General features: G+C 68.1%; 322 protein-coding genes, 1 tRNA gene and 2 pseudogenes (1 of these 325 only partly in view). 151 read left to right on the top strand and 174 right to left on the bottom strand.

Annotated features, from left to right (window positions below):
- The first annotated feature begins 26 nt into the window (after window positions 1-26).
- Together arsB and H6844_13970 are read left to right on the top strand one after the other, a co-directional pair.
- Window positions 27-1,043: an ACR3 family arsenite efflux transporter gene (gene arsB / locus H6844_13975; protein MCB9930509.1), complete on the top strand. Its 1,017-nt coding sequence runs from the start codon at window positions 27-29 to the stop codon at window positions 1,041-1,043.
- An 85-nt stretch (window positions 1,044-1,128) separates the two neighbouring features.
- Entirely contained in the window at window positions 1,129-2,367 is a 1,239-nt protein-coding gene (locus H6844_13970) for an LLM class flavin-dependent oxidoreductase (GenBank protein MCB9930508.1), read from the top strand.
- A 114-nt stretch (window positions 2,368-2,481) separates the two neighbouring features.
- Here the strand turns inward: H6844_13970 and H6844_13965 are convergent, their stop codons facing one another.
- The 7 genes from H6844_13965 to H6844_13935 all read right to left on the bottom strand — a co-directional run bounded on the left by H6844_13965 (window position 2,482) and on the right by H6844_13935 (window position 10,810).
- Window positions 2,482-4,110, bottom strand: a complete 1,629-nt coding sequence (locus H6844_13965; protein MCB9930507.1) for an ABC transporter ATP-binding protein — start codon at window positions 4,108-4,110, stop codon at window positions 2,482-2,484.
- Between the two features lie 4 nt (window positions 4,111-4,114).
- Window positions 4,115-5,140 (bottom strand): ABC transporter permease, encoded by a 1,026-nt coding sequence (locus tag H6844_13960; GenBank protein ID MCB9930506.1) that lies wholly within the window; start codon window positions 5,138-5,140, stop codon window positions 4,115-4,117.
- A gap of 205 nt (window positions 5,141-5,345) precedes the next feature.
- Window positions 5,346-6,467, bottom strand: a complete 1,122-nt coding sequence (gene yejB, locus H6844_13955) for a microcin C ABC transporter permease YejB (GenBank protein ID MCB9930505.1) — start codon at window positions 6,465-6,467, stop codon at window positions 5,346-5,348.
- A complete protein-coding gene (locus H6844_13950; protein MCB9930504.1) occupies window positions 6,467-8,398 on the bottom strand; it encodes an ABC transporter substrate-binding protein in 1,932 nt (643 codons plus the stop codon). The genes yejB and H6844_13950 overlap by 1 nt, the downstream gene beginning before the upstream one ends.
- Before the next feature lie 76 nt (window positions 8,399-8,474).
- Window positions 8,475-9,290, bottom strand: coding sequence for an N-acyl homoserine lactonase family protein (locus tag H6844_13945; GenBank protein ID MCB9930503.1), 816 nt, complete (start codon window positions 9,288-9,290; stop codon window positions 8,475-8,477).
- Window positions 9,291-9,370: 80 nt separating this feature from the next.
- On the bottom strand, window positions 9,371-10,156 hold the full coding sequence (gene hisN / locus H6844_13940) for a histidinol-phosphatase (GenBank protein ID MCB9930502.1): 786 nt from the start codon (window positions 10,154-10,156) through the stop codon (window positions 9,371-9,373).
- 24 nt (window positions 10,157-10,180) lie between these two features.
- Window positions 10,181-10,810 carry a cytochrome c family protein gene (locus H6844_13935; protein MCB9930501.1) on the bottom strand — a complete coding sequence of 210 codons (630 nt, stop codon included), beginning with the start codon at window positions 10,808-10,810 and terminating at the stop codon, window positions 10,181-10,183.
- A gap of 220 nt (window positions 10,811-11,030) precedes the next feature.
- Between H6844_13935 and H6844_13930 the strand changes: the two genes are divergently transcribed.
- Both H6844_13930 and H6844_13925 read left to right on the top strand, forming a co-directional pair.
- A complete protein-coding gene (locus H6844_13930) occupies window positions 11,031-11,765 on the top strand; it encodes a 3-deoxy-manno-octulosonate cytidylyltransferase (GenBank protein ID MCB9930500.1) in 735 nt (244 codons plus the stop codon).
- Window positions 11,762-12,628: a prephenate dehydratase gene (locus H6844_13925; protein ID MCB9930499.1), complete on the top strand. Its 867-nt coding sequence runs from the start codon at window positions 11,762-11,764 to the stop codon at window positions 12,626-12,628. Before H6844_13930 ends, H6844_13925 begins: the two co-directional genes overlap by 4 nt.
- 189 nt (window positions 12,629-12,817) lie before the next feature.
- Here H6844_13925 and H6844_13920 read toward each other — a convergent pair whose 3' ends face one another.
- On the bottom strand, window positions 12,818-13,975 hold the full coding sequence (locus H6844_13920) for an acyl-CoA dehydrogenase family protein (GenBank protein MCB9930498.1): 1,158 nt from the start codon (window positions 13,973-13,975) through the stop codon (window positions 12,818-12,820).
- 87 nt (window positions 13,976-14,062) lie between these two features.
- Window positions 14,063-14,257, bottom strand: a complete 195-nt coding sequence (locus H6844_13915) for a hypothetical protein (GenBank protein MCB9930497.1) — start codon at window positions 14,255-14,257, stop codon at window positions 14,063-14,065.
- 156 nt (window positions 14,258-14,413) lie between these two features.
- On the opposite strand from H6844_13915, the gene H6844_13910 reads away from it, so the two are divergent.
- Together H6844_13910 and H6844_13905 are read left to right on the top strand one after the other, a co-directional pair.
- Complete coding sequence (locus tag H6844_13910) at window positions 14,414-15,292, top strand: CoA ester lyase (GenBank protein ID MCB9930496.1); 879 nt, start codon at window positions 14,414-14,416, stop codon at window positions 15,290-15,292.
- A 314-nt stretch (window positions 15,293-15,606) separates the two neighbouring features.
- Window positions 15,607-15,945, top strand: coding sequence for a hypothetical protein (locus H6844_13905; GenBank protein ID MCB9930495.1), 339 nt, complete (start codon window positions 15,607-15,609; stop codon window positions 15,943-15,945).
- Between the two features lie 300 nt (window positions 15,946-16,245).
- Here H6844_13905 and H6844_13900 read toward each other — a convergent pair whose 3' ends face one another.
- The 3 genes from H6844_13900 to H6844_13890 all read right to left on the bottom strand — a co-directional run bounded on the left by H6844_13900 (window position 16,246) and on the right by H6844_13890 (window position 21,145).
- On the bottom strand, window positions 16,246-17,121 hold the full coding sequence (locus H6844_13900) for an NUDIX domain-containing protein (GenBank protein MCB9930494.1): 876 nt from the start codon (window positions 17,119-17,121) through the stop codon (window positions 16,246-16,248).
- A gap of 75 nt (window positions 17,122-17,196) precedes the next feature.
- On the bottom strand, window positions 17,197-20,127 hold the full coding sequence (locus H6844_13895; protein ID MCB9930493.1) for an FAD-binding protein: 2,931 nt from the start codon (window positions 20,125-20,127) through the stop codon (window positions 17,197-17,199).
- Between the two features lie 130 nt (window positions 20,128-20,257).
- The gene (locus tag H6844_13890) at window positions 20,258-21,145 is read right to left on the bottom strand and encodes a hypothetical protein (protein ID MCB9930492.1); all 888 of its coding nucleotides are present in this window, start codon (window positions 21,143-21,145) and stop codon (window positions 20,258-20,260) included.
- A gap of 358 nt (window positions 21,146-21,503) precedes the next feature.
- On the opposite strand from H6844_13890, the gene H6844_13885 reads away from it, so the two are divergent.
- A complete protein-coding gene (locus tag H6844_13885) occupies window positions 21,504-22,364 on the top strand; it encodes a dihydrodipicolinate synthase family protein (protein MCB9930491.1) in 861 nt (286 codons plus the stop codon).
- The gene (gene eda, locus H6844_13880; protein ID MCB9930490.1) at window positions 22,354-22,977 is read left to right on the top strand and encodes a bifunctional 4-hydroxy-2-oxoglutarate aldolase/2-dehydro-3-deoxy-phosphogluconate aldolase; all 624 of its coding nucleotides are present in this window, start codon (window positions 22,354-22,356) and stop codon (window positions 22,975-22,977) included. Before H6844_13885 ends, eda begins: the two co-directional genes overlap by 11 nt.
- Here the strand turns inward: eda and H6844_13875 are convergent.
- The 6 genes from H6844_13875 to H6844_13850 form a co-directional block, all read right to left on the bottom strand.
- Window positions 22,916-23,740, bottom strand: coding sequence for an esterase-like activity of phytase family protein (locus tag H6844_13875; GenBank protein ID MCB9930489.1), 825 nt, complete (start codon window positions 23,738-23,740; stop codon window positions 22,916-22,918). The genes eda and H6844_13875 overlap by 62 nt on opposite strands.
- 158 nt (window positions 23,741-23,898) lie before the next feature.
- Window positions 23,899-25,101, bottom strand: a complete 1,203-nt coding sequence (locus tag H6844_13870) for a hypothetical protein (protein ID MCB9930488.1) — start codon at window positions 25,099-25,101, stop codon at window positions 23,899-23,901.
- Window positions 25,102-26,286 (bottom strand): acyl-CoA dehydrogenase family protein, encoded by a 1,185-nt coding sequence (locus tag H6844_13865; protein MCB9930487.1) that lies wholly within the window; start codon window positions 26,284-26,286, stop codon window positions 25,102-25,104.
- Window positions 26,287-26,402: 116 nt separating this feature from the next.
- Window positions 26,403-26,750 carry a ribosome-associated translation inhibitor RaiA gene (locus tag H6844_13860; protein ID MCB9930486.1) on the bottom strand — a complete coding sequence of 116 codons (348 nt, stop codon included), beginning with the start codon at window positions 26,748-26,750 and terminating at the stop codon, window positions 26,403-26,405.
- A gap of 88 nt (window positions 26,751-26,838) precedes the next feature.
- Complete coding sequence (locus H6844_13855) at window positions 26,839-27,696, bottom strand: DMT family transporter (GenBank protein MCB9930485.1); 858 nt, start codon at window positions 27,694-27,696, stop codon at window positions 26,839-26,841.
- An 18-nt stretch (window positions 27,697-27,714) separates the two neighbouring features.
- Window positions 27,715-28,662 carry a succinylglutamate desuccinylase/aspartoacylase family protein gene (locus H6844_13850; GenBank protein ID MCB9930484.1) on the bottom strand — a complete coding sequence of 316 codons (948 nt, stop codon included), beginning with the start codon at window positions 28,660-28,662 and terminating at the stop codon, window positions 27,715-27,717.
- 136 nt (window positions 28,663-28,798) lie between these two features.
- Here H6844_13850 and H6844_13845 point away from each other — a divergent pair, with 136 nt between their 5' ends.
- A complete protein-coding gene (locus H6844_13845) occupies window positions 28,799-29,422 on the top strand; it encodes a glutathione S-transferase family protein (GenBank protein MCB9930483.1) in 624 nt (207 codons plus the stop codon).
- Between the two features lie 25 nt (window positions 29,423-29,447).
- Here H6844_13845 and H6844_13840 read toward each other — a convergent pair whose 3' ends face one another.
- Window positions 29,448-30,287: a TauD/TfdA family dioxygenase gene (locus H6844_13840; protein MCB9930482.1), complete on the bottom strand. Its 840-nt coding sequence runs from the start codon at window positions 30,285-30,287 to the stop codon at window positions 29,448-29,450.
- Between the two features lie 416 nt (window positions 30,288-30,703).
- Between H6844_13840 and H6844_13835 the strand changes: the two genes are divergently transcribed.
- From H6844_13835 to H6844_13815, 5 genes are all read left to right on the top strand, one after another.
- Window positions 30,704-32,758 carry a hypothetical protein gene (locus tag H6844_13835; protein ID MCB9930481.1) on the top strand — a complete coding sequence of 685 codons (2,055 nt, stop codon included), beginning with the start codon at window positions 30,704-30,706 and terminating at the stop codon, window positions 32,756-32,758.
- 512 nt (window positions 32,759-33,270) lie between these two features.
- The gene (locus H6844_13830) at window positions 33,271-34,236 is read left to right on the top strand and encodes a TRAP transporter substrate-binding protein (protein MCB9930480.1); all 966 of its coding nucleotides are present in this window, start codon (window positions 33,271-33,273) and stop codon (window positions 34,234-34,236) included.
- A gap of 95 nt (window positions 34,237-34,331) precedes the next feature.
- Window positions 34,332-34,877 carry a TRAP transporter small permease gene (locus H6844_13825; protein ID MCB9930479.1) on the top strand — a complete coding sequence of 182 codons (546 nt, stop codon included), beginning with the start codon at window positions 34,332-34,334 and terminating at the stop codon, window positions 34,875-34,877.
- Window positions 34,877-36,181 (top strand): TRAP transporter large permease subunit, encoded by a 1,305-nt coding sequence (locus tag H6844_13820; GenBank protein ID MCB9930478.1) that lies wholly within the window; start codon window positions 34,877-34,879, stop codon window positions 36,179-36,181. Before H6844_13825 ends, H6844_13820 begins: the two co-directional genes overlap by 1 nt.
- A 53-nt stretch (window positions 36,182-36,234) precedes the next feature.
- Entirely contained in the window at window positions 36,235-37,152 is a 918-nt protein-coding gene (locus tag H6844_13815; protein MCB9930477.1) for a polysaccharide deacetylase family protein, read from the top strand.
- 217 nt (window positions 37,153-37,369) lie between these two features.
- Here H6844_13815 and H6844_13810 read toward each other — a convergent pair whose 3' ends face one another.
- From H6844_13810 to H6844_13800, 3 genes are all read right to left on the bottom strand, one after another.
- Window positions 37,370-38,056, bottom strand: a complete 687-nt coding sequence (locus tag H6844_13810) for a fumarylacetoacetate hydrolase family protein (protein ID MCB9930476.1) — start codon at window positions 38,054-38,056, stop codon at window positions 37,370-37,372.
- A 167-nt stretch (window positions 38,057-38,223) separates the two neighbouring features.
- Window positions 38,224-38,448 carry an EF-hand domain-containing protein gene (locus H6844_13805; protein MCB9930475.1) on the bottom strand — a complete coding sequence of 75 codons (225 nt, stop codon included), beginning with the start codon at window positions 38,446-38,448 and terminating at the stop codon, window positions 38,224-38,226.
- Window positions 38,449-38,678: 230 nt separating this feature from the next.
- On the bottom strand, window positions 38,679-39,806 hold the full coding sequence (locus tag H6844_13800; protein ID MCB9930474.1) for an AI-2E family transporter: 1,128 nt from the start codon (window positions 39,804-39,806) through the stop codon (window positions 38,679-38,681).
- Between the two features lie 85 nt (window positions 39,807-39,891).
- On the opposite strand from H6844_13800, the gene H6844_13795 reads away from it, so the two are divergent.
- Window positions 39,892-41,658, top strand: a complete 1,767-nt coding sequence (locus H6844_13795; GenBank protein ID MCB9930473.1) for a dihydroxy-acid dehydratase family protein — start codon at window positions 39,892-39,894, stop codon at window positions 41,656-41,658.
- Between the two features lie 196 nt (window positions 41,659-41,854).
- On the opposite strand, the gene H6844_13790 is transcribed toward H6844_13795, so the two are convergent.
- Window positions 41,855-43,669, bottom strand: a complete 1,815-nt coding sequence (locus H6844_13790) for an ABC transporter ATP-binding protein/permease (GenBank protein MCB9930472.1) — start codon at window positions 43,667-43,669, stop codon at window positions 41,855-41,857.
- 199 nt (window positions 43,670-43,868) lie between these two features.
- On the opposite strand from H6844_13790, the gene H6844_13785 reads away from it, so the two are divergent.
- Entirely contained in the window at window positions 43,869-44,432 is a 564-nt protein-coding gene (locus H6844_13785; GenBank protein MCB9930471.1) for an HNH endonuclease, read from the top strand.
- Between the two features lie 22 nt (window positions 44,433-44,454).
- On the opposite strand, the gene H6844_13780 is transcribed toward H6844_13785, so the two are convergent.
- Both H6844_13780 and H6844_13775 read right to left on the bottom strand, forming a co-directional pair.
- The gene (locus H6844_13780) at window positions 44,455-44,853 is read right to left on the bottom strand and encodes a RidA family protein (GenBank protein MCB9930470.1); all 399 of its coding nucleotides are present in this window, start codon (window positions 44,851-44,853) and stop codon (window positions 44,455-44,457) included.
- A gap of 272 nt (window positions 44,854-45,125) precedes the next feature.
- Complete coding sequence (locus H6844_13775; protein ID MCB9930469.1) at window positions 45,126-45,953, bottom strand: TauD/TfdA family dioxygenase; 828 nt, start codon at window positions 45,951-45,953, stop codon at window positions 45,126-45,128.
- Window positions 45,954-46,180: 227 nt separating this feature from the next.
- On the opposite strand from H6844_13775, the gene rpmI reads away from it, so the two are divergent.
- Together rpmI and rplT are read left to right on the top strand one after the other, a co-directional pair.
- A complete protein-coding gene (gene rpmI / locus H6844_13770; GenBank protein MCB9930468.1) occupies window positions 46,181-46,381 on the top strand; it encodes a 50S ribosomal protein L35 in 201 nt (66 codons plus the stop codon).
- 35 nt (window positions 46,382-46,416) lie between these two features.
- Complete coding sequence (rplT, locus tag H6844_13765) at window positions 46,417-46,776, top strand: 50S ribosomal protein L20 (GenBank protein ID MCB9930467.1); 360 nt, start codon at window positions 46,417-46,419, stop codon at window positions 46,774-46,776.
- Window positions 46,777-47,149: 373 nt separating this feature from the next.
- On the opposite strand, the gene H6844_13760 is transcribed toward rplT, so the two are convergent.
- The 5 genes from H6844_13760 to H6844_13740 all read right to left on the bottom strand — a co-directional run bounded on the left by H6844_13760 (window position 47,150) and on the right by H6844_13740 (window position 52,671).
- Entirely contained in the window at window positions 47,150-47,986 is an 837-nt protein-coding gene (locus H6844_13760; protein MCB9930466.1) for a (S)-ureidoglycine aminohydrolase, read from the bottom strand.
- 25 nt (window positions 47,987-48,011) lie between these two features.
- Complete coding sequence (locus tag H6844_13755) at window positions 48,012-48,329, bottom strand: DNA-binding transcriptional regulator (protein MCB9930465.1); 318 nt, start codon at window positions 48,327-48,329, stop codon at window positions 48,012-48,014.
- Between the two features lie 4 nt (window positions 48,330-48,333).
- On the bottom strand, window positions 48,334-48,708 hold the full coding sequence (locus H6844_13750) for a type II toxin-antitoxin system RelE/ParE family toxin (protein MCB9930464.1): 375 nt from the start codon (window positions 48,706-48,708) through the stop codon (window positions 48,334-48,336).
- A 71-nt stretch (window positions 48,709-48,779) separates the two neighbouring features.
- Window positions 48,780-50,435: a hydantoinase B/oxoprolinase family protein gene (locus tag H6844_13745; GenBank protein MCB9930463.1), complete on the bottom strand. Its 1,656-nt coding sequence runs from the start codon at window positions 50,433-50,435 to the stop codon at window positions 48,780-48,782.
- A gap of 163 nt (window positions 50,436-50,598) precedes the next feature.
- On the bottom strand, window positions 50,599-52,671 hold the full coding sequence (locus tag H6844_13740; GenBank protein MCB9930462.1) for a hydantoinase/oxoprolinase family protein: 2,073 nt from the start codon (window positions 52,669-52,671) through the stop codon (window positions 50,599-50,601).
- 335 nt (window positions 52,672-53,006) lie between these two features.
- Between H6844_13740 and H6844_13735 the strand changes: the two genes are divergently transcribed.
- Complete coding sequence (locus H6844_13735) at window positions 53,007-53,939, top strand: ribose-phosphate pyrophosphokinase (protein ID MCB9930461.1); 933 nt, start codon at window positions 53,007-53,009, stop codon at window positions 53,937-53,939.
- A gap of 38 nt (window positions 53,940-53,977) precedes the next feature.
- On the opposite strand, the gene H6844_13730 is transcribed toward H6844_13735, so the two are convergent.
- Window positions 53,978-54,730 (bottom strand): sulfite exporter TauE/SafE family protein, encoded by a 753-nt coding sequence (locus H6844_13730; GenBank protein MCB9930460.1) that lies wholly within the window; start codon window positions 54,728-54,730, stop codon window positions 53,978-53,980.
- 253 nt (window positions 54,731-54,983) lie between these two features.
- Here H6844_13730 and H6844_13725 point away from each other — a divergent pair, with 253 nt between their 5' ends.
- The 6 genes from H6844_13725 to H6844_13700 all read left to right on the top strand — a co-directional run bounded on the left by H6844_13725 (window position 54,984) and on the right by H6844_13700 (window position 61,622).
- A complete protein-coding gene (locus tag H6844_13725) occupies window positions 54,984-56,195 on the top strand; it encodes an LLM class flavin-dependent oxidoreductase (protein ID MCB9930459.1) in 1,212 nt (403 codons plus the stop codon).
- A 425-nt stretch (window positions 56,196-56,620) separates the two neighbouring features.
- The gene (gene pcaD, locus H6844_13720) at window positions 56,621-57,415 is read left to right on the top strand and encodes a 3-oxoadipate enol-lactonase (GenBank protein ID MCB9930458.1); all 795 of its coding nucleotides are present in this window, start codon (window positions 56,621-56,623) and stop codon (window positions 57,413-57,415) included.
- A 178-nt stretch (window positions 57,416-57,593) separates the two neighbouring features.
- Window positions 57,594-58,277, top strand: a complete 684-nt coding sequence (locus tag H6844_13715) for a MotA/TolQ/ExbB proton channel family protein (protein ID MCB9930457.1) — start codon at window positions 57,594-57,596, stop codon at window positions 58,275-58,277.
- Window positions 58,278-58,289: 12 nt separating this feature from the next.
- Window positions 58,290-58,706: a biopolymer transporter ExbD gene (locus tag H6844_13710; protein MCB9930456.1), complete on the top strand. Its 417-nt coding sequence runs from the start codon at window positions 58,290-58,292 to the stop codon at window positions 58,704-58,706.
- Between the two features lie 942 nt (window positions 58,707-59,648).
- Complete coding sequence (locus tag H6844_13705) at window positions 59,649-60,317, top strand: hypothetical protein (GenBank protein MCB9930455.1); 669 nt, start codon at window positions 59,649-59,651, stop codon at window positions 60,315-60,317.
- A gap of 12 nt (window positions 60,318-60,329) precedes the next feature.
- The gene (locus H6844_13700) at window positions 60,330-61,622 is read left to right on the top strand and encodes a PD40 domain-containing protein (protein MCB9930454.1); all 1,293 of its coding nucleotides are present in this window, start codon (window positions 60,330-60,332) and stop codon (window positions 61,620-61,622) included.
- 307 nt (window positions 61,623-61,929) lie between these two features.
- Here the strand turns inward: H6844_13700 and H6844_13695 are convergent, their stop codons facing one another.
- Together H6844_13695 and H6844_13690 are read right to left on the bottom strand one after the other, a co-directional pair.
- Complete coding sequence (locus tag H6844_13695) at window positions 61,930-62,595, bottom strand: dienelactone hydrolase family protein (GenBank protein ID MCB9930453.1); 666 nt, start codon at window positions 62,593-62,595, stop codon at window positions 61,930-61,932.
- An 83-nt stretch (window positions 62,596-62,678) separates the two neighbouring features.
- Window positions 62,679-63,878 carry a D-alanyl-D-alanine carboxypeptidase gene (locus tag H6844_13690; GenBank protein MCB9930452.1) on the bottom strand — a complete coding sequence of 400 codons (1,200 nt, stop codon included), beginning with the start codon at window positions 63,876-63,878 and terminating at the stop codon, window positions 62,679-62,681.
- A 318-nt stretch (window positions 63,879-64,196) separates the two neighbouring features.
- Here H6844_13690 and H6844_13685 point away from each other — a divergent pair, with 318 nt between their 5' ends.
- The 4 genes from H6844_13685 to H6844_13670 all read left to right on the top strand — a co-directional run bounded on the left by H6844_13685 (window position 64,197) and on the right by H6844_13670 (window position 68,434).
- On the top strand, window positions 64,197-64,628 hold the full coding sequence (locus tag H6844_13685) for a phasin family protein (protein MCB9930451.1): 432 nt from the start codon (window positions 64,197-64,199) through the stop codon (window positions 64,626-64,628).
- Window positions 64,629-64,889: 261 nt separating this feature from the next.
- Window positions 64,890-65,216 carry an ATP-dependent Clp protease adapter ClpS gene (gene clpS, locus H6844_13680; GenBank protein MCB9930450.1) on the top strand — a complete coding sequence of 109 codons (327 nt, stop codon included), beginning with the start codon at window positions 64,890-64,892 and terminating at the stop codon, window positions 65,214-65,216.
- Between the two features lie 4 nt (window positions 65,217-65,220).
- On the top strand, window positions 65,221-67,602 hold the full coding sequence (gene clpA, locus H6844_13675; protein ID MCB9930449.1) for an ATP-dependent Clp protease ATP-binding subunit ClpA: 2,382 nt from the start codon (window positions 65,221-65,223) through the stop codon (window positions 67,600-67,602).
- Window positions 67,603-67,756: 154 nt separating this feature from the next.
- Complete coding sequence (locus H6844_13670; protein MCB9930448.1) at window positions 67,757-68,434, top strand: hypothetical protein; 678 nt, start codon at window positions 67,757-67,759, stop codon at window positions 68,432-68,434.
- 222 nt (window positions 68,435-68,656) lie between these two features.
- Here H6844_13670 and H6844_13665 read toward each other — a convergent pair whose 3' ends face one another.
- Window positions 68,657-69,682, bottom strand: a complete 1,026-nt coding sequence (locus H6844_13665; protein MCB9930447.1) for an NADP-dependent oxidoreductase — start codon at window positions 69,680-69,682, stop codon at window positions 68,657-68,659.
- A 189-nt stretch (window positions 69,683-69,871) separates the two neighbouring features.
- On the opposite strand from H6844_13665, the gene H6844_13660 reads away from it, so the two are divergent.
- From H6844_13660 to H6844_13645, 4 genes are all read left to right on the top strand, one after another.
- Window positions 69,872-70,633 carry an enoyl-CoA hydratase/isomerase family protein gene (locus tag H6844_13660; GenBank protein MCB9930446.1) on the top strand — a complete coding sequence of 254 codons (762 nt, stop codon included), beginning with the start codon at window positions 69,872-69,874 and terminating at the stop codon, window positions 70,631-70,633.
- Between the two features lie 6 nt (window positions 70,634-70,639).
- The gene (locus H6844_13655) at window positions 70,640-70,987 is read left to right on the top strand and encodes a hypothetical protein (protein ID MCB9930445.1); all 348 of its coding nucleotides are present in this window, start codon (window positions 70,640-70,642) and stop codon (window positions 70,985-70,987) included.
- A gap of 166 nt (window positions 70,988-71,153) precedes the next feature.
- Window positions 71,154-72,323: an acyl-CoA dehydrogenase family protein gene (locus H6844_13650; protein MCB9930444.1), complete on the top strand. Its 1,170-nt coding sequence runs from the start codon at window positions 71,154-71,156 to the stop codon at window positions 72,321-72,323.
- Window positions 72,320-73,537, top strand: a complete 1,218-nt coding sequence (locus H6844_13645) for a CoA transferase (GenBank protein MCB9930443.1) — start codon at window positions 72,320-72,322, stop codon at window positions 73,535-73,537. Before H6844_13650 ends, H6844_13645 begins: the two co-directional genes overlap by 4 nt.
- A gap of 64 nt (window positions 73,538-73,601) precedes the next feature.
- On the opposite strand, the gene gdhA is transcribed toward H6844_13645, so the two are convergent.
- Window positions 73,602-74,918 carry an NADP-specific glutamate dehydrogenase gene (gene gdhA / locus H6844_13640; protein ID MCB9930442.1) on the bottom strand — a complete coding sequence of 439 codons (1,317 nt, stop codon included), beginning with the start codon at window positions 74,916-74,918 and terminating at the stop codon, window positions 73,602-73,604.
- A 232-nt stretch (window positions 74,919-75,150) separates the two neighbouring features.
- On the opposite strand from gdhA, the gene H6844_13635 reads away from it, so the two are divergent.
- Window positions 75,151-76,797 carry an acetolactate synthase large subunit gene (locus H6844_13635; GenBank protein MCB9930441.1) on the top strand — a complete coding sequence of 549 codons (1,647 nt, stop codon included), beginning with the start codon at window positions 75,151-75,153 and terminating at the stop codon, window positions 76,795-76,797.
- 29 nt (window positions 76,798-76,826) lie between these two features.
- Here the strand turns inward: H6844_13635 and cofC are convergent, their stop codons facing one another.
- The 5 genes from cofC to H6844_13610 are packed head-to-tail and all read right to left on the bottom strand — an operon-like array spanning window position 76,827 to window position 79,749.
- The gene (cofC, locus tag H6844_13630; protein ID MCB9930440.1) at window positions 76,827-77,498 is read right to left on the bottom strand and encodes a 2-phospho-L-lactate guanylyltransferase; all 672 of its coding nucleotides are present in this window, start codon (window positions 77,496-77,498) and stop codon (window positions 76,827-76,829) included.
- Window positions 77,499-77,513: 15 nt separating this feature from the next.
- Window positions 77,514-77,924, bottom strand: coding sequence for a helix-turn-helix transcriptional regulator (locus H6844_13625; protein MCB9930439.1), 411 nt, complete (start codon window positions 77,922-77,924; stop codon window positions 77,514-77,516).
- Window positions 77,925-77,937: 13 nt separating this feature from the next.
- On the bottom strand, window positions 77,938-78,390 hold the full coding sequence (locus H6844_13620; GenBank protein ID MCB9930438.1) for a GNAT family acetyltransferase: 453 nt from the start codon (window positions 78,388-78,390) through the stop codon (window positions 77,938-77,940).
- Window positions 78,390-79,106 (bottom strand): haloacid dehalogenase type II, encoded by a 717-nt coding sequence (locus H6844_13615; GenBank protein ID MCB9930437.1) that lies wholly within the window; start codon window positions 79,104-79,106, stop codon window positions 78,390-78,392. Before H6844_13615 ends, H6844_13620 begins: the two co-directional genes overlap by 1 nt.
- Window positions 79,090-79,749 (bottom strand): hypothetical protein, encoded by a 660-nt coding sequence (locus tag H6844_13610; protein MCB9930436.1) that lies wholly within the window; start codon window positions 79,747-79,749, stop codon window positions 79,090-79,092. Before H6844_13610 ends, H6844_13615 begins: the two co-directional genes overlap by 17 nt.
- Between H6844_13610 and H6844_13605 the strand changes: the two genes are divergently transcribed.
- Window positions 79,721-81,067, top strand: coding sequence for an adenylosuccinate lyase family protein (locus H6844_13605; protein ID MCB9930435.1), 1,347 nt, complete (start codon window positions 79,721-79,723; stop codon window positions 81,065-81,067). The two genes, H6844_13610 and H6844_13605, sit on opposite strands and share 29 nt — an antisense overlap.
- A 389-nt stretch (window positions 81,068-81,456) precedes the next feature.
- Here the strand turns inward: H6844_13605 and H6844_13600 are convergent, their stop codons facing one another.
- Complete coding sequence (locus H6844_13600; protein MCB9930434.1) at window positions 81,457-82,323, bottom strand: DUF4743 domain-containing protein; 867 nt, start codon at window positions 82,321-82,323, stop codon at window positions 81,457-81,459.
- A 47-nt stretch (window positions 82,324-82,370) separates the two neighbouring features.
- On the opposite strand from H6844_13600, the gene sfsA reads away from it, so the two are divergent.
- Together sfsA and map are read left to right on the top strand one after the other, a co-directional pair.
- On the top strand, window positions 82,371-83,090 hold the full coding sequence (sfsA, locus tag H6844_13595; GenBank protein MCB9930433.1) for a DNA/RNA nuclease SfsA: 720 nt from the start codon (window positions 82,371-82,373) through the stop codon (window positions 83,088-83,090).
- 77 nt (window positions 83,091-83,167) lie between these two features.
- Window positions 83,168-83,908 (top strand): type I methionyl aminopeptidase, encoded by a 741-nt coding sequence (gene map / locus H6844_13590; protein ID MCB9930432.1) that lies wholly within the window; start codon window positions 83,168-83,170, stop codon window positions 83,906-83,908.
- Between the two features lie 192 nt (window positions 83,909-84,100).
- On the opposite strand, the gene H6844_13585 is transcribed toward map, so the two are convergent.
- Window positions 84,101-84,925 carry a hypothetical protein gene (locus H6844_13585; protein ID MCB9930431.1) on the bottom strand — a complete coding sequence of 275 codons (825 nt, stop codon included), beginning with the start codon at window positions 84,923-84,925 and terminating at the stop codon, window positions 84,101-84,103.
- 194 nt (window positions 84,926-85,119) lie between these two features.
- Here H6844_13585 and H6844_13580 point away from each other — a divergent pair, with 194 nt between their 5' ends.
- The 4 genes from H6844_13580 (at window position 85,120) to H6844_13565 (ending at window position 89,245) form a co-directional block, all read left to right on the top strand.
- Window positions 85,120-86,754, top strand: coding sequence for an NAD(P)/FAD-dependent oxidoreductase (locus tag H6844_13580; GenBank protein MCB9930430.1), 1,635 nt, complete (start codon window positions 85,120-85,122; stop codon window positions 86,752-86,754).
- A gap of 6 nt (window positions 86,755-86,760) precedes the next feature.
- Complete coding sequence (locus H6844_13575; protein MCB9930429.1) at window positions 86,761-87,201, top strand: aldehyde-activating protein; 441 nt, start codon at window positions 86,761-86,763, stop codon at window positions 87,199-87,201.
- An 89-nt stretch (window positions 87,202-87,290) separates the two neighbouring features.
- On the top strand, window positions 87,291-88,106 hold the full coding sequence (panB, locus tag H6844_13570) for a 3-methyl-2-oxobutanoate hydroxymethyltransferase (protein MCB9930428.1): 816 nt from the start codon (window positions 87,291-87,293) through the stop codon (window positions 88,104-88,106).
- Window positions 88,107-88,486: 380 nt separating this feature from the next.
- The gene (locus H6844_13565) at window positions 88,487-89,245 is read left to right on the top strand and encodes an SDR family oxidoreductase (GenBank protein ID MCB9930427.1); all 759 of its coding nucleotides are present in this window, start codon (window positions 88,487-88,489) and stop codon (window positions 89,243-89,245) included.
- Window positions 89,246-89,334: 89 nt separating this feature from the next.
- Here the strand turns inward: H6844_13565 and H6844_13560 are convergent, their stop codons facing one another.
- On the bottom strand, window positions 89,335-89,823 hold the full coding sequence (locus H6844_13560; protein MCB9930426.1) for a peroxiredoxin: 489 nt from the start codon (window positions 89,821-89,823) through the stop codon (window positions 89,335-89,337).
- Window positions 89,824-90,251: 428 nt separating this feature from the next.
- Here H6844_13560 and H6844_13555 point away from each other — a divergent pair, with 428 nt between their 5' ends.
- The 3 genes from H6844_13555 to H6844_13545 all read left to right on the top strand — a co-directional run bounded on the left by H6844_13555 (window position 90,252) and on the right by H6844_13545 (window position 94,365).
- Window positions 90,252-92,501, top strand: coding sequence for an adenylate/guanylate cyclase domain-containing protein (locus H6844_13555; protein MCB9930425.1), 2,250 nt, complete (start codon window positions 90,252-90,254; stop codon window positions 92,499-92,501).
- A 110-nt stretch (window positions 92,502-92,611) separates the two neighbouring features.
- Window positions 92,612-93,850 carry an MFS transporter gene (locus H6844_13550; GenBank protein MCB9930424.1) on the top strand — a complete coding sequence of 413 codons (1,239 nt, stop codon included), beginning with the start codon at window positions 92,612-92,614 and terminating at the stop codon, window positions 93,848-93,850.
- The gene (locus H6844_13545; protein MCB9930423.1) at window positions 93,847-94,365 is read left to right on the top strand and encodes a MaoC family dehydratase; all 519 of its coding nucleotides are present in this window, start codon (window positions 93,847-93,849) and stop codon (window positions 94,363-94,365) included. The genes H6844_13550 and H6844_13545 overlap by 4 nt, the downstream gene beginning before the upstream one ends.
- 229 nt (window positions 94,366-94,594) lie before the next feature.
- On the opposite strand, the gene H6844_13540 is transcribed toward H6844_13545, so the two are convergent.
- The gene (locus H6844_13540) at window positions 94,595-95,254 is read right to left on the bottom strand and encodes a nitroreductase family protein (protein MCB9930422.1); all 660 of its coding nucleotides are present in this window, start codon (window positions 95,252-95,254) and stop codon (window positions 94,595-94,597) included.
- A gap of 191 nt (window positions 95,255-95,445) precedes the next feature.
- Here H6844_13540 and H6844_13535 point away from each other — a divergent pair, with 191 nt between their 5' ends.
- Together H6844_13535 and H6844_13530 are read left to right on the top strand one after the other, a co-directional pair.
- Complete coding sequence (locus H6844_13535; GenBank protein ID MCB9930421.1) at window positions 95,446-96,414, top strand: cation transporter; 969 nt, start codon at window positions 95,446-95,448, stop codon at window positions 96,412-96,414.
- 94 nt (window positions 96,415-96,508) lie between these two features.
- Window positions 96,509-97,414, top strand: a complete 906-nt coding sequence (locus tag H6844_13530) for an LLM class flavin-dependent oxidoreductase (GenBank protein MCB9930420.1) — start codon at window positions 96,509-96,511, stop codon at window positions 97,412-97,414.
- 187 nt (window positions 97,415-97,601) lie between these two features.
- On the opposite strand, the gene H6844_13525 is transcribed toward H6844_13530, so the two are convergent.
- The 8 genes from H6844_13525 to H6844_13490 all read right to left on the bottom strand — a co-directional run bounded on the left by H6844_13525 (window position 97,602) and on the right by H6844_13490 (window position 107,455).
- A complete protein-coding gene (locus H6844_13525; GenBank protein ID MCB9930419.1) occupies window positions 97,602-97,919 on the bottom strand; it encodes a DUF4387 domain-containing protein in 318 nt (105 codons plus the stop codon).
- Complete coding sequence (locus tag H6844_13520) at window positions 97,916-99,286, bottom strand: acyclic terpene utilization AtuA family protein (GenBank protein MCB9930418.1); 1,371 nt, start codon at window positions 99,284-99,286, stop codon at window positions 97,916-97,918. Before H6844_13520 ends, H6844_13525 begins: the two co-directional genes overlap by 4 nt.
- Before the next feature lie 179 nt (window positions 99,287-99,465).
- Window positions 99,466-100,578, bottom strand: a complete 1,113-nt coding sequence (locus H6844_13515) for a flagellar basal body P-ring protein FlgI (protein MCB9930417.1) — start codon at window positions 100,576-100,578, stop codon at window positions 99,466-99,468.
- A 24-nt stretch (window positions 100,579-100,602) separates the two neighbouring features.
- Window positions 100,603-101,664, bottom strand: coding sequence for a hypothetical protein (locus H6844_13510; protein MCB9930416.1), 1,062 nt, complete (start codon window positions 101,662-101,664; stop codon window positions 100,603-100,605).
- Window positions 101,665-101,676: 12 nt separating this feature from the next.
- Complete coding sequence (gene flgK / locus H6844_13505) at window positions 101,677-103,185, bottom strand: flagellar hook-associated protein FlgK (protein ID MCB9930415.1); 1,509 nt, start codon at window positions 103,183-103,185, stop codon at window positions 101,677-101,679.
- 46 nt (window positions 103,186-103,231) lie between these two features.
- Window positions 103,232-104,542, bottom strand: a complete 1,311-nt coding sequence (locus H6844_13500; GenBank protein ID MCB9930414.1) for a flagellar hook-basal body complex protein — start codon at window positions 104,540-104,542, stop codon at window positions 103,232-103,234.
- Between the two features lie 155 nt (window positions 104,543-104,697).
- Window positions 104,698-105,762: an OmpA family protein gene (locus H6844_13495; protein ID MCB9930413.1), complete on the bottom strand. Its 1,065-nt coding sequence runs from the start codon at window positions 105,760-105,762 to the stop codon at window positions 104,698-104,700.
- A 109-nt stretch (window positions 105,763-105,871) separates the two neighbouring features.
- Entirely contained in the window at window positions 105,872-107,455 is a 1,584-nt protein-coding gene (locus H6844_13490) for a lysine--tRNA ligase (GenBank protein ID MCB9930412.1), read from the bottom strand.
- A gap of 245 nt (window positions 107,456-107,700) precedes the next feature.
- Here H6844_13490 and H6844_13485 point away from each other — a divergent pair, with 245 nt between their 5' ends.
- From H6844_13485 to gyrB, 6 genes are all read left to right on the top strand, one after another.
- On the top strand, window positions 107,701-108,534 hold the full coding sequence (locus H6844_13485) for a sulfotransferase (protein ID MCB9930411.1): 834 nt from the start codon (window positions 107,701-107,703) through the stop codon (window positions 108,532-108,534).
- Window positions 108,535-108,631: 97 nt separating this feature from the next.
- Complete coding sequence (locus tag H6844_13480; protein MCB9930410.1) at window positions 108,632-111,406, top strand: ATP-dependent DNA helicase; 2,775 nt, start codon at window positions 108,632-108,634, stop codon at window positions 111,404-111,406.
- A gap of 68 nt (window positions 111,407-111,474) precedes the next feature.
- Window positions 111,475-111,894 (top strand): tellurite resistance TerB family protein, encoded by a 420-nt coding sequence (locus H6844_13475; protein ID MCB9930409.1) that lies wholly within the window; start codon window positions 111,475-111,477, stop codon window positions 111,892-111,894.
- Window positions 111,895-112,045: 151 nt separating this feature from the next.
- Window positions 112,046-113,164, top strand: a complete 1,119-nt coding sequence (locus tag H6844_13470) for a DNA polymerase III subunit beta (protein MCB9930408.1) — start codon at window positions 112,046-112,048, stop codon at window positions 113,162-113,164.
- 20 nt (window positions 113,165-113,184) lie between these two features.
- Window positions 113,185-114,381 (top strand): DNA replication/repair protein RecF, encoded by a 1,197-nt coding sequence (recF, locus tag H6844_13465; protein MCB9930407.1) that lies wholly within the window; start codon window positions 113,185-113,187, stop codon window positions 114,379-114,381.
- On the top strand, window positions 114,378-116,819 hold the full coding sequence (gyrB, locus tag H6844_13460) for a DNA topoisomerase (ATP-hydrolyzing) subunit B (protein MCB9930406.1): 2,442 nt from the start codon (window positions 114,378-114,380) through the stop codon (window positions 116,817-116,819). The genes recF and gyrB overlap by 4 nt, the downstream gene beginning before the upstream one ends.
- 219 nt (window positions 116,820-117,038) lie before the next feature.
- Here gyrB and H6844_13455 read toward each other — a convergent pair whose 3' ends face one another.
- Window positions 117,039-117,473 (bottom strand): acyl-CoA thioesterase, encoded by a 435-nt coding sequence (locus H6844_13455; GenBank protein MCB9930405.1) that lies wholly within the window; start codon window positions 117,471-117,473, stop codon window positions 117,039-117,041.
- A gap of 269 nt (window positions 117,474-117,742) precedes the next feature.
- On the opposite strand from H6844_13455, the gene H6844_13450 reads away from it, so the two are divergent.
- Genes H6844_13450 through H6844_13440 form a run of 3 tightly spaced genes read left to right on the top strand, consistent with a single transcriptional unit; the run spans window position 117,743 to window position 120,396 of the window.
- Complete coding sequence (locus H6844_13450; GenBank protein ID MCB9930404.1) at window positions 117,743-118,552, top strand: prolipoprotein diacylglyceryl transferase; 810 nt, start codon at window positions 117,743-117,745, stop codon at window positions 118,550-118,552.
- Complete coding sequence (locus tag H6844_13445; protein ID MCB9930403.1) at window positions 118,549-119,610, top strand: SAM-dependent methyltransferase; 1,062 nt, start codon at window positions 118,549-118,551, stop codon at window positions 119,608-119,610. Before H6844_13450 ends, H6844_13445 begins: the two co-directional genes overlap by 4 nt.
- Before the next feature lie 18 nt (window positions 119,611-119,628).
- Window positions 119,629-120,396, top strand: a complete 768-nt coding sequence (locus H6844_13440; GenBank protein ID MCB9930402.1) for a laccase domain-containing protein — start codon at window positions 119,629-119,631, stop codon at window positions 120,394-120,396.
- A 471-nt stretch (window positions 120,397-120,867) separates the two neighbouring features.
- Here H6844_13440 and H6844_13435 read toward each other — a convergent pair whose 3' ends face one another.
- Window positions 120,868-121,008 carry a hypothetical protein gene (locus H6844_13435; GenBank protein MCB9930401.1) on the bottom strand — a complete coding sequence of 47 codons (141 nt, stop codon included), beginning with the start codon at window positions 121,006-121,008 and terminating at the stop codon, window positions 120,868-120,870.
- 102 nt (window positions 121,009-121,110) lie between these two features.
- On the opposite strand from H6844_13435, the gene H6844_13430 reads away from it, so the two are divergent.
- Together H6844_13430 and H6844_13425 are read left to right on the top strand one after the other, a co-directional pair.
- On the top strand, window positions 121,111-122,121 hold the full coding sequence (locus H6844_13430; GenBank protein MCB9930400.1) for an NAD(P)H-quinone oxidoreductase: 1,011 nt from the start codon (window positions 121,111-121,113) through the stop codon (window positions 122,119-122,121).
- A gap of 27 nt (window positions 122,122-122,148) precedes the next feature.
- The gene (locus H6844_13425; GenBank protein ID MCB9930399.1) at window positions 122,149-122,802 is read left to right on the top strand and encodes a DUF1013 domain-containing protein; all 654 of its coding nucleotides are present in this window, start codon (window positions 122,149-122,151) and stop codon (window positions 122,800-122,802) included.
- A gap of 16 nt (window positions 122,803-122,818) precedes the next feature.
- Here H6844_13425 and H6844_13420 read toward each other — a convergent pair whose 3' ends face one another.
- The 3 genes from H6844_13420 to H6844_13410 all read right to left on the bottom strand — a co-directional run bounded on the left by H6844_13420 (window position 122,819) and on the right by H6844_13410 (window position 125,474).
- A complete protein-coding gene (locus H6844_13420; GenBank protein ID MCB9930398.1) occupies window positions 122,819-123,706 on the bottom strand; it encodes a TauD/TfdA family dioxygenase in 888 nt (295 codons plus the stop codon).
- A gap of 176 nt (window positions 123,707-123,882) precedes the next feature.
- Window positions 123,883-124,545, bottom strand: coding sequence for a PEP-CTERM sorting domain-containing protein (locus H6844_13415; GenBank protein ID MCB9930397.1), 663 nt, complete (start codon window positions 124,543-124,545; stop codon window positions 123,883-123,885).
- 284 nt (window positions 124,546-124,829) lie between these two features.
- A complete protein-coding gene (locus tag H6844_13410; GenBank protein ID MCB9930396.1) occupies window positions 124,830-125,474 on the bottom strand; it encodes a hypothetical protein in 645 nt (214 codons plus the stop codon).
- A gap of 571 nt (window positions 125,475-126,045) precedes the next feature.
- On the opposite strand from H6844_13410, the gene H6844_13405 reads away from it, so the two are divergent.
- The 4 genes from H6844_13405 (at window position 126,046) to H6844_13390 (ending at window position 129,646) form a co-directional block, all read left to right on the top strand.
- Window positions 126,046-126,741, top strand: coding sequence for a hypothetical protein (locus H6844_13405; GenBank protein MCB9930395.1), 696 nt, complete (start codon window positions 126,046-126,048; stop codon window positions 126,739-126,741).
- Window positions 126,742-126,875: 134 nt separating this feature from the next.
- A complete protein-coding gene (locus H6844_13400) occupies window positions 126,876-127,634 on the top strand; it encodes an SDR family oxidoreductase (protein ID MCB9930394.1) in 759 nt (252 codons plus the stop codon).
- 101 nt (window positions 127,635-127,735) lie between these two features.
- Window positions 127,736-128,530, top strand: coding sequence for an SDR family oxidoreductase (locus H6844_13395; GenBank protein ID MCB9930393.1), 795 nt, complete (start codon window positions 127,736-127,738; stop codon window positions 128,528-128,530).
- An 84-nt stretch (window positions 128,531-128,614) separates the two neighbouring features.
- On the top strand, window positions 128,615-129,646 hold the full coding sequence (locus H6844_13390) for an extracellular solute-binding protein (GenBank protein ID MCB9930392.1): 1,032 nt from the start codon (window positions 128,615-128,617) through the stop codon (window positions 129,644-129,646).
- A 163-nt stretch (window positions 129,647-129,809) separates the two neighbouring features.
- On the opposite strand, the gene H6844_13385 is transcribed toward H6844_13390, so the two are convergent.
- The gene (locus H6844_13385) at window positions 129,810-130,412 is read right to left on the bottom strand and encodes a DsbA family protein (GenBank protein ID MCB9930391.1); all 603 of its coding nucleotides are present in this window, start codon (window positions 130,410-130,412) and stop codon (window positions 129,810-129,812) included.
- 151 nt (window positions 130,413-130,563) lie between these two features.
- Between H6844_13385 and phbB the strand changes: the two genes are divergently transcribed.
- From phbB to H6844_13360, 5 genes are all read left to right on the top strand, one after another.
- A complete protein-coding gene (gene phbB, locus H6844_13380) occupies window positions 130,564-131,286 on the top strand; it encodes an acetoacetyl-CoA reductase (protein MCB9930390.1) in 723 nt (240 codons plus the stop codon).
- A 132-nt stretch (window positions 131,287-131,418) separates the two neighbouring features.
- On the top strand, window positions 131,419-132,138 hold the full coding sequence (locus H6844_13375; GenBank protein MCB9930389.1) for a MotA/TolQ/ExbB proton channel family protein: 720 nt from the start codon (window positions 131,419-131,421) through the stop codon (window positions 132,136-132,138).
- Window positions 132,098-132,631, top strand: a complete 534-nt coding sequence (locus H6844_13370; GenBank protein MCB9930388.1) for a biopolymer transporter ExbD — start codon at window positions 132,098-132,100, stop codon at window positions 132,629-132,631. The genes H6844_13375 and H6844_13370 overlap by 41 nt, the downstream gene beginning before the upstream one ends.
- Window positions 132,628-133,038, top strand: a complete 411-nt coding sequence (locus H6844_13365) for a biopolymer transporter ExbD (protein MCB9930387.1) — start codon at window positions 132,628-132,630, stop codon at window positions 133,036-133,038. Before H6844_13370 ends, H6844_13365 begins: the two co-directional genes overlap by 4 nt.
- A gap of 644 nt (window positions 133,039-133,682) precedes the next feature.
- Window positions 133,683-134,012 (top strand): energy transducer TonB, encoded by a 330-nt coding sequence (locus tag H6844_13360; GenBank protein ID MCB9930386.1) that lies wholly within the window; start codon window positions 133,683-133,685, stop codon window positions 134,010-134,012.
- A gap of 6 nt (window positions 134,013-134,018) precedes the next feature.
- On the opposite strand, the gene ureG is transcribed toward H6844_13360, so the two are convergent.
- From ureG to urtA, 13 genes are all read right to left on the bottom strand, one after another.
- Entirely contained in the window at window positions 134,019-134,666 is a 648-nt protein-coding gene (ureG, locus tag H6844_13355) for an urease accessory protein UreG (protein MCB9930385.1), read from the bottom strand.
- An 11-nt stretch (window positions 134,667-134,677) separates the two neighbouring features.
- Window positions 134,678-135,568 carry a hypothetical protein gene (locus H6844_13350; GenBank protein ID MCB9930384.1) on the bottom strand — a complete coding sequence of 297 codons (891 nt, stop codon included), beginning with the start codon at window positions 135,566-135,568 and terminating at the stop codon, window positions 134,678-134,680.
- Complete coding sequence (locus H6844_13345; GenBank protein ID MCB9930383.1) at window positions 135,537-136,103, bottom strand: urease accessory protein UreE; 567 nt, start codon at window positions 136,101-136,103, stop codon at window positions 135,537-135,539. The genes H6844_13350 and H6844_13345 overlap by 32 nt, the downstream gene beginning before the upstream one ends.
- Window positions 136,104-136,248: 145 nt before the next feature.
- Window positions 136,249-137,958: an urease subunit alpha gene (gene ureC / locus H6844_13340; GenBank protein ID MCB9930382.1), complete on the bottom strand. Its 1,710-nt coding sequence runs from the start codon at window positions 137,956-137,958 to the stop codon at window positions 136,249-136,251.
- 160 nt (window positions 137,959-138,118) lie between these two features.
- Window positions 138,119-138,427, bottom strand: coding sequence for an urease subunit beta (locus H6844_13335; GenBank protein MCB9930381.1), 309 nt, complete (start codon window positions 138,425-138,427; stop codon window positions 138,119-138,121).
- On the bottom strand, window positions 138,424-138,678 hold the full coding sequence (locus tag H6844_13330; protein MCB9930380.1) for a hypothetical protein: 255 nt from the start codon (window positions 138,676-138,678) through the stop codon (window positions 138,424-138,426). Before H6844_13330 ends, H6844_13335 begins: the two co-directional genes overlap by 4 nt.
- Before the next feature lie 18 nt (window positions 138,679-138,696).
- On the bottom strand, window positions 138,697-138,999 hold the full coding sequence (locus H6844_13325) for an urease subunit gamma (protein ID MCB9930379.1): 303 nt from the start codon (window positions 138,997-138,999) through the stop codon (window positions 138,697-138,699).
- A gap of 15 nt (window positions 139,000-139,014) precedes the next feature.
- Entirely contained in the window at window positions 139,015-139,953 is a 939-nt protein-coding gene (locus H6844_13320; protein ID MCB9930378.1) for an urease accessory protein UreD, read from the bottom strand.
- A gap of 73 nt (window positions 139,954-140,026) precedes the next feature.
- Window positions 140,027-140,722, bottom strand: a complete 696-nt coding sequence (gene urtE / locus H6844_13315) for an urea ABC transporter ATP-binding subunit UrtE (protein MCB9930377.1) — start codon at window positions 140,720-140,722, stop codon at window positions 140,027-140,029.
- Window positions 140,723-140,884: 162 nt separating this feature from the next.
- A complete protein-coding gene (gene urtD, locus H6844_13310) occupies window positions 140,885-141,631 on the bottom strand; it encodes an urea ABC transporter ATP-binding protein UrtD (protein MCB9930376.1) in 747 nt (248 codons plus the stop codon).
- Window positions 141,624-142,763 carry an urea ABC transporter permease subunit UrtC gene (urtC, locus tag H6844_13305; GenBank protein MCB9930375.1) on the bottom strand — a complete coding sequence of 380 codons (1,140 nt, stop codon included), beginning with the start codon at window positions 142,761-142,763 and terminating at the stop codon, window positions 141,624-141,626. Before urtC ends, urtD begins: the two co-directional genes overlap by 8 nt.
- A 1-nt stretch (window position 142,764) precedes the next feature.
- Entirely contained in the window at window positions 142,765-144,375 is a 1,611-nt protein-coding gene (gene urtB / locus H6844_13300) for an urea ABC transporter permease subunit UrtB (GenBank protein MCB9930374.1), read from the bottom strand.
- A gap of 120 nt (window positions 144,376-144,495) precedes the next feature.
- Entirely contained in the window at window positions 144,496-145,794 is a 1,299-nt protein-coding gene (urtA, locus tag H6844_13295; GenBank protein MCB9930373.1) for an urea ABC transporter substrate-binding protein, read from the bottom strand.
- Between the two features lie 381 nt (window positions 145,795-146,175).
- On the opposite strand from urtA, the gene H6844_13290 reads away from it, so the two are divergent.
- Window positions 146,176-147,057 (top strand): sulfurtransferase, encoded by an 882-nt coding sequence (locus H6844_13290; protein ID MCB9930372.1) that lies wholly within the window; start codon window positions 146,176-146,178, stop codon window positions 147,055-147,057.
- A gap of 63 nt (window positions 147,058-147,120) precedes the next feature.
- Here the strand turns inward: H6844_13290 and H6844_13285 are convergent, their stop codons facing one another.
- Together H6844_13285 and H6844_13280 are read right to left on the bottom strand one after the other, a co-directional pair.
- Window positions 147,121-148,161: a hypothetical protein gene (locus tag H6844_13285; GenBank protein ID MCB9930371.1), complete on the bottom strand. Its 1,041-nt coding sequence runs from the start codon at window positions 148,159-148,161 to the stop codon at window positions 147,121-147,123.
- A gap of 232 nt (window positions 148,162-148,393) precedes the next feature.
- On the bottom strand, window positions 148,394-148,549 hold the full coding sequence (locus H6844_13280; GenBank protein MCB9930370.1) for a hypothetical protein: 156 nt from the start codon (window positions 148,547-148,549) through the stop codon (window positions 148,394-148,396).
- 208 nt (window positions 148,550-148,757) lie between these two features.
- Between H6844_13280 and H6844_13275 the strand changes: the two genes are divergently transcribed.
- A complete protein-coding gene (locus tag H6844_13275) occupies window positions 148,758-150,050 on the top strand; it encodes a spore maturation protein (protein ID MCB9930369.1) in 1,293 nt (430 codons plus the stop codon).
- Between the two features lie 63 nt (window positions 150,051-150,113).
- Here the strand turns inward: H6844_13275 and H6844_13270 are convergent, their stop codons facing one another.
- Window positions 150,114-153,482, bottom strand: a complete 3,369-nt coding sequence (locus H6844_13270) for a S8 family serine peptidase (GenBank protein ID MCB9930368.1) — start codon at window positions 153,480-153,482, stop codon at window positions 150,114-150,116.
- Window positions 153,483-154,542: 1,060 nt separating this feature from the next.
- On the opposite strand from H6844_13270, the gene H6844_13265 reads away from it, so the two are divergent.
- Window positions 154,543-156,258, top strand: a complete 1,716-nt coding sequence (locus H6844_13265) for a GMC family oxidoreductase N-terminal domain-containing protein (protein ID MCB9930367.1) — start codon at window positions 154,543-154,545, stop codon at window positions 156,256-156,258.
- A gap of 37 nt (window positions 156,259-156,295) precedes the next feature.
- Here H6844_13265 and H6844_13260 read toward each other — a convergent pair whose 3' ends face one another.
- Together H6844_13260 and H6844_13255 are read right to left on the bottom strand one after the other, a co-directional pair.
- Window positions 156,296-156,613 (bottom strand): antibiotic biosynthesis monooxygenase, encoded by a 318-nt coding sequence (locus tag H6844_13260; GenBank protein ID MCB9930366.1) that lies wholly within the window; start codon window positions 156,611-156,613, stop codon window positions 156,296-156,298.
- Between the two features lie 69 nt (window positions 156,614-156,682).
- Window positions 156,683-158,476 carry an NAD(P)/FAD-dependent oxidoreductase gene (locus H6844_13255; protein MCB9930365.1) on the bottom strand — a complete coding sequence of 598 codons (1,794 nt, stop codon included), beginning with the start codon at window positions 158,474-158,476 and terminating at the stop codon, window positions 156,683-156,685.
- 350 nt (window positions 158,477-158,826) lie between these two features.
- On the opposite strand from H6844_13255, the gene dctP reads away from it, so the two are divergent.
- From dctP to H6844_13235, 4 genes are all read left to right on the top strand, one after another.
- The gene (gene dctP / locus H6844_13250) at window positions 158,827-159,870 is read left to right on the top strand and encodes a TRAP transporter substrate-binding protein DctP (protein MCB9930364.1); all 1,044 of its coding nucleotides are present in this window, start codon (window positions 158,827-158,829) and stop codon (window positions 159,868-159,870) included.
- Window positions 159,871-160,011: 141 nt separating this feature from the next.
- Window positions 160,012-160,542, top strand: coding sequence for a TRAP transporter small permease (locus H6844_13245; GenBank protein MCB9930363.1), 531 nt, complete (start codon window positions 160,012-160,014; stop codon window positions 160,540-160,542).
- A complete protein-coding gene (locus tag H6844_13240; protein ID MCB9930362.1) occupies window positions 160,539-161,852 on the top strand; it encodes a TRAP transporter large permease in 1,314 nt (437 codons plus the stop codon). Before H6844_13245 ends, H6844_13240 begins: the two co-directional genes overlap by 4 nt.
- 31 nt (window positions 161,853-161,883) lie before the next feature.
- Window positions 161,884-162,900, top strand: a complete 1,017-nt coding sequence (locus H6844_13235; GenBank protein ID MCB9930361.1) for an LLM class flavin-dependent oxidoreductase — start codon at window positions 161,884-161,886, stop codon at window positions 162,898-162,900.
- Between the two features lie 368 nt (window positions 162,901-163,268).
- Here H6844_13235 and H6844_13230 read toward each other — a convergent pair whose 3' ends face one another.
- From H6844_13230 to H6844_13205, 6 genes are all read right to left on the bottom strand, one after another.
- Entirely contained in the window at window positions 163,269-165,002 is a 1,734-nt protein-coding gene (locus H6844_13230; protein ID MCB9930360.1) for an amidohydrolase family protein, read from the bottom strand.
- 153 nt (window positions 165,003-165,155) lie between these two features.
- Window positions 165,156-167,402 (bottom strand): xanthine dehydrogenase family protein molybdopterin-binding subunit, encoded by a 2,247-nt coding sequence (locus H6844_13225; GenBank protein MCB9930359.1) that lies wholly within the window; start codon window positions 167,400-167,402, stop codon window positions 165,156-165,158.
- Window positions 167,403-167,522: 120 nt separating this feature from the next.
- Window positions 167,523-169,253 carry a hydantoinase B/oxoprolinase family protein gene (locus tag H6844_13220; protein ID MCB9930358.1) on the bottom strand — a complete coding sequence of 577 codons (1,731 nt, stop codon included), beginning with the start codon at window positions 169,251-169,253 and terminating at the stop codon, window positions 167,523-167,525.
- A gap of 26 nt (window positions 169,254-169,279) precedes the next feature.
- Complete coding sequence (locus tag H6844_13215; protein MCB9930357.1) at window positions 169,280-171,370, bottom strand: hydantoinase/oxoprolinase family protein; 2,091 nt, start codon at window positions 171,368-171,370, stop codon at window positions 169,280-169,282.
- Between the two features lie 14 nt (window positions 171,371-171,384).
- Window positions 171,385-173,385 (bottom strand): TRAP transporter permease, encoded by a 2,001-nt coding sequence (locus H6844_13210; protein MCB9930356.1) that lies wholly within the window; start codon window positions 173,383-173,385, stop codon window positions 171,385-171,387.
- A 45-nt stretch (window positions 173,386-173,430) separates the two neighbouring features.
- Window positions 173,431-174,387 carry a TAXI family TRAP transporter solute-binding subunit gene (locus H6844_13205; GenBank protein MCB9930355.1) on the bottom strand — a complete coding sequence of 319 codons (957 nt, stop codon included), beginning with the start codon at window positions 174,385-174,387 and terminating at the stop codon, window positions 173,431-173,433.
- 212 nt (window positions 174,388-174,599) lie between these two features.
- Here H6844_13205 and H6844_13200 point away from each other — a divergent pair, with 212 nt between their 5' ends.
- The 6 genes from H6844_13200 (at window position 174,600) to H6844_13175 (ending at window position 180,620) form a co-directional block, all read left to right on the top strand.
- The gene (locus H6844_13200) at window positions 174,600-175,847 is read left to right on the top strand and encodes an MFS transporter (protein ID MCB9930354.1); all 1,248 of its coding nucleotides are present in this window, start codon (window positions 174,600-174,602) and stop codon (window positions 175,845-175,847) included.
- A gap of 140 nt (window positions 175,848-175,987) precedes the next feature.
- Entirely contained in the window at window positions 175,988-176,731 is a 744-nt protein-coding gene (locus tag H6844_13195) for a SapC family protein (GenBank protein MCB9930353.1), read from the top strand.
- Window positions 176,732-176,804: 73 nt separating this feature from the next.
- Entirely contained in the window at window positions 176,805-177,308 is a 504-nt protein-coding gene (gene ruvC / locus H6844_13190; GenBank protein ID MCB9930352.1) for a crossover junction endodeoxyribonuclease RuvC, read from the top strand.
- Complete coding sequence (gene ruvA / locus H6844_13185; protein MCB9930351.1) at window positions 177,305-177,979, top strand: Holliday junction branch migration protein RuvA; 675 nt, start codon at window positions 177,305-177,307, stop codon at window positions 177,977-177,979. The genes ruvC and ruvA overlap by 4 nt, the downstream gene beginning before the upstream one ends.
- A 15-nt stretch (window positions 177,980-177,994) precedes the next feature.
- A complete protein-coding gene (gene ruvB / locus H6844_13180) occupies window positions 177,995-179,044 on the top strand; it encodes a Holliday junction branch migration DNA helicase RuvB (GenBank protein MCB9930350.1) in 1,050 nt (349 codons plus the stop codon).
- A 196-nt stretch (window positions 179,045-179,240) separates the two neighbouring features.
- Complete coding sequence (locus H6844_13175) at window positions 179,241-180,620, top strand: class II fumarate hydratase (protein ID MCB9930349.1); 1,380 nt, start codon at window positions 179,241-179,243, stop codon at window positions 180,618-180,620.
- Between the two features lie 4 nt (window positions 180,621-180,624).
- Here the strand turns inward: H6844_13175 and H6844_13170 are convergent, their stop codons facing one another.
- On the bottom strand, window positions 180,625-182,004 hold the full coding sequence (locus H6844_13170) for a 4-hydroxyphenylacetate 3-hydroxylase (protein ID MCB9930348.1): 1,380 nt from the start codon (window positions 182,002-182,004) through the stop codon (window positions 180,625-180,627).
- 271 nt (window positions 182,005-182,275) lie between these two features.
- Between H6844_13170 and H6844_13165 the strand changes: the two genes are divergently transcribed.
- A complete protein-coding gene (locus H6844_13165) occupies window positions 182,276-182,611 on the top strand; it encodes a cupredoxin domain-containing protein (GenBank protein MCB9930347.1) in 336 nt (111 codons plus the stop codon).
- Between the two features lie 12 nt (window positions 182,612-182,623).
- A complete protein-coding gene (locus H6844_13160) occupies window positions 182,624-183,478 on the top strand; it encodes an FTR1 family protein (protein ID MCB9930346.1) in 855 nt (284 codons plus the stop codon).
- Window positions 183,479-183,611: 133 nt separating this feature from the next.
- On the opposite strand, the gene H6844_13155 is transcribed toward H6844_13160, so the two are convergent.
- On the bottom strand, window positions 183,612-185,345 hold the full coding sequence (locus H6844_13155; GenBank protein MCB9930345.1) for a hypothetical protein: 1,734 nt from the start codon (window positions 185,343-185,345) through the stop codon (window positions 183,612-183,614).
- Window positions 185,346-185,452: 107 nt separating this feature from the next.
- Window positions 185,453-186,538 (bottom strand): LLM class flavin-dependent oxidoreductase, encoded by a 1,086-nt coding sequence (locus H6844_13150; GenBank protein MCB9930344.1) that lies wholly within the window; start codon window positions 186,536-186,538, stop codon window positions 185,453-185,455.
- Window positions 186,539-186,704: 166 nt separating this feature from the next.
- Between H6844_13150 and H6844_13145 the strand changes: the two genes are divergently transcribed.
- From H6844_13145 to H6844_13105, 9 genes and pseudogenes are all read left to right on the top strand, one after another.
- Entirely contained in the window at window positions 186,705-187,595 is an 891-nt protein-coding gene (locus tag H6844_13145) for an alpha/beta hydrolase (protein MCB9930343.1), read from the top strand.
- A gap of 3 nt (window positions 187,596-187,598) precedes the next feature.
- On the top strand, window positions 187,599-188,624 hold the full coding sequence (locus H6844_13140; protein ID MCB9930342.1) for an Ldh family oxidoreductase: 1,026 nt from the start codon (window positions 187,599-187,601) through the stop codon (window positions 188,622-188,624).
- A gap of 259 nt (window positions 188,625-188,883) precedes the next feature.
- A complete protein-coding gene (locus H6844_13135; GenBank protein MCB9930341.1) occupies window positions 188,884-189,957 on the top strand; it encodes a 3-deoxy-7-phosphoheptulonate synthase in 1,074 nt (357 codons plus the stop codon).
- 92 nt (window positions 189,958-190,049) lie between these two features.
- The gene (locus H6844_13130; protein ID MCB9930340.1) at window positions 190,050-191,153 is read left to right on the top strand and encodes a nitronate monooxygenase; all 1,104 of its coding nucleotides are present in this window, start codon (window positions 190,050-190,052) and stop codon (window positions 191,151-191,153) included.
- Between the two features lie 68 nt (window positions 191,154-191,221).
- Window positions 191,222-191,410, top strand: a complete 189-nt coding sequence (locus H6844_13125) for a hypothetical protein (GenBank protein MCB9930339.1) — start codon at window positions 191,222-191,224, stop codon at window positions 191,408-191,410.
- Between the two features lie 54 nt (window positions 191,411-191,464).
- The gene (locus H6844_13120) at window positions 191,465-191,740 is read left to right on the top strand and encodes an SDR family NAD(P)-dependent oxidoreductase (protein ID MCB9930338.1); all 276 of its coding nucleotides are present in this window, start codon (window positions 191,465-191,467) and stop codon (window positions 191,738-191,740) included.
- A 37-nt stretch (window positions 191,741-191,777) separates the two neighbouring features.
- Window positions 191,778-191,914, top strand: a pseudogene (locus H6844_13115) (SDR family oxidoreductase).
- 40 nt (window positions 191,915-191,954) lie between these two features.
- Window positions 191,955-192,722: an SDR family oxidoreductase gene (locus tag H6844_13110; GenBank protein ID MCB9930337.1), complete on the top strand. Its 768-nt coding sequence runs from the start codon at window positions 191,955-191,957 to the stop codon at window positions 192,720-192,722.
- 83 nt (window positions 192,723-192,805) lie between these two features.
- Entirely contained in the window at window positions 192,806-193,570 is a 765-nt protein-coding gene (locus H6844_13105) for an SDR family oxidoreductase (GenBank protein ID MCB9930336.1), read from the top strand.
- An 18-nt stretch (window positions 193,571-193,588) separates the two neighbouring features.
- Here H6844_13105 and H6844_13100 read toward each other — a convergent pair whose 3' ends face one another.
- Window positions 193,589-194,359 (bottom strand): sulfite exporter TauE/SafE family protein, encoded by a 771-nt coding sequence (locus H6844_13100; protein ID MCB9930335.1) that lies wholly within the window; start codon window positions 194,357-194,359, stop codon window positions 193,589-193,591.
- A gap of 114 nt (window positions 194,360-194,473) precedes the next feature.
- Between H6844_13100 and H6844_13095 the strand changes: the two genes are divergently transcribed.
- On the top strand, window positions 194,474-195,244 hold the full coding sequence (locus H6844_13095) for an SDR family oxidoreductase (protein MCB9930334.1): 771 nt from the start codon (window positions 194,474-194,476) through the stop codon (window positions 195,242-195,244).
- Window positions 195,245-195,616: 372 nt separating this feature from the next.
- On the opposite strand, the gene H6844_13090 is transcribed toward H6844_13095, so the two are convergent.
- Window positions 195,617-196,405: an enoyl-CoA hydratase/isomerase family protein gene (locus H6844_13090; GenBank protein ID MCB9930333.1), complete on the bottom strand. Its 789-nt coding sequence runs from the start codon at window positions 196,403-196,405 to the stop codon at window positions 195,617-195,619.
- Between the two features lie 10 nt (window positions 196,406-196,415).
- The gene (locus H6844_13085; GenBank protein ID MCB9930332.1) at window positions 196,416-196,898 is read right to left on the bottom strand and encodes an SH3 domain-containing protein; all 483 of its coding nucleotides are present in this window, start codon (window positions 196,896-196,898) and stop codon (window positions 196,416-196,418) included.
- A gap of 73 nt (window positions 196,899-196,971) precedes the next feature.
- Between H6844_13085 and H6844_13080 the strand changes: the two genes are divergently transcribed.
- The 7 genes from H6844_13080 to H6844_13050 all read left to right on the top strand — a co-directional run bounded on the left by H6844_13080 (window position 196,972) and on the right by H6844_13050 (window position 212,912).
- A complete protein-coding gene (locus tag H6844_13080) occupies window positions 196,972-197,958 on the top strand; it encodes a D-glycerate dehydrogenase (GenBank protein MCB9930331.1) in 987 nt (328 codons plus the stop codon).
- Window positions 197,959-198,046: 88 nt separating this feature from the next.
- On the top strand, window positions 198,047-199,144 hold the full coding sequence (gene ychF, locus H6844_13075) for a redox-regulated ATPase YchF (protein MCB9930330.1): 1,098 nt from the start codon (window positions 198,047-198,049) through the stop codon (window positions 199,142-199,144).
- Window positions 199,145-199,170: 26 nt separating this feature from the next.
- Complete coding sequence (locus H6844_13070) at window positions 199,171-199,671, top strand: DUF1772 domain-containing protein (protein MCB9930329.1); 501 nt, start codon at window positions 199,171-199,173, stop codon at window positions 199,669-199,671.
- Between the two features lie 116 nt (window positions 199,672-199,787).
- Window positions 199,788-200,663, top strand: coding sequence for a TauD/TfdA family dioxygenase (locus tag H6844_13065; protein MCB9930328.1), 876 nt, complete (start codon window positions 199,788-199,790; stop codon window positions 200,661-200,663).
- Between the two features lie 447 nt (window positions 200,664-201,110).
- Complete coding sequence (locus H6844_13060) at window positions 201,111-207,146, top strand: hypothetical protein (GenBank protein MCB9930327.1); 6,036 nt, start codon at window positions 201,111-201,113, stop codon at window positions 207,144-207,146.
- Entirely contained in the window at window positions 207,037-208,119 is a 1,083-nt protein-coding gene (locus H6844_13055; GenBank protein MCB9930326.1) for a hypothetical protein, read from the top strand. The genes H6844_13060 and H6844_13055 overlap by 110 nt, the downstream gene beginning before the upstream one ends.
- Window positions 208,089-212,912: a choice-of-anchor D domain-containing protein gene (locus H6844_13050; protein MCB9930325.1), complete on the top strand. Its 4,824-nt coding sequence runs from the start codon at window positions 208,089-208,091 to the stop codon at window positions 212,910-212,912. Before H6844_13055 ends, H6844_13050 begins: the two co-directional genes overlap by 31 nt.
- A gap of 142 nt (window positions 212,913-213,054) precedes the next feature.
- On the opposite strand, the gene H6844_13045 is transcribed toward H6844_13050, so the two are convergent.
- Genes H6844_13045 through H6844_13030 form a run of 4 tightly spaced genes read right to left on the bottom strand, consistent with a single transcriptional unit; the run spans window position 213,055 to window position 218,084 of the window.
- The gene (locus H6844_13045) at window positions 213,055-214,164 is read right to left on the bottom strand and encodes an ABC transporter permease (GenBank protein MCB9930324.1); all 1,110 of its coding nucleotides are present in this window, start codon (window positions 214,162-214,164) and stop codon (window positions 213,055-213,057) included.
- A 5-nt stretch (window positions 214,165-214,169) separates the two neighbouring features.
- A complete protein-coding gene (locus H6844_13040) occupies window positions 214,170-215,291 on the bottom strand; it encodes an ABC transporter permease (protein ID MCB9930323.1) in 1,122 nt (373 codons plus the stop codon).
- Window positions 215,288-217,054 carry an ABC transporter ATP-binding protein gene (locus tag H6844_13035; GenBank protein MCB9930322.1) on the bottom strand — a complete coding sequence of 589 codons (1,767 nt, stop codon included), beginning with the start codon at window positions 217,052-217,054 and terminating at the stop codon, window positions 215,288-215,290. The genes H6844_13040 and H6844_13035 overlap by 4 nt, the downstream gene beginning before the upstream one ends.
- Window positions 217,038-218,084, bottom strand: coding sequence for an efflux RND transporter periplasmic adaptor subunit (locus tag H6844_13030; GenBank protein MCB9930321.1), 1,047 nt, complete (start codon window positions 218,082-218,084; stop codon window positions 217,038-217,040). Before H6844_13030 ends, H6844_13035 begins: the two co-directional genes overlap by 17 nt.
- 418 nt (window positions 218,085-218,502) lie before the next feature.
- Here H6844_13030 and H6844_13025 point away from each other — a divergent pair, with 418 nt between their 5' ends.
- From H6844_13025 to H6844_12990, 8 genes are all read left to right on the top strand, one after another.
- Entirely contained in the window at window positions 218,503-219,597 is a 1,095-nt protein-coding gene (locus H6844_13025; GenBank protein ID MCB9930320.1) for an ABC transporter ATP-binding protein, read from the top strand.
- A 44-nt stretch (window positions 219,598-219,641) separates the two neighbouring features.
- Window positions 219,642-220,946, top strand: a complete 1,305-nt coding sequence (locus H6844_13020; GenBank protein ID MCB9930319.1) for an extracellular solute-binding protein — start codon at window positions 219,642-219,644, stop codon at window positions 220,944-220,946.
- Between the two features lie 92 nt (window positions 220,947-221,038).
- Entirely contained in the window at window positions 221,039-221,887 is an 849-nt protein-coding gene (locus H6844_13015) for an ABC transporter permease (protein MCB9930318.1), read from the top strand.
- 2 nt (window positions 221,888-221,889) lie between these two features.
- Complete coding sequence (locus H6844_13010; GenBank protein ID MCB9930317.1) at window positions 221,890-222,747, top strand: ABC transporter permease; 858 nt, start codon at window positions 221,890-221,892, stop codon at window positions 222,745-222,747.
- Between the two features lies 1 nt (window position 222,748).
- The gene (locus H6844_13005; protein ID MCB9930316.1) at window positions 222,749-223,474 is read left to right on the top strand and encodes an aspartate/glutamate racemase family protein; all 726 of its coding nucleotides are present in this window, start codon (window positions 222,749-222,751) and stop codon (window positions 223,472-223,474) included.
- A gap of 24 nt (window positions 223,475-223,498) precedes the next feature.
- Complete coding sequence (gene puuE / locus H6844_13000) at window positions 223,499-224,416, top strand: allantoinase PuuE (GenBank protein ID MCB9930315.1); 918 nt, start codon at window positions 223,499-223,501, stop codon at window positions 224,414-224,416.
- Window positions 224,417-224,420: 4 nt separating this feature from the next.
- Window positions 224,421-226,490 (top strand): hydantoinase/oxoprolinase family protein, encoded by a 2,070-nt coding sequence (locus tag H6844_12995; GenBank protein MCB9930314.1) that lies wholly within the window; start codon window positions 224,421-224,423, stop codon window positions 226,488-226,490.
- Between the two features lie 6 nt (window positions 226,491-226,496).
- Window positions 226,497-228,251 carry a hydantoinase B/oxoprolinase family protein gene (locus H6844_12990; protein MCB9930313.1) on the top strand — a complete coding sequence of 585 codons (1,755 nt, stop codon included), beginning with the start codon at window positions 226,497-226,499 and terminating at the stop codon, window positions 228,249-228,251.
- A 76-nt stretch (window positions 228,252-228,327) separates the two neighbouring features.
- Here the strand turns inward: H6844_12990 and H6844_12985 are convergent, their stop codons facing one another.
- The 15 genes from H6844_12985 to H6844_12915 form a co-directional block, all read right to left on the bottom strand.
- A complete protein-coding gene (locus H6844_12985; protein MCB9930312.1) occupies window positions 228,328-229,041 on the bottom strand; it encodes a methyltransferase domain-containing protein in 714 nt (237 codons plus the stop codon).
- 25 nt (window positions 229,042-229,066) lie between these two features.
- Window positions 229,067-229,750: a tetratricopeptide repeat protein gene (locus H6844_12980; GenBank protein MCB9930311.1), complete on the bottom strand. Its 684-nt coding sequence runs from the start codon at window positions 229,748-229,750 to the stop codon at window positions 229,067-229,069.
- Window positions 229,751-229,800: 50 nt separating this feature from the next.
- Entirely contained in the window at window positions 229,801-230,670 is an 870-nt protein-coding gene (locus H6844_12975) for an SDR family NAD(P)-dependent oxidoreductase (GenBank protein ID MCB9930310.1), read from the bottom strand.
- Window positions 230,660-231,331: an iron-containing redox enzyme family protein gene (locus tag H6844_12970; protein ID MCB9930309.1), complete on the bottom strand. Its 672-nt coding sequence runs from the start codon at window positions 231,329-231,331 to the stop codon at window positions 230,660-230,662. Before H6844_12970 ends, H6844_12975 begins: the two co-directional genes overlap by 11 nt.
- A 33-nt stretch (window positions 231,332-231,364) precedes the next feature.
- Window positions 231,365-232,852, bottom strand: a complete 1,488-nt coding sequence (locus H6844_12965; protein ID MCB9930308.1) for an AMP-binding protein — start codon at window positions 232,850-232,852, stop codon at window positions 231,365-231,367.
- Complete coding sequence (locus tag H6844_12960; GenBank protein MCB9930307.1) at window positions 232,845-233,534, bottom strand: thermostable hemolysin; 690 nt, start codon at window positions 233,532-233,534, stop codon at window positions 232,845-232,847. The genes H6844_12965 and H6844_12960 overlap by 8 nt, the downstream gene beginning before the upstream one ends.
- A gap of 231 nt (window positions 233,535-233,765) precedes the next feature.
- Window positions 233,766-235,631, bottom strand: a complete 1,866-nt coding sequence (locus H6844_12955) for a HAMP domain-containing protein (protein ID MCB9930306.1) — start codon at window positions 235,629-235,631, stop codon at window positions 233,766-233,768.
- Between the two features lie 9 nt (window positions 235,632-235,640).
- Entirely contained in the window at window positions 235,641-236,075 is a 435-nt protein-coding gene (locus tag H6844_12950; protein ID MCB9930305.1) for a substrate-binding domain-containing protein, read from the bottom strand.
- A 3-nt stretch (window positions 236,076-236,078) separates the two neighbouring features.
- A complete protein-coding gene (locus tag H6844_12945; protein ID MCB9930304.1) occupies window positions 236,079-237,164 on the bottom strand; it encodes a hypothetical protein in 1,086 nt (361 codons plus the stop codon).
- A 32-nt stretch (window positions 237,165-237,196) separates the two neighbouring features.
- Complete coding sequence (locus H6844_12940) at window positions 237,197-237,913, bottom strand: response regulator transcription factor (GenBank protein ID MCB9930303.1); 717 nt, start codon at window positions 237,911-237,913, stop codon at window positions 237,197-237,199.
- A gap of 179 nt (window positions 237,914-238,092) precedes the next feature.
- On the bottom strand, window positions 238,093-239,082 hold the full coding sequence (locus H6844_12935) for an ATP-binding cassette domain-containing protein (protein MCB9930302.1): 990 nt from the start codon (window positions 239,080-239,082) through the stop codon (window positions 238,093-238,095).
- Window positions 239,079-240,050 (bottom strand): ABC transporter ATP-binding protein, encoded by a 972-nt coding sequence (locus H6844_12930; protein ID MCB9930301.1) that lies wholly within the window; start codon window positions 240,048-240,050, stop codon window positions 239,079-239,081. Before H6844_12930 ends, H6844_12935 begins: the two co-directional genes overlap by 4 nt.
- 50 nt (window positions 240,051-240,100) lie before the next feature.
- Window positions 240,101-240,937 (bottom strand): ABC transporter permease, encoded by an 837-nt coding sequence (locus H6844_12925; protein MCB9930300.1) that lies wholly within the window; start codon window positions 240,935-240,937, stop codon window positions 240,101-240,103.
- Window positions 240,938-241,007: 70 nt separating this feature from the next.
- Window positions 241,008-241,922, bottom strand: a complete 915-nt coding sequence (locus H6844_12920) for an ABC transporter permease (protein MCB9930299.1) — start codon at window positions 241,920-241,922, stop codon at window positions 241,008-241,010.
- Between the two features lie 96 nt (window positions 241,923-242,018).
- Window positions 242,019-243,539 (bottom strand): ABC transporter substrate-binding protein, encoded by a 1,521-nt coding sequence (locus tag H6844_12915; protein MCB9930298.1) that lies wholly within the window; start codon window positions 243,537-243,539, stop codon window positions 242,019-242,021.
- A gap of 227 nt (window positions 243,540-243,766) precedes the next feature.
- Here H6844_12915 and H6844_12910 point away from each other — a divergent pair, with 227 nt between their 5' ends.
- Window positions 243,767-244,486 carry an enoyl-CoA hydratase/isomerase family protein gene (locus H6844_12910; GenBank protein MCB9930297.1) on the top strand — a complete coding sequence of 240 codons (720 nt, stop codon included), beginning with the start codon at window positions 243,767-243,769 and terminating at the stop codon, window positions 244,484-244,486.
- A gap of 351 nt (window positions 244,487-244,837) precedes the next feature.
- On the opposite strand, the gene H6844_12905 is transcribed toward H6844_12910, so the two are convergent.
- The 7 genes from H6844_12905 to H6844_12875 form a co-directional block, all read right to left on the bottom strand.
- Window positions 244,838-245,992 (bottom strand): aminotransferase class V-fold PLP-dependent enzyme, encoded by a 1,155-nt coding sequence (locus H6844_12905; GenBank protein MCB9930296.1) that lies wholly within the window; start codon window positions 245,990-245,992, stop codon window positions 244,838-244,840.
- Between the two features lie 159 nt (window positions 245,993-246,151).
- On the bottom strand, window positions 246,152-246,859 hold the full coding sequence (locus H6844_12900; protein MCB9930295.1) for a cysteine hydrolase: 708 nt from the start codon (window positions 246,857-246,859) through the stop codon (window positions 246,152-246,154).
- 37 nt (window positions 246,860-246,896) lie between these two features.
- On the bottom strand, window positions 246,897-247,958 hold the full coding sequence (locus H6844_12895) for an ABC transporter ATP-binding protein (protein MCB9930294.1): 1,062 nt from the start codon (window positions 247,956-247,958) through the stop codon (window positions 246,897-246,899).
- Window positions 247,936-248,991, bottom strand: coding sequence for an ABC transporter ATP-binding protein (locus H6844_12890; GenBank protein ID MCB9930293.1), 1,056 nt, complete (start codon window positions 248,989-248,991; stop codon window positions 247,936-247,938). Before H6844_12890 ends, H6844_12895 begins: the two co-directional genes overlap by 23 nt.
- Window positions 248,988-249,893, bottom strand: coding sequence for an ABC transporter permease (locus tag H6844_12885; GenBank protein MCB9930292.1), 906 nt, complete (start codon window positions 249,891-249,893; stop codon window positions 248,988-248,990). The genes H6844_12890 and H6844_12885 overlap by 4 nt, the downstream gene beginning before the upstream one ends.
- A 14-nt stretch (window positions 249,894-249,907) precedes the next feature.
- Window positions 249,908-250,849, bottom strand: coding sequence for an ABC transporter permease (locus H6844_12880; GenBank protein ID MCB9930291.1), 942 nt, complete (start codon window positions 250,847-250,849; stop codon window positions 249,908-249,910).
- Window positions 250,850-250,939: 90 nt separating this feature from the next.
- Complete coding sequence (locus H6844_12875) at window positions 250,940-252,526, bottom strand: ABC transporter substrate-binding protein (protein ID MCB9930290.1); 1,587 nt, start codon at window positions 252,524-252,526, stop codon at window positions 250,940-250,942.
- 145 nt (window positions 252,527-252,671) lie between these two features.
- On the opposite strand from H6844_12875, the gene H6844_12870 reads away from it, so the two are divergent.
- Both H6844_12870 and H6844_12865 read left to right on the top strand, forming a co-directional pair.
- A complete protein-coding gene (locus H6844_12870) occupies window positions 252,672-254,357 on the top strand; it encodes an amidase (protein MCB9930289.1) in 1,686 nt (561 codons plus the stop codon).
- 101 nt (window positions 254,358-254,458) lie between these two features.
- Window positions 254,459-255,460 carry a C-terminal binding protein gene (locus H6844_12865; protein MCB9930288.1) on the top strand — a complete coding sequence of 334 codons (1,002 nt, stop codon included), beginning with the start codon at window positions 254,459-254,461 and terminating at the stop codon, window positions 255,458-255,460.
- Between the two features lie 23 nt (window positions 255,461-255,483).
- Here H6844_12865 and atzF read toward each other — a convergent pair whose 3' ends face one another.
- From atzF to H6844_12840, 5 genes are read right to left on the bottom strand one after another with little or no spacing between them, the layout of a single operon-like run.
- A complete protein-coding gene (atzF, locus tag H6844_12860; protein ID MCB9930287.1) occupies window positions 255,484-257,232 on the bottom strand; it encodes an allophanate hydrolase in 1,749 nt (582 codons plus the stop codon).
- Complete coding sequence (locus H6844_12855) at window positions 257,229-258,956, bottom strand: ABC transporter ATP-binding protein (GenBank protein ID MCB9930286.1); 1,728 nt, start codon at window positions 258,954-258,956, stop codon at window positions 257,229-257,231. Before H6844_12855 ends, atzF begins: the two co-directional genes overlap by 4 nt.
- Window positions 258,953-259,840 (bottom strand): ABC transporter permease, encoded by an 888-nt coding sequence (locus H6844_12850; protein MCB9930285.1) that lies wholly within the window; start codon window positions 259,838-259,840, stop codon window positions 258,953-258,955. Before H6844_12850 ends, H6844_12855 begins: the two co-directional genes overlap by 4 nt.
- Window positions 259,833-260,861 (bottom strand): ABC transporter permease, encoded by a 1,029-nt coding sequence (locus tag H6844_12845; protein MCB9930284.1) that lies wholly within the window; start codon window positions 260,859-260,861, stop codon window positions 259,833-259,835. Before H6844_12845 ends, H6844_12850 begins: the two co-directional genes overlap by 8 nt.
- A 24-nt stretch (window positions 260,862-260,885) precedes the next feature.
- Window positions 260,886-262,502, bottom strand: coding sequence for a twin-arginine translocation signal domain-containing protein (locus H6844_12840; GenBank protein ID MCB9930283.1), 1,617 nt, complete (start codon window positions 262,500-262,502; stop codon window positions 260,886-260,888).
- Between the two features lie 137 nt (window positions 262,503-262,639).
- On the opposite strand from H6844_12840, the gene H6844_12835 reads away from it, so the two are divergent.
- Window positions 262,640-263,548, top strand: coding sequence for a LysR family transcriptional regulator (locus H6844_12835; GenBank protein ID MCB9930282.1), 909 nt, complete (start codon window positions 262,640-262,642; stop codon window positions 263,546-263,548).
- Window positions 263,549-263,741: 193 nt separating this feature from the next.
- On the opposite strand, the gene H6844_12830 is transcribed toward H6844_12835, so the two are convergent.
- The 14 genes and pseudogenes from H6844_12830 to H6844_12765 form a co-directional block, all read right to left on the bottom strand.
- Window positions 263,742-264,083: a cupin domain-containing protein gene (locus H6844_12830; protein MCB9930281.1), complete on the bottom strand. Its 342-nt coding sequence runs from the start codon at window positions 264,081-264,083 to the stop codon at window positions 263,742-263,744.
- Window positions 264,080-264,742 carry a cysteine hydrolase gene (locus H6844_12825; GenBank protein ID MCB9930280.1) on the bottom strand — a complete coding sequence of 221 codons (663 nt, stop codon included), beginning with the start codon at window positions 264,740-264,742 and terminating at the stop codon, window positions 264,080-264,082. Before H6844_12825 ends, H6844_12830 begins: the two co-directional genes overlap by 4 nt.
- Window positions 264,742-266,262: an ABC transporter ATP-binding protein gene (locus tag H6844_12820; GenBank protein MCB9930279.1), complete on the bottom strand. Its 1,521-nt coding sequence runs from the start codon at window positions 266,260-266,262 to the stop codon at window positions 264,742-264,744. The genes H6844_12825 and H6844_12820 overlap by 1 nt, the downstream gene beginning before the upstream one ends.
- The gene (locus H6844_12815; protein ID MCB9930278.1) at window positions 266,259-267,380 is read right to left on the bottom strand and encodes a ring-opening amidohydrolase; all 1,122 of its coding nucleotides are present in this window, start codon (window positions 267,378-267,380) and stop codon (window positions 266,259-266,261) included. The genes H6844_12820 and H6844_12815 overlap by 4 nt, the downstream gene beginning before the upstream one ends.
- A gap of 12 nt (window positions 267,381-267,392) precedes the next feature.
- Window positions 267,393-268,073 carry a cysteine hydrolase gene (locus tag H6844_12810; GenBank protein MCB9930277.1) on the bottom strand — a complete coding sequence of 227 codons (681 nt, stop codon included), beginning with the start codon at window positions 268,071-268,073 and terminating at the stop codon, window positions 267,393-267,395.
- Complete coding sequence (locus H6844_12805; protein MCB9930276.1) at window positions 268,070-269,086, bottom strand: formamidase; 1,017 nt, start codon at window positions 269,084-269,086, stop codon at window positions 268,070-268,072. The genes H6844_12810 and H6844_12805 overlap by 4 nt, the downstream gene beginning before the upstream one ends.
- Before the next feature lie 9 nt (window positions 269,087-269,095).
- On the bottom strand, window positions 269,096-270,022 hold the full coding sequence (locus H6844_12800; GenBank protein MCB9930275.1) for an ABC transporter permease: 927 nt from the start codon (window positions 270,020-270,022) through the stop codon (window positions 269,096-269,098).
- On the bottom strand, window positions 270,019-271,149 hold the full coding sequence (locus H6844_12795) for an ABC transporter permease (protein ID MCB9930274.1): 1,131 nt from the start codon (window positions 271,147-271,149) through the stop codon (window positions 270,019-270,021). Before H6844_12795 ends, H6844_12800 begins: the two co-directional genes overlap by 4 nt.
- A 25-nt stretch (window positions 271,150-271,174) precedes the next feature.
- The gene (locus tag H6844_12790) at window positions 271,175-272,299 is read right to left on the bottom strand and encodes a BMP family ABC transporter substrate-binding protein (protein ID MCB9930273.1); all 1,125 of its coding nucleotides are present in this window, start codon (window positions 272,297-272,299) and stop codon (window positions 271,175-271,177) included.
- Between the two features lie 162 nt (window positions 272,300-272,461).
- On the bottom strand, window positions 272,462-273,853 hold the full coding sequence (gene lpdA / locus H6844_12785) for a dihydrolipoyl dehydrogenase (protein MCB9930272.1): 1,392 nt from the start codon (window positions 273,851-273,853) through the stop codon (window positions 272,462-272,464).
- A 4-nt stretch (window positions 273,854-273,857) separates the two neighbouring features.
- Window positions 273,858-275,185: pseudogene (locus H6844_12780) on the bottom strand (2-oxo acid dehydrogenase subunit E2).
- Window positions 275,185-276,201: an alpha-ketoacid dehydrogenase subunit beta gene (locus H6844_12775; protein MCB9930271.1), complete on the bottom strand. Its 1,017-nt coding sequence runs from the start codon at window positions 276,199-276,201 to the stop codon at window positions 275,185-275,187. The pseudogene H6844_12780 and the gene H6844_12775 overlap by 1 nt, the downstream one beginning before the upstream one ends.
- A 3-nt stretch (window positions 276,202-276,204) precedes the next feature.
- The gene (locus H6844_12770) at window positions 276,205-277,437 is read right to left on the bottom strand and encodes a 3-methyl-2-oxobutanoate dehydrogenase (2-methylpropanoyl-transferring) subunit alpha (GenBank protein MCB9930270.1); all 1,233 of its coding nucleotides are present in this window, start codon (window positions 277,435-277,437) and stop codon (window positions 276,205-276,207) included.
- Between the two features lie 90 nt (window positions 277,438-277,527).
- Window positions 277,528-278,751: a CoA transferase gene (locus H6844_12765; protein MCB9930269.1), complete on the bottom strand. Its 1,224-nt coding sequence runs from the start codon at window positions 278,749-278,751 to the stop codon at window positions 277,528-277,530.
- Window positions 278,752-278,848: 97 nt separating this feature from the next.
- On the opposite strand from H6844_12765, the gene H6844_12760 reads away from it, so the two are divergent.
- The 3 genes from H6844_12760 to H6844_12750 all read left to right on the top strand — a co-directional run bounded on the left by H6844_12760 (window position 278,849) and on the right by H6844_12750 (window position 281,010).
- Entirely contained in the window at window positions 278,849-279,040 is a 192-nt protein-coding gene (locus H6844_12760) for a hypothetical protein (protein MCB9930268.1), read from the top strand.
- A 9-nt stretch (window positions 279,041-279,049) separates the two neighbouring features.
- Window positions 279,050-279,559, top strand: a complete 510-nt coding sequence (locus H6844_12755; GenBank protein ID MCB9930267.1) for a CreA family protein — start codon at window positions 279,050-279,052, stop codon at window positions 279,557-279,559.
- Window positions 279,560-279,639: 80 nt separating this feature from the next.
- On the top strand, window positions 279,640-281,010 hold the full coding sequence (locus H6844_12750) for a mechanosensitive ion channel (protein ID MCB9930266.1): 1,371 nt from the start codon (window positions 279,640-279,642) through the stop codon (window positions 281,008-281,010).
- Between the two features lie 59 nt (window positions 281,011-281,069).
- Here the strand turns inward: H6844_12750 and H6844_12745 are convergent, their stop codons facing one another.
- Entirely contained in the window at window positions 281,070-282,251 is a 1,182-nt protein-coding gene (locus H6844_12745; GenBank protein MCB9930265.1) for a CoA transferase, read from the bottom strand.
- Window positions 282,252-282,353: 102 nt separating this feature from the next.
- Here H6844_12745 and H6844_12740 point away from each other — a divergent pair, with 102 nt between their 5' ends.
- Both H6844_12740 and H6844_12735 read left to right on the top strand, forming a co-directional pair.
- A complete protein-coding gene (locus H6844_12740; GenBank protein ID MCB9930264.1) occupies window positions 282,354-283,505 on the top strand; it encodes a CoA transferase in 1,152 nt (383 codons plus the stop codon).
- A gap of 46 nt (window positions 283,506-283,551) precedes the next feature.
- Window positions 283,552-283,776, top strand: coding sequence for a hypothetical protein (locus tag H6844_12735; protein MCB9930263.1), 225 nt, complete (start codon window positions 283,552-283,554; stop codon window positions 283,774-283,776).
- Between the two features lie 223 nt (window positions 283,777-283,999).
- Here the strand turns inward: H6844_12735 and H6844_12730 are convergent, their stop codons facing one another.
- The 7 genes from H6844_12730 to H6844_12700 all read right to left on the bottom strand — a co-directional run bounded on the left by H6844_12730 (window position 284,000) and on the right by H6844_12700 (window position 292,397).
- The gene (locus H6844_12730) at window positions 284,000-284,647 is read right to left on the bottom strand and encodes a hypothetical protein (protein ID MCB9930262.1); all 648 of its coding nucleotides are present in this window, start codon (window positions 284,645-284,647) and stop codon (window positions 284,000-284,002) included.
- Window positions 284,648-284,758: 111 nt separating this feature from the next.
- On the bottom strand, window positions 284,759-285,589 hold the full coding sequence (locus H6844_12725; protein MCB9930261.1) for a hypothetical protein: 831 nt from the start codon (window positions 285,587-285,589) through the stop codon (window positions 284,759-284,761).
- Between the two features lie 91 nt (window positions 285,590-285,680).
- Complete coding sequence (locus tag H6844_12720; GenBank protein ID MCB9930260.1) at window positions 285,681-288,620, bottom strand: molybdopterin-dependent oxidoreductase; 2,940 nt, start codon at window positions 288,618-288,620, stop codon at window positions 285,681-285,683.
- A gap of 104 nt (window positions 288,621-288,724) precedes the next feature.
- Window positions 288,725-289,963 carry a c-type cytochrome gene (locus H6844_12715; GenBank protein ID MCB9930259.1) on the bottom strand — a complete coding sequence of 413 codons (1,239 nt, stop codon included), beginning with the start codon at window positions 289,961-289,963 and terminating at the stop codon, window positions 288,725-288,727.
- Window positions 289,964-290,131: 168 nt separating this feature from the next.
- A complete protein-coding gene (locus H6844_12710) occupies window positions 290,132-290,911 on the bottom strand; it encodes a hypothetical protein (GenBank protein ID MCB9930258.1) in 780 nt (259 codons plus the stop codon).
- A gap of 89 nt (window positions 290,912-291,000) precedes the next feature.
- Window positions 291,001-291,837 carry a TauD/TfdA family dioxygenase gene (locus H6844_12705; protein ID MCB9930257.1) on the bottom strand — a complete coding sequence of 279 codons (837 nt, stop codon included), beginning with the start codon at window positions 291,835-291,837 and terminating at the stop codon, window positions 291,001-291,003.
- A gap of 5 nt (window positions 291,838-291,842) precedes the next feature.
- Window positions 291,843-292,397: a hypothetical protein gene (locus H6844_12700; protein ID MCB9930256.1), complete on the bottom strand. Its 555-nt coding sequence runs from the start codon at window positions 292,395-292,397 to the stop codon at window positions 291,843-291,845.
- A 100-nt stretch (window positions 292,398-292,497) separates the two neighbouring features.
- Here H6844_12700 and H6844_12695 point away from each other — a divergent pair, with 100 nt between their 5' ends.
- The 11 genes from H6844_12695 to H6844_12645 all read left to right on the top strand — a co-directional run bounded on the left by H6844_12695 (window position 292,498) and on the right by H6844_12645 (window position 301,281).
- Window positions 292,498-293,568 (top strand): isopenicillin N synthase family oxygenase, encoded by a 1,071-nt coding sequence (locus H6844_12695; GenBank protein ID MCB9930255.1) that lies wholly within the window; start codon window positions 292,498-292,500, stop codon window positions 293,566-293,568.
- A gap of 99 nt (window positions 293,569-293,667) precedes the next feature.
- Complete coding sequence (locus H6844_12690; protein MCB9930254.1) at window positions 293,668-294,510, top strand: phytanoyl-CoA dioxygenase family protein; 843 nt, start codon at window positions 293,668-293,670, stop codon at window positions 294,508-294,510.
- Window positions 294,511-294,614: 104 nt separating this feature from the next.
- Entirely contained in the window at window positions 294,615-296,072 is a 1,458-nt protein-coding gene (locus H6844_12685; GenBank protein ID MCB9930253.1) for a F0F1 ATP synthase subunit beta, read from the top strand.
- Window positions 296,069-296,572: a F0F1 ATP synthase subunit epsilon gene (locus tag H6844_12680; protein ID MCB9930252.1), complete on the top strand. Its 504-nt coding sequence runs from the start codon at window positions 296,069-296,071 to the stop codon at window positions 296,570-296,572. The genes H6844_12685 and H6844_12680 overlap by 4 nt, the downstream gene beginning before the upstream one ends.
- 107 nt (window positions 296,573-296,679) lie before the next feature.
- Window positions 296,680-296,934: an AtpZ/AtpI family protein gene (locus H6844_12675; GenBank protein ID MCB9930251.1), complete on the top strand. Its 255-nt coding sequence runs from the start codon at window positions 296,680-296,682 to the stop codon at window positions 296,932-296,934.
- Window positions 296,931-297,230: a hypothetical protein gene (locus H6844_12670; GenBank protein ID MCB9930250.1), complete on the top strand. Its 300-nt coding sequence runs from the start codon at window positions 296,931-296,933 to the stop codon at window positions 297,228-297,230. The genes H6844_12675 and H6844_12670 overlap by 4 nt, the downstream gene beginning before the upstream one ends.
- Entirely contained in the window at window positions 297,227-297,931 is a 705-nt protein-coding gene (locus H6844_12665) for a F0F1 ATP synthase subunit A (GenBank protein MCB9930249.1), read from the top strand. The genes H6844_12670 and H6844_12665 overlap by 4 nt, the downstream gene beginning before the upstream one ends.
- Window positions 297,918-298,163 carry a F0F1 ATP synthase subunit C gene (locus tag H6844_12660; GenBank protein ID MCB9930248.1) on the top strand — a complete coding sequence of 82 codons (246 nt, stop codon included), beginning with the start codon at window positions 297,918-297,920 and terminating at the stop codon, window positions 298,161-298,163. Before H6844_12665 ends, H6844_12660 begins: the two co-directional genes overlap by 14 nt.
- Before the next feature lie 4 nt (window positions 298,164-298,167).
- Window positions 298,168-298,926, top strand: a complete 759-nt coding sequence (locus tag H6844_12655; GenBank protein MCB9930247.1) for a F0F1 ATP synthase subunit delta — start codon at window positions 298,168-298,170, stop codon at window positions 298,924-298,926.
- Window positions 298,901-300,430 (top strand): F0F1 ATP synthase subunit alpha, encoded by a 1,530-nt coding sequence (locus H6844_12650; GenBank protein MCB9930246.1) that lies wholly within the window; start codon window positions 298,901-298,903, stop codon window positions 300,428-300,430. The genes H6844_12655 and H6844_12650 overlap by 26 nt, the downstream gene beginning before the upstream one ends.
- A complete protein-coding gene (locus tag H6844_12645) occupies window positions 300,430-301,281 on the top strand; it encodes a F0F1 ATP synthase subunit gamma (GenBank protein MCB9930245.1) in 852 nt (283 codons plus the stop codon). Before H6844_12650 ends, H6844_12645 begins: the two co-directional genes overlap by 1 nt.
- Window positions 301,282-301,600: 319 nt before the next feature.
- On the opposite strand, the gene H6844_12640 is transcribed toward H6844_12645, so the two are convergent.
- From H6844_12640 to H6844_12615, 6 genes are all read right to left on the bottom strand, one after another.
- Entirely contained in the window at window positions 301,601-302,686 is a 1,086-nt protein-coding gene (locus H6844_12640) for a TauD/TfdA family dioxygenase (protein MCB9930244.1), read from the bottom strand.
- 82 nt (window positions 302,687-302,768) lie between these two features.
- Window positions 302,769-303,284 carry a copper chaperone PCu(A)C gene (locus H6844_12635; GenBank protein MCB9930243.1) on the bottom strand — a complete coding sequence of 172 codons (516 nt, stop codon included), beginning with the start codon at window positions 303,282-303,284 and terminating at the stop codon, window positions 302,769-302,771.
- Between the two features lie 63 nt (window positions 303,285-303,347).
- Window positions 303,348-303,770, bottom strand: a complete 423-nt coding sequence (locus H6844_12630; protein ID MCB9930242.1) for a hypothetical protein — start codon at window positions 303,768-303,770, stop codon at window positions 303,348-303,350.
- A gap of 24 nt (window positions 303,771-303,794) precedes the next feature.
- On the bottom strand, window positions 303,795-304,307 hold the full coding sequence (locus H6844_12625; protein ID MCB9930241.1) for a hypothetical protein: 513 nt from the start codon (window positions 304,305-304,307) through the stop codon (window positions 303,795-303,797).
- 18 nt (window positions 304,308-304,325) lie between these two features.
- A complete protein-coding gene (locus H6844_12620; protein ID MCB9930240.1) occupies window positions 304,326-305,579 on the bottom strand; it encodes an LLM class flavin-dependent oxidoreductase in 1,254 nt (417 codons plus the stop codon).
- A gap of 217 nt (window positions 305,580-305,796) precedes the next feature.
- Window positions 305,797-306,540 carry a sulfite exporter TauE/SafE family protein gene (locus H6844_12615; protein ID MCB9930239.1) on the bottom strand — a complete coding sequence of 248 codons (744 nt, stop codon included), beginning with the start codon at window positions 306,538-306,540 and terminating at the stop codon, window positions 305,797-305,799.
- A gap of 218 nt (window positions 306,541-306,758) precedes the next feature.
- On the opposite strand from H6844_12615, the gene H6844_12610 reads away from it, so the two are divergent.
- The 5 genes from H6844_12610 to H6844_12590 all read left to right on the top strand — a co-directional run bounded on the left by H6844_12610 (window position 306,759) and on the right by H6844_12590 (window position 312,543).
- The gene (locus H6844_12610) at window positions 306,759-307,682 is read left to right on the top strand and encodes a DMT family transporter (protein ID MCB9930238.1); all 924 of its coding nucleotides are present in this window, start codon (window positions 306,759-306,761) and stop codon (window positions 307,680-307,682) included.
- A 78-nt stretch (window positions 307,683-307,760) separates the two neighbouring features.
- Complete coding sequence (locus tag H6844_12605; GenBank protein ID MCB9930237.1) at window positions 307,761-309,080, top strand: hypothetical protein; 1,320 nt, start codon at window positions 307,761-307,763, stop codon at window positions 309,078-309,080.
- A gap of 37 nt (window positions 309,081-309,117) precedes the next feature.
- A complete protein-coding gene (locus tag H6844_12600; protein MCB9930236.1) occupies window positions 309,118-310,926 on the top strand; it encodes a CocE/NonD family hydrolase in 1,809 nt (602 codons plus the stop codon).
- A gap of 388 nt (window positions 310,927-311,314) precedes the next feature.
- Window positions 311,315-311,896 (top strand): sigma-70 family RNA polymerase sigma factor, encoded by a 582-nt coding sequence (locus H6844_12595; GenBank protein MCB9930235.1) that lies wholly within the window; start codon window positions 311,315-311,317, stop codon window positions 311,894-311,896.
- Window positions 311,893-312,543 carry a cupin domain-containing protein gene (locus H6844_12590; GenBank protein ID MCB9930234.1) on the top strand — a complete coding sequence of 217 codons (651 nt, stop codon included), beginning with the start codon at window positions 311,893-311,895 and terminating at the stop codon, window positions 312,541-312,543. Before H6844_12595 ends, H6844_12590 begins: the two co-directional genes overlap by 4 nt.
- 50 nt (window positions 312,544-312,593) lie before the next feature.
- On the opposite strand, the gene H6844_12585 is transcribed toward H6844_12590, so the two are convergent.
- From H6844_12585 to msrA, 3 genes are all read right to left on the bottom strand, one after another.
- Entirely contained in the window at window positions 312,594-313,523 is a 930-nt protein-coding gene (locus H6844_12585; GenBank protein MCB9930233.1) for a polysaccharide deacetylase family protein, read from the bottom strand.
- Between the two features lies 1 nt (window position 313,524).
- Window positions 313,525-314,448 (bottom strand): polysaccharide deacetylase family protein, encoded by a 924-nt coding sequence (locus H6844_12580; GenBank protein MCB9930232.1) that lies wholly within the window; start codon window positions 314,446-314,448, stop codon window positions 313,525-313,527.
- Window positions 314,449-314,901: 453 nt separating this feature from the next.
- Complete coding sequence (gene msrA / locus H6844_12575) at window positions 314,902-315,534, bottom strand: peptide-methionine (S)-S-oxide reductase MsrA (GenBank protein MCB9930231.1); 633 nt, start codon at window positions 315,532-315,534, stop codon at window positions 314,902-314,904.
- 148 nt (window positions 315,535-315,682) lie between these two features.
- Here msrA and H6844_12570 point away from each other — a divergent pair, with 148 nt between their 5' ends.
- The 3 genes from H6844_12570 to H6844_12560 are packed head-to-tail and all read left to right on the top strand — an operon-like array spanning window position 315,683 to window position 318,271.
- Window positions 315,683-316,867, top strand: coding sequence for an aminotransferase class V-fold PLP-dependent enzyme (locus tag H6844_12570; GenBank protein MCB9930230.1), 1,185 nt, complete (start codon window positions 315,683-315,685; stop codon window positions 316,865-316,867).
- Window positions 316,868-316,901: 34 nt separating this feature from the next.
- Window positions 316,902-317,828 carry a hypothetical protein gene (locus H6844_12565; GenBank protein MCB9930229.1) on the top strand — a complete coding sequence of 309 codons (927 nt, stop codon included), beginning with the start codon at window positions 316,902-316,904 and terminating at the stop codon, window positions 317,826-317,828.
- Window positions 317,829-317,836: 8 nt separating this feature from the next.
- Complete coding sequence (locus tag H6844_12560) at window positions 317,837-318,271, top strand: acyl-CoA thioesterase (GenBank protein ID MCB9930228.1); 435 nt, start codon at window positions 317,837-317,839, stop codon at window positions 318,269-318,271.
- Here H6844_12560 and H6844_12555 read toward each other — a convergent pair.
- From H6844_12555 to H6844_12545, 3 genes are all read right to left on the bottom strand, one after another.
- Window positions 318,268-319,470, bottom strand: coding sequence for an MFS transporter (locus H6844_12555; GenBank protein ID MCB9930227.1), 1,203 nt, complete (start codon window positions 319,468-319,470; stop codon window positions 318,268-318,270). The genes H6844_12560 and H6844_12555 overlap by 4 nt on opposite strands.
- Before the next feature lie 65 nt (window positions 319,471-319,535).
- Window positions 319,536-319,784, bottom strand: coding sequence for a BrnA antitoxin family protein (locus tag H6844_12550; GenBank protein MCB9930226.1), 249 nt, complete (start codon window positions 319,782-319,784; stop codon window positions 319,536-319,538).
- Window positions 319,735-320,085: a BrnT family toxin gene (locus H6844_12545; protein MCB9930225.1), complete on the bottom strand. Its 351-nt coding sequence runs from the start codon at window positions 320,083-320,085 to the stop codon at window positions 319,735-319,737. Before H6844_12545 ends, H6844_12550 begins: the two co-directional genes overlap by 50 nt.
- Before the next feature lie 211 nt (window positions 320,086-320,296).
- Between H6844_12545 and H6844_12540 the strand changes: the two genes are divergently transcribed.
- Complete coding sequence (locus H6844_12540; GenBank protein ID MCB9930224.1) at window positions 320,297-321,457, top strand: acyl-CoA dehydrogenase family protein; 1,161 nt, start codon at window positions 320,297-320,299, stop codon at window positions 321,455-321,457.
- A 310-nt stretch (window positions 321,458-321,767) separates the two neighbouring features.
- Here H6844_12540 and H6844_12535 read toward each other — a convergent pair whose 3' ends face one another.
- Both H6844_12535 and H6844_12530 read right to left on the bottom strand, forming a co-directional pair.
- Window positions 321,768-323,843, bottom strand: coding sequence for a hydantoinase/oxoprolinase family protein (locus H6844_12535; GenBank protein MCB9930223.1), 2,076 nt, complete (start codon window positions 323,841-323,843; stop codon window positions 321,768-321,770).
- Between the two features lie 27 nt (window positions 323,844-323,870).
- On the bottom strand, window positions 323,871-324,470 hold the full coding sequence (locus H6844_12530) for a LysE family translocator (protein ID MCB9930222.1): 600 nt from the start codon (window positions 324,468-324,470) through the stop codon (window positions 323,871-323,873).
- A 179-nt stretch (window positions 324,471-324,649) separates the two neighbouring features.
- Here H6844_12530 and H6844_12525 point away from each other — a divergent pair, with 179 nt between their 5' ends.
- From H6844_12525 to H6844_12515, 3 genes are read left to right on the top strand one after another with little or no spacing between them, the layout of a single operon-like run.
- Entirely contained in the window at window positions 324,650-325,522 is an 873-nt protein-coding gene (locus H6844_12525; GenBank protein ID MCB9930221.1) for a VOC family protein, read from the top strand.
- A 22-nt stretch (window positions 325,523-325,544) separates the two neighbouring features.
- Window positions 325,545-326,114: a 16S rRNA (guanine(966)-N(2))-methyltransferase RsmD gene (gene rsmD / locus H6844_12520; protein MCB9930220.1), complete on the top strand. Its 570-nt coding sequence runs from the start codon at window positions 325,545-325,547 to the stop codon at window positions 326,112-326,114.
- Window positions 326,115-326,155: 41 nt separating this feature from the next.
- A complete protein-coding gene (locus H6844_12515) occupies window positions 326,156-327,166 on the top strand; it encodes a membrane dipeptidase (protein MCB9930219.1) in 1,011 nt (336 codons plus the stop codon).
- Between the two features lie 206 nt (window positions 327,167-327,372).
- On the opposite strand, the gene H6844_12510 is transcribed toward H6844_12515, so the two are convergent.
- Entirely contained in the window at window positions 327,373-328,740 is a 1,368-nt protein-coding gene (locus tag H6844_12510) for an MFS transporter (protein ID MCB9930218.1), read from the bottom strand.
- The gene (locus H6844_12505) at window positions 328,737-329,750 is read right to left on the bottom strand and encodes an alpha/beta fold hydrolase (protein MCB9930217.1); all 1,014 of its coding nucleotides are present in this window, start codon (window positions 329,748-329,750) and stop codon (window positions 328,737-328,739) included. The genes H6844_12510 and H6844_12505 overlap by 4 nt, the downstream gene beginning before the upstream one ends.
- Window positions 329,751-329,901: 151 nt before the next feature.
- Between H6844_12505 and H6844_12500 the strand changes: the two genes are divergently transcribed.
- Window positions 329,902-332,202 (top strand): penicillin acylase family protein, encoded by a 2,301-nt coding sequence (locus tag H6844_12500; protein ID MCB9930216.1) that lies wholly within the window; start codon window positions 329,902-329,904, stop codon window positions 332,200-332,202.
- 302 nt (window positions 332,203-332,504) lie between these two features.
- Here the strand turns inward: H6844_12500 and H6844_12495 are convergent, their stop codons facing one another.
- Window positions 332,505-334,019, bottom strand: a complete 1,515-nt coding sequence (locus H6844_12495) for a M81 family metallopeptidase (GenBank protein MCB9930215.1) — start codon at window positions 334,017-334,019, stop codon at window positions 332,505-332,507.
- An 88-nt stretch (window positions 334,020-334,107) separates the two neighbouring features.
- Here H6844_12495 and H6844_12490 point away from each other — a divergent pair, with 88 nt between their 5' ends.
- A complete protein-coding gene (locus H6844_12490) occupies window positions 334,108-335,310 on the top strand; it encodes a CoA transferase (GenBank protein MCB9930214.1) in 1,203 nt (400 codons plus the stop codon).
- A 446-nt stretch (window positions 335,311-335,756) separates the two neighbouring features.
- On the opposite strand, the gene H6844_12485 is transcribed toward H6844_12490, so the two are convergent.
- The 4 genes from H6844_12485 to H6844_12470 all read right to left on the bottom strand — a co-directional run bounded on the left by H6844_12485 (window position 335,757) and on the right by H6844_12470 (window position 339,649).
- Window positions 335,757-336,596, bottom strand: coding sequence for a TauD/TfdA family dioxygenase (locus H6844_12485; GenBank protein MCB9930213.1), 840 nt, complete (start codon window positions 336,594-336,596; stop codon window positions 335,757-335,759).
- A 289-nt stretch (window positions 336,597-336,885) separates the two neighbouring features.
- A complete protein-coding gene (locus H6844_12480) occupies window positions 336,886-337,971 on the bottom strand; it encodes a Zn-dependent alcohol dehydrogenase (protein MCB9930212.1) in 1,086 nt (361 codons plus the stop codon).
- 12 nt (window positions 337,972-337,983) lie between these two features.
- Window positions 337,984-338,754, bottom strand: coding sequence for an SDR family oxidoreductase (locus tag H6844_12475; protein MCB9930211.1), 771 nt, complete (start codon window positions 338,752-338,754; stop codon window positions 337,984-337,986).
- A gap of 22 nt (window positions 338,755-338,776) precedes the next feature.
- Entirely contained in the window at window positions 338,777-339,649 is an 873-nt protein-coding gene (locus H6844_12470) for an MBL fold metallo-hydrolase (protein MCB9930210.1), read from the bottom strand.
- A 117-nt stretch (window positions 339,650-339,766) separates the two neighbouring features.
- Between H6844_12470 and H6844_12465 the strand changes: the two genes are divergently transcribed.
- The 5 genes from H6844_12465 to H6844_12445 all read left to right on the top strand — a co-directional run bounded on the left by H6844_12465 (window position 339,767) and on the right by H6844_12445 (window position 345,214).
- A complete protein-coding gene (locus H6844_12465; GenBank protein MCB9930209.1) occupies window positions 339,767-340,930 on the top strand; it encodes an acetyl-CoA acetyltransferase in 1,164 nt (387 codons plus the stop codon).
- 40 nt (window positions 340,931-340,970) lie between these two features.
- Complete coding sequence (locus H6844_12460) at window positions 340,971-341,825, top strand: TauD/TfdA family dioxygenase (protein ID MCB9930208.1); 855 nt, start codon at window positions 340,971-340,973, stop codon at window positions 341,823-341,825.
- 87 nt (window positions 341,826-341,912) lie between these two features.
- Window positions 341,913-343,556, top strand: coding sequence for an FAD-dependent monooxygenase (locus H6844_12455; GenBank protein MCB9930207.1), 1,644 nt, complete (start codon window positions 341,913-341,915; stop codon window positions 343,554-343,556).
- Window positions 343,553-344,755 (top strand): FAD-dependent monooxygenase, encoded by a 1,203-nt coding sequence (locus H6844_12450; protein MCB9930206.1) that lies wholly within the window; start codon window positions 343,553-343,555, stop codon window positions 344,753-344,755. The genes H6844_12455 and H6844_12450 overlap by 4 nt, the downstream gene beginning before the upstream one ends.
- A 105-nt stretch (window positions 344,756-344,860) precedes the next feature.
- Entirely contained in the window at window positions 344,861-345,214 is a 354-nt protein-coding gene (locus tag H6844_12445; protein ID MCB9930205.1) for a helix-turn-helix transcriptional regulator, read from the top strand.
- A 241-nt stretch (window positions 345,215-345,455) separates the two neighbouring features.
- Here the strand turns inward: H6844_12445 and gpt are convergent, their stop codons facing one another.
- Both gpt and H6844_12435 read right to left on the bottom strand, forming a co-directional pair.
- The gene (gpt, locus tag H6844_12440; GenBank protein ID MCB9930204.1) at window positions 345,456-345,938 is read right to left on the bottom strand and encodes a xanthine phosphoribosyltransferase; all 483 of its coding nucleotides are present in this window, start codon (window positions 345,936-345,938) and stop codon (window positions 345,456-345,458) included.
- 50 nt (window positions 345,939-345,988) lie between these two features.
- Window positions 345,989-347,353: a hypothetical protein gene (locus tag H6844_12435; protein ID MCB9930203.1), complete on the bottom strand. Its 1,365-nt coding sequence runs from the start codon at window positions 347,351-347,353 to the stop codon at window positions 345,989-345,991.
- Between the two features lie 317 nt (window positions 347,354-347,670).
- Here H6844_12435 and H6844_12430 point away from each other — a divergent pair.
- A tRNA-Arg gene (locus tag H6844_12430) sits at window positions 347,671-347,747 on the top strand.
- Window positions 347,748-347,954: 207 nt separating this feature from the next.
- Here H6844_12430 and H6844_12425 read toward each other — a convergent pair.
- A complete protein-coding gene (locus H6844_12425; GenBank protein MCB9930202.1) occupies window positions 347,955-349,985 on the bottom strand; it encodes a TRAP transporter fused permease subunit in 2,031 nt (676 codons plus the stop codon).
- A gap of 130 nt (window positions 349,986-350,115) precedes the next feature.
- A complete protein-coding gene (locus H6844_12420) occupies window positions 350,116-351,267 on the bottom strand; it encodes a TAXI family TRAP transporter solute-binding subunit (GenBank protein ID MCB9930201.1) in 1,152 nt (383 codons plus the stop codon).
- Window positions 351,268-351,567: 300 nt separating this feature from the next.
- Here H6844_12420 and H6844_12415 point away from each other — a divergent pair, with 300 nt between their 5' ends.
- On the top strand, window positions 351,568-352,755 hold the full coding sequence (locus H6844_12415) for an acetyl-CoA C-acyltransferase (protein ID MCB9930200.1): 1,188 nt from the start codon (window positions 351,568-351,570) through the stop codon (window positions 352,753-352,755).
- Window positions 352,756-353,049: 294 nt separating this feature from the next.
- On the opposite strand, the gene H6844_12410 is transcribed toward H6844_12415, so the two are convergent.
- From H6844_12410 to H6844_12385, 6 genes are all read right to left on the bottom strand, one after another.
- A complete protein-coding gene (locus tag H6844_12410) occupies window positions 353,050-354,639 on the bottom strand; it encodes a gamma-glutamyltransferase (GenBank protein MCB9930199.1) in 1,590 nt (529 codons plus the stop codon).
- A gap of 11 nt (window positions 354,640-354,650) precedes the next feature.
- Complete coding sequence (gene dusA / locus H6844_12405; protein ID MCB9930198.1) at window positions 354,651-355,643, bottom strand: tRNA dihydrouridine(20/20a) synthase DusA; 993 nt, start codon at window positions 355,641-355,643, stop codon at window positions 354,651-354,653.
- Between the two features lie 71 nt (window positions 355,644-355,714).
- On the bottom strand, window positions 355,715-356,137 hold the full coding sequence (locus H6844_12400) for a PaaI family thioesterase (GenBank protein MCB9930197.1): 423 nt from the start codon (window positions 356,135-356,137) through the stop codon (window positions 355,715-355,717).
- A 4-nt stretch (window positions 356,138-356,141) separates the two neighbouring features.
- A complete protein-coding gene (locus tag H6844_12395; GenBank protein ID MCB9930196.1) occupies window positions 356,142-356,390 on the bottom strand; it encodes a hypothetical protein in 249 nt (82 codons plus the stop codon).
- A gap of 16 nt (window positions 356,391-356,406) precedes the next feature.
- On the bottom strand, window positions 356,407-356,697 hold the full coding sequence (locus tag H6844_12390; protein MCB9930195.1) for a BrnT family toxin: 291 nt from the start codon (window positions 356,695-356,697) through the stop codon (window positions 356,407-356,409).
- A 27-nt stretch (window positions 356,698-356,724) separates the two neighbouring features.
- Entirely contained in the window at window positions 356,725-357,891 is a 1,167-nt protein-coding gene (locus H6844_12385; protein ID MCB9930194.1) for an acyl-CoA/acyl-ACP dehydrogenase, read from the bottom strand.
- Between the two features lie 115 nt (window positions 357,892-358,006).
- On the opposite strand from H6844_12385, the gene H6844_12380 reads away from it, so the two are divergent.
- The 4 genes from H6844_12380 (at window position 358,007) to typA (ending at window position 363,966) form a co-directional block, all read left to right on the top strand.
- Window positions 358,007-358,954, top strand: coding sequence for an alpha/beta hydrolase (locus H6844_12380; protein MCB9930193.1), 948 nt, complete (start codon window positions 358,007-358,009; stop codon window positions 358,952-358,954).
- A gap of 276 nt (window positions 358,955-359,230) precedes the next feature.
- Window positions 359,231-360,205: a TauD/TfdA family dioxygenase gene (locus H6844_12375; protein MCB9930192.1), complete on the top strand. Its 975-nt coding sequence runs from the start codon at window positions 359,231-359,233 to the stop codon at window positions 360,203-360,205.
- Complete coding sequence (locus H6844_12370; protein ID MCB9930191.1) at window positions 360,202-361,800, top strand: acyl--CoA ligase; 1,599 nt, start codon at window positions 360,202-360,204, stop codon at window positions 361,798-361,800. Before H6844_12375 ends, H6844_12370 begins: the two co-directional genes overlap by 4 nt.
- Window positions 361,801-362,148: 348 nt before the next feature.
- A complete protein-coding gene (typA, locus tag H6844_12365; protein ID MCB9930190.1) occupies window positions 362,149-363,966 on the top strand; it encodes a translational GTPase TypA in 1,818 nt (605 codons plus the stop codon).
- A gap of 290 nt (window positions 363,967-364,256) precedes the next feature.
- On the opposite strand, the gene H6844_12360 is transcribed toward typA, so the two are convergent.
- Window positions 364,257-364,601, bottom strand: coding sequence for a hypothetical protein (locus tag H6844_12360; protein MCB9930189.1), 345 nt, complete (start codon window positions 364,599-364,601; stop codon window positions 364,257-364,259).
- A 38-nt stretch (window positions 364,602-364,639) separates the two neighbouring features.
- A protein-coding gene (locus H6844_12355) for a hypothetical protein (protein MCB9930188.1) crosses the window boundary here: on the bottom strand, window positions 364,640-364,848 show its final stretch. It continues 667 nt past the right edge of the window; the window shows 209 of its 876 coding nt (coding positions 668-876); its start codon lies beyond the right edge, outside the window; the stop codon is at window positions 364,640-364,642.

Genomic DNA, 364,848 nt, shown 5'->3' with positions numbered 1-364,848 from the left:
CCGCCCGCACCGATGCGCCCGCCGGGATCGGTGTGTTCGAGCGCTGGCTGTCCCTCTGGATCGCGCTTTGCATCGGCGCCGGCATCCTGCTGGGGTCGGCGCTGCCGGGCCTGTTCGGCGTGCTGGCCGGGTTGGAGGTCGCCTCGGTCAATCTGGTCGTCGCCGTCCTGATCTGGGCCATGATCTTCCCGATGATGGTCAATGTGGACTTCGCGAGCCTCAGCCATATCGGCGACCGGCCGAAAGGGCTGGTGATCACGCTCGTCGTCAACTGGGTGATCAAGCCCTTCACCATGGCCGGCCTGGGCGTGCTGTTCTTCGAGGTGGTGTTCGCCGACATGATCGACCCGCAGACGGCGCAGGAATACATTGCCGGCCTGATCCTGCTGGGCGCCGCCCCTTGCACCGCCATGGTGTTCGTCTGGTCGCAACTCACCAAGGGCGACCCGACCTACACGCTGGTTCAGGTGAGCGTGAACGATCTGGTCATGGTGTTCGCGTTTGCGCCCATCGTCGCCCTGCTGCTGGGCGTCACCGACATCGCCGTGCCATGGGAGACGCTGCTGATCTCGGTCGCGCTCTATGTCGTGATTCCGCTGGCCGCGGGCGCCATCGTGCGGGCGAGCCTGATGCGCAAGGGCGGGCAGGGCGCCGTCGATGCCTTCACCGGCCGGGTGAAGCCGTTTTCCGTGCTGGGCCTGCTCGCCACCGTCGTGCTGCTGTTCGGCTTTCAGGGCCAGGTGATTGTGGAGAAACCCGTCCTGATCGCGCTGATCGCGGTGCCGCTGCTGATCCAGTCCTATGGCATTTTCGCCATCGCCTACGCGGCGGCCTGGGCCTGGCGGGTGCCGTTCAACGTGGCCGCTCCCTGCGCCCTGATCGGCACCTCGAACTTTTTCGAGCTGGCGGTGGCGGTCGCCATCTCGCTGTTCGGCCTGCATTCGGGCGCCGCGCTCGCCACCGTGGTCGGCGTGCTGGTGGAGGTGCCGGTCATGCTGTCGCTGGTCGCCTTCGCCAACCGGACGCGGCAGTTTTTCCCGTAGGGATCGCCGCCTAGGTCTTTAGTATAGGGCTTCGACACGCGCCGGTCCCTGCCTCCGCAGCGGCCGCGAAGAAGGAGCCCGCCCCATGAAATTCGGCATTTTCTACGAGCATCAGTTGCCCCGGCCCTGGACCGAGGACGCGGAACTGCAACTGATGCACGACTCCCTGGCCCAGATCGAATTGGCCGATCAGCTTGGCTATGACTACGCGTGGGAGGTGGAGCATCACTTCCTGGAGGAATACTCCCATTCCGCCAGCCCGGAAGTGTTCCTCGGCGCCGCCAGCCAGCGCACCAAGAATATCCGCCTTGGCTACGGCATCATCCAGCTGACCACGAACCAGCCGCACCGGGTGGCGGAGAAGGTGTCCACCCTCGACCTGCTGTCGCGCGGCCGGGTCGAGTTCGGCATGGGCGAGGGCGCCGGCCCGGCGGAACTGCACCCGTTCGGCATTCAGGTCCGCTCCAAGCGCGACCGCTGGGAAGAAGCCGTCAAGTGCACCATTCCCATGTTCACCAAGACCGATTGGGAATGGCACGGCCAGTTCTACGACTTCCCGGCGCGCAATGTGGTGCCGAAGCCGGTGCAGAAGCCGCACCCGCCGCTCTGGGTTGCCTGCTCCAACATCCAGACCATCGGCCAGGCCGGCCAGTGGGGCATGGGTGCGCTGGGCTTCACCTTCGTCTCGCCGGATGCGGCGGAGGCCTGGGTGCACAAGTATTACAACAACCTGCTGCACAACCAGCACAAGCTGACCGAGTACCAGACCAACCCGAACATCGCCATGGTCTCGGGCTTCATGTGTGCGGAGACGGACGAGGAAGCCTATGAGAAGGCCAGCGGCTGGACCTTCTTCATCTTCGCCCTGTCGCATTACGGCCGCGAGGGTATTGCCGCGCCCGGCACCGTCAATCTCTGGGACAAGTTCCAGGACTGGCGCCATTCGGAGAAGGCGCAGAAGGCGTTCGAGGGCGCGCTGATCGGCTCGCCGGACACGATCCGCCGCAAGCTGCGCATGTTCCAGGACGCGCATGTGGACCAGGTGATCCTGCTGAACCAGGCCGGCAAGACCAGCCATGAAGACATCTGTGCCTCGCTGAAAATGTTCGCCGAAGAGGTCATGCCGGAATTCCACGGCGAGGAAGCCGCGCACGCCGAGTGGAAGCGCGCGGTGCTGGCCGGCGAGATCGTGCTGGAGGAGTTGGACACCCAGCCCTACGACATTTACAGCCACCAGAACGAGGACATCGTCCGCCTGACCCCGGAACAGCTCAAGGCCCAGATGGCCGCCAAGGAAGCCGCCGCGGCCGGCGGCGACGACTGAGGCGCCGGCCGATCTTCGGATTGGCGCCGCTGCCGTTCGCCCTGGCCAACGGCAGCGGCGCCAATGCCGCTTTTCCGCCAGTTCCGAGCCGCCGGGCGAACCGGCCTCGCTGCCTCAGGTGCTGACCGCCTCCGCTTCCGCGACGCGGATTTCGAACGCCGCGGCCAGCAGGGCGCGGGTGTACGGTTCTTGAGGGGCGTCGAAAATGGCGTCGGCCGGCCCCTGTTCCACCACCTTGCCATCCTTCATCACGATCAGGTCGTGGGCGAGCGCGCGCACCACTTTCAGGTCGTGGCTGATGAACATGTAGGCGAGTTTGTGGCGTCGTTGCAGGTCGCGCAGCAGGTCGACGATCTGCGCCTGCACCGACATGTCGAGCGCGCTGGTGGGTTCGTCCAGCACCATGAACCGGGGCTTCAACACCATCGCCCGGGCGATGGCGATGCGCTGGCGCTGGCCGCCGGAGAATTCGTGCGGATAGCGGTCGGCCATGGAGGGCTCCAGCCCCACCTCGGCGAGCGTCGACTCGATCAGCCGGTTCGCCTCGGCCTCGGTATCGGCGAGCCGGTGCACCCGGAGCCCCTCGCCGACGATCTGGCGGATGGTGAGCCGCGGCGAAAGCGAGCCGTACGGGTCCTGAAAGACGATCTGGAGTTCCTTGCGCAGCGCCCGCAACTCCCGGCCCTGGGGCTGGCGCAAATCCTGGCCGCGGAAGGTGAGGCTGCCCTCCGCGCGCTCCAGCCGGATCAGGCCCAGGCCGAGCGTGGTCTTGCCGCTGCCGCTCTCGCCGACGACGCCGAGCGTGTGGCCCTCGCGCACGGTCAGCGAGATACCGTCCACCGCCTTGATATGGCCGACGGTGCGCCGCAGCACGCCGCGCTTGATCGGGAACCAGACCCGCACGTCCCGGCCCTGGATCACCACCGGCGCATCCGGGTCGGCCGGGTCCGGCCGGCCCTTGGGCTCGGCCGCCAGCAGGTGGCGGGTGTAGGGGTGTTGCGGGGCTTCGAAGATCGCCTCGGTGGTGCCGTGCTCGACGATCTCGCCCTGGGTCATGACCGCCACCCGGTCGGCCACCTTGCGGACGATGCCGAGGTCGTGGGTGATCAGCAGCAACGCCATGCCCAGGCGCTGGCGTAGGTCCTCCAGCAGTTCCAGGATTTGCGCCTGAATGGTGACGTCGACGGCGGTGGTGGGCTCGTCCGCGATCAGCAGGTCCGGCTCGTTCGCCAGCGCCATGGCGATCATCACGCGCTGGCGCTGGCCGCCGGAAAGCTGGTGCGGATAGCTGGAAAGGCGGGTTTCGGGGTCGGGAATGCCGACCAGGTGCAGCAGTTCCAGCACGCGCGCGCGGGTGCGCTCCGGCGAGAGGCCCTTGTGCACGCGCAAGACTTCGCCGATCTGCTTGTAGACCGTGTGCAGCGGGTTCAGGGCCGTCATCGGCTCCTGGAAGATCATGGCGATGCGGTTGCCGCGGATGTCGCGCAGCGTGCGCTTGTCGGCGCCCACCATCTCCCGCCCCTCGAACAGGATCGAGCCGGAGGGATGGCTCGCCGGCGGGTAGGAGAGAAGTTGCAGGATCGAGAGCGCGGTGACCGACTTGCCGGAGCCGCTCTCGCCGACCAGCGCCAGGGTCTCGCCCTTGGCAACGTCGAACGAGATGCCGCGCACCGCGTGGTTCACATGGCCGCCGGCGCGGAAGTCGACGGCCAGGTCGCGGACCTGGAGCAGGGGTTCGGTCATCGGCTCAGAGCCCCGTCTTGCGCGGGTCGAAGGCGTCGCGCACCGCCTCGCCGACGAACACCAGGAGCGACAGCAGCACGGCGATGGTGAAAAAGCCGGTGAGGCCGAGCCAGGGCGCTTGCAGGTTGGCCTTGCCCTGGGCCAGCAGCGCGCCGAGCGAGGGCGAGCCCGGCGGCAGGCCGAAGCCCAGATAGTCGAGGCCGGTCAGGCTGGTGATGCCGCCCAGAAGCGAGAACGGCAGGAAGGTCAGGGTCGCGACCATGGCGTTCGGCAGCACATGGCGGAAGATGATCACCAGATCGCGCACCCCCAGCGCCCGCGCGGCGCGGACATAGTCGAAATTGCGGGCGCGCAGGAACTCCGCCCGCACCACGCCGACAAAGCCGATCCAGCCGAACAGCAGCAGCAGGGTCAGGATGGTGAAGAAGCCGGGGACGATGACGCTGGCCATAATGATGAGGATGTAGAGCGTCGGCAGGCCGGACCAGATCTCGATAAAGCGCTGGAACAGCAGGTCGAACCAGCCGCCGTAAAAGCCCTGCAGCGCGCCGGCCGACACGCCGACCAGCGCGCTCAGCACCGTCAGGGTCACGCCGAAAATCACGGAGATGCGGAAGCCGTAGACCAGGCCGGCCATCACGTCCCGCGCCTGGTCGTCGGTGCCGAGCCAGTGGGTGCCATCCGGTGGCGAGGGCGCGGGCTCCGGCAGGTCCCAGGCGACGGTGTCGTAGCTGAACGGGATCACCGGCCAGAGCATCCACCCTTTTTCGCCGATCTTCTCTTTCACATAGGGGTCGCGGTAGTCGGCCTCCGTCGGGAATTCGCCGCCGAACGTCGTCTCCGGATAGCCCTGGAAAATCGGCATGTAGACGCCGCCGTCGTACCAGACCAGGAAGGGCTTGTCGTTCGCCAGGAACTCCGCGAACAGCGACAGGCCGAACAGGATCAGGAACAGCCAGAGCGCCCAAAAGCCCCGGCGGTTGGCCTTGAAATTGGCGATACGGCGTTGGGTGAGAGGGGAGAGGGCCATGGTGCGGCTACCCGTCCAGTTCCGGCACGTGCGAGGGTGCCCGCCGTTGTTTCATGATCCACCGGCCGCCTCCCCGGACTTGATCCGGGGGCCATGCCTGAGAGTTCCCCACAGGATCCGAACCCTGTGAGAAGCGCTCAGGCATGGGTCCCCGATCGGGTCGGGGACGGGGGAGGAGGGGGAAAAGGGGCGTTGCACCCATGCGCTAGGCTCCTCTCGCTTCGAAGTCGATGCGGGGGTCGACGATCATGTACATCAGGTCGCCGACCAGCCCCATGACCAGCCCCAGCAGGGTGAAGACGTAGAGGGTCGCGAACATGACCGGATAATCCCGGTTCAGCGCCGACTCCAGGCCCAGCAGGCCGAGGCCGTCCAGCGAAAAGATGGTTTCGATGAACACGGCCGAGCCGAACAGGATGCCGACGAAGGCGCCGGGGAAGCCGGCGATGACGATCAGCATGCCGTTGCGGAACACATGGCCCCACAGCACCTGCCGCTCGGTCAGGCCCTTGGCGCGGGCGGTGATGACGTATTGCTGCGAGATCTGGTCGAGAAAGCTGTTCTTGGTCAGCAGGGTCAGCGTCGCGAACGCGCCGATCATCATGGCGGCGAGCGGCAGCGTCATGTGCCAGAAATAGTCGCCGATCTGCTCCAGCAGGCTCATCTGGTCGAAGCCGGGCGAGGTCAGGCCGCGCAGCGGGAACCAGTCGAAATAGTTGCCGCCGGCGAACAGCACCAGCAGCAGGATGGCGAAGCCGAAGCTGGGAATGGCGTTGCCGACGATGATGAGACCGCTGGTCCAGACATCGAAGCGCGAGCCGTCCCGCACCGCCTTGGCAATGCCGAGCGGCAGGCAGATCAGATAGGTCAAGAGCGTCGTCCAGAGGCCGAGCGAGATCGAGACCGGCATTTTCTCCAGCACCAGATCGACTACGGACTGGTCGCGGAAGAAGCTCTTGCCGAAGTCGAAGGTGAGGTAGGAGCCCATCATCATCAGGAAACGCTCGCCCAGCGGCTTGTCGAAGCCGAACTGGCGCTCCAGGTCCTTGATGAATTCGGGGTCCAGGCCCTGGGCGCCGCGATAGGTGTTGCCAGGGCTGGTCGACGCGCCGCCTTGCGGGCCGCCCTCGCCGCCGGCGCCGGGCACGAACTCGCTGCCGGACTGGGTGACGCGCTGGATGGCGCCGGTGCCCTGGCCGGAAAGCTGGGCGATCACCTGCTCCACCGGCCCGCCGGGGGCGAGCTGGATGATCAGGAAGTTGATCGCCATGATGCCGAGCAGGGTCGGGATCATCAGCAACAGACGGCGGATGATATAGGCCAGCATCAGTTGGTCGTCTTTCCGCGTTCGGCGGCCAGGCGCTCCGCCTTGGCCTCGTCCCACCACCAGTAGCTGAGGCTGGTGCCGCTGTCGGGGGTGACCCGGGGTCGGGAGAACTTGTCCCAGTAGAGGATGCGGTCCACCGACAGGTACCAGTTCGGGATCACGAAATGGTGCGAGCGCAGCACCCGGTCCAGCGCGCGGGTCCGGTTGACCAGGCTTTCGCGGTCGGGCGCGGTGATGATTTCCTCGACCAGCGCGTCGACCACCGGGTCTTTCAGGCCGGCATAGTTGCGGGAGGACGGCAGGTCGGCGGCCTCGCTGCTCCACATGGCGCGCTGTTCGTTGCCGGGCGAGTCGCTCTGGCCCCAGCCACCGACGATCATGTCGAAATCGCGGGCGCGGATGCGGTTGATGTATTGCGCATCGTCGACCTCGCGAATGGTCATGGTGATGCCGAGACGGGCGAGATTGCGCTGCATCGGCAACACGATGCGGCGGAAGGCGCTGCCGCCCGCGCGCAGCAGCATTTCGAACCGCAAGGGCTCGCCGGTGGCCTTGTTCACCATTTTCAGGTCGCGCACCTCATAGCCGGCCTGGAACAGCAGCTTGAACGCCTTGCGGAGATTGTCGCGCGGCCAGCCGGAGCCGTCGGTGGTGGGGGGCGTATCCGCCGGGCCGAACACTTCCGGCGCGAGCCGGCTGCGGAACGGCTCCAGGATTTTCAGTTCCTCGGGCGACGGCATGCCCTTGGCGGCAAGCTCGGAGTTGGAGAAGAAGCTGTTGCTGCGCTCGTACTGGCCGAAAAACAGGTTCTTGTTCGACCATTCGAAATCGAAGGCGTAGGCCAGCGCCTCGCGCACGGCGATATTCTGGAACACCGGCCGGCGCAGATTCATGACGAAGGCCTGCATGCCGGCCGGGCGGTTGTGGTGGATTTCCTCTTTCTTCAGCCAGCCCTTGCGCACCGCCTCGATGTTGAAATCCTGCGCCCAGGCCTTGGCCTGGTTCTCGGTGTAATAGTCGATGTCACCGGCCTTGATCGCCTCGCGGATCACGGTCTGGTCGCGGTAATAATCGTGGCGCATGCGGTCGAAATTGTCCTGGCCGCGGTTCACCGGCAGGTCGCGGCCCCAATAGTCCTTCACCCGCTCGACCACGGTGTAGCGACCGGGCTCGAACGCCACGATCTTGTAGGGGCCGGAGCCGAGCGGCGGCTCCAGCGTCGTCTTGGAGAAGTCGCGGCCTTGCCAGTAATGCTTCGGCAGCACCGGCAACTCGCCGACGATCAGGGCCAGTTCCGGGTTCTTGTTGGTCTTGAAGCGATAGGTGACCGTGTGCGGGTCGTCAGCGGTGACCGAGGCGACGTCGCGATAATAGAAGCGATAAAAGGGTTGGCCCTCCTTCATCAGGATGTTGAAGGAGAACACCACGTCGTCGGCGGTGATGGGCAGGCCGTCGTGCCAGCGGGCCTCCGGGCGCAGGTGGAAGGTGATCCACGAGCGGTCCTTGGGATAGGTGACCGATTCGGCGATCAGGCCGTAGCGGGTGAAGGGCTCGTCGGCGCTGGCGGTCATCAGGGTTTCCAGGCCCGCCGTGCTGTGGGCGGCCGGATTGCCCTTGGGGATGAAGGGGTTGAAGCTGTCGAACGTGCCGGTCACCGCCTGTTTGACGAAGCCGCCCTTCGGTGCATCCGGGTTCACATAGGCGAAATGCCGGAAGTCCGCCCGGTATTTCGGCGCGCCGTGCATGGCGATGGCGTGCGAGTGGATGATCTCCTGGCCCTTGTCCGCCTCTCTGTCCGCCTCTGCGCGGGCAGCGATGGCGCTGTCGGCGGCGGCCGGACTCTCGGCGCGCGCCGGGGCGGTGGCCAGCAGCAGGGCTGCCAGCACCGGGAGGAGGATGGATCGGAGGAGGCCGTTACCCTGCTGGATCATGGGCTTGATAGTGGGGAGAGTCGGGCCGGGATGCCAGCCCTGGGACCGCACATGTCACACGCTGGCGGCAACGGGTCTATGCGTCCGCTTGTTCCGGGCGGTCGACGCGCACGGCGATCCCGTCCAGGCCGGGCGCCGCGGCGGGGTAGCGGCGCAGCACCAGCGGGTCGTGGCCGGGCACGATATGCGCGTCCGACGGCGCCAGCCGGCGCAGCGTGCGATAGCCCTCCAGCATGCCGCTCATGTGCACGTGCGTGGTGAAGGAGGGTTCCTCCAGGAAGCTCTCGTAATAGTGCGCGGCGTCAGCGGCGAGAATCACCCGGCCGCGCTCGGTCTGAACGCTGACGCATTGTAGGCCGGCGGCATGGCCGCCGATGAAATGGACGGCAATGCCGGGGGCGATCTCCGCATCGCCGCTGTAATACTGCACCCGGTAGGCGAAGGTGGCGCGCAGCGTCGCCAGCGCATCCTCCTTGGTGAAGGAATGGCCGAGGACGCCGAAGGTGATGCCGCGGCCGGTCGCGAACGCCATCTCGGCGGTTTGCAGGTGGAAGCGGGCGTTGGGGAACAGGTCGAGATTGCCGGCATGGTCGTAATGCATGTGGCTGATGATGACGTCCTGGACGTCGTTCGGCTCGATCCCGACCCGCCTGAGCCCTTCGTCGGGGCTCTGGGTCATGATGCGGCCGCGGCGCTCGCCCTCGTCGCGCGAGAAGCCGGTGTCGACGATCACGGTGCGTTCGCCATTGCGGATCGCCCAGACATAATAGTCCATCGCCAGCGGCGCATCGTGCGGGTCGCCGCCGATGAAAATCGCGCCACGGGTGCCGACCCGCTCGCCGTATTTGACGGCAAAAATCTCGTAGGTGGGGGCGGCGGTGGGGGCGGTCATGGGCGTTGCTCGCTCGCGCTATCCGGAGGCGGGGCGGCAGCTTAGCCCGCCACCGCGGGGCTGCAAAGGGCGGGAGGGCTTCAGGCCCGATCCCGCGTCAGCAGGGCCACCGCTTCCGCATGCACGCGGGCGTCGCCGGCGGCGAGGACGGTGCCGTCGCCATCCAGGCCGAGCGGCTTGCCGGACCAGTCGGTGATGCGGCCGCCGGCGCCCTCGACCACCGGCACCAGGGCCATGAAGTCGTAGGTTTGCATGCTGGCCTCGATGGTCAGGTCGACAAAGCCGCTGGCCACCAGGCCGTAGCCATAGCAGTCGCCGCCGTAATTGCACCCGGCCGAAGCGTCCCGCACGCGCTCGAAGCCCTGCATTTGGGCGCCCTGGAACATTTCCGGGGTGGTGGTGTTGATCCAGGCATCGGCGAGGCGTTCGCACGCCCGCGTTTCCGCGGGTTCACCGTTCCAGGTGGTGCGGTGGCCGGCGGCGCCGATCCATTGTTCGTCCAGCATCGGCATGTCGATCAGGCCGAGGATCGGGCGGCCCTTGTGGGCCAGCGCGATCAGGGTGCCGAAGGTGGGCTTGCCGACGACGAAGGCGCGGGTGCCATCCAGCGGATCGACCACCCAGACATAATCGGCGTCCGCGCGTTCGCTGCCGTGCTCCTCGCCGATCAGGCCGTGGTCCGGCACCTCGCGCGCCAGCAGGCTGCGGATCGCGGCTTCGGCCTCGCGGTCGGCCCGGGTCACGGGCGATTCGTCGCCCTTGCGGACCACGTCCAGCCGGGCGCGGAAATACCGGCGCAAAATCGGGCGGCTCAGTTGAGCCGCCCGTTGTGCCAGGTCGATCAGTTCGCGCGGGACGGTCTGCATGGCGATGGCCCGCGTTCCGAACGCCTAGTGCTTTTGCGGCGCGGCGCCCTCGGCGGGCTTGGCCTCGCCCTCGGCCGGCTTGGCGTCGCCTTCGCTGGCGGCAGCGGCCGGATCGGGCAGCGGCGGCGGGTTGTCGGTGAACGAGCGCAGATAGGTGATCACGGCGGCCCGGTCCTTCGCGTCCTTCAGGCCCGGGAACGACATCTTGGTGCCCGGCGCGTAGTCCTTCGGCTTGTACAGGAAATGGTTCAGGGCGTCATAGGTCCAGGTGCCCTTCATGTCCTGCATGACGGCCGAATAGGCGAAGTCCTTGTGATGGGCGTGCGGCGCACCGACGACACCGGCCAGATTCGGGCCGACCTTGTTCGGGCCGCCCGGCTCGAACGTGTGGCAGGAGGCGCATTTCTTGGCGACCTTCTCGCCATCCTCGACCGTCGCCGTCGCCAGAAGGGCGGCAATCGGCTCGGGGCCGGCGGGCTTGGCGGCTTCCTTGTGCTCGGTCGGTGCGAGATCGGCAAACAGGTTCGGGCCGTCATGGCCGCCGTGCGCGCCCGGCACGGGGATGATCAGCTTCGCGACGAAGCCCAGCAGCATCGCCACCACCCCTGCGGTGAGGATCGCGGCTGCGATCTTGTTGACTTCCATCGAGTTCATGAAACGGGCCTTTCTCGGACTATCGGCATCGCACGGGCAGCAAGACTAGCATACGGAAACGGCTACCGCCGAACCCGTTGCGGGCAAATGCGGCTCAACGCCACTGTTGACGTGCGCGCCGGCCTGAGGCTCCACGCCCTCTTGCCCGGGAAGCAAATCGGGGGCAAGCGGAATCGGCTATGATGACCCGTCCGCCACGCCGACAGAAGGGCCAGCCGCCATGCGTTCGATCGTGATGATTCCCGCCCGCCTTGCCTCCACCCGCCTGCCGGACAAGCCGCTGGCGGACATTGGCGGCAAGCCGATGATCGTCCGCGTGGTGGAGCGCGCCCAGGCGGCCAAGGTCGGGCCGGTGATCGTGGCCGCGGCCGAACAGGCGATTGTCGACGCGGTGGTCGCCGCCGGCGGCGATGCGGTGCTGACCGATCCGGACCTGCCGAGCGGGTCCGACCGGATCATGCAGGCCTTGCGCCGGGTCGACCCCACCCGGGTCTATGACACGGTGGTCAATGTCCAGGGCGACCTGCCGACCCTGGACCCGCAGACCATCGCCGCGACGCTGGCGGCGCTGGACGATGCGGCCATCGCCACGCCGGTGGCGGAGATCGTGCGCGAGGAAGAGCGCACCAACCCGAATGTCGTCAAGGCCGTGTTCGGCGCCAACCGCCGTGCGCTGTATTTCACCCGCGCGACGGCGCCGACCGGCGATGGGCCGCTCTATCACCATATCGGCCTGTATGTGTATCGCCGGGCCGCGCTGGAGCGGTTCGTGAGCCTGCCGCCCGGCCTGCTGGAGCAGCGCGAACGCCTGGAACAGCTGCGCGCCCTGGAAGACGGGATGCCCATCAACATTGCCATCGTTGACACGGTTCCTCTCGGGGTCGACACTCCGGCCGATCTTGAACGGGCCCGCGCATGGTATGCGGCCCGCCCCTCAACCGACGAAGCCCGATGACCGATCCGTCCCGAATCATTGCGTTCCAGGGCGCTCCCGGCGCCTATTCCGACCTCGCCTGCCGCACGGCCTATCCCGACTGGACCACCTTGCCCTGCGGCTCGTTCGAGGGCGCGTTCGGCGCGGTGGAGACCGGGCGGGCGGCGCTCGGCATGATCCCGATCGAGAATTCGCTGGCCGGGCGCGTGGCCGACATCCACCACCTGCTGCCGGGGACGGGCCTGCACATCGTCGGCGAGCATTTCCAGCGGGTGCGCCATCAGTTGCTGGCGCCGAAGGGCGCCTCGCTGAAGACGATCAAGCGCGTGCGCAGTCACGTGCATGCGCTGGGCCAGTGCCGCAACGCCTTCAAGCGCCTGGGGTTGGAGGCGATCGTCCATGCGGACACCGCCGGCGCCGCGGCCGACCTGGCGCAGTCGCGGAATATCGAGGAAGCCGCGGTGGCGTCCTCTCTGGCGGCGGACATTTACGGGCTGGAAATCCTGGAACGGGATATCGAGGACGCGAGCCACAACACCACGCGCTTCATCGTGCTGTCGCGCGACCCGGTGCGGCCGCCGCCGCCGTCGGCCAATGGCGGCGGGCGGGTGATCACCACCTTCATCTTCCGCGTGCGCAACGTGCCGGCGGCGCTGTACAAGGCGCTGGGCGGTTTCGCCACCAACGGCGTGAACATGACCAAGCTGGAAAGCTATATGGTCGAGGGCGAGTTCACCGCGACCCAGTTCTATGCCGACGTGGAAGGCCACCCGGACGAGGCGTCACTGCGCAACGCACTGGAAGAGCTGGAATTCTACAGCCGCGAGGTGCGGATCCTGGGCGTCTATCCGGCCCATCCGTTCCGCAAGGAACAGGGCTTCTAGGCGCCGCGGCGCTGGTTGAGCCACGCTCCTGCCCCATCTCCCGCGCAAGCGGGAGCCCATGCCTGAGCGCTTCTCACAGGATACCGACTCTGTATTTGCCTCTCAGGCATGGGTCCCCGCTTCCGCGAGGACAGGGGAGATGGGGTGGTAGGCCAGCGGGAACAGACTCCGCGCTAGGCGCCGCGGCGCTCAGGTGGCGTTGGCGGCTTCCAGCGCCCAGCGGCCGATCAGGTTGCGCTGGATCTGGTTCGTGCCCTCGATGATCTGCAACACCTTGGCGTCGCGGAAATAGCGCTCGACCGGATTGTCCTTGCTGATGCCGGCCGAGCCCCAAAGCTGCACCGCGTCCGTCGCCACCTTCATCGCCGTGTCGGTGGCGAAGCATTTGGCCATGGCCGCCGCCATCGCCAACTCCTTGCCGACCACGCCCCGGTCCGCCAGCGAGGCGGCCCGGTAGACCAGCCCGCGCGCGGCCTCGATCTGGATCGCCATGTCGGCGATCATCCACTGCACGCCCTGGAAGGCCGCCACTTTCTGGCCGAAGGCCTGGCGCTCCTCGACGAATTTCGCGGCCAGTTCCATCGCGCCCTGGGCGAGGCCGACGCCGCGCGCGCCCATGATCGGCCGGCCGTGGTTGAAGGCGTCCATCACCGCCCGGAAGCCTGCACCCTCCGCGCCCAGGCGCGCGCTTTCCGGCACGAAGGCGCCGTCGAAATAGAGCGGGCAGGAGGGGATGCCGCGGGCGCCCAGCTTGTTCTCCGGCTTGCCGATGGTGAAGCCGGGCGTGTCGCGCTCCAGGATGAAGGCGCTGATGCCGCCATGGCGCTTGCTCGGGTCGGTCTTGGCGGCGACGACGAACACGTCGGCGACGGTGGAATTGGTGCAATAGACCTTGGAGCCGTAAAGCGTGTAGCCGCCTTCGGCCCGGTCGGCGCGGGTCAGGATGCCGGCGACGTCGCTGCCCGATTGCGCCTCGGTCACGCTGATCGAGGCGCGGATGCTTCCGTCGGCGAGTCCCGGCAGCAATCGCTTTTTCTGCTCTTCCGTGCCGGCCGACTGGATGCCGCCGAAGGCGCTCCACTGCACCACCAGCAGATAGGCGGTGTTGTAGCAGACGCGCCCCAACTCCTCGACCGCCAGGCAGGCGGAGACCAGGCTGCCGGTGCCGCCATAGGCGGGGTCGATGGGCAGGGCGAACAGGCCCAGCTCCTTCAGCAGGTCGAACATGTCCTGCGGGTAGTCCGCCGTGCGGTCGATCTCCGCCGCCCGTGGCGCCACCCGCTCGTTGGCGAGGCGGCGAAGCATGGTTTGCAGCTGGCGTTGTTCGTCGGAAAGCTGGAGGAGCATGGGCGGCGGTCCGGTCGGGCGGGGAGGTTCGCGGTCCGCCACTGTAGGACAATGCCGCCGCCGAGGAAAAGCGGCCGCCGCGGTTGGCTACTCCCGCAGCCGTTCGGCGCGCACCGCCTGGGTCAGGTAGCGGCTCATGCGGGCCAGGGCGGGGTCCCCGGCCGCGGCCTGGGCCGCGAGGCGCCGGCGGCGGCGAAGCGCGGCCACCACCGAGCCCAGCCGGAGCGCCGGCGCGGCGGTGCCATCGGCTCCGGCGCGGTACCGGGCGGATCGGGCCGTCATACTGGCATTCCAGCGCCAGGCGCCGGTTCGGGAAGGGGGCGGTTGCGAGCATGGGCGCTATAATAGGTTATTGTTCCTATATTGTCAACCGCCGTTGCCAGTGGCGGCGGCGGGCATAGGATGCGCCGTTTCCTTCCTCCCATCCCGAGGCCGCCCATGCCGTTCCGCACCCTGCTGTTCACGCCCGGCAACCATCCGCGCAAGGTCGCGAAAGTGTTCGCGGCCGGCGCCGACGCCGTCATCCTCGACCTGGAGGACGCGGTCGCCATCGCCGAAAAGCCCGCCACCCGGCAGGCGGTCGTCGCGGCGCTGCGGGCGAGGCCGGTGCCGCGGCGGCCCTTGGGCTATGTGCGGGTGAATGCGCTGTCGACACCGTTCGCCTATGGCGATTTCCAGGCGGTGGTCGGCCCCTGGCTCGACGGCATCGTCCTGCCGAAGGTGGAGAGCGCGGCGGAACTCGCCACGGCCGAATGGCTGCTGGCCCAGTGCGAGCGCGAGGCGGGTCTGGCCCCCGGCAGCATCGACCTGATCCCGATCATCGAGACCGCGCGCGCGGAGCAGGCACTGGACGCCATCGCGGCGGCGGCGACGCGGGTTCGGCGGCTCTCGTTCGGCGCGGGCGACTACACGCTCGACATTGGCCGCGAATGGAGCCTGGGCGAGGGCGAATTGCTGCCGATGCGCCACCGGATGGTGAGCGTGAGCCGCGCCGCGGGGCTGGAGCCGCCGCTGGACAGCGTCTTCATTCACCTGCGGGAGACCGAGGCGTTCCAGGCCTCCTGCGCCACGGTCCGCGGGCTGGGCTTTCAGGGCAAGCTCTGCATTCATCCGGACCAGATCGCCGCGGCCAACGCCGCCTTCACGCCGACGGCGGATCAGGTGGCCCATGCCGAGAAGATCGTCGCCGCCTTCGCCGCGGCCGAGGCGGCGGGCAGCGCCTCGATCCAGGTGGAGGGCTATTTCGTCGACTACCCCATCGTCGAGAAGGCCCGGCGCACGCTGGCGCTGATGCAGGCGATCCGCGCCGCCGGTTAGAGCGGATTCTTTTCCAATTGGCTCACCAGCCCAGCTTCCTTGTCCCCGCGGAAGCGGGGACCCATGCCTGAGAATCCAAAACAGAGTGCGTGTCCTGTGAGACGCTCTCAGGCATGGGCTCCCGCTTGCGCGGGAGATGGGGCAGGAGAGTGGGTCAACCAGTGCCGAAAGCGCTCTAGAGTGTCCCGGTGGCGCCTTTGGAAGAAAAAGCGGCAGGGTTGGTCTTGTGACGCCAGTCACTGTTGGTTGCCCGATGGCATCCCACATTGATCCGTATCGAGGAGACACAAATCGGGACAGAAAGGGATAGTGCCATGCCGACGGAAGAATTGTTTGGAAACTACCATTTCTTTGTTCTGGACACGGCCGACGGCTATGAATTGGTCTATGGACGTGATGGCCGTTACGAGAGCCTGGACTTCGACTCCTTCTCCTATGACAAAACCGACGATGGCGGCCTGCGCCTCGTGCTGGACGACACCAAGGGCAACGAGATCATCGCCGTCGAACTCGATGCGGGCCAAAAGGTGACGGCCGACGCCGACGCCTGGGCCGACGGGTTCGATGGCAGCGACGTCGGGCTGGAGAGCGCGGTCCTGATCGGACAGGGGACGATCGAAACCTTCACCGCCACCGACGACCTCTGGCAGTGACGGGGAGACCGACCATGGGCGCTCTCGATCGGGCAGTCCCGCGGCCGGCCGATCCGGGGCCGACCGAGGGCCGGGGCGCTTCCGCCTGGGGGCGCGCCTGGTTCGGGGCGCTCAAAGCCGGCCTTTGGGCCAGGCAGCGCCCACGAAACCCGGGCGGCAGCCGGCAACACTTGGCGTTCGAACTGCTGACCCTGCCCTTGCACCGACAGGGGCTGCCGCCGACGTCGGGGAGCGATGCCGAAGCGGAGGGCCACCGGCTCCGCAGGCGCGGCGGCCCCTGGTAGCGGAACGGCGGCCGCGTCAGTCCTGCAGCGGCGCGGCGAGGCCGAATTGCTGGCCGTCGCGCTCGATCACCTGGACATTGCCCTGGGTGCCGGGCACGCCCTTGATCGCCACCTCGCTGAAACCATAGCCGGCTTCCGCCGGGATTTTCATGATGCGGCCGCCTTCGATGGGCGTGACCTGCGGCAGCACCGTGACCACCTGATCCTTGTCGATGTTCGCCATGGCGGTGGCGACATCCTTGCCCATGCGGTCGAGCTTCTCGATATTCACCCGGGTCGGGAAGATGACGGTGTATTCGCCCCGATCCGCCGCCGCACAGGCTTCGGCCGGCGTGATCCAGACGCTGTCCACGTTCTCGCTGCCGTCGTGCTTGGCCAGCTGACGCGCCGGGGTGCGGGCGACGTAGAAATGGGTGTCGAAGCGCTTCGGCATGCCGGCAGGCGTGATCCAGTGGGCGAAATGCGCCAGCCGGTCGAGGCAGGCGATCAGGTTTTCCGCCTCCAGGAACTCGCCGAAGTCCAGTTCGTTCGCTTCCAGCTTGGCGCGGTAGTGTTGCAGCGCCGCGCACTCGTCCGCCTCCAGCACCTCCGGCTTGTCGGCGCGGCGGCAGAGCAGCAGGCCGGTTTCCTCGAACGCCTCGCGCACGCAGGCGGTGCGGAAGCGCAGCGCCTCGGCGCTGAGGCCGTCGGCGCCGTCGGCGCGCCGGCGCACCGTGTCGCTGCCGTCGCCGGGGTCGGCGCTGCCGCCGGGAAACACCAGCGCGCCGGTGGCGAAGTCGATCTTGTGGTGCCGCTTCACCATGAAGACTTCCATGCCGTTCGGGCCGTCGCGCAGCATCAGGACGGTGGCGGCCGGGCGTGGGGTGACGGGCTTCTTCTTCTCTTCGCTCATGGGGCGCGCGATTCCTTACGCGAGACGGATCCGTTGCCGGGGACTCTCCGCCATTCCGGGCGGCGCGTCCAGAGGCTAGGGCAGCGCAGCCGCCAGCACCTCCGCCACGTGCAGGGCGCGGGCGCCGGTACCGTCCTTGATCTGGTGGCGGCAGGAGGTGCCGTCGGCAACGATCAGCGTGTCCGGCCCGGCGGCGCGGACGGCCGGCAGCAGGGCGGCCTCCGCCATGGCCTGGCTGACGGCATAGTGGTTGGCGTCGTAGCCGAAACTGCCGGCCATGCCGCAGCAACTGGACTCGATCAGTTCGGTTTTCAGGCCCGGCACCTGGGCCAGGATTTTCTGCACCGCGCCGACGACGCCGAAGCTCTTCTGGTGGCAGTGGCCGTGCAACAGCGCCTGGCGCTGCACCAGCGGCTTCAGTTTCAGGTGCAGCCGGCCCGCGTCCAACTCGTTCGCCAGGAACTCTTCCAGCAGAAAGGCGTTGTCGGAAAGCGCCCTCGTGTCGGCGCCGGGCAGGACCGCATGGAACTCGTCGCGCAGCGTCAGCAGGCAGGCCGGCTCCAGGCCGACCACGGGGACGCCTGCGGCGACATAGGGCTTGAGCGCTTCGACCGTGCGCCGCATTTCGGCGCGCGCCTCGTCGACCTTGCCGACCGAGAGATAGGTGCGGCCGCAGCAGAGCGGGCGGCCCCGGGCCTCGATGGCGTGAACGCGATAGCCGGCGGCGCGCAGCACTTTCAGCGCCGCGCGGGGAATGGCGGGCTCGAAGGCGGAATTGAACGTGTCGGCGAACAGCACCACGTCCTTGCCGTCCTGGCCGAGCGGGTGCGTGCCGGCCTCGATCGGGCGAAACGGATTGCCGGCCCAGCGGGGCAGGGAGCGGTTGCGGTGGAATCCCGCGACCGCCTGCTGCACCCGTCCGGCGCCTGGGACTAAGCTAAATAGATTAAGCCATGGCGACAGGAAGGCGCCGATGCGGGCATAGCGCGGCAGGTGGGCCACCAGCCGGTCCTTCAGGCTCCAGCCATGCCGCTTGTGGTAGTGGTAGAGCGCCTCGATCTTCATGCGCGCCATGTCGACGCCGGTCGGGCATTCGCGCCGGCAGCCCTTGCAACCGACGCAGAGGTCCAGCGTCTCGCGCATGTCCTCGCTGCTGATCGCGTCCGGGCCGAGCTGGCCGGACAGCGCGAGCCGCAGCGTGTTGGCGCGGCCGCGGGTCACGTGCTGCTCGTCCAGGGTGACGCGGAAGGACGGACACATCACGTCCGGCGCCATCTTGCGGCAGGTGCCGTTGTTGTTGCACATCTCCGCCGCGCCCAGGAAACCGCCCCACTCGCTCCAGTCGAGCGCGGTCTGGATCGGCTCGGCGCGGTAGCCGGGCTTGAAGCGGAACAGGTCGCGCTCGTCCATGCGCGGCGGCCGGACGACGGTGCCGGGGTTGAACAGGCCCTCTGGGTCGAAGGCGTCCTTCACCTGCTCATAGGCGCGGGTGAGCGGCGCGCCCAGCATGGTCTCGGTGAATTCCGAGCGCACGAAACCGTCGCCATGCTCGCCGGAATGGGAGCCGCCGTATTCGGCCACCAGGTCGAACGCCCCCTCGGCAATGGCGCGCATCTGCCTGGCGCCGGCCTCTTCCTTCAGGTTGATGACCGGGCGGACGTGCAGCAGGCCGACGCTGGCATGGGCGTACCAGGTGCCCGACGTGCCGTTCGCCTCGAACAACTCGGTCAGGCGCGAAGTGAAGTCGGCCAGATGCTCCAGCGGGATGGCGCAATCCTCGATGAAGCTGATCGGCTTGCCGGCGGACTTCATCGACATGACGATGTTCAGCCCCGCCTCGCGCACGCTCCAGACCCGGCCCTGCCAGGCGGGATCGGTGATCGGCACGACCGCGTCCGCATAGCCCAGGTCCGTCATTTTCGCAGCGAGCGCGTCCAGCTTCGCGGCGAGATCGCCCGCGTCGTCGCCGGAAAATTCCACCAGCAGCAGGCAGTTGGGGGCGCCGCGCACCACCTCGGCCATGGTGGCGGCGAACTGCGGCATCTCCCGCGACAGGGTGAGGATGGTGTTGTCCACCAGCTCGACCGCGTCGGGGCCGAGGCTTACCAGTTCCTTGGTCGCCTCCATCGCGCTGCGGAAGCTGGGGAAGTGGCAGACGCCCAGCACCTTGCGCGCCGGCACCGGCTGCAAGTCCAGTTCCAGGCCGGTGAAGAAGGCGAGCGTCCCTTCCGAGCCCACCAGAAGGTTCGCCATGTTGTGCCCGGCCGGGTCGACCCGGTGCAGATTGTAGCCGGCGACGTGGCGCAGCACCTTGGGGATGCGCGCCTTCAACTCCTCCGAGTTGGTGATGGCGAGTTCGCGCATTTTCTGCACCAACTCGACATAGCCGGGCGAGCCGTCGCCGCCGTCGAGATTGCCGGGCACCCAGCCGAACTGGTGCGCCGTGCCATCCGCCAGGATCGCGTCGATGCTGCGCACATTGTCGACGGTCAGGCCGTAGCGGATCGAGCGCGCACCGCTGGAATTGTTCGCCGCCATGCCGCCGATGGTGGCGCGGCTGGCGGTCGACGGGTCGATGGGGAAGAACAGTTTGTGCTTCGCCAGTGCCTTGTTGAGCTGGCCCAGAACCATGCCGGGCCGCACCCGCACCCGGCGGTTCTCCACGTCCAGGCTCATCGGCGCGTTGAACCAGCGGGCGCAGTCGACCACCACGCTCTCGCCCACAGTCTGGCCGCACTGGCTGGTGCCGCCGCCGCGGGGCAGGACGGTGACGCCTTCCTCGCGCGCCAGCGTCAGCACCGCCTGGATGTCGGCGACGGACTTGGCGCGGACGACGCCGATCGGGTCGATCTGGTAGATGCTGGCGTCGGTGGCGTAGCGGCCGCGGTTATAGGCGTCGAACCAGACATCGCCTTCGACCTCGCGCCGCAGGCGCTCCGCGAGGCGACTGTCGCCGACGCGCTTGCCGGATTGCAGGGCGCTGGCGGGGGTGAAGCCGTCGGGCATGGCGGTTGGCTCCTGGCGAACTCAGGCGAACACAAAAAAGACCGCCCACCTCTAGCACCGTTTCGGCTTCAGGGGAGCGGTCCTTTCCGGGAGGCGCAAGCGCCCCGGATCGCCGGGAAGGCCGGCGCGATCAGAAGCGGATGATGGCGTCCGCCGTCGCGCGCCAGTTGGTGGCTTCGCCGTCCTTGTCCGTGATCGGCACCTCGACCGCAGCGCCGAACTGCACGGTCTCGTTGATCTTCATGCGGAAGCCGACCGCGCCGGACACCACCGTGTTGGAGGACGTCTCGCCCAGGGTCAGCACGTCATAACCGCCGGCGGTGAGCGGGGTGCGGCCGGGCTCGTTGAAGTGGTGGAATACGTTCAACTCGACCAGCGGATAGAAGCCGCCCAGCAGGAAGTTTTCCAGCACCGCATAATTGACCTGGAGCGAACCCACCAGCAGCGAACTGTCGGCATCGTCGTCGATGGCGATGTGGGCGTTGCCGCTGGCCTGGACCTGGAAATTGCCCCATTGCTGCACGCCGGAGACGAAGACGTTGGCAAAGCCGTCGCCATCGCCCTGGATCTTGAACGGGCCGGCGTTCAGGTCGCCGCTCGGGAATTCGTAGCGCGCGCCCAGCGTCAGCATGTGGCCGGCGGCCGGATCGTCGATGATGGCGTATTTCAGGCCGGCGGCGATGTTGAGAAAGCCGCTGTCGCCCTTCAGGGCGCCATAGTCCATGTCGGCATAGCCGTCCTTGGTCGCGATCAGCGCCAGCCGGTCGGTGATGGCATAGCGGGCCTGCAACGCGATCACCTTGCCGGAATTGCCGGCCGTGGCGAAGGTGTCCGGAATGTCGTGATAGATCACGATCGGGCGCACTTCGGTGGTGATGAACGGCGATTCCGCAAAGGTCGGGTTGGTGACCGGCGGGATGTAGCGCAGTTTCGGGGCGGCGGCGTCTTCGGCCAGGGCGGCGGTGCTGCACGCGGCAGCGCCGACAAGGGCCGCCAGAAGGCCACGGGTTGGCAACATCGGAACAATTCCTTTCTGCCCGGGGCGGCGTCTGCCGGGCGGGCGTCAATCGGGCTATGGACTGACGCTTAGCACGGTAGGCAGGGTACCGTTTGATCCACGTCAACGGCCGGTTGCGCACTCTGGCGCAGGGGCCGGACGCCCGAAATCGCACCGCCCGGGACCGGGGGTATCGCCGCGGGCTCCGGCGGCGGATCGTCCCGTTGACAAGGCAAGCCGCCATCGGCGACTTCCGGGAAATCCGGAAACGGTCGATGCCGTGCGAGAGTGTACGGGCCCCAAAGCAGGGACGCCGATCCGGACGCGTATCCTTGGGAGGACACAAAAATTGCGCGAACTGACCGGTATTATCCCGCCGATGACCACGCCCTTCGACGCCGCGGGCGAGTTCGATCCGGGCGGGGTCAAGGCGCAGGTGGATTGGTTGATCGAGGCCGGCTGCCATGGTCTGGCCGCCGGCGGCTCCACCGGTGAGGGACACACGCTCGACCACGAGGAATTCCGCGACCTGATCGCCGCCACCTGCGACGCGACCGCGGGGCGGGTGCCGGTGGTGGCCGGCGTGATCGTCGATTCGACCCGCGACGCGATCCGGCGCGGCAAGGCGGTGCGCGACCTGGGCGTCGCGGCCTTGCAGGTGACGCCGGTGCACTATCTGTTCCGGCCCACCGACGACGCCATGGTCGAGCATTTCCGCGTCATGGCCGCGGAAACCGGCGTGCCGATCATCATCTACAACGTGGTGCCCTGGACCTATCTCTCGCCGGCGCTGCTCTGCCGGATTTTCGCGGAAGTACCGGGCGTGGTCGGCGTGAAGCAGTCGGCGGGCGACCTGAAGCTGATGGCCGACCTGCTGTTGGACGCGCCGGCGGACCGCAAGATTTTCAGTGCGGTCGATGCGCTGATGTATCCCTCGTTCGCGCTGGGCGCACACGGTTGCATCGCCGCCATTCCCGCGGCCGCACCGCATGCGCTGGTCGAACTCTGGGACGCGGTGAAGGCGGGCGAGCATGCCAAGAGCCTGGAACTGCACGAGGATCTTCTGCGGTTGTGGAATGCCATGTTTGCGGATAATCTGCCGGCCTGCGTGAAATACGCGCAGAGCCTGCAAGGGCTGCCGGCCGGCGCTCCGCGAGCGCCGATGCCGGTGGCGACACCGGAACAGCGCACGGCCATCCGTGTGGCGCTGGAGAAGCTGGAGGCGCGGCTTGTCGCCTGATATCGCCGAATTGCTGGGGTCGGTCCGGGTCATTCCGGTTCTGACCATTCAGAACGCCGGGGACGCGGTGCCGCTGGCCCGCGCCCTGGTCCGGGGCGGGCTGAACGTGCTGGAAGTGACCTTCCGCACCGCCGCCGCCCAGGAGGCGATCCGGCGGATCGTGGGCGAGGTGCCGGAGGCGATCGTCGGCGCCGGCACCGTCACCCTGCCGCACCATTTCGCCGAGGCCGCGGCGGATGGCGCCCGCTTCGCGGTGAGCCCTGGCGCGACGCCGCATCTTCTGGCCGCCGCCAAGGACAGCCCGCTCGCCTATCTGCCGGCGGCGGCGACGGCGAGCGAGGCGATGACGCTGGCCGAGCACGGCTTTGCCCACCAGAAATTCTTCCCCGCCAGTGCCGCGGGCGGTGTGGAGGCGTTGCGGCAACTGGCAGCGCCGCTGCCGCTGATCCATTTCTGCCCGACCGGCGGCCTGGACCAGGGCAATGCGGCGGAGTATCTGGCCTGCCGCAATGTCTTTGCAGTCGGCGGATCCTGGCCGGCCCCGGCCAGCCTCATTGCGGCGCAGGACTGGGACGGGATCGTGGCGTTGGCACGGGCTGCAGCGTCGCTGTAGCGCCGGGCGCCAGTCGGCACCGGGTTTCGGCACGCAGGCAGGCGAGCGGCAGGTCGAGCCAGGCCAGAATGGTGGATTGCAGGCTCAGATAATTGTCGTCCGACACCAGCCAGACGCGGAGCCGGTTGTCCGGCAGTGGCTCGGCGGTCATGCCTTCGTAATTCTCCGCCGGCAGCGTGCGGTCGAGCCGGAACAGCGGCCGGCTTTCGAACTGCGGGCCGGCCTCCCAGCCGGGGGCGACGTATTCCAGACGGGTCGCAAACAGGGGCGGCAGCGGCCAGGTCGGAGTGCGGGTCAGGATCAGCAACCCGCCATCGTCCAGCGCCAGGGCATCGACCGGCGGCCAGTCGGTGCGGAAGGCGAGGCGGCGCAGTTCGCGGCCGTCGCGGTCGAACAGAACGGCGAGCGCATCGCCCGTCCGCTCGGCCAGCGCCAGGCCGTGCCCGTCGGGGAGGGCCGCCACCGCTTCCAGGCTGCGATTGCCGGTGAGATCGCGCAATGCACGCCGCAGCAGCACGGCCTTCGGCGGCTGCGTCAGGCCCTGCCAGCCCGGACGGTACCATGCGACCCGGCTGGTGCCCTCGAAGGCCACCCACCAACCGCCGTCCGGCGCCCGGCGCAGGCTCTCGGAATCCCGGAGATAGTGGGCGCGTGGCAGCCCGCCCAGGGCTTGCAGCGCGGTGACGGGGAAGGGCGGCGTCTTGCGCAGGCGCACGATCCAGCCCCGGTCGCTGATCGCCGCGAGATGACCGGCGTCCAGCACTTCCAGCCCCGACAGGCCGCCGAACGCCTTGTGCCCGTCGGTCAGGACCTGCGAGCCGGTCGGGACGCCGAGCGGCGGCGTCTCCGCTGCATTGGCGGCAACCGTTCCGGCGACGCCAATGGCCGCCAGAACGGTGAGGACCGCCAGGGAAAACCGCGTCAGCCCGCGGACGGCGTGGCGAGCCGCGCGGTATAGACGACGGAATCGACGGTGATTTCGCGCCGCTCGCGGAAGCGCTGCAACGCGTCGGCCGCGTTCGGGTCGGGGTCGGGTCGCCAAAAGCGCGAAGCCTCCCAGGCCGCATAGTCGGGATAGCGGGTCAGCAGGATCAGACGATCCATGGCCCGATCGTGCCCGGTCTCACGCCAGAGCGCGAAAATCCGCCCGCCGAACACCCGCTCGAACTGGGGCCAGGCTTCGGCCGACAGCGCGATGAAGCGTTCGGTGTCGTCGCGACGCACATCGAACACGCGATGGGCGAACACGCCCGGGCCTTCCGGCGGGGTCGGCTCGTCGGGGCGCGCGGTCGCCTCCATGTAGAGCGCTTCGGATGCGGCGATGTCCTGATGCTTGGCCATGGCCCTGGCACCGTTGGCACGGGCTGCCTCCAGGCTGGGCCAGACGGTGACGACGACGCCCTGGTTGATCGAAAGGCCGATCTGACCGAGCCACAGGCCGTAGAACTGGCCGCCGGCTTCGGCGACGGCAGCGGCGCCCTCGCCCAAAATTACCTGCTCGACCGTGTCCCAGGAGTTCTGGCGGACGCGAACATAACGGTATTCGTAGACGGTGAGCGGCGCCGGCTCGGGTTCCGGCTCGGGAGCGGCCTCGGGCTGCGGTTCTGCTGCGGCTTCCGGTTCCGGTTCGGAAGGCGCCTCCGGCTCCGGTTCGGCAGCGGGTTCCGGGGTCGGCTCGGCTGCCGGTTCCGGCTCGGCGGCGGCTTCGGGCTCTGCCGGAGCCTCAACCGGTTGCGGCGCTTCGGGTTCAGCCGGCGCTTCGGGTTCGGCCTGCGCTTCGGGTTCAGCCTGGGCTTCGGGCACGGGCTCCGGTTCGGGTGTCGGTTCCGGTTCGGGCACGGGTTCGGGGGCCGGCTCCGGTGCGGCCTCGGCGGCCGGCATGGCTTCCGGTTCGGCGGGGGCAGTCGCCACCGGCTCCGGCTCGGCCGCCATCGGCTCCACCGGCGCGGGCTCGACCGGTTCGGGCTCCACTGGCGCAGGCTCCACCGGCGCGGCCTCAGCGGCCACGGGTTCGGCCGGTTCGGCGGCCGGAGTCGGCGGTGCCGCAGCCGGCGCGGCAGCCGCCTCCGGCGCCTCGGCCGCCGGTTCGGTCGGGGTTTTCTTGGGTTCGTTTTCGTCGGTCATCTACAGGCCCAGAGTCGCCTTGGCGATCACGTTGCGTTGGATTTCGTTGGTGCCGCCATAGATGGTGGCGGCACGGCTGAAGAAATAGTCGTCGGCGGCGCCGCGAAGATAGGCGGGCAGGACCTCGTCCAGATTCGAACCCACGTCGCGATCATAGCCGGCAAGAGGCCCGAGATACGAGCCGCCGGCCGCAATGGCAAGCTCCGTCAGGCGCTGGCGGATTTCCGAGCCGCGAATCTTCAGCATCGATGCCTCCGCGCCTACCGGCTTGCCCTGGGCGTCGGCCGCCAGATAGCGCAGATTGGTGCCGGCCAGCGCCTGCAACTCCACCTCTGTCCGGGCGAGGGTGCGCATGTAGCTTTCGTCCGCCTCCAGACCCTGCTCGCGGGCGGTCCGGCGCAGCTTCATCACCCGCGCCTGGCTCTCCGCCACCTCGGCAATGCCGAAGCGTTCGTACTGCAACAGGAATTTGGCATAGGTCCAGCCCATATTCTCCTCGCCGATGCGCTGGTCCACCGGCACGCGCACGTCGGTGAAATGCACCATGTTCAGATGGTGGTGGCCGTCGATGGAGATGATCGGCTGGATCTCGATGCCGGGCGAGTTCATGTCGAACAGCAGGAAGGAAATGCCCTGCTGCGGCTTACGCGCGTCGAAAGCGGTGCGCACCAGGCAGAAAATCCAGTCGGCGTGCTGGGCATAGCTGGTCCAGACCTTGGTGCCGTTCACCACATAATGGTCGCCGTCGCGGTCGGCCCGGGTGCGCAGGCTGGCAAGGTCCGAGCCGGAGCCGGGCTCCGAGTAGCCCTGGCACCACCAGATATCGAAATTCACCGTGCCGGGCAGGAAGCGCGCCTTCTGCTCCGGCGTGCCGAAGGTGTAGATCACCGGCCCGACCATGGTGGTGCCGAACGGCGCGGCATAGGGGACCGGGTGGCGCTGCACCTCTTCCTCGAACAGGTGGCGCTGCCAGCTGGTCATGCCGCCGCCGCCGTATTCCTTGGGCCAGTGCGGCGCGCTCCAGCCCTTCGGGGCGAGGATCTGCATCCAGCGGGTGTAGTCGCCCTTGTAGTCGCCGCGGCATTCCTGAACGCGGGCGGCGATATCGGCGGGCAGATTTTGTTCGACGAACTGGCGCACCTCGGCCTGAAAGGCCAGGTCTTCGGGGGAGAGCGGCAGGCTCATGGGGCGGGACCTCCTGAACGTATTTCAGGGCACGATAGCCACTATCGTGCCCTGAGGATACGGCATCGGCGCCGCGGCCGGCCCACCCTGGCAGGGGCGGCCGGCGCGGCTTGGGCTCAGACGGATTGTTTCACGTCCCCCCGCATTTTCTTGACCTCGTCCTGCATTTGCCGCCGGGCGGCGCGGAAGGCGTCGCGGATCGTCACCAGCACATCCTCGTGGGCGTGGTTCGCCGAAGGGTTGCGGTTCACGATCACGTCGCGGCCGCTGGGCAGGGCCAGTTGGATCGTCACTTCGTAGAGGTCGCCATGCTGGCGCCGGCCGGACCCGAGCTTCACCACCACCCGGCAGGAGGTGATGTGCTCGAAATATCCTTCGAGCTTGCCGATCTCGGAGGCGACGCGGTCGCGCACGCGGTCGTCCGGTTCGAAGCCTTCAAAGGCGACTTGCGGTTCAACTTGCATAGGCAATCCCTCTTCGTGAAGTTGCTCCAACCCTTTGGATTTGGGGCGGCCTTGCCGGGATTGCGAGGGGAAACCCCGTTGCCCCGGATCAGCCGCGCCGAACGATGTTATACCAATTGGCCGTAACGATCAGCACCGTTCCGATGGCGACATAGACGCTTGGCACCTCGCCATAGAGGGCAAAGCCCAGGCCGGCCACCAGCGGAAACTGGATATAGCTGACCGGCATGGCGACGCTGACATCCGCTTTTTTCAGCCCGGTCGCCATGGCGAAATGCGCCAGCACGCCGGTGGAGCCGACGACGGCGATGCACAGCAAATCCACCAAACCCCAGGTGGGCCAGGTCCAGTCCCAGATGGCCAGGGCGAAGGCCATGGGGAGTTGCAGCAGCATCATCCAGAACACCACGGTCAGCGCGCTGTCCTGGCGGGTCAGTTGCTTCGCCAGGATGGCGGCGCCGGCATAGCCCATGGCGCCGATCAGCGAGACCAGGGCGGCGGGGTGGATCGGCACAGAGCCGGGCCGCAGGATGATCAGCACGCCGGCAAAGGCCAGGCCGATCACCACGAGGCGCTGCGTCGTCACCCGCTCTTTCAGGTAGAACAGCGCGAAGATCGCGCCCCAGAGCGGCACGGTGGCGTTCAGGCTGGTCACCAGCACCAGCGGCAACTGGCCGAGGGCGTAGAACCAGGCGAACTGGCCGACGAAATGCACGCTGTTGCGCACCACATGGCCCTTGACCTGGCGGGTGCGGAATTGCGACAGCCGCCCGGTCAGCAGGATCAGCAGGCTGGACAGGATCAGGCCGCAACCGCTGCGCCAGACCATGATGTTCGGCGTGTTCATGCCGCGCAGATGCAGTTCGCGCGCGGCGACGCCCATGGTGACGAAGCAGCAGGCCGCCACCGCCATCCACAGCGCGCCGCGGAGATTGTCGCGGTTCATGGGGTTCTGCGGCGCCCGTCAGACCGGCCGGGCGAGGCGCAGCACCCGCTGGCCCTTGCCGGCGCGGTGGTTCGGCATGACCAGGACGCAATCGTCATAGGGGGTGGCGACCGGCGCATCGCCGTCATGGGCGATGACCGTGCCGGCCGCCGCGATGGTCTCCAGCCCCTTATAGGGGGCGGCGAAGGCAAAACGGTCGGTCTTGGCGGCAATGCCGTGGGTCACCTCCAGCACGCGCGGCGCCGGCGGGTTGCGGTCGTGCAGGTGCGGGGCCGCGTCCGCCGCATCGATTGTGCCCATGGCGACCAGGAAGCGAAAGGCGGTGTCGATGGCGGCCTTGCGCGTGTAGTCGGCCCAGTGCTGGCCGCACTCGACCAGTTGCGCGGTCTTGTCGTTGCCGGTGTCGTTGAACGGCGTGTATTCGATAATGCGCTTGCCGGGGTCGTGCACTGGGCCGCCGATGCCATGGGCCGGATAGCCGGTGCGGCGGTAGGCGTCCTGCTCCTTCGCATTGCCCCAGAACAGGGTCAGCGGCGGGCTTTCGGTCGACATGGAATGAATGTCGAGCAGGTCGTCCACGGCGTCGAACACCGGCCGCATTTCCCGTGCGCGCCGCAATTCCAGGCTGTCCTCGGGTCCGTCCAGCCGCTCCTCGACCCAGAGCCGGTTGAAGTTCTCCTCCACCTGGCGGGTCGCCCAGGGGTTTTGCGGGTCGAACCGGTTGTAGGCCGCATGATTGGCAAAGCCGAGGGTCAGGCGGCCCCGTTTCGGCCGGATGCGCAGCTTGAACAGCAGGTCGACGGCCACCGCGCCGCACAACTCGTTGCCATGGGTGACGGCGTTCACCATCACATGCCGGCCCGGCTGGCCGCTGTCGAACCTCCAGACATAGGGAATGCCCGTATTGCCGTCGGCATAGCGCCTGATGTCCGGCCAGGCGAATTCAATGGGGGTGTCGAAGGTCATCGGATGGGCTCGGCCGCTCGCGGGATGCAAGCGGTTATCATAAGCGCCGGGGCCGCGGCCGCAATTGACTTGGCGGCGGGTGCGTGCGACGCCTGTTACCGGCAGTTTCGAACCGCGCAGGAAGGCAAACCCAGCCATGATCCATCTCTATTCCTGGAACACGTCCAACGGCCGCAAGATCTCCATCATGCTGGAGGAATTGGGCATCCCCTATGAGTGGCACCCGGTCGACATCGGCAAGGACGAGCAGTTCAAGCCGGAGTTTCTGAAGATCGCGCCGAACAACCGCATCCCGGCCATCGTCGACACCGATGGCCCCGGCGGCGGCGAGTTCTCGCTGTTCGAGTCCGGCGCGATCCTGATCTATCTGGCGGAAAAGACCGGCAGCCCGCTCTGGCCGGCGGAGCCGCGCAAGCGCTATGAGGTGCTGCAATGGCTGATGTGGCAGATGGGCGGCGTCGGCCCGATGCAGGGTCAGGCGCACCATTTCCGCCGCGCCGCCAAGGAGCAGGTGCCCTATGGCATCAAGCGCTACACCGACGAGACCTACCGGCTCTATGGCGTGCTGAACAAGCAGTTGGAGGGCAAGGACTTCATCTGCGGCGACTATTCGATTGCCGACATCGCTGTCTATCCCTGGACCGTGCGCTATGAATGGGTCGACCTGCCCTGGGACCGCCTGCCGAACGTCAAGCGCTGGTTCGACGGCATGAGCGCCCGCCCGGCCGTGCAGCGCGGCCTGGACGTGCAGGCGGTCTGATCCTCACCCCGGCGGGGCGAGGCGGTCAGACCGGCACCTCGCCCCGCACGGTGGTGCGCCACATCAGGCGGCGTTGCGGCAGGTCGTAGTCGACCACGGCGCGGTGCTGCACGGTGCAGTTGTCCCACACCACCACGTCGCCCACCTGCCACTGGTGCTGGTAGACGAATTGCGGCTTGACGATGTGGTCGGCCAGCCCCTCGATCAGCGCCCGGCTTTCCGCCGCGGACCGGCCGACAATGCCGGTGCAGTCGTCGCGGACGATATAGAGGCTCTTGCGGCCGGTGCGCTTGTGGGTGCGCACGATCGGGTGTTCGACCGGCGGGTATTTCGCAATGTCCTCGGCGCTGACGGGGGAGGAGCGCTTGCGGCCGCGGAAATCGAACACCCCTTTCAGGCCGGCAATGGCCGCCTGCGTTGCGGCCGGCAGGGCGTCATAGGCGGCGCGCGCGTTGGCGAAGCAGGTGCCGCCCAGCGGCAGGCCGTGCAACTGCGGCACCTCCACCGCATAGAGCATTGTCGCCTTGGCCGGGTGCCGGGCATAGCTCATGTCGGTGTGCCAGGTCTCACCGGCGCGCCGGGTGCCGATCGGCTGGCCGTTCTCCGTGATGTTGGAAATGCGATAGATTTGCGGGCTGCCGTCGACGCCGAAGCGAAGCGCGTTGAAATTGACCTCCGGCTCGCCGAAGACGCGGGTGAAGGCGAGTTGCCGCTCCGGCGTCAGCGTCTGGTCGCGCAGGACCAGCACGCCGTATTCGTCGAGCGCGGCATGGATGGCGGCGGCGGTGGCGTCGTCCCAGCCATCTGCCAGATTCAGTCCTTGGAGTTCGGCGCCGACGGCGGCGCCGGTGGGGCGAACATGCATGGGACGGCCTTTCCTCGTGCAATCGTATTCCGCCCGATCCTAACGGGTTCGGCTTTTGTCGGTCCATCGCCCTTCTGACCGCGTGCCGCAGACGCTGTTGCGCAGGGATTTGCGGTGGGGCGAGGCATTTTCCGGCAAGTCGGTAGTCATTCCTATTCAGTTATAAAAATACAAATGTAATGTTTGCGAGCGACTGTTGGAATTGGTTCAAATTGTAAAAATTGCCTTAATTGCACCAAAAATTTGTGTATACTTATCGAATGTTTGGTTGGAGCCATGGTCGGGCTCGTCACGTGACGGGCCAAAAGCCATCCCTTTAATCGCTCGGAACCCAAGGACTGTTGCAGGCGTCAGGCGGCGACCCGCCCGCTCCAACCGAACGGGATCGATCCCCGGGATCATAAGGAGGATGCCCTATGAGAGTTCGCAGACCATTGCTCGCGTCCGCCATACTGGCGGCGGCGATGGCGGTGCCGATCACCGCCGGCGCGCAGTCGATCATTCCCCGTTGCCGCGGCATGCTGTTTTCCACCTCCGAAGACTTCACCATGCAGCGTGGCGAAGCGCCGGACGGCAATCCGATCGTATCGGACGGCGACCTGTTGAATTTCGATCCCGGCAGCGGCCAGACGACCGTCTGTCTGCGCAATGCGCAACTGTTGCGGCGGTTCGACATTCCCGAAACCGATCTCGGCCTGGACGCGGTCGCCGCTCTGGGCGAGAAGCGCGAAACCCTGGCGTTTTCGACCGAGTTGGACTCGATCCACGGCCAGTTCACCGCCGGCGACCTGTTGTTCATCAGCACCGTGCCGTTCCTGAACGGCCTCATTATTCCGAACGCGGCCTTGCTGGCGCAGACCAAGCTGCAACCGCGCTACGATATCGGTCTGGACGCGGTCTCGTTCGTCGGCAACCAGGAGCGGTTGCTGGAAGCGCTGAAAGCCGTCAGCGAGGCCGGGCGCGAGCGGCTGGCCTCCAATCCGGGCCTGCTGGCCGAGATCCTGCGCAAGTTCAAGGTCGACATCCTGTTCTCGACCGAGGGCACGGCGCCTGTCCCGAAAGCCCCCGCCTTCATCGACGGCGACCTGCTGTCGGCCGCGACCGGGGCCATTTTCCGGTCCCACGCCGATCTGCTGCCGAACCTGCCGGCCGGCATTCCGGTGCGCGGCGCGGATTTCGGGCTGGACGCCTACACGCTGGGCCTCGACCCGCGCACCAACGGGGTCGCCGAACTGCTGTCCACCGAGGTGGACGGACGGGCACGGGTTGCGTTCACGGACGGCGACGTGCTGACGCCCGGGCCGAACGTGCGCTACAAGAATTTCGACCTGCTGAAATCGCTGTCCCCACCGACCTTCGACCTGGGGCTGGACGCCCTGCATCTGGACCTGGCGGACATCGCCTGTGCCTCGCCGGTCATCACCGATATCAGCGAGGTTCCGGTCGGCTTCATCAATTTCGCGACGGGCCTGGCCATGTCGGGCGGCCTGTCCGACCGTCCGTTCGGCCACGACATCCGCATCCAGGGTGCGTTGCCGAGTGCCGTGAGCTGTCCCGACTACGCCAACTTCGAATACCGGGTCGAGCTTGACGATGGCTCCGGCTTTCCGGCGATCGGCGATCCGAACACCCTGACGGTGCCGGCGAACTGGTCGCGCAAGGTCGACGCCAACCCGAACCCGATGATCCTGGATTGCCCGCTCGGCGCACCGAACGACATCTACGACCCGAAGCCGGGCGGCTGGTTCGAACTGAGCGACTATCGCCGCTGGGACGAATGCTCGTACGGCGACAACGAAAGCCTCGCCGTCTGGGATTCCGGTGCCTTGGCCACCGGGCTGAACCCGACCGATCCGCCGGTGATGGTGCGCTTCCGCATCGTGATGCGGGAAATCGGCGCCGCGGTGCCGACATTCGTCGGCCCGCCGGTTCAGATCCGGCTCGACAACACGAACTACGACCTGCCGGTTTCGAAGGACATGCCGCTCTCCGGCGATATCAGCATGACCCTGGCGGCGGCGGCCGGCTCCGGCCTGACCGTCAACGATTGCAAGGTGGAGGGCGATCCCGGCAGCGTCGTGCTCGACCTGCTGGGGCGCGCCCGCGACTCCCACTTCTGGCGCTACACGCTGCGGTGGGCCGGAGGCAATGCCGTCGGCTGGCACGCGATTGCGCCGTCGGTCGATAACGTCTTCGACAATGACGGTTCGGACCGGCCGGAATTGAGTCTCACGGGCACGCAGCCGCCGAACGACACGGCGGTGCTGTTGTCGACCTTCGACCTGACGGCCGCGCATCAGGCCGCCACCGGGTCTTCGGAACTGCCGGTGGAATGCGGGTACACGATCGAAATGCGGGCCTGGGATCGCACCATCGTGGGGAATTTCTCCCCGGGCGCGAACAATTTCCACGGCACCGTGCGCTACGAGGAATACCCGCTGTCGTTCTGCTACCGCCCGACACAGAACTAGGGCGCTTTCGGCAATGGTTGAGCCACTCTCCTGCCCCCTCTCCCGCGCAAGCGGGAGCCCATGCCTGAGAGCGTCTCTCAGGACACGGACTCTGTATGGGTCTCTCAGGCGTGCGTCCCCGCTTCCGCGAGGACAGGGGAGATGGGGTGGTAAGCCAGCGGGAAAAGAACCCGCTCGAGCGACGCAGGACTCTGTCTTGGTCTCTCAGGCATGGTCCCCTGCATTCGCGAGGACGGCGCCAGTGGGAAAAGAACTTGCTCTAGCGGCCGGTTTGGCGCCGGGGCCTTTGGGCCCTGGCGCCGCCCGCCTACGGCAACCCGCTGCAACTGCTTGGAGATCACCCAGTCGCCGCGCGGTGGGTGCCCAAAAATGCGGCAAGGCGACGGCCCGATGGTGCGGTCCGGGAGACGGGCCGGACTTGGCACGAAATTTGCTCTGACCCGAGGGCGCGTCGACGGCCGGCGACAGCAACCGGCCATCGACCAGACTCCCGACGGAAGGAAGCCAGCTTCATGCTCCGAATGCGTTTCGTCCTGGCCGCCCTGGCGGTCCTGTTGTCCTCCCCGGCCGGTGCCGCGGACTGGATCATGGCGTCCGGCTATCCGGACAGCAATTTCCACACCAAGAACATCCGCATGTTCATCGACGAGGTGAAGACCACCTCGTCCGTCGACATCAAGCTCAACCCCAATGACACGCTGATCAAGCTGGACGCGATCAAGACGGCGTTGCAGCGGGGCCAGATCCCGATCGGCGAGATCCGTCTGGGCGTCTATGGCAACGAGGACCCGATGTACATTCTGGCCGGCCTGCCCTTCATCGCCGGCGACTATGCCCATGCCTGGCTGCTGAAGGACCTGCAGAAGGCCTATTTCGACAAGATCTTCGACGCGCAGGGGCTGAAAATCCTCTATTACGCGCCGTGGCCGGGCCAGGGCTTCTACACCAAGGTGCCGGTGAAGAGCGTGGCGGACTTCAAGGACAAGAAGCTGCGCATCTATTCGACGGCGACGCAGCAAATGGGCGAGATGCTGGGCTTCAATGCCACGATCCTGCCGTTTGCCGAAATCCCGCAGGCCTTCTCCACCGGCCTGATCGAGGCGCTGTTCACCAGCCCGCAGACCGGTATCGACATCCAGGCCTGGGACAACACCGACCATTTCACCTATGCGGGCGCGATCTTCTCCAAGAACGCGGTCGTGGTCGGCAAGAGCTATTTCGAGGCGCTCTCCCCGGTGGACCAGGCCGCGATCCTCACCGCCGCCCGGCACGCGGAACTGCGCGGCTGGGAAATGAGCGCCGCCACCACCGCGGAGCAGATGAAGGTGCTGGCCGATCACGGCATGACCGTCGCCAAGGCGCCGGCGGACGTGATCGACCGGATGCAGGAGATCGGGGCCGAGATGATGAAAACCTGGCGCGAGACCGCCAGCCCCGAGGCGATTGCGGTGCTCGACCGCTATGTCGCGCTGAAGTGACGGAGACGTGACGGAGCCGGGCGCGGGCGGGCGGTTTCCGCCCGTGCCTGGCTCCGGCCGGCGCCTCCTTCGCCCCCGTTTCGAGGTATTTCCGCATGCGCATCGCGCTCGACCGCCTGTATCGCTGGAGCGGTTATCTGGCCGCCGTGTTTCTCGCCCTGATCGCGCTGACCATCATCGCGCAGATTTGCGGCCGCTTTTTCGGCGTCGCCATCGACTCGACGGAGACGGCCGGGTTTGCGCTGGCGGCGACGACCTTTTTCGGCCTCGCCCACACCTACCGGCAGGGCGCCCATATCCGGGTGACGCTGTTCACGCGCCTCGCCCGCGGCGGGCTGCGCCGGGGGCTCAATCTCTGGGCCGTCGGCCTGTTCGCCGCCATGGTCGGCTATTTCTGCTACTGGTCGTTCGACCTCGTCTATTTTTCCTGGAAATTCGGGGATATCAGCCCCGGCCTGCTGGCCATTCCCTTCTGGATTCCGCGCTCCGCCATGGCGCTGGGGGCGCTCTGCCTGCTGATTGCCCTGGTCGATGAGTTCGTGGCGCTGGTGCGCGGCCTGCCCGCCACCTATGACCCGGCCGAACTGGCCGAGGCGGAAGGGCATCTGGAAGCGGGCGCCCATGTGGAGGATGCGCTCTGATGGACGCCGGTCTCGTTTCGCTCATTCTGTTCGGCCTTTTGCTCGGGCTGCTCGCCACCGGCTTGTGGGTGGCGCCGACGCTGATGGGGGTCGGCTTCGTCGCCCTGGCCGTGTTTTCGCCCGCACCGGCCGGCTCGCTGCTGGCGAGCACGGTCTGGGATGCCAGCTGGAACTGGGCGCTGACGGCGCTGCCGCTGTTCGTCTGGATGGGGGAGATCCTGTTCCGCACCCGGCTTTCGTCCGACATGTTTCGCGGCCTCGCCCCCTGGGTGGCGCGGCTGCCCGGCGGCCTTTTGCACGTCAACATCGTCGGTTGTGGCGTGATGGCGGCGGTGGCGGGCTCCAGCGCCGTCACCTGCGCCACGGTCGGGCGGATGAGCATGCCGGAACTGCGCAAGCGCGGCTATGACGAGACCCTGGCCATCGGCACGCTGGCGGGCTCGGGCACGCTGGGCCTGCTGATCCCGCCGTCGATCATGCTGATCGTCTATGGCGTGGTGGCGCAGCAGTCGATCTCGCGCCTGTTCATCGCCGGCGTGGTGCCGGGCATCATGATCATCGGCATTTTCATGGCCTATGTCATGGTGCGGGCGAAGCTGAACCCGGCCATCGCCCCCGCCCCCGACACAAGGGTCAGCTTCGCCGAGAAGCTGAAGGCCTCCCGGCTGCTGTTCCCGGTCATGGGCCTGATCTTCGTGGTGCTGGGTTCGATCTATGGCGGCTATGCGACGCCGACGGAGGCAGCGACGGTCGGCGTGCTCGGCGCGCTCGCCCTGGCATTCTTCACCGGCTCGCTCTCGCGGCAGTCCTTCATGGAGAGCCTGATGGGCGCGGTGCGGACATCCTGCATGATCGGCTTCATCCTGGTGGCCGCCGCCTTCATTTCCATCGCCATGGGTTTCACCGGCGTGCCGCGGGTGCTGGCCGGCTATGTCGAGGCCTGGCAGCTGTCGCCGACCATGCTGATCGTGCTGCTGACGGTGCTCTACATCTTTCTCGGCTGCTTTCTCGACGGCGTTTCGATGATGGTGCTGACCGCGGCGGTGGTGCTGCCCATGGTGCAGAGTGCGGGCATCGACATGCTCTGGTTCGGCATTTTCACGGTGATCGTCGTCGAGATGGCCCAGATCACGCCGCCGGTGGGCTTCAACCTGTTCGTGCTCCAGGGGATGACCGGGCGGGACATTTTGCAGGTGACGCGGGCGGCCATGCCGTTCTTCCTGCTGATGCTGATGAGCATTGCCATCATCACGGCGGTGCCGGACCTGGTGCTGATGCCGGTCCGCTACATGGTCGGGCCCTGATGGCCGCGCCCGATCCGCGTCGCCCCGGAAAGGAACCGGAGGGAATCCCAAGCATGAACCGCGATTTCCTGGGCTATGGCCAACGGCCGCCCCATCCGGAATGGCCGGGCGACGCCCGGCTCGCCGTGTCCCTCGTCGTCAATGTCGAGGAGGGCGCGGAACTGTCCATCAGCCTGGGCGACGAGCGCAACGAGGCGGTCTACGAGATCGTCGAAGAGGTCGAACACGTGCCGGACCCGGCCAAGGACACGCATTTCGAGTACGGGTCGCGCGCCGGCTACTGGCGCGTCATGGACGAGTTGGACCGGCACGGCTTCAAGGCGCAGTTGAACTGCTGCGCCCGCGCCCTGACCCTGTCGCCCTGGCTGGCCCAGGACGCGGTGGCGCGCGGGCACGAGATCGGCTGCCACTCCTGGCGCTGGGAGCGGCACGCCAACATGACCGAGGACGAAGAGCGGGCCGTGATCGCCCGCTGCGTCGCCGAGATCGAGGCCGCCGCCGGGGTGCGGCCGGTGGGCTGGCACACCCGCTCGGCCGCCAGCCCGAACACGCGCCGGTTGCTGGTGGAGGAGGGCGGCTTTCTCTACGACAGCGACGTCTACAACGATGACCTGCCGCAGATCGTGGAGGTCGCGGGCCGGCCGCACGTGGTGCTGCCCTATGGCTTCGACACCAACGACATGCGCTTTCAGCGCGGCGGCGGCTTCCATTTCGCCGACGACTTCGCGCGCTATTGCATCGAGGCCATCGACTGGTTGCGGGCCGAGAGCGAGACGGCGCCGAAAATGCTGACCATCGGCCTGCATCTCCGCATTATCGGCCGGCCCGGCCGCATCGGTGGGCTGCGCCGGGTCCTGGACCATATCGCCGGCAAGGGCGATGTGTGGGTCGCGCGGCGCGACGCAATCGCTACCCACTGGCGCCGGCGCATGAACCTGCCCGAATGGCCCGATCCGCGGGCCGGCGCCTGAAGGGAAGGGGCTCGCGCTCGCCCAAACACCCAGGCGCCCAGAGCGTTTTCGGTCCTGGTCGACCCACTCTCCTGCCTCGTCTCCCGCGCAAGCGGGAGCCCATGCCTGAGAGCGTCTCACAGGACACGGGACTCTGTATTGGTCTCTCAGGCTTGGGTCCCCGCCTTCGCGAGGACAGGGAAGACGGGCTGGTGAGCCAGCGGAAAAATAATCCGCTCTAGACGACGGTCACTTCCAGCCGGCCGACGCCCTCGACCTCGCCGACCAGCCGGTCGCCCTTGACGACGGCGGCCACGCCCTCCGGCGTGCCGGACATGATGATGTCGCCCGGCATCAGTTCGAAATAGCGGCTGATATAGGCGATGGTCTCCGGCACGTTCCAGATCATCTTGTCGAGCGTGCTGTCCTGGCGGCGCTTGCCGTTCACATCCAGAGTGATGCGGTTCGCCGTCGGGTGGCCGATGTCGGCGGCGCGCTTCAGGCCGCTGCACGGGGCGGCATGGTCGAACGCCTTGCCGATCTCCCAGGGGCGGCCCAGCTTCTTGGCCTCGCCCTGCAGGTCGCGCCGGGTCATGTCGAGGCCGACGCCATAGCCGTAGACGCAGTCGAGCGCCCGGTCTTCCGGGATGTCGCGGCCGCCTTTGCCCAGCGCCACGATCATTTCCATCTCGTGATGCACGTCCGACGTGCCGGGCGGATAGGGGAATTCGCCGCCGGTCGAGACGCTGGTGGCGGGCTTCATGAAGAAGAAGGGCGGCTCGCGGTCCGGATCGTGGCCCATCTCGCGCGCATGCTCCGCATAATTGCGGCCGATGCAAAAGACGCGGGCGACGGGGAATACCGCGTCCGTGCCCTCCACCGGCAGGGTGACGGGGGCAAGCGGCGGGATGGCAAACTGGGTCATGGCAGGGCGGCTTTCGTGACAGGCACGGGTTGGGGGAGCATCGAATGACGCGCTGGTTTAGCCGCTGGCCGCCGCTTTGCCAATTGCGGGCAAAAAAGGCCCCGGCGCTGTGGGCGGCGCCGGGGCGAAGTGGATCGATCAAGAAGGTATCGGGAACTGGGGTGAGCCTAGCTCAGGGACGCGAATTCCTTCTCGTCCAGCGAGCCGCTGCCGTCGGCATCGGCCGCCTTGAACTGGGCTTCCGTCAGATCGGGCATGACGGCTTTCGCTTCTTCCATGGAGACACTGCCGTCCCCGTTGGCATCGGCCTTCGCGAAGTCGGCGTTGGCTGCCATCGCCGGCGACGCCATCAGAAAGCCCGCCGTGGCGAGCGCGAGCCAGACTTTTGACATGATCAATGGTCCTCACTTGGGTTCTGATCCAGGCACAGGCGTCAGTGCGCTGTGCCTGAGGACGCAATCTGGTCGAGCCGCTTGGCGGAAGTATGTGGGTATTGGGGAATTTTCGGGGAAAATTGCGGGAGGGGCCGGTCGTATTGTGCAGTGATCAAGGGAACTGCGGTCACGACCGCGCCACTCTGGGGCCGGGCGATGGCGCGCCGCCGGTTTTGGCGTATGCCCGGCTAGGAATCCTCGGTTGTGGCGGCGGGTGCCGCGACTTGCGGCCGGTCCCGCACCCACGCCACGAGCAACTCATAGAAGACACTGAGCACGATCGGACCGAGAAAGAGTCCGATCAGACCATAGCTGAGCGTGCCGCCGATCACGCCGACCAGGATCACCAGCATCGGCACGGGCAGCCCCTTGGCCATGACGATGGGCCGGAGGACATTGTCGATCAGCGCGACCGGCACGAGATAGGCCGTCAGCAGGCCGGCGGCGAGCGGGTCGAGCGTGGACCAGGCCCACACGATCACGCCCACGACCACGATGCCCGGCCCGATCTGCACGATCCCCAGCACCAGCATTGCCAGCGCCAGCGGGCCCGCCAACGGCACGCCGGCGGCGATCATGCCAATCCCGCCCAGTAGCGCCTGGAGCAGGGAAATCCCGATGACGCCGCGGCTGACATTGCGGATCGTGGTGCCGGCCATGTCCACAAACCGGTCGCCGCGGCTGGAAACGATGCGGGTCGCAAGCAGCCTTGCCCCGGCAACCAGTCTCGGGCCGGGCACCAGGAGGCAGCCGGCGATGACGCTGGACGCAGCGAACGCCAGAGCGCTGAGGCCCAGGCCGGCCATCGACCCGAGCACCGTTCCGCCGGCTTTCAGCAATTGCGGTTTGATGCTCAGGGCGGCGCCGGCGAGATTGTCGGCGGCGAGCGTCCAGAACGCGTAGGCGCGCTCGCCGATCAGCGGCCATTGCCGGACCGAGTCCGGCGGCAGGGGGACCGCAATCTGGCCGGCCTGAAGCTTGCTGACCAGCGCGGCGGACCATTCGATCAGGCTCGCAACGAGGGCGGCCACCGGTCCGATGACGATCAGCAGCAGGACGAGCGTCACCAGCGCCGCCGCCAGGGTGCGCCGCCCGCCCATCGCCCGTGCGAGCCAGGCAAAGATCGGATAGAGCGCGACCGCAAGCACGCCGGCCCAGACCACGATCGACAGAAAGGGGGCGACCAGGGTGAGGGACCAATAGGCGAGAAGGCCGAGAACCCCGATCCGGATCGCCGAATCCACCACGAATTTCTGCGCTTCGCTGTCGGTGCGATGGCTGGCAGCGGGAAGGGGTTGCGTTGACGGATCGCGCATCGTTTCTCTCCCTGACACGGGCTACCAGCGGCCCTTGACTGCCTCTATACTAGCCGGAGCAATAGCATAGTAGGGAGACCGTCGGATGGCCCGGAAATTGCGCAGCGCGGAATGGTTCAACGACCCGCACGATGTCAGCGCCACCGCCATGTACATAGAGCGCTACATGAATTTCGGCCTGACGCGGGATGAGTTGCAGTCCGGCAAGCCGATCATCGGCATCGCCCAGTCCGGCAGCGACCTCTCGCCCTGCAACCGCATCCATGTCGACCTGGCCCAACGGGTGCGCGAGGGCATTCGCGAGGCGGGCGGCGTCGCCCTGGAATTCCCGACCCATCCGATCCAGGAGACCGGCAAGCGGCCGACCGCGGCGCTGGACCGGAACCTGGCCTATCTCTCGCTGGTGGAGGTGCTGCACGGCTATCCGCTGGACGGTGTCGTGCTGACCACCGGTTGCGACAAGACCACGCCGGCGATGATCATGGCGGCGGCGACGGTCGACATTCCCGCCATCGTGCTTTCGGGCGGGCCGATGCTGGACGGCAATTACAAGGGCCGCCGCGTCGGCTCCGGCACGGTGCTGTGGGAGGCGCGGCAGCGCTACGCCGCCGGCGAGATCGGCTATGAGGAATTCATCGAGGTGGTGGCCGCCTCAGCGCCATCCATGGGCCATTGCAACACCATGGGCACGGCCACGACCATGAACAGCCTGGCGGAGGCGCTGGGCCTGTCGCTGCCCGGCTGCGCCGCCATCCCGGCGCCCTATCGCGAGCGCGGCCAGATCGCCTACGAGACCGGCAAGCGCGCGGTGGAAATCGTCTGGGAGGACCTGACGCCCTCCAAGATCCTGACGCGCGAGGCGTTCCTGAACGCCATCGCCGTCAACACCGCCATCGGCGGCTCCACCAACGCGCCGATCCATCTGGCGGCCATCGCCCGCCATGCGGGGGTGGAGTTGAGCCTGGATGACTGGCAGGTCCATGGCTACGACCTGCCTTTGCTGGTCAACCTCCAGCCGGCGGGCGAGTATCTGGGCGAGGGCTATCACCGCGCCGGCGGCGTGCCGGCGGTGGTGAACGAGCTGATCGGCGCCGGCAAGATTCACGAGGCCGCGCTGACGATCAACGGCAAGACCATGGGCGAGAATTGCCGCGGCCGCGAGGCCTCGAACCGCGACGTCATCAAGGCGTATGGCCAGCCGATGAAGGACAAGGCCGGCTTCCTGGTGATGCGCGGCAACATTTTCGACAGCGCCATCATGAAGACCAGCGTCATCGACGCCGATTTCCGCAAGCGCTTCCTGTCGGAACCGGGCCGGGAGAATGTGTTCGAGGGCAAGGCCGTCGTGTTCGACGGGCCGGAGGACTACCACCGGAACCTGAACGACCCGGCCCTCGGCATCGACGAGCGCACGGTGCTGTTCATCCGCGGCACCGGGCCGCTCGGCTATCCGGGCTCGGCGGAGGTGGTGAACATGCAGCCGCCGGACGCCCTGATCAAAGCCGGTGTCATGAGCCTGCCCTGCGTCGGCGACGGCCGCCAGAGCGGCACGTCCGGCTCGCCCTCGATCCTGAACGCCTCGCCGGAGAGCGCCGCCGGCGGCAATCTGGCGATCCTGCAAAACGGCGACCCGGTGCGCATCGACCTGAATGCCGCCCGTGTCGACATGCTGATTTCCGACGAGGAGATCGCCCGCCGCCGTGCCGCGCTGCCGCCGGTGGAGTTCGACAACCACACGCCGTGGGAGGAGATCTACCGCCGCGACGTCGGCCAGTTGGAGACCGGCGGCGTGTTGGAGTCGGCGGTGAAATACCAGCGCGTCCGCCACAAAATCCCGCGCCACTCGCACTGAGGACGAGGGGAAAGCGGCGGACTGAGCTCGGTGTTTCCCGGACGGTGCGGAGCGCCGATCCGGGACCGGTGTCATCCTTCGAACACCGCCGCCGCCCGTGTTCGCGAGAGCAACCGGCCCCGGATGGCGGCTCCGCCACTTCCGGGGATCAGGAGCGATGCTCCGCCACCTCCGGGGATCAGGCCCCGTTCAGGGATCAGGCGTCGGCGTCGGGGTCTTCCTGCTGGCGCGCCCACATGGCGGCATAGACGCCGCCCCGCGCCACCAACTCCCGGTGGCGGCCGCGCTCGACGATGCGGCCCGCGTCCAGCACCAGGATTTCGTCGGCGTCGACCACGGTCGAAAGCCGGTGCGCGATCACCAGCGCGGTCTTGCCCTGGGCGAGTTCGCGCAAATTCTGCTGGATCGCCTGCTCCGTCTCGGTGTCGAGCGCGCTGGTGGCCTCGTCGAACAGCAGGATCGGCGGGTCTTTCAATATGGTGCGGGCGATGGCGACGCGCTGTTTCTCGCCGCCGGAGAGTTTCAGCCCGCGCTCGCCGACCATGGTGGCATAGCCGTCCGGCGTGCCGGCGATGAAGTCGTGAATGTGGGCGAGGCGCGCCGCCCGCTCCACCGCGGCCTGGGTGCTGCCGGGGCGGCCATAGTCGATATTGTAGGTGATGGTGTCGTTGAACAGAACGGTGTCCTGCGGCACGATTCCCAGCACCGCGCGCACGCTTGCCTGTTGCACGTCGCGAATGTCCTGGCCGTCGATCAGCACCCGGCCGCCATTGACGTCGTAGAAGCGGAACAGCAGCCGGCTGATGGTGGATTTGCCGGCGCCGGAGGGGCCGACCACGGCCACGGTCTTGCCGGCGGGCACGGTGAAGCTCACGCCCTTCAGGATCGGCCGGCGCGGATCGTAGCCGAACTCCACACCCTCGAACCGCACCTCGCCGCCGGCGACGTCCAGGGCCGGGGCGTCCGGCTTGTCCTCCACCTCCGGCGGGACGAGGCGCAGGTCGAACATGCGCTCCATGTCCACCAGCGCCTGCTTGATCTCGCGGTAGGCGAAGCCGAAAAAGCCGAGCGGCTGGTAAAGCTGGATCAGGTAGGTGTTGACCATGACGAAATCGCCCACCGTCATCGACCGGTCGGCAATGCCGGCGGCGGCCATGATCATGATGACGGTCAGGCCCACCGAAATGACGAAGGACTGGCCCACATTGAGCAGGCCCAGCGACTGGCCGTTCGCCACCGCCGCCTTCTCGTAGCGTTGCAGCGAGGAATCGAATCGCCGGGCCTCGTGCTCCTCGTTGCCGAAATACTTGACGGTCTCGTAGTTCAACAGGCTGTCGATGGCGCGGGTGTTGGCGCGCTGGTCGGCCTCGTTCATGCGCCGGCGCAGCTTGATCCGCCAGCTCGTCACGACGACCGTGTAGGTGATGTAGAGGATCACGGTCGCGATCGTCACCACCGCAAACCACAGGTCCAGCAGGCTCCAGAGCAGCGCGAACACCAGCACGATCTCGATCAGGGTCGGCAGGATCGCGAACAGGGTGAAGCGCAGCAGCGTGTCGATGGCCTTGGTGCCGCGCTCGATGAAGCGCGAGAGGCCGCCGGTCTGCCGCTCCAGGTGGAAGCGCAGCGACAGCACGTGCAGATGGCGGAAGGTGACGAGCGCGATGGAGCGAATGGCGCGCTGGCCGACGCTGGCGAAAATCGCATCCCGCAACTCGCCGAAGGCCAGCGAGGCGACGCGGGCGCCGCCATAGGCGAGGATCAGCCCCAGCGGCAGCGCCGCAGCCGGCCCCGCCTCGGCGAGGGCGGGCAGGGAATCGATGGCCTGGCCAAACAGAATCGGCACATAGATCACCGCGACCTTGGCGGTCAGCAGGCTCAGCATGGCCAGCACGACGCGCAGGCGCGCGCTGGAATCGCCGGCAGGCCAAAGATAAGGCAGCAGCGTACGGATCGTGGCCCAATCCGAGCGGGTGCCCGCGTCGGACGCGGGCGCAGGCGGCGGTGTCATCCGGTACTCATCGGGGTATGCGGTGTGCGCCCGGCCAATCGGGGCGAGCCGATTGACATCTGGTTGTAACAGGCGCTGACTATCGCTCTATATATAGCAGTTGCGGAGAGTGTCTGCTTGGCGGCAAAATCACTCGCGCAATTCGGCGACCCGGCGCAGCGCGATCGGATACTGCGCCAACCAAAGGAGCGTAACGGACGTGCGCATCGCTTTGGATCATTGTTCGGCTTTGGTGCTGAATGCGGACTTTCGGCCGCTCAGCTACTTCCCGCTGTCGCTCTGGCCGTGGCGGGAAACCATCAAGGCGGTGTTTCTCGACCGGGTGAACGTGCTGGCCGAGTACGATATCGCCGTGCACTCGCCGACCTTTGAAATGCCGCTGCCGTCGGTCATCGCCCTGAAGGAATACGTGCCGCCGGCCAAACGCGCGGCGTTCACCCGCTTCAACGTGTTCCTGCGCGACCGGTTCGACTGCCAGTATTGCGGCGACCGCTTCCAGCCGCACGACCTGACCTTCGACCATGTGATTCCCCGCTCGCGCGGCGGGCGCACCACCTGGGAAAATGTCGTGACGTCGTGTTCCGCCTGCAATCTGGCCAAGGGCAACAAGATGCCGAACGTGGCCGGGATGAGGCCGCAGCACACCCCAATCGAGCCGAGCGTTTTCCAGTTGCAGGAGCATGGGCGGGGATTCCCGCCCAATTTCTTGCACGAGAGCTGGCGCGACTATCTCTACTGGGACAGCGAGCTCGACGACGATTGAGGCTGCCGGGGCGTTAAGGCCTTCAGACCGGCCCCAGCACGGCGATGGCCTCGATCTCGACGGTGATCGCCGGATCGGCCAGCTTCGAGACCTCCACCAGGGTGCTGGCGGGGAAGTCGCCGGAAAAGAACTCGCGCCGCGCCTGCCAGACCTGTTTCCGCCGCCGGATGTCGGTCACATAGACCGTCATCTTGATCACATCGCTCATGTCGCCGCCGGCCGCTTCGAGCAAGGCTTTCATCTTGCCGAAAATGATGCGCGCCTGGGTTTCGTCGTCGGCGCCGATTGTGGCGTCGCCCACCGGGTCGCGCGCGGTCAGGCCGGCGATATAGACGGTGTTGCCGGCCACAAGACAGTTGGACCAGGTCTCCGGGGCGCCTTCCGCAACCTCGGGCGCGATGACACGGCGAAATTTCGACAAGATTTCAGGTCCTTCGAGTGGGATTGTGAATTACTATGATACTCCAAGGCTGGCGGTAGCGCCAGCCCCCAGCCCCTGGCCGCTGTCTTGGCGGGCGAGCCAAAGACGGTGGTGTTCCCCGGACGGTGCGGAGCGCCGATCCGGGGCCGGTGTCATCCTTCGAACACGGATGGCGCCGGTGTTCGCTGCCGGACACCGGTCCCGGCCCTTGCCTCCGGCTCGGCCGGGAAACGCGGGTGGCCTTGGGGGGGCCCGCCCTCAGACCGGCCCCCTCAGACCGGCCGGTCGCCCTTGATGGTGATGCGATAGCCGCTGCGCACCTGCGGGAAGTAATCCCACATGGCGATATGCTGGACGCAACGATTGTCCCACATGGCGACGGACTGGGGCTGCCAGCGGAAGCGGCACTGGAAGTCCGGCTTGGCGCAGAAATCGTAGAGGAAGCGCAGCACGCCCTCGCTCTCGTCGCGGCCGACCTCGTTGATCTTGACGGTGAAGGTCGGGTTGACGAACAGCGCCTTGCGGCCGGTGACCGGATGGGTGCGCACCACCGGGTGCACGTTGGTCGGATAGACCTTGCCGGTGTCGTCGACGCCGCGGTCGGCATAGCGGCCGCGATAGACATGCTCGCCGGAATGGGTGGCGGTCAGCCCTTCCAGATAGGACTTCATGCGCTCGCTCAGCGCCTCATAGGCGGCGTACATGCTGGAGAACAGCGTGTCGCCGCCGGTGGGCGGCACGGTCTGGAGGTGCAGGATCGAGCCCATGGGCGGTTCCGGATCGCAGCTCACATCCGAATGCCAGCGCTCGCCGGCGATGCGCTTCGAATCCTTGTCGGCGTGGATGATGAGGACTTCGGGATGGCCCTCCGGCCCGGGCGAGGCCGGGTGGATGTGCAGTTCGCCGAAATGCCGGCCCAGGTCCTTGTGCTGGTCCAGGTCCATGTTCTGATCGCGGAAAAAGATCACCTGGTGCTGCATCAGCGCGTCATGGATCTCGGAATATTGCTGGTTCGAGACCGGCTGCGAGAGGTCGACGCCGGAAATCATGGCGCCGATGCGCGGCGTGACGGCATCGACCTGAATGGTTTCGTAGCCCATGGGATCGCATCCTCATTGCTGTTGCTTGGTGCTTGGCAAAAATCATGACAGAGTGCCGCGGCGCGTGTCCAGCGCTTCCGCGCTTGCCAATCGCGGCGCCGGCGCGTATAAGCCCGCGCTTTACCACCGCCTGCCTGGCTAGGGTCGGAGCGTCGCGATCGACGCGGCGCAACGACCGGGCATTGCCACGGCGGGCGTTCGATCACCCCGTATTCGAGGACCCGAAAATGCCCAAAATGAAAACCAAAAGCAGCGTGAAGCGCCGCTTCAAACGCACCGGTACCGGCAAAATCCTGATGAACACGGCCTACAAGCGCCACATGCTCTCGAACAAGAGCACGAAGATGAAGCGCCAGGCCCGCGGGACCCAGGTCATGAGCGAGGCCGATCAGTCCATCGTCCGCAAATTCATGCCCTACGACCGCTGAACCGCAGCGCCCGCTTTATCAGAGGATTTTGACCCATGGCACGAGTGAAACGCGGCGTAACCGCCAAGGCCCGCCACAAAAAAGTGCTTGCGATGGCCAAGGGCTATCGCGGCCGCAACAGCACCAATTTCCGCGTTGCGATCGAAAAGGTCGAGAAGGGCCTGCAATACGCCTATCGCGACCGCCGCACCAAGAAGCGCAACTTCCGTGCGCTCTGGATCCAGCGCATCAACGCGGCCGCGCGCGAGCACGGCATGACCTACAGCCAGTTCATGGACGGCATCCACAAGGCCCAGATCGAGGTCGACCGCAAGGTGCTGGCCGACATCGCGGTGCACGAGCCGGAGGCGTTCAAGGCCCTGGTCGACCAGGCCCAGGCCGCCCGCGCCGCCTGACCGGCTGCCGAGGCTGAAAGACAAACGCCCGCCGGCTTATGAGCCGGCGGGCGTTTTCGTTGGGACGGCCTGCGCCCCAGAGCGGAGAGGGAACCGCCGGGGAACCGGTGTCTGGCGGTGTTCGCCCCGCCCTCGAAGCGGCCCCGGATCGGCGCCTCCTTCGAACCAACACTGGCAGCGGCGGTGTTCGCCCGCCCTCGAGCGGCCCCGGATCGGCGCTCCGCACCGTCCGGGGAACAGCAACCAGCAACGCCGGATCTGTGTTCCCCGGCCTTGAGCCGGGGCCGGTGTCATCCTTCGAACCCTGGCACTGGCGGTGTTCGCTCCCCCAGAGCGGCCCCGGATGCCCGCTTCGCAGGCTCCGGGGAACACACTATCGCGCCCGGACCGGCGCCAGGTCGGCGTGGCGGTTCACGTCCTTGTAGAGCAGGTAGCGGAACGGCTCCGGCCCGCCGGCATAGCAGGCCTGCGGGCAGAAGGCGCGCAGCCAGAGAAAGTCGCCGGCCTCCACCTCGACCCAGTCCTGGTTCAGGCGATAGACGCCCTTGCCCTGCAACATATAGAGCCCGTGCTCCATCACATGGGTCTCGGCGAAGGGGATGACCGCGCCGGGCTGGAAGGTGACGATGTTGACGTGCATGTCATAGCGGATGTCGGTCGGGTCGAGCATCCGCGTCGTCGCCCAGGCGCCATCGGTGTCGGGCATGGCGGCGGGCGCGATGTCCTGCTCGTTCGCCACCACCGGGTCGGGCGGCGCGAGGCCGTCGACCGCCTGGAACCGCTTGCGGATCCAGTGGAAGGTCGCGGGCGCGCCGGCAGTGTTGCGCACGCTCCAGGCCGTGCCGGCCGGCACGAAGGCGAAGCCGCCGGGGGCGAGCGTGTGCGTCGCGCCGGCCAGGGTCACATCCACCCGGCCCGCCACCACGAACAGCGCGCCTTCCGCCGCCGGGTCCGGCTCCGGCCGGTCGCTGCCGCCGCCGGGGGCGAGTTCGACGATGCTCTGCGAAAACGTCTCGGCAAAGCCGGAGAGCGGCCGCGACAGCATCCAGGCCCGCGCGCCCTCCCAGAAGGGCAGCAGGCTGGTGACGATGTCGGTCATCACGCCGCGCGGGATCACCGCATAGGCTTCGGTGAACACCGCCCGGCCGGTCAGCAATTGCGACTGCGGCGGCAGCCCGCCGGTGGGCGTATAATAGGTTCGGTCGGTCATGGGGTGCAGGGTCCGGTTCGAGGGGTCAGGCCACCGCCTGAAGACCGTTTTTCGCCACCAGCGTCAACAGTTTGAGAGACGCGCCTCGCGGCCGCTTCTCGCCGCGCTCCCACTGGCTGACAAGGCTGGGTGTGACGTTCAGATAGCGGGCGAAGACGGCTTGGCTGGCCTGTTCCTTTTGGCGAATGCCGCGGATTTCCTCGGCCGACAGGTCGCGGACCGGCGTCAGGCACAACTCGTCGAACGCACGCATGGTCTGTTTCGTCAGCACGCCGGCATCGCTCAGGCCAGCGGCGGTTTCATGGATCGCCGCAAGCGCACCGCTCTTGTATTGCTTCGGCATCGTGTCAGTCTTCGTCCAAAATTTCGGCAATCGTTCCGTTCGCCATCGCTGCCTTCAGGGCCGTATCGTCCATCGCCAGCATTTGATCGGCCAGCAGCCGGAAGGCCTGCAACTCGTCCTTGCGGATATTGGTGCGGGCCTTCTTCGCAAATCCATAGACGAAGAACAGAGTGTCGCCCTTTCGATACAGGACCACGGACCGAAATCCGCCGGATTTCCCTTGTCCCTGCCGCGCAATGCGCTGCTTAATCACGCCGCCGCCGAGATCGGCATCGACGAGACCGTCCACGACCCGGCGGGCCACCTCCCGCAATTGCCGATCCGCAAGGCCCTCCTGGCCGGCGAACCGTGCAAACGGCTTGGTCACGAACACCCGCATTCGCACAGGCCCGCAACGGGTAGAAATATAGCACTCCGTGCGATAGTATCAAGGGCGCTGGTTGCCGCCATTCACGTCACATATCCGTCCGCCGCATCCCGCCGGCGGGCGGCGGGATCGCGGGCGGCGGCAGGGCCGTAGCCGCCGCCGCCCGGCGCTTCGATCACCACCTGGCTGCCGGCCGGGGCGTCGAAGGCGCCCTTGGAGACCAGGGCGCGCTCGCGGCCGTCCGGCAGGCGGAGCTTGATCTTCGCCGCCGCGCCGGCCTCGCCGCCGCAGACGCCGAACGGGGCCGAGCGGGTGCGCTCGAAACAGACCGTCGCCCGGCTGGTGTGGTCCAGCACGGTCCAGGCGCGCTCGGCACCGCAACCGCCGCGCCATTGGCCCTCGCCGCCGCTGCCGGCGGTGATGGCGTAATAGTCGACCCGGAGCGGGAAGCTCATCTCCAGCACCTCGATCGGCGTATTCATGGTGTTGGAGATGCCGGCGGCAATCGTGTTGATGCCGTCCTTGCCGGGCCGCGCGCCGGTGCCGCCCTTGATGGTCTCGTACGAGACATAGCGGTTGCCGTTGCGCGGGTCCTGGCCGCCGAAGGTGACGACGGCGCTGGTGCCCTGGCTGCACGCCATCACATTGTCGGGCATGAACCGGGCCAGCGCGCCGAAGGTCATGTCGCAGACCCGGTGGCTCATCTCGTGATTGGCATAGACCACGGGCGAGGGGAATTCCGCGTTCACCACCGAGCCCTTGGGCGCGGTCACCGTGATCGGCCGCCAGGTGCCGGAGTTGGGCGGGATCAGGCTTTTCGGGTCCACCACCATTTTCAGCGCGCAGAACACGCCGCTGGCGGTGACGCTCAAAGGGGCGTTGATCGGGCCGGGCACCTTGGGGTCGGAGCCGGCGAAATCGACCGTGATCGTGTCGCCTTTCTTGACGATTTTCATGCGGATCCAGAACACCGCATCCTCGTCGGCGCCGTCCTCGAACACGCCGTCGCCGTCGCAGAAATCCTCGAAGCTGGCCTCGCCGTCCGGCAGGTCTGCCAGCATCAGCCGCATCATGCGCTCGGAATAGTCCATGACCTCGGCCATGATCGCCTTCAGCCCCCGGGCCGAGTGCTTTTCGGCCAATGCGGCCAGCCGCTGGCAGGCGCGGCGGTTGGCGGCCACCTGGGCGCGGAGGTCGCCGATGCGTTCCTCCGGCGTGCGCACATTGGCCATGATGATGGCCTCGATATTGCGGTCGATGACGTGGTTGCGGTAGAGCCGCACCGGCGGCAGGCGCAGGCCCTCGCCATAGATCTCCGTCACCGCGCCATAGGAGCCGGGGGTGGCGCTGCCGACGTCCGGCCAGTGCGCCCGCACGCAGGTGTAGCCGAGCAGCTCGCCCCGGTGGAAGGCCGGCGTCACCACGTTCACGTCCGGCAGGTGCGAGCCGCCGAAATAGGGGTCGTTGTGGATGAAGACGTCGCCCTCGGCCACGTCGTCCCGGAACACCTGCACCACCGCCCGCACCGCATCGGGCATGGAGCCCAGATGGATCGGCAGGTCCGGCCCCTGGGCGACCATATTGCCGTCGACGTCGAACACGCCGCAGGAATAGTCGCCGGCCACCTTCAGGATCGGCGAATAGGCGGTCTTGGCGAGGACGATCTTCATCTCCTCGGCAATCTTCGAAAGGCTGTTCTTCACCACCTCGAAAGTGGCGGGGTCGAGGGGGGTGGTCATTTCGTGCGTTCCCCGGAATCGGTGGCCTGGGCCCAAGACAAGTTCCAGCTTTCCCGGAAGCGCGGAGCGCGATCCGGGACCTCGTGACGAGCCGGCCTCGGCGGGAGACCCCGGCCCAGCCTGCGGCCGGCCGGGGAAGCGATGATCTGGTATGGCATGGCGATTACCCCCGCGTCAGCCGGAGGAAGCCGGCGTCGTCCACGCGCGCGCGCCAGCCGGGCGGGAGGACCAGGGTGCTGTCCAGCGACTCGACGATGGCCGGTCCCTCCAGTATTTGGCCCACCGCCAGACGGGCGCGGTCGTGCACCGGCGCCGGGACGCGGCCGGTGGCCTCGAACCAGGCGGGGCGCTCGGCCTTCAGGCTGGAGCCGTCGCCGGTCGCCTCGGCAAAGCGGGGCTGGCCGAGCTTGCCCACGGCCGAGAGCCGCAGCGTCACCACATGCACCGGCTCGGCCTCGTTCTTGTGGCCGTAGGTGCGCTCGTGCGCGGCGTGAAAGCCGTCGGCGAGGCCGGCGAGCGTCGCTGGCGTGACCGCACCCGCCGGCGCGTCCACGGTCAGCTCGTAGGCCTGGCGGCCATAGCGGAGGTCGGCCTGGCGCTGCAATTCCTGCCGTCCGGCCGGCACGCGCGCGGCCTCCAGCATGGCCCGGCCCTCGGCGGCCATGTCGTCCCAGATGGCGGTCAGGTGTTCCGGCGTCAGGGTCTCGAGCGGCGCATAGATGGTGCGGGCATAGTCGCGGCGGATGTCGGCCCCGACCAGGCCCAGGGCGGAGAAGGCGCCGGGGATCGGCGGCACGATCACCTCGGGCACGTCCAACTCGTCCGCCAGGGCGCAGGCGTGCAGCGGCCCGGCGCCGCCGAAGGCGACCATGGCGAATTCGCGCGGGTCGTGGCCGCGCTCGACCGAGACCATGCGCAGCGCCTCGGCCATGGCGTTGTTGACGATGGCGCGAATGCCCGCCGCCGCCTGTTCCACGCTCTGGCCGAGCGGTTGGGCGATGCGCTCGCGCAGCGCGGCCTCGGCTGCGGCGTAGTCGATGGGCAGGCCGCCGCCCAGCAGCGAGGTGGCGTCGAGATAGCCCAGCACCAGATTGGTGTCGGTGATGGTCGGCTCGGTGCCGCCCTGGCCATAGCAGACCGGCCCCGGCGCGGCGCCGGCTGAGTGCGGGCCGACCCGCAGCGCGCCGGCCGGGTCGATCCAGGCGATGGAGCCGCCGCCGGCGGAGACCTCCGCCAGGTCGATCACCGGCACGCGGATCGGATGGCCGGTGCCGTGCAGCCAGCGGCTCTGGCTGGCGGACGAGCCGACCTCGTATTCCGCCGTCGTCTCCACCCGGCCGTTCTCGATCAGCGAGGCCTTGGCGGTGGTGCCGCCCATGTCGAACGAGAGCAGGTTCGGCCGGCCCAGTTGCTGGCCGATCATCTGGGCGGCGATCACGCCCGCCGCCGGACCGCTCTCCACCGCCGCCGCCGGCATGGCCAGCGCCGCCGGCACGTCCAGCACGCCGCCGGCCGAGCCCATCACCATCAGGTCCGGCAGGCCGAGCGAGCCGGTGGCCTGTTGCAGGCGGCGGAGATAGCTCTCCAGGATCGGGCCGACATAGGCACAGACGGCGGTGGTCGACGTGCGCTCGAACTCGCGGATTTCTGGCAGGACTTCACAGGACAGGAACACCGGCACGCCCGGCAGCGCGGCCCGCAAGGCCGCGCCCAGGGCCTTTTCGTGCGCGTCATTCTGGAAGGCGAACAGCAGCGAGACGGCGACCGCCTCCACGTCCAGGGCCTGGAGTTGCGCGACCAGGGCCGGCAGTTCGCCCTCGGCCAGCGGCACGACCACCTCGCCGCCGGCGCCGATGCGCTCGGTCACCTCCAGCCGGCGGTGACGGGGCACGAGCACGGCCGGCGGGTCCTGGAACAGGTCATAGAGATCGGCCCGGGCCGAGCGGCGCAGTTCCAGCACGTCGCGAAAGCCGCGCGTGGTCACCAGCGCGATGCGCGCGCCCTTGTTTTCCAGCAGGGCGTTGGTGACCACGGTGGTGGCGTGGGACAGCAGCGTCACGTCGGCGGCGGGCAGGCCGTATTTGGCCAGCGCCTCGTTCAGGCCGTTCAGGACGCCGCGGCCGAAATCGTCCGGCGTGGTCGGGGTCTTGGCGATGCCGATGCGGCCCGTGGCCTCCTCGATCATCGCCACGTCGGTAAAGGTGCCGCCGATATCGACACCGATGCGCCAGGTCATGGGCCTTGCCGTCTCCCGCCTCCGGTTAGGGTGGCGAGGATTTTGCGGCAATTGTCTGAAAAAGCAAACGCCGGTCCGAAAGCGCCCGGCGCTGCCATTGCAGCCGGCGTTCGGCCCGCGGCTCCGGACGGGGAAAGAGCGGATGGCGGCGGTCTGCGGATTCGGCTTTTGCCGTTGTTTCATTGCGCTGGCGGGCCGGGCTTGCGTGCGTCTGTATCGCCCGTCGCATTTACAACCCTGCCCCCCGGTGCTATCGGAGGTCACCCATCGGTGATCGCCGGTCGCATGGCCGGCCGGATCCATCCTGCCAGCCGCCGACCAACCGCAGGCCTCACATGAAAATTCTCGCCGGAAACAGCAACCGTCCGTTGGCTGAAGCCATCGGGCGTTATTTGAATTTGCCGATGACCAGCGCGCAAATCAAACGCTTCGCCGACATGGAGGTGTTCGTCGAGATCGAGGAAAACGTGCGCGGCGAGGACGTGTTCGTCATCCAGTCGACCAGCTATCCGGCCAACGACATGCTGATGGAATTGCTGGTGACCATCGATGCGCTGAAACGCGGGTCGGCCAAGCGCATCACCGCGGTGATTCCCTATTTCGGCTATGCCCGCCAGGACCGCAAGACCGGCCCGCGCACGCCGATCTCGGCCAAGCTGGTGGCGAACCTGATCACCACCGCCGGCGCCAACCGCGTGCTGACCATGGATTTGCACGCGGGGCAGATCCAGGGCTTTTTCGATATCCCGACCGACAATCTCTACGCCCAGCCGGTGTTCGTCAGCGACCTGCGCCAGCGGTATGCCGGCGACGACCTGGTGATCGTCTCCCCGGACGTGGGCGGCGTGGTCCGGGCCCGGGCCATCGCCAGCCGGCTGGAGGCCGACCTGGCCATCATCGACAAGCGGCGCGAGCGGGCGGGCGTGTCGGAGGTCATGAACATTATCGGCAATGTCGAGGGGCGGCGCTGCGTGCTGGTCGACGACATCGTCGATTCCGCCGGCACGCTCTGCAATGCGGCCGTGGCGCTGAAGGAGCGGGGCGCGGAAAGCGTCGCTGCCTATGTGACCCATGGCGTGCTCTCCGGCGGCGCGGTGGCGCGCGTCGAGGCCTCGCCGATGGAGGCGCTGGTCATCACCGACAGCATCCAGGCGCCGGAGCCGGTGATCGCCGCCCACAACATCCAGCAACTCTCCATCGCCCACCTGCTGGGCGAGGCGATGATGCGCATCACCGAGGAACGGTCGGTCTCCAGCCTGTTCTGCTGAGGCGGCGGCCCTGTTGAGGCACCGGCTGGGCCGCGCTCTCAGAGCATCGCCAGCAGTGCCTTGCCCAGGCTGGCGACCGAGAGCACCAGCAGCAGCACGATGACCAACTGGCGAAAGCGGGACGGGTCCGTGCGCCGGAACATGCGCGTTCCCACCCAGGCGCCGAGCAGCATCACCGGTGCCGCCAGTGCGACCCGCACCAGGGTTTCGCCCTCGACCAGCCCCTGGGCCGCGGCCATGCTGCCGGCGATGACATCGGCCGCGCCCAGATAGGCGATGACCGAGGCCCGGGCGACCGCCACGGGCAGCGGACCGGAAAAATAATACAGCACGATGGGCGGACCGCCCGCGGACGTGGCGCCGGTCAGAATGCCGGAGAGCGCGCCGACGCCCAGGGTTCCGACCCGTCCCGGTTGCCGATGCAGGCGAAAGCCCGAGCGCAGCATCAGGCAGGCGCCCAGCACCACGCAGGCGATGACGGCCTGCATCGGCGCCGGCGGCAGGAAGGCCAGCAGGCCGAGCCCCAGCGGCGTCGCCACCGTGCCCGCGACCAGCAGCAGCGCCACGCTCCGCCATTGCACGTGATGCCAGGCGGCCGGCAGCAGGCCGGCGGTGGCGATCACCTCCAGGATCAGGATCAGCGGCACCGCCTCGCTCGCCGGAATCGCGAAGGTCAGGCCGACCACATAGATCATGGAGGAGCCGAAGCCGGTAAAGCCGCGGATGAACGAGCCGCCCGCGAACACCGCGGCCAGATAGGCCAGTTCCACCCCTTCCAATCCTGCGACCACAATCCGGCTCCGCAACAGACGCAACAGACACGGAACCGCCGCCTCTGGCCGATGCCGGGGGCGGCGGAACATCCGTTCGGCCCCCTTTGTGGGCCGGATGGCGCCGAGAGGGAAGGGGCGTTTGCGGAAAATCCGGGTAACGCGATGACCCTGCCACCGCATGGTATGGCGACTTTGGGCTTGCTGCCCGCCATTCGGGAGTTCAACCTTGGTCGTAGACGGATGACCGCCAGACCCTTTCGGGAGAACCGCCATGAAATTCGGAATTTTCTACGAACTGCAATTGCCCCGGCCCTGGGGGCAGGACGACGAGCGACAGCTGTATCAGAACGCGCTCAGCCAGGTCGAACTGGCCGATAAGCTCGGCTACGACTATGCGTGGCAGGTGGAACACCATTTCCTGGAGGAATACTCCCACTCGCCGCAGCCAGAGGTGTTTCTGTCCGCCGCCAGCCAGCGCACCCAGAATATCCGCCTGGGCCACGGTATCATCCAGTTGCCCTCCAACCACCCGGCGCGGGTGGCCGAGAAGGTGGCCTGCCTGGATCTGGTCAGCAATGGCCGCGTCGAATTCGGCATGGGCGAAGGCGCCAGCATCACCGAGCTGGCGCCGTTCGACCGGCAGTTGGAGAACAAGCGCGAGGTCTGGGAAGACGCTGTGCGCTGCATCATGCCGATGTTCACCCAGGAGGGCTGGGAGTATGACGGCCCGCATTTCAAATTCCCGCTGCGCAACGTGCTGCCGAAGCCGGTGCAGAAGCCGCACCCGCCGCTCTGGGTCGCCTGCTCGCAGTTGGAGACGATCGAGATGGCCGGCCGGCGCGGCATCGGCGCGCTCGGCTTCCAGTTCCTGTCCGCCGATATGGCCCATGCCTGGGTGCACGCCTATTACAACGCGTTCGTGAAACGGCAGGAAAAGCTGGCCGACTATCAGAGCAACTGCAACATCGCCATGGTCAGCTATTTCATGTGCGCCGAGACCGACGAGGAAGCGCGGCGGCGGGCGGAAGGCGTGACCTTCTTCCAGTTCTCGCTGGCCTATTACAGCGGCTCCAAGAACCGCAAGCGCGCCGATCCGGGCACGGTCAGCCTCTGGGACGAGTACATGGCCTGGAAAAAGGCCAACCCGGACGCGGCCGAAAAGGCGCTGCGCGGCGGCCTGATCGGCTCGCCGGAGACGATCCGCAAGAAGCTGCGCCGGTTCCGCGAAAGCAAGGTCGACAGCATCATCCTGTTGAACCAGGCCGGCCGCAACACGCACGAGCATATCTGCGAGAGCCTGGAACTGTTCGCCAAGGAGGTCATGCCCGAATTCCACGCCGACATTCCGGAGCACGAGGAATGGAAGCGCCGGGTGCTGGCGGGCGAGATCGAACTGGAGGAAATCGACACCACGCCGTTCAAGGAGCGCCAGGGCGTCGGCAAGGGCGTCGCCATCGACAAGCTGGTGGCCGCGGGCGACTGACAGACCAAGTGCGGGCGGACGGCGGCTGCGGTCGCCGGGTCCGCCCCTGACGGCGCTGCCGAGCGCCGTGCGCACACCCCGGTCGGGCGGTAGGCATTTCCCTTGGGGCATGCCTACTGCCCTTTTTTGGGGGGCGTTGGAGCAGAGCATGCCCGGCCTTGGCCGGGGAGCGGCGCCGTCGCCGCAGCGCGCCGCTGCCGCCGAATCGCGGCGCCGCCTGGGCGCGGCTCATGGCGCCGGGACCGGCCGCGACCGCGCGGTGCCGAAGCTCGAATGTGCGGGAGCCGGCCGTAAGGGCTGGAAATCCCTGGTCGCCATCCCCATCAATCAGCCAATCGCTTCCGGCAGCGGGCCGGACCCGATCTATTCGGAGACAAATTCGCCCCAGGCCCTAATATCGCCCGATCGCAAAGGAGACAGTTTCCATGGTCGAACACGCCGAGGTCAACGGCACGCGCATCGCCTATCGCTTCGATGGCCCCGCCGGCGCGCCGGTGCTGACGATGAGCCATTCGCTGAGCGCCGATCACCGCATGTGGGACCCGCAGCTTCCCGCCCTGACCGATGCCTATCGCGTGCTGCGGTTCGACACCCGCGGCCACGGCGCCAGCGCGGCGCCGGCCGGCGAATACACGCTGGACCAGTTGGCTGGCGACGTGATCGGGCTCTGGGATGCGCTCGGTATCGAGCGCAGCCATTTCTGCGGCCTGTCCATGGGCGGCATGATCGGCCAGACTCTGGGCTTGCAGGCGCCCGAGCGGCTGCAAAGCCTGGTGCTGTGCGATACCGCCAGTGGCTATCCGCCGGAAGCGCAGGCCATGTGGGGCGACCGCATCAAGGCCGCCCGTGCCAACGGTCTGGCGGCCGGTGTCGATGGCACCATCGACCGCTGGTTCTCGCCTGGTTTCGTGCAGCGGGCGCCGGATGTGATCGAGGGCGTGCGCCGGATGATCGCGGCCACGCCCGTCGACGGGTATTGCGGCTGCGGCGCGGCCATCGCCCGCCTGAACCTGACCCATCGGCTGGGCGAGATCGCGACGCCGACCCTGGTCATCTGCGGCGAGGACGATCCGGGCACGCCCGTCGCCATGTCCGAGGCGATCCGCGACGGAATTCCGGGTGCGCGTCTCGTCATCTTGCCGGTCGCCCGTCACCTGTCCAACATGGAAGACGTGTCCGGATTCAATACCGCGTTGCGGGACTTCCTGGACCGGAATTGACGCCTTCCGACCGCCCCAAACCCCCGCGAACGATGGCCGGAGCGCCCCATAATCGCCATACGCAAACCGCCGAATCGATGCATGGTGCGCCGGCTGTCAGGGGCTTCTGGCAGTGTGACGGCATCCGCATACCGGCCGAACGGGGCCGGCACCAACACCCGCTGAGACAGGATTTGCAATGGACGGCTTCGACAGCGTAGCCCACATGCTGGAAAACTCGGATCTGCTGATCCGCGCGGTGCTGGCGATCCTGGTGTTGCAGTCGGTTTATATCTGGTACGCGGTGATCAAGTTCATCTTCACCGTGCGCCGGGTCAACACCGAGTGCGACGACCTGAACAACGCGATCGCGGCCATGGATATCGGCGGTATTCGCGCGCAATTGCAACGGTTTGCGCATTTGCTGGTGCGAGCCAACGGGCAGAGCACCGCCCCGCGCCAGGATCTGGAAGCCTCGCCCCAGGCGCTGGCGGAGGCGTCGGCCGCCAACGCCAACCATGTGCTGTTCGACGAGGTCTGGGGCGAGGTCTATGACGACCTGACCCGCAACTGTCCCGGCCTTTCGACCATCGCCGCGACGGCGCCGTTCATCGGCCTGTTCGGCACGGTCTGGGGCATTCTGCACGCCTTTTCCTCGGTGCGGGCGGCGGAGGCGATCACGTTCAGCGCCCTGGCGCCGGCCATCGGCGAGGCGTTGTTCGCGACCATGGCCGGCCTGTTCGTCGCCATCCCGGCGGTGGTGGCCAACAATGCGCTGGCGACCCGTTCGCAGCGGCTGGCCCGCCGGTTCACCCAGGCCTTTACCGGACTGGTGACGGAAGTGGCCCGGCTCGGGCGGCAGCCGGTCCACTCGGACTGGTAGGGACCGCCGCCCATGGCCCGACCCACCCGTCACCGCCGCCCGCAGAACCTTGTCGCCACCATCAACATCACGCCCTTCGTGGATGTGCTGCTGGTGCTGCTGGCGCTGACCATCGTCTTTGCCTCGGATGTGCCCGGCGCCAAGAGCACCGACACGGACCAGGTCGCCGGCGCACTGGGCGCGGAATTCGAGAAAAGCGAGATCTTCACGCTGGAACTGGCGGAGGACGGCACGATCGTGCTGGCCGGCCAGGCCATCGACCGCCCGGAACTGGGCACCGCCCTGGCGCAGTTGCGGACCGATGCACCGGCGGGCGTGGTCATCAACATCACCGCGCACAAGAACGTGAACTACACCACCCTGTTCTCGGTGTTACAGGCGGTGAATTCTTCCCAGGTGGCAGGCGTGACGTTCGCGATCGTCCAGTAACCATGTCCAGTCTGATTGCCGAGCCCCATCAACGCGATGAACTGCCGCTGCTGCTGGCCATTCTGCTGCATCTGCTGGTGGGCGCGTTCGTGTACTGGCAATTGACGGCGCGGCCGACGCCCCAGACCATGATCCGCCTCCAGGACCTGCCGTTGGCCATCGGCCAGTTGACCCAGCCCTCGCCGGAAGGTCCGTCGGACACCGAAGCGCCGAAAGTTATCGCCGAGGCCAAGCCGGCGGCCCCGGAGACGGCGCAGGCAACGGAGCGGCAACAGGCGCGCGCAAGCGCCCCCACGCCCGCGCGAACCCCACCGCCGGACGCGGCCAGGACCGCGGCGATCGAACCTTCGCGCGACCGCCGCCCGCCGGAGGCGACCGCGAAGCAGGCGGCCGCTCCCGAAAAGGCGCCGGCCGCGCCGGCTCTCCGATTGGTGGCGCCGGAAGCTGCCCGCGAGGCCCCGCCGCCACAGGAAGCGGAGTCCCGCCACACGACCGACCGGGTGAGCGCCGCGCCGGAAGCGCCGGAGCCGGCCAAGCCGGCGCCCGCCGCAGCCAAGGCCGCGCCCTCCAAGGCCGCGCGCGAGGCGGAAGCCACGCCCGCTGCGAACGCCCCGGCGGAGGCAGCGAAGCCAGGCCAAGGCCGATATTGCCCGGACGGCACCGAGCGAGACGCCGCCGCCGGTTGCCGAGACCGCCGAACGCAAGTCGGAGCCGCCGGCCAAAGCCCCGGCAAAACCGGCACCGGCCGCACCGACGCCCGCGGTTCCCAGCGCGACCAGCCCGACGGCCGCTCCTCCGGTTGCGGCGCCCCCGGCGGTGGCGCCGAAGCCGACGCTTCCGGCGGAGCGGCCGACAACGGCCACCGCGGAGGCCCGTCCGACCGCATCGCCGCCGCCAGCCGAGGCGCGCGCCGCCGACACGCCATCGCCGGCCAGCCCGGCCGTGCCGGCCACCACCCAGGCGCAGACGCTGGAAACGGAAGCGCCGGCGCCCGTGCCGCGGCACCGCCAACCGCCGCCGCCCGCGCAAGCCCGGGCGGAAGCAAAGCCGGAGGCCGACTCGCCGGCCGCCCAGCCGGCCGCCCAGCCGCCTGCCCAGCCATCTGCATCGACACCGAAGCAGCCGACCAAATCCGACCGGCCGGCCGGCAGCGGTGCTGCACCGAAACAGGAGCAGAAGCCGGCGGCGAACCCGTTCGCGCAACTGGGCCAGCTGGGCAGCTACAACCAGAAGGGCTCGGACCGGGGCCGTGCGGGGGCGACGGGCAATGGCGTGGCCGGGGGTTCGCCCGATGGCGCGCAGGGCTCGCTGGAGTCGTTCGAGGGCAAGGGCTCCGCCATCGCCCAGCGCTGCCTGGAGCGGGCGGGTGCGTTTCGTCCGACCGACAACTTCACCGGTGCCTTTCCCATGCGCTTCGACTCGCTGGCCCAGGCCGTCGGCATTGTCGGGCGGCCGCGCCTGAGCGAAGGTGTCGTGCCGCAGGCCACGACAAACCGCATCGCCGACGGCCTATCGCGCTGCCCCGAGTTTTTGCGCCATGTCGCATCGCGGCGCGGCCTGCGCGATTTCACCCTTAATATCACCACCACCGGCCTTGGCCGCCGGCGATAGGAGGATATCGTCATGCCAACTCCGACCAGCCTGACCGGTTTCGCGCGTGCGGCGCTGGGCGCCGTGCTCGTCTGGCTCTGCCTGTCCGGCGCGGCCATGGCGCAGGTCACCTTCAACGTGGAAGGCCGCGGCCAGGGGACGACCCGGATCGACCTGGCCCTGACCGAGGGCGACGGCGTGCAGCGCCAGGAAATGCTCACCCTTGCCCGTTTCGTGCAGCGGGACCTGCATTCCACGGGCCTGTTCGCCGTGGCCATCCTGCCGCCGGGCGCGCGCTCGACCCGGTCGAACTGGCAACAGTCGCAGGCGGCCGCGGGCTATGAGGTGACCGTGACCGCGGCCCGCAGCGGCGGCGGCCGCACCGTCGGCGTCGACGTGTTCGACCCCTCGGTTTCGCGCGTGGTGCTGCGCCGGCAATTCCAGGTGACGGAGAACGACGCGCCGTTGATCGGACACACGGTCAGCGACGTGCTGTATCAATTCTTCCTGGGCCGCGACGGGTATTTTGCGACCAAGGTCGCCTATGTCCGCAAGGCGGGCGGCCGGTTCCAGATCGTCGCCTCGTATCTGGACGGCAGCGACCTGCGCGTTCTCGCCAACAGCAACGAGGAAATGGCGTCGCCGCGGCTCGCACCGGGCGGCGGCCTGCTGGTCTATGTGCGCATCAGCGAGCACCGCCCGCGCCTGTTCTACGCCGATTTCCGCACCAACCGCAGCGGCCCGGTCTTCAACGACCGCGCGGTTCGGTTCAGCCCGGATATCGGGCCGGACGGCACGCTGTTTTACAGCAAGGTGGTGGAGGGCAACACGGACATCTATTCGACCCGCATCGGCTCGGGCCGGGAGACACGGCTGACGGCGGCGCCCTCGATCGAGACGGAGCTGAATGTCAGCCCGGACGGCAGCAAGATCGCCTATATCACCGATGGCCCGGGCTATCTGCAGATCATGGTGCAGGAACTGGCAAGCGGTATCCGCCAGCCGGTGGGGCTGAGGGGCCGGTTCGGCACGCCGGCCTGGTCGCCGGACGGCAAGTCGCTGGCGTTCACCCGGCAGGCCGGCGGCACGTTCAGCATCGGCGTCGTCGATCTGGCGACCCTGGAGGAACGCACCGTCTCCACCAGCTATTTCGAGGAACGCCCGCAATGGGCGCCCAACGGCAAGGTGGTGCTGTTCGAGCGGGCGGCGCGCTATAACGGCGGCGGCGGCGGGCAGGGGTCGCTCTGGCTGGTCGACCTCGACACCCTGCACACCTTCGAACTGCCCCTGCCGGACAGCGCGTCGGACCCGGCCTGGATTCGCTGAAGGTCCCTCCGCAGCGGAGCCGGCAAACACCGGCAAACAAACGTGTTCCCCGGACGGTGCGGAGCGCCGATCCGGGGCTGCTCGCGGCGTGCGGACATGGGCGGCGGCGGTGTTCGATGAACGACGCCGGTCCCGGCCCACCGCTCCGCGGCGGCCGGGAAACACTCACTGGCCCCGATCCCGATGATCGCGGCCGCTCGGCCCCTCGCTCCGGGGTGGAGTCTTTTCCCGCTGGCCCACCACCCCATCTTCCCTCTCCTCGCGAAAGATGGGGCAGGAGTGTGGGTCAACCGGTGCCGAAAGTGCTCTAGCCGACGTGCTTGGCGAAAAAGGCCATGGTGCGTTCGCGTGCCTGTTTGGCACAGGCCGCGTCGTAGTCGCCGCGGTGATCGCAGTTGAAGCCGTGGCCGGCGGGATAGACGAACACCTCGGCGTCCGGATGGGCCGCGCGGATGGCATCCACGTCGGCCATGGGGATGCCGTGGTCGTTTTCGCCGAAATGCATCATGACCGGGTTTTTCGGCTTCTCGTCCTTGAACATGGCGATCTGGCCGCCGTAATAGCAGACGCTGGCCGCGACGCCGATCCGGGTGGCGACCAGCCAGGAGCAGGAGCCGCCATAGCAATAGCCGACCGAACCGACCTTGCCATAGGGCTTCAACGCCTCGACGGTGGCGGCCATGTCCAGCACCGAGTCGGCCCAGTCCACCTGGGCCCGCATGTCACGCCCGGCGGCGATGTCCTCCGGCGTGTAGCCGACATCGAAATCCTTCTGGGCCCGGTCGAACAGCGCCGGCGCGAGGACCGCATAGCCGTCGGCGGCAAAGCCATCGGCAACCTCGCGCATGTGCGCGTTGACGCCGAAAATTTCCTGGATCACCAGAATGGCGCCCTTCGGTGTCCCGGCCGGCATGGCCTTGTAGACGTCGAACGTGTGTCCGTCGGTGGCGGTCAGTTGGATGATTTCGCCCATGGGGTGGTTCTCCCGGCTGGAAATGGGGAGGTGCAGTCTAGCCGGGCACCACCGCCAGACAAGCGGCAAGCCGCGCGGCGAGCCTAACGCGAGGCCGCGACGATGAGGCAGTCGGTGTCGCGATTCTGGAGCCAGCTGCAGGTGCGCGCCGCATCCGCCCGCGAGTCGAACCCCGAAAGGCGGGCCCGATAGACCGGGCGCCCTTTCGTGGCGCGTTTGTGGGCCACGATCGGATCGGGCTCGCCCAGCCGGTGGGGCAGGCGGCTCATCACGGTCACCAACTGGCGTTCGGCGTCCTTCTGGCTGAGGAAGGCGCCGATCTGGACGCTGTAGTCGCCGGTCTCTTCGGAGCCGAATGTCCGGCCGTCGGCAGCCGGCGCGGCCGGCGGAACGGGCGCATCCGCCACCAGCACGGCGGTCCCCTTGTGGCCGGGACGGGGCCGCGGCAGCGGCGGCAAGGGCTGCAACCGCGCCGAGAGGGGCGAGGCGATGCGGCTGCGCTTCGGCCGCTTCAGGCGCGCCCAGGCGCTGTCCAGGACACCGGTCATGATCCGCGTGCGCAGCGCGCTGGAATTCGCGCCCATGACGACCGCGATGACCCGGCGCTCGCCCCGCCGGACCGAGGTCACGAGGTTAAAACCCGCCTTGTAGATATAGCCGGTCTTCACGCCGTCCATGCCCGGATACACGCCCAGCATGTGGTTGCTGTTCGCGTAGGTGCGCTTGCCATAGCGAAACCGCTTCTGGCTGAAATAATGGTAATATTGAGGGAAATCCCGCATCAGCGCGACGGCCATGATGGCCATGTCGCGGGCGGTCGTGACCTGGCGCGAGTGGTGCAGTCCGGAGGCGTTTTGATAATGGGTGCGGCGCATGCCCAGGCGCTTGGCCGTGCGGTTCATCTGCCGGACGAATTTGGCTTCCGACCCGCCGACATGCTCCGCCACCGCGACGGCGATATCGTTGGCCGACTTGACCGCCAGCGCCTGGATGGCGTCGCGCACGAGGATGTGGCCGCCCCGGCCCAACCCCAGGCGCGATGGCGGCTGCCTGGCCGCGTGCCGGGACAGGGTGATGGTGGCGTTCATCCGCGTCTTGCCGCGTTCGAGCGCATCGAACAGCAGGTAGAGCGTCATCATCTTGGTCAGCGACGCCGGATGCCAGCGGGTGAGGCTGTTGCGGGCAGCGAGCACCTCGCCCGTGTGCGCATCGACCGCGAAGCGGGCGTCGCCTTTGGGGATTGCAACCGCGCTGCCGGTCCAGAGCAGGGCAAGGAGCAGCACCAAGCCGGACAGGGGCAAGAATCGTACGGCAGTAGTATTCAATGGCATCACAACCGGTTTGAGGCCAATTTCACGATATTCGACCCCGATTCGGGGCGGCGTGTCCAGGATTCGTTGAGAAAAATTGGCGGAAATCCGGCCTGAATCGGTCCGACGGGCTGCGTCAGGATGACCATGTTGCGCTGCAACATTTCTCTTGCGACGCAGCGAGGCCCTGCCTAAATTAGGTGCGTCGCAACAAAGAGGTTGCCTATCGGGGCCTCGCTCACATCATTCAGCGGCGCTTCGCGCGCCGCCCACCCGGAAAAGGATACTGTCATGAACGAAGCCGTGCAGAAGACCATGACGAACGCCGCCAACGAAGCCAAGGCGCAGTTCGACGCCGCGACCAAGATGTTCGAGTCCTTCATGGGCAACGAAGGCGCCAAGAAGGCCGCCGAGCAGAGCGCCGAGAACCTCCGCGCCGCTTCCGAGAGCATGCAGGCGATGATGGGCGGCATGGAAGAGATCAGCACCGGCTTCGCCAAGCATTGGGCCAAGGCGATGACCGAGGCGTTCGAGGCCCAGGCGAAGATCCTGACCGCCGGCGACTGGCAGCAGGCCGCGGAAATCCAGTACGCCTACCTGAACCAGAGCATGGACTCGGGCTTTGCCGAGGTCTCCCGCGTTGCCGACCGCGGCACCGCCATGCTGACCAAGGCCGCCGAGCCGCTGCAGGCGCGTTTCGACGCGATGACCAAGGCCGCCTAACTCAGGCGCACAGCATTGGTTTCCCGGCCCTCCCGGCCGGGCCGGAAGGCGGCAGAGGTTTCCTCTGCCGCCTTTTTTCGTTGCTGGCCAAGGCCGCGGAGCCGCCTGGCCCGGCGAGGCCAGGGAGACCCGCCCGGTCAGGGAGAATGGCAAGACTCGGGAACGAATTGGGGCTATTGTGAACGGAAGCGGTTGACCATACCTGAGGGGTCGACGCAACATTGTTGGAACAGCAGCGGCTGAAGGAGCACGGCGCAGGCCATGAGTGACGAAAACCACAATGACGGCGGTGACACGTCAACCGGCGTGGTGGTCAAAGCCCGGCCAAAAGTCAAAAAGCCGTCAATGTATAAAGTTCTTATGTTGAACGACGACTACACTCCGATGGAGTTTGTCGTTCATGTGTTGGAGCACTTTTTTTACAAGAATCGCGAAGAAGCGACCGAGATCATGCTGCATGTCCATCGCAGGGGCATCGGCATCTGCGGTGTCTATACATATGAGGTTGCGGAAACCAAGGTGGCCCAGGTGGTCGATTTCGCCCGCCGTCACGAACACCCGTTACAGCTCACGCTAGAGAAGGATTAGGCCCATGCTGTCTCCCGCTCTCGAGAAGACTTTGCACCGAGCCCTGGGTCATGCGCGCGAGCATCAGCACGAATTCGCCACCCTGGAACACCTGCTGCTGGCGCTGACCGACGATGACGACGCCGTTGCCGTGATGAATGCGTGCGGCGTGCAACTGGAAGCGTTGCGCAAGACGCTGGTGGAATATGTCGAGAACGATCTGACCGCGCTGGTCACCCCCGTTCGCGAGGAGCCGAAGCCGACGGCCGGCTTCCAGCGGGTGTTGCAGCGCGCCGCCATTCACGTGCAATCGTCCGGCCGCGATCAGGTCACCGGCGCCAACGTGCTGGTCGCTCTGTTCAGCGAGCGGGAGAGCCACGCCGTCTATTTCCTCCAGGCGCAGGACATGTCGCGGCTGGACGCGGTCAACTTCATCTCGCACGGCATCGCCAAGTCGCCTGGAAAGGGCGAGCGCCGCAGCGTGCGCGGCACGCCCGACGCCAATATCCAGCCCACCGGCAATGCCGGCGGCGAACAGGGCCGCAGCCGCAAGAGCAAGCGGTCCGAGCAGAGCAAGGAGCCGCCCGAGAAGGAGGAATCCGCGGGCGCGCTCGAAAGCTATTGCGTCAACCTCAACGACAAGGCGCTGTCGGGCAAGATCGATCCGCTGATCGGCCGGGAGGCCGAGGTGGAGCGGACGATCCAGATCCTCTGCCGCCGCACCAAGAACAACCCGCTCTATGTGGGCGACCCCGGCGTCGGCAAGACCGCCATCGCCGAGGGGCTGGCGCGCAAGATCGTGCTGGGCGAGGTGCCGGAGGTGCTGAACGGCTGCGTGATCTGGTCGCTCGACATGGGCTCGCTGCTGGCCGGCACCCGCTATCGCGGCGACTTCGAGGAGCGGCTGAAGGCGGTGCTGTCGGAGCTGGATGCGCTGGACGGCAGCGCCATCCTGTTCATCGACGAGATTCATACCGTGATCGGCGCCGGCGCCACCTCCGGCGGCTCCATGGATGCCTCGAACCTGCTGAAGCCGGCCCTGGCCTCGGGCACGCTGCGCTGCATCGGCTCGACCACATACAAGGAATACCGGACCTATTTCGAAAAGGACCGGGCGCTGGTGCGGCGGTTCCAGAAGATCGACGTGCACGAGCCCTCGATCGCCGATTCGATCAAGATCATGATGGGGCTGAAACCCTATTATGAGGAGCACCACAAGGTTCGCTACACCGCCGATGCGATCAAGACCGCGGTGGAACTGGCGGCGCGCTATATCAACGACCGCAAGCTGCCGGACAAGGCCATCGACGTGATCGACGAGGTCGGCGCCAGCCAGATGCTGGTGGCGCCCTCGAAGCGGAAAAAGACCATCGGCGTGCGCGACGTGGAGAATGTCGTGGCCAAGATCGCGCGCATTCCGCCGAAGCAGGTCAGCCGCGACGACCGCGAATCGCTGCGCAACCTGGACACGGAACTGAAGGCCGTCGTGTTCGGCCAGGACGATGCGCTGGACGCGCTGGCCAATGCGGTCAAGCTGGCCAGGGCCGGCCTGCGCCAGCCGGAAAAGCCGATCGGCTGCTATCTGTTCAGCGGCCCGACCGGCGTCGGCAAGACCGAGGCGGCCCGCCAGCTGGCCAAATGCCTGGGCGTCGAGCTGGTGCGCTTCGACATGTCGGAATACATGGAGCGCCATTCGGTCAGCCGGCTGATCGGTGCGCCGCCCGGCTATGTCGGCTTCGACCAGGGCGGCATGCTGACCGACGCGGTCGACAAGAACCCGCACATCGTCCTGCTGCTGGACGAGATCGAGAAAGCGCACCCGGACGTCTTCAACATCCTGTTGCAGATCATGGACCACGGCAATCTGACCGACCACAACGGCAAGGGCGTCGATTTCCGCAATGTTATCCTGATCATGACCACCAATGCCGGCGCGGCGGACCTGGCGAAAAACGCCATCGGCTTCGGCCCGGTCACCCGCGCGGGCGAGGACCAGGAGGCGATCAACCGGATGTTCTCGCCGGAATTCCGCAACCGGTTGGATGCCATCGTGCCGTTCGGCAATCTGCCGCCGCAGGTGGTGGGGCGCGTGGTCGACAAGTTCGTGCTGGAACTGGAAGCGCAACTGGCCGACCGCAACGTCACCATCGAACTGTCGGAGGCGGCGCGGACCTGGCTGGCGCAGAAGGGCTATAGCCACGAATACGGCGCCCGCCCGCTGGCCCGGGTGATCCAGGAACACGTGAAAAAGCCCCTGGCCGAGGAGTTGCTGTTCGGCAAGCTCTCCAAGGGCGGGGTTGTCCGGGTCGATGTGGGCGAGGACAACGCGCTGTTCTTCTCCTATCCCGAGGATGACGACGCCGGCGCGGCCGAAGGCGGCGCCGAGACGGAGCAGCCGGCGACCTGACCGACGGGCCGGACTGGCCGAAGATGAAACCCTGGGGGCGTTTATCCCCGGGGTTTTTTCGTGTCCGGCCGCGCCATGCGACATTGTCTCACGTGGTATCTTTCGACCCAAGTTCGATATTGCAGTGCAGCATAATGAGATCGGAGTTGTTGCAATGCGATATCAAGCCGTCGAATTTCAGTTCGGGCCGGAAACATTGTCGCGCATCGGCGACGACTGGTTCCGTCGCTGGCAGGAAACCATGGACGATGCCCAGGACACGCTGAGCCAGGCCATTGCGGTCGAGAATCCGATGGATGCGTGGTCGTTGCAACTGGCGTTCGGCATGCGCAACGCCCAGCGCTGGTTCGGCTGGGCCGACCTGGAGACCATCGCCAGCGAGCCGGCCGCCGCCGCTGCTGCGGACGCCGCTGCCGAGACGGACGCCGCTGCCGACGGCGAGGACGAGGTGATGGAAGCGGCGCCTGCGGCTCCGGCAGAGGTTCCGGCGCCGGAAGCGGTCGCGCCCGAGAGCGTCGCAGTGGAACCGGAAGCGCCGGCGGTCGATACGGCGCCCGCCCCGGTGGTGGAGCCGGTCGAGGCCGAACTCGCCCTGGAGGCCCCGGCCGAACCCGTCGTTGCAGAGCCGGTTGCGGACGAACTTCAGCGCATTCGCGGCATCGGCCCGGCGATCGAGCGCAAGCTGGCGGTGCGCGGCATCACCCGTTTCGCCGATATCGCGGCGCTCGACGCCGATGCGATTGCGGTGCTGGACGAGGAACTCGACCTGAAGGGCCGGATCGAGCGCGACGAATGGGTCGGCCAGGCGCAGGCTCTCGCCGACCGGGTCTGATAGCAACGGTCACCCTCCCGCCGGTGTTCGAATGACGACGTCGATCCCGGCCCACCGCTCCGCGGCGGCCGGGAAACGTGTTCCCCGCACGGTGCGGAGCGCCGATGCGGGGCCGCTCGCTCTCGCGAACACGGGGCGGCGCGGGGGTTCGAATGACGACGCCGGTCCCGGCCCACCGCTCCGCGGCGGCCGGGATGCAACCGTCCTCTCCCGGCCCGTCGGTCAGACCGGCTCGGCGCCGACCTTGACCAGCAGCTTGCCGAAATTCTCGCCCGCGAACAGCTTCAGGAAGGCGGAGGGCGCGTTCTCGATGCCGTCGACCACGTCCTCGCGGTATTTCACCTCGCCCTCGGCGATCCAGCGGGCGATGCGGGTCATGGCCTCGGGATAGCGGCTGGCGAAGTCGAACACCAGGAAGCCCTGCATCCGCGCCCGTTTCGGGATGAAGAAGCGCATGTTGCGCGGCACCAGTTCCGGCTCGGTCAGGTTGTATTCGGCGATGCGGCCGCAGACCGCAATGCGGGCGCCCAGGGCCAGGTGCTCGACCACCGCATCCCAGATCTTGCCGCCGACATTCTCGAAATAGACGTCGATGCCGCGCGGGCATTCGCGGGCGAGCGCGGCCATCAGGTCCTGCTCGCGATAGTTGATGGCGGCGTGGAAGCCGAGCTCGCCGACGATATAGTCCGCCTTGGCCTGGCTGCCGACAATGCCGACCACCCGGCAACCCATGATCCGGGCGATCTGCCCCACCACCGCGCCGACCGCGCCGGACGCGGCTGCGACCACCACCGTGTCGCCCGGTTGCGGCTGGCCCACGTCGAGAAAGCCGAAATAGGCAGTCATGCCGGGCATGCCCAGCACGCCGTTGGCGGTCGAGATCGGCGCCAGCGATGGGTCGACCTTGCGCAGGCGCTCATAGGGCGGCACCGCGAATTCCTGCCAGCCCAGCCGGCCCTCGACGATATCGCCCACCCGCCAGTCCGGGTGCTGCGAGGCGACGATTTCGCCGACGCCGCCCGCCTCCATCACCTCGCCGATCTGCACCGGCGCCGCATAGCTGGGGCCGTCGTTCATGCGACCGCGCATATAGGGGTCGAGCGACTGGTAGATCTGGCGCACCAGGATCTGCCCGGGGCCGGGCGTCGGCACCGGCGCCTCTTCCAGCCGGAAATTGTCGAGGCTCACCATGCCCTGCGGGCGCGAGGCGAGGACGATGCGGCGGTGGGTGGAGGGGATGGTGGGCATTGCGGGCTCCCGATGATCGTTCGGCGTTGCGGGCCATGAAGGTTCGGGACTGTAGGATAAGCGGCCCCGTCGACCCAGGAGATTCCGCAGGATTCTCGTGGCGGGCCCGTAAGCCCCGTTGACCTTCGGCGCGGCTCGCCGCAGCATTCGGGGCAATCCATGCTTCCAAAGTCGAGGAACCGCCGTCCGATGGCCTTTATTCGCGTAGAGCAGAACGGTCCCGTCAAGACCATCACCATGACCCGCGGCGAGAAGCGCAACGCGCTGAACCTCGCCATGCTGGACGAGATGACCCAGGCCTTTCGCGCGGAGCCGGCCGCCGCGGACCGGGTGATCGTGCTCCGGGCGGAGGGGCCGGCCTTCTGCTCCGGCATCGACCTGGCCGAGCGGCTGGAAAAGCCCGCCAATCCGGGCGAATCGCCGATCGAGGTGATGCTGCACGCCATGGAGATGAACCCGCTGCCCATTGTCGGCGTCGTGCATGGCGATGCCATTGCCGGCGGCAACGAGCTGGCGCTGCACTGCGATTTCGTCGTGGCCTCGACCAGCGCGCGCTTCGGCATGAGCCTGGCCCAGATCGGCCTGGCGCCGACCTGGTTCCTGACCAAGAAGCTGATGGAGGTGGCCGGGCCGGTCTGGGCGCGGGAAATCCTGCTGCTGGGCGACCCGCTGCCGTCGACGAAAATGCACGAGCTCGGCATTATCGGCCGGGTCGCGCCGCCCTACGACTTGCAGAAAGAGGCGCAGAAGGTGATCGACCGGCTGGCCGCGAACGCGCCGCTCAGCCTGCGCGCCATGAAAAGCATGATGGTGCGCCAGATGGCCTACCGCGACGGCATCGAGCATGCCGAGCAGGACCGGCTGGTGGAGGCGACCCGCCACAGCCAGGATTCGAGGGAGGGCATCCGCGCCCGCCTCGAAAAACGCACCGCCGATTTCAAGGGAGTCTGATGCGTCATGGCCATTGCTGTCCGCATGTCCAAGCCCTGGCGGCCCCTGACCCCGGCGGAAGCCGACAAGGTCGCCGGCAATCTGGGCGTCTATCAGCTCGCGAACGATGCGGGCGATATTCTCTATATCGGCGCGGCCACGGGCCGGTCGCTGTTCGGCCTGCGCGGTGAAATCCGGGAGAAAGCGGCGGAGCCGCCAGAGGGCGCGACGCAGTTCCGGCTGGAGGTGAACACCAGCTATCGCACCCGGCACCGCGAACTGCTGATGGCCTACCAGTTCGACCATGACGGCCGCCTGCCGCCACTGCAACCGGCCGAGGACGGCCGCGGCCTGGGTAAGCTCAGCCCGGGATGACGGCTTTCCCGCCGTCATTGCGACCCCGGCCCTGAGCTGGGGGAGGCAATCCAGAGCCGTCGCCCTGCTGATCCTGGATGGCTTCGTCGCCTGCGGCTCCTCGCAATGACGCCACCGAATGAAACACGGCAACCCGCCAGCAATCGCAAAACCACGGAACACCCCAATGGATCTCTCCCTCTCCGAAGAGCAAAAAATGATCGTCGACCAGGTCCGCCGCTTTGTGCGGGAGGAAATCTGGCCGTTGGAAGACAAGCTCGACCCCGACACCGACGAACTGCCGGAGGCGGACCGCGCCCGGCTGGTCAGCCGCACCCAGGAAATGGGCCTGTTCGGGCTCGACATTCCGCCGGAATACGGCGGCCCGGACGTGGACATCGTCACCCGCACCCTGATCGCCATCGAGATGAGCCAGCATCGCGCCGGCCTCTATGCGCCCTGCTATGGCGTGTTCGGCGGCGTCGGCGGGCCCGGCCAGTTGTTCGAGGCCAATGACTGGCAGAAGGAGAAATGGCTGTTCCCGACGCTGCGCGGCGAGAAGAAGGCGTTTTTCGGCCTGTCCGAACCCTCCGGCGGCTCCGACCCGGCACGCGCGATCCAGACCCGCGCGGTCGAGGATGGCGACGACTACATCATCAACGGCTCGAAACTGTGGATCTCCAACGCCGACCGCGCCCAATACGGTCTGGTGTTCGCGCGCACCGACCCGAGCAAGGGCCGCGGCGGCGTCACCTGTTTCATCGTCGACACCGACACCCCCGGCTTTCATGTGCGCCGCATCGTGCACACGCTGCGCTCGGCCCGTTATGCGACGGAACTGGGCTTCACCGACATGCGCATCCCCAAGACGCACATTCTCGGCAAGCTGAACGGCGGCTTCTCCATCGCCAACGACCGGTTGGCGCGCCAGCGCATCCCCTATTCCGCCGCCTGCATCGGCGTCGCCATCAAGGCGCACGAACTGGCAATCGAATACGCGAAGATCCGCGAGACCTTCGGCGCACCGCTCGCCAGCCGCCAGGCGATCCAGTGGATGCTGGTCGACAACGAAATGGATATCCGCGCCGCCCGCTGGCACACGCTGGAAGCGGCCAGCAAGGCCCACAATGGCGAGCCGTTCCGCATGGAGGCCTCCATCGCCAAGATCACCGGCAGCGAGGCCGGCGGTCGGGTTGTCGACCGCTGCATGCAGATCCATGGCGGGCTGGGCGTCGCCAAGGACCTGCCGTTCGAGCGCTGGTACCGCGAAATGCGCATCCGCCGCATCGGCGAGGGCCCGAACGAGGTGCAACGCCATATCGTCGCCCGCGACGTGCTGGGCATGGGGCTGCGATGAGCGAAGAGGCGTCTTTGAACCGTCTGCCGCTGGAAGGCGTCCGGGTTCTCGACCTCGGCCAGATTTACAACGGTCCCTATGCCGGCTGGCTGCTGGCGCAGGCGGGGGCCGATGTGATCAAGGTGGAGCCGTTGCGTGGCGATGCGCTGCGCGGGCGTGGCCGGACCAAGGGCGCCATGCCCTGGTCCGTCGCCGCGCTGAACCAGAACAAGCGCGGTCTGGCGCTGGACCTGAAATCGGGCGCGGGCAAGGCGCTGCTGTTCGACCTGGCGCGCAGGGCCGACATTCTCCTGGAGAATTTCGCGCCCGGCGTCATGGACCGGCTCGGCTGCGGCGCCAAGGAACTCCAGACCGCCAATCCGCGCCTGATCTACGCCAGCAGCAGCGGCTTCGGCACCACGGGGCCGGACCGGGACAAGCTGGCCATGGACCTGACCATCCAGGCGTCCAGCGGCATGATGAGCGTGACGGGGCCGGAGGGCGGGCCGCCGATGAAGGCCGGCATGGCCGTCTGCGATTTTCTGGGCGGCGTGCACCTCTATTCCGCCATCATGACCGCCCTTTACGAGCGCACGGTCACCGGTGTCGGGCGGGTGGTCGAGGTGGCGATGGTGGAGGCGGCCCTGCCGGTGCTCACCACCAATTTCGCCGGCATGTTCGAGAATGGCGGCGTGCCGGTGCCGCGGCGCGGCAACAAGCATCCGGCCAAGGCCGCCGCGCCCTACAACGTCTATGAGTGTCGGGACGGCTATATCGCGCTGCTCTGCATCCGCGAGGAGCACTGGCACAACGTCGCCCGGGTCATCGGCCGCGAGGACCTGCTGGACGATCCGCGCTTTGCCGACCCCGCGACCCGCGCCGCCCATGACGATCTGGTGGACGAGGTCATGCTGGCCTGGAGCCGCAAGCTGCCGAAACAGGAGGCGGCACGGCAGATGCAGGACGCCCATGTCGCCTGTGCCGTCATCCGGGATTTGACGGAGATTGTCGACGACCCGCACCTGCGCGGCCGCGGCGCGCTGTTCGAGCAGCATCACCCGGTGATGGGGGATGTGGTGCTGCCGCATTCGCCCTTGCGCTTCCAGGGGGCGCCCTTCCCGCCGGACGTGCCCAGCCCCGAATTGGGCCAGCACAGCCGCGCGGTGCTGGCCGACTGGCTCAATTTGAGTCAGGGGGAGATCGACGTGCTTTATGCCGAGGGCGCCATCGCCTGAGGCGGGCCTGCGCCCCGGCCGGGTGGCCGGGGCGCTTTTGCAACCGGGATCGGGGGTGCTGCGATCAGACCACGCCGAACGCCAGCATCGCGTCGGCGACCTTCTTGAAGCCGGCGATGTTCGCGCCCTTCACATAGTCCACCTTGCCGTCCGGGCCCGAGCCCTGGGCGACGCAGGCCGCGTGAATGTCGCTCATGATCTTGCGCAGCGCGGTGCGCAGGTCTTCTTCCTCCCGGTGCAGACGGGCGGAATTCTGGCTCATTTCCAGGCCCGACATGCCGACGCCGCCGGCGTTCGAGGCCTTGCCCGGCGCATAGAGCACGCCCGCGCCTTGCAGGGCGGCCACCGCCTCGGCGGTGCAGGGCATGTTGGCGCCTTCGGTGACGGCCTTGCAGCCATTGGCGATCAGCGCCCGGGCATCGCCCTCGTCCAACTCGTTCTGCGTGGCGCAGGGCAGGGCGACGTCACAGGGAACGGCCCAGGGGCGCTGGCCCTCGTGGAAGGTGCCGCCGAATTCGTCGACATAGGCGCTGATGCGGGCGCCACGTTTTGCCTTGTGCCGTTTGATCCAGTCGATCTTTTCCTGGCTGAAGCCTTCGGGATCGTGGATGAAACCGCCGGAGTCCGAGAGGGTGACCGGCTTGCCGCCGCGGTGCAGCACCTTTTCCGCCGCATGGGTCGCGACATTGCCCGAGCCGGAAACGACCGCGGTCTTGCCCTCGATGCCGTTGCCCACATGGTGCAGCATGTCTTCCAGGAAATAGACCGCGCCATAGCCGGTCGCTTCCGTCCGCATGAGCGAGCCGCCGTATTCCAAGCCCTTGCCGGTCAGCACGCCGTTGAAGTGGCCGGTCAGGCGCTTGTACTGGCCGAACATATAGCCGATCTCACGGCCGCCAACGCCGATATCGCCGGCCGGCACGTCCACGTCCGGGCCGACATAGCGGAACAGTTCGGTCATGTAGCTCTGGCAGAAGCGCATGATTTCGTGCTGGCTGCGCCCCTTCGGGTCGAAGTCGGCGCCGCCCTTGCCGCCGCCCATGGGCAGGCGGGTGAGCGAGTTCTTGAAGGTCTGCTCGAAACCCAGGAATTTCAGGACGCCCTGGTTGACCGACGGATGAAAGCGGATGCCGCCCTTGTACGGGCCGATGGAGTTGTTGAACTGGACGCGGTAGCCGCGGTTGATCTGGACCTCGCCATTGTCGTCGGCCCACGCCACCCGGAAGGAGACGACGCGGTCGGGTTCCACCATCCGCTCCAGCACCTTGATTTTGGCATAGACCGGATTGGCGTTGATGAAGGGGATGACCGTTTCGGCGACCTCGTGCACGGCCTGATGAAACACGGTTTCACCGGGGTTGCGGTCGATCACCCAATCCATGAACGATGTCGTATCTAGCTGCTGTACCATCGTGTCGTTCCACCTGGACTATTGGGTTGTTGTGCTGCGCCCACCGGTCGAAGCCAGACCTCAAGCGTGCGACAAAGATACCATGTGCCGGGTTGCACGGTCCAGCAAGCGAACATGCTTTCACAACAATTTTTCCCCATTTCGCAATCATTTATGATAAATGTGGCAACAATCTGCGACCCAACCAGCGAGTGATGCAGCCATGAAAAGAGCATCGGACCTGTTTGTCGAAGCGCTCGAGGCCGAGGGCGTCGAATATGTCTTCGGCATTCCGGGAGAGGAAAATCTGGATATGGTCGACAGCCTGTCGCGCTCGACCAAAATCAAGCTGGTTCTGACCCGGCACGAGCAGGCTGCCGGTTTCATGGCGGCGACCTATGGGCGTTTCACCGGCAAGACCGGCGTCTGCATGTCGACCCTCGGGCCCGGAGCCACGAATTTTACCACCGCTGCGGCCTATGCCCAGCTGGGCGGCATGCCGATGCTGATGATCACCGGGCAGAAGCCGGTGCGCAGCTCGAAACAGGGGCGGTTTCAGATCCTGGATGTGGTCGACATGATGGGGCCGATCACCAAATTCGCCCACCAGATCCAGTCCGCCGACAACATCCCCTCGCGGGTGCGCGAGGCGTTTCGCCTGGCCGAGCAGGAAAAGCCCGGCGCGGTGCATCTGGAACTGCCCGAGGACATCGCGGCCGAAGAGACCGACGGCCATCCGATTCCCTGTTCGACCGCCCGCCGGCCGATTGCCGAGGAAAAGGCCATCCGCGCCGCCGCGATGCGAATCGAGGCCGCAAAATCGCCGATCATCGTCATCGGCGCCGGCGCGAACCGCAAGGTCACCAGCCGCATGCTCACGCAGATGGTGACGGAAAAGGGCATTCCCTTCGTCACCACCCAGCTGGGCAAGGGGGTCGTGGACGAGCGGCACGAGCTGTTCATGGGGTGCGCCGCGCTGTCCGCCGGCGACTTCGTGCACCGGGCGATCGCCGCCGCGGACCTGATCATCAATGTCGGCCATGACGTGATCGAAAAGCCGCCCTTCTTCATGGAACAGGGCGGAACGGAGGTGATCCACATCTCGTTCAACTCCGCCGAAGTCGACCCGGTCTATTTCCCGCAGACCGAGGTGATCGGCGATATCGGCAACGCCATCTGGCAGTTGAACGAGATCGTGCATCCCCAGCCGCATTGGGACTTCAGCCGCATGTTGCAGGTGAAGGCGGCGCACGACGAGAATATTCTCAAGGGCAGCGACGACGGCCGTTTCCCCATCTACCCGCAACGCCTGGTGCGCGATATCCGGGCGGCGATGCCGAACGACGGCATTATCTGCCTCGACAACGGCGTCTACAAAATCTGGTTCGCGCGCAACTATCCGGCGACGGAGGCGAACACCGTGCTGCTGGACAACGCGCTGGCGACCATGGGCGCGGGCCTGCCGAGCGCGATGGCTGCGCACCTGCTGCACCCGCAACGCAAGGTCATGGCGATCTGCGGCGATGGCGGTTTCATGATGAACAGCCAGGAGCTGGAAACGGCGGTGCGGCTGGACATGAACCTGACCTGCCTGGTGCTGAACGACAGTTCCTACGGCATGATCCGCTGGAAGCAGGCGAATATGGGCTTCCAGGACTGGGGCCTGGAGTTCGGCAACCCCGACTTCGTCAAATACGCCGAGAGCTATGGCGCGCACGGCCATCGCGTCGAGAGTTCCGCCGGCCTGGCCGAGGTGCTGGACCGCTGCCTGAACAGCAAGGGCGTGCACCTGATCGACTGTCCGGTCGACTATTCCGAGAATGACGAAATCCTGAACAAGCGCATCAAGGAACTGAGCGCGGCGGTCTGACGGGCGCGGTACGCGCCCGGTTGGTGCCCTCAGGCCGGGCGGGCGGCGAGCCGCTCGCCCAGGCCGTGCTCGCGCGCCCAGGCGGTGGCCCTGGTGCTGACATCCTGCCGCGCCAGCAGCTTGGCCAGGTCCTCCGCCGTGTCGATGTCGAGGGCGATGCCGGGCAGGCCGGTGAGAATGCGGGGCTCGACGCCGATGGCGCGGGCCTCGGCCAGGTGCGGCTGGAAGCTGTCATGGCCGAAATGGAACGGGATCAGCGAGGGCGGCGAGACCGCCAGCGCGTTCGAGCCGCGGAAATCGTGCGCCTGAACGATGGTCATGGCCCGCGGCGCCGCAGCCGCGGTGTGGGCGCGGACCAGCGTGTCGATCTCGGCCGGCGTGACGCCCGGAATGTCGCCCGGCAATTGCAGCGCCGCGGTGACGCCTTCCGCCTCCAGAATGCCCATGGCGCGGGCCACGGCTTCGGACTGGCCCAGATTCTCCGGCTCGCCCTCGACGCGGGCGCCATAGCGGCGAGCGAGCGCAATGGCCTTCGGCTCGTTGGTGAGCACGAGGACGCCGGCAAGGCTGCTGGCGCACAGGGCCGCGAGCACGTCTTCCACCATCAGCCGGAACAGCGCCCGCCGCTCGTCCGGCGACAGGGCCGGGGCGAGGCGGGTCTTGGCGTTCGCGAAATTCTTGACAGGCAGGACGCCCCACATGCGCGCCGGGCCTCCCTATTCGTCGACCGGGTCGTCCGGCTCGGCCGGGGGCAGCAGGGCCTGGATCGGCACGTCGAGGGCGTTGGCGATCATTTGCAGGATTTCCACCGTCGGCACGGCGTCGTTGTCCTCGAAATGGGCGACATCGTCCTCGTCGAAGCCGATCCATCCGGCGAGGATTTCCCGCGTCAGGCCGCGATGCTCGCGCCAGGCGGTGATCGGGTGGGCGCCGGCGCGCACGGCCGCTGCCACCTCTGCCGGCACCTCGAAGCCGGGGGCGTTCTGGTGCAGCGGATGGCGGGTTTCCTGTTCCGCCGGCTCTGGGCCGCCGTCGCCGGTGAGCGCCCAGTAGTCCTCGATCGGCAGCACCGCATATTGCGGGCGGCCATTGGCGTCGAGCAGGAATTGGACGGGGCCGCGGATCATGGCGCTCCTCCCATCAGGCTTCGGTTGACGGTTTGTTGTCCGTGCGGGGGTCGGTGTCGGTCAACCAGTGCGAGCAGACCGCGACCGGTTCCCGCTCATAGCCGAGCCGGTCGTAGAAGCCCAGCGCGGCTGCGTTCGTGCTGCGCACCATCAGTTCCACCTTGCGCACGCCGCGGGCGCGGAGCCAGTCCTCGGCCGCGCGCATCAGGGCCGCACCGATGCCTTGCTTCTGCCGGTCCGGCCGGGCGGAGAGATAATACACCCAGCCGCGATGGCCATCGTCGCCGACCATGACCGAGCCGACCAGCGTGGCGGCGTCCTCGGCCACCAGCACGGCGGAGGCGGGGCCGGTCAGCGCGCGGTCCAGGTCGTCTTCCGGCGGGTTCCAGGGCCGGGTCAGGCCGCAATCGGCCCAAAGGGCGAGAACGGGGGCGCGGTCGGCCTCGCGGAACGGCCGGATGCGCATCAGCAACCCAGCTTTTCGGCCAGTTCGGTGAAACTCCAGGCGCTGATGTCGACGCCGGGGCCGGGCTCGATATCCGCCTTCCGGTTCTTGGTGCCGAATTCCAACGGCCGCGCGACGAAGGCCGTCGACAGGCCCTGGGCCTTGGCGGCGGCCAGGTCGTTGTTGTGGGCGGCGGTCATCAGCACCTCCGCCGGCGCCAGGCCCAGCGCCTCGCAGGCGCGGGTATAGGCCTCGGGCTGCGGCTTGTAGGCCTGCACCACCTCCGAGCCCAGGATCACGTCCCAGGGCAGGCCGCCATGCTTCGCCATGTTGACCATCAGGGCGATATTGCCGTTCGACTGGGTGCCGATGATGAATTTGGTCTTGAGCCGCAACAGGCCCGGCACGGAATCGGGCCAGGGGGGCAGCCGGTGCCAGGCAGTGTTGAGGCGGTCGATCTCCGCCTCGGAAAGGGCCGGGACGGCGAACTCCTCCAGCGTGGCCAGCAGGTTTTCGCGGTGCAGCACGTCCAGCCGGGTGAAGGGGCGCTTGCCCTGGCGGATCGGCTCCATCGCCGGCTGGTATTTGGCACGCCAGGCGTCGGCGAACGCCTCCCAGTCCAGGCTCAGGCCCTTTTCGCGGCCCAAAAAGGCCTCGGCCTCGCCGGCAATGCCGCGCCGCCAGTCGACGACGGTGCCGAACACGTCGAAAATCAGAGCCTTAACGTTTTTTGGCATTGGCGATGTCCCTGTTTGCCGGGTCGGCGGCCAGACCGAGAACCACGACCCAGTAATGCCGGTCGCGCGACACCGCCGGGTCGGAGGCATAATAGAGGTGGGCAACGCCGATGTCGCGCACGTTCCGGTTCAGCAGGATGCGCTTGTGCTCGGGGCTGTCGAGCCAGCGGGCGAGCACCAGTTGCGGATCGCGTCCGCCGGCGGCGATGGTCTCCAGCGCCAGGGCGAACGGATAGCCGACACGGGTGAGGCGAAAGCCGAGGCCGCGGCCCTCCGGATCCTTGTGGCTGAAATAGCCGCGTTGGGCCATGTCGGCGGCGTGGGCCGCGGCGGCTTCGGCCAGCTTGGGATTGCGGCGCAGCAAGGGGCGTTGCTCCACCAGGCGCACCGCGTTGATGGCGGCAACGAGGTCGCGATCGATCCGGTCGGTGGCCGGCGGTGCGGACGCTGCTGTCGCGGAGAGCGGCAGCAGGCAGAGCAGGAAGAGCAGGATGCGTATCGGCATGGCGCGGCACTCTGCCGACGCGCGCGTGACTGTCAATTGGTCTCGACGCCGCCGCTGCGCGCAGGGTAAGCAAAGGGCTTGTCCCCGTCCTGTCGGAGCCCCGGCCGCCATGCCCGTTTCCATGATCGATTCCGCCATTTTCCGCGATTTCTTCGGCACGGAGGCCATGCGCGCCTGCTTCTCGGACGAGGCGATCCTGGGGGCGTATTGCGAGGTGGAGGCCGCTTTGGCCCGGGTGCAGGCCCGGCTGGGCCTGATCCCGCAGGCCGCGGCGGACGCGATCACCCTGGCCGCCCGGGTGGACAATCTCGACCTGGCCGAGGTCAAGCGCCAGACCGAGATCGTCGGCTATCCGATCCTGCCGCTGGTCCGCGCCATCGCGGCGGCCTGCGAGGGGCGGCATGGCGAATACGCCCATTGGGGCGCGACCACCCAGGACATCATGGACAGCGGCATCGCCCTGCAATTGCAAAAGGCGCTGGCGCTGGTGGGCGCGGAACTGGACGGCGTGGCGGCGGCGCTGGCGAGGCTGGCGGTCGATCACCGCGACACGGTAATGGCCGGGCGCACCCATTTGCAGCACGCGCTGCCGGTGACCTTCGGCTACAAGGCCGGGGTCTGGCTCTCGGCCATCGACCGGCACCGGCAGCGGTTGGAGCAGTTGCGGCCGCGGGTCGAACTGGGGCAGTTCGCCGGCGCGGCCGGCACGCTCGCCTCGCTGGGCCAAGACGGCATGGCGGTGAGCGATGCGCTGATGGCGGAACTGGGTCTCTGCCGGCCGAGCATGCCCTGGCACGTGGCCCGCGACGGCGTGGCCGAGGCGGTGAATTTCCTCGGCCTGGTCTCGGGCTCGCTCTCGAAGATTGCGACCGACATCATGCTGATGATGACGACCGAGGTGGGCGAGGCGTTCGAGCCGTTCGTGCCGGGGCGTGGCGGCTCGTCGACCATGCCGCAGAAGCGCAACCCGATCTCGTGCGAACTGATCCTGGGCGCCAGCAAGGTGGTGCGCCAGCACGCCGCCGTGGTGATGGACGCGATGGCGGCGGATTTCGAGCGCGCCACCGGCCCCTGGCACGTCGAATGGATCGCCGTGCCGGAAGCGTTCGTCCTGGCCGCGGGCGCGCTGCACCAGGCGCGGTTCATGCTGGAAGGCTTGCAGGTCCAGCCGGAGCGCATGCGCCGCAATCTGGCCATGACCGGCGGCCTGATCGTCTCCGAGGCGGTGATGATGGGCCTGGCGCCGACGCTCGGCCGGCAGACGGCGCATGACGTGGTCTACGATGCCTGCCGCGTCGCCAACGAGCAGGGGCTGACGCTGCTGGACGCGCTCCGCGCCGCGCCCGCCATCGCCGGCAGGCTGCCGGATGCGGAGTTGGCGCGGCTTTGCGATCCGGTCAACTATCTGGGCCAGTCGCGCGAACTGCTGGACCGCTTCCTGGCCGAGCGGCAGTGAAGGCGCGGGGAGGGGCGACAGAACGAGCACAGGCGGACCGTCCGCGGTTTGCCGCCAAATTCGGGTGCGCTGTTCCCCGGGCGCGGCGGAGCCGGGACCCGGGGCCGGTGTCGTCCATCGAACACGGCCGCCGCCAGTGTTCGCGAGCGCGACCGGTCCCGGACGCCCGGTCCGCCAAATTCGGGTGCGCTGTTCCCCGGGCGCGGCGGAGCCGGGACCCGGGGCCGGTATCGTCCCTCGAACACGGCCGCCGCCGGTGTTCGCGAGTGCGACCGGTCCCGGACGCCCGCTCCGCAGGCTCCGGGATACAGGTGCCAAGCCCCGGCAGGAGGCCCCGGCTCAAGGCCGGGGAAGCGAGGAGAGAGTAGGGGAAGCAAGGTGAGGGCCGCTCACGCCCGCGGGAACACCGTGTGCAGGCCGGTGCTGAGGGCGCCGTAGGCGGGCTCTGCGTCCGGCGTCAGGAAGCCGTGGCGCAGCAGGAAATCGATCACCACCAGGTTGCAGTTGAACTTGAAGTCGAAGCTGTCCCGCACGATCCCGGCGACGTCGCCGAGCGGCAGCAGCCGGAACGAGTCCACCTCGCCATCGGTGTTGTTCGGCTGGAAGCCGGACGGCAGGTCCAGGTCGAAATTGAACAGGGTGTCCTGTTTCAGGCCGGCCTCGACCTCCATCGCATAGGTGATCTGGCCGACGGCGCGCATGCGGGCGGCCAGGTCCTGCGGGATGTCCGCTTCCTCGCCGCATTCCTTGACCATGTTCTCGAACAGGCCGAGGCCGACCGGCTGGCCGCCCGCCACCAGATTGTCGAGCTGGCCCGGATAGGTCATCTTGCCGAGCGCGCGCCGGGCGATCCACATGTGCTGCGTGCCGTCCGCGGCCGTGACATAGCCGTTCAGATGCACGCCATAGGCCGGCAGGCCGAAATACGTCACCCAGGCCCGGTCGAGGCTCGCCAGCGGCACGCCGCCCCAGTGCGGCAGCACCGGGAACAACTCGCCGCGGGGGTTGGGCAACTCGCCGGTGCGGACCAGTTCGGCGCCGACAGCGGCCAGCTGGCGGCTGCGCAATTCCGGCGAATCGAGGTCGGGGGCGAGCCAGACCCGGCTTTCGGTGACGACGAACACCTCCGGAAAGGCGCGCAACCGCTCCGCGAAGGCGTGGCGCAGCCAGCCCGACTGGGTGTCGCCGATGAACCAGGGGCGGAATCCGCTCAGGTCGTGGGCGTTGCAGCGGGCAATGTGGTCGATATAGGCCATGCTCGGGCTTCCCTTTGCCGGCGCGCGTCTCTAGAACGGGCACCCTTATGGACTTTCACGCCCCAATCGAACCGGCGCGTCTGGAGCGCCGCTATAAGCGGTTCCTCGCCGATGTCACGCTCGCCGATGGTCGCGCGGTGACGGCCCATTGCGCCAATCCGGGCGCGATGCTGGGCCTCGCCGAGCCGGGCATGCGCGTCGGCCTGCTGCCCGCGCGCAATCCGAAGGCGAAGCTGTCCCACAGTTGGGAGTTGTGTCACGCCGACGGCGACTGGGTCGGCATCAACACCGGCCGCCCCAACGCCCTTGTGGACGAGGCCCTGGCCGGGGAGCAAATCGCCGAACTCGTCGGCTATGGCCAGCGGCGGCGCGAGGTGAAGTACGGCCAGAACAGCCGCATCGACCTGTTGTTGGAAAGCGACGGCCGGCCCCCATGTTATGTGGAGGTGAAGAACGTCCACCTGATGCGCGGGCCGGGCCTGGCGGAGTTTCCCGACTCGGTGACCGCCCGCGGCGCCAAGCATCTGGACGAACTGGCCGGCGTGGTCCGGGAGGGTGGCCGCGCGGTCATGCTGTTCGTCGTCCAGCGCAACGATTGCGACCGGCTTTCGCTTGCCGCCGATATCGACCCTGCCTATGCCCAGGCCATGGCGCGCGCCATGGCTGCGGGCGTAGAGGTTTTGTGTTATGGCTGTCGCGTGACCGAGCGCGCCATCGCCATCGACCACCGCTTGCCGTTCGTTTGGACCGGCGCCAAAGAGGACTGAAGGCTTTGAACGAGCAAACCTATGCCCCCCCGCGTCCGCAAGGGATCGAACTGCACGGCCCCGCCGATTTCGAGGGCATGCGCCGCGCCGGCCGGCTGGCGGCGGAAACGCTCGATTTTATCGTCGACTTTGTCGAGCCGGGCGTGAGCACCGCAGAACTGGACCGACTCTGTGCCGAGTTTATCGCCGCGCGCGGTGCGGTGGCGGCGCCGCTGAACTATCGGGGCTTTCCGAAATCCATCTGCGTTTCGGTCAATCACGAGGTCTGCCATGGCATTCCGGACGAGCGGAAGCTGCGCACCGGCGATATCGCCAATATCGACGTGACCGTGATCCTGGACGGCTGGCACGGCGACAGCTCGCGCATGTACCCGGTCGGCCCGATCCGGGTGAAGCAGCAGAAGCTGATCGACGTGACCTACGACTCGCTGATGCTGGGCATCGACCTTTGCAAGCCGGGCGTGACCTTCGGCGATCTGGGACACGCCATCCAGACCTTCGTCGAAAAGCACCGCTTCAGCGTGGTGCGCGATTTCTGCGGCCACGGTCTTGGCCGCACCTTCCACGCGCCGCCGAGCGTGCTGCATTATGGCAGCCCGGGCGAGGGGCCGGTGATGCAGGAAGGCATGTTCTTCACCATCGAGCCGATGGTGAATGCCGGCACCTGGGAAACCAAGATCCTCTCGAACGGCTGGACGGCGGTCACACGCGACCGTCAGGCCTCGGCCCAGTTCGAACACTCCATCGGTATCACCGCCACCGGCGCCGAGATCTTCACGCTCTCGCCCAAGGGCCTGCACAAGCCTCCTTACAAATAGAGCGCTTTCGGGACTGGTTGACCCACTCTCCTGCTCCATCTCCCGCGCAAGCGGGAGCCCATGCCCGAGAGCTTCTCACAGGATACAGACTCTGTATTTGTCTCTCAGGCATGGGTCCCCGCTTCCGCGAGGACAGGGAAGAGGGGGTGATGAGCCAGCGGGAAAAGACTCCGCTTGACCGCCACGGATACTCTACCGCTCGAACACGGCCAGCAGGCGCATTTCGATGCTGCGGCGCGGCGGCGTGTCCTCCGGCAGGTCCTTCACCTCGAAACTGGTGTGGGGGCAATAGACCGACACGTCCGGGCGGCCGTCCATCTGCTTGAACACCAGGATTTCGTCGGGCGTCATGTCCGGGAAATAGCACCAGTTGTGGTCCGGGTTGTAGACCGGGGCGGCCACCAGCGAGTCGGTGTTGCGGCCGGTGTAATAGTAGTCGATCACATCGTCCGCCGGCAGCGAGCGCCAGTCGATGAAGGCCATCGGGTTGCGGATCGCCGGATAGTCGAACGGCTGCCAGGTGTTGTACCAGACATAGTCCCAGTTCGGGTTCGGCTCGACGCCGTGCTGCTCCAGCACCGCCTCCGACATCTCCCTCAGGCGCTTGACGTTGTAGTCGCAGTGGACGAAGCGGGCATAGCCGTCGTTGAAGTCGATGGGGGTTTCGGTGCGGATCAGATGGCTGCGGACGAATGCGCGGTGGGCGCCGGCGGTGCGCTCCACCAGGCGCTCGATGGCGGGGTAGTAGGTGCGCTGCACCTCCTCGTCATCGCGGAAATCGCGGATGCCGGGCTCCAGATGCGTGAGCGTGAAGCCGCACACATCCAGTGTGCATTCGCCGGCGGCCAGCATCGGGCGGGCATTGTGCATGCGCACGTCCTGGAAGGCGGTGTTGGCGCGCCGGGTCTCGCGTGAGCCGATGCGCGGGCTGTCGGGCCGGCCCTTCCACTCGGCGTTGACGTAGCGAACCTGGGCCGGAATGGTCGGGGCTTCGGTACGGACGGCGGCTGCGGTCATGGATCGGTTCCTTGAACGAAAGTCGATACGAGCGTGGCGCGATCTTCGCCAATCCGGCCGCCGGGTCAAGGGCGGCCTTCGGCGGCTGCGAATGGATGGCCCCGCAAATCGGGTGTTGGCGAAGGATCGTCCGGCGGTTTACGGTTTCCGCTCGACGCCGGCCGGGCCGGCCCATCTGCTACGGGAAATGCGCAATGTCAGCTTTGTCAGAGAAGGCCGGTTCGGTCGATGCGGTGGTTGTGGGGGCGGGGTTTGCCGGCCTTTATCTGTTGCATCGGTTTGCCAAACAGGGCGTTACCACCCGCTGTTTCGAGCGCGGCGACAGCGTCGGCGGCACCTGGTACTGGAATCGCTATCCCGGTGCGCGCTGCGACGTGGAGAGCATGCAATATTCCTATGGCTTCGACGAGGATTTGCAGCAGGAATGGCACTGGCCGGAGAAATTCTCGGCCCAGGCGGACATTTTGGCATACGCCAACCATGTCTGCGACCGCTTCGGCCTGCGCGACAGGATCGACTTCGAGACCGAAGTCCGCTCGGCCCGTTTCGACGCGGCGACCCGGCGCTGGCAGGTGACCACCGACACGGGCGAAACGGTCACGGCCAGGTTCTTCATCATGGCCACGGGCTGCATCTCCACCGCCCAGATCCCGAAATTCGACGGCCTTGCCGACTATCAGGGCGAGACCTACCACACCGGCAACTGGCCGCACGAACCGGTCAGTTTCAAGGGCAAGCGGGTGGCGGTGATCGGCACCGGCTCCTCCGGCATCCAGGCGATCCCGGTGATTGCCGAGGAGGCGGCGCACCTGACCGTGTTCCAGCGCCAGCCGAATTTCTCCATCCCCGCGCGCAACATGCCGATGACCGAGGACTATGCCGGTTCCTGGAAGGACGGCTATGCCGGGAAGCGGGCGGAAATGCGCTACCAGCCGAACGGCGTGCTGCGCGAGGTGAACGACCAGTCGGCGCTGGCGGTCAGCGAGGACGAACGCCAGCGCATCTATGAGGAGCGCTGGGAGGCCGGCACCGGCGCGTTCCTGGGCGCGTTCAACGACATCCTCACCGACAAGGCCGCCAACGACACCATGGCGGAGTTCGTGCGGAACAAGATCCGCGCCACCGTGAACGACCCGGTGACGGCCGAGCGTCTCTGCCCGAAGACGCACCCGATCGGCACCAAGCGCATCTGCATCGACAACGGCTATTACCAGACCTTCAACCGGGCGAATGTCGAACTGGTCGATATCAGCGAGCAACCGATTTCGCGCCTGACCGAAACCGGGCTCGTGGTCGGCGAGCGCGCCTTCCCGTTCGATGCCATCGTGTTCGCCACCGGCTTCGACGCCATGACCGGCACCCTGTTCAATGTCGACATTCGCGGCCGCGACGGCCTGGAACTGAAGAAGAAGTGGGAGGCGGGTCCGCGCACCTATCTGGGCCTGATGTCCGAGCATTTCCCGAACATGTTCATGATCACCGGCCCCGGCAGCCCGTCGGTCAAGGGCAATATGATCAACTCCATCGAACAGCATGTGGAACTGGTGACCGACACGGTGCAGCACATGCGCGACGCCGGCCTCGACCTCATCGAGCCGGAAGCGGAGGCCGAGGACGAATGGGTCGACCATGTGCAGGTGGTGGCGCACAAGACCCTCTTCCCGCAGGCGAACTCCTGGTATATGGGCGCCAACATCCCCGGCAAGCCGCGGCTGTTCATGCCCTACATCGCCGGCGTCGGCGTCTATCGCCGCATTTGCGAGGCGGCCGTGGCCGAGGGCTATAAGGGCTTCCGCTTCGAGGCGCAGACGGCCATGGCGGCGGAGTAGCGGGCCATGGCCACGATTCACGGCCGCTGCCATTGCGGCAATCTCCAGGCGACGCTGACGACGGCGAAACAGCCGGAGGAGATGTGGCTGCGCGCCTGCCAGTGCGATTTCTGCCGCTCGCACAACATGCGCTCGCTGAGCGACCCGGACGGGCGGATGGAATTGCGGGTTCGGGATGGGAGCCAGGTCAACCGCTACCATTTCGGTCTCGGCATGGTGGATTTTCTGATCTGCCGCAATTGCGGCAATTATATCGGCGCGGTGCAGGCGGTGGACGGACGCTTGTACGGCATCATGAACGCCAATTTGACGGACGGCCGCGGCGCCCGCTTCGGCGAGGCCGAGCACCGCTTCTACGAGGACGAAACCGGCGCGGAGCGGTCCGCCCGCCGCCGCAAGGTCTGGACTCCGGCAGTCCTTCTGGTGGAAGGTGAAGGTGGCGCATAGCTGGTTTGTGTCGTTTGCGCTTGCAACTTTCGACGCAACACGGCATCAGCGCGCGGTTGTTTTCCGGAAAGACGCCGTTGGAGCCATTGATGGCCAAAGCCCCGACCCGCATCACCTCCGCCGCGATCCGCACCCGCAAGGGTGGCGAACCGATCGCCTGCCTGACCGCCTACACCACGCCGATCGCCCGGCTGGTGGACGAGCATTGCGACCTGCTGCTGGTGGGCGACTCGCTCGGCATGGTGGTCTACGGCCTGCCGTCCACCATCGGCGTGACCATGGAGATGATGATCGCGCACGGCCAGGCCGCCATGCGCGGGGCGAACCGCGCCTGCGTCGTCGTCGACATGCCGTTCGGCTCCTACGAGGAAAGCCCGGCGCAGGCGATGCGCAACGCCGCGCGCATCATGGCCGAGACCGGCTGCCAGGCGGTGAAGCTGGAGGGGGGCGAGGCCATGGCGCCGACCATCCGCTTCCTGACCGAGCGCAGCGTGCCGGTCATGGCGCATATCGGCCTCCGGCCCCAGGCGGTGAACACGTTCGGCGGCTACAAGGTCCAGGGCCGCGACGAGGCCTCGCGCGCCCAGGTGATGGCCGATGCCAGGGCGGTGTCGGACGCCGGCGCGTTCAGCGTCGTGATCGAGAAAACCGCGGAGGACGTCTCGCGCGAGATCACGGCCGCCATTCCGATCCCGACCGTCGGCATCGGCGCCTCCATGGCCTGCGACGGCCAGATTTTGGTGGTGGACGACATTCTGGGCATGTTCACCGATTTCCGGCCGAAATTCGCCAAGCCCTATGCGGAACTGGCCGTGACCGCCGGCGAGGCCATCAAGGCCTATGCCGACGACGTGCGGGCCGGGCGCTTTCCGGGGCCGGAGCACGTGTTCGCGCCGAAGCGCTGAGCCGGAGCGTCAGGTCCAGGGCCCGCCCTTGAGCACGTTCGGTCGAGGCTCGACTGCGCCGGGGGCGGAAAGGTGGGCGATTGACCGTTCGAAACGGATGCCGCTTTCCCGGCCGAGCCGGAGGCGAGAGCCGGGATCGGCTGCCCTCGCGGACACCGTCGCCAGCGGTGTTCGACCGATGACACCGGCCCCGGATGGCGGCTCCGCCACCTCCGGGGAACAGGCGCCCGGCTTCGCCGAGTGCCTCAGGCTAAGAGCGTGTTCGCATGAGCCGGGCTGTTGCGGGCGTCGACCGCGGGGCGGGCTAGCCAAACGCCCTGGCAGCGGGCAAGCTGCCGTCCGCATCATCCCGACTTCGCCGGCAGGAGGCCGCAACGCCCATGAGTGCAAAGACCAAATACGCCCTGATCACCGGCGCCGGCTCCGGCATCGGCCGCTACAGCGCGCTCGCCCTGTTGCAGGACGGCTGGCATGTGGCGCTGTCCGGCCGGCGGGTGGAGGCGCTGGACGAGACCGTTGCGCTGGCCGGCGCCGACGGTGCACGCGCGCTGCCGATCCCCAGCGACGTCTCCTCGCCGGAGGGGGTGGCGAAGCTGTTTGCCGCCTACAAGGCGCAGTGGTCGCGGCTCGACATGCTGTTCAACAATGCCGGCATGGGCGCGCCGCCGGTGCCGCTGGAGGACCTGACGGTCGAGCAGTGGCAGAATGTGGTGAACGTGAACCTGACCGGCGCGTTTCTCTGCACCCAGGAAGCCTTCCGCATCATGAAGGCGCAGGACCCGCAGGGCGGGCGCATCATCAACAACGGCTCGATTTCGGCGCATGTGCCGCGGCCGTTTTCATCGCCCTACACCGCGACCAAGCACGCGATCACCGGCCTGACCAAGGCGACGGCGCTGGACGGACGCGCCTACAACATCGCCGGCTGCCAGATCGACATCGGCAACGCCGAAACGCCGATGACCCAGCGCATGAAAAAGGGCGTGTTGCAGCCGGACGGCTCCACCCGGGTCGAGCCGGTGATGGATGTGCGGAACGTCGCCGACACCATCGTGCTGATGGCGAATATGAGCCTCGACGCCAACATCCAGACCGTCACGGTGATGGCGACGAAAATGCCGTTCGTCGGCCGCGGCTGACACGAAAAAAGCCCCGGCCGCCGGGGGCGGCTCGGGGCTTCTGTGGCCGAACCCCGGAGGCGATGCCGCTTCCGGGGTTCGGTGTCGGCTCAGAGCTGACCCAGCACGTGCTCGGCGCTGGACACTTCGAACGCGCCCGGCGCTTCGACGTTCAACTGGGTGATCTTGCCGTCCTCGACGACCATGGCGAAGCGCTGCGAGCGATGGCCGAGGCCGCCGCCGGTCGCGTCCAGCTCCAGGCCCATGGCCTTGGCCAGGTCGCCATTGCCGTCGGAGAGCATGTCCACCTTGCCGTCGGCATGGGCGGACTTGCCCCAGGCATCCATGACGAAGGCATCGTTCACGGCGATGCAGGCGATCGTGTCGACGCCCTTCGCCTTGATCTGGTCCGCCTTCTCGATAAAGCCCGGCAGGTGCTTGGCCGAGCAGGTGGGGGTGAAGGCACCCGGCACCGCAAACACCACCACCTTCTTGCCTTTGAAATAGTCGTCGGTCGAGGTCGCGGCGGGACGACCGTCGGCACCCATCATCCGGATCGTTGTGCTCGGAACCTTATCGCCAGCTTTCACTGCAGCCATGGTCCATCTCCTTAGGGGGAAAGGCTTAGAGGGTAACACACGGTTCAGATGTAGGGCAGTGGCATCGCATGCGAAAGAGACTTATCCGCATCCTGCGTGAGAATTACCACATTTGCCGTCATGGCGGCGGCCAACGCGTGCCGACCGGCGCCTGCGTCGCTCTTGCCGACCGCAGCTGCGGTGCCGCAATTGTCACAGGCGGCCAGGGTACCCGGTTCCCTCATGCGACTGCCGATGTCTTGAGCAAAACGAATTTTTTCTTATTTTGGGGAACCATGCTTTCGGAACCAATGACTTGTCTCTTTGGTTGTGATGACGGGCGCGCTATCAATGATAGGATGTGGCGGGCGTGGCGGACTATGCTGATGTCAGCCGAGACGGCCCGCGGTAGAATTCGGCGCGTGCGGTAGAGGGAAGGAGAGGCGACTTTGCGGGCACGTTTGCCGTGGCAGCGGCGTTTGGTGGTGATGGCGATGGGCCTGCTGGCGTTGGCGTTGGCGCTGGCATTGCGTTGGTTCGATCCGGGGCCGTTGATCATCGCCCGCCATCTGGTGTTCGACCAGTACCAACTTTGGCAGCCGCGGGTGTATGCGCCGGCGCCGGTGCGCGTGATCACGATCGACGAGGATTCGCTGGCCCGTCTCGGGCAGTGGCCCTGGCCGCGCCATTACATCGCCCAGATGATCGACAATCTGACGGAAATGGGCGCGGCGGCCATCGCCTTCGATATCATTTTCGCCGAGCCGGACCGCACCTCGCCGGATCGGGTGGTCGCCGACTGGTCAATGGACCAGAAGCACCGGCAGGAGATCGAGCCGCTGGTGCGCGACCTGCCGGACCATGACGAGTTGCTGCGGCGCGCGATCGCCAGTTCGCCCACCGTTCTTGGCATGATCCTGAAGCCGGGCGACGACAAGTCTTTCAAATTCCAGCGCAAGGCCGGGTTTGCCGGTCATCAGGACGTGATCGACCGGATTCCGAAATACGGTTCGGCCAGCCGCAATCTGCTGCCGTTGGAGGAGGCGGCCTCGGGAATCGCCAATTTCGGCTACACGCCGGAGCGCGACGGCATCGTCCGCCGCATTCCGCTGCTGGGGCAGATCCATGGCGTTGTCCTGCCGACGATCTCCATCGAGGCGCTGCGGGTTGCCCAAAACGCCTCGACCATTATCGCGCGCTCGGCCGAGGCGGCCGGGGAGGACCGGTTCGGCACCATGTTGGGCCTGAACCTGCTGCGGGTCGGGCAGATCGAAGTGCCGATGACAGCCGACAGCCGGTTCTGGGTGCATTACACCCGCCCCATGGCCGAACGCGAGGTGCCCGCCTGGAAGATCCTGCAAGAGCCGAATTCGGTCATCGACAAGATCGAGGGGCAGATCGTGCTGATCGGGGCGACGGCTCCGGGACTGCGCGACTTGCGGGCGACGCCGTTCCGCAGCGACGCGCCCGGAATCCTGATCCACGCCCAGGCATTGGAGCAGATGATCCTCGGCGATTTTCTGCTGCGGCCGGGCTGGGCCAATGCGGCCGAATTCCTGGGGCTGGCCGTTCTGGGCCTGATATTCGCCATGGCGACCCCCTGGCTAGGCCCCATGTACTGTGCCCTGATCGGGATCGTGATCGCGGCGGGCGGGGCGTATGCGTCCTGGTTTGCCTATGCCAACGCCAATCTGCTGGTCGACCCGCTGTATGCGACCCTGGCGGCGTTGATCGTCTATCTGGTGGTGACGGCCACACAATACGTGTTGAGCGAGCGCGAGCGCACGCGGGTGCGCAGCACGTTCGGCCGCTATCTCTCGCCGGCCCTGGTGCAGCGCATGGCCGACAGCGGCGAGGACCCGCAACTGGGCGGGGTGCAGCGGCAACTGACGCTGATGTTCTGCGATATCCGCGGCTTCACGCCGATTTCGGAGAGCATGACGCCGTTCCAGCTGACCCAGTTCATCAACAAGTTCCTGACGCCCATGACGGACACGATCCTCAGCACCGGCGGCACCATCGACAAGTATATGGGCGACGCCATCATGGCGTTCTGGAACGCGCCCCTGGACGAGCCGCAGCACGCGAGCCGCGCGGTCCATGCCACGTTGCAAATGCGCGAACGGTTGCGGGTGCTGGAGCCGCAATGGCGGCTGGAGGCCGAGGCGGAAGGGCGCGAACTGCCGCCGGTGCGCATCGGCATGGGCATCAACACCGGCGATTGCGTCGTCGGCAATGTCGGCTCCGACCAGCGCTTCGACTATTCGTGCCTGGGCGACACGGTCAACACCGCCTCGCGCCTGGAAGGGCAATCCAAGACCTATGGCGTCGACCTGGTGGTGGGTGAGGACTCGGTCGAACTGGCGCCGGGCTTTGCCTATCTGGAACTCGACCTGATCCGGGTGAAGGGCAAGCAGAACGCGGTGCGCATCTTCACGGTGCTGGGCGGGGCGGACCTGGCGGAAACGCCGGACTACCGGGCGTTGAAGGCGCACCACGAGGCGGTGCTTGCCGCCTATCGGGCGCAGGACTGGGCCGAGGCCATCCGCCTGATCGAGATCCGCGAGCGGGCGGCGGTCGGCGATCTTCCCGGCGGGCTCGACGGCCTCTATGCGGAATATCTGGCCCGTATCCGCGAACTGGTGGACGAGCCGCCCGGCTCTGATTGGGACGGCGTCTACGAGGCGAAGAGCAAGTAGCGCGCGGGCCAGCGCCATTTCCGCCTGACAAACGGCGATGGCCGGGATAGTAACGGGCTCCCGGCCCGCGACGAATGCGGGCTTTCCGGTTTTCAAGGGGGCGAGCGCCCGTGGCCTCCGCGCAATCCCTGTTCGTGCTCCTGCTGCCGTTTTACTGCACGCCGATCCTCTCCTTCCTCTACCGGATGTTGAACGCGCTGATCGCGCCGCATCTGGTGGCCGAGTTCGCCCTGTCGCCGGCCGACCTGGGTTTTATCACCGGCGCCTTTTTCTTCGGGTTCGGCGTCATGCAATTGCCGCTGGGCTTGATGCTCGACCGCTACGGGCCGCGGCCGGTGGTGCTGTCGCTCTATTCGGTCGCGGCGGCGGGCAGCGTGCTGTTCGTGCTGGCGGACGGCCCGCTCGGCCTGATCGTCGGCCGGTTCCTGATGGGGCTGGGCGCGGCTTGCAGCATGATGAGCGGCCTGAAGGCGGCGCGCATCTGGGCGCCGGCGGACCGGCTGCCCTTCGTCTCCGCCAGTCTGTTCGCCATGACCGGCGTCGGCGGCATGCTGGGCACGGCGCCCATGGGCCTGCTGGTGGCGGAGGTCGGCTGGCGCGGCGGTGTCGTCGCCATCCTGGTCTATAGCGCCTGCCTGATGGGCCTGATCGCGCTGCTGGTGCCGAGCGCACCGGGGCCGGCGGGCGCCAGCTGGATCAGCCAGCTGCGCGAACTCGGCCGGGTGCTGCGCTCGCCGCTGGTCTGGCTGGTGGCGCCGATTGCGATCGCGAGCGTCGGCACCAACGGCGCCTATCTCAGCCTCTGGGCGCCGATCTGGCTGCGCGACGTGGCCGGCTTCAGCCAGAGCGCCCAGGAATGGGCGCTGTTCGCGATGATGGCCGCGACCATGGCCGGCATGCTGACCTCCGGCACGCTCTCCCAGAGGGTGGTCCGGCGCGGCGGCAGCGGCATGGTGGTGGTGCTGGGCGGCCTGGCGGTGTCGCTGACGGCGCAGACCATGGCCTGGCTCGAACTGGTGGACTTCGCCTGGGGGATCTGGCCGCTGTTCGCGTTCGGCTCGGCGGCGGTGATCGGGCTGTTCCCGTTGCTGGCCCGGCGCTTCGACCCGGCGATGGCCGGCCGGGTCAACACCTCGCTCAACTGCCTGATGTTCGCCGGCAGTTTCGCCGCGCAGTGGGGGGTGGGCCTGATCATCGACCGGTTCCCGCTGGAGCCGGACGGCACTTACAGCCGCGCCGCGCATCACACCGCGCTGGGCGTCATGCTGGCCATTCAGTTGGCGGGTCTGCTGTGGTACGTCCTCCAGAGACACCGTATGGACCCCGCACGAGGAAAGACCACCCCATGAGCTATTCCGCCAAAAAGGTCGGCGAGAACCGCTACCGCGAGAGCCTCGGCCGCTATTTCGAGGATTTCAAGGTCGGCGACATCTATGAGCACCGCCCCGGCCGCACCATCAACGAGGCGGACAATTCCTGGTTCACGCTGCTGACCATGAACACGCACCCGCTGCATTTCGACCACGAATACGCCAAGCATTCCGAGTTCGGAAAGCCGCTGGTGAACAGCGCCTTCACCCTGGCCGTGGTGGCCGGCATGAGCGTTTCCGACACCTCCCAGAAGGCGATTGCCAATCTGGGCTGGGACAAGATCAAGCTGACCGCGCCCGTGTTCGTCGGCGACACGATCTATGCGGAATCGGAAGTGCTCGACAAGCGCGAGAGCAAGAGCCGGCCGACCCAGGGCATCGTCAAGGTGGAGACCCGGGCCTTCAAGCAGGACGGGACCCGGTTCATGAGCTATGAGCGCTCGTTCCTGGTGCCGTTCACCGGCCACGCGGTCGACGACAAGGCCAACTACTGACCCCGGCGGGGCGGGGGATCCCGGATCGCTGCCGCGCAGCGTCCGGGAAAGCCGGACAACCGGGCTCTCCCGGCCGGAGCCGTCAGGCGGAGGGCCGGGACCTCTGGCCGGGGCGGGGTGCCTGCCCGGGGCGAGAGAGATCCCGGATCGCCGCTGCGCAGCGTCCGGGAAAGCGCGGATGCGGCCGCCGTGTTCGCCGGGGCGCGACGGCTCCGCGGGCGGGTTGCCCTCAGTCCTTGCCGGCGTCCCACTGGTTCCAGTGCAGCACGGAGTCGAGCGGCGGCCGCTTGGCCGGCTTGAACTCGGTGCCGATGGTGTAGGCCACCGGCAGCAACGCCACCTGCATGATGCCGTCCGGAATGCCGAGCAGGGCCGCGGCCTCGCTCTCATAGGCGAGGTGCAGCGTCGTCAGCGCCGAGCCCAGGCCGCGGGCGCGCAGCGCCAGTTGGAAACTCCAGACCGCCGGCATGATCGAGCCCATCAGGCCGGGCCACACCCGACGCGGCGGGTTTTCCGGCACATGGTCGGCGCGGATGCAGGGCAGAACGTGCACCGGCACCTCGTGCAGGTGGTCGGCCAGATACTGGGCCGAGTCGTAGACCCGGCTGTCCTGCGCCCGGCCTTCGGCCTTGGCCTGCTCTCCCGACTCTTGCAGATAGGCGCCCGCGCCCTTGCGATAGATGTCGGCCAGGGCGGCGCGCTTGTCCGCATCGGTGACGACGACCCAGCGCCAGCCCTGGCGGTTGCTGCCGGTGGGGGCTTGCAGGGTCAGTTCCAGGCATTCGCGGATCACCTGGTCCGGCACCGGCTTGCTCAGGTCCAGCCGCTTGCGCACCGCGCGGGTGGTGGAGAGCAGGGCATCGGTGACGGCGAGATCGTAGACACTCATCGGTCGAAGTTTCCTCGGGGTTGGGCGAGCCCTTGCGGGCGTTGACCGACAGGGAACCACAAAACCGGCGGCCTGCGAAGGCCGGCCTTGACGCGTGTCTGTCGGCCATCCCCCTTGCAGGCCGGTTTTGGCATTCGCCGAACAGCCTGTTATCCTGTCCGCGGATCCGGTCCTTGAACGGGAGACGACCCATGGCCGATCGGGACGGGCACCGCGAGCACGCCCATCATCACCCCCATCATCACCACGCCCATCATCACGCCCATCATCACCATGGGCACGGCGATACCGGCCAGGGCCGGCTGGCGGCGGCGGTGGCGATCAACATGGCGCTGACGGTGGCGCAGGTGGTGGGCGGCGTCCTGTCGGGCAGCCTCGCGCTGATCGCCGATGCGCTGCACAATTTCTCCGACGCCATGTCGCTGGTGATCGCCCTTTGGGCGCGGCGGATCGCGCGGCGTCCGGCGGACGGACGCATGACCTTCGGCTGGGCACGGGCGGAGATCGTGGCGGCGTTGGTGAATTACACGACCCTGATCCTGATCGGGCTCTATCTGTGTGTCGAGGCGGTGATGCGCCTGCTGGACCCGCAACCGGTCGAAGGCTGGACCGTGGTCATCGTTGCCGGCGTCGCGCTGGTGATCGACGCCGCCACCGTGTTGCTGACCCTTGCCTTGGCACGGGACAACATGAACATGCGCGCCGTGTTCCTGCACAACATCGCCGATGCCCTGGGGTCGGTGGCCGTCATTGTCGGCGGCGTGGTGGTGTTGCTCTACGACTGGACCCTGATCGATCCGTTACTGACCCTGGCCATCGCCGCCTATGTGCTCTGGCACGGCGCCACCGAAATCGGCCAGGCGGTTCGCATTCTGATGAACGCCGCGCCGGACCATCTGGATACCGCGGAGATCGCCCGTGCGATGGCGGGCGTCGACGGCGTTCTGGACGTCCACCATATCCATGTCTGGCAGTTCGACGAGCGTCGCGCCTCAGTCGAGGCCCATATCCGCCTGACCTCGACCCGCCCCGACCCGGCCGAGGTCAAACGGCGCGTGCGCGACCTGCTGGACCGGGAATTCGGCGTGCGCCACGCCACGCTGGAAACCGAGGCGCACGACGACGATTGCCCCGCGCCCGGACGGAGCCACGCCGCCTAGCGGGCGGCCGCAATCGCCTCTTACGTCGCTGGAGGCGGGCGGCTACGATGCCGGCCCGATTGTTGACCGAACTCCAAGCGAAGGAAATCGCCCGATGGCCAAACTCCCCGCCCTTGCCATGACCGCCGTGCCGCGCCGCCGCGCCCAGGTGCTGGAAATGGCGCAGGAAATCGAACGGCGCGGCTATGCCGGCCTCTACACCCCCTCCACCCTTGGCGGCATGGCGTTTTGCGAGGCGCTGTCGGTCACGACCAAGAGCATGCCGTTCGGCATCTCCATCGCGCCGATCTATTCGCGCACGGTGGACGACTTCGCCATGAGCGCCGCCTTCATGCACGAAATGTCCGGCGGCCGCTTCACCCTCGGCATCGGCATCAGCCACGGGCCGAGCCTGCAACGCATGGGCGTGGTGCCGGGCAAGCCGCTGGGCGACATGCGCGACTTCGTCACCCGCTACAAGGCGACCGAAGGGTATGGCGAGCTGGCGCCGGTGGTGATGGCGGCCATGCGCCCGAAAATGATCCAGCTGGCCGGCGAGATCGCCGACGGCATGGTGTTCGCCAACGCGGCCCGGTCGGCCGCGGCCCAGTCCATCGCCCACCTGCCGGAGGCCTGTCGCACCGACCCCAACTGGTATATCGGCTGCATGACGCCCACCTGCATCAGCGACGACGTCGAGGCGGCGAAGGCGGTGCACCGCAAGACGCTCTGGCGCTATGCGCAGTTGCCGAACTACCGCAATTACTGGAAGTCGGTCGGCTATGAGGAGGAGATGGCCGGGGTCGAGAAGGCGATTGCCGACGGCGAACTCGACAAGATCCCGCACTTCCTGACCGACCGCTGGCTGGCCGACACCACCATGTTCGGCACGGCCGCCCAAGTGCGCGAGCAGGTCGAGGCCTGGTACGACACCGGCGTGAAGACGCCGATCATCGTGCCGTCGAGCGCCGCCGGCAACCAGCTCAAGGCGGCCGAAGAGGTGTTTGCGGCGTTCCAGTAGGGCCAGCCGTGTATCCCGGCCGCCGCGGAGCGGTGGGCCGGGACCGGTCGCTCTCGCGAACACCCAAGGTGCGGTGTTCGCACGCCGCTACCAGCCCCAGGTCGCGGCTCCGCCTTGCCCGGGGAACATCCGGTCTTCGATTGACCAGGCAGTGACCGCAGCCCCCTCACCGCACCGATCGGGCGCGTCAGTCCGGCAGGGCCGGCATGTCCAGCAGCGGGGCGTGTTGCTGGGCGCCATAGGCATCGGCGTCGCGCGGGCCGCCGGCGCTCACCTCGCGTTTGATCGAGAATTTGAGCGCGTTGGCGAACGGGTAGAACTCGAACCCCAGCAATGCGTTGTCGCCGACGCCATAGCGCTCGCACACCGCCTGGCGGGTGACGAGGCCCGCGGCGCGCACGGCCTCGAACTCAGCCCGGTCCTTGAAGAACACGTCGAACGTGACCACGAACGGCCCGGCATTCTTGGAGCGGATGACCTCGGCAACCTCGCTCAGCACTTTCATTGCAGCCACTCCAGCCGGCCAAAGGCTTCGGGGTCGTCGATTTCCATCAGGTGATAGATGTTGAATTCGTAGACCGGCCCGGCCTCGATTTCCGCCGGCGAGAACGGGAAGGCGATATTGCCCGCCGTCGCCACCCGTCCCGGAAAGCCCACATGCAGCACGCTCGCGCGCGCCAGGCCGCAGACCGCCTCGGCGATTTCGGGCGTCTCGCCGATCACGTCGATCAGCAGGCCGACCTCGTGCGCGGGCGTTTTCACGGGCTCCCACTTGCCCATGACGCCATCCACGCCATAGCGGTGGAAGGTGATGGAATAGCGCTCGGGGTCGACCACGCCCGCCTGGGTCTCGCGGATTTTGGCGACGATGTCGCCTTGGATCTGGTCCAGATGGGTGATGAAATTCGGGTCGCGCGCGCCGCCGATGGTGAGGGCGCGATAGCCCGCCAGCCGCGCGCCTTCCAGCTTCACGGTGTAACGGTCGGCCGGGCGGAAGGCGGAGCCCGTCACCTTCACCCGGCGCGGGTCGATCTGTTCGAACTCCGTCCGCGTCAGGTCGACAAGGCCGCCGGGGCCGGCCAGCATCAACGGGTCGGTCTTTTCGTAGAAGGTGTGGGCGGCGACGGATTGCACGGTGCAGAAGCGCTCCGGATTGGGCGGTTCGACGATGAAATGGTCGTCGCGCAGGCGGCCGATGATCAGGTCGCCGCCGGCGGTGGGCCGCGAGGCGAGGCTGCCGCACTCGATGATCTTGCCCAAGTGCAGCGTCAGGCCACGGTCATAGCCCCGCAGCAGCGGCAATGCTGCAATGTTGGCGACATCCCAGGCGCGGCCGCCGATGATGATGTCCGGCGCCTCGCGCAGGGCCGGCCAATAGGCCTCGCACCCCATCTGCGCCACGATATGGCTGGCCGCGTCGATGTCGGCCGGCGCGAGCGGCGTGCCGGTCTCGAAGGTCTGGATGCGCTGGTTGGCGAGCGCCTCGTGCACCACGGCCTTGTCCAGTTCGGTGCGCACCACGGCGATTTTGCGGGTGATGCCGAGGTCGGCCAGAATGGCCTTCAGGATGCGCAACAGCCCGTCCACCTGGGCGTCGCCGCCGGCGCCGCCGGCCGAGCCGATGACGAGCGGCGCGCCGGATTGGTACTGCGCGCGGACCAGCAGCGAGAGATCGCGCCGGGTCATGGCCTCGCCGACAAAGGGCTTGCCGGAGCCCAGATAATAGGGGCCGGGGTCGGACGAGCCGGCGTCGGCGGCGATCAGGTCCACGCCGGCCTCGACCGCGTCCCAGAGCGACTGCTCGCGGAAACCGTAGCCCAGCATGCCGTTGGAGATGACGACGAACTCGCCGTCCTGCTTGCGTTCGATCATGGATACCCTGTCCCGGACTGGGTGCTGTTCGTGCGCCACGTTAGCACCAAAGCCGGGGCAGGGGGCAAACCCAAACCCGGTGCGCTTTCGGCACTGATTGACTCACTCTCCTGCCCCATCTCTCGCTTCCGCAAGGACAGGGGAGATGGGCTGGTGAGCCGGCCGGAAAAGAGTCCGCTCTAACGCACGATCAGTTCCGCGTGCAGCGCGCCGGCGGTCTTGATCGCGCTCAGAATGTCGATCATGTCGCGCGGGCCGATGCCGAGCGCGTTCAGGCCCGAGACCAGTTCGGCCAGATTGGTGCCGCCCTCGACCACGGCCATCTTGGTGTTGCCGGTCTGCACGTCGACGCCGGTGCGCGGCACGACGACGGTCTGGCCGGCGGCGAACGGGTTCGGCTGCGAGACGGTCGGTTGCTCGGTGATCCGCACCGTCAGATTGCCCTGGCTGACCGCGACCGTGGAAATCCGCACGTCCGCCCCCATGACGATGGTGCCGGAACGCTGGTCGACCACGACCCGCGCCGGCTGGTCCGGCCGCACCGGCAGGCCCTCGATCTCGGCGATGAAGCCGGCAATGGCGGTGCGCCGGGCGGGGGGCACGCTCAGTTCGACCGTGCCGGGGTCCAGCGCCTTGGCCAGCGGCTGGCCCAGATGCCGGTTGATCCGGTGCTGAATGCGGTTGGCGGTGGTGAAGTCGGGATCGCGCAAGGCCAGCCGGATCGATCCCAACTCGGCCAGGGCGAATTCCACCTCGCGCTCCACCCGGGCGCCGTTCGGGATGACGCCGGCGGTGGGCACGCCCTTGGTGACGGAGGCGGCGGCACCGGTAAAGGACTCGCCGCCGGCGATCAGCGCGCCCTGGGCCACGGCGTAAATCTTGCCGTCGGCGGCGTTCAGCGGCGTCATCACCAGCGCGCCGCCCAGCAGGCTCTTGGCGTCGCCGATGGCCGAAACCGTCACATCGACGCGCGAACCGGCGCGGGCAAACGGCGGCAGGGAGGCGGTCACCAGCACCGCGGCGACATTGCGGGGGCGGAAATTCTCGCCCTGGACGTTGACGCCCAGGCGTTCCAGCACATTGGCCAGCGCTTCCTCGGTAAAGGGCGCATTGCGCAGGCTGTCGCCGGTGCCGTTGAGGCCGACCACCAGGCCATAGCCGACCAGGTCGTTGCCGCGCACGCCCTGGAAATCCACCAGATCCTTGATCCGCGCTTCCGCGGCCAGAACCGGAGCCGCGTGTGCCCAGAGGGTGAGGGCCAGCAAGGCCAGCAGGCCGGCGAGACGACGCATGGGGTGTCCGTGGCTCCGCGCGGGTCAGAGGACGTTGGCAAGCGACAGGCGCAGAATGCGCGACGTGGCGAGATAGCTGGCCTGCAACTGCGTTTCCAGCGATGCCAGCTTGGTCGCCGCCTCGTACGGGTCCGCATCCTGCAGGGCGGAAATGCGGGTCTCCAGCAGCGCGGCGGTCGCCTGTTGCTCGGTGCGGAAGCTGGCGGTGTCGGATTGCACCAGGCCCAGGCGGGCCTCGATGCCGACAATCTTGTTGGAACCGGTGTCGATCATGCCGACCGTGGCCGTCGCCAGGCGCCGATAGGCGGCATCGCCGAACTGGCCGTCGTTCTTCTGCACCGCGGCCAGCAGGTGCAGGCCTTCCAGCAGCGTGCGAATCCCGTCCTCGCTGGCCTTGGCGCCATAGGTGATCGCCCGGCCGGTGCCGTCGTCGACCGACAGGTCCTCGGTTGCGTCCGGCGCACCCTGGTAAATCTGGCCGGTAAACCGCAGGGCCGGGTCGGCATGGGTGTCGTCGAACATGCTGCCGATTTCCGCCAGAAGCGCATCGACCTGGGCGGCGGTCTCGATCCGGCCACCGGCGGCGGCGACGTGGGTGGCCACCACCGTCTCCACATCGCTCAGCATGGCGTTGTCGAGCCGCATGGGCGGCGTGTCGACGGCCAGGCCGCTGAAGAGCGAGCGGCCGTCGACGGCTGCGTTCAGGGTGCTGAGCGTCCGGGAAATCGCCTCGGTTGCCGCCTGCTTTTGCAGCGCGCCGAAGGTGGGCGTGTTGGCGACGTCGTCCAGGATTTTCTGGTATTCCAGCCCGCCGGTCAGGCCGCGCACCTGTTGCAGCGCGCTCTGCATCACATTCAGGCGGGTGTCGACCACGCCGATGCGATCCCTATGGCCTTGCGCCTTGGTCAGGCTGGCCTGGAGACCGAACAGGGAGGCCGCGGAATCGCCCAGCCGGTCGGCCAGGTCGGCGCGCTTGCCGCTGGCGACCTCGCCCACCCGGTCGGCAAACCGGCCTTGCAGGCGATCGAGGTCGGATTGCAGGCGGCTGAACAGCACCTGCGTCGTCAGATTGGCGTTGCCGAGCATGGTCGGGGCTCCCTAGCGGACGATGCCGAGCAGGTCGTCCAGCATGCGCGTGGCGGTCTGGATCACCTGGCTGTTGGCGGCGAAGCTGCGCTCGTAGAGCGCGATCCTCTGCAATTCCTCGTCGACATTGACACCGGCCTGCGAGAGGCGGCGTTCGCTGACGGTTTTGTAGGTGACCTGTTGCGCCGTGGCGTTGCTCGTCGCGGCGGTCCGGTCCTGATGGGCGAGCTGGGTAAACTCGCGCGCGGCGGCCGCCAGCGAGTTGTCGGCCAGGCCGGAGGCGGGGGCATAGCCGGTCGGGTCGGCAAAGCCGGCGATGAAGCGGGTCACCTGGGCCGGGTCGCCGGCATAGCCGGGGGTTGCCGCCGCCGCGCCGTCGCGCAGGCGCGAGAGCGTGCCGCCCGCCGCCGGGTCCAGCGCGTCGTTGACGGCGATCCGGCTCGCCAGGCCGACAAGGGCGGCCGGGTCGCCGGTGTCCAGGCGATTGCCCGCGTCGGTGAACAGGCCGGTATCGCCCGCGCCCAGACTCGGGTCGACGGCGCTGTCCTGAAAGCGTTCGGTCAGGGCATAGGCGACGGCGTCCAGCTTGGCGAGCGCGTCCGGCACGATTTCATCGCGCACCCGGAACAGGCCGGCGATCAGACCGTCGCCGATGCTTTGAATATCGCCGGAGCCGGGGGCGATGTCGCGACCGTCGACGGTCAGGCCCGACAGCGCGTCGACGAAGCCGGGGCCGGCACTGCCGGTGGGATCGTAGACCTCGCCGGTGTTGACGACCGGGCGGGAGTTGAACGCGATCGTTGCCGGCTCCGCGCCCTGCAGCAGCGGCACGCCTTCGTGGGTCAGCAGGGTGACGGTGCCGCTGTCGTCCGAGCGCAGCACGCGCACGGGAACGCGGCGGGCGACGTCGTCGATCAACTGGTCGCGCTGGTCCTCCAGGTCGGCCGTGTCGGCACCGCTGGTGGTGCGCACGGCGATCTCTCGGTTGACCTTCGCCAACTGTTGCAGCGAATGGTTCAGGACATTGACTTCGCGGGCGATGGCGGCGTCGGCGTCGCCGCGCATTTGCGCGAACTGCCCCGACACTTCGTTGATGCCGCGGGTCAGGTGTTGCAGCGAGCGCAGCGTGTCCTGCTGGCTCGGCACCGATTCCGGCGTCGTTTCCAGCGCGCGGAACGCTTCCTCGGTCTTCTGGAACAGTTGCGGCAGGCCGTTGATCGCATCGGCATCGCCCAGCGCCTCGGCCACGCGGGTGAAGGCGTCGGCGCTGGTGGTCAGGTAATCGAGCCGGGCCTGCCCGACACGGGAATCCCGGGTCAGCAGCAGGTCGAACTGGCGCTGGATGGCGGTGACCTTCACGCCGCCGCCCTCGCCGCCGATCACCCGCGCATTCACCTCCACGTCCCGGTGGGAAAAGCCGGGTGTGGTGGCGTTGGCGATATTGTGGGCGGTGATATCCGCCTGGCGCTGGTTGGTCAGCAACCCGGACAGGGCGTTGGACAGGGCGTTAGAGATGGTCATGACAGCACCTCCGGCTTGGGCCGCCACCGGGGCGGACGGTTGGCCGCTAGCGTTTCAGGTTGGTGGTTTCCTGCAACATTTCGTCGACGGTGGTGACGATCCGGGCGTTGGAGCTGTAGGAGCGCTGGGTTTCAATCAGGGCCGTCAGTTCCTGCGCGATATCGACGGTGGAGTTTTCCAGCGAATAGCCGATGGTCGATCCGACCGGACCATGACCGGCATCGAACAGGAACATGCCGCCGCTGTCGCGCGTCAGCTGAAACATGTTGCCGTCGGTCAGTTGCATGCCGTTCGGGTTGATGACGTCGGCGACGGGGATCTGGTAGATCGGCAGGGTCTGGCCGTTGTCGAAAATCGCGTTGACCAGGCCATCTTCGCTGACCTCCACCCGCAGCACATTGCCGAAGCCGGCGCCGTCCTTGGTGATCCGCAGCGGTGCGAATTCGCCCGAATACTGCACCAGCCCGTCGCCAGTGTCCGGCGTGCCGATGTCGATGGTGATGGCGTTGCCGCCCGCCACGGTGACCGTCAGCTTGCCGGTGGCCGGGTCATAGCTGCCGGTGGAGGCCGTGACGGTATCGAGGCTGCCGGCCGTGCTGCCGGTCTGGTGGAACTGGAGGTCCAGATCGCCGACGGTGGAACCGTCGGCACTGTCGACCACGGTCATCTGCCAGTTGCCGGAGGCGCCGCTGCCGGGAATGGTCGGCGTGAAGGTCAGGGTCAGGGTTTCGCTGTTGCCCAGCTCATCGAAATACTCGACCGGCAGCACGCGCGCATCGCCGGACCCGGTGGATTCCGTATCCTGGGCCGGCAGATTGCCGGCGAACTCGATACTCGTGGTCGGGCGCGCGGTGAAGCCGCTGGCGCCGATATTGACGACTTCCAGCGAGTCGAAGCTGTTGCGGGCAATGGCGGGATCGACCGTCGCGCCGGTCTGGTCCACCGGGAAGCCCAGCAGGAAGTAACCGCTGTTGGTGACCAGATTGCCGTTCACGTCCGGCCGGAACGAACCGGTGACCGCCAGGCGATAGTCGTCGCTGGACGGGTTCAAGTCCTCCGGCGTCACCGATTTGGCGACCGGGATATAGCCGCGGCCGTTGATGGTGATGTCGGTGCTGTTGCTGGTGGCCTGAACCAGGCCCTTTTCCGTGATCGAGCGGCGCACATCCGTCGCCACGCCGCCGGCGGTGAAGCCGCCCGGCTGGTCTTCCGACAGCACGATGGTCGAGAAATCGGTTTCGACCCGTTTGTAGCCCGCCGTGCTGTTGTTTGCGATGTTTTCGGAGATCGTGGCGAGGCGCGTGGCGTTCGCCTTCAATCCCGAAACCCCGGCGTTCAATGAAGAGCCCAAACTCATCGGCCATCCACCCTATCGTTGCGAAACCCGGGCGCGGCGGAGGGCGGGAGGCCAACCGCAGCGCATGAGGGAAGCTTGCCGGAGCGACCTTAAATTCCACCTAATGGGCATGGTTATCCCGAGATACCCATGGGCGAGACGGGCGATGCGGCGGTCTATCGGTCGCCGCGCAGGACGACGATGCCGATGCGGCGGTTGCGCGGGTCGTCGGGATTGTCGGTGATGAGCGGCACGGTGTCGGCCAGCCCCTCGACCCGCTGGATGCGGTCGGGCGCGATGCCGGAGCGCTCCAGCAGCCGGCGGGCGGCCTGGGCGCGGTCGGTGGAGAGTTCCCAGTTGCCATAGCGGCTGCCGCTGGCGAACGGGATCGCATCGGTATGGCCGGTCAGGGCCACCTTGTTCGGGGTTTCCGCCAGCACTTCGGCGATGACCTGCAACAGCGCCTGCATGCGCGGCGTGGCGTCGGCGACGCCGGATTCGAACATCGGTGCGCCGTCCCGGTCCACCACCTCGATCCGCAGCCCTTCCTCGGTCACCTTGAAGATCAGATGCCGGTCGAGGCCCTGATAATCCGCGCGCTCGTGCACCTTCTGGGTGATGGCTTCGGCCAGTGTTTCGGCCTGGCCTTCGGTTCCCGGCTGGGCCGTTCCCGTATCCGTGACGCCTCCCTCCGGGCCGGATGTTCCCGCGGTCTCCGCGGCGACCGTTTCATTTTCGGGGTCGCCGGGCGGGGTCCGCCGGTATTTCGCGGTGACGGATTCGCCATCGGGGTCGAACGGTCGGGCGTCGCCCTGCACCTCGCTGTCGCGGACATCGCCCGGCTGGCGGCGCAGGTCGACCCGGTGCGCGGCCTCGAACTGGGCCTCCGGCGGCGGGTCCTCGTCGCGGCTCACCGGCGATTTCTTGCTGGTGGAGTTGCGCGTGGCGATGCCGCCGATTCCGTTCTGGGCCAGCCGCTCCTTGCTGAAGATCGAGGAGCCGCCGAACATGTCCGTGCCGCCGCCGGAGACCCGGCTGATGGGGATGCGCGGGTCGAAATAGTCGGCCAGACCCTTGCGCTGGTTTTCCGTGGTGGCGTTCAGCAGCCACATCAGCAGGAAGAACGCCATCATCGCCGTGACGAAATCGGCATAGGCGACCTTCCAGGCACCGCCATGATGGCCGTGGCCATGGCCAGCCTTCTTTTTCTTGATGATGATGATCGGAGCGTCGCCGGACACGGTAAGCTTCTCCCGGCCAATGGGCGGGCCGGGAGTGCCCGCGTGGACCAGCCGGAAGCAAACCAAATGCGCCTTAAGACGGGCTTACACCGACTGTCCGCAATTCCCGCTATTGGCCGGCATGGCCCGCCATCGCCCGGTCGATCAGCGCCATGGTCTCGTCGCGGCCATAGAGCGCGATGAACGATCCCATGCGCGGGCCCTGGCTTTGGCCCAACAGGGTCTCGTACAGGGCCTTGAACCAGTCGCGCAGGTTTTCGAACCCGTGTCGCTTGCCGATCTCGTAGACGATGTTCTGCAACGCCTCGGCGTCGGCGTCTGCGGGCGCCGCGGCCAGGGCGGCGCGCAGATCGACCAGCGCGGCCCGCTCGGCTTCGCTCGGCGCGCGGTACTGTTTCGCGGGCTTCACGAAGTCCTGGTAATATTGCACCGCATAGCCGGCCATCCGGTCGAGCAGGGGGGCCGTCTCGGGCGTCGCCGCGGGCCGGTAGCGCGAGATGAAGCCCCAGAGCACGCTCTTGTCTTCGGCATTCGCCACGCTGGCCAGGTTCAGCAGGATGCCGAAGGACAGATCCACCTCCGGCGCCGGCGGCTGGCCCGCATGGATGTGCCAGACCGGGTTTTCCAGCCGCTGCGCTTCGTCCTGGCCCGGATATTTCTCGATCCAGGTGCGGTACTCGTCCATGGCCTTGGGGATGACGTCGAAATAGAGCTTCTTCGCCGCCCGCGGCTTCTGGAACATGAACTGGGACAGGCTCTCCGGCGGCGCGTATTTCAGCCACTCCTCGACCGCCAGGCCGTTGCCCTTGGTCTTGGAGATCTTCTCGCCCCTGTCATCCAGGAACAGTTCGTAGGTGAAGCCTTCCGGCGGGCGCCCGCCCAGGATGCGACAGATCTTCGACGACAGGTTGACCGAGTCGATCAGGTCCTTGCCGCTCATCTCGTAGTCGACCTCCAGCGCGTACCAGCGCATGGCCCAGTCGGCCTTCCATTGCAGCTTGCAGTGGCCGCCGGTGACCGGCACCTCCTGCAACCGGCCGTTGTCCGGGTCGCGATAGGTGACCGTGCCGGCGTCGGCATCGTGGGCGACGATCGGTTCCTGCAACACGATGCCGGTGCGCGGGCAGATCGGCAGGAACGGGGAATAGGTCGCCCGCCGCTCCGGCCCCAGCGTCGGCAGGATCACGTTGATCACGGCATCGTAATGGCGCAGCACCTGCAACAGCGCGGCATCGAACCGGCCCGAGGTGTAGCATTCGGTGGCGCTCTGGAAGGTGTAGGCGAAGCCGAAACTGTCCAGGAAGGCGCGCAGGCGGGCATTGTTGTGATGGCCGAAGCTCTCGTGCGTGCCGAACGGGTCCGGCACCTGCGTCAGCGGCTTGCCGAGATGCTGGGCCAACATCTCCTGGTTCGGCACATTGCCCGGCACCTTTCGCAGGCCGTCCATATCGTCGGAAAACGCAAAGAGTTCCGTCGGGATGTCGGAAAGCTCGCGGAAGGCGCGCCGCACCATACTGGTGCGCGCCACCTCGCCGAACGTGCCGATATGCGGCAGGCCGGAAGGGCCGTAGCCGGTCTCGAACAGCGCATACCCTTTGGCCGGCACCGAACCGCCCAGGCGTTTGACCACCTTGCGCGCTTCCTCGAACGGCCAGGCGCGGGCGGTGAGGGCGGCGGAACGGATGTCCGACATGGTAGATGTTCCTGTTAATGCAACATGGGGCTGACGGGCGCTACTAGGTAGAAAGCCCAGGTGTTGGGGTCAATCATTCCGACGCGACACCGGAACTGTGCGGCCTTTTAACAGGTGGGCCGCAATTGAGGTGATCGGCACAGGCGTGTACAGAACGGAAGGGACTATGCAACCGTGGGCGGTCCGGATAGGGCAGCGGGTTTCAACCCGTTGGGCCAATGGCGTCCGGCGTGGAGAGGGTGTTGATGCGCGTGTTTGATCGGATTCAGCCATACGCTCGTCGGGTGTTTGTCAGGCTCAAACACGTCACGCAACCCATCACCGAACCGAAGCACGAACCCAGGGACAAGACCGTTACTTTCCTGTCCGGGTTCCCGCGATCCGGCACGAACATGGCGCTGGACGTGTTCGAATGGAGCGGCAAGACCGAGGTGTTCCGCGAAAACGACTCGCGGATGAACACCAATTTCCTGCTGAAAGGCAATGACGTCATTGCGTCCCTGGTGCATGCCTCGCCCGCAAAGTGCGTCATGGTCAAGGCGTTGCAGGATGGCCATCGCCTGCGGGAATTGATGGACCTCTTCCCCGGCAGCGGGGCGATGTGGATGTATCGTCATTACGACGATTGCGTGAATTCGATCCTCCAGCACTGGCCGGGCCATCGCAACGGCATCGACGACATCGTGCGGGACGGCTCCGACGCGGCCGAGTGGCGAGGCAAAAACACCAGCGACGAAACCCTTGCGCATTTGCGCTCGCAATATCGGCCGGATTGGAACGACGCGACCTGCAACGCCTGGTTCTGGTGTCTGCGCCATCAGTTCTTCTTCGACCAGCAGTTCGACCGGAATTCGCGGGTGGCGCTGGTGCGCTATGAATCGCTGGTCACCGATCCCCTGCGGGTCATTCGTCCGCTTGCGGATCTGGTTGGGGTGCCGCTGACATCGCTGATGGCCTCGGTTCCGCATGCCCGTTCGATCGGCAAACGCGCGGCGCCGGATATCGCGCCGGAGGTGCGGGAGACCTGCGAGGCCATGCTCTTGCGCCTGGACGAAGTGTGGGAAGCCCAGGGAATCTGACCGGCCTCGCCAGCAAACCGTTGCATCCCATGGCAAGCCCGCGGCACTGTGCGGGAATGAAGCGCGTTCCCCCGCAATCGGCGATCGCCGGCCGATCATGAGCGAGCCGACCTCCGCCGAGCCGGAGACGGGTCCGGTCCGTCTGGCGTCCCAGCCCGTGCTGGTCTGCGGCGTGCGCAGCGCCCTGTGGCTACCGGCGGACGGGGCGCCGGAGACGCTGACCCTGTCGCAGGCCCAGGCCCGCGCGCTGGCCGCACCGCCCCTGGTCTGTCACCGCGGCAACACGGCCCAGCGCCTGCGCTTGCAGGAGCTGCGGGCCTATGACGTGCTGGAACTCTACGCCTTCGCCCGCCCGGCCCATGCCTGCCTGCCGACGCCTGCCGGGCTCGCCGAGGCGCTGGGCATGGCGAAGCCGCGCTCGCCCGCCGACGAGGCCCTGACCTTGCGCGATGCGGCCGGCGCGCTGTTGCAGGCTATCGCCGCCGACACGGACCCGACCCTGGCGCCGCTCGCCTGGCAGATGGCGCGGGGCGGTTGGATCTGGGGGCCGATGGTGCTGGAGCGCACCGGTCTGCCCAGCGGCAATCTCTCCGGCCGCGCCCGTCATGCCATGCAGGCCTGGGAGCGCCGTGCGCCCTGGGAGGAACGCTCGCCCGACGGCGCGCCCGGGACCGACCCGATCGACCCGGCCGACACCCGCCGCCGGCTGATCGAATTGCTGGGGCCGAACGCGGAGCAGCGGCCGAGCCAGGCGGACTATGCCGATGCGGTCACCGCCGCCTTCCAGCCGCGGGAGTTCGAGGACCAGCCGCATCTGGTGCTGGCCGAGGCCGGCACCGGCATCGGCAAGACGCTCGGCTATCTGGCGCCGGCCAGCCTGTGGGCGGAGGTCAACGGCGCGCCGGTCTGGGTCTCGACCTACACCCGCAACCTGCAACAGCAGATCGACCGGGAACTCGACCGTTTGTTCCCGCTGCCGGCGGACAAGCGCGCCCGGGTCGTGGTGCGCAAGGGGCGGGAGAACTATCTCTGCCTTCTCAACTACGAGGAAGCGACCGGCACGCTGTTCGCCCAGGGGCCGGATGCGATCGGCCTCGGCCTGATGGCACGCTGGATCGGTGCCACCCGCGACGGCGACATGGTCGGCGGCGACTTGCCGGCCTGGCTGATCGACCTGGCCGGTCCGCGCCTGACCATCGGCCTCGCCGACCGGCGCGGCGAGTGCATCTACGCCGCTTGTCCCCATTACCGGCGCTGTTTCATCGAGGCGAGCGTCCGGGCCGCCCGCCGGGCCGATATCGTCATCGCCAACCACGCCCTGGTCATGGCCCAGGCGGCGCTGGGTGGCCTCGACGACGGCTTTCTGCCGAGCCGCTATGTGTTCGACGAGGGCCACCATGTCTTCGATGCCGCCGACAGCGCCTTCGCCGCCGAACTGACCGGGCGCGAGGCGAGTGAACTGCGGCGCTGGATGCTGGGCGCCGAAGGCTCCAGCGGCAGCCGTGCCCGTGGCCTGCGCCGCCGCATCGAGGACCTGCTGCCCGGTGAGCAGGAGGCGGCCGAACTGCTGGACGGCACCCTCCACGCCGCGCGCGCACTGCCGGGCGACGGCTGGCTGCAACGCCTGACCGACGACCAGTCGCACGGCCCGGCCGAGGCGTTTCTGGCCAAGGTGCGTCAGCAGGTGCGGGCGCGGGCGCCCAGCACGTCCGGGCCGTTCAGTCTGGAATGCAACGCCCGGCCGCCGGTGGAAGGCCTGCTGGAGGCCGCCCGCGACCTTGCCAGCGCCTTGGAGAAGATCCGGCAGCCGCTCGCCAAGCTGCGCCAGATCCTGTTGCATCGCCTGGACGACGAGGCCGACGACCTGGACACGTCCACCCGCCAGCGCATCGAAAGCATTGCCCGCACGCTCACCCGCCGCGGCGAGCACCAGGTGGCGGCCTGGTCCGACATGCTCACCTCGTTGCAGGAGGAGCCGGTGGAGCAATATGTCGACTGGTTCCAGCTCGACCGCGTCGGCGGGCAGGAGCGCGATGTCGGCATGCACCGCCACTGGCTCGACCCCGCCATTCCGTTTGCCAAGGCCGTGGTGGAATCCTCCCACGGCGCGGTCATCACCTCCGCCACGCTCCGCGATTCCAGCGGCAATGACGAGACCGACTGGCTGGCCGCCGAAACGCGGGTGGGCGCGTCCCATCTGGCGGTCCACCCCATCCGCGCGGCCATGACATCGCCCTTCGACTATGCGGAGAACACGCGCATCCTGCTGGTGAACGATGTGCGCAAGACCGATGCCGACCAGGTCGCGGCGGCCTACCGCGTGCTGTTCCAGGCCAGCCACGGCGGGGCGCTCGGCATTTTCACCGCCATCCATCGCCTGCGTGCGGTCTATCAGCGTCTCGCCGGGCCGCTGGAGGCGTCGGGCATCCCCTTGTTGGCCCAGCATGTCGACAAGCTCGACACCGCCAGCCTGGTCGACATTTTCCGGGCGGAGGAAGACGCCTGCCTGCTGGGGACCGACGCCGTGCGGGACGGCGTGGACGTGCCCGGCCGCTCGCTGCGGCTGATCGTGTTCGACCGGCTGCCCTGGCCGCGGCCCGACATCCTGCACAAGGCGCGCCGCAAGGCGTTCGGCGGTCCGCGCTATGACGACATGATCGCCCGCCTGCGCCTGCGCCAGGGCTTCGGCCGCCTGATCCGGCGCGAGGGCGATGCGGGCGTGTTCGTGTTGCTGGACTCCGCCCTGCCGTCCCGACTGGCGACGGCCTTTCCGGACGGAGCGGTGGTCAGCCGGGTCGGGCTGGCGGAGGCGGCAGAGATGGTGGAGCGGTTTCTGGCCGCAAAGGGGGTGATTTCGCCCGGGTCGGGTTGACCTTCGGCCCTTAAACCCTTTTATGCGTTCCGATTGCGAACAACCCCGAACCGGAAAGTTTCCGTCCGATGTCCGAGCCTTCCATCATCAACCACCACACCGCGCTGATTTATGTCATGGTGCTGGTGTCGGCGTCCGATGGCGACATGACCGACGCCGAACTCTCGCAGATCGGCAATATCGTGACGCACCTGCCGGTGTTCCGCGACTTCGATCCGGAGCATCTGGCCACTCTGGCGGCGTCCTGCACCGACCTGTTGCAGGAAGAGGACGGCCTGGACACGACCCTTGCCCTGGTGCGCGAGGGCTTGCCCGAGAAGCTGCGCGAGACCGCCTATGCGCTCGCCTGCGACGTCGCCGTGGCCGACGGCCATATCGAGCAGGAGGAGTTGCGGCTGCTGGAAATCATCCGCCACGAGCTGCGGGTGGGGCGTTTGCCGGCAGCGGCGATCGAGCGCGGGGCGCGCGCACGCCACGCGGTGCTCTGACGCCTGGCGCGAGACCGCGTTTGCGGGCTGGTATCGCGCTTGGAATCGCCCTAGGTCCTGTTATACTTCCTGTCCCTGCTCTCCGGGGGTGTGGCCTCTGTGGTGGCGGGTGTGTGCGGGATAAGCGCAACGGATTGGTATTGGTTCGGCGATGAAAGTAACGATCGAGCGCGCAGCTCTTCTGAAGGCCTTGGCCCATGCCCAGAGCGTGGTCGAGCGGCGCAATACCATACCGATCCTGGCCAATATCCGGCTCGCGGCGGAGGACGGCAAACTTTCGCTCACCGCCACCGACATGGACCTGTCGATTGTCGAGGAAACCGAGGTTGCCGTGGCCGGGGCCGGCGCGACAACCGCGCCGGCGCATATGCTCTACGACATCGCGCGCAAGCTGCCGGAAGGGGCGCAGGTCGAACTGGACTCGACCGCCAAGGACGGCCAGCTCACCCTGCGGGCCGGGCGCTCCACCTTCGGGCTGGCCTCCCTGCCGGAGGAGGAGTTTCCCGTGCTGGCCGGCGGCGAGCAGGGCCACACCTTCAAGGTGGCGGCGCGCGACCTGCGCAGCCTGATCGACCGGGCCCGGTTCGCCATTTCGACCGAGGAAACCCGCTATTACCTGAACGGCATCTATCTGCACGAGGCCGAGAACGAAGGCGTGGCCGTGCTCCGGGCCGTCGCCACCGACGGCCATCGCCTGGCGCGGGTGGAAATTCCCCTGCCGGAAGGCGCGGCCGGCATGCCGGGCGTGATCGTGCCGCGCAAGGCCGTGGGCGAGGTGCGCAAGCTGCTCGACGATGCCACGGACGAGGTGCAGGTCACGGTCAGCGAGACCAAGATTCACTTCGTGTTCGGGCCGGTCGAACTGACCTCGAAGCTGATCGACGGCACCTTCCCCGACTATCAGCGCGTCATTCCCCAGGGCAACGACAAGACCCTGGCCGTGGATTGCCAGGCGTTTCGCGAGGCCGTGGACCGCGTCGCCACCATCTCGACCGAGCGGTCGCGCGCGGTCAAGCTGGCGATCGACGACAACACCCTGACGCTGTCCGCCTCCAGCGCCGATTCCGGCACCGCCAACGAGGAACTCGAAGTCGAGTACGGGGCGGGCGCCATGGAGATCGGGTTCAATGCCCGCTACCTGCTGGACATCGCCCAGCAGATCGAGGGCGATACGGCGGAACTGGCCCTGGCCGATGCGGCGGCACCGACGATCATCCGCGATCAGGCCGATGCCAGCGCGTTGTACGTGCTGATGCCGATGCGGGTTTAGCAACCACGAGGGCCCACCGGATGCCGCAGAGCGGCGCAGCCTTCGCCGACACGTCTTCTGCCACCGATTCGCCCGTCGCTGCCGTGCGGCTGGCGGTTCGTCGGCTGGTGCTGACGCATTTCCGCAATTATGCGAGCCTGCGCCTGGAGTTGGACGGCCGGCCGGTGGTGCTGACCGGCGCGAACGGCGCCGGCAAGACCAACCTGCTGGAAGCGGTCTCGCTGCTGACCCCCGGCCGCGGCCTGCGCAATGCCCGGCTGGAAGACCTGCCGCCCCATAGTGCATCCGATGGCGCCTGGGGTGTCGCCGCTGCGGTGGAGACGCCCGGCGGGCCCGTGGATCTCGGCACCGGCGTCGTGACCGGCGAGGCCCGTCGCCAGGTGCGGATCGACGGCAAGCAGGCGCGCGGCCAGACGGCTCTGGCGCCCTATTGCGCCGCGGTCTGGCTGACGCCGCAGATGGACCGGCTGTTCCTGGACGGGGCGGAGGAACGCCGCCGCTTCCTCGACCGGCTCGTGTTCGGTGCCGACCCGGCCCATGCCGGGCGCGTCACCGCCTATCAGAACACCCGGCGCCAGCGCCAGCGCCTGTTGGCGGACGGCGGCGACCCCGCCTGGCTCGATGCCCTGGAACGCACGCTGGCCCAGCGCGCCGTCGCCATTGCCGCCGGCCGCCTCGACCTCGCCCGCCGGCTCGACAGGGCCGCGGCGGAGGGGGATGAGGGGCCGTTCCCGACGCCGCGGATTGCCGCGGTCGGCGACGTCGAGCAGTGGCTGGCCGACCACCCGGCGCTGGCCGTCGAGGATCGCCTGGCCGAAGCCTGGCAGCGCAACCGCCGCGACGACGCCGCCACCGGCCAGACGTCGCTGGGGCCGCATCGCTCCGACATGGCGGTCTGGTATGCCGGCCGCGACGTGCCGGCGGCGCAATGTTCCACCGGCGAGCAAAAGGCGTTGCTGATCGGCCTGATCCTCGCGTCCGCCCGGATGACCGCGGCGGAGCGCGGCGCGCAGCCGCTGGTGCTGCTGGACGAGATCGCGGCCCATCTGGACCCCGGCCGGCGGGAGGCGCTCTACCGCCGTCTGCTGGAGAGCGGGGCCCAGGTCTGGCTGACCGGCACCGAGCCCGCCTTGTTCGAACCCCTGGGCGAATCCGCCCAATATTTCCGTGTGGCCGACGGCCACGTGACCCCCACCACAGGAGCCGCGCCCTCATGAGCGACGAGCAGACCCCGACCCACGGCGACAACGACGATTACGGCGCCGGCTCGATCCAGGTGCTGCGTGGCCTGGAGGCCGTGCGCAAGCGCCCGGGCATGTATATCGGCGACACCGATGACGGCTCCGGCCTGCATCACATGGTCTATGAGGTGGTCGACAACGCCATCGACGAGGCGCTGGCCGGCTATTGCGACCGGGTCGAGGTGGTGTTGAACGCCAACGGCTCCGTCACCGTGCGCGACAATGGCCGCGGCATCCCGACCGACATCCACGAGGAGGAAGGGGTCTCCGCCGCCGAGGTCATCATGACCCAGCTCCACGCGGGCGGAAAGTTCAACCAGAATTCCTACAAGGTGTCCGGCGGCCTGCATGGCGTCGGCGTGTCGGTGGTCAACGCGCTGTCCTCGCAACTGGACCTGCGCATCTGGCGCGACGGCCACGAGCACGCCATGCGCTTCCGCCACGGCGAGGCGGAGGCGCCGCTGGCGGTCGCCGGCGCGGCCGACGGCAAGCGCGGCACCGAAGTCACCTTCCTGCCGTCGCACGAGACCTTTACCAAGACCGATTTCGACTTCGCGACCCTGGAACACCGGTTGCGCGAACTGGCCTTCCTCAATTCCGGCGTGCGGCTGATCCTGAAGGATGCGCGCCAGTTGGACGGGCAGGAGGTCGAAATGCATTACGACGGCGGCCTCAAAGCCTATGTCGAATACATCGACCGCAACCGCACCGCCATTCACCCGGGGCCGATTTACGTCACCGCCGAAAAGGACGGGGTCGCGGTCGAGGCGGCGCTGGAGTGGAACGAGAGTTTCCACGAAACCATGCTGTGCTTCACCAACAACATCCCGCAGCGCGACGGCGGCACCCATCTGGCCGGCTTCCGCGGTGCGCTGACCCGGCAGGTGAACGGCTATGCCGAGTCTTCCGGCATCGCCAAGAAGGAAAAGGTGTCGCTGACCGGCGACGACGCCCGCGAGGGGCTGACCTGCGTGCTGTCGGTCAAGGTGCCGGACCCGAAATTCTCGTCCCAGACCAAGGACAAGCTGGTGTCCTCCGAGGTGCGGCCCGCGGTCGAGTCGATCATGAACGACACGCTGAACCAGTGGTTCGAGGAGCATCCGAGCGAGGCCAAGATCATCGTCACCAAGGTGGTCGAGGCCGCGGCGGCGCGCGAGGCGGCCCGCAAGGCCCGCGAACTGACCCGCCGCAAGGGCGCGCTGGACGTGACCTCGCTGCCGGGCAAGCTGGCCGATTGCCAGGAGCGCGACCCGGCGCTGGCCGAACTCTTCATCGTCGAGGGCGACAGCGCCGGCGGCTCGGCGAAGCAGGGGCGCGACCGCGGCTTCCAGGCGATCCTGCCCCTGCGCGGCAAGATCCTGAACGTGGAGCGGGCGCGCTTCGACAAAATGCTGTCGAGCGCCGAAATCGGCACGCTGATCGCGGCCCTCGGCACCGGTATCGGCCGCGACGACTTCAATATCGAGAAGCTGCGCTACCACAAGATCGTCATCATGACCGACGCGGACGTGGACGGCAGCCACATCCGCTCGCTGCTGCTGACCTTTTTCTATCGCCAGATGCCGGAACTGATCGAGCGCGGCTATCTCTACATCGCCCAGCCGCCGCTGTTCCAGGTGAAGCGGGGCGGGCGCACGCTGCGCTATCTGAAGAACGAGGCCGAACTGGACCAGTTCTTCATCGATTCGGGCCTGGAAGAGGCGGTGCTGACGCTGGCGAACGGCCACCAGCGCGCCGGCGGCGATCTGGCGGAACTGGTGCAGGATGCGGTGCGGGTGCGCGCCCGCGTCGCCTCGCTCGGCCGCGAGGTCGGCTCGGAACGGCTGGTGGAGCAGGCGGCGATTGCCGGCGTCCTGAACGCGGCCGCACTCGCGGACGAGGCCCGGGCCGGGGAGGCCGCGGCCGCACTCGCCCGGCGCATGGATTCGCTGGAAGCCGAGCGCGACCGGGGCTGGAACGGCCTTGCCGGCCCGGACGGCGGGCTGGACTTCACCCACACCAAGGGCGGGTACGACCGGCGCTATCATTTCTCGCGGCGCCTGCTGGAAAGCCAGGAGGCCCAGCGCCTCGACATGCGCTCGGCCGAGTTGCAGGACGTCTATGAGCAACCGGCCATTCTGTCGCTCAAGGGCGAGGAGCAGCGCGTGGTCGGGCCGGTCGGGCTGCTGGAAGGGGTGATTGCGGCCGGGCGCAAGGGCATCAGCTTCCAGCGCTACAAGGGGCTGGGGGAGATGAACCCCGAACAGCTCTGGGAAACCACGCTGGACCCGGATGTGCGCTCGATGCTCCAGGTGCGGATCGGCCACGCGGAGGAAGCGGGGGAGATTTTCTCCACCCTGATGGGCGACCAGGTCGAGCCCCGCCGCAATTTCATCCAGGAAAACGCGCTGAAAGTGGCAAATCTGGACGTGTGATCCCGGCGGCGGCCGGAGGATTCGGACCCGGTGTTTCCCGGCCGCCGCGGAGCGGTGAACCGGGACCTGCGTCTTCCTCCGAACACCGCCGCCACCCGTATTCGCACGCTGCTAAGTGTTTAGCCCCGAACCGGCGCTCCGCACCGTCCAGGAAACAGGTTCGTTTGTTCGGCTCGTCAACGACCGCCCGTCAACGACCGCCCGTCAACGGCAGGCGGTCTATGCCACCACCAGCGGCTCCAGTGCCGTGCGGATTGGCATCGGGATCGGCGTCGGCCGGTTGTCGGCGCGGGTGACGTAGACGTGAACGAAGTGGCCGTGGGCGGCGAGGGCGTCGTCGCCGGCCGTGAAAATCCCCACCTCATAGCGCACGCTGGAATTGCCGAGCTTGCCAACGCGCAGGCCGGCCTCGATCACGGCGGGGAAGCCGATCGGGCGGTGATAGCGGCACTGGCTCTCGATCACGAGGCCCACCACGGGCGAGACCGCCGTATCCAGCCCGCCATGGCGGATGATGAAGTCGGTCACCACCGTGTCCATATAGCCGTAATAGACCATGTTGTTGACATGGCCGTAGCGGTCCATGTCGTTCCACCGGGTCTGAATGGGCAGGAAATGCCGGTAGTCGGCGCGGGTCGGCAGGGGTTCGGCCATGGCGCAAGCGTCTTTCGCTGCTTCGTTCGCGGGAAGGCGCCCAAAAAAATGGGCCGCACGAGGCGGCCCAAGGTAACAGGGAGGCGTCAAAGAAGCACCAGATGAAACCCTTCATCTGACGGTGTTAACTATGCGCCGAAATGGTTAACCGGCGCCTAACGGCGTGTGCGGTTTCCGGGTTTTGTGCCACGCCGCGGGATGAAGCCGCGTTGGCAGCGGCGCCCCGGTTTGCTAGAGCCAACCCATCCGCGCACCCGAGGCAGGCGCCCATGCTCTTTTCCCTGACATTTCCGGCCATCGACCCGGTCGCGGTCGACCTGGGATTTTTCCAGATCCGGTGGTACGCGCTGGCCTATATTGTCGGCCTGCTGCTGGCCTGGCGCTATCTGCTGCATCTGGGCCGGCTGCCGCCGCGCACGCTGGAGCGGGCCCATGCGGACGACCTGCTGGTGTGGATGGCGTTCGGGGTGATCCTGGGCGGGCGGCTCGGCTATGTGCTGTTCTACAAGCCGTCCTATTATCTGGATCACCCGCTGGAGATCGCCCAGCTTTGGCATGGCGGCATGTCGTTTCACGGCGGGCTGTTGGGGGTGGTGGTCGCCGGCCTCTGGTTCTGCCGTCAGCGCGGGCTCAGCCCCTGGCGTGTCGGCGACCTGATTTCCTGCTGCGGCCCGATCGGCCTGTTGCTGGGACGCCTCGCCAATTTCGTGAACGGGGAGTTGTACGGCCGGGTGACGGACGCCAGCGTCGGCATGGTGTTCCCGAACGGCGGCCCGTTGCCGCGCCATCCGAGCCAGTTGTACGAAGCGGCCATGGAAGGGTTGCTGCTGTTCCTGATCCTGGCGGTGCTGGTGCATCGCGAGCGCATTCGCCGCCATTCGGGCCTGCTGATCGGCGTGTTCCTGGCGGGCTATGGTCTGGCCCGTAGCGTCGGCGAGATGTTCCGTGAGCCGGACGCCTATCTGGGCTTTGTCTTCGGCCATGTCACCATGGGGCAGATCCTGTCGCTGCCGATGATCCTGGTGGGGCTCGGGATCATCGTCTACGCCGCCCGCCGGGCGCCGGTGAGCGGTTCATGACCGCGAACCCGGTCGAGGCGCTGGCCCGTCGCGTGATCGAAGCGCAGGGGCCGATCTCGCTGGCGGCCTTGATGCGCCTCGCCAATGCCGGCCTGCCGGAGAGCTATTACCAGTCGCAGCAGCCCTTTGGCAGCGGCGGCGATTTCGTCACCGCCCCGGAAATCAGCCAGATGTTCGGCGAGCTGCTGGCGCTCGCCATTGCCGACCAGTGGCAGCGCATGGGGGCGCCGCTGCCGGTCGACGTGGTCGAACTCGGTCCCGGCCGCGGCGTGCTCATGGCGGATGCGCTCCGCACCTGGCAGCGCGCCGCGCCCGGCTTCTATGCCGGCCTCCGGGTGACGATGATCGAGGCGAGCCCGGCGCTTTCGCAGGCCCAGGCGGAGCGGCTCAAGGGCCACGGTCATCGCGTCGCCTGGCAGCCGGACCTGCCGGCGCGCGCAGCCCCCCTGTTCCTGCTCGCCAACGAGTTCTTCGACGCGCTGCCGATCCAGCAATTCCTGCGGGTCGAGGACGGCTGGCGCGAACGCCTGATCGCCTGGGACGACGCACGCGGCTTCCACGACGCGCTCGGCCCCCTGGTTGCCGCCGAAGGCCTGCCGGAGGGCGAGGTCTGGGAACACTCGCCGGACTCGCTGGACTGGGCCGCGCGCATCGGCGAGCGGCTGGCGCTTCAAGGGGGGCTCGCGCTGATCGTCGACTACGACAACCGTCCCGGCCAGACCAGCCTGCGCGGGATCTCCCGTCACCGCCGCGCCGCACCGCTGGAGGGCCTGGGGCAGGTGGACCTGTCCGCCGGCGTCGACTTTGCGGCCCTCGCCGCGGCCGCCGTGGCGGCCGGCGCGAAAGCGCACGGGCCGGTCGGGCAGGGGGCGTATCTGCGCGCGCTCGGCATCGAGGCGCGGCACGCCGGGCTCGTCGCCCGTGCCACCCCGGCCCAGAAGCGCGAGCTGGACACGGCGCTCTACCGCCTGACCGACGCGGCCGCCATGGGCGAGAGTTTTCGCGTGCTGGCGCTCACTGGGCCGGACGACCCGGTGCCGGCCGGTTTCGAAGCCTGACCGAGAAGGATGGCGCCCATGTACCTGACCGCCCTGCCCTTGGCCGCTGTTCCCGGCCTCCGCCATGCCTTCTTCACCCGGGGCGAGGGCGCGAGCGATGGCATTTATCGCGGCCTCAATTGCGGCTTCGGCTCGGCCGACGATGCCGAGACCGTCCGGGCCAACCGCGCCCGCGCCATGGCGGCGCTCGGATTCGCCGCGGAGACGCTGGCGACGCCGCACCAGGTCCACAGCGCCCGCGCCCTGATCGCGCGCGGCCCCGACGATATCGCGGGCCGCAAGGTCGACGCCGTCGTCACCGACCGGCCGGGCCTGCCGGTCGGCGTGCTGACCGCCGATTGCGCCCCGGTCCTGTTGTGCGATCCCGCGGCGCGGGTGGTGGCCGCCGCTCATGCCGGCTGGCGCGGCGCCCGCTTCGGCGTGGTGGAGGCGGCCCTGGCAGCCATGGAGACGCTCGGCGCTCGTCGCCATCGCGTCGCCGCCGCCATCGGCCCGACCATCGGCGCAGCCAGTTACGAGGTCGGCCCGGAATTCCCGGCGCATTTCCTGGGCGAGCGGGCCGACACGGCCCGGTTTTTCTGTCGCCCGGAGGGGGCTGCGCGCGCCCATTTCGACCTGCCAGGCTATCTGGCGGCGAAACTGCGGCGGCTGGGTCTGGTGCGGGTGCACGATCTCGCCGCCGACACGGTCGCCGACCCGGAACGGTTTTTCAGCTATCGCCGCAGCGTGCTGAATGGCGAGCCCGACTATGGCCGCCTGCTCAGCGTCATCGCCCTGGAAGGGTGAGCCGACGGGTACGGGGCGAATCGGAAGGGGCAGGAGCGAACTGCAAGGGTAAGGAACGGTGTTCCCCGGAGGTGGCGGAGCCGCCATCCGGGGCCGGTGCCCTCCTTCGAACACCGCCCGCGCGGAGTTCGCACCCGCCGGCCGATCCCGGCCCACCGCTCCGCAGCGGCCGGGACACACGGGGCTTTAGGGGATTGTTCCCCGGAGGTGGCGGAGCCGCCGTCCGGCGCCGGTGCCCTCCATCGAACACCGCCCGTGCCGGTATTCGCACCCGCCAGCCGATCCCGGCCCTCCGCTCCGCAGCGTCCGGGAATCACGGGGCTTTAGGGGATTGATCCCCGGAGGTGGCGGAGCCGCCGTCCGGGGCCGGTGCCCTCCTTCGAACACCGCCCGCACCGGTGTTCGCACCCCCGGCCGATCCCGGCCCCCGGCTCCGCAGCGGCCGGGACACCCCGCACGGGGGGAGACGCCTCAGGTTTCCCGGCCGCGCCGGCGAATCGCATCGCCCAGGCCCAGCCGGTCCGCGTCCGCCAGCAGGCGCCGGCGCCAGGCTTCCGCCTCGGCCCGCAAGTCTTCGCCCTCGACTTCCAGCCTGCGCCATTCCGCGGCCAATCGGGCCAGGGCCGCGGCAGTGTCTTGATCCCGGTCGCACATCGCACTACAAGTGATCAATTCTCCCGAAATCGCAAGCGCAATGGAAGGAGCTGGGATCCGATGGCGATTCCCGCGACCATGACTGCTATCGAAATTCCGACCCCCGGCGGGCCGGATCATCTGGTGCCGGCCACCCGTCCCGTGCCCGAACCGGCCGCGGGCGAGGTGTTGGTGCGCGTCGCCGGCGCTGGCATCAACCGCGCCGATACGCTGCAACGCGAGGGCAAGTATCCGATGCCGCCCGGCGCCACCGACATTCCCGGCCTGGAATGTTCCGGCGTGGTCGTCGCCACCGGCGCCGGCTGCACCCGCTGGCGGGTGGGGGATCGGGTGTGCGCGTTGCTCGCCGGCGGTGGCTATGCCGAGTATGTCGCCGTGCCGGAGCCGCAATGCATGCCCGTTCCGGCCGGTGTCGACCTGGTCGAGGCCGGCGGCCTGCCGGAAACCTTCTGCACCGTCTGGACCAACGTGTTCGAGCGCGCGCGCCTGAAGCCGGGCGAGGTGTTCCTGATCCAGGGCGGCACCAGCGGCATCGGCTTTACGTCGATCCAGCTGGCGAAGGCGTTCGGCTCGCCGGTGCTGGCGACCGCGGGGTCCGAGGAAAAGTGCGAGGCCTGCCGCGGCTTCGGCGCCGACCGCGCCATCAACTACAAGACCGAGGATTTTGTCGCCGTCGGCAAGGACTTCACCGATGGCCGCGGCGTCGACGTGATCCTGGACATGGTCGGCGGCTCCTACATCCAGCGGGAACTGGAAGTGCTGGCGCGCGAGGGCCGGCTGTGCTTCGTCGCGTTGATGGAGGGCACCCGGCCCGGCCAGGTGGATTTCGGCCTGGTGCACCGCAAGCATCTGACCGTCACCGGCTCCACGCTGCGGTCGCGCGCCGTCGCGGAGAAGGGGGCGATCTGCCGGGCGGTGGAAGAAAAATGCTGGCCGCTGTTCGCCACCGGCGCCTGCTGGCCCGTCACCCACACGCGCTTCCCCCTTGCCGAAGCGGCCAAGGGGCACGAATTGATGGAATCGAGCCAGCACATCGGCAAGATCCTGCTGACCACCGGCTTCGCCGGCTGATCCGACCGCCCGTTGCGAGGACGAGACATGAACCAACCGTTGATGCCGAAAGCCACCTGCGTGTGGTTGATCGACAACACTGGCCTGACCTTCGAACAGATCGGTGCCTTCTGCCACATGCATGCGCTGGAGGTGCAGGCGGTGGCCGATGGCGAGGTCGCCGTCGGCATTATCGGCCGCGACCCGATCGCCGCCGGCGAACTGACCCAGCAAGAGATCACCCGCTGCGAGTCCGATCCGTCCGGCCGGCTCAAAATGGCGAAATCCGTGGTTCCGCGCGCCGCCGAGCGCACCAAGGGGCCGCGCTACACCGCCATGGCAAAGCGCCAGGACAAGCCGGACGGCATTGCCTGGCTGGTGCGCAACCACCCGGAGCTTTCGGATGCCCAGGTCGGCAAGCTGCTGGGCACCACCAAGAACACGATTGCGGCCGTGCGCGACCGCACCCACTGGAACAGCTCCAACATCAAGCCGCGCCATCCGGTCGACCTGGGTCTTTGCACCTATCTGGAGCTGAACGCGGCGGTCGAATCCGCCCGCGCCAAGCTGACGCCGGAAGAGCGCGAGGCCATCGAGCAGCGCGAGCAGGAGCCGCTCGAAGAGGAAAAGCCGGCGGCCAACACCACCCCCAGCATTGCCGAGCTCTTCGGCCGCATGGGGGGAGGCGATACCGCGGACTGACCGCCGCGAGCGCGCGTCAGACCGGCACCGTTCCCTTGACCACCGTGCGGTGCAACACCCGCGGGTGGGTGGCCATATCGTAGTTGCGGTCGGCCCGGTGCAGCAGCACCCGGTTGTCCCACAGCACCAGGTCGCCCTTCCGCCAGCGATGGCGGTAGACGAAACGCTCTGCGGTGGCCCGTTCCAACAGGTCGGCCAGCAGGGCGCGGCCTTGCTCGCGGTCCATGCCCTCCACATGGCTGATATGCATGCCCAGATAGAGGGATTTGCGTCCGCCGGGATGGGTGCGCACCAGCGGATGGCTGACCGGCGGTCGTTCGCGTTTCTGCTCTTCCGTGGCCGGCCTGTTGCCGGTGTTGCGCCGGCTGGCCTCCCAGGAATGCTCGGTGCGCAGGCCCGCCAGCGACTGCTTCTCCGCGTCCGACAGCGCCTCGTAAGCCAGTACCATGTTGGCGAACAGCGTATCGCCGCCGTCAGGCGGCACCGTGATGGCGTGCAACATGGTCAAGAGCGACGGCACGGCGTGATAGGATTTGTCCGTGTGCCAGAAATAGTTGCCATGGGTGGCGGGCGCCGGCGTGGGGCGGCCGGTTTTTTCGTCCAGATTGGTGACGGTGTGGACCAGCGGGTATTTCTCGCCGGTCTCCAGCCGTCCCACATGCTCTTCGATCTCGCCGAAATTGAGGGTGAACGCGTATTGCTGGTCCTTGGTCAGGTTCTGGTCGCGGAAGACCAGGATGTGATACGTGTCCATCGCCGAGAGAATGGCGTCGGCGGTCTCGCGCGACAGCGGCGTGGCGAGGTCGATGCCGGTGATTTCGGCACCGCCGACCGCGGAAATGGGCGTCAGCGCAAAGGGCCAGGAGCGGGCGACCGGGGAGCCGGTGGCGGTTTGCAGGGACATGGGGCGAACCTCGCTGCTTATGCTGCTTTGGTTGCAAGTCTACCCTGCGGAGGTTGGTAACGAAAGCGGGATTGCGGCGGCTTTCCGTTCGACCGATCGCGCACAACCGGCCCAAACGGCCAAATCCCGCGGCTTTGGACCGCGGGATTGCCAAAAACGCCAGGAATACGCTCTGATTAACGGCGACGGCGACGGCGACGGCGACGGCCGATGGCGCCAAGGGTCAACAGACCCCCGCCGATCACTGCCAGCATTGCCGGTTCGGGTGCGGTCGTCGGCGTCGGATCGCTGCCGGGAACGACGATGGAATAGTTGTAGTTGACCTGAGGGGTGGCCGTGGTCGACGAGCCGACGATGGTGAAGGCCCCCTGAACCGGCGAGATATAGGTCGAGGGCGCCACCAGATCGATGCTGAAGTTGGCGATCAGCACCTGTGTTCCGGGGAAGGATTGGACGGAAATCGAATTCGTATTGGTGATGACGAAGTCGATCGTGCCGCTCTGTCCATAGGGTGTGGGGCCGGAACTCCGCTGGAAATCGATCGAAAACGAAAGGCCGTTGTTGCCGCTTCCCTCGGTCAGCGCCAGGGTCGGCGGAGTGGTCAGCGTCGCCGGCATCGTGTTGAGGAATTCATAGGTTCGCGAGGCGACGCCGATCGTGTTGAACGTCAGCGAACTCGACCCCTCGACGATGACATTGCTCGAGATAGCCTCGCCTCCGCCCTGCAAGGCGGCCTCCTCGCCATTCGGTGCGTACGCAAACAGTGCGTATGCGGGGTTTGCGAGGGTTGCCGCCGCAAGCGTTCCGGCTACGACTGCGAAATGGAACACTTTAAGCATGATCTTTCGACTCCTGGCCTTTGTCTGGTGTCATCATGGGGCAATCTTGCGATTGGGTGAGGAATGCGACCGAATGCCAATTCCGGGCAAGTCGGTATGTCGCGGAAACGTGCGCAATGTTTCGGTAACGTGAGGAAAGTTTAACCGGCCAGATCATGCTGTGTTGCCACTGTGTGTCAAAACCGGATGAGGACTTGTGGTGAATGCTCATATGAGCCCGGGCGTCCAGGGGAGCGGCGGTCACGTGACCGCCGTCCCTCGTACGCCCCGGTCTCGGTTGTGCCTCAGTCGCGGCGGCGCGCCACCGCAAGGCCGATCAGGCCGACGCCCGCAACGGCCAGAAGGGCCGGCTCGGAGACGACGCTGGGGGCCGGCGGGACCGACAGGGTGAACGAGCCCAGGCCGGAACCGGATGCCGAGTTGATCGTTGCGGAGAACGACCAGGACCCCGGCTCGCCGCCGTCATAGAAGGTGCCACCGTCGCCGGCGCTCAGCAGGCCCTGCGCCGCGATCACCTGCGTTGCGCCGGGTAGGCCCAAAGTGGCCAGGGTGGTATTCGCCAGCGTGAAGGTCAAAGTGCCGGTTTCCGCCCCCAAACCGTTGCCTTGGGCCGGATCGGTAACCATGCTGCGATCGTAATCCGACGAGATCGTCTGACCGGCGTTCGCAGCGCCCGTGGAAACGGTGATCCCGAAACCGGCGCTCAGGATGCTGGTGATCCCGTTCACACCTTCGAACTCTTCCGCTCCCAAGGAATTGGCACTGGACACGGTGATGGCAAACGTGTCTCCAACCGACGGGTTTGCCGGGCCGGCGACGGAGACGTTGAAGCTGAATACGGCAAAATCGCCGATGTCGGCATAAGGGGCCGCGACGGCCGGCGCTGCAAGAAGTGCGGCGGCGGTGGCAGCAGCTAGGGCGATACGCATGACGTTCTCTCCTGCTGTGTGGATAACGAAGACCGCTGCGCCAATCGCAACGGGAGTCCTAAGACAGACGGGTAGTGTCATGCATTGGATATGCCAAACGAGCCTCCAGTCTGTGACCGTTGGCAGGAAATTCATTATCTTACGGAAATTGCTTTGAAAATTGAGGGCATTTGACCGGCCCGGTACCGTCTGGCTTCGAAGCCCATGGCAACACCGCTGTAAGGATTCCTAACAGAATGCCTGTGCCCGTGCGGCTGGGTAGCCGGTGATGTCGGAGGTACGGAGATGGGGTTTCGCTGTTTTCCGCGTTAAGCCGTGACCGTCGGGTTATGGTTGTAAAATATGGTTTACAGCAGTGTCGGTTTTTACAACCGCCAGCGCTTCGGCGCGCACCGGGGCGTCAGTGTCAGGGAAAATTGTCTTAAATTTCATAGCGCCGGGCGGCAATTGCGGTACCGGTGTGTTTGGCATCGCATTTGCATAAGCGGGATTGGAGTATGTTATGGCGGCTTTGGGCCGGAACGATTAGGGCGCCCTGGAACCCGGTGGGCCAATTGAAGGAGAGACGGAAATGCGGATAATTCTCGCTACGGTTGCGGCCCTGGGGTTGGGGGTGTCCACGGCGATGGCCGGTCCCTTGGCGCCTGGCACGGCGGATGACGGTCTGGAACTCGGCGGTATGTTCGACAATCCGGGCCTGTTGGCGCTTGGTGATACCATTCAGCTCCACAATCTGTTTCCCAATCTCGATGAGCCCCGCTTCCTTTCGGATGGCGTTCTCGCCAGCGCCGGGGCGTACGAGTTGGGCGGCGTGGCGCTGGCGCCCCTGGCCGGTTTCAGCCTGACCATCGCTGTCGGAGCGGCGAACAACGGCGTGACCCTGGCGCTGTCTTACGACCGCTCGCGGGTGGCGAATTTCGGCTTTCATGCAGGGGCGGACGATCAGACCGGCGTGCTGAACGCCACGATCACGTCGACCATGGCGGCGTCGGTGGTGCCGATGACCACCGGACCCTCCACCCAGACGGTGCTGTTCATGGGAGGCGAGTTGCTGTTTGGCGACGGTCTCGGCGTCTACGACGATGACATTGCTGGCTCTTGGAACCTCGTCAGCGTGTTTACCAATTCCGATGACCCCGTTTCGTTCTCCTTCTCGCTGTCCACGGCGGACTTTCAGACTCCCACCGCCACGCCCGAGCCGGCCATTGTGGCAATCATCGGCGCGGGCCTTGTAGGCCTGGGGCTGGCGACGCGCCGGCGCGCCTGAACCGTCCGATCTCTTGTTGCCATGACGGCGGTATCCGGTTGTTCGGATGCCGCCGTCTCTTTTTTGGTGGCTGCCGATCCATGGGCGGCGTAGGCTTCCGGCTTTCTAGGACGAAAGTAGGAAGGACAGGGCGCATGCCGCGGTTCGATGGCAAGGTGGCGATGGTTACGGGGGCGGCCTCCGGCATTGGTCGTGCCACTGCGGCCATGTTGGCCGCGGAGGGCGCCTGGGTGGCGCTGGCCGATATCAACACCGCCGACGGGGAGGCCGCGGCCGCGGAATTGGGCGCGGCCGGGTATTTCGTGCCGCTGGATGTGACCCGCGAAGACTCCTGGCAGGCCGCGTTGGCGGCGGTCGAGGAGCGGTTCGGCGGGCTGCATGTGCTGGTCAACGCCGCCGGCATTTCCCCCGGCGATACCGTCGAAAACGCCAGCCTGGAGCATTGGCACACGGTGCATGCCATCTGCCTGGACGGGGTGTTTCTGGGCTGCAAGCATGCCGTGCCGCTGATCGACCGGTCCGGCGGCGGCGCCATCGTCAACATTTCCAGCGTCGCCGGCCTGATCGGCGTGCCGCGGCTGGCGTCTTATTCGTCGGCCAAGGCCGGGGTGCGCAATCTCACCAAGTCGGTGGCGTTGCACTGCGAGCAGAAGGGCTATGCCATCCGCTGCAACTCCATCCATCCCGGCCCCATCGACACGCCGATCCTGAAGCAGACCCATGGCGGCCGGATCGAGCCCCGGCATATGGAGGCGCGCAAGCGCTCCATCCCGATGGGGCGGATCGGCCGGCCGGAAGAAGTCGCGAAGCCGATCCTCTTCCTGGCCTCCGACGATGCCAGCTTCATCACCGGCACCGAACTGGTGGTGGACGGCGGCTATATGGCCCGCTAGACGACGAGGCAGGGGCTGCCGGCAAGGCGCCTCGCCCGTTTTGTCCTCGGAACCCCGTTTGTCCTCGGAACCCCGTTTTGTCCTCGGAACAAGGAAATTCCATGCCCAATCCTTCGGGACGCATGCACGGCAAGATCGCGCTCGTGACCGGCGGCGCGTCCGGCCTCGGCAAGGCCACGGCGGAGCTGTTCGTGGCGGAGGGCGGCCGCGTCATGATCGCCGATATCGACGCCGCGCGGGGCGAGGCCGCCGCCGCGTCGCTCGGCGAGGCGGGCGGCTTCGTTCGCCTCGACGTGACCGACGAGGCGGCCTGGACCGCAGCCTACGCCGCGGTGAAGCAGCGCTTCGGCGGCGTGCATGTGTTGGTCCAGAGCGCCGGCATCGCCATCACCGCCGCGGTGACGGAAACCAGCCTGGAAGACTGGCGCCGCGTGCACGCCATCGACCTGGACGGGGTGTTCCTCGGCTGTAAGCATGGCGTGCCGGCCATTGCCGCCTCGGTCGCGGACCCCGCCAGCGGTTCGGCCACCGGTGCCATTGTCAACATTTCGTCCATCGCCGGCGTGATCGCCGGGCACAATATGGCGGCCTACAACTCGGCCAAGGCCGGCGTTCGGCATTTGTCGAAGTCGGTGGCGCTGCATTGCGCGCGCCAGGGCCTGCCGATCCGCTGCAACTCCGTCCATCCGGCCTTCGTCGATACGCCGATCCTCGACGATGTGGCCCGGAACATGGACCGCGAGCAGGCCCTGGGGAAGCTGGGCCGCCAGGTGCCCATGGGCCGGATCGGTCAGCCACGGGAGGTCGCCTACGGCATTCTGTATCTGGCCTCGGATGAGTCGAGCTTCACCACCGGCTCGGAATTGCTGATCGACGGTGGCATCGCCGCCATGTGAGGCGCCTGAGACGCCTTGACGCGATTGCAACTCATTCGCAATTGCAATAGCGTCCCGAGCATCGTTCCAAAGGAGGAGGTGCGTATGAGACGCCTGACCGCACTTGCGGGAGTTGCGACCGGCTTGTTGGCCGGCCTGGCCATGGGAATGGCCGCGGAATCGGCCGTTGCCGGCGAAGTGAATGTCTACAGCTATCGCCAGCCCTTTCTGGTCGAGCCGCTGTTCGACGAGTTCACCAAGGAAACCGGCCACAAGGTCAACGTGGTGTTCGCCCAGACCGGCCTGATCGAACGGGCCCGGCAGGAAGGCCGGCTCAGCCCGATGGACGTGCTGCTGACCGTCGATGTGGGTCGCCTGACCCAGGCCAAGGAGGCCGGTATCACCGCGCCGGTCGATGACCCGGTCATCAACGCCGCGATCCCGGCGCAGTATCGCGAGCCGGAAGGGCACTGGATCGGCCTGACCAGCCGCATTCGCGTGATTTACGCCGCCAAGGGCCGGGTGAAGGACGCGAAGGCGCTCACCTACGAGTCCCTGGCCGACCCGCGCTTCAAGGGGCGGATCTGCACCCGGTCCGGCAAGCATGTCTATCAGATCGGTCTGGTCGCTTCGATGATCGCCCATCACGGCGCGGAATGGACCGAGACCTGGCTGCAAGGCGTGAAGGCCAATCTGGCCCACAAGCCTTCGGGCAATGACCGCTCGCAGGTCAAGGCGATCTGGCAGGGCGAATGCGACCTGTCGCTGGGCAATCACTATTATTATCTGAAAATGATGGCCGATCCGGAACAGCGGCCCTGGGCCGAGTCGGTGGACGTGATATTCCCGAACCAGGCCGACCGTGGCGCTCACGCCAATATCAGCGGCATGGTGCTGGGCGCCCACGCGCCCGATCCCGAGGCCGCAAAGGCCCTGATGCGCTTCCTGGTCAGCAAGACGGCGCAGGAGATCTATGCCGACGTGAACGGCGAGTATCCGCTGCGCGCCGACGCGGAATGGTCGCCCCAGCTCCAGGCGCTGGGCCATTTCAAGATCGACCCGCTGCCGCTTCAGGACATTTCCGACAAGCGGGCCGAGGCGCTGCTGATGACCGACCGCGTCCGCTACGACCACTGACCCGGAGCAGCGTCGGTACCCCGGACGGTGCGAAGCGCCGATCCGGGGCCGGCCGCTTTCGCGAACACCGGCGCTGGCGGTGTTCGCATGAAGACAGAGATCCTGGCTCGCCTCCGGCGTGGCCGGGATCTTTGTCTTCGTCTCCGCAGCATCCCTGTGCGCCTCAGGCGGCCAGTTCGCGGGCGATGGCCTTGTGCACCATGTCGATGCGGTCGCTGCCCCAGAACAGTTCGCCATTGACCACGAAGGTCGGCACGCCGAACACGCCGGCCTCCTCGGCGTCGGTCAGGCCCTGGCGGTAACGCTGCTCCCCTTCGCCGTCGAGAAAGGCGGCAAATCCCCCGGCATCGGCTGCGCCGCACGCGGCCAGCACGGCGGCAATCGCCGCCGGATCCTCGATATCCAACTCGCGCTTGAAGAACCGCTCGAACACCTGATCGTGGTAGGCATCGAACACGCCCTGGTCCTGGGCGTAGAGTGCGCCGATATGCGCTACCCGGCTGTTGAAGATTTTCTGGGGGCCGCGCACGATCAATCCGCGCTCGTTGGCGATGCGTCGCGCGTCCATATAGGAATAGCGCACGCGGCGCCACTGGTGGGCGTTGCGGGTTTCGAGCGCGCCGAGAAACTCCGGAATTTCCAGCGTATAGGGACGCCATTCGAGAGGCAGGCCGAAATGGGCGGCCAGACCGCGCGCGTCTTCCACTGCCAGATAGGCGTAAGGGCTCTTGTAATCGAAGTAGACGATCAAACGTTCTAAGGGCATGACAGTTCCTAGACCTAGGTCGCTGTGACATTTCGCATATGCACAAAAACATTGTGCAATGCAAAATAAGGCGCGTCGGAGCCAGCGCGGGCGCCAATCGCTCCCGCGACATTGCCGCGTGAGGCGCGGCGTTACAACGGAGGATACACCAATGGATCACGTTGCAATCGTCACCGGCGGTACCCGCGGCATCGGCCGCGCGATCTGCGAGGAATTGCATGCGGCCGGCGCCAAGGTTGCCGCGAACTATGGCGGCAATGACGAGGCCGCCGCCCGCTTCACGGCGGAAACCGGGATCAAGGCCTACAAGTTCGACGTGTCCGACTACGACGCCTGCCGCGAGGGTGTGGCCCGGATCGCGGCCGACCTCGGGTCGGTCGACATTCTCGTCAACAATGCCGGCATCACCCGCGACGCCACGATCATGAAGATGAGCCGCGCGGACTGGGATGCGGTCATCGACACCAATCTGGGCTCGTGCTTCAACATGGTGCATGCGGTCTGGGACGGCATGTGCGCGCGCAATTTCGGTCGCATCGTCAATATCGGCTCGATCAACGGCCAGGGCGGCCAGTACGGCCAGGTCAATTACGCAGCGGCGAAATCCGGCATTCACGGCTTCACCAAGGCGCTGGCCCAGGAAGGCGCCCGCTACCATATCACCGTGAACGCGCTGGCACCCGGCTATGTCGACACCGACATGGTGGCCGCGGTGCCGGAGCGCGTGCTGGAGAAGATCATCCAGAACATCCCGATGCGTCGCCTCGGCAAGGCGCACGACATCGCCCGCGGCGTCGTGTTCCTGTGCGGCGAGGATGCGGACTTCATCACCGGTTCGACCATGTCGATCAACGGCGGTCAGCACATGTACTGAGCCGCAGCCGGCGCGCGGGAGAAAGCCCGGCAGCGCCGGCCGGGCTGGCCCGAGCCGGCCCTTGCAATTCGCCCCGCCGGCGGGTAGTGCCGGGGGACTTGGCTTCCCCGGAGGAAAGGAAACCGGCGCAGCATGGCGGGCGACCCGGCAGGCAGCAGTCTTTTCAGTGGCGCGTCCTGGTTGATTCAGAGCGGCGGTGCGGTGGTGGCCGTACTGCTGCTCATGTCCGTCGTGGCCCTGGCGATCGTGCTGGCGAAGCTGTTGCAATTCCGCGCCGCCGGCCTCTGGCGGCGTGCGGCGGCGGCGGAAGCGCTGGCGCTGACACGCGCGGGGCGTCGCCAGGAGGCTCTTGCCTCTGCCGCATCCTCGCCGCATCCGGCCGCCCAGGCCCTGGCCCGTGTCCTGACCGGACAGGCCCTCGGGCTCGATGCCGATGCGATCCGGGCGGAGGTCGGCCGCTATGGCAACAAGGCGCTGGAAGACCTGCGCTCCTGGCTGCGGCCGCTGGAGGTGATTGCCAGTCTCGCGCCCTTGCTGGGGCTGTTCGGCACCGTGCTCGGCATGATTTCGGCGTTTCAGGCGCTGGAGGCGGCGGGCAGTCAGGTCAACCCGGCCATTCTTTCGGGCGGCATCTGGGAGGCATTGCTGACCACGGCGGTCGGCCTCGCGGTCGCCATTCCCGCCGTCGCGGCGCTCAATGGGTTCGAACGCCTGATTGAGCGGACGGCGCATGCCATGGAAGACGCGGTGGCCGGCGCCTTCACCCAGGACCTGGAGCCGCCCATGGCCGCAGCCGAGGGGAGGGGAGCCCATGGCCGCATCGTCGCTGCCGTTGTTCCGGACCGCCCCTGAGCCCCGTCGCCGTGCCCTGATCGGCCTCACGCCGCTGATCGACATGGTTTTCATCCTGTTGATTTTTTTCATGCTCGCTTCGTCCTTCCAGGACTGGCGCGTCATCCCCGTTTCGGCCGCCGGTCCGGTCGGGGGCGGGGCCGGCCCGAAAGGGGCGTTGCTGGTGCAGGTGCGGCCGGACGGGCTGCGCCTCGGCGGCCATCCGCTTGGCCCGGAAGCCCTGGCGGCGCGGGTGCAAGCGCAGATGGCCGCGGCGCCCGACCGGCGCGTGCTGGTGGAGCCGGCTCCGGGCGTGCCGCTGCAAGCGGCGGTCGCGGTGCTTGACCGTCTCGCGGCCGCAGGCGCCCGCAATCTCTCCCTGACGGGCGGAGCCGGCAATCTCTCTCCGGCGGGCGGAGCCGGCAACCTCTCCCCGATGGGCGGAGCCCGCAATCTCTCTCCGGCGGGCGGAGCCCGCAATCTCTCCCCGGCGGGCGGAGCCCCGCGCCGATGACCGCCCCGCTGTTCCGCCCGAAGCGGCGCCGCGGCGGCCTCGCCGACGATCGAATCCTGCCGCTGATCAACGTGGTGTTTCTGCTGCTGATCTTCTTCATGCTGGCCGGGCGACTGGCGGCCAGCGATCCGTTCCCGGTCGCGCCGCCGGCCTCGTCCAGCGAGGCTGCGGACGATGGCGGCGAGACCGTCATTCATCTGGCCGCCGACGGCGCTCTGGCCTTGAATGGACGGCCCGTCGCGCTGGAGGATTTGCAGGCGCTCGTGCCAAGCGCGGCACCGCTTCGCCTGAAGGCCGATGCCGGGGTCGAAGCCCTGCGGGTTGTCGGGGTGCTGGCGCAACTCCGGGCCGCCGGAGTCCGGCAGGTGAGCCTCGTCACCCGGGCGGGCGCCGGGGCGCTTCGCTGATGCCCATTTCCGCCTCGCACTGGCTCCTGGCCGGCGCCCTGGCCCTGGCCGTGCACCTGGCCATCGCCATGGTTCTGTTGACTCCGCTGGCGGGGGGCGGCGGGCCGGCGGGGGGCGGTGGAACCGCGGGCGTGCGCCTCATCCTGGGCGACGGGTCGAGCGCCGGGGCGGCCGGTGAGGTGGCGCCGCCGGTGCGCGAGACCCGTCGACCCGTTCCGGCTGTGTCTGTTCCGGCTATGGTCGCTTCGGTTGCCGCTGTCCAGGCGGCGGCTGTCCCCGAGGAAGCACTTCCGACCCGGCGAGCGCCGACCCAAAGGGATATGGCGGTGCTGCCAAAATCGCCGGCCGCCCCATCCACGCCCGCGGCAACTCTGGAGCCGCCCGTCCGCAAGTCCGCGCCGGTCGATCCGGCGCCCCCGGCCGCGCCGATGTCTCAGAGGACCGCGCGGGACATTGCGGACCCGCCACGGCCGCAGCCGCGCCCGGAGCCGCCGGCGTTCCCCGTCCGCGCCACGGCGCCAAGGCCAACCGGGTCTCCGGCCGCGCCGGCAACCGCTGGCCTGGCGGAGGCCTCGCCGGCCCAGGGCGACGCCGGGCGCGACGCAACGCCATCGGCCGGAACGGGCGTTGCGGCCGGAGGAGAGGTGTCCGCGGCGGCGGGCGGTGGTGGTGCGCCCGGCCAGAGCGTCCGCGCCGGCTATGTCGCGGAACTCCAGGCCTGGCTGGAGCGGCACAAGCGCTATCCGGAACGCGCCATCGCGCGCCGCCAGCAGGGCACGGCCACGCTCTATTTCGTGGTCGACCGCGCCGGCCGGGTGCTCGACTACCGGCTGGAGAAAAGCTCCGGCCACCGCCTGCTCGACCGTGAGGTGCTGGCGATGATCCAGCGGGCGGCGCCGTTGCCGCGCATGCCCGCGGGCTTGTCCGCCGCGGACCTGACCGTGATCCTGCCGGTCCGCTTCGCCCTGCGTTAGGCGGCGTCAGGCCGCCGCCGTTGCCGGCGCCCGCTCGGAAACGCCGGTGAGACCGCCCGCCTTGGCGATGAAGCGGACGATGGTTTCCAGTCCGTCGCCATCCTTCAGATTGGTGAAGACGAACGGGCGCTCGCCGCGCATGCGCCGGGCATCCCGGTCCATCACCTCCAGGCTGGCGCCCACCAGCGGCGCCAGGTCGGTCTTGTTGATGATGAGCAGGTCCGAGCGGGTGATGCCCGGCCCGCCCTTGCGCGGGATTTTCTCGCCCGCCGCCACGTCGATCACATAGAGCGTGATATCCGCCAGTTCTGGGCTGAACGTCGCCGCCAGATTGTCGCCGCCGGACTCGATCAGGCAGAGTTGCGCCGCGGGGAATTTCCGCGACAGCCGCTCAACCGCGGCCAGGTTGATGCTGGCGTCCTCGCGGATGGCGGTGTGCGGGCAACCGCCGGTCTCGACGCCTTCCAGCCGTTCCGCCGGCAGGGCGTCGGCCCGCAACAGGATTTCGCGGTCTTCCTGGGTGTAGATGTCGTTGGTGATCACCACCAGGTCGACCTCGTCGCGCAGCCGCTTGCACAGCGCCTCCACCAGCGAGGTCTTGCCGCTGCCGACCGGTCCGCCGATGCCGACGCGAAGAGGGCCGTGTTGGGACATGGGTGCTTCTCCTAGGAGCGAAACAGGCGTGAATACTGGGTTTCGTGGCTGGCAGAGAGCCAGTCGAGCATGGGTGTGGCTGCGCCGATCTCGTCGAGCCCGGCGGTCAGGGCCGCTGCGGCCACCTCGCTGACCGCGGCCTCGACCCGGCCCTGCACGGCGAGGCCGTCGCTCTGGCCGATGGGCATGGAGCGCAGCGCCGCCGAGACGATGTTGGCCGCAAACGCGTGCAGATAGGCGAGCAGGCTCGCGTGCAGGGGAATGCCGGCAAGGGCGCAACAAAGGCCAGCCGCGACGGGGAGGGCCAAAGGCGCGGTGTTCCCCGGGCTCGATCCGGGGCCGCCTTCCGTTCGCGCGTCGCCGGACGCGCCGCACTCCCTTCGAGCGTCCCCGGCCGGGCCGCCGTCTCTTTGAGCTTCCCCGGACGCGCCGGAGGCGCGATCCGGGGTCTCCGTGCCGAGCGGCGGGAGGTCCCGGCTCGCCGCTTCGCGGCGGCCGGGAAAGCTGGAGGACGAGGGGCTGGGGCCGGGTAGGACCGAGGGCCAGCCCTGGCGCACGGCGCGCAGGAAGGCCTCGCCCTGGTTCAGCGTCTCCGCCCGCAACTCCCTGCTGGGCGAGAGCGCCGCCGCCAAGGCCGCCGCCGCCGCCACATCGGGGGCCGAGCGATAGGCCGCGGCAAACAGGATGGCGTCGTTGCGGCCGGAGCCGAACAGCAACAGCCCCTCGATCCATTCGGCCAGTCCATCGCGGTCCCCGACCAGCCCCGCCTCGAACGCGGCTTCCAGCCCGTGGCTGTAGCTGAACGCGCCGATGGGGAAGCCGGCCCCGAACCAGGTGGCGAGCCGCTGGTGCTGTGCCGCGGTGAGGGGCTCAAGGGTCATGGTGGCCGTGACGGTGCGCATGGGTGTGCTCATGGTCGTGAGCATGGCCGTGCTTATGGTCGTGGGCATGGCCATGGGAATGCGCGTGGTCGTGCCCCTCGTCATGCACATGACCATGGCCGCCCTCGCCATAGGCGCCGCCTTCCGGCTGGAACGGCTCGCACACCGCGGCGACCGTGCCGCCCAGGCCGCGCAGCATCTCGGCCAGCACCGGATCGGGGCGGATCAGCAGCCGGTCGGCCTCGACCGCCGCCGGCGTGTGCCGGTTGCCCAGATGCCAGGCGAGCCGCAGCAACAGGTGCGGCGTCGGCGCCGAGACGGCATAGAGCGGCTCCGGCGCCGCTGCCACGGCGATCCAGGCGCCGTCGTCGCAGAGCAGGCCGTCGCCATGGGCCATCGCCACCGCCCGCGGCAGGTCCAGCAGCAGGTCGGCGCCGCTGGCAAGCGGCAGGACGATGCGCCGCCGGTGCCGCTCGTCGAAGGCGAGTACCAGCCGGTCGGCGGCGGTTTCCGCCGGCCAGGTGCCGGCGCGATGGTGGTGGGAGGCCCTACGCATGGTGCTTATCGCCTTCCGACCGCTTCACCCCGAGTAGGGCGGGACGCCCGTATCGAGGGGCGTTGTCGGGAAGCCGGCGGTCCCTCGATACGCCCGCTTTGCGGGTTCCTCGGGATGAAGCGGGTTGAAGGCATGGCGGTTGTCCTCAAAACAGGAAATAGCGCTGCGCCAGGCTCAGCACCTTGGCCGGCTCGCAGGTCAGCAGTGCGCCGTCGGCGGTCACCTCATAGGTCTCCGGGTCGACGGCGATGCGGGGCGTCAGGCTGTTGTGGATCATCGAGCGCTTGCCGATGCCGCCCCGCGTGTTCTTCACCGCCACCAGCGGCCGCGCCAGCCCCAGCGTGCCGGCCAGGTCGCGCGCCAGGGCCGCCTGGCTGACAAAGGTCAGCGCCCCTGGCGCGATGGCCCGGCCATAGGCGCCGAACATCGGGCGGTAGTGCTCCGGCTGCGGCGTCGGGATCGAGGCGTTCGGGTCGCCCATCACCGCTGCGGCAATCGTGCCGCCCTTGATGACCAGATCCGGCTTCACGCCGAAAAAGGCGGGCGACCAGAGCACCAGGTCCGCCAGCTTGCCCACCTCGACCGAGCCGATCTCGTCGGCCATGCCGTGGGCGATGGCCGGGTTGATGGTGTATTTCGCGATATAGCGTTTGGCGCGGACATTGTCGTTGTCGCCGGTCTCCTCGGCCAGGCGCCCGAACTGGCGCTTCATCTTGTCGGCGGTCTGCCAGGTGCGGATCAGCACCTCGCCGACCCGGCCCATGGCCTGGCTGTCGGAGGCGATGATCGAGAAGGCGCCCATGTCGTGCAGCAGGTCCTCGGCCGCGATGGTCTCCTTGCGGATGCGGCTGTCGGCAAAGGCCACGTCCTCCGGAATCGACGGGTCGAGATGGTGGCAGACCATGAGCATGTCCAGATGCTCGTCGACCGTGTTGACCGTGTAGGGCCGCGTCGGGTTGGTCGAGGAGGGAATGACGTTCGCCTCGCCGCAGAGTTTGATGATGTCGGGCGCGTGGCCGCCGCCGGCGCCTTCCGTGTGGAAGGCGTGGATGGTGCGGCCCTTGAAGGCCGCCACCGTGTTTTCGACGAAGCCGGACTCGTTCAGCGTGTCGGTGTGGATCATCACCTGCACGTCCATCTCGTCCGCCACTCCCAGGCAGCAGTCGATGGCGGCGGGCGTGGTGCCCCAATCCTCGTGCAGCTTCATGGCGGACGCGCCGGCGGCGATCTGGGCGCGCAGCTCCGCCGGTTCGGACGCATTGCCCTTGCCGGCAAAGGCGAGATTCATCGGAAACGCCTCGGCCGCCTGCAACATGCGCCCGATATGCCAGGCGCCCGGGGTGCAGGTGGTGGCGTTGGTGCCGGTGGCCGGCCCGGTGCCGCCGCCCAGCATGGTGGTGACGCCGGAATAGAGCGCCTCGTGGATCTGCTGCGGGCAGATGAAATGGATATGGCAGTCGAAGCCGCCGGCGGTGACGATCTTGCCTTCGCCGGCAATGGCCTCGGTCCCCGGCCCGACGACGATGTCGACGCCGGGCTGGGTGTCCGGATTGCCGGCCTTGCCGATGGCGACGATACGGCCGTCGCGGAGGCCGATATCGGCCTTCACCACGCCCCAATGGTCGAGGATCAGGGCGTTGGTGATGACGGTATCCACCGCACCCTGGGCCCGGCTGCGCTGCGACTGGCCCATGCCGTCGCGGATGACCTTGCCGCCGCCGAACTTGACCTCCTCGCCATAGAGGGTGCAGTCGCTCTCGACCTCGATGAACAACTCGGTGTCGGCGAGGCGGACCTTGTCGCCGACCGTCGGGCCGTACATGGCGGCATAGGTGGCGCGGGAGATGATCGCCATTCGGTTCGTCCTTCTGTCTGTATCCTGATGCCCCTTGCCCGGCGTCATTGCGAGGTGGCGGAGCCGCTGCGGCAATCCAGGAAGGCCAGTGTTCGGCATTGGCGCTCCGCTGGATTGCTTCGCCTGCGGCTCGCAATGACGGTCAGAGGGCTTTACGGTCTCAATCCAGCGGCCCCATCACCGCCTGGTTGAACCCGATCACCGTGCGCGCGCCGCCATAGGGTACCAGCGTCACCTCCCGCGTCGAGCCGGGCTCGAAGCGCACCGCGGTGCCCGCCGCAATGTCGAGCCGCCAGCCGCGCGCCGCCGCCCGGTCGAAATCGAGCGCCGGGTTGGTCTCGGCAAAATGGTAGTGGCTGCCCACCTGCACCGGCCGGTCGCCGGTGTTGGCGACGGTCAGGGTGACGGTGGGCTGGCCGGCATTCAGTTCGATCTCGCCGGTCGCCGCCAAAACCTCGCCGGGGATCATTTGCGCTTGCCCAATGCGCGGAGGCCGATCCCCACCAGCACGATCGCAGCGACGACGGCCAGGCCGATCTCCCATGCATGGGTGTGGAACACCGGCGCGCCGTGGCCGGGATGGGCGAGCGCCGGCCCCGCTGCCGAAAGTCCTGCCGATGTCATTGCGAGGAGGCGCAGGCGACGAAGCAATCCCGCCGAAGCCGGCCGTTCGGATTGCTTCGGCTTCGCCTCGCAATGACGGTTGGGGGTCCCTTGCATATCTCTCAACTCCTTGGGTTAGCGGATCGGTTCGTGCACGGTCACCAGCTTGGTGCCGTCGGGGAAGGTGGCTTCGACCTGGACTTCGGGGATCATCTCGGGGATGCCGTCCATGACCTGTTCGCGGGCGATGACCGTGGCGCCCGCCTGCATCAGGTCGGCGACGCTGCGGCCATCGCGGGCGCCCTCGACCACGAAGTCGGTGATGAGCGCGATGGCTTCGGGATAGTTCAGCTTGACGCCGCGGGCGAGCCGCTTGCGGGCGACCTCCGCCGCCATGGCGACCAGCAGCTTGTCTTTCTCGCGTTCGGTGAGACGCATGGATGAGGACTCTCCTCAGAGGGACCAGAAACGGGGCATGACCGGCGCGCGGCCCACATGGACGCGGAAACCGGTGACGAAGCGGGCAACGCTCTGGCGCAGCAGAAAGGCATCGGGCGCCAGAAAGCGGACGACCAGCAGGCCGTCGAGGGCGGTGGCGGCCGCGCGGACGGTTTCGGGCGTCCGGTCGAGCAGGGCGCGGGCCTCGGTCAGGCGGGCTTCCGCGTCCGGGGCGGCGTGGAAGACGGTGGCAATGGCGGGATGGCCGCCAAATCCGGCCGGGGAGGCCAAGGCGCGTCCGACACCCGAGCTTTCCCGGACGCCCCTTCGCGGCGATCCGGGATCTCTTTCCGAGCCGGTCTCCCGGAGGCCCCGGACAGCGCTCCGCGCTTCCGGCGAAGCTGTGGTGCGGTCCCGGACGTCGCTGCCGTCCGTCGCCCCTGACGGCGTCCCCAGTCGCAGCGCATCGACCCACGCCAACCGGCCCTCGCGCCAGACCTCGATCCGGTCGCCGACAAAGCCGTCGCGGAACACCTCGCCATGGGCGGCGCGGCCCAGAACCCGCAACTCGCAGGCCAGCAGGTCCGCGCCCGCGGCCAGTTCGAACACCGTCCGCCGTTGCAGGCGCGCGCCGTCGAAGACGATTGTCTCCTGCGGCAGCCATTCGGCCCGGGCGTCTTGGCCGAGCCTCACATGGCTTTCCACCCGCGCCGGGCCGTCCGCGGCCCTGGCCTTGTAGAGCCGTTCCGCCGCCTGCGTCGTCGCCCGCGCCGCTGCGTGCGCTCCCACCGCAAAGTCGAACCGCACCGCGTCGCCGCCGGTCAGGCCGCCGCAGGTGGTGGCGAACACCGCCGTCGGCCAGTCCTCGCTCGCCGGCAACAGGGCACGGCAGGGCGCGCTCTGGTGCAGGTCGGCCACCGCCGTCCGCCCATCGGCTCGCGCTTCGTATCGCACCGAAGCCCGCCCGACCGAGCGCTGCAATCGCTGACCGGCACCGGCGCCAGCAGACGCCCGCCCGCGCTGCGGGCTAGACGGTAAGGGTTCGGCGTACACTGGCCTCGTCCATTTCCCCGCGCACGCCCGACAGCACCACCTCGCCGCGCTCCATCACGGCAAACCGGTCGGCGAGGTCGCGCGCGAACTCGAAATACTGTTCGACCAGGATGATGGCCATTTCGCCCGCCGCGGCCAAGTCCCCGATAACGCGGCCGATGTCCTTGATGATCGAAGGCTGGATGCCCTCGGTCGGCTCGTCCAGCACCAACAGCTTCGGCCGCATCACCAGCGCGCGCGCAATGGCAAGCTGCTGCTGCTGGCCGCCGGAGAGGTCGCCGCCGCGCCGGCCCAGCATGTCCTTCAGCACCGGGAACAGGTCGAACACGTGCTCCGGCACGGTCTTTTCGCCGGCGGGCGCCGCGGCGAAGCCGGTGCGCAGGTTTTCGGCCACGGTCAGGCGGGCGAAGATGTCCCGGCCCTGGGGCACGCTGGCGAAGCCGGAGCGGGCGCGCTTGTGCGCGGGCAGGCGGCTGACGTCCTGGCCGTCCCACTCGACCCGGCCCTGGCTGATCGGGTGCAGGCCCAGAATGGCGCGCAGCAGCGAGGTCTTGCCGACGCCGTTGCGGCCCATGATGCAGGTGACCTCGCCCGGCCGCGCCTCCAGCGAGACGCCGCGCAGGATGTGGGAGGCCCCGTAGTGCAGGTGCAGGTTGGAGACGGTCAGCATGGGGTCCGCTCCTCTCTCGCGGGCGTCATTGCGAGAAGTCCCGGGCCTGACCCGGGGCGACGAAGCCATCCAGGCGGCGACGTGTCATGCCGCGGCGCAGGTCTGGATTGCTTCGGCTGCGCCTCGCAATGACGCCGAATTGGGTGTGTTCGTGTCATGCCGCTACCTCCCCAGATACACTTCGACCACGCGCGGATCGGCCTGGACATGGTCGATGGAGCCTTCGGCCAGAACGCTGCCCTCGTGCAGCACGGTCACGCGCGCGCCCAGTGCCCGGACGAAGGCCATGTCGTGCTCCACCACCACCAGCGTGTGCTCGCCCTTCAGACGGTGGATCAGTTCGGCCGTCTGCTCGGTCTCGGCGTCGGTCATGCCGGCGACCGGCTCGTCCAGCAGCAGCAATTCGGCGTCCTGGATCAGCAACATGCCGATCTCCAGCCATTGCTTCTGGCCGTGGCTGAGGGCGCCGGCCAGATCGTCCCGGCGCGGGCCGAGCCGGATCGTGGCCAGCGTCGCCTCGATCCGCGCCCGCTGCTCGCCGGTGAGTCGGGCGAACAGGCAGGTGAGGGCGCCCCGGTTGGCCTTGCAGGCCAGTTCCAGGTTCTCGAACACGCTCAGATTCTCGAACACGGTCGGTTTCTGGAATTTGCGGCCGATGCCGAGGCCGGCAATGGCCGGCTCGTCCAGCCTGGTCAGGTCGACCCGGTCGTCGAGGCGGACGGTGCCGGCGTCCGGCTTGGTCTTGCCGGTGATGACGTCCATCATCGTCGTCTTGCCGGCACCGTTCGGCCCGATGATCGAGCGCAGCTCGCCGCGCGCGATGGTCAGCGACAGGGCGTTCAGGGCCTTGAAGCCGTCGAAGCTGACCGTCACGCCGTCCAGATAGAGATGGGTTTCGCCGTCAGACATGATAGCCGGCCTCCCGCGCCCGGCGCGACGGGTCGAGCCAGTCGCCGATCTTGCGGATTTCGGTCGCCGCCCCCACCAGCCCCTTGGGCAGGAACAGGGTGACGAACACGAACAGGGCGCCCAGGAAGAACAGCCACGTCTCGGCGGCGACGCCCGTGAGGTAGGACTTGGCCATGTTCACCAGCACCGCCCCGAAAATGGCGCCATAGAGCGAGCCGCGGCCGCCGATCGCCACCCAGATCGCGATCTCGATCGAGTTGGCGGGCGAGAACTCGCTCGGGTTGATGATGCCCACCTGCGGCACGTAAAGCGCGCCGGCCAGACCGGCCAGCATGGCGCTGGCGGTGAAGGCCACCACCTTGGCGTTGGCGGGCCGGTAGCCGAGAAAGCGCACCCGCGGCTCCGCGTCTTTCAGCGCCAGCATCACCCGCCCCAGCTTGGACGTGACGATGAAGCGGCAGAGCAGATAGCCGCCGGCCAGGGCCGCGACGCTCAGCAGGTAGAGCGCCATGCGCGTGCCCGGCGCGGCGAGGTCGAAGCCCAGCACGTCCTTGAAGTCGGTCAGGCCGTTGTTGCCGCCGAAGCCGAAATCGTTGCGGAAGAAGGCCAGCATCAGCGCGAACACCATCGCCTGGCTGATGATCGAGAAATAGACGCCGGTGATGCGCGAGCGGAAGGCCAGCCAGCCGAAGGCGAAGGCCAGCGCCCCCGGCACCAGGAACACCATCAGCACGGCGAACCAGAACTGGTCGAAGCCGAACCAGTACCAGGGCAGCTCCTGCCAGTTCAGGAACACCATGAAGTCCGGCAGGTTCGGGTTGCCATAGACGCCGCGGTCGCCGATGGCCCGCATCAGATGCATGCCGATGGCATAGCCGCCGAGCGCGAAAAAGGCGCCGTGACCCAGGCTCAGAATGCCGGCATAGCCCCAGACTAGGTCCAGGCTGATCGCCAGCAGGGCGAAGCAGAGATACTTGCCCAGCAGCGGGATCATGTAGTCGGGAATGTGGGCGTTCGAACTCGGGTCCACGGCCAGGTTCAGCGCCGGCACCAGGATCGCGGCGGCAAAGACGGCCAGCACGAACCGGGCCCAGCCGGCCTGGGTGAGCAGGGGTTGGCGAGCGGCTTCCATCTTACGCCTCCTCCGCCCGGCCCTTGAGCGCGAACAGGCCGCGCGGACGCCGCTGGATGAACAGGATCACGAGCACGAGCACCACCACCTTGCCCAGCACCGCACCGGCGACGGGCTCCAGGAATTTGTTGAGAATGCCGAGGCTCATGGCGGCGACGAAGGTGCCGGCCAGATTGCCGACCCCGCCGAAGACCACGACCATGAAGCTGTCGACGATGTAAAGCTGGCCCAGGTTGGGGCTGACATTGCCCACCTGGCTGAGCGCCACCCCGGCAATGCCGGCGACGCCGGAGCCGAGGCCGAAGGTCAGCGCGTCCACCCGGCTGGAATCGATGCCCATGGAACGCGCCATGCGCCGGTTCTGGGTCACGGCGCGCATCTCCAGCCCGAAATGCGTCTTGCGCAGCACCAGCACCACCAGGCCCAGCACGATCAGGCAGAAGGCGATGATGCAGAGCCGGTTGTAGGTCAGCACGACGCCGCCGATGATCTCGACGCCGCCGCTCATCCAGTTCGGGTTCGCGACCTCCTGGTTGGTGGCGCCGAAGACGCTGCGCACCGCCTGTTGCAGGATCAGGCTGATGCCCCAGGTGGCCAGCAGGGTTTCCAGCGGCCGGTTGTAGAGAAAGCGGATCACGCTCCGTTCCATCGCCATGCCGGCAATGGCGGCGACCAGGAAGGCGACCGGGATTGCGGCGATCAGATAGAGATCGAACACGGACGGCGGCAGAAAGGTGCGGAATGCCTGCTGCACCACGAAGGTGGAATAGGCGCCCAGCATCATCATCTCGCCATGGGCCATGTTGATGACACCCATCACGCCGAAGGTGATGGCGAGGCCGATGGCGGCCAGCAGCAGGATCGAGCCGAGCGACACGCCCTGGAACACCGCCAGGGCGGCGTCGAGCCAGGCCCGCTGGCTTTCGATCTTGGCGATGGCCTTGGTGGCCGCATCCCGCACGTTTTCCGGCGCATTCGCGTCGTTCTGGACCTGCCCCAGCAGGGCGCGCACCGCCGGGTCGAGGCTGCCGGAAAGGCCCTCGATGGCGGCGATCCGCTCCTCGGGCGTGCCGGCGGCCAGTTCGGCGGTGAGCAATGCCGACTGCATGGCGGTCTTGACGCCTGCGTCCGTCTCCGTGGCGAGCGCGGCGCGCAACCGTTCCAGCATCAGGGGCGAGCCGTATTTGGCCGCATCGTCGGCCGCGGCCCGGCGGGTCGCCGCATCCGGACTTGCCAGTTTCAACAGGGTCAGCGCCTCGGCAATCGTGCCGCGGACCCGGTTGTTGACGCGGATCTTGTCCGTGTCGCGGCGCCCGGCCGTGCCCAGGCTCTCGCCGGTCAGCGGGTCGGTCAGCGCGTAGTCGCGGCCCGCGCGCTTGGCGATGACGACGCGGCCGTCGCTCTCGCGCACATGCAGGTCGCCTTCGCCCAGCGCTTCGAGCAGCGGGATGGCGCGGGGGTCGCCGATGGCGGCGATCGCCTCGATCCGGGCGACCCGCTCGCTATAGCCGCCCTCCGGCAGCTTGGCGGCGGCGTCGGCCAGCGGGTCGGCATGGGCCGTCCCCGCGGCCAGTACCAGCCACCCCAGGAGTGTTGCCAGTAACAGTCGCATGGAAAAACTTCTTATCTTGAGGGGCGTTTCGAAAAAGAGACAAACGAATGAACGGGAAGGGGCGATCCGCGCCCGCCCGGGTTCGGGCCCCGGGGCGGGCGCGGATCGCAAGGGCTGGCCTTACATCGCGTTCGCACCACCGAAGCGCGGCTTCTCGCAGTTGCCGCAGACCCAGGGATAGGTCCAGTCGGCGGTCAGCTTGGCGCTTTCCGGCAGATAGTCGGTCCAGGCATCGCCCTTGATCGGACCGTCGGTCTCCCAGACGATGTCGAACTGGCCGTTGTCCTGGATCTCGCCGATCAGGACTGGCTTGGAGAGGTGGTGGTTGGTGTTCATCACCACGTCAAAGCCGCTGAGCGAGCGCACGGTCTGGCCGTACATCGCCTGGCGCACCGCATCGACATCGGTCGTGCCGGCCTGCTCGACCGCGTGCACCCACATGTTGAAGCCGATATAGTGGGCTTCCATCGGGTCGTTGGTGACGCGCTTGTCATTGCCGATGAAGGCGTGCCATTTCTTGATGAACGCCTCGTTCTCCGGCGTGTCGACGCTCATGAAATAGTTCCAGGCCGCCAGATGGCCGACGAGGTTGGTGGTGTCGATGCCGGCCAGTTCTTCCTCGCCGACGCTGAAGGCCACCACCGGCACGTCCTCGGCCTTGATGCCCTGGTTCGCCAGTTCCTTGTAGAACGGCACGTTGGCGTCGCCGTTGATGGTCGAGACCACGGCGGTCTTCTTGCCTTCAGAGGCGAACGCCTTGATGTCGGCGACGATGGTCTGCCAGTCGGAATGGCCGAACGGCGTGTAGTTGATCATGATGTCTTCGGGCGCGACGCCCTTGGACTTCAGATAGGCTTCCAGGATTTTGTTGGTCGTGCGCGGATAGACATAGTCGGTGCCGGCCAGCACCCAGCGCTTCACGCTGCCGCCGTCCTCGCTCATCAGATAGTCGACCGCCGGGATCGCCTGCTGGTTCGGCGCGGCGCCGGTGTAAAACACGTTGCGCGAGCTTTCCTCGCCTTCGTACTGCACCGGATAGAACAGCATGCCGTTCAGTTCCTCGAACACCGGCAGCACCGATTTGCGGCTGACACTGGTCCAGCAGCCGAACACCACGTCGACCTTGTCCTTGGTCAGCAGATCGCGGGCCTTTTCGGCGAACAGCGGCCAGTTCGACGCCGGATCGACGACCACGGCTTCCAGCTTCTTGCCCAGCAGGCCGCCTTTCTTGTTCTGATCGTCGATCAGCATCAGCATGGCGTCTTTCAGCGTCGTCTCGCTGATCGCCATCGTCCCGGAGAGCGAATGTAACACGCCGACCTTGATCGTATCGGCGGCATGTGCCGCCTGCCCGACCAGTACCGCGGCGGCGGATGCCCCGACAATGGCCAGTTTGCGGATGGTTTGCGAAAACGCCATGAGGAAAAGCCTCCTTTTGGGTTGCGATTTCCTCATTACGCAAGCGCCGTGCCAAATTTGTATCTCTTGGTATATGTTCGTATTTTCAATACGTTATACGAAGAGTTGCATTTTTGAAGGCATGCAATCGAGCGGGATTGTCTAGAAATTGGTCAAAAGAGGCGCGTCAAAGGAAAGTGCCCAAATAATAATCATGAAACCGGCCGTGCTCTCCCTCTTCGGTGCGGGCGCCCGGATCCAGACCCTTCACCTTCAGCCCTGCCCCGAAACCGTCCGCCCGCTGTCGATCCGCTGCCGGCGACGTCAACTGGCGTGGCCTGCCGCGATCGGCTAGGCTGACGGCATCCGCATTTGGTTCTGTCCCGGAGGGAGGTTTGCGCGATGAGCACGGCCCGGTATCTGCACCCCGAAGCCCTGGTGGATGGCGCCTGGCTCCAGGCGCACCTCGACGATCCGAACCTGCGCATTTTCGATTGCACCTTCTATCTGGCCTATGAGGAAGGGACCGGCCGTCCCTATTCCATCGTCAGCGGCAAGGCCGACTACGACACGGGCCATATCCCCGGCTCGGTCCATCTGGATCTCCAGCGGGAGTTTTCGCGGGCGGACAGTCCCTACGCCTTCACTCTGCTCTCGCCGGAGGATACCGCCCGCGCGTTCGAGCGCTTCGGTGTCGGCGACGATACCCGCGTGATCTGCTACAGCCGCGATAGCATGACACGCGCCTCGCGCTTCTGGTGGATGTTGCGCTGGCTCGGCTTCGACAATGCGGCGCTGCTGGATGGCGGCTTCGACAAATGGGCGGCGGACGGCCGGCCGGTGTCGACCGCACCGGGCGCCTATCCGGCGGGCGCGCTGACGCTCAGTCCCCGGCCGGACCTCTTTGTCGGCAAGGACGAGATGCTGGCCGCGATCGGCGACGGGGCGGCGTGTTCCGTCAACGCGCTGGAGCCGGACCTGCATGCCGGCCGCAATGCGCGCTATGGCCGGCCGGGCCGGATCCCCGGCAGCGTCAGCGCGCCCGCCTCGGCACTCGTCGACGCCAAAACGAAGCAACTCGTGCCGCCGGCGAAGGCTGCGGCCCTGTTTGCGGCGATCGGCGCCGACCCCGGCAAGCGCGTCCTCAACTATTGCGGCGGCGGCATTGCCGCCACGCTCGACGCCTTTGTCCAGCACCAGCTGGGCTATGGCGATATTGCCGTCTACGACAGTTCGATGAGCGAATGGGCCAAGGATGCATCCCTGCCCATCGAAACCGATTGACCCGGCGAGGCTCGCGGCCAGCGGCGCGTTGGGGGCGAAAGCGCGCCGCTGCGGTTGCGGGCCTCAGTGCCGGTTGATCACGGGCACGGTGGGAATGGGTGGCCGAGTGGGTGGGGAAGTGCCGCCGGGCGTCGGGTCGGGTCCGTACGGAACCGTCTCCAGAATAACCTCCGGGCGACCCGCCAACACCTCGAACCGGTCTCGGAAGCGGTTCCGGCAGGCTTCAAGGGCTGCCTGCGCCGCTTCCAGCGCCGCCTGGGCGGCCGGCAATTCCACGGTCCTGAGACGGCGGATTTCCGAGACCAGGAACGGCTTCAGCGCCGGTGGAGCCGAGACGAGTTCCGCCTGGGTTGCGCGAATTTCGGCGTCGACCCCGGCGACCGCGTCGCGCGCGGCCTTCACCTGCGCCAGTTGCTCCGGGCAAAGCTCGATCGGAACCGGTCGGACATGCAGTGTGCCGGCGAGCGTGTAGGACTGGGTCAGACGATCGTTCCGCGTTTCCTGGAAGCTGAGTTCGAAGGTCTGCCCGTTCGTCACTTCGAAGCGATGGAAGTCGGTGCCGACCACGTCATCAAGGTTCAGCGTGCCGATGAAGACGCGCGCTTTCTCCCATCCGCTCAAGGCGTTCTCGATGGCGCTGCGCACCGCTGCCTTGACCGCGAGCTTGATCCGTTCGATCGCGTCATTCACTTCGTCCTCATCCGAACTGTTCAGGGCGAAGAGATTGTCGGCGATGGCCGAGCGGAGCGTTGCAACATAAGCGTTGAAGCCTGCCTTCATGGCGCCGTCCGGTGTTTCGTCGTGCTCCCAAAGCGTCACCGCAAGAACGAGCTGCTGGATTGCGAGCCCGTCCTCCAGACGGACGCGGAGGCTGGACACGCCGGCCGGCAGCGGTGCGGACTGGCCTGCCCGCATGTCGCTGGCAATTTCGAGCCGTGCATTGTTGGAACTGGGCGCAACGATGCCGACGAGTTCCGGCGTTTGCAGCGTGAGATCGTCGATCCGGATCAGGGCAGGCCAGACATAGGGTTCGGAGCCGCCGCTCGCGTCACTCTCAACAGCACAATTCAGTCTTTCCAACGATAGGATTGCGTCGCGTGCCATCACACATCTCCAAAGGAGGCGGGCGCAGGCAGGCAGGATCGGCGGGAATGGCCGCGACGTAAGCGGCCGGTTTTTCCGGGAATCCGCTGTTCCACGCCTTCCGATCAATACGACGTTCGCCATTAAGCGTCTGATTCAATTCTATGGCAAGAGGAATATTCGCCTACAACAATTGAATAATTCAAATACTTTTGATGAAATCACTTTCAAGATATTGAGTGAAGAATATGCATCATTGTGTGGTGTCATGGGCAGGTGTCCGGTCCGGCGCAAGGCTCGCGGGCAGCCCCTTCACGCCATGGCCGGAAATGGCGGCCACCGGACGATCGGGGGCGGCCAGAGCGATTTCAAGCACAATGGAATCATTGTGCGACTCGGATACTTTCATTAAATCAATTACCTAGAACGGTATCCGTGAGCCAGGGCGAACGAAAATCGCTCCGGGACATGAGGCATGTGATGACACTGGCGATTTCGCCACCGCAGCCTGAGACATCGCCGCCTGAGCCAGCGGCGCCATTGCTCTGTTGCCACGGTTGGAGGCGGGCGCGGGCATGATATAGAGGTCCGGCCCCGTCACTGCGTGGAAGTGCCCGATGAACGCCATTTTCTTCACCGCCGTCCTGATCGCGTTCGGGGTCGCCGGATACCGCCAGTTGGCCGAAACGGTCGTGCCGGGCATGCCTGCGCCGATGGATGCGCTCGGCATGGCGATGATCGAGGCGGCCAAGGGCTCGGTGGACCTCGCCATCGGGCTGGTCGGCGTCATGGCGTTGTTCCTGGGCCTGATGAAGGTGGCCGAGGCCGGCGGCCTGCTCACCATCATCGCGCGTACACTCCGCCCGCTCATGGTGCGGCTGTTCCCGGACGTGCCGGCGGATCATCCGGCCATGGGCGCGATGATCCTGAACATTTCCGCGAATGCGCTCGGCCTCGGCAATGCGGCGACGCCGTTTGGCATCCGCGCCATGCAGGAACTCGACCGGCTGAACCCGAACAAGGGCACGGCGACCAACGCCATGGTCATGTTCCTGGCGATCAACACCTCCTCGGTCACGCTGTTGCCGACCGGGGTGATCGCGCTGCGGGCCTCGGCCGGGTCGGCCGATCCCGCCGGCATCCTGCCGACAACCCTGTTCGCGACCATCTGTTCGACCACGGTGGCCATCCTCGCGGCGAAGCTGTACCAGCGCTTCGCATCCGTGCCGGAGGCGACCGCCCCGGGCCGCGATACCGCGGCAGAGGAGGGGGACCCTGCCGAAGGCGAACTCGCCGCGGCCGAGAGCGCGCCCTATCCGCTCTGGGTCTCCGCCATGGTCCTGGCTGGAGTCGTGGCGCTGATCCCGCTGACGGTGTTGTACGGTCGCGACATCGCTCCCTGGATCATTCCCGGCTTGATGGTCGTGCTGCTCGGCTTCGGTGCGCTGCGCGGCGTGCGGGTCTACGAATCCTTTGTCGAGGGGGCGAAGGACGGGTTCAACGTCGCGCTCAGGATCATTCCCTATCTGGTCGCCATTCTGGTCGCGGTCGGGATGCTGCGCGCGAGCGGGGCGCTCGACCTGCTCATCACGCCGCTCGGCGCCGTCACCAACCTGGTGGGATTGCCGCCGGACGCACTGCCGATGGCGCTGTTGCGACCGCTGTCCGGCTCGGGGGCGTACGGTATCATGGCCTCGATCATCCAGGACCCCGCGACCGGGCCGGATACCTATGTCGGCTATCTGGTGACGACCTTGCAGGGATCGACGGAAACGACCTTCTATGTCCTGGCCGTCTATTTCGGCGCGGTCCAGATCCGCCGCATCCGCCACGCCCTGGCCGCGGCCCTGACGGCGGACCTTGCCGGCATTGCCGCGGCCGTCGCGATCACGGCCTATCTGTTCGGGTGAGGCCTCCGCCCGGAGGGGGCGAAGGCCGAAAGGGGTGCGAAGGCCGAAGGGGGCGAAGGACGGTCAGCCGAAGATGGGATCGCTGTGGAAGGCAAAAATATCGAGGCTGGCGTCCGTGACCAATCCATCCGCCGCGCCCGCCCCGGCCGGGAAACTGACCGCAACATCGCCGTCCGCGAACCGTAAGATCTCGATCCCGGTCAGAAGGTCGATCCCGTCATTACCCGTGGTGTCGGTGACCCGAACCGTCACGCCGTCGCTCAGATAGGCAATATCATAGTCCGCCGCATTGCCGGAAAACTCCGCCGTATCCACGCCGTCGCCGCCGTCGATGCTGTCGTCGCCGCGGCCGCCGATCAGGGTGTCGTCGCCGCCCATCCCCAGGATGGTATCGTCACCCGCATTGCCGTTCAGCCGGTTGTCGCCGTCATTGCCGGTCATGTGATTGTCGTAGCGGTTGGCCGTCAGGCCGCCGGCGCCATCCAGCAGGACGAAATTCTCGACCTCGCTGGCGACCGCCAGATAGTCGGCACGACTGTAGACGGTGTCGGTGCCGCCGCCGACCGCCTCGGCCACGGTGGTCTGGTTGACCTCGACGATATAGGCGTCGTCGCCAGCCCCGCCCGCCAGCCGGTCCCAATAGCCGCCGCCGGTGGCCAGCACGTCGTCGCCGGCCGTGCCTTCGATGGTTTCCTGGCCGACTTCCGTGCCGATGACGGTGGGCTCCGGCACGGTCGGCGTCGGGTCGGGAGTGGTGGGGGGCGGGGTCCCGGTGCCCGTGGTGGTCGTATTCCCCCCTGGATCCGGGATCGCGTCGGGCGCGGCTATGAGGCTGTCGGCGAATTGGAGAAACTCTACCCGCAACAGCGTATCGCTGCCGTCGCCGCCAACATTGTCCACCACGGAAAGGCTGCCATCGGCAAGTTCAACCACGGAGTAGTCCGCCGCATTGCCGGAAAACTCCGCCGTATCCACGCCGTCGCCGCCGTCGATGCTGTCGTCGCCGCGGCCGCCGATCAGGGTGTCGTCGCCGCCCATCCCCAGAATGGTATCGTCACCCGCATTGCCGTTCAGCCGGTTGTCGCCGTCATTGCCGGTCATGTGATTGTCGTAGCGGTTGGCCGTCAGGCCGCCGGCGCCATCCAGCAGGACGAAATTCTCGACCTCGCTGGCGACCGCCAGATAGTCGGCACGACTGTAGACGGTGTCGGTGCCGCCGCCGACCGCCTCGGCCACGGTGGTCTGGTTGACCTCGACGATATAGGAGTCGTCGCCAGACCCGCCGGCCAGCCGGTCCCAATAGCCGCCGCCGGTGGCCAGCACGTCGTCGCCGGCCGTGCCTTCGATGGTTTCCTGGCCGGCATCCGTGCCGATGACGGTGGGAATGGGCACGGTCGGCGTCGGGTCGGTGATGGCACCCCCCGTCAGATCGCCAATGGCATAGATACCGTCGGCAAATGCCAGGAATTCGATCCCCAGCAAATGGTCCGTGCCATCGGTTCCCGCGGTTGCCGCCACGGTGTAACTCCCGTCCGCCTCAGCGGTGATCTGGTAGTCGGACCGCGGCAGCGAGAACCGGGCCGTATCCACGCCGGCGCCACCGTCGATCGTGTCGTTGCCGGCCTTGCCTTCCAGCAGATCGTTGCCGCGCATGCCGCGCAAGTCGTTGTCGGCCGCGTTGCCGATGAGGGTATCGTCGCCATCGCCGGTCACCGCATTCTCGATCAGCGTTTGCGCATCGATGGTCAGGGTGCGCCCCAGCAGCGTGTTGACACTGCCCGGCGCCAGATCGATCGCTACGGGCGTCGCGATCATGGCGAAGTTCAGCGTATCGGTGCCGCCCGCGTCCTGCACCACTTGACGCGCGGCCTCTGCACCATAGGTCGCCCATTCGCTGGAATAATAATATGTGTCGTTGCCGGTATCGAGGTCGCCCAGGAAGTCCAGCGACCAGCCGCTCATATTGCCGCTGCCGCCGCTGCCCAGATCCCGGACCGTCAGCGTCCAGTCGCCGGCGATGGCCTCGTCCCAATACTGCACGCTGGAGAACTGAAACTGCGTCAGCGCCGTCGTTACCGTGCCAGACCCGAAACCCGGCCGGTTCATAAGGGTCGAAACCGTGCCGCTCGGCGCTTCCAGGGTCACCACCAGGTCGCCGACATACTCATGCGCCATGTCGACCGTGATCAGCACCTGGTCGAGGTCGAACGCCACGGCGCCGACGGAAATCGTCGACGTGAGCGCATTGGTGATGTCGACACGGGCTCCGAAATCCAGCGACTCGGTCAGCGTAACCATGTTGGCGTAGGTGGCCTGCTGATCCCAGGTCTCGGCCAGTCGCACGGCATTGAACGCATCGACCGCGCCATACCCAAGTTCATGGCTGACATGCCGCCCGCCGCCATTCCAGTTGTCGGATCCGTTCACCGCCCAAGCCGTGCTGGTCGGATCGACCATTTTGCTGCTGAGACTGAGAATTTCCTGGACATCGCGATAACCGAGATCGGGGTTGGCATCCAGCATCAGGGCCACCACACCCGCCACGGCCGGCGCCGCGAACGACGTGCCAGTGGCGGCCGCGGTATCGCCGTAGGTTGCGCCCGCACTGCCCATGCGGTCGGTGGTGCGCACCGATTGAGCCGGACCGGACACCAGGACCGCGGCCCCGGGTGTCGAGGCCGGATAGTCGGAGTCGAACTTGGTGTGGCCTCCGACCGTGATCGTATAGGGCGAACTCTGAAATGCGTGATAATTCACATCCTGGCCGGATGACCGGTCGTTGCCGGCGGCAAATGTGAAAACCGTGCCAAGCCCGCCACGCCCCTGGTCCACGGCCTCGATCAGGGCGTCTTGAATGGGGACAAAGGGATTGGTGTAGAATCCGAACGAGTTCGTGTTGATGAAATTGTCATAGAAATAGCCGCCAAACGACCAACTGTTGTTGGCAATATCGAAATTTTTCGCTGCCAGGAACGCGCCCAGGATCTGGTCCAGGCCGCCCGACGTGCCATAGCCGATGCGAAGGCTGGCCAGCGTTGCGTCCGGGGCGACACCGGCGCCATAGAGGTTGTTGTCATCCGCGGCGATCACGCCGGCGACCATGGTGCCGTGGTTGTCGCTGGCCAGATAGGCCGCGCCGTCGGCGGGGGCGTCGATGTTCGCCGACACGAAATTGCCCCCCATCGAAGGGGCGCTGTTCGCCGCCAGATCGGCATGCAGGTATTCAATGCCGTCGTCGATGACGGCGACGGTGACGCCCGCCCCGCGATAATCGTCCCAAACCGCCGTGACGTTCATATCGCTGGCAGGATAATTGGGATTGTTCAGATGCCATTGCTGTCCGCCCGTATACAGCGGATCTGTCGGAGCAGACGCAAAACTTGCGGCGTCATAGAAAATTCCCGGCGGCTGCTGACTGCTTCCGTTGCTCATGTGTCCCTCGTTCCAGCGATGGAAACCTTGCCCCTAACCCGATGTTCATTCGATGTTTGCGGGATGACTAACGGGGTATCCGTTGAGAGTCCAGATAGATACTGGGGCCCGTTCCCGGTCGTGGCGCGTGCGCGGTGGGGGAGGGCTCGTGGACCGTCCGACCATGGTTACCCGAATTGCCACAAATTGATGAAGGATCATTAAGTGCGGCAATGGTCCGGACGGAACAGCCGCGGATTTCGATATCGACCGGGGGAATCAGGGTATTTGTTGGTGACAAATTCGCTGACGACATTCCCATGCTCCGCCTGCACGCGGGCGTCATCCGCTATGGCCTAGGCAAACATTCCAGCGTCGGTTTCGGCGCTGTTGGCGAGGGGATTTGTCGCACTATTTCGGTATGGGGTATTGCCGGAGAAATCGTCGGTAAAGGTCCAGCTATCGTGGACCGCATCGCAGCGATCGAACGGCGAGGCACCTCGGTTCCCTGTGTCGGAGGTCCCCGGCCACCGCCTTGACGGCGATGCAGGCGCGGGCCAAGGATGCAGGCACGAGCCAAGAGAGTGTGATGGAGATCAATGCAGCCGGGAATAAATCGGGGTTTGGTGACAATGCCGTCGAAAATTCGCGGCAGGCGTGCTACATTGACTGCTGTTGGTCTCGGGACCGGGTGCATTGTATAAAAAATGGATAGAGCATTGTACCACATTGAAACACATAAGCATTGCGCGAACGGCGAAAAGCTGAGACCGGCGCTGGAGGTGAATGAATGACGCTTCCCATCGGTTTGCTCGAACGCGCAGACGAAGATGAAGTCTGCGAGGATTGTGCATCCACAGAAAATCTGACCACCTATGACGGCTGGTTGACCCTATGCCGAACCTGCGCGGGCCGGGAGGTCGCCCCGGACCAGGCTTCGCAGACAATGTACGGCAATTCCGTGCCGTTCCAATGGCCATCGGGTCCCTGACCCGCGCGCAAACGGCCCTATCCCTCTTTCCCCCTGCAAATCTAGGCGGCATGATCGGACAACCGCACACGGTTCCGGCAAGAGGGATTCATGGATTTCGACTATATCATCGTGGGTGGGGGCTCGGCCGGCTCCGTGCTCGCCAATCGGCTGTCCGCGCGCAGCGCCAACAGGGTGCTGGTGTGTGAGGCGGGCGAGGACACGCCGCCCGGTCACGTGCCGCCGGAAATTTTGGATTCCTATCCCGGCACCGCCTATCTGAACCCGCGCTTCCACTGGACCCAGCTCAAGGTCAGCACCGAGGTGGTCGGCCATAACCGCGACCCGAACGCCCCGCCGCCCAAGCTGCGCAAGTACGAGCAGGCCCGCGTCCTGGGCGGTGGCTCGTCGATCAACGGCCAGATGGCCAATCGCGGCGCGCCGACGGATTTCGACGAATGGCACGAGCGCGGCGCCACCGGCTGGCGCTGGGACGACGTGCTGCCCTATTTCAAGAAGGTCGAGCGCGACCTCGATATCGACGACGAATGGCATGGCCAGGAGGGCATGATCCCGGTCAGGCGCGTGCCGGCGGCGCAATGGCCGGGCCACGCCAAGGCACTGGCCGAAGCGTTCGGGCGGGCGGGCTACAAATACCTGCCGGACCAGAACGGCTTGTTCGAGGACGGCTATTTCCCCATCACGATCTCGAACGCCGAGGAGCAGCGGGTTTCGGCCGCCATCGGCTATCTGAACGCCGATGTGCGCCGGCGCGCCAATCTCACCATCTCGACCCAGACCCAGGTGACCGAGCTGCTGTTCGACGAGGACCGCCGCTGTGTCGGGGTCAAGGCCACGGTCAACGGCAAGCCGCAGGAATTCCGGGCCCGCGAGGTCATCCTGTCGTCGGGGGCCATTCACTCGCCGGCCCACCTGATGCGCGCCGGCATTGGCCCGGCCGGGCATCTGACCGACCTCGGCATTCCCGTGCGCCATGCGCTCTACGGCGTCGGGCAGCGGCTGATGGATCATCCGTCCATCGCGCTGGCCTCGTTCCTGAAACCCAAGGCCCGCGTCACCAACAAGGAAACCCGCCGGCACCTGTTCGTCGGCATGCGCTACACCTCCGGCATCGGCGGCGCGCCGGCCGGCGACATGTTCGTCGTCGGCGCCTCCAAGACCTCGTGGCACGCGGTCGGCGAGCAGATCGCGAGTTTCATTCTGTTCGTGAACAAAACCTATTCGGAGACGGGGGAGGTGCGGTTGCGCAGCCGCAACCCGGCGGACGAACCGGAGGTGGAGTTCAACCTGCTGTCGGACCGGCGCGATCTGGAGCGGCTGGCCGATGGCATTCGCCGGCTGACGCCGCTTTACCAGGACCCGGCCATGCGTGGCATGATGAGCGATCCGTTCCCGGCCAGCTATTCCGACAAGGTGCGACAGGTCGGCGAGATCAACACCAAGAACCGTCTGCTGACCGGCGTCATGGCCAAGCTGCTGGACGGTCCCGGCTTGTTGCGCCGCTATCTGATCGAGAACCTGATCATGGAGGGCTATACCCTCGACGGCGTCTGCAACGACGAGGACGAGGCCGAAGCCTTCATCCGCAGCGCGGCGGTCGGTGTCTGGCACGCGTCCTGCACCTGCCGCATGGGCGCGGCCAGCGACTCCATGGCGGTGACCGACCCGGCCGGGCGGGTGCATGGCATGCAGGGCCTGCGGGTGGTCGATGCCTCGGTCTTTCCGGTCGTGCCCTGCGCCAACACCAACTTCCCGACCATCATGACGGCGGAGAAAATCGCCGACGCCATTCTGGCGGGCCACTGATCCGTGCGGTTTGCGCTCGCTGCGGGGGGAGGGGGCGCTATTCCGGCAGCCAGTAGGCGGGATCGGCCGGAAACACCGTGCGGGTCTCGACCCGCTCCACCGGACCGTCCAGGGTGTGCGCCGCCGCCTTCCACACCGCATAGTGCGGTGCCGCGCGGTGGGCGAGGACGGCAGCCTCGTCCCGATAGACCTCGTAGAAGTAGTAGACGTTCGCGTCGGCCTCGTCCTGGAGGACGTTGAAGCGGGCGCAGCCGGGCTCGTCGCGCTCGGAGCCGAGGGCGTCCACTTCAATGGCTTTCAGGAACTCGTCCCGCAATTCCGGTTTCACCCGGACCTTGATCCACTTGGCCAGCATGAGCGTTTCCTTGTTGCAGACAATGAAAGGCCCGCACGCAGCCGGGGCGCGTGCGGACCTGTCGGGCGATCAGGCGAAGTTGAAATACTCTTCGTAATTGCCCTTGGCGGCGTTCAAGTGTTCGCAGTACTGCCACATGCCGCCATTGTAGTTGCCGTCCTCGCGACGGTTGTCCTCACCCTCGAAATTGTAATAGCCGGGGGTGCATTCCTTGTTGCGGTTGGTCGTGCCGCGATACTTGATGACCTCGCTGACCCACCAGCTTTCGGTTTCCGGCTTGGCGTCGATGGTGTCGAAGCCGTGTTCGCGGGTGTATTTGATGCACTCGGCGATGTGGAAGCCCTGGGTCTGGAGCATGAAGGTCAGGTTGAACTGGAACGAGGCCTGGTAGCCGCCCATGATGAACAGGTTCGGATAGCCGGCCGAATGGATGCCGAACACGGTGCGCATGCCGTTCTTGTACTTGTCGTTCAGCTCCAGCTCGTTCTCGCCGCGAATGTCGTTGTAGATGCCCGTGACCTGCACCTCAAAGCCGGTGGCGTAGATCAGCACGTCGACCGGGTATTCCTCGCCTTCGAACACCGGGCCGCGCTCGGTGATTTCGGTGATGCCCTTGCCGTGGGTGTCGACCAGATGGACGTTCGGCCGGTTGAAGGCCGGCAGGTATTCGTCGTCATAGGTCGGCCGCTTGCAGCGGTGCATGTACCAGGGCTTCAACGCCTCGGCCGTCGCCTTGTCCTGGACGAGTTCCTCGACGCGCCGGTGAATGCGCATCTGGTGTTCGATATTCTGGTTTTCGTAGCGCTGGGTGCGGACTTCGCGCGGCAGGGATTCGATCTCCTTGCGCTTGTCCGGGTCCGGCTTGGTGTTGAGCACGTGCCGGTCCAGGCGCTGCTTCTGCCAGCCGGGCTTCAGGCTGGCGGCCCATTCCGGATCGGTCGGGATGTCGTCGCGGATGTCGATGGCCGACGGCGTGCGCTGGAACACGTAGAGTTCCTTCGCCGCCCGGCCCAGATGCGGGATGATCTGCACGGCCGATGCACCGGTGCCGATAATGCCGACCCGCTTGTCCTTCAGCTTCTCCAGGTTCGGGCCGCAATAGTCGTAGTCGAAGCGCGAGGAGTGGAAGGAATGGCCCTTGTAGCGCTCCATGCCCTTGATGCGCGACAGCTTCGGCTTCGCGAGCGTGCCGTTGGCGACGATCACGAACTTCGCCGTCAGCTTGTCGCCGCGGTCGGTGGACAGCCGCCAGAGCCTGGCCTTCTCGTCCCAGTGGGTGGCCGTCACCGTGGTCTGGAACATCGCCAGATCGTAGAGATCGTACTTCTTCGCGATCGCCTGGCAGTGGGCGTAGATTTCCGGCCCCTTGGCGAAAAAGCTCTTCGGCACATAGCCGAGTTCGTCCAGCAAGGGCAGGTAGTCATAGGCCGAGACATCGCAGGCCGCGCCCGGATAGCGGTTCCAGTACCAGGTGCCGCCGACATCCGAGCCCTTTTCGACGATGCGGATGCTTTCCACGCCGCGCTCGCGCAGCCGTGCCGCCGTCAGCAGGGCCGAGAAGCCGCCGCCGATGAACAGGCATTCGACATAGTCCTCGATCGGCTCGCGCTCGATATGCGCCTCGGCCCAGGGGTCGGTTTCGTACTTGGCGAGTTCGCCGCTGAAATCCGAGACATACTGGCTCTGGCCTTCCGGACGGTAGTGCAGGCGCAGGTCGCGCTCTTCCTCGAACTTGCGCTTGATGGCGTCGTAATAGTCCTGCGGCTTGTCGCTGGGAACGGTCGGGTCGAAGGCGACGCGGACGGCCATCTTGTTGGGGTCGTTGTGCCGCTGGGGCGCTGTTTTCAACTTTGCTTCAGACATACCAATGGTCCTGCCTTACCGTTGTCGGGGACATGTCCGGGAGGCTCCCGGCCGCACGCGACCGGCGCCGCTGCGGGCGGGTCATGGGCCGAGAGCGGACAAATAATGCCGGCATGAAACACCGAAGACCGCCGAAACACAATCTCCGTCTGGCACCTTCGTCGAATATTTCGCACCGGATTCGGCCTCGAAGGAAGCGCTTGCCCCGATCCGGGAAGCGCGCCAGACTTCGTCATCAAGGGTCGCGATCCGGTCCGGGCAGGCACGCCAACAGGCCGGCCCGGTGGATTCTCGGCCCCGAATAAAGGTTCTCGTCAAGAGAGTCGTCGGAACGGAAGGAAACGCTAGAGATGACCGCCCCCAAGATCGGACCGTTCGTCCGAGCCGCCATGCTCGGGCTTGCCGGCCTGGCCTTTGCCAATGTCGCCGCGCTCGGCAGTGCGTCGGCCGACACGCTGAAATTTCTCACCTGGAAATCGAAATCGGCGGGTGAGGCCCATGCCGCAACCTTGCAGTGGTTTGCCGACGAGTTCGAGAAACGCACCGGCGGCAAGCACAAGATCGAGATCTTCTGGGGCGGCAGCGTCGCCGGCATCCGGGCCATTCCCGAGGCGCTGGAGAATGGTGTCGGCGATTTGGGCGACGTGGTGGCGCCTTACTTCCAGGACCAGTTCTTTCTGAACAATATCGTCAGCTTCCACATGCCCCAGCCGAAGAACGAGCGCGAACTCGGCAAAAAAATGATGGAGTGGTACGACCAGTACCCGCAATTCGACGCCGAAATGGCAAAATACAACCTCAAGAACATCGGCTGGCGGCCGCTCGAAAATTACGGCCTGATTTGCACCAAGCCGATTGCGTCGGCTGAAGATCTGAAGGGGCTGCGTGTGCGCACCTATGGCCACGCGCTGCCAAGGCTGTTCGAAGCCCTGGGCGCAACGCCGATTTCCATGGCGACGCCGGAAACCTATGAAGCGCTGCAACGCGGCATCCTCGATTGCACGCCGATCGGCGTGACGCTGGCCCGCGGCTATCGCTTCGATGAAGTCGCCAAGTACTTTATCAATTTCCCGCTTGGCGCGAACTGGGGTCACTTCATCAGCGTCAACCTGGATACCTACAACAATCTGGACGAGGATACCCGCAAGATCCTGTTCCAACTGGGCCGCGACTACATGGACCATTTTGTCGACGTGCTCTGGCAAATGACCGACACGATCAAGGCCGAGTGGAAGGAGAAGGGCATCCAGGAACTGCCGTTCCCGACAGAGCCGGTCGCCAAGGCCGTGCAAAGCGAGGGCGTTCAGGCGGTCCGCAAGCAGTTCGTCGACCGCGCGACCGCGATGGGCCTCCCCGCGGCCGAGATGGTGAAGTTCTTCGCTTTCGAGAACTAGAGGCTCCCGGCCTCTCGCCCTCGTCACCCGCGAGGCGAAGCCGAAGCAACCCGGGACTGTCGGCCAATGCGCTGCGGCGGGTTGCTTGGCTCCGTTCGCGGATGACGAACACCTTTCCTCCCGCGCCATCACGAGGCCCCCATGGCCCAGTCTTTCGAGCGCTTCTATCAGGTCTATGGCCGCCTTGTGCTGGCCCTCGGCATGGTTGCCGGAGCGGCGGTCTTTGCGATCATGTGGCTGATCGATGCCAATGTCCTGATGCGCAAACTGTTCAACCAACCGGTCACCGGCACGCTCGAAATCACCGAGGGCGCGCTGGTCCTCATCATCTTTCTCGGGCTCGCCTACACCCAGCGCCGGCGCGGCCATATCCGCGTCACGCTGCTGACCCGCCATTTCCCGCAGTGGCTGCGCAATCTGCTCTATGTGCTGGTGCTGCTGATCGGTGCGGGATTGTGCGCCTGGTACACCTGGGCCGCCTACACCTATGCCATTCGCTCCTACACGATTAACGAGATGGAGTGGGGGGTCCTGATCTTTCAGGTCTGGCCGATCAAGGCCGCCATCGCCGTCGGCTGGGGCTTGCTCAGCGTGCAATTCCTGCTCGACGCGATCCGCGCCGTTTTCGTTGCCCGTGGCCAACTTGAGCCCGTGTTTGGAGAAGAGGTATGAGCGATCTCGCCATCGGCATGATGGGCATCGCTGCGCTCATCCTTTGCATTCTCTGCGGCATGACGGTCATGGTGGCGCTGGGCCTGGTCGGCACCGTCGGCCTCAGCCTTCTGGTTGGGCCGCAGGGCTCCATCGGCCTGCTGCGCGCCATGTTCTATGACGTCACCCATAGCTTTCATTTCAGCGTCATTCCCATGTTCCTGCTCATGGGCTTTTTCGCCATGCGCGCGGGATTGGGCGAAGACCTGTTCGAGGCGGCGACGCGATGGTTGGGCGGCTTGCGGGGCGGCCTCGCCATCGCCACCACCGGCGGTGCGGCGGCGTTCGGCGCCGCCTCCGGCTCCAGCATCGGCACGACCACGCTGTTCACCAAGCTGGCGCTGCCGCAGATGCTGGACCGCGGCTATGACAAACGGCTGGCGTCCGCCTCCATCGCCATTTCCGGCACGCTGGCGGTGATGATTCCGCCCTCGGCCCTGGTGGTGGTCTATGGGATCCTGACCGAGTCGAGCATCGGCGCGCTGCTGATCGCGGGCATCCTGCCGGGCCTGGTGTTCGCCGTGATGCTCTGCGTCGCCACCTCGCTCTGGGTGCGCTGCAATCCGGCGCTGGCGCCGCTGATCCCGAACACCTCCACCTGGCGGGAGAAATTTTGGTCGCTGCGTCTCGCCGGCCCGTTGGCCATCGTCATCGTCGCCATTATCGGCGGCCTCTATATGGGCGTCTTCACGCCGACGGAGGCCGGCGCGATCGGCGCGCTGGTGACCTTCGTGATGGCCGTGATCCGGCAGAGGGGCCTGCGCGGCGTTCGGATCGGCGCGGTCGTCGGCGACACCGTGCAGACGACGGCGATGATCTTCGCCATCATCATGTCGGCGCTGGCATTTTCCAAGTTTTTGGCGCTGAGCGGCCTCGCCGGCACGATCGGCGACTTCCTGTCGAATGCCGATGTCAACCGCTGGGTGATCGTGGCGCTGGTGACGCTGATCTATCTGGTGCTGGGCATGATGATGGATGCGCCGCCGCTGCTGGCGATCAGCCTGCCGATCACCCAGCCCGTGATGCTGAACCTGGGCTTCGACCCGGTCTGGTTCGGCATCTACGTGGTGCTGTTGTGCGAGATCGGCGCGATCACGCCGCCGGTGGGCATCAACTGCTTCGTCGTCCAGGGCGCCTCCGGCGGGCTGGTGCAGCTGGAGGACGTGTTCAAGGGCCTGTTGCCCTATCTGGGTGCCGGTTTGGTGATGCTGGTGATCCTCTGCGTCTTCCCGGAACTGGCGCTCTATTTGCCCGGCACGATGCAGAATTGAGGCCGTGACGGCCCAAAAGAAGGAAGGTCGGATGCAATACGGGATCATGATGCGCGGCCAGTTCCCGGCGGGCGACGCCATCGCCGGGCATTTCCGGCAGATGCTGGAACAGGCGCGGCTGGCGGAGACGCTGGGCTTTCACTCCATCACCAAGGGCTCGCACTACAGCACGCATCCGTTGCAGGACCTGCAACAGGTGCCGTTTCTCTGCCGCATCGCGGCGGAGGCGCCAAGCCTGCGCCTCAACACCGGCGTGCTGCTGCTGCCGCTGCACAAGCCGCTGGACGTGGCCGAGCAGATCGGCACGCTCGACATCATCACCAATGGCAAGGCGATTTTCGGCTGCGGCGTCGGCTATCGCGACGTGGAGTTCGAAGCGTTCGGCACGTCCAAGCGCGAGCGCGGCCGCCGGTTCGAGGAAAACCTGGCCGCGATCCAGCGGCTCTGGACCGAGGAGACGGTGACGCTCCGGGGCTCGCACTTCAACCTGGTGCAGGCCGCCTGCTCGTCGAAGCCGGTGCAGCGGCCGCACCCGCCGATCTGGATCGGCGGCAGCGCCGACGCGGTCATCGAGCGGGCGGCGCGCATGGGCACCTGCTGGTATGTGGGCCCGAACGACCGCCTGGACGAGATCGCCGGCCAGACCGACACCTACAGGCGCGCCCTCGACCGGCTGGGCAAGCCCTTCCCGGATGAGTTTCCGTTGCGCCGCGAGGTGTTCGTGGCGCCGACGCGGGAGGAAGCCTACCGCCTCTGCCGCGAACCGGTGATGACCAAATACGCTGCCTACCATGCCTGGGGCCTGGGCCGGTCGCGACCCGACAACCGGGACGAACTCGGCCAGCCGTTCGAGGACTTGCTGCGGGACCGCTTTTTCATCGGTTCGCCGGATGACGTGGCGGACCAGATCCTGAAATTCCACCGCCGCGTCGGCATGAACCATATCGTCATGAGTATGCACTGGCCGGGGCTGGACGTGGCGCGGTCCATGGACTCCATGCGGATGTTCGCCGAGGAGGTCATGCCGCGGGTGGCCGCGGGGCTGTGAAATGAGACGGACCGGAGGACGCCACGCCCCGGCGTTCCTTCCTCCCGCCTTCTTCCGCGGAGGCGGGGGTCCATGCCTGAGAGACGAGGCCCGAAGGCGCGGCACGCGGACGCTCGCCCTCAGCGGCAAGAGGGACCTGTCCCGGCCGAGCCGGAGGCGAGAACCGGGATCTCCCGCCCTCGCGAACACCGGCGGCGGCGGTGTTCCAAGGATGACACCGGCCCCGGATCGGCGCTCCGCACCGTCCGGGGAACAGGCCGGTGCGCCGCAGCGTCCGGGGAACAGAAGCGTCTCGGCTGCGCTGAACGGCCGCCCACCGCCAATCCCTTCCGCCCGAGGCGCGCCCGCAGGGTGCCTCGAAGCCCAGCCTACTCCGCCGCCCGGGCCAGGGGCTCGGCGCGGCGGCCCAGTACCATGCGGCCGGGCAATGCGCCGGTGGCCTCGCCGTTGCGGCGGGTGACGACGCCGGAGACGATGGTGGCCTCGTAGCCGTCCGCCTGCTGCACCAGCCGGCGCCCGCCTTCCGGCAGGTCGTGGACCACGCGCGGCGGGTGCAGTTGCAGCCGGTCGAAGGCGATGACGTTCACGTCCGCCTTGTAGCCGGGCGCGATCAGGCCGCGGTCGCTCAGGCCGAACGCCTCCGCCGCCTTGCGGGTTTGCAGGGCCACCAGATAGGCAAGGTCCAGCTTCTCGCCGCGGGCGCGGTCGCGGGCCCAGTGGGTCAGCAGATAGGTGGGGAAGCTGGCGTCGCAGATGATGCCGCAATGGGCGCCGCCGTCGGAGAGGCCGGCAATGGCGAGCGGGCTTTGCAGCATCTCGTAGACCGGGTCGAGGCTGCCGTCCGCATAGTTCAGCGCCGGCATGTAGAGCATGCCGCGGCCCTCGTCCTCCAGCATGGCGTCATAGGCGATGGCCTGTGGGTCGATGCCCTGGGCGCGGGCGCGCGGGCCGATGGCGTCGTCGGGCGACTGCTCGTAATCCGGCGGGTTGCCCAGGCGGAAGACGCGGCCGTAGTCCTTCAGGCGCGGCGCGAACTCGTCGTCCGGCGCCGGGGCCTCGGCCAGAATGCGCGCGCGCACCGCCGGGTCGCGCAGGCGCTGCACGCGCTCGGCGAGTGGCAGGTCGGCGATGGCGGCGTAGGACGGGCGCGAGCGGAACGGGTGCCGGGTCAGTTCGAAGCCCAGCATGATGCCGATGCCGCGGGCGGCCACCTGGGCCGAGACCTGGAGGCCGCGGGCTGCCGCCGCCTCGATCTCCGCCATGGTCCGGCGCCAGCGCTCCGGCTGCTGGTCGTGCTGGAACAGCGAGAAGGTGACCGGGACGCCGGTGCGTTCGCCGATGCCCAGCATCATCGGCAGGTCGTGGTCGATGGTCGAGATGTCGAGGATGAATTGCAGCACGCCGCCGCCCGCCGCCTGCATCGCCGCGGCAATGGCGGTCAGTTCGTCCTCGCCCGCCTTCAGCGTCGGCGAGTAGTCGCCGTCCGAGGTGCGATGGTTCAGGGCGCGGGAGGTGGAGAAGCCGAGCGCGCCGGCGCGGATCGCCTCGCCGGCCAGCTTCGCCATCTCGGCGATGTCGGCGGCGGTCGCCGGCTCGCGCCGGGCGCCGCGCTCGCCCATGACATAGACCCGCAGCGCCGCGTGCGGCAACATCGGGCCGACATCCAGGTCATAGGAGCGCCCGGCCAGCCAGCGCACATAGTCCGGAAAGCTCTCCCAGGTCCAGGGCAGGCCGGCGGTCAGCACCGGTTCCGGAATGTCCTCGACCCCCTCCATCAGCTTCATCAGCCGGTCATGGTCGCCGATGCGCACCGGCGCGAAGCCGACGCCGCAATTGCCCATCACCACCGTGGTGACGCCGTGCTGCGAGCTTGGGGTGATCTGGTTGGTCCAGGTCACCTGGCCGTCATAATGGGTGTGAATGTCGACGAAGCCCGGCGTGACCAACTTGCCGCTTGCGTCGATCTCCTCCCGCCCGCGGGCCGTAACCCGGCCGACGGCGACGATGCGGTCGCCGGCAATGGCCACATCGGCCTCGCGCAAGGGGTCGCCGCTGCCATCCGCCACCGTACCGCCGCGAATGACCAGATCCACCGTGTCGATTGCCGTCGTGTCCGTCATGGCCGTCTCCTTTCGGTTGTGGAGAGAGACTAGCACTTTAGACGCATCCGGCAAGGGAGAGGGGAGATGGACGCATAGAAAAAAGGGGCCGGCGCTGCTGCACCGGCCCCTTTTCCCGATACCGCTCGGGAGGGGTTACTCGTCCAGCGCCGCCAGGATTTTCGGCGGCGACATCGGCAGTTCATAGAGGCGCTTGCCGATGGCGTGCGAGACCGCGTTGGCGACCGCGGCCAGCGGCGGCACCAGCGGAATCTCGCCGACGCCCTTGACACCATAGGGGTGTTTCGGGTTCGGCACCTCGACCATGATGGTGTCGATCTTCGGCATATCCGAGGCCACCGGCATGCGGTAGTCGAGGAAGCCGGCGTTATCGACGTGGCCGTCCTTGGTGTAGACGTATTCCTCGTTCAGCGCCCAGCCGATGCCCTGGACGACGCCGCCCTGGATCTGGCCTTCCACATAGTCCGGGTGGATGGCGCGGCCGACATCCTGGCAGGCGGTGTAGCGCAGCACCTGCACATGGCCGGTCTCGCGGTCGACCTCGACATCGACCATGTGCGCGCCGAACACGCCCATATGCCCGGTGGTGTTCAGCGAGACCGAGGCGGTGATCGGCCCGCCGGTGGATTCCGCCTTCTTGGCGAGTTGGGCCAGCGACAGCGGTTCGAACTTGCCGGCATTGGCGCCGGCCGGCCGGGCCTCGCCGTCGCTCCATTCCACCGCGTCGGGATCGATGCCCCAGGTCATGGCAGCGCGCGACTTCAGGGTGTTGATGACCTGATCGGTCGCCTTGTTGACGACCATGGCGGCGGCGAAGGTGACGCGGCTGCCGCCGGTCACCGCACTGATGCCGACATTGTTGGTGTCGCCGATCTGGGCCCGCACCTTGCGGTAGTCGATGCCCAGCATCTCCGCCACGATGTTGACCATGGACGCGCGGCTGCCGCCGATGTCCGGGTGGCCGGTGATGACCAGCGCGGTGCCGTCCTCGTTGATGTGCACGTGGGCGCTGGATTCGCCGCCCGCATTGCCCCAATAGCCGACGGCAATGCCGCGGCCCTGGTTCGGCCCCAGCTTCGCCTGGGCGTTCGGGTGGTTCTGCACCGCGGCGATGCACTCTTCCATCCCGGCCTCGCCCACCTTGGCGCCGTAGATGGTCGGCTCGTCCGGGCGGATCAGGTTGCGGCGGCGCAGCTCCCACGGGTCGAGGCCGAGCTGGTCCGCGATCTCGTCGAGCATGGCCTCGAACACGTAATTGCCCTGGGGCGCGCCCGGACCGCGATAGGCGGTGACGTTCGGGCGGTTGGAGACCACGTCCAGGCCCTTCACGTCCGCATTCGGGATGCTGTAGCTGGAGAAGGAGAAGGTGCAGGCGCGGCCGACGGGCGAGCCCGGATAGCAGCCGGCCTGGAAGTTGTAGGCGCCGGCGACGGACTTCAGCTTGCCGTCCTTGGTGACGCCGACCTTCAGCGTCGCCGACATGCCGGAGGCCGGGCCGGTGCCGTGGAACACCTCCTCGCGGGTGTGCTGGATCTTCACCGGGCGGCCGGATTTCTTCGAGAGGATCATCGCCACCGGCTCAAGATAAATGATCGTCTTGCCGCCGAAGCCGCCGCCGATTTCCGCCGGGATCGCCTTGATGTCGCCGGTGGCCATGCCGGAGATCAGCGCGGTCAGGCTGCGGACCATGAACTGGCCCTGGCTGCTGCTCCACACCGTCGACTGCGAGTCGGGCTTGTAGCTGACGATGCAGGCCTGCGGCTCGATATAGCCCTGGTGCACGGCCGAGGATCGGAAGGTGCGTTCCAGCACCAGATCGGATTCGGCAAAGCCGGCTTCGACGTCGCCGGCCTTCACCGTCATGATGTTGGAAATGTTGGTGGGGCCGTCCACGCCCTTGGTCTGGATCCAGTCGTGCAGGATCGGCGCGCCCGGCGCCATCGCCTCGTCCACGTCGATCACGTGGGGCAGCACCTCGTAGTCGACCTCGATCAGGTCCAGCGCCGCGGCGGCGATTTCCTGGGAGGTGGCGGCGACCGCCGCGATGGCGTGGCCGGCATAGAGCACCTTCTCGCGCGCCATGACGCCGCGCGAGATCCAGCGCACATCGTTCGGCCCGGTCGGCATCGGCACGTCCAGCGGCAGCAACGGCAGGTCGTCGCCGGTCATGACCGCGACCACGCCCTTCATCGCCGCGGCCTTGGAGGTGTCGATTTTCTTCACCAGCGCGTGCGCATGCGGGCTGCGCAGGATTTTGCCCCAGACCATGCCGGGCATGGTGAAATCGGCACCGTACTGTGCGGCGCCCGTCACCTTGTCGACACCATCCGGCCGGATCGTGCGCTGGCCGATCCACTTGTTGTCCGCTGTCACGTGGTTCATGGCGATGAGATCCTGTTCGGCATCGTCGGAAAGATTGCGAGCGACTATCAGAGGGCGAGAGACGGCAAGTTGTCAATGCCGGTTCCCGCAGGGCAGGACGGAATGCGCCGGGGCGCGAGCCTATGTCGCCGCCCCGCGGTCGGGCGGCCCCGACCCGCGCAGGCGCCGGGTCGCCTCCCCATCGACCTGCCCGCGTGCGGTGAGCGCGACGCCATAGTCCCGTTCCGCGGCCTCGCGGCTGACGAGGCCGGCCTTCACGTCGGCGGCCACCCGCTCCGGCTCGCGCTGGAACGGATCGCCATAGCCGCCGCCGCCCGGCATCTCCACCAGCAGCCGGTCGCCCTTGGGCACCACCTGGAAGCCCTTGTTGCGCAGCACAGCGCCGCTCTCCTTCAGCGTCAGCCGGCCGTTGGCGCCGTTGCCGCCGCCGTCGCGGCCGCGCGGCGGGTAGTGCACGCGCTCGTAGCGGGCGAACAGGCCGAAGGGCGCGTTCTCGCGGCTGGAAATCTCCATCACCTGGCCGAGGCCGCCGCGCTGCTGGCCGGGGCCGCCCGAATCGGCGCGATAGTCCTTGCGCCAGATCACCAGCGGCGTGATCGCCTCGGTAATCTCCACCGGCACATTGCGCACGCCGGAGGGGAAGGGCGTCGCCGAGAGCCCGTCCTGCCGCGGCCTGGCACCCGCGCCGCCGGAATGGAAGCTCATGGTGGTGAACGCCGTCGACTGGTCGCCCGCCCGGCCGGTGAGGCCGTGGCCGGCGCCCATGGGCAGGTTCCAGAGATTGGAGGTGCCCTCCGCCGGCACCGTGTCCGGGAGCGCCTGGTGCAGGCAGCCGAACACCACGTCCGGCAGCATGTGGCCGATGGTCGAGCGGCCGACCACGGCGCAGGGCCGGGGCGCGTTGACGATGGTGTTGTCCGGTGCGACCACCTTGATCGCATCCAGCGTGCCGGTGTTGTTCGGCACCGCCGGCGCCACCACGCATTTGACGCCGAAGCTGGTATAGGCCTCGGTATAGCACATCGGGCAGTTGATGCCGCGGTCGCTGACGCCGGACGAGCCGTCGAAATCCACCACGATCTCGCCGTCGCCGATGGTGAGCGTCGCGGTGAGGTCGATCGGCTCCTCATAGCCGTCGATGGTCATGGACGCCTTCCAGGCGCCTTTCGGCAGCTTGTTGATGGCGTCCGCCATGGCGCGGCGGCTTTCCCCGATAATGTGCTCGCCGAGGGCGTCCAGGTCGTCGAGGCCGTATTCGTCCATCATGGCCAGCAGCCGCTCGCCGCCGATCTCGTTGCAGGCAATCAGGGCGTAGATGTCGCCTTCCACCTGCACCGGCTCGCGCACATTGCTGCGCACCAGACGCAGCAGCCACTCGTTGACCCGGCCCTGGCTCACCAGCGGCATGATCGGGATTTGCAGGCCCTCGTGGAATACCTGCCGCCCGTCCGGCGACAGGCCGACGCCGCCGATATCGACCAGATGGCTGGTGCAGGAAAACAGCGCCACCATGCGGCCGTCGCGGAAGATCGGCGTCGTGACCACCAGGTCGTGCAGGTGGCCGGTGCCCTTCCAGGGGTCGTTGGTGGCGAACACGTCGCCGGGCTTCATGGTCGCCACGGGAATTTCGTCGATGAAATGCACCACCGAGCGCGCCATGGAGTTGATGTGACCCGGCGTGCCGGTCACCGCCTGGGCCAGCATGCGGCCGTCCAGGTCGAACACGCCGGCGGAGACGTCGCCCGCCTCGCGCGTCGAGGTGGAAAAGGCGGTGCGGACCAGGGTCTGGGCCTGCTCCTCCACCACCGATTGCAGTCGGTTCCACATCACCTGGTTGCGGATGGCGTCCATGCCGCGGCCGGCGGCCGGTGCGTTGGTCATGACGGATCTCCGGAGTGGCGCTCCAGCACGATCTGGCCGAGCGCGTTGATGCGGGCGGCGAAGGCAGCCGGCACGACGGTGCTGGTCTCGTCCTCGACGATGACGGCGGGCCCCGGCAGCACCGTGCCGACCGGCAGCGCGGTGCGGGCATAGACGGCGGCGTCGGCGAAGGCGCCTGCGACCGTGTCGAACAGGCGCCGCTGCCCCGAAGGTGCCGGAGGCTCGGCCGCGGCGGGGTCGGCCGACCGGGTCGGCAGGTCGCGGTGGGTGGCGAGCGAGAGCGTCCAGCTCAGCGCCTCCACCTCCAGGCCGGGAATGGTGCGCCCGAACAGGGCGGTATAAGCCTGTTCGAACAGAGACTTGAAAGCCGCGGCGTCCGCGGCGCCATAGCGGCGGTTCGGCAGGGTGACGGTGATCTCGTGGCCCTGGCCGCGATAGCGCATGAAGGCGGTGCGGACCTCGACCAGATCGGCGTCCGGCGCGCCCAGGCGCACGACGGCCTCCGCCTCGGCCCGCATGGTGCCGAACAGATCGTTCAGCACGCCGGGTTCGAAGGTTTGCAGGCGCACCAGGCGGGTGCGCACCACTTCATAGGCGATGGGCGCGCGCAGGAAGCCATAGGCGGAGCCGACGCCGGCCCCTTTCGGCACGATCACCCGGTCGATGCCCAGCTTCTCCGCCAGGCGCGCGGCGTGCAGCGGGGCCGCACCGCCAAAGGCGATGAGCGTGCGCCCGGCGGTGTCCTTGCCGTTCTCGACCGCGTGCACGCGGGCCGCACTGGCCATGGTCTCATCGACGATCTCGGCGATGCCGGCCGCCGCGGTCGCCCGCTCCATGCCGAGCGGGGCGGCGATGCGGTTGGCAACGGCGGTCTCGGCGGCGGCGGCGTCCAGCGCGATCTTGCCGCCGGCGAAATTGGCCGGGTCGATGCGGCCCAGCACCAGGTCGCCGTCGGTCACGGTGGGCTCCGTGCCACCCTGGGCATAGCAGGCGGGGCCGGGGTCGGAGCCGGCGCTGTCCGGCCCGACCAGGATGCGCTGCAGCTCATCCACCCGGGCGATGGAGCCGCCGCCGGCGCCGATCTCCACCATGTCGATGACGGGAATGCGGAGCGGCAGGCCCGAGCCCTTCAGGAAGCGATAGGCGCGCGCCACCTCGAAGGTGCGGCCGTATTGCGGTTGCAGGGCGTCGATCAGGGTGAGCTTGGCGGTGGTGCCGCCCATGTCGAAGCTGAGCGCGTCGCCGACCCCGTTCTCCGCCGCCACGTCCAGCGCCAGGATGACGCCGCCCGCGGGGCCGCTTTCCACCAGGCGGATCGGGTGGCGAACGGCGGTTTCCACCGTGGTGACGCCGCCGGACGACATCATCAGCAGCAGTGGGCAATCCAGGCCCAAGGCCTGCAATCCCGCCTCCAGCTTGCGGATATAGCCGGCCATCAGCGGCTGGACATAGGCGTTGGCGCAGGCGGTCGACAGGCGCTCGTATTCCCGGATTTCCGGGCAGACATCCGAGGACAGCGTGATCGCCACGTCCGGCAGGGCGGCGGCAATGATCTCGCCCGCGCGCACCTCGTGCCGGTTGTCGACATAGGAATGCAGGAAGCCGATGGCGACCGCCTCGATGCCCTCGTCCCGGAGCGTCGGCACCAGCGCCTCGACCGCGGCCTCGTCCAGCGGCAGCAGCACGGAGCCATCGGCGGCCAGCCGCTCGGGCACGGTCAGGCGCCAGTGGCGCGGCACCAGCGGCGCCGGCCGCTCCATATAGAGGTCGTATTGCTCGAACCGGTGCTCGTAGGCGATTTCGACCGAGTCGCGGAAGCCCTCGGTGGCGATCAGGGCGGTTTTCGCCCCCTTGCGCTCGATCAGGGCGTTGGTGGCGAGCGTGGTGCCGTGGATCACCAGGCCGATGGCGCCGGGCGGCGTGCCGGTTTCGGCCAGGATGCGGCGCGTGCCCTCCAGCACCGCCTGCTCCGGCGCGTGCGGCGTGGTCAGCACCTTGGCGCTGTGGAAGCCGCCATCGCCTTTTTCGAGAACGAGGTCGGTGAACGTGCCGCCGATGTCGACGGCCAAACGGGCATTACCGGGCATTGCGGGCTTTCGGGTTACGGCTCATACCGGAGGGAAACGCGCGCGCGGGCGACCAGGCCGCCGACGGACTGCCATTGGCGCGTGGAATAGGCCCAGCCTAACAGCATCGCCAGGCCGACAAATCCCAAAATGTCGAACACCGCGCCGGGGAAGATGAACACGGCGGCGACGGCGAAGGCGAACAGGCGCTCCGGCCAGGTCAGCGGCCGGAACAGCCAGCCGACGCACGCGGCCGAGATGGCGGCAATGCCCAGCGCGGCGGTGATGAAGCGCCACGCGCTGCCGAGCGTATAGCCGTCAATGCCCAACAGGCTGGGCGAGTAGATGAACATGAAGGGCAGGATGTAGATCGGCAGGCCGATGACGAAGGACCGGAACGCCGTTCGCATCGGCCCCGTGCCGGCAATCGCCGCGGCGGCGAACGCGGCGATGGCGACGGGTGGCGTGATGTTCGACTTGCAGCCGCCATAGAAGATGAACATGTGCGCCGCCAGCATCGGCACGCCCAGTTCCACCATGCCCGGCGCCAGCAGCAAGGCCAGGATGATGTAGGCACCGGTCGCCGGCATCCCCATGCCGAGCAGGATCGAAAACGCCATGGTCAGCAGCAGGATGTTGAACAGGTTGCCGCCCGCCAGCTCCAGGATGATCGCCGACAGCCGCACGCCGATCCCGGTCTGCACGATGATGCCGACCAGGATGCCGCCAATGGTGACCGCGACCGTGATCTGGCCGATCATGCGCGGCGCGCCGGTCAGCGCCTCCCACGCCACGCGCACGCAGCGGCGGCGGTTCGCCGGGTCGAAGAGGAACAGCAACAGGAACAGCGTGCCGATCGACCAGATGGCCGCGTGCACCAGCGTGTAGCCCTTGATGATGAACCAGAGCAGGGTGACCAGCGGGATCAGCAGATAGCCCTGGCGGCGCAGCACATCCCGGAGGCGGGGAATATCGGCCTCCTGCATCGCCGGCAGGCCCAGCTTGCGCGCCTCCAGGTCCACGGTGATGAAGGTGCCGATATAATAGAGAATGGCGGGCAGGATGGCGGCGACGGCGATCTGGTAGTACGCAACGCCGGTCATCTCGGCCATGACGAAGGCGGTTGCGCCCAGCACCGGCGGCGTCATCAGGCCGCCGGACGAGGCGACCGCCTCGACGGCGCCGGCGAATTCCGGCTTGTAGCCGGCCTTTTTCATCGCCGGGATCGTGAACGAGCCGGTGGTGGCGACATTGCCCGCCGCCGTGCCGGAGACCGAGGCCATGAAGGCGCTGGAGACCACGGCCGTCTTGGCGGCGCCGCCGATATAGCGGCCGGTGAGCGAGTCGGCGGCGTCGGTGAAAAACCGTCCGGCGCCGGAGGCGATCAGCAGCGCGCCGAAGAACACGAAGTGGAAAATATAGCTGGCCGTCACCCCCAGCGGCGAGCCGAGCATGCCGAGATTGGTCAGGTACATCAGGTCCATGACCTCTGCCAGGCTCTTGCCGCGGTGCCAGAAGGGCGAGGGCAGGTGATTGCCCCAGAGCGCAAACGCCAGAAAGGCCAGGACGATGACCACCAGAATCCAGCCGGTCGTGCGCCTGGCCGCTTCGAGCACGACGCCGAACAGGGCGACGCTCAGCACCAGTTCCAGGTCGGTCAGCGGCGTGATGAACTGCATCCGCGTCTGGATGTACGGAACGCTGGTGATCAGATAGCCGCACGAAGCCACCAGCAGCGCGATCATGGTCCAGTCCCAGACATACTGCCAGAGCCGCCCGAGCCGGGTCACCGCGTTGCGGTCCCGGTCCAGGAACAGCACGGCCAGCGCGAACATCAGGTGGGTGGGACGGTGGAATTCCGGAACGGGCTCGCCCGTATAGCCGGTGTAGAGTTGGTAGAGGGACATCGCGACCGCCACCAGCGAGGCGAGACGCTTCAGGTTGAACTGCCGGAAGAAGGGCAGGATCTCGTCCTGCCAGGACGGCAGGTCGAAATAGGGCGGGCGCCGATCCGCGCCCGGCGTGTGCGTGGCCATGGCGGCTGCTCTGTCCCTCGTCTTCGTGTCTCTCGTCTCCGTGCGCTAGAGCGCGCCTTGCTCCGTCCAGTATTTCCGGGCGCCGGGGCAGAGCGGGACGCCCGGCACCTTGGCCGCATTCTCCAGCGTCAGCCATTTGGTCGAGGCATGGGCGGCTTTCAGGCCGGCCCAGTTGTCGTGCACCACCTTGGTAACGAAATACTGGTCGTCCTCGCTGGTTTCCGGGTTCATCAGCATGATGGTGAAGGTGCCGAAGGTGGGCACGGCCTCGTCCTGGCCCGGATAGGAGCCGGCCGGGATCTCGGCCCGGACATAGCCGCCGTTCAGGGCCTTTACCTTTTCGAACAGCGCATCGTCCACCGGCAGGAATTTCACGGGGACCGAGGTGGCGGCGTCCATCACCGGCGGCGAGGGAATGCCGGTCATGGCGGCAAAGCCCACGAACCGCCGGTCCTTCACGCCGTCCGCGCCGAATTGCTGGCCGCCGACGGCGATGTCGATGTCCTTCTCGTTCACGCCGCTGGCCTTGAAGAAGTCGGACAAGGCCACCTGGCTCAGATTGCCGACGGCCTGGCCGCTATAGGTCTTGCCCACCAGGCCGGCGGCGGACTCGATGCCGCTGGCGACGGTGACCATGGCGGTGAAGAAGCTGCGTTGCAGCAGCTGGATGGCGCAGAACTTGTCGACCCGCCCCGGAAACGGCTTGACGCCGTCATAGGCCATTTGTGCGGCTGCGGCGAAGGTGAAGCCCATGTTTTCCGGCATGCGGCCGATCTGGATCAGATTGCTGAGCGCGCCGCCCAGCTCGCTGTTGGCCTTGACGCCGTCCTTCTGGAGTTCGGTCGCGAGCCAGCCGGCCATGATGTACCAGCTGGTGTTGAGCGGGCCGCCGTACACCGTGAGTTGATCCGGCTTGGCACTGGCCGGCGACGCGGACAGCGCGGCGGCCAAAATTGCGGCAGCGGATAGCGTCTTGCCCGCAAATGCCCTGAATTTCCGCATGATGATTCCTTCTGGGTCAGCGTCAACGCCGAGAGTGAGGCAACCCATCGCCTCCCGCCGATCATCCAAGCAAATCATGTGCCAACGGCCCGCACAAGAGCCGCCGGCGACGAATGGCGCGAAGCCCGTCCGCAAACGCTTTGCGCGCGCGCGTTTGCCCCTTACCGTAACCGGTAACGCAACGCACAACTCCTGGTCCGAACGGAAACGCCATGTTGGAAACGACCGGCCGCGCCGCGCTGAAGCGCAACGCGGTGCTCCTAGCCTCGCTGCTGTTCATGATCATCGGCACCGGCAGCATTTATTTTCTGGTCGTCGCCCTGAAACTGATCAGCGCCGAGTTCGACTGGCCCCGGGTGGTGCCCTCCACCGCCTATGCGATGCAGTATCTGGGCGGCGGCTTCGGCGGCATTTTCATGGGCTATCTGCTCGACCGTTTCGGCATGGGCCTGCCCGGCCTGTTCGGCGCGGTGATGATCGGCTGCGGCGCCATCCTCACCAGCATGGTGACGGAGCCCTGGCACCTCTATGTCATCTACGGCCTGATGTTGGGATTTCTGGGCCGGGCCGCCCTGTTCTCGCCGCTGACCGCCAACATCACCCGCTGGTTCGAGCACAAGAAAAGCGCTGCCGTCGGCATTGTCGGCTCCGGCCAGGCGATATCCGGCGCGGTCTGGCCGCCGGTGTTCCAGGTGTTCTTCGACTGGATCGGTTGGCGCGAGACCGCGGTCTGGTACGGCCTGTTCGTGCTGGCGACCATGCTGCCGCTGCTCTTGATCCTGCGCATGCGCCCGCCGGAAAGCGACGAGGCGGGCAACGCCCCCGACGGTGCGCCGCGGCCCGCCCGGTCGCCGCAACGCTCGCTGGCCGGGATGTCGCCGTTGCGCATGCAACTGACGCTCTCGATCGCCTCGATTGGCTGTTGCGTGGCGATGTCGCTGCCGCTCGCCCACATCGTCTCCCATGTCAGCGACCTGGGCTACGACCCCGCGAACGGTGCTGCGGCGCTGTCGGTGATGCTGAGTTGCGCGGCGCTCGGCAGCTTTTTCGGCGTCGGCTATCTCGGCACGCGCTTCGGCGGGCTGAAGGCGATCTTCATATTTTCGTCCGCGCAGGCGGTGTTCCTGGTCGCCTTCACCTTCGCGCACGAACTGCCGTCGATTTTCCTGGTGGCGGCCCTGTTCGGTCTCGGCTATGGCGGCATCCTGCCCTGCTATCCGGTGATCATCCGCGAATACCTGCCGGCGCCGGAAGTGGGCCGGCGCACCGGCGTGGTCGTCCTGTTCGCCGGCGGCGGCATGGCGCTCGGCTCGTTCCTGGGCGGTGCGGTGTTCGACCGGACCGGCTCCTACAACCTAGCCTTCCTGATCGGCGCGGCGTTCAATCTGGCGAATCTGGCGATCATTGCCAGCCTGATCGTGCGCACGGGCCGGCATTATCAGCCGTCGCCGACCGGCTGAAGGCCCCGCTACCGGGATTCCGCTACGGTGGCCCTTGCCAAGGCCGGATGAATCCGCGAGACGATGCATCTTGGGGGAATGGCCCCGAAGGCTTCCGGCCCGATTGTTTTTCGGCCCGATCATTTTTCGGAGAGTACCTGATGGCGCAACAGACATCGATCTATCAGCAACCGCGGGCTCTGACGGCCGAACGGCACCGCGACTGGACGATTGCGGTGCAGCAGGCCAACTACCGCTTCGCCGCCAACCTGGTCGCGGTGCCGATCATGGCCTCGGAATTCGGCGCCGTGGCGCTGGAATATCCCATCGTCTTCGCCCGGGGCGGGGACCAGGCCGTCGGGCCGCTGGCCCTGGTGGGCTTGCGCGACGGCGAGAATCTGTTCGTCTCGCCGGAGGGGCAGTGGACCGGGCGCTATGTGCCGGCGCTGCTGCGCCAGTACCCGTTCGGCTTTGCCGAAGGCACCGACACCAGCCCCTCGCTGCTCTGCATCGACGAGGCCTCGCCGCTGCTGCGCCAGGACGGCACCGGCGAAGCGCTGTTCGACGCGAACGGCGCGACGACGCCCTATCTGAACAAGATCGTCGAGTTCGCGAACGCGATGATGCGCGCCCGCAAGATCACCCAGCTCCTGGGCGAGCGGCTGAAAACGCTGGATCTGCTGAGCGAGCGGAAACTCACCTTCACCGAAACCGACGGGCGGCAATCCACCGTCAGCGGTTTCGCGACGGTCGACCGCGAGAAGCTGCACGCCCTGCCGGCGGAGACGGTGCAGGAGTTGCTGACCTCGGGCGTGCTGGAACTGATCCACGGCCATCTGCTGTCGCTGAACTGCCGCGAGCGCCTGCGCGAGCGTCTGACGCCGCGCCCCGACAACCTGCATTGAGGCAGGGTGGGCCGGTGGTGAACGGTCCTCAGACCACCCCCGCCGGCCCATTCTCCGGCGTGGAGGGGCGGCCATGCGGGTGATCGGCATCGACCCGGGCCTGCGCCGCACCGGCTGGGGCGTGATCGAGGTCGACGGCGACCGTCTGCGCCATGTGGCCGACGGCGTCTGCGCCTCCGGCGAGGGCGACCTCGCCATTCGCCTCGCCCGGCTGTACGACGACCTGGAGGCGGTGTTCGCCGCCCACGCGCCCGATGCGGCAGCGGTGGAGCAGACCTTCGTCAACAAGGACGCCGCCGGCACGCTCAAGCTGGGCCAGGCCCGCGCCGTCGCCCTGCTGGTGCCGGCCCGCGCCGGCCTGCCGGTGGCGGAATACGCCCCGAACGCGGTCAAGAAGGCGGTGGTCGGCGTCGGCCATGCCGACAAGGCCCAGGTGCTGCACATGGTCCGCCTGCTGCTGCCCGGCGTCGAGCCCGCCAGCGCCGACGCCACCGACGCGCTGGCCATCGCCATCTGCCATGCCTGGAGCGCCACCGCGCAGCAGCGGCGGGCGCGCGCCGTGAGGGCCGTCTCATGATCGGCAAGATTACCGGCGTGGTCGATTACATCGCCGAGGACCACGTGCTGATCGAGGCCGCGGGCATCGGCTACAACGTCTACTGCGCCCCCGGCACGCTCGCGGTCCTGCCGCCGCCGGGGCAGGTCGCCAGCCTCTACACCGAACTGGTGGTGCGGGAGGATCTGCTGCAACTGCTGGGCTTCCGCACTGTGGCGGAGCGGGAATGGCACCGGCTGCTGACCACGGTGCAGGGCGTGGGCGCCAAGGCCTCGCTGTCGATCCTGGGCACGTTGGGCGCCGAAGGGGTGAGCCGCGCCATCGCGCTCGGCGACAGCGGCGCCATCCGCCGGGCGCCCGGCGTCGGCCCGAAACTCGCCCAGCGCATCGCCCACGAATTGAAGGACAAGGCGCCGGCGGTCATGGCCCTCGGCGCCCAGGCGAGCTGGCTGGCCGCGCCGCGCGGCGGCGTCGCGGTGGCCGCGGACGCGCCGCCGCCGGCGCAGGAGCCCGCGCCGGACACGGCCGCCGATGCCGCCGCCACCGCGGACGCGCTGTCGGCCCTGATCAATCTCGGCTATGATCGGAGCGAGGCCGCCCGCGCCGTCGCCGAGGCCGCCGCCGAGGCGGAGTCGCCCAGCGCGGAAGGTCTGATCAAGGCCGCGCTGAAGGCGCTCGCCCGTGCGCTCTAGGCCCGAAACGAGCCGATGACCGAACCCGACCCGATCCTGCGCCCGGACCCGCTGCCGGAGGACGATGCCCCGGCCGCCGACCGTGCGCTGCGGCCGCAAAGCCTGGACGACTTCACCGGCCAGGCCGAGGCCAGGCAAAACCTGCGCGTGTTCGTCGAGGCCGCCCGCCGGCGCGGTCAGGCGATGGACCATTTGCTGCTCTACGGCCCGCCCGGCCTCGGCAAGACGACGCTGGCGCAGATCGTGGCGCGCGAACTGGGTGTGAATTTCCGCATGACCTCCGGCCCGGTGATCGCGCGGCCCGGCGACCTGGCGGCGGTGCTGACCAATCTCGAAGCGCGCGACGTGCTGTTCATCGACGAAATCCACCGCCTGAGCCCGGTGGTCGAGGAAATCCTCTACCCCGCCATGGAGGATTTCGAACTGGACCTGGTGATCGGCGAAGGGCCTGCGGCGCGCACCGTGCGCATCGACCTGCAACCCTTCACCCTGATCGGCGCCACCACCCGGCTGGGCCTGCTGACGACGCCGCTGCGCGACCGCTTCGGCATCCCCATCCGCCTGGAATTCTACACCCATGCGGAACTGGCCCGGATCGTCGGCCGCGCCGCGCACCTGATGGGCCTGCGGACCGAGGCCGACGGCATCGCCGAGATCGCCGCCCGCGCCCGCGGCACGCCGCGTGTCGCCGGCCGGCTGCTGCGCCGCGTCGCCGACTTCGCCCTGGTCGAGACCGAGGGGCATCTGACCCACGCGCTGGCGCAGCGGGCGCTGGAGCGCCTGGGCGTCGACGCCCGCGGCCTGGACAGCGCCGACCGCCGCTACCTGACCGTGCTGGCCGAGCACTATGGCGGCGGCCCGGTCGGGGTCGAGACCATCGCCGCCGCACTCTCCGAAGCCCGCGACGCCATCGAAGAGGTGATCGAGCCCTATCTGATGCAGGAAGGCTTCGTCGCCCGCACGCCCCGCGGCCGGCTGCTGACCGGCCACGCCTGGGCGCATCTGGGCCTGCCCCTTCCCAGAGGCGCAGCGCAACCCGACATGTTCGGAGGTGGGGAGGCTTGATCCGCGCGGCGGAGAACGGCCAAAACCGTCCTCCACTTTCCCGGACGCGGCGGAGCGGCGATCCGGGACCTCAGGCCGGGAGGCGCCCGGACCGTCGGAGACCACCCCGGCCGGAGGTCCCGGCCCTGCGCCCGCAACTGCGGGCTCCGGCCGGGAAAGCTGCCGGACACGTCGTTTGCCACAGGAGGCCCGAACCATGTCCACCCGCACCGAACGCGACGCTTTCGGCGAGGTAGCGGTCGCCGCCGACAAATACTGGGGCGCCCAGACCGAGCGCGGCCGCACCGTCTTCACCATCGGCACCCAGGCCGCGCCGGTGGAAGTCGCGCGCGCCTTCGGCCTGCAAAAGCTGGCCGCCGCCCGTGCCAACCGCCGCCTGGGCGAACTGCCGGACGATCTCGCCGCCGCCATCGAACAGGCGGCAGAGGAGGTGGCCGGCGGCCGCTTCGACGACCATTTCCCGCTGCCGGTCTGGCAGGTGGGCTCCGGCACCGCGTTCAACATGAACGCCAACGAGGTGATCGCCAACCGCGCCAACGAGTTGCTGGGTTCGGCCCTTGGCAGCAAGAGCCCGGTGCATCCGAACGACCATGTCAACAGGGGCCAGTCCTCGAACGACAGCTTTCCGACCGTCATGCATATCGCGGCCGCGCTGGCCTTGCGCGACCGGCTGCTGCCGGCGCTGGCGCTGCTGCACGGCGACCTCGCGCGGAAGGCCGAGGCGTTTGCGGACATTGTCCGCGTCGCGCGCACCCATTTGCAGGACGCGGTGCCGATGACGCTCGGCCAAGCGTTCGGTGGCTATGCGCGTCAGGTCGAACTGGGGCGGGACCGGGTCGAGGCGGCCCTGGCTGGGCTGATGCCGCTCGCCCAGGGCGGCACCGCGGTCGGCACCGGCCTGAACGCCGCGCCGGGCTTCGACCGCGCGTTCGCGGAGGAAATCTCCACGCTCACGGGCCTGCCCTTCCACCCCAACCGGAACAAATTCGAGGGCATGGGCGCCCATGACGCCATGGTCGAGGCCAGCGGCCATCTGAACACGGTCGCCGCCTCGCTGGTGCGGATTGCCAACGACATCCGCCTGCTGGGCGCCGGCCCGCGGGCGGGGCTGGCCGAACTGGTGATCCCGCATGACGGGCTCACCTCCTCGATCATGCCCGGCAAGCGCAACCCGACCCTGGCGGAGGCGCTGGTGCAGGTGTGCTATCGCGTCATGGGCAACCATGTCACCGTCACCCATGCGGGCGCCGCCGGCACGTTCGAACTGAACGTGGCCAAGCCGGTGATCCTGGACGCGGTGTTGCAGTCCGCCAAGCTGATGGCCGACGCGGTGACGGCGTTTGCCGAACACCTTGTCCGCGGCATCGCGGCGAACCGCGAGCGGCTGGCCCATTATGTCGAGCACTCGATCATGGCCGCGACCGCGTTGAACCCGCATCTGGGGTACGAGACCGTGGCGAAGATCGTGCAAAAGGCCATGGACGACGACAGCAGCCCGAAAGCCGCCGCGGTGGCGCTGGGGCTGCTGTCGGCCGAGGAGTATGACCGGCTGACGGCGGCGTTCTGGCGCTCGTGACGGCTCAGCCGGTGGGATCGTCGAGCCCTGCCGCGGACAGCGCCCTCTGCCGCGCCGCCTTCATGTCATAGCGCGACCGCGTGACGATGCGCTGGGCGTGCAGGCCGCCGCCGCTTTGCAGGATCGTCACCGCCTGATGCCCGGCATAGGCGCTGGAGGTCAGGTCGCGCAGCGCCAGGAACAGCCGGGTGCGGTATTGCCCGTCGATCGACTGTTTGGTGGTCATGTATTTGCGCACCAGATGCCCCACCTCCGCATTCTCCAGGTCGAGCGTCGAGGGCGCGGTCACCAGCGAGCCGCCGGCGATATCCTGCAAATGCTGGATCATCTGCGCCCGGCCGGCCGCGCCCTGGTATTTGCCCGCGTTGGCGTAAAGCTCGTTCGGCGCGACCACGCCGTCGGCGCTGACGCTGGCATTGGCCAGAGCCGCTTCCAGCGTCGCGCGCACCAGCGTGGCGTGGATGACCATGTCGGCGATCTTCGAGCGGATGTTGTCGGCGCGGTCGAGCCCATTCGCCTCGGCGATCAACTGGCCGAAGCCGACCATCATGTCCGCCTCGTCCGCCATGTTCTTCAGCCCGTTGATGCGCACCCAGAGGCCCAGGGAGTGGGCGAAGATCGCCGCGGCCTCGACCTCGCCGTTCAGGAAGATGCGCTCGTTCGGCACGAACACGTCGTCGAAGATGACGAAGGCGACATCGCCATGGTCGTCGGCGGAAATCGGTGCGTCGCGGAAATCGGCCTCGTTGCGTGGGCGCGACGTGACGTTGACGATCTTCACGCCGGTCGCGTCCACCGGCACGGTGCAGGCGATGGCATAGTCTTCCTCGCCCGGCTTCATCGACTTGGTCGGGATCACCATCAACTCGTGCGCCAGCGCCGCGCCGGAAATGTGCAGCTTCGCTCCCCGGATCACCACGCCGTCCGAGCCGCGCTCGACGACGCGGACATAGGCGTCGGGGTCCTCCTGCTTGGAGGGGGATTTGGCGCGGTCGCCCTTGGCATCGGTGATGCACTCGGCAATGCGCAGGTCGCGGCGCTGGAAATCCTTCACATAGGCGCGGATCGCCTCGGTCCCCTGCGGGCGGATCGCCTGGATGCGGTCGGCCGAGGTCAAGAGCGTCATCAGCGAGGTGTAGGTCAGGCTGGTGAGGGTATCGACCTTCAGCGCCGCGTGCCGCATCAGCTCCTGGGCGGACGCCGGCGCCTGGAAATAGGCGCTGATCGCCCCGGGCGCCGGGTCGTAGAACCGGTCATAGGTGGCCGCGGCCTGGTCGATGGAACGGGTCAGGCTCGGATGGCTGCTCACGTCGATCAACGCGCCGTCGTAAAACACGCGGCGGTTGTCGTTCAGGGATTTGCGGTATTCCTGGCCGGTCAGCATTGGCGTTTCCTTCTCGGGATATCTCTCGTTGACGGTCATCTTAGCCCCCCGCCGGCGTAAGGAAACAGGTCTCGACGGTGAAAACGGGCAAGCGGGCGGGGGCCGTCCGGATGCCGTGGCGACGGAGTGCCGGCGGGAGGATCGCAGCCGGATCGGGCCGCCGCGACATTCCTGCCGTTGCGTGGCGTTGCAAATGATTGTCAATTGCATGTCATACGGAGTGACCTGCGGCCCAGGCCGCACAGCCCAATCTCTCATGGGAGACGCCGATATGAGTCGGATTTCCGCCATTCTCGCTGTCGCATGCGCGTGCATTGCGGCCGGTGCCGTTGCCGCACGGGCCGACGATGCCCCCGTGCTGACGATCAAGCAGCACCAGTTCGAACCCGCCGAACTCGCGGTTCCGGCGGGGCAGGAGGTTCGCCTGGTCGTGCGCAATCTCGACGCGACCCCGGAAGAGTTCGAGAGCGAAGACCTCAACCGCGAGAAGGTGATTCCCGGCGGTGGCGAGGCGACGATTTTGATCGGGCCGCTCGATGCCGGAACCTATACCTTTGTCGGCGAGTTCCACGAGGCGACGGCCAAGGGCCGGATCGTCGCGAAATAGAGGGCATTCACGATGGGCGCAGCACTGGTCATCGTCTTTCGCGAGGTGCTGGAGGCCGCCCTGGTCGTCGGCATCGTCTTGGCCGCGACCGAAGGCGTGCCGGGGCGACTGACCCGGATTCTCGCCGGGGTCGCGGCGGGCGTGGCCGGTGCGGTCGCCGTCGCATTCTCGGCCGGGACCATCGCGTCGGCGGTTGCGGGAATGGGGCAGGAGGTGTTCAACGCCACGGTGCTGTTTGCGGCGGTGGCCATGCTCGCCTGGCACAATATCTGGATGAGCCGGCACGCCGGGGCGGAAGCCCGGCACGTGGCGGCGCTCGGGGAGGCGGTTGCCGCCGGCGGGCGACCGCTGAAAGCCCTGACGCTTCTGGTCGCGCTGGCGGTTCTGCGCGAAGGCTCGGAGGTTGTACTGTTCCTCTATGGCATTGCGGCCGGCGCGGGTGCCGAGGGCATGTGGCCGATCCTGTCCGGCGGTGCGCTGGGGGTTGTCGCCGGTGCGGCGGCAGGGGTCGCCCTCTATCTCGGCCTCGTCCGGATCCCGACGCGGCACCTGTTCAAGGTCACGAGTTGGATGATCCTGCTGGTGGCCGCCGGCATGGCTGCCCAGGGCGCGGGATTTCTGGTCCAGGCCGGTTTTCTGCCGGCCCTGGTCCCGTCCGTCTGGGATACCTCGGCAATCCTCTCCGAGCGCGGGATGGTCGGGCAACTCCTCCACACGCTCGTCGGCTATATCGCCCGTCCGGACGGGATGCAGGTTCTGTTCTACGCCGGCACGATCCTGATCCTGGGGGGAGCGATGCGCCTGACGGCGCGGAAGTCCGGTCCGCCCGGCACCACCGCGGCACTTGCGGCCGTGTCCGAGCCCTGAGCCTCCCGCCCAGGCGATGTCGCCGCCAGCTTCCCGGTGGCCGCGGGCGTCACCGACGGTCTGGTGACCGATGCCGCCGTCGACCTCTTTACCTTCCATAGCGATGCGGCGTTCGGCTGACCCGTCCTTCGGTTCAGCGGTCGAGGTCCGGATTGAGCAGCCGGACCATGCCGCGGAAATAGGTGAGGACGGATTCCTCGGCAATGGCCATCGGCACCTTGGTCGGATGGTTTTGCAGCAGGCGGTCGACGGGGCTCATGGCGCGGTTTTCGAACAGCGCCAGTTCCTCGCCGCCGTTGCGGTCGATATCGCCGCCGAGGCCGCCGAGGCCGCGGGCGTGCGCGTCGAGCAGCCGCCGTTGCTCAGGTGTCAGGCGGGCATAGGCGAAGCGCAGTCGGACCATGCTGGCGCCCTCCACCGTGCTGGCGTTCCAGTCGATGATCCCGGCGATATTCACCGGCATCGCCTGGCGGACCTGGTCCAGCAGCGGGACGATGGGCGCGGCATGAGCGCCGCCTTGGGCCGCGCGGCCGAACTGCGCTTCGGTCAACAGGTCGGCCGGCGCGCGACCGTCCATCCAGTCGGTGATCCACTCCTGCACGGTAAACTGGCGCAACGGGGCGTAGGCGAGCCCGATGATGCGGCCTTCGCCGATCCCGATCGAGGTCGGCAGCGATTCGCCTTCGAAGAACTGGTGGCGCAGATCGCGGTCGGTCAGGAACGTGCCCACCACTTCGAGATCGCGATGCGCCGTGGGATCGGCCCGGTCGAAATCGACGCCCTCCGGCCCGAAGTCGTGATCGAAGTCGGCGAGCACGCCGAAAATCACCGCATCGATAAAAACCTGCCGGTTGGCGCGCAGCACGGCCTGGACCGGACGGGGGAGCAGGGCGAACAGCGTGGCGAAATCGTTGCGGTGCATCAGCGGCAGCACGGTTTTCATCCCGCCTTGCACGGTTGCGCTCCGCATCGCCCGCAAAAAGCCCATCAATGCGGTCAACAGGCCGAACAGCGGCATGGCGCCCGTCTGGGCAATGACCCGGGCATCGTCCGGCGGCAGTCGCTCGTCAAGATAGGACACGCAGAAATGGTAGGCCCGCCAGGGGGCCTCGCGCACCGACCGCAATTCCGGTCGGGCCCGGCTGTCGTCATGGCGCACATTGCCGAACTGAATGTTCATGAAGGCATCCCGGTAGGCCGGTGTCGCGCGTTCCGGCGCCTCCGCCATGGCGAAGTAGACTTTGGGGATATCGCTCAGGCTCAGACCGGAGGTGGCCTGTAGGTTCAATTGCGCGTCGGCCTTGCCCTTCGACAGCAACGCATAGGTGTTCGAGAGCCGGTGCTCGTCATGGGTGACGAATTCCCCCACCGCGTGGTCGCGGCCGTGCAGCGGGCCGATGCGCCGGTAAATCTGGTCGATCTGGGCCAGCGCCGTTCGCAGGGCGCCATACCCTGCGCGGTTGAGGGGGAAGGGGTGGGTGACGAACTCGATATCGCCCCGCAGTTCGCCGTCTTCGGCAATGGCATCGGCTTCCAGTTCGAAGCCAGTGCCCTGGTGCAGCACCTCCTTGCGGCGGGCGGGACGTACGCCGTTCGATTCGTCCCTGGTCTTGTAGTAGCGATCGCTGAACCAGCCGAATTGCCAGATCCAGGACCGCCAGTCCCCATCCTCCATCTCGAAGCCGATCTTCGGCACCCGTTGCACCACATTGCCGGTGGCGGCCGCCCGGAACGCCCGTTCGGCCTTGGCCTGGAGCGTGCGTGCGGCGGTGGCCTGGGCGGACCGCTCGGCGATGGCGCGGGCCCGCTGGACGGCCTGGACCCCGGGCGCAGAAGTGATGGGCGCAGAAGGGACGGGTGCTTGCATCGAGGGTCGCGCCCCCGTTCGGCCCGTCGCGGGGCGCTGGCGTTGGTCAGGGGGAGCGGGAAGGGACTGCCTTGCCATCGGGACCTCCGGAGCGGGCCGGGATGCGCCTAGCGGAAGTGGGGGGCGACCTTGTCCATTGTGAGCCGCATGCTTTCGGCTGCCAAGTCCGCCGGAACGCCGCCGGGCGTATACCAACAGACCACCTCGGTCAGGCCGAAGCGCTCTTTCATTTCCTGCAACTGGTCGATGGCCTCGGCCGGGTCGGTGGCGATGCAGGCGCCGTACTGGTGCAGCTTGTCGAAGTTCAGATAGCCCAGTTCGCGGGTCTTGATGCCCTCTGCCATGGTGGTCTCGTAGCCGGGGACGATGCTCTGCGCCGTGCTCCGGGCCAGCTGGTTCGACGACACCTTGTCGTAGAACCATTGCACGTGGCGGCCGAACATCTCCCTGGCCTTGGCCCGGTCCTTGTGGACGAAGAAGGGCACCAGCATCATGCGCTCCACCGCCTTGCCGTCGCGGCCGAGCCGGGCGCATTCGGCCTCGAAGACCTTGCAGCTTTCCTCCAGCTTGTCCTTCCAGGCCTCGCGATAGGTGCGATAGGTGAAGGGGGTGGCGAATTGCAGGTTCCAGCCGTGCCGCGCTGCCTGGGTGAAGCTTTCCGGTGAGATCGAGGCCTGCCAGATCCGCGGCGTCGGCTTCTGCACCGGTTTCGGCAGCAATTCGACCGGATCCGGGATTTTCCAGAATTGGCCGTCATAGGTGATGGTCTCGTTGGTCCAGGCCTTGAGCAGGATGTCCATCGCCTCCTCGAACATCTGCCGCGACTGCGACATGGGCACGCCGAGGCCGGTGAATTCGTGCGGCTGGTAGGCCCGGCCGACGCCCATTTCCAGCCGGCCATGGCTCAGAATATCCACCAGGGCGAAGTCGGCGGCGGTGCGCAGCGGGTGGTTGAAGGGCATCACCACCACCGCCATGCCGATGCGCAGGCGCTGCGTGCGCTGGGCGATGGCGGCGGCATAGACCTGGGTCGAGGTCACGGCGCCATAGGTGGAGAACAGGTGTTCCGCCAGCCAGCCGGAATCGTAGCCGATCGCTTCGGCCAGTTCGAACAGGCCGATATCGTCGTCGAACGATTTTTGCAGGTCGGAGTGGTCGGGGAACTGGGCGAGGCTGAACATGCCAAAGCGCATCGGGCGGGTCTCCTTACCTGGCGAACGGGCCCGTGGCTCGGGCCCCGCGGTTTCGTTTGCGTCAGTTTCGCGCGGCCTGCGACTTAAGTCCATTGCCTCGGTCCGGGCGGACGGGGCACACTGCCCGCCAACTCATTCCGATCCACCAAACGGGAACGCCAAGACCATGAGCCAGGACCAACTCGATAAGCTCGTCGCCCTGCTGCGCGAGCGGCCGCAGCCGGAGCCCAAGACCGTCGAGGCCATGCGCGACCGCATCAACGAGCTGGGCGACAAGATGCCCCCGCCGCCCGAAGCCGTCGTCGAGACGGTGACGGTGGCCGGCTGTGCCGCCGAATGGGTGTCGGCGCCGGGCGCGAACCCGAACCGCCAGGTGCTCTATCTGCACGGCGGCGGCTATGTGATCGGTTCGCCGCACTCGCACCGCAACCTCGCCTACAACATTTCCAAGGCCATCGACGGGCGCTGTCTGGTGGTCGACTACCGCATGGGGCCGGAAGATCCGTTCCCGGCGGCGGTGGAAGACGCGGTCGCCGCCTGGCAGTGGATGCTCGACCAGGGCGGCAACCCGGCGCGCATGGCGATCATGGGCGACTCGGCGGGCGGCGGCCTGACGATTGCGACCCAGGTGGCGTTGCGCGACCGCGGCCTGCGCCTGCCGGCCTGCTCGGTGCCGATCTCGCCCTGGACCGACCTGGAGGGCTCCGGCGAAACCATCAAGTCCAAGGCCGCGGAAGACCCGATGGTGGCCGAAGAGGGCCTGCACTGGTTCGCCGACCTGTATCGCGCCGGTGCCGACGTGCGCGACCCGCTGGTCTCGCCGCTTTATGCCGACCTGTCGGGCCTGCCGCCGATGCTGATCCAGGTGGGCTCGGCCGAAATCCTGCTGTCGGACGCGACCCGCGTTGCCGACAAGGCCAAATCGGCGGGCGTGGACGTGACGCTGGAGGTCTGGGAGCGCATGCCGCATGTCTGGCACCTGTTCCAGCCCATGCTTTCGGAGGCGGGCGACGCCATTGCCAAGCTCGGCGCCTGGGCGCGTGAGCGGACGGCCTGAGGCATGAGCGCCGCCGCTGGCGAGACCGTCACCCTGAAGCTGGACGAGGTGCGGCCGCTGACCGCGGCGGCCCTCCGGGCTGCCGGGGCCGACCGGGCCAATGCCGAGGCCGTGGCCGACGTGGTCACACGGGCGGAGCGGGACGGTTGCGCCAGCCATGGCGTGTTCCGCGTGCCGGGCTATTGCGCGATCCTGCAAGCCGGCGAGGCCAAGGGCGACGCCAGGCCCAGGGTCGAGCGGCGCGCGCCGGGGGTGGTGTTCGTCGACGGCGACAAGGGGCTGGCGCCGCTGCCGATGGCGCTCGGCCGGCCGATGCTGGCGCAGGTGGCGCGGGAGCAGGGGATTGCCGCCATGGCGATCCGCAACTCCGCCCACTTCGCCGCGCTCTGGCCGGACGTGGAGCCGCTGGCGCAGCAGGGGCTGGTGGCCATGAGCTTCGTCAACTCCCGCGCCTTCGTGGCGCCGGCGGGCGGGACACGGCCGCTTTACGGCACCAATCCGATGAGCTTCGCCTGTCCGCGCGCCGACGGCCGGCCGCCCATGGTGTGGGACCAGGCGTCGAGTGCGGCCGCCCGCGGCGAGATCATGATCGCGGCCCGCGACGGCCACAGCGTGCCGGAGGGCTTCGGCCTCGGCCCCGACGGCCAGCCGACCACGGACCCGAACAAGGTGCTGGAAGGGGTGCAACTGGCCTTCGGCGGCTACAAGGGCGCGGCCATCGCCCTGATGGTGGAAATCCTGGCCGCGGGCCTTTCCGGCGGCGAGCTGTCCTTTGAAGCCGACGAACAATACACCGGCCATGGCGGCCCGACCCACAACGGCCATTTGGTCATTGCCATGGACCCTTCGGCCTTCGGCGCCGACACCTTCCTGGAGCGGGTCGAGGGCCTGTTCGCCCGCATCCTTTCCGATGGCGATGCCCGCCTGCCGGGCGACCGGCGCCTGGCCAACCGCGCCCGCATCCCGAAGGCGGGCACGGTGCTGCCAGCCGCGCTGGTGGCGGAGGTGAAGGCGATTGCCGCAGGCTAGGCGCCGGGCAGGCTCCCAACCCGGGGACGCCACCCGGAAAACGGCCCGTGACAATCGCGGTCGCCGCGGTTATAACCCCGGCATGACCAACTCGTTCGCCTATTTTTGGTACTTTAGCTATCCGGGCCACAGGGCGGACGGAGGGAGTCGTATGGTCTGAAGACAGACCGATCCAATGCGAAACCGAACCAAACCGCCAGCTTTCTGGCGGTTTTGCTTTTTGGGCGGATCGCCGGGAGCCTCACAAGGGACCCTGACGATGACCGTACCCGTTACCAGCGACGCCGAACGCCCGCATCTGACGCTATTGGAGCCGCCCGACAGCCTCAAACGGACAATTCCCGCAGCGCCCGCCGCGCGTGCGGCGGTGCAGGCGGCGCGCTCGGCCGCCCGCGCGATTTTGCGCGGAACTGACGACCGCCTGCTGGTGGCGGTCGGCCCGTGTTCGATCCACGATCCGGAAGCCGCGCTCGAATATGCCGCGTTGATACAGGCCGCCCGCCAAGAGCTCGGCGACCGCCTGGAAATCGTGATGCGGGCCTATTTCGCGAAACCCCGGACGACCGTCGGCTGGAAGGGGCTGTTGCACGATCCGAACCTGGATGGCACGAGCGACATCAATCTGGGCCTCGCCAAGGCGCGCAAGCTGTTGGCGCAGATCGCCGAAATGGGTGTTCCGGCGGGCACGGAATACCTGGACACGATCGCCCCGGCCTATCTGGACGACCTGATAAGCTGGGCGGCCATCGGCGCGCGCACCACGGAAAGCCAGGTTCACCGGGAACTCGCCTCTGCCGCGGCCTGCCCGATTGGCTTCAAGAACGGCACGTCCGGCGACGTGCAGATTGCCCTGGACGCCGTCGTGGCCGCCGCAAGTCGCCACCATGTTGTGTCCCTTGCCGGCGATGGCCGTGCCATGGTGACGGAGACGCAAGGCAACCGGGATTGCCATCTGATCCTGCGCGGCGGGCGACAGCCGAACTACGACGCCGCATCCGTCGATGCGGCCTGTCAGGCGGCAGAAGCGATCGGCCGGCCGGGCGTGGTCATGATCGATGCGAGCCATGGCAACAGTCTGAAAAAGCCGGAGAACCAGCCGCGCGTCGCCGCTGCGGTGGCGGAACAGATCGGGGGCGGCGACCGCCGCATCATCGGGATCATGATCGAGAGCAACCTGGTCGCGGGTAACCAGAGCATCGATGCCAGGCCGTTGCGCTACGGCCAATCGGTGACGGACGGCTGCGTGGACTGGCCGACGACCGGAGCCATGCTCCGCAATCTTGCCGATGCCGTTTCCGCGCGCCGGCGCTGCGGGCAGCGACTGGCGGGGTAAGGGGCGGCGGCGTAAGGGGCGGCGGCAATCGCCCCTTTCTAAAGCGGAGGTTCATGGACACAATGGCACGAGCCAATAACAGGAAACGCGCCATGATGTCTCTCCGAACCCCGCTCTGCGATCTGTTGGAGATCGAATATCCCATCGTCCTTGCCGGCATGGGCTCGTGGGGCATGGCGACGCCGCCGGCGCTGGTGGCGGCCGTCTCCAATGCCGGCGGATTGGGCGTGCTCGGCTGCTCCAACCTGGCGCCGAAGGAGGTCGAGGACCGCATCCGCGCCGTGCGGCGCCTCACCGACAAGCCGTTCGGCGTCGACCTGTTGCTGCCGGCCTCGCTGAAACAGGCGCCGGGCTCGCGCGCCGCCGTGCGCCAGGAAATCCGCGACAACCATCCGGAACATTGGGCGTTTCTGGAAGAGCTCCACCGCCGCTTCGGCTTGCCGGAACGGCCGTTCCAGCACGATCACGTCATCTCCGCCGAACTGATCGCCCAGCAGATCGAGGTGACGCTGAACGAGCGCGTGCCGGTGTTCGCGGCCGGCCTGGGCGACCCGGCCATCGTCGTGCCGCGGGCGCGTGAGATCGGCATGAAGGTCATGGGCGTCTGCGGCTCGCCGCGCAACGCGGTGCGGCAGGTGAAGGCGGGCGTCGACGCCATCGTCGCCCAGGGCACCGAGGGCGGCGGCCACACCGGCCAGGTCGCAAGCTTCGCCCTGTTGCCGCAGGTGGTGGATGCCGCGGGCGACATCCCGGTTCTGGGCGCGGGCGGCATTTCCGACGGCCGCGGCGTGGCGGCGGCGCTGGCGCTGGGCGCGCAGGGCGTGTGGGTCGGCACGGCCTTTCTGGTGGCGGACGAGGGCGGCCTGCCCGATGCGCTGAAGGACCAGATCGTCGCGGCGTCCACGGGCGACATGCGCATCTCGCCCTACTGGACCGGCAAGACCGTGCGCGCCGTTCAGAACGATGTCTCCAAGGCCTGGGCCGAAAGCGGCCTGCCGGCGCTGCCGACCCCGCACCAGCGCGTGCTGATGGAGGACTTCAAGGAGGCCGCCATGGCCGCCGGGCGCTTCGAGATCACCATGAATGCGGGCGGTCAGGGCGCCGGCATGATTACCCAACGCCGCCCCGCAGCGGAGATCTTCGCGGACCTAGTGGAAAGCACGCGCGCGACGCTGGATCGGATGAAGGGACTCTAGCGCCATGAGCGACGAAAACCACGCCCTGGTCGTTTGTGACCGGTGCCGGCTCCGGCATCGGCCGGGCCATGGCGGCAGCGGTGGCCTGCGCAGCGGCTGCGGTCATCTGCGCCGACCTGAATGCCGACGCGCGTGGGGAGACCGCCGCCATGGCCGAGGCGCTGGGCGCGACGGCGGTGCCCCGCAGCTCTGACGTCACCGACGAGGCGGCGTTCCGGCGGCGCTGGAGGCGACCGTGCGCGACCGGGGACGGCTGACGTGCTGATGAACAATGCCGGTGTCGCCTCAAGCGCTGGCAGCCGACCCAGGCGGTGAACCTGTCGGCGGTCTATTACGGCCTGCTGCACGTCTGCCCGATCATGGCGGCGCAGGGCGGCGGTGCCGTGGTCAACACCGCCTCCGTCGCCGGTCTGGCCGCCCTGGTACCGGTGCTGGCGGAGCACACTGACCCGCGCTCGGTGGAGCGCCTGTCGGCTTATGTCGCGACCAAGCATGGCGTGGTCGGCCTGACCAAGCAGTTCGCGGTGAGCTTCGGCCCCGCCAGTGCGGGTGAATGCGGTCTGTCCGTTTTGTCGAAACGCCGATGACCGGCGCGATGCAGGCGAGCGAAGGGGCCGGGATTATATGCGCGACTCACCGATGGGCCGCACCGCCAGCGGGAGGAGATTGCCGCGGCGGCGGCCTTCCTCGCCAGCGAGGATGCCAGTTTCGTCACCGGCGTCGCCTTGCCGGTGGATGGCGGGCTATTTCGGCCCGCATAGGCCGGCGACGGCCGTCATATCCGCAGGAGGAAGCCAACCCATGCCCCAGTTCAGAGGCAAAGTCGCATTCGTCACCGGCGCCGGCTCCGGCATCGGCCAGCAAATGGCGCTGCGCCTGGCCGGCGAGGGGGCGGCGGTCGTCTGCGCCGATGTGGACGAACAGGCCGCCCGCGCCACCGCCGCCCGGGTCGAGGCCCTGGGCGTGAAGGCCGACGGCATCTATCTGGATGTCACCGAGGAAGCGGCGGTGCGCGACGCGCTGGCTGGCGCGCTGAGCCGCCACGGCCGGCTCGACGTGCTGATGAACAATGCCGGTGTTGCCCGCAGCAGTTGGGAGGTGACGCTGCCGGTCAATCTCTCCGGCGTCTATTACGGCCTGCTGCATGCCTGCCCGCTGATGGCCGAGCAGGGCGGCGGCGCCGTGGTCAACACCGCGTCGGCGGCGGGGCTGGTGGCCCTGGTGCCGGCCGCGGCCGGGGCCGGCGTCGACCCGCAGGGGCTGGCCTGGACCGGCAGCTATGTGGCGACCAAGCACGGCGTCGTCGGCCTGACCAAGCAGTTCGCCGTCTCGTTCGGCCCCGCCAGGGTGCGGGTGAACGCGGTCTGTCCCGGCTATATCGAAACGCCGATGACCCGCGCGAACCGGGAGCGACCCGGCGGCCAGGCCTTCATGGAGAGCCTGCAACCCATGGGCCGGCTCGGCCAGCCGGAGGAGGTGGCGGCGGTGGCAGCCTTCCTGGCCAGCGACGACGCCAGTTTCGTCACCGGCGTCGCCATGCCGGTGGACGGCGGTTACACCGCGCGCTGACCCGTCGGCAGGGCTCGCACGGGCGGCGTCGTCGGGGTAAGCTTGGCCGCAACCCCTACGGACCCGAGAGGAACCCGCCCATCATGTCTGCATTCGAAGGCCGCATCTCGTTCGTCACCGGCGCCGGCTCCGGCATCGGCGAGGCCATGGCGCTGAAGCTGGCCGCCGACGGCGCCACCGTTGTCTGCTCCGATATCAACGAGCAGGGCGCGCAGGCCACCGCCGCCCGCGTCGAGGAGTTGGGAGCCAAGGCCGTGGTCCAGGCGCTCGACACCGCCGACCAGGAGGCCGTGAAGGCGGCGCTGGAGAAGACGAAGCGCGACCTGGGCCGGCTCGACGTGCTGATGAACAATGCCGGCGTCGGCAGCAAGAACTGGCGGACGACCACGACCATCAACCTGGACGGGGTCTATTACGGCCTGATCCATGCCTGCCCGATCATGGCGGAGCAGGGCGGCGGTGCCGTGGTCAACACCGCCTCGGTCGCCGGCCTGGGCGCGCTGATGCGGCCGGTGGAGTATCACGACGACCCGGCCGCGGTGGAGAGCGTCAGCGCCTATGTCGCCAGCAAGCACGGCGTTGTCGGCCTGACCAAGCAGTTCGCCGTCGCCTATGGCAAGGTCGGCGTGCGGGTCAACGCGATCTGCCCCGGCTATATCAAGACGCCGATCATCGCCGCCATTCGCGACCGCGAGGGCGGGGAGGATTTCCTGAAATCGCTGCATCCGATCGGCCGGCTCGGCCAACCGGAGGAGGTGGCGGCGGTGGCGGCCTTCCTCGCGAGCGACGCGGCCAGCTTCGTCACCGGCGTTGCCATGCCCGTGGACGGCGGCTATTCGGCCCGCTGACCGGTTGGGCCGAGGCGTTCACCCGGGCCAATAGTCCGCCAGCGCCTTGGCCAGCGTCAGCAGGCCGATGCCGGTGAGCGCGGCCAGCGCCGCCTGGCGGTAGAGGCGCTGGCCCTTTTCGGTGAAATAGCGCTGGCCCAGCCAGGTGCCGACGGAATAGAGCGGCACGAACAGCAGGGCCAGCACGATCACCTCCCGGGTGAACAGGCCGTACCACCAGAGCGGCCCCAGGCTGCAAAAATTCATCGCCGTGACCGCACCGATCACGTTCGCCCGTTGCTGGGCCGGCTCGCCGCCGCGGCCCAGCACCAGGGCGACGGTGGGCGGGCCGGCCACGCCGGCGACGCCCTGGATCCAGCCGGCGCCGATGCCGGCGGCGATGATGCGCGCGCGGCTGTCGCCCAGAGGGATGGAGCGGCCGGAGCGCAGCAGCAGCACCATGGCCAGGACGAAGACGGCGATGCCGATTTTCATCACACCGGGCGCGACGCTGACCAGGGTGAGCGTGCCGAGCGGCGCACCCAGGAACGAGGCGAGGCCGAACGGCACCGCAAAGCCGCGCTCGGCGGTGCGGATCGCGGCCGGCAGCAATTGCAGCATCGGCGGCAGGCCGCTGAGGGCGGCGATGGCCACCGCCTCCCGCGGGCCGATGACGGCGCTGACGGCCAGAATCAGCATGACCGCGCCGCCGAAGCCGACAAAGCCGCGGATGAAGCCGCCGGCGAACGCCGCCGCGCCGCACACCGCGATCCATTCCGGGCCGATGGGCAGGGAAACCCCTTCGAGCATGGAGACAGCGCCGGTCCTTCGGGCCGCGATTTCCGGAAAGCGATGGCAGAGCGGGCCGCCGGGCGGTAGCATCCACCCTTACGCCACTCATACGCACAATCGAGGAAATCCCCTATGGCACGTTTTACCAACAAGGTCTCGGTCGTTACCGGCGCCGGCTCCGGCATCGGCCGGCAGATGGCGCTGCGGCTGGCCGGCGAGGGCTCGGCGGTGCTCTGCGCCGACATCGACGAGCAGGGCGCCCAGGCCACCGCCGCCCGGGTCGAGGAATTGGGCGCGAAGGGTGTCGGTCTCGGCCTCGACGTGACCGACAGCGATGCGGTCAAGGGCGCGCTGGAACGGGCGGTGAAGGACCTGGGCGGCCTGCACGTGCTGATGAACAATGCCGGCGTCGGCTCCGGCCAGGGCTGGGACCGCACCACGGACGTGAACCTGTCCGGCGTCTATTACGGCCTGATCCACGCCTGCCCGATGATGGCGGCGGCGGGCGGCGGCGCCATCGTCAACACCGCCTCGGTCGCCGGATTGCACGGCCTGGTGCGGGCACCGGCCTATGACGTGCTGGATGCCGCGCATCTGGAAGGGGTCGCGGCCTATGTGGCGGCGAAGCACGGCGTTGTCGGCCTGACCAAGCAGTTCGCCGTCAGCTTCGGGCCGACCGGCGTGCGGGTCAACGCGGTCTGCCCCGGCTATATCGTGACGCCGATGACCGAGAAGGCGCGCACCATCGAGGGCGGCACGGAGTTTCTGACGAGCATCCACCCGATGGCCCGTCTCGGCCAGCCGGAGGAAATCGCCAGCGCCGCGGCCTTCCTGGCGAGCGACGATGCCAGCTTCGTCACCGGCGTCGCCATGCCGGTGGACGGCGGCTACTCGGCGCGTTAGGCGCGGCGGCGGGCGGGCTCGGCCCCGTCCCTCCTCTGGCGTCATTGCGAGGCGCCCGCAGGGCAACGAAGCAATCCAGACACGACTTCGGCGTGGGCCGGTATCCGTCTGGATGGCTTCGCCCGCTCCGCGGACTCGCCATGACGCCGGAGGATGGGATGACGCCGGAGGAGGGGCGGAGCCGAGCCCGGCGCTAGAGCGGATTCTGTTGCCGCTGGCTCACCACCCAACTTCCCTGTCCTCGCGGATGCGGGGACCCATGCCTGAGAGACAAAGACAGAATCCGGTTTCTGTGAGAAGCTCTCAGGCATAGGCTCCCGCTTGCGCGGGAGAATGGGGCGGGAGAGTGGTTCAACCAGGACCAAAAGCGCCCTAGCGCTGCCGGTTGAGGAAGGCGGTCATCAGACGGTTCGGCTCGTCCGAGCGGTAGCTTTCCACATAGGCCTGGATGCCCGCGCGGGCGCCGTCGGTGACGCCCATGCGGTCCCAGTCCAGGATCAGCCGCTTCTGGATGCGCACCGCCCGCGGCCCGCAGGCCAGCAGCGAGACAACCCACTTTTCCACGGCGGCGTCCAGCTCGGCATAGGGCACGAGCCGCTCCAGAAAGCCGATGCGGCTGGCCTCCGCGGCGTCGATATGGTCGCCGGTCAGCACCAGTTCGCAGGCCTTGCCCCAGCCGATCAGCCGCGGCAGCACCGAGGCCTCCATGCCGGAGGGAATGCCGAAGCGCACCTCCGGCATGCCGAACTTGGCTTCGGTGGAGGCGACCCGCATGTCGGCGCAGGCCGCGATCTCCATGCCCGAGCCGAAGCAATAGCCGTTGATGCGCGCGATCACCGGCACCGGAAACTGGCGCACCGCGTCGCAGGCCCGGTGGGTCTTGGTGGCGGAGGCTTCGGCCTGGGCCAGGTCGAAATCCTTCATCTCCGCCAGATTGGTGCCGCCGACGAACGAGCGGTCGCCGGCGCCGGTCAGCACCAGGGCGCGCAGGCTCTCGTCGTGCTTCAGCGCCGTCAGCGTGTCGATGAAAAGCTGCTTGCCCTCCAGGCCGAGGGCGTTGCGCTTGGCCGGGTTGTTGAAGGTCACCCAGGCGATGCGTCCCGCCTCGCCCCGGTCGTCATAGGTGAGTTTGATCAGGGGCTGGTCAGCGTCGGTCACCATGGCGAAATTCCTATTCCAAGACCTCGTCCGGCAGCATACCCCAGCCGGACGTGCGTGGCACCCAGCCCTCATAATGTTTGTAGCGCACCTGGCACCACGCCTTCGGGCAGTGCTCCAGCTTGGCGATCACGCCGGGCGCGAAGGTGGCGACCGCTTCGGCCTTCGCCGACGGTTCGGCCCGCACGACGACCGGGTCGCCCTGAATGAGAAAGGTGCGGGCGCCGTCCAGCAGAACGCGATGCAGCCAGCCGGTCGAGCCGTCGTGCAGTTCCACCTTGCGCCAGACATCGTATTCCTCGACGATCTTCACCGGCACGTTGCGCCATTGCAGCACCGCAAGGATGGGATACTCCTTGCCGGGGCCTGCGCGCAGGTTCGCCTCGCTGCGGTCGATGGAGACGAAGCGGGGCAGCGGATAGCGGGTTACGGACCCGACGCCGTCTTCGGCAAAGCCCGGCGACGCCAGCAGCAGGCCGACGCATAGACAGAGCATCCCGAGCCTGCTATCCGCTGGCCGACGCATCCTGTCGCTGATCGCCCGGCCGCACTCGAAAAGGTTTGCCGCAATGGCTTCGAAGAAACCGCTCGTCATCGTCACACGCAAACTGCCGGGCTCGGTGGAAACCCGGCTGATGGAATTGTTCGACACCCGTCTGAACACGACAGACGCGCCCATGTCTACCCAGCAGTTGATCGAGGCGGTGCAGACCGCCGACGTGCTGGTGCCGACGGTAACCGACCGCATCGACCGGCAGGTGCTGGCACAGGCCGGGCCGAATCTCAAGCTTCTGGCCAATTTCGGCGCCGGCGTCGATCATATCGACCTGAAAACCGCCCGCGCCCGCGGCCTGACCGTGACCAATACGCCCGGCGTGCTGACCAGCGACACCGCCGACCTGACCATGGCGCTGATCCTGGCCGTGCCGCGCCGCATGTCCGAGGGCGAGCGGCTGCTGCGCAAGGGCGAATGGACCGGCTGGTCGCCGACGCAGCTCATGGGCCACCGGGTCTATGGCAAGCGGCTCGGCATTATCGGCATGGGGCGGATCGGCTCGGCCGTGGCCAGGCGGGCCCGCGCCTTCGGCGTCTCGATCCACTACCACAACCGGCGGCGCGTCGATGCCGAACTGGAGGCGGAGCTGGAGGCGACCTATTGGGAAAGCCTGGACCAGATGCTGGCCCGCATGGACATCATTTCGATCAACTGCCCGCGCACGCCTGCGACCTATCACCTGCTGAACGCACGGCGGCTGGAACTGGTGCAGCCCAACGCCTATATCGTCAACACCTCGCGCGGTGAGGTGATCGACGAAGCGGCGCTGGCGCGGGCGCTGGAGACCCGCCAGATCGGTGGGGCCGGCCTCGACGTCTATGAGAACGAGCCGGCGGTGGACCCGGCCCTGCTGGGGCTGGAGAACTGCGTGCTGCTGCCGCACATGTCGTCTTCGACCGTCGAGGCGCGGACGGAGATGGGCGAAAAGGTCATCATCAACATCAAGACCTTCGTCGATGGTCACAAGCCGCCGGACCGCGTGCTGGAAAGCATGTTCTAGGGGCGGGGCCTCTTCCAAGGCCCACCGCGGCGCCTATCGTTTCCCGGGCTGCCGGTGGCGCCCATAGTTTCACGGAGTTCCGATCCCCATGGGTTTCAATTGCGGCATTGTCGGCCTGCCGAATGTCGGCAAGTCGACATTGTTCAATGCGTTGACCGCCACCCAGGCGGCCGAGGCGGCGAACTATCCCTTCTGCACCATCGAGCCGAACACCGGCCGCGTCGCCGTGCCCGACCCGCGGCTGGACAAGATCGCGGCGGTCGGCAAGTCGGCCAAGGTGGTGCACACGCAGTTGGAATTCGTCGACATCGCCGGCCTGGTGCGCGGCGCCTCCAAGGGCGAGGGGCTGGGCAATCAGTTTCTGGGCAATATCCGCGAATGCGATGCCATCGCCCATGTGCTGCGCTGTTTCGAAGACGACGACATCACCCATGTAGAGGGCGGCATCGACCCGCTGCGCGACGCGGAGACCATCGAGACCGAACTGATGCTGGCCGACCTGGAAAGCCTGGAACGCCGTTTCGACCAGGTCGCCAAGCGCGCCAAGGGCAATGACCGCGAGGCCAAGGAGCAGGCCGTCGTCATGGAGCCGCTGATCGCCGCGCTGCGCGAAGGCAAGCCGGCCCGTTCGGTGGTGTTTCCGAAGGAGCAACTGGCCACCGTGCGCCGGCTGCAACTGCTGACCGACAAGCCGGTCATGTATGTCTGCAATGTCGACGAGGAGTCGGCCGCCACCGGCAACGCGCTCTCGGCCCGGGTCGAGGAGTGGGCTGCCAGCCAGGGCGCCGGCACCGTCACCATCGCCGCCGCCATCGAGGCGGAAGTGGCGAGCCTGCCGGAGGACGAGCAGGCCGAGTTTCTGGAAAGCCTGGGCCTGGAAGAGCCCGGCCTCGCCCGCATGATCCGGGCGGGCTACGACCTGTTGGGCCTGCTGACCTTCTTCACCGTCGGGCCGAAGGAGGCCCGCGCCTGGACCGTGCGCCAGGGCGCCACCGCGCCGGAGGCGGCGGGCGTGATCCACACCGACTTCCAGCGCGGTTTCATCGCGGCAGAGACCATCGCCTATGCCGACTATCTGGCCTGCGGCGGCGAGCAGGGGGCGAAGGAAGCCGGCAAGATGCGCCAGGAAGGCCGCGAGTATCGCGTGCAGGACGGCGACGTGATGCTGTTCCGCTTCAACGTCTGACGCGGTGCCCGGCGGGGAGATTGACCATGGTCCGCGCGGCTCGTGTGCTGCCGCTGCTGTCGCTGCTGCTGACCGGCGCGATCTTCGGCTTTTTCTATGCCTGGGTCTGCTCCACCATGTGGGGGCTGGACGCGGCGGACCCGCGGGTGGCGATCGAGGCCATGCAGGCCATGAACGCCTCGGTCCGGAACCCCGTGTTCGCGCCGGCCTTTTTCGGAACGCCCGTGGTCTGTCTCGCCACCGGCGGGCTGTTGCATGTCACCGGCTTGCGCCATAGCGCCGCCTGCTTCGCGCTGGCGGGAGCGATCTATATGGTCGGCGGCATCGTCCCGACCCTGCTGTTCAACGTGCCCATGAACGAGGCGCTGGCCACCATCCAGGGGCCGCTGCCGCTGGAGGCCGCGCGGGCGGTCTGGCAGGCCTATTCGCCTCGCTGGCAGGACTACAACCTGTTGCGCACGGCGGCCAGCGGCGTGGCACTGCTGTTCGTCGGCGCGGGTCTGTTGCGGCTCGGCCGGGGGCGCTGAGCGATCCCGGCAGTGCCCGGCCAGCCTTCCGGGTGAGCACGGGCGGCTTGCCGCTTGCGGGCATTCTGCGCCAAACTTCCGGTCACAGAATGACCGGCGCTCCGGAGACCGCCCCCATGGCTTTGACCTTCACCCCCCTGCACCCGCTGTTTGTCGCCGAAGTCGGCCCGGTGTCGCTGCGGGAGACGCTCGACGACCGGACCCTGGCCGAAATCCGCGGCGGCATGGATCGCTATGCGGTGCTCGTCTTCCGCAACCAGCAATTCACCGACGAGGAGGAGATGGCGTTTGCCCGGCGTCTCGACGGCGAATTGCACGCCAAGACCGGCGCGGCCGCCCTCGGCAAGACGCGGCTCGGAACCGAGGCGATTGCCGACATTTCCAATGTCCGCGACGACGGCGCCATTCTGGAGGCGGACAACCGCAAGCGCCTTTACGGCCTGGGCAACCGGCTCTGGCACACCGATGCCTCGTTCCAGGACCCGGCCGGGCGCTATTCCATGCTGCACGCCCGCATTCTGCCGCCGGTGGGCGCCGACACGCTGTTCGCCGACCAGCGCGCCGCCTATGACGCCCTGGACGACGAGATGAAGGCGCGGCTGGAAGGGCTGACCTGTCACCACTCCATCGCCCATTCGCGCCAGACCCTGGGCTTCGAGTTCTCGGCCGAGGAGATGGAGACGCTGAAAGGCGCCTACCACCCGCTGGTGCGCACGCTGCCGCGGGCCGGGCGCAAGACCCTGTATCTGGCCTCGCACGCCGCGCGCATCCTGGAAATGAGCCTGCCGGAAGGCCGGTTGCTGCTGTGGGAGCTGATGCAGCACGCGGTGCAGCCGCAATTCGTCTATGCCCATCGCTGGCAGGATGGCGACCTGGTGATCTGGGACAATCGCTGCACCCTGCACCGGGCGACGCCGTTCGACGATGCAAAGTACCGGCGCGAACTGCGCCGGGTCACCACGCTTGATCTGGCGGAATTGCCGGCGGCCTGACGGGCTGCGCACACTCCTGTTCCGCGTTGAGGCCATGGCCGTCGCGATCCGTGGCGGCCATTCGCTGTTTTTGGCGGGTGGGGCCGGCCGACGATCTGCGGCCCTGCCGGCTCGGGCGGGCGGCCTCATACGTTTGTATAGCAATTGGGAATCAACCCATTCTCGGATTTTGTTGAAGAAATCCAGAGTGAAAAAGATCACTTTGGTGTTAATGAAAATGCGGAAATTCGCGTAAATTTGATTGCAAAGCGGTAACAAGGGAGGCAATCTCGAAATATGTGAGTTTTGCCTGAAATTTATAAAGGCAAAAATACCAATTTTATAAGGAGAGATGTCGTGGTGTCCAAGAGGGGCGTGGAAAAGAACGAGTTTCGCCATAATAATATTTTGAAAAACCGCATTTGGCCGGTTCTATTCAGCACATCGGCATTGGCGATTTGTTTGAATATGACTGTACCCGTTTATGCGGCGTCGGTGACCGACAGCGGTGCGTCCGGCGTGACCGGTGCCAATGGCAGTTCCGGCGATCCGGCGACGGATGGCGCCGTCGGGACGGACGGCACGGCGGCGAACGCCACTGCCAACACGCCCGGCGAGGACAACACGGCCACCGCCCACGGCGGCTCGGGCGGCTCGGGCGGCTCGGGCGGGGCCGGTATCGACGGACCCGATGCCGGCAGCGATGCGGACGGTGGCGCTGCCGCTGCGGGCGGTGCCGGCGCTCTTGGCACGGCGACGGCGGACAGCAATGCGGCCGGTGCCACCACCGCCACGGCCAATGCCTATGGCGGCAGCGGCGGCACGGGCGGTGCTGGCGGCAATGCGGCGGGAGCCGGCATTTCGGGCGATGGCGGCGATGGTGGCGATGGCGGCGATGCGACCGCCGCTGCCGCGGGAACGGTGACGGGCGCCAGCGGTAACGCCGCGGCCAACACCTATGCCTCCGCCGGCACGGGTGGGACCGGCCGTCCGGGCGGCAGCACGGGAACGCCGGGCGCTTCCGGCGTTGGCGGGGCCGGCGGCGACGCGGCGGCGACGGCGGACGCGAACACCGTGGCCGGTAGCGGTGCGGCCAATGCCTATGCCCGGGCCGATTCCGGCACTGGCGGCGCGGTCACCAGCACGCCCGGCGGCGCCACCGGCGGCAATGCCGGTGCGGCCACCGCCGCCAGCAGCGCGCTCGGCGGCACGGGCGCCGCGTCTGCGACGAGCCAGACCTATGGCCGCAACGGCGGCAATGTCAGCAATGCCGGCGCCGGCACGTTCGGCGATGGCGGCACGGGCGGTGCGGCCCAGTCGGTCAGCACCGCCACCACCGGCGGTGCCGGCAATGCGGCGGCCACATCCAACGCGAGTGCCGGCAATGGCGGCACCGGCATCGGCACGGGCCGCAGCGGGGGCGATGGCGGCGCGGCGAGCGGCAGCACGGCCAGTGCCACGGCGACCGGCACCGGCCAGGCGGACGCCACGGTGGATCAGGCCGGCGGCAGCGGCGGCACCGGCTTCGAAGGGGCGGATGGCGGCGACGGCGCCGGCTCGACCCTGGTCGATGCGGTGTCGGTGACCTCGGCGAACGGCAACGCCGACATCAACACCGGGTTTCAGCGCGCCACCGGCGGCTCCGGCGGCGCGTCCACGACCGGGACGGCCGGGCAGGCTGGCGATGCGGTCTCGACCCTGGGCAGCATTGCCTCCCCTTATACCAACACCGGCGGCGGATCGGTCTATGGCGCTGCGGAAGCAATTGGCGGCTCCGGCGGTTCGATTTCCGGCGGCGGCACCGGCTCCGGGCGTGATGGTGGCGATGCCACCGCGAGCGTGATTGCCGGCGATGACGGCAACGGCACGCCGGACGTGCACGCCCGGGCCGATGCGAGCGCCGGCGGCGGCGGCACCGGGCGCGGCGTGGGCGAGACGGGCGGCCAGGGCGGCGTCTCGACCGCAACGGCGGCTGCCGCCAACGCGTCGGGCAGTGCCGACGCGGATGCCAATGCGGGCTATTCTTACTATTATCAGAGCGGCGGAGCCGGCACGGATGGCGCCGACGGTGGCGACGGCGGCGCCTCCACCGCCAGCGCGACGGCCGAGGCCACCGGGGCGACCGGCGCGGCGGAGGCCCGCGGTTTGGCCTATGGCGGCACCGGCGGCAGTTCCAGCGGCGGCACGGCCGGCGACCCGGCCGATGGCGGCGCCGGCGGCGCGGCCCAGAGCACGAGCGTGGCCCAGTCGGCGAGCGATTTCGCGACCGCCAATGACGACGCCTATGCCGGCGCCGGCGGCGGGGTCGGCGGCAGTTCGGTCGGCAGCGGCGGCAGCGGCGGCACGGCGGCCAGCAGCGCTGCCGCGACCTCCGGCGGAACCGGCACGGCGAATGCGGCGGCCAATGCCAGCGGCGGCAGTGGTGGCACCGGCCGCGGTGCGGGCCAGAGCGGAGGCACTGGCGGCGGCATGACGGACGCGGTCAGCGCATCCGCGACGGCGGCGGGCACGGGCACTGCGTATGTCACCGCAAGCCAATCGGCCGGCCATGGCGGTATCGGTTACGATGGCGCCGACGGCGGCGCCGGCGGTGCGTCCAGCCTGACCGACGCGGTGAGCCTTTCCGGCAACAGCACCAGTCTGTACTCCAATCAGGCGACGCAGACCGCCACCGGCGGGAATGGCGGCACGAGCGCTGGCGGCACGACGGCCGGTGCGGGCGGTGCCGGCACCTCCGTGCTGGGCAGCGTGGCCACACCGTTTGCCAATGGCGGCAGCGGCGCGCTGTACACGACGGTGACCGGCAATGGCGGCAGCGGCGGCAGCGGCTCGCTGGGGGCCGATGGCGGCGCCGGCGGCCTCGGCACGGCCGCCGCGCATACCGGCGACGGCGGCAGCGGCACTACCGTCCGCACCGATGTGAACGGCCGCGGCGGCACCGGCGGCAATTCCGACACCGGTCAGGCCGGAGCCGGCGGCGACGGTGCGGTGAGCGGTTCGGTCACGAGTGCCGGGAGTATCGACTTCAATCTAGATTCCCGCGGCGGCAGCGGCGGCAGTGTCGCCAGCGGCGGTTCCGGCCAGGCGGGGGTTGGCGGTTCCGGCACGGTCGGCGCGGTCAACGCAACCTCCACCGCCGGGCCCGTGGACGTGAATCTGACCGTGTACGGCGGCGCCGGCGGGTCTGCCAATTCCGGCGCCAACACCGGCACGGCGGCGGCGGGCGGCGATGTGACGGTCAGTTTGACCGATGTCACCTCGACGCCGGGCGATGCGGACCTCAACGTCAACGCCAGCGGCGGCACCGGCGGCAGCGCCAGCGGCGGGTCGGCCGCGGACGGTGGCGATATCGCAATCAATCTGAGCGAATCCGTGGCCGGCAGCAGCCTCGGCCTGACCACGTACAACGCCGTCGGCGGCACCGGCGGCACCGCCAGTGCGGGCGCGGGCACCACCGGCGGGGCCGGCGGCGATGTGGCCAGCGCGCTGGCCGGCAGCAACAGCGCCGGGCGCGTCGACGTCAACAACAACGCCTATGGCGGCAGCGGCGGCTCGGCCTTCAACGGCTCGGACGCCGGCGCCGGCGGCAATGCGGTCGGCAGTTCGAGCGCGACGACGACGGCGGACCAGATCGCCACGGCCAGCGACCGCGCCGCCGGCGGCAATGGCGGCGCGATTTCCGGCGGTCATACCGGCGATGGCGGTGCCGGTGGCACCGGGCAATCCACGGCCAGCGCGAGCGCGGCCAATACCGGCTCGACGACCATTTCGGCCACGGCCAATGCCAGCGGCGGCAATGGCGGCACCGGCCGCGGCGCCGGCCAGAGCGGCGGCGATGGCGGTGTGGCCAGCAACTCGACGGCGGCTGCGACCTCCACGGGCGGCGGCCGCGCCAATGCGACCGTGACCCAGAGCGGCGGCAATGGCGGCACCGGTGCCGACGGCGCCAATGGCGGCGATGGCGCGAATTCCTCCCTGGTCGATGCGGTGTCGGTCAGCACGGCCAACACGCAGGCCAATGTGAACACGGGTCGGCAGCGGGCCAATGGCGGCGCCGGCGGCGATTCTGCCGGCGGGCTGGCCGGCCAGGCGGGCGATGCGGTCTCGACCCTCGGCAGCGCTCTGACCCCCTACACCAACGCCGGCGGCGGTTCGGTCCAAGGCATTGCCGAAGCCTATGCGGGCCGGGGTGGCGATATCAGCTCCGGCAGCACCGGTTCCGGTGCGGACGGTGGCGATGCCACCGCGACCGTGGTGGCCGGCGATGACGGCCATGGCAGCCCGGACGTGCAGGCGACCACCGATGCGGAGGGGGGCTATGGCGGCGCCGGCCGCGGCGCCGGTGAAAGCGGTGGCGCCGGCGGCGTATCGCTCGCGAGTTCGACCGCAACCAACGCGGCCGGCAGCGCCGAAGCCGATGCGACGGCCGGTTATTTCTATGCCACGTCCGGCGGCAGCGGCCTCGACGGAGCTGCGGGCGGCGCGGGCGGCGCCTCCACCGCCAGCGCGACGGCCGAGACGACCGGTGTCGGCGCGGCGGCGGGTGCTGCCGATGCGCGCGGCCTGGCCCGCGGCGGCAATGGCGGCACGTCCAGCGGCGGCACGGCGATGGCGCCGGCGGACGGCGGCGATGGCGGTGCGGCAGCCAGCAGCAGCACGGCCAGCGCCGCGGACGCGAACGCCAACGCCAATGACGATGCCTATGGCGGCATTGGCGGCTCGGTCGGGACCGGCTCGGTCGGGAGCGGCGGCGCCGGCGGGACGGCGTCCAGCAGCGCCGTGGCGACCGTGGCAGGGACGGGTAGCGCCACCGCCAATGCCAACGCCGAAGCCGGCAATAGCGGCGACGGCCGTGGCGCCGGTCAGAGCGGCGGCGCCGGCACCAGTCTGACCGATGCGGCCAGCGCCAGCGCGGTGGGCGTCGGCGGCAGCACCAGCGCGACGGCGACCCAGCGCGGCGGCAATGGCGGCAGCGGCCGAGAAGGGGCCGCGGCGGGCGCCGGCGGGTCGTCCAGCCTGACGGATGCGGTTTCGGTTTCGGGTAGCGGCACGGGCGTGTACGACAACCGGGTGTTCCAGACCGCCACGGGCGGCACCGGCGGCACCGGCTATGACGGGGCATCCGGTGGCGATGGCGGCGTGGCTGCCTCCATGCTCGGCAGCGCGATGACGCCGTTCGTCAACAGCGGCGGCGGCTCGATCGATTCCAATCTCACCGCCAATGGCGGTACCGGCGGTGCCGGCGACGCAGCCGGGAACGGCGGCGATGGCGGTGCGGCGACGGTGGAATCGCATGTCGGCGATGCCGGCACTGGCAATTCCCTCCGATCCATCAACACGGCCAATGCCGGCACTGGCGGTGCCACCGACGACGGCCAGGGCGGCCATGGCGGCGATGCCCTGGTCAGCGGTTCCGTCGCGGCTTTGGGCGACGTCTACCAGTCGCTGATTTCGCGTGGCGGCAATGGCGGCGCGGTCGCCTCGGGCGGCAGCGGCACGGCCGGTGACGGCGGGTCCGGCATGATCGGCACGGTCAGCGCGACCTCGACCAGCGGCGATGTGAATGTGGACATCACCGCCGACGGCGGCACGGGCGGTGCGGCCAATGCCGGCACCAACAACGGCACCGCCGGCCATGGCGGCGACGTCACTGTCAATCTGGCGAATGTGACGACGACGCCGAACAATGCCGATCTGGCGGTGAATGCCGACGGCGGCAATGGCGGCGGCGCCGATAGCGGCAATGGCGGCCGCGGCGGCGACGCGACCGTGACCCTGAACGAGTCCGTCAGCAGCGCCAGCCTGGATCTGCTCACCAACAATGTCACCGGCGGCACCGGTGGCTTCAGCAGTGGCGGCACCGGCACCAGCGGCGGCGACGGCGGCAATGCGACCGGTCTGCTGACCGGCGCGAACGACGCCGGACGGGTCACGGTCAACGGCTACAACTATGGCGGCACCGGCGGCGGTACCAGCAATGGCGGCACCGGCGGCCAGGGCGGCGATGCGAGCGGCCAGTCGTCGGCCACGACCACCACGGTCGATGCGGTTGCGAGTGCGACGACGATTGCCAGCGGCGGCACCGGCGGGTCGGCCTCGGGCGATGGGCATGGCGGCGATGGTGGCGCGGCCGAAGCCGTCGCGACGACCTCCAGCAGCCACAGCAGCACGTCCACCTCCGGCGCTTCGGCGACGGCGACCGGCGGCGCTGGCGGCGCAACGGCGCCGGCTTCCGGCGGGCGATGGCGGCGTGGCCAGCAACACCGCGGCGAGCGCCACCTCCACCGGCGGTGGCCGGGTTTCCGCGGTCGCGACCCAGACCGGCGGCCGCGGCGGCACGGGCAACACCGGCGCCGACGGCGGCGACGGCGCGGACTCCGTCCTGACCGACGCGGTGAGCGCGGCTTCGACCAACACGACCGCCGGCACCAACACGGCGCGGCAGCGGGCGACCGGCGGCGAGGGCGGCAACAGCAATGGCGGCACGGTCGGCCAGGCCGGTAACGCCACCTCGACCCTGGGCAGCATTGCCACGCCGTTCACCAACCCGGACGGCGGCAGCGTCAACGGCCAGGCCGAGGCGTACGGCGGCGGCGGTGGCTATGTCACCGGCGGCACCGGCTCCGGCAGCGATGGCGGTTTCGGCATCGCGACCGCGGTGGCCGGCGATGGCGGTTACGGCAGCCCCGACGTGCGCGCCAACGCGGACGGCTACGGCGGCGTCGGCGGCACCGGCCGCGGCGCGGGCGAGAGCGCGGGCCATGGCGGCCTGTCCGACGCCACCGCCACGGCGGCCAACGCGACGGGCGTGGCCAACGCCCAGGCTTTTGCCGGCCAGTTCAGCACGTCGCGGGGCGGCGGCGGCTTTGATGGCGCCGATGGCGGCGATGGTGGCGTCTCCACCGCGGCGGCGGTGGCAACGGCCACCGGCAGCGGAGCCGATGCCGGGCGTGCCGATGCCCGTGGCTATGCCCGCGGCGGCGACGGCGGCAACAGCAGCGGCGGCACGGCCTGGCGCCGGCGAATGCCGGAGCCGGCGGCGCGGCAACCAGCAGCAGTCTTGCGACCGCCACGGATGGCTATGCCGGGGCGAACGACGATGCGGTTGGCGGCGGCGGCGGCGATGTCGGCAGCGGCTCGGTCGGGTCCGGCGGTGCCGGCGGCGCGGCTATCAGCGTTGGCGAGGCGCAGGCCGGCGGCGGCAGCAACCAGGCCTCGTCCTATGCGACGGCAACAGGCGGCGCCGGCGGCGTTAGCCGCGGCGCCGGCCAGGCGGGCGGCAGCGGCGGCGATGCCGCGGCGACGGCCACCGCCGACGGTCCCGGCTATGCGGGCGCGACGGCCTCGGCCACCGGCGGTGCGGCGGGCCAGGGGCTGGACGGCGCCGGCGCGGGTCCGGCGGCGGGCTCCGCCAATGCGCAGGCGTTTGCCGACGGCAACTCCGGCGTGGCGACGGCCACCGCGCGCTCGGGCCTGACCCGGGAACGGCTGGTGCAGGATGGCATTGCCTATGCCAACACCCAGGTGGGCAGCAGTGCGGCGGCGGAGGCGGATGTCAACTACCACAGCCAGATCGGCGGCGTGGAGGACGTGGCCAACCGTCAGGCGGCTTCGCTGAACGCGCTGATGCCGGGGGGCAATGAGACCCTGGCGCATCTGGCCGACAATGCCGTGCTCGCCAACTACAATGTCGTTGGCACGGCCGGCAATCAGACCACCGCGAACAGCGGCAAGGTGCAGAGCGATATCGTGGCCGCGGGCGTGCTCTCCGGCAGCCACTCGCCGGACAGCGTGACGGCCAACCGCAACCACAATGCGGATATCGCCATCGATATCGACGACACGCAGACGGCGACCGGCCAGCAGAATCTGTTGGTCAGCTTCCTGAACCCGACCATCGGGGCCGCCGGCTTCGACCAGGCGACCCTCACCGTGCTCAAGGAAGGGGCGGTGGTCCTGCAACAGACCTTCTCCGGCGTGACGGCGGAAGCGGATGCGCTGGCCTTCCTCGGCAACACCACGCACGATCTGGGCGCGTTCCAGGCCTCCAGCGGGTCGCAACTGGACGTGGATATCACCCTGGACGTGCGCACGGACGGCGTCGGCGAGGGGCTGTCGGTCGAATACGTCATCGGCAACAGCCAGGTGACGCCGCGGGCGGTGCCCGTGGTGCAGCCGGATGCGGTCGACACCGGCGAATTCCATATCGGCGACGACTCGCTGACCGCGATCACGCTCTCGAACGTGGCCGCGGCCGGGTCCGACGGCGCCAATGCCGCCTTCACCGGCACGGCCGGCGATGGCATCGACAATGGCGGCAGCGTTGCCAATCTGGGACCGGGCGCCAGCGACGGCAGCTCGTTGCAGGTGGGGATCGACACCGCCACGGTTGGCAACAAGTCCGGCACGGTGGCGGTCACGACCGAGACCGACGGCGCCGTCACCGGCGGCGGTGCGGAGACGTTTGCGACCGAGCAGATCGCGGTGAGCGGCAGCGTGTTCGCGCTGGCGACCCCCTCGGTCGGGTCTCCCATCGACCTGGGCGAGCGCCATGTCGGCGATCTGGCACAGGCGGCGCTCAGCATTGCCAATGGCGGCGTGGCCGACGGCTTCCACGAATCCCTGGATGCCAGCTTTGCCGGCAGCACCCCCGATGTGACCGGCACCGCCGGCAGCATCGACAATCTGGGGCCGGGGGCGAGTGACAACAGTTCGATGTCCGCCACGCTCGACACCGCAACGGCCGGTGCCAAGTCCGGCACGGTGGATGTGGCGTTCGTGTCCGACCCGAACGGCATCAACGGCCTGGGCCAGACCGCGCTCGGCAGCCAGACGGTCGCGCTCAGCGTCGACGTCTTCCGCCTGGCGGAGCCGGATCCGGTCGCGACTCCGGTGAATGCCGGCCAGTATCACGTCGGCGACAGCATCGATGTGGCCCTGTCGGTCACCAACGGGGCCGCGAATGACGGCTTCTCCGAAAGCCTGGATGCGGCCTTCACCGGCGCCAGCACCGGCGATGTGACCGGTACGGCCGGCAGCATCGACAATCTGGGGCCGACGGCCAGCGACAACGCTTCGCTGGTGGTCTCGCTGTCCAGCGCATCCGTCGGCAGCAAGAGCGGCACGGCCGACGTCAATTTCGTGTCCGACCCGAACGGCATCAACAGCCTGGGGTCGACCGACCTCGGCGACCGCACCTACACGGTCAATGCCGAGGTGTACCGTCTGGCCGAGGACCAGGTGTCGACGCCGGTCGCCCTGGGCGAATTCCATGTGGGCGATGCGACGTCGGCGGCCATCACGGTCAGCAACACCGCCGCGAATGACGGCTTCTCGGAAGGGCTGGACGCCAGCTTCACGGGCAGTACCACGGGCGCGGTGACCGGCACGGCCGGCAGCATCGACAATCTGGGGCCGGGCGCGAGCGACAACAGCTCGATGAGCGTCGACCTGAGCTTCGGGACGGCGGGCGCGATCGCCAGCACGGCCCAGGTGCAGACAGTGTCGGATGGCGACGGCGTGAACGCGCTGGGCCAGACGGCGCTGGGCACCCAGACCGTTACCCTCAATGCCAGCGTGTTCAACCTGGCCGACCCGGTCGCGGCGACGACGACGGTCGACCTGGGCGACCGGCATGTGGGCGACAGCGTGCAGGGGGCGTTGGACATCGTCAACGCCGCACCGGCCGGGGCGTTTTCCGAAAGCCTGAACGCCAGCTTTACGGGGACCAACACCGGCAGCGTCGTCTCGGCGACCGGCGCCATCGCCAATCTGGCGGCCGGAGCGTCCGACAACACGGCGATGGTCGTCGGCCTGGACAATGGCTCGGCCGGTGTCGTCAGCGGCACGGCTCAGGTGCAGTATGTCTCGGACCCCAATGGCATCAACAGCCTGGGCACGACCGATCTTGGCACCCAAACCTTCTCGGTCAGCGCCAACCTGTACGAGCTGGCCCAGCCCAGCGTGCAGGCCCTGCTGGACTTCGGCATGGTGCTGCAAGGGTCGGTGCAGACCCAGGCCATCACCGTGACCAATACCGACCTGGCCGGCACCACTTTCCAGGAGAGCCTGAACGCTGCGGTCGCCAGCTTCGGCGGCGACGTCGCGGCAGCGTCGGGCGCGATCGGCCATCTGTTGGCGGGCGATACCGACAGCGTCACCATCACGGCGACGCTGAACACGGCGACGGTCGGCAACAAGGCGGGCACGGTCACCATCGCCCTCTCTTCGGAAGGCTTCGGCGACAGCGCCAACAGCCTGGGCGTCACCGATCTGGGCACCGCCAACACGTCGGTGATCGGTTCGGTCGAGACCATGGCCATTGTCGGCAATCTGGCGGTGGGCAGCACCACGCCGACCCTGGTCGACTTCGGCAATGTCCGCACCGGCGACGCGGCAACGCAGGCGGTCAGCGTCGAGAATGTCGCCATGGGCCCGCGCGAGGGCCTGAACACCGCCATCGGCGGCACGACCGGCGACGCCACCGGCTCCGGCGCCTTCACGGGCCTCGGCTTCTCGGCGTCGGCAATGCCGCCCGCAGCCGTCGACAACACGTCGATCCTGGTCGGCATCGACACGGCCGGCGCGGGCGCCAAGAGCGGTCAGGTCACGCTGGACCATGTCTCGAACGGCGAGTTCAATTCCGGCACGCCGACGGACATCGCCGACGAGACCGTGGACGTGCAGGGCAATGTGTTCCTGCGCGCGGAGGGGCCGGCCAGCATTGCCGACGTGGTCATCGGCAACTTCCACGTGACGGCGCTGACCGCGGGGCAGAGCGTGGCGGTGACCAACACGGCGGCCGATACCGGCGGCTTTACCGAGGGGTTGGCTATCGGCTCGCTGATCGGCACCGGGCCGGTAACGGTCTCGAACCTGCTGGGTGGGACGCCGATTGCCCAGGGCGCCACCCAGGCGGCCATCGCCCTCGACTACAGCCTGAATACGGCCGGCAGTCTCAACACCACGGTCGAGGTGCAGTTCCAGACCGACGGCACCGGCACCAGCGGCCTTGCCAACGAGAATGTCGGCGGTGCGGTCTCGTTCGATGTCATCGGTGCCGGCTTCAACCTGGCCGAGGGCGATGCGGCGCCGACGGTGTTGAATTTCGCCGCCAAGCGGGTCGGCGATACGGCGGAAAGCCAGACGGTCACGGTGTCGAACACCGCTCCCGTCAGCGCCTTCACCGAAACCCTGACCGCGGCTATCGGCACCGCGCCGGCGAATTACGCCACGTCGACCGGTCAACTGACCGGCATTGCCGGCGGCGGCAACGACACGTTCGGCGTGACGTTGAACACCGATCTGGCGGGCGATTTCAACGGCCAGACCCTGCAAATCGGCTACACCTCGGCCGAGGTGATGGGCAGCGGGCTGGGCAACACCGCGCTTGGCAACCAGAGTGTGACCTTGAACGGCAAGGTCTACCAGACCGCGGTGCTGAACCAGCTCACCACCACGCTCGACTTCGGCATCGTCCATGTGGGCGACGCGGTGGCGACCCAGGGCGTGGGCATTCAGAACGATGCCGCCGGCGCGCTGAACGACGCCATCACCGGCGGGTTCGCGTCGGTCGACGGCCCGTTCCAGGGCAGTGGCGATCTGGGCGCCGGCGTGGCAGCCGGCAGCAGCAGTTCCGCGCTGCGGGTCGGGCTGGATACGGCGGTGGCCGGCGCTTTCAGCGGCCAGGCCATGCTGGATCTGTTCTCGTCCAACCCGGACCTGGCCGATCTGGCGCTGGCGGGCGAAATGCCGGTCAGCCTGTCGGCGACCGTCAACAACTACGCCAACCCGGAGTTCTTCCAGCAGAGCGGCGACGGCGTGTTCTCCGGCGCCGGCAACGCCTTCACCCTGGATTTCGGCACTGTGATGCAGGGCAACACGGAATCGGCGCTGCTGGCGGTCATGAACAACGTCACCGGGCCGGCGGATCTGCTGGACGGCCTGTTCGCGGACGCGGTGTTGAGCTTCGTCCTGGCCGGGTTCGATCCGTTCGCCGACCTGGGCGCCGGCGACGTGTTCGGCGGCCTGTCGGTCAGCTTCGACACCATGACGCTGGGCCTCGGCCTGTTCGAGGAGACCGTGACGCTGATGGGGACCGGCCACAATGCCAGCGGGTACAGCGCCGCGGTGCCGGACGTCACCCTGACCCTGCGCGGCCGGGTTGTGGGCGTGACCGGCGTACCGGAGCCGCAGACGCTGGCCCTGGTTCTGGCCGGTGTCGCCGGTGTCGGCTGGATGCAGCGGCGCCGCGCGCGTCGCGCCGCCTGACGCTCAGCCTGCCTTCGCCGCAGGAGGGTTCCGCCGGAGCCGGTTTGACGACCGGCTCCGGCAGTCCTTTTTGTCCTTCAGGTCTGTTGTCCCTCAGTCCTTTTTGTCCTTCAGGTCTGTTGTCCCTCTGGCCTTTTGTCTCTCAGGCCATGCGCCGGCGGAACAGCCAGCCGGCGAGCGCCAGCGTGGCGATGCCGATCACGGCCATCGGCCAGTACTGGGAAACCAGGTCGGAAACCCCGGCGCCTTCGATGAAGACGCCGCGCACGATCACCAGGAAATAGCGCATCGGGTTGGCGAGCGTCAGCGTCTGCACCCAGCCCGGCATGTTGTCGAGCGGTGTCGCAAAGCCCGACAGGATCACCGACGGCACGATGAACAGGAAGGCGCCCAGCAAGGCCTGCTGCTGGGTCTTGGACAGGGCCGAGATCGCGAGGCCGATGCCGGTGATTGCCAGCACGAACAGCAGAACGCCCAGATAAAGCGCGCCGAGGCCGCCGCGAAGCGGGATGTCGAACCAGAACACGGCCAGGGCGGTGACGATGGTCGCCTCGATGCTGCCGATCAGCAGGCCGGGCAGGCCCTTGCCCAGCAGGATGTCGACCTGGCGCAGCGGCGTCACCAGCAACTGGTCGAAGGTTCCCATCTCGCGCTCGCGCGCCACCGACAGGCCCACCACCAGCACGGTCACCACCTGGGTCAGCAGCGCGACGATGCCGGGAATGATGAACCAGTGCGAGGTCAGGGTGGGGTTGTAGCGGCTGCGCAGGTTCAGCAGCGCCGGCGGGGCGGCGGCGCCGCGGTTGGCCCGCCAGGCGAGCGCGAAATCCTGCAGGATCGTGTTCGCATAGCCCTGGATCAGCAGGGCGGTGTTCGAGTTGCGGCCGTCGAGCACCAGTTGGACGGGCGCGGGCTGGCCGGTCAGCAGGTTGCGGGTGAAATTGCGGTGGATCACCAGCACCATCTGCACGTCGCGGGCATCGACCAGCGCGTCGATGCGCTCGGTGCTGTCCAGGGTCTCTTCGACGGCGAAGGCCGGCGAGCCGGCGAAGCGGGCCACCAGGTCGCGCGAGGCCTGGCTCTGGTCCTGATTGTAGACCGCGATCGGCACCCGGTTCAGATCGTAGCTGGCGGCATAGCCGAACACGAGCAACTGGATCAGCGGCGGCCCGATCAGCACCATGCGGCTGCGCGGGTCGCGCAGCACCGCCAGCAGCTCCTTGATCACCAGGGCGAGCACCTGTCGTCCCATGCCGGTCAATCCAGCCGCTTGCGGGCGCTGGCCCGCGCCAGGCCCAGAAAGATCACCGCCATCACCGCCAGCGCCAGCGCATTCGGCAGGATCACCGACCAGACATCGCCGGCGAGGAACAGCGTTTGCAGGATGGCGACGAAATAGCGGGCGGCGACCACATGGGTCACGAGTTGGATCGCCTCCGGCATGCTGTGGATGCTGAACACGAAGTCCGACAGGATGAAGGCGGGCAGGAAGGTGGTGATGATCGCGATCTGGCCGGCGACGAACTGGTTGCGGGCGATGCTGGAAATCAGCAACCCCATGCCGAGCGCCGCCAGCATGAACAGGGCCGAGGCGGCGACGAGCACCAGGAACGAGCCGCGCAACGGCACGCCGAACAGATACACGGCCATGGCCACCGAGGCCGCCATGCCGCCCATGCCCAGCACGAAATAGGGCGCCAGCTTGGCCAGCAGGATTTCCCGCATGCGCACGCGCGTCACCATCAGCGCCTCCATCGTGCCGCGTTCCCACTCGCGGGCGATGACCAGGGCGGTCAGCAAGGCGCCGGTGAGGGTCATGATCATGGCGATCAGCCCCGGAACCAGATAATTCCGGCTGCTGACGGCCGGATTGAAGCGCACGCGCGGCTCCGCGGCGATGGGCATCGGCGACGGCCGGCCGGCCTCCTGTGCCCGGGCGTTCAGCCAGTTGGCCCAGATCTGTTGCACATAGCCTTGGATCAGGCGGGCATTGTTGGCGTCGGTGCCGTTGACGATGACGCCGATCGGGGCGGCGCCGGCATGTTCGGCCCGGCGGCTGAAATCGCTGCGCAGCCAGACAATGCCGTTGACCTTGTGCGCGGTCATGGCCTGTTCGGCCGCCTGGATCGTGTTGAACCATTGCGGCCGGAAATAGGGCGAGTGCTGGAACCCGCCGGTGAAGCTGGCGGTCAGCGAGTCCGGCTGCTCCACCACCAGGGCCACGGGCACGTTGCGGGCGTCGAGCGACACGCCATAGCCGAAGATCAGCAGCAGGGCCGCCGGCAACACGAAGGCGATGGCCAGCGCCGAGGGATCGCGCCCGATCTGCAACCATTCCTTGCGCATCAGCGCCCACAGGCGGCGCAGGCCGAGCCTCATGCCGCCGCCTCCGCAATGACGGAGATGAAGGCGTCCTCCATGGTCGGCTCCGGCCGGTCGGCCCGGCGGGCGGCGTCGCGGATGGCGGCGGGCGCGCCTTCGGTCAGCACCCGCCCCTGGGCCATGATGACCAGCCGGTCGCAGTATTCGGCCTCCTCCATGAAATGGGTGGTGACCAGCACCGTCACGCCGGCGTCCGCCAGGGCGATGATCCGGTGCCAGAACTCGCGCCGCGCCAACGGGTCGACGCCCGAGGTCGGCTCGTCGAGGAACAGGATGTCCGGTTCGTGCATCAGCGCGCAGGCCAGGGCCATGCGCTGCTTGAAGCCGAGCGAAAGATCCCGTGCCGTGGCCCTGAGCATCGGCTCAAGGCCGAATTCCGCCACCGCCCAGGCGATGCGCTCCTTGCGGCGGGCGCCGGTCAGCCGGTAGGCGCTGCTGAAGAAGCGCAGATTCTGCTCGACCGAAAGGTCGGCATAGAGCGAGAATTTCTGGGCCATATAGCCGATGCGGCCGCGGGCGCGGGCCGCCGCCCGGCGCAGATCGAAGCCGGCGACCCGCAGGCTGCCGTCCGAGGGCGGCAGCAAACCGCACAACATGCGGAAGGTGGTGGACTTGCCGGCGCCATTGGCGCCCAGCAAGCCGAAAATCTCGCCGCGATGGACCCGGAAACTCACGCGGTCGACGGCGACGAAAGTGCCGAACCGCCGGGTCACGCCTTCGACCTCGATCACGGGAGCCTCGGGCACGCCGGCAGTTTCCGACTGTTCGAAGTCCGTCTCTGCCCTTGCGGCTTCCGCCGTTGCGGCTGGCGCCTCCGGTAGCGTCCGGTCCCGTGCCCGGTGCAGTTGCGCGATGAAGCTGTCCTCGAAGCGGGGCGGGGCGGGTGTCAGCCGGAGGTCCGGCATCGCCTGGCGCAGCGCCGGCTCATCCCCGGTCACCACGCGCAGCCGGTTGCCCTGGATCACGGCATCGATGACGCCGGGTGCACGAGCGATACGGCTTTGCAACCGCCGCCGCTCGGTCTTGGCTTCGGCGAAAAAGCACTGGCCGGCCATGGCGGTACGGAAGGTCTCCGGCGGGCCGGAACTCAGCAGGCGGCCTTCGTGCAACAGCAAGACCGTGTCGCAACGCTCGGCCTCGTCCAGATAGGAGGTGCTGAACAGCACCGTGGTCCGGGATTCCCGGACGAGGTGATCGACGATCTGCCATAATTCCCGCCGCGACACCGGGTCGACGCCGGCGGTCGGCTCGTCCAGCAGCAACAGCGCCGGCGGCTTGACCAGGGTGCAGGCCAGGCCCAGCTTCTGCTTCATGCCGCCGGAGAGCTTGCCGGCCATCCGGCCCCGGAACGGGCCAAGGCCGGTCATGTGCAGCAACTGGTCATAGCGGGCGGACCGCTCGGCCGGCAGCACCTCCCGCAGGTCCGCGTACAGGTCGAGATTCTCCTGAACGGTCAGGTCTTCGTAGAGGCCGAAGCGCTGCGGCATGTAGCCAAGCCGGGATTGGACGGCGAGCGGCTCGCGCGCGACGTCGATGCCCAGCACCTCGATTACGCCGTCATCGGGGCGCAACAGACCGGCAATCAGGCGCATCAGGGTGGTCTTGCCCGCACCGTCCGGGCCGATAACGCCGGTCACCCCGCCATCCGGCGCCATGGCGGAGACACCATCCAGCGCGGTGACGGTGCGCCGGCCGACGCGAAAGCGCCGGTGCACGTCCTGCAACCGCAGCGCCGGCGGGCGGTCATTGGCAGACGGCATCCGCCGGCCTCCCGTCCGGGCCACTTTCCGGCGCCGGCTGATCCAGGTCGATCCGCACCGTGGCCGGCATGCCCAGGCGCAACTCGCCATGGGCATCGCAGAGAAATACCCGCAGCTGGTAGACGAGCGCGGCCCGCAATTCCGGCGTTTGCACGGTTTTGGGCGTGAACTCCGCCGTGGGCGAGAGATAGCCGATCCAGCCCCGATAGGTCTTGCCGGGATAGCTGTCGGTGGCGACACGAGCCGCCATGCCCGGCCGAACCCGTCCCAGCGACGTCTCCGGCACATAGGTGCGCACCCAGAGCGGGTCGGTGAGGGCCAGGGTCACGACCGGCGCGTTGGGAAAGGCCATGTCGCCGGGTTCGAGAATGCGCGCCTGGACGATGCCGTCCGCCGGCGCAAACAGGCGGGTGTCGTTTTGGGCGTGCTGGGCCAGATCGAAGGCGGCCACCGCGGCCTCGTATTCGGCGCGGGCGGCGGCGATATCCTCCTGTCGCGGCCCCATTTTCACCAGCAGATAGGTCTGCTTGGCCGCTTCGTACTGGTGAAAGGCCACCGCGGCCGCCGCCCTGGCGTCGTCGAGTTGCTGCCGGGACGCGGCATTGCGCACCGTCAGGTTGGCATACCGCTTGTAGACGATCTCGGCATTGCGATGGGCGGCTTCCAGCGCATCCATTTTCGCCTTCGCCTCCGCGATTTCCTCCGGTCGCGAGCCGGCTTGCAGCCGTTCGAGGGTCTGCTTGCGCGCCTGCATCTGCGCCCGGGCCTGGGCCAGGGCCGCGGCATAGCGGGAATCGTCCAGGGTCGCCAGCAACTGGCCGCGCTTGACGGCGACGCCCTCGTGGACGGACACGGAGGCAATGCGGCCGCTGTCGTTGAAGGCGGGCTGGACCTCGCGGATGTCGATATTGCCGTACAACGTCAGCACGTTGCCCGTTTCCGAAGGCGCGCGCCACAGCCAGAAGCCGCCGCCTCCCAGGAGGATCGCCACCAGGATAACCGCGATGACAGGGCGTCGGTTTTTCAGCATCGGCGAAATCCTGGGCGCGGTCGGGGCGTGGTTGCCTTGCCAAAACGGAGCGCCTCACCCGGTTTCCAACGCCGGAGACCGGGGCGAGCGTCGCAATGGCGTTTGCATCCACCAGGGCAGTGGCGTGTGTGCCTTTGCAATTCCGCCGCGAACCGCCGGCCAAGTCAATGGGGCCAAGCCGACAGGTTGCGGGAGCCGTCCGCGGCCTTTGTCCGTAAAGCCGCGGGCGAAAGCCGGGGCCCGCATGGCCGTGCGGCTTTTGCCTAAAATACGGTCTCTGCTCAATATTTGATCGAAATCCGGGTCTCGGTCCGGGCGGAATGCTTCGGTTCCGCCGGGTCGGCGGATTGGCACGGCTCTTGCTTTGCTTGGGAATGCCCAAGGCCCGCAAGGCCTGCCCCGCAACCAAGCCCAGGCGATGTCCGGAAATTCTGAAGTAGAGCTGGCGCTGGTCCGAAAAGATTTCGGCGACGCCGTCGCCGTCGACGGCATCTCGGTCAAGATCGAGGCCGGTTCCTATTGTTGTCTGCTGGGGCCGTCCGGCTGCGGCAAGACCACGACGCTCCGCATGATCGCAGGGCACGAATTCGCCACGTCCGGCGACATCCTGATCGGCGGGCAGGAGGTCTCGCACCTGCCGCCGGCCAGGCGCGCGACCGCGATGATGTTCCAGAATTACGCCCTGTTCCCGCATCTGACCTGTGCGGAGAACGTGGCCTTCAGCCTGCGCATGGCGGGCGTGAAAAAGGCGGAGCGGCTGGGCAAGGCCCGCGAGCTCCTGACCATGGTCGAGATGGAGGCGCTGGCCGAACGCCTGCCCGCGCAATTGTCCGGCGGTCAGCAGCAGCGGGTGGCGCTGGCCCGTGCCCTGATCACCAGCCCGAGCGTGCTGCTGCTGGACGAGCCGCTGTCGGCGCTGGACCCGTTCCTGCGCATCCGCATGCGCTCCGAATTGAAGCGCTGGCAGCAACGCCTCGGCATCAGCTTCATCCATGTCACGCACAGCCAGGACGAGGCGTTGGCGCTGGCCGACAAGATCATCGTCATGAACCAGGGCCGGATCGAACAGGCCGGAACGCCGATGCAGGTGTTCCGCGAGCCCGCCACCGCCTTTGTCGCGCGCTTCATCGGCGGCCACAACGTGCTGCCGGTCCGCTCGCTGGGGAATGGCGCGGCGGAAGGGCCGGGCGGCCTGCGCCTGGCGCTGCCCGACGGCCTGGCCTTCGGCGAGACGGCCGCCTGCACCGTCCGTTGCGACCGGGTCCAGGTGGTGCGGGCCGACGCGGCCGTCGCTTCGGGCGCAAACGGCGCGCCGATGCTTTGGACCCAACTCGGCGAGATCGAATACCTGGGCACGCATTTCAAGCTGCGCTTCTACGGCGGCGCGCCGGACGATTTCGAGGCGTGGCTGAGCGAGCGCGATTTTGCCGAAAGCGGCTTCGCCGAGGGCGACGCGGTCGTCGCCTCCTGGGCGGCGGACGACATCCACTGGCTGCGGAACGGCGCGGCCTGATTGCGCACTCTTTTCCACCGGTTGACCAACGGGAGACGAACATCATGGCGATCGAAGACAAATGGAAGGACGGCGTTTCGCGCCGCGCGGTGTTGAAAGCGGCGGGCACGGCCGCGGTCGTGGGCGCGGCCAGCGGCTTCCCGGCGCCCTTCGTGCATGCGGCCGAGCCCGTGACGCTGCGCATCGCCGGCACCGGGGTGAACCAGTTCAAGCAACTGGCGGACAAGGCCAAGGAAGACCTGGGCTTCACCATCCAGTACACCTCGCTCACCTCCGACGACGTGGTGAAGCGGGCGGTGACGCAGCCGACCTCGTTCGATCTGCTCGACGCCGAATACTGGATGATGAAAAAGATCGTTCCCTCGGGCGTCATGCGCGGCATGGATACGGCGAAGATCAAGGAATACGACAACATCGTTCCGATCTTCACCAAGGGCGAATTGCCGAACGGCCAGACAATGCCGCGCGAGGGCATTGCACCCATCAAGGTGAGCTATCTGGAGGCGGAAAAGTCCAAGGCGTTCGCCACCGATCCGACCCAGTGGATGACGTTGATCCCGACGGTCTACAACGCCGATACGCTCGGCATCCGGCCGGACGAGATCGCCAAGGCGAAGGGCGCGGACTACAAGGTCTCTTCCTGGTCCGATCTGCTCGACAGCGGGTTCAAGGGCAAGTCCTCGATTCTGAACATTCCGTCCATCGGCATCATGGACGCCGCCATGGTCTGCGAGGCCTCCGGCCTCGTGAAGTATGGCGACAAGGGCAACATGACCCGCGACGAGATCGACGCCACCATGAAGGTGCTGACGGAGGCGAAGAAGGACGGCCAGTTCCGCGCCTTCTGGAAGGAATTCAACGAGAGCGTGAACCTGATGGCCTCCGGCGAGGTCATCATCCAGTCGATGTGGTCGCCGGCGGTGACCAAGGTTCGCCAGATGGGCGTGCCCTGCGTTTACCAGCCGCTGAAAGAGGGCTACCGGGCGTGGGCCTCCGGCCTCGGCGTGCCGGCGCATGTGGACGGCAAGACGCTGGATGCCGTCTACGAGTTCATCAACTGGTATCTCTCCGGCTGGGCCGGGGCCTTCCTGAACCGCCAGGGCTATTACACGGCCGTGCTTTCCACCGCGAAGGCGCAGATGGCGCCGTGGGAGTGGGATTTCTGGATGGAAGGCAAGCCGGCGGCCCATGACGTGGTCAGCCCGACCGGCGAGCCCATCGAGCCCGCGGGCACCGTCCGCGACGGCGGCAGCTTCTGGGAGCGCATGGGCCATGTCACCGTCTGGAACACCGTGATGGACGAGGACCGCTACATGGTCCGCAAGTGGAACGAGTTCATCGCCGCCTGAGGCAGGCGGGCCGGGCGGCACCGTCACCGCGCCGCCCGGCCTCGGCCGTCATCGCCGGTTTCTTGTGAGAATGGCAGTCCAGATACAACACCATGAAACGCTTTGCCCCCTATCTTCAGGCCTTGCCGATCACGGCGATATTCGTGTTGTTTTTCCTCGTTCCGCTTTGTCTGGTCGTGGTCATCAGCTTCTTCGATTATCAGGCCTATGACATCCTCATTCCGGATTTCGTGACCTTCAATTACGTGGACGTGTTCACGTCCAAGGTCACCTACGATACGTATTGGATCACCCTGAAATTCTGCGCCATCGTCTGGCTGATCACCCTGTTTCTGGGCTTTTTCGTCGCCTATTTCCTGGCCTTCCACGTCCGGAGCATGCGCTGGCAGATCGCGCTTTTCCTGTTGTGCACGATCCCGTTCTGGACCTCGATCGTCATCCGCATGATCTCCTGGATCCCGCTTCTGGGCCGCAACGGCCTGGTGAACCAGGGGCTGATCGCGCTCGGCCTTGTCGGCGAGCCGCAGGAATGGCTGCTCTATAGCGAGTTCGCGGTGGTGCTGGGCTATGTGCATCTCTACACGCTGTTCATGGTGGTGCCGATTTTCAACTCCATGCTGCGCATCGACAAATCGCTGGTGGAGGCTGCGACGGATGCGGGCGCCAGCACCTGGCAGACGTTGCGGACCGTCATCCTGCCGCTCTGCAAGCCCGGCATCGCCATCGGTTCGATCTTCGTGATCGCCATGGTGATGGGCGACTTCGTGACCGTGAACGTGCTGGGCGGCGGCCAGGTGGCCAGCGTCGGCAAGGCGATTGCGACCGAACTCTCCTACCTGCAATTCCCCCCCGCGGCGGCGAACTCCATGGTGCTGCTGGGGGCGGTGATCCTGATGATCGTCCTGCTGATGCGGATCGTCGACGTGCGGAAGGAGTTGTAGCCATGGCCGCCGCACCCGCCGCGCCGGGCAGCAAGGGCTGGCGCATCGGTCTGAAACTCCTGTTCGGGGCGTTCGTTGTCTTCCTGTGGGGTCCGCTGTTCCTGGTGATCCTGCTGGCCTTCCAGGGGCCGACCGGCGGCCTGACCTTTCCGATGAACGGCGTCTCGCTGCACTGGTTCGTGCAACTGTTCGAGCCGCAGCCCATCGGCGACATCTGGGGCGCGTTCGAGCGCTCGATCCTGCTGGGGCTGATCGTGATGGCGCTGACCGTCGCGATGTCCTTCCTGGCCGGGCTGGCCTTCCGCTCGCGCTTCCGCGGCGCGACGCTGGTGTTCTACCTGGTCATCGCCAGCCTGATCATGCCGAGTGTCGTGGTGAGCCTGGGCATTGGCGCGGGCTTCGAACTGCTGGGGCTGCCGCGCACCTGGTTCACCTCGGCCCTGGGCGCGCATCTGACCTGGACATTGCCGTTCGGCCTGCTGATCATGTTTGCGGTGTTCAACCGCTTCGACCCTTCCTACGAGGCCGCGGCACGGGACCTGGGCGCGAGCGGCTTCCAGACCGTCCGGCACGTGGTCCTGCCCATCGTCGCGCCGTCGCTGATCGGCGTCGCCCTGTTCGGCTTCACGCTGTCCTATGACGAGATCGCGCGCACCTCCCAGTCGGTCGGCCCGCTCAACACGCTGCCGCTGGAATTGCAGGCGATGCAGACCAATGTGACGACGCCGGTGATTTACGCGCTGGGCGCCATGACCACCTTCCTCTCGCTGGCCGTGATCGCCGCGGCCCTGACCGCCACCGCCATCCTGCACCGCCGCCGCCTGCGCAAGGGTTCGGATGCGGGCAAGGGGCTGGTGTGAGATGCGCCTTGCCCTGGTCAACCCCAACACCACCGCCGGCATGACGGCCACCTGCGTTGCCGCGGCCGAGGCGGTGACGGCGCCGGGCACCGTCCTTGTCGGCCTGACGCCCGCAGACGGCCCCGCCAGCATCGAGGGCCCCTATGACGAAGCCTTCGCGCTGCCCGGCCTGATCCGCACCGCCCTGGCGGCCGAGTGGGACGGCGCCGATGCGGTCGTCGTCGCCTGTTTCGACGATCCGGGCCTGGAGCCGCTGCGCGCCGCATTGCGGGTGCCCGTGGTCGGCATTGTCGAGGCGAGCTTGCACGCCGCGGCTTCTATTGCCGATCGCATGGCCGTCGTCACCACCACCACCCGCTCGCTGGCGCGCATTCGCGAGCTGGCACACCGCTATGGCGTCGCCGAACGCTGCCGGGTCTATGCCGCCGACGTGCCGGTCTTGGCGCTGGAGACCGGCGGCTATGCGCCCGTGCGCGCCACCGCCGAACGGGCCGTCGCGGACGGAGCCGAGGCGATTGTGCTGGGCTGCGCCGGCATGGCCGACTGGGTGGCGGCCCTGCGCCGGGACCTGGGCGTGCCGGTCGTCGACGGCGTCGCCGCGGCAGTCAAACACGCGGAGGGGCTTGTGGCCCAGGGCCTGGCCACCGCCAAGACCGGGGCCTACCAATTCCCGGCCCGCAAACCCTATCGCGGCCAGTTCGCGGACGATGCCTGGCCGGACGAGTGAGGCAATTCCCATGAGCGAGGCGCCATGAGCGAGGCACCCTATCCGCGCGACCTGACCGGCTATGGCCGCAATCCGCCCGACCCGCAATGGCCGGGCGGCGCGCGCGTCGCCGTGCAATTCGTCATCAATTACGAGGAAGGCGGCGAGAACTGCATCCTGCACGGCGATCCGGCGTCGGAGGCGTTCCTCTCCGAAATCGTCGGCGCCGAGCCCTGGACAGGGCAACGGCATATGAGCATGGAGTCGATCTACGAGTTCGGCTCGCGGGCGGGGTTCTGGCGGCTGTATCGCCTGTTCACCGAGCGCCGCATCCCGGTCACGGTGTTCGCGGTCGGCATGGCCATGGCCCGCAATCCCGAGGCGGCCCAGGCCATGGTCGAGGCCGAGTGGGAGATCGCCAGCCACGGCTATCGTTGGATCGATTACCGCACCGTGCCGGAGGCCGTGGAGCGGGAGCATATCGCGCTGGCGATGGACGCCATCCGCGAAGCCTGCGGGGCCGTGCCGGTCGGCTGGTACACCGGGCGCACCAGCGAGAGCACGCGCCGTCTGGTGGTCGAGCATGGCGGCTTTCTCTACGACGCCGACTCCTATGCCGACGAACTGCCCTATTGGGACCATGGCCATGGCAGGCCGCATCTGGTCGTGCCCTACACGCTGGATGCCAACGACATGCGCTTTGCCACGCCGCAGGGGTTCAACTCGGGCGACCAGTTCTTCGCCTATCTGAAGGACAGCTTCGACACCCTGTACGCGGAAGGCGAGCACGCGCCCAAGATGATGTCCGTCGGCCTGCATTGCCGTCTGGCTGGCCGGCCGGGCCGGGCGGCGGCGCTCGCGCGGTTCCTGGACTATGTGCAGGGCCATGACCGGGTCTGGCTCTGCCGCCGGGTGGATATCGCCCGCCACTGGATCGCCCGTTTCCCGGCGGAAGGGGCCTGAGCCCATGCAACTGATCGGCGTCGATGTCGGCGGCACGTTCACCGACCTCGTCTATACGGATTCCGCGACCGGCCGCACGCTGATCCACAAGGTGCCGTCCACGCCGGACGATCCCGGCCGCGCGGTCGCCGACGGCATCGGCGAGATCTGCTCCTTGCATGGCATCGCCATCGGCGACCTGGACCGGGTGCTGCACGGCACCACCATCGCGACCAATGCCGTTCTGGAATACGACGGCGCGACGGCCGGCATGATCACGACCGAGGGCTATCGCGATATCCTCCATATCGGCCGCCATCAGCGACCGCAGCACTATTCGATCCGCCAGGAAATCCCCTGGCAGGACCGGCCGCTGGTCCGTCGTCGCCATCGCAAGACCGTGGCCGAGCGCCTGATCCCGCCCAAGGGCGAGGTGCTGGTGCCGCTGGACGAACAGGCCGTGCGCGAGGCCGCGCGCGAACTGCGCCATGCCGGGGTGGAAAGCGTCGCCATCTGCTTCCTGTTCAGCTACCTGAACCCGGCGCACGAATTGCGGGCCAAGGAAATCGTGGCGGAAGAGTTCCCGGAAGCCTTCCTCTGCACCAGCGCCGAGATCGCGCCGCAATTCCGCGAGTTCGAGCGCTTCACCACCGCCGCGCTCAACGCCTTTGTCGGCCCGAAGGTCGCCGCCTACATCGCCAACCTGGAACGCAAGCTGAAGGCCAGCGGCGCGGCCGCGGATCTGCGCATCATGGGCTCGAACGGCGGCGTCGCAACCCCGGCCATGGTCGCGGAGCGGCCGGTGACGACCTTGCTGTCCGGTCCCGCGGCAGGCGTGCTGGGCGGGGCCTGGTGCGGGGGGCTGTCCGGCCATCGCAACCTCATCACCTTCGATATCGGCGGCACGTCGGCCGATATCGGCATCGTCACCGAGGGGCAGTTCGGTGAGGCGACCGCGCGCGACACCTGGATTGCCGGCTATCCGGCGCTGGTGCCGATGATCGACATCCACACTATCGGTGCCGGCGGCGGCTCCATCGCACATGTGGATGCGGGTGGCGCCTTCAAGGTCGGCCCCGAGAGCGCCGGCGCCCGGCCCGGCCCCGCGGCCTACGGCCATGGCGGCGCGGAGGCGACCGTTACCGATGCCCATGTGACGCTGGGGCGGTTGGTGCCGGACAATTTCCTCGGCGGGCGGATGAGGCTGGACGCGGATGCGGCCGCCGCTGCGGTCGATGGCTTCGCCGCCAGGGTCGGCATGAGCCGGGAGGCAGCGGCGCTCGGCATCCTCACCATCCTGAACGCAAACATGGCGAATGCCATTCGCAGCCGCACGGTGCAGAAAGGGTTGGACCCGCGCGACTACGCCCTGGTGGCGTTCGGCGGGGCCGGGCCGCTGCATGGGGCGGACGTGGCGGCAATGCTGGACATTCCGACGGTGATCATCCCGCCGCATCCGGGTATCACGTCTGCGGTGGGCCTGCTGACCACGGACCTGCGCTATGATGCGGTCGCGACCGCCTTCCAGACTTCGGACGCGCTCGACATTCCGCGGCTGAACCGGCTGTTTCAGGGGCTGGAAGACGACCTTGCCGGGCGGTTCGCCGCCGACGGCATCGCGCGCGATGCGGTGCGGTTCGAGCGCGCGGGCGACCTGCGCTATGCCGGCCAGGGCTACGAACTGCGCGTGGCGTTCCCGCCGGGCGGGCTGGATGCGGCGGCCATGGCGGGCGTGCTGGAGGCGTTCGGCGCGGCGCACGAGGCCGAATACGGCCACCGTTTCGAGGCCAGCGCCGTCGAGATCGTCAATGTCCGCATCACCGCCGCCGCGGCGATGGAGAAGATCGCGGCGCCCGCGGTGGTCGATCCGGTGGAAAGCCATCCCATCGGCACGCGCCCCTGCGCCTTTGGCCAGGCCGGTGGCGGCGTCGAATGGCTGGAGACGCCGCTCTGGCAGCGGACGGACCTGCCGTTGGACCGGCCCGTGGCCGGCCCGGCCATCGTGTTGCAGGAAGACACCACCACCGTGGTTCCGCCCGGCGCCACCGTCACCGCCGACCGGGCGGGCAATCTGATCCTCCGCCTGGGGAGTTGAGGCGCCATGAGCCGAACCGTGGATCCCGTCACCGTCAGCGTCATCCAAGGCGCGTTGGAGAATATCGCGGTGGAGATGGGCTGGAAGCTGATGCGCATGGCCTATTCCTCCATCATCCGCGAGTCCGAGGATTTCGGCGCTGGCCTGGTGGATGCGGACGGCCGGGGGCTTGCCGAGTCGGCCCAGTCCACGCCGCTGCAATCCGGGCCGATCCCCGGCTATATCCGCGGCATGAAACGGATCATGGCGGCGCGCGGCGAGACGCTGGCCCCCGGCGACGTCATCATGCACAACGATGCCTATGCCGGCGCGAGCCACGGCCCGGACGTCGCCTTCATCGTGCCGGTCTTCCATGACGGCCGGATCATCGGCTATTCCGCCAACACCGCGCACCACCTGGATATCGGCGCGCTTTCGCCGGGGTCCTGCGGCATTGTCGATGCGATGGACGCCTATGCCGAGGGCTTGCAGTTCAAGGCGATCAAGATCGTCGACCGCGGCCAGCCGAACCGCATGGTCTGGCACATCCTGCGCGACAATGTCCGCGTCTCGGACCTGGTCGTGGGCGACATGGAGGCCCAGATCGCCGCCGCCCGCATCGGTGCGGAGCGCATGACCGAACTGGTCGGGAAATACGGCCTCGAAACCTTCCAGGCGGCCTGCGACGCCATGATGGACCATGCCGAGCGGCTGATGCGCCAGGCGATCGCCGCGCTCCCCGACGGCGAATACCGGGGCGAGAGCGCCATTGACGGGTTTCTGGACGACCCGGCCCGCCGCGAACTGCCGCTGGTGGCGACGGTTCGGGTCAAGGGCGACCAAATGGAGGTGGACCTGACCGGCACCGCACCCCAGGTGGACGACCGCCCGATCAACATGCCGTTCGAGGGCACGGTGGATATCGCGGTCTGGCTGACCGTGCGCTCGGTTCTGCTCGATACGGCCGAGCACGGCCATATTCCGGTGAATGACGGCCTGGTGCGTCCGATCACCATCATCGCGCCGGCAGGCTGCCTCGCGAACCCGATTTTCCCGGCCCCGACCATCGCCCGCTTCTGCCCCGGCAATGCGCTGGCGGACACGGTGATGAAGGCGCTGTCGCTCGCCAAGCCCGGCCAGGTCTCGGCCGGCATCGGCAATCTGAAGGTGATCGCCTTCTCGGGCGTGCATCAGAGCAAGCCCTGGGTGCACATGGAAATTTTCGAGGGCTCCTATGGCGGCCGCGACGGCATGGATGGCATGGACGCCGTCGACACGCTGTTCGCCAACACGCGCAACAACCCGATCGAGGACATCGAAAGCCACCTGCCGCTCCGCGTCCGTCGCTACGAACTGCGCGAGGACGTGGCCGGCGCCGGCCAGTACCGGGGCGGCCTGGGCGCGGTGAGGGAGTTCGAATACCTGTCGGACGGCGGCGCGTCCGTGGAGGGCGAGGGCCACCGTTACCGTCCCTGGGGCTTCGCGGGCGGCGGCCTCGGCCAGCCGGCGAAGCTCGAACTGGTGCACAATGGCGGCGCCATCGAGGAACTGCCGTCCAAGGTGCCGCACCGGCGGATCAGGGCCGGAACCCTGTTCCGGTGCGTCGGCCCAGCCGGCGGCGGCTATGGCCCGCCCTCCCGCCGCGCGCCGGAAGCCGTGGTTGCCGACGTTGCGGACGGGCTGATCTCGGCCGAAACCGCGCGGCGGGATTTCGGCGTCGTGCTGACGCCGGAGGGCAAGCTCGATGCGGCGGCGACGAGTGCCCTGCGACAGGGTGCCTGACCGGCCGGAGGAATGGTGTGTCGTCATGGCGCCCGCCTAGAGCGGGTTCCATTCGCACTGGCTCACGGAATCCGCCCTATTTGGTTGATCTGACGCAATTATCCGAGTCGCACAATGACGTCATTGTGCTTGAAATTGCTCTGTCCGGCGTGTCGGCCGTTGCCAGCAGGCCGAGCACGCCGAGGCCGACAGCCTGCCGCCGGATCGCGATCCGCCCGGTCTCGAACCCCCCGGCTTCGAGGGTCTGGCGTAAACCGGACGGGTCGAAATGGCGGTGCGTCGCTGCCTCGGCGAACGGCCAACGGCGCATGGTTTCGGCATCGGTGACATAGAGCGAAAGCCGGCCGCCCGGACGCAGCACCCGCCGGATTTCGCCGACAATGGTCGGCGCATCCTGCCAGAAATAGGCGACATTCACCGCCAACACCGCGTCCATCGTGGCACTCTCGAACGGCAGGCGCTCGAAGCGGCCGTGGTAGAGGCGAACATGGCCGTCTCGGATGGCCCGCCGGTTCGCCGCCTGCGCCTGTGCGATCATCGCGGCCGACCGGTCGAGGCCATGGACCAACGCGCGCGGTTGTCGCTTGCACAAAAGCCGGAGGCCGTGCCCCGGCCCGCAGCCGACCTCCAGCACATGGTGACCCGGTTGCAGCGCCAGCGCCTGGATCGCCAGGGCATTGGGCCGGGCATTGGCAAGCCGCATCAGGCGGCCGACCAAATGGCCGCCAATGCCGTTCGGAGAGCGAAGCTGGCGGCCAAGGGCCCGGGAGAGGGCGGGCAGGGTCGACATTCGCGGGGGGCTTACCGAACCCGGCTCAGTTCGATGCCAGTTCGTCGTCGACCTTTTGCAGCAGCGCCTTGGCTTCCGCCCGGCGGCCGCTGTCCCAGACCGGCCGTTCCGGATCGACCGGTGCCTCGAGCGCGTGCTTCAGCACCTGGGACGCGAGCCGGTACTCCCCCTCATGGTAGAGAAAGTCGCCATAGAAATAGTTGGCGTCGAGGCCGTTCGGATTGATCTGCATGGCCTGCTTGAAATACTGCCGGGCCTTGTCGTTGTCGCCGAAGCCCAGCGGGAATCCGGGCACCATGAAATCGATCGTGCCGAGCGATGTGGGAACCGCGCCGCCCAGGGTCTTGAAGTCGATGGCGCCGGCGTCTTCCAGCAGTTTGCGGGCCTGCTTGGCATGGCCCAACGCGCTGAAGGCACCGGCACAGCGCGCCTGGGAACTGGCGACGATGGCCTGCCAGACCAGCGGCTCCGCCCGGCCGGGGAAGTTCGACACGACCTTGGCGGCCTCCTCGGCCAGGGTGTTCATCATGCGCTCTTTCTGGTCGTCGTCCTTCACCTGATAGGTGATGTGCGCCCATTCGTGTTCGACTTGCAGGATGGCGTCGTGCATGGCGGGCGCGGCCGGCTGGGTCGCGGCAGAGCCGATGGAAACCGACGCGAGCACAAGTCCGGCCGCGAGAAGACCGGTACGGAAGGTGTGGATTGACATGGCATGTTACCTTCTTGAGCAGATGGTGAGGAGGGGGCCGCGTTCGGCGGTCAGTCCCGGCATTTCAGGGCGGGTTCGAAGGCCACCGGTTTGGGGTTTGCGGACGATTGCGACCGGGTGCCGTATCCGCCGGATGTCTTGCGGCCGAGATAGGCTTGCAGCTGGCTCCGGAGCGACCGGTCGATGACGGAGGGCACCAACTGTTCGAGCCGGCAGAACAGCCGTTCCCGCCGTCCGGGGTAGACCGTCTTGCGGCCGCGGGCCGCTGCCCGCCAGATCTGGCGGGCCACTCGCCCGGGCGTGTCGAAGGTCATCGCGAACGGGTCGAGATATTCGCCGATGTCCGCGGCGGCCTCGGTGCGGACGGCGCGGGGCGCGGCATAGGTGACGCGGATTCCGAGGCCCTCCAACTCGCGGCGCAGCGCCGTGGACAGGCCGCGCAGGGCGAATTTCGAGCCGCAATAGGCCGCGAACAGCGGCATGGGGATGTCGCCCAGCATGGAGCCGACATTGACGATGCGTCCTTCGTCGGCGGCCAGCAGCAACGGCAGGAATTCTCGCGCCATGGCAAGCGGTGCCGCGACATTGGTCGCCAGCAGCCGGTCGATATCGCGGTCGCTGGCGCCGCTGACCGGTCCCGCGAGCAGAAGCCCGGCATTGTTGACCAGAAAGTCGACCCGGCCCCATTCCGCTGCCACCCGCTGTACCAGGCCGCGGCGTGCATCCGGCGCGGTGATGTCGGCGGTGTGCAGCAGGGCGCTGGCATCCTCCCCCATCAGCGTCCGGGTTTCTTGCAGCGGCTCCCTGCGCCGTCCGACCAGGGCGACCGCCATGCCGTGGCCGGCGGCCTCGACGGCCAGCGCCCGCCCAATCCCGGACCCGGCGCCCGTGATCAGGGCGGTTTTGCCCTCAAGCCGCATGGCGCATCGCCTCCCCCCGGCGTTCGAGTTCGCGGAAGATATCGCCGTAGAGGCCGTACATCATGATGGCGGTGTCGATGATCGGCGGTGCGGCCGTCCGGTCCAGATTGTCGACCAGTTGCTGGAAAAACGCCGTGTGCTCCTGGTCGAGCGAACCGTGCGAGGAGAGATAGAGGAAGCCCTGGCCGCTGCCGGCATCGCCGAATTTCTGCGCCAGCGTCGTGGCCGCCTGGCCCGCGAATTGCGCCGACATTCCCTCCAGCACATGCACCATGCCCAGCATGGCATAGGGGCTGATCCATTCGATGGCGTAATAGGCGTAGGCGACCATCAGCCGGCAGGCGCGGCCCGGCTGGGACCGGCGCGCCGCCTCGGCATCGCCGCCCAGCGCCGCGATGTCGGCGAGGATCCACTCGTCATGGCCGCGTTCCTCCTCGACATAGCGCATCAGCGCATCGCGGTAGACGGGGTCGCGGGTTTTCGCGGCGGCAAGGCAGAGGAGGGGGCAGGTGTGGCGGACGTGGTGATAGGCCTCTTGCAGGAAGGCAAGATAGAGGTCCTTGGGCGCATCGCCGCTCACGGCCCGCCCGATCAGCGGGATCGCAACGAAATCGGCGCGGGCAGCGCTCGTCTCGTCGAACAATCTTTGGAACAGGCTCACAAACGGGCTCAAGGGCCAAATCCTCCCGGGGTGCTAGACGTGTTCGGAGGCTGCGAGCGACGGCAGGGCGGCTTGCAGCATTGTTCTGGCGGCCTGTCGCCGGACGCGGCCATTGCCGGTCAGGGCTCCCGCCGCCGCCAGATCGGCCTGGGAAAGGACCGCGACGGTGCGCGGCACCGCATGGTCCGGCACCCCGACGCACAGGTCGCGGACCAGGTCGGCGGTTTCGTCCTGCGATGCGGCGGCAAACCAGGCGGCTCCGGTCGCGGACGGCGTGATCGCCGCGGCCAGATGCGGGCCGCCGACATGGGCGACCAGGCAGAGGGCGATGCGCGGGTCGGACGCGACCAGGGCTTCGATCCATTCGGGGCTGACATTGCGGCCCGCCGGCGTGACGATCAGATTGTCCGCGCGGCCGTGGACGGTCAGGCGGCCGTCGGCGTCGAACGCGCCCAGGTCGCCGGTCCGCCAGACACCGTTGGCCGGCGCCTGGCCGACATAGCCGTCCATGACGCTTGGGCCGGCGACGACGATCTCCCCCTGGCGGATTGTGACCGAAAGGTCCGACAAGGGACGGCCCACGCTATGGCCCCGGCCCTCGCCCGGGCGGTTCAGGGCAACGACGGAGCCGCATTCGGTCAGGCCATAGCCCTGATGGGCGGGGATGCCCAGGGTCCAGGCCCGGTCGACGAGGCGGGGCGGGGTCGCGGCACCGCCGACGGCCACGAAGCGCAGGCTGTCGGGCACGGTGGCGGCGCCGGCTGTCAGGGCCGTCACCCAAGCCGCCAACAGGTGCGGGGTCAGGGTCAGGCAGGTCGGCCGTGCCTCGGCGACGGTTTGGGCCAGCAGCCGGCCGTCGGCGGTGGTGAAGCCGGCGGCAAGGTCCGGTTGCAACCGCACGGGCGCGCCCACCAGGATCGGCATCGCAATGGCGCAGATGGTTTCCAGCAGCAGCGCCAGCGGCATGGCGGAGAGATAACGGTCCGACGGGCGCGCCTGGATGGCCGTCACCAGCGCAGCCGCGGTGTGCGGGATCTGGCCGCTCTGCAGCAGCACGCCCTTCGGGGTGCCGGTGCTGCCGGAGGTGTAGACGATCTGACCGCCGCCCTCGGCCGGCGGCTCGGCGTCGGCCAGGGGCGCGTGCCGGTGGCGGGAGATCGCAACGACCGGGAGGCCCAGGTCGCGAGCGGCGGCCAGGCCGTCGTCGGTTGCCAGGACCTGCCGCACATCCGCATCGCGCAGAATCGCCTGCAAGTAGGGCTGCGGGAAGAAGGGCGGCAGCGGCACGACGGTCAGGCCGGCATGCCAGCCCGCAAGCTGACCCACGACCCAGTCGACGGAATTGGCGCCCAGCAGGCCGATCGCCATGCGCGGCGGGCAAAGCCCTTGCAGTTCGGCCGCGAGCGCGCGCACGCGTGCGGCCAGGTCCCGCCACGAGACCGCGCCCCGATGGTCGCGGAACGCCTCTCCGCCGCCGGCGGAGCTTGCGTTGCGGTGCAGGGCGTCGAGCAGGTCACGCATTGGCCGGCGCCCGGCGCCGTGACAACCGCCGCCGGTCCCCACCGTCGGAGACCGGATCGCCCGCGACGCAGACCATCGGATCGTGCCCGTAATACCGGCCCCAGCGCTCCGGGTCTGCCAGGCGGCCGGGGCTGGCGGGCGCCAGAACGTGCGGGTTGAAGCCCATGGCGGCCAGCAGCCGGCGCAGACGGGCGGTGGCCGTGAAGCAAGACCAGCCAAACCCACCCTGCCGGCCCAGCGCCAGGACGCGTCGGAGAAAGGCCGGTGTATCCTCGACGCTCCGGCCGGCGAGCGTGGTGATTTCGAACACGGACCCCCGCGCCACGGGCCGGCCGTTCAGCAGGGATAGGAGTGTCTCGATCGGGGCGTCGAGATAGGCCTCGGAAAACAACTCTTCCGGTGCGGCGCGCAAGCCCGCGGCGCAAAGCGGTCGGCCGCTTCCCGTCAGCCACACGATCAGCGTTTCCGACAATTGCGGATCGGCGGCCCCGAAGGCGCGGTCATAGACCTCGCGAATGCAATCCTCTGCCGCACGCCGCAAGGGGTGGTCCCGGGACATCAGGACGAGCCGCCGATCGGCGCCCGGATGCGGCTGGGCACCGGCGTCCGTGGCGGCGCACGCCCAGAGCGGACCGGAGGCGGATTTCCGCGGCGGCAGATTCAAGGCGGAACCGTCGAGCATGGAGGCAGCCTCTCCCAGGTGATCTCGGAAAAATCGGGGGAGACGGACATGCCGGCGTCGGTCTCCCCCGAGGTCACGGGTGCGGTTAACGCCTCGGAAAATAGGCCGCCGGTGTGTGAAGTTGTGTGGACTTGCACCGACCGGGATCGGTGTTTGGTGGCGCGGCCGGTGCAACAGGTGCGGCCGGTGCGGCTGGCGCGGCCAGTGCGGCTGGCGCGGCCGGTGCGGCGGTCAGAGCGTCGGCCGCTGGGCCGGGTCCGGATCGGCCGGCAGGCGGATGTCGACCACCAGCCCGCTCGGCGCGTTGGCGCTGGCCTTGACGGTGCCGCCATGATGCTGGACGACCCGGCGGCAGATGGTGAGGCCGATGCCGGTGCCGCCGGTCGCCCGGCCGCAGGCGACGTCGACCCGGTAGAACGGCTCGAACAGGCGGGCGAGTTCCGCTTCGGCGACGCCGGGTCCCCGGTCGGCGACGCGGATCAGGACGCTGCCGTCCGCCGCCGCTTCCAGGTCGATGCGCACCGGCGTTCCGGGCGCCGTATAGAAGAGCGCGTTCCGCACCACGTTCTCGATGGCCCGGCGGAGCAGGGCCTCGTCCCCCGGAACGAAGACCGGGTTTTCGGGCGCATGCAGGGTCATGTCGGGTGCGCGTTCTGGCCGTTCGTAGGCGGCGTCGGCGGCGATGCGCGCCAGCAGGTCGGTCAGGTCGACGGGCGCAAAGGCGGCCGGCGAATCCGCCTGGTCCAGCCGCGCGAGGGTCAGCAGTTCGCGCGTCAGGTCGGAAATGGTCTCGATCTCGGTCTCGATCCGCGCGAACTGGATCGGCCGGTCCGCTTCCGGCACGCGCCGCGCCAGTTCCAGCGCCATGCCGAGCCGGGCGAGCGGCGATTTGATCTCGTGGGAGATATCGCCCAGCAGGCGCTTTTGCGCCTCGACCGCATCTTCCAGTTCGCGGGTGCGCTCGGCGATCTTGCCTTCCAGATTCTGGTTCAGGTGGGTGAGATCCCGCAGCAGGGCCTCGCGGTCGCGCTGCGCGACCTCCAGGCCCGCCGTCATGCGGTTGAACGACCGGGCGAGCGCCCCCAGTTCCTCGGTCTCGGGCACGGGCACGCGGGCGTCGAGCCGGTCGGTGTCCGAAATTTCGCCCGCCACCCGGGTCAGTTCGGCAATCGGCGCGGTCAGGCGTGCGGACAGCCAGCGGCCCAGCAGCACGATGGGAACGGCCAGCAGCACGCCCAGCAGTGCCAGTTCCAGCGCCACGCGCAGCAGTGGCGCGCTGGCCGCGCTCGACCGTTGCAATGCCAGCACCCGCCAGTTCCCGATCAGCCCCTGGTCCGCCGCCGAGCGGACGATGACATAGTCCGCGCCGATCCCGCTGGCATTGCCGTAGACGAGGCGGTCGCCGACACCGGCCGCGAGCCCCGGCGTGCTTTCCGCGAGGACGCGCCGTCGCTCGCCCGACTCATAGAGGATGAGGTCGTTGTCGGAACCGGCGAACAGTTTCTCGATCGCCGCCCAGGGGTAGGTCATCACCAGCGTACCCACCCGGTAGGTCTTGTCGAAACTGGCGAAGATCGGCTTTTCGAACACGACCACGTCCGAGCCCGACATCGGGTCCGGGGCCTTGCCGACCAGCAACAGGTCCTGGGTGCCGCTTTGCCAGACCGGCGGCAGTTCGGCCTTGCGGGCATCGTCCCGGGCGCCGCGGGAACTGGCGACCAGTTTGCCTTCGGCATTGAACGCATAGATTTCGCCCGACAGGCGGTAGATGCGCTTCAGTTCCTCCAGGGTGCGGACCACCCGCTTGTCCACATCGCCGGAGACGAGATCGTTCATCACGTCGAGCGACGACCAAACGGTGAGGTCGGTCACGAACGCGCCGATGATGTTGGACAACTGGCCGAATTTCAGGTCGGCGAGCCGCCGGAGCGCCGCCATTTCGGACTCGAGGATCGAGGCGCGGGCGCCGGAATAGACCACCAGGGCCGTGGTGCCGTAGGTGACCAGGTAAATGCCCAGGAAGGCGCCCAGGATTCGTCCCGGTATGGAGCGGGTCAGGAAGGCCATCATCGCTGCGGTCATCCCGGGCCGGCGCATGGGCGGGGATCAGTCCACATGCGCCAACACCTTCACGCCGACCGCGGGCGTATCGGCGCCGATATAGCCGATGGCGCCGGGCACTTTCCGGACAAAGGCCAGCATTGCCTGCTCCGACTCCTGCACCACCGGCGGCAGCTTGCCCTTGAAATGCATCTGGTTCCAGTAGGTGGCCAGCGTGTCGCTGTCCTGCCGCAAGACCTGGTGGGTGAAATAGGTGCGAGCCGCGCTGCCGGTCTCCCGGTTGACCGGGACGATGTGCGTGCCGTCGTCCCAGTGGGTCGCGCGCAGCAGGTAGATGGCCGCCAGCTCCGCCAGCGAGAGCGGAGCGTCATCGGGAACCGAGCGGTTGGCGATGATCTGAAGCGTCTCCGCCCGGCAGGCCGTCGAGACCGACACCGCCGCCACCACGGCGAGCGCGAGAAGGAGGCGCCGAACCGGCACGGCCTAAAACAGGACCGACCAGGAGGCGTAGACGCCCGTACCGTTCACCCCGGGCCCTCCCACATTCTGCAGATACTCGACGCGGGCGATCATGGCCGGCAGCGGCCGCCAGCCGACGCCCACCAACACGTCCTGGGCCGGGGTGGCGCCATTGCGGTCGGCAAAGGCCTCGTACCACGCATGGACGGACCACCGGTCCGAGATCTTGTATCGGGCCGCCGCGTAGAGTCCCCATTCCTCGTCACGGCCGCCGGTCGGCGCCTTGTCGAGCACTGCGTAGGTTCCTTCGCCCTGCAAGGTAACATTGCCAAGCGTGTAATGGTAATCGATTCCCACGAGCGTTTGATCCACCCCCTGCTCGTCGGTGGAGCGTTGCAGCGAGGCTCCGATTTTGTCCAGGAGCCCCAGCGGATAGGCGAGGTGGGCGCCGGCCACCTGGTTGTAGTGATGGCTTGTCAGGGTGTCCGGCCGCTCGGCCAGTTCGTCGCCCGGCTGCCAGTACACCTGGAGCTCGGGCAAATCGCCGAGGGGAGGGGAATAGAGCACCGACGCGCCGGTCACATACTCGCTGAAATTGCGATAGGTGACCGCCGGCCGCACGCTGCTGAGCACCAGGGGAGCCGCGTGAATCTCGTTCCATTCCCCGACAGGGGCCAGCATCAGCCCCAGCCGCAGGGTCAGCGAGTCGGTGATGTTGGCGTCGTTGTAGAGCCGTTCCAGCACCAGTTCGCTGCTGCCGTCTCCGCTGCTATTGCCGACGAGGCGAAAGTCCGCCAGCTCGGCCTCGATGAATGGGTTGACCAGGCGGTGGAAATGGCCGGAGACGAACAGGCTCAGGTCGTCGAGCACGATTTCGTCCGGGCCGTTCCGCTGGGACGAGGCGACCACATTGGCATAGCCGGCAATGTTGAGCGGGCCAAGATCGTAGCCATGGCCGGGCCGATAGGCGCCCTCCGCCCGCGCTCCTCCCGCCAGGGCCATGCCGATGAGGGCCAGGCCGGCGAGCGCCAGCGCGATGCCGCGTCCGAGCGCTGGCCCGTGGCCCGGCCCGGCTGTCTCGGTCGGAAAGACAGGGGAAAGAGCGCTCACGGTTGGGTCCAGAGGCAACGCCACCGCGCCGGTCAGGTTGCCGGGCCGCGCGGGTCTCGCGGCGACGGCACGGCCAGGATGTAACCGGCATTGCGCACGGTCTTGATCGGCGTTTCCGCGGCCTTGTGCGCGTTCAGCTTGCGCCGCACCTTGCTGACCAGCGTATCGACATTCCGGTCCGTGCCGCCCACCGAGGACGAGCGGCCGAAGGCGGCGGCGGAGAGATCGGTCCGGCTCACCACCTGGCCCGCATTGCGGATCAGATGTTCCAGCAAATTGAATTCCGCCGTGGTCAGGTCCAGCACCTCGCCGCCGGCCCAGGCCTCGCGCGAGGTGGGGTTCACGCGGATTTCGCCCGCCGCGACGTCGCCGGCCAGCGGCGGGCCGTTTTGGTCGACCCGGCGCAGGATGGCGCGGATGCGGGCGACCAGTTCGCGCGGGTTCACGGGCTTGCCCAGATAGTCGTCCGCGCCGATTTCCAGGCCGACGATCCGGTCCACATCCTGGTCGCGGGCGGTCATCATGATGACCGGCAGGTTCGACCACTGGCGCAATCGCTTCAGCACCTCGAAGCCAGAGAGGTGCGGCAGCATCACGTCCAGCACGATCAGGTCGACCCCTTGCAGATCCGCTTCCGCGAGCGTGCTGCCGTCGTGAATCGCGGCAACATCGAAATTTTCGAGCGCCAGAAACTCGCGGATCATGTCCGTGAGGTTCATGTCGTCGTCAATCAGCAGAATGCGCTGCATGGCGCTCCGTCGGGCAAAGGATCCTCACGACCGGGACGGCGGTAGAAGCCGCCGGTCGCGGCCCCCGCATTGTAACGGAGTCGCCGCTGGGATTCTTGGAGTTTTGTGGAGCGTCCTTGGAGTTGGGCCGCCGGGGGTTTTCGCCGGCAGCCGCCGCCAGGTCCGGGCGCCGTTCTGTCTCAGCCGGCCCGGATGCTTTCGTGGAAGTGGCAGGCGACCGCATGGCTCGGGCCGAGCGGGGCGAGCGCCGGTTCCTCCTCGGCGCAGCGCGGCTGGGCGAAGGGGCAGCGGGTGCGGAAGCGACAGCCGGACGGCGGGTTGATCGGGCTCGGCACCTCGCCCCGGATCGCCAGGCCGTCGTCGGCGCTGCCGGGCCGGGTCGTCGAGGTGGCGGCGCGCAACAGCGCCTGGGTGTAGGGGTGGCGCGCCTCGCGGTAGATGTCGCCGGCGGTGCCGGTTTCGACGATCTTGCCCAGATACATCACCGCAATCCGCTCGCTCATGAACTCGACCACGGCCAGGTCGTGGGCGATGAACAGGTAGGTGAGGTCGAATTCCTCCTGCAGGTCGCGCAGCAGGTTCAGCACCTGCGCCCGGATCGAGACGTCCAGCGCCGACACCGCCTCGTCCAGCACGATGAAGCGCGGCCGCACGCTGATGGCGCGGGCGATGGCGATGCGCTGGCGCTGGCCGCCGGAAAACTCGTGCGGATAGAGGTTTTCCGATCCGGCGGGCAGGCCGACATGGGCCAGCAATTCCCGCACCCGGTCCCGCACCGCCCGACCCGACAGCTTTTCCTGCACCTGGATCGGCTCGCCGATCACGTCCAGCACCTTGTGCCGCGGATTGAGCGAACCATAAGGGTCCTGAAACACCGCCTGGACGTCGCGGCGGAAGGCCAGTTCCTGCGCCTGGCTCATGTCGGCGACGGTGTGGTCCGCAATGGTGAGGGCGCCGGCGCTGAGCGGCTCCAGATAGAGCAGCAGCTTGCCGACCGTGGTCTTGCCGCAGCCGGACTCGCCGACCAGGCCGAAGGTCTCGCCCGGCCGCACGTCGAAGCTGACGCCGTCGACCGCGTGCACGACGTTGCGGGGCTCGAACATATGGCGGCGCGGCAGCGGGAAGTGCTTGACGAGGCCCTTGGCCTCGACCAGGGGGGCGGTGCTCATGTCGGCTTTCCTTCGCGCAGCCAGCACCGCGCCCAGCCGGTGCCGCCGGGCAGCGGCGGCGGATAGGCGTCGTTGCAGCGCGCCATGGCCTCGGGGCAGCGCGGCGCGAACGCGCAGCCGGGCGGCAGGTGGCGCAGGTCGGGAATCTGGCCGCGAATGGCGGTGAGCCGGTCCCGGGTCATGCCGATCCGCGGGATCGACGCCAGCAGTGCCGCCGTGTAGGGGTGTTGCGGGTTGGCGAAGATGGCTTCGGTTTCGCCGGTCTCGACCGCGCGGCCGGCATACATGATCACCACTCGGTCGCAAAGCCGGCGCACCACGCCCAGGTCGTGCGTGACCATGACGATGCCGGTGCCGAGCGTCTCGCGGATTTCCACCAGCAGGCGCAGGATCTGCTCCTGAATGGTCACGTCCAGCGCGGTGGTGGGCTCGTCCGCCAGCAGCAGCGTCGGGTTGAGCGCGGTGGCCATGGCGGTGAGCACCCGCTGCTTCATGCCGCCGCTCATCTGGTGCGGAAAGTTCTCCAGGCGCCGCTTCGGCTCGGGAATGTGCACCTGTTGCAGCATCTGCAAGGCCCGGCTCTCGCGCTCGCGCGAGGGCATGTCGGCGTTGTAATGCAGGATTTCCCGCAACTGGCTGCCGACCGAGAAGACCGGGTCCAGCGCCGTCATCGGGTTTTGCAGCACCATGGTGATGTCGCGCCCGCGCAGGTCCCGCATCTCGCGGGCGGACTTTTGCAGCAGGTTTTCGCCGCGGAAGACGATCTCGCCGCCGACCTCCGCATTGTGCGGCAACAGCCCGGTGATGGCCGTGCAGAGGGTGGACTTGCCGCAGCCGGACTCGCCGACAATGCCGAGGATTTCGCCCGGCGCCATCGCGAACGAGACGCCGTCGACCGCCGGCACGCTGCCGCGCTTGGTGCGGAAGCGGACGGTGAGGTTGCGCAATTCGAGGATCGGTTCCGCCATGGGAAGGTGCGTTCCTGCCTAGTCTTGGGTCTGCTTAGTCTTGGGTCGGGTCAATCTTGGGTCTGGCGCGGGTCGAGACGGTCGCGGAGCCAGTCGCCGAAAATGTTGAGGCTCAGCACCGTGAACAGGATGGCGAGCCCGGGCATCACGGTCATCCACCACGCGCTCGACATGTACGAGCGGCCGTCGGCCAGCATCAGCCCCCACGAGATGTTCGGCGGCTGCACGCCCAGGCCCAGGAAGGACAGCGACGCCTCCAGGATGATCACCCGGCCGAGGTCGAGCGTGGCCAGCACGATGATGCTGTTGGCCACGTTCGGCAGGATATGGTGCAGGCCGATGCGCCAGCGCGGTTGTCCCGCCACCCGGGCGAGCGCCACGAAATCGCGGGCGCGTACGCTCAACACCTCGCCGCGCACCAGGCGGGCATAGCGCGCCCAGTTGGTGATCGCCATGACGATGACGATGTTGACGACGCTGGTGCCGAGGGCCGCAACGAAGCCCAGCGCCATCAGGATGAAGGGCATGGCCAGAAAGGCGTCGACAATGCGCATGATCACGCTGTCGAGGGCGCCGCCGATATATCCGGCCACCAGGCCCAGAAACACGCCGACGCCGCCGGCAAACACGATGGCGAAGACCGAGATGATCAGCGAGAGCTGGGCGCCGTGGATCAGGCGCGAGAACACGTCCCGCCCCAGATTGTCGCCGCCCAGCAGATAGTCGAGGCTGCCGCCGTCCTGCCAGGCCGGCGGGGCCAGCGCATAAAGAAAGTTGGCCTGGCCCGGATCGTGCGGCGACACCCAGGGCGCGAACAGCGCGGCCACCAGGAACAGCGCCACCAGGATCGAGGCGAAGATCGGAATGCCTTCCAGGGCGTCGGCCACGCGCCGGGGCAGCGACCTGGGCGCGGCGACGACGGACGTTTGGGGATCGGTGGTGTCCACTGCGGCCTCGTCAGTAACGGATGCGCGGGTCGAGCCAGCTATAGAGCAGGTCGACCAGCAGATTGAGCAACAGGAACAGGATGGCGGTCACCATCACGGCCGCCTGGATCACCGGATAGTCGCGCATGCTGATGGCGGCGACCACGGTCTGGCCGATGCCGGGCCAGGCGAACACCCGCTCGGTGACGACGGCGCCCGACAGCAGCACGCCGAACTGCAACGCCATGTAGGTGATGATCGGGATCGAGGCGTTGCGCAGCGCATGGCGCAGCACGATGACTCGTTCCGGCAGGCCCGACAGGCGCTCGAACTTGACGAAATCGCTCTCCATCACCTCCAGCATGCTGGAGCGGGTCAGGCGGGCGATGGCGGCGGACGAATACCAGCCGAGCGTGATGGCCGGCAGCACCAGATGCAGCCAGGTGCCCCGGCCCGAGGTCGGAAACAGCCGAAGGTCGACCGAAAACACGAGGATCAGCATCAGCCCCAGCCAGAAGGTCGGCGTCGACTGGCCGACGGTGGCGAACCATCGTGTGCCGGTGTCGATGTAACTGCCGCGCCGCACCGCCGCCAACACGCCGATCGGCAGCGCGATCAGGGTGGCGAGCAGCATCGAGACGAAGGCCAGTTCCAGGGTGGCCGGCAGCCGGTCCAGCACCAGGTCCAGCGCCGGCACCCGGTAGCGGAACGAGACGCCCATATCGCCCTGGAGCGTGTTGGACAAAAAGCTCCAATACTGCTCGTACAAGGGCCGGTCGAGGCCCAGTTGCTGGCGGAAGAACTGGATGTCCTGTTCGGTCGCCTCGGTCGGCACGATCAGGATGGTCGGGTCGCCGGTCAGGCGCGCCAGGCTGAAGACGATGACGGTGACGAACAGGGCGGTCACCACGGTCTGGCCCAGGCGTCGAACGATGTAGGTGAGCATGCCTCGGAGGCGTCCTTCGCGAGCAGGCGCCTGCAAGCGCCAACGCCGTCGCCGGGCGCGCCTTCGGTTGGGCGCGGCCGGCGACGGAAGGGAGAATCAGTGTTTGGACAGTTTCCAGAACACCGGCCAGGACACGTTCGCCCGCGGCTGCCAGTCGATATTGCTCCGCTTGGCGTGCACCTCGTCGGTGGTCCAGAGGATGATCCACGGCGGGTTGTCATAGAGCATGGTGAACAGCTTGCGCAGATGATCCCGTCGCTTGTCCGGGTCGGTGATGGAGTCCGCGGTGGCGATCATCGCGTCCGCTTCCGGCAGGTCGGACCAGGAATAGGTGCCGCCCTTGGTGATGCCGCGCGGCAGGCGGCCCATCGGGTCGGCGTTGTAATCGGTCCAGTTCTGCCAGAACAGGGCGAATTCCGGGTCCTTGCTGCGCAGCCGGGCCAGCCAGGCGCCATATTCCAGGAATTCCAGCGAGGTCTTGATGCCGACCTGTTGCAGGTAGAACATGGTCGCCTCGGCGACTTCCTTGCTCTGCGGCGCGCGGCCGGGTGCGAGACCGAAGGTCTTGTACGTCTTCGAGAAGTCGAAACCCGCTTCCTTCAGCAGCGCCTTGGCCTTTTCCGGGTCGTAGGGATAGGGCTTGCGGTCGATGTCGCAGCCGATCACGCCGCGATTGCAGGGGGCGGTCGACTGCGTGGCAAAGCCGAACATGACGCGCTTGATCAGCGTATCCTTGTCGACCGCATAGTTCAGCGCCTGGCGCACCCGCTGGTCGCGGAACGGGCTGCCTTCCGGCAACATGTTGATGTTGATGAAATAATTCTGGAAGCTGGGGTTGACGACCACGTCGATATCGGGGTCGGCGCCCACCTCCTTGGCCTGGTGCGGCGGCACGTTCAGGATGATGTCGGCCTCGCCGGTCTGGAGCATGGCGATGCGGGTTTGCGGATCGGGGACGATGCGCAGGGTCAGCGTGTCGACGCCGGGAACCCGGCCCCAATGCTCCTTGAACGCGGCCAGTTCGATATTCTCGTTGATCGAGCGGCTGACGAACTTGTAAGGCCCGGTGCCGACGGGATGTTTCGAGAAATAGTCATCCCCGACCTTCTCGATGTAATCCTTCGGCACGATCATGAAGAATTCGCCCAGATTCTCGATCATCGAGGCGTTGGGCTTCGGCAGGTGGATTTCGACGGTGAGAGGGTCGACCACCACCACGTCCGAGATTTTCTTGGTGACGATGCTGGCGCGCGGGTTCTTGATTTCGGGCTTGTTGGAGCGCTGCCAGCTGTACCGCACATCGTCGGCGCCGAAGGCCTCGCCATTGTGGAAGGTCACGCCCTCGCGCAGCTTGAAGGTGTAGACCAGGCCGTCGTCGCTGACCGTGTAGCTGGTGGCGAGCTGCGGCGCCAGGCTGCCGTCCAGATTGTGGCCGTACAGGCCCTCGAACACGTTCGAGAAGAACAGGTATTCGCCGCCGCCGGAAATCTTGTGCGGATCGGTGCTGGTGACGTCGATGCCGATGGCGGCGGTGACATGGGTTTCGGCCAGGGCGGGGGCCCAGGCCAGGGATAGGCTCACGGTCGCGGCGATCGCGACGCGCTTCAGTAGACTCATGGCGTTTCCTCTCGATCTGCGGACGCGTCGTTGCCCGTTCGGCCAAGCCTGATGACCGCGGCAATCGTATACGTCTAAGCCCTTAGGTCTAAAGTATGACCGGCAAAAACCGCCATGGCAACGCCCCACGACCGAGACGGCCGGGGCGAACGCGCGGCGTTCCATCCCGACGCCCCTGGTATAAGCTCGTCTGCAATCATCATCCTGTCTCCCGGAAGGAAACGCTCATGACAGAAACGGTTTTGGTCGAGGATCGCGGCGCGGTGCGCCTGCTGACCCTGAACCGGCCCGACAAGCTGAACGCCATCAACGGCGCGCTGGTGCAGGACCTGCTGGCGGCGCTGGCGGCGGCACACGGGGAGGACAGCGTCGCCTCCGTGGTGCTCACGGGGTCCGGTCGCGCCTTTTCCGCCGGCGCGGACATGAAGGAGGCCCAGAGCCATGCGGGACGGAGCCAGCGCGAACACCTTCAGGCTTCCGGCGGCTCCACGGCGCTTTATGAGGCGATCATGGCCATCGACAAGCCGGTGATCGCCGCCATTTCCGGCTATGCGCTGGGCGGCGGTTGCGCCCTGGTCATGGCCTCCGACATCGTCGTGGCCGGCGAAAGCGCCGTCCTCGGCTATCCGGAGGTGAAGCGCGGCCTGGCCGCGACCGCCGTGACGCCGACCCTGGTGGCCCAGGTCGGGCGCAAATGGGCGTCGGAGCTGTTGCTGCTCTCGGAGAATATCACGGCCGCACGGGCGGCGGAGATCGGGCTCGTCAACCGCGTCGTCCCGGACGGAGAGGTCCTGACGACCGCGCTTGCCATGGCCGAGACCCTGGCGGGCTATGCCCATGATGCGCTCTGGATGACCAAGCGGATGATCCGCCGCTCCGCCGATCTGTCGCTCGACCAGGCCCATGGCCTGGCGCGGGACAGCATGCTGGTGATGCGCGGGTTTTAGAGCGGAGTCTTTTCCCGCTGGCACACCAGCCCAGCTTCCCTTTCCCCGCGGAAGCGGGAGATGGGGCAGGAGAGTGGGGCAACCGTTACCGAAAACACGCTGGCTATTTGGGCCGAGATGCCGCTGTTCCCCGGACGGTGCGGAGCGCCGCTGTTCCCCGGACGGTGCGGAGCGCCGATCCGGGGCCGGCTGCGGTGTGCGAACACGGGCGAGGGCGGTGTTCGATGAAAGACACCGGTCCCGGTTCTCGCCTCCGGCTCGACCGGGAAACACCGGTGCTCGGTTATCGCTAACACCTGCTTATAGGGGCCCCCGTTTATAGGGCGCGCCCGGTCGCTGGCTTTGCGGCCGTCAGCGCAGCAGGTCGCGCAGGACCTCGACGCAGCGGGTGCAATCGGCCTCGTCGTTGTAGACGTGGGGGCTGATGCGCAGGCGGCCCAGCCGGGCGGCGGCATACACCCCGCGATGCGCCAGTCGCTCCGGCAGGCCCTCCGGCATGCCGTCCGGAAAGCCCAGCCCCAGCAGGTTCGGTGCGCGCAAGGACCGGTCGAGCCAGGTGACCGGCACCCGCTCGGTCCGCAGCACATCCTCGATCCGGGCGGTCAGCATCGCCAGCCGTGCGCGCACCGCGTCCACGCCCCAGGCCAGGACCTGCTCCATGCTGGTCGCGGCGACGTCCAGCGAGACGAAGAAATCCCGCTCGCCCATGTCGAAACGCCGGGCGGTCTCGACATAATCCAGGTCCTCGAAATAGACCGGGTCCGCGGAGCGGATGCGCTTGCGTCCATAGCCGGTCTGCTCCAGCGGCACGCCTGACTGGTGGCGCCTGGCGACATAGAGGAAGGCGCGGCCATAGGGGCCGAGCAGCCATTTGTAGGTCGGGAAGATCAGGAAATCCGGGTCCAGGGCGGCAACGTCCAGGTCCAGCACGCCGGCGGCGTGCGTCGCGTCCACCAGCAGCTTGCCGCCGTGCGGGCGCAAGGCGGTTTGCACCCGCTCCAGGTCGATCAGGCCGCCATCCGACCAGTGCACGCAGGAGATCGAGGCGAGCGCCACCGGCGGCTCTCCGGGGCGGGCCAGCGCCTCTTCGAGCGCGGCGGTCCAATCGCCGTCCGCGCCGGGCGCGATGGCCTCGACCCGGTGGTCGGCCGCCTCGGTGCGGGCCATCCATTCCAGCACCGGCGAGGTGTGGTCCCGATCCAGCACCAGAATGCGGCTGCCCCGCGGCAGGTCCAGGAGTTTGCCGGCGGTGGCGACGCCATAGCCGACGGACGGGATCAGGGCCACGTCGTCCGCTTCGGCGTGGATCAGCGCGGCGGCGGCGCTCCGGGCGCGCTCGCACTGGACCTCCTGCAACGCATCCGACAATTCCCACGGCCGGGCCTTTCGCGCCGCGCCGATCCGCCCGGCTTCGACCGAGGCGAGCGGCAACGGGCTCCAGGCCGCGGCGTTGAGAAAGCAGACGTCTCGCGGCATGTCGAACAGATGGCGTTGCGATGGCAGCATCTCGGCCCTTTCCGGCGCATTCGCCTTTTCCGGCGCATTCGAGAGAGACCGCGCCCAGCCCGCTCTTTCGGGGGGGCGGGACGCGTTACCCGACCGCGTCATATGAACAGGATCGACGCGGGCGCCGCAAGCGCTTCGGACGGCCGGGCGGGATTGGCCTCAGGCTGCGGTCTTGGCCGCTTTCGCGTTGGTCTCCAGCCAGCCGATCACCTCGTCGGTGCTCGCGACGTCGCCGAAGATCAGATAGAAATTGATGAGGGAGGCGTTGTGCTCCAGGTCCGAATTGGTGGCATTGCCGTCGCTGACCATGATGGTCTTGAAGTTCAGCATCATGGCGTCGCGGGCCGAGGACTCGCAGCAGACATTGGTCATGGTGCCGGTGATGAGAACCGTGTCATAGCCGCCGGCCCGCAACCGCTCGGCCAGGTCGGACGAGTTCGGCAGGAAGGCGGAATAGCGGTATTTCAGCACCCGTTCGTCCGCCGGGCGCACATCCAACTCCGGCCAGAGCTGGTGGCCGACCGAGCCCTCGGACATGCTCTCGACCCGCTTGGCCACGGCGGCCGCCGGCGTCATGGCGTGCAGGTTCGACCAGCTTTCGACGCAATCGTCATCGTGGGTGTTCTGGATCCAGAACACCTTGCCGCCGGTGGCCCGCACGGTCTCCGCCAGCCGGTTGACATTCGGCACGATGGCCGGCGCGTTCGGGCAGAGCGCATGGGCGATGCCCTCGACCATGAAGCCGTTTTGCAGGTCGATGACGATCAGCGCCGTCTTGGCCGGATCGAGATTGGCGTGCGGGTGGGCGGTGCCGCGGCGGGCGATGACGGTCTCGACGATGTGGTCGGGAATGGCAATCGTGTGCATGATCGGTGGGTCCTCGGTTCGGCGGTCGGAGGGGGCGTTATGGCGCCAGCGCGCCCAGCGGGCTCGGCCCGTCCTGGCGGCGGCAGGCGACGGTCTGGCGGTCGACGGCCAGGGTCGCCGGCACCGCCTCGCGGCAGGCGGCCTCGGCATGGGGGCAGCGCGGGGCGAAGGCGCAGCCGGGCGGCATGCGCGTCAGGTCCGGCGGCATGCCGGGGATCGGCTGCAACACCGATCCGCGCCGGGCACCGTGCACGGTGGAGGCCAGCAGGCCGGCGGTGTAGGGGTGCAGCGGCCGTTCGATCACGTCGACGGCGGGGCCGTGCTCGACGAACCGGCCCGCATACATGACCGCCAGTTCGTCGGCGATTTCCGCGGCGACCCCCACATCGTGGGTCACGAACATCACCGCCATGCCGAGTTCCCGCTGCAACTCGCGCAGCAGCAGCACGATTTGGATCTGCACGGTGACGTCGAGGGCCGTCGTCGGCTCGTCGGCCAGCAGCAGGTCGGGCTTGCAGGCCAGGGCGAGGGCGATCATGGCGCGCTGGCGCATGCCGCCGGACATTTCGTGCGGATACGCCTTCATGCGCCGCGCCGCCGATGGGATCTGCACCAGTTCCAGCAGTTCCAGCGCCCGGGCGCGCGCGTCCCGCCACGAGACGCCCTCGTGCCGGACAATGCTCTCGGCGATCTGGCTGCCGACCGTGAACACCGGGTCCAGCGCCGTCATTGGCTCCTGGAAGATCATGGAGATGCGGGCGCCGCGAAAGTCGCGCATTTGCGCTTCCGGCAAGCCCACCAGATCGGTGCCGTCGAAATCGATGCGGCCGTCGATGGTCGTGGTGGCCTTGGGCAGGATGCCGGCAATGGCGCGCATGGTGACGCTTTTGCCGGACCCGGACTCGCCCAGAATGCAGAGCACGCGGCCCGGCTGGACATCGAAGTTGACCCCGTTGACCGCGGCGACGCTGCCGGCGCGGGTGGCGAAGCGCACGCGCAGATTGCGGACGCTGACCAGCGGTTTTCCGGCCGGGTCCGTTTCGCCGGGGGCCGTTTCGTCCGGGGCGGTGACAAGGTCAGACTGGAACAGGCTGAGCATGGCAAACCTCCTGCGCGCGCGGGTGGGCGGCGGCGGGATCGTAGAGATGACAGGCGGCGAGGTGGCGGTGGTCCTTGCCGGCTTGCGTTACCAGCCGCGGGGCCTTCTCGGCACAGACCGGGGCGGCGAGGGGGCAGCGGGTGCGGAAGCGGCAGCCGCTTGGCGGGTCGATCGGGTTGGGCGGGTCGCCGGTGAGCGGCGCCTGCTCCGTCCGCCGGCGGGGCGACATGCTGGGCATCGCCGCCAGCAGGGCCTTGGTGTAGGGGTGGCGGGGCTGCTCGTAGATCGCGTCGACCGGCCCGATCTCCACCACCTTGCCCAGATACATCACCATGACCCGGTCGCTGACATAGCGCACCACGCTCAGGTCGTGGCTGATGAAGACATAGGTCAGGTCGAAGGCCGCCTTGATCTCGCCCAGCAGGTTCAGCACCTGCGCCTCGACCGACTTGTCGAGGGCGGAGACCGCCTCGTCCAGCACCAGCAGTTTCGGCTCGAACGCCAGGGCGCGCGAGATGTTGACCCGCTGGCGCTGGCCACCGGACAGTTCGTGCGGATAGCGGTTGGCATAGAGGTTGGGCGCCAGCCCCACCCGCTCCAGCAGCGAAATTGCCCGGTCCAGTGCTTCCCGGCGCGGTACGCCCTGGACCACGGGGCCGAAGGCGATGGACTGGGCGATGGAAAGCCTTGGGTTCAGCGAGGCATAGGAGTCCTGAAACACCATCTGCATCTGGCGGTAGAGCGCGCTCGGCGCGATGCCCTCCGGCTTGCCCACGGCCTTGCCGTCGAACACCACCTCGCCGCTGTCGGGCGGGATCAGGTGCAGCAGCAGGCGGGCCGTCGTGCTCTTGCCGCAGCCGGATTCGCCGACAATGCCCAGCGTCTCGCCCTGGTGGACCTCGAAGCTGACATCGTCGACCGCCTGGACGACGGATTTCTTGGCAAACAGCTTGCCCTTGATCGGGAAATGCTTGCGCAGGTCGTTGGCCACCAGCAGCGGCCGCGGGTTGGTCGGGTCGGTCGCGGTGGTCATACGCGCACATCCATGGCCTGGCGCAGGCCGTCGCTCATCAGGTTGAAGCTCATCGAGGTGATGAAGATCGCAATGCCGGGCAGGGCGGCGATGGTCGGGTTGACCCAGATCGCCTGGCGCAGATTGTTCAGCATCAGGCCCCATTCCGCGTCCGGCGGCGTCACGCCCAGGCCGAGAAAGCTGAGGCCCGCCGCCAGGATGATCGCGATGGAGATCAGGCTGGTGGTGTAGATCAGGATCGGCCCCAATACGTTGTTGAGCACGTGATACCCCATGATCGTCGCCGCGTTCGCGCCGCTGATGCGGGCGGCATCGACGAAGTCGAGCGTGCGCACCTGCGCCGTCACGGTCTCGGAAATGCGGACGATGGGCGGGATGAAGGTGATGGTCAGCGCCAGGATGGTGTTTTCCAGGCCCGAGCCCAGAATGCCGCAAATGGCGATGGCCAGCAGGATCGAGGGGAAGGCGTAGAGCACGTCCATGCCGCGCATGATCAGCGTGTTGACCCAGCCCCGGAAATAGCCGGCGACGATGCCGAGCAAGCCGCCGATCACCAGGGCGAACACCACCGGCAGCACGCCGGCGACCAGCGACAGGCGCGCGCCGAACAGCAGGCGGCTCAGCAGGTCGCGGCCGGTCTCGTCGGTGCCCAGCAGATGGCCCTTGTAGCCGAAGCCCTTCAGGCGGCCCAGGATCGAGCCCTGCGTCGGGTCGTGCGTCGCGAGCCAGGGGGCGAAAATCGCCATCAGCACGATGGCGAGCAGCAGGGCGCTCACCAGCAATGTGATCTTGTCGGCGCGCAGGCGCTCCCAGACCCGGCCCCAATAGCCGATGCCGTCCTGGGCGCGGGCCAGGGCCTCGTTCGGGTCCGTGGGAACGGGGGCGGCGTGAGCGGTGGTCATGACGATGTCCTCCCCTAGCGCCGCATGCGCGGGTCGATCAGTGCCTGAAGCACGTCGACCAGGATGTTGATGACCACGAACAGCCCCGCCAGCACCAGGATGGTGGCCGAGAGCACCGGCACGTCGCGGCGGAAAATCGCGAGATTCATCAGATTGCCGGAGCCGGGCCAGTTGAACACGGTCTCCACCAGGATGGAGCCGCCCAGCAAATAGCCGAATTGCAGGCCCATCACCGCCAGCACGGAGGGGGCCGCGTTCTTCATGATGTGCAGCAGGATGCGCCGGTGCAGCAGGCCCTTGGCGTGCAGCGTGGTGACGAATTCCTGGCTGAGGATTTCCAGCACGCTCGCCCGCACCAGCCGGCTGACGACGCCCATGGGGATCAGCGACAGCGTGATGACCGGCAGGATCAGGTGCTGGATCTGCTCCCAGGTGGAGGGGAAGCCCTGTGGCCCCATGCCCTGGGCGGGCAGGATGTTGTAGGTGACCGAGAAGATCGCGACCAACACGATGCCGACCCAGTAATGGGGCAGGCTCACGCCGGTAATCGCGAGGCCGGACAGCAGCTTGTCCAGCCAGCCGCCACGGCCGACCGCCGCCAGCGCGCCGAGCGCGATGCCCAGGGCGAAGCCCAGGACGGCCGCGGGCACCGCCAGTTTCAGCGTGTTGCCGATGGCGGAACTCAGGTCGTCGATCACCGGCTGGTTGGTGAAGATCGAGACGCCCAGATCGCCCTGCAACAGGTTGCCGAGCCAGATCAGGTATTGCTCGTAGACCGGTCGGTCGAGGCCGAATTTCTGGCGCAGCAGGTCGGCGACCTCTTTCGGGGCCTCCGGCGGAATCAACAGGTCGGCGACGTCGCCGGGCGACAATTGCACCAGGCCGAAAATGACGATGGAAACGCCAAGCAGGATCGGCACGGCATAGAGGACGCGCCGAAGGATGAAGATCTCCATGGGTCCGTTTCTTTGGCTTCAGGCTGCCGGAAACTGCGGACGCCCGCCCCCGCTTGGGAGGCCGGGGGCGGGCGTCCGCCGGGGGGCGCTCTATTTCAGGTCCACGGGAGTGAAGTCCTGGAACCAGCTTTGGGCCGAGACGAACCCCGTAACCTTGTCGGACATGGCCCGGGCGTTCAGGTCGTGCACGATCCAGAGCCAGGGGGCCTCGTCCACGACGATCTCGTTCAGGCGCTTGACCTTGGCGGAGACGTCGGCATCGCCGCTCGCCACCTGGATTTCCCCCAGGAGCTTATCGTACTCCGCATTCTGGAAATGGCCCCAGTTGGAGCCGTTCGGCGCCATGTTGGCCGACCAGAACCAGCGCGCCATCTGCGAGATGTCGGACGACACCAGGCTGATATTCATGGCATCGACGCCCAGCGACTGCGGGCCGGTCGGGTCGTTGCGGAAGGCCACCAGCATGGTGCCCCACTCCACCACCTCGAAGTCGATGGCGATGTTACACTGCGCCAGGGTCTGCTGCAGGAACTCGTTCATCGGCAGCGGCAGCATCTGGCCGGAGCCGCTGGTGGAGATCATGACCTTGGCCTTGACCGGCTTGTCCGGGCCATAGCCGGCTTCCGCCAGCAGGGCCTTCGCCTTGTCCGGGTCGAACGTGTAGGCGTTGGCCGGCGAGCCGAACTTGCCGCTGCCCTTCTTGAAAAAGCCGTAGGAGGGCTCGGCGGTGCCGTTCAGCAATTCCACCATGCCGTCGCGGTCGATGCAGTAATTGGCGGCCTGCCGCACCTTCACGTCGCGGAAGGGCGAATCTTCCTTGGCGAGGTTGAACACCCACGGCCAGTTGTGCGGATAGCTGTTGGTGACGATCTCATAGCCGGCGCCTTTCAGGCTCGGGATCGCATCCGGCGGCGGCACCTCGATCCAGTCCACCTGCCCGGACCGCAGCGCCGCCAGGCGCGTGGTCGCCTCGGGCATGGGATAAAGCTCCATGCCGTCCAGCTTCGGCACGCGGTCCTTGTCCCAATAGGTGGCGTTCTTCGCCAGGCTGACGCTGATGCGCGGCTTGAAATCGGTGATCTTGAACGGGCCGGTGCCGGACGGCGCCTTGGCGAACGCGGCCCAGTCGCTGCCCACCTTCTCGAACTGGGTCGGGCTGGAATACAGCATGTAGACCAGCAGATAGGGGAAGTAGCTGAGCGGTCGGTCGGTGCTGATCTCCAGCGTGTAGTCGTCGATCTTGCGATAGCCCGCCACATTCGGGTTGCGCGCCCGGACAATGGCGGAGCCCTGCGGCTCGAACTGGGGCGCGTCGGAATTGTAATACCGCTCCAAGTTCCAGATCGCGGCGTCGGCGTTGAAGGGCGAGCCGTCGTGGAAGGTGACGCCGTGGCGCAGCTTGAACACCCATTTCGTCGGGTCGTTCGGGTCCTGGCTCCAGCTTTCGGCCAGGCCCGGGCGGATATCCGCCAGCGTGTCGGCGCTGGAGAGGTCCCAGAGCACAAGCCCTTCGAAGATCGGGTAGCCGAGGAAGCGCATGCCCTCATAGCCGTTGTTCGGCATGCCGGTGGTGGTCGGCACGTCGGACGCGGTCATGGCAATGCGCAGCGTGCCGCCCGCCATCGCCGGCGCTGCCAGGCCGAGCCCCAGAACGGCCGCACTGGTCGCCAGCAGCATGCGCCGCCAGGACGTCTTCAAATCGAAACGCATCAATTCGGTCTCCCTTCCCCGTTATCGGGGGTTTCGGTCACGGGCAGGGCGGCCGGCTCCGGGGGACGGCATGGCCGCGACACTGCCTTCGCGAGCCGATCTCGCAAGTGGCATGCCAAATCGTGAATTCGGCCCCGCCCTTGGCACGATCCTTGCAGGCTCGGTGTGTGAAACCCCTCAGGAGCCTTGCCATGCCCCCAACCCCATCCTTGCGTTTCGAAACCTTTGCCGCGGTACTGGCCGCAAACGGGTACGCCCCGGAACAGGCCAAATTGCAGGCATTGTATGCTGCATTGCACACAATCGAGGCGCTGCAACAGCGTGTGCGCCAGGCGACGGCGGACATGGCGCTGGAGCCGGCGCATGTGTTCGTCGAACCCGCCCGTGCGGGAGACGCCACGTGAGCAGCAAGCCATTGCATTTTCTGACGATTGCCGAAGCATCAGAGCTGCTTCGGTCGCGCGCGCTGTCGGCCGTGGAGCTGACCGAACACCTGCTGGCCCGGATCGAGGCGGTCGATCCGACGGTCAATTCCTATCTTCTGGTCACGGCGGAGCGGGCCCTGGACGACGCCAGGAGCGCTGATGCTGCGATTGCGAAGGGGGAGGGCGGCCCGCTTTGCGGCATTCCCGTCGCCCTGAAGGACATTTACGATACCGCCGGCATTCGCACCACCAGCGGCTCGCATCTGCACGCCGACCGGGTGCCCGCGGCGGACAGCGTCTGCGCCGCCCGGTTGAGGGAGGCGGGCACCGTTCTGCTCGGCAAATTGCAGACCCACGAATTCGCCTTTGGCGGTCCGTCCTGGGACCTGCCGGCGCCACCGGCGCGCAATCCCTGGAACCCGGACCATTTCACCGGCGGCTCGTCCAGCGGCTCGGGTGCCGCGACCGCGGCCGGTCTGGCGCTGGGCACGCTCGGCACCGACACGGCCGGCTCCATCCGCATGCCGGCCTTCTTTTGCGGCATCGCCGGGGTGAAGCCGACCTATGGCCGCGTCTCGCGCCGGGGCGTCTCGCCGCTCGGGTTTTCGCTGGACCATTGCGGGCCGATGACCTGGACCATCCGCGACAGCGCGATGATCCTGCAGGCGCTGGCCGGTCACGATCCGCGCGATCCGGGGTCGGCGGACCGGCCCGTGCCCGACTATTGTGCGGCGCTGACGGGCGATATCCGCGGCCTGCGGATCGGCCATATCCGGCATTTCTACGACGGCGACGACCACGCGGAAGCCCCGGTGATGCAGGCCATGGATGCGGCGGTCGAGACATTGCAGGGCCTGGGTGCGGTGGTGGAGCCGGTGCAGGTGTCCGCGCTCCAGACCTATCACGCCTGCGCCGTGATCGTGATGATGGGCGAGGCGATGGCGATCCACGAGCCGCACCTGCGCACGACACCGGAGAAGTATGGCGAGATTTTCCGCGACCGCATGATGCTGGGCTCGGTGCTGACGGCGCAGGACTATGTGCAGGCGGTGCGGCTGCGGCGGGTGCTGGCGGCGGAATTGCAGGCGCAGTTTGCGGACTATGACGTGCTGCTGACCGCCGGCGGCTGGGGCCCGGCGCCGCCGATCGACCAGATGTCGCCGATCTACGTCTTCCAGCGCCCCTTGCTGACCTCGCCGTTCAACGCAACGGGCTCGCCGGTCGCCTCGGTCTGCAACGGCTTTGCCGAGAGCGGCTTGCCGGTGGGCATGCAGATCGTCGGCCGGCCGTTCGACGAGGCGACGGTGATGCGGGTGGCCGACGCGTTCGAGCGGGCGACGCCCTGGCGGGACCGGCGGCCGGACCTCGGCTGACCGCTGCCGTCCCTTTTTGCATCGGGCCGGAGCCGTCTGGACATTTCCGGACGGCCCGGTTCATGATCCGCCGTGTTCAGACAACCGACGGATCAGCTCCCATGCGCATACTCATCACCGACCGCCACGCCTCCGACGACGGACTGGAGCAGGAGGCGGCCGGGCCGGATATCGAGATCGAGGCCTTCAGCGCGCCGGAGGAGGTGACCGACGACGCCTGGGCGCGGGCGGATGCCATCGTCACCTATCGCGGCACCCGCGCGGTGATGGCGGCGCTGCCGAAGCTGCAGCGGGCGCGGATCGTGGTGCGGGGCGGCGTCGGCTTCGACGGGCTCGACCTGAAAGTGCTGGGCGAGCGCGGCATCGCCGTCTGCACCGTGCCCGACTATGGCACGACCGAGGTGGCCGACCATGCCATCGCCCTGATGCTGGCGCTGCGCCGCGGCCTGAACCGTTACGAGCAGCGAATGCGCCAGGACCCGGCCGGCCTCTGGCGCTATGTGGAAAGCCCCTGCATCGACCGTCTGCGGGGCCGCACCTTCGGCGTGTTCGGCATGGGCCGGATCGGCCTGGCGGCCGCGCGCCGGGCCGCCGCGTTCGACATGACCGTGGTGTTCTACGACCCCTACCAGCCGGACGGCTATGAACTGGCCACGGGCTATAAGCGGCTTGCCTCGGCCGAGGAATTGTTCGAGACCGCGGACACCGTCTCGATCCACTCGCCGCTGACGGATGAGACCCGGGGCGCCATCAACGCCAACCTGCTGGGGCGCATGCACGAGCGCGCGGTGGTGGTGAACACGGCCCGCGGGCCGATTGTCGACCTGGACGCGATGTACGACGCGCTGAAGGCCGGCCGTCCCGCCGGTGCCGGGCTCGACGTGCTGCCGCAGGAACCGGCGGACGCGAGCCATCCGCTGATCAAGGCCTTCATGGCCGGCGAGGACTGGCTGGACGGCCGGCTGATGGTCTCGCCGCACGCGGCTTTCTACAGCCCGCCCGGCCTGCGCGACCTGCGCTCCAAGGCGGTGGCGACGGCGGCCCAGCGCATCCGCGACGGCTCGGTCCGCAACTGCCAGAACCTGCACTTCCTGACGGAGTGACGCCGGCGGCGAGGGGCGGGCAGTCAGACCGCCTCCGTCGCTGCCGAGTGCGCGGTGAAGGCCCGCCAGCCGCCGAACCGGGTGATGTCGCGGGCGTCGGCGACCGCTTCGGCCTCCACCAGAAACCCCTTCACCCGGCGACCGTCGGCCAGCCGGAGATCGCCGATCCCCAGCGGCGGCGGGATCGCGGCGACGAACCGGCCGAAGGCGGCGTGCGACAGGCGGTAGACTTCCACCTGGACCGCGCCGCCCGGCTGGCCGCGCAACAGGCCGGGCTTCGGCGGTTCGCTGTCGGGCAGGGCGAACAGCCGGTAGAGCGGTGCGGTCTCCGTCGCCTCGACGAAGGCGGCGCCCAGGTCCTGCAACTGGTGGTTCAGCGCCATGCCCGAGAGATGAGCGCCGACCACGGCCAGCAGCACCGCGTCCGTGTCGCCCCCGCCGGCCAGGGCCGGGGCCAGCGCCGTGGCGAGATGGGCCAGCCGCAGATCGTGGCCGGCCGGGGCCAGCAGGGTCAGGCTCGCCGGCTGGCCGTCGGGACGGGCGGCGGCCGGCACGGTCAGGCCGCAAAGGCCCAGCAGATTGACGAAGTTGGTATAGGTGCCGAGCATCGCGTTGACGCCGATCGGGTCGGCGAGCACCTCGGCCGTGGTCGGGTTGCGCGGTGCGGTCGGCACGCAGAGCAGGTCGACCTCCGCCAGCAACGGCTCCACCGTCCGGCGCAGATCGGCGAGCGCGTAGGTGGCCGCGAAGGCGTCGGCGGCGCTGTAGGCCGGCGCCTTTTCGATGATGGCGCGCGTGACCGGGTGAAGGGCATCGGCCTGGGCTTCGATAAAGGGCCGGATCGCGGCATAGCGTTCGGCCACCCATGGCCCCTCATAGAGCAGGGCGGCAATGGCGTAGAAGGTCTGGAACGGCAATTCCCGGATGCGGACGCCGAGCCCCGCGAGGCGATCCAGCAGGGCGGCATAGGCCGTGGCGGACGCTTCGCAGCCGTCGAACCGCCGGTCCGCCGGCGCCGGCACGCCGACGGTCAGGCCGGCGAGCGCCGGCCAGGGGGGCTCTTGGAGGACCGGCCGCGAATAGGCGTCCGCGGGGTCGAAACCGGCGGCGGCTTCGAACACCGCCAGGGCGTCGGCGACGGAGCGGGCGAACACGGAGACGCAATCCAGGCTGCGGCAGGCGGGCACCACGCCGCGGGTCGAGAGCGCGCCCAGGCTGGGCTTCAGCCCCACCAGGCCGTTCAGCCCCGCCGGCACCCGGCCCGAACCGGCCGTGTCCGTGCCCAGCGCGAAGGGCACGATGCCTTGTGCCACCGCCACCGCCGACCCGGAACTGGAGCCGCCCGGCACCAATTTTGGGTCCAGGGCATTGCGGGGGGCGGGATAGGGCGTGCGCAGGCCGACCAGGCCGGTGGCGAACTGGTCCAGATTGGTCTTGCCGATGGGGATCGCGCCGGCGGCCCTGAGGCGCGCGACCACCTCGGCGTCCCGGTCCGGCGTATAGGCATAGGCCGGGCAGGCGGCCGTGGTGGGCATGCCGGCGACGTCGATATTGTCCTTGACCGCGAACGGCACGCCCCAGAGCGGCCGGGCGGCGGGCTCGAACGGCCCCAGCGCCGCGATGGCCGCGTCGAGTGCCGCCCGGTCGGCCAGATGCAGGAAAATGCCCGGATCGTCGATCCGCTCCAGCCGGTGCAGCGCCGCCGCGATCAGGTCTTGCGGCTTGGCGCCATTGGCGTAAGCCTGTCGGTATTCCGAAAGACTGAGACTCATTCCGCGGCCTCCAGGGCGGCAGGGGGGAGAGGCGGTTCCGGGCTCGAAGCCAGAAGCTGCCGCGTGTAATCGGTCGCCGGGCTGGTCATGACTTGCTCGGTCGGTCCCTGCTCGACGATGCGGCCGGCGCGCATCACCATCACCCGCTCGCACAGCAGGCGGACCACGTTCAGGTCGTGGCTGACGAACAGGTAGCTCATGCCGAGTTGCGCGCGGAGGTCGGCCAGCAGGTTCAGCACCACCGCCTGTACCGACACGTCCAGTGCCGCGGTCGGCTCGTCCAGGATCAGCACGCTGGGGTCGAGGGCGATGGCGCGCGCGATGCCGACCCGCGCCTTCTGGCCGCCGGACAACTGGTGCGGGAAGCGGGTCAGCAATTCCCGCGGCAGGTTCACCCGGTCGGCCAACGCCTCGACGCGCGCCGCCACGGCCTTGCCGCCGGCCAGATGGCCGAGGCGCAGCAACGGGTCGGCGATGCACCGGGCCGCCGTGAAGCGCGGGTTCAGCGAGTCGGTCGGGTCCTGGAACACGAATTGCAGCTTGGCCCGCGCCGGATGCCGGGCAAAGCGGGCCGCCGGCACCGCACCAATCTCCTCGCCGGCGAGGCGGATCGAGCCGGCGGTGGGGTCCAGCAGGCGCATGATCATCATCGACGTGGTGGACTTGCCGCAGCCGGACTCGCCCACCAGGCCCAGGCTTTCGCCCGCATGCAGGTCGAAGGACAGGTCGTCCACCGCGCGGAAGGCGGGCTCGGCCTTGTCATCCCTGCGCCAGGGCAGCCAGCCGAGGCCGGGACCGCCGCCGCCGAATTCCTTGATCAGGCCCCGGACCGCCAGCAACGGCTCGGCGGACGAACCCGCCGACGGCTTCGGGTCCGGTTCCGTCCGGCGCGGGTCGTCCGGCGGCAACAGCGCGCGGACGGTTCCGGTCCGCCGCGGCGTCGCCTCGATCAGGGCGCGGGTGTAGGGATGGCTCGGCGCGGCGAACAGGGGCTCGACGGCCGCGCTCTCGACCACCGCGCCGCGCTGCATGACCACCAGCCGCTCGCAATAGCTGGCGGCCAGGCCCAGATCGTGCGTGATCAGAATGGTGGAAAGCCCGCGCTCCCGCGCCAGTTCCTGCACCAGGTCCATGATCGCCTTCTGGGTGGTCACGTCCAGGCCCGTGGTCGGCTCGTCCGCGATCAGCACCTTGGGCCGGCAGGCCAGCGCCAGCGCGATCACCACCCGCTGGCACATGCCGCCGGACAGCTCGTGCGGATAGGCGTGATAGCGCCCCTTGGGATCGCGGATGCGCACCCGGTCCAGCAGGTCGATGGTCTGGCGCTTCGCCTCGGCGCCGACCGCGACCGAGTGTTCGCGCAGCACGTCCTCGATCTGCTGGCCCACCTTGCGGATCGGGTTCAGGGCGCTGCGCGGATTCTGGAAGATCATCGAGATTTCGCGGCCGCGAATGTCGCGCATTTGCCGCTGGTCGGCGCGGCGCAGGTCGATGCCGGAATAGCGCATCTCGCCCTCGGTCACCCGGCCGTTGGCGTCGAGAATGCCCATGAGGGCGTAAGAGGTGACGGACTTGCCCGAGCCGGACTCGCCGACAATGCCCAGGGTCTCGCCGCGGCCCAGGGTGAAGGAGACGTCGCGCACGGCGGTCACCACCCCCTCGCGCGTGCCGAAGGCGACGGTCAGGTTCCGGACCGAAATCAGGGGCGCTGTCGGTTCGCTCATGTCCGTTGCCTCGGGTCGACGATGTCGCGGAGCGCATCGCCCAGCAGGTTGAACGTGAACACGGTGAGCATCAGCGCCAGGCCCGGAAAGATCGCCAGCCACCACTCGCCGGAGACGATGAAGTTGGCGCCTTCCGCCACCATGATCCCCCATTCCGGCGTCGGCGGCCGCACGCCCAGGCCGATGAACGAGAGGCCGGCGGCGTTCAGGATCGCCCAGCCCATGTTGAGCGAGGCCTGCACCGCCATCGGCGGCAAGGCATTGGGAAACACCTGGGTCGCCAGAATGCGCCAGTCGCGGTTGCCGGAAAGCTTCGCGGCCTGCACGAAGCCCGCATTGCGCCGGATGGCGGCCTCGGCCCGGGCGACGCGGGCGTAGAACGGCACGTTGATGATGGCGGTGGCGTAGATGATGCTCTCCACCGTGTTGCCGAGCGCTGCGACAATGCCCATGGCGAGCACGAACAGCGGAAACGCCATGATCGTGTCGATGACGCGGCCGCTGATCCTGTCGACCCAGCCGCCGAAATAGCCGGCGCTGGAGCCGATGGCGGCGCCGACGAAGAAGGACAGCGTCACGGCCGAGACCGAGATCATCAGGTCCAGCCGCGCGGCGGCCAGCACCCGGCTGAACACGTCCCGGCCCAACTGGTCCGTGCCGAACCAGTGGTGCCACGAGGGCGCTTGCAGGGCGTTGGCGGCATCGGTCGCCAGCGGGTCGTAGGGCGCGATGGCCGGGCCGAACACGGCGGCGAACACCACCAGGGCAAAGCCCAGGATCGCGACGATGCTGACCGGGTTCTCGGTCAGGACATAGACCAGATGGCTGCGCCGTGCGGGTCGCGCAGGGGCGGCGGTGGAGGCGGCGGCGGTGGCGTCAGTCATCGCTCTGGATCCTGGGGTCGATCAGCGTGTAGGCGATGTCGATCGCCAGGTTCAGCGCCACGAACAGCACCGCCATGGACAGCACGAACCCCTGCACCGCGGCGTAGTCGGAGACCACCAGCGCATCGACGGCGAACGAGCCGATGCCCGGCCAGGCGAACACCTTCTCCACCAGCACGTTGGCACCCAGGGTGAAGGAGAACACCATGCCGAGCGTGGTGATGACCGGCAGCATGGCGTTGCGGAAGGCATAGCGGTGCAGCACCACCCGGCGCGACAGGCCCGCGGCCCGCGCCGTGCGGATGAAGTCGCTGTTCAGCGCCTGCAACATCGCCCCCCGCGTCATGCGCGCGATGGGGGCGAGCGTGAACAGGGCCAGGGTCAGCATGGGCAGGAACAACTGGCTGGCCGCGGCATAGGCGGTCTCGGTGTCGCCCGCCAGCAGGGCGTCGACGGTGTAGAAGCCCGTGATGTCCGGCGGCGAGAGATAGGCGAAGTCCAGCCGGCCGATCGGCGCCGGCGCCCAGCCCAGTAGGTAGTAGAACACGAAGACCAGGGCGATGCCGGTGAAGAAGGTCGGCAGCGAGACGCCGGCGGTCGCAACGACCCGGCAGGCATGGTCGACCAGCGTGCCGGGCCGGGTCGCGGCCAGCACGCCCATCGGGACCGCCACCGCCAGCGACAGCAGCAGCGCGCCCAGGGTCAGTTCCAGCGAGGCCGGCAGGCGGCGGGCCAGCTCGTCCGCCACCGGCTGGCCGGTGGAGATCGACATGCCCAGATCGCCGCGCAACAGATCGCCGACATAGACCAGGAACTGTTCGGGCAGGGAGCGGTCCAGACCCAGCGCCTGCCGCACCTGCTGGATCGAGTGCGCGTCCGCCGCCGGCCCGGCAAAATAGGCGGCCGGGTCGCCGGGCAGGGCGCGGGTCAGCAGGAAGGTCACGACCACCACGCCGACCAGCGCCGGCAGCGCCTGTCCGATCCGTCCGAACACCATCCAAAGTCGCCGAGAGGATGTCATGGCCGCCGCTCCCCGCGCTCGCCCTCAGCCGACCGCAAACTTGCGGGCGTCGAGCTGGCGGTGGAACCAGTATTCGTAGCCTTTCAGGTCCTGCGCCATGGCGGAATTGAGGCTCGGCTGCCAGAGCGGGATCCGCGGCACGTCCTCGAACGCGATGGCGATCAGGCGTTTGATCTTGGGCGCGTAGTCGGGATCGTCCGTCGGGATGTGCAGGGTCTCGTCCACCAGCTTCGCCACCTCCGGATTGTCGTAGTTGGAGGAGTTGAACAGGTGGCCCTTCAGGTAGGCCCAGAAGAAATAATAGCAGGGGTAGTTGAGCCAGCCGCCGAAATTCTCCAGGTGCAGCGGTAGCCGCTTTTCGACCAGGTTGGCCGTGCGCCAGTTGGCGCCGGGGATTTTCTCGATGGTCGTTTCGATGCCGATCCTGGCCAGGCTTTCCTGGATCAGCAGCGCGGTCGGCTCCATCCAGCTGGCCTGCGACAGGTCGATGGAGAAGGTGGTCTTGAAGCCGCCGGCGAACGCGCTCTCCTTCAACAGGTCCTTGGCCTTGTCCAGGTCCAGCGCATAGGGGAAGGGCTGCGGCCAGGAAATATCCGCCGGCGTCATCGACGCGCCGCCCCACATGCCGACGCCCTGGCCATAGGCGGCGGCCTTGAACACCTCGGCATAGGGGATGGCATAGGCCACCGCCTGGCGCACCTTCCGGTCCTGGAACGGCTCGAACTTCAGGTTCAGGCCGACGCAGTTGATGCAGTTCTCGACCGGCGTGCTGACGACCGTCAGGTCCTTGTCGGCGGTCAGTTCGCTCGCGTCCTTGTTGGGGATGCCGAAGGCCAGTTGCACGTCGCCCCGCTCCACCAGCGCCCGGCTCGTCGCCTGCGAGGGAACCTCGCGCACCACCACCCGCTGGACGCCGGGCAGCGGGCCGCTGGTCCACTTGTCGTTGCGCTCGTAGACGAATTGCTGGCCCGGGTCCCAGCGGGCGATGCGATAGGCGCCGCTGCCGGCCGTGTTGCGGTGCAGGTATTCGGTCGCCCAGGGGTCGTCCGCGGTGGCGTGCTTCAGCGCCGCCTTGGAATTGATGATCATCGGCACCGGCACGGCCAGGTCCGGCAGCGTCAGTTTCGACTTGCGGATGAAGTCGATGCGGAAGGTCTTGTCGTCGACGACCACGAACTGGTCGGTCTTTTCCAGCGAGCCCGCCTTCATCTGCACCGCCGGAAAACCGCCCAGGGTGACCGCGCGGTCCAGCGACCATTTCACGTCGTGGGCGGTCACCGGCGCGCCGTCGAAGAACACGGCGTTGTCCCGCAGCTTGAACGTCATGGACAGGCCGTCCGGCGCCAGTTCCCAGCTTTCCGCCAGGTCCGGCTGGGTCACGCTGTAGTCATACGAGAGCGAGCCGTCCGGCAGGGTCTTGGTGCCGAACGACACCAGCCGGTCATAGCAGTTGACCGCGATCTGATAGCTGGGCCGGTTGGTGCCGGAGCGGTGGATGTCGAGCGAGTTGATGGTCCGGTTGATCGCCACCACGGCCACCCCGTTCGGGGCCGCCGACGCCGGCAGGACCTTCAAGAACGGCAGCAGGCCGGCACCGACCGTGACGGCCCCCGTCCCTTTGAGAAAACTCCGACGATCCATGAGTCCTGCCTCCTGCTTGCGGTGGGGTCGACGTTCAGCCTTGATGCCCAGACGCTAGCCATGGAAACCGATGCAGTCTTCTGCTAAGAAATCAGCAGAGCGATGCATTATTTCGAACGGTCAAAGGCGGTCCTCCCGTGCCACATCTGAAGCCTCTCACCTATCTGCTCGAAGTCGCGCGGATCGGTTCGATCCGGAAGGCGGCGGACGCGCTGGCGATCACGCCGTCGGCCCTGAACCGCCGCATCCTGGCGCTGGAGGAGGAATTGGGGGCGCCGGTGTTCGAGCGTCTGCCCCGCGGCGTGCGCCTGAACACGGCCGGGGAAATCCTGATCCACCATATCCGGAACCAGGCCTCCGAAATGGACCGGGTGCGCTCGCAGATCGCCGACCTGGCCGGCGTCCGCCGCGGCCATGTCTCCATCGCCTGCAGCCAGGCGCTGCTGCCCTTCTTCCTGCCCCGCCAGATTCAGACCTACCGGGCCGAACACCCGGCCGTGAGTTTCAGCGTGCATCTGCGCGACCGGGAGGCGGCGGAGCGCGCCCTGGTCGAGTACGAGGCTGACCTGGCCCTGGTGTTCGAGCCGACCCGTTTCGCCGACTTCCACACCATCCTGACCGTGCGCCAGCCGGTCTGCGCGCTGATGGCGGCCGACCACCCGCTGGCGGGCCAGTCCAGCGTGCGCCTGCGCGAATGCCAGCAGTTTCCGCTGGCGCTGCCGCTGGCACCCTATGGCGTGCGCTATCTGCTGGATGCCAGCGCGGCCCGTCTCGGCACGCCGCTGGAGCCGCTGATCCAGTCGGACAGTTTCGAGTTCCTGGTGGCCTATAGCGGCGCGCCCGACATTATCGGCTTTCAGATTCCCATCGGCCTGCCGGAGCCGGAGGCGTTCGGCGACCGGGTCAGCATCCCGCTCGACGCGCGCGACGTGCCGCCGGGGCTGCTCTATCTGGGGCATTTGCGCGACCGCACCCTGCCGGTCGCCGCCGCCCGGTTCGCCGACCAGCTGGCGACGACCTTCGTTGCCGACTACGACTATGGCTAGGCCGCTTGCGGTAACGGTTGAACTCCTCTGCTGCTCCTTCTCCCGCGCAAGCGGGAGCCCATGCCTGAGACCTTCTCACAGGACACGGACTCGGTATTGGCCTCTCAGGCATGGGTCCCCGCTTCCGCGAGGACAGGGAAGATGGGGTGGTGAGCCGGCGGGAAAAGACTCCGCCCTGGGTGGGAACCCGGCTCTATTCCGGGTCGAGGAATTCCACCGGCCGGTCCCACTGGATCAGCACGACGCAGCCTTCGTCGGACCAGACGCTGTGCTCGCTGCCCTCCGGGTTCAGCACCACGGAGCCCGCGGGGTAATGCCCGCGTTCGTCGCTCTGAGCGCCGTCGAGCACGACAATGGTTTCCAGCCCCCGATGCCGGTGCCGCGGCACGGTCGCGCCGGGGGCGTAGCGCAGCAGGGCAACCGCGGGCTCGCCCTGGACCAGAGGACAGATGTCGACGCCGTCGCGGAACGCCTCGAACGGTTGGTCGCGCCAGCCGCCCTGCAACAGGTCGGCCAGCACCAGCGGCTTGGTCATCGCAGCGCCTCCAGGATTTGAGCGGTGGTCGCGGTCCAGCCGACAATGGCGCCCTGGGCGCGGATCATATCGATGGCCGCCTGTTTGAAGGCCGGGAAATAGCTCTCGGTCGCATCCGTCGCCAGCAGGCCGTCATAGCCGCGGTCGTTCGCCTCCCGCATCGTGGTCTGCACGCAGACCTCGGTCGTCACGCCGGCAAACACGAGCTGGCAGAGGCCGAGGGCTTCCAGACGCGCGCCGAAATCGGTGGCATAGAAGGCGCCCTTGCCGGGCTTGTCGATCACCGGTTCGCCCGGCAGCGGCGCCAGTTCGGGCACGATGTCCGCCCCCGGCTCGCCGGCGATCAGGATGCGGCCCATCGGGCCCGGATCGCCGATCCGCAGGCGCGGCGCACCGCGCTCGCGCTTGGCCGGTGGACAGTCGGAGAGATCGGGCCGGTGGCATTCGCGCGTGTGCAGCACCGGCAGGCCCGCGGCCCGGAACCCATCCATCAGCCGGCGGACGGTCGGAATGATCGCCTGCAACGGCCGCACGTCATTGCCCAGGCTTTCGCCGAAGCCGCCCGGTTCGACGAAGTCGCGTTGCATGTCGATCACCACCAGGCCCAGGCTCCGGCGCTCGAACGGAAAGGCGAAGGGCTCGGCGGCAATGGTCGGCATCAGGCATGCCCCGCCATGTGCCGGCCGATCTCCGCCACGTTGGCGGCGGCAATCGGGCCTTCGAAGGCGATGCGGCCCTCGGACATGACCAGCACCCGGTCGGCCAGTTCCAGCACCTCGTCCAGGTCTTCGCTGATGAGGAGGACGGCGGTGCCGCCGTTGCGCGCCGCCATGATCCGCGCCCGGATCTCGGCCACGGCGGAGAAATCCAGGCCGAAACAGGGGTTGGCGATCAGCAGCAGGTCGACCTCGCCGCTCAGCTCCCGCCCCAGCACCAGCCGCTGGACATTGCCGCCGGACAGCGAGCGGATCGGCGTATCCAGCGAGGCCGTCTTGACCTTGAAGGCCGCAACGATGGCCGCGGCGGCTCGCATCATGGCGCTCCCGTTGACCCAGAAGCGGCTGCCCCGGCAAGCGACGTCGAAAGTCCGGAACGCCGCGTTCTCCGCGACCGACATGGCGGGGGCGCAGGCATTGCGCAGCGGCTCCTCCGGCAGGTAGCGGACCTTGTGGCGCTGCGCCTCCGCCCGGGTCGCGGCGAAGCGCTGGCCGTGCACCCGGATCTCGCCGGCCTCCAGCGGCCGCTGGCCCGCCAGGAGCTCCATCAACTCGGTCTGGCCGTTGCCGGAGACACCGGCAATGCCCACCACTTCGCCCGCGTGCACGCTGAGACGGTCGATCCGGATCGGCTTCCGGCCCGACCGGTCCAGGGCGCGGACCCCTGAGACTTCGAGCACCGGCGCGCCCGGCCCGCCGACACGGGCGGCCTGGGTTTCGCTGCCGGCGGTGCCGACCATCATGTCCGCCATGGCGGCGTGGCTGAGGCCTTCCACCTTGCGCCGGCCCGCATGCCGTCCGCGGCGCAGCACGGTGACCTCGTCGGCAAACGCCGAGACCTCGCGGAATTTGTGGGTGATCATCAGCACGCTGATCCGGTTCTCGCGCGTCATCTCCCGCACCAGGCCCAGCACCTCGTCGGCCTCGGACGGGGTCAGGACCGACGTGGGTTCGTCCAGGATCAGGAAGCGGCGGCCCAGATAGAGCTGTTTCAGGATTTCCAGCTTCTGCTTTTCGCCCGCCGCCAGACTGTGCACCGGCCGGTCGAGCGGCACCCGGAACGGCATGGTCTGCATGAACGCGGCGAGTGCGGCCTGCTCGTGCCGCCAGTCGATCACCGCCGGCGCATCCTCGCGGCTGATAAAGAGGTTCTCCGCCGCGGTCAGCGAGGGCACCAGGGTGAAATGCTGGTAGACCATGCCCAGCCCCAGCGCATGCGCCGCGCGCGGGTCCGGCACCTCCACCTCGCGGTCGCCGACCATCAACTGGCCGTCGTCGGGCTGGTAGAAGCCCATGATGCATTTGACCAGCGTCGACTTGCCGGCGCCGTTCTCGCCCAAGAGCGCATGAAACGTGCCGGGCGCGATGCGGATGGACACGTCGTCCAGCGCCGTGAACGCGCCGAAGCGCTTGGTCATGCCGACCGCCTCGACGGCCGGCGGAGGAGTCGCGACCCCGGTCATGGGCAGAGCCTTTCCGCGATGATCGCCACCGGCCCACCGCCGTCCGGCCCCTGATGCTCTGCGCCGCCGGAGACGAACAGCGGCGTCTCGCCCAGCAGCGCCGCCAGCGCGCCGCCGACAAAGGCGCGGGCGTGACGGGTGGACGAGAGGTCGGAGTCGTTCAGCATGGTGTGGCGCCAGCCGCGCACCTCGCCGCTGGCGCTGGCCTCGGCCTTGGCGAGCAGGGCGACGGGGCGCGCCAGGGGCTGAGCGCCGCTGCCGAACGGGTCCGCCAGATGCAGGCTTCGCATCAGCGAGACGACCGGGGCGATGTCGAGCGCATCGCCCATCACCGCATGACCGATGCGGAGCGGCCCGGTCCAGGCCGGGCTCTGGCCCAGCACGACCACCTCGTTGGCCATCAGTTCGACACCGGCCGAGCAACTGGCCCGCGCGCTCGCCAGCGACCGGTCCCGGCCAATGGCGGTGTCCGCGATCCGGTCCAGAGGCAGTTCGCCGAGCGCCACCGCCACGCCCAGCGCCGCCGCCCCACGCGAAAGGCCCATGGATTTCAGCGTCTCCCGCGTCGCGACCGTCTCTCCGCGCGCCTCGGCATCGGCGATCCGGGCAGACGTCAGCAGCGGGCATTTGATCTGGACGAAATGCACGTCCGCCGGGGTCTCGATCCCGGCGTTGGCGATGGCCTGCGTGACGGCTTCGGCCACCAATTCCACCTGCGCGCGCCGGCCGATCTCCTCCGGCGCCAGCGGCCGCGTCATGGCGTGGCCGACGGCGAGGGCGGGTTCGTCGCCGGCCAAGACCGGCCCAGCATCCTCCCGCGCCTCGATCACCAGCCAGTGCGGGCTGAGCGCGCCCTCGGTTCCGCCGGACATGACGAGGCAGACTTGCTCCACCCGCTCCGGCGGCAGGTGCGCCGCCAGCAACCGGCGCAGCGACTGGGTGGCGTAGCCGCGGGTGAAATCGTTGACGCAGCCATTGCCCTCGGTTTTGCCGAGGATCGCGACCACGGCCGCCGGCACGATCCGCCCGGCGGCGATGCCGGCCGCGATGGCCGAGGTGTCGTCCGGCCCGGCCATGGGCAGGCGATGGATGGAGGCGCGGCGAGGGGAGGCAGACATGGCGGAAGCTCGCTATCCGGGCAGACCGGCGATCAGGGTGGTGCTGTCCGACACCGCGCCGAACACGCCGCCCTGCATCTTGACCATTTTGAGGGCGGCGTCGTGATTGCCCTTGTCGGTCGCGCCGCAGCAATCCTCCAGCAGCAGGCACTCGAAGCCGCGGTCATTGGCCTCGCGCATGGTGGTGTGGACGCAGACATCGGTGGTGATGCCGGTCAGGATCACGTTCTGAATGCCGAGCGTGCGCAGCATCATCTCCAGGTCGGTGGCGCAAAACGAGCCCTTGCCCGGCTTGTCGATCACCGGTTCGCCGTCGATGGGGGCCAGTTCCGGAATGATCTCCCAGCCGGGCTCGCCCCGCACAAGGATGCGGCCGCAGGGGCCGGGGTCGCCGATGCCCGCGCCGATCCGCTGCGAGCGCCAGCGCTTGTTCGCCGGCAGGTCGGCAAGGTCGCGCCGGTGGCCCTCCCGCGTGTGGAAGATATGGTAGCCCTTGGCCCGCATGGCGGCGAGCACCGCCCGGATCGGCTCGATCGGCGCGCGGGTCAGGGTGAGGTCATAGCCCATGGCGTCGACATAGCCGCCAGGTCCGCAGAAATCGGTCTGCATGTCGATGACGATCAGGACCGTGTTCCCCGGCCGGAAGTCGCCGTTGAACGGCCACGGATAGGGATCGGCGGCGATGGTGCTCATTCGGCAGCCTCCAGCTTGCTCTGGCCATACAGGCGGGCCGGCTCGGGAAAGCCGCACGACGTGCCGTCCTTGACCCGCACTTGATCCTCCCATGGCAGGGCGTAGCGGCCGGCGACCATGTCCTGCATGAAGGTGTAGGGGCAGTCCTGCGCGCCGCCCTTGACCGCGGTGAAGCCGCGGTGGCCAAACTGGTAGATGTTGTTCTCCACGCCCCAGCCGGCCCGTGCCTCCCGCACCAGGTCGGGGCGCACCTCGGCGGTGATGATCTCGTCCGGGCGGCCGGTGGTGCCGTGGGCGAGCACGGTGCCGTCGAAATTGACGATCATGCCCTCGCCCATGCTGTCGAACGTGCCGTCGGACCCGCACATGCAGACATTGGCGGTGACCATCAGGTTGCAGAAGGCGTTGGACTGGTTGGTGAAGCGCCAGGACTCGCGGATCGGCGCGGTGTAGCCGGCCGTGCGCAGCATGATCTCCGCCCCCTTATAGGCGCATTCCCGCGCCATTTCGGGGAACATGCCGTCATGGCAGATGATCAGCGCCAGCTTGCAGCCGTTCGGGCCGTCGATCACCGGGATGCCCAGGTCGCCCGGCTCCCACGGCTCCACCGGCACCCACGGGTGCAGCTTGCGGTAATAGAGCTTCACCTCGCCCCGGTCGTCGATGACCAGGCCGACATTGTAGGGATAGCCGCCCGGATTCTCCTCCATGATGGAGAAACAGCCCCAGATGCCATTGTCGGCGCAGGCGGCCCGGAACGCCGCCACCTCGGGCCCGTCCATCCGGCATAGGATAGCCGGATCGGTGTTCATCGAGAGGCCGTGCAGCGCGTACTCGGGAAAGACCACCAGGTCCATGCCCGGCAGGTTGCGCCGGGCCTTGCCCACCAGGTCGACGAGGCGCCGGGTCTGGGCCGCCAGTTGCTCTGGCGTCTCGACCACGGGCAGTTGCAACTGCACCAGGCCGAGGACGACGCCGTTCGGGGATTTGTTGAGACCGCCGAGGCCGTTCATCCGGTCCTCCTATTTGGTGATGGAAAGCTCGCCCGGCGCGCCGGTCAGGGCGCGGCTGGGCGAGGAGGTTGCGATCAGCACGCCGAGCGTCAGCACATAGGGGGCGGCGTAGAACAGGTAATAGCCCTGGCTGACGCCGACCGATTGCAGCGCCGGCCCCAGCGCGCCGGCGCCGCCGAACAGCAGCGCCGCGCCGAAGCAGGCGAGCGGGTTCCAGCGGGCGAAGATCACCAGTGCCACCGCCATCAGCCCCTGGCCGGAGGAAATGCCCTCGTTCCAGCTGCCGGGATAGTAGAGCGAGAGATAGGCGCCGCCGACGCCGGCCAGCGCCCCGCCCACGGCGGTCGCGGCCACGCGGACCCGGTTCGGCCGCAGGCCCATGGCGCGGGCGGCGTCCGTCGAGTCGCCGACGACCCGGACGATCAGCCCCGCGCGTGTGTTGCGGAACGCCCACCAGAGCAGGAAGGCGACGACCGCTCCCGCCAGGAACAGCACGTTGACCTGCAACGCCGCCCGAACCTGTGGCAGGTCCGACCACCAGCCGAACGGAATGGCCGGCAGGTCCGGCGCGACCGGCTGGATGTAGGGCTTGCCGAAAAAGAAGGCGAGGCCGACGCCCAGCAGCATCAGGGCGATGCCGATGGCGATGTCGTTGACCCGCGGCAGCGAGCAGATACAGCCATGCACCAACCCGAACACCGCCCCCGCCAGCGCCGCCGCCGCGACGCCCGCCCAGGCCGATCCGCTCTCGCAGGCGACGGCGTAGCCCGCCATCGCACCGAAGACCAGCGTCCCCTCCAGCCCCAGATTGATCCGGCCGGCGCGCTCGGTCAGGCATTCGCCGACGCTCACGAACAGGAAAGGCGTGGACACGCGGATCGCGCCGCCCAGAATGGCGAGCGGCACGCCCCAAAGGCCGATATCGCCCTCGCTCATGGCACAATCCGCCAGCGCTCGGGCGTGAACACCCGGAAGCGGCCATAGAGCGTTTCCGACAGCAGGATGGCGACGAAAACAAAGCCCTGCAGCACCAGCACGGTGGCGTCCGGCAGGTCCATGCGCCGCTGCACCAGGCCGCTCGACGCCTCGAACCCGGCCAGCAGCACCGCCACCGGGATGATGGCGAGCGGATTGTGCCGGGCGAGAAACGCCACCAGGATGCCGGTATAGCCATAGCCGGCCGCCAGGGAGCCGTTGGCCGAGCCGTGCACCGCCGCCACCTCGAAAAAGCCGGCGAGGCCCGCGAACGCACCGCCCAGGCCCGTGAAGCCGACGATCAGGCAGCCCACCGGCAGGCCCTGGATCTGGGCCGCGCGCACATTGCCGCCGGCGATGCGGGCGGCGAACCCCCAGGTGGTCCGCTCGATCAGCACCCACGACACCAGACAGGCGAGCACGCCCGCCGCCAGCCCCCAGTGCACGTCCATGCCCGGCAGTTCGCCGATGCGGAAGGCGGCGTCGAGCGGTGCGGTCGACGGCTTGTTCAGGCTGGCGGGATCGCGCAGCGGCCCCTCGACCAGATGGTTCATCAGCGCGATGGCGATATAGGCCATGAGCAGGCTGGCAATGGTCTCGTTCACGCCGCGGCGATAACGGAGCGCGCCGATGGCACCGATCCAGGCTGCGCCGACCAGCGCGCCGGCCAGCGCCATTGCGCCGATGCCCAGCACCGACGGCACTCCGGTCAGCACGGCACCGACGCCGCCGGCGGCCACGCCGCCCAGCACGATCGCGCCCTCGCCGCCGATCATGACGAGGCCCAGCCGTGCCGGCAGCGCCACGCACAGGGCCGCCAGCAACAGCGGCGCGGTGCGCGACAGCGTGTTGCTCCAGGAAAATGCCGTGCCGAAGCCGGCCTTGTAGACCAGGGCATAGAAATCCACCGGCGACTTGCCCAGGAACAGCAGGAACAGGCCGAACGCTGCCAGGCCCGCCAGCAATGCCGCCAGGGGCAGGGCGAGGGCCTCGGCCCGTCGCGCCAGCCATTCCAGCCACAGGCGCGTGGCCCTTTGGTCCGCCGCATCGCCGGCGGCCAGCACGGCGGTTTGTGCCTGCGCGGTCATGGTCGGCGGCTTCCGTCCGATCCCGTCAGGATGTCGACCCGATCACCCCTTCCACCAGATAGTCCATGCTTTCCAGCGCCACGTCGGTCTCCAGGAATTCCTGGCCGGCCGTGGCGACGACACCGCCCTTGTTGTCGTTCAGCGGTCCCTTGATGACCGAGAAGCCGCCTTTCATGATCGCGGCCTTGGTGGCCTCGAACTGCTTGCGGGCGGCGTCGGAGACGGCGGGGCCGAGCGGGCTCATCTTGATGAAACCGTCGGCGAGGCCGCCGCGCACGAAATTCGGGATCGCGCCGCCGGACATCCGGGTCTTCACCATGTCGGTATAGACCTGGCTCCAGTTCCATTCGGCGCCGGTCAGGTACTTGTCCGGGGCGAGCGGGCTTTGGTTCGCATGATAGCCGCAGAGATACAGGCCGCGGGCGGCGCCGGTCTCCATCACCACTTTCGGGCCGTCCACATGGCAGGTGACCACGTCGGCGCCCTGGTCGGCGAGGGCGTTCACCGCCTCCGCTTCCTTCACGGCCAGCGACCACTCGCCGGTGAAGATCACCTGGCAGGTGATGGCGGGATCGACCGCGCGGGCGCCCAGCAGGAAGGAGTTGATGTTGAGCAGCACCTGCGGGATCGGCTTGGCGGCGACGAAGCCGATCTTCTTCGACTTGGTGGCGTGGCCGGCGGCGATGCCGTTCAGATACTGCCCCATGCCGATATAGCCGAAATAGGACCCGACATTGTCCGGGTGCTTGCCCTTCTGCCAGAGCCCGCCGCAATGCTCGAAGCGCAGGTCCGGGTATTTCGGCGCGACGGCCAGGATGTGCGGGTCGAAATAGCCGAAACTGGTCGGGAACAGCAGGGTCGCGCCGTCGAAATTGATCATGCTTTCCATCGACTTCTGCACGTCGACGGTCTCGGCCACATTCTCTTCCTCGACCACCGTGACGCCCGGCAGTTGTTTCACCGCGGCGGCACCCTCGGCATGGGCCTGGTTGTAGCCATAGTCGTCCTTGGGGCCGACATAGATGAAGCCGACGGTGAGGTCGGCGGCGCGTGCGAGCCGCAGCGGCCCCATGCCGGCTACGGCCGATGCGGCGCCCAGCATCAGGCCTTGTTTCAGAACGGTCCGGCGCGACGTCGATTTCCGCAGCATGATCACTCCCAATCGCCAACGGCGGCGTCCGCAGCAAAGGCCGCGGTCGTCCGCAGAGTCCGGAGGACGATAGAGAGGGTTCAGGCGTTACGTCGTCTGCTCAATTTTCAGCGATCCGCTGAATTTTTTGCACCACTGGCCGAGAGCGACCCCGAGCGGGCGCTACAGGTGCAGGCTGTGCCCCAGCGCCCCCAATGCGGCTTCCGGCACCGCCTCGCTGCGGGAGGGGTGGGGGTGGATGGTGGCGGCCAGGTCCTCCAGCGTCGCGCCCATTTCCAGCGCCAGGGCGAATTCGGCCGCCAGTTCGGCCACGCCCGCGCCGACGGCCTGGACGCCCAGGATCAGGCCGTTGTCGGCCCGGGCGACGATGCGCACCCAACCGTCCTCGCGCCCGGTGGCGAGCGCGCGGCCGTTGGCGCGGAACGGGAAGCGGCCGATTCGGATCTCGGCGCCGGTGGCGCGCGCGGCCTCCGGCGAGAGGCCGGCGCTGACCACTTCCGGGTCGGTGAAGCAGATGGCGGGAACGCAGCGCTTGTCCCAGGCCCGGCGCTCGCCGGCGACCAGTTCGGCCACCATCGCGCCCTGGGCCATGGCCCGGTGGGCCAGCATCGGCTCGCCGGTCACGTCGCCGATGGCATAGACGCCGCGCATGGAGGTGCGGCAGCGGTCGTCGATGCGCAGCGCCCGGCCGTCCCGCTCCAGCGCCAGTTCCTCCAGCCCCCAATCGTCCAGGCGGGGGCGGCGGCCGACGGCCACCAGCACCCGGTCCGCCGGCAGTTGGCGCTCGTCGCCGTCACCCGTGGCGACCACCAGCGCGTCGCCGTGCAGACGCCGGGCGCGGGCGTTCAACAGGGTTTCGACGCCGAGGGTTCGCAGGCGTTGGGCCACCGGCTGGGCCAGGTCCGCGTCATACAGCGGCAGGATGCGGTCCTCCGCCTCGACGACGGTCACGCGGGACCCCAGCTTGGCGTAGGCCGTGCCGATCTCCAGGCCGATATAGCCGGCGCCGACCACCGCCAGGCGCTCCGGCACCTGCGGCAGGGCCAGCGCCTCGGTCGAGGACAGCACCGGCCCGCCGAAGGGCAGATCCGGCAATTGGACCGGCTCGGAGCCGGTGGCGATCACCACCGCTTCGGCCCGCACCAACTGCTCGCCGGTCAGGCCGGAGACGTGCACGGACTTGCCGTCGCGGAACCGGGCCTGGCCTTCGATCACCTTGACGCCGGCCCCCTTCAGCAGATGGGCAACCCCGCCGGTCAGCCGTTGCACGACGCCGGTCTTCCAGGCCTGGGTCTTGGCGAAATCGAGCCGTGGCGATCCCGCCGAAATGCCGATATCGCCGCCGTCCGCGGCAAAGGTCGTGAGCCGGGCAAACTCGTCGGCGGCATGGATCAGGGCCTTGGAGGGGATGCAACCCACGTTCAGGCAGGTGCCGCCGAGGGCTTTTTGTTCCACCAGCACGGTGTCGATGTTCAACTGGCCGGCGCGGATGGCGCAGACATAGCCGCCGGGGCCGCCGCCGATCACCAGGAGCTTGCAGGCAATCTCTTGCATGGCCTCAGCCCTCCACGAAGATCAGCGCCGGCGTTTCCAGCAGGCGCTTCAGCGTGTGTACGAAGCGGGCGGCGTTCCAGCCGTCCACCACCCGGTGGTCGAAGCTGCACGACAAATTCATGATCTTGCGCGGCTGGAAGGCGGCGCCGTCCCAGACCGGCCGGACGGCGATCTTGTTCACCCCGACAATCGCCACCTCCGGATGGTTGATCACCGGCGTCGTGGCGATGGCGCCCAGCGGCCCCAGCGAGGTGATGGTGATGGTCGAGCCCGTCAGCTCGTCGCGCGTGGCCTGGCCGCTGCGGGCGGCCTCGGACAGGCGCAGGAGTTCCGCCGCGCAATCCCAGATGTCGCGGGCCTCGGCATGGTGCACCACCGGCACCATCAGGCCGGCGTCGGTCTGGGTGGCGATGCCGATATGCAGGCCGGCAAACTGCTGCACCGTCTCGGCCTCGTCGTCGTAGAGGGCGTTGACCTCCGGGTGCTGGGCCACCGCCTTGACCAGCGCCCGCATCAGGAAGGGCAACAGGGTGAGCCGCGGCCGGTCGGCGGGCTTGCCGGCGTTCAGTTCCGCGCGCAGGTCCTCCAGGGCCGTGACGTCGGTCTCCTCGACGATGGAATAGTGCGGGATGCGCCGCTTGGAGAGCGCCATTTTCGCGGCGATGCGCCGGCGCAGGCCCACCACCTTGACCTCGCGCACGTTCGTGTCCGGCACCAGACCCGGCGCACGGCTGGGGCCGGGGCCTTGCTGGAAGAACGCATCCAGGTCGGCATGGGTGATGCGCCCGGCGGGGCCGCTGCCCGGCACCTGGCGCAGATCGACCCCCGCGTCCCGCGCCCGTTTGCGCACGGAGGGCGCGGCCAGCGGTTTCGCCCTCGGCACGGAGCGGCCGGCCGGTCATGGGGGAATGTCGCGGCGACGCGCGGGCGGCGGCGGGGCAGGGGCGGGGCAGTGGGTGAGGCAGGGCTGGTGGGGCTGCGGACGTCTCTGCCGGTGCGGCGACTTCAGGCCCTGGCCTGCGGCGCGGCTGCGGCGGGCGGCTGAGGTCCGGCCTCGCGCGGGCTTGCCTCGGCCTCGGCCTGGCCTTCGCCCGCCACTTCCAGCCGGATCAGTTCGGCGCCGACGGCCAGCATCTCGCCCACCGGCGCGCCCAGGCGCAGCACCTTGCCATCCCTGGGGGCCGGGATTTCGACGGTGGCCTTGTCGGTCATGACAGCGACCAGCAGGTCGTCCTCGCGCACCAGGTCGCCTTCCCGCACGTGCCATTCGACCACTTCGGCCTCGGCCACGCCTTCGCCCACGTCCGGCAGCTTGACGGAGAGTTCGCCCATCACTCGGCCTCCATCACGTCGCAGAGCGCCCGCCCGACGCGCTCGGGGCCGGGGAAATAGGCCCATTCCTGGGCGTGCGGATAGGGGGTGTCCCAGCCGGTGACGCGCTTCACCGGGGCTTCCAGGCTGTAGAAGCAATGGCGCTGCACCAGCGCCGTCAGTTCCGCGCCGAAGCCGGAAGTGCGGGTGGCCTCGTGCACGACGACGCAGCGGCCGGTCTTGCGCACCGAGGCGGCGATGGCGTCCAGGTCCAGCGGGATCAGGGTGCGCAGGTCGATCACCTCCGCGTCGATGCCGGTCTCCGCGGCGGCGGCGAGCGCGACATAGACCATGGTGCCGTAGGCCAGCACGGTGACGTCGCGGCCTTCCCGGCGCAGCGCCGCCTTGCCCAGCGGCTCGGTGTAATAGCCGTCCGGCACCTCGCCCAGCTCGTGGTTTTTCCAGGGGATGACCGGGTTTTCGTGATGGCCGTCGAACGGGCCGTTGTAGAGGCGCTTCGCCTCCAGAAAGATCACCGGGTCCGGGTCCTCGATGGCGGCGATCAGCAGGCCCTTGGCGTCGTAGGGGTTGGACGGCATCACGGTTTTCAGGCCGGCCACATGGGTGAACAGCGCCTCCGGGCTCTGGCTGTGGGTCTGGCCGCCATGAATGCCGCCGCCGGCGGGCATGCGGATGACGATGGGGCAGGTGAACTGCCCGGCCGAGCGGTAGCGCAGCCGCGCCGCCTCCGAGACGATCTGGTCGTAGGCCGGGTACATGTAGTCGGCGAACTGGATCTCGACGCAGGGCCGCAGGCCGTAGGCCGCCATGCCGACGGCCGCGCCGACAATGCCCAGTTCGCTGATGGGCGTGTCGAAACAGCGGGTCTTGCCGTATTTCTTCTGCAGGCCGGCGGTGCAGCGGAACACGCCGCCGAAATAGCCCACATCCTCGCCGAAGACGACGACGCGCTCGTCCCGCTCCATGGCGATGTCGTGCGCGTTCTGGATCGCTTCCACCATGGTCCGGCGCGGCATGGCTCAGACTCCCGCGTCGTGGCGCTGGCGCACTAGGTGCGGCGGCATGGTGGCGTAGACATCCTCGAACATGTCGCGGGCCGACGGCTGGCCGCCGGAATGCAGCGTGCCGAGCGCCTCCGCCTCGCGTTGGGCGGCGATGACGGTGCTGCGCACCTCTTCCTCCGCCTGCACGTGCCGTTCCTCGCTCCAGGCGCCCTTGGCGATCAGGTGGGCCTTGAGGCGCAGCACCGGGTCGCCCAGCGGCCAGGCATCGCTTTCCGCCTTGGGGCGATAGGCGCTGGGATCGTCGGAGGTGGAATGTCCGCCGACGCGATAGGTGACGTATTCCACCAGGGTCGGCCCCAGATTGCGCCGCGCCCGCTCCACCGCCCAGGCGGCGACGGCGTGCACCGCCAGATAGTCGTTGCCGTCCACCCGCAGCGCCGGGATGCCGAAGCCCAGGCCGCGCGCGGCAAAGGTGCCGGAGCCGCCGCGGGCAATGCCCTGGAAGGTCGAGATCGCCCACTGGTTGTTGACGACGTTCAGCACCACCGGCGCCTTGTAGGTGGAGGCGAACACCAATGCTGCGTGAAAGTCGTTCTCGGCGGTGGAGCCGTCGCCGATCCAGCCGGCCGCGATCTTGTCGTCCCGGCTGATGGCCGACGCCATGGCCCAGCCGACCGCCTGGATGAACTGCGTCGCGAGGTTACCGGAGATCGAGAAGAATCCGTCCTCCTTCGAGGAATACATCACCGGCAATTGCCGGCCTTTCAGCGGGTCGGCGGTGTTGGAATAGATCTGGCACATCATGTCTTTCAGCGGGTAGCCGCCCGCGATCAACAAGCCGGCCTGGCGATAGGTGGGGAAGTTCATGTCGCCGGGCGAGAGCGCGGTGCGGAAGGCGCAACTGATCGCCTCCTCGCCCAGATGCTGCATGTAGAACGAGGTCTTGCCCTGGCGCTGCGCCTGGAGCATGCGGGCGTCGTAGGTGCGCAGCGTCATCATATGGCGCAGGCCCTGCAACACCTGCTCGTCGCTCAGCGTGCCGGCCCAGGGGCCGACGGCATTGCCGTTGCGGTCCAGCACGCGAATGATGGTGTAGGCGAGGTCGCGGATGGTTTCCGGGGTGCAGTCGACCGGCGGGCGGCGCACGGTTCCGGCGCGCGGGATGGTGATGCCGGAATAGTCGGGCGTGTCGCCCGGCCGCCATTCCGGCTCCGGCACTTGCAGCGACAGGGGCTCTCGCGGGGGCATGACCGGCATCCCTTCTGCAAACGAACACCTTCTAAAGGTAGTGCATCCTGGCCGTGGTTGGAAGGAAGCGGTACGCCGATGATGACGGTCTCAGTCGGGCGCCGGCTCGCCGTGCAGATGAACCACGCCGCGGTTGGCGAGGCCCCGCACCTGGCCCTCGGCATAGCCGGCGACGTCGCGCAGCACTTCGAGCGTGTGCTGGCCCAAGAGCGGCGCGCCGACCGGCGCCCGGACGGGCGTGCCGGTCAGGGTCAGGGCCGAGCGGACCGTCGGCACCTGGCCCTCGGTCGGGTGCGGCGCCTGGATGACCATGCCGCGGTCGCGGGTCTCGGCGGAGTCCAGCGCCTCGCCCGGCGTGCGGATCGCGCCGGCGGGAATGCCGGCCCGGCGCAGGCGCTCCAGCCACTCCGCCAGGGTGGCGGTGCGGAAGACCATGTCCATGTCGCGCTTCAGATCCGTGTGGTTCGCCACCCGGTCGGCATTGGTGGCATAGCGCGGATCGTCCGCCAGATCCGCGCGGTCGAGGCCGTCGCGGCAAAGCTTGCGCCATAGGCGGTCGCCGGCGGCGCAAAGCACGAAAGGGGCATCCGCGGCCTGGTAGACGTTCAGCGGCTGGGCCACCAGGCTGGAATTGCCGATGCGGGTCTCGTCCGTGCCCTCCATCAGATAGCGCGCCGTGTAGGGCAGGATGGTGGACAGCGCCGAATCGTAGAGCGGCACGTCGATGCGCTGGCCCTGGCCGGTGCGGTCGCGGGCATAGAGGGCGGCCAGCACCGCCTGGGCCAGATACTGCCCGGCCATGACGTCGAACAGCGAGACGCCCATGCGGGTGGGCGGGCCGTCCGGGTCGCCGGTCATCGCCATCATGCCGACCTCCGCCTGGGCGATGGGGTCGTAGCCGCCGCGATCCGCCAGCGGCCCGGTGCGGCCATAGCCGGAGATCGAGCCGTAGATCAGCCGCGGATTGTCCTTCGCGAGGTCGGCATAGCCGAGGCCGTAGCGCTCCATGGCGCCGGTGCGCATGCTCTCCACCACCACGTCGCATTTTGCGGCGAGCGCGCGCACGGCGATGGCGCCTTCCGGCTGGGTGATGTCGATGGCCAGCGAGCGCTTGTTGCGGTTGATCGCCAGGAAATAGGGCGACTCGCGGTCGGTGCCGACCGGGCGGTAGGACCGGGTTTCGTCGCCGCCGTCCGGATTTTCGACCTTGAACACCTCGGCGCCCAGGTCGGACAGCATCATGGTACAGAACGGCCCCGCCAGCACGCGGGTCAGGTCCAGCACGCGCACGCCGGCCAGCGCGGTTTCAGCCATGGCGATGGTCTCCCGAAGTTTGTTGCGGCCAAGCATTGCCGCTTGCCGCGCGATCTGCAATCGTTTCGACCTTCCCTACCCCGAGAAGGAGCCCCCCATGGCTGGCGACAAGGTGAGCATCAGCTTCGAAATCCAGGAGGACGCGGTCGCCTTCCTGACGCAGATGGCCGAGAAATACGACCTGCCCGACCGGGACAAGGCGCTGCGCGTGTTGGTGGACTATGCGATGCAGGACGGCGATGCCGAGGTGATTTTCGGCGAGGTCCGCTGCCTGCGCTGCGAGGACTGACGCGGGCTCATGCTGTCTCTCAGACTGTGCGGCGCCGGCCTCGCGCTGGCAATGGTGCTGGCCTCCCCCGCCTTGCGGGCCGAGGAAATCGGCCGGGTGGACACGGCCTTCAACTGGGTCGGCGCCAACAAGCATATCGCGGTGGAGGCGTTCGACGATCCGAAGGTCGCCGGCGTCACCTGCTATCTTTCCATGGCCCGCAAGGGCGGCATTTCCGGCGCCATCGGCGTGGCGGAGGAAACTTCCGACGCGTCCATCGCCTGCCGCCAGGTGGGGCCGATCTCGTTCCGCAAGCCGATCAGCGCCGACGAGGAGGGCGAGGAAGTGTTCCGCGAGAGCCGCAGCTTCTGGTTCAAAAAGCTGCAAGTGGTCCGCTTCTGGGACGCCAAGCGCAAGGTCCTGGTCTACCTCACCTATTCCGACAAGCTGATTGACGGCTCGCCCAAGAATGCCGTCACCGCGGTCGCGTTGATGCCGTGGGGCAGCGAGCCGCCGGGCGAGGTTCGGATCGAGCGGTGACGACCGGGCGAGCCTCGCACGCGGCCGCGAACGGCTTGGGCGGCCGCCGAGTAGGCCAATTCGCGGCGGTTCTCGCGGTTCTGACGCTGCTCTGCGGTTCCGTCGGCACGGCGGCGGCGGCGCAACAGCCCTTGCCGGCCCCGGCGGAGGAGGTGACGGCGCCGGACAAGGCCGTTGCCGTCGCCCCGGTGGCGCGTGACGACCAGATCGACCGGCGCATCACCGAGATTTTGCGCTCCACCGGCTGGTTCCAGGCGCCGCGGGTGGAAGTGAGGGACGGCGTGGTGTTTCTGGACGGCACCACGGGCTCCGAGGACCACCGCAACTGGGCCCGCGACCTGGCCGCCAAGACCCAGGACGTGGTCGCGGTGGTCAACCGGATCGCGGTCCGCCAGGAGGTCCAGTGGACCTTCGCGCCGGCCATGGCGGAGATCGAGCGGCTGGGACGCCAGGCCATCGCCATGCTGCCGCTGATCGCGCTGGCGCTGATCGTCCTGCCAATGGCCTGGTATGCGTCGCGGCTGGTCCACCGGCTCTCGATGCGCGCCCTGCGGACGCAGGTGGCCTCCGTGTTCCTGCGGGATGTCATCGCTCGCGCCATCGCGCTGCCCACGCTGCTGCTCGGCATTTACATCGTGCTGCAAGTGGCGGGGCTGACGCGGCTCGCCCTGTCCCTGATCGGCGGCGCCGGCGTGCTGGGCATCGTCATCGGCTTCGCTTTCCGCGACATTGCCGAGAATTTTCTCGCCAGCCTGCTGCTCAGCATCCGCCAGCCCTTCCGCGCCGGCGATTTCGTCGAGGTCGCGGGCTTTTCGGGCCTGGTGCAGAGCATGAACACCCGCAGCACCATCCTGTTGTCGCTCGAAGGCAACCATATCCAGATTCCGAACGCGACCATCTTCAAGAGCAGCATCGTCAACTACACGGCCGCGCCGCAGCGCCGCGAGGTGCTGGAAGTGGGGATCGGCTACGACGCCTCGGTGTCGGATGTTCAGGACATCATTCTGCGGGTGCTGAAAGACCATGAGGCGGTCACGAACGAGCCGCCGCCGATGGTTCTGGTGGATACGCTCGGCTCCTCCACCGTCAATCTGAAGGTGTATTACTGGTTCGACGGCCACAGATATTCGGAACTCAAGGTGCGATCGGCGCTGTTGCGGCTGGTCAAGGCGGCCTTGATCGAGGCGGGAATTTCCATGCCCGACGACGCGCGCGAAATCATCTTCCCGGAAGGCGTTCCGCTGGTGCAGGCCGGCCCGACGGGTGCCGCGACCGCGGCGGACCTCGCTGCGGCCAAAACCGCCCGGCAGCAGGAGGTCGCCCGCGTCGAACCCGATGCGCCGGCGACGGAGTCCGAGGATCGGCTGGAAAACGAGAGCGCCGATCTCGAAGCCCAGGCTGGCGCCGGCGGGGCCGCCATCCCCGAGGGCCGCACCGACCTGTTGCGCTGACGGCCCCCGGTCGCGTTTGGGCCGGTCGTGCCGGCGCCGGGGCTCTCCGGTGCCGCCGTTCAGGCGCCCGGCGCGGTCAGGGCCGCAATCTCGTCGGCGCTGAAGCCGGCCTCGCGCAGCACCGCCTCCGTGTGCTCGCCGGGGGCGGGCGGCAGGCGGTCCAGCTTGGGGCCGCCGTGTGCGAACGAGAAGCCGGCCCCCATCAGCTTCAACCCGTCGACCTGCTGCATGCCGGACGGGCGCCAGGCGTGCTGCGGGTGGTCGACCACTTCCGGGATGCTCCAGATTTTCGAGCAGGGGCAACCGGCCTTGTTCAGCCGCTCGTCCCATTCGGCCGCGGTGGCGGTGGCGAACACCGTGTTGATCAGCGCCTGCAATGCGGCCTTGTTTTCCGACCGCTTGTCCCAGTCGGCAAAGCGCGGGTCGGTCAGCAGGTCGGGGCGGTCCAGCACCTTGGCCAGCACCTCGTACTGGGCGTCGGTGTTGCAGGCGAGCAGGAAATGGCCGTCCCGGGCCTGGAACAGGTCGGCGGTCGGGCGGCGGCTGATCGCCATATTGCCGTACTGCTCTGGCCGGAAGCCGGCAAAAGTCCAGTCGGCGACGGTGGGCGAGAGGAAGCTGAGCGCCGAATCCAGCATGGAAACGTCGACCAGCTGGCCCTGGCCGGTCTGGGTCCGCTGCATCAGGGCGCTGGCGACGCCGAAGGCCGCGGTCATGCCGGCAATGGCGTCGGCAACGGCAAAGCCGGCCCGCGTCGGCCCGTTCTCGGGATAGCCGGTGACCGACATGATGCCGCTCACCGCCTGGATCTTGCCGTCATAGGCGGGCGTGCGGGCATCCGGTCCCTCGCGGCCGAAGCCGGAGACGCAGCAATAGATCAGGGCCGGGTTCAGCGCGTGCAGCACCTCCCAGCCGATGCCGAGCCGGTCCATGACGCCGGGGCGGAAATTCTCCATCACGACATCGACCTGCGTCGCCAGCCGCTTGACGGCGGCGACCGCTTCCGGCCGTTTCAGGTCAAGGCAGATACCGCGCTTGTTGCCGTTGGCCGCCATGAAGATCGGCGAGGTCTGGTCGCCCTTCGGCCCGGTCCTGCCGTTGGTGGAGCGGGCGCTTTCGCCGCCCGGCATCTCCACCTTGATGACGTCGGCGCCGAGCAGCGCCAGCTGGTAGCTTGCATAAGGGCCGGCAAACACCTGGGTGAAGTCCAGGATGCGGATGCCGGTAAAGGGTTGGGTCATGGGGGCTGCGCCTCTGCGTTGAACCGTCGACAAGTCGCGCTTATGCTGCCGGGCACCCGTTGATCCGACAACACATCTCTTTTCAGCAAAGGTGAGGAAACCATGAGTGGTCCGCTGACAGGCGTGAAAGTCGTTGAATTTGCAGGCATCGGCCCCGGCCCGTTTTCCTGCATGATGCTGGCCGATATGGGGGCGGAGGTGCTGCGCATCGACCGCGCCGTCAATGTCGGCAAGGAAGGCAAGGCCGAGCCGAAATACAACAACCTGTTGCGCGGCCGCAAAAACGTCGCCATCGACCTGAAAAATCCGGACGGCGTCGAACTGGCCCTGCAACTCTGCGAAAAGGCCGACATCCTGATCGAGGGCTTCCGCCCCGGCGTCATGGAGCGCCTGGGCCTCGGCCCCGACGTCGTGTTGAAGCGCAATCCGAAACTGGTCTATGGCCGCATGACCGGCTGGGGCCAGGACGGGCCGATCGCGCACACCGCCGGCCATGACATCAACTATATCTCGCTGTCCGGCGCGCTGCACTCCATCGGCCCGGTGGACGGCCCGCCGGTGCCGCCGCTGAACCTGGTTGGCGATTTCGGCGGCGGTGCGCTCTACATGGTCGTGGGCGCGCTCGCGGCCTATGTCGAGGCGCAGAAGTCCGGCAAGGGCCAGGTGGTCGACACCTCCATGGTGGAAGGCTCCGCCTCGCTGATGAGCGCCATGTACGGCGCCCTGGCCTCCGGCGCCTGGGAAGAGCAGCGCGGCCACAACCGCCTGGACGGCGGCGCGCACTATTACGGCCCCTATGAGTGCAAGGACGGCAAATACGTCTCCATCGGTTCGATCGAGCCGCAATTCTATGCGCTGCTGCTGGAGAAGACCGGGCTGAAGGGCAAGGCCATTCCCGACCAGCTCGACCGCTCGTCCTGGGCGGTGAACCGGGCGACGCTCAAGGAGATCTTCAAGACCAAGACCCGCGCGGAATGGGCGGCGATCATGGAGGACTCCGACGTGTGCTTCGGCCAGGTGCTGTCGATGAGCGAGGCGATGGAGCATCCGCACAACGTCGCCCGCGGCAGCTTTATCGAGTTGGATGGCGTGAAACAGCCGGGCCCGGCGCCGAAATTCTCGCGCACGCCGTCGAAAACGCCGATGGGCGTGGCTTATGCCGGCCAGCACTCGAAAGAGGGCCTGGCCGACTGGGGCTTCGCCGCGGCGGAAATCGACCGCCTGGCGGGCGCCGGCGCGATCAAGCAGCGCTAGGGCTTCGTACCCCGGACGGCGCGGGAGCGCCGGTGTTCCCCGGACGGTGCGAAGCGCCGATCCGGGGCCGCTTGCGGCGTGCGAACCCGGTGAAGCGGTATTCGTGAAGGCGCGCTTTCCCGGACGGCGCGAAGCGCCGATCCGGGATCCCGGGCCGCGTTCGCTTGAGATCCCGGCTCTCGCCTCCGGCTCGGCCGGAAAGCTCTGGGGTGTGCCGGTCGCGGCGGAAATCGACCGCCTGGCGGGCGCCGGCGCGATCAAGCAGCGCTAGGGCTTCGTACCCCGGACGGCGCGGGAGCGCCGGTGATCCCCGGACGGCGCGGAGCGCCGATCTGGGCCGCTGCGGCGTGCGAGCCCGGTGAAGCGGTATTCGCGAAGCGCGCTTTCCCGGACGGCGCGAAGCGCCGATCCGGGATCCCGGGCCGCGTTCGCTCGGAGATCCCGGCTCGCCTCCGGCTCGGCCGGGAAAGCTTTGGGGGGCGGTCGCGGTGGCCTCAGCCGCCGCGGCTGTAGCGCTTGGCCAGCACGCGCACCCGGTCGCGGAAATGCGGGCGCACTTTCAGCGTCCACGGCGTCTCAACCGCCTTGGCCCAGGCTTCGGTCTTGGTCACCTCCGGCGCTTCCAGGTGATAGATCGCCAGATATTTGTGGGTGGTGGTGGCACCCGCCGGCGCCACATAGCGGCGGGCGGCAATCGTGCCCGGCACGGCCGAGAGCAGGGGCAGGTGCTCCTCCTCGTACCATTTGTTGAACTCGTCCTCGCCCTCCGGCGCGCAGTTCATGGCGTTGAGCAGAAAGCCGCCGGCGCCCTCCGGCGCGGCGAGATTGCCGGGCACGGTCTGGGTGCCCTCGAAGCGCACCAGGCGCTGGCACATGGCGGTCACCCGCTTCGACCACACCGAGAGATTGTCGTAGGCGATGGCCTTGTAGGCGTCGCTCTGCAGCACGGCGAGGCTGTCCAGGTCATAGATCGCCAGCGCCTCGGTCGGGTTCTCGACGCTGATCCAGCGCTCGCAGAGCCCGAAGCCGGGCACGGCCTGGCGTTCCGGAATGTGCTCCAGGTCGTACCAGTCGTGAAACTCGTCGGCATGGGCGGTGGCAAAGTCGAAACCGACGGCGAGAATGCCGGTGGCGCTGGCCATGGGCGGAGCTCCTTTCCGAGAGCGCGTAGGGTTTAGCCACAGTTTAGACGCAGCGCGCGGCGGTCGCGTAGCGACTTTCTGCGGTCGCCGGCAAGGGCGGTGCGGTGACGATCAGAGCTTTGGCTTGCCCGATGCCGGTTTTGCCGGCGGTTGGCGGTTCTGCACCAGCGAATCGATCCATGCCGCAACTCCGGCCTCGCTGCGGGCGGCGGCGGCTACATCCACCAACACGCCTTTGGCCGACCCTAAGGGATCATAAGCGAGCGAATAGGTCAGCAAGACCGCGCAATCGTCTGGGCTTGTCGCATCCGGGGCGATCATCTTGCCGGTGGTGGAATTCTGGATCGCAGGCAGGATTCTGCCGGATTCAATCGCACCGGTGGATGCGCCGACACTTCCATAAGGTCCATCGACCTTGTATCCGCCCGGAATGGCACGCAGGCACTGCACCTTGCCATCGCCAATCAGCCACTGGTAGCGATGCGTCTGCCGTTTGTTGTCGTTCGTCGCATCGATCTCTGAAGCTTGCGGCGGCCCGTATTTCTCATGAAGAGCTTCAATATAGGCTTCGCGAGAAATCGGCGGGTCGAAATTGTTGTGTATTCGCGATATCGCTATGGCACGCGGCTCTGACGGCGGTAGAGAGAAATAAACATAGATACTGTCATGCTGCTTTTTGCCGGAAACAGCGAAAATATAACTGACGAACGGGTCGGTTTTGTGTGTTTTGTTGCCGACGCGATATTGATAAATTTTCTGAACTGGCGGCTGAATGTGAAGATCCGGGTTGTAGGCCTTGATTGCGGCTTCTGCCTCCGCGACCGTCATGCCCAATGTCAGGCCGACAATGTCGGCTTCGGAGCCGTCCGCTGCCCGGGCGCCGCCAGCCAACAGGACGCTCAGCGCCAAGGCGGCGCAAGCGTGTTTCAACTGCATGTTCATGGGTGGTCTGCTCCTGGATGACTTTGCTGCAAGCTGAACAGGGGCGGTGCGATCCTGTCAAGGAATCGTGCGCGTTCGGCCGCATCGGTCGTCAGGCCGCCCGGCTGACCCGGCAGAGCAGCGACTTCAAATTGGTCTGTTCGCTGATCGGGCAGCGCTGGCTCTTGTCGGTCAGGAAGTTGACCGGCTTCCACGGGTGGTAGGGCTGTTTCTCGCCCCAGCCGATGGGGATGAACACGGCGGTCTTGCGGATGCCGGCATAGACCCAGGCGCGGGCCTCGGTCTCGCCATGGGAGGTCTCGATGCGCACGCGCTCGCCGTCGCGGATGCCGAGCCGGCCGGCGGTCTCCGGGTGGATCTGGCAATAGAGGTCCGGCCACATCTCCTGCGCCTGCCAGGAATTGTGGGTCCAGGAGTGGAAGTGCGGTGCCGGCGGGCGGCCGCTCACCAGTTCCAGGGTGAAGCCCTGTTCGCGCAAGGCCGCGCCGGGCGCGGCGTTGGCGCCGGAGACGATGCGGCCGCGCGGCGCGTAGGCAGCGCCGTTCAGGAACGGGTTCGGCACGCCCTCCGCCCGGTCGTCGTCCAGCAATTCCATATAGGGCATGTCGATCAACGCCTCGCGCTCGCCATAGAATTCCGGCAGGGCGGAAAGGCCGAGGGCCTGGAACTTCGCCTCCTGCGCCTCGGTCCAGAATTCCAGCTTGCCGCTGGGCGTCGGGAAGCGGTGGCCTTCGGGCGCGCCGGGGGCGGTCGTGCCCTCGGTGTAGAGCGTGTCGATTTCCGGCGAGTCCTCGGTCGACATCGGGAAGCGCAGCCAGCGCCGCGGCGTGGCGTGGAGATGGGCCTGGGTGATGCCGCGGACCTGTGGGTGGCCGATCATCGCCTCGTCCCAGAACCGGGCCGGGTCCTTCCAGTCTTCCTTCATCACGTCGCCGAAGCCGAAGCGCTTGCCGAGTTCGATCCAGATCCAGCCGTCCGGCTTGGCCTCGCCCGGCGGGTCGATCATCTTGTCGATCCAGACGATGCGCCGGTCCTCGCTGGCGCGGCTGATCTCGCCCTTTTCGATGCCGGTCGCCACCGGCAGCACATAGTCGGCAAAGGCGCTGGTCTCGTTCAGGTACAGGTCGATATGGACCAGCAGGTCCAGCGCCTCGAACGCCTTGCGCGTCTTGTCCTGGCTCGGCCAGAGCGCCATCGGATTGTTGTTGGCGATCAGGGCCTTGAGCGGGTAGGGCTCGCCGGTCAGCATGGCGTCGGTCCAGGCCGCGGGGCTGGTGCGCACGCGCGGCCGGCTTGGGGCGGCCCGGCGCTCGACCGGCGCGTTCGCTTCCGCCGGATTGCCGGAACTGACGTTGAAATAGGCGCCACCCTTGCGGCCCATATTGCCGGTGATGGCGGCGACGAACAGGATTGCCCGGTTGTTCTGGACCGAGTTGGTGTGCTGGTTCAGGCCGCGGCTGCCGAAGATGACGCAGCCGTCGGCGGTGGCGATCTCCTTTGCCAGCTGGCGGATATCGTCGGCGGAGAGGTCGCAGATCGGCGCGGCCCAGTCCGGCGAATAGCCCTTCTCGAACAGGAAATCGCGCCACTGCTCCCAGCCCTCGACATGGTCGCGGCAGAAGGCGTGATCGTGCAGGTCCGCGTCGAAAATGTGATAGGCCAGGGCGAGGAACAGCGCCAGGTCGGAGCCCGGACGCACCGGCAGATGCCAGTTCGCCTTGCTGGCGGTCACGGTCTGGCGCGGGTCGACGACGATCATGCGCGCGCCGTTCTTCAGCCGCCAGTCGTTGATCATGCCGAAATGAACCGGCCGCGTCTCCGCCTGGTTGTCGCCGACATAGACGTAGAGCCCGGCCGAGCCCATGTCGTCCGGCGTGTAGCTGTTGCCGCTGCCCGCCGCGCCGAGGACCAACTGGAAGGCGATGTTCTTGCCGCTGGAGCAGTAGGGCTCCGTCGTCTCGAAGTTCGGCGTGCCGAACATCTGGTAGAACATCCGGATATAGCCCTTGTTCGCGAGCGTGCCCGTGCGGGTGCCGGCGAAAATGCCTAGCGCCTCCGGCCCATGCGCGTCGCGAACGGCCTTGATCCTGTCGGCGATCTCGTCCAGCGCCTGCTCCCACGAGATCGGCTCGAACCGGCCTTCGCCGCGCTTGCCGACGCGCTTCAGTGGCCGGGTGAGGCGTTTTTCGCTGGTGTAGAGCTGGAGCGACAATTGCGATTTCGGGCAGACGCGGCCCTGGTAGAGCGGGTCATCGTCATTGCCGGTGATCTTCACCAGCTTGCCGTCGCGGAAATGGTATTTGGTCGGGCAGGCGTTGAAGCAGATATTGCAGCCGCCGGGGATGACCGTGTCCGGCCGGCGCTCGGCCCTGGGTGCGCCGAACGGATAGACGGAGGGCTGGCTTTCGAACCGGCCGCTGTCGGTGACGCCGGGGATGGCGCGGTCTTCGGTGGTGAAGTGCTGGGCCTCGCCGATCAGCCGATCGAGATAGAGCGTCGCCGGCTCCAGCAGCCAGGGATCGTTGTCGAGCAGGCTGCGGCCCTGGGCTTCGGCCTCGGCCAGCAGGCTGTCGCGCTCGCCGAAACTGATGGCGCGGGTCGGGCAGACGCTGGCGCAGGCGGTGGTGGCCTCGCCCTCGGCGCGGCGCTCGGCGCAGAGATCGCATTTGACGGCATGGTGGCCGTCGGCGTCATAGCCCATGGCGCCATAGGGGCAGGCGGCCACGCACTCGCCGCAGCCGACGCAGCGGTCCTCCAGCACCTGCACCACGCCGGTTTCCGGGTCCTTGGCGATGGCCTTCGGGTTGACCGGGCAGGCGCGCAGGCAGGCGGGCCGGTCGCAGTGCTGGCAGGCCATGGTCAGGAAGTCCAGCGCCGGTCGCGCCGTGCCGTTCGTGCGGCTGGGCAGCCACAGGACCCGGTTCCGCCGCTCGCCGGCGCCGAGCCCGTGTTCGGTCTTGCAGGCGACTTCGCACGACTTGCAGCCGGTGCAGCGCTCCAAGTCGATCATCAGGGCGAGGCGGTTGGACATGGGCGCGGCTTCCGGAAGGTGCGACAGCGGGTTCCGGTAACGAACGGGATTTTCGCGGCCGGGTCAACACGGCTCCGGCTCCGGTGCGCGCACCGAGCCGAGGGTTAGCGGGCCGCTTGCGATGACGGGGCGGTGCCGGCCTCGCCCGTGGCCGGATCGTAGCCGTCGGTGAGGGTGTTCAGAAAGGCGACCAGGTCCGCGATATCCCGTTGGTTCAAGGGCAGATTCCCCATCTCGTCCCGATTGACGGTGCCAGGCACCTCCGCCGGCGGCCAGCAGCGGGCGGCCATGGCCTCGCGGGCCGAGGCTTTCGGGTTGGCGCAGGCCGGGCGGGTGTCGCGGGTGGCGTAGAAGGTAACGATCTGCTCCATCGTGTCGAAATAGCCGTTGTGGCCATAGGGGGCGGTCAGCGCCAGATTGCGCAGGGTCGGCACCTTGAACGCCCCGTCCAGCGCCGGATCGTGCACGACCGCGCCCAGGCCGCGGTCGATGAAGGCCGGGCCGTCCGGGTTGTGCGGGTTGGTGAGATAGCCGCTGGCGTAATTCTTGGGGATGCCGACATTGTCGTAGGTGAAGTCGGTGAACAGGGCCGGTGTGTGTGCGTCCGCGGGCTCGGTGATGTGGCAGGCGGCGCAATTGCCCTTGGCCTTGTCCGTGAACAGGTCGAAGCCACGCTGTTCCTGCGGGGTCAGGCGCACCAGACCGCGGCGGAAATCGTCGAACTTGGAGGTGAACGGCGCGAATGCGCGGGTCCGCTCAAAGGCGGCGATGGCGCGGGCGATGCGGTCATAGGCGCCGGGGGCGTCGTCGAGTGCGCCGGCGCCATAGACGCTGGCGAACCGGGCCGCGTTCGGACCGGCTTTCAGACGGGCGACCACCTGGGCGGGCGCGGTGTTGGCCATCTCGATCGGGTTGACGAAGGGCTGCTTGGCCTGGTCCTCCAGGGTTGCGGCGCGTCCGTCCGAAAACTGGCCGCCGATCCAGAGGCCCTCGGCCTTGTCGAAATGGAAGGTCGGGCTGAAGGCGGCATACAGGACGCTGGGGGCGCTGCGCGAGCCGAACAGGGTCGGGTCGACGCCCTTCGAGGTCGGGTGCCAGTGGTCGGGGTCGGTGAAGGCGGTGGCCGCATCGTGGCAGGAGGCGCAGGCCTGCCCCGGCGGGTTGGACAGCGACGTGTCGAAGAACAGCGCCCTGCCCAGCGCCTGCTCGGCCGTCAGGGGCGCCGGCCCGGCAGCGGGGCCGGCCATGGCGGGGGCTGCCATGACCGGGCCGAGAGCGATCGGGCCGAGAGCGACCAGGCCGAGAGCGACCAGCGCCCCTTTCGCGCGAACAAACCCACCCATGCCCGGGACTCCTCCGATCCAGCGATAGCGGTTATGCGGGGCGGAGTATATGCGAATGAGAATGACTTGCAATTGCAGTGATTGGTCGCACCCGTTGCGCATGGGGGCGGCACCAGGCCGGTCGGAGGGAAGCGCTGCGGCCGGTCCGGCTGCGACGGGGCCGAACCGTCAGAAATTCCAGGCGGTCAGGTGCCACCAGTAGATCGCCCGCCCGTGCGCCACATAGCCGGCGAAGAACACCACCAGCAGCACGTGCAGGCCCAGGCCGAGGACAAAGCCCCAGGCCAGCAACCGGTGCGCCAGCCGCCAGTGCCGTTGCCCGCGCGAGAGTATGGCGGTGGCGCCGGTCAGCCGCAATTCCTCGTCGCAAAGGCGCTGATAGGCCAGCGCCATTCGCGGCCGGGAGACCCAGTGGCGCGGTTGCAGTGAGAACGTGGCCTCGCTGGCCGCGGGGTCGAGCGCGGCAAGCATGGCCCGTTTCTCGCCGATCAGGGCGCGCAGGCGCTCGCGGGTGGCGGGCGCGGGCGGGGCGAAGGCGGCATGCTTGCGCCCGAACGTGCCGGCCATCTGCGCCGCACCGGCGCTGCGCGACCAGACGCCGAGGGCGACGAGCGCCAGCAGCAGCAGCAACAGCAGCGTCGGGAACTGGATCACGTGGAAGCTCCAGTGGGCCAGCACGCCCGCCAGCCCCAGGCTGGCGAGGACGACATGGGCGCGGAACCCCGCCTTGCCCGGTCGCCCGAACCGCTTCGCCAGCACCGCCGCGAACGAGACCAGCAGCAGGACGGCGCCGGCAATCGCCAGCGACTGCAACAGCGGGCTGCCGGGGCGCGCCCAGGGTGCTGCGGACGCACCGAACACGGCCGCCGCGACCAGTCCGGCCGCAAGCGTGATCCCCACCGTGGCAAACAGTCGGCGGTTGGAGAAGTCCATCGCGGGACGGGACATGGCGGGGGCAATCCTCTGGGGCAAACGGATGGCAGCCGGTTGGTTATGGCGAGGATTGCCGCCGGTCTGCAAGACCGGCCGCGCCGGCCTCAGGCCGGCCGGTCGCCTTTCAGCGTGATGCGGCGCATGCGCCGGCGCTGGCCCTGGTAGTCGTTCAGGGCGCAATGCTGGGTCACCCGGTTGTCCCAGACCGTGACGGTGCCGGGCTGCCAGCGCACGCGGCAGGTGAATTCCGGCCGGGTGATGTGCTCGGCCAGGAATCCGATCAGCGGCTGGCTTTCCGCTTCCGTCATGCCGGCAAAACGCTTGGTGTGCGCCTTGGAGAGATACAGGCCCTTTTCGCCCGTTTCCGGATGGGTGCGCACGACCGGGTGTTCGGAGACATAGACCTCGGCCTCGGCGTTGTTGTTCGCCGCCATGCCGTCCAGCTTGGCCATGGCCTTGGCGCGGCCGCCGCTGTAGAGCGAGTTGGAATCGTTCACACCCTTCAGCCCGTCCAGTGCCGCCTTCAGGCCGTCCGAGAGCGACTCGTAGGCGCGGACGGTGTTGGCGAACAGGGTGTCGCCGCCGGCCTCCGGCGTTTCCAGCGCCATCAGCAGCGTGCCCTTGGCGGGCTCCGGCAGATAGGCGGTGTCGGAATGCCAGCCGCCGCCGAAATTCACCCTGTCCTTCTCGGTCTTCACGATCTCGATGATTTCCGGATGCTCCGGCAGGCCCTTGATGAAGGGGTAGAGGTCGGGCTCGCCGAAAATCCGGGCCGCGCGCATCTGCTGCTCCGGCGAGAGCGCCGGCCCGTCGAACACCAGCACCTTGTGCGCCAGGAAGGCGGCATAGATGTCGGCGGTCTCGCTGTTGGAGAGATCGCGGGACAGGTCGACGCCCTGAACGCGGGCGCCGATGGAACCGGCAATCGGCTGGACTTGCATGGACGTCAGAGCCCCAGGCGTTTGTTGATGTCTTCGAAGGCGCGGACCGAAGCTTGCACGTCCATGTCGCGCTCCGTCAACTCCTCCGGATCCCAGTCCGAGCGGTGGGCGTTGAAGAAATCGCCGCCATAGACGTGCAGCGCGCCGGAGAGTTTCAGGGTCGGGTTCAGCACCGAATGGATGATGTCCTGGCCCAGCGGCGAGCAGTCGCGGGTGCCCATGGACTTGGCGCCGGCGGCCTCGATGCGGCCGTCCGCATCCTCCGGCAGGCGGCGCCAGAACACGTTGTCCTCGCGCCCGCCATACATGCCGATCACCGCCCACATATTGTGATTGTGCGGCTGGATCGTCTGGTGCGGCCCCCAGGCGAGGTTCAGGATCGTCAGGTCCGGCGCGTGATAGAGCGTGTGGCTGCCGGCGCGGGTCGGCTCGCCCAGAACCTTCACCACCGCGTCCGGGTCGCTGACGGCGCGGGCGATCACCTCCGCCGCGGCCTTGTGGGTCGGGTCGTCCTTGACGGCCTGGCGGCAGTCTTCGATGAATTGGTCGAGATCGAACATGGCTGACTCTCGTGGGTGGTGGTGCGATCGGGACGCACACGGCATCGGAGTCCGCAGTTTAGCAAACAATTTTCCAATCTGATACGCTGTTGGAGAAAATATGACCGAAATTTCCGGCGATTTTGCAACCATCCCCGTGGTCGACCTGTCCACCATGGCGGACGGCGATGCCGCGGCCCGCGCGGCCCTGGTCCGCCATGTGCGCGACATCTGCCACCATATCGGCTTCATGCTGGTCACGGGGCACGGCGTCGATCCGCAACTGGTCACCGACGTGTTCGACCTCTCGCGCCGGTTTTTCGCGCTGCCGGAGGACCAAAAGCGCCTGATCGACAAGCGCAATTCGCGCCATTTCCGCGGCTGGGAGCCGGTGGGGGCGGAGCGTACCAACAACCGCGTCGACGTGCGCGAGCAGATCGACCTGTGGAGCGAGCACCCGGCGCGCAGCCCGGACGTCCGGCCGGACTATCTGCGCCTGCTGGGGCCGAACCAGTGGCTGCCGGAGGCAGTGCTGCCCGGCTACCGCGCCACCATGGACCGCTGGTTCCGCGAACTGGGCACGCTCGGCGACCGGCTGATGCGGATTTTCGCCGAGGGGCTGGGCCTGGCGCCGGACCATTTCGACCGGATGTTCGGTGCCGAGCGCATGTCGCTCACCAAGCTGATTTCCTACCCGGAAACGCCGCCCGGCGCATTCGGCGTCAACGCCCATCACGACGCCGGCTTCCTCACCATCCTGGCGCCCGGCACCACGCCGGGGCTGGAGGTGGAGAACGCCAACGGCGATTGGGTGCCGATCGCACCGGTGCCGGGCGCCTTCGTCATCAATCTGGGCGAGGTGCTGCAATCGATCACCGGCAATTATTTCGTGGCGACGCCGCATCGCGTCGCGACGCGGGCCGCGCGCCTGTCGGTCGGCTATTTCCACGGGCCATCCCTGGACACCTCGCTGCGGCCGCTGCCGCTGGCGCCCGCCTTTCACGAGGCGGTGGCCGCCAGCCCGCGCCATGCCGGTGCCGGCTTCATGACCCAGCCGGACGAGGTGGCCGGCGGCGTCGCCGACATGCAGAGCCAGAGCCATCCGGACACCTATGGCGGCCAGCTCTGGAACTATTTCCGCCGCAGCTATCCCGAAAATGTGCGCCGCTATTACCCGGAGCGGGCCGGATAACGTCACGGTTTGGTCGGCTTGGTCGATGGCGCTTGCGGCGGCGACCGGGTAAGGAGGCCACCGACCGGCCGCACGGGGCCGGGCTGGAGGATTGCCGCGATGAACGATATGGCCTCGACCCTGGCCGCGGACTATGCCCGCGACGGCTTCGTCTTTCCGCTCGACATCCTGTCGCCGGCGGACGCCGAGGGCCTGCGCGCCGACCTGGAAGCCGGGGAAGCCGCGCTGGCGGACGACCCGAAGCGGCTGGGCCTGCTGCGGGGCTATCCCGCCCGCCTGTTGCCGGGGTTCGACGCGCTGGTCTGCCATCCGAAGATGATCGCCGCCGCAAGCGCGGTGCTGGGGCCGGACCTGCTGGTCTGGGGTTCCGGCCTGTTCATCAAGGAGGCGAACACCCCGCACTATGTGAGCTGGCACCAGGACCTGACCTATTGGGGGCTGGACCAGCAGGACGAGGTGACGCTCTGGGTGGCGCTGTCGCCGGCCACGACCGAAAGCGGCTGCATGCGCTTCGTCCCCGGCAGCCACCGAGAGCGCATCGTGCCGCACAAGGACACGTTTGCCGGCGAGAACCTGTTGACCCGCGGCCAGGAACTGGCGGTCGACGTGGACGAATCCCGGGCGGTGGATGCGGTGTTGCAGACGGGCCAGGCGTCGGTGCATCACGGCCATCTGTTTCATGCGTCCGGCCCGAACCGCACCGGCGACCGGCGCATCGGCGCCGCCATCCGCTATATCGCGCCGCGGATGAAAGCCCGCTCCGGCCCGGACACCGAGGTCGTGCTGGTGGCGGGCGAGGACCGGTTCGGCCACTTCACCCTGGTCGATGGGCCTGCGACCCGCATGGCCGATGCGGATTTTGAGCGGGTGGCCGCCGATGCCGCGCGCCGGCATACCATCCTGTTCGAAGGCGCGGGGGCCGAAGGGCGGCGGCGGCGCTGACCGGCCGCGGCGGTGCATTTGACTTTTCTCAATGCACCGCCCGTCCTGGACGATAGGGTAGGATTGTTGCATTCGGTTTGACCCCGGTTTCCGAAGGACGACGCATGCCCGCAGAGCCCTCCCTCCCGTCGACCGGCCGCGTTCTCGCGGTGCGTGGCGCGGTGGTGGATGTCGCATTCGACCAGGCGCCACAGGGCGGCAACCTGCCGAAGGGCGGCGACCTGCCGAAGGTGGATGAGGCCCTGGTCGTGGAATGGGACCGGCCGGAGCCGCTCATGGTCGAGGTGCAGGCGCATCTGGACGCGGCCACCGTGCGCGGCGTCGCCCTCCAGGCCACCGCCGGGCTCAAACGCGGCACGCCGGTCCGGCCCACGGGCGCGCCGGTGTCCGTGCCGGTCGGCGAGGCGCTGCTCGGCCGGCTGCTGGATGTCACCGGCCGCGTGCGCGACGCCGGCCCGGCGCTGCCGGCAGACCTGCCGCTTGTCTCGATCCACCGCCCCGCCCCGCCGCTTGGCCGGCGCAGTGCCGCCACCGCCATGTTCGAGACCGGCATCAAGGTGATCGACCTGCTGGCGCCGCTGCCCCAGGGCGGCAAGGCGGCGATGTTCGGCGGCGCCGGCGTCGGCAAGACCGTGGTGGTGATGGAACTGATCCACGCCATGGTGCAGAGCTATCAGGGCATTTCCGTCTTTGCCGGCGTCGGCGAGCGCTCGCGCGAGGGGCACGAACTGCTGAACGAAATGCGCGGCTCCGGCGTGCTGGAGCGCAGCGTCCTGGTCTATGGCCAGATGAACGAGCCGCCGGGCGCGCGCTGGCGCGTCGGCCTGACGGCGCTGACCATCGCCGAGTATTTCCGCGACGAGAAACGCCAGAACGTGTTGCTGCTGATGGACAACGTGTTCCGCTTCGTCCAGGCCGGCGGCGAGGTGTCGGGCCTGCTGGGGCGGCTGCCGTCGCGGGTGGGCTATCAGCCGACGCTGGCGACGGAGGTGGCGGCACTGCACGAGCGCATCGCGTCGGTCGGCGGCGTCTCGGTCACGGCGATCGAGGCGGTCTATGTGCCGGCCGACGACTTCACCGACCCCGCGGTCACCGCCATTTCCAGCCATCTGGACAGCATGATCGTGCTCTCGCGCACCATGGCGGCGGAGGGCATGTACCCGGCGGTCGATCCGCTCGCCTCCACCTCCATCCTGCTGGACCCGACCGTGGTTGGCGAGGACCATTACCGCATCGCCGAGCAGGTGCGCGAGACCATCGCGCACTATCGCGAATTGCAGGACATCATCTCGCTGCTGGGGATCGAGGAGTTGAGCGCCCAGGACCGGCTGGCCGTCCGCCGGGCGCGGCGCCTGCAACGCTTCCTGACCCAGCCCTTTGCCGTGACCGAAGCCTTTACCGGCATGCCTGGCCGCTCCGTGCCGCTTGCCGACACGCTGAAAGGGTGTGCCGCCATCCTGGCCGGCGATTGCGACGACTGGGCGGAGGACGCGCTCTACATGGTCGGCACGATCGACGAGGCGCGCGACAAGGCCAACCGTCCTGCGGAGGCGGCGGCATGAGGCTGCTGATCACCACCCCGACCGCCGTCGTCGTCGACGAGACCGGCGTGACCGCAGTGCGGGCGGAGGACGAGAGCGGCAGCTTCGGCATTCTGAACGGCCATGCCGACCTCTTGACCGCGCTGGAGGTGGGCATTGTCAGCTGGAAACGGGCGGACGAGCGCCGCCATTACTGCGCCGTCCGCCGCGGCGTGCTCTCGGTCACCCAGGCGGCGGACGGGACCGAAGTGGCCATCGCCACGCGCGAGGCGGTGCCGGGGGACCGGCTGGACCGGCTGGAACAGGAGGTTCTCGACCGGTTCCGGCAGCGGGCCGACACCGAACGCTCCGCCCGGACCGAAAGCCTGCAATTGCAGATGAAGGCGGTGCGCCAGATCATGCGCTTCCTGCGCCCCGACGGCCGCGGCCCAAGCGTTGGGGGCGGCCCAAGCGTTGGGCGCGGGCCAAGCGTTGGCCGCGGGCCGGGCGTCGGGGGCGGGCCGGTGGGAGACGGCTCGTGAGTGCCGCCGCCGACCCGGCGAGGGACTGCCCGGGGGACCGTCCGGGCTCGTCGGCCGGGGACGACCCGACCGGGCGCGAGACCGCTGGCGTCGACACCGCCCGCGACATGGCCGAGGCTGCGCGCACCCGCCTCGAACGCCGCGAGCACTGGCGGCGCGAGGGCGAGCCCTCGCTGATGCGGCAGGTCGGCCAGATCGGCATGCTCGGCTGGATGATCGTGACGCCGGGCCTGCTGGGCCTGTTTCTCGGCCGCTGGATCGACCGGGAACTGCAAAGCGGCATTTTCTGGACCGCGCCGCTGCTGCTGGTGGGCCTGGCCCTGGGCTGTTGGTCGGCGTGGCGATGGATGCACCGGCAATGACGGCGCTGATCCTCGCCGAACCCGGCTCGCTCGCCTGGGTGTTGCAATTGCTGGTCTGGCTTGCCTTGGGCGTGGCCTTGGGGGCGGCGCACTTCCTGTCGCTGCGCTGGAGCGTGCGCTGGTTCCTGGCCGGGCGCACAGGGCCGTCGCTGGCCTTGCAGGCGGGGCGTCTGGTGCTGCTGGGCGGCGTGCTGGCCGCCGTGGCCATCTGGTGCGGCGCGCTGCCGCTGCTGGCCGCGACCGGCGGCCTGCTTGTCGCCCGCACCGCGGTCTTGCGCCTGGGAGCCGCGCCATGATCGAGTCGCCGCTGTCCGCCAAACTGGTGTTCATGCTGGGCCCGGTGCCGATCACCGAGCCGGTGGTGGTGACCTGGGCGATCATGCTGGCGCTGGGCGCGGGCGGCTGGCTGCTGACCCGGCGGCTGTCGCTCCGACCCGGCACGCGGCAGACCGTGCTGGAGGCGATCGTCGGCGTGATCGAGCAACAGGTGCGCTCCACCATGCGGGCGGACCCTGCGCCCTTTATCCCGCTGGTCGGCACGCTGTTCCTCTACATCCTGACCGCCAACTGGTCGTCCCTGATCCCCGGCGTCGATCCGCCGACGGCGCATCTGGAGACCGACGCGGCGCTGGGGCTGATCGTCTTCTGCGCCATATTCTGGTTCGGCATCCGCGGGCGCGGGCCGGTCGGCTATCTGAAGACCTTCGCCGAGCCGACGGTGGTGATGATCCCGCTGAACATCGTCGAGACCTTCACCCGCACCTTCTCGCTGATCGTGCGCCTGTTCGGCAATGTCATGAGCGGCGTGTTCGTCATCGCCATCGTCCTCTCGCTTGCGGGCCTGCTGGTGCCGATCCCGCTGATGGCGCTCGACCTGCTGACCGGCGCCGTGCAGGCCTATATCTTCACCGTGCTGGCCATGGTGTTCATCGGCTCGGCCCTGACCGAGGGCCAGCCGGACGAGTCCCGGAACGGAGACCCCCATGAACTGGATTGAAGTCGTCAGCATTTTCTCGGCCGCCCTGGCGGTCGGCCTGGGCGCGTTCGGCCCGGCGCTGGGCGAGGGGCGGGCGGTCGCCGCCGCCATGGATGCCATCGCCCGCCAGCCGGAGGCCGCGGGCACCATCTCGCGCATGCTGTTCGTCGGCCTGGCGATGATCGAGACCATGGCGATCTACTGCCTGGTGATCGCGCTGCTGGTGCTGTTCGCCAACCCGTTCATCCAATAGCGCCATGCAGTTCGACTGGTGGACGCTGGCGCTCCAGACCGTCAATGTCCTGATCCTGGTCTGGATCCTGGCGCGGTTCTTCTTCCGGCCCATCGCCGGCATCGTCGCCAGGCGGCGCGAGGAAACCGCACGCCTGCTGGCCGACGCCGCCGCCGAGCGGGAGCGGGCCGAGCACCAGGCGGCCGAGGCCGGCGCCGAGCGCGACCGGATCGCGGCGGAGCGGGAGCGGCTGCTGGCGGCGGCGCAGGCGGAGGCCGCGGCGGAAAAGGAGCGGCTGCTGGCCCGGTCGGCCGAAGCGCTCGCCCACCAGCGGGCCGAGGCGGAGGCCGCCCTGAAGCGCCAGCGGCTGGAGGCCGAAGGCAGTGTCGTTGCCGAGGCGGCCCGGCTTTCGGTGGAGATTGCCGGACGCCTGCTGCGCCGCCTGCCGCCCGAGACGGTGTTCCTCGCCTTCCTGGAAGGGCTGGACCACGCCTTGCAGGGGCTTCCCGAGTCGGAACGGACCGCGCTTGCCGCCGCCGACGGCGAGCATCCGGTGGAGATCGTCACGGCCGCACCGCTCGACGAGGCCCAGGCCGACCGGGTGCGCGGGCTGCTGGCCCGGGCGGCCGGGGCGCCGGTGGAGCCCGTGTTCCGCACCGACCCGGACCTGGTCGCCGGCCTGGAAGTGCACGCGCGCAACACCGTCATCCGCAACAACTGGCAGGCCGATCTCGCGCGCATTCGGGAGGAGTTGGGGCATGACCTCAATCACCGCGGGTCTTGACGACTGGCTGCAACGGGCCAGGGACCGGGTCGGCCGTGTCGAACTGACGCCGAGCGTGGAGGAAGTGGGCCGGGTGGAAGCCGCCGCCGACGGTATTGCCGAGGTCTCCGGCCTGCCGGACGTGCGCCTGGACGAACTGGTGGTGTTCGAGCACGGCCAGACCGGCTTTGCCATGACCCTGGACCGCGACCGGGTGGGTTGCGTGCTGCTGGACGACCCGGCGGGGCTGGAAGCCGGCCACCGGGTGCGCGGCACCGGCGCCGTGGTGCGGGTGCCGGTCGGGCCCGGCTTTCTCGGCCGCACCGTCGATCCGCTCGGCCGGCCGCTGGATGGCGCCGGCGAGATCGAGGCTGCCGACACCCTGCCCGTGGACCGGCCCGCGCCCGCCATCATCGAGCGGGATTTCGTCACTGAGCCGGTGCAGACCGGCCTGTTGGTGCTCGATTCCATGTTCGCCCTCGGCCGCGGCCAGCGCGAACTGATCGTCGGCGACCGGGCCATCGGCAAGACCGCGGTGGCGGTCGACTGCATCATCAACCAGAAATCCAGCGACGTGATCTGCGTCTATGTCGCCGTCGGCCAGAAATCCTCGACCGTGCGGCGGGTGATCGACGCGGTTCACGCCCATGGCGCGCCGGAGCGCTGCATTTTCGTCGTGGCCGGCGCCTCGTCGGCGCCTGGCCTGCAATGGATCGCGCCGTTCGCCGGCTTCACCCTCGCCGAGTATTTCCGCGACCGCGGCCAGCACGCGCTCGTCGTCATCGACGACCTGACCAAGCACGCGGCCACGCACCGCGAGATCGCCCTGCTGACCCGGCAGCCGCCGGGGCGCGAGGCCTATCCGGGCGACGTGTTCTATGTCCACGCCCGCCTGCTGGAGCGCGCGGCCAAGCTGTCGGCCCAGGCGGGCGGCGGCTCGCTGACGGCGCTGCCGATTGCGGAACTCGATGCCGGCAATCTCAGCGCCTACATCCCGACCAACCTGATCTCGATCACCGACGGCCAGATCGTGCTCGACACCCGCCTGTTCCACGAGGGCCACAAGCCGGCGGTGGATGTCGGCACCAGCGTCAGCCGCATCGGCGGCAAGACCCAGGCGCCGGCCCTGCGCGAGGCGGCCCATGCCATGCGCCTGGACTATGCCCAGTTCCTGGAACTGGAGATGTTCACGCGCTTCGGCGGCGTCACGGACGAGCAGGTCCGGGGCAAGATCGCCCGCGGCCGCCGCATCCGCGCGGCGCTGACCCAGCCGCAATACGCGCCGCTGCGGCTGGTGGACGAGGTGGGGCTGGTGATGGCGGTGCAGAGTGGCGTGCTGGACGCGGTGCCGCTGGAGCGGGTGCCGGCCTTCCGTGCGGCGCTGCCGTCCGCCCTTGACCGCGATGCGCCGGAAGCCGCCCGGCAGGTCGCCGGGACCGGCAAGCTGGACGAGGCGGGACGGGCGGAACTGGCGGCGGCGCTGGCGCGGCTCGCCGGGCGCTTCGCCCGCGAAGGGGCCGAATGATGGCGCAACGGCACGCCCAGATCCTGGCCCAGATCCAGAATGTCCGCCAGTTGGAGGCCGTGGTCACCGCCATGCGCGGCATCGCCGCCGCCCGCGCCCAGCACTGCCGGGCACTGTTGCCGGGGATCGACGCCTATAGCGACGTGATCTCCGCCGCCATCGGCCAGGCCCTGGCCCTGCTGCCCCAGGACGGCGCACCCGCCTCGACCGAGCCGACCCGCCGCGGTGTCGTCGCCTTCGCGGCCGAGCAGGGCTTTGCCGGCACCTTTGCCGAGCGCCTGCTGGAGGCCGTCGCTCCGGATTTTGCGGGCAGCACGGTGTTTCTGGTAGGCAGCCGCGGCCTGACCCTGGCGCGCGAGCGCGGCCTGGAGCCGGCCTGGTCGGCCACGCTGCCGACCCATATCGAGGCATTGCCGTCGCTGGCGAACCACCTGGCCGAGGCGCTCTATGACCGCATCGCGCGGGGCGAACTGGCCGCCGTCGACCTGGTGTTCGCGCGGGCCGGTTCGGACCTGGAGATCGGCCGGCATTCGCTGCTGCCGCTTTCCTACGACCTGTTTGCCCGCGCCTCGGCGTATGCGCCGCCGCTGACCATGCTGGCGCCCGAGCGGCTGTTGCAGCGCCTGTCGGAAGAATACGTGTTCGCCCAGCTCTACAAGGCGGCGATGCACGCCTTCGAGGCGGAGAACGAGGCGCGCATGCGGGCCATGGCCGCCGCCAAGACCAATATCGCGACCAAGCTCTCGGACCTGACCTTGCAGGAGCGCCAGTTGCGCCAGGAAGAGATCACCGCCGAGATCATCGAACTCGCCGCCGGCGCCGAGGCCGCGCTGGGGTCGGGGCGAGGGTGACGGTGAGGGCGTTGCGGTCTGCGGGGGCGGTCACGGGTTCGCGCTCTCACCTGACCCTTCCCCGCCGCCCCGTGCTCGACACGGGGTCCATGCCTGAGACTCCCCATACAGTCCGGACTTTGTGAGAAGCTCCCAGGCATGGGCTCCCGATCAGGTCGGGGGAGGGGAGGATGAGGGGCAATGTCCGAGTCTCCCACACAGTCCGGACTTTGTGTTCTGGTCTCAGGCATGGGCTCCCGCCTGCGCGGGAGAAGTGGGGGAATGGAGAGGCAAGGGCTGTTATTCCGTGCATGGGCCGGAAGCGTGCCGCGCCCTCGCTTCACTCGGCTGCGGGGGGCGGCATGCCCAGGCTCGCGGCCTGGCGGCGTTCGAACGCCAGACAGGCGGCGTCGTGGCAATGGCCGCGAATGCCGCCCCGCACCGTGCCGGGCGCGGTCGAGCGGAAGAAATCCCACCAGGTGTCCGGCAGGCGCACGCTGTCCGGCGGTGCCATCCACAGCCGGAACAGCAGGCGCTTTTCCGCCGGGTCGGCGAAGTCCTCGTAGTCGGTGCGCGAGTGCAGGATGATGTGGTTGTTCATGATCTGCATGTCGCCGGGTTCGACGAACATGGTGAACATGAACGCCGGCCGCTGCAAAATGCCGTCCATCACGTCCAGGCATTCCTGCTGGACGGGCGTCAGCGGCGGCACGCCCTCGATCCGCTGGGCGCTCAGCACGCGGTTGCGGTTCCACTTGCCGAACAGCCGGCCCTCGCAGAAATCGACCAGCGGCTGGCCGTAATAGGGGCCTTCGTCCGGCGCCTGTTCGTTCTGGCGCGAGAACTGGAACGGCTGGCGCGCGACCTCGGCCAGGTCGGGCCGCTCGGCCACGAGGGCGTTCCAGGCAGCGATGGTGCTGGTGATCATGCTCTGGCCGCCGACGCGCGCCTTGTTGTAGCAGGCGAGCGTGACTAGGTCGGAGCCGTCGACGTGGAAGTCCAGCTTGGCGTTGGAGGAATAGCCGCGCCCGCCGGCCGAGCGGTAGTCCGTGCCGGCGTCGCGCACGGCGGAGATGTACTGGCTCGCCTTGCCCTGGGGCCGGGCGACGCCGGAATGCAGGCCGATGGCCCAGTTGAGCAGCCGGAACTCGTCCTCGCCCAGGCCGGCGCGCGGCAGCCCCTGCACCAGGGCGAGGCCACGGCCGTGATGCGCCTCGCGGATGCCGGCCCGGATCGTGTCGAGCGCCGGGCCGAAATCGAAATCCTCGCGCGTGTAGGCGAACAGCGGGCGGTCCGGATCATAGGCCCGGCGCACGGTATCGGCGAGGTGTGCCGCGGCCGCCTCGTCGATGCGGAAGCGCCACGACGGGTCCCGTTCCAGGTCCGCGACCGTCCAACCGCCGGGTTGCGCCACGCTGCTGCTCATGTCCGTTTCTCCTTGAAGACGCCGCCCGGGCGCGGGATGGGTTTATCCCGGTCCGGGCGGCGCTGCCAATGGCTAGCCTGTCTCAGTTCGCCGATTTGTCGAGCTTGTGCGGCATGCCGTGCCCCTTCATCGGGCGCAGCGGGCCGATGGCGAACTCGACCGTCACCGGGCCCGCCTTCTCGAAGGTCAGGGTCGCCTGGAAGGTCTCGCCTTCGACGAAGCCGTGCTTCAGGCCGATGAACATCAGGTGGTTGCCGCCGGGCGCCAGCGCGGCGCTGCCGCCGGCCGGGATTGCGACGCCGTCCGGCAGTTGCTGCATCTTCATCACATTGCCGTCCATCTTCATCTCGTGGATTTCGGCGGCTTTGGCGCAATCGCAGGCGACGGACACCAGCCGGTCGGTGGTGGCGCCGGTGTTGGTGATGGTCAGATAGCCGGCGCCGACGCGGGCCATGGGCGGGGTGGCGCGGCTGAACGGATGGTCGATGATCAGATCGCCGACCTTGAAGTCATGGGCGAAGGCCGGCAGGGCGGAAAGAGACAGGGCGGCGGCCAGCGCCAGGGCCGCCGCGCGGCCGGGGAATGCGAATGTGGTCATGGGGATGGGCTCCTCTGAGCCTGTCGATCGATACGAGGTGTGCGCCGCTGCGGCGCGGTGGGATCAGACAGACGGGCCGGCGGGCGGCGCGCGGCTTTGGAAGGCCGCCGTTCGCAGCGAGAGCACCCGGGCCGACGGCGCCGGAAACGGATCGTTCCGCAGTGCCGGCAGGCGCGTCGGCTCGGCCTGTGGCGGGGTGGGCTCTGCCACCGCGCCGGACCCGAAGGCGTGGCACCAATAGCAGCCCTTCGCCGGCCCATGGGGAACCCCGCCGGCACCGGCCGGTGCCTCGCCATCCGCGGCGCACAGCCAGAGGCTCGCCGGCGTGTCGGCCGCGACGGCGGGGACGGAGAAGCCGGCGGCCATGGCGATCTGCACCGCCAGCCAGACCATGGCCGGCAGCAGGACCCAGCGTCCGTGTCGCCTGAGCGCGTTCACCCGTTCGTCCTCGATCCGTGCCGTCGGTTCGGTCCCAGACCTAGGCACGCACCCGGCATCCGGCAATGAGACCTATTCGGCAGCGGCCGCCGCTGCGGGATGTCCGCCATGGGCGACGCCCTGTTCCCAGGCCGCCACATACTCGCCGATGGTCAGGGGCAAGCCGTTCTGCATCGCCGCGTCGAAATACTCGAACAGCACGCCGTCCGGCCCGGCGTTGAGCGACAGCAGCACCGTGCCCCCGGTCTCGCCGCCGTGCTCGTGGTGCGGGTGGGCGTCGCCGGCGGCCAGCGCATAGTCGCCCTGGCGCCGGTGAATGGTCGGGCCGAGCGAGCCGTCCGGCAGGACGTCGGTCACGAACTGCTCGCCCTCCAGCACCAGGGTGGCGGTGGCGGCCACATGGCGGTGGCGGCGGCAATGGCAGCCGCCCGGCGCATAGCGCAACAGCATGTCGAGCCGCCCGGTGGCGAGGTCGTAGCCGAGCAGGGCGTACTCGAAATCCACGGGATAGGCGGGGTCGGAGCGGTCGGTGACCCGGCGCCATTCGGCGGCGGCCGGGTCGAACCGGGAGGCGATTTTCGGCATGAGCCTGGTCCTCGCTCGTTATTTCGCCTTCGACGCCGCGCGCCCGGCCTTTTCCAGGTCCGGCCCCGCATGCGGACCCAGGGCCGCGCTGACGCCGACCTTGGTGTCCCTGAGCGCTGCGGCGGCGCGGGGATTTTCCATGATCTTGTTCAGAATGCCCTGCTGGGCCGCCTCGAAGCTGTCGCGGTGGGCGACCACATGGGCGCGCGACTCGCGATAGGCGTCCAGCATGCCGTTGATCTCCGGCACCACATAGCGCATGACCAGATCCCAGCTGCGCATGGTGTTCTCGCGGTTGGCCCAGTCGTGGACGAAGCCGATGGTGACGCCATAGCCGCCGGTCAATTCGATCAGGCTGCGGACGCGCTGCACCAGGTCGTCGGGCGTGCCGATCACCGCGGTTGCGCCGTCGGAGAAGGCCATTTTCTCAATGCCTTCGTTCGGGGTCTTGAACGCGGCGACGCCCGGCCGTTGCAGCGTGCCGACGCTGTATTCGTTGTGCCAGCGGAACAGGCCGTCCTTGGACTGGGCGATGGCCTCCTCGCGGCTTTCGGCGATGTGCCATTGCAGGACGATGCGCCAGTTCTTGCGGTCGACGCGGTTGCCGTTCTTCTCGGCCGATTCCTCGGCGAACGACCACTGGGTCGGCAGCGCGTTCAGGCCCGCGGTCGACATGGAGCCGATGGAGAGCACGCCGGTCTCGTACTTGCCGGCCAGCGTCATGCCCGACGGGCTGACCATGCTGGCGACGGCGTATTCCATCTCCTCCTGCAACGGCAGCAGGTGCAGGCGGGCGTCGTTCAGGGTGAACCAGTCGGACTTGTGGCTGAACCGCTCGTCGCCCGCCAGCAGGCGCTTGATGACGCCCAGCGCCTCGTCCTGGCGGTCGCGCTGGGTCACCGGGTCGATGCCGAGCACATAGGCGTCCGACGGCAGCGCGCCCGGGCCCGAGCCGAAAATGGCGCGGCCGCCGGTCATGTGGTCCAACTGCACCATGCGCTGGGCGACGATGAACGGGTGGTGATAGGGCAGGGAGACGACGCCGGTGCCGAGGCGGATGCGGTGGGTGCGTTCGCCCGCGGCCGCCAGGAACATTTCCGGCGAGGCGATCACCTCCCAGCCGGTGGAATGGTGCTCGCCGCACCAGAACTCGTCGAAGCCGAGCTTGTCCAGCCGCTCCGCCAGGTCCAGGTCGGAGCGGAATTGCAGCATCGGATGCTCGCCGATCGGGTGGTGCGGGGCGAGGAATGCGCCGAATTTCATACGGGCCATGGGGGAACTCCTGCGGCAGGCAAAAGACGGCCGCCGAACGGGGGCGGCGCGGAATGGGCTCAAATGGGTTGGGGTAGCTTAGACAAGCATCGGCGGCGAAACCAAGCGAAACCCGCGCGTCCCCCGAAGTCCGGCTTCGGTGAGGCGCCCCCCGCCAGAGACCCCGGCGCGGGGCCGGGGAAGCGGGAGCGGGCGTCGACGACCAACGCCGCCGGCCTTAGGCGAGCAGCAACTCCTTGACCAGAATGCCGATACCGGAGACGACGATCAGCGCGATCAGCAGCCGGCGGAACCGGGCGTCGCTCAGGCGCTGGAAAATGCGAATGCCGATCTGCGAGGCGACCACCGTTGTCGGGATCGCCACCAGCAGCGCCAGTCCAACCGGTCGGGTGTAGGCGCCCTGGGCCGCCAGCACGACGGCGGTGCTGGCCAGGATGGCGACGTTGAAGGGTTGCAGCACGGCGCGGGTGCGCAGCTTCGGCCAGGGGCGGAGCGAGGCCCAGACCGTCGGCAACACGCCGGAGAGGCTGGCGAGCCCGCCCAGCACGCCGCCGGCGAAGCCGACCGCAGCGTCGACCAGCGGGAATTCGCCCTCCACCTTGGGCAGGTCGCGGCGGAGGACGAAATAGGCGCCGTAGAACAGCAGGAAGGCCGCGGTGATCAGCTTCAGCGCCCGCGCGTCCACCACGGCCAGCAAGGCCACGCCGATGGGAATGCCGACAAAGGCCGGCAGCAGGAACCGCACCAGCCGCCGCCATTCCAGGTGATGACGCACCACGATCAGGCCCGGAATGCCGCCGACCACCGAGAGCACGACGCAAATCGCCACCGCCTGCACCGGGGTCAGCACCTGCAACAACAGGCCGAGCGCGAACAGGGCGGTGCCGAACCCCGCCAGCCCGTTGATAAACCCACCGAGAAAGGCGCCGGCGACGATATAGGCGACGAATGCGAAGGTCATGCAGCCGGCTTCGGTGGTGTGCGGGAGGGCCGGAGTGCGGGGGGCGCCCTGCCGGTGAGAGGCCCCGACCCTAGGCGGGGCCTGCCCTGGAGGCCAGCCGCAATCGCGCCGCAGATCGCCGAAGGGTGGAAACGCCGCTTTCCGGTAGCGGTGCTTTCGTCCATCGTGTGCGGCCGACGGCAAACCCCGTCCCCTTCACCAGCAACGGCGGTGCGATTGTGACCACGCGGACCAGCACGAGTTCGATCCTGATGGTGCTCCTGATGGGGGTGCTGTGGGGTCTGAACTGGCCGGCGGTGAAGTTCATGCTGACCGAACTGCCGCCCGTGACCATCCGGGCGCTGGCCTTTCCGTCGGCGGCGCTGCTGCTGGCCCTCATTGTCAAGGCCAGCGGCCAGCGGTTGCTGCCGCCGCGCCGCGAACTGCCGTGGATCGCGCTCGCCAGCCTGTTCCTGATTTTCGGTTTCAACATGCTGTCGACCTTCGCCCAGGTCTATACCGACGCCTCGAAGGCCGCGATCATCGCCTACACCATGCCGGCGATCACGGCGGTGCTGGCGGTGATCTTCCTGGGCGAGCGGCTGAACTGGCGCCTGGTGGCCGCCATTGCCGTCGGCATGGCCGGGCTGGCGGTGCTGGCGTCGCGCAATTTCGCGGCACTGGTGAACGACCCCGCCGGCCCGGCGATCATGTTCGCCGGCGCGTTCTCCTGGGCCGTCGGCAATATCGTGCTGAAACTGCGCGCCTGGACGCTGGGGCCGATGGCGCTCGCCGCCTGGTTCTTCGTGATCGCGAGCGTGCTGGCCTGGCCGTTGGTGTTCGCCTTCGAGCCGCCGGCGGACCAGCACATTCCCAGCCTGCCGGTGCTGCTGACGCTCGCCTATCACATTCTCGGCCCCATGGTGGTCTGCTACCTGTTGTGGACCGTGCTGCTGGGCCGGCTGCCGGCGACGGTGGCGGCGATCTCCACCCTGACCGCGCCGGTGGTGGGCGTGCTCTCGTCCGTGGCGCTGCTGGGCGAGCCTTTGAGTTGGCAGATCGTGGTGGCGCTCGCCTGCATCGTGCTCTCCATCGCGATGACCCTGATCCCGGTGCGTGCGCCGCGTGCCGCGCAGGCCTTGCCGGAGCGGACAAAGGCGTAGATTGTTGCGGTGCCGCCGGAAAATGCGCCCCAGCGCCCGCCTCTTGCCCAAAGCCGACGAAACGGAACCCGCCCTTTGATGCCCCCAGCCACGGACACGGAGACGCCGCAGCGGCCGGGCCTGCGGTTGCGGGACAATTACGCGTTTTTCTTCCCGCTGGTGCTGATGGTCGAGCTCAACATGATCTCGAAATCGGCCATTCACGCCTTTCTGGCCCGGACCGAGACCCCCAGCACGACGCTCGCGGCCTTCAACGCCGCCTTCACCTTCTATTTCGCCATCACCAGCGCGACCGAGGTGGTGATGCTGCTCTGCCTCTCCTACCTGAAGTCGCGGGCGGACGTGTGGCGGCTGGTGGGGTTCACGGCGCTGCTGCTGAGCCCGTCGCTGGCGCTCGTGCTGGTGCTGGTCTTTTCCGATCTCGGCAACCGGGTGTTCGGCCACTGGTTCGGGCTGACCGAACAGGGCCAATGGGAGGCGCGGCTCGCCATGGGCATGCTGGCGCTGAGCCCGCCGGTGCTGCTGGCCCGCGGCACGGCCTTTGCGTTGCTGATGCTGAACCGGCGCACCCTCATCATCACGTTCAGCACCCTGATCCGGCTCGGCTCGCTGGCGGTCTGGCTGGCGGTGTTGCCGCTGGTGCTGGACGGTGCGGCGGTCGGCGCGCTGGCGCTGGTGATGTGCATGGCGTCCGAGACCGTGTTCGCCTGGGCCTTTGCCTGGCGCCTGTTGATGCGCATGCCGGCGGTGCGCCAGACCCGGGACACGCTGCGGGGCTATTGGCGGTTTTCCTGGCCGCTGATCATCAATTCCTCGGCGGAGATGGGGGTGATCTTCGCCATCAACCTGTATCTGGGCCGCCTGAACGAGGCCGAACTGGCCATCGCCGCCTTCGGCGTGGTGCACGGGCTGGTGTCGCTGCTGATGGGGCCGATGCGCAACCTGGCCCAGACGGCGCAGACCCTGGTGGCGCGGCGCGAGGACGTGCGGGTGATGCTGGTGTTCACCGGCCACCTGGTCGCGCTGTTCACCCTGCTGGCGCTGGTGCTTTTCCGCACGCCCGTGCGCGACACGATCCTGGGGAGCGTCATGGGCCTGACGCCGGAACTGGCCGCCTATTGCGAGCCGGCCCTGGGCATCGCCTTCCTGATGGCGGCGTTCTGGAGCACGGCGGCGCTGTTCCGCGGCCTGCTGGCCAAGGCGCGCACCACCGGCTTCCTGGCCGCCGGCGGTCTGCTGCGGATCGCCACCGCCGTGATCGCCGGCGCCATCAGCCTGGCCCATCCGGATTGGAACGGTGCGCTGCTGGGCGTGGCCGCCTGGACGCTGTCCTATGCGATGGAAACCCTGGTGAGCGGCTGGCGGCTGCGGCGGCTCGGCTGGTTTGTGGAGGCGTGACGATGGTCCGGATGGCGACCGGGAAGGAGATCGGGTGATGACGGTGGTGGAAATGGCGGCGGGAGTCCGCGGACTTCAGGCCTTCGTCGAGATGCGCGACGGCGTGCGCCTCAACACGCTGGTGTTCCTGCCGGCGGGGGAGGGGCCGTGGCCGGTGATCCTGGCGCGCACGCCCTACGGCATCACCCAGCCCCAGGGGCGGCACACCACCGACCCGGCCCATGGCTGGCTGCCGGACCCGGCCCAGCCGCTGCGCGGCTCGATCCTGCGCGGCTGGCAGGCGATCACGGGACGCGGCTATGTCTGTGTCTATCAGGACACCCGCGGCCGCTACGCCTCCGAGGGCGAGGACCGGGTCTATTGCGACGATGCGGAGGACGGCTACGACACGCTCGACTGGATCGCGGAACAGCCCTGGTGCAATGGCCGTATCGGCATGGCCGGCTCGTCCGCGGGCGCGACCACCACCCTGGCGGCAGCAAGCCAGGGGCATCCGGCGCTGAAGGCGTACTGGGCCCAGGTCGGCGGCTCCAGCATCTACAACGACGTGGTCTGCGAGGGCCAGTCGATCGAGATGGAGCGGCTCTGGCTCTGGGTGTCGAAGAACATTCCCGGCCTGTCCGAAAGCCACAAGCGCCGGGCCATGCGCCTTTCGGGCCTGGACGAGGCCGGCATGGCCGCGGCGCACCGGCGCGCCGGCGAGACCTACACGCGGCTGGAGGCGGCGAGCCGGGCCGAGCCGCCCTTTGTCGACAATGCCGATTGGCTGCGCCTGCCGCTCCTCGACTATCCGGATTTTTCGGCCTGGCAGCCTTTCCTGAACGCCTTGCTGAGCCATCCGGCGCCGGACGCCTTCCGCAACGGCCACGATTTCCGCAAGACCATCGCCATTCCGGGCTTCCACGCCACCAGCTGGTACGACATTTTCCTGACCAGCGTCCTGGCCGCCTTCCGGGAGGTTCAGGCCCGCACCGGCACGCAAAAGCTCTGGATCGGTCCGAACGACCATTACTTCATCTACGAGTCCCAATTCTGGACCCGCGACCCGTTTTTCGAATGGTTCGGCCATTATCTGAAAGACGAGCCGGCAGCCCTGATCGACGAGCCGGCAGTGCATTTCTCGCCCCGCGCCTTCGTGGCGGACCGGGCCGGCTACAAGGCCGACGACTGGCTGCATTCGGCCACCTGGCCGCCGGCGGGCGTGGAGGCCCGGCGGCTCTATCTGACCGGCGACGGTGGATTGGGCGCTGTGCCGGCGGGCGGGCCGCGGACCTATGTCTACGACCCGCGCCGGCCGAACCCGACGCTCGGCGGGCGCAACATGCTGATCGGCAACGGCCGCATGGACCAGCGCCCGGCGCAGCAGCGCCCGGACTATGGCCTGATCTATACCGGCGAGCCGCTGGCCGAGCCGATGACGCTCTCCGGCCCGGTGCGCGTGACCCTGCACGCGGGCTCCGACTGTCCCGACACCGACTTCATCGCCAAGCTGAACGAGGTGTTGCCGGACGGCACGGCGCTGCTGCTGATGGACGGCGTCACCCGCGCGATGTTCCGCGACAGCGTCCGCCATCCCGCCCGCACCCGGCCGCGGCGGCTGGCGCCGGGCGAGGTCTGTGAGATCGTCATCGACCTGGGCGACATCCGGGCGACGATTCCGGCCGGGCACCGCCTGCAGGTGGATATCGTCTCCAGCAATTTCCCGCGCCGGGCCCGCAACACCAATAGCGGCCATGTGCTGCTGGCGGCGGATGGAGAGGCGGATATCCGCACCGCCCGGAACACGGTGCACCATGATGATGGGCTACCATCGTACATAGAATTGACGATAGCACTACCCGGATGAAAGCCCGGTTGGGCAAAAGGTGGGCAAGGCCATTGTAATGAAAGGCCAATTCCAGATCTACTCGGATAATGAAACTAAGTGAATATACCAATAGCCTAAGTGAGACAGACCTGCTATCAGGTTGTGGGTATCCAAGATGCGCCGCTTATCAGGTTGTGGGCGTCAAAGATACAAGAGCAGAGTGGCTGAGATTTTTGCCAGTAGCGACTTGGTAGATGCCAAGTTGGCCGCCCGCACTTTCTGATCGGGCTTGGCGTGTATGTAACGACAAACGTGTTGAAAATCTTGGCGGTTGGGGCGTCCGTGCTGGCCAACGAGGCGGGTTCTCTCGGTCCCTCGATAGGGTTCTGCGGTTGGCCGATAGTTTAACGAGGAGCTGTCACTGCTCATGCAGCAGGTTTCAGACTGTAAACTAGGGGGATGGGAAGACGATCTGGTCGCGATTGCCGAGCGCCATGACGAAGACGCGTTTGCGCGCTTGTTTCGCCATTTCGCGCCTCGCGTGAAAGCCTATGCCATGCGCGGCGGCGCCGAACCGGCCGCGGCGGAGGAAATCGCCCAGGACACGATGGTAACCGCGTGGCACAAGGCGGAGCTGTACGATCCCAGCAAGGCAGCGGTATCGACCTGGCTGTTCACCATTGCCCGCAATCTGCGCATCGACCGGCTGCGGCGCGAGAAGCGCCCGGAACCGGGTTGCGAGGATCTGGCGTTGGCCCCGCACGGCGAAGGGCAGCCGGATGCGGCGTTGCGGCAAATAGAAAATGCGGCCGCATTGCGGCAAGCCATTAACCAATTGCCAAAAGTGCAGCGAGATGTGGTAATGCTGTCCTTCTATGAGGACCAGCCGCATTCGGCCATCGCCTGCAAGCTGGGATTGCCGCTCGGAACGGTCAAGTCTCGGATCAGACTGGCCTTGAAAAAGATCGGAGAGAGCTTGGACGCGGAGGCATACGGGGAGTTTCAATGACGATCCGTCATCATGTTAAAGATGAATTGCTTTTGGATTATGTTTCGGGGCGTCTGGGGGAATCCTGGGGGGTCGTGGTCGCCACCCACCTGACATTGTGCCAGCGGTGCCGTGATTACGAGGCCCATTTGAACGGTGTCGGCGGCTTCGCGTTGCAGGCTCTGACGCCCGTATCCCTGACCGATGGCGCGTTGGCGCGGTGTCGGGACCGGATCAAGGCGCCGCTACCGCGGGAATCCGCGCCTGCCCCGTGGCGGGAGCCATCCGACGGGATGACGTTTCCCAAGCCGCTCTGCGAATATGTGGGGCGCACCCTGGAGGGGGTGCGCTGGCGGCCCCTGGCCGGCGGACTGCGCCATCGCATCCTCGATACCGCGGATGCGGCCCGGGCGCGGTTGTTGTACCTGCCCGCCGGGGCGTTCGTTCCCGAACACGGCCATAGCGGCCTGGAACTCATGCTGGTGCTGGCCGGAACCATTGCCGAAGGCGACCACGTCTTCGGTCGCGGCGATCTGGCGGTGGCGGACGAAACGGTGACGCATGCAGCAACCGCCGGACGCGATGCGCCAACGGTGTGCCTGATCGCCAGCGACGGCCCGCCGCTTTTCAGCGGTCGGCGGGCGATGCCGCCCACTCCCCGCGTTTAGGCCAACACCCGCCCGGCGGCACCCCGCCGCCCCGGCGGGACGGGGGGGGGTCAGGCGGTGCCCGTGCGGTGTGCCGCAACCTCCGCCGCGCTCGCCTGCCAGACATCCGGGTAGGCCGTCATCTTCGCCAGCGCCTGATCCAGGTATTTGATCCGGTGCGCCTGGCCCAGCAGCCAGGGATGGATGGCGAGTGTCATCACCGAGCCGGCCGGATGGGCCTCGCCATACAGGTAGTCGAACGCCTCGCAGACCACGTCGCGCCAGCGCCACGGCATCAGGCGGCGCACCGCCATCAACTGGGTGTCGTCCCATTCCGCCTGGTTCGGCATGGCCAGCAGCCCGCTGTGCGCGGTCGGGTAGGGCGTGTCGTCGTTCGGAAAATCGGCGACATAGCGCAGGCCCGCCTCCGCCAGCAGCGCCGGCGTGCGGGCGCTTTCCGAGAAATCCTGTCCGAACCAGCCGACCGGGCGCGTGCCCGCCGCCCGTTCGACGGCGTCGAGGCAGCGGGCGATGGTCGAGCGCTCCTCGGCCTCGTCCATGGCCGAGGTCAGCATCTGCGTGGCCGAGACACCGTGGCCCGCGATCTCCCAGCCGCGCTTCACGCATTCTTCGACCATGCGCGGATAGCGTTCGGCCAGCATAGCGTTGACCGGCACGGTTGCCTTGATGCCGTGCTTGTCCAGCACCTCCAGCACCCGCCAGAAGCCGACCCGGTTGCCGTGCTCGCGGTGCGAGTAGTTCAGATAGTCGGGGAAGTGCGAGCCCAGCGCGCCGCCATAGCGCGGATCGCGGACGCTGCCGGCCGGCGGGTCCAGTTCCAGATATTCCAGATAGAGATAGACGCACCACGCCACGCGGGCGCCGTCCGGCCACGCGACGGCGGGGCGGGTGGGCAGGGGGCTCCATTCGAAATGCGGATGGTCGTAGCCGCGGCCGGTGCGGAAGCGGACGGTCTGGGGCAGTTTCGATGCTTCGCTCATGTCAGGCGGCCTTCTCTTGCCGGGCGAGGTGGGCCTGAACCTCTGGCAGGCAGTGTTCGAGATAATGGTCCGCGATCTCCGAGCCCGTCGCCCACCACACGTCCGAATGGCCCTTGATGTAGCTGAGCGCCTTGTCGAGGAAGCGGATGCGGTGCGGTGTGCCGTAGAGATAGGGGTGCAGCGCGATCGCCATCACCCGGCCGCTCTGTTCGCCCTCGCGATAGACGGTGTCGAAATGGTCCATGATCATCTGGGCGAATTCCTCGCCCTCGGTGTGGTAGCGGTATTCGATGGCGTCGTTGATATCCATGGAATAGGGCACGGTAATCAACGGCTTGCCGGAAGCCGGCAGCGTGCGCGTCTTGATCGGGAAGGGCTGGTCGTCGTGATACCAGTCGGACGTGTATTTCATGCCGAGTTCGGCCACCAGGTCCGGCGTGTTGACGGTGAAGCTCGCCGCCGGCCCGAACCAGCCGGCCAGTTGCTTGCCGGTCGCCTTGCGCAGGGTCTCGACGCAATCCCGGATCACCGCGCGCTCTTCGTCTTTGGGCAGGTTCCAGAGATAGCGGGTGTTGTAGATGCCGTGGCAGAGATAGTCGTAGTTGCGAGCCTCCATCGCCTCGAAAATCTCCGGATAATGCTCGATCACGGAGAAGTTGAGCGAGACGGTGCAGGTGATGTCGTGCTTGTCCATCAGGTCGGTCATGCGCCAGAAGCCGACCCGGTTGCCGTAATCCTTGTCGCCATAGCCGAAAATGTCCGGGTGCGGCGAGCGCGGCCAGGGGTTGCGCACGTTCTGGTGCACCGGCTGGTACTCGTAATGCTCGACATTCGGCAGCACCCAGACCGCCACCCGCTCGCCCTTCGGCCAGCGGAGCTTGGGGCGGTCGACAATGGGGCTGTAGGGAAAGCGGTCGGGTTCCATGCGGGCGGTCTCCGGGCGGGGCGGGTGCGGAGGAGTTTAGCGCAAGTGCCGGGGTTTGCACCTCCTGCTTTGGAGGTGGCGGAGGCGGGCTTTCCCGACCGGAGCGCGGAGCGCGCAGGGCCGGGACCTCTTTCGGGAGGGGGAGTCCGCCCCGGCTCGGGGTCCCGGATCGGCGGTGCCGTCCGGGAAAGCTCGATTTGGTGGATCGGCTGTTCCGTCGCGGAAAGATCCAAGTCAGCTTTCCCGGCCGGAGCGCGGAGCGCGCAGGGCCGGGACCTCTTTTGGGGAGGGGGAGCCCGCCCTGGCTCGGGGTCCCGGATCGGCGGTGCCGTCCGGGAAAGCTCGATTTGGTGGATCGGCGGTGCCGTCCCGGAAAGATCCAAGTCAGCTTTCCCGGCCGGAGCGCGGAGCGCGGAGGGCCGGGACCTCTTTCGGGAGGGGGAGCCGGCCCCTCTACTCCGCCTTCAGCCGTCCCGCATAGGCCTTCTTCACCTTCTCCACCTTCGGCGCGGCGAAATAGGCGATGTAGGGCTGGAACGGATTGTTGGCGGCGTAGTTCTGGTGATAGGCCTCGCCGGGGAAGAATTCGTCCAGCGGCTCCAGCGTCGTCACCACCGGCTGGTCGAACACCTTCGCCTCCGACACCTGGCGGATATAGGCCTCGGCCACCGCCTTCTGCTCCAGGTCGGCATAGAAGATGGCGGAGCGGTATTGCGGGCCGACATCGTTGCCCTGGCGGTTCAACTGCGTCGGGTCGTGGGCGATGGCGAAGAACACTTTCAGGATCTCGCCATAGGTGATCTTGCGCGGGTCGAACGTGACCTCCACCACCTCCGCATGCTTGGTCATGCCGGTGCAGACGGTCTGATAGTCGGCGGTCGAGGCGTCGCCGCCGGCATAGCCGCTCACCACCTTCTCCACGCCGTCCAGTTGCAGATAGACCGCCTCGGTGCACCAGAAGCAGCCGCCGCCGAGAACGGCGGTTTGCAGCGCACCGTCCGGCCCCGGCGGAATGTCCTTTTCCGCATGGGGGAAACGGTCGGGGGTCACGGTCTTGGAGCCGAAAATTTCGTCGAGAAAGCGCATCGGGTCGGCCTCCTGCTGGGGTCTGGTCGCCTGTCATCGGCCAATGTGGCCTCTCTGCGGCCGAAACGCCAGAGCCGAGCGCTTGCCCCTGTGGCGAATTGCTGGCAGGGAAGAGACTATCGGAACCTCTCCACGGGATGCTTCCCCAATGGTCAAGCGCGGCCGCGAATTCCTGCACACGCCCGGTCCCACCAACATTCCGGACCGGCTGCTGAACGCCATGCACCGCCCGGCAATCGATTTCGCCAGCCCGGAATTCGTGGAGGTTGCCCTGCGCCTGTTCGAGGACCTGAAGCGGGTGTTCCAGACCGATTCCGAGGTGTTTCTCTATACCTCCAGCGGTCATGGCGGCTGGGAAGGCACGTTCGTCAACTGCTTCTCGCCCGGCGACGCCGTGCTGTTGCCGGAGGTGGGGCGCTTCGGCCGGGTCTGGGGCGACATGGCCGAACGGCTGGGCCTGGAGGTGATCCGGGTGCCGGGAAGCTGGCGCCATCCCATCGACCCGGCGGTGATCGAGGATTGCCTGACCCGGGACAAGGCGCACCGCATCAAGGGCGTGCTGGCCGTGCATGTGGAGACCGCCACCGGCGCGCACTCGGACATGAAGGCGATCCGTGCGGCCATGGATGCCGCCGGCCACCCGGCACTGCTGATCTGCGACGCCATCGCCTCGTTCGGCTGCGTGCCGCTGCCGATGCGCGACTGGGGTGTGGACGTGGTCATCGCCGCCTCGCAGAAGGGGCTGATGCTGCCGCCGGGCCTGGGCATTTGCGCGGTCAGCGAGAAGGCGCTCGCCGCCAGTTTCGAGAGCCGCAGCCAGATGGAATATTTCAGCTGGCCACAGCGCCTGAAGACCGAGAGCTACAGCCGGTTTTGCGGCACCGCGCCGGAGCATCTGGTGTTCGGCCTCGCCGAGTCGCTGAACATGCTGGAGGAAGAGGGCTGGCCGCAGGTTTTTGCCCGCCACCATCGCCTCGCCGACGCCGTGCGCAAGGCGGTGGAGGTGTGGTGCCAGCCGGGTGCGCTGGAATTCAACATCCTGCCGCCGGAGGCGCGGGCCGACAGCCTGACGGTCGTCCGCACGCCGGAAGGCATGAACTCCGAGACCGTCCGCAACACCGCCCGCGAGACCTTCCGCGTCGCCATGGGCGGCTCGCTCGGCGACCTGACCGGCCGGGTGTTCCGCATCGGCCATATGGGCGACCTGAACGAGCCGATGATCATCGGCGCTCTCGGCGGGGTCGAGGCGGCGTTGCAGGTTTGCCAGGTGCCCATTGGCAAGGGCGGTGTCAGTGCGGCCGTGGATTATCTGGCGTCCACCGTCGCGACCTAGACGACCGGTCCGCCCAACGACAAGGAAAGCGCACGTGCCGATTCAAACCTTTGCCGACCTGTTGGCACCCTTCCCGGTGCTGCGCTTTCTGGAAGAATACCGCGGCCGCAACTGGCTCCACATCGAGGGCTCGCCGCAGAAGGTGGGCGCGACGCTGGATTGGGAGAGCCTCAACCGTCTGTTGAACATGGAGGTCTGGAACCACCAGAATTTGCTCTTGGTGCAGGACACCCAGCCGGTGCCGGCGCCGGCGTTCTGCCGCCAGCGGGTCGACCGCACCGGCCAGCCGCAAATGGTGCCGGTGCCGGCGCTGGTGGAACGGCATCTGGCCCGCGGCGCCTCGCTGGTGCTGAACGAGATGGAGACGCTGGAGCCGGACGTGCGCGGCCTGGTCGACGTCTTTGCCGAGGGGCTGGGCGCCAAATGCTCCTGCAACGCCTATATCTCGCAGCGGAACCACCAGGCCTTCGACAGCCATTTCGACCGCGCCGACGTGTTCGCCATCCAGACCCTGGGCGAGAAGCGCTGGCGCATTTACGAAGGCCAGATCGAGGCGCCGGTGATCCACGCCCGCTTCACCGGCATGCCGAAGCCGGAGATCGAGCGCCAGAAGGGCAAGGTCGAGGCGGAAATCGTCACCCGGCCCGGCGACGTGCTGTATCTGCCGCGCGGTCGCTTCCACGACGCGCTGGCGACGGAGGGACCCTCAATCCATCTCTCCTTCGCGGTCAGCGAGCCCAAGGGCCTGGATTTCCTGCAGATCGTCATGGACGAGGCCGTCGCCGACCCGGCCTTCCGCCGCGACCTGCCGCTGGACGAGGCCGACCTGCCCGCCTGTTTCGACCGTCTGGCCGATCGCCTGCGCGAGGTGGCCCGCGCCACGCGCACCAAGGAGCGCGGCCGCACCCTGCGGCAGAGCTTCGTGCCGCCCCGTCCCGCCTTCCGCCTGGGCCAGAGGTGATACCGTCCATGAGCGCGCTCCCGGACCCGACCGATCCGTCTCTCTATTCCCACTGGGCCGACGACGTGGTGCGCTTCTGCGACACCGACCAGGCCGGCCACGTCAACAATGTCGCCATCGCCGCCTATGTGGAGACCGGCCGCCTGATGTTCGACCGCGAGGTGATCGGCGCGACCGCCGAGGGGTTGGAGGGCGAGGTGTTCCAGGCCATTCTCGCCAATCTGACCGTGAACTACCTTCTGGAGAGCTTCTGGCCCGGCAAGGTGCGGGTCGGCACCCGGTTGATCCGCATCGGCACCAGCTCGCTCACCACGGCGCATGGCGTCTTTCGCGAGCATGGCTGCATCGCCACCTCCACCTGCGTCATGGTCAACCGGGCCGACGGCCGGAGCGCGCCCATCGGCCCGCAAATGCGCGAGCGGTTGGCGGGTTTGCTGCCCTAGCGGGTCTTGGTGCGGCCTGGCAGGAAGAAGACCAGCCCCATGGCCAGCGCCGCGGCGGCCAGCAGCAGGAAGCCGGCCGCATAGGACGCCGTCAGCGCCAGCAGGCCGGAGAGCAGCGGCGGGCCGATCACCGAGCCGAGAAAGGTGATGACCATGACGCCGGCGGTCGCCTCGCTGACCCGGTCGGCAGGGGATTGGCGGGCGGTCTCGGCCAGGAACACGCCATTCCAGCCGATGGCCGTGGCGCCGAGGGCGATGCCGAGCGCCGCCACCAGCGCGAATGGCCAGGCCAGGTCGACGCTCAGGATCAGTGCGACGCTGGCAGCCATGCCAAAGCCCAGCCCGCCCAGCACCCAGCGCGCCGGGACCCGGTCGGCGACCCAGCCCCAGCCGATGCGGCCGGCGACGGCGGCGACATTGGCGATGGCCAGCACGCTGCCCGCCGCGGCCAGGCTCAGGCCGACCACCTCGTGCAGATAGACCACCAGGAACGAGGCGACGCCCAGTTGCACGCCGGAAAACACCAGCGAGCAGATGGCCATGCGCCGGAGGCCCGCATGGTGCGCCACCAGCCGCATCGGCGCCAGCAGGGTCTGCCAGCGAAACGGCGAGCCCTCGCCGCGCGCCCGGTCGAGGCGGGTGCGGAACGCCTGGGCCGCCAGCGCCGTCGCCAGCACCAACCCGGTCGAAACCAGGACGGCGCCCTGCCAACCCGCCGCCAGCACCACCGCCGGCAGCACCAGCCCGGCCAGGCCATAGCCGATCGGCACGCAGGTCTGCTTGATGGAGAACACCAGGCCCAGCCGCTGCGGCGGCACCACCCGCGCCAGCAGAAAGGAGCCGGCCGGGTTCATCGGCCCATAGCCGGCCCCGACCAGCAGGGCTGCCAGCGGCAGCAGCCATGGCTCTGCCGGCAACAGGCAGAGCAGGCCGGCCGCGTTTGCCAGCGTCGCCCACTGGCACATCCGCACCGCGCCCACCCGCGGCGAGATGCCGGCGGTCAGCAGGGTGGCGACGGCCGAGCCGAAAAACGCCAGCCCGGTGTAGAGCCCGACCAGGCCTGCCGAGACGCCGAAGCTCGCCGCGGCGCTGGAGGCGATCACCGGCAGGGTCAGATAGGCCAGCGCCGAGGCCGCCTGCATGCCGGTCATGACGGCAACGGCCAGCCAGTAGCCGCGTTCGGGTTCGGAGGTGGTCATTTCATGATGCTATCGACGATCGAAACCGGAAGCGGTGGTGTGGCGGCAGCGGCAGAACGGGCGGATTAGGTGTCCCGCGCCTGAGAGGCCCTGGTCTGGTGGGCGCGAACATAGGCCGTCAGCACATTTTGCATGCGGGTCAGATGCCCTTTGCCGCCGGCCTTGAAGAAGGCGAACACCTCCGCATCCAGCTTCAAATGGACGGATTTTTTCTCCGCCCGAGAGACAGCGTCGGCGGCCTCCCAGAATTCGTCGGGCAGAAGGTCATCCTCGATCCGGGGGTTCTTCGTGCGAAGTTCCCCCCGGTCCTTCATCGCCCGGATTTCGGCGAGCGATGCTGTCTTGATATTTCTTGAGGTCACGGCGACCTCCTTTCCAGGCTGTGATCAGGCGGGTGGTTTCCTGCCGCTCTGTGTGAACGACCGTATAGGGTTCACCATCATAGGGTTCACCATCGACCAGACCGAGTGAAATCCAACGCTCCTCACCATAATCGCTGCGGTCGTCGATGCGTGTCAAAACCGGTCCTTCGAAAATCAGCGCGGCTTCCAGAATATCAACGCCTCTTTCGTTCAGTATTGCATAACGCTTTTCTTCATCCCATTCGAAATTCATTGCAACTTATAATCCCTTCTTGGAAATTATTAAATGCATGATGAAATGCTAATCTAACAAATGTCAGGAGGTAATGGCAATTGTGTATCATAAAAATGTACATTTGTCAACCGGCGCTGCCACCTTCCACCACCCCTCGATTGCCTTTCGCTCCCCATCCCGGCATAGTGCGGTTTCCGATGGTTCTCTAGCGAAAAGGGTCTTTTGACCGATGGCCGGACAAGGCTTCCGCTTTCCGAAAATGGCGTTCCCCGACGATGTGGAGGCGCTGCGCCAGGATATTCGCGGCTTCCTCCGGGCCGAGCGGGCAAGCGGCGGCTTCACGCCGATTGCCGACTGCTGGGGCTCGGGCCTGTCGCCGGAATTCAGCCGCAAGCTGGGCCAGCGCGGCTATCTGGCGGTGACCTGGCCCAAGGCGTATGGCGGCCACGAGAAGACCATGCTGCACCGCTATGTCATCACCGAGGAACTGGTCTCGGCCGGTGCTCCCGTCGGTGCCCACTGGGTGGCCGACCGGCAGAGCGGCCCCTTGCTGCTGCGCTATGGCACCGAGGAGCAGAAGACGAGCATCCTGCCCCGCATCGCCGCCGGCGAGTGCTATTTCGCCATCGGCATGAGCGAGCCGGGCTCCGGCTCCGATCTCGCCAGCGTGCGCACGCGGGCGGAAAAGGTGGACGGCGGCTGGAAGATCAACGGCGCCAAAATCTGGTCGTCGGGCGCGCATATCTGCCACTACATGATCGCCCTGGTCCGCACCACGCCGGTTCAGGACGGCCAGAAGCACCGCGGCCTGTCGCAATTCCTGGTCGACCTGTCGACGCCGGGCATCAGCGTGCGCGGCATCAAGAACATCGCCAACGAAAGCCATTTCAACGAGACCGTGTTCCAGGACGTGTTCGTGCCGGATGACGCCATGCTCGGCAATGAGGGCGATGGCTGGAAGCAGGTGACCGGCGAACTGGCCATCGAGCGTTCGGGGCCCGAGCGCTTCCTGTCCACCACCATCATCCTGGAGGAAGCCGTCCGCGCCATGCAGGCGACGGACGACGACCGCATCCGCCTCGCCTTCGGCCAGTTGGTGGCGCGGCTGCGGACGCTCCGGCGCATGTCGCTCGGCGTCTCGGCGCTGCTACAGGAAGGCCAGTCGCCGGAGACCGAGGCGGCGCTGGTCAAGGAGGTCGGCACCCGGTTCGAGCGCGAGATCATCGAGGGAGTGCGCGGCCTCTCGGCCGGCGCGCCGACGACCCAGGGCATGAGCGCCTATCACTCCACCCTGCGCGACGGCATCCTGCACATCCCGTCGAGCACGATCCGCGGCGGCACCAACGAGGTGCTGAAGGGCATCGTCGCGCGGCAGTTGGGCTTGCGGTAGCGCTTCCCGCCCAGCGCTGTGCACCCCGGCCATTGCGGAGCGGTGCGCCGGGGTGCACCGAATGTCAGGATTGTGTTCCCCGGAGGTGGCGGAGCCGCCATCCGGGGCCAGTGTCATCCTTCGAACACTACCACTGCCCGTGTTCGCGAGAGCAACCGATCCCGGCACACCGCTCCGCGGCGGCCGAGAAACACCGAATGTCAGGCTTTGTGTTCCCTGGATCGGCGCTCCGCCCCGTCCGGGGAACAAGATCCTCTATCATCCTGTGCCCCGGCCATGAGCCGGGGCCTGCCGCGGCGTTTGCCTGCGCCTACTCCCGCGTCAGCACCAGGGCGCCGCCCTGGCCGACCCGGGCGGTGAAGCCGTCCGGGACCACGGTGGTTGTCTGGTCCTCGACGATCAGGGCCGGCCCCTTGGCCTCGCCGTCGCCCAGACTCTCGCGGCGCCAGACCGCGGCCTCGACAAAGGCCTGGGCGTTGCTGTCGAACAGCCGGCGCGTGCCGACCGGCTCGCCGGCCTCTCCGCCGCCGGCAACCGCTTCGCTCACCTGCGACGAGACCGCCGGCGAGGCCACGGTCAGCGTCCAGCTCAGGATTTCCGGCTCCTGGCCCGGCACGGTCTGGCCGTAGAGTGCACGGTAAGCGTCCTCGAACGCCGCGCGCAGGGTCGCCGCGTCGCCGGCCTCCAGGGCGCGGGCCGGCAGCGGCACGGTGATTTCGTGGCCCTGGCCGACATAGCGCATGAAGGCCATGCGGGTCTCGGTCAGGTCCGCCTCCGGCGCGCCCAGGCGGACGATGGCGGTCGCCTCCGCCAGCATCGTGCCCAGCAACTCGTTCGCCGCCGCGGCGTCGAATTGGTCGAGCCGCATATAGCGGCTGCGCACCACCTCATAGCTGATCGGCGCGCGCAGGAAGCCGACCGCCGAGCCGACGCCGGCGCCGGCCGGCACGATCACGTGGCTGAGATTCAGCTTCTCGGCCAGGCGGGCGGCGTGCAGCGGGGCGGCACCGCCGAAGGCGATCATGGCGCGGGCGGCGATGTCCTTGCCCCACTCGACCGCGTGGACGCGGGCGGCGTTGGCCATGTTCTCGTCGACGATCTCCGCCACGGCAAAGGCGGCGAGCGGCGCGTCCATGCCGAGCGGCCGGCCGATGGTGCGCTCCAGCGCCTCGCCCGCCTTCTCCGGCGCCAGCTTGACCGAGCCGCCGGCGAACGCCGCGGGGTCGATCTTGCCCAGCACCAGGTCGGCGTCGGTCACGGCGGCGCGGCTGCCGCCCTGGTCATAGCAGGCCGGGCCCGGCTGCGAGCCGGCGCTTTCCGGCCCGACCGCGACCCGACCGAGCGCGTCCACCGACGCGATGGAGCCGCCGCCGGCGCCGATCTCCACCATCTCGATCGCGGGGATCTTCACCGGCAGGCCCGAGCCCTTCAGGTTGCGGTAGGCGCGCGCCACCTCGAACGTGCGCGTCGCGAGCGGTTGATAATCGTCGATCAGGCAGATTTTCGCCGTGGTGCCGCCCATGTCGTAGCTGACCACCCGGTCCAGCCCCAGTTCCTCGGCGATGCGGGCCGCCAGGATCGCGCCGCCGGCGGGGCCGCTCTCCACCAGCCGGATCGGGAACTTGACCGCCGTCGCCAGGTCGGTGAGGCCGCCGCCGGACGTCATCAGCAGGAAGGGGCAGCGGAAGCCCTGTGCCTGCAACTCCGCATCCAGTGCTTGCAGATAGCGGGCCATTTTCGGCTGCACATAGGCGTTGGCGCAGGTGGTCGACTGGCGCTCATACTCGCGGATTTCCGGCGCCACCTCGCTGGAGAGCGAAATGGCGAGGTCCGGGAAGCGCGCCGCAATCCGGTCGCGCACCCGCTCCTCGTGGGCGGGGTTGGCGTAGGCGTGCAGCAGGCCCACCGCCAGCGCCTCGATGGCGTGCTTCTCGATCAGCGGGAACAGCGCCGCGACCGAGGCCTCGTCCAGCGGCAGCAGGGGCTGGCCCTGCACGTTCAGCCGCTCGGCCACCGGCCAGCGCAGATAGCGCGGCACCAATGGCGCCGGGCGGTCGATATTGATGTCGTATTGCTCGAACCGGTTTTCCAGCGCCATCTCCACCGCGTCGCGATGGCCTTCGGTGGTGACGAGGGCGGTCTTGGCGCCCTTGCGCTCGATCAGCGCGTTGGTGGCGAGGGTTGTGCCGTGGATCAGCAGGCCCACCTGGGGCGGCGCCAGACCGGCTTCGGTCATGGCCCGCGCCACCCCTTCCAGCACGCCGCGTTCGGGCGCGTCCGGCGTGGTCAGCACCTTGGTGGTGAACTGGCGCGATCCGTGTTCGAGCACGACATCGGTGAACGTACCGCCGATGTCGACGGCGAGGCGGGCTGGGTCGGTGGTCATGGGCGGACAATCGGCGGCGGGACGGAACTAACGGAACATGAACGGAATCATGGCGATCAACAAGATCGCCAAAAGTGCATTGATCGACCGCCGGACGGCCGGCCGCTGGAACAGCCGGGCGATGCCGACGCCGAACAGCGCCCAGACGGCGGTGCTGGGCAGGGTCGTCGCCATCGCCAGCCCCGCCAGGACCGCGGCCTGCTCCGGCACGGAGCCCAGCGCCGGCATCAGCGGCACGGCGGTCAGCGAGGCCACCCAGCCCTTCGGGTTCAGGAACTGGAAGCCGAAGGCCTCGACGAAACGCAGCGGCCGCGCTTCCTCCGCCGCCCGCGGCGCGTCGGCGGTGGCGACGCGCCAGGCGAGATAGAGCAGGTAGAGCGAGCCCGCGACCGCCAGCGCCGTCTGCGCCTCCGGCCAGGTCGCAAACACGGTGCCGAGGCCCAGGCCGCAGAGCAGCATCAGCAGCGTCAAACCGAAGGTGATGCCGGCAATGTGCGGCCAGGTGCGGGCCAGGCCGAAATTCATGCCGCTGGCCGTCAGCATGGCGTTGTTCGGCCCTGGCGTCGCCGCCATGACGAACACATACCAGGTGACGGGGCCGAGCAACAGCAGGGGGTCTTGGGCCATGGGCAGCGGGCGCCGAGTTGGAGGATCGCAAGGAACGGTCCGAGTTGTGCAGGAAGCAGCGGCGGGCGCAAGGCCGCCAATCGCTCCGCCGCGCCCAATACGGGCGAGACGGATGACAGGCGCCCGCGTTTCGGGCATGGTCGCCGGGCCTTTACTCCCTATGCCGAGGAGCCTTCGCCATGCCTTCCGCCTCGCCGATCTGGCCGGCGCAATTGGACCATATGCGCCTGGAGAGCGACGCCCCCAAGGCGCTGGCCGATTTCTATGCCCGCGCCCTGGGTTTCGAGGTGCACGGCTTCGGCGAGGACTTCCTGTTGCAGGCGCCTGGCCGTCGCCAGATCGTCGGCAAGGGCAAGCGCGGCGGTCGCACCTATCACGCCTATCGCCTGCAGAACGCCCGGCAACTGGCCGAGGTTCGCGCCTATGTCCAGGCCCAGGGGCTCGCCACCGAGCCCTCGCCGGCGGCGGCGTTCGGCGCGGATGCAGTGGCGGTGCGCGACCCGGACGGTTGGCTGAACGTGTTCGGCCTGCCCCGGCCCGGCCTGCCGAGCCCCAAGGCCGCCAACGCCATTCCCGCCCGCGCCTATGAGGCCCGGCTGCAACACGTGGTCGTTGCGACGCCGAACCTGGCGCCGATGATCGCGTTTTATGAACAGGGTCTGGGCTTCGTCGCCTCGGATTATGTGCTGCTGGACGAGGCGGACGAGGGGTCGAAGCGCGTCGCCTTCTGGCGCACCGACCCCGAGCACCACTGCTTCGCGGCCTTCCAGGCGAGCCACTCCAAACCCGACCACCACGCCTATGAGACCGGTGGCTGGATGGATTTCCGCGACTGGGGCGATCATCTGGCCAATCTGGAAATCCCGGTGGTCTGGGGGCCGGGCCGGCACGGCCCCGGCAACAACCTGTTCTTCATGTTCGAGGACCCGAACGGCGACCGCATCGAACTCTCCGCCGAACTGGAGCATCTGCCGCGCGAGATGGGGCCCCGCACCTGGCCGCACACGGAGCGCACGGTGAATCTCTGGGGCGCCGGCTGGATCCGGCAATAGGGTGAGCGCTCCGTCCCACGTTCTGCGCCTGACCGGCGGCGCGTTGCGCGGCCGCAAGCTGGCGGTGCCGCCGGGCCTCGCCGTGCGGCCGACGGCCGAGCGGGTGCGGGAAGCCCTGTTCAACCGGCTGGCCCATGGCGGCTTCGGCGCCGACGGCGGCTCGATCCTGGCCGGCGCCCGCGTGCTCGACCTCTGCTGCGGCACCGGCGCGCTGGCGTTCGAGGCGCTCTCGCGCGGCGCGGCGCACGCCACCCTGGTGGATGCCGCGCCCGCCAGCCTGCGCCTCGCCCGCGACAACGCCCGGGTGCTGGGCGTGGCCGAGCGCTGCACCTTCCTCGCCTCGCACCTGCCGGTGGGGCTGCCGGCGGGGCCGTTCGACCTGGTGTTCTTCGACCCGCCCTATGCCTCTGATCTCTATGAGCCTGTGTTGCAGGCGCTGGCCCGGTCCGGCAGCGTCCGCACCGGCGGCCTGGTCTCGGTCGAGGCGCCGGCGAAGCGCGCTATCGCCGTGCCCGAGGGGTTCACGCTGCGGCACGACCAGCGCTATGGCGCGACCCGGCTGTGGCTGTTGCAGGCGGACGAAGCGGGTTAGGGTTGGCGATACCCTTCCGACCCATCCAAGAGACGTTTTCCATGACCGATGCCGCCGCCCTGCACCAAGACGCTTTGGTGATCGACAGCCTCGTCTACCATGCCGATGGCTGGCCGGACGATCTGCGCGCCGGCCAGATCGACGCCATCCAGGTGACCGCCTGCCATTTCGAATGCGATTTCGAGCAGGCCTGCCAGGAGGTCGCCCGCTGGCAGGAGCGCTTCAACGCGCCGGACTCCGACTGGCTCCAGATCGAGACGGTCGCCGACTTCGACCACGCCCGCGCGGCGGGCAAGATCGGCGCGGTGCTCGGCTGGCAGAACACGCGGCCCATCGCCGACCGGATCGAGCGGTTGCACCTGTTCCACAAGCTGGGCCTGCGCGTCATGCAGCTCACCTACAACTACCGCAACATGCTGGGCGACGGTTGCCTGGAGCCGGAAGGGGCGGGCCTCACCACCTATGGCCGCGACGTCGTGAGGGAGATGAACCGGCTCGGCATTGCCATCGACCTTTCCCATGTCGGCTATCGCACCGCCATGGACGCGATCGAGGCAAGCGAGAAGCCCTGTCTCGTCACCCACGCCAACGCCCATGTGTTGAGCCCGCTGGCCCGCAACAAGCCGGACGACCTGATCCGGGCGCTGGTGGCCAAGGGTGGCTATATCGGCGCCAGCATTTATGGCCCGATGAACTGGGACGGCGATGCGGCGCGCAAGCCGGGCATCGACGACTATCTGCGCCATGTGGACTATCTGGCGAACCTGGCCGGGCCGGAGAATCTGGGCTTCGGCACCGATCTCGCCACCGGCGCGGACCTGCCGAAAATCGCCTTCGAGCGCACGCCGCCGCGTCGCTGGGAGGGCATCAACACCTTCAACAAGATTTTCGGCGAGGCCATCCCCGAGCGCTATCTGGCCGAGGTGCGCAGCCACCGCGACCTGCCGAAAGTGACCGAGGCGCTGGTCAAGCACGGCTGGCCGGAAGCGCAGATCCGCGGCTATCTGGGCGAGAACGTCCGGCGCAAGCTGGGCGAGATCTGGGGGGCTTAACGGGCCTTTGGGGTGGTGGGACGGACGGCGGACTTTGTTCCATCCCTGCCCCGGGCTTGACCCGGGGTCCATGCCTGAGAGCCTCTCACGGGGAATGCAGCTTGTGAGACGCTCTCAGGCATAGGCTCCCGCTTCCGCGGGAGTGGGGGAGAAAGATGGCCGCTGCGTTCTCCCTCAAAATGGCGCCCGCGCCTGGGAGGCCCCGCCTACCGCCCGCCCCGCGCCATGGCTAGCGCCACCAGCGCCGGCAGCACCGCCGCCGCCAGGAACACCGTGCCGAACGCCTTCAGGAAGGCGGCGTCGGTGGCGCCCTGGCCGCCGCCGAGCGTCGCGAAGGCGAGGCTCAGCAGGCTGGCGGCGGTCATGACGCCGACGGTGCGGCTCACCTGGGCGAGGCTGCCGGCGACGCCGCGCTCCTCCAGCCGCATGGTGCCGGTGATCACGTCCATGCTGGAGATCAGGAACAGGCCCATGCCGGCGCCGGCCAGGAACAGCGGCACGATCATGGCGACGACGCCGGGGAAGGCGGGCCAGCAGCCGATGCCGGCAAGGCCGAGTGCCGTCGCACCGGCCGCGAGCCCCGCGGTGCGGCGGGCGCCGAGGCGCTCCACCAGCCGTCCTGCCACCAGGCTCACCACGGCGGTGCCGAGCGGCGAGCAGGCGAGCACCAGCCCGGCGACCGTCACCTCCAGCGCCGTCAGCCGGGCGAGGAAATAGGGCACGATCAGCATGACCGCGAAGCCGGCGAACGCCACCGCCATATTGGCCACCACCACGCCGGAAAACGCCGCCCGGCGAAACAGGTAGAGCGGCAGGATCGGCGCCGGCGAGCGGCTCTCGTGGCGCAGCAGCAGCGCCACCATCACCGCCGTGAGCCCGGCCAGCCCCGCCGGCAGAACCGGGTTGCTGCCGGCGACCTGTAGCCGGTTGACGGTAAAGAGCAGGGCGGCCATCGCCGCCGCCAGCAGCAGCGCGCCGGCGACGTTCATTGGCGTATCGGCCGCCGCGGCCCGCTGTTCCGCCGTGCGCGCCGGCAGGCTCCAGACCAGGGCCAGCGCGATCAGGCAGAGTGGCACGCGCATCCCATAGACGCCGGGCCAGCCGACCCACGCGACCATGAGGCCGCCGACCGACGGCCCCAACGCCATGGCGATGCCGAACATCAGCATAAAAAGCCCCAGCATGCGCGCCCGGCGTTCCTCGCCCGCCAGGCCGGTGATGAGCGCCGGCCCGCAGGACCCGACCAGGGCCGCGCCGATGCCCTGGGCGACGCGCGCGGCCAGCAGCCATTCGAAGCTGGGGGCGAGCGTCAGGACGACGAACGCCCCCGTGCTCCAGACCAGGCCGGCGGAGAACACCAGCCGCCGGCCGATGCGGTCGCCGATGCGGCCGCAGAACAGCATCAGGCTGGTGTGGGTCAGCACATAGGCGATCACCACCCACTGGATTTGCTGGATCTCGATGCCGAAGGCGCGGGTGATGTCCGGGAACGCGATGTTGACGGCCGAATCGAGCGGCACCACGGCGGTGCCGATGCCGATGCAAAGAATGGCCAGCCGGTCGCGCAGGCTCACGACGCCAGCAGGTCCCGCACCGCCTGGCGGATAAAGGCCTGGTCCGCCGGGACGTCGGTGGGATTGCCGGCGCGGTGGCCCCAGATCGAGGGGATCGGCCGCAACTCGGCGTTCGGCAGGTGTTTCAGCTCGCGCCGGTTGTCCTCGACGCGGAAATAGAGGTCGGTCTCGGACGGCATCAGGATCGTGCGCGCCCAGATCGCCCCCAGCGCCCGCCCCAGATCGCCCTGGTACAGATCGTTGGCGCTGATGTCCGCGTGCTGCCAGCTCCAGAGCATGGCCAGCAGGTTGTCGGCGTCGCGGCGCAGGAAATTCCACTCCCACGAACGCACCAGATAATCCTCCAGCGAGGTGAAGCCCGCCTGGCGCCAGACCTCGTCGCGGTAGAATTCCTGGCTCATGCCCCAGCCGGCATAGACCCGGCCCATGGCCCGCAGGCCGGTCTCCGGCTTCTCGCGAAAATGTGTGCCGCACCAGGCCGCATCGGCGGTCAGCGCCGCCTTTACGCCTTCCAGGAACACGTAATTGTGCGGCGCGGTCCGGGCCGAGCCGCAAATGGCGAGGATGCTTTGCACCGCGTCCGGGAACAGGGCGCCCCAGTGCAGCGCCTGTTGCGCCCCCATGCTCCAGCCATAGACCAGCGCAATGCGCTCCACGCCGAACACTTCGCTCAGCAGCCGGCGCTGGGCCCGGACATTGTCGCAGAGCGTGAAGTGGGGATAGCGCGCCTTGCCGTGCGGCGGCTCGATCGTGCTGGGCGAGGTGGAGAGGCCGTTGCCGAACATGTTGGGAATGACGATGAAATGCGTCTCGGGGTCGAGAATGCCGCCGGGCCGGATCAGCCATTCCGTGTCGGTGTGTTGCGCCCCATAGCTGGTGGGGTAGACGATGGCGTTGCTCTTGTCGGCGTTGAGCCGGCCATAGGTCTTGTAGGCCAGCACCGGGTTCGGCACGGTCAGGCCGGACTGCAACACGGTCGGGCCGAGCGGGAAGGTCTGATAGTCAACCATGGGCGGGGGCTTGTCTTTGGCGGCGTGTCTGGGCGGGTCCAAGCGGGCGGCCATCATGGCGCGGTTTTGCGGCAAGCGGCAACCACGGTTGCGCAATCGATGGCCGGCAGGCGAAAATCGCCGGCATCCGCAAGACCGCAAGGATCGCCGCATGGCCGCCGAACCCACCGCCGAACCCGCCGCCGAAACCGCCACCGAGACCACCGTCCGCGCTCCGGGCCTGTCCGCGCCCGTCACTATCCGCGTCGACCGCTGGGGCATCGCCCATATCGCCGCCGAGACGCCGGCCGATGCCTTTTTCGCCCAGGGGTGGAACGCGGCCAGGGACCGGCTCTGGCAGATCGATCTCTGGCGCAAGCGCGGGCTGGGCCTGCTGGCCGGCGATTTCGGCCCCGCCTATGCGGACAAGGACCGGGCGGCGCGGCTGTTCCTCTATCGCGGCGACATGGCGGCGGAATGGCGGAGCTATGGCCCGAACGCCAAGGCCTGGACCCAGGCCTTTGTCGCCGGCATCAATGCCTATCTGGACGGCATCGACGCCGGAGAGCACGAATTGCCGCCGGAATTTCGGGTGATGGGCACCAAGCCCGGCCGCTGGCAGGCGGAGGACGTGGTGCGCATCCGCAGCCATGCGCGCGTGCACAATCTGGACCACGAATTGCGGCGTTCCGCCGTGCTGGCGCGATACGGGGCCGAGGCGGACGGGCTGCGCAAGGCGCGCCAGCCGGACCGGCCGTTGCGGGTGCCGGAGGGGTTCGAGCCGGCGGAATTGCCGGCGGAGATCCTGCAAACCTATCTGCTGGCGACCGAGCCGCCGACCTTCGGCAGCGACACGGTGCAGGCGGAGGCCGCGCCCTCGGAACTCTTGGGCTCGAACGCCTGGGCGCTGTCGCCGGCGCGCACCACCACCGGCCGGCCGATCCTGGCCAGCGACCCGCACCGGGCGCACCAGATGCCCGGCCTGCGCTATATCGTGCATTTGCAGGCGCCGGGCCTGAACGTGATCGGCGCGGGCGAGCCGGCGGTGCCGGGCGTCTCGTTCGGCCACAACGCCGATATCGCCTTCGGCCTCACCATCTGGCCGATCGACCAGGAAGACCTCTGCGTCTACGAGCTGAACCCGGCCGACCCGGAGCAATACCGCTATGGCGGTGGCTGGGAGGCCATGCGCGTCGAGCGTCAGACCCTGGCCGTGAAGGGCGAGGGCGAGCGCGCCATCGAACTGCGCTTCACCCGCCATGGCCCGGTGCTGCACGTGGACCGGGCCGCGGGCAAGGCCTATGGCCTGCGCACGGTCTGGACCGAGCCCGGCACCGCCGCCTATCTGGCCAGCCTCGCCTTCCTCCAGGCCAAAACCGTCGAGGACTACGAGCAGGCGTTGAAGGGCTGGGGGGCGCCCAGTTCCAACCACATCGTCGCCGAGACCGGCGGGCGTATCGCGCGCTTCACCGCCGGCTTCGTGCCGATCCGCCCGAACTGGGACGGCCTGCTGCCGGTGCCGGGCGATGGCCGTTACGAATGGGCCGGCCTGCGGGATCCGCTGTCCACACCCCGCGTCAAGCAGCCGGCGGAGGGCTGGGTGGCGACCGCGAACCAGTTCAACCTGCCGGAGGCCTGGCTCGGCCCGGACAACACGCCCGGCTTCGAATGGCCGGACCCGGCGCGCTACCGCACCATCGCCGCCGCGCTGGAGGCGAAGCCGCGGCACTCCCTGGACGACATGCGCGCGTTGCAGACCAGCTATCGCTCCAATCCGGCGGAGCGGCTGGTGCCGTTGCTGGCGGACCTGCCGGAGACGCCGGCAACCGCGATGCTGACGGGCTGGGATCGTCGGCTGGACGCCGACAGCGCCGCTGCCGCCCTGTTCGAGACCTGGTTCATGCGCCATCTGGCGCCGCTTGTGCTGGCGCAGGCCTCGCCGCAAGGGCTTCAGGCTTATGCGGCCTTGCCGGACCTGGCGCTGGCGGTCGATCTGGTAACTGCGGCGGACCCCCGGCTGGGCGACCGTGCCGCCTTGCTGTCCGAGACCCTGGCGGCCGCCTGGGAGGATGCGCTGGCGCGCTTCGGCGCCGAGCCGGCGGCCTGGCGGTGGGGCGGCTTCCATCACGCCTATCACCCGCACGATCTCTCCGCCCTGCTGGACGAGGCCACCCGGCAGGCCTGGAGCGTCGGGCCGCTGCCGAAGGGCGGGTCGGGCCTGACCATCAACAACAACAATTACCGCCTGACCGACGGGCGGATGACGCTTGGCGTCACCTGGCGCATGGTGTGCGATGTCGGCAACTGGGATGCCTGCGTCACGATCAACTCGCCGGGCCAGTCCGGCCTGCCGTCGAGCCCGCATTACCAGGACCTGTTTCCGCTGTGGGCCAGGGAAGAGTATGTCGCCATGGCGTTCGGCGACGCGGCGGTCCGGGCCGCGACCGAACAGACGCTGCGGCTCTCGCCTTGAAGGGGGCCACCAAAAAAGACGGCAGCCGGTCTTTGTGACCTGGCTGCCGTTCGCGCGGCTATTCTCCCCGCCGGTGGGGCGCCGCGTCAGGACTTAACAGACGAAAGGGCTCTCTCCAGACCTCGCTGCGTTTGTCGCATACAAGTGTAGCAAGCGTCGTGCCAGAATCGGTGCGACTCAACAAAAAATATAATGAGATTGAATTCAATATCTTAATGGTTGTCTGACGAGCTGGGTCTTCGCCCTCTCAGCCCGATTGTAAAGTCGGCTTTACAATCGGGCCAAGTTTCGCGCCTTGGGTGTCAGTCCATTTGCCACCGGGTGTCGGGGTCCAGCGGATAGACGGGCCGGGGCAGGCGCCGGAACGGAAAGCGCGACAGCATCGGATTGGTCAGGCCGAGCGCGTCCACCTCGACGATTTGCGCGGTGTCGAAGAACTGGTCGAAGCCGGCGCGGAAATGGCCCCGGCTTTTCAGGACCACGGTGCGGAAGGCGGCGATGTCGAGGCCGAAGGCTTCGAAATAGGCCGGGTCCGCGGCCTGAATGCGCCGGGAGGCGACGACCATGGTGATCCCTCCCATGCGGATGCAGGCGCTGGGTCCCAGCTTGGAGGTGCGACCGGCGGCGATGCCGCGACGGCCGACGATGAACCCGTCCGACAGGGCCAGCACCTCGATCCGGGCCGGAACCGCGCGGCCGTGCTCATCTGCGTTGGCCCGGTTGAACACCACGTCGATTTTCGCGCCGACGCCGGCGGCGTGACAGGCGGCGGCTGCGGCCGGGTCGATGAACAGGCCGAGCAGTGCGCCCTGCACGTCCGCGGCGATCAGGCCTTCCAGCACGTCGGTGGTGTTGCCGCGGCCGCCGCCGCCGGGATTGTCCGCCACGTCGGCAATGCAGAGAGCCGGCAGGGTGGCGTCCTCGCCGCGGGCCTTGGCGGCGGCGATGGCGTCGGTGAGCGGCGTCAGCGTCACCCGGAAGCGCTCGCGGTCGTCCCAGGCCTGGTGCGCCAGCGCCCTGGCCAGGGCTTCCGCCTCCGGTTTGCTTTCGCCGTAGGTGAGAATGGCGAGGCCGTTTTCCGGCGTGTCGCCCCAGGCAAACCCGCCGACGACGGAGACGACCCGGACGCTCGCCGGCTTCTCCGCCTGGCCGCGGCGGATCAGGTCGGCATAGGGGCCGGCCGCCGTCAGCAGCCGCACGCTGGGCGCGACGATGGGCATGCGGATGAAGGTCTTGGTCAGCCGGCCGCCGGCCAGCAGCCAGCGGATCAACCGCGCGGCCTCCGCCGCCCGCTCCGCCTGGTCGACATGGGGGTTGGTGTGGTAGCTGATGATGGCGTCCGACGCCTCGACCATGCGGTCCGAGATGTTGGCGTGCAGGTCGACGGTGGCGACCACCGGCACATCCGGCCCGACCGCCTGCCGCGCCATGGCATAATACGCGCCGTCGGGGTCGGTCGAGTCGGTGGCGGTCATCGCGCCATGGTTGCAGAGATAGACCGCGTCCAGCGGGCCGGCGGCGAGCAACATGTCGCGCATGGTGGCCAGCGTTTCCCGGACGAACGCCGCCTCGGCCGGGCCGCCGGGCTCGACATTGGTGACGACGATGGGGACGGGCTGCCAGGGACCGGCGCGGTCCATTTCCTCAATGAAACCCGAAATTTCCGCGGGCATGGCCGGGGCGGGCTTGGCGGCCTCGGCCAGGATTTCGTCGCCGACCAGATAGCAGGAGGCGCGGAAATCGGCGCCGGTCGTGACGGGCGCGAACTCATTGGCCTCCAGCATGAAGCCCAAAAGCGCGATGCGCGGTCCTGCCATGGTCGGTCTCACAATCGGGGGGTAGTGGCGGCGGTTCACCGGCTATCGTATACGGGACGGCACAACGAGAAAATGGAGGAAAGCCGCGATGTACGATCTTCTCTCCGGCATGCGGATCGTCGAAGGGTCGGCGTTCGTGGCGGCCCCGATGGGCGGCATGACGTTGGCCCAGCTGGGCGCCGACGTGATCCGGTTCGACGACATTGGCGGCGCGCTCGATGGCCAGCGCTGGCCGGTCACCCGCACCGGCGAGAGCCTCTACTGGGCCAGCCTGAACAAGGGCAAGCGCTCCATCGCCGTGGATGTCCGCCGTCCGGAAGGGCGGGAATTGTTGCAGGGCCTGATCACGGCGCCGGGGCCGGACGCGGGCCTGTTCATCACCAATCTGCCGAGCCGCGGCTGGAACGCGTACGAGAGCCTGGTGCAGCGCCGCGCCGACCTGATCATGGTCAGCCTGAGCGGCACACGGGACGGCCGGGCGCAGGTGGACTACACCGTGAACGCCGCCATGGGTTTTCCCATGGTCACCGGACCCGAAGGCCATGAAGGGCCGGTGAACAACGTGCTGCCCGCCTGGGATATCGCGGCGGCGCTGACCCTCTCCACCGGCCTGCTGGCGGCGGAGCGGCGGCGCAGCCGCACCGGCGTCGGAAGCTGGCTCAAACTCTCGCTCTACGACGTCGCCCTGGCGGCGACGGCGACGCTCGGCTATGTGGCGGAAGCGGAGGTCAACGGCGATGTCCGGCCGCGGCTCGGCAACCATATTTTCGGCACGTTCGGGCAAAGCTTCCGCTGTGCCGACGGGCGCCATGTGATGATCTGCCTGTTCACGGGCCGCCATGTGCGCGCGCTGCGCGAGATGATCGGTGCCGACGCGGTCGCGGCGATCGAAGCGGCCGAAGCCGCGGACCTGACGGACGAGGCCGACCGCTATCGGGCGCGGGCGGCATTGGAAGCGGCGATCGGCGAATGGGTGGTGGCCCGGCCGTTCGCGGACGTGGCGGCGATGCTGGAGAACACCGGCGCCCTCTGGGGGCCGTATCGGAGCTTTGCCGAGGCGGCGGCGGAGACCCGCAACCACCCGCTGTTCGCGACCATCGACCAGCCGGGGATCGGGTCCTACCCGGTGCCGGGCTCACCCATCGACGTGCACGAACTGGCCCGCCTGGAGCCGAAGCCGGCGCCGCGGCACGGCCAGCACACCGACGAGGTGCTCGCGGAAATCCTGGGCCTGAGCGCCGGCGAGATCGGCCGGCTGCACGATGCCGGCGTGGTTGCCGGGCCGTCTTAAAACGCTCCCGCTCCCCGGAGGCGGCGGATGTTCCCCGGAGGGGGCGGATGTTCCCCGGAGGGGGCGGAGCCGCCGTCCGGGGCCGGCATTATCCATCGAACACCGCCCGCGCCGGTGTTCGCGAGAGCGAGCGGTCCCGGCGCGCCGCTCCGCGCCGTCCGGGAAACAGCGCATTCTGAGCTTTCCCGGACGGCGCAGCCGATCCGGGACCTCGGGCCACGGCCAGGCTCGGCCCGGGATCCCGGCTCCCGCCTCCGGCGCGGCCGGGAAAGCTGGGACGGGGCGCAGCCGATCCGGGACCTCGGGCCACGGCCAGGCTCGGCCCGGGATCCCGGCTCCCGCCTCCGGCGTGGCCGGGAAAGCTCAGAGTGGGCTGGGATGGCGCGCGGTCAGGCAAGCGCGCGGACACAGCCAATCCCCGATGCCGTGCTTCCCGGAGGCAGAGCCTACATCCGCACCAGGGTGCGATGCATCAGGCGGAGTTCGTCCTCGGGATAGTCATGCGAGGCCATGTGCAGCGCCTGGGGGTTGTCCCAGATCAGCACGTCGTCCTTCTGCCACTCGTGGAAATAGCGGAACTGCGGCTGGGTCGAATGCTCCAGCAGCTCGCCGAGCAATGCCTGAGCCTCCTCGTCCGTCATGCCTTCGATGCTGGCGGTGCGGATCGGGTTCAGATAGAGCGCCGGGCGGCCGTCGACCGGATGCGGCCGCACCAGCGGATGCAGTGCCTGCGGCGCCGCCTCCCTTGTCTCCGTCGCGCTCAGCGTCTGCATTTTGCGGGGCGCGTAGGGGCTGTTGTAGACATGGTGCACGCGCAGGCCCGCCACCCGCTCCTTCATCGCCGGCGACAGCGCGTTATAGGCGGCGTGCTGGTCGGTGAAGCCGGTATTGCCGCCGCGGCTCGGCAGTTGCAGCGCGTGCAGCATGGTTCCGCGCGGCGGTTCCTGCTGGTGCGAGTGGTCGGAATGCCAGCTTCCGCCGACGCGCAGCAGCCGGTTGTCGCCCAGCGTGTCGCGCTGCTGGCTGGAGAGCACGCGCAGTTCCGGATAGCCCTCGACCTGGTATTCCGGCCGTTGCAGCGGCTGCGGCGTCGGCGTGCCGAACAGCCGGGCGAGGCGGACGAAATCGCCGGGCCCGACATCCTGGCCGCGGAAGCAGAGCACGACATATTGCAGCCAGGCGTCTTTCAGGCGCCGGGTCGCCTCGGGCGTGGCGTCGCGGTCGATGTCGAAGCCGATGACTTCCGCGCCCAGCGGCGCGTCCAGCGGGCGGATGGTGAAGGGCATGGGTGGGCGTCCTCGTGGTGGGGAGGGGCAAGCTCCGGAGCGCAATCCTTACGAATTTGGCCGAAAAATTCACCGATCGGATTCAACGGGAGTTTAGGGGCTTGGCTTTATTGTCTTTTTCGTGACACGGCGCTGCGGCCGGATCCATTGCCGACCCCTCCACCCGCCCTCGGTCGTGGGGCCGTGTCACACCCAAGGTCAGGAGAGCGTTTGGGGCGGAGGCAGTGGATTTTCCGGGGGACTCCCCGGGGGATTCCCCCCGGGGGGATTTTCCGGCAGCCGACGGGGTTCAGTCGAAGACGATGACGCTGCGGGCGATATCGCCGCGTTTCATCTCGACAAAGGCGTCGTTCACGTCGCCGAGGCCGATGCGCTGGCTGACCATTTCGTCCAGTTTCAGCCGGCCCTGGCGGTAGAATTCGATATAGCGCGGCATGTCGATGCGGAAGCGGTTCGAGCCCATGTTCGAGCCCTGCATTTTCTTTTCGCGCAGGAATTCGGGGCCGTGCAACTCCACCTTGGTGCCGACCGGTACCATGCCGATAATGGTGGCGCAGCCGCCGGGGCGGATCATGCGGAAGGCGTCTTCCGCCGTCTGTTTCAGGCCGATGGCTTCGAAGGCGTGGTGCACGCCCTCGCCGCCGGTGAGCTGGCGCACCTGTTTGGCGACGTCGCCGTCATTCGGGTTGACCACGTCGGTGGCGCCGAACTCCTTGGCGATGTTGAGCTTGGTCGCCGACAGGTCCACCGCGATGATGCGGCTGGCGCCGGCGATGAAGGCGCCGTTGATGCACGAGAGGCCGACGCCGCCGCAGCCGATCACCGCCACGGTCTCGCCGGCATGGATGCGGGCGGTGTTCTGCACCGCGCCGACGCCGGTGGTGACGCCGCAGCCGATCAGGGCGGCGCGGTCCAGCGGCATGTCCTTGTCGATCTTCACCAGCGCGTTCTCATGCACCAGCATCTGCTCGGCAAAGGCGGAGAGGTTGGCGAACTGGTGCATCGGCGCCTCTTTCGTGCCGAGGCGCGGCGTGTCGCCCTTGGCCCGCTCCAGCCCCGCCTTGGTGCAGAGCGAGAGATGGCCGGTGATGCAGTATTCGCAGGTGCCGCAAAAGGCCGAGAGACAGGTGATGACGTGGTCGCCCGGCTGGACATAGTCGACCTGGCTGCCGACCTTCTGCACCACGCCCGCGGCCTCGTGGCCGAGGACGATGGGCATCTGGGTCGGATAGAGGCCCTCGATGAAATGCAGGTCAGAATGGCAGACGCCGCAGGCGGCGGTCTTGATCAGCACTTCGCGCGGGCCGGGCTCGTCGATACGAACGTCTTCGATGACCAAGGGCTGGTGCGCTTCGCGCATCACGGCGGCTTTCATGGGGCAGGCTCCCTAGTTTTTCTTCAGGCCGGGAAAGGAATAATAGGTGACGCCGGCCAGCCAGCCGCCGTCAATCGGCAAGACGATCCCGGTGATCATCGCCGCCGCGTCGGAACAGAGAAAATGGATGCCGTCGGCGATATGCTCCGGCCGCATCAACTGGCCGAGCGGCGTCTGCAACTCCATCAGGGTGGTGTCGCGCTCGCCGGCGTCGATATTGGCCTGCATCGCCTCCGTCAGTACGAAGCCGGGGGCGACGGCGTTGACGCGCACGCCGCGCGGGCCGAGATCGGCCGCCAGTTCGGCGGTCAGGCCGTGGATCGCCATCTTGCTGGGCGAATAGGCCGGCACCGGGAACATGCGCTTGCCGGCGATCGAGCCGATATTGACGATGGAGCCGCCGCCGGCCTCGCCGATGCGCGGCCCCCAGGCGCGGCAGCAGAGATAGGTGCCGCGATAGTTCACCGACCAGATGCGGTCGTGCAGCCCCAGGTCCATGTCCTCGACCCGCGCCGCGGTCTGGAGCAGGCCGGCGCAGTTGACGAGATTGCGGACCGGCCCGGCCTTGGCGGCGAGCGCATCCACGCTCGCCTCGTTGGCCACGTCCAGATGCTCGAAGCGGGCGCTGCCGCCGGCGGCCTCGATCCGGCGGACGGTCTCGGCGCCGCCGTCGACATTGATATCGGCGACGATGACGGTATCGCCGGCCGCGGCGAGGCGGATCGCCGTCGCCCGTCCGATGCCGCTGGCCGCACCCGTTACCAGGCTGACACGCTCTGTCATGGCGTTCTGCTCCCTCGGCCGGCTATTCGGACAGGAACCGGTAGCGGAAGCTGTCGCCCTCGCTCACGAAATGGCCGAAGCTGGGGGAGGGGAAGTGGGTGGCGCAGATCAGCGTGTCGGTGTCGGCGTATTTCTCCAGATAGGCGCGGCGCGTCTTGGCGGCCAGCGGCTTGTCCACGTCCGGCCGGGCGTGGATGTGCGGGTAGACGCACTGGATCGGCGAGTGGATCAGGTCGCCGGTGATGACGCCCGTATGGCCGCCATGCTTCATGCAGATGCTCATATGGTCCGGCGTGTGGCCGGGGGTCGGCTCGCACCAGATCATGTCGTTCAGCTGGTGGTCGTGGCCGACCTTGGTGACCCGCCCGGCGCGCACGATCGGCAGCACGCTTTCGACCACATAGGGGATTTCGGACTTGGCGTTGGTCTCTTCCCAATAGGCCAGTTCTTTCTCCGAAAAGATGTATTTGGCGTTGGGGAAGGTCGGGACCCACTGGCCGTTTTCCAGGCGGGTGTTCCAGCCGACATGGTCGGGGTGCAGGTGGGTGCACATGACGAAGTCGATGTCGTCGACCGAGAGCCCGGCGCGCTTCAGCGCGTTCATATAGGTGGCGTCGGTCTTCTGGTGCCAGGGCGCGCGGGCCGGGTGGTTCTTGTGATTGCCGATGCAGGTGTCGACCAGGATGTTGTGCTGGCCGGTGCGGATGACATAGCTCTGCATGCAGAAGGTCATCAGGCCCGAGACCGGGTCGCAGCATTTCGGCTCGAACCAGGAGCGGTAGGGGTCGATCATCTCCTTGGTCAGTTCCGGCAGGAAGTCCGCCGGATCGAACATGGGGAATTCCTGCTCGATGATCCGGTCGACGCGGATATCGCCGATACGGTTGGTCAGCATGGGGCGTGTCCTCAGCAAAGGGCGTTTTGGCGGCAGTCTAGCCGCAGCTTGACACCGTGTCGCCCGTTGCGGTCAATGGGCGTCCCACATTTTTCCGCGGCGAGGAGCCCCTGAGCCATGAGCGAGTGTCTGGTTGGCTGGTCCCACATCCCGTTCGGCAAGCGCGATGACGATGTCGAAGCCATGATCGTGCAGGTCGCCAATGCCGCCCTCGTCGACGCCGGGCTGGAGGCGAAAGACGTGGACGCGGTCGTTCTCGGCCAGTTCAACGGCGGCTTCGTGCAACAGGATTTCCCGGCCGCCCTGGTGTTCCAGGCCGACCCGGCCTTTCGCTTCAAGCCGGCGACACGGGTGGAGAATGCCTGTGCCACCGGCTCCACCGCGATCCATGTGGGCCTGAACGCGATCCGCGCCCGCCGCGCCCGCGTCGTGCTGGTGGTCGGCGCCGAGAAGATGACGGAACTGCCGACGCGCGAGGTCGGCGACGTGCTGCTGAAATGCTCCTATGTGAAGGAGGAAGCGCAGATCGAGGCCGGGTTCGCCGGCGTGTTCGGCCAGGTCACCGGCCGCTATTTCCAGAAATACGGCGACCAGTCGGACGTGCTGGCCCGCATCGCCGCCAAGAACCACAAGAACGGCGTCGACAATCCGTATGCGCAGATGCGCAAGGATTTCGGCTTCGACTTCTGCAACACGGTCTCGGACAAGAACCCGCTGGTGGCCGGCCCGCTGCGCCGCACCGACTGCTCGCTGGTGAGCGACGGCGCGGCGGCGGTGGTGCTGGCGGACATGGAAACCGCGCTGCGCCTGAACAAGGCGGTGGTGTTCCGCGCGGCCGAGCAGGTGAACGACTTCCTGCCGGTCTCGCGCCGCGAATTCCTGGACATGGAAGGCCCGGCGCTGGCCTGGCAGCGGGCGCTCGCCAGCGCGGGCCTGGACCTGCTGGACCTGGACGTGGTCGAAACCCATGACTGCTTCACCCCGGCCGAACTGCTGGAATACGAGGCCATGGGCCTGACGCCCAAGGGCCGGGGGCGTCTGGCCATCGACGAGGGCTGGACCTACAAGGACGGCAAGCTGCCGGTGAACCCGTCCGGCGGGCTCAAGGCCAAGGGCCACCCCATCGGCGCCACCGGCGTTTCCATGCACGCCATGATTGCCATGCAGATGCGCGGCGAGGCGGGCGGGATGCAGATTCCGGGCGCCAAGCTGGGCGGCGTGTTCAACATGGGCGGCACGGCCGTCGCGAATTTTGTCTCCATCCTGGAACCGTTGCGCTAGTATAACGAATTACCCTGCTCCCCAACCAGGAGGTTACGCCATGTTGCAGAACAGTCTTTCCATTCGCCCGTCCGGCGGCGGTGTCGGCGCTTTTGTCGAGGACATCGATCTCGGTCATTTGGACGATACCCAGGCGGCCGCGCTCAAGGCCGCCATTGGCGAACATGGCGTGTTGTTCTTCCGCGAGCAGGATATCGACCACGCCTCGCACCTGGCCATGGCGGAGCATTTCGGCGGCGTGAACGTCAACCGCTTCTTCGCCCATGTCGCGGAAGAGCCGCGCATCGCCGAAGTGCGCAAGGAGCCGGGGCAGAAGTCGAATATCGGCGGCGGCTGGCACACCGACCATTCCTACGACCAGGTCCCGGCCATGGGCTCGATCCTGATCGCGCGGGAAACGCCGCCCTGCGGTGGCGATACGCTGTTCGCCAACATGTATGCCGCCTATGACAGCCTGTCCGACGGGCTGAAGGCCACGCTGGAGGGGATGAATGCGGAGCACTCCTCGCGCCATGTGTTCGGCCGCAATGCCAAGCGCTATCAGGACAAGGAAAACGATATCGGCGAGCGTGTCGGCAACAAGGACGAGGCGTTGCAGGACGCGACGCACCCGGTGGTGATCCGCCATCCGTTCAGCGGCCGCAAGGCGCTCTACGTCAATCCTGGCTTCACCCTGCGCTTCGAAGGCTGGACCGACGCCGAGAGCAAGCCGCTGCTCGACTATCTCTACCAGCACGCGGCCCGGCCGGAGCACACCTATCGCTTCCAGTGGGCGAACGGGTCGGTGGCATTCTGGGACAACCGCGCCACCTGGCACTATGCGGTGAACGACTATCACGGCCACCGCCGCCTGATGCACCGCGTCACCATCGAGGGCGAGGCCATCGGCCGCTAGCGGCGGGCACGCCCGAGACCGCGGCCCGCCCCTCCGGGTGTGCGGGCCGCCGGAGGAGGACCGGGGCTGATCGAACCAGGACAAGGTATGGCCGCGCCGGTGCTGATCGCCGGCGGCGGGCCGGTGGGTATGACCTGTGCGCTGGCGCTGGCGCAGCATGGCGTGCCCGTCGCGCTGTTCGAGCGCAACCCGGAGACGACGCGCCATCCGAAGATGGACATCACCAATGGCCGCTCGCTGGAACTGTTCCGGCGCCTGGGCGTGGCCGAGCGGCTGCGTGCGGTGGCGGTGCCGCCGGATCATCCGCTGGATGTGTCCTGGGTGACCAGCATGGCGGGGCACGAACTGCACCGCTTCCCCTACGCAGCGCCGAACGAGCAGCGCGCCGCCTTCGCCGCCGCCAATGACGGCCGCCAGCCGCTGGAGCCGGCCATGCGCGTCTCGCAGGTGGTGATCGAGCCGGTGCTGAAGGCGGCGGTCCTGGCCGAGCCGCTGATCGCCTCCCACTGGGGCGCGGCGGTGGAGGATGTGGCCCAGGATGCCGCGGGCGTCACCCTGACGGTGCGCGACCGCGCCTCGGATGCGGTGCGTCAGGTGCGCGGGCGCTATCTGGTCGGCTGCGACGGCGGCGGCAGCGCGGTGCGCCGCGCCCTGGGCCTGGCGGTGGAGGGGCAGCACGCGGTCGCCAATCGCTTCATGATCCACTTCCGCAGCCGCGCGCGCGCCGTGTTGCAGCGCTTCGGCATCGCCTGGCACTATCAGTCGCCCCGGGGCACGCTGATTGCCCAGGACGACGATGCGGTCTACACCCTGCACGCCCGCTTTCCCGACGGCACCGACACCGCCCATGTCGATCCGCTGCCGACTCTGTTCGCGGCGCTCGGCACGGAAATCGACGCGGAAATCCTGGTCGCCAATCCCTGGACGCCGCACCTGTTGCTGGCCGAGCGCTACCGCGAGGGCCGGGTGTTCCTGGCGGGCGACGCCGCGCACCAGTACATCCCCACCGGCGGCTATGGCATGAACACCGGCATCGGCGATGCCATCGCCATCGCCTGGATGCTGGCCGGCGCGGTGCAGGGCTGGGGCGGTCCGGCGCTGCTGGACGCCTACGACGCCGAGCGCCGGCCGATCGGCCGCATCAATCGCGACTGGTCCGAGCGGCACACGGGCGTGCGCCTGGACATCGCCAGCGCCTATGCCGCCCACCCGGACGCCGACCGCGACCCGGCCGAGCGACAGGCATTGGCCAACGCCATCGCGGCGGCGGGCAATCTGGAGAACGAGGCGTTCGGCCTGGAATTCGCCTATCGCTACGACGCCTCGCCCCTGGTCGCCCCGCTGCTGGAACGGGAGCCCGGCCCGGCGCCGCCTGCGGATGTGCGGGCCATCCCGGCCATGGCCTGGCCCGGCATGCGCGCGCCGCACCTGTTCGACGACGCCGGCCGGGCGATCTTCGACCGTCTTGCCGTCAACGGGCTGACCCTGCTGCGGTTCAACGGCCGCGGCGACCCGGCGCCAGTGCGGGACGCGGCCCGGCGGCTCGGCGTGCCGCTGCATCTGGTGGAGGTGCAAAGCGAGCGGGCGCGGCAGGTCTATGGCGCCGACCTGGCCCTGATCCGGCCGGACCAGCACCTGGCCTGGCGGGGGAATGAAGCGGATGGCCAGGCGCTTGCCATTGCCTGCGGCCGGGCGCCCAATGGCGGGACGGAAGGAGCGCCCAACGCATGACCCATATCGTAATTGTCGGCGCCGGCATTGGCGGCACCGCCGCTGCCCTCGCCCTGCTGAAGCACGGTTTCGCCGTGACGCTGCTGGAGCAGGCCAGCACCTTCGGCGAGGTCGGCGCCGGCGTGCAGATGAGCCCCAACGCCAACCGCGTCATCGACGCTCTGGGCCGGCTGGATGCGGTGATGGCCGTCGCCATGCATCCCGACGCCGCCATCGCCACGGCCTGGAACACCGGCGAGCATCTGCGGGTCATCCCCTATGGCGAGCATGTGCTGCGCCGCTGGGGCTATCCCTATGTCCATCTCTACCGCCCGGATCTGATCGCCGCCCTCAGCGATGGCCTGCCGCCGGGCGTCGCGCGCATGGGCGCCAAGGTGGTCCGCGTGCGCGAGGAAGCCGGCCGGGTCGGCGCGGAACTGGCGGACGGCACGGTGGTCTGGGGCGACGTGCTAGTCGGCGCCGACGGCATTCACTCCACGGTGCAGAAGCATTTGCACGGCGACCAGCCGGCACGGTTCACCGGCAATATGGCCTGGCGCGGACTCTGCCCCGGCGAGGCGGCGCGGACCATGGGCGCGCCGGTGGTCTCCGGCGTGTGCTGGGGGCCGGGCAGCCATTTCGTCAACTATTACGTGGGCGCCCGTGGCGGCGAGGCGTTGTTCATGAACTGGGTCGGCGTGGTGCCGCACGACGGCTCCGCCATCGAAAGCTGGTCGGCGGAAGGGCGGATCGCCGACGCGCTCGGCGACTTTGCCGGCTGGCACCGGCGCATCACCGACATCATTTCCGCCACGCCGCGGGCGATGAAATGGGCGCTGCACGACCGCGACCCGTTGCCGTTCTGGAGCCGCGGCCGGGTCACGCTGCTGGGCGATGCCTGTCACCCCATGCTGCCCTTTATGGCCCAGGGCGCGGCCCAGAGCATCGAGGACGGCTATGTGCTGGCCCGCTGCCTGGCCGAGGTACCGGATCCGGCCGAAGCGCTGCAACGCTATCAGCGCAACCGCATGGAGCGCACCGCCTGGGTGCAGGAGGGTTCGCGCCGCAACGAGCGCGTTTTCCATCTGAGCGACCCGCAGGCGGTGGCCGAGCGCAATGCGCGGTTGAAGGCGGAGGTGGAGACCAACCCGGACGGCGTCTCCGCCGACCAGTCGCGCCTGTTCGGCCACGACGTGGTGGCGGGCCCGCTGGCGCCGTGACCGGGGCGGTGCCGCGGGCTGCCTCTTGAGACCTCATGGCGAAGGCGCCATAACACAACACAGGCGCGGCAGTCCTGGCGCCCCCGCAGCATGATGGATTTGGTGATGTCGTTGCCCGCGTTTGAACCCACAGAGGCGGATGCCAATGCGGACCCCAACCTGGACGAGATGACCGAGAGCGCGCGCAACGCGGCCCGGTTCCTGAAAGCCCTGGCGCACGAGGGGCGGCTGCTGATTCTCTGCCACCTGGCATCGGGCGAGAAATCCGTGACCGACCTGGAAGGTTTCCTCTCTGCCCGCCAGGCGGCGGTGTCCCAGCAACTCGCCCGCTTGCGCATGGATGGGCTGGTCGCGTTTCGCCGCGAGGGCAAGACCATTTATTACCGGCTGGCGGACGACCGCGCACGGCGCATGGTCGAAACCCTCTATGACATGTTCTGCGCCCCGCAGGAGGGGTAGCGCGAAGCTCGCGTCATGGCATTTCGAGCCGGTTGACCCGATCCGAAGGCGGCGGGATCCGCTTTCGGCCGCTTTCGGCACTGGCCGACCCACTCTCCTGCCCCATCTCCCGCGCAAGCGGGAGCCCATGCCTGAGAGCGTCTCACAGAACACGGGCTCTGTTTTTGTCTCTCAGGCATGGGTCCCCGCTTCCGCGGGGACAGGGAAGATGGGGTGGTGAGCCAGCGGAAAAGAACCCGCCCTATCCGCCCGGCCGGACCGGGTCGCCCACATCCCACGGGAACACGATCCAGGTGTCCTGGCTTACCAGCGTCACGAAGGTGTCGACCTCCGGCCGCCCGGCGGGCTTGGCATAGACGGTGGCGATATGCGCCTCCGGCAGCATGGCGCGCACGATGCGCGCGGTCACGCCGGTGTCGACCAGGTCATCCACCACCAGCACGCCCTTGCCCTGCCCGTCCTTGCCCTGCCCGTCCAGACCCTTGAGGATGTTGGCACGGCCCTGGGTGCGGTCGTCATAGCTGGCGATGCAGACAGTATCCACCAGCCGCACCCCCAGCTCCCGCGCGACGATGGCCGCCGGCACCAGCCCGCCGCGGGCGATGGCGACGATGGCCTCGAACGGCGGCAGGTCGGCCAGGCGCCAGGCCAGCGCCTTGGTATCGCGGTGCAACTCGTCCCACGAGACGGGGAAGGAATGCTGGGGTGGGGTTTGAGGCGCCATCGCCAATTCGCTCTCCTGAGGACATCGGTCCGGTCGTTGGCCTGCCGGCCTCACATCATATAGACCAGCACCCGGTCCGGGCCGCTGCCGTCCGTTGTGCGAACCGACTGCTGCAGGCGCGCCGACGGCACCCCCATGGTGATCAGGCTCCGGGTGACGCGCTGGGCCTTTTGCCTTGCGGTCGCCGGCAATGCGCCGGGCCGCCCGGCGGGCGAAACCGCGACCACCTCGAACCGGGCCGAGGGATTGCGGGCCACGGCCTCGCTGATGGCGGCATAGAGCGCGGCTTCGTAGTCCACCTTGTCCTGCGGGAACGGAATTTCGAGCAGCGGCCGACGCGATCCCTCGGCGGCGGCGGGTCTTGCCGGTGCCGGTGCTGGTTTCGGTGCAGCGGTCGGGGCGGCTGAGGCGGCGCGCTGCGGCGGTCGCGGCGCGGGTTCCGGTCGTGTCGTCGCCCGGCTTGCGACCGGTTTCTGCGTCGGTCTGGCCGTCGCCACCGGCCGGCGCGGCTCCGTCGACGGGAGGCCGGTCCAATCGTTGCGGTGATCGGTGCGTCGGGCGAGCGGTGCGGGCTCCGGTTCCGGGGGAGCCTCACCGTAGAGCGTGTCGCTTTTGATGCCGCTGCTGCGGCGGGTCAGGTCGCGCTGCTCGCGCGTGACATAGGCGGACTGGCGCAGGATATCGTCGTCGACCTCTCCCAGAAGGTCCTTGAGCGCGACCTGCGTCTGTTGCGAGCGGGTTTCGAGGCCGCGCAACCGGCGCTGGTCCGCCGCCACCGCGCCGGTGAGTTGGCCGGCGGCCTGCGATTGCTCGGCCAGATAGCCGGCGAGGGCGGCATCCGCCACGATTCGGCTGCGGAGTTGTTCCAACTCCTGCAGGCGGCCCTGGACGGTGTTCAGGTCTGCTTCGGCCGCATGCCAGCGCCGGACCGCGGCGGGGTCCGCGGACCCGTCGGCGCGGGACGCGGAGGCGCCGACCCCGGCGGCGTTGGCGCGATACCGGTCGGCGGCAGCCACGATTTCCTGCTGCAGGCGGTTGCGGTCGGCGGTGTGGGCCTGGGTCGCCTGTTGCAGCCGCGCCAGGTCGGATTCGATCTGCAGCGCCTTGTCTCCGGCAAATGTGCCGCTCGGCAGGTCCGTGGTGGCGGGCGCCGCCGGGCTCGGCGATGCGGCGCCGCTGCCCGGCAGGGCCAAGGGCGACGGGCGCTCCTCTGCCGGCGGCAGGGGCGCGACCGTGTTCAGGTCGCCGATCTTACCGAGGCTGCGCGGCGTATCGGGCACGACCGCCGGCGGGGCGACCGGAGGGGCGACCGGCGGGGGGCGGGCAGGGAGGGGCGGGCTCGCCACTGTCCCCAGCAGGCCGTCCGTGCCGGAGCAGCCGGCCAGCAGCACGGCCAACCCCATGGCCGCGAGCATTCGCCTGACCCGTTGTCGTTGCATCGATTCCGTTACCGGTTTCACCTTCACCGTCGCCATTCCTTGCTCTAAGGCGCTGTGTCGTCGACTGCAAGATACCATGGTTGCGCTCGGGCCTTGCGAGCATCCGCGAACACCCGCGCGGTCCCGATGGCGCCGGCCCGGCGGCGGAGTCCGGGGGCTTCTCTATCACCGGACTGCGACAAAGGTCGAGTCTCGGCCATGAAATGCACCGGCGATGCTTTTTCGGCTTGCATCGTCGGCCGGGGGCGACTAGAAACCCGGCTCCGGCCAACGCAATCGCGCAGCCGGCCCGCGCGCCCGTAGCTCAATCGGATAGAGCGTCTGACTACGGATCAGAAGGTTGGGGGTTCGAGTCCTCCCGGGCGCGCCATTCTTTTCCATCCAGTTCAGTGAAGAATGGCCCTGCTTCTGGCGGGGCTTTTGTGTTGGGGTAACGGCCTGGCGCCCGTATGTCGGCGGCACAGCCGAAGCCCTTGGCCATGAGACCTTGCCAGCCGGTGGGCCGGCAGGCGGAGGCGGGCGAGCGCTCCCGGCCAACTCTCATAGAGAACAGGCCGGGAGCGCTCGCCGGTGCCCCTCAGAGGCTGACGGCGGCCGCCTTGCGTCGTCCCGAATAGGCGATCAGCACGCCGGGCGTGGTCAACACCAGCGCGGCCAGCAACAGGGTCCAGTGGCTGTAGCCCAGCATGCCGCCGCCGGGGGCGGCCAGGGTCAGGCCGCCGACCACCAGGAATGCGCGGCCGAGCAAGCCCAGAATGCCGCTCCCCAGGGTGCCGACGCCGATCAGATAGCCCTGCAGGCCGCCCGCGACCAGCAGAATGCCGACGGTTGCCGTGATCAGCACGACGATGATCTCGCCGGGGGCGCCCACCAGCAACAGCGCCGGGTTGAACACGAAGAAGAAGGGGATGAAGTAGATGATGGTGCCGAGCCGCATTGCCTCGAACCCGGTTTCCATCGGCTTCGACCCGGCGACGGAGGCCGCGGCGAAGGCCGCCAGTGCCACCGGCGGCGTGATGAAGCTCAGCATGCCCCAATAGAGCATGAACATGTGCACCGACAGCGGGTCCAGACCGGCCCGCACCAGCGCCGGCGCCAGGATGATGGCCAGAAAGATATAGGCCGCGGTCACGGTCATGCCGATGCCCAGGATGAAACTGGTGAGCGCGCCCATCAGCAGCAACACGATCACGCTGTTGCCGGCCAGATAGACCAGGTCGTTGGTGACGGAGCCCGCCATGCCGGTGCCCACAACCGCACCGACGATCAGGCCGATGGCCGTCAGAATGCCCGCGAGTTCGGCCAGCAGGAAGATCGTGCCCTTCAGGAACTGGTAGAATTTGGCCCAGTTCATGCGGTGGGTCCGGTTGAACTGGTTCAGGACCAGCAGCAGCGCGGTGGCGTAGAAGGGGGCGCGGGCCTCCTGCTTCATGAACACCAGCATCAGCACCAGCACGGCGAACACGAAGACGTAATACCAGCCGCTTTTGATGACTTCGCCGACCTTGGGCATCTCCGCCTTGGGCAGGCCGCGAATGCCGTTGCGGGCGGCATAGGCGTCGATCTGCATGAACAGGCCCAGATAATACAGCACCGACGGCACGACCGCCGCGATGGCGACGTCCACGTAGGAGATGTTCAGGAAGTCGGCCATGATGAACGCGGTGGCGCCCATGATCGGCGGCATCATCACGCCGCCGGTGGAGGCGCAGGCCTCGATGCCGCCGGCGTATTTCGCCGAAAAGCCGATGCGCCGCATGGCCGGGATGGTCAGCGTGCCGGTGGTCAGAACGTTGGTCACCGGGCCGCCGCTCATGGAGCCGAACAGGCCGGACGAGAAAATCGCGACCTTGGCCGGGCCGCCGCGCACATGGCCCAGCAGGGCGAAGGCGAAATTGATGAAAAACGCGCCGGCGCCGGTGTATTGCAGCGCGACGCCGAAGGCCAGGAAGCCGAACACCAGCAGGCCGAAGGCGCGCATCGGAATGCCCAGCAGGCTCTCGATCGAATAGACGTGGAAGGCCGCGGTATCGAGAAACGCCATGGGCGCGCCCTGGATTACCTGCGGCACCTGGTCGGCGAACAGCGGATAGAAGGAGAGCACCAGCACGACGAAGAACACCGGCCAGCCGCCGGTCCGCCGTCCGGCCTCCAGCACCAGCGCCCAGACGATCACCGCCATCCATTGCGCCCAGGACGGCGCCAGATATTCCCAGGCCTCCTCCTGGATCGCCAGGGAATGGAGCAGCAGATAGCCGGTGACGCCCAGCGTGATCACCGCCAGCAGGATGTCATAGAACGGCACGCGGTCGCGCCGTTGGCTGGCATAGGCGGGAAAAACCAGGAAGACGGTGGAGAGCATCAGCCCGACCAGGGCATAAAGATACTCGTTCACCAGCAGCGTATAGCCGATCTTGCCGTGGAAGCCCAGCGCGGCCCAGATCTCGTTCAGGCGGAAATCGAGCTTGAATATCTGATAGATGGACAAAAGAATGGCGCCGCAGCCCAGCACCATGACCACCAGTTGCAGTGGGCCGGGCAGGGTTCGGGTCCGGGCCAGGTCGACATCTGGCAGATCCTCGTCCTTGACTTCGTATGTTTGAGTCACCTTGAGCGTCCTTGCGCCCGCCAACGGGCATCGGGCGATGCCGGGGGCGGTTGATGATGAAACAACAGGCGAAAAAACGGCCGGGGCACCCGCCGGTCGCAGCGGACGGCCCCGGCCGAGGGTCAGGCGATCACCATTCGTAGAAAATCACCGCCATGCCGGCGTCTTCCAACGCCTTGGCGCGGGCCTTCATCCAGCCCTTGGCGAAGGCGTCGTCGTCCGACGGCGCGTCGGCGACATAGCCGTCCCAGGCCTTTTTCAGCACGGCCTGACGGGCCAGCGCCTGGGCCTGGATCTCGTCCTGGCCTTCGGGCCAGACGCCCATTTCCTTGTAATAGGCGATCGCGCCCTCGTGATACGGCACCAGCTTGTGGAATTTCTGGTTTTTCAACGCCCAGCCGGGCGCGCCCGGGGCGGAGTCCTTGAAGGTGTCGAAATGGTCCTGCATCGCCTTGATGACGCTGTAGGAGGTGGTGGCGTCCAGGGTGTTGAGCGAGACCAGCACCGGATAGGGCGCGTTCGGCATCCACTGGCCGCCCTCGGCAATGCCGGTGCCGACGGTGGCGAAGACCGGCGTATACCACGGCACGATCGCGTTGATGCGCTTCCAGCATTCCGGATCGTTCGGGATCACCGGGTAATAGATGCCGCGCGGGCTCGCCTCGATCTTCTTGTTCAGGGCGGAGAAGGTGGCGTTGTTCAGCGCGTCGACCTCGTTGTTGATGAAGCCGTCGACCGCCGGTCCGTGGCCGCCGAACTCGACCTTTTCCACGTCGTCCCAGGTGACGCCGGCACAGGCCATCATCGACTCGACCGCCTTGTTCAGGGCCGGTGCGCCGCGGATCCAGGCGACGCGCTTGCCCCGGATATCGCCGATTTCCTTGATGCTCTTGTCGCCGGGCGTCACCATGCCGACCGCGGCGCCATTGCCGAGCGCCAGCGCGTGCACGCGCAGCGGCTGCGGCCCCCATTCGCGCGAGCCGAAGGTGAACACGGCTTCCTGCGCATAGACGGAATCCGAGCCGGTGGCGGTGAACTGGGCCCGCTTGGCCTTCACCGGCCCCAGGCGCGACACGTCGTTCTTGCCCGGCAGCACGCGGACATTGGTGCCGTAATTGTTTTTCAGGATCGACCCCAGGCCAACCATCTGGCTGTAGCCGGAGGAGCCGACATCATAGGCCGTCACGACCAGCGTGCCCGGCAATTTGACTTCGGCGGCGCTGACGCTACTCGCCCAGGCTAGCGCAGCAGCGCCGGCGAGCACTCCCATTGTTCGGAACATTGAGGGGTTTCCTTCCGTTACGATCATTCGTGCGATTGTGCTTTCGTACACAATCACCTCAATCCTAGAGGCCCGTTGCCGCAAGCCGCAATACCGCAGGTGAGCCGGGCGGGGGTTTCCACGGCGCCCCAATGACTTGCCGGCGGAGAGGCCGTGGCGTTTCCGAGGCGGTTCGGCAATCCGTCGCTCTCTGCGGGCAGGCCCGGTGTCCCGCGCCCGCCATCAACCACCTTTCGGCCGGCGGCCTTGGCGCTTATATACTATAGGCCGATACAACCTTTCCCCCGGGAGTTCTCCCCCATGCTTGAAGATCCGATTGTCATCGTCGGAATGGCCCGCACGCCGATGGGCTCGTTTCAGGGCGAGTTGAAGGATGCGAGCGGCCCCGAACTGGGTGCCACCGCCATCGCCGCCGCCCTCGCCAAGGCCGGCGTTGCCGCCCCCGACGTGCAGGAAGTCATCATGGGCTGCGTGCTGCCGCACGGTCAGCGCCAGGGGCCGGCCCGCATTGCCGCCCATCTGGCCGGCATCCCGCGCGACGCGGGCGCGACCACGATCAACAAGCTCTGCGGCTCGGGCATGAAGGCAACCATGCTGGCGCACGACCTGATCGCCGGCGGCAGCCAGGACGTGATGGTCTCCGGCGGTTTCGAGAGCATGACCAACATCCCCTATATGGTGCCGAAGGCGCGCGAGGGCGTGCGCATGGGTCATGGCCAGTTCCTGGATGCCATGTTCTGGGACGGGCTGGAGGACGCCTACCAGCCGGGCAAGCTGATGGGCCATTTCGCCGAGAACACCGCCAAGCACTTCCAGTTCACCCGCGAGCAGCAGGACGAGTTCGCCATCCGCTCGCTGCAACGGGCGAAGAAGGCGAACGAGGACGGCACCTTCGCCGGCGAGATGGTCTCGCACACCGTCAAGACCCGCCGTGGCGACGTGGAGATCAGCAAGGACGAGCAGCCGTTCACCGCCAATCTCGACAAGATCCCGACCCTGCGGCCCGCCTTCGACAAGGAAGGCACGGTGACGCCGGCGAACTCGTCGTCGATCAGCGACGGCGCGGCGGCGCTGGTGCTGATGCGCCGCTCGGAAGCCGAGCGCCGCGGCCTGAACATTCTCGCCACCATCGTCGCCCACACCAGCCACGCCCAGGAGCCGGAATGGTTCACGACGGCGCCGGTCGGTGCCATGCAGAAGCTGTTCGCCAAGACCGGCTGGAGCAAGGATGAGGTCGGCCTCTACGAGATCAACGAGGCCTTCGCCGTGGTGCCGATGGCGGCCATGCGCGAGTTCGACCTGCCGGCGGACAAGGTGAACGTCCATGGCGGCGCCTGCGCGCTGGGCCATCCGGTCGGCGCCTCCGGCGCGCGCATCATCGCGACGCTGGTGAACGCCATGCACAAATACGACGTGCAGAAGGGCGTGGCGTCCATCTGCATCGGTGGCGGCGAGGCCACCGCCATGGCGATCGAGAAGGCGGCCTGACGCCGGTCTTCCGCTGAGCTGCACGCCCCGGACGCCGCCCCTCGCGCTTTCCCGGACGCCGCGGCGCGGCGGTCCGGGATCTCCGGCGGAGCGTGGCTCCCGAGAGATCCCGGCACGAGGCCGGGACAGCGGTGAAGGTGTGCGAGGTGGCGGGTGCTTGCCCGGCATCTCCGTGCGCCCCAGACGCCGCCCCTCGCGCATTCCCGGACGGCGCGGCGCGGCGGTCCGGGATCTCCGGCGGAGCGTGGCTCCCGAGAGATCCCGGCTCGAGGCCGGGAACGCTGTGAGAATGGCCTAGGTCCGAGCCGCGACCGCGAGCGCGGGCGCCTGAACCGTGGGCACCGCGCCCCGTTGCAGCCCGTCCGGCGTTTGCAGCACGGCGCTCGGCTTGGCGAATTCCTCGGTGCCGGCGGAATCGAAGGTCAGGGTCACGTCATAGCGCTCGCCGAGGGCGGCCAGGATGGCCGGGTTCAGGCGGCGGTCGGCCAGGATGCCGTCCTCGCCCGACACGTCCAGCCGCGGCACCGCAAAGGCCTGGTCCAGGCCGAGCGCGAAATCCACCAGCAGCGAGGTCAACTGGAAGGTTGCCGGCACGATCCGGCGTCCCCCGGCCGCGCCCAGCGCAAACCAGGGCTTGCCGTCGCGGGTCGCCAGCACCGGGCACATATTGGCGAGCGGCCGCCGGCCCGGGGCCAGGCTGTTCGCCCGGCCGGCGCGCGGGTCGAACCAGAACAGGCCGTTGTTCATCAGAATGCCGGTTTCCGGCAGGGTCAGGCGCGAGCCGAAGCTCTCCACCAGCGTGTTGGTGAGCGCCGCCATATTGCCCCACCGGTCGACCACGGACAGGTGGGTGGTGCAGACGTCCCGGCTGGCGAAGTCGCCGGAATGGCCCAGATGGTCCAGCCGGTGCCGGAACGCCTCGTTCAGCGCATCCGCCCAGGCCCTATAGGTCGGCACGGTGACGCCCCGGCACGGGTCGAGCGTGTCGCGGATTTGCTCCAGGGCGCGGGCAAAGGTCGGCCCGCCGCTGAACGCCTCGGTCAGGTGGATGACGGCGTTGCGATAGGCGACGGCGCGGGCCGGGCGGATGTCGGCGCGGTAGCCGGCCAGGTCGGCCGCGGTCAGCACGCCGCCGGCATCCTGGAGGTCGAACACCAGGGCGTTGGCGATCTCGCCCTCGTAGAAATCGCGCGGACCGGCCTCGGCCAGCCGCTCCAGCGTGCGCGACAGGCGGCCCATGGGGAGCCAGATCGGGATGTGCGCATCGGCTGCGACCGGCGGCAGGTCGTCCGGCAGATAAATCGCGCGGGAGGTGTCGAACAGGCGCAGCGTGTCGGCGCCGGCGGCGATCTCCAGCGTTGCCGGCCAGGTGACGGGCAGGCCGCGCGTCGCCAGATTGGCGGCCGGCGCGACGAGTTCCGCCCAGGGCAGGGAGCCGAAACGCTCCACCGCGGCGGCAAAGCCGGCGACCGCGCCCGGCACGCAGACCGCGGAGGCGCCGATCTGGTTGCGGTCCTCGATCACCCGCGGCCAGGAAAACAGCGGGTCGTGGCCACTATAGCCCTCGACCAGGGCGTAATGGTCCGGGTCGATCCCCCGCGGCGCGATCATGCCGAAGTCGACCTCGTGCACCCGGCCGGTCTCCGCCTCGCCGACCAGCAGGAAACCGCCGCCGCCGAGGCCGCTCATCCAGGGCTCGACCACGCCCAGCACCAGGGCGGTGGCCACGGCCGCGTCGACGGCATTGCCGCCGGCCTCCAGCACCTCGGCCCCGACCCGCGAGGCCAGGTGATGCTGGCTCGCGACCACGCCGTGGCGGCCGCTGACGGGCGCACGGTGAATGGCAAAATGTTCTGCCAGATAGGGCGGGGCGGAAACGGGCATGGCGGGCCGGGTCAGGCGGCCGCGAGGGCCGGTTCCGGCACGAGGGCCGCGGCGTCGCGGATCACCTGGCCGGTGGCGCCGGGCCGGTGACCGGCCTCGGAGAGATGCCGACGCCACGCCCGCGCGCCCGGCAGGCCCTGGAACAGCCCGACCAGATGCCGGGCCACATGGCCGACGCGCACGTCATGGTCGCGGGCCATGCGGTCGGCATACTCCGCCATGGCATAGGCCGCCGCGTGGCGCGAGGGCGGGGGCGCGGCGTCGCCGAACAGGCGGGCGTCGACATCGGCCAGCAGATAGGGGTTCTGGTAAGCGGCGCGCCCCAGCATGACCCCGTCCGTATGGGCCAGATGCGCCGCGCACTGGTCCAGGGTCTCGATGCCGCCGTTGAGGATGATGGTGAGGTCGGGCCGTTCCGCCTTCAGGCGATAGACCAGATCGTATTTCAGCGGCGGAATGGAGCGGTTGTCCTTCGGGCTCAACCCTTTGAGCCAGGCCTTGCGGGCATGGACGATCACGGTCCGCACGCCCGCGTCGGCAATCGCCCCGACAAAGGCGCGCAGCGCCGTCTCTTCGTCCTGGTGGTCGATGCCGATGCGGCACTTGACGGTGACCGGCACGCGGACGGCCCGTTGCATCGCCGCGACCGAGCGGGCCACCAGCGCCGGTTCCGCCATCAGGCAGGCCCCGAACGCGCCGGACTGCACCCGGTCGGACGGGCAGCCGCAATTCAGGTTGATCTCGTCATAGCCGTATTGCTCACCGATGCGCGCGGCCTCGGCCAGATGGTCCGGGTCGGAGCCGCCCAGTTGCAGGGCGAGCGGTTGCTCCGCCGGCGAATAGCCCAGCAACCGGTCGCGGTCGCCGAACCGCACCGCCTGCTCTGTCACCATTTCGGTGTAGAGCAGGGCGCGGCGCGAAAGCAGGCGCAGGAAGAACCGGTCGTGCCGGTCCGTCCAGTCCATCATCGGGGCGACGCTGAAACGGTGAGGGGAATACGCCATGGCCACACTAGATACGGATCGCGCGGGCCGGATCAAGGCCGCTTTCGGTCACCCCATGCTTAAGGAGGCGCCTAGCGCGGCAGGCCCTGGGCTTCCCGTTCCGCGTCCTGGTCGGTGCGGCGGCGGGTGATGAAGGTGCCGAGCGCCATGGCGCACTCCTCGCCCAGGTCGGTGACGACCCGGCATTCGACCACGAAGGTGCGGGCGCCGCCGCGGATCACCCGCGCGGTGGCGGTCAGCTTGGTGCCGCGCGCCGGCGCCAGATAATTCACCTTCAATTCCAGGGTGACGACATAGCGCTGGCGCGTGGCGTAATTGCCGCCCGCCGCCGCCGTGCCCATGGCGACGTCGACCAGCGAGGCCACGATGCCGCCATGGGCGACATCGCGGACATTGCGCTTGTCCTCGTCCAGTTCCAGCGAGACGACCGCATGGTCGTCCGCCATGACCTCGTAGGTGAGGCCAAGCCATTTGCGAAAGCCGACGTCGGACATGGGGTCAGGCGCTACTGCTCTTCGGTGGAGTCTGCCGCCGGCCGGCAGGGGCGTTCGTGCCCCGGCGGCCGAAATTGGCGGATCGGCTGGCGCCGGTGTTGCTCGGCTTCGTCCGTTCCGGCTTCGGTTTGACTGCCGTTCGGACTCGGACGACCCGCGCAGGCGTCCGGTCCCAGTCCGCCATGTCCGGCGCCGTGTCCTGGTCTTCCGCAATCTGGCGAGCGACATCGCCGTCCGTGGTGGCATCGAGCATGTCGAGATCGACATCCTCAGTCGCTCTTCGTTTCCCGCTCATACCGTTTGATCTCCCGGGCGTTGGCGCGGCGCGCGCTGATGATGCGGCGCCGGCCGCCACGCCAAACATAAACAACAATATGATGGCGGCCCTCGATCCTGCCAAGGACGATGTAGCGTTGCTCGCCGTAGTCGAGCCGGTCATCGAGCCATTCCACATGGTCGGACTCGAAAACGCGGGCCGCATGGCGGAAGCTAAAGCCGCGCAATCGCCGGTTCCGTTCGCTCTTCTCGGCGTCGAACTCGACGTCTTGATCGCCCGCCACCGGCCGAGTGCCCCAACCGCGAGCGCCTCAATAGCTCTTCGGCAGGCCGAGCTGGCGTTCGGCGATGTAGGAGAGGGCCAGTTGCTGGCCGACCGGCGCCAGGCGCGAGATCATCACCTCGCGCAGCATGCGCTCCACGTGATATTCCTTGGCATAGCCCATGCCGCCGTGGGTGAGCATGGCGCGCTCGCAGGCCTCGAAGCCGACTTCGGCGCAGAGATATTTGGCGCCGTTCGCCTCCGACCCGCAGGGCAGGCCGTTGTCATAGAGCCAGGCGGCCTTGTAGGTCAGCAGGCGGGCGGCAGTGAGCTTGGCCCAGCTTTCCGCCAGCGGGTGCTGAATGCCCTGGTTCTGGCCGATGGGCCGGCCGAACACGACCCGTTCGCGGGCGTATTCCGCGGCACGGTCCAGCGAAAACTGGCCGATGCCGATGGCCTCCGACGCCACCAGGCAGCGTTCGGGGTTGATGCCGTCCAGCAGGTAATAGAAGCCGCGGCCTTCCTCGCCGATCAGGTCTTCCTTCGGCACCGGCAGGCCGTCGTAGAAAACGAAATTGGTGTCCACCGCCATGCGGCCCATTTTCGGGATCTCGCGGATCTCGACATATTTGCGGTCGAGGTCGGTGTAGAACAGGCTGATGCCCTCGAACGGCTTCGAGACCTGCTCGCGCGGCGTGGTGCGGGCCAGCAGCAGCACCTTGTTCGCCTCCTGCGCCGTGGAGGTCCACATTTTCTGGCCGTAGATCTTGTAGTTCTGGCCGTCGCGCTCCGCCCGGGTCTTGATGGCGGCGGTGTTGAGGCCGGCATCGGGCTCGGTCACGCCGAAGCAGCACTTTTCCTTGCCCTGGATCATCGGCACGAGCCAGCGCTGCTTCTGCTCGTCGGTGCCGTGGACGACGATCGGGTGCGGGCCGAACACGTTGATGTGCACCGCGCTGGCGCCGGACATGCCGGCGCCGGAGCCGGCAATGGTCTCCATCATGACGCAGGCATCCGAAATGCCGAGGCCGGCGCCGCCGTATTCCTCCGGCATGGCGATGCCGAGCCAGCCGTCATTGGCCAGCGCCTGCACGAAATCCTCCGGGAAGCGGTGCTGGTCGTCGCACTCGGACCAGTAGTCCAGCGGATAGTCGCCGCAGATCTTTTCGATGGCGGCGCGGATGCTTTGCTGCTGTTCGGTAAACTGGAAATCCATGGGAGCGGTCTCGGTCAGGGGCTGCGGGCGTGCCGCGGGGCAGCACTGAACTTGCTTCTTTAGTACAGATGACCGAGCCTAGGCTAGGCCGTTTGCTGGCGAAGGAGGTTCGGCCATGACCAAACCCGCGGTTCACCCGGATATGGAGTGCCTGGCGGCGGCGCGTGCGCCCGCCGGGCAGTTCGGGGATACGATTGCGGAGCAGCGCAAGGCCTGGACCCACTATACGAACACCCTGAACCGGCCGCCGCCGGCGACGATGCGCGTGTGGGACGAGACGGTGCCGGCGCCGGAGCACGCCGTGGCGGTCCGGCTTTACCGCCCGGCGGCGGCATCGGAGAGCGGGGCGCCGGCGGTGCTCTACCTGCATGGCGGCGGCTTCATGAAGGGCGACCTCGACAGCTCCGATTCCGTGGCCTGGGGCTTTGCCGAGCAAGCCGGGGCGGTGGTGGTGTCCGTCGACTATCGCCTGGCGCCGGAACATCCTTATCCGGCCGCGTTCAACGATGCCTGGAACTGCCTTGTCTGGCTGCACGAGCAGGCCGGGCGGCTGGGCCTGGACCCGGCCCGGATCGGCGTGGCCGGCGACAGCGCCGGCGGCAATCTCAGCGCGGCGCTGTGCCTGAAGGCCCGCGACCGGGGCGGCCCGGCCATCGCCTGCGCGGCGTTGATTTATCCGGGCACGGGGCTGGACCAGGATTATCCCAGCTACCGGGAATTCTCCGCCGGCACGGGCCTGACCACGGCGGGCACCCGCGCCTATCGCGACATGTATCTGCCCGGCAACCGGGACACGGACGACCCCTATGCCCGGCCGATCATGGCCAGGGATTTCTCCGGTCTGCCGCCGTTCTGGGTGCATTCGGCCCAGATCGACCCGATCCGCGACGATGGGCGGGAGTTCGCGGCGCGGCTGGCCCAGGCGGGCGTCGACGTCAGCTATCGCGAGGCCAAGGGGATGGTGCACGGCTTCATGCGCGCCCGTTTCCTGGGCGCGGCCGCCCGCGCCGAATACGACCGCATCTGCGGCTTCCTGCGGGAGCGGTTGTACGCCGGCACCTGATCCGGGCCGGGGCCGCGGGGCGGAGGGTTTGGTCTGGCGGTGCTTTCGGCACTGGTGGACTCCCTCTCCTGACCCATCTCCCGCGTAAGCGGGAGCCCATGCCTGAGAGCTTCTCACAGGATACGGACCCTGTATTGGTCTCCCCGGCATGGGTCCCCGCTTCCGCGAGGACAGGGAAAATGGGCTGGTGAGCCGGCGGGAAAAGAACCCGCTCTGGCGGTGCGACGGGCGCCATGCCAGACTGCCCGCCAAAGCCATAACGAAGGAACGCCTCCGATGAACCACGTCGCCACCGCCGCCGCCTTCACGCTGGAGCCCGTTTCTCCCGGTATCGGGGCGGAGATCGGCGGCATCGATCTGCGCGAGCCGCTGTCCGCCGCCGCCCGCGACGGGCTTTACCAGGCGCTGCTGGACTGGAAGGTGTTGTTCTTCCGCGACCAGGACCTGACCAAGGAACAGCATCTGGCCTTCGCCGGCGCGTTCGGCGAGCTGGAAGTCCACCCGTTCGCCGCCTCCGACCGCGACCATCCCGAGATGCTGCGGCTGCATCACAATGCCGAGCATCCGGGCACCGAGAATATCTGGCATTCGGACGTGACCTGGCGTCTGCAACCCTCGCTCGGCTCGGTGCTGCGCTCGCGCGAGGCGCCGCCGGTGGGCGGCGATACGGTGTTTGCCGACATGGGCGCCGCCTATCGCGGCCTGCCGGAAGCGATTCGCGAGCGGGTGACGGGCCTCTATGCCCGCCACGACTTCGCGCCCTTCCGCGCCCGGCTGAAAGAGAAGGGCGCCTCCGAGGCGGAATTGGCCGAGTTCGACCGGCTCTACCCGCACCCGGAACACCCCGTGATCCGCACCCATCCCGACACCGGCGAGCAGGCGATCTATGTCAACCGCGCCTTCACCCGGGAAATTCTGGGCGTGAGTGCCGAGGAAAGCGCGACGCTGCTGGAAATCCTCTACGCCCAGGCGCTGTACCCCGAATACCAGTGCCGCTTCCGCTGGAAGGCGAATTCCATCGCGTTCTGGGACAATCGCGCCTGTCAGCATTATGCGGTCTCCGACTACTGGCCGCACACGCGGGTCGCGGAGCGGGTGACGATCATCGGCGACACGCCGGTCTATCGCGCGTCGGCCGAGCCGGTGGCGGGGCTGGACGAGCGCTTCCGCGGCGTGCTGCGCCGCCGCTCCACCGGCCAGGCCCAGCCGGGAACGCCATTGCAGGAAAACTGGATGAACCGCGGCGCATGACCCTGCGTGCCGTCTCGCCCGTGAGCGAGCCCTACCGCGCGCCCGTGCCGCGCACCGGCCCGCGCCTGCTGGACGGGCTCGCGGCGACCCGGCCGGACCACGAGGCCGTCGTCGACGGCGCGATCCGCTGGACCTATGCCGACCTGCTGCGGGAGGCGCGGGCCGTCGCGGCGGGGCTGGCGGCGCTGGGCGTCGGCCATGGCGACCGGGTGGCGATCCTGGCCGGCAACCGGGCGGAGTGGGTGGCGACCTATTTCGCGGCCCAGGGGCTGGGCGCGATCACCGTGGCACTCAACACCTGGCTGACGCCGGCGGAGATCGCCTGGCAGTTGGCGCACGCCGGCGCCGCGGTGCTGGTGGTGGAGCCGGACTTCCGCGGCCGCAGTTTCGCCTGCGAAATCCAGGCGCTGCGAGCCGAGGGTCAGGTGCCGGGCCTGCGCGAGGTGGTGGTGCTGGACGGGCAGGGCTTTCGCGACACCCGCCCCTATGCCGAGTTGCGTGCGGCCGCGCCGCGGGCCGATGCCTGGGATCGGGCCGAGCCGGAGGATGTGTGCTGCATTCTCTACACGTCCGGCTCGACCGCGGCGCCAAAAGGCGTGCCGCTGCTGCACGGCGGCGTGGTCGACAATATGTGGTCCATCGGCGAGCGCATGCACCTGGCTCCGGCGGACCGGCTGTGGTTCGGCGTCTCGCTGTTCTGGTCGTTCGGCTGCGTCAACGCCCTGTTTGCGGTGATGAGCCATGGTGGCACGCTGGTGCTGCAACACCATTTCGAGCCGGGCGAGGCGTTGCGCCTGATCGAACGGGAGCGGTGCAGCGTGTTCTATGGCATGCCGAACATGGCCATCGCCCTGGAAACGCACCCGGACCGGCGGGCTCGCGATCTCTCGTCCCTGCGCACCGGGGCGACCATCGGCACGCCGGAGCAGATCCAGCGCATTGTCGATCTGGGAGCGACCGAGGTCTGCAATGTCTACGGCCTGACCGAGGGCTATGGCAACTCGGCGGTGGCGGACTGCAAGGCACCGCTGGCCCGGCGCCTGCACGCCTCCGGCGCGCCGCTGGACGGGGTGGCAATCCGAATCGTCGACGGCGATAGCGGCGCGGTGCTGGGGCCGGGCGCCATCGGCGAAATCCAGGTCGGCGGCCGCTTCACGCCGGGCTACTGGCAGGCGCCGGACCTGACCGCGGCCAGCCTGAGCGCGGACGGCTGGTTCCGCACCGGCGACCTGGGCCTGTTGGACGACCAGGGCTGGGTGCGGTTTCGCGGCCGGCTGAAGGAGTTGATCAAGACGGGCGGCATCAACGTCTCGCCGGCGGAGGTGGAGGAGGTGCTGCTGGCCCATCCCGCCGTCGCCTCGTGCTTCGTCACCGGCCTGAGGGATGCGAAGCTGGACGAGACCGTGGCCGCCGTGGTGCTGCTGGAGCCCGGCGCGACGGTCGACGGCGAGGCATTGCAGGCCTATTGCCGCCAGCGCCTGGCGCCATTCAAGCTGCCGCGGCGCTGGTGTTTCACCGCTGCCGACCGGCTGCCGCTCACCGCCACCGGCAAATTGCAGCGCAACCGCCTCTGGGAATTGTTCGAGGAGGGCTGAACCGAGCCGGTTGCGAGGGGAATTCCCCGGAGGCGGCCGCAACGGCGACCGCCTCCCCGGACGGCGCCGTTGCCGCTTCCCCGGATGGCGCCTTCTCCGCTTTCCCGGACGGCGCGGAGCGGCGGTCCGGGATCTCCCGCCGCGGCAGGTCCGCAGGAGGTCCCGGCTCGCGCCATCGGCTTGGCCGGGAAAGGCCCGATGGCGGCAAACGCAGCCGCGACAAGTCACCGGCTTGTGTGCGGGTGCGAAGACGCCTATCTCCCCGGCACACTTCCCCAATTTGACCGCTGTGCCGGCCGCCGCAATTCGCGTCCGGCGGCCAGCCGCACACGGAAAGTCTCCGCCCGCATGGATATCCGCAACATCGCGATCATCGCGCACGTCGACCATGGCAAGACGACCCTGGTCGATTGCCTGCTGCACCAGTCCGGCACCTTCCGCGCCCACCAGAAAGTGGCCGAGCGCGCCATGGACTCGAACGACCAGGAGCGCGAGCGCGGCATCACCATCCTGGCGAAATGCACCAGCGTCGTCTGGAAGAACACGCGCATCAACATCGTCGACACCCCCGGCCACGCCGATTTCGGTGGCGAGGTGGAGCGCATTCTCAGCATGGTCGACGGCGTCGTCGTGCTGGTGGACGCCGCCGAAGGGCCGATGCCGCAGACCAAGTTCGTGGTCGGCAAGGCGCTGCGCCTGGGTCTGAACCCGATCGTGCTGATCAACAAGGTCGACAAGCCGGAACAGCGCGCCTTCGAGGTGCAGGACGAAACCTTCGACCTGTTCGCCGCGCTCGACGCCAACGAGGCGCAACTGGACTTCCCGACCCTGTTCTCCAGCGCCAAGCAGGGCTGGGCCGCGGCCGATCCGGACGAGCGGCCGGGCAATATGGATGCGCTGTTCGACACCATCGTCGCCCATGTGCCGCCGCCCACCGTCGATGCCGACGCGCCGTTCGCCATGCTGGCGACCACGGTGGAGCGCGACCCCTATCTGGGCCGGCTGCTGACCGGGCGCATCCAGAGCGGCAAGGCGCGGGCGAACATGCCGGTGCGGGCGCTGCGCCGCGACGGCAGCGTGGTCGAGGTTGGCCGCATTTCCAAGCTCCTGGCGTTCCGCGGCCTGGCGCGCGAGCCGCTGGAGGAAGCGCAGGCCGGCGACATCGTCACCATTGCCGGCCTGTCGGAGGCGACGGTGGCCGACACCATCGCCACCCCGGAAGTCGAGGCACCGCTGCCGGCCCAGCCCATCGACCCCTCGACCCTGGCCATGACCTTCTCGATCAACGATTCGCCGCTGGCGGGCCTGGAAGGCGACAAGGTCACCAGCCGCCTGATCCGCGACCGCCTGCTGCGCGAGGCCGAAGGCAATGTCGCGATCCAGGTGCGCGAGACCGAGGAAAAGGATGCGTTCGAAGTCTCCGGCCGGGGCGAGTTGCAACTGGCGGTGCTGATCGAAACCATGCGCCGCGAGGGCTTCGAGCTTTCGGTCAGCCGTCCGCGGGTGCTGTTCCGCGCCAACGAACAGGGCCAGCGCGAGGAGCCGATCGAGGAAGTCGTCATCGACGTCGACGAGGACTATGCCGGCTCGGTGGTGGAAAAACTGGGCCAGCGTCGTGGCGAGATGCAGGAAATGCGGCCGGCCGGCGCCGGCAAGACGCGGCTGGTGTTCCACGCGCCGTCGCGCGGCCTGATCGGCTATCACGGCGAGTTCCTGACCGATACCCGCGGCACCGGCGTCATGAACCGGCTGTTCAGCCACTACGCGCCCTACAAGGGGCCGATCGAGACGCGGCGGACGGGCGTGCTCATCAGCCTGGAGCAGGGCAAGGCGGTGGCCTATGCGCTTTACAATCTGGAGGAGCGCGGCTTCCTGTTCGTCTCGCCCGGCGAGCCGGTCTACCAGGGCATGATCCTGGGCGAGCACGCCAAGGGCCAGGACCTGGACGTGAACCCGCTGAAGGCAAAACAGCTCACCAATTTCCGCGCCGCCGGCAAGGACGACGCGCTGGACCTGACGCCGCCCATCAAGATGACGCTGGAAAAGGCGCTGGCCTATATCGACGACGACGAACTGGTCGAGGTGACGCCGGTGAGCGTGCGCCTGCGCAAGCGCTATCTGGACATCCACGAGCGCAAGAAAGCCGCGCGCAAAGTGGCGGGCTGATCCCCGCCGGGGAAGACGGTGGCGGGCTGACCCCCGCCTGGGCCGACGCCGGCGGGCTGATCCCCGCCGGGGAAGACGCCGACGGGCCGATCACACCGCTCTTGTTCCCCGGAGGGTGCGGAGCGCCGATCCGGGGCCGGCCGGGGCCTGCGAACACGGGCAGGGACGGTGTTCGAAGGAGGACACCGGTCCCGGCCCTACGCCTCCGGCGCGGCCGGGAAACATTGGCGTCTCCGGCGCCTGCGGTCTTCAGGCCGGGGCGCGCCGGTCCGGACGCTGGATCGTCGGGATCAGTGGTCGGCGCGGTGCAGAATCCGGTCGGAAAGGCCGGTGTCGTAGGCCTCGCCTGCCGCCGACAGCGCGAGCGCGGTGGCGGAGACGGGGCGGGCCAGCCCCTTGCGCTCCAGCGCGCGCCAGACCTTTTCGTTCTGCAGGCCGGTGGCATCGCGGCTCAGCACGACCGCATCGCCGCAGTGGAAATGATCGCCATGGGCATGCGGGAAGCGCATGATCACCGCCTCGCCCGTTTCGGCGTCGCGGTTGCTGTATTGCGGGAAGCGCGCCAGCTGCTGCAACACGGTCAGAGTCTTCAGCTGCAAGGCGTTCAGTTTCAGCGGGTTGTGTTTCGGCGGCATGGGGCTCGATCCGGACCAAAGGGGCGCGTACCATGCCGTCATATCGGCGGCGTTGGCAAGGGCTTGGGTGGGGCGGCGGGCGCCGTTCGTTTGGTGTTCTGACGACCGTAATCGGTCGTTTTGCTGAGAAACCACCAGACCAGGAAGGGCAAAACCGCCAACACGACGCCGGCGGTCAGCAAGAAATGCTGGCTGAGTCGGAACACGTGGGTTTGGTCCAAGAGTAACGCCGAGCCCGAGAGCATCA

Source organism: Alphaproteobacteria bacterium (assembly GCA_020638555.1).
Lineage (GTDB): Bacteria > Pseudomonadota > Alphaproteobacteria > Bin95 > Bin95 > JACKII01.
This window is presented reverse-complemented; position numbering and strand designations above follow the sequence as displayed.

Excerpts from the sequence above, each read along its gene's own strand:
- H6844_13970 (MCB9930508.1), top strand. The coding sequence starts at position 1,129 with ATGAAATTCGGCATTTTCTACGAGCATCAGTTGCCCCGGCCCTGGACC.
- H6844_13965 (MCB9930507.1), bottom strand. The coding sequence starts at position 4,110 with ATGACCGAACCCCTGCTCCAGGTCCGCGACCTGGCCGTCGACTTCCGC.
- H6844_13960 (MCB9930506.1), bottom strand. The coding sequence starts at position 5,140 with ATGGCCCTCTCCCCTCTCACCCAACGCCGTATCGCCAATTTCAAGGCC.
- yejB (MCB9930505.1), bottom strand. The coding sequence starts at position 6,467 with ATGCTGGCCTATATCATCCGCCGTCTGTTGCTGATGATCCCGACCCTG.
- H6844_13950 (MCB9930504.1), bottom strand. The coding sequence starts at position 8,398 with ATGATCCAGCAGGGTAACGGCCTCCTCCGATCCATCCTCCTCCCGGTG.
- H6844_13945 (MCB9930503.1), bottom strand. The coding sequence starts at position 9,290 with ATGACCGCCCCCACCGCCGCCCCCACCTACGAGATTTTTGCCGTCAAA.
- hisN (MCB9930502.1), bottom strand. The coding sequence starts at position 10,156 with ATGCAGACCGTCCCGCGCGAACTGATCGACCTGGCACAACGGGCGGCT.
- H6844_13935 (MCB9930501.1), bottom strand. The coding sequence starts at position 10,810 with ATGAACTCGATGGAAGTCAACAAGATCGCAGCCGCGATCCTCACCGCA.
- H6844_13930 (MCB9930500.1), top strand. The coding sequence starts at position 11,031 with ATGCGTTCGATCGTGATGATTCCCGCCCGCCTTGCCTCCACCCGCCTG.
- H6844_13925 (MCB9930499.1), top strand. The coding sequence starts at position 11,762 with ATGACCGATCCGTCCCGAATCATTGCGTTCCAGGGCGCTCCCGGCGCC.
- H6844_13920 (MCB9930498.1), bottom strand. The coding sequence starts at position 13,975 with ATGCTCCTCCAGCTTTCCGACGAACAACGCCAGCTGCAAACCATGCTT.
- H6844_13915 (MCB9930497.1), bottom strand. The coding sequence starts at position 14,257 with ATGACGGCCCGATCCGCCCGGTACCGCGCCGGAGCCGATGGCACCGCC.
- H6844_13910 (MCB9930496.1), top strand. The coding sequence starts at position 14,414 with ATGCCGTTCCGCACCCTGCTGTTCACGCCCGGCAACCATCCGCGCAAG.
- H6844_13905 (MCB9930495.1), top strand. The coding sequence starts at position 15,607 with ATGCCGACGGAAGAATTGTTTGGAAACTACCATTTCTTTGTTCTGGAC.
- H6844_13900 (MCB9930494.1), bottom strand. The coding sequence starts at position 17,121 with ATGAGCGAAGAGAAGAAGAAGCCCGTCACCCCACGCCCGGCCGCCACC.
- H6844_13895 (MCB9930493.1), bottom strand. The coding sequence starts at position 20,127 with ATGCCCGACGGCTTCACCCCCGCCAGCGCCCTGCAATCCGGCAAGCGC.
- H6844_13890 (MCB9930492.1), bottom strand. The coding sequence starts at position 21,145 with ATGTTGCCAACCCGTGGCCTTCTGGCGGCCCTTGTCGGCGCTGCCGCG.
- H6844_13885 (MCB9930491.1), top strand. The coding sequence starts at position 21,504 with ATGACCACGCCCTTCGACGCCGCGGGCGAGTTCGATCCGGGCGGGGTC.
- H6844_13870 (MCB9930488.1), bottom strand. The coding sequence starts at position 25,101 with ATGACCGACGAAAACGAACCCAAGAAAACCCCGACCGAACCGGCGGCC.
- H6844_13865 (MCB9930487.1), bottom strand. The coding sequence starts at position 26,286 with ATGAGCCTGCCGCTCTCCCCCGAAGACCTGGCCTTTCAGGCCGAGGTG.
- H6844_13860 (MCB9930486.1), bottom strand. The coding sequence starts at position 26,750 with ATGCAAGTTGAACCGCAAGTCGCCTTTGAAGGCTTCGAACCGGACGAC.
- H6844_13855 (MCB9930485.1), bottom strand. The coding sequence starts at position 27,696 with ATGAACCGCGACAATCTCCGCGGCGCGCTGTGGATGGCGGTGGCGGCC.
- H6844_13850 (MCB9930484.1), bottom strand. The coding sequence starts at position 28,662 with ATGACCTTCGACACCCCCATTGAATTCGCCTGGCCGGACATCAGGCGC.
- H6844_13845 (MCB9930483.1), top strand. The coding sequence starts at position 28,799 with ATGATCCATCTCTATTCCTGGAACACGTCCAACGGCCGCAAGATCTCC.
- H6844_13840 (MCB9930482.1), bottom strand. The coding sequence starts at position 30,287 with ATGCATGTTCGCCCCACCGGCGCCGCCGTCGGCGCCGAACTCCAAGGA.
- H6844_13835 (MCB9930481.1), top strand. The coding sequence starts at position 30,704 with ATGAGAGTTCGCAGACCATTGCTCGCGTCCGCCATACTGGCGGCGGCG.
- H6844_13830 (MCB9930480.1), top strand. The coding sequence starts at position 33,271 with ATGCTCCGAATGCGTTTCGTCCTGGCCGCCCTGGCGGTCCTGTTGTCC.
- H6844_13825 (MCB9930479.1), top strand. The coding sequence starts at position 34,332 with ATGCGCATCGCGCTCGACCGCCTGTATCGCTGGAGCGGTTATCTGGCC.
- H6844_13820 (MCB9930478.1), top strand. The coding sequence starts at position 34,877 with ATGGACGCCGGTCTCGTTTCGCTCATTCTGTTCGGCCTTTTGCTCGGG.
- H6844_13815 (MCB9930477.1), top strand. The coding sequence starts at position 36,235 with ATGAACCGCGATTTCCTGGGCTATGGCCAACGGCCGCCCCATCCGGAA.
- H6844_13810 (MCB9930476.1), bottom strand. The coding sequence starts at position 38,056 with ATGACCCAGTTTGCCATCCCGCCGCTTGCCCCCGTCACCCTGCCGGTG.
- H6844_13805 (MCB9930475.1), bottom strand. The coding sequence starts at position 38,448 with ATGTCAAAAGTCTGGCTCGCGCTCGCCACGGCGGGCTTTCTGATGGCG.
- H6844_13800 (MCB9930474.1), bottom strand. The coding sequence starts at position 39,806 with ATGCGCGATCCGTCAACGCAACCCCTTCCCGCTGCCAGCCATCGCACC.
- H6844_13795 (MCB9930473.1), top strand. The coding sequence starts at position 39,892 with ATGGCCCGGAAATTGCGCAGCGCGGAATGGTTCAACGACCCGCACGAT.
- H6844_13790 (MCB9930472.1), bottom strand. The coding sequence starts at position 43,669 with ATGACACCGCCGCCTGCGCCCGCGTCCGACGCGGGCACCCGCTCGGAT.
- H6844_13775 (MCB9930469.1), bottom strand. The coding sequence starts at position 45,953 with ATGGGCTACGAAACCATTCAGGTCGATGCCGTCACGCCGCGCATCGGC.
- rpmI (MCB9930468.1), top strand. The coding sequence starts at position 46,181 with ATGCCCAAAATGAAAACCAAAAGCAGCGTGAAGCGCCGCTTCAAACGC.
- rplT (MCB9930467.1), top strand. The coding sequence starts at position 46,417 with ATGGCACGAGTGAAACGCGGCGTAACCGCCAAGGCCCGCCACAAAAAA.
- H6844_13760 (MCB9930466.1), bottom strand. The coding sequence starts at position 47,986 with ATGACCGACCGAACCTATTATACGCCCACCGGCGGGCTGCCGCCGCAG.
- H6844_13755 (MCB9930465.1), bottom strand. The coding sequence starts at position 48,329 with ATGCCGAAGCAATACAAGAGCGGTGCGCTTGCGGCGATCCATGAAACC.
- H6844_13750 (MCB9930464.1), bottom strand. The coding sequence starts at position 48,708 with ATGCGGGTGTTCGTGACCAAGCCGTTTGCACGGTTCGCCGGCCAGGAG.
- H6844_13745 (MCB9930463.1), bottom strand. The coding sequence starts at position 50,435 with ATGACCACCCCCCTCGACCCCGCCACTTTCGAGGTGGTGAAGAACAGC.
- H6844_13740 (MCB9930462.1), bottom strand. The coding sequence starts at position 52,671 with ATGACCTGGCGCATCGGTGTCGATATCGGCGGCACCTTTACCGACGTG.
- H6844_13735 (MCB9930461.1), top strand. The coding sequence starts at position 53,007 with ATGAAAATTCTCGCCGGAAACAGCAACCGTCCGTTGGCTGAAGCCATC.
- H6844_13725 (MCB9930459.1), top strand. The coding sequence starts at position 54,984 with ATGAAATTCGGAATTTTCTACGAACTGCAATTGCCCCGGCCCTGGGGG.
- pcaD (MCB9930458.1), top strand. The coding sequence starts at position 56,621 with ATGGTCGAACACGCCGAGGTCAACGGCACGCGCATCGCCTATCGCTTC.
- H6844_13715 (MCB9930457.1), top strand. The coding sequence starts at position 57,594 with ATGGACGGCTTCGACAGCGTAGCCCACATGCTGGAAAACTCGGATCTG.
- H6844_13710 (MCB9930456.1), top strand. The coding sequence starts at position 58,290 with ATGGCCCGACCCACCCGTCACCGCCGCCCGCAGAACCTTGTCGCCACC.
- H6844_13700 (MCB9930454.1), top strand. The coding sequence starts at position 60,330 with ATGCCAACTCCGACCAGCCTGACCGGTTTCGCGCGTGCGGCGCTGGGC.
- H6844_13695 (MCB9930453.1), bottom strand. The coding sequence starts at position 62,595 with ATGGGCGAAATCATCCAACTGACCGCCACCGACGGACACACGTTCGAC.
- H6844_13685 (MCB9930451.1), top strand. The coding sequence starts at position 64,197 with ATGAACGAAGCCGTGCAGAAGACCATGACGAACGCCGCCAACGAAGCC.
- clpS (MCB9930450.1), top strand. The coding sequence starts at position 64,890 with ATGAGTGACGAAAACCACAATGACGGCGGTGACACGTCAACCGGCGTG.
- clpA (MCB9930449.1), top strand. The coding sequence starts at position 65,221 with ATGCTGTCTCCCGCTCTCGAGAAGACTTTGCACCGAGCCCTGGGTCAT.
- H6844_13670 (MCB9930448.1), top strand. The coding sequence starts at position 67,757 with ATGCGATATCAAGCCGTCGAATTTCAGTTCGGGCCGGAAACATTGTCG.
- H6844_13665 (MCB9930447.1), bottom strand. The coding sequence starts at position 69,682 with ATGCCCACCATCCCCTCCACCCACCGCCGCATCGTCCTCGCCTCGCGC.
- H6844_13660 (MCB9930446.1), top strand. The coding sequence starts at position 69,872 with ATGGCCTTTATTCGCGTAGAGCAGAACGGTCCCGTCAAGACCATCACC.
- H6844_13655 (MCB9930445.1), top strand. The coding sequence starts at position 70,640 with ATGGCCATTGCTGTCCGCATGTCCAAGCCCTGGCGGCCCCTGACCCCG.
- H6844_13650 (MCB9930444.1), top strand. The coding sequence starts at position 71,154 with ATGGATCTCTCCCTCTCCGAAGAGCAAAAAATGATCGTCGACCAGGTC.
- H6844_13645 (MCB9930443.1), top strand. The coding sequence starts at position 72,320 with ATGAGCGAAGAGGCGTCTTTGAACCGTCTGCCGCTGGAAGGCGTCCGG.
- gdhA (MCB9930442.1), bottom strand. The coding sequence starts at position 74,918 with ATGGATTGGGTGATCGACCGCAACCCCGGTGAAACCGTGTTTCATCAG.
- H6844_13635 (MCB9930441.1), top strand. The coding sequence starts at position 75,151 with ATGAAAAGAGCATCGGACCTGTTTGTCGAAGCGCTCGAGGCCGAGGGC.
- cofC (MCB9930440.1), bottom strand. The coding sequence starts at position 77,498 with ATGTGGGGCGTCCTGCCTGTCAAGAATTTCGCGAACGCCAAGACCCGC.
- H6844_13625 (MCB9930439.1), bottom strand. The coding sequence starts at position 77,924 with ATGATCCGCGGCCCCGTCCAATTCCTGCTCGACGCCAATGGCCGCCCG.
- H6844_13620 (MCB9930438.1), bottom strand. The coding sequence starts at position 78,390 with ATGCGCATCCGGCCGTTCCGCGAGGCCGACCGCGCCCCCGTTCTCGCC.
- H6844_13615 (MCB9930437.1), bottom strand. The coding sequence starts at position 79,106 with ATGCCAAAAAACGTTAAGGCTCTGATTTTCGACGTGTTCGGCACCGTC.
- H6844_13605 (MCB9930435.1), top strand. The coding sequence starts at position 79,721 with ATGCCCGTTTCCATGATCGATTCCGCCATTTTCCGCGATTTCTTCGGC.
- H6844_13610 (MCB9930436.1), bottom strand. The coding sequence starts at position 79,749 with ATGGCGGAATCGATCATGGAAACGGGCATGGCGGCCGGGGCTCCGACA.
- H6844_13600 (MCB9930434.1), bottom strand. The coding sequence starts at position 82,323 with ATGGCCTATATCGACCACATTGCCCGCTGCAACGCCCACGACCTGAGC.
- sfsA (MCB9930433.1), top strand. The coding sequence starts at position 82,371 with ATGGACTTTCACGCCCCAATCGAACCGGCGCGTCTGGAGCGCCGCTAT.
- map (MCB9930432.1), top strand. The coding sequence starts at position 83,168 with ATGCGCCGCGCCGGCCGGCTGGCGGCGGAAACGCTCGATTTTATCGTC.
- H6844_13585 (MCB9930431.1), bottom strand. The coding sequence starts at position 84,925 with ATGACCGCAGCCGCCGTCCGTACCGAAGCCCCGACCATTCCGGCCCAG.
- H6844_13580 (MCB9930430.1), top strand. The coding sequence starts at position 85,120 with ATGTCAGCTTTGTCAGAGAAGGCCGGTTCGGTCGATGCGGTGGTTGTG.
- H6844_13575 (MCB9930429.1), top strand. The coding sequence starts at position 86,761 with ATGGCCACGATTCACGGCCGCTGCCATTGCGGCAATCTCCAGGCGACG.
- panB (MCB9930428.1), top strand. The coding sequence starts at position 87,291 with ATGGCCAAAGCCCCGACCCGCATCACCTCCGCCGCGATCCGCACCCGC.
- H6844_13565 (MCB9930427.1), top strand. The coding sequence starts at position 88,487 with ATGAGTGCAAAGACCAAATACGCCCTGATCACCGGCGCCGGCTCCGGC.
- H6844_13560 (MCB9930426.1), bottom strand. The coding sequence starts at position 89,823 with ATGGCTGCAGTGAAAGCTGGCGATAAGGTTCCGAGCACAACGATCCGG.
- H6844_13545 (MCB9930423.1), top strand. The coding sequence starts at position 93,847 with ATGAGCTATTCCGCCAAAAAGGTCGGCGAGAACCGCTACCGCGAGAGC.
- H6844_13540 (MCB9930422.1), bottom strand. The coding sequence starts at position 95,254 with ATGAGTGTCTACGATCTCGCCGTCACCGATGCCCTGCTCTCCACCACC.
- H6844_13535 (MCB9930421.1), top strand. The coding sequence starts at position 95,446 with ATGGCCGATCGGGACGGGCACCGCGAGCACGCCCATCATCACCCCCAT.
- H6844_13530 (MCB9930420.1), top strand. The coding sequence starts at position 96,509 with ATGGCCAAACTCCCCGCCCTTGCCATGACCGCCGTGCCGCGCCGCCGC.
- H6844_13525 (MCB9930419.1), bottom strand. The coding sequence starts at position 97,919 with ATGAAAGTGCTGAGCGAGGTTGCCGAGGTCATCCGCTCCAAGAATGCC.
- H6844_13520 (MCB9930418.1), bottom strand. The coding sequence starts at position 99,286 with ATGATCGAACGCAAGCAGGACGGCGAGTTCGTCGTCATCTCCAACGGC.
- H6844_13515 (MCB9930417.1), bottom strand. The coding sequence starts at position 100,578 with ATGCGTCGTCTCGCCGGCCTGCTGGCCTTGCTGGCCCTCACCCTCTGG.
- H6844_13510 (MCB9930416.1), bottom strand. The coding sequence starts at position 101,664 with ATGCTCGGCAACGCCAATCTGACGACGCAGGTGCTGTTCAGCCGCCTG.
- flgK (MCB9930415.1), bottom strand. The coding sequence starts at position 103,185 with ATGACCATCTCTAACGCCCTGTCCAACGCCCTGTCCGGGTTGCTGACC.
- H6844_13500 (MCB9930414.1), bottom strand. The coding sequence starts at position 104,542 with ATGAGTTTGGGCTCTTCATTGAACGCCGGGGTTTCGGGATTGAAGGCG.
- H6844_13490 (MCB9930412.1), bottom strand. The coding sequence starts at position 107,455 with ATGTCGGACATCCGTTCCGCCGCCCTCACCGCCCGCGCCTGGCCGTTC.
- H6844_13485 (MCB9930411.1), top strand. The coding sequence starts at position 107,701 with ATGCGCGTGTTTGATCGGATTCAGCCATACGCTCGTCGGGTGTTTGTC.
- H6844_13480 (MCB9930410.1), top strand. The coding sequence starts at position 108,632 with ATGAGCGAGCCGACCTCCGCCGAGCCGGAGACGGGTCCGGTCCGTCTG.
- H6844_13475 (MCB9930409.1), top strand. The coding sequence starts at position 111,475 with ATGTCCGAGCCTTCCATCATCAACCACCACACCGCGCTGATTTATGTC.
- H6844_13470 (MCB9930408.1), top strand. The coding sequence starts at position 112,046 with ATGAAAGTAACGATCGAGCGCGCAGCTCTTCTGAAGGCCTTGGCCCAT.
- recF (MCB9930407.1), top strand. The coding sequence starts at position 113,185 with ATGCCGCAGAGCGGCGCAGCCTTCGCCGACACGTCTTCTGCCACCGAT.
- gyrB (MCB9930406.1), top strand. The coding sequence starts at position 114,378 with ATGAGCGACGAGCAGACCCCGACCCACGGCGACAACGACGATTACGGC.
- H6844_13455 (MCB9930405.1), bottom strand. The coding sequence starts at position 117,473 with ATGGCCGAACCCCTGCCGACCCGCGCCGACTACCGGCATTTCCTGCCC.
- H6844_13450 (MCB9930404.1), top strand. The coding sequence starts at position 117,743 with ATGCTCTTTTCCCTGACATTTCCGGCCATCGACCCGGTCGCGGTCGAC.
- H6844_13445 (MCB9930403.1), top strand. The coding sequence starts at position 118,549 with ATGACCGCGAACCCGGTCGAGGCGCTGGCCCGTCGCGTGATCGAAGCG.
- H6844_13440 (MCB9930402.1), top strand. The coding sequence starts at position 119,629 with ATGTACCTGACCGCCCTGCCCTTGGCCGCTGTTCCCGGCCTCCGCCAT.
- H6844_13430 (MCB9930400.1), top strand. The coding sequence starts at position 121,111 with ATGGCGATTCCCGCGACCATGACTGCTATCGAAATTCCGACCCCCGGC.
- H6844_13425 (MCB9930399.1), top strand. The coding sequence starts at position 122,149 with ATGAACCAACCGTTGATGCCGAAAGCCACCTGCGTGTGGTTGATCGAC.
- H6844_13420 (MCB9930398.1), bottom strand. The coding sequence starts at position 123,706 with ATGTCCCTGCAAACCGCCACCGGCTCCCCGGTCGCCCGCTCCTGGCCC.
- H6844_13415 (MCB9930397.1), bottom strand. The coding sequence starts at position 124,545 with ATGCTTAAAGTGTTCCATTTCGCAGTCGTAGCCGGAACGCTTGCGGCG.
- H6844_13410 (MCB9930396.1), bottom strand. The coding sequence starts at position 125,474 with ATGCGTATCGCCCTAGCTGCTGCCACCGCCGCCGCACTTCTTGCAGCG.
- H6844_13405 (MCB9930395.1), top strand. The coding sequence starts at position 126,046 with ATGCGGATAATTCTCGCTACGGTTGCGGCCCTGGGGTTGGGGGTGTCC.
- H6844_13400 (MCB9930394.1), top strand. The coding sequence starts at position 126,876 with ATGCCGCGGTTCGATGGCAAGGTGGCGATGGTTACGGGGGCGGCCTCC.
- H6844_13395 (MCB9930393.1), top strand. The coding sequence starts at position 127,736 with ATGCCCAATCCTTCGGGACGCATGCACGGCAAGATCGCGCTCGTGACC.
- H6844_13390 (MCB9930392.1), top strand. The coding sequence starts at position 128,615 with ATGAGACGCCTGACCGCACTTGCGGGAGTTGCGACCGGCTTGTTGGCC.
- H6844_13385 (MCB9930391.1), bottom strand. The coding sequence starts at position 130,412 with ATGCCCTTAGAACGTTTGATCGTCTACTTCGATTACAAGAGCCCTTAC.
- phbB (MCB9930390.1), top strand. The coding sequence starts at position 130,564 with ATGGATCACGTTGCAATCGTCACCGGCGGTACCCGCGGCATCGGCCGC.
- H6844_13375 (MCB9930389.1), top strand. The coding sequence starts at position 131,419 with ATGGCGGGCGACCCGGCAGGCAGCAGTCTTTTCAGTGGCGCGTCCTGG.
- H6844_13370 (MCB9930388.1), top strand. The coding sequence starts at position 132,098 with ATGGCCGCATCGTCGCTGCCGTTGTTCCGGACCGCCCCTGAGCCCCGT.
- H6844_13365 (MCB9930387.1), top strand. The coding sequence starts at position 132,628 with ATGACCGCCCCGCTGTTCCGCCCGAAGCGGCGCCGCGGCGGCCTCGCC.
- ureG (MCB9930385.1), bottom strand. The coding sequence starts at position 134,666 with ATGTCCCAACACGGCCCTCTTCGCGTCGGCATCGGCGGACCGGTCGGC.
- H6844_13350 (MCB9930384.1), bottom strand. The coding sequence starts at position 135,568 with ATGCGCACCGTCACGGCCACCATGACCCTTGAGCCCCTCACCGCGGCA.
- H6844_13345 (MCB9930383.1), bottom strand. The coding sequence starts at position 136,103 with ATGCGTAGGGCCTCCCACCACCATCGCGCCGGCACCTGGCCGGCGGAA.
- ureC (MCB9930382.1), bottom strand. The coding sequence starts at position 137,958 with ATGGCGATCATCTCCCGCGCCACCTATGCCGCCATGTACGGCCCGACG.
- H6844_13335 (MCB9930381.1), bottom strand. The coding sequence starts at position 138,427 with ATGATCCCCGGCGAGGTTTTGGCGGCGACCGGCGAGATCGAACTGAAT.
- H6844_13330 (MCB9930380.1), bottom strand. The coding sequence starts at position 138,678 with ATGCAAGGGACCCCCAACCGTCATTGCGAGGCGAAGCCGAAGCAATCC.
- H6844_13325 (MCB9930379.1), bottom strand. The coding sequence starts at position 138,999 with ATGCGTCTCACCGAACGCGAGAAAGACAAGCTGCTGGTCGCCATGGCG.
- urtE (MCB9930377.1), bottom strand. The coding sequence starts at position 140,722 with ATGCTGACCGTCTCCAACCTGCACCTGCACTACGGGGCCTCCCACATC.
- urtD (MCB9930376.1), bottom strand. The coding sequence starts at position 141,631 with ATGTCTGACGGCGAAACCCATCTCTATCTGGACGGCGTGACGGTCAGC.
- urtC (MCB9930375.1), bottom strand. The coding sequence starts at position 142,763 with ATGGAAGCCGCTCGCCAACCCCTGCTCACCCAGGCCGGCTGGGCCCGG.
- urtB (MCB9930374.1), bottom strand. The coding sequence starts at position 144,375 with ATGCGACTGTTACTGGCAACACTCCTGGGGTGGCTGGTACTGGCCGCG.
- urtA (MCB9930373.1), bottom strand. The coding sequence starts at position 145,794 with ATGGCGTTTTCGCAAACCATCCGCAAACTGGCCATTGTCGGGGCATCC.
- H6844_13290 (MCB9930372.1), top strand. The coding sequence starts at position 146,176 with ATGAGCACGGCCCGGTATCTGCACCCCGAAGCCCTGGTGGATGGCGCC.
- H6844_13285 (MCB9930371.1), bottom strand. The coding sequence starts at position 148,161 with ATGGCACGCGACGCAATCCTATCGTTGGAAAGACTGAATTGTGCTGTT.
- H6844_13280 (MCB9930370.1), bottom strand. The coding sequence starts at position 148,549 with ATGAAAGTATCCGAGTCGCACAATGATTCCATTGTGCTTGAAATCGCT.
- H6844_13275 (MCB9930369.1), top strand. The coding sequence starts at position 148,758 with ATGAACGCCATTTTCTTCACCGCCGTCCTGATCGCGTTCGGGGTCGCC.
- H6844_13270 (MCB9930368.1), bottom strand. The coding sequence starts at position 153,482 with ATGAGCAACGGAAGCAGTCAGCAGCCGCCGGGAATTTTCTATGACGCC.
- H6844_13265 (MCB9930367.1), top strand. The coding sequence starts at position 154,543 with ATGGATTTCGACTATATCATCGTGGGTGGGGGCTCGGCCGGCTCCGTG.
- H6844_13260 (MCB9930366.1), bottom strand. The coding sequence starts at position 156,613 with ATGCTGGCCAAGTGGATCAAGGTCCGGGTGAAACCGGAATTGCGGGAC.
- H6844_13255 (MCB9930365.1), bottom strand. The coding sequence starts at position 158,476 with ATGTCTGAAGCAAAGTTGAAAACAGCGCCCCAGCGGCACAACGACCCC.
- dctP (MCB9930364.1), top strand. The coding sequence starts at position 158,827 with ATGACCGCCCCCAAGATCGGACCGTTCGTCCGAGCCGCCATGCTCGGG.
- H6844_13245 (MCB9930363.1), top strand. The coding sequence starts at position 160,012 with ATGGCCCAGTCTTTCGAGCGCTTCTATCAGGTCTATGGCCGCCTTGTG.
- H6844_13240 (MCB9930362.1), top strand. The coding sequence starts at position 160,539 with ATGAGCGATCTCGCCATCGGCATGATGGGCATCGCTGCGCTCATCCTT.
- H6844_13235 (MCB9930361.1), top strand. The coding sequence starts at position 161,884 with ATGCAATACGGGATCATGATGCGCGGCCAGTTCCCGGCGGGCGACGCC.
- H6844_13225 (MCB9930359.1), bottom strand. The coding sequence starts at position 167,402 with ATGAACCACGTGACAGCGGACAACAAGTGGATCGGCCAGCGCACGATC.
- H6844_13220 (MCB9930358.1), bottom strand. The coding sequence starts at position 169,253 with ATGGACGCCATCCGCAACCAGGTGATGTGGAACCGACTGCAATCGGTG.
- H6844_13215 (MCB9930357.1), bottom strand. The coding sequence starts at position 171,370 with ATGCCCGGTAATGCCCGTTTGGCCGTCGACATCGGCGGCACGTTCACC.
- H6844_13210 (MCB9930356.1), bottom strand. The coding sequence starts at position 173,385 with ATGGCCACGCACACGCCGGGCGCGGATCGGCGCCCGCCCTATTTCGAC.
- H6844_13205 (MCB9930355.1), bottom strand. The coding sequence starts at position 174,387 with ATGCGGAAATTCAGGGCATTTGCGGGCAAGACGCTATCCGCTGCCGCA.
- H6844_13200 (MCB9930354.1), top strand. The coding sequence starts at position 174,600 with ATGTTGGAAACGACCGGCCGCGCCGCGCTGAAGCGCAACGCGGTGCTC.
- H6844_13195 (MCB9930353.1), top strand. The coding sequence starts at position 175,988 with ATGGCGCAACAGACATCGATCTATCAGCAACCGCGGGCTCTGACGGCC.
- ruvC (MCB9930352.1), top strand. The coding sequence starts at position 176,805 with ATGCGGGTGATCGGCATCGACCCGGGCCTGCGCCGCACCGGCTGGGGC.
- ruvA (MCB9930351.1), top strand. The coding sequence starts at position 177,305 with ATGATCGGCAAGATTACCGGCGTGGTCGATTACATCGCCGAGGACCAC.
- ruvB (MCB9930350.1), top strand. The coding sequence starts at position 177,995 with ATGACCGAACCCGACCCGATCCTGCGCCCGGACCCGCTGCCGGAGGAC.
- H6844_13175 (MCB9930349.1), top strand. The coding sequence starts at position 179,241 with ATGTCCACCCGCACCGAACGCGACGCTTTCGGCGAGGTAGCGGTCGCC.
- H6844_13170 (MCB9930348.1), bottom strand. The coding sequence starts at position 182,004 with ATGCTGACCGGCCAGGAATACCGCAAATCCCTGAACGACAACCGCCGC.
- H6844_13165 (MCB9930347.1), top strand. The coding sequence starts at position 182,276 with ATGAGTCGGATTTCCGCCATTCTCGCTGTCGCATGCGCGTGCATTGCG.
- H6844_13160 (MCB9930346.1), top strand. The coding sequence starts at position 182,624 with ATGGGCGCAGCACTGGTCATCGTCTTTCGCGAGGTGCTGGAGGCCGCC.
- H6844_13155 (MCB9930345.1), bottom strand. The coding sequence starts at position 185,345 with ATGCAAGCACCCGTCCCTTCTGCGCCCATCACTTCTGCGCCCGGGGTC.
- H6844_13150 (MCB9930344.1), bottom strand. The coding sequence starts at position 186,538 with ATGCGCTTTGGCATGTTCAGCCTCGCCCAGTTCCCCGACCACTCCGAC.
- H6844_13145 (MCB9930343.1), top strand. The coding sequence starts at position 186,705 with ATGAGCCAGGACCAACTCGATAAGCTCGTCGCCCTGCTGCGCGAGCGG.
- H6844_13140 (MCB9930342.1), top strand. The coding sequence starts at position 187,599 with ATGAGCGCCGCCGCTGGCGAGACCGTCACCCTGAAGCTGGACGAGGTG.
- H6844_13135 (MCB9930341.1), top strand. The coding sequence starts at position 188,884 with ATGACCGTACCCGTTACCAGCGACGCCGAACGCCCGCATCTGACGCTA.
- H6844_13130 (MCB9930340.1), top strand. The coding sequence starts at position 190,050 with ATGATGTCTCTCCGAACCCCGCTCTGCGATCTGTTGGAGATCGAATAT.
- H6844_13125 (MCB9930339.1), top strand. The coding sequence starts at position 191,222 with ATGGCGGCAGCGGTGGCCTGCGCAGCGGCTGCGGTCATCTGCGCCGAC.
- H6844_13110 (MCB9930337.1), top strand. The coding sequence starts at position 191,955 with ATGCCCCAGTTCAGAGGCAAAGTCGCATTCGTCACCGGCGCCGGCTCC.
- H6844_13105 (MCB9930336.1), top strand. The coding sequence starts at position 192,806 with ATGTCTGCATTCGAAGGCCGCATCTCGTTCGTCACCGGCGCCGGCTCC.
- H6844_13100 (MCB9930335.1), bottom strand. The coding sequence starts at position 194,359 with ATGCTCGAAGGGGTTTCCCTGCCCATCGGCCCGGAATGGATCGCGGTG.
- H6844_13095 (MCB9930334.1), top strand. The coding sequence starts at position 194,474 with ATGGCACGTTTTACCAACAAGGTCTCGGTCGTTACCGGCGCCGGCTCC.
- H6844_13090 (MCB9930333.1), bottom strand. The coding sequence starts at position 196,405 with ATGGTGACCGACGCTGACCAGCCCCTGATCAAACTCACCTATGACGAC.
- H6844_13085 (MCB9930332.1), bottom strand. The coding sequence starts at position 196,898 with ATGCTCTGTCTATGCGTCGGCCTGCTGCTGGCGTCGCCGGGCTTTGCC.
- H6844_13080 (MCB9930331.1), top strand. The coding sequence starts at position 196,972 with ATGGCTTCGAAGAAACCGCTCGTCATCGTCACACGCAAACTGCCGGGC.
- ychF (MCB9930330.1), top strand. The coding sequence starts at position 198,047 with ATGGGTTTCAATTGCGGCATTGTCGGCCTGCCGAATGTCGGCAAGTCG.
- H6844_13070 (MCB9930329.1), top strand. The coding sequence starts at position 199,171 with ATGGTCCGCGCGGCTCGTGTGCTGCCGCTGCTGTCGCTGCTGCTGACC.
- H6844_13065 (MCB9930328.1), top strand. The coding sequence starts at position 199,788 with ATGGCTTTGACCTTCACCCCCCTGCACCCGCTGTTTGTCGCCGAAGTC.
- H6844_13060 (MCB9930327.1), top strand. The coding sequence starts at position 201,111 with ATGACTGTACCCGTTTATGCGGCGTCGGTGACCGACAGCGGTGCGTCC.
- H6844_13045 (MCB9930324.1), bottom strand. The coding sequence starts at position 214,164 with ATGGGACGACAGGTGCTCGCCCTGGTGATCAAGGAGCTGCTGGCGGTG.
- H6844_13040 (MCB9930323.1), bottom strand. The coding sequence starts at position 215,291 with ATGAGGCTCGGCCTGCGCCGCCTGTGGGCGCTGATGCGCAAGGAATGG.
- H6844_13035 (MCB9930322.1), bottom strand. The coding sequence starts at position 217,054 with ATGCCGTCTGCCAATGACCGCCCGCCGGCGCTGCGGTTGCAGGACGTG.
- H6844_13030 (MCB9930321.1), bottom strand. The coding sequence starts at position 218,084 with ATGCTGAAAAACCGACGCCCTGTCATCGCGGTTATCCTGGTGGCGATC.
- H6844_13025 (MCB9930320.1), top strand. The coding sequence starts at position 218,503 with ATGTCCGGAAATTCTGAAGTAGAGCTGGCGCTGGTCCGAAAAGATTTC.
- H6844_13020 (MCB9930319.1), top strand. The coding sequence starts at position 219,642 with ATGGCGATCGAAGACAAATGGAAGGACGGCGTTTCGCGCCGCGCGGTG.
- H6844_13015 (MCB9930318.1), top strand. The coding sequence starts at position 221,039 with ATGAAACGCTTTGCCCCCTATCTTCAGGCCTTGCCGATCACGGCGATA.
- H6844_13010 (MCB9930317.1), top strand. The coding sequence starts at position 221,890 with ATGGCCGCCGCACCCGCCGCGCCGGGCAGCAAGGGCTGGCGCATCGGT.
- H6844_13005 (MCB9930316.1), top strand. The coding sequence starts at position 222,749 with ATGCGCCTTGCCCTGGTCAACCCCAACACCACCGCCGGCATGACGGCC.
- puuE (MCB9930315.1), top strand. The coding sequence starts at position 223,499 with ATGAGCGAGGCACCCTATCCGCGCGACCTGACCGGCTATGGCCGCAAT.
- H6844_12995 (MCB9930314.1), top strand. The coding sequence starts at position 224,421 with ATGCAACTGATCGGCGTCGATGTCGGCGGCACGTTCACCGACCTCGTC.
- H6844_12990 (MCB9930313.1), top strand. The coding sequence starts at position 226,497 with ATGAGCCGAACCGTGGATCCCGTCACCGTCAGCGTCATCCAAGGCGCG.
- H6844_12985 (MCB9930312.1), bottom strand. The coding sequence starts at position 229,041 with ATGTCGACCCTGCCCGCCCTCTCCCGGGCCCTTGGCCGCCAGCTTCGC.
- H6844_12980 (MCB9930311.1), bottom strand. The coding sequence starts at position 229,750 with ATGTCAATCCACACCTTCCGTACCGGTCTTCTCGCGGCCGGACTTGTG.
- H6844_12975 (MCB9930310.1), bottom strand. The coding sequence starts at position 230,670 with ATGCGGCTTGAGGGCAAAACCGCCCTGATCACGGGCGCCGGGTCCGGG.
- H6844_12965 (MCB9930308.1), bottom strand. The coding sequence starts at position 232,852 with ATGCGTGACCTGCTCGACGCCCTGCACCGCAACGCAAGCTCCGCCGGC.
- H6844_12960 (MCB9930307.1), bottom strand. The coding sequence starts at position 233,534 with ATGCTCGACGGTTCCGCCTTGAATCTGCCGCCGCGGAAATCCGCCTCC.
- H6844_12955 (MCB9930306.1), bottom strand. The coding sequence starts at position 235,631 with ATGCGCCGGCCCGGGATGACCGCAGCGATGATGGCCTTCCTGACCCGC.
- H6844_12940 (MCB9930303.1), bottom strand. The coding sequence starts at position 237,913 with ATGCAGCGCATTCTGCTGATTGACGACGACATGAACCTCACGGACATG.
- H6844_12935 (MCB9930302.1), bottom strand. The coding sequence starts at position 239,082 with ATGAGCACCGCCCCCCTGGTCGAGGCCAAGGGCCTCGTCAAGCACTTC.
- H6844_12930 (MCB9930301.1), bottom strand. The coding sequence starts at position 240,050 with ATGGCGGAACCGATCCTCGAATTGCGCAACCTCACCGTCCGCTTCCGC.
- H6844_12920 (MCB9930299.1), bottom strand. The coding sequence starts at position 241,922 with ATGCTCACCTACATCGTTCGACGCCTGGGCCAGACCGTGGTGACCGCC.
- H6844_12915 (MCB9930298.1), bottom strand. The coding sequence starts at position 243,539 with ATGAGTCTACTGAAGCGCGTCGCGATCGCCGCGACCGTGAGCCTATCC.
- H6844_12910 (MCB9930297.1), top strand. The coding sequence starts at position 243,767 with ATGACAGAAACGGTTTTGGTCGAGGATCGCGGCGCGGTGCGCCTGCTG.
- H6844_12905 (MCB9930296.1), bottom strand. The coding sequence starts at position 245,992 with ATGCTGCCATCGCAACGCCATCTGTTCGACATGCCGCGAGACGTCTGC.
- H6844_12900 (MCB9930295.1), bottom strand. The coding sequence starts at position 246,859 with ATGCACACGATTGCCATTCCCGACCACATCGTCGAGACCGTCATCGCC.
- H6844_12895 (MCB9930294.1), bottom strand. The coding sequence starts at position 247,958 with ATGCTCAGCCTGTTCCAGTCTGACCTTGTCACCGCCCCGGACGAAACG.
- H6844_12890 (MCB9930293.1), bottom strand. The coding sequence starts at position 248,991 with ATGACCACCGCGACCGACCCGACCAACCCGCGGCCGCTGCTGGTGGCC.
- H6844_12885 (MCB9930292.1), bottom strand. The coding sequence starts at position 249,893 with ATGACCACCGCTCACGCCGCCCCCGTTCCCACGGACCCGAACGAGGCC.
- H6844_12880 (MCB9930291.1), bottom strand. The coding sequence starts at position 250,849 with ATGGAGATCTTCATCCTTCGGCGCGTCCTCTATGCCGTGCCGATCCTG.
- H6844_12875 (MCB9930290.1), bottom strand. The coding sequence starts at position 252,526 with ATGCTGCTGGCGACCAGTGCGGCCGTTCTGGGGCTCGGCCTGGCAGCG.
- H6844_12870 (MCB9930289.1), top strand. The coding sequence starts at position 252,672 with ATGCCAAATCGTGAATTCGGCCCCGCCCTTGGCACGATCCTTGCAGGC.
- H6844_12865 (MCB9930288.1), top strand. The coding sequence starts at position 254,459 with ATGCGCATACTCATCACCGACCGCCACGCCTCCGACGACGGACTGGAG.
- atzF (MCB9930287.1), bottom strand. The coding sequence starts at position 257,232 with ATGAGTCTCAGTCTTTCGGAATACCGACAGGCTTACGCCAATGGCGCC.
- H6844_12855 (MCB9930286.1), bottom strand. The coding sequence starts at position 258,956 with ATGAGCGAACCGACAGCGCCCCTGATTTCGGTCCGGAACCTGACCGTC.
- H6844_12850 (MCB9930285.1), bottom strand. The coding sequence starts at position 259,840 with ATGACTGACGCCACCGCCGCCGCCTCCACCGCCGCCCCTGCGCGACCC.
- H6844_12845 (MCB9930284.1), bottom strand. The coding sequence starts at position 260,861 with ATGACATCCTCTCGGCGACTTTGGATGGTGTTCGGACGGATCGGACAG.
- H6844_12840 (MCB9930283.1), bottom strand. The coding sequence starts at position 262,502 with ATGGATCGTCGGAGTTTTCTCAAAGGGACGGGGGCCGTCACGGTCGGT.
- H6844_12830 (MCB9930281.1), bottom strand. The coding sequence starts at position 264,083 with ATGACCAAGCCGCTGGTGCTGGCCGACCTGTTGCAGGGCGGCTGGCGC.
- H6844_12825 (MCB9930280.1), bottom strand. The coding sequence starts at position 264,742 with ATGCCGACCATTGCCGCCGAGCCCTTCGCCTTTCCGTTCGAGCGCCGG.
- H6844_12820 (MCB9930279.1), bottom strand. The coding sequence starts at position 266,262 with ATGACCGGGGTCGCGACTCCTCCGCCGGCCGTCGAGGCGGTCGGCATG.
- H6844_12815 (MCB9930278.1), bottom strand. The coding sequence starts at position 267,380 with ATGTCTGCCTCCCCTCGCCGCGCCTCCATCCATCGCCTGCCCATGGCC.
- H6844_12810 (MCB9930277.1), bottom strand. The coding sequence starts at position 268,073 with ATGAGCACCATCGCCGCCGATCCCTATCCGTGGCCGTTCAACGGCGAC.
- H6844_12805 (MCB9930276.1), bottom strand. The coding sequence starts at position 269,086 with ATGAACGGCCTCGGCGGTCTCAACAAATCCCCGAACGGCGTCGTCCTC.
- H6844_12800 (MCB9930275.1), bottom strand. The coding sequence starts at position 270,022 with ATGAGCGAGGGCGATATCGGCCTTTGGGGCGTGCCGCTCGCCATTCTG.
- H6844_12795 (MCB9930274.1), bottom strand. The coding sequence starts at position 271,149 with ATGACCGCGCAGGCACAAACCGCCGTGCTGGCCGCCGGCGATGCGGCG.
- H6844_12790 (MCB9930273.1), bottom strand. The coding sequence starts at position 272,299 with ATGCTGCGGAAATCGACGTCGCGCCGGACCGTTCTGAAACAAGGCCTG.
- lpdA (MCB9930272.1), bottom strand. The coding sequence starts at position 273,853 with ATGCAAGAGATTGCCTGCAAGCTCCTGGTGATCGGCGGCGGCCCCGGC.
- H6844_12775 (MCB9930271.1), bottom strand. The coding sequence starts at position 276,201 with ATGCCGCGCCGGACCATGGTGGAAGCGATCCAGAACGCGCACGACATC.
- H6844_12770 (MCB9930270.1), bottom strand. The coding sequence starts at position 277,437 with ATGCCCCCGCGAGAGCCCCTGTCGCTGCAAGTGCCGGAGCCGGAATGG.
- H6844_12765 (MCB9930269.1), bottom strand. The coding sequence starts at position 278,751 with ATGGCTGAAACCGCGCTGGCCGGCGTGCGCGTGCTGGACCTGACCCGC.
- H6844_12760 (MCB9930268.1), top strand. The coding sequence starts at position 278,849 with ATGGCTGGCGACAAGGTGAGCATCAGCTTCGAAATCCAGGAGGACGCG.
- H6844_12755 (MCB9930267.1), top strand. The coding sequence starts at position 279,050 with ATGCTGTCTCTCAGACTGTGCGGCGCCGGCCTCGCGCTGGCAATGGTG.
- H6844_12745 (MCB9930265.1), bottom strand. The coding sequence starts at position 282,251 with ATGACCCAACCCTTTACCGGCATCCGCATCCTGGACTTCACCCAGGTG.
- H6844_12740 (MCB9930264.1), top strand. The coding sequence starts at position 282,354 with ATGAGTGGTCCGCTGACAGGCGTGAAAGTCGTTGAATTTGCAGGCATC.
- H6844_12730 (MCB9930262.1), bottom strand. The coding sequence starts at position 284,647 with ATGGCCAGCGCCACCGGCATTCTCGCCGTCGGTTTCGACTTTGCCACC.
- H6844_12725 (MCB9930261.1), bottom strand. The coding sequence starts at position 285,589 with ATGAACATGCAGTTGAAACACGCTTGCGCCGCCTTGGCGCTGAGCGTC.
- H6844_12720 (MCB9930260.1), bottom strand. The coding sequence starts at position 288,620 with ATGTCCAACCGCCTCGCCCTGATGATCGACTTGGAGCGCTGCACCGGC.
- H6844_12715 (MCB9930259.1), bottom strand. The coding sequence starts at position 289,963 with ATGGGTGGGTTTGTTCGCGCGAAAGGGGCGCTGGTCGCTCTCGGCCTG.
- H6844_12710 (MCB9930258.1), bottom strand. The coding sequence starts at position 290,911 with ATGTCCCGTCCCGCGATGGACTTCTCCAACCGCCGACTGTTTGCCACG.
- H6844_12705 (MCB9930257.1), bottom strand. The coding sequence starts at position 291,837 with ATGCAAGTCCAGCCGATTGCCGGTTCCATCGGCGCCCGCGTTCAGGGC.
- H6844_12700 (MCB9930256.1), bottom strand. The coding sequence starts at position 292,397 with ATGTTCGATCTCGACCAATTCATCGAAGACTGCCGCCAGGCCGTCAAG.
- H6844_12695 (MCB9930255.1), top strand. The coding sequence starts at position 292,498 with ATGACCGAAATTTCCGGCGATTTTGCAACCATCCCCGTGGTCGACCTG.
- H6844_12690 (MCB9930254.1), top strand. The coding sequence starts at position 293,668 with ATGAACGATATGGCCTCGACCCTGGCCGCGGACTATGCCCGCGACGGC.
- H6844_12685 (MCB9930253.1), top strand. The coding sequence starts at position 294,615 with ATGCCCGCAGAGCCCTCCCTCCCGTCGACCGGCCGCGTTCTCGCGGTG.
- H6844_12680 (MCB9930252.1), top strand. The coding sequence starts at position 296,069 with ATGAGGCTGCTGATCACCACCCCGACCGCCGTCGTCGTCGACGAGACC.
- H6844_12675 (MCB9930251.1), top strand. The coding sequence starts at position 296,680 with ATGGCCGAGGCTGCGCGCACCCGCCTCGAACGCCGCGAGCACTGGCGG.
- H6844_12670 (MCB9930250.1), top strand. The coding sequence starts at position 296,931 with ATGACGGCGCTGATCCTCGCCGAACCCGGCTCGCTCGCCTGGGTGTTG.
- H6844_12665 (MCB9930249.1), top strand. The coding sequence starts at position 297,227 with ATGATCGAGTCGCCGCTGTCCGCCAAACTGGTGTTCATGCTGGGCCCG.
- H6844_12660 (MCB9930248.1), top strand. The coding sequence starts at position 297,918 with ATGAACTGGATTGAAGTCGTCAGCATTTTCTCGGCCGCCCTGGCGGTC.
- H6844_12655 (MCB9930247.1), top strand. The coding sequence starts at position 298,168 with ATGCAGTTCGACTGGTGGACGCTGGCGCTCCAGACCGTCAATGTCCTG.
- H6844_12650 (MCB9930246.1), top strand. The coding sequence starts at position 298,901 with ATGACCTCAATCACCGCGGGTCTTGACGACTGGCTGCAACGGGCCAGG.
- H6844_12645 (MCB9930245.1), top strand. The coding sequence starts at position 300,430 with ATGGCGCAACGGCACGCCCAGATCCTGGCCCAGATCCAGAATGTCCGC.
- H6844_12640 (MCB9930244.1), bottom strand. The coding sequence starts at position 302,686 with ATGAGCAGCAGCGTGGCGCAACCCGGCGGTTGGACGGTCGCGGACCTG.
- H6844_12635 (MCB9930243.1), bottom strand. The coding sequence starts at position 303,284 with ATGACCACATTCGCATTCCCCGGCCGCGCGGCGGCCCTGGCGCTGGCC.
- H6844_12625 (MCB9930241.1), bottom strand. The coding sequence starts at position 304,307 with ATGCCGAAAATCGCCTCCCGGTTCGACCCGGCCGCCGCCGAATGGCGC.
- H6844_12620 (MCB9930240.1), bottom strand. The coding sequence starts at position 305,579 with ATGGCCCGTATGAAATTCGGCGCATTCCTCGCCCCGCACCACCCGATC.
- H6844_12615 (MCB9930239.1), bottom strand. The coding sequence starts at position 306,540 with ATGACCTTCGCATTCGTCGCCTATATCGTCGCCGGCGCCTTTCTCGGT.
- H6844_12605 (MCB9930237.1), top strand. The coding sequence starts at position 307,761 with ATGCCCCCAGCCACGGACACGGAGACGCCGCAGCGGCCGGGCCTGCGG.
- H6844_12600 (MCB9930236.1), top strand. The coding sequence starts at position 309,118 with ATGACGGTGGTGGAAATGGCGGCGGGAGTCCGCGGACTTCAGGCCTTC.
- H6844_12595 (MCB9930235.1), top strand. The coding sequence starts at position 311,315 with ATGCAGCAGGTTTCAGACTGTAAACTAGGGGGATGGGAAGACGATCTG.
- H6844_12590 (MCB9930234.1), top strand. The coding sequence starts at position 311,893 with ATGACGATCCGTCATCATGTTAAAGATGAATTGCTTTTGGATTATGTT.
- H6844_12585 (MCB9930233.1), bottom strand. The coding sequence starts at position 313,523 with ATGAGCGAAGCATCGAAACTGCCCCAGACCGTCCGCTTCCGCACCGGC.
- H6844_12580 (MCB9930232.1), bottom strand. The coding sequence starts at position 314,448 with ATGGAACCCGACCGCTTTCCCTACAGCCCCATTGTCGACCGCCCCAAG.
- msrA (MCB9930231.1), bottom strand. The coding sequence starts at position 315,534 with ATGCGCTTTCTCGACGAAATTTTCGGCTCCAAGACCGTGACCCCCGAC.
- H6844_12570 (MCB9930230.1), top strand. The coding sequence starts at position 315,683 with ATGGTCAAGCGCGGCCGCGAATTCCTGCACACGCCCGGTCCCACCAAC.
- H6844_12560 (MCB9930228.1), top strand. The coding sequence starts at position 317,837 with ATGAGCGCGCTCCCGGACCCGACCGATCCGTCTCTCTATTCCCACTGG.
- H6844_12555 (MCB9930227.1), bottom strand. The coding sequence starts at position 319,470 with ATGACCACCTCCGAACCCGAACGCGGCTACTGGCTGGCCGTTGCCGTC.
- H6844_12550 (MCB9930226.1), bottom strand. The coding sequence starts at position 319,784 with ATGAAGGACCGGGGGGAACTTCGCACGAAGAACCCCCGGATCGAGGAT.
- H6844_12545 (MCB9930225.1), bottom strand. The coding sequence starts at position 320,085 with ATGAATTTCGAATGGGATGAAGAAAAGCGTTATGCAATACTGAACGAA.
- H6844_12540 (MCB9930224.1), top strand. The coding sequence starts at position 320,297 with ATGGCCGGACAAGGCTTCCGCTTTCCGAAAATGGCGTTCCCCGACGAT.
- H6844_12535 (MCB9930223.1), bottom strand. The coding sequence starts at position 323,843 with ATGACCACCGACCCAGCCCGCCTCGCCGTCGACATCGGCGGTACGTTC.
- H6844_12530 (MCB9930222.1), bottom strand. The coding sequence starts at position 324,470 with ATGGCCCAAGACCCCCTGCTGTTGCTCGGCCCCGTCACCTGGTATGTG.
- H6844_12525 (MCB9930221.1), top strand. The coding sequence starts at position 324,650 with ATGCCTTCCGCCTCGCCGATCTGGCCGGCGCAATTGGACCATATGCGC.
- H6844_12515 (MCB9930219.1), top strand. The coding sequence starts at position 326,156 with ATGACCGATGCCGCCGCCCTGCACCAAGACGCTTTGGTGATCGACAGC.
- H6844_12505 (MCB9930217.1), bottom strand. The coding sequence starts at position 329,750 with ATGGTTGACTATCAGACCTTCCCGCTCGGCCCGACCGTGTTGCAGTCC.
- H6844_12500 (MCB9930216.1), top strand. The coding sequence starts at position 329,902 with ATGGCCGCCGAACCCACCGCCGAACCCGCCGCCGAAACCGCCACCGAG.
- H6844_12495 (MCB9930215.1), bottom strand. The coding sequence starts at position 334,019 with ATGGCAGGACCGCGCATCGCGCTTTTGGGCTTCATGCTGGAGGCCAAT.
- H6844_12490 (MCB9930214.1), top strand. The coding sequence starts at position 334,108 with ATGTACGATCTTCTCTCCGGCATGCGGATCGTCGAAGGGTCGGCGTTC.
- H6844_12485 (MCB9930213.1), bottom strand. The coding sequence starts at position 336,596 with ATGCCCTTCACCATCCGCCCGCTGGACGCGCCGCTGGGCGCGGAAGTC.
- H6844_12480 (MCB9930212.1), bottom strand. The coding sequence starts at position 337,971 with ATGAAAGCCGCCGTGATGCGCGAAGCGCACCAGCCCTTGGTCATCGAA.
- H6844_12475 (MCB9930211.1), bottom strand. The coding sequence starts at position 338,754 with ATGACAGAGCGTGTCAGCCTGGTAACGGGTGCGGCCAGCGGCATCGGA.
- H6844_12470 (MCB9930210.1), bottom strand. The coding sequence starts at position 339,649 with ATGCTGACCAACCGTATCGGCGATATCCGCGTCGACCGGATCATCGAG.
- H6844_12465 (MCB9930209.1), top strand. The coding sequence starts at position 339,767 with ATGAGCGAGTGTCTGGTTGGCTGGTCCCACATCCCGTTCGGCAAGCGC.
- H6844_12460 (MCB9930208.1), top strand. The coding sequence starts at position 340,971 with ATGTTGCAGAACAGTCTTTCCATTCGCCCGTCCGGCGGCGGTGTCGGC.
- H6844_12455 (MCB9930207.1), top strand. The coding sequence starts at position 341,913 with ATGGCCGCGCCGGTGCTGATCGCCGGCGGCGGGCCGGTGGGTATGACC.
- H6844_12450 (MCB9930206.1), top strand. The coding sequence starts at position 343,553 with ATGACCCATATCGTAATTGTCGGCGCCGGCATTGGCGGCACCGCCGCT.
- H6844_12445 (MCB9930205.1), top strand. The coding sequence starts at position 344,861 with ATGTCGTTGCCCGCGTTTGAACCCACAGAGGCGGATGCCAATGCGGAC.
- gpt (MCB9930204.1), bottom strand. The coding sequence starts at position 345,938 with ATGGCGCCTCAAACCCCACCCCAGCATTCCTTCCCCGTCTCGTGGGAC.
- H6844_12435 (MCB9930203.1), bottom strand. The coding sequence starts at position 347,353 with ATGCTCGCGGCCATGGGGTTGGCCGTGCTGCTGGCCGGCTGCTCCGGC.
- H6844_12420 (MCB9930201.1), bottom strand. The coding sequence starts at position 351,267 with ATGTTCCGAACAATGGGAGTGCTCGCCGGCGCTGCTGCGCTAGCCTGG.
- H6844_12415 (MCB9930200.1), top strand. The coding sequence starts at position 351,568 with ATGCTTGAAGATCCGATTGTCATCGTCGGAATGGCCCGCACGCCGATG.
- H6844_12410 (MCB9930199.1), bottom strand. The coding sequence starts at position 354,639 with ATGCCCGTTTCCGCCCCGCCCTATCTGGCAGAACATTTTGCCATTCAC.
- dusA (MCB9930198.1), bottom strand. The coding sequence starts at position 355,643 with ATGGCGTATTCCCCTCACCGTTTCAGCGTCGCCCCGATGATGGACTGG.
- H6844_12400 (MCB9930197.1), bottom strand. The coding sequence starts at position 356,137 with ATGTCCGACGTCGGCTTTCGCAAATGGCTTGGCCTCACCTACGAGGTC.
- H6844_12395 (MCB9930196.1), bottom strand. The coding sequence starts at position 356,390 with ATGCTCGATGCCACCACGGACGGCGATGTCGCTCGCCAGATTGCGGAA.
- H6844_12385 (MCB9930194.1), bottom strand. The coding sequence starts at position 357,891 with ATGGATTTCCAGTTTACCGAACAGCAGCAAAGCATCCGCGCCGCCATC.
- H6844_12380 (MCB9930193.1), top strand. The coding sequence starts at position 358,007 with ATGACCAAACCCGCGGTTCACCCGGATATGGAGTGCCTGGCGGCGGCG.
- H6844_12375 (MCB9930192.1), top strand. The coding sequence starts at position 359,231 with ATGAACCACGTCGCCACCGCCGCCGCCTTCACGCTGGAGCCCGTTTCT.
- H6844_12370 (MCB9930191.1), top strand. The coding sequence starts at position 360,202 with ATGACCCTGCGTGCCGTCTCGCCCGTGAGCGAGCCCTACCGCGCGCCC.
- typA (MCB9930190.1), top strand. The coding sequence starts at position 362,149 with ATGGATATCCGCAACATCGCGATCATCGCGCACGTCGACCATGGCAAG.
- H6844_12360 (MCB9930189.1), bottom strand. The coding sequence starts at position 364,601 with ATGCCGCCGAAACACAACCCGCTGAAACTGAACGCCTTGCAGCTGAAG.